Annotated in this window: 339 protein-coding genes, 2 tRNA genes, 1 other RNA gene and 4 pseudogenes (1 of these 346 cut by a window edge); 144 read left to right on the forward strand and 202 right to left on the reverse strand. The window is 50.9% G+C overall.

The features are described 5' to 3' along the window. Positions 1–307, forward strand: partial view of a phosphoenolpyruvate carboxykinase (ATP) gene (pckA, locus tag M2371_RS14160; RefSeq protein WP_259267981.1) — the final stretch only. 1,313 nt of this gene lie to the left of the window's left edge; 307 of the gene's 1,620 nt are visible here — the last part of the coding sequence; its start codon lies off the left edge, out of view; its stop codon occupies positions 305–307. A 114-nt stretch (positions 308–421) separates the two neighbouring features. Here pckA and envZ read toward each other — a convergent pair whose 3' ends face one another. Together envZ and ompR are read right to left on the reverse strand one after the other, a co-directional pair. Continuing rightward, positions 422–1,774, reverse strand: coding sequence for a two-component system sensor histidine kinase EnvZ (gene envZ, locus M2371_RS14165; RefSeq protein WP_259267982.1), 1,353 nt, complete (start codon positions 1,772–1,774; stop codon positions 422–424). Next, positions 1,771–2,490 (reverse strand): two-component system response regulator OmpR, encoded by a 720-nt coding sequence (gene ompR, locus M2371_RS14170; protein ID WP_001157751.1) that lies wholly within the window; start codon positions 2,488–2,490, stop codon positions 1,771–1,773. The genes envZ and ompR overlap by 4 nt, the downstream gene beginning before the upstream one ends. A 236-nt stretch (positions 2,491–2,726) precedes the next feature. Between ompR and greB the strand changes: the two genes are divergently transcribed. From greB to feoC, 5 genes are all read left to right on the forward strand, one after another. Continuing rightward, positions 2,727–3,200, forward strand: a complete 474-nt coding sequence (gene greB / locus M2371_RS14175) for a transcription elongation factor GreB (protein ID WP_259267983.1) — start codon at positions 2,727–2,729, stop codon at positions 3,198–3,200. Positions 3,201–3,320: 120 nt separating this feature from the next. Then, complete coding sequence (locus M2371_RS14180; RefSeq protein WP_259267984.1) at positions 3,321–5,651, forward strand: Tex family protein; 2,331 nt, start codon at positions 3,321–3,323, stop codon at positions 5,649–5,651. 504 nt (positions 5,652–6,155) lie between these two features. Beyond that, positions 6,156–6,380, forward strand: coding sequence for a ferrous iron transporter A (gene feoA / locus M2371_RS14185; RefSeq protein WP_034499160.1), 225 nt, complete (start codon positions 6,156–6,158; stop codon positions 6,378–6,380). A 53-nt stretch (positions 6,381–6,433) separates the two neighbouring features. Then, positions 6,434–8,755, forward strand: a complete 2,322-nt coding sequence (gene feoB / locus M2371_RS14190; RefSeq protein ID WP_259267985.1) for a Fe(2+) transporter permease subunit FeoB — start codon at positions 6,434–6,436, stop codon at positions 8,753–8,755. Positions 8,756–8,764: 9 nt separating this feature from the next. Continuing rightward, positions 8,765–9,004: a [Fe-S]-dependent transcriptional repressor FeoC gene (gene feoC / locus M2371_RS14195; RefSeq protein ID WP_172893026.1), complete on the forward strand. Its 240-nt coding sequence runs from the start codon at positions 8,765–8,767 to the stop codon at positions 9,002–9,004. A 24-nt stretch (positions 9,005–9,028) separates the two neighbouring features. On the opposite strand, the gene bioH is transcribed toward feoC, so the two are convergent. Continuing rightward, entirely contained in the window at positions 9,029–9,805 is a 777-nt protein-coding gene (gene bioH / locus M2371_RS14200; RefSeq protein WP_259267986.1) for a pimeloyl-ACP methyl ester esterase BioH, read from the reverse strand. Positions 9,806–9,843: 38 nt separating this feature from the next. Here bioH and gntX point away from each other — a divergent pair, with 38 nt between their 5' ends. Then, positions 9,844–10,515 (forward strand): DNA utilization protein GntX, encoded by a 672-nt coding sequence (gene gntX / locus M2371_RS14205; protein WP_259267987.1) that lies wholly within the window; start codon positions 9,844–9,846, stop codon positions 10,513–10,515. 58 nt (positions 10,516–10,573) lie between these two features. After that, positions 10,574–11,149 carry a Fe-S biogenesis protein NfuA gene (nfuA, locus tag M2371_RS14210; RefSeq protein WP_034460317.1) on the forward strand — a complete coding sequence of 192 codons (576 nt, stop codon included), beginning with the start codon at positions 10,574–10,576 and terminating at the stop codon, positions 11,147–11,149. A 41-nt stretch (positions 11,150–11,190) separates the two neighbouring features. Here the strand turns inward: nfuA and malQ are convergent, their stop codons facing one another. Together malQ and malP are read right to left on the reverse strand one after the other, a co-directional pair. After that, positions 11,191–13,272, reverse strand: a complete 2,082-nt coding sequence (gene malQ, locus M2371_RS14215) for a 4-alpha-glucanotransferase (RefSeq protein WP_259267988.1) — start codon at positions 13,270–13,272, stop codon at positions 11,191–11,193. A 9-nt stretch (positions 13,273–13,281) separates the two neighbouring features. Then, positions 13,282–15,684: a maltodextrin phosphorylase gene (gene malP, locus M2371_RS14220; protein WP_259267989.1), complete on the reverse strand. Its 2,403-nt coding sequence runs from the start codon at positions 15,682–15,684 to the stop codon at positions 13,282–13,284. A gap of 376 nt (positions 15,685–16,060) precedes the next feature. Here malP and malT point away from each other — a divergent pair, with 376 nt between their 5' ends. Then, a complete protein-coding gene (malT, locus tag M2371_RS14225) occupies positions 16,061–18,769 on the forward strand; it encodes an HTH-type transcriptional regulator MalT (RefSeq protein WP_259267990.1) in 2,709 nt (902 codons plus the stop codon). Positions 18,770–18,862: 93 nt separating this feature from the next. Here the strand turns inward: malT and glpD are convergent, their stop codons facing one another. Then, a complete protein-coding gene (glpD, locus tag M2371_RS14230; RefSeq protein WP_259267991.1) occupies positions 18,863–20,371 on the reverse strand; it encodes a glycerol-3-phosphate dehydrogenase in 1,509 nt (502 codons plus the stop codon). A 194-nt stretch (positions 20,372–20,565) separates the two neighbouring features. Between glpD and glpE the strand changes: the two genes are divergently transcribed. From glpE to M2371_RS14245, 3 genes are all read left to right on the forward strand, one after another. After that, a complete protein-coding gene (gene glpE / locus M2371_RS14235) occupies positions 20,566–20,895 on the forward strand; it encodes a thiosulfate sulfurtransferase GlpE (RefSeq protein ID WP_034499194.1) in 330 nt (109 codons plus the stop codon). 65 nt (positions 20,896–20,960) lie between these two features. Beyond that, positions 20,961–21,791, forward strand: a complete 831-nt coding sequence (gene glpG, locus M2371_RS14240; protein WP_259267992.1) for a rhomboid family intramembrane serine protease GlpG — start codon at positions 20,961–20,963, stop codon at positions 21,789–21,791. Between the two features lie 22 nt (positions 21,792–21,813). After that, positions 21,814–22,572: a DeoR/GlpR family transcriptional regulator gene (locus M2371_RS14245; protein ID WP_034499201.1), complete on the forward strand. Its 759-nt coding sequence runs from the start codon at positions 21,814–21,816 to the stop codon at positions 22,570–22,572. A 108-nt stretch (positions 22,573–22,680) separates the two neighbouring features. Here M2371_RS14245 and glgP read toward each other — a convergent pair whose 3' ends face one another. From glgP to asd, 6 genes are all read right to left on the reverse strand, one after another. Continuing rightward, entirely contained in the window at positions 22,681–25,128 is a 2,448-nt protein-coding gene (gene glgP, locus M2371_RS14250) for a glycogen phosphorylase (RefSeq protein ID WP_259267993.1), read from the reverse strand. A gap of 22 nt (positions 25,129–25,150) precedes the next feature. After that, on the reverse strand, positions 25,151–26,584 hold the full coding sequence (gene glgA / locus M2371_RS14255) for a glycogen synthase GlgA (RefSeq protein WP_034499218.1): 1,434 nt from the start codon (positions 26,582–26,584) through the stop codon (positions 25,151–25,153). Positions 26,585–26,675: 91 nt separating this feature from the next. Continuing rightward, entirely contained in the window at positions 26,676–27,959 is a 1,284-nt protein-coding gene (glgC, locus tag M2371_RS14260; RefSeq protein ID WP_034499220.1) for a glucose-1-phosphate adenylyltransferase, read from the reverse strand. A 15-nt stretch (positions 27,960–27,974) separates the two neighbouring features. Beyond that, positions 27,975–29,957 carry a glycogen debranching protein GlgX gene (glgX, locus tag M2371_RS14265; RefSeq protein ID WP_259267994.1) on the reverse strand — a complete coding sequence of 661 codons (1,983 nt, stop codon included), beginning with the start codon at positions 29,955–29,957 and terminating at the stop codon, positions 27,975–27,977. After that, entirely contained in the window at positions 29,954–32,140 is a 2,187-nt protein-coding gene (gene glgB / locus M2371_RS14270; RefSeq protein WP_172893017.1) for a 1,4-alpha-glucan branching enzyme, read from the reverse strand. The genes glgX and glgB overlap by 4 nt, the downstream gene beginning before the upstream one ends. 299 nt (positions 32,141–32,439) lie before the next feature. After that, entirely contained in the window at positions 32,440–33,546 is a 1,107-nt protein-coding gene (gene asd / locus M2371_RS14275; RefSeq protein WP_172893016.1) for an aspartate-semialdehyde dehydrogenase, read from the reverse strand. A 163-nt stretch (positions 33,547–33,709) separates the two neighbouring features. On the opposite strand from asd, the gene M2371_RS14280 reads away from it, so the two are divergent. Beyond that, positions 33,710–34,303: a YhgN family NAAT transporter gene (locus M2371_RS14280; protein WP_034499233.1), complete on the forward strand. Its 594-nt coding sequence runs from the start codon at positions 33,710–33,712 to the stop codon at positions 34,301–34,303. A gap of 90 nt (positions 34,304–34,393) precedes the next feature. On the opposite strand, the gene yicI is transcribed toward M2371_RS14280, so the two are convergent. Continuing rightward, positions 34,394–36,718 (reverse strand): alpha-xylosidase, encoded by a 2,325-nt coding sequence (gene yicI, locus M2371_RS14285; RefSeq protein ID WP_259267995.1) that lies wholly within the window; start codon positions 36,716–36,718, stop codon positions 34,394–34,396. Positions 36,719–37,058: 340 nt separating this feature from the next. On the opposite strand from yicI, the gene M2371_RS14290 reads away from it, so the two are divergent. From M2371_RS14290 to M2371_RS14300, 3 genes and pseudogenes are all read left to right on the forward strand, one after another. Further along, a tRNA-Sec gene (locus M2371_RS14290) sits at positions 37,059–37,153 on the forward strand. A 112-nt stretch (positions 37,154–37,265) separates the two neighbouring features. Further along, a pseudogene (locus M2371_RS14295) lies at positions 37,266–38,508 on the forward strand (tyrosine-type recombinase/integrase). A 10-nt stretch (positions 38,509–38,518) separates the two neighbouring features. Then, a complete protein-coding gene (locus M2371_RS14300) occupies positions 38,519–39,202 on the forward strand; it encodes a hypothetical protein (RefSeq protein ID WP_259267996.1) in 684 nt (227 codons plus the stop codon). On the opposite strand, the gene M2371_RS14305 is transcribed toward M2371_RS14300, so the two are convergent. The 3 genes from M2371_RS14305 to M2371_RS14315 form a co-directional block, all read right to left on the reverse strand. Further along, positions 39,122–39,721 carry a biosynthetic peptidoglycan transglycosylase gene (locus M2371_RS14305; RefSeq protein WP_259267997.1) on the reverse strand — a complete coding sequence of 200 codons (600 nt, stop codon included), beginning with the start codon at positions 39,719–39,721 and terminating at the stop codon, positions 39,122–39,124. The two genes, M2371_RS14300 and M2371_RS14305, sit on opposite strands and share 81 nt — an antisense overlap. 475 nt (positions 39,722–40,196) lie before the next feature. Further along, positions 40,197–40,415 carry a phage polarity suppression protein gene (locus tag M2371_RS14310; protein ID WP_310473323.1) on the reverse strand — a complete coding sequence of 73 codons (219 nt, stop codon included), beginning with the start codon at positions 40,413–40,415 and terminating at the stop codon, positions 40,197–40,199. 70 nt (positions 40,416–40,485) lie between these two features. Beyond that, on the reverse strand, positions 40,486–40,665 hold the full coding sequence (locus M2371_RS14315) for a toxin-antitoxin system HicB family antitoxin (protein WP_172893010.1): 180 nt from the start codon (positions 40,663–40,665) through the stop codon (positions 40,486–40,488). A 129-nt stretch (positions 40,666–40,794) separates the two neighbouring features. On the opposite strand from M2371_RS14315, the gene M2371_RS14320 reads away from it, so the two are divergent. The 3 genes from M2371_RS14320 (at position 40,795) to M2371_RS14330 (ending at position 42,755) form a co-directional block, all read left to right on the forward strand. After that, positions 40,795–41,325 (forward strand): hypothetical protein, encoded by a 531-nt coding sequence (locus M2371_RS14320; protein WP_259267998.1) that lies wholly within the window; start codon positions 40,795–40,797, stop codon positions 41,323–41,325. A 294-nt stretch (positions 41,326–41,619) separates the two neighbouring features. Beyond that, complete coding sequence (locus M2371_RS14325) at positions 41,620–42,099, forward strand: Hcp family type VI secretion system effector (RefSeq protein ID WP_259267999.1); 480 nt, start codon at positions 41,620–41,622, stop codon at positions 42,097–42,099. After that, positions 42,096–42,755, forward strand: a complete 660-nt coding sequence (locus M2371_RS14330; protein ID WP_259268000.1) for a hypothetical protein — start codon at positions 42,096–42,098, stop codon at positions 42,753–42,755. The genes M2371_RS14325 and M2371_RS14330 overlap by 4 nt, the downstream gene beginning before the upstream one ends. Before the next feature lie 418 nt (positions 42,756–43,173). Here the strand turns inward: M2371_RS14330 and M2371_RS14335 are convergent, their stop codons facing one another. Continuing rightward, positions 43,174–43,665: a hypothetical protein gene (locus M2371_RS14335; RefSeq protein ID WP_259268001.1), complete on the reverse strand. Its 492-nt coding sequence runs from the start codon at positions 43,663–43,665 to the stop codon at positions 43,174–43,176. A gap of 123 nt (positions 43,666–43,788) precedes the next feature. Between M2371_RS14335 and M2371_RS14340 the strand changes: the two genes are divergently transcribed. From M2371_RS14340 to M2371_RS14360, 5 genes are all read left to right on the forward strand, one after another. After that, the gene (locus M2371_RS14340) at positions 43,789–44,010 is read left to right on the forward strand and encodes a YgdI/YgdR family lipoprotein (RefSeq protein ID WP_259268002.1); all 222 of its coding nucleotides are present in this window, start codon (positions 43,789–43,791) and stop codon (positions 44,008–44,010) included. A 219-nt stretch (positions 44,011–44,229) separates the two neighbouring features. Next, on the forward strand, positions 44,230–44,472 hold the full coding sequence (locus M2371_RS14345) for a CopG family transcriptional regulator (RefSeq protein WP_259268003.1): 243 nt from the start codon (positions 44,230–44,232) through the stop codon (positions 44,470–44,472). A gap of 2 nt (positions 44,473–44,474) precedes the next feature. Then, positions 44,475–44,849 carry a type II toxin-antitoxin system VapC family toxin gene (locus tag M2371_RS14350; protein ID WP_404979397.1) on the forward strand — a complete coding sequence of 125 codons (375 nt, stop codon included), beginning with the start codon at positions 44,475–44,477 and terminating at the stop codon, positions 44,847–44,849. A 151-nt stretch (positions 44,850–45,000) separates the two neighbouring features. Beyond that, a complete protein-coding gene (locus M2371_RS14355) occupies positions 45,001–45,456 on the forward strand; it encodes a hypothetical protein (RefSeq protein WP_259268136.1) in 456 nt (151 codons plus the stop codon). 5 nt (positions 45,457–45,461) lie between these two features. Continuing rightward, positions 45,462–46,022: an RNA polymerase sigma factor gene (locus tag M2371_RS14360; RefSeq protein ID WP_259268137.1), complete on the forward strand. Its 561-nt coding sequence runs from the start codon at positions 45,462–45,464 to the stop codon at positions 46,020–46,022. 79 nt (positions 46,023–46,101) lie between these two features. Here the strand turns inward: M2371_RS14360 and M2371_RS14365 are convergent, their stop codons facing one another. Genes M2371_RS14365 through fdnG form a run of 5 tightly spaced genes read right to left on the reverse strand, consistent with a single transcriptional unit; the run spans position 46,102 to position 52,597 of the window. After that, on the reverse strand, positions 46,102–47,010 hold the full coding sequence (locus M2371_RS14365) for an alpha/beta hydrolase (protein WP_259268005.1): 909 nt from the start codon (positions 47,008–47,010) through the stop codon (positions 46,102–46,104). A gap of 60 nt (positions 47,011–47,070) precedes the next feature. Continuing rightward, positions 47,071–48,000 (reverse strand): formate dehydrogenase accessory protein FdhE, encoded by a 930-nt coding sequence (gene fdhE / locus M2371_RS14370; RefSeq protein ID WP_172893004.1) that lies wholly within the window; start codon positions 47,998–48,000, stop codon positions 47,071–47,073. Further along, entirely contained in the window at positions 47,997–48,632 is a 636-nt protein-coding gene (gene fdoI, locus M2371_RS14375; protein WP_034499260.1) for a formate dehydrogenase cytochrome b556 subunit, read from the reverse strand. The genes fdhE and fdoI overlap by 4 nt, the downstream gene beginning before the upstream one ends. Then, positions 48,629–49,534, reverse strand: coding sequence for a formate dehydrogenase subunit beta (gene fdxH, locus M2371_RS14380; RefSeq protein WP_034499262.1), 906 nt, complete (start codon positions 49,532–49,534; stop codon positions 48,629–48,631). The genes fdoI and fdxH overlap by 4 nt, the downstream gene beginning before the upstream one ends. 12 nt (positions 49,535–49,546) lie before the next feature. Next, positions 49,547–52,597, reverse strand: a complete 3,051-nt coding sequence (fdnG, locus tag M2371_RS14385; protein WP_172893003.1) for a formate dehydrogenase-N subunit alpha — start codon at positions 52,595–52,597, stop codon at positions 49,547–49,549. Positions 52,598–52,769: 172 nt separating this feature from the next. Here fdnG and fdhD point away from each other — a divergent pair, with 172 nt between their 5' ends. Beyond that, positions 52,770–53,594: a formate dehydrogenase accessory sulfurtransferase FdhD gene (gene fdhD / locus M2371_RS14390; RefSeq protein ID WP_259268006.1), complete on the forward strand. Its 825-nt coding sequence runs from the start codon at positions 52,770–52,772 to the stop codon at positions 53,592–53,594. 48 nt (positions 53,595–53,642) lie between these two features. Here the strand turns inward: fdhD and M2371_RS14395 are convergent, their stop codons facing one another. From M2371_RS14395 to M2371_RS14410, 4 genes are all read right to left on the reverse strand, one after another. Then, entirely contained in the window at positions 53,643–55,376 is a 1,734-nt protein-coding gene (locus tag M2371_RS14395) for a putative frv operon regulatory protein (protein WP_259268007.1), read from the reverse strand. Between the two features lie 120 nt (positions 55,377–55,496). Continuing rightward, positions 55,497–56,558, reverse strand: a complete 1,062-nt coding sequence (locus M2371_RS14400; RefSeq protein WP_259268008.1) for an aminopeptidase — start codon at positions 56,556–56,558, stop codon at positions 55,497–55,499. After that, entirely contained in the window at positions 56,548–58,005 is a 1,458-nt protein-coding gene (locus M2371_RS14405; RefSeq protein ID WP_259268009.1) for a PTS fructose-like transporter subunit IIBC, read from the reverse strand. The genes M2371_RS14400 and M2371_RS14405 overlap by 11 nt, the downstream gene beginning before the upstream one ends. Positions 58,006–58,021: 16 nt before the next feature. Beyond that, on the reverse strand, positions 58,022–58,465 hold the full coding sequence (locus M2371_RS14410; protein ID WP_172892998.1) for a PTS fructose transporter subunit IIA: 444 nt from the start codon (positions 58,463–58,465) through the stop codon (positions 58,022–58,024). 186 nt (positions 58,466–58,651) lie between these two features. Between M2371_RS14410 and M2371_RS14415 the strand changes: the two genes are divergently transcribed. The 15 genes from M2371_RS14415 to M2371_RS14485 all read left to right on the forward strand — a co-directional run bounded on the left by M2371_RS14415 (position 58,652) and on the right by M2371_RS14485 (position 75,004). Next, on the forward strand, positions 58,652–59,659 hold the full coding sequence (locus M2371_RS14415; RefSeq protein WP_259268010.1) for a substrate-binding domain-containing protein: 1,008 nt from the start codon (positions 58,652–58,654) through the stop codon (positions 59,657–59,659). A 106-nt stretch (positions 59,660–59,765) separates the two neighbouring features. Then, positions 59,766–61,889 carry an alpha-galactosidase gene (locus M2371_RS14420; protein WP_259268011.1) on the forward strand — a complete coding sequence of 708 codons (2,124 nt, stop codon included), beginning with the start codon at positions 59,766–59,768 and terminating at the stop codon, positions 61,887–61,889. 61 nt (positions 61,890–61,950) lie between these two features. Beyond that, the gene (locus M2371_RS14425) at positions 61,951–63,216 is read left to right on the forward strand and encodes an MFS transporter (protein WP_172892995.1); all 1,266 of its coding nucleotides are present in this window, start codon (positions 61,951–61,953) and stop codon (positions 63,214–63,216) included. A 12-nt stretch (positions 63,217–63,228) separates the two neighbouring features. Next, positions 63,229–63,810: a maltose acetyltransferase domain-containing protein gene (locus tag M2371_RS14430; RefSeq protein ID WP_259268012.1), complete on the forward strand. Its 582-nt coding sequence runs from the start codon at positions 63,229–63,231 to the stop codon at positions 63,808–63,810. Positions 63,811–64,204: 394 nt separating this feature from the next. Next, the gene (locus tag M2371_RS14435) at positions 64,205–65,185 is read left to right on the forward strand and encodes a 6-phosphofructokinase (RefSeq protein WP_115627000.1); all 981 of its coding nucleotides are present in this window, start codon (positions 64,205–64,207) and stop codon (positions 65,183–65,185) included. Positions 65,186–65,196: 11 nt separating this feature from the next. Then, a complete protein-coding gene (locus M2371_RS14440) occupies positions 65,197–65,511 on the forward strand; it encodes a PTS sugar transporter subunit IIB (RefSeq protein WP_034499295.1) in 315 nt (104 codons plus the stop codon). Beyond that, positions 65,504–66,871, forward strand: coding sequence for a PTS sugar transporter subunit IIC (locus tag M2371_RS14445; RefSeq protein ID WP_259268013.1), 1,368 nt, complete (start codon positions 65,504–65,506; stop codon positions 66,869–66,871). Before M2371_RS14440 ends, M2371_RS14445 begins: the two co-directional genes overlap by 8 nt. Then, positions 66,858–67,700 (forward strand): class II fructose-bisphosphate aldolase, encoded by an 843-nt coding sequence (locus tag M2371_RS14450; RefSeq protein WP_034499299.1) that lies wholly within the window; start codon positions 66,858–66,860, stop codon positions 67,698–67,700. Before M2371_RS14445 ends, M2371_RS14450 begins: the two co-directional genes overlap by 14 nt. Before the next feature lie 68 nt (positions 67,701–67,768). Continuing rightward, entirely contained in the window at positions 67,769–68,038 is a 270-nt protein-coding gene (locus M2371_RS14455; RefSeq protein WP_034499301.1) for a hypothetical protein, read from the forward strand. 9 nt (positions 68,039–68,047) lie between these two features. Then, a complete protein-coding gene (locus tag M2371_RS14460) occupies positions 68,048–68,485 on the forward strand; it encodes a PTS sugar transporter subunit IIA (protein WP_259268014.1) in 438 nt (145 codons plus the stop codon). Then, positions 68,482–69,063: an AAA family ATPase gene (locus M2371_RS14465; protein ID WP_172892992.1), complete on the forward strand. Its 582-nt coding sequence runs from the start codon at positions 68,482–68,484 to the stop codon at positions 69,061–69,063. The genes M2371_RS14460 and M2371_RS14465 overlap by 4 nt, the downstream gene beginning before the upstream one ends. Positions 69,064–69,144: 81 nt before the next feature. Then, entirely contained in the window at positions 69,145–70,110 is a 966-nt protein-coding gene (locus M2371_RS14470; protein ID WP_259268015.1) for a chemotaxis protein, read from the forward strand. 371 nt (positions 70,111–70,481) lie between these two features. Then, positions 70,482–72,473, forward strand: a complete 1,992-nt coding sequence (gene tssI / locus M2371_RS14475) for a type VI secretion system tip protein TssI/VgrG (RefSeq protein ID WP_259268016.1) — start codon at positions 70,482–70,484, stop codon at positions 72,471–72,473. Positions 72,474–72,490: 17 nt separating this feature from the next. Further along, on the forward strand, positions 72,491–73,510 hold the full coding sequence (locus tag M2371_RS14480) for a PAAR domain-containing protein (protein WP_259268017.1): 1,020 nt from the start codon (positions 72,491–72,493) through the stop codon (positions 73,508–73,510). Positions 73,511–73,906: 396 nt separating this feature from the next. Next, positions 73,907–75,004, forward strand: coding sequence for a hypothetical protein (locus M2371_RS14485; protein WP_259268018.1), 1,098 nt, complete (start codon positions 73,907–73,909; stop codon positions 75,002–75,004). A gap of 59 nt (positions 75,005–75,063) precedes the next feature. Here M2371_RS14485 and rhaM read toward each other — a convergent pair whose 3' ends face one another. From rhaM to rhaB, 9 genes are all read right to left on the reverse strand, one after another. Beyond that, positions 75,064–75,393 carry an L-rhamnose mutarotase gene (gene rhaM, locus M2371_RS14490; RefSeq protein WP_172892987.1) on the reverse strand — a complete coding sequence of 110 codons (330 nt, stop codon included), beginning with the start codon at positions 75,391–75,393 and terminating at the stop codon, positions 75,064–75,066. Next, positions 75,390–76,538, reverse strand: coding sequence for a lactaldehyde reductase (gene fucO / locus M2371_RS14495; RefSeq protein ID WP_259268019.1), 1,149 nt, complete (start codon positions 76,536–76,538; stop codon positions 75,390–75,392). The genes rhaM and fucO overlap by 4 nt, the downstream gene beginning before the upstream one ends. Before the next feature lie 52 nt (positions 76,539–76,590). Further along, positions 76,591–77,595: an ABC transporter permease gene (locus M2371_RS14500; RefSeq protein WP_259268020.1), complete on the reverse strand. Its 1,005-nt coding sequence runs from the start codon at positions 77,593–77,595 to the stop codon at positions 76,591–76,593. After that, positions 77,588–78,595, reverse strand: coding sequence for an ABC transporter permease (locus M2371_RS14505; RefSeq protein ID WP_034499321.1), 1,008 nt, complete (start codon positions 78,593–78,595; stop codon positions 77,588–77,590). Before M2371_RS14505 ends, M2371_RS14500 begins: the two co-directional genes overlap by 8 nt. Continuing rightward, positions 78,595–80,106, reverse strand: a complete 1,512-nt coding sequence (locus tag M2371_RS14510; RefSeq protein ID WP_259268021.1) for a sugar ABC transporter ATP-binding protein — start codon at positions 80,104–80,106, stop codon at positions 78,595–78,597. Before M2371_RS14510 ends, M2371_RS14505 begins: the two co-directional genes overlap by 1 nt. Positions 80,107–80,211: 105 nt before the next feature. Further along, positions 80,212–81,204, reverse strand: a complete 993-nt coding sequence (rhaS, locus tag M2371_RS14515; protein ID WP_034499325.1) for a rhamnose ABC transporter substrate-binding protein — start codon at positions 81,202–81,204, stop codon at positions 80,212–80,214. Between the two features lie 126 nt (positions 81,205–81,330). After that, a complete protein-coding gene (gene rhaD / locus M2371_RS14520; protein WP_259268022.1) occupies positions 81,331–82,155 on the reverse strand; it encodes a rhamnulose-1-phosphate aldolase in 825 nt (274 codons plus the stop codon). A 97-nt stretch (positions 82,156–82,252) separates the two neighbouring features. Next, positions 82,253–83,512, reverse strand: a complete 1,260-nt coding sequence (locus M2371_RS14525; RefSeq protein WP_259268023.1) for an L-rhamnose isomerase — start codon at positions 83,510–83,512, stop codon at positions 82,253–82,255. Next, a complete protein-coding gene (rhaB, locus tag M2371_RS14530) occupies positions 83,509–84,981 on the reverse strand; it encodes a rhamnulokinase (RefSeq protein ID WP_259268024.1) in 1,473 nt (490 codons plus the stop codon). Before rhaB ends, M2371_RS14525 begins: the two co-directional genes overlap by 4 nt. Before the next feature lie 300 nt (positions 84,982–85,281). Here rhaB and rhaS (M2371_RS14535) point away from each other — a divergent pair, with 300 nt between their 5' ends. Together rhaS (M2371_RS14535) and rhaR are read left to right on the forward strand one after the other, a co-directional pair. Then, complete coding sequence (rhaS, locus tag M2371_RS14535) at positions 85,282–86,118, forward strand: HTH-type transcriptional activator RhaS (protein WP_259268138.1); 837 nt, start codon at positions 85,282–85,284, stop codon at positions 86,116–86,118. Positions 86,119–86,193: 75 nt separating this feature from the next. After that, positions 86,194–87,069 (forward strand): HTH-type transcriptional activator RhaR, encoded by an 876-nt coding sequence (gene rhaR / locus M2371_RS14540; protein WP_259268025.1) that lies wholly within the window; start codon positions 86,194–86,196, stop codon positions 87,067–87,069. Positions 87,070–87,164: 95 nt separating this feature from the next. Here the strand turns inward: rhaR and rhaT are convergent, their stop codons facing one another. Both rhaT and M2371_RS14550 read right to left on the reverse strand, forming a co-directional pair. Continuing rightward, the gene (rhaT, locus tag M2371_RS14545) at positions 87,165–88,199 is read right to left on the reverse strand and encodes an L-rhamnose/proton symporter RhaT (protein WP_172892980.1); all 1,035 of its coding nucleotides are present in this window, start codon (positions 88,197–88,199) and stop codon (positions 87,165–87,167) included. A gap of 191 nt (positions 88,200–88,390) precedes the next feature. Further along, entirely contained in the window at positions 88,391–89,812 is a 1,422-nt protein-coding gene (locus M2371_RS14550) for an L-fucose/L-arabinose isomerase family protein (protein WP_259268026.1), read from the reverse strand. A gap of 286 nt (positions 89,813–90,098) precedes the next feature. Between M2371_RS14550 and sodA the strand changes: the two genes are divergently transcribed. Then, entirely contained in the window at positions 90,099–90,719 is a 621-nt protein-coding gene (gene sodA / locus M2371_RS14555; protein ID WP_034460735.1) for a superoxide dismutase [Mn], read from the forward strand. Between the two features lie 70 nt (positions 90,720–90,789). Next, complete coding sequence (gene yiiM / locus M2371_RS14560) at positions 90,790–91,464, forward strand: 6-hydroxyaminopurine reductase (protein WP_259268027.1); 675 nt, start codon at positions 90,790–90,792, stop codon at positions 91,462–91,464. Positions 91,465–91,541: 77 nt separating this feature from the next. Here yiiM and cspA read toward each other — a convergent pair whose 3' ends face one another. Then, on the reverse strand, positions 91,542–91,754 hold the full coding sequence (gene cspA / locus M2371_RS14565) for an RNA chaperone/antiterminator CspA (RefSeq protein WP_034499351.1): 213 nt from the start codon (positions 91,752–91,754) through the stop codon (positions 91,542–91,544). 275 nt (positions 91,755–92,029) lie between these two features. After that, positions 92,030–92,740, reverse strand: a complete 711-nt coding sequence (locus M2371_RS14570) for a DUF3053 domain-containing protein (RefSeq protein ID WP_034499352.1) — start codon at positions 92,738–92,740, stop codon at positions 92,030–92,032. 370 nt (positions 92,741–93,110) lie between these two features. On the opposite strand from M2371_RS14570, the gene M2371_RS14575 reads away from it, so the two are divergent. The 3 genes from M2371_RS14575 to uspF all read left to right on the forward strand — a co-directional run bounded on the left by M2371_RS14575 (position 93,111) and on the right by uspF (position 95,678). Continuing rightward, positions 93,111–94,493: an MFS transporter gene (locus M2371_RS14575; RefSeq protein WP_172892977.1), complete on the forward strand. Its 1,383-nt coding sequence runs from the start codon at positions 93,111–93,113 to the stop codon at positions 94,491–94,493. A 269-nt stretch (positions 94,494–94,762) separates the two neighbouring features. Next, complete coding sequence (locus tag M2371_RS14580; RefSeq protein WP_115626973.1) at positions 94,763–95,053, forward strand: HTH-type transcriptional regulator; 291 nt, start codon at positions 94,763–94,765, stop codon at positions 95,051–95,053. Between the two features lie 190 nt (positions 95,054–95,243). Continuing rightward, on the forward strand, positions 95,244–95,678 hold the full coding sequence (gene uspF / locus M2371_RS14585) for a universal stress protein UspF (RefSeq protein ID WP_034499358.1): 435 nt from the start codon (positions 95,244–95,246) through the stop codon (positions 95,676–95,678). Positions 95,679–95,732: 54 nt separating this feature from the next. Here uspF and glyS read toward each other — a convergent pair whose 3' ends face one another. The 3 genes from glyS to M2371_RS14600 all read right to left on the reverse strand — a co-directional run bounded on the left by glyS (position 95,733) and on the right by M2371_RS14600 (position 99,149). Next, a complete protein-coding gene (glyS, locus tag M2371_RS14590; RefSeq protein WP_259268028.1) occupies positions 95,733–97,802 on the reverse strand; it encodes a glycine--tRNA ligase subunit beta in 2,070 nt (689 codons plus the stop codon). 9 nt (positions 97,803–97,811) lie between these two features. Next, positions 97,812–98,723 (reverse strand): glycine--tRNA ligase subunit alpha, encoded by a 912-nt coding sequence (glyQ, locus tag M2371_RS14595; RefSeq protein ID WP_034499364.1) that lies wholly within the window; start codon positions 98,721–98,723, stop codon positions 97,812–97,814. A 108-nt stretch (positions 98,724–98,831) separates the two neighbouring features. Next, positions 98,832–99,149 carry a YsaB family lipoprotein gene (locus M2371_RS14600; RefSeq protein WP_404979398.1) on the reverse strand — a complete coding sequence of 106 codons (318 nt, stop codon included), beginning with the start codon at positions 99,147–99,149 and terminating at the stop codon, positions 98,832–98,834. Positions 99,150–99,287: 138 nt separating this feature from the next. On the opposite strand from M2371_RS14600, the gene M2371_RS14605 reads away from it, so the two are divergent. Both M2371_RS14605 and M2371_RS14610 read left to right on the forward strand, forming a co-directional pair. Further along, on the forward strand, positions 99,288–100,286 hold the full coding sequence (locus M2371_RS14605; protein ID WP_259268029.1) for an acyltransferase: 999 nt from the start codon (positions 99,288–99,290) through the stop codon (positions 100,284–100,286). Positions 100,287–100,343: 57 nt separating this feature from the next. Continuing rightward, positions 100,344–100,934, forward strand: coding sequence for a hypothetical protein (locus tag M2371_RS14610; RefSeq protein WP_172892975.1), 591 nt, complete (start codon positions 100,344–100,346; stop codon positions 100,932–100,934). On the opposite strand, the gene M2371_RS14615 is transcribed toward M2371_RS14610, so the two are convergent. Together M2371_RS14615 and M2371_RS14620 are read right to left on the reverse strand one after the other, a co-directional pair. Beyond that, positions 100,931–101,851: a GlxA family transcriptional regulator gene (locus M2371_RS14615; RefSeq protein ID WP_172892974.1), complete on the reverse strand. Its 921-nt coding sequence runs from the start codon at positions 101,849–101,851 to the stop codon at positions 100,931–100,933. The genes M2371_RS14610 and M2371_RS14615 overlap by 4 nt on opposite strands. Then, the gene (locus M2371_RS14620) at positions 101,848–102,390 is read right to left on the reverse strand and encodes an isochorismatase family protein (protein ID WP_172892973.1); all 543 of its coding nucleotides are present in this window, start codon (positions 102,388–102,390) and stop codon (positions 101,848–101,850) included. The genes M2371_RS14615 and M2371_RS14620 overlap by 4 nt, the downstream gene beginning before the upstream one ends. A gap of 245 nt (positions 102,391–102,635) precedes the next feature. Between M2371_RS14620 and M2371_RS14625 the strand changes: the two genes are divergently transcribed. The 5 genes from M2371_RS14625 to ghrB all read left to right on the forward strand — a co-directional run bounded on the left by M2371_RS14625 (position 102,636) and on the right by ghrB (position 107,860). After that, complete coding sequence (locus M2371_RS14625; RefSeq protein WP_172892972.1) at positions 102,636–103,655, forward strand: LacI family DNA-binding transcriptional regulator; 1,020 nt, start codon at positions 102,636–102,638, stop codon at positions 103,653–103,655. A 110-nt stretch (positions 103,656–103,765) separates the two neighbouring features. Further along, positions 103,766–104,515 carry a sugar phosphate isomerase/epimerase gene (locus M2371_RS14630; protein ID WP_259268030.1) on the forward strand — a complete coding sequence of 250 codons (750 nt, stop codon included), beginning with the start codon at positions 103,766–103,768 and terminating at the stop codon, positions 104,513–104,515. Between the two features lie 3 nt (positions 104,516–104,518). Beyond that, on the forward strand, positions 104,519–105,457 hold the full coding sequence (locus M2371_RS14635; protein ID WP_259268031.1) for a sugar kinase: 939 nt from the start codon (positions 104,519–104,521) through the stop codon (positions 105,455–105,457). Positions 105,458–105,525: 68 nt separating this feature from the next. Then, entirely contained in the window at positions 105,526–106,824 is a 1,299-nt protein-coding gene (locus M2371_RS14640; RefSeq protein ID WP_259268032.1) for an MFS transporter, read from the forward strand. Positions 106,825–106,885: 61 nt separating this feature from the next. After that, positions 106,886–107,860 carry a glyoxylate/hydroxypyruvate reductase GhrB gene (ghrB, locus tag M2371_RS14645; protein WP_259268033.1) on the forward strand — a complete coding sequence of 325 codons (975 nt, stop codon included), beginning with the start codon at positions 106,886–106,888 and terminating at the stop codon, positions 107,858–107,860. A gap of 97 nt (positions 107,861–107,957) precedes the next feature. Here the strand turns inward: ghrB and M2371_RS14650 are convergent, their stop codons facing one another. The 4 genes from M2371_RS14650 to M2371_RS14665 form a co-directional block, all read right to left on the reverse strand. After that, a complete protein-coding gene (locus M2371_RS14650; RefSeq protein ID WP_259268034.1) occupies positions 107,958–108,320 on the reverse strand; it encodes a YibL family ribosome-associated protein in 363 nt (120 codons plus the stop codon). Positions 108,321–108,403: 83 nt separating this feature from the next. Beyond that, positions 108,404–108,931: an MltR family transcriptional regulator gene (locus tag M2371_RS14655; RefSeq protein ID WP_034499385.1), complete on the reverse strand. Its 528-nt coding sequence runs from the start codon at positions 108,929–108,931 to the stop codon at positions 108,404–108,406. Between the two features lie 65 nt (positions 108,932–108,996). After that, complete coding sequence (gene mtlD / locus M2371_RS14660; RefSeq protein WP_172892965.1) at positions 108,997–110,142, reverse strand: mannitol-1-phosphate 5-dehydrogenase; 1,146 nt, start codon at positions 110,140–110,142, stop codon at positions 108,997–108,999. Positions 110,143–110,249: 107 nt separating this feature from the next. Then, positions 110,250–112,169 carry a PTS mannitol transporter subunit IICBA gene (locus tag M2371_RS14665; protein ID WP_172892964.1) on the reverse strand — a complete coding sequence of 640 codons (1,920 nt, stop codon included), beginning with the start codon at positions 112,167–112,169 and terminating at the stop codon, positions 110,250–110,252. Positions 112,170–112,660: 491 nt separating this feature from the next. Between M2371_RS14665 and M2371_RS14670 the strand changes: the two genes are divergently transcribed. From M2371_RS14670 to selB, 3 genes are all read left to right on the forward strand, one after another. Beyond that, the gene (locus M2371_RS14670; RefSeq protein ID WP_259268035.1) at positions 112,661–113,269 is read left to right on the forward strand and encodes a glutathione S-transferase; all 609 of its coding nucleotides are present in this window, start codon (positions 112,661–112,663) and stop codon (positions 113,267–113,269) included. Positions 113,270–113,339: 70 nt separating this feature from the next. Next, the gene (gene selA, locus M2371_RS14675; protein WP_259268036.1) at positions 113,340–114,728 is read left to right on the forward strand and encodes an L-seryl-tRNA(Sec) selenium transferase; all 1,389 of its coding nucleotides are present in this window, start codon (positions 113,340–113,342) and stop codon (positions 114,726–114,728) included. Then, on the forward strand, positions 114,725–116,575 hold the full coding sequence (gene selB / locus M2371_RS14680; RefSeq protein ID WP_259268037.1) for a selenocysteine-specific translation elongation factor: 1,851 nt from the start codon (positions 114,725–114,727) through the stop codon (positions 116,573–116,575). Before selA ends, selB begins: the two co-directional genes overlap by 4 nt. Positions 116,576–116,796: 221 nt before the next feature. Here selB and M2371_RS14685 read toward each other — a convergent pair whose 3' ends face one another. Then, positions 116,797–118,335, reverse strand: coding sequence for an aldehyde dehydrogenase family protein (locus tag M2371_RS14685; protein ID WP_259268038.1), 1,539 nt, complete (start codon positions 118,333–118,335; stop codon positions 116,797–116,799). A gap of 189 nt (positions 118,336–118,524) precedes the next feature. Between M2371_RS14685 and M2371_RS14690 the strand changes: the two genes are divergently transcribed. Beyond that, positions 118,525–119,394 carry an ROK family protein gene (locus M2371_RS14690; RefSeq protein WP_034499414.1) on the forward strand — a complete coding sequence of 290 codons (870 nt, stop codon included), beginning with the start codon at positions 118,525–118,527 and terminating at the stop codon, positions 119,392–119,394. Between the two features lie 195 nt (positions 119,395–119,589). Here M2371_RS14690 and ompA read toward each other — a convergent pair whose 3' ends face one another. Both ompA and M2371_RS14700 read right to left on the reverse strand, forming a co-directional pair. Next, positions 119,590–120,636 carry a porin OmpA gene (gene ompA, locus M2371_RS14695; protein ID WP_034499416.1) on the reverse strand — a complete coding sequence of 349 codons (1,047 nt, stop codon included), beginning with the start codon at positions 120,634–120,636 and terminating at the stop codon, positions 119,590–119,592. 223 nt (positions 120,637–120,859) lie between these two features. After that, entirely contained in the window at positions 120,860–121,489 is a 630-nt protein-coding gene (locus M2371_RS14700; RefSeq protein ID WP_259268039.1) for a helix-turn-helix domain-containing protein, read from the reverse strand. Positions 121,490–121,747: 258 nt separating this feature from the next. Between M2371_RS14700 and M2371_RS14705 the strand changes: the two genes are divergently transcribed. Both M2371_RS14705 and M2371_RS14710 read left to right on the forward strand, forming a co-directional pair. Then, a complete protein-coding gene (locus M2371_RS14705; protein WP_172892958.1) occupies positions 121,748–122,092 on the forward strand; it encodes a DUF3302 domain-containing protein in 345 nt (114 codons plus the stop codon). A 20-nt stretch (positions 122,093–122,112) separates the two neighbouring features. Next, on the forward strand, positions 122,113–123,252 hold the full coding sequence (locus M2371_RS14710; RefSeq protein WP_259268040.1) for an HlyD family secretion protein: 1,140 nt from the start codon (positions 122,113–122,115) through the stop codon (positions 123,250–123,252). Positions 123,253–123,297: 45 nt separating this feature from the next. Here M2371_RS14710 and M2371_RS14715 read toward each other — a convergent pair whose 3' ends face one another. Together M2371_RS14715 and M2371_RS14720 are read right to left on the reverse strand one after the other, a co-directional pair. Further along, positions 123,298–125,265: a glycoside hydrolase family 127 protein gene (locus M2371_RS14715; RefSeq protein WP_259268041.1), complete on the reverse strand. Its 1,968-nt coding sequence runs from the start codon at positions 125,263–125,265 to the stop codon at positions 123,298–123,300. Between the two features lie 9 nt (positions 125,266–125,274). Then, entirely contained in the window at positions 125,275–126,678 is a 1,404-nt protein-coding gene (locus M2371_RS14720) for an MFS transporter (protein ID WP_259268042.1), read from the reverse strand. Positions 126,679–126,915: 237 nt separating this feature from the next. On the opposite strand from M2371_RS14720, the gene M2371_RS14725 reads away from it, so the two are divergent. After that, complete coding sequence (locus M2371_RS14725; protein WP_259268043.1) at positions 126,916–127,740, forward strand: AraC family transcriptional regulator; 825 nt, start codon at positions 126,916–126,918, stop codon at positions 127,738–127,740. A gap of 14 nt (positions 127,741–127,754) precedes the next feature. Here M2371_RS14725 and M2371_RS14730 read toward each other — a convergent pair whose 3' ends face one another. Further along, the gene (locus M2371_RS14730) at positions 127,755–128,228 is read right to left on the reverse strand and encodes a hypothetical protein (protein ID WP_259268044.1); all 474 of its coding nucleotides are present in this window, start codon (positions 128,226–128,228) and stop codon (positions 127,755–127,757) included. Further along, on the reverse strand, positions 128,218–129,027 hold the full coding sequence (locus tag M2371_RS14735; protein ID WP_259268045.1) for a winged helix-turn-helix domain-containing protein: 810 nt from the start codon (positions 129,025–129,027) through the stop codon (positions 128,218–128,220). The genes M2371_RS14730 and M2371_RS14735 overlap by 11 nt, the downstream gene beginning before the upstream one ends. 611 nt (positions 129,028–129,638) lie before the next feature. Here M2371_RS14735 and M2371_RS14740 point away from each other — a divergent pair. After that, positions 129,639–130,073 (forward strand): winged helix-turn-helix domain-containing protein, encoded by a 435-nt coding sequence (locus M2371_RS14740; RefSeq protein ID WP_310473322.1) that lies wholly within the window; start codon positions 129,639–129,641, stop codon positions 130,071–130,073. 243 nt (positions 130,074–130,316) lie between these two features. Next, a complete protein-coding gene (locus tag M2371_RS14745; protein ID WP_259268046.1) occupies positions 130,317–132,251 on the forward strand; it encodes a methyl-accepting chemotaxis protein in 1,935 nt (644 codons plus the stop codon). 95 nt (positions 132,252–132,346) lie between these two features. Here M2371_RS14745 and M2371_RS14750 read toward each other — a convergent pair whose 3' ends face one another. From M2371_RS14750 to hypA, 25 genes are all read right to left on the reverse strand, one after another. Further along, positions 132,347–134,455 carry a YjbH domain-containing protein gene (locus tag M2371_RS14750; RefSeq protein WP_259268047.1) on the reverse strand — a complete coding sequence of 703 codons (2,109 nt, stop codon included), beginning with the start codon at positions 134,453–134,455 and terminating at the stop codon, positions 132,347–132,349. Further along, positions 134,452–135,204 carry a capsule biosynthesis GfcC D2 domain-containing protein gene (locus tag M2371_RS14755; RefSeq protein WP_172892949.1) on the reverse strand — a complete coding sequence of 251 codons (753 nt, stop codon included), beginning with the start codon at positions 135,202–135,204 and terminating at the stop codon, positions 134,452–134,454. The genes M2371_RS14750 and M2371_RS14755 overlap by 4 nt, the downstream gene beginning before the upstream one ends. Then, a complete protein-coding gene (locus M2371_RS14760) occupies positions 135,201–135,845 on the reverse strand; it encodes a YjbF family lipoprotein (protein WP_259268048.1) in 645 nt (214 codons plus the stop codon). Before M2371_RS14760 ends, M2371_RS14755 begins: the two co-directional genes overlap by 4 nt. Positions 135,846–135,909: 64 nt before the next feature. After that, positions 135,910–136,179 carry a hypothetical protein gene (locus M2371_RS14765; protein WP_172892947.1) on the reverse strand — a complete coding sequence of 90 codons (270 nt, stop codon included), beginning with the start codon at positions 136,177–136,179 and terminating at the stop codon, positions 135,910–135,912. Positions 136,180–136,372: 193 nt separating this feature from the next. Continuing rightward, positions 136,373–138,517, reverse strand: coding sequence for a polysaccharide biosynthesis tyrosine autokinase (locus M2371_RS14770; RefSeq protein ID WP_172892946.1), 2,145 nt, complete (start codon positions 138,515–138,517; stop codon positions 136,373–136,375). Positions 138,518–138,540: 23 nt separating this feature from the next. Beyond that, on the reverse strand, positions 138,541–138,975 hold the full coding sequence (locus tag M2371_RS14775) for a protein tyrosine phosphatase (RefSeq protein WP_172892945.1): 435 nt from the start codon (positions 138,973–138,975) through the stop codon (positions 138,541–138,543). Between the two features lie 3 nt (positions 138,976–138,978). Then, complete coding sequence (locus tag M2371_RS14780; RefSeq protein ID WP_172892944.1) at positions 138,979–140,112, reverse strand: polysaccharide export protein; 1,134 nt, start codon at positions 140,110–140,112, stop codon at positions 138,979–138,981. Between the two features lie 74 nt (positions 140,113–140,186). Beyond that, on the reverse strand, positions 140,187–141,290 hold the full coding sequence (gene wecA / locus M2371_RS14785) for a UDP-N-acetylglucosamine--undecaprenyl-phosphate N-acetylglucosaminephosphotransferase (RefSeq protein WP_172892943.1): 1,104 nt from the start codon (positions 141,288–141,290) through the stop codon (positions 140,187–140,189). A 1,631-nt stretch (positions 141,291–142,921) separates the two neighbouring features. Next, positions 142,922–144,361 carry a capsule assembly Wzi family protein gene (locus tag M2371_RS14790; protein ID WP_259268049.1) on the reverse strand — a complete coding sequence of 480 codons (1,440 nt, stop codon included), beginning with the start codon at positions 144,359–144,361 and terminating at the stop codon, positions 142,922–142,924. A gap of 102 nt (positions 144,362–144,463) precedes the next feature. After that, positions 144,464–145,276 carry a glycosyltransferase gene (locus M2371_RS14795; protein WP_259268050.1) on the reverse strand — a complete coding sequence of 271 codons (813 nt, stop codon included), beginning with the start codon at positions 145,274–145,276 and terminating at the stop codon, positions 144,464–144,466. A gap of 63 nt (positions 145,277–145,339) precedes the next feature. Then, positions 145,340–146,392 carry a glycosyltransferase family 4 protein gene (locus M2371_RS14800; RefSeq protein ID WP_259268051.1) on the reverse strand — a complete coding sequence of 351 codons (1,053 nt, stop codon included), beginning with the start codon at positions 146,390–146,392 and terminating at the stop codon, positions 145,340–145,342. Continuing rightward, positions 146,385–147,302: a polysaccharide pyruvyl transferase family protein gene (locus tag M2371_RS14805; protein ID WP_172892940.1), complete on the reverse strand. Its 918-nt coding sequence runs from the start codon at positions 147,300–147,302 to the stop codon at positions 146,385–146,387. The genes M2371_RS14800 and M2371_RS14805 overlap by 8 nt, the downstream gene beginning before the upstream one ends. Positions 147,303–147,361: 59 nt before the next feature. After that, complete coding sequence (locus M2371_RS14810) at positions 147,362–148,564, reverse strand: hypothetical protein (protein WP_259268052.1); 1,203 nt, start codon at positions 148,562–148,564, stop codon at positions 147,362–147,364. 78 nt (positions 148,565–148,642) lie between these two features. Further along, positions 148,643–149,635, reverse strand: a complete 993-nt coding sequence (locus M2371_RS14815) for an EpsG family protein (RefSeq protein ID WP_259268053.1) — start codon at positions 149,633–149,635, stop codon at positions 148,643–148,645. Between the two features lie 22 nt (positions 149,636–149,657). Beyond that, positions 149,658–151,805, reverse strand: coding sequence for a polysaccharide biosynthesis tyrosine autokinase (locus tag M2371_RS14820; RefSeq protein ID WP_259268054.1), 2,148 nt, complete (start codon positions 151,803–151,805; stop codon positions 149,658–149,660). Positions 151,806–151,828: 23 nt separating this feature from the next. Beyond that, on the reverse strand, positions 151,829–152,263 hold the full coding sequence (locus tag M2371_RS14825) for a protein tyrosine phosphatase (protein WP_172892936.1): 435 nt from the start codon (positions 152,261–152,263) through the stop codon (positions 151,829–151,831). A gap of 2 nt (positions 152,264–152,265) precedes the next feature. Next, on the reverse strand, positions 152,266–153,399 hold the full coding sequence (locus M2371_RS14830) for a polysaccharide export protein (RefSeq protein ID WP_034499445.1): 1,134 nt from the start codon (positions 153,397–153,399) through the stop codon (positions 152,266–152,268). A 74-nt stretch (positions 153,400–153,473) separates the two neighbouring features. Then, a complete protein-coding gene (gene wecA, locus M2371_RS14835) occupies positions 153,474–154,565 on the reverse strand; it encodes a UDP-N-acetylglucosamine--undecaprenyl-phosphate N-acetylglucosaminephosphotransferase (RefSeq protein WP_172892935.1) in 1,092 nt (363 codons plus the stop codon). 1,268 nt (positions 154,566–155,833) lie between these two features. Beyond that, entirely contained in the window at positions 155,834–156,181 is a 348-nt protein-coding gene (gene yajD / locus M2371_RS14840; RefSeq protein WP_259268055.1) for an HNH nuclease YajD, read from the reverse strand. Between the two features lie 41 nt (positions 156,182–156,222). Further along, entirely contained in the window at positions 156,223–158,307 is a 2,085-nt protein-coding gene (gene flhA, locus M2371_RS14845) for a formate hydrogenlyase transcriptional activator FlhA (RefSeq protein WP_034499449.1), read from the reverse strand. A gap of 140 nt (positions 158,308–158,447) precedes the next feature. Beyond that, on the reverse strand, positions 158,448–159,458 hold the full coding sequence (gene hypE, locus M2371_RS14850; RefSeq protein ID WP_259268056.1) for a hydrogenase expression/formation protein HypE: 1,011 nt from the start codon (positions 159,456–159,458) through the stop codon (positions 158,448–158,450). Between the two features lie 100 nt (positions 159,459–159,558). Continuing rightward, positions 159,559–160,680 carry a hydrogenase formation protein HypD gene (hypD, locus tag M2371_RS14855; protein ID WP_172896063.1) on the reverse strand — a complete coding sequence of 374 codons (1,122 nt, stop codon included), beginning with the start codon at positions 160,678–160,680 and terminating at the stop codon, positions 159,559–159,561. Next, entirely contained in the window at positions 160,680–160,940 is a 261-nt protein-coding gene (locus tag M2371_RS14860; protein ID WP_034499454.1) for a HypC/HybG/HupF family hydrogenase formation chaperone, read from the reverse strand. The genes hypD and M2371_RS14860 overlap by 1 nt, the downstream gene beginning before the upstream one ends. Continuing rightward, entirely contained in the window at positions 160,931–161,794 is an 864-nt protein-coding gene (gene hypB / locus M2371_RS14865) for a hydrogenase nickel incorporation protein HypB (RefSeq protein ID WP_172892931.1), read from the reverse strand. Before hypB ends, M2371_RS14860 begins: the two co-directional genes overlap by 10 nt. Beyond that, the gene (gene hypA / locus M2371_RS14870) at positions 161,787–162,146 is read right to left on the reverse strand and encodes a hydrogenase maturation nickel metallochaperone HypA (RefSeq protein ID WP_172892930.1); all 360 of its coding nucleotides are present in this window, start codon (positions 162,144–162,146) and stop codon (positions 161,787–161,789) included. The genes hypB and hypA overlap by 8 nt, the downstream gene beginning before the upstream one ends. Before the next feature lie 406 nt (positions 162,147–162,552). On the opposite strand from hypA, the gene hycA reads away from it, so the two are divergent. From hycA to M2371_RS14935, 13 genes are all read left to right on the forward strand, one after another. Beyond that, positions 162,553–163,008, forward strand: a complete 456-nt coding sequence (gene hycA / locus M2371_RS14875; protein ID WP_034499460.1) for a formate hydrogenlyase regulator HycA — start codon at positions 162,553–162,555, stop codon at positions 163,006–163,008. 87 nt (positions 163,009–163,095) lie between these two features. After that, on the forward strand, positions 163,096–163,701 hold the full coding sequence (locus M2371_RS14880; RefSeq protein ID WP_259268057.1) for a 4Fe-4S dicluster domain-containing protein: 606 nt from the start codon (positions 163,096–163,098) through the stop codon (positions 163,699–163,701). Next, on the forward strand, positions 163,698–165,506 hold the full coding sequence (gene hycC / locus M2371_RS14885; RefSeq protein ID WP_259268058.1) for a formate hydrogenlyase subunit 3: 1,809 nt from the start codon (positions 163,698–163,700) through the stop codon (positions 165,504–165,506). Before M2371_RS14880 ends, hycC begins: the two co-directional genes overlap by 4 nt. Before the next feature lie 10 nt (positions 165,507–165,516). Next, complete coding sequence (locus M2371_RS14890; RefSeq protein WP_259268059.1) at positions 165,517–166,443, forward strand: respiratory chain complex I subunit 1 family protein; 927 nt, start codon at positions 165,517–165,519, stop codon at positions 166,441–166,443. A gap of 17 nt (positions 166,444–166,460) precedes the next feature. Next, positions 166,461–168,170: an NADH-quinone oxidoreductase subunit C gene (locus M2371_RS14895; protein ID WP_172892927.1), complete on the forward strand. Its 1,710-nt coding sequence runs from the start codon at positions 166,461–166,463 to the stop codon at positions 168,168–168,170. A gap of 11 nt (positions 168,171–168,181) precedes the next feature. Then, positions 168,182–168,724 (forward strand): formate hydrogenlyase complex iron-sulfur subunit, encoded by a 543-nt coding sequence (locus tag M2371_RS14900; protein WP_034499470.1) that lies wholly within the window; start codon positions 168,182–168,184, stop codon positions 168,722–168,724. Then, positions 168,724–169,488, forward strand: a complete 765-nt coding sequence (locus M2371_RS14905; protein ID WP_034499472.1) for an NADH-quinone oxidoreductase subunit B family protein — start codon at positions 168,724–168,726, stop codon at positions 169,486–169,488. The genes M2371_RS14900 and M2371_RS14905 overlap by 1 nt, the downstream gene beginning before the upstream one ends. Beyond that, positions 169,488–169,898, forward strand: a complete 411-nt coding sequence (locus M2371_RS14910; RefSeq protein ID WP_120065022.1) for a formate hydrogenlyase maturation HycH family protein — start codon at positions 169,488–169,490, stop codon at positions 169,896–169,898. The genes M2371_RS14905 and M2371_RS14910 overlap by 1 nt, the downstream gene beginning before the upstream one ends. Then, positions 169,891–170,364, forward strand: coding sequence for a hydrogenase maturation peptidase HycI (hycI, locus tag M2371_RS14915; protein WP_259268060.1), 474 nt, complete (start codon positions 169,891–169,893; stop codon positions 170,362–170,364). Before M2371_RS14910 ends, hycI begins: the two co-directional genes overlap by 8 nt. 280 nt (positions 170,365–170,644) lie before the next feature. Beyond that, a complete protein-coding gene (gene hydN, locus M2371_RS14920; RefSeq protein WP_034499478.1) occupies positions 170,645–171,190 on the forward strand; it encodes an electron transport protein HydN in 546 nt (181 codons plus the stop codon). Between the two features lie 35 nt (positions 171,191–171,225). Continuing rightward, positions 171,226–173,376 (forward strand): formate dehydrogenase subunit alpha, encoded by a 2,151-nt coding sequence (gene fdhF, locus M2371_RS14925; RefSeq protein WP_259268061.1) that lies wholly within the window; start codon positions 171,226–171,228, stop codon positions 173,374–173,376. 126 nt (positions 173,377–173,502) lie between these two features. Continuing rightward, positions 173,503–175,722, forward strand: a complete 2,220-nt coding sequence (gene hypF, locus M2371_RS14930) for a carbamoyltransferase HypF (RefSeq protein ID WP_259268139.1) — start codon at positions 173,503–173,505, stop codon at positions 175,720–175,722. A 4-nt stretch (positions 175,723–175,726) separates the two neighbouring features. Next, positions 175,727–176,749 carry a HoxN/HupN/NixA family nickel/cobalt transporter gene (locus M2371_RS14935; RefSeq protein ID WP_172896061.1) on the forward strand — a complete coding sequence of 341 codons (1,023 nt, stop codon included), beginning with the start codon at positions 175,727–175,729 and terminating at the stop codon, positions 176,747–176,749. 44 nt (positions 176,750–176,793) lie between these two features. Here the strand turns inward: M2371_RS14935 and avtA are convergent, their stop codons facing one another. Beyond that, positions 176,794–178,047 (reverse strand): valine--pyruvate transaminase, encoded by a 1,254-nt coding sequence (avtA, locus tag M2371_RS14940; protein WP_259268062.1) that lies wholly within the window; start codon positions 178,045–178,047, stop codon positions 176,794–176,796. 203 nt (positions 178,048–178,250) lie between these two features. Next, on the reverse strand, positions 178,251–180,269 hold the full coding sequence (locus M2371_RS14945) for an alpha-amylase (protein WP_259268063.1): 2,019 nt from the start codon (positions 180,267–180,269) through the stop codon (positions 178,251–178,253). A gap of 314 nt (positions 180,270–180,583) precedes the next feature. On the opposite strand from M2371_RS14945, the gene M2371_RS14950 reads away from it, so the two are divergent. Next, complete coding sequence (locus M2371_RS14950) at positions 180,584–181,417, forward strand: protein bax (protein ID WP_115626917.1); 834 nt, start codon at positions 180,584–180,586, stop codon at positions 181,415–181,417. A gap of 80 nt (positions 181,418–181,497) precedes the next feature. Here M2371_RS14950 and xylR read toward each other — a convergent pair whose 3' ends face one another. The 4 genes from xylR to xylF all read right to left on the reverse strand — a co-directional run bounded on the left by xylR (position 181,498) and on the right by xylF (position 186,518). Next, positions 181,498–182,676, reverse strand: coding sequence for a D-xylose utilization transcriptional activator XylR (gene xylR / locus M2371_RS14955; RefSeq protein WP_034499487.1), 1,179 nt, complete (start codon positions 182,674–182,676; stop codon positions 181,498–181,500). A gap of 93 nt (positions 182,677–182,769) precedes the next feature. Beyond that, positions 182,770–183,951 carry a xylose ABC transporter permease XylH gene (gene xylH, locus M2371_RS14960; RefSeq protein WP_259268064.1) on the reverse strand — a complete coding sequence of 394 codons (1,182 nt, stop codon included), beginning with the start codon at positions 183,949–183,951 and terminating at the stop codon, positions 182,770–182,772. Beyond that, positions 183,929–185,470: a xylose ABC transporter ATP-binding protein gene (locus M2371_RS14965; protein ID WP_259268065.1), complete on the reverse strand. Its 1,542-nt coding sequence runs from the start codon at positions 185,468–185,470 to the stop codon at positions 183,929–183,931. Before M2371_RS14965 ends, xylH begins: the two co-directional genes overlap by 23 nt. 55 nt (positions 185,471–185,525) lie before the next feature. Beyond that, entirely contained in the window at positions 185,526–186,518 is a 993-nt protein-coding gene (gene xylF, locus M2371_RS14970) for a D-xylose ABC transporter substrate-binding protein (RefSeq protein WP_034499627.1), read from the reverse strand. A gap of 382 nt (positions 186,519–186,900) precedes the next feature. Here xylF and xylA point away from each other — a divergent pair, with 382 nt between their 5' ends. Together xylA and xylB are read left to right on the forward strand one after the other, a co-directional pair. After that, on the forward strand, positions 186,901–188,223 hold the full coding sequence (gene xylA / locus M2371_RS14975; RefSeq protein WP_034499493.1) for a xylose isomerase: 1,323 nt from the start codon (positions 186,901–186,903) through the stop codon (positions 188,221–188,223). A gap of 96 nt (positions 188,224–188,319) precedes the next feature. Continuing rightward, positions 188,320–189,774 carry a xylulokinase gene (gene xylB, locus M2371_RS14980; RefSeq protein WP_259268066.1) on the forward strand — a complete coding sequence of 485 codons (1,455 nt, stop codon included), beginning with the start codon at positions 188,320–188,322 and terminating at the stop codon, positions 189,772–189,774. 52 nt (positions 189,775–189,826) lie between these two features. Here xylB and gntU read toward each other — a convergent pair whose 3' ends face one another. From gntU to M2371_RS15005, 5 genes are all read right to left on the reverse strand, one after another. After that, positions 189,827–191,167: a gluconate transporter gene (gene gntU / locus M2371_RS14985; protein WP_034499497.1), complete on the reverse strand. Its 1,341-nt coding sequence runs from the start codon at positions 191,165–191,167 to the stop codon at positions 189,827–189,829. Continuing rightward, on the reverse strand, positions 191,164–191,697 hold the full coding sequence (gene gntK / locus M2371_RS14990; RefSeq protein ID WP_115626910.1) for a gluconokinase: 534 nt from the start codon (positions 191,695–191,697) through the stop codon (positions 191,164–191,166). Before gntK ends, gntU begins: the two co-directional genes overlap by 4 nt. Positions 191,698–191,846: 149 nt before the next feature. Further along, positions 191,847–192,842: a gluconate operon transcriptional repressor GntR gene (gntR, locus tag M2371_RS14995; RefSeq protein ID WP_259268067.1), complete on the reverse strand. Its 996-nt coding sequence runs from the start codon at positions 192,840–192,842 to the stop codon at positions 191,847–191,849. 105 nt (positions 192,843–192,947) lie between these two features. Continuing rightward, a complete protein-coding gene (locus M2371_RS15000; RefSeq protein ID WP_259268068.1) occupies positions 192,948–193,643 on the reverse strand; it encodes a pirin family protein in 696 nt (231 codons plus the stop codon). A gap of 124 nt (positions 193,644–193,767) precedes the next feature. Further along, a complete protein-coding gene (locus M2371_RS15005; RefSeq protein ID WP_259268069.1) occupies positions 193,768–194,805 on the reverse strand; it encodes an oxidoreductase in 1,038 nt (345 codons plus the stop codon). Positions 194,806–195,238: 433 nt separating this feature from the next. Here M2371_RS15005 and yhhY point away from each other — a divergent pair, with 433 nt between their 5' ends. Further along, positions 195,239–195,736: an N-acetyltransferase gene (gene yhhY / locus M2371_RS15010; protein ID WP_172892917.1), complete on the forward strand. Its 498-nt coding sequence runs from the start codon at positions 195,239–195,241 to the stop codon at positions 195,734–195,736. A gap of 53 nt (positions 195,737–195,789) precedes the next feature. Here the strand turns inward: yhhY and ggt are convergent, their stop codons facing one another. Then, the gene (ggt, locus tag M2371_RS15015; RefSeq protein WP_259268070.1) at positions 195,790–197,556 is read right to left on the reverse strand and encodes a gamma-glutamyltransferase; all 1,767 of its coding nucleotides are present in this window, start codon (positions 197,554–197,556) and stop codon (positions 195,790–195,792) included. Positions 197,557–197,679: 123 nt separating this feature from the next. On the opposite strand from ggt, the gene M2371_RS15020 reads away from it, so the two are divergent. Next, complete coding sequence (locus tag M2371_RS15020; protein ID WP_172892915.1) at positions 197,680–198,132, forward strand: DUF2756 family protein; 453 nt, start codon at positions 197,680–197,682, stop codon at positions 198,130–198,132. A gap of 91 nt (positions 198,133–198,223) precedes the next feature. Here M2371_RS15020 and ugpQ read toward each other — a convergent pair whose 3' ends face one another. The 10 genes from ugpQ to livK form a co-directional block, all read right to left on the reverse strand. Continuing rightward, complete coding sequence (ugpQ, locus tag M2371_RS15025) at positions 198,224–198,964, reverse strand: glycerophosphodiester phosphodiesterase (RefSeq protein ID WP_259268071.1); 741 nt, start codon at positions 198,962–198,964, stop codon at positions 198,224–198,226. Next, on the reverse strand, positions 198,961–200,031 hold the full coding sequence (locus M2371_RS15030) for a sn-glycerol-3-phosphate import ATP-binding protein UgpC (protein WP_172892913.1): 1,071 nt from the start codon (positions 200,029–200,031) through the stop codon (positions 198,961–198,963). The genes ugpQ and M2371_RS15030 overlap by 4 nt, the downstream gene beginning before the upstream one ends. Before the next feature lie 5 nt (positions 200,032–200,036). After that, positions 200,037–200,882 carry a sn-glycerol-3-phosphate ABC transporter permease UgpE gene (gene ugpE, locus M2371_RS15035; RefSeq protein ID WP_034499515.1) on the reverse strand — a complete coding sequence of 282 codons (846 nt, stop codon included), beginning with the start codon at positions 200,880–200,882 and terminating at the stop codon, positions 200,037–200,039. After that, entirely contained in the window at positions 200,879–201,766 is an 888-nt protein-coding gene (ugpA, locus tag M2371_RS15040) for a sn-glycerol-3-phosphate ABC transporter permease UgpA (RefSeq protein WP_034499517.1), read from the reverse strand. Before ugpA ends, ugpE begins: the two co-directional genes overlap by 4 nt. A 115-nt stretch (positions 201,767–201,881) precedes the next feature. Next, positions 201,882–203,201: a sn-glycerol-3-phosphate ABC transporter substrate-binding protein UgpB gene (gene ugpB, locus M2371_RS15045; protein ID WP_034499520.1), complete on the reverse strand. Its 1,320-nt coding sequence runs from the start codon at positions 203,199–203,201 to the stop codon at positions 201,882–201,884. 202 nt (positions 203,202–203,403) lie between these two features. Beyond that, positions 203,404–204,117 (reverse strand): high-affinity branched-chain amino acid ABC transporter ATP-binding protein LivF, encoded by a 714-nt coding sequence (gene livF / locus M2371_RS15050; protein ID WP_034499522.1) that lies wholly within the window; start codon positions 204,115–204,117, stop codon positions 203,404–203,406. 1 nt (position 204,118) lies between these two features. After that, positions 204,119–204,886 (reverse strand): high-affinity branched-chain amino acid ABC transporter ATP-binding protein LivG, encoded by a 768-nt coding sequence (livG, locus tag M2371_RS15055; protein WP_034499524.1) that lies wholly within the window; start codon positions 204,884–204,886, stop codon positions 204,119–204,121. Beyond that, positions 204,883–206,169: a high-affinity branched-chain amino acid ABC transporter permease LivM gene (locus M2371_RS15060; protein ID WP_034499526.1), complete on the reverse strand. Its 1,287-nt coding sequence runs from the start codon at positions 206,167–206,169 to the stop codon at positions 204,883–204,885. The genes livG and M2371_RS15060 overlap by 4 nt, the downstream gene beginning before the upstream one ends. Beyond that, on the reverse strand, positions 206,166–207,092 hold the full coding sequence (gene livH / locus M2371_RS15065; protein WP_064514637.1) for a high-affinity branched-chain amino acid ABC transporter permease LivH: 927 nt from the start codon (positions 207,090–207,092) through the stop codon (positions 206,166–206,168). Before livH ends, M2371_RS15060 begins: the two co-directional genes overlap by 4 nt. A 73-nt stretch (positions 207,093–207,165) precedes the next feature. After that, positions 207,166–208,278 (reverse strand): high-affinity branched-chain amino acid ABC transporter substrate-binding protein LivK, encoded by a 1,113-nt coding sequence (livK, locus tag M2371_RS15070; RefSeq protein WP_034499529.1) that lies wholly within the window; start codon positions 208,276–208,278, stop codon positions 207,166–207,168. A 415-nt stretch (positions 208,279–208,693) separates the two neighbouring features. Between livK and panM the strand changes: the two genes are divergently transcribed. Further along, positions 208,694–209,074, forward strand: coding sequence for an aspartate 1-decarboxylase autocleavage activator PanM (panM, locus tag M2371_RS15075; protein WP_259268072.1), 381 nt, complete (start codon positions 208,694–208,696; stop codon positions 209,072–209,074). Positions 209,075–209,195: 121 nt separating this feature from the next. Here the strand turns inward: panM and M2371_RS15080 are convergent, their stop codons facing one another. The 5 genes from M2371_RS15080 to ftsY all read right to left on the reverse strand — a co-directional run bounded on the left by M2371_RS15080 (position 209,196) and on the right by ftsY (position 214,903). Then, entirely contained in the window at positions 209,196–210,299 is a 1,104-nt protein-coding gene (locus M2371_RS15080; RefSeq protein WP_120066119.1) for a branched-chain amino acid ABC transporter substrate-binding protein, read from the reverse strand. A gap of 222 nt (positions 210,300–210,521) precedes the next feature. Continuing rightward, complete coding sequence (gene rpoH, locus M2371_RS15085) at positions 210,522–211,376, reverse strand: RNA polymerase sigma factor RpoH (RefSeq protein ID WP_034499532.1); 855 nt, start codon at positions 211,374–211,376, stop codon at positions 210,522–210,524. Positions 211,377–211,633: 257 nt separating this feature from the next. Further along, the gene (gene ftsX, locus M2371_RS15090) at positions 211,634–212,689 is read right to left on the reverse strand and encodes a permease-like cell division protein FtsX (protein WP_034499630.1); all 1,056 of its coding nucleotides are present in this window, start codon (positions 212,687–212,689) and stop codon (positions 211,634–211,636) included. Next, entirely contained in the window at positions 212,682–213,350 is a 669-nt protein-coding gene (ftsE, locus tag M2371_RS15095; RefSeq protein WP_034499534.1) for a cell division ATP-binding protein FtsE, read from the reverse strand. The genes ftsX and ftsE overlap by 8 nt, the downstream gene beginning before the upstream one ends. Before the next feature lie 2 nt (positions 213,351–213,352). Continuing rightward, positions 213,353–214,903 (reverse strand): signal recognition particle-docking protein FtsY, encoded by a 1,551-nt coding sequence (ftsY, locus tag M2371_RS15100; RefSeq protein ID WP_259268073.1) that lies wholly within the window; start codon positions 214,901–214,903, stop codon positions 213,353–213,355. 160 nt (positions 214,904–215,063) lie between these two features. On the opposite strand from ftsY, the gene rsmD reads away from it, so the two are divergent. Further along, on the forward strand, positions 215,064–215,639 hold the full coding sequence (gene rsmD, locus M2371_RS15105) for a 16S rRNA (guanine(966)-N(2))-methyltransferase (protein WP_034499538.1): 576 nt from the start codon (positions 215,064–215,066) through the stop codon (positions 215,637–215,639). Positions 215,640–215,650: 11 nt separating this feature from the next. Continuing rightward, the gene (locus M2371_RS15110; protein ID WP_034460527.1) at positions 215,651–215,920 is read left to right on the forward strand and encodes a DUF1145 family protein; all 270 of its coding nucleotides are present in this window, start codon (positions 215,651–215,653) and stop codon (positions 215,918–215,920) included. Here the strand turns inward: M2371_RS15110 and M2371_RS15115 are convergent, their stop codons facing one another. Further along, positions 215,921–216,277 carry a DUF2500 domain-containing protein gene (locus tag M2371_RS15115; RefSeq protein ID WP_259268074.1) on the reverse strand — a complete coding sequence of 119 codons (357 nt, stop codon included), beginning with the start codon at positions 216,275–216,277 and terminating at the stop codon, positions 215,921–215,923. A gap of 248 nt (positions 216,278–216,525) precedes the next feature. On the opposite strand from M2371_RS15115, the gene M2371_RS15120 reads away from it, so the two are divergent. Both M2371_RS15120 and zntA read left to right on the forward strand, forming a co-directional pair. Then, on the forward strand, positions 216,526–217,152 hold the full coding sequence (locus M2371_RS15120; RefSeq protein WP_034499542.1) for a lysoplasmalogenase: 627 nt from the start codon (positions 216,526–216,528) through the stop codon (positions 217,150–217,152). 106 nt (positions 217,153–217,258) lie between these two features. Continuing rightward, positions 217,259–219,466, forward strand: a complete 2,208-nt coding sequence (gene zntA, locus M2371_RS15125; RefSeq protein ID WP_259268075.1) for a Zn(II)/Cd(II)/Pb(II) translocating P-type ATPase ZntA — start codon at positions 217,259–217,261, stop codon at positions 219,464–219,466. Between the two features lie 84 nt (positions 219,467–219,550). Here the strand turns inward: zntA and M2371_RS15130 are convergent, their stop codons facing one another. From M2371_RS15130 to tusA, 4 genes are all read right to left on the reverse strand, one after another. Next, on the reverse strand, positions 219,551–220,840 hold the full coding sequence (locus M2371_RS15130) for a TRAP transporter large permease (RefSeq protein ID WP_259268076.1): 1,290 nt from the start codon (positions 220,838–220,840) through the stop codon (positions 219,551–219,553). 14 nt (positions 220,841–220,854) lie between these two features. After that, on the reverse strand, positions 220,855–221,364 hold the full coding sequence (locus M2371_RS15135; protein ID WP_115626890.1) for a TRAP transporter small permease: 510 nt from the start codon (positions 221,362–221,364) through the stop codon (positions 220,855–220,857). A gap of 26 nt (positions 221,365–221,390) precedes the next feature. Next, positions 221,391–222,374 carry a TRAP transporter substrate-binding protein gene (locus M2371_RS15140; protein ID WP_115626889.1) on the reverse strand — a complete coding sequence of 328 codons (984 nt, stop codon included), beginning with the start codon at positions 222,372–222,374 and terminating at the stop codon, positions 221,391–221,393. Between the two features lie 197 nt (positions 222,375–222,571). Further along, positions 222,572–222,817 (reverse strand): sulfurtransferase TusA, encoded by a 246-nt coding sequence (tusA, locus tag M2371_RS15145; protein ID WP_172892906.1) that lies wholly within the window; start codon positions 222,815–222,817, stop codon positions 222,572–222,574. Positions 222,818–222,991: 174 nt separating this feature from the next. Here tusA and M2371_RS15150 point away from each other — a divergent pair, with 174 nt between their 5' ends. Both M2371_RS15150 and M2371_RS15155 read left to right on the forward strand, forming a co-directional pair. Beyond that, positions 222,992–223,657, forward strand: a complete 666-nt coding sequence (locus tag M2371_RS15150) for a 7-cyano-7-deazaguanine/7-aminomethyl-7-deazaguanine transporter (RefSeq protein ID WP_259268077.1) — start codon at positions 222,992–222,994, stop codon at positions 223,655–223,657. Positions 223,658–223,729: 72 nt separating this feature from the next. Continuing rightward, entirely contained in the window at positions 223,730–224,287 is a 558-nt protein-coding gene (locus tag M2371_RS15155; RefSeq protein ID WP_172892904.1) for a DcrB family lipoprotein, read from the forward strand. Here the strand turns inward: M2371_RS15155 and M2371_RS15160 are convergent, their stop codons facing one another. Continuing rightward, complete coding sequence (locus M2371_RS15160; RefSeq protein ID WP_259268078.1) at positions 224,288–225,511, reverse strand: MFS transporter; 1,224 nt, start codon at positions 225,509–225,511, stop codon at positions 224,288–224,290. It lies immediately after the preceding gene. Positions 225,512–225,653: 142 nt separating this feature from the next. Between M2371_RS15160 and M2371_RS15165 the strand changes: the two genes are divergently transcribed. After that, a complete protein-coding gene (locus tag M2371_RS15165; protein ID WP_034499563.1) occupies positions 225,654–226,703 on the forward strand; it encodes an AI-2E family transporter in 1,050 nt (349 codons plus the stop codon). Positions 226,704–226,768: 65 nt separating this feature from the next. After that, positions 226,769–228,154: a Xaa-Pro peptidase family protein gene (locus M2371_RS15170; protein WP_259268079.1), complete on the forward strand. Its 1,386-nt coding sequence runs from the start codon at positions 226,769–226,771 to the stop codon at positions 228,152–228,154. A gap of 2 nt (positions 228,155–228,156) precedes the next feature. On the opposite strand, the gene M2371_RS15175 is transcribed toward M2371_RS15170, so the two are convergent. Further along, positions 228,157–229,404: an MFS transporter gene (locus M2371_RS15175; protein WP_259268080.1), complete on the reverse strand. Its 1,248-nt coding sequence runs from the start codon at positions 229,402–229,404 to the stop codon at positions 228,157–228,159. Further along, positions 229,404–230,597, reverse strand: a complete 1,194-nt coding sequence (locus tag M2371_RS15180; RefSeq protein WP_172892900.1) for an NAD(P)/FAD-dependent oxidoreductase — start codon at positions 230,595–230,597, stop codon at positions 229,404–229,406. The genes M2371_RS15175 and M2371_RS15180 overlap by 1 nt, the downstream gene beginning before the upstream one ends. Before the next feature lie 229 nt (positions 230,598–230,826). On the opposite strand from M2371_RS15180, the gene pitA reads away from it, so the two are divergent. Next, entirely contained in the window at positions 230,827–232,329 is a 1,503-nt protein-coding gene (gene pitA / locus M2371_RS15185; protein ID WP_034499572.1) for an inorganic phosphate transporter PitA, read from the forward strand. A gap of 71 nt (positions 232,330–232,400) precedes the next feature. Here pitA and uspB read toward each other — a convergent pair whose 3' ends face one another. After that, positions 232,401–232,736, reverse strand: coding sequence for a universal stress protein UspB (gene uspB / locus M2371_RS15190; protein ID WP_034499574.1), 336 nt, complete (start codon positions 232,734–232,736; stop codon positions 232,401–232,403). Positions 232,737–233,101: 365 nt separating this feature from the next. Here uspB and uspA point away from each other — a divergent pair, with 365 nt between their 5' ends. Further along, the gene (gene uspA / locus M2371_RS15195) at positions 233,102–233,539 is read left to right on the forward strand and encodes a universal stress protein UspA (protein WP_034499576.1); all 438 of its coding nucleotides are present in this window, start codon (positions 233,102–233,104) and stop codon (positions 233,537–233,539) included. A 101-nt stretch (positions 233,540–233,640) separates the two neighbouring features. Here the strand turns inward: uspA and rsmJ are convergent, their stop codons facing one another. Next, positions 233,641–234,399, reverse strand: a complete 759-nt coding sequence (gene rsmJ, locus M2371_RS15200) for a 16S rRNA (guanine(1516)-N(2))-methyltransferase RsmJ (RefSeq protein ID WP_259268081.1) — start codon at positions 234,397–234,399, stop codon at positions 233,641–233,643. Between the two features lie 8 nt (positions 234,400–234,407). Continuing rightward, a complete protein-coding gene (prlC, locus tag M2371_RS15205; RefSeq protein ID WP_034499580.1) occupies positions 234,408–236,450 on the reverse strand; it encodes an oligopeptidase A in 2,043 nt (680 codons plus the stop codon). A 166-nt stretch (positions 236,451–236,616) separates the two neighbouring features. Here prlC and M2371_RS15210 point away from each other — a divergent pair, with 166 nt between their 5' ends. The 3 genes from M2371_RS15210 to M2371_RS15220 all read left to right on the forward strand — a co-directional run bounded on the left by M2371_RS15210 (position 236,617) and on the right by M2371_RS15220 (position 239,409). Continuing rightward, complete coding sequence (locus M2371_RS15210) at positions 236,617–237,459, forward strand: 23S rRNA (adenine(2030)-N(6))-methyltransferase RlmJ (RefSeq protein WP_034499631.1); 843 nt, start codon at positions 236,617–236,619, stop codon at positions 237,457–237,459. Between the two features lie 80 nt (positions 237,460–237,539). Next, on the forward strand, positions 237,540–238,892 hold the full coding sequence (gene gorA, locus M2371_RS15215; protein ID WP_259268082.1) for a glutathione-disulfide reductase: 1,353 nt from the start codon (positions 237,540–237,542) through the stop codon (positions 238,890–238,892). A 253-nt stretch (positions 238,893–239,145) separates the two neighbouring features. Then, entirely contained in the window at positions 239,146–239,409 is a 264-nt protein-coding gene (locus tag M2371_RS15220; RefSeq protein ID WP_167333350.1) for a hypothetical protein, read from the forward strand. 35 nt (positions 239,410–239,444) lie between these two features. Here the strand turns inward: M2371_RS15220 and M2371_RS15225 are convergent, their stop codons facing one another. Beyond that, positions 239,445–240,401, reverse strand: coding sequence for a LacI family DNA-binding transcriptional regulator (locus M2371_RS15225; RefSeq protein WP_259268083.1), 957 nt, complete (start codon positions 240,399–240,401; stop codon positions 239,445–239,447). Positions 240,402–240,696: 295 nt separating this feature from the next. On the opposite strand from M2371_RS15225, the gene M2371_RS15230 reads away from it, so the two are divergent. The 4 genes from M2371_RS15230 to M2371_RS15245 all read left to right on the forward strand — a co-directional run bounded on the left by M2371_RS15230 (position 240,697) and on the right by M2371_RS15245 (position 244,249). After that, entirely contained in the window at positions 240,697–241,011 is a 315-nt protein-coding gene (locus M2371_RS15230) for a PTS sugar transporter subunit IIB (RefSeq protein WP_172892894.1), read from the forward strand. Between the two features lie 13 nt (positions 241,012–241,024). Beyond that, positions 241,025–242,350, forward strand: coding sequence for a PTS sugar transporter subunit IIC (locus tag M2371_RS15235; protein WP_034499588.1), 1,326 nt, complete (start codon positions 241,025–241,027; stop codon positions 242,348–242,350). A gap of 31 nt (positions 242,351–242,381) precedes the next feature. Then, the gene (locus tag M2371_RS15240) at positions 242,382–242,684 is read left to right on the forward strand and encodes a PTS lactose/cellobiose transporter subunit IIA (RefSeq protein WP_147295614.1); all 303 of its coding nucleotides are present in this window, start codon (positions 242,382–242,384) and stop codon (positions 242,682–242,684) included. Positions 242,685–242,869: 185 nt separating this feature from the next. Continuing rightward, positions 242,870–244,249: a carbohydrate porin gene (locus M2371_RS15245; protein ID WP_259268084.1), complete on the forward strand. Its 1,380-nt coding sequence runs from the start codon at positions 242,870–242,872 to the stop codon at positions 244,247–244,249. A 75-nt stretch (positions 244,250–244,324) separates the two neighbouring features. Here M2371_RS15245 and M2371_RS15250 read toward each other — a convergent pair whose 3' ends face one another. Further along, positions 244,325–245,941 carry an STY4199 family HEPN domain-containing protein gene (locus M2371_RS15250; RefSeq protein ID WP_259268085.1) on the reverse strand — a complete coding sequence of 539 codons (1,617 nt, stop codon included), beginning with the start codon at positions 245,939–245,941 and terminating at the stop codon, positions 244,325–244,327. Between the two features lie 96 nt (positions 245,942–246,037). Continuing rightward, positions 246,038–247,456 (reverse strand): PLP-dependent aminotransferase family protein, encoded by a 1,419-nt coding sequence (locus tag M2371_RS15255; RefSeq protein WP_259268086.1) that lies wholly within the window; start codon positions 247,454–247,456, stop codon positions 246,038–246,040. Between the two features lie 177 nt (positions 247,457–247,633). On the opposite strand from M2371_RS15255, the gene M2371_RS15260 reads away from it, so the two are divergent. The 3 genes from M2371_RS15260 (at position 247,634) to M2371_RS15270 (ending at position 248,756) form a co-directional block, all read left to right on the forward strand. Further along, the gene (locus M2371_RS15260) at positions 247,634–247,807 is read left to right on the forward strand and encodes a DUF1127 domain-containing protein (protein ID WP_172892890.1); all 174 of its coding nucleotides are present in this window, start codon (positions 247,634–247,636) and stop codon (positions 247,805–247,807) included. A gap of 86 nt (positions 247,808–247,893) precedes the next feature. Then, positions 247,894–248,223 (forward strand): DHCW motif cupin fold protein, encoded by a 330-nt coding sequence (locus tag M2371_RS15265; protein WP_034499596.1) that lies wholly within the window; start codon positions 247,894–247,896, stop codon positions 248,221–248,223. A gap of 5 nt (positions 248,224–248,228) precedes the next feature. After that, positions 248,229–248,756 (forward strand): GNAT family N-acetyltransferase, encoded by a 528-nt coding sequence (locus M2371_RS15270; protein ID WP_172892888.1) that lies wholly within the window; start codon positions 248,229–248,231, stop codon positions 248,754–248,756. Positions 248,757–248,851: 95 nt separating this feature from the next. Here M2371_RS15270 and M2371_RS15275 read toward each other — a convergent pair whose 3' ends face one another. Continuing rightward, positions 248,852–249,610 carry an SDR family NAD(P)-dependent oxidoreductase gene (locus M2371_RS15275; protein ID WP_259268087.1) on the reverse strand — a complete coding sequence of 253 codons (759 nt, stop codon included), beginning with the start codon at positions 249,608–249,610 and terminating at the stop codon, positions 248,852–248,854. A gap of 119 nt (positions 249,611–249,729) precedes the next feature. On the opposite strand from M2371_RS15275, the gene M2371_RS15280 reads away from it, so the two are divergent. The 3 genes from M2371_RS15280 (at position 249,730) to M2371_RS15290 (ending at position 253,410) form a co-directional block, all read left to right on the forward strand. Further along, positions 249,730–250,629: a LysR family transcriptional regulator gene (locus tag M2371_RS15280; protein ID WP_259268088.1), complete on the forward strand. Its 900-nt coding sequence runs from the start codon at positions 249,730–249,732 to the stop codon at positions 250,627–250,629. 55 nt (positions 250,630–250,684) lie between these two features. Next, the gene (gene yhjD, locus M2371_RS15285) at positions 250,685–251,752 is read left to right on the forward strand and encodes an inner membrane protein YhjD (RefSeq protein ID WP_259268089.1); all 1,068 of its coding nucleotides are present in this window, start codon (positions 250,685–250,687) and stop codon (positions 251,750–251,752) included. A gap of 332 nt (positions 251,753–252,084) precedes the next feature. Further along, complete coding sequence (locus M2371_RS15290) at positions 252,085–253,410, forward strand: MFS transporter (RefSeq protein WP_034499607.1); 1,326 nt, start codon at positions 252,085–252,087, stop codon at positions 253,408–253,410. A gap of 91 nt (positions 253,411–253,501) precedes the next feature. Here M2371_RS15290 and M2371_RS15295 read toward each other — a convergent pair whose 3' ends face one another. After that, on the reverse strand, positions 253,502–255,568 hold the full coding sequence (locus M2371_RS15295) for an AsmA family protein (protein WP_259268090.1): 2,067 nt from the start codon (positions 255,566–255,568) through the stop codon (positions 253,502–253,504). 65 nt (positions 255,569–255,633) lie between these two features. Beyond that, on the reverse strand, positions 255,634–256,407 hold the full coding sequence (gene pdeH / locus M2371_RS15300; protein ID WP_172896060.1) for a cyclic-guanylate-specific phosphodiesterase: 774 nt from the start codon (positions 256,405–256,407) through the stop codon (positions 255,634–255,636). A gap of 232 nt (positions 256,408–256,639) precedes the next feature. On the opposite strand from pdeH, the gene M2371_RS15305 reads away from it, so the two are divergent. Next, positions 256,640–257,572, forward strand: coding sequence for a sugar kinase (locus tag M2371_RS15305; RefSeq protein WP_172892883.1), 933 nt, complete (start codon positions 256,640–256,642; stop codon positions 257,570–257,572). Positions 257,573–257,665: 93 nt separating this feature from the next. Here the strand turns inward: M2371_RS15305 and M2371_RS15310 are convergent, their stop codons facing one another. The 16 genes and pseudogenes from M2371_RS15310 to M2371_RS15385 form a co-directional block, all read right to left on the reverse strand. After that, a complete protein-coding gene (locus M2371_RS15310) occupies positions 257,666–259,150 on the reverse strand; it encodes a pitrilysin family protein (RefSeq protein WP_172892882.1) in 1,485 nt (494 codons plus the stop codon). 217 nt (positions 259,151–259,367) lie between these two features. Beyond that, positions 259,368–260,654 carry a dicarboxylate/amino acid:cation symporter gene (locus M2371_RS15315; protein WP_115626865.1) on the reverse strand — a complete coding sequence of 429 codons (1,287 nt, stop codon included), beginning with the start codon at positions 260,652–260,654 and terminating at the stop codon, positions 259,368–259,370. A gap of 163 nt (positions 260,655–260,817) precedes the next feature. Beyond that, entirely contained in the window at positions 260,818–262,812 is a 1,995-nt protein-coding gene (gene hmsP / locus M2371_RS15320; protein ID WP_259268091.1) for a biofilm formation regulator HmsP, read from the reverse strand. Positions 262,813–262,887: 75 nt separating this feature from the next. Then, positions 262,888–263,244, reverse strand: coding sequence for an endonuclease domain-containing protein (locus M2371_RS15325; protein ID WP_259268092.1), 357 nt, complete (start codon positions 263,242–263,244; stop codon positions 262,888–262,890). 184 nt (positions 263,245–263,428) lie between these two features. Then, entirely contained in the window at positions 263,429–264,424 is a 996-nt protein-coding gene (locus M2371_RS15330; protein WP_259268093.1) for a glycosyl hydrolase family 8, read from the reverse strand. Positions 264,425–264,433: 9 nt separating this feature from the next. After that, complete coding sequence (bcsD, locus tag M2371_RS15335) at positions 264,434–264,901, reverse strand: cellulose biosynthesis protein BcsD (protein ID WP_259268094.1); 468 nt, start codon at positions 264,899–264,901, stop codon at positions 264,434–264,436. Between the two features lie 2 nt (positions 264,902–264,903). Next, positions 264,904–268,752: a cellulose biosynthesis protein BcsC gene (locus M2371_RS15340; RefSeq protein ID WP_259268095.1), complete on the reverse strand. Its 3,849-nt coding sequence runs from the start codon at positions 268,750–268,752 to the stop codon at positions 264,904–264,906. A gap of 12 nt (positions 268,753–268,764) precedes the next feature. Then, entirely contained in the window at positions 268,765–271,161 is a 2,397-nt protein-coding gene (bcsB, locus tag M2371_RS15345; protein WP_259268096.1) for a cellulose biosynthesis cyclic di-GMP-binding regulatory protein BcsB, read from the reverse strand. Continuing rightward, positions 271,158–273,278, reverse strand: a complete 2,121-nt coding sequence (bcsA, locus tag M2371_RS15350) for a UDP-forming cellulose synthase catalytic subunit (protein WP_172892876.1) — start codon at positions 273,276–273,278, stop codon at positions 271,158–271,160. Before bcsA ends, bcsB begins: the two co-directional genes overlap by 4 nt. 19 nt (positions 273,279–273,297) lie before the next feature. Next, positions 273,298–274,101 (reverse strand): cellulose biosynthesis protein BcsQ, encoded by an 804-nt coding sequence (gene bcsQ / locus M2371_RS15355; RefSeq protein ID WP_034499666.1) that lies wholly within the window; start codon positions 274,099–274,101, stop codon positions 273,298–273,300. Beyond that, the gene (gene bcsO, locus M2371_RS15360) at positions 274,092–274,706 is read right to left on the reverse strand and encodes a cellulose biosynthesis protein BcsO (RefSeq protein WP_259268097.1); all 615 of its coding nucleotides are present in this window, start codon (positions 274,704–274,706) and stop codon (positions 274,092–274,094) included. The genes bcsQ and bcsO overlap by 10 nt, the downstream gene beginning before the upstream one ends. Positions 274,707–275,256: 550 nt before the next feature. After that, entirely contained in the window at positions 275,257–276,000 is a 744-nt protein-coding gene (locus M2371_RS15365) for a Fic family protein (protein ID WP_259268098.1), read from the reverse strand. A gap of 323 nt (positions 276,001–276,323) precedes the next feature. Continuing rightward, positions 276,324–276,434: pseudogene (gene dppF / locus M2371_RS15370) on the reverse strand (dipeptide ABC transporter ATP binding subunit DppF); the annotation flags it as partial. A 26-nt stretch (positions 276,435–276,460) separates the two neighbouring features. After that, on the reverse strand, positions 276,461–276,961 hold the full coding sequence (locus tag M2371_RS15375) for a YbjP/YqhG family protein (protein WP_259268099.1): 501 nt from the start codon (positions 276,959–276,961) through the stop codon (positions 276,461–276,463). Beyond that, positions 276,961–277,327: pseudogene (locus M2371_RS15380) on the reverse strand (hypothetical protein). The gene M2371_RS15375 and the pseudogene M2371_RS15380 overlap by 1 nt, the downstream one beginning before the upstream one ends. Before the next feature lie 194 nt (positions 277,328–277,521). Next, a complete protein-coding gene (locus M2371_RS15385; RefSeq protein WP_259268100.1) occupies positions 277,522–278,031 on the reverse strand; it encodes a hypothetical protein in 510 nt (169 codons plus the stop codon). Between the two features lie 137 nt (positions 278,032–278,168). Here M2371_RS15385 and M2371_RS15390 point away from each other — a divergent pair, with 137 nt between their 5' ends. Then, positions 278,169–278,354, forward strand: coding sequence for a type II toxin-antitoxin system HicB family antitoxin (locus M2371_RS15390; protein WP_259268101.1), 186 nt, complete (start codon positions 278,169–278,171; stop codon positions 278,352–278,354). Between the two features lie 32 nt (positions 278,355–278,386). After that, positions 278,387–279,598 carry a hypothetical protein gene (locus M2371_RS15395; RefSeq protein WP_259268102.1) on the forward strand — a complete coding sequence of 404 codons (1,212 nt, stop codon included), beginning with the start codon at positions 278,387–278,389 and terminating at the stop codon, positions 279,596–279,598. Positions 279,599–279,667: 69 nt separating this feature from the next. Here the strand turns inward: M2371_RS15395 and dppF (M2371_RS15400) are convergent, their stop codons facing one another. The 8 genes from dppF (M2371_RS15400) to eptB all read right to left on the reverse strand — a co-directional run bounded on the left by dppF (M2371_RS15400) (position 279,668) and on the right by eptB (position 288,109). Next, positions 279,668–280,672 (reverse strand): dipeptide ABC transporter ATP-binding subunit DppF, encoded by a 1,005-nt coding sequence (gene dppF, locus M2371_RS15400; RefSeq protein WP_034499679.1) that lies wholly within the window; start codon positions 280,670–280,672, stop codon positions 279,668–279,670. Then, on the reverse strand, positions 280,669–281,652 hold the full coding sequence (dppD, locus tag M2371_RS15405; protein WP_034499682.1) for a dipeptide ABC transporter ATP-binding protein: 984 nt from the start codon (positions 281,650–281,652) through the stop codon (positions 280,669–280,671). The genes dppF (M2371_RS15400) and dppD overlap by 4 nt, the downstream gene beginning before the upstream one ends. Before the next feature lie 11 nt (positions 281,653–281,663). Then, positions 281,664–282,566 carry a dipeptide ABC transporter permease DppC gene (gene dppC, locus M2371_RS15410; protein WP_034499686.1) on the reverse strand — a complete coding sequence of 301 codons (903 nt, stop codon included), beginning with the start codon at positions 282,564–282,566 and terminating at the stop codon, positions 281,664–281,666. 9 nt (positions 282,567–282,575) lie between these two features. Further along, complete coding sequence (gene dppB / locus M2371_RS15415; RefSeq protein ID WP_034499688.1) at positions 282,576–283,595, reverse strand: dipeptide ABC transporter permease DppB; 1,020 nt, start codon at positions 283,593–283,595, stop codon at positions 282,576–282,578. A 166-nt stretch (positions 283,596–283,761) separates the two neighbouring features. Continuing rightward, positions 283,762–285,369 (reverse strand): dipeptide ABC transporter periplasmic-binding protein DppA, encoded by a 1,608-nt coding sequence (dppA, locus tag M2371_RS15420; protein ID WP_172892873.1) that lies wholly within the window; start codon positions 285,367–285,369, stop codon positions 283,762–283,764. 731 nt (positions 285,370–286,100) lie between these two features. Then, a non-coding RNA gene (locus tag M2371_RS15425) (RtT sRNA) lies at positions 286,101–286,214 on the reverse strand. Between the two features lie 35 nt (positions 286,215–286,249). Further along, a tRNA-Pro gene (locus M2371_RS15430) sits at positions 286,250–286,326 on the reverse strand. A 100-nt stretch (positions 286,327–286,426) separates the two neighbouring features. After that, positions 286,427–288,109 carry a kdo(2)-lipid A phosphoethanolamine 7''-transferase gene (gene eptB / locus M2371_RS15435; protein WP_172892872.1) on the reverse strand — a complete coding sequence of 561 codons (1,683 nt, stop codon included), beginning with the start codon at positions 288,107–288,109 and terminating at the stop codon, positions 286,427–286,429. Between the two features lie 276 nt (positions 288,110–288,385). Here eptB and M2371_RS15440 point away from each other — a divergent pair, with 276 nt between their 5' ends. Next, complete coding sequence (locus M2371_RS15440; RefSeq protein WP_172892871.1) at positions 288,386–288,970, forward strand: HD domain-containing protein; 585 nt, start codon at positions 288,386–288,388, stop codon at positions 288,968–288,970. Here M2371_RS15440 and M2371_RS15445 read toward each other — a convergent pair. Together M2371_RS15445 and M2371_RS15450 are read right to left on the reverse strand one after the other, a co-directional pair. Continuing rightward, a complete protein-coding gene (locus M2371_RS15445) occupies positions 288,961–290,169 on the reverse strand; it encodes an MFS transporter (RefSeq protein ID WP_172892870.1) in 1,209 nt (402 codons plus the stop codon). The genes M2371_RS15440 and M2371_RS15445 overlap by 10 nt on opposite strands. A gap of 238 nt (positions 290,170–290,407) precedes the next feature. Beyond that, positions 290,408–291,124: an autotransporter domain-containing protein gene (locus M2371_RS15450; protein ID WP_034499715.1), complete on the reverse strand. Its 717-nt coding sequence runs from the start codon at positions 291,122–291,124 to the stop codon at positions 290,408–290,410. 140 nt (positions 291,125–291,264) lie between these two features. On the opposite strand from M2371_RS15450, the gene tag reads away from it, so the two are divergent. Both tag and M2371_RS15460 read left to right on the forward strand, forming a co-directional pair. Further along, positions 291,265–291,828 (forward strand): DNA-3-methyladenine glycosylase I, encoded by a 564-nt coding sequence (gene tag, locus M2371_RS15455; protein WP_034499717.1) that lies wholly within the window; start codon positions 291,265–291,267, stop codon positions 291,826–291,828. Further along, positions 291,825–292,265, forward strand: coding sequence for an N-acetyltransferase (locus M2371_RS15460; RefSeq protein ID WP_034499719.1), 441 nt, complete (start codon positions 291,825–291,827; stop codon positions 292,263–292,265). Before tag ends, M2371_RS15460 begins: the two co-directional genes overlap by 4 nt. Here the strand turns inward: M2371_RS15460 and M2371_RS15465 are convergent. Next, positions 292,234–294,564, reverse strand: coding sequence for a molybdopterin guanine dinucleotide-containing S/N-oxide reductase (locus tag M2371_RS15465; protein WP_259268103.1), 2,331 nt, complete (start codon positions 294,562–294,564; stop codon positions 292,234–292,236). The genes M2371_RS15460 and M2371_RS15465 overlap by 32 nt on opposite strands. Before the next feature lie 166 nt (positions 294,565–294,730). Between M2371_RS15465 and M2371_RS15470 the strand changes: the two genes are divergently transcribed. The 3 genes from M2371_RS15470 to M2371_RS21635 all read left to right on the forward strand — a co-directional run bounded on the left by M2371_RS15470 (position 294,731) and on the right by M2371_RS21635 (position 296,377). Further along, positions 294,731–295,393, forward strand: a complete 663-nt coding sequence (locus tag M2371_RS15470; RefSeq protein WP_034499724.1) for an OmpA family lipoprotein — start codon at positions 294,731–294,733, stop codon at positions 295,391–295,393. A gap of 160 nt (positions 295,394–295,553) precedes the next feature. Further along, the gene (locus tag M2371_RS15475) at positions 295,554–295,856 is read left to right on the forward strand and encodes a hypothetical protein (RefSeq protein WP_115626839.1); all 303 of its coding nucleotides are present in this window, start codon (positions 295,554–295,556) and stop codon (positions 295,854–295,856) included. A 440-nt stretch (positions 295,857–296,296) separates the two neighbouring features. Further along, positions 296,297–296,377, forward strand: coding sequence for a hypothetical protein (locus tag M2371_RS21635; RefSeq protein WP_404979400.1), 81 nt, complete (start codon positions 296,297–296,299; stop codon positions 296,375–296,377). 60 nt (positions 296,378–296,437) lie between these two features. Here the strand turns inward: M2371_RS21635 and M2371_RS15480 are convergent, their stop codons facing one another. Next, entirely contained in the window at positions 296,438–296,785 is a 348-nt protein-coding gene (locus M2371_RS15480) for a DUF6404 family protein (RefSeq protein ID WP_064542125.1), read from the reverse strand. 256 nt (positions 296,786–297,041) lie between these two features. Between M2371_RS15480 and emrD the strand changes: the two genes are divergently transcribed. After that, a complete protein-coding gene (gene emrD, locus M2371_RS15485; RefSeq protein WP_115626837.1) occupies positions 297,042–298,226 on the forward strand; it encodes a multidrug efflux MFS transporter EmrD in 1,185 nt (394 codons plus the stop codon). 18 nt (positions 298,227–298,244) lie between these two features. On the opposite strand, the gene M2371_RS15490 is transcribed toward emrD, so the two are convergent. From M2371_RS15490 to dsdC, 4 genes are all read right to left on the reverse strand, one after another. After that, complete coding sequence (locus M2371_RS15490; RefSeq protein WP_259268140.1) at positions 298,245–298,967, reverse strand: amino acid ABC transporter ATP-binding protein; 723 nt, start codon at positions 298,965–298,967, stop codon at positions 298,245–298,247. Further along, positions 298,954–299,718, reverse strand: coding sequence for an amino acid ABC transporter permease (locus tag M2371_RS15495; protein WP_034499738.1), 765 nt, complete (start codon positions 299,716–299,718; stop codon positions 298,954–298,956). Before M2371_RS15495 ends, M2371_RS15490 begins: the two co-directional genes overlap by 14 nt. Before the next feature lie 43 nt (positions 299,719–299,761). Continuing rightward, positions 299,762–300,499, reverse strand: coding sequence for a basic amino acid ABC transporter substrate-binding protein (locus tag M2371_RS15500; protein ID WP_370511342.1), 738 nt, complete (start codon positions 300,497–300,499; stop codon positions 299,762–299,764). Between the two features lie 120 nt (positions 300,500–300,619). Then, positions 300,620–301,543, reverse strand: a complete 924-nt coding sequence (gene dsdC, locus M2371_RS15505; protein ID WP_259268104.1) for a DNA-binding transcriptional regulator DsdC — start codon at positions 301,541–301,543, stop codon at positions 300,620–300,622. A gap of 225 nt (positions 301,544–301,768) precedes the next feature. On the opposite strand from dsdC, the gene dsdX reads away from it, so the two are divergent. Together dsdX and dsdA are read left to right on the forward strand one after the other, a co-directional pair. Then, complete coding sequence (gene dsdX, locus M2371_RS15510; protein ID WP_259268105.1) at positions 301,769–303,106, forward strand: D-serine transporter DsdX; 1,338 nt, start codon at positions 301,769–301,771, stop codon at positions 303,104–303,106. Between the two features lie 18 nt (positions 303,107–303,124). After that, on the forward strand, positions 303,125–304,453 hold the full coding sequence (gene dsdA, locus M2371_RS15515; RefSeq protein ID WP_259268106.1) for a D-serine ammonia-lyase: 1,329 nt from the start codon (positions 303,125–303,127) through the stop codon (positions 304,451–304,453). A 96-nt stretch (positions 304,454–304,549) separates the two neighbouring features. On the opposite strand, the gene M2371_RS15520 is transcribed toward dsdA, so the two are convergent. Both M2371_RS15520 and M2371_RS15525 read right to left on the reverse strand, forming a co-directional pair. Next, complete coding sequence (locus tag M2371_RS15520; protein WP_259268107.1) at positions 304,550–305,872, reverse strand: 6-phospho-alpha-glucosidase; 1,323 nt, start codon at positions 305,870–305,872, stop codon at positions 304,550–304,552. After that, positions 305,869–307,491, reverse strand: coding sequence for an alpha-glucoside-specific PTS transporter subunit IIBC (locus M2371_RS15525; RefSeq protein WP_172892861.1), 1,623 nt, complete (start codon positions 307,489–307,491; stop codon positions 305,869–305,871). The genes M2371_RS15520 and M2371_RS15525 overlap by 4 nt, the downstream gene beginning before the upstream one ends. 308 nt (positions 307,492–307,799) lie before the next feature. On the opposite strand from M2371_RS15525, the gene M2371_RS15530 reads away from it, so the two are divergent. Further along, entirely contained in the window at positions 307,800–308,507 is a 708-nt protein-coding gene (locus tag M2371_RS15530; RefSeq protein ID WP_259268108.1) for a GntR family transcriptional regulator, read from the forward strand. Between the two features lie 19 nt (positions 308,508–308,526). Here the strand turns inward: M2371_RS15530 and M2371_RS15535 are convergent, their stop codons facing one another. The 3 genes from M2371_RS15535 to ibpA all read right to left on the reverse strand — a co-directional run bounded on the left by M2371_RS15535 (position 308,527) and on the right by ibpA (position 311,378). Continuing rightward, positions 308,527–310,182, reverse strand: a complete 1,656-nt coding sequence (locus M2371_RS15535; protein ID WP_259268109.1) for a putative transporter — start codon at positions 310,180–310,182, stop codon at positions 308,527–308,529. A gap of 125 nt (positions 310,183–310,307) precedes the next feature. Next, positions 310,308–310,736 carry a small heat shock chaperone IbpB gene (gene ibpB, locus M2371_RS15540; RefSeq protein WP_034499757.1) on the reverse strand — a complete coding sequence of 143 codons (429 nt, stop codon included), beginning with the start codon at positions 310,734–310,736 and terminating at the stop codon, positions 310,308–310,310. Between the two features lie 228 nt (positions 310,737–310,964). Next, complete coding sequence (gene ibpA, locus M2371_RS15545) at positions 310,965–311,378, reverse strand: small heat shock chaperone IbpA (protein WP_034499759.1); 414 nt, start codon at positions 311,376–311,378, stop codon at positions 310,965–310,967. Between the two features lie 317 nt (positions 311,379–311,695). Between ibpA and M2371_RS15550 the strand changes: the two genes are divergently transcribed. Further along, the gene (locus M2371_RS15550; protein WP_034499761.1) at positions 311,696–312,016 is read left to right on the forward strand and encodes a YceK/YidQ family lipoprotein; all 321 of its coding nucleotides are present in this window, start codon (positions 311,696–311,698) and stop codon (positions 312,014–312,016) included. Here M2371_RS15550 and M2371_RS15555 read toward each other — a convergent pair whose 3' ends face one another. After that, positions 312,017–313,282, reverse strand: coding sequence for a DUF3748 domain-containing protein (locus M2371_RS15555; RefSeq protein WP_259268110.1), 1,266 nt, complete (start codon positions 313,280–313,282; stop codon positions 312,017–312,019). Positions 313,283–313,413: 131 nt separating this feature from the next. On the opposite strand from M2371_RS15555, the gene cbrA reads away from it, so the two are divergent. Continuing rightward, positions 313,414–314,514, forward strand: a complete 1,101-nt coding sequence (gene cbrA / locus M2371_RS15560) for a colicin M resistance lipid reductase CbrA (RefSeq protein ID WP_259268111.1) — start codon at positions 313,414–313,416, stop codon at positions 314,512–314,514. 62 nt (positions 314,515–314,576) lie between these two features. Here the strand turns inward: cbrA and M2371_RS15565 are convergent, their stop codons facing one another. The 11 genes from M2371_RS15565 to dnaA all read right to left on the reverse strand — a co-directional run bounded on the left by M2371_RS15565 (position 314,577) and on the right by dnaA (position 327,096). Next, positions 314,577–315,914, reverse strand: a complete 1,338-nt coding sequence (locus M2371_RS15565; RefSeq protein ID WP_259268112.1) for an MFS transporter — start codon at positions 315,912–315,914, stop codon at positions 314,577–314,579. Positions 315,915–315,980: 66 nt separating this feature from the next. Next, the gene (dgoD, locus tag M2371_RS15570) at positions 315,981–317,129 is read right to left on the reverse strand and encodes a galactonate dehydratase (protein WP_172892856.1); all 1,149 of its coding nucleotides are present in this window, start codon (positions 317,127–317,129) and stop codon (positions 315,981–315,983) included. After that, positions 317,126–317,746, reverse strand: coding sequence for a 2-dehydro-3-deoxy-6-phosphogalactonate aldolase (locus M2371_RS15575; protein ID WP_259268113.1), 621 nt, complete (start codon positions 317,744–317,746; stop codon positions 317,126–317,128). Before M2371_RS15575 ends, dgoD begins: the two co-directional genes overlap by 4 nt. After that, a complete protein-coding gene (locus M2371_RS15580; protein WP_259268114.1) occupies positions 317,730–318,614 on the reverse strand; it encodes a 2-dehydro-3-deoxygalactonokinase in 885 nt (294 codons plus the stop codon). Before M2371_RS15580 ends, M2371_RS15575 begins: the two co-directional genes overlap by 17 nt. Then, positions 318,611–319,294, reverse strand: coding sequence for a D-galactonate utilization transcriptional regulator DgoR (dgoR, locus tag M2371_RS15585; RefSeq protein WP_259268115.1), 684 nt, complete (start codon positions 319,292–319,294; stop codon positions 318,611–318,613). The genes M2371_RS15580 and dgoR overlap by 4 nt, the downstream gene beginning before the upstream one ends. 279 nt (positions 319,295–319,573) lie before the next feature. Then, positions 319,574–320,392 (reverse strand): sugar-phosphatase, encoded by an 819-nt coding sequence (gene yidA / locus M2371_RS15590; RefSeq protein WP_259268116.1) that lies wholly within the window; start codon positions 320,390–320,392, stop codon positions 319,574–319,576. A gap of 180 nt (positions 320,393–320,572) precedes the next feature. Further along, positions 320,573–320,962, reverse strand: coding sequence for a YidB family protein (locus tag M2371_RS15595; protein WP_115626822.1), 390 nt, complete (start codon positions 320,960–320,962; stop codon positions 320,573–320,575). Positions 320,963–321,088: 126 nt separating this feature from the next. Continuing rightward, entirely contained in the window at positions 321,089–323,503 is a 2,415-nt protein-coding gene (gyrB, locus tag M2371_RS15600) for a DNA topoisomerase (ATP-hydrolyzing) subunit B (protein ID WP_172892852.1), read from the reverse strand. A 28-nt stretch (positions 323,504–323,531) separates the two neighbouring features. Continuing rightward, entirely contained in the window at positions 323,532–324,605 is a 1,074-nt protein-coding gene (recF, locus tag M2371_RS15605; RefSeq protein ID WP_172892851.1) for a DNA replication/repair protein RecF, read from the reverse strand. After that, the gene (gene dnaN / locus M2371_RS15610; RefSeq protein ID WP_034499793.1) at positions 324,606–325,706 is read right to left on the reverse strand and encodes a DNA polymerase III subunit beta; all 1,101 of its coding nucleotides are present in this window, start codon (positions 325,704–325,706) and stop codon (positions 324,606–324,608) included. Positions 325,707–325,710: 4 nt separating this feature from the next. After that, positions 325,711–327,096 (reverse strand): chromosomal replication initiator protein DnaA, encoded by a 1,386-nt coding sequence (dnaA, locus tag M2371_RS15615; RefSeq protein ID WP_172892850.1) that lies wholly within the window; start codon positions 327,094–327,096, stop codon positions 325,711–325,713. A 627-nt stretch (positions 327,097–327,723) separates the two neighbouring features. On the opposite strand from dnaA, the gene rpmH reads away from it, so the two are divergent. The 5 genes from rpmH (at position 327,724) to mnmE (ending at position 331,552) form a co-directional block, all read left to right on the forward strand. Continuing rightward, a complete protein-coding gene (gene rpmH / locus M2371_RS15620; RefSeq protein ID WP_003849659.1) occupies positions 327,724–327,864 on the forward strand; it encodes a 50S ribosomal protein L34 in 141 nt (46 codons plus the stop codon). A 17-nt stretch (positions 327,865–327,881) separates the two neighbouring features. Further along, on the forward strand, positions 327,882–328,241 hold the full coding sequence (rnpA, locus tag M2371_RS15625) for a ribonuclease P protein component (RefSeq protein ID WP_034499799.1): 360 nt from the start codon (positions 327,882–327,884) through the stop codon (positions 328,239–328,241). Beyond that, positions 328,205–328,462 (forward strand): membrane protein insertion efficiency factor YidD, encoded by a 258-nt coding sequence (gene yidD, locus M2371_RS15630; protein WP_072011227.1) that lies wholly within the window; start codon positions 328,205–328,207, stop codon positions 328,460–328,462. The genes rnpA and yidD overlap by 37 nt, the downstream gene beginning before the upstream one ends. A gap of 2 nt (positions 328,463–328,464) precedes the next feature. Beyond that, a complete protein-coding gene (gene yidC / locus M2371_RS15635; protein WP_034499801.1) occupies positions 328,465–330,111 on the forward strand; it encodes a membrane protein insertase YidC in 1,647 nt (548 codons plus the stop codon). A gap of 76 nt (positions 330,112–330,187) precedes the next feature. Continuing rightward, positions 330,188–331,552, forward strand: a complete 1,365-nt coding sequence (mnmE, locus tag M2371_RS15640; RefSeq protein WP_034499804.1) for a tRNA uridine-5-carboxymethylaminomethyl(34) synthesis GTPase MnmE — start codon at positions 330,188–330,190, stop codon at positions 331,550–331,552. A 51-nt stretch (positions 331,553–331,603) separates the two neighbouring features. On the opposite strand, the gene M2371_RS15645 is transcribed toward mnmE, so the two are convergent. Next, positions 331,604–332,515: a LysR substrate-binding domain-containing protein gene (locus M2371_RS15645; RefSeq protein ID WP_259268117.1), complete on the reverse strand. Its 912-nt coding sequence runs from the start codon at positions 332,513–332,515 to the stop codon at positions 331,604–331,606. Between the two features lie 150 nt (positions 332,516–332,665). Between M2371_RS15645 and M2371_RS15650 the strand changes: the two genes are divergently transcribed. From M2371_RS15650 to M2371_RS15660, 3 genes are all read left to right on the forward strand, one after another. After that, on the forward strand, positions 332,666–333,514 hold the full coding sequence (locus tag M2371_RS15650) for an MBL fold metallo-hydrolase (protein ID WP_259268118.1): 849 nt from the start codon (positions 332,666–332,668) through the stop codon (positions 333,512–333,514). Positions 333,515–333,647: 133 nt separating this feature from the next. Beyond that, positions 333,648–334,376 (forward strand): 4'-phosphopantetheinyl transferase superfamily protein, encoded by a 729-nt coding sequence (locus M2371_RS15655; RefSeq protein ID WP_172896055.1) that lies wholly within the window; start codon positions 333,648–333,650, stop codon positions 334,374–334,376. A gap of 34 nt (positions 334,377–334,410) precedes the next feature. Beyond that, positions 334,411–334,977 carry an NADPH-dependent FMN reductase gene (locus M2371_RS15660; RefSeq protein ID WP_172896054.1) on the forward strand — a complete coding sequence of 189 codons (567 nt, stop codon included), beginning with the start codon at positions 334,411–334,413 and terminating at the stop codon, positions 334,975–334,977. On the opposite strand, the gene M2371_RS15665 is transcribed toward M2371_RS15660, so the two are convergent. Further along, positions 334,974–335,546: a TetR/AcrR family transcriptional regulator gene (locus M2371_RS15665; RefSeq protein WP_172896053.1), complete on the reverse strand. Its 573-nt coding sequence runs from the start codon at positions 335,544–335,546 to the stop codon at positions 334,974–334,976. The genes M2371_RS15660 and M2371_RS15665 overlap by 4 nt on opposite strands. 189 nt (positions 335,547–335,735) lie before the next feature. On the opposite strand from M2371_RS15665, the gene M2371_RS15670 reads away from it, so the two are divergent. Continuing rightward, positions 335,736–336,851: an MBL fold metallo-hydrolase gene (locus tag M2371_RS15670; RefSeq protein WP_259268119.1), complete on the forward strand. Its 1,116-nt coding sequence runs from the start codon at positions 335,736–335,738 to the stop codon at positions 336,849–336,851. A 21-nt stretch (positions 336,852–336,872) separates the two neighbouring features. Next, positions 336,873–337,214 (forward strand): RamA family antibiotic efflux transcriptional regulator, encoded by a 342-nt coding sequence (locus M2371_RS15675; RefSeq protein ID WP_259268120.1) that lies wholly within the window; start codon positions 336,873–336,875, stop codon positions 337,212–337,214. Positions 337,215–337,255: 41 nt separating this feature from the next. On the opposite strand, the gene M2371_RS15680 is transcribed toward M2371_RS15675, so the two are convergent. Then, positions 337,256–338,593 carry an NCS2 family permease gene (locus M2371_RS15680; RefSeq protein ID WP_172896050.1) on the reverse strand — a complete coding sequence of 446 codons (1,338 nt, stop codon included), beginning with the start codon at positions 338,591–338,593 and terminating at the stop codon, positions 337,256–337,258. A gap of 180 nt (positions 338,594–338,773) precedes the next feature. On the opposite strand from M2371_RS15680, the gene yieH reads away from it, so the two are divergent. Continuing rightward, positions 338,774–339,439, forward strand: coding sequence for a 6-phosphogluconate phosphatase (yieH, locus tag M2371_RS15685; RefSeq protein ID WP_259268121.1), 666 nt, complete (start codon positions 338,774–338,776; stop codon positions 339,437–339,439). Between the two features lie 39 nt (positions 339,440–339,478). Here the strand turns inward: yieH and M2371_RS15690 are convergent, their stop codons facing one another. Beyond that, entirely contained in the window at positions 339,479–340,513 is a 1,035-nt protein-coding gene (locus tag M2371_RS15690; RefSeq protein WP_172896048.1) for a LacI family DNA-binding transcriptional regulator, read from the reverse strand. Positions 340,514–340,783: 270 nt separating this feature from the next. On the opposite strand from M2371_RS15690, the gene M2371_RS15695 reads away from it, so the two are divergent. From M2371_RS15695 to M2371_RS15705, 3 genes are read left to right on the forward strand one after another with little or no spacing between them, the layout of a single operon-like run. Continuing rightward, positions 340,784–341,227: a PTS sugar transporter subunit IIA gene (locus M2371_RS15695; RefSeq protein ID WP_172896047.1), complete on the forward strand. Its 444-nt coding sequence runs from the start codon at positions 340,784–340,786 to the stop codon at positions 341,225–341,227. A gap of 15 nt (positions 341,228–341,242) precedes the next feature. Then, positions 341,243–341,530, forward strand: coding sequence for a PTS sugar transporter subunit IIB (locus M2371_RS15700; protein ID WP_115631722.1), 288 nt, complete (start codon positions 341,243–341,245; stop codon positions 341,528–341,530). A gap of 12 nt (positions 341,531–341,542) precedes the next feature. Next, on the forward strand, positions 341,543–342,799 hold the full coding sequence (locus tag M2371_RS15705) for a PTS ascorbate transporter subunit IIC (RefSeq protein ID WP_259268122.1): 1,257 nt from the start codon (positions 341,543–341,545) through the stop codon (positions 342,797–342,799). 63 nt (positions 342,800–342,862) lie between these two features. Here M2371_RS15705 and phoU read toward each other — a convergent pair whose 3' ends face one another. From phoU to rluF, 6 genes and pseudogenes are all read right to left on the reverse strand, one after another. Continuing rightward, positions 342,863–343,588, reverse strand: a complete 726-nt coding sequence (gene phoU, locus M2371_RS15710; RefSeq protein ID WP_034499841.1) for a phosphate signaling complex protein PhoU — start codon at positions 343,586–343,588, stop codon at positions 342,863–342,865. Between the two features lie 14 nt (positions 343,589–343,602). After that, the gene (gene pstB / locus M2371_RS15715) at positions 343,603–344,376 is read right to left on the reverse strand and encodes a phosphate ABC transporter ATP-binding protein PstB (RefSeq protein ID WP_259268141.1); all 774 of its coding nucleotides are present in this window, start codon (positions 344,374–344,376) and stop codon (positions 343,603–343,605) included. Positions 344,377–344,423: 47 nt separating this feature from the next. Next, positions 344,424–345,314 (reverse strand): phosphate ABC transporter permease PstA, encoded by an 891-nt coding sequence (pstA, locus tag M2371_RS15720; protein ID WP_034499844.1) that lies wholly within the window; start codon positions 345,312–345,314, stop codon positions 344,424–344,426. Beyond that, positions 345,311–346,273, reverse strand: a complete 963-nt coding sequence (gene pstC / locus M2371_RS15725; protein ID WP_034499846.1) for a phosphate ABC transporter permease PstC — start codon at positions 346,271–346,273, stop codon at positions 345,311–345,313. The genes pstA and pstC overlap by 4 nt, the downstream gene beginning before the upstream one ends. Before the next feature lie 122 nt (positions 346,274–346,395). Next, positions 346,396–347,436 carry a phosphate ABC transporter substrate-binding protein PstS gene (pstS, locus tag M2371_RS15730; RefSeq protein ID WP_259268123.1) on the reverse strand — a complete coding sequence of 347 codons (1,041 nt, stop codon included), beginning with the start codon at positions 347,434–347,436 and terminating at the stop codon, positions 346,396–346,398. A 143-nt stretch (positions 347,437–347,579) separates the two neighbouring features. Continuing rightward, positions 347,580–348,302, reverse strand: a pseudogene (gene rluF, locus M2371_RS15735) (23S rRNA pseudouridine(2604) synthase RluF); the annotation flags it as partial. 319 nt (positions 348,303–348,621) lie between these two features. Between rluF and M2371_RS15740 the strand changes: the two are divergent. Next, positions 348,622–349,893, forward strand: coding sequence for an MFS transporter (locus M2371_RS15740; RefSeq protein WP_259268124.1), 1,272 nt, complete (start codon positions 348,622–348,624; stop codon positions 349,891–349,893). Between the two features lie 72 nt (positions 349,894–349,965). Here the strand turns inward: M2371_RS15740 and glmS are convergent, their stop codons facing one another. Next, positions 349,966–351,795, reverse strand: a complete 1,830-nt coding sequence (gene glmS, locus M2371_RS15745) for a glutamine--fructose-6-phosphate transaminase (isomerizing) (RefSeq protein WP_172896044.1) — start codon at positions 351,793–351,795, stop codon at positions 349,966–349,968. Between the two features lie 187 nt (positions 351,796–351,982). Further along, positions 351,983–353,353: a bifunctional UDP-N-acetylglucosamine diphosphorylase/glucosamine-1-phosphate N-acetyltransferase GlmU gene (glmU, locus tag M2371_RS15750; RefSeq protein WP_034499856.1), complete on the reverse strand. Its 1,371-nt coding sequence runs from the start codon at positions 353,351–353,353 to the stop codon at positions 351,983–351,985. Between the two features lie 338 nt (positions 353,354–353,691). On the opposite strand from glmU, the gene M2371_RS15755 reads away from it, so the two are divergent. Then, entirely contained in the window at positions 353,692–355,869 is a 2,178-nt protein-coding gene (locus tag M2371_RS15755) for a right-handed parallel beta-helix repeat-containing protein (RefSeq protein WP_259268125.1), read from the forward strand. Positions 355,870–355,936: 67 nt separating this feature from the next. Here the strand turns inward: M2371_RS15755 and M2371_RS15760 are convergent, their stop codons facing one another. From M2371_RS15760 to asnC, 13 genes are all read right to left on the reverse strand, one after another. Further along, positions 355,937–356,356, reverse strand: a complete 420-nt coding sequence (locus tag M2371_RS15760; RefSeq protein ID WP_120063878.1) for a F0F1 ATP synthase subunit epsilon — start codon at positions 356,354–356,356, stop codon at positions 355,937–355,939. A gap of 20 nt (positions 356,357–356,376) precedes the next feature. Further along, positions 356,377–357,759 carry a F0F1 ATP synthase subunit beta gene (gene atpD / locus M2371_RS15765; RefSeq protein WP_034499864.1) on the reverse strand — a complete coding sequence of 461 codons (1,383 nt, stop codon included), beginning with the start codon at positions 357,757–357,759 and terminating at the stop codon, positions 356,377–356,379. Between the two features lie 28 nt (positions 357,760–357,787). Next, positions 357,788–358,651, reverse strand: coding sequence for a F0F1 ATP synthase subunit gamma (gene atpG / locus M2371_RS15770; RefSeq protein WP_034499867.1), 864 nt, complete (start codon positions 358,649–358,651; stop codon positions 357,788–357,790). A gap of 50 nt (positions 358,652–358,701) precedes the next feature. Then, positions 358,702–360,243, reverse strand: a complete 1,542-nt coding sequence (atpA, locus tag M2371_RS15775) for a F0F1 ATP synthase subunit alpha (protein WP_034499870.1) — start codon at positions 360,241–360,243, stop codon at positions 358,702–358,704. Between the two features lie 12 nt (positions 360,244–360,255). Next, positions 360,256–360,789 (reverse strand): F0F1 ATP synthase subunit delta, encoded by a 534-nt coding sequence (atpH, locus tag M2371_RS15780; RefSeq protein WP_172896042.1) that lies wholly within the window; start codon positions 360,787–360,789, stop codon positions 360,256–360,258. A 14-nt stretch (positions 360,790–360,803) separates the two neighbouring features. Then, positions 360,804–361,274 carry a F0F1 ATP synthase subunit B gene (gene atpF / locus M2371_RS15785; RefSeq protein WP_034499875.1) on the reverse strand — a complete coding sequence of 157 codons (471 nt, stop codon included), beginning with the start codon at positions 361,272–361,274 and terminating at the stop codon, positions 360,804–360,806. 61 nt (positions 361,275–361,335) lie between these two features. Continuing rightward, positions 361,336–361,575 carry a F0F1 ATP synthase subunit C gene (atpE, locus tag M2371_RS15790; RefSeq protein ID WP_000429386.1) on the reverse strand — a complete coding sequence of 80 codons (240 nt, stop codon included), beginning with the start codon at positions 361,573–361,575 and terminating at the stop codon, positions 361,336–361,338. Between the two features lie 48 nt (positions 361,576–361,623). Next, positions 361,624–362,442, reverse strand: a complete 819-nt coding sequence (gene atpB / locus M2371_RS15795; protein WP_034499878.1) for a F0F1 ATP synthase subunit A — start codon at positions 362,440–362,442, stop codon at positions 361,624–361,626. Positions 362,443–362,450: 8 nt separating this feature from the next. Beyond that, a complete protein-coding gene (atpI, locus tag M2371_RS15800; protein WP_034499880.1) occupies positions 362,451–362,831 on the reverse strand; it encodes a F0F1 ATP synthase subunit I in 381 nt (126 codons plus the stop codon). Positions 362,832–363,449: 618 nt separating this feature from the next. Then, positions 363,450–364,073, reverse strand: coding sequence for a 16S rRNA (guanine(527)-N(7))-methyltransferase RsmG (rsmG, locus tag M2371_RS15805; protein WP_259268126.1), 624 nt, complete (start codon positions 364,071–364,073; stop codon positions 363,450–363,452). Between the two features lie 59 nt (positions 364,074–364,132). Next, entirely contained in the window at positions 364,133–366,022 is a 1,890-nt protein-coding gene (mnmG, locus tag M2371_RS15810) for a tRNA uridine-5-carboxymethylaminomethyl(34) synthesis enzyme MnmG (protein WP_034499884.1), read from the reverse strand. 372 nt (positions 366,023–366,394) lie between these two features. Next, the gene (mioC, locus tag M2371_RS15815) at positions 366,395–366,844 is read right to left on the reverse strand and encodes an FMN-binding protein MioC (RefSeq protein ID WP_034499885.1); all 450 of its coding nucleotides are present in this window, start codon (positions 366,842–366,844) and stop codon (positions 366,395–366,397) included. A gap of 89 nt (positions 366,845–366,933) precedes the next feature. Then, entirely contained in the window at positions 366,934–367,392 is a 459-nt protein-coding gene (gene asnC, locus M2371_RS15820) for a transcriptional regulator AsnC (RefSeq protein WP_034499887.1), read from the reverse strand. A gap of 156 nt (positions 367,393–367,548) precedes the next feature. Between asnC and asnA the strand changes: the two genes are divergently transcribed. Further along, the gene (asnA, locus tag M2371_RS15825; RefSeq protein ID WP_172896038.1) at positions 367,549–368,541 is read left to right on the forward strand and encodes an aspartate--ammonia ligase; all 993 of its coding nucleotides are present in this window, start codon (positions 367,549–367,551) and stop codon (positions 368,539–368,541) included. Positions 368,542–368,544: 3 nt separating this feature from the next. Here asnA and viaA read toward each other — a convergent pair whose 3' ends face one another. Both viaA and ravA read right to left on the reverse strand, forming a co-directional pair. After that, positions 368,545–369,996 (reverse strand): ATPase RavA stimulator ViaA, encoded by a 1,452-nt coding sequence (gene viaA, locus M2371_RS15830; RefSeq protein WP_259268127.1) that lies wholly within the window; start codon positions 369,994–369,996, stop codon positions 368,545–368,547. Then, positions 369,996–371,489 (reverse strand): ATPase RavA, encoded by a 1,494-nt coding sequence (gene ravA, locus M2371_RS15835; RefSeq protein WP_259268128.1) that lies wholly within the window; start codon positions 371,487–371,489, stop codon positions 369,996–369,998. Before ravA ends, viaA begins: the two co-directional genes overlap by 1 nt. Positions 371,490–371,714: 225 nt before the next feature. On the opposite strand from ravA, the gene kup reads away from it, so the two are divergent. The 7 genes from kup (at position 371,715) to rbsR (ending at position 379,594) form a co-directional block, all read left to right on the forward strand. Further along, the gene (gene kup, locus M2371_RS15840) at positions 371,715–373,583 is read left to right on the forward strand and encodes a low affinity potassium transporter Kup (protein WP_172896035.1); all 1,869 of its coding nucleotides are present in this window, start codon (positions 371,715–371,717) and stop codon (positions 373,581–373,583) included. A gap of 194 nt (positions 373,584–373,777) precedes the next feature. Then, positions 373,778–374,197, forward strand: coding sequence for a D-ribose pyranase (rbsD, locus tag M2371_RS15845; RefSeq protein WP_259268129.1), 420 nt, complete (start codon positions 373,778–373,780; stop codon positions 374,195–374,197). 7 nt (positions 374,198–374,204) lie between these two features. Beyond that, positions 374,205–375,719 (forward strand): ribose ABC transporter ATP-binding protein RbsA, encoded by a 1,515-nt coding sequence (gene rbsA / locus M2371_RS15850; RefSeq protein ID WP_172896033.1) that lies wholly within the window; start codon positions 374,205–374,207, stop codon positions 375,717–375,719. Then, positions 375,716–376,681: a ribose ABC transporter permease gene (gene rbsC / locus M2371_RS15855; protein ID WP_034499898.1), complete on the forward strand. Its 966-nt coding sequence runs from the start codon at positions 375,716–375,718 to the stop codon at positions 376,679–376,681. Before rbsA ends, rbsC begins: the two co-directional genes overlap by 4 nt. 28 nt (positions 376,682–376,709) lie before the next feature. Then, positions 376,710–377,597, forward strand: coding sequence for a ribose ABC transporter substrate-binding protein RbsB (rbsB, locus tag M2371_RS15860; RefSeq protein ID WP_034460716.1), 888 nt, complete (start codon positions 376,710–376,712; stop codon positions 377,595–377,597). Positions 377,598–377,669: 72 nt separating this feature from the next. Beyond that, complete coding sequence (rbsK, locus tag M2371_RS15865; RefSeq protein WP_259268130.1) at positions 377,670–378,599, forward strand: ribokinase; 930 nt, start codon at positions 377,670–377,672, stop codon at positions 378,597–378,599. A gap of 2 nt (positions 378,600–378,601) precedes the next feature. Continuing rightward, positions 378,602–379,594 (forward strand): ribose operon transcriptional repressor RbsR, encoded by a 993-nt coding sequence (gene rbsR, locus M2371_RS15870; RefSeq protein WP_259268131.1) that lies wholly within the window; start codon positions 378,602–378,604, stop codon positions 379,592–379,594. Here the strand turns inward: rbsR and mdtD are convergent. After that, a complete protein-coding gene (mdtD, locus tag M2371_RS15875; protein WP_259268132.1) occupies positions 379,591–380,973 on the reverse strand; it encodes a multidrug transporter subunit MdtD in 1,383 nt (460 codons plus the stop codon). The genes rbsR and mdtD overlap by 4 nt on opposite strands. 42 nt (positions 380,974–381,015) lie before the next feature. Next, complete coding sequence (locus tag M2371_RS15880) at positions 381,016–381,714, reverse strand: FadR/GntR family transcriptional regulator (protein ID WP_172896029.1); 699 nt, start codon at positions 381,712–381,714, stop codon at positions 381,016–381,018. Positions 381,715–381,969: the final 255 nt, after the last annotated feature.

Genomic DNA, 381,969 nt, shown 5'->3' on the forward strand with positions numbered 1-381,969 from the left:
TAACACCGGCTGGAACGGCACCGGCAAACGTATCTCCATAAAAGATACGCGTGCAATTATTGATGCGATTTTGGATGGTTCTCTGGACGATACAGAAACGTTCACATTGCCAATCTTTGGCCTTGCAGTGCCGACAGCACTGGCAGGTGTTGACGAAAACATTCTGGATCCGCGTAAGACTTACGCAACTCCTGAGCAATGGCAGGAAAAGTCAGAGCAACTGGCTAAGTTGTTTATCGAAAACTTCGAGAAATACACCGACACCCCAGCGGGTGCTGCGCTTGTGAGTGCAGGGCCGAAGATCTAATTTTCGAATAGCGAACGAGTTTATAAGGTGGATTAGCGCAAGTGACATCCACCCTCTACGCTAACCCAACGGACAAAAAAGCGAACCCCAAGAGGTTCGCTTTTTCTTTATCACTCAGCTTTCTTTAATCTGGCTGAAAGTTTTGTTCATCGGTAACGGCAAATAAGCCCTTATCCGCAAACCGCCCCGCTCGCTAACGCCGATATCCAACAGGCCGTTATGGTTGTCGATAATACGTTGTACGATTGCCAACCCCAAACCGGTACCGCTGGTAGTTCGCGCACTGTCGCCGCGCACAAACGGCTGGAACAGGTGTTTAAGCTGCTCAGGCTTAATGCCCGGGCCGTCATCTTCGACCTGGAACCAGGCACGGTTAAACTCTCCGCCACTGCTGACTTTAATCCAGCCATTTCCATAACGCGCAGCATTCACCACCATATTGGCGACGGCTCGTTTAATGGACAGCGGATGGATATTCACCAGTAATTCGCCTGCTTGAAGATCGGTTTCAATCTCCCGCTCGTAACCGCTTTCTGCAGCCACCACTTCACCCAACACACTGTTGAGATCGGCAGTTTCCAGTGGCATCTCTTGCCCGGTACGCAGGTAATCGATGAACTGTTCGATTATTGCATTACACTCTTCGATATCTTTATTAATCGACTCAGAGAGATAACCATCTTCTTCACTCATCATCTCTGTTGCCAGACGAATACGAGTGAGCGGCGTACGCAAATCGTGGCTGACACCCGCCATTAACAGCGTGCGGTCATCGGCCAGTTGCTTCACACCAGCGGCCATATGGTTGAAGGCGCGGGTAACTGAACGCACCTCCGAGGCACCATATTCACGAAGCGGCGGTGGAATAATCCCTTTACCGACCTGCAACGCGGCGTGCTCAAGGTCAACCAAGGGTCGGTTTTGTATTCGAATAAACAACCACGCGCCGCCTATCGCCAGCAGCATTATCGCAAGCGTATAGCGGAACAGTGGTGAGAAGTCGCCCTGGTGAATTTCAGTCAGAGGAACGCGAACCCAAATATTCGGTGAAAGCCACGTCTTCAGCCACACAACCGGCGAGCTTTTGTTAACCTCAACGCGAACTTCGGTTGGGCCACCCAATTGCTGCGCCATTTGATGGCTTAAGAATTCGTAATGCTGAGCCCAGCGTAAACCCGCGTCTTCCGCCGCTTCATTGGAATACAAAGAGATTCCCAACTCACGGTAGATTTCACGCCGAAATGCAGGCGGAACCACCAGTTGCGTCCCATCTTCAAGTTGCAGTTTATCGGTCATCAGCATACGGACTTCGTAAGCCAGTACCTTATTAAACTGTTGCAAACTCGGCAGAATGGCGAAGTTCAACACCACAAGGTAGGTCGTCACCAGGCTGACAAACAGCAAGGTGACGATCAATAACAGCGTGCGGGCAAACGAGCTTCTGGGGGAGAAGCGGACTCGCCTCATGCCTTAGAACCGTCCGGCACGAATACGTAGCCCAGGCCCCATACGGTCTGGATATAGCGTGGATGTGCAGGATCTTCTTCAACCATACGGCGCAGGCGAGAAATCTGTACGTCGATAGAGCGTTCCATCGCACTGTATTCACGGCCACGTGCCAGGTTCATCAGTTTGTCGCGTGATAACGGCTCACGCGGGTGGCTCACCAGCGCTTTTAGTACCGCGAACTCGCCGCTGGTTAACGGCATAGGCTCATCTTCACGGAACATCTCTCGGGTGCCGAGGTTCAGTTTAAACTTACCAAACGCGATAACCGCTTCTTCCTGGGAAGGTGCACCTGGCAGTTCGTTGGCCTGACGGCGCAGAACAGCACGGATACGGGCGAGCAGTTCACGCGGGTTAAACGGTTTTGGAATGTAGTCATCCGCGCCAATTTCCAGCCCTACGATGCGGTCAACTTCTTCGCCTTTCGCAGTAACCATAATGATTGGCATCGGGTTGCTTTGGCTGCGCAGGCGACGGCAGATAGACAAACCATCTTCGCCTGGCAACATCAAATCAAGGACCATCAAGTGGAAGGATTCACGGGTTAGCAGGCGATCCATCTGTTCTGCGTTAGCAACGCTACGGACCTGGAAGCCTTGTTCGGTGAGGTAACGTTCCAGCAGCGCACGCAGGCGCATGTCGTCATCCACGACCAGAATCTTATAATTCTCTTGCATTCTTATACTCCCAAAGGCTCGAACAGTGAGTGCGTATTCTTAAAAAACTGCGGCGTTACGACCAGTCAAATCTGGTATATATTCTAGTCGAAATTGTTACAAAGCATATTAAACAGATGGTTATAGGTACTTTTTAACACAGAATAATGACTTACTTCGCAAATCGACAGGATTGCCATCACCCTGATATTTCGGTTTAAATCATCTTTATTGTTCTACCCATTCAAGGCTTGACGATGAAAACGCCATTAATTACCCGCGAAGGCTATGAAAAGCTCAAACAAGAAAAGGACACCTTGTGGCGTGAAGAACGTCCGGAGGTGACTAAAAAGGTCACCTGGGCCGCAAGTCTTGGCGATCGCAGTGAAAATGCCGACTACCAGTACAACAAAAAACGGCTGCGAGAAATAGATCGAAGAGTGCGATATCTCACGAAATGCCTCGAACAGCTGAAAATTGTCGATTATTCGCCACAACAAGAAGGCAAAGTGTTCTTTGGTGCATGGGTAGAAATTGAAAATGATGACGGAAACCAACTGCGTTTTCGCATCGTCGGCTATGACGAAATTTTTGGCAGCAAAGATTACATTTCTATCGATTCACCTATGGCACGTGCACTGCTGAAAAAAGAAGTGGGCGACCTCGCTATCGTGCAAACACCCGCCGGTGAAGCGCAGTGGTACATCAATGAAATCGAGTATGTGAAATAGCACACAGGCCAGCAACAGAACAGTCCGATTCATCACCTCTCGGGCGCTGTGGCTGGCATTTTCACCCTCCAATCCGTATAACTACACTCTGAAATTTCGACTCAAACAGATGAAAAAACCATGATGAATGATTCACTCTGCCGCATTATTGCCAGCGAGCTTAAGGCCAAAGATGAACAGGTTGAAGCCGCCGTTCGCCTGCTCGATGAAGGGAATACCGTGCCGTTTATTGCACGTTATCGTAAGGAAGTCACTGGCGGTCTGGATGACACGCAACTGCGTCAGCTGGAAACTCGTCTGGGCTATCTGCGCGAATTAGAAGACCGCCGTCAGACAATCCTCAAGTCTATTACCGAACAAGGTAAATTGAGCGACGAGCTTGCCACTGCCATCAATGGCACGCTGAGTAAAACCGAGCTTGAAGACCTCTATTTGCCGTATAAGCAAAAGCGCCGTACTCGCGGGCAAATTGCTATCGAAGCAGGTCTGGAACCGCTGGCCGAACTGTTATGGAACGACCCTTCCCACACGCCAGAAGAAGCCGCTGCAAGTTACGTTGACGCCGACAAAGGCGTTGCTGATACCAAAGCCGCACTGGATGGCGCTCGCTACATTCTGATGGAGCGTTTTGCCGAAGACGCGGCATTGCTCGCAAAAGTGCGTAACTATTTATGGAAGAACGCGCACCTGGTAGCCAATGTTGTTGCGGGTAAAGAGGAGGAAGGCGCGAAATTCCGCGACTACTTCGACCATCACGAACCAATTGCTACCGTCCCGTCACACCGCGCCCTCGCCATGTTCCGTGGTCGTAACGAAGGCATTTTACAGCTCGCGCTAAATGCCGACCCGCAGCACGATGAACCACCTCGCGAAAGCTACTGCGAACAGCTCATTATCGACCACCTCGGCCTGCGCCTGAACAATGCTCCGGCGGATGCCTGGCGCCGTGCCGTGGTGAGCTGGACCTGGCGTATCAAAGTGCTGATGCACCTCGAAACCGAACTGATGGGCACCGTACGTGAACGCGCCGAAGACGAAGCGATTAACGTGTTCGCCCGTAACATGCATGATTTGCTGATGGCCGCCCCTGCTGGCCTGCGTGCGACTATGGGCCTCGATCCGGGCCTGCGTACCGGCGTAAAAGTCGCCGTGGTGGATTCCACCGGCAAACTGGTCGCCACCGATACTATTTATCCGCACACCGGGCAAGCAGCGAAAGCGGCGGTCGCCGTTGCGGCTCTTTGCGAGAAGCACAACGTAGAATTAGTGGCTATCGGCAACGGCACGGCATCGCGTGAAACCGAGCGTTTCTTCCTTGATGTGCAGGCGCAGTTCCCGAAAGTCACCGCGCAGAAAGTGATTGTCAGTGAAGCGGGTGCATCGGTGTATTCAGCATCTGAGCTGGCAGCACTGGAATTCCCGGATCTCGATGTTTCAATTCGTGGCGCAGTGTCGATTGCTCGTCGCCTGCAAGATCCATTGGCAGAGCTGGTGAAAATCGACCCGAAATCTATCGGTGTCGGCCAGTATCAGCACGATGTTAGCCAGTCTCAGTTAGCGAAAAAACTTGATGCCGTAGTCGAAGACTGCGTAAACGCCGTGGGCGTTGATCTGAATACCGCATCTGTCCCGTTGTTAACTCGCGTAGCGGGCTTAACACGCATGATGGCGCAGAACATCGTGAACTGGCGCGACGAAAATGGCCGTTTCCAGAACCGCCAGCAACTGTTGAAAGTCAGTCGTTTAGGGCCGAAAGCGTTCGAGCAATGCGCGGGCTTCCTGCGTATCAACCACGGCGATAACCCGCTGGATGCTTCCACCGTTCACCCGGAAGCGTACCCGATTGTTGAGCGCATTCTGGCGGCAACCGAGCAAGCATTGCAGGATTTAATGGGCAATGGTGAAGCACTACGCGGCCTAAGCCCACGCGATTTCACCGATGAACGTTTTGGTGTGCCAACGGTGACTGACATCATCAAAGAGTTGGAAAAACCAGGCCGTGACCCGCGCCCGGAATTCAAAACCGCGAAGTTTGCTGATGGCGTAGAAACCATGAACGACCTTCAACCTGGCATGGTGCTGGAAGGCGCTGTCACCAACGTGACTAACTTCGGCGCGTTTGTGGATATTGGCGTGCATCAGGATGGCCTGGTCCACATTTCCTCACTTTCCGACAAGTTCATTGACGACCCGCATAAAGTGGTGAAAGCCGGTGATATCGTCAAAGTGAAAGTGATAGAAGTGGATATGTCGCGTAAGCGTATTGCACTGACTATGCGTCTGGATGAGCAACCTGGCGAGTCCAACCGCCGTGGTTCCGCACCACGTGAGCAAACTGAACGCCGCCCGGCACAGCAACAGAAACCACGCGGACGTGATAACGCCAGCAGCAGTAATGCAGGTAACAGTGCGATGGGTGATGCGCTGGCTGCGGCATTTAAAAAGCGCTAATCAGTGATGAAAAAATCCCCCCTCTCCCACTCAATGGCGAGAGGGGGGATTTCCCTGGTTCCCGATTCAGCACAATTTGTTTGTTTTAACCTGGCATGGTCTAAATAACATTTCGTTATCACCCTAACCAGTTCATCCCAATTAGATTAAGTTTGCGGTAGATCAATTTCCGCAACACTTTAAAAACAGCACCAATATTTATCAAATCTGTAACAGATGAAATATCCAGACAACATTAACGAAGGTTAATTAATAAAACTACGCATTTACGAAAAACACAACACACTGTTAATTATTAATTTTTTATAAAAACCTCACCAGGCACCACGAAAAAATAATAAATAACCTCGCTGTGGAAAATAATCTAAACGACTTATTCATCACAAAAATAATTATTGAAGACAGAAACCATTCTCATTATCATTGATTTGTTCGTTATTTCTCCTTTATCCAACGAAAACTCTCGTTAGCATAAATACCAGAGCGCAGCTCTAAGTAGGTCCTATGCAATTCTTGCCAAGTAGTGCGTGGAAAATTACCGGCTTTGCCAGCGAAATTAGCCCGTCATATCGTCAGAAATTATTATCGCTCGGTATGTTGCCCGGCTCTTCATTCAACGTTGTACGTGTCGCGCCATTAGGCGACCCGATTCATATTCAAACACGTCGCGTCAGTCTGGTATTACGCAAAAAAGATCTCGAACTACTGCACGTTGAAGCCATTGCCTGATTGGCGGGGTGAGCGCTCGCGCTCGTTGCTATTTTCTTTAAGTTCACGAAAAAATGAAAAAATTAACTATCGGCTTAATCGGTAACCCTAACTCCGGGAAAACCACGTTATTCAACCAGCTCACCGGCTCACGCCAACGAGTGGGTAACTGGGCGGGCGTTACCGTAGAACGTAAAGAAGGTCAGTTTTCAACGCTGGCACATCAGGTCACATTGGTCGACTTGCCGGGTACTTACTCGCTAACCACCATTTCATCGCAAACTTCTCTGGATGAACAAATTGCCTGTCACTACATTTTGAGTGGTGAAGCAGACTTACTGATAAACGTCGTCGACGCCTCCAACCTTGAGCGCAACCTGTACCTGACGCTGCAATTGCTGGAACTCGGCATTCCGTGTGTCGTCGCGCTTAACATGCTCGACATCGCCGAGAAGCAAGACATTCGTATTGATATTGATGCGCTTGCTGCACGCCTGGGCTGCCCGGTTGTGCCACTGGTTTCGACCCGCGCGCGTGGTATGGAAGGGCTGAAGCTGGCCATCGATCGCCGCCTGCCAAACACGCAGACCGATTTAGTGCTTTACCCACCAAGACTGCTTGAAGAGGCCGACAATCTGGCCGCGCAAATGCCTGCCGATATGTCTGCCCAACAGCGTCGTTGGCTGGCTCTGCAAATGCTGGAAGGTGATATCTATAGCCGTGAATATGCCGGTCACGCCGCCGATAAACTGGATGCCATTCGCGCCCAACTGGCCGAAGAAAACGAAGATCCGGCGCTGCTGATTGCCGACGCGCGTTACCAAACCATTGCCGCGATTTGTGATTCCATCAGCAACAGCCTGACCGCCGAGCCACATCGTTTAACGGCAATGATGGATAAAATCATCCTGAACCGATTCCTCGGTTTGCCTGTTTTCCTGCTGGTGATGTACGTGATGTTCTTGCTGGCGATTAACATCGGCGGCGCATTACAGCCTATTTTCGACGGCGGTTCAGCGGCCATCTTTATCCACGGTATTCAGTGGATTGGCGCCACCCTGCACTTCCCGAGCTGGCTGACGATTTTCTTAGCCCAGGGGATCGGCGGTGGTATCAACACCGTGCTACCACTGGTGCCGCAAATCGGCATGATGTACCTGTTCCTTTCGTTCCTTGAAGACTCCGGTTACATGGCGCGCGCGGCATTCGTTATGGACCGCCTGATGCAATCCCTCGGCTTGCCGGGTAAATCATTCGTGCCATTGATTGTCGGCTTCGGTTGTAACGTGCCGTCGGTAATGGGTGCGCGTACGCTGGATGCCCCGCGTGAACGCCTGATGACCATCATGATGGCGCCGTTTATGTCATGCGGTGCACGTCTGGCGATTTTTGCGGTGTTTGCCGCCGCGTTCTTCGGCCAGGAAGGCGCGTTAGTCGTCTTCTCGCTCTATATTCTCGGCATCGTGATGGCGATTCTTACCGGCCTGATGCTCAAACACACCATCATGCGCGGTGAAGCAACGCCATTTGTGATGGAACTGCCGGTCTATCACGTCCCGCATCTGAAAAGTCTGTTACTGCAAACCTGGCAGCGCCTGAAAGGGTTCGTATTGCGTGCCGGTAAAGTGATCGTGATTGTGAGTATTTTCATTGGCGCACTGAACAGCTTCTCGTTTAGCGGCAAAGAAGTCGACAACATCAACGACTCGGCGCTGGCCTCCGTAAGCCGCGTGCTGACGCCGTTGTTGCAGCCGATTGGTGTCCACGAAGATAACTGGCAAGCGACCGTTGGCCTGTTCACCGGGGCAATGGCAAAAGAAGTGGTTGTCGGTACGTTGAACACGCTATACACCGCTGAAGATATGCACGAAGAACCGTTTGATGCGGCAAGCTTCAGCCTGACCGATGAATTAGGTGCCGCCGCAGGCGAAACCTGGCAGAGTCTGAAAGACACCTTCAGCCTGAGCGTGCTGGCCAACCCAATCGAAGCCAGTAAAGGCGATGGCGAGATGGCAAGCGGTGCGATGGGCGTTATGAGCAGCAAATTTGGCAGCCCGGCTGCGGCCTACAGCTACCTGATTTTTGTTCTGCTCTATATCCCATGTATTTCGGTGATGGGTGCCGTTGCCCGTGAATCCAGCCGTGGCTGGATGATGTTCTCGGTGCTGTGGGGGCTGAACATCGCTTACTCCCTGTCCACGCTTTACTACCAGGCGGTAACGTTCAGCACTCATCCGAAATACAGCCTGGTCTGTATTCTCGCGGTGGTGTTGTTCAACGTGTTGTTGATTGGTGGTTTGCGTAAGGCGCGTAGCCGTGTGGATGTCAGCCTGATGACGACCCGTAAAACAGTCGAAGCGGCCTGCTGTAAAAGCACCGCTGGCGATTGCCACTAAGGAGATGGTATGGCGAGTTTAATTGAGATTCGTGATGCGCTGGCGCTGCAAGGGCGACTGGATGCGACGCAAATTAGCCAACAGCTCGCCACGCCGTTGCCGTTGGTGAACGCCATGCTGAGCCGCCTTGAAGCCATGGGCAAAGCGATGCGTATCACCGAAGATCCGAGTGATTGCCTGACTGGCAGCTGTAAAAGCTGCCCGGAAGGTAAGAAATGTATACGGGAAGTGTGGGCGCTGCGGGCGTAAATGTTATGTAGAGTTGGATGACGCCTAAGGCTTATCCACCCTACAAAACTCTTCAATTACCCGGCAAAATTCCTGCGGGTGCGAAATAAACGGTGCATGGGCCGCTTTCGGGAAAATCACCGCCTCGCTTTGCGGCCAACGTTCATCTAGCAAACCGGCAATTTTGCGCGGTACCAGCCCATCTAAATGCCCATATAAACGCAAGAATGGCACTTCAAGATGGCTCAACGGCTCACGTAAATCTGCCGTTTTCAGGATTTCCAGCCCCCCGTTTAACACCTCCACACTCGGCATCGGTTGCTCGAGAACAACCGCCTTCAGACGGCGAGCGTCCTGGCGTGCGGTTTCCGTGCCCAGAGTTTGCAGCGCAAGAAAACGCTCAACCGTGCGCTGAAAATCTTCACTGAGCTGTTGCTGGAAATTCGCCAGCACTTCAGGTTTGATCCCCGGCCATTCATCGTTTGCAGCAAAACAGGGCGACGAGGCAACCGTGACCAACCCTTTAACGCGCTGCGGATGGCTTAGCGCAATCTGACTGGCCACCAGCCCACCTAAACTCCAGCCCATCCAGATAGCTCGCTCCGGCGCTTGTGCCAATACTTGCGTAGCCATCTCCTCAAGCGTCAGCGCGCCGAAATTCTGGCTGCGGCCATAGCCCGGCAAATCGACAAGATGAAGACGAAAATGCGAGCCGAGTTCCTCGCAAATGCAATGCCACACTTCCGCGTTCAGTCCCCATCCGTGCAGCAGCACAAGATCGTCTTTTCCTTCACCTTTTGTCTGCCACCAAAGCGTGCTCATCAGTTACTGTTCTCATTTTTCTACGCAAGGAAGCGAACATGCTAACAATCCCAGGGCTGTGTTGGCTATGCCAGATGCCTCTCGCATGCGCACATTGGGGCGTTTGTTCATGCTGTGCCAAAGCGTTACCCGCGCCACCGCCGTGCTGTCCGCGCTGTGGATTACCCTGCGCTCACATACATTCACCCTGCGGGCGTTGCCTGCAACAGCCACCCTTCTGGGATTCTATGGTGTTCGTCACGGATTATTGCCTGCCGCTCAATCGGCTCATCCAGCGATTTAAATTTAATGCCACCGTTGCGCTGGCACAGGCTTTGGCACGTTTGTTATTGCTTAAGGTTCTTTCCACAAAACACCAGAAACCCGACTGTATTGTGTCCGTTCCGCTGCATTCAGGCCGCGCCTGGAGTCGTGGATTTAACCAAAGTGATCTGCTGGCAAATCACCTTTCTCGCTGGCTGCAATGTGACTATTTTCCCAAGGGAATCAGCCGAATCCGCGCAACGCAAACCCAGCGTCAGCTCAATGCTCTAAGGCGGCGAAATAACCTTAAAGGTGCTTTCAGGGTTGATTTTCCGGTAGCAGGCCGCCATATAATTATTGTGGATGATGTCGTCACGACGGGCAGTACGGTGGCGGAAATTGCGCGGCTGCTGAAAAAGCAGGGCGCGGCGACTATCCAGGTGTGGTGCCTTTGTCGAACCTTGTAGACCCTCGATGATGGGCGTATTATAACCGACTAAAATAGTCAACTATTGAGCAATCGTTATGATCCGTATTTCCGATACAGCACAATCCCACTTTGCCAAACTGCTGGCAGGTCAGGAAGAAGGGACGCAAATTCGCGTATTCGTCATCAATCCTGGTACTCCAAATGCGGAGTGCGGGGTGTCTTACTGTCCGCCGGATGCGGTAGAAGCGTCAGATACTGCCCTGAAATTCGAGCAGTTGACCGCGTATGTTGATGAACTGAGCGCACCTTATCTTGAAGACGCCGAAATTGATTTTGTTACCGACCAACTCGGCTCACAGCTCACGCTGAAAGCACCAAACGCTAAAATGCGTAAAGTGTCCGACGACGCGCCGCTGATGGAACGCGTTGAATACATGCTGCAAGCGACGGTTAACCCACAGCTGGCAGGCCACGGCGGCCGTGTGACGCTGATGGAAATTACTGACGAAGGTTTTGCAATTCTGCAATTTGGCGGCGGTTGTAACGGCTGTTCAATGGTCGACGTGACCCTGAAAGAAGGCATCGAAAAACAATTGCTGGCAGAGTTCCCGGAACTGAAAGGCGTTCGTGATTTGACCGAACACCAGCGCGGCGAGCACTCGTACTACTGATTGAAATGTCGGATGTCGCTACGCGACATCCGACATTTCTCTTATCTCTTCTTACGTCGCTTATCCAAATCCTTCAGCAACTTATTCACTGTTTCGTCTGCGAACATCGCCTCAAGAGAAGTCGATAACTTGCGTCGCCAGTTTTTATACTGGTAGCTGGTGCCTGGAATATTCACCGGCTCCGCCATCCCCAACCAATCTTCCGGTTGCAGACCCAACAACGCACTGTTGCTGTCGGCAATGTAACGCTGCATTGCGCGATTAAGTGTTGGCGTCATCGCCATCAGCGAGGCTTTGTGCCCGGCGCGTTTTGGCAGACAACCATATTCATGCAGTCCATCCAGCAAACCTTGTTTGGCGCGTTCGCGATCCTTATACAGCTCGGTCAACATCTCTTCATCAGGATATAATCCAAGCGTTTTACCCAGCGTCAAATCACCGCTTTCCCAGTAGCCGCGCAGCGTCGGTAAATCGTGGGTCGTCGCCACCGCCATGGATTGTTTCGGCCACGATTTCGGGGCGCGGAACTGTTTTTCCTGATCGTGCTCGAAATACAACACTTTGTACGAGTAAACACCGCTGTCACGCAGCTTGCCGACGATCTCAACCGGCACGGTTCCCAGATCTTCACCGATCACCATGCAGTTATGGCGCTTACTTTCCAGCGCCAGGATCGACAGCAGATCGTCCACCGGATAATGCACGTAAGCGCCTTTATCGGCGGTTTCGCCGTAAGGGATCCACCATAAACGCAGCATCGACATTACATGGTCAATGCGCAGCGCGCCGCAACTGGTCATGTTAGAACGCAGCAGTTCGATAAACGGTTGATAGGCGCGCGCGGTAATCACATGCGGGTCCATCGGCGGCAAACCCCAGTTCTGGCCGAGCGGGCCAAGAATATCCGGCGGCGCACCGACCGAGGCTTTCAGGCAGTAAAGCTCACGGTCACACCAGGTTTCCGAGCCGCCTTCTGCCACACCAACCGCTAAGTCGCGATACAAACCAATCGGCATTTTGAAGCCCTGGCTGGTTTGCCAGCACGCATCAAACTGCGCATAGGCCAGGTATTGCAACCACAGATTGAAATTCACTTCATCACTGTGTTCGGTACAAAACTCTTTCACTTCCGGGTTGTGCGCGTCACGGAAACCTTCTGGCCACACGGGCCAGCCCCAACGCATTTCATCTTCTTTAACCTGATAAGCATGCAGCGCATCAAACGCCGCCTGGTAATACAGGCTGTCGCCACCTTCCTGGACAAACTTATGGAAGGCAACAACTTGCTCATCACGCGCACCACGCAGCGAGAATTGCTTCCACGCCATGCGAAGTGCGGCCATTTTCAGCACGGTAACGGTGGCATAATCCACCCACTGCGCGTCGCGGACTTCGCTCAGCATTTGTTGCGTGACCGGCATTTTCCACCAGTCTTGCGCTTCATCACTAAGCAAGAAATCATCTACCGCGTTCACGTCGATATAAATCACGTTCAACCAACGGCGTGACGACGGGCTGTACGGACTGGCGCTTTCCGGGTTCGCCGGATACAGCGCGTGGATTGGGTTCAGGCCGATAAACGAACCGCCCCGCTTTGCCACGTCCACCAGCATGCGCTGCAAATCACCGAAATCACCGATTCCCCAGTTATGTGCCGAACGCAGTGTGTAAAGCTGTACACACGCGCCCCATAGCTTTTCATCACGCAGAAGTGCAGCGGATTCGTAACAACGTTTCGGCGCCACAATCACCCGGCATTGCCAGTGGTGTTCATTCTGGCTAACCGTGAGGTCGTGATACCCTTCCGGCAACGCGGCGGGCAGCGTCAGTTTTTTACCCGCCAGTGCATGCCCTTTATGTTGCTTACCGTCTTCGGTGGTTAACTGCCAGGTGTAATCGCCGTTGCCTTCCAGCATCGTCGCCATGCGGGTGCCAGAAGTGAACACCAGTACATTTGCCACTGGCGTCACCGCCACCTTTTTCACGGCGGTGGGACGGCTCATGGCTTCCAGCAAACGCTGCTTGGTATCCGCAGGAATGGCCTGCGGTTTGCCGTGGGCGTTAATGTAGTTGGGGCTAATTCCCGCCTCAAGGGCGGCGGTATCAAGACGTTTGCTGTCCATCGCGTTCCCTTAGCGTTTTGCCTGCCAGATGCGTTGCTGATAATCTCGGATAGAGCGATCGGAGCTAAACATGCCGCAACGCGCCGTGTTCAGAATCGCAGCGCGAGTCCATGCTTCCTGGTCGAGATACAGTGCATCCGCCAATTTTTGCGCTTGCGCATAAGCGGTGAAATCTGCCATCACCAAATACGGATCGCCGCCCTGTTTGCCGATGCTGTGCAGCATCTGGTCGAAGGCGTGTTTATCGCCATCGGCGTAAATACCTTTCTCAAGCTCTTTGAGCACGGCATCCAGCGCTTTATCTTTCTTGCGCCATTTCACCGGGTCGTAGCCTTTGGCTTTCAGGGCTTTCACTTCTTCCACGGTGTGGCCGAAGATAAAGATGTTTTCCTCGCCCACTTTCTCGGCGATTTCGACGTTCGCGCCATCCAGCGTGCCGACCGTCAACGCGCCGTTAAGTGCCAGTTTCATGTTGCCGGTGCCGGATGCTTCTTTGCCCGCAGTCGAGATTTGCTCGGAAATATCCGCCGCCGGGATCATTACCTCTGCCGCAGAAACGCAGTAGTCCGGCAGGAACACCACTTTCAACTTGTCGCCAACCACCGGATCGTTATTAATTGCGTGCGCCACTTTGTTGATCGCAAAGATAATGTTTTTCGCAAGGTAGTAGCCCGGTGCGGCTTTAGCACCGAACAGATACACGCGTGGCACGCGGTCATCCGTCGGATTTTCGCGGATTTCTTTATACTGCGCGAGAATATGCAGCAGGTTCAGGTGCTGGCGTTTGTATTCGTGCAGGCGTTTGATTTGCACGTCGAACAGCGCATCCGGGCTGATGATAATGCCGGTGTGAGCTTTGACGAACGCCGCCAGTTTCACTTTGTTCTGGTATTTGATGTCGCGGTATTCTTTGCGGAATTTTGCGTCGTCGGCATATTTTTCCAGCCCTTCGAGCACATCGAGATCGTTGGCCCACTCTTTCTTCAATTTCTTATCAAGCAGAGCAGCCAATGCCGGGTTGCATTGTTTAATCCAGCGGCGTGGCGTGATGCCGTTGGTGACGTTATGGAATTTGTTCGGCCACAGTTGGTGATATTCCGGGAACAGATCTTTCACCACTAAATCGGAGTGCAGCGCTGCCACACCGTTTACCGCGAAGCCACTCACCACGCACATGTTCGCCATGCGAACTTGTTTGTCGTGAACCACCGCCAGTTTTGCCCACACGGCTTCGTCGCCCGGCCAGGTTTTGTCCACCAGCTTCTTAAAGCGGGCGTTGATCTCATTGATAATTTGCATGTGTCGCGGCAACAGCGCCTTCACCAGCTTCTCGTCCCAGCACTCCAGCGCTTCAGGCATCAACGTGTGGTTGGTGTAGGCGAAGGTTTTGCTGGTGATGGCCCAGGCATCGTCCCAGCTCATCTGGTGCTCGTCGATCAGCACGCGCAGCAGTTCTGGAATGGCAATAGTCGGGTGCGTGTCGTTAAGCTGAATAACTTCATAATCGGCCAGCTCAGAAAGCTTGCGGCCCGCCAGATGGTGACGGCGTAAAATATCGCCCACCGAGCATGCACACTGGAAGTACTGCTGCATCAAACGCAACTTCTTACCGTTCAAATGGTTATCGTTCGGGTAGAGTACTTTCGTCAGTTTTTCGGCGTCGATGCCATGCTGCTCTGCTTTCAGGAAATCGCCGTCGTTGAATTTAGTTAAATCAAATGGATGCGCGTGCTTTGCCTGCCACAAACGCAGCGGTTGCGCCACGCCGTTACGGTAACCAAGCACCGGTAAATCCCAGGCTTCACCGTGGAAGATAAACGCCGGTTCCCAGCGCACGGTTTTGCCGTCTTTAATCACTTTACCACCGACGCCAACCTGCACGTCGAGTGCCGAGTTATGCTGGAACCACGGATAGCTTCCGCGCTTCCAGTCATCAGGCGCTTCCATTTGATGACCATCCTGGAAGGACTGGCGGAACAGGCCGTACTGGTAATTCAGGCCGTAACCGATCGCCGATTGCCCAACCGTAGCCATGGAATCCAGGAAGCACGCCGCAAGACGCCCTAACCCGCCGTTCCCCAATGCAGGGTCAGTTTCTTCTTCCAGCAGGTCAGTGAGATTGATATCAAACGCTTTGAGTTCGTCAGCCACGTCCTGATACCAGCCGAGGTTCAGCAAGTTGTTGCCCGTCAGGCGGCCAATCAGGAATTCCATCGAGATGTAGTTTACGTGGCGCTGTTTCTTCTCTGGTTTCGCAACAGGCTGTGCCGCCAGCAGTTCTGCCAGCGCACCGCTGACGGCGTGCCACCATTGTTGCTGAGTCATTTCGGAGGCGGAATGCAGCCCATAACGCTGCCACTGACGTGTCAGTGCAGCCTGAAATTGTGCTTTATTGAAGGTCGTCTGTGACATAGTGACTCGGGTCCTGTGAGGTTCTAATTTCATTACCCGCTAGTGTGCCGGGTGCCCTGGGCTAATTCCTCCTCCTGAGGGGGAATACGGAGGGAGGAGTAGCGGGGAGTAGCTGAAAATGTGATCGCCGCCACTTAAAGTTAGGTGCTCTTGCCAGGAATGCCCACCAGTCCTGACTTCTCCATGTCCGACAGTAACTATTCCAGATGGATTCATCTAATGAATAGAATTGTGAGCAGGAGCAACTTACAACGTCTGAAACCCTGAACAATCTTGCAATCACCCTCAATCTGAACGACTTTGTAGTAAGTATTAATTACGAAGCGTAAAAAAAATCACATTCGTACATATCTCATACACAGTGAAGTGACAGACCATGCTGATTCCCTCCAAATTAAGTCGTCCAGTACGTCTGGAAAATACAGTGGTCCGCGACCGTCTGTTGTTGAAATTATCAACAGCCAATAACTATCGACTGGCACTGATAACCAGCCCGGCGGGCTATGGAAAAACAACGCTAGTTTCGCAGTGGGCGGCAGGGAAGAATGAACTCGGTTGGTACTCCCTTGATGAGGGCGATAACCAACAAGAACGTTTTGCCAGCTATTTGATAGCGGCAATTCAGCAAGCAACGTCTGGTCACTGTGTTACCAGCGAAGTGATGGTACAAAAACGCCAGTATTCGAGCCTGACGGCGTTATTCGCCCAGCTGTTTATCGAAATGGTGGAATGGCATCGCCCGCTATTTTTAGTCATCGATGATTACCATCTAATAACTAACCCTGTCATTCATGAAGCGATGCGCTTTTTCATCCGCCACCAGCCAGAAAACCTGACTCTGGTGGTGCTGTCACGCAATTTGCCGCAGTTGGGTATCGCTAACTTACGCGTGCGCGATCAGCTGCTGGAAATTGGCAGCCAGCAACTCGCTTTTACTCATCACGAAGCGAAACTGTTTTTCGACCATCGTCTGAATTCCCCCCTCGAACACGTCGACAGCAACAGTCTGTGTGACGACGTCGCAGGATGGGCGACTGCGCTGCAACTCATCGCGCTTTCCGCCAGGCAGAACAGTAACTCTTCGGCGCATCATTCCGCGCGCCGTCTTTCTGGTATTAACGCCAGCCATTTGTCTGACTATCTGGCCGATGAAGTGCTGGATAATGTCGATGCGCAAACCCGTAATTTCCTGCTGCGCAGCTCGATTCTGCGTTCCATGAACGATGCGCTGATTGTGCGCGTCACCGGCGAAGAAAATGGCCAGATGCGACTGGAAGAAACAGAGCGTCAGGGTTTGTTTATTCAGCGTATGGACGACAGCGGTGAGTGGTTCCGTTTCCACCCGCTGTTTGGCAATTTCTTGCGCCAGCGTTGCCAGTGGGAACTGGCGACTGAATTGCCGGATATCCATCGCGCCGCAGCCGAAAGCTGGATGGCGCAAGGCTTCCCGAGCGAAGCTATTCACCACGCGCTGGCCGCAGGCGATGCAACTTTGCTGCGCGATATCCTCCTCAATCATGCCTGGGCGTTGTTTAACCACAGCGAACTCACGCTGCTGGAAGAATCGTTAAAAGCGCTACCGTGGGAAAGTTTGTTAGAGAACCCAAAACTTGTCTTACTGCAAGCGTGGCTGATGCAAAGCCAACACCGCTACAGCGAAGTGAACACGCTCCTGGCCCGCGCCGAGCAAGAAATGAATGTCGTGATGGACGACACCATGCACGGTGAATTCAATGCGTTACGCGCTCAGGTTGCCATTAACGACGGTAATCCTGATGAAGCCGAACGCCTGGCGATGATTGCCCTCGACACGCTGCCGCTTGCCAGTTTTTATAGCCGTATTGTCGCCACCTCCGTCCACGGCGAAGTGCTGCATTGCAAAGGTGAGCTGACCAAATCGTTGTCCGTGATGCAGCAAACGGAACAAATGGCCCGCCGTCATGACATGTGGCACTACGCGTTATGGGGTTTATGCCAGCAAAGTGAAATTCTGCTGGCGCAGGGGTTCCTGCAATCGGCCTGGGAATCCCAGGAAAAAGCCTTTGCGCTTATCGAAGAGCAACACCTTGAGCAACTTCCGCTGCATGAGTTTTTACTGCGTATTCGTGCGCAGCTACTGTGGGCGTGGTCGCGGCTGGATGAAGCCGAAACGACAACGCGCAGGGGTCTGGAAGTGCTTTCCGGCTACCAGCCGCAACAGCAATTACAGTGCCTGGCGCTATTAGTGCAATGTTCGCTGGCTCGAGGCGATTTAGATAACGCACGTAATCACCTGAACCGACTGGAAAACTTACTCGGCAACGGTGCATTCCATAGCGACTGGGTTTCTAACGCCGACAAAGTCCGGGTGATTTACTGGCAAATGACGGGAGATAAAAAATCTGCTGCCAACTGGCTGCGCCTGACGCCGAAGCCAGAATTTGCCAACAACCATTTCCTACAAAGCCAGTGGCGTAATATTGCCCGCGCACAAATTTTGCTGAGTGATTTCGAACCGGCTGAAATGGTGCTCGAAGAGTTAAACGAAAATGCCCGCAGCCTGCGTTTAATGAGTGACCTCAACCGCAACTTGCTACTGCTGAACCAGCTTTACTGGCAAGCCGGGCGTAAAAGCGATGCCCAGCGCGTGCTGCTGGAAGCGTTGGCGCTGGCGAACCGCACCGGGTTTATCAGCCACTTTGTGATTGAAGGGGAAGCGATGGCGCAGCAACTACGCCAGTTGATTCAGCTCAACACGCTACCTGAATTAGATCAGCATCGCGCGCAGCGTATTTTGCGTGAGATTAACCAGCATCATCGCCATAAGTTCGCCCACTTCGACGAAAACTTTGTTAACCGTTTATTGAATCACCCTGAAGTGCCGGAATTAATCCGCACCAGCCCTTTGACTCAGCGCGAATGGCAAGTCTTAGGGCTGATTTATTCGGGTTACAGCAATGAGCAAATCGCGGGTGAACTGGATGTCGCAGCCACCACGATTAAAACGCATATTCGTAATTTGTATCAGAAGTTGGGTGTCGCGCACCGCCAGGATGCGGTGCAGCATGCGCAGAAATTACTGAAGATGATGGGCTACGGGGTTTAAATTACCCTCACCCTAGCCCTCTCCCTGAAGGAGAGGGTATAGAACGGTTTTCTCCCTCTCCTGGGGGAGAGGGTCGGGGTGAGGGCTACCGACTCACGACGCTAGTGACAAATGCGCCTTACCGTTACGCTTTCCCAGCCATTGTGCGACTCGCGCCTGCTGCTCTTTCGTAAGCCACATCCCTAATTTGGTACGACGCCAGATGGCGTCATCAACGCTACGCACCCACTCGTGTTCCACCAGGTAACGCAATTCTTCTTCAAAAAACTCGTGCCCGAAATCTTCGCCTAAATCGCCAATGCTGGTCTTTCCTGCCAGAATCAAATCGCTATTGCTACCGTAAGTGCGTGAGTAACGGCGTGCCAGGCTTTCGGTCAGGAAGGTATAACGGCGGCGCAGCTGTGCCGCGTAATCATCGCGATCGCCCTGAATATCACCACCTGGTAAGGTGCTGCCTTTTGTCCAGCTCGGCCCCATTTTTGGGTAATAGCCTTTCAGCTTATCCAGCGCGTGTTCTGCCAGTTTGCGGTAGGTTGTCAGCTTGCCGCCAAATACCGACAACAGCGGCGCTTTGCCCTGCTCGTCATGGATATCGAGCGTGTAATCACGCGTAATTGCCTGCGGTGAATCAGATTCATCATCGCAAAGTGGGCGCACGCCGGAGTATGTCCAGACGATATCTTCGCGGCTCAGCGTCTTTTTAAAATGCGCGTTATAGGCATTCAGCAGGTAGTTGATTTCGTTATCATCAATGTGAACATCTTTTGGATCGCCCTTATATTCCACATCGGTAGTGCCAATAATAGAGAACTCATCCATCCACGGAATGACGAACACAATTCGCTTATCTTCGTTTTGCAGAATGTATGCCTGCTTCTGGTTATGCACACGCGGCACCACAATGTGGCTGCCTTTGATCAGGCGGATGCCATATGGCGAAGGCAATTGCAGGCCATCGTCAAAGAAGTTTTTCACCCACGGGCCGGTCGCGTTGACCAGGCCACGAGCACGCCAGGTAAAGGTTTCACCGCTATCAATATCCTGCGCTTCCACAACCCACAGGCCGTTTTCGCGACGCGCACGAGTGGCGCGGGTACGCGTTTTCACTTCGCCGCCTTCGCGCGTCACCATCTGCGCGTTCGCCAGAACCAGGCGAGCATCGTCTACCCAGCAGTCAGAATATTCGAAACCGCGCACGATATTCGGTTTCAGGACGGAATCTGCGCCAAAACGCAAACTGGTGGATGCCGGCAAGCTGGTGCGTTTACCGAGATGATCGTACATAAACAGGCCAATCCGAATCATCCACGCCGGGCGTAAATGCGGGCGGTGCGGCAAACGAAAGCGCATCGGGAAGGCGATGTGCGGAGCCATGTTCAGCAGCACTTCGCGCTCGGCAAGTGCTTCACTCACCAGGCGGAACTCGTAATGCTCAAGGTAGCGTAGGCCGCCGTGGATAAGCTTCGAGCTTTGCGAAGAAGTGGCGCTGGCTAAGTCCTGAGCTTCAAGCATCAACACGGATAAACCACGGCCTGCAGCGTCAGCGGCGATACCTGCCCCGTTAATTCCTCCGCCAATCACAATCAGATCTTTAGTTTCCATGTTGCCCTCACACGCTTTCGTTAAAGTTCAAATATGTTCGTTATCGCTCATACTAGCAAGACTACGCGCGGTTTGTAACGAAAAAAAAACATTACTGCGTGATATGGATAACATAATGGCGTTAATATCAGCGGCCAGAGGGCAGATTCCCTTAATATGGCGTAAGCCAATTTAATAAAATTACGAGCAAATCCATGGAAACGTTTGAATGTATTGGTGTGGAAGAAGCGCACCAGAAGTTGCAGCACAACCTGGCTGTATTAGTTGATATCCGCGATCCGCAGAGCTTTGCGATGGGCCACACGCCGGGCGCGTTTCATCTGACTAACGATCGTTTGGTTGCCTTTATGCAGCAAACCGATTTTGAAACGCCAGTGATGGTGATGTGCTATCACGGCAATAGCAGCAAAGGTGCGGCGCAATATCTGCTGCAACAAGGTTATGACCAGGTGTATAGCGTCGACGGTGGTTTTGACGCCTGGCATCGCCATTTCCCGGCAGAAGTCGAACACGGCGCGTCTTAAGTCGTCAGGAAATGGTGGCGTTGCAGGTATAATCATTTTTTTTATACGGATTTAGTTGAAACCTTATGATCATGATTACCTCGTTTGCCAACCCGCGAGTCGCGCAGGCATTTGTCGACTATATGGCGACGCAGGGGATTATCCTCACGATTCAACGGCATGAGCAAAGTGATATCTGGCTGGCGAACGACAGCCAGGAATCTCACGTTCGTGCCGAGCTTGAACAGTTCCTCGCGAATCCCGGTGATGCACGTTATCTGGCGGCAAGCTGGAACACGGGCCACACCGGCAGCGGCTTGCAGTACCAACGCTACCCTTTCCTCGCCACCATTACTCAGAAAGCCGGGCCATTCACTATGGTGATTATGTCTGCCTGCGTGCTGGTTTACCTGATGATGCAGGTGATGGGCGATCGTGCCGTCATGACCTGGTTAGCCTGGCCGTATAAAGAGAGTTTGCACTACGAGCTGTGGCGCTACTTCAGCCATGCGTTGATGCACTTTTCTATTATGCATATCGCCTTTAACTTGCTGTGGTGGTGGTATCTCGGCGGCCCGGTGGAAAAGCGCCTCGGCAGCGGTAAACTCATTACGTTGACGCTCGTTTCAGCGCTTCTGAGCGGTTTCGTGCAGGCGAAATTCGGCGGCCCGCTGTTTGGTGGCTTATCCGGTGTGGTATACGCATTAATGGGTTATGTCTGGCTGCGTGGCGAACGTGACCCCGACAGCGGCATCTACATGCAACGCGGCCTGTTAGCCTTTGCGATATTGTGGATTGTGATAGGATTTTTCGATGTTTTAGGAATGTCTATCGCCAACGCTGCACACATCACCGGCCTGGTTGTTGGCCTGGCGATGGCGCTGGTTGATACAATGCATGCGCGAAAACGAACATAGCATTTCAGGAGAATAAAACAGCGTGAAGCAAACACAACGTCATGATGCGATTGTCGAACTGGTTAAAAAACAGGGTTATGTCAGCACAGAAGAGCTGGTTGAGCAGTTTGCGGTTAGCCCGCAAACCATTCGCCGCGATCTCAACGATCTGGCTGACCAGAACCTGATCATGCGCCACCACGGAGGCGCGGCACTGCCTTCAAGTTCTGTGAATACACCGTGGCATGACCGCAAAGCGACTCAAACGGCGGAAAAAGAGCGCATCGCGCAAAAGGTGGCCAGCCAAATCCCAAATGGCGCGACGCTGTTTATTGATATCGGCACCACGCCAGAAGCGGTCGCTCATGCGTTGCTAAACCACAGCAATTTGCGCGTCGTGACCAACAACCTGAACGTGGCGAATACGCTCAAAGTTAAAGAAGACTTCCGTATTATTCTGGCGGGTGGCGAGTTACGCAGCCGCGACGGCGGAATTATCGGCGAAGCGACGCTCGATTTTATCTCTCAGTTCAGGTTGGATTTCGGCATTCTGGGGATCAGCGGCATCGACGGCGACGGCTCGCTGCTGGAATTTGATTACCACGAAGTTCGCACCAAACGCGCGATTATTGAAAACTCGCGCTGCGTCATGCTGGTGGTGGATCACTCTAAATTTGGCCGTAATGCGATGGTGAATCTTGGCAGTATTAGCCTTGTCGACCAGGTTTATACCGATATGATGCCGCCCGCAGGCGTGATGCAGGTGATTGCCGAGAATAACGTGCAACTGGAGTTGTGCTGATATTTGCGTGAGAACAACCCTCACCCCGGCCCTCTCCCTGAGGGAGAGGGGGAATATCGGGCTAGTCCCCTCGCCCCTTTGGGGAGAGGGTTAGGGTGAGGGGAATAATTACAATCTCACCGGCTTAATATGCCAAATCTCATCGGCGTATTCCTGAATCGTCCTGTCTGACGAGAAATAACCCATATTGGCGATATTGTGCATGGTGCGAATCGTCCACTCTTCCGGTTGGCGATACAGCTCATCTACCCTGTCCTGGCAATCCACATAGCTGCGGTAATCTGCCAGCACCTGATAGTGGTCACCAAAGTTAATCAGTGAATCCAGCAGGTCACGGTAACGCGTTGGCTCATCCGGGCTGAACGTTCCGGTACCGATTTGCGTCAGCACCTGATGCAGCTCTTCATCTTGTTCGTAATATTCACGCGGCTTATAGCCTTTACGCCGCAGCGTTTCGACCTCTTCCGCCGTATTCCCGAAGATAAAGATATTATCCGCGCCAACGTGCTCCAGCATTTCAACGTTTGCACCGTCGAGCGTGCCGATAGTCAGCGCACCGTTCAAGCCAAACTTCATGTTACTGGTGCCGGAAGCCTCCGTTCCCGCCAGCGAAATCTGCTCGGAGAGATCCGCCGCCGGAATAATGATCTGCGCCAGGCTAACGCTGTAGTTTGGGATGAATACGACTTTTAAACGATCTTTCACAACCGGATCGTTGTTGATCACCGTCGCCACATCATTGATGAGATGAATGATGTGCTTCGCCATGTAATACGCTGACGCCGCTTTACCGGCGAAGATATTCACGCGCGGCACCCAATCGGCTGTTGGATCGGCCTTGATGCGGTTGTAGCGCGTAATCACGTGCAGCACGTTCATCAGCTGGCGTTTGTACTCGTGAATACGTTTGATTTGCACATCAAATAACGCGTTCGGGTTCACCACCACATTGAGCTGCTGGCCGATGTAACTTGCCAGGCGCTTCTTGTTGGCCAGCTTCGCCCTGCGCACATCCTGGTGCACGGTCGGGTAATCAATATGCTGCTTCAGATCGTTCAGTTGGCTGAGATCGGTACGCCAGGTGCGGCCGATATTTTCATCCAGCACTTCTGAAAGCGGCGGGTTCGCCAGTGCCAGCCAGCGGCGCGGCGTAACACCATTGGTTTTGTTGCAAAAACGCATCGGGAAGATCGCGGCGAAATCGGCAAACAGCGACTGCACCATCAGGTTGGAGTGCAGCTCAGAAACGCCGTTCACTTTATGGCTGGCGACCACCGCAAGCCACGCCATACGGACTTTACGTCCGTTCGATTCATCAATAATCGAGGTGCGCCCCAGCAGGCCGGTATCGTTCGGATACTGCTCCTGCAAGGTTTTCAGGAAGTAGTCGTTAATCTCAAAGATGATCTGCAAATGGCGCGGCAGAATTTTACCTAACATGTCTACCGGCCAGGTTTCCAGCGCCTCGCTCATCAGCGTGTGGTTGGTGTACGAGAACACCTGGCAGGTGACTTCAAACGCATCTTCCCAGGTGAATTTATGCTCGTCGATGAGCAAACGCATCAGCTCAGGGATCGCCAACACCGGGTGCGTGTCGTTAAGGTGAATGGCGATTTTATCCGCCAGATTGTCGTAGGTTTTATGTAGCTGGTAATGGCGGCTGAGAATGTCCTGCACGGTGGAGGAGACGAGGAAATATTCCTGACGCAAACGCAGTTCCCGACCTGAATAGGTCGAGTCATCCGGGTAAAGCACGCGAGAGACGTTTTCCGAATGGTTCTTATCTTCTACCGCAGCGAAATAATCGCCCTGGTTAAATTTACCCAGGTTGATTTCGCTACTCGCCTGCGCATTCCACAGGCGCAGCGTGTTAGTCGCATCGGTGTCGTAGCCAGGGATTATCTGGTCATACGCCACCGCCAAAATCTCTTCGGTTTCTACCCAGCGGAATTTCTTCGCTTCCATTTGCACACGCCCGCCAAAACGCACTTTGTAGCGCGTATTGTGGCGTTTAAATTCCCAAGGATTACCGTATTCGAGCCAATAATCCGGGGACTCTTTCTGGCGGCCATCAACGATATTTTGTTTAAACATGCCGTAGTCGTAGCGAATACCGTAACCGCGGCCAGGCAAACCAAGCGTTGCCAATGAATCGAGGAAACAGGCGGCGAGACGACCTAACCCGCCATTGCCGAGGCCGGGGTCGTTCTCTTCGTCAATCAACTCTTCGAGATCAAGCCCCATCTCTTCCAGCGCATTTTTGACATCTTCATAAATGCCTAATGAAAGCAGTGCATTAGAAAGAGTGCGGCCAATCAAAAACTCCATCGACAGATAGTAAACCTGGCGAACTTCCTGGGAAAGCTGAGCACGGTTTGAACGCAGCCAGCGTTCTACCAACCGGTCACGAACGGCAAATAATGTGGCATTGAGCCACTCATGCTTGTTCGCAATGGCAGGGTCTTTCCCAACCGTAAACATCAGTTTATAAGCTATTGAGTGCTTTAACGCCTCAATACTGAGCGTCGGTGAAGCATAGGAAAAGGGTGCGTTCATATCAGTGATTCCTGGTGGATGTTTACAGCAAACGTTGGTACAAGTCGCGGTAGGAATGCGCCGCTACCTGCCAGCTAAAATCCATGCCCATTGCCTGACGCTGAACAAACCGCCACAGCGAAGGGCGAGACCACAACACGAAGGCACGCCGAATCGCTCTTAGCAGCGACCAGGCATTACTGTCTTCAAACACGAATCCACTGGCGATACCGTCAGCCAGGTTTTCCAGCGAGCTGTCAGATACGGTGTCTGCAAGCCCACCCGTACGCCGCACCAGCGGCAAAGTCCCGTACTTCAAACCATACAATTGCGTTAAACCACAAGGCTCAAAACGGCTCGGCACCAGAATCACATCTGCGCCCCCCATAATGCGGTGCGAGAACGCTTCGTGATAACCGATTTGAACCCCAACTTGCCCAGGGTGCTCAGCTGCCGCCGCCAGGAAACCTTCCTGCATGACGGTATCACCCGCGCCCAGCAACGCCAGTTGCCCGCCTTGCTCGAGCAATCCCGGCAACGCTTCAAGCACCAAATCCAAACCTTTCTGGCTGGTCAAACGGCTCACTACCGCAAACAGCGGCGCTTTGTCGTTAACCTTCAGCCCCATCGCCACCTGCAACTGACGCTTGTTCTCGGCTTTTTCTTCCAGCGTATCGCGGGTGTAACGCGAAGCCAGAAGCAAGTCATGAGCCGGGTCCCAAATTTTTTCGTCCACGCCGTTAAGAATGCCGGACAGCCGTCCCTCGCGGTGGCGCTGGCGCAACAGCCCTTCCATGCCGTAGGCAAATTGCGGCTCGGTTATCTCACGGGCATACGTCGGGCTGACCGCCGTAATATGATCAGCATAGTAAAGGCCAGCTTTCAAGTACGAAATTTGACCGTTAAACTCCAGGCCGTTCATGTTGTAGAACGACCATGGCAGGTCAATTTCATTCATATGATGGGCGTAAAACAGCCCCTGGTAAGCCAGGTTGTGAACGGTAAATACCGACTTTGCCGGGCGACCACGGGCCTCGAGATACGCTGGTACCAGGCCCGCATGCCAGTCATGTGCATGCACAATATCCGGGTGCCAGAAGGGATCCAGACCACAAGCCATCTCAGCGCCGACCCATCCGAGCAACGCAAAACGGTGCACGTTATCGGTGTAAGCGAACTGATTAGTATCGTGATACGGGCTGCCTGGGCGTTCGTATAAATGTGGAGCGTCAATCAGGTAAATCCCCACGCCGTTGAAGTGGCCATATAACAAAGTCATATGACCCGCGAAGGTGTCACGATGTGCGACAACCTGCGCATCAACAATGCCACGACGGATATCCGGGAATGCAGGCAGCAGGACTCTCGTCTCAACACCTCCTGCAATTTGTGCCGCCGGTAGAGCACCAAGCACATCTGCCAGACCACCCGTTTTTAGCAGTGGAAACATTTCAGAACATACATGTAAGACCTGCATTATCGCTCCCGTATGGAAAGTCGTGGCGTAAAAAATCAAACGCCAAACGATAAAATTACAACGCGCAGCCCCTGCTGCGCGGAGGTCAATCCTAACCTGGCAATTTGGCCAGCATTTCCCGTGTCACCAGCACAATACCTTCTTCGGAACGGTAGAAACGGCGTGCATCTTCCTCAGCGTTTTCCCCCACTACCATGCCTTCAGGAATGACGCAGGCGCGGTCGATAATGCAACGGCGTAAACGGCAGGAGCGCCCGACAATGACATCTGGCAGCAATACTGAAGAGTCAATGTTGCAAAACGAATTGACGCGCACTCGCGGGAACAACACCGACTGAACCACCACCGAACCGGAAATAATGCAGCCGCCAGAAACCAACGAGTTCAGCGTCATGCCGTGACTGCCCGAGCGGTCTTGCACAAATTTCGCCGGAGGCAACGGTTCCATATGAGTACGGATCGGCCATTCCTGGTCGTACATATCCAGTTCCGGCGTTACCGATGCGAGGTCGAGGTTGGCCTTCCAGTAGGCTTCCAGCGTCCCGACATCGCGCCAGTATGGCTCGGCATCAGGGTCAGACTGCACGCAAGAAAGCGGGAATGGATGAGCGAAGGCCGAACCGGATTTCATGACGTACGGAATGATATCTTTCCCGAAGTCATGGCTTGAGTTTTCGTCTTTGTCGTCCGCTTCCAGTAGTTCGTAGAGATAATCTGCATCGAAAACGTAGATCCCCATGCTGGCGAGCGCTTTGCTATCATCGCCTGGCATCGACGGCGGGTTGGCCGGCTTTTCCACGAATTCGATAATTTTCTCTTCGCTATCCACCGCCATCACGCCAAAGGCCGAAGCTTCGTGCAGCGGCACTGGCATACATGCCACCGTACAACGCGCCCCTTTCTCCACGTGGTCAATCAACATGCGTGAATAATCTTGCTTGTAGATGTGATCGCCCGCGAGGATAACCACATACTCCGCTTTGTAGCGGCGAATAATGTCGAGGTTTTGCGTCACCGCATCCGCCGTACCGCGATACCAGTTTTCACCGTGTACCCGCTGCTGCGCCGGGAGCAAATCGACAAATTCGTTCATCTCCTCACTGAAAAACGACCAGCCACGCTGAATATGCTGCACCAGCGTATGTGACTGATATTGGGTGATAACGCCGATGCGGCGAATACCCGAGTTAATGCAGTTCGACAGCGCGAAATCAATGATTCGGAACTTGCCACCAAAGTGAACGGCAGGCTTGGCGCGTGTAGAGGTTAAATCTTTCAATCGGGTACCGCGCCCACCAGCCAGAATCAGGGCGACAGATTTATTTGGCAGTTGTCTTGCCAACATCAGAGGATCGTTCTTATCAAGCCTAACCATGACTGACTCCTTTTTTTATGACTTCTGGAATACGCAGACTCCGTGCGCCGGACCATGCCATACAGCCATCACCACCGGGTTGTCTTCGCCGGCAAACGGAGGAATGGCGCGCCATTCCCCTTCGGGTAATACGATGTCGGCCACTTCTTCGGTAGCGTTAATCGTAATAAGCCAACGTTCTGAAAGCTGGATTTGCAGGCGATGAACGCCGTTTTCCCACTCGTCAGCACTCAGAGGCTGAGCCTCTTTATTCCACCAGCGAACATTGCCATCACCGTCCTCCCACCAGACATTCTGGGTTAGCGCCGGAATCGTCTTGCGTAGATGAATCAATGCCGCGGTAAATGTGGTTAAGCCATCGTTACAATGCTCCCAGTCAAGCCATGTCAGTTGGTTATCCTGGCAGTAAGCGTTGTTATTACCGTGCTGGCTGTGACCATGTTCGTCACCGGCCAAAAGCATCGGCGTGCCCTGGGAAAGCAGTAACAATGTCAGCAAGGCGTGAACACTGTCGCGCCGCCGTTCTTTGATATACAACGAGGCTTCCAGCCCTTCGAAGCCGTAATTGTTACTGTAGTTATTGTTGGTGCCATCACGGTTATCTTCACCGTTTGCTTCATTGTGTTTTTGATTGAAGCTGACACAGTCACGCAGCGTGAAACCATCATGCGCCGTGATTAAATTGATGCTGGTTGAAGGCTTACGCTCGCCTCGACGATACACATCGCTCGAACCGGCAAAGCGGCACGCGAATCCTCCTAACGATAGATCTTGTCGCAGCCAGAAACGCCGCATGCCATCACGAAAATGGTCATTCCATTCCGCAAATAACGGCGGATAGTTGCCGACCTGATAACCGCCTGGGCCAATATCCCAGGGTTCAGCAATCAGTTTTATTTGCGACAATACCGGATCGTTTTTGATGGCTTCAAATAGCGGTGCATCCTGGCGAAACTCCGGCGTGCGCCCCATGATCGACGCCAAATCAAAACGGAAGCCGTCAACATGCAGGCTATCAACCCAGTAGCGCAGGCAATCCACAACCTGGGCGACCACGCCTGGCGTACTCAAATTCAGCGTATTACCGCAACCCGTCCAGTTCTGGTAATCGCCATTCTCCATTAACCAATAATAGCTACGGTTATCGATTCCGCTTAGTGAGAGGGTCGGGCCATCGCGATCCAGTTCCGCGCTGTGGTTGAGCACAATGTCGAGAATCACCTCGATACCCGCGCTGTGTAACGCTTTAATCGCGCCACGTAACTCATTGGCGGCACTGAGCGGATCGTGATTCACCGCGTAATAACCTTCGACGGCATAGATAGAGCGCGGGTTGTAGCCCCAGTAGTTGCTCAGTCCGAGGTGTGAAACGCGCGGCTCGCTAACAAAATGCGCCACCGGCAACAGCTCCAGCGCCGTAATCCCCAGGCGTTTGAAGTAGTTAATCATCACCGGATGGCCAAGTGCGGCGTAAGTTCCGCGCAGTTCTTCGGGAATGCCTGGGTGAAGCAGCGTCAGGCCACGAACATGAGCTTCGTAAATAACGGTATCGCCCCACGCAGTGCGCGGATATTCATCGTCTTCCCAGTCAAACTTATCCTGCACCACCACGCATTTCGCCATATGCGGGGCACTGTCTTCCAGATTCGGTTCGTCATAACCGCCATGCAAATGGGGATGATGCTCAACTCCACCCACCACCACGCGGGCGCAAGGGTCGAGCAGCAATTTTGCCGGATTAAAAAGGTGGCCGTTGTGCGGTTCCCACGGCCCATGCACGCGGTAGCCGTACTTCAAACCGGGTTTGGCGTTAGGCAAATAGCCGTGCCAGATATCTCCGGTTCGCACTGGCAAATCATAGCGTTGCTCGTGACCGTGTTCGTCGAACACGCACAGTTCGACTTTATGAGCATTTGCGGAAAACAGGGTGAAGTTCACCCCTTTTCCATCATAAAACGAGCCGTAAGGCGCGGAGTTTCCGGCAGTGAGTTGTGTCATTCAGCCTCCCTTACCAACCAGATAGTCGAAAGCGGCGGCAGTGTCAGACTCAGGGAGTGCTCGCGACCGTGGCTTGGGATCTCATCGCTGTGCACCGCGCCACTGTTCCCGGCGTTACTGCCGTGATAGTGCATCGAATCCGTGTTCAGCTCTTCGCGCCAACGCCCCGGCTGGTTAATGCCAAAGCGATAGTTGTAACGCGGCACCGGGGTAAAGTTACTGGCAACAATGATTTCATTGCCCTTCGAATCCCGGCGCACAAAGATAAACACCGAATTCACGTTGTCTTCGACCACCAGCCATTCAAAGCCGTAGCTGTCGAAATCCAGCTCATGCATTGCAGCGTGATGGCGATAAGTGTGGTTTAAATCGCGGACCAGGCGTTTCACACCGTGGTGCCAGTTGTCGCCGCCTTCCAGCAAATGCCAGTCGAGGCTACTGTCGTGGTTCCACTCGCGGCCCTGGGCGAATTCATTGCCCATAAACAGCAGTTTCTTGCCAGGGAAAGCCCACATCCAGCCGTAGTACGCACGCAAGTTGGCAAACTTCTGCCACGCGTCACCCGGCATACGGTCGAGAATGGATTTTTTGCCGTGGACCACTTCGTCATGCGACAACGGCAACACGAAGTTTTCAGTGCTGTTGTACAGCATGCCGAAGGTCATTTTGTTGTGATGATACTGGCGATGCACCGGGTCGAGTTTCATATAGTCGAGGGTGTCGTGCATCCAGCCGAGGTTCCATTTAAACCAGAAACCTAAGCCGCCCATTGAAGCCGGGCGCGACACGCCTGCAAAGTCGGTGGATTCTTCCGCCATCGTCACCGCTCCCGGCGTTTGCTCGCCGATAATACGGTTGGTATTACGCAGGAATTCGATAGCTTCGAGGTTTTCGCGCCCGCCTTTATCGTTAGGTATCCACTCACCGGGCTGGCGGCTGTAGTCGCGATAAATCATTGATGCCACCGCATCAACGCGCAGACCGTCAATACCGAAACGCTCAATCCAGTACAGCCCGTTACCGACCAGATAGTTGCTGACTTCACGCCGTCCATAGTTATAAATCAGCGTGTTCCAGTCCTGGTGATAACCCTCACGCGGGTCGCCGTGTTCATAAAGCGAGGTGCCATCGAATTTCGCAAGGCCAGCGTCGTCCGTTGGGAAATGCCCTGGAACCCAGTCCAGCAGCACATTCAGGCCCGCAGCATGTGCGGCATTAATGAAATAGCGGAAGTCGTCACGCGTGCCGAAACGGCGCGTCGGCGCATACATCCCTTGTGGCTGGTAGCCCCAACTGCCGTCGAACGGATGTTCGTTAATCGGCAGCAGTTCGAGGTGCGTAAAGCCCATCTCTTTCACGTATGGCACCAGTTGGTCTGCCAGTTCGCGATAACTCAGCCAGAAATTATTGTCGGTATGACGACGCCAGGAACCGAGATGCACTTCGTAAATTGAGATCGGCTGGTCAAAGCCGTTGGCGCGTTGCCGCGCTGGGCTCAGCGTGGTTTTTTCTGGCAGGCCACAAATCAGCGACGCCGTTTCCGGGCGCATTTGCGACTCAAACGCATACGGGTCAGCCTTTAGGCGCAGATGCCCGTCGGTGTCGATAAGCTCGAATTTATATAACTGCCCAGGGTGAGCACCTGGAATAAAGAGTTCCCAGATCCCGCTTTCACGGCGCAAACGCATCGGGTGGCGACGGCCATCCCAATAGTTGAATTGACCCACAACCGAGACGCGGCGCGCGTTGGGTGCCCATACGGAAAAGCGCGTGCCGGTGACGCCATCCATGGTGTCGGCGTGTGCACCGAGCGTTTCGTAAGGGCGTAAATGGGTACCTTCGGACAACAGCCAGCTATCCATTTCCTGAATTAGCGGCCCAAAGCGATAGGGATCATCAATGAGATTTTCATGGCCATGCCAGACGACAGCCAGTTGGTAACGAAAAGGATTTTTACGCCGGGGAATAACCCCGCAAAAGAAACCACGAGAATCAATACACTCTAATTTACCGACCTTCCCACCGGTTTTAGGATCGATAACCCAGACTTCTGTGGCGTTGGGTAACAGGGCGCGTACTTCCAGCCCGGCTTCTGTTTTATGCATTCCCAGCAGAGAAAAAGGATCAGCAAAATGACCCGCAATTAGCGCATTTATCACGTCTTTTTCTGGATGAACAGACATGGCATTCGTCCTGTTTTTTGTCATTCATTGACCCTAACGGACGGCAATAACATTGTTTTCCTGCAAGCCGTTCCGCCCAACTAATTTTCATGGCGGTTTAACGCCCTGAATAAAGCATAGCCAACGCTCTGTTTTGCTCCCGAAAATTAATGAACTAAAGTCATACGCTTCATGTATACCCAAATAATTCACGTTATGGGGTGACGGAGTGCAACCAACACATCCATAACGTGAAGTATGAAGGATATATGACGTGATAAAAAAAGGGGCTGCAATGCCCCTTTGGTGAGTAAGTGTAATTATGCGAGCAAGCGCAACATTCTACGTAACGGTTCCGCCGCACCCCACAAAAGCTGGTCGCCGACGGTGAAGGCAGAAAGATACTCCGGCCCCATGTTCAGCTTACGCAAACGCCCGACAGGTGTGGTTAATGTGCCGGTGACTGCCGCAGGCGTCAGTTCACGCATAGTGATATCGCGGTCGTTTGGCACCACTTTCACCCAATCGTTATGGGCGGCCAGCATCGCTTCGATAGTTGGCAGAGAGACATCTTTTTTCAGTTTGAGGGTGAACGCCTGGCTGTGGCAGCGCAGTGCGCCAACACGGACACACAGGCCATCAACAGGAATGACGGTGCCGGTGTTCAGAATCTTGTTGGTTTCAGCCTGGCCTTTCCACTCTTCGCGCGTCTGGCCGTTATCAAGCTGCTTGTCGATCCATGGGATCAGGCTGCCAGCCAGTGGCACGCCAAAGTTATCCGTTGGCAGGCTGCCGCTACGGGCGAGATCCGTCACTTTACGTTCGATGTTCAGGATGGCCGAAGCCGGGTCCGCCAGCTCGCTGGCAACATGGCTATGCAGTTGGCCCATTTGAGTCAGCAGTTCACGCATATGACGCGCACCGCCACCGGATGCCGCCTGGTAAGTCGCCACAGAAACCCAGTCAACCAGGTCGTTCGCGAACAGGCCGCCAAGGGACATCAGCATCAGGCTAACGGTGCAGTTACCGCCCACAAAGGTTTTCACGCCGTTGTTCAGACCTTCCTGAATAACGTGCTGGTTTACCGGGTCGAGGATGATAATCGCATCATCTTTCATACGCAGAGAAGAAGCCGCATCAATCCAGTAACCTTGCCAGCCGCTTTCACGAAGCTTTGGATAGATTTCGTTGGTATAATCGCCGCCCTGGCAGGTAATGATGATGTCCAGTGCCTTCAGCGCTTCCAGGTCATATGCGTCCTGCAACGTGCCGTTGTTCTGGCCGGCAAAAGACGGAGCCGCGAGGCCGAGCTGAGAAGTGGAGAAGAAAACCGGACGAATGGCGTCAAAATCGCGTTCTTCAACCATGCGTTGCATGAGAACGGAACCGACCATACCGCGCCAACCGATAAAACCAACATTTTTCATAGCGACTAATCCTGCAGAGGTGTTTGCGTTGTGCACATTAATTGAGATTACTGCCCACATTACAAAATGCTGCCAAAGTCGCAAGTGAAATTAATCAATGATATGCGCGCTATTAGAAATACAACTTATCAATGAACACGTTATTTATTAGAGAACACTATTCATGACCGAAATCATTTCTGCGGCAGTACTGTTAATCCTGATTATGGACCCGTTGGGAAACCTGCCGATTTTTATGTCAGTGCTCAAGCATACCGAGCCGAAGCGCCGCCGGGCCATCATGATCCGCGAGCTGCTTATTGCGCTGATCATCATGCTGATATTCCTGTTTGCCGGGGAAAAAATTCTCGCGTTTCTTAACCTTCGCACAGAAAGCGTGTCGATTTCCGGCGGGATAATTTTGTTTCTGATTGCGATTAAAATGATCTTCCCAAGTCACGAAGGGAACGCCTCTGGCCTGCCTGCGGGTGAAGAGCCATTTATTGTGCCGCTGGCTATTCCGCTGGTTGCCGGGCCGACGCTGCTGGCAACGTTAATGCTGTTATCGCACCAGTATCCGAATCAAATGGGCCATTTAGTGATAGCGCTATTGCTGGCCTGGGGCGGCACCGTGGCGATTTTGCTGCAATCGTCGCTGTTCTTGCGCCTGCTGGGCGAGAAAGGCGTGAACGCACTGGAACGCTTGATGGGACTGGTGCTGGTCATGCTGGCGACGCAGATGTTCCTGGATGGGCTGCGGGTGTGGATGAAGGGTTAAATAAAAAAACGATGGATGTCGCTTGCGCTAATCCACCCTACAACTGCTCTTCGTAGGTCGGATTAGCGTTAGCGACATCCGACACATTCACTAAAGCTCGATAACCAATCCCGCCTCGTGCGAATCCGGTGTAATCACCACACCCTGCTCACCCGCAGCACTCTTACCTTGCTTCACCCCTTTCACGTTACCGATATTGCGCAGACACAGCGTCCAGTCTTTTGCCTGACCATCGCACTGCACCGCCAGCGTATTGCCTTCACGACGCACTTTCAGCGTGAAGATAACCGAACCGTCTGCTGCCGGGACTTCGCAAAGCGCCTCGCGCCCATCGTCGAGATTAAACAGCTGGAAGCCGGTGCCTTCATGCCACGCGTAATCCGGTTTCTGGTCGTTATTGCCCAGCGCTAGCAGCGTATTGTCACGCACGTACACCGGCAGACTCTGGAAATCATGCTTCTCTTTATGCCAGCGGCTACCTTGCGCTTGCTGGTTGTTGAGCAAATGCGTCCAGCGCCCTTCTGGTAGATAGAACTGCACGTCGCCCGCCTCCGAGAACACCGGCGCAACCATCACGGAATCGCCCAGCATGTACTGGCGGTCGAGATAATCGCAGCCCGGATCGTCCGGGAACTCCAGCATCATGGCGCGCATCATCGGCGTACCGAACTCTGCGGCCTGCGCCGCCTGACGGTACAGATACGGCATCATGCGTGATTTCAGCTGCGTGAAGTGGCGCACCACGTCGCAGGCTTCATCGTCATACGCCCATGGCACACGATAGGATTTGCTACCATGCAGGCGGCTGTGGCTGGAAAGCAGCCCGAACGCGCACCAGCGTTTATACACATGCGCCGGAGCGGTATTTTCGAAGCCGCCAATATCGTGGCTCCAGAACCCAAAGCCGGACATGCCGAGTGACAGGCCGCCGCGCAGGCTTTCCGCCATTGATTCGTAGTTGGCGTAGCAGTCTCCACCCCAGTGAACCGGGAATTGTTGTGCGCCAACGGAGGCTGAACGGGCAAACAGCACCGCTTCTTCGTCGCCCAGTTCTTGCTTGAGCACGTTCCACACCAGCTCGTTATAGATGAACGCGTAATGGTTGTGCATTTTCTGCGGGTCGGAACCATCGTGCCACACCACATCCGTTGGAATGCGCTCGCCGAAGTCAGTTTTGAAGCAATCCACACCCATGCGCACCAGGCGTTTCAGATGCCCTGCATACCATTCGCACGCCGCCGGATTAGTAAAATCGACAATCGCCTGGCCTGGCTGCCATTTATCCCACTGCCACACCGCGCCGTTCGGGCGTTTGAGCAGATAGCCTTTTTCCATTCCTTCGCGGAACAGCGGGGATTTCTGGCCGATATACGGGTTAATCCACACGCAGATTTTCAGGCCACGCGCTTTCAGGCGTTTCAACATGCCTTCCGGGTCCGGGAACGTCACCGGGTCCCACTCAAAATCGCACCACTGGAAGGCTTTCATCCAGAAGCAGTCGAAATGGAACACGTGCAGCGGCAAATTGCGTTCGGCCATGCCGTCGATAAAGCTGTTAACCGTCGCTTCGTCGTAGTTGGTGGTAAAGGAAGTGGTGAGCCACAGGCCAAACGACCACGCTGGCGGCAACGCCGGGCGGCCAGTGAAGCGAGTGTAACGGTCGAGAACCGCTTTCGGCGTTGGGCCGTCAATCACGAAATATTCGAGATATTCGCCTTCGACGCTGAACTGCACTTTGGAGACTTTCTCGGAACCCACTTCAAAGGAGACACATTCCGGGTGGTTCACCAGCACGCCGTAGCCACGGTTAGTGAGGTAGAACGGAATATTTTTGTAGGATTGCTCGGTACTGGTGCCGCCATCACGGTTCCAGGTCTCCACCGTCTGACCATTTTTCACCAGCGCGGTAAAACGCTCGCCCAGGCCGTAAACCGTTTCGCCAACGCCCAAATCCAGGCGCTCGAACATGTGCGTATTACCGCTGTTCGCATCCTGCACATAACCGTTGTTCTTCACTGCACTACCGGTGATGCGCACGCCGTCACGCAGGAAATCCAGCGCCCATTCAGTGCCTTTGGTTACGCGCACCGCCAGGTTGCCGCTTTTCAGCTCGGCAAATTCAGCGGTGTTTTGCATGGTCACTTTCACATCGTGCAATACGTTAAGCGGATAATGCGGGCCGTTATTCACCGCGCCCTGGAAATGCTCGATGCGCACACCAACAATCCCTTCCTGCGGGGAGAAAAAGCGCAGCGTAAACAGAGGTGTATCAAGCTGATTCCCCCGCTCGCGCACATCCTTCATGCCCGCGTACACCACCATCTCGTTGCCCTGTTGTTCAACATCAAACACTTGCACTGGGTGGATAAGCGCTAAACCCGGCTGAATCAGCCAATTGCCGTCACTAATTTTCATTATGCCGTCCTTTTGAATACTGAATTTTTGGAAACGGTGTGCCAGTGGGTCTGGTGATCACCTTTAAAAGCGAGTGTAAAAAATTCGATAGTTCAGGTTTTAAAGCATCGGGAGGCGGGCCGGAATTCCAATTTCTGGTTATCAGATTACGTTTCTTGATAAGTGTGAGCAGAGTCGCTCAATAGAGGGGTTCAAAAGTGCTAAACGCGTGGATTTCGTACGGTTTAATTGATCCGGCTAATAGTTTTCAGGAAATCATTGTGGAAAGGGCAAAGCATTGTTTGGTAAGCGGGAGAAACCAGGTATACTGCGCACCGCCTCCATGTAGCAATCGAGGCTAGGAAGATCGTCGTCTCCGGTGAGGCGGCTGGACTTCAAATCCAGTTGGTGCCGCCAGCGGTGCCGGGCAGGTTCAACTCCTGTGATCTTCCGCCACTCATTGTCCGAGACCTTCCGATAAAATATTTTAAAATCAGTAAATTCATCAAGTTACATCACCTCACCATCCGTAGCAGTCCGAGACAATCTCCCTGAATCCGTGAAAAATATGTATAGGATTGTGTATAAATTTTTTATACACATAATTCACTTATACACATGCCCCCTGACTGAGATACAAATCCGCCGCGCTAAGCCCCAAGACAAGGCCTATACCCTAAACGATGGACAAGGCTTATCTCTGCTCATCAATCCCGACTGAAGCAAAGGCTGGAGATTCCGCTACCGGTTCGCAGGTAAAGCCCGTCTAATGTCTTTCGGTTCATATAGTCTCGTTTCACTTGCGGAGGCTCGCGAGAAACGTGATGCAGCGCGTAAGCAGGTAGGAAACGGCATCGACCCCGTAGAAGAACTTAAAGCTCAAAAACTGGCACAGCAGCTCTCCACGGAAACTCTTTCGAGGCTATCAGCCGAGAATGGCATACCAACAAAGCTGACCGCTGGACTGTGGCCTACCGGGAAGAAATCATTAAGACCTTTGAGCAGGATGTTTTCCCTTACATAGGGAACCGACCAATCTCGGAAATTAAGCCGCTGGAATTGCTTGAAGTGCTACGTCGTATCGAGAAGCATGGGGCTTTAGAGAAAACGAGAAAAGTGCGTCAATGTTGTGGAGAGGTTTTTAGCTACGCGATTATAACCGGCAGAGCTGAATACAACCCTGCAGCTGATTTAGCTATCGCGCTGGCCGTTCCCAAGCAAAAGCATCATCCATTTTTATCTGCCGAAGAATTGCCACATTTTATACGCGACCTTGAAGCGTATACCGGTAGCATTATTACGAAGAATGCGACGAAGATAATCATACTTACAGGTGTGCGAACCCAAGAGCTACGCTTTGCTACGTGGGACGAAGTAGACCTCGAAAAAGGGTTATGGGAAATACCGGCAGAACGGATGAAAATGCGTTGGCCTCACGTCGTTCCTTATCCACTCAGGTCATTGACCTCTTTAAGCAGCTCAAGCCTATTACCGGTCATTATCCTTACATTTTTATTGGCAGGAATAACCGCAGCAAACCAATCTGCAAGGAAAGCGTAACGCAAGTGATTGAGTTACTTGGCTACAAAGGACGTGCTACAGGTCACGGTTTCAGACACACAATGTCGACAATCTTGCATGAAGAAGGATTTGATAGTGCATGGATTGAAATGCAGCTTGCGCATGTGGATAAGAACAGCATTCGCGGCATTTATAATCATGCTAACTATTTGGAGCATCGAAGAAAAATGCGACAATGGTATGCAAATAAGCTGTATCCAGAAATGTTATTCACTGCAATACACAATTAGGATTTAGAGTATGTTTGATATATTCAAAATATTAATAACTGCAATTACCACTTTGGTATTCACAGGGGTTATTGGTAACAAAATAATTATCAAATTTCAACGTGACAATTGGTTATACCAACAAAAATTTCAAAACAACGAAAAAGATTTGAAGGAGTTTGAAAAAGTTGTAGCTGAAATAAACTCTCTTATTAGTTCAAGAATTTCAAGGATGCGGATATATATAGATGAAAAAATATCTAACGATGGAAAAGTTGAGGATGCAACAAGAGCTGGGTATATAAAACTCAAGGATGAATGGAATGATAAGCTTAATAATTTTTATCATTTTTTATTCACTCATGAATCTACTGATTTATCGATTTATCTTGAGAAAGAAATACAGGAAACCTTTGTTTCCATTCATAATGACATGCGTCACGCAGATGTAAACGAACTCAAAAAAGCTAACACAATGAATAAACTCAACTTACTATCAAATAAGTCGAGCAACTTAATGAAACTCATGGAAGAAAGAAAGAGACAGAAAAGATCCAGTATTTATGATGAAACAAAAATATATTTTACAAAAGAAAACTTAGATGAGTTCTCTACCTTTTTCATGTTAAAAGCCTTATTTTTTCGCTTTCCTAACGCTCATAGCATAAGTCGCTCTCCTTTTAGTTCTAACGTACCATCTAGACGTCTGAAGTAGGGGCTGTGGGGTAAGGAGCATGGAAGCTACCATTGCGGATTCAAATTCCGTGAGGCTGGATATATCCTTCTCAAAAGTCTTCATTGCTGCTTGCTCTATACCAGTAAGTCCTGTGCCTAAATAAGCATGGCACATGTATGAGTGTAGTATCACCCTTTTTGAATATCGATTATTGATTATAAAAGCCAAAAATACTTCATAAATCTTCCTTTTTAATGTTCTTGCTCTATAACCAGTTATTGTTCGTACAAACTGCATATCTATAGTACTTGCACCACCTTTGAATCTTAAGGTAGTGAACGATTTAATTAATTCCCTTATAAAGGATTTAATATCAAAACCGCTATGCAAAAAAAACCTACGATCTTCTAAAACAATGACATAATGCTCAACAAGACTTAAATCACTTTCTGTAATAATAACATGCTCATCAATTTTAAATAAATCATTATGAACCTTTCTTAAAATATCCCTTACCCTACTCTGATTGAACTTAGGTATATATATATTAGAATTCATCCTCATGTCGCCTCCGCTTTCCTTTTCGTATAATGTTAATATATCATATTAAATTCACAAATAAAATCGAAACATATAAACGTATTTATGCACAAGGAGCATTAATCTTTGGAATAATAATGATGTTTATATGAATAGAGTCACATTAAATCAAATATAAAATAACAACCTTCGAAACGTTTGGTATAATTTCACTCAAAAAAAATAACAATCAGACTTAAAATTAATAATTATATAAACTTTTATTTTGTAATAAATATAAAAATAAAAGGATACGCATTAGAACTAAGCGCGCAATGCTATCCCCGCCACGCCTGCCCGCTTCATGGGTGGCTTTTAATGCCTGTGTATGACTCCCTGGAGCCGCGCCAGCACTGGAGTGACGAGGTGTGAAAAATACGGGGTTTTACATGCAAAACCATGCACCGTAATGCATGGTTTAATTGAATTAAATGGCGGGGTTTTCAGGTCGATTTTATGCAGGTGGTTGCTGGCTCAGTTCTGCCTGCCGGTGTGCGTAAACATGGTTTTGTGCCGGTGTATATTTCTGCTGATTATCAGCCCTCGAAGCCTTATCTGGCCTGAATCCGATGGCTGTCAAAATGTCGCTGTTTTCCGCTGTGTAATTAATTTCCGGGCCGGTCGGTAGGTAATCCCGCAGTGCTTCCCCGATATAATGCGTCGCTCGTCGTATGGCCTACTCGCGGATTGCCGCCGGAAGCTGATTAATCCCCAATAATTCCGGTGACAGTGTACTGACCAGGTTAGCCCCCCAAACGCTCCAATTCCTTCCGCCCAAGCTCCTTCAACCAATTCCCCAAACTCATGCCAGCATCCTTCGCTGCAACTTCAAATTGGGCTTTCAGTTCTGGTGTGATGCGGATCTGAAATGTTGGAGATAGTCCATTTCCTTTAGGGCTTTTATCACGTTTGATAGTTGACATGTACGTACGTAATCCTCAATATGGTTCCATCGCGTACGTACACTACAACGGTACGCGATAAACAGCAACGCCCCGGAGTGCGTCAACACTACCGAGGCGTTTAACCACTAACGTTAAGGACATAACGCAATGGCTAACACCAATAGTATCACAACCACCTGCATTGAAATCGTGTGCCCGCCGTCAGTTAATGAAACGGCAATTACCGCTCTGCTCAAAACTCCTCTTGGTGCGAATCTGGATTTATTCCAGATCCTCGATAACTGCCAGCAGCATGTCGATGCGCTGATTGAAAACGACAACAACACCGAATGTATGGCGCTTTGTGGGCGTTTGTATGCAGCGCTGGAAATGTTGAAATTCGCTCTTAAAGCTCCGTTACCGGCTCATTTAATCGAGCGCCTGACGGTGGATGTGGCGGAACCCGATAATTATCGTGCTCCGCTTTCTACTGATTCCGAAACTCTGCGCGAGTATTGTTCCGCACTCACCATCTTATTGCTGCAACACCAGCAGTCACCCGAGCAGAAAGAACACATCACAGGGCTATTATTCGAGTTGGTTAACGTTCTGGTCGAGGATTTAAAAGCACCACGCTTTGTTAGCGCAGATGCAGGTTTGGTGATGATTAGCGGCGAATCAGTACCAGGGATTCACTAGGTTTCCAATGGCGGATTATCATCAATTCCGCCTTTTTAATTTAAATGTTGTTATTTTCCAAAAAAACACCCTCAGTATATTTACACACTAAAAAGAAGTTCTTCTAAAAAATATATTTACCCCAACTAAAATATACCACATAAATATATATTTACAGCGGATACCATTGACTCCAACTATATCTTAAAAAATAAATTTATTATTATTTTCATGTACATATAAATACATTCTGAAAACTATGGACTACATGACAAATTACATGCTAGAAAAGATTATTTTTTAAGGAGCTAAAGAATGTCTAGTTTGATATTTGTTTCTATACAAGGGAAAAAGAATGGTTTGATAAGCGCTGGATGTGGCACTGTCAAATCAATTGGCAATAAGCATGTGGCGGGACATGAGGATGAAATTTTCGCTTATTCATTCCAACACCTTCTTACTCGACAACAGAATGCCAACCACCATCCAGTACAATTCATTAAGCCCATTGATAAATGCTCACCTATTCTTGGTGCATGTTTAAGTGAAAATGAAGAACTCGAAATTTATTTAAACTTTTATAGAACTGGAGTTAAAGGAGGGGTTGAACATAACTATAAAATACGTTTAGGAAAAGCTTTCATATCTAGCATTAAATATGATTATCCTCACTCAGTAAATAACAACGGAATGTCGCCTCAAGAAATTGTATCTTTAGTCTACCAAGATATTACTTGGGAAAATATTGGTTGCTCAACATCTGCATATTCAATATGGGAAGATAGAATTGGATGAACAGTGAAACAGGTATAGCAGAAGAACTCTATTATACTATTAACGGTGAAACCCCAGGAGTTGTATCAGGATTCATTGAAGGTATATTGGAAATTCCAGAGGATATTGGTTACATTGCCTATGATTTTATTGATTCTGAAAATAGGTATAATAACAACAATGACAAAATAAGATTAATGTTTCTCGTGAAAAAAGGAGGTGTAAACAAGGACTCCCTTGCAGAAATAATTAAGGTTATTTTAATCAAGTATTATAGTCTTCTTACAAATGAGCAAAAGTCACAACTCCAATATAAAATAGGAGGGCAGATAACTGGAAAGCTTGTTTTTACGACCCAAGCCTTATCTAAGTTTTTACAAATTTTCATTGATAGATTATTAATAAGAACCTCTGTAGGGTTAATTTCCACATCTCTTGTAACGTTAGGGGCTATGCAGTCCAAAGCAGTATATAGTTCAAGAGACTTGTTGAATAGAAACCCTAACATATATTGGGAGTTAAGAGGGTTAGGTGATCTAGACCTGCTTTATTTTATTCTTGAGGATAAGTTAAAATCTTTTGAAGACGCTATCCTTCTCCATGATAAAGATAGGTCTGCATTCAATAATGTAATGAAGCATTACGCCGATTTGGTTCATGGAGAAAAAAATGCTTAACCCTTTATTAAAAATAGCATTTTTCTTCATTGACGGGTTCATTACCGTATCTATAGGTTTTTCACCTATCCTGTTAATATTTTCTTTTTTCTATTTTGACAAAATTAAAGACACACTGAATCACGCTATTTTGGCCGTAGTCATGTTTATTATTTCAAACATATTTTACTCGATTAGCAATAAATTAAAAGAGAAGTTCAAGCTCTAGATTCACTTACCATATGAAGATGCAGCCCCATTATTTCGAACACTTCTAAGATCGACGTATGCTCTACATTAAGCAGCCCTTTAAAGTGCTCTCATAGGGGATTTTACAGAGTCCCATAATTTGAACTTCCTATTCTGCACAACCTGTACGGTCTTCTTTGTCGAAGCAGCATGTGACATACTGTGCCGATATTGTTCCCGCCACAAAAACTCATCTGGCGTAAACAAACGAAAACAAGGGGTTACGTGACACGTAGCCCTTTTTTAATGCCTGACGAAACAGGTAGCAGCAATTTAAGAGGTTTGTATGAACTGGGATGTGTTGAAGTGGTTGATTGGCATCTACTTTGGCTGTTTTTTTGGGCTTCTCAAAGTCGCCTACTCCGACCCAAAGTTTTATCTTGAGTACATAGATAAAAAACTCACCTGGTTCTGTTACACGTGCCTGGTTGGCTTCAGCGCCTTCTGGTACGGGCTTTATGCGTGCAGAAATTACACCGTAGAAAACATTGATCTGATATCGGAACAACTGTCCCATCTGGACAAAGAATATAGCTATGTCACGTCCTATCTTCTTGTCTTGATTATTGCGTCCTGTTTGTCTTTTGGCGCCAGCATTTTGTTTATTGATATCGCCCGCAGAAAGCAGGCGCATCTGAGCTCTTAAGCCTGAAAAAATTGAAAACCCGTATGGTTTAGCCATGCGGTTTTTTGTTTTGTGGCAACGCTGAACCATCCCCCCTAAAACCCTTCGTAATACACCTTAACAATCTGTCTTGAGCGCAGCAGGTAGAATCCCCTTCTTATTTAAAAGGGATGTTTCAGCATGAAAAAATTGATGGCAGTTCTGCTGTTAAGCGGCGTGGCGCTTTCGGTCACGGCGTGTTCGAGCGATTACGTTATGTCGACCAAAGCAGGCGATATGATTGTGACGCAGGGGAAACCACTAGTGGATTCAGATACTGGCCTGATTAGTTACACCGATCAGCAAGGCAACGAGCGCCAGATTAATAACGACCAAATTGTGCAGATGATTAAGAAAGACTGATTTTGCCATTTATACCAGCCAGTACATGCTGGCTGGTATTTTCATCCCCCATTATTCCCTTTCCTTGCAGACAAACTCCGAAAAGTAAACGTTCTGGAATGCGGCTCGTAAAAACGAAAATTTGCCAAATCAATCTGTTAATAACCCCTATTGATCTGTGTATTATTTACGCACAAGGAAGGTGAAAAATTAAACAGGGATGATATATTGAGGTGATATATGGTAACGATGTTTGGAGAGATGATGGGACGAATTCTTCTGGATCTATCTGATGAGGCAATCAGTCGCCTTGATAGCCTTAAACAGAAACGCAATTTACCGCGAGCAGAGCTTTTACGAGAAGCGGTCGAGGAGTATCTGGAAAGGCAGGCTCAAACCAGTATCAAAGAAGCATTTGGTCTTTGGGGCGAAGATGCACCTGATGGTTTGGAATATGAACGCAAACTTCGCGAGGAATGGTGAAGATGATGCAATCTACTGTTTTTGATACCAATATTTTAATCGATTATCTGAAAGGGATCCCGCAAGCGCGTGCAACCATTGAAAGCTACGGTCATTCCCCATCAATTAGCATTGTGACCTGGATGGAAGTCATGGTCGGGGTAAAACACCACGATCAGGAGCAGCAGACCCGGCATTTCCTGAGTGGATTTGAAATTTTGCCGGTCAATCAGGCGGTGGCAGAACACTCTGTAGCGCTACGTCAGCAATATGGAATGAAACTACCTGATGCCATTATTTTGGCCAGTACGCAGATCAGTGCCAGGAAACTCATCACTCGAAATTCAAAAGACTTTAAGGATCTGCCAGGCGTAATTTTGCCTTATTCCCTGGGATAAATACCCCTTGCTTCGCAAAAGCACACATTGCCGATAACGCCCTTTTATTCCAGCCCGCAAAAAAATTTCATTTTCCTGGCAATATTTCTGCTTCTCATTCGTCTACCTCATCAGAAGCAATAATTAACTAATCTGATGAGGAGTAAAAATGATGAGAGATTTTGATATGCGTGGACATGGCCGGGATCACGGTCGCGGATTCGTCGGCCACCCGATGGCTAAACCATTGCTGATGGGCATTGTGTTTATTGCCGTGTTAAGCCTGCTGGTGATGTCGCTGTGGAATGCGCTGTTGCCTGCGATTATCGGCGTGAAAAGCATTGGCTTCTGGCAGGCGCTTGGGTTGCTGGTTCTGTGCCGTATTCTGTTCGGCGGTCTTGGGCTACGTCCCGGGATGTTCGGTATGGGCCGGGAACGCCGCCGTATGCATGAACGCTGGATGCAAATGACACCAGAGCAACGCGAACAGTTTGTTCAGCAGCGCCGCGGTGGATTCTGGCGTCATGGTCGCGGGCATTGCCATCATCGCGATGAGCGGCATGGTGAAAATGAGCATTGCCGTCAGAAGCCGGAAGATAACGCCCAGAAACCGACGCAAGCTGAGTGACGATAATGAAAGCCGGGACGGCAGGACATTCTCGAGTCATGTTGGCGCTCAATGCGTGTCGCTCGAAGCTGAAAGCGTTTATCGTTGGCCGCACGCCAGTACGCGATGACGCAGACGATATCCTGCAAGAAGTGACATGGCAGTTGATGAAAGTGGAGCAACCGGTGGAGAACGTCGCCGCCTGGTTGTTTCGCGCCGCACGTAATGAAATGACCGACAGGGCACGTAAAAAGCGCGAGCTTCCGCTTTCTGACTACTATTCTGACGACGATGATGGCTTTCTTCCTGAAGACGAACTGGCGGAAACGTTGTTTGGCGTGCCACAGTCACCGGAAGGCGAATATCTGAGTCAGCTGCTCTGGGATGAGCTGGAAGATGCGATGTTGGAGCTTCCTGTGGCGCAGCGTGAGGCGTTCGAAAAAACCGAACTCCACGGCTACAGCTTTAAGGAGTTAGCGGAAGAGACAGGCATTAGCGTTCAGGCCCTGTTATCCCGCAAGCACAAGGCCGTACTTTATCTACGAACCCGTCTTCGCAATCTTTATGATGAGCTAACAGAAGGCTGAATGCAGGGAATGAGTTTCTCTGAACAAAAATTCCCGGCCAGCATAACCTGGCCGGAGTGGTGCGAGGGGTTAATTGCGCTTATTGACCTACCCGCCACGCAACATCACGCATGGCATCGCGGGCTGCCTGGCTGATACCGCCAAGCTGGAAAAACCCATGGATCACCCCGAGATAGCGTTGGCAGGTGGACTCAACGCCTTGATCCATCAGGCACTCATGCAGAACCTCACCTTCATTGCGCAGTGGGTCATATTCAGCGGTGATGATATGTACCGGCGGTAAGCCTGCAAAATCTTCACGAAATAATGGGCTGGCTTCATCATCCATTGAGTCAAGATCGGGCATATAGGCTTCGTAACCTGAGAGCAACGTATCGCGGGTAATGATGTAGTCGTAGCCGTTTTCCTGATAGCTGACCGATTCCGCCGTCGCGTCCAGCATCGGGTAAATCAGCATCAGCCGCGCAGGCAGCCAGTTTCCCGCACTTTTCAGGCGCAGGGCCGTTACCAGGGCAATATGCCCACCGGCGCTGTCGCCCGCGAGTGTGATTCGTTCACGATCCACTTCCAGCTGTTCAGCCGCTTGCCAGATAGCGTCCGCTGCACGTTCAGCATCATCATGCGCTGCCGGATAAGTGTGCTCCGGTGCCACGCGATACTGTACGGCAATCACCCGGCAACCACTGTGATAGCAAAGCTGGCGTAACTGATTGTCATGGGTTTCAAACCCACCGCTAACAAAGCAACCGCCGTGGTAATAGATCACGGCGGGGAGTGATCCGGTGGCATTGAGCGGGGAAAATATACGTAACGTGCAGCCATCAAGACTGATGTCTTTCACGTCGACTCGGGTTTCGGTTTCACCCGCTAAAACCGTGCTGGCGATATACCCAGCCCGGCGTTCGGCAAAAGTTTGTTGACGTGAAGAAGGACGGCCAGAGTCGATGAATTCATCAACCAGCCCGGCGATTGCGGGTTCGAGGGACATACGGTGATCCTGTGTGATGACCAGGGCGGATAAGCCAAAGCTCACCGCCCTGGGAACTGATTACTCGCCTTCCCCTGGGAACAGGAAAGGATTGATACTGCTGCGGGCAAAACCTTCTTGCTCCATGCGTGCATCCAGTACCAGCGTGGCTAAATCGTCGGCAACGGCTTCCACTTTGGCATCTTTTTCCTGATAGAGAATCTTCAGGTAGGTGCCGCAGTCTCCACAGCTTTCCGCTTTAATCGCTGACTGTTCGCTTTCCAGCGACCAATAGTTCAAATCGCGGGTTTGCTCGCAGTTGCTACATTTCACACGCACTACGTGCCACTCGGTTTCACACAAGTTGCAGTGCAAGTAACGCAAGCCACTGGTGCCGCCAATCTGCACGATGCTGGAAACCGGCATCGAACCGCAAACCGGGCAGAACTGGCGTTGCTCGCCGTATTCCGCTTTCGCACGCCCTGGAATCAGGCTCGCCATTTGCGCCCAGTAAAGCGACAACGCAGCCCAGATGAACGGGGCTTTGTCGCTGGAAACCAGCGCAAAATCAGCGTTAAACAACGCAGTCGCCATCTCTTCCAGCTCTTGCGTTGAAGCCTTTTCCAGATTTTCGATAACCGCCAGCGCCTGGCCGCTCATCTCTGGTTTTAGCTCAGCAATCAATGAGTTGAGCAAACGCTGCCAGTGCGGGTCACGCGGCAGAACATGGATATCCAGCGGCGGCTTGCCCGTTTCAGAAGATTTCTGAATCAGCGCCGTTAAATCCATTTCCAGCGGGTGGTCGTACAGCACCACTTCCTGCGCGTGGGCAATAAGCGCCGCAAAGCGCAGGAAATCACCCAGCGGATTGTCGGTCGCCAGTTCGCGCAGGCGTTCTGCACGGCGGTTGTAGAGATTTTTCAGCCGGGGGAACAGTAACGGCGGGATAGTCTCCGCCGTACGTTTCGCGCTCTTATCCAGCTGGTCTTGCGGGATTATGCGAATGCTCATTCCTGTCGTTTTTCCTGTTTCTGGCGAACTTCACGATACCATTTTGGATGGTGTTTCTTCGCCCAGGACGTTGTGACCCAGCCTTCCACCATCGCGGTAATCGTGCCTTTCACCCAAAGGGCGGCGTAGATGTGGACCATAATAACCACAATCAGTGCCACTGCGGCAAATGAATGCACCATCAGGGCTACGCGAATCACCGGGATTGAGAAAGCAGGAGCGAAGTAAGGACGCCAGATAATCACGCCGCTCACCAGCAGTAGCACCAGGAAAATAATCGCCGCCCAGAACACGCATTTCTGGCCGAAGTTATAACGCCCGGTGTCACCCACTTCCTCGTTGACGACGATCTTACGAATATTCTTCGCCCAAAAGATATCATCCCGATTGATTAGATTGTGGTGCCAGTAACGGAAAAACATGATGATAAACGAGGCAAACATCACCACACCGACGAACGGATGGAGGATGCGCGCCAGCTGCGGCGTACCCAGAATGTGCATCAGCCAGTTAAAGGACGGGAAGAAGAACCCCAGCCCGCTCACCGCCGCCAGTATGAAGCAGAAGGCGGTTACCCAGTGGTTGATGCGCTCTGGTGCGCTGTAACGTTGAATGGTCACTTGTTTTTTCATGGTTTGCGCACCTCGTCATCGTCATGGTGCAAGTTTTCGTCTTCATCATCGGCACGGTTCGGGCCAACTCCCACATAGTGGAACACGCTGGCGGCAAAGGTCGCAGCAAAGCCAATAGCGGCGAGCGGCTTCCAGACACCTTTCCAGAATTTCACGGTTGGGCTGATGGACGGATTCTCCGGCAGGCCGTGGTACAGCGTCGGCTTGTCCGCATGATGCAGCACGTACATAACGTGAGTGCCGCCAACGCCTTCCGGGTCGTACAATCCGGCGTTGTCATAACCGCGTGTTTTCAACTCTGCCACGCGCTCGCCCGCCAGGTTTTTCATCGACTCTTTCGAGCCAAAATGAATCGCACCGGTTGGGCAGGTTTTCACGCAGGCAGGTTCCTGGCCGACAGTCACACGGTCTACGCACAGGGTGCATTTGTAGACGCGATTGTCCTCCGGATTCAGGCGCGGCACGTCGAACGGGCAACCAGCGATGCAGTAACCGCAGCCGATGCACTGCTCGGACTGGAAATCGACAATACCATTGGCGTACTGAATGATTGCGCCTTCAGCCGGGCAGGCTTTCAGGCAGCCTGGGTCCGCGCAGTGCATACAACCATCTTTGCGGATCAACCATTCCAGTTTGTCGTTTTGCTCCACTTCCGAGAAGCGCATGACCGTCCATGATTTGGCGGTCAAATCAGCCGGATTATCATACACCCCGACGTTGCTGCCGATTTCATCACGCAGATCGTTCCACTCCGAACAGGCCACCTGGCAGGCTTTACAGCCGATACAGGTGGTGACGTCGATAAGTTTCGCGACCTCTTGCTGACTTCCCCGCGCTTGTGGCGCGGGCGTGAGGCCGTTGGTGGCGGAACGACGGATAATGTCCTGAGATTGATAAGCCATAATTCGTCTCCGTTACACCTTTTCCACATTGACCAGGAACGCCTTAAATTCAGGCGTTTGCGTGTTGGCATCACCGACAAATGGCGTCAGGGTGTTAGCGATAAAGCCTTTCTTCGCCACACCTTCATAACCCCAGTGAATCGGAATACCGATGGTGTCCACTTTCTGGCCGTTCACATCGAGCTGGCGAATACGCTTGGTCACCACCGCTTTGGCTTTGATAAAGCCACGGTTGGAGGAGACTTTCACCGTGTCGCCGTGAGCAATGCCGAGTGAATTCGCGAGCTTTTCGCCAATCTCGATAAACTGCTCTGGCTGCGCGATGGCATTCAGTACCGCGTGTTTAGTCCAGTAGTGGAAGTGCTCGGTCAAACGATACGTGGTGCCGACATACGGGAATTTGTCATGCTTGCCCATAGCTTCCAGGTCACCTTTGAACACGCGCGCCGCCGGGTTAGAAACCACGTTCGGGTGCAGCGGGTTGGTGCCAAGCGGCGTTTCAAACGGCTCGTAATGTTCCGGGAACGGCCCTTCTGCCATCTTGTCGATAGCAAACAAGCGCCCTAAACCTTCCGGCTGCATGATGAACGGCCCAACGTCAGTGCCAGGTGCAGCAGTGCTGTAGTCGGCAATATCCGCGCCGCTCCACTTCGCCCCATCCCAGGAAATCAGGCGGCGTTTTTCATCCCACGGTTTACCTGCTGGATCAGCAGAAGCACGGTTATACAGAATGCGGCGGTTGAGCGGCCACGCCCAGGCCCAGCCTAGCGTGTTACCCAAACCAGACGGATCAGCGTTATCGCGGCGTGCCATCTGGTTGCCGTCTGGCGTCCAGGAACCGGCGAAAATCCAGCAGCCACTGGACGTGGTGCCGTCATCGCGCAGTTGTGCGAACGAGCTAAGCTGCTGACCTTTTTTCACCAGAACCGTACCGGTTGCCGGATCAACCACGTCCTGCAACGCTTTACCGTTGCTTTCCATCGCCACTTCTTCCGGAGCCGGGTTGTCTGGCGTCTGGTAATTCCAGGTCATGTTCAGCACTTGCTCAGGCAGCGCACCGCCTTCGCTTTGGTACATATGGCGCATACGGCTAAAGATACCCGCAAGGATTTCGCCGTCGTTCAGCGCTTCCCCTGGGGCATCCGCACCTTTCCAGTGCCACTGCAACCAGCGACCGGAGTTAACGATAGAACCGTTTTCTTCAGCGAAGCAAGTGGATGGCAAGCGGAACACTTCAGTCTGGATTTTCGACGGGTCGACATCGTTTATCTCGCCGTGGTTTTGCCAGAAGTTCGAGGTTTCCGTGTTCAGCGGGTCGATGGTCACGAGGAATTTCAGTTTCGACAGTGACGCAATGACTTTGTTTTTGTTCGGGAACGAGGCGACAGGGTTAAAGCCCTGGCACAGATAACCGTTCACCTTGCCCTGGTTCATCATCTCGAAATATTGCAGGACGTCGTAGCCCTTGTCCCACTTCGGCAACCAGTCATAACCCCAGCTATTTTCCGCTGTGGCTTTGTCGCCGAAGAAGGCTTTCATCATCGAAACGAAGAATTTCGGGTAGTTGCCCCAGTAGTTGACCTGGCCTTCCAGCAGCGGTTTCGGCGTGTTGGCAGCAAGGTAAGTCTGGAGGTCAGGCTGTTTTTCATTCGGCAGCGTCATGTAGCCCGGCAGGCTTTGTGACAGCAAGCCGAGATCCGTCAGACCCTGAATGTTGGAGTGGCCGCGCAGGGCGTTCACGCCGCCGCCTGCCATCCCCATGTTGCCGAGCAGCAACTGAATCATCGCCATGGTGCGAATGTTCTGCGCGCCAACCGAGTGTTGCGTCCAGCCCAGCGCGTACAAGAACGACGCGGTTTTATCTTTTACGCTGGTCGCTGCGATGTATTCACAGACTTGGATGAAGTCATCTTTCGGGGTGCCGCAAATATTGGAAACCACTTCTGGCGTATAACGAGAAACGTGCTCTTTGAGCAGGTTCCACACGCAACGTGGATGAGTCAGCGTCAGGTCGCGTTTGGCGAAGCCTTTTTCGTCCAGCTCATAATTCCAGGTGGTTTTGTCGTATTTACGATTTGCCGCGTCATAGCCCGAGAACAGGCCATCATCGAAGCTGTAATCCTCACGCACAATCAGATTGGCGTTGGTGTAAGCCTCAACGTATTCACGGTTGTATTTATTGTTGTTGATCAGGTACAGCAACACGCCAGACAAGAAAGCGATGTCTGAACCGGAACGAATCGGGGTGTAGAAATCCGCCACCGAAGCGGTACGCGTGAAGCGCGGATCGATAACAATCAGCTTCGCACCGTTGTGGATTTTGGCTTCCATCGCCCAGCGGAACCCGACTGGATGCGCTTCTGCCGCGTTTCCACCCATCACAATAACGAGATCGGCGTTCTTGATATCAACCCAGTGGTTGGTCATCGCACCGCGACCAAATGTTGGAGCAAGACTTGCTACCGTTGGTCCGTGTCAGACACGCGCCTGGTTATCTACGGCTAACATGCCGAGGGCGCGGGAAAATTTCTGGGTTAAATAGCCGGTTTCATTACTGGAAGCGGATGCGCACAACATGCCGGTGGAAAGCCAACGGTTAACCGTGGTTCCCTGGTCGTTCTGGGCAATAAAGTTGGCATCGCGGTCAGCTTTCATCAGTTTGGCGATACGGTCAAACGCCGTTTCCCAGCTGATTTGTTCCCATTTATCCGAGCCTGGGGCGCGGTAAGACGGGAATTTAAGACGGCTTTCGCTGTGGATGAAATCCACAAGTCCTGCGCCTTTAGGGCAAAGTGCACCACGGTTTACCGGATGGTCCGGGTCGCCTTCAATATGGAAGATAGATGCTTTGGCATTTTTCGCGCCGTCACCGAGGCTGTACATCAATAGCCCGCAACCGACGGAACAGTATGTGCAGGTGTTACGCGTTTCACGGGTACGTAGTAATTTGTATTGCCGTGTTTCCGCCAGTGCAACGCCTGGGGCAAAACCCAGTGCCGCTGCTGTAGTCCCTGCCATACCGCCAGCACAGATCTTAAAGAACTGTCTTCTGCTGACCTGCATGGGTGCTCCTTGTTTCGACATTTTCACATGACTTATAGGTGTATTTTTTTTGCGGTCTGCGCCGCAAAAGTCCACAATCAAACCGAACTGGAAATATCCCCTACTCCAGAAGGGTTAGTGTTTCCAGAATACCACATTAGAATTAAGGCTGTTCCAATCAGGTTAAGACAAAGTGAACAATTCCAACCCAAATCAAAGCAAAATTGTGAACGCCGTCACTGGTGCGCGGACTATCGAGCTATGGCAACGCCAGGATTTGCTCGAGTCCAAAGACGACTGGCTGGCTGAAGAAGTGCCAGTAGCGCTGGTGTACAACGGTATTTCTCACGTGGTCATGATGGCCTCGCCCAAAGATTTGGAACTTTTTGCGCTCGGTTTCTCTTTATCTGAAGGGATTATTGAATCTCCGGCAGACATTTATGGAATTGATGTTTTATCCGTTTGTAATGGCTTAGAAGTGCACATTGAGCTTTCCAGCCGCCGTTTTATGGGCTTGAAAGAGCGCCGACGCTCCCTTGCCGGGCGCACCGGCTGTGGCGTATGCGGTGTGGAGCAGCTCAATGATATTGGTCGCCCGATTACCCCGCTGCCCTTTACGCAAACCTTCGATTTAAACCAACTTGATGCCGCCTTAAACCAGATGCGCGAATACCAGCCGGTCGGGCAACTCACGGGTTGTACTCACGCCGCACTTTGGCTTGATGCAAACGGCACTATTCTGGATGGCAGAGAAGATATTGGTCGCCACGTGGCATTAGATAAACTGCTCGGTGCACGCGCTCGCGAGGCCTGGCACAACGGCGCAGTTTTAGTCTCAAGCCGTGCCAGCTATGAAATGGTGCAAAAATCGGCGCAGTGCGGTGTCGAAATTCTGTTTGCCGTTTCTGCCGCGACAACGCTTGCCGTAGAAGTGGCAAGCCGCTGCAATTTGACGCTGGTGGGCTTTAGTAAACCAGGTCGAGCCACGGTTTATACGCACCCGCAGCGGCTGCGATAATAATCACCTGCTTCAGCATTCGTTTTTAATGGTTAGCGGGTAACGGGTTTAGCCGCAAAGTAACGCCATAAACTGCGGGTAGCTCCTGATGCGTTCAATCTCATGCGCATCGTAGCGGTTTAACGCATTAGCTAAATAGCTGAAAATCTTTAGCTCCTGGCGCAATGCAGTGCTGGTGCAGGCTAACAACAGATGCGCAACAGACTCGCCGTTAATCATCACCGGGTGTTTCAGGCAAATAAAATAGCTGCGAAATTGATTGCTCGATTCACTCCAGCAATGGGGGATGGCGATATGATTGACGACCAGGTTTTCCCCTTCAGTTTCTCGTTGATAAACACTGTGCGCATCATCCTTATTTAAAAGCCCCCGCTTCACTAACCTGGCACAGATATCTTTGATGATGGTTAGCCACTGATCACCCGGAGTGTTGGCATAAACAAAACTGCACTCCTCAGGAATAAATTGCGGTAGCTTTTGTTTTATCAATGAATAATCCAGCTTCTCTTTCACCAGGTTTATGCCTGCCGGATTAATAATATTCTTGATAACCAGCATTTCCGTCACGAGTGTATCCAGTGGAAAAGCGCTGTTATTGATAATCAGCGCGGGAGTCATTTCTTCGCACAATGCGTACAACTCCGCAGGGTGGAGCGCAATAACCACCCGGCAATTATGCAACTCACGTTCAATAGCCAATTGATTGATAGTGGCGATGGCATTTTGCTCGGCGAGCAAAACAATGGTGTGCTTTTCACCCTGGTTGCGTTCCAGCGCACAGGCGAAATACAGGCCTATCAAATCGCTGTCATAAATTTCAATATTCAGCCGCTGCCTGATTTGGTTAATCAGCCCGATGCTGAGATCAAACGCCACTGGCCACGCTGCCTTCAGGTTGTTCATGGACCCTTGACGGCTTTCTTGTAACCATATAGGCCGCGCCGCACACCGCGCAATATGAGCAGTCAGGTCATCAATCAGTTGCTGATCCAGTTCCCCCAAACCGTGGCTAATCAGTAACTCATTCGTCAACTCGCCTATCACTGTGGTGGTGACTTGCGAAGCACTGTCTTGCAGCGCTTTTACCAGCGAATCGGCTTCCTTCAGCGCGTCATGAGAAAGGTACAGTCCAGCTGCTTCGTAAGCGGCATGGAAAGTCTGGCTGTTGCCTGCCGGTACCGAAGGCGATTTTTGATTTCGCAGCGCGTAAACCGCCAACAACAACGTTGCGCAGTATTCGGAGTTATCGCTGATGCCTTCAATATTCTGTTGCAGAACCTGAAAGACCCGGCTTTCAAGGTTAAGACTGGTGCAGACTGCCGACGGCGCTTTTTTGATTAAATTAGCCAGAATGATCAGCCTCTTTCGACGCGGCTCATCAATATAGTGCCCGGAGTTTGGCCTGCTGGTGATCCTGAAGCACCGTGAGGTTCGCTGCTTGAGCCGTGCAAGTTGGTCGTTAACGATTTTCTCAGGCAAATTGAGGGCTTCTGCCAGTTGCAGCCGTGTGGTGTACAGGTTCGTGAGTAAGACAAAAAGCATTCTGTCATCGTTATCATGGCGCTGTAACTGCATGAAATAACGGTTTCTGTCGAAAATATCTAACTGGTAGCCACTACCGTTAGTGCTAATACGTGCCGCATCGCTGAGAGTAAAATTCAGGTAGTCGATATCGCGCAGCACAGTCCGGCTGGAGACATTTCCCCCGCTCGCCAACTCCTTCATGGTCAGGTTCTGGTTTTCCAGTCTTTCGAGCAGGGACAACTGACGTTCACTAAGCATTGATGGCGTACCGGGTTGAAGAAAACATAACCACTTTTGCGATTCGCCCGGAAAATGGCAAGCATCAAAAAACGGGTTTGCGAGATACATTCCAGAACTTACGCAATCCCGTAATTATCTTTAAATATAAGTATTTACCTCATCAATAAATGAAGCGTTAATTCTATTAAGAAGATGATGAATCATGCTAAAAGCCGCTGCATAATCGTTCCCGGAAATCATCGAACTATTCGCGTGCAGATAACGTGTTGGCAGGCAAATGGACACGACCGGGCGGCCTCCTCCCATCACATTAAAACGCCCGCCGTCTGTGGCTCCCGTTTTCATTGTGCAGAACTGCACGGGCGCGCCTACGGCTTCACTACTTTGCTTCAGCGCTGTCACCAGCTTTTGATTGGGGAAATAACGTTTATCAAACAGCATTACCGCCGGGCCGTGGCCAAGTTTGAGCGGGAATTTAATGGGGTCGATGCCGGGAATATCCCCTGCCACGGCGGTATCCAGCACAATCACAATATCCGGTTTAACGAATTCGGCAGACGTTTGAGCCCCGCGCAGACCGACTTCTTCTTCCACCGTCGCAATGCCGTAGAGCGTGATGTCAGGGTTATTAACACTCTCAAATAACTCCGCCATTAATGCGCAACCCGCACGATTATCCAGCGCTTTCGCGGTGATTTTATCTTCGCCCCAGCGGGCAAAATTGGCCTCAGGGCTAATGAAATCCCCAATAGCGATGCCGCGCGAACAGACTTCTTCCCGGCTGCTGGCACCGATATCAATAAACATTTCTTCGTGCGCCATCGGCTGCTGTTTTTGCTTTTCACTTAAGGCATGAGGCGCTACGGAACCAATCAAACCGGGGATTTTCTCACCGCTACGGGTTCTGATTGTTACGCGGTGATTCAGCATTGACTGGTTCCACCATGACCCAATGGTATCGAACCAAATAAAGCCTTGTTCGCTGATGTGTTTCACCATAAAACCGACTTCATCCATATGGCCGACTATCGCCACTTTCGGGCCTTTATTGCCTTTGCAGGCGATAAAACTGCCCAGCCCATCGAACGTAATTTCATCCGCGAAGGGACGTAACTGGTGCGCCAGAATTTGGCGGACTTCATGTTCGTCACCACTGACTGCGCTGGCGTCACAAAGCTGTTTTAAGAAGTTAAATTTCATGAGCAACGTCCTGTTTTGCGGCGAGTTTACGAGCGCTATGTTTAAGCCAGGCACCTTTGAGCACAATAATCAGCGTGATGTTCAACGCCAGTCCTGCGGCGAGCACCGCATAAAATGGAATGACCGGAGACATCAAACCAATCAGCGGGTCGAATACGCCAAGGCCCGGCGCCAGGCGTTGAATACCAAAGGCAATAACCAACATTCCAGTGATCCCACCGCTTAAAGTATTCGCGGTAATCATCGGTAACGGTGCAGCCAGCGCATACGGTATTGCCGGTTCGGTTGCCACGGTAGCCCCCACCACAATCGCGCTGCCTGCGGCGTCTTTTTCCTGCTGGGTAAACAGTTTTGGCGCAATAAAGGTGGCGATACCGGCAGCCATCGGCGGCATTAATGCCACCACGCCGACAATTGCGTACCAGTCATAAATGTGTTTTTCGAGCAGTGAAAAGCAGAAGAACCACGCAGTTTTGTTGATTGGCCCACCCATATCAAATGCCAGCATGGCCCCAACAAGGAACGCCGCGCCCAGTTTCATCGACGGTGGAATGGTATTCAGGAAATGCAGCAGCCCGTCCATGATGCTCGCCATAAACGGCCCGACAACGTAATACGTCAAAACACCAAACACGAAAAGCGTAACGAAAGGGATCAGCATCGAGCCAAGCAGAGGTTGCAGCGCCTTGCCCAGTTTGACTTTGCGGAAGTAACGAACGAAGTACCCAATCGCCAGGCCGAGCACGACCGCGCCCAAGAATCCCGCACCAGATTGCGTGCCGAGCAAGCCTTTGTCATTTGCGAGGTAACAGACGATAAACGCCGGAGCAAACGCGGGTTTATCGCTAATTGACCAGGCGATATATGCGCCCATTATCGGGATCATAAATTTGAAGCCAAGATAACCGATGGACTCGATAATCCAGCTAAACGACGGCGCGCCTTTGCTCATGTCCTGATACGGCAGGCCAAATTGCACCAGCATATTGGCGATTGCCACCAGAATACCGCCGCCAATCACGAACGGGAGAGCGGCCGAAACACCTGCCATCAGGTGGCTCATCACGCTGCCCTGCCTTACTTCCTGATTTCCCAGCTTCACACCGCCATCTGCCGCGAAAAGTTTTGAGTGCGTCGGTAATTGTTCAAAGATCTGATTAATGTTTTTCAGCGCTTGCGAGATAGGCAATTCATACACTTTTTTCCCGGCAAAACGGGCGCGGTCGTCTTCGTTTAATCCGCGTCCAATAGCAAGAATAACGTAGTCCGCAGCGGCGATTTCGCTGTCCAACAGGCGGTTTTCGACTCCGTTTGCACCTTGTGTTTCAACTTTAATGACATGCCCGAGCGAACGGGCTTTTTGCTCCAGCGCCTCAGCCACCATGTAGGTGTGGGCAATCCCCGCCGGGCAGTTTGTTATAGCGACAAGTTTGAGAGGGGCTTCCATGGCGTGTTCCTCAGGCTCAGGAGAGAGTTTGGTTGAGCAGCGCGACGACATCCTGCGCATTGCCGGTTTTCAGCTGTTGGATAAAATCCTGGTGAATAATTTTGCGGCACAATGTGGAAATCACATTCACCTGTTCTTCGCCGCCGATCTCGGGAATGCCGATGCAAATCCAGCAGTTAACCCCTTCGCCATCCATCGCTTTCCAGTCAATATCCAGGGCGCTTCTGGCGAACAAAACAAAAGGTTTTACTACCGCAGCGCTTTTGCCGTGGGGAACCGCCACACCAGAACCAAAACCCGTGGAGTGGTTTTGTTCACGCAGCAATAGCGTTTGCATAAAGGCTTGTTTGTCATTGATGTAGCCAAGATCTGCCGCCATTGCAGCAAGGTTTTTCAGCACTGAATAAGCGCTGTTGCCGCCAATATTGAGGTTTACCGCATCGGCATTGAGGAAGGACATCTGTTCGCTCCATCGAAGATTCAAAGCGATAGTGTAGAAAGTTAAACGCCTGCAAATAACAGCGGATATGTCACAGACCCGGTGACATATTTGCGACTCTTAATCACGTTATTCTGTGGACGGGTACACATTGTTGCGGGAAACTAGCTTTCAGCTCCGCCACTTACTCACCAGACACGGATTTTTATGTCGCTTAAAGCCATCGCCAAACAACTCGGACTTTCTGTTACTACTGTCAGCCGCGCGCTGAACGGTTATGACGATGTATCGCAAGAGACAAAAGCACGTGTCGAAGCCGAAGCGCAGCGCCGTGGTTACCGCCCAAATACCTTTGCCCGCCGCCTGAAGATGGGCAAAATTGATGCCGTTGGCCTGGTTTTCCCTGTTCATCCGGTGCCGCTCAATAACAGCGTCTTTATGGACATGGTCGGCGAAATTAGCCGCGAACTGGCGCAACATGAAGTGGATTTACTGCTTATTGCCGATGACGACAATGCCGATCGGCACGGATTTATGCGCATGGTGCAAGGCCGCCGTGTCGATGCGCTGATTGTGGCTCACACGCTCGATAACGATCCACGTTTGCAACAGCTACAATCTGCCGGCTTCCCGTTTTTAGCGCTGGGTCGCAGCCAACTGTCTCAACCTTACGCATGGTTCGATTTTGACAATCACGCTGGCACCTTTAATGCGGCTAACCACCTGATTTCACTCGGACATGAGCGAATCGCGCTGCTTGGTGAAAATAACTACCAGGCGTTTATCACGCAACGCCGCAACGGTTATCTTGATGCACTCGCAAACCGCCAGCTATCCACGAATTATCTACGCGAAGTGCCACCAACCCGCCGCGCGGGTTACAAAGCCGTGCAAGAGTTAATGGAGTTACCCTCGCCACCCACGGCGATAATTACCGACTGCAACTCGCATGGCGACGGTGCCGCGATGGCATTGCAGCATATGGGATTGCTGACGGGTGAAAACCGCGTGTCCCTCGTGGTTTACGATGGTTTGCCAACAGACAGCATTGTCGAAACTGACGTCGCCGCCGTGATTCAATCGACGCGTGAAGGTGTCGGAAAGCAAATCTCAAGCATGGTGCTGGACCTGATTTCCGGCCAACCTATCGATTCCCTGCAAGTACTTTGGCAACCGGAATTTTTTCCCGGCGTCACCACTAATCCCCCAGCCTGATTTTCACTGATTTTATAATCACGATCACATTACCGAAACGTTTTGGTTGGCATCCGAAACGTTTCGGATCAACAGTAATGACATCACTTTCCCGGAGATGCCATTCATGGAACCGATTTATCATCGCTTAACCAGCGCCCAAAGCGACATCGTTATACGAACCCAACCTTTCGCTGAAATTGTCTACTGGGGCCAGCATCTTGCGCACTTTTCATCACAAGATTGTGCCAGCCTGGAGCGCCCAATCGCCAATGGCCGCCTTGATATTGATACGCCGATAACCTTAGGTGCAGAACTCGGGTGCGGTCTGTTTGGCTCGCCGGGGATTGAAGGCCACCGCAACGGCCTGGATGCCTCCCCTATCTTTACCACCACGCAGGTGGAACAAAACGGCCAGAATTTAACGATCACCGCTGAGGATAAGCAGGCCGGTTTGCGCCTGATTAGCGAGCTTCGTCTTGATAGCAGCGGCGTGTTGCAAATTCGCCATGGGCTGACCAACTTACGTGCGGCTCCGTGGCAAGTGGAGCGTCTGGCTATCACTCTGCCCATTGCTGAACGCGCCCTGGAAGTCATGGCGTTTCATGGGCGCTGGACACGTGAATTCCAGCCACACCGCATTCGTCTCGAACACGACAGCTTCGTGCTGGAAAATCGCCGTGGGCGCACCTCGCATGAACATTTCCCGGCCATGATTGCGGGAACGGCCGCATTTAGTGAACAGCAAGGCGATGTGTGGGGCGTGCATTTGGGCTGGAGCGGCAACCATCGTCTGCGCTGCGAAGTGAAAACGGATGGCCGTCGTTATCTGCAAGCCGAAGCGCTATATCTGGCGGGAGAAATGGCGCTGGGTGAAGGCGAAACGCTGCACACGCCGTGGCTTTATGCCAGCCATTCTGGCAATGGGCTGAACGGTATGAGCCAGCAGTTCCACCAATTCCTGCGCGAACAGGTTATTCGCTTCCCGGAAAATAAGCCGCGCCCGGTGCATCTCAATACGTGGGAAGGGATCTATTTCGACCATAACCCACAATACATCATGCAGATGGCGAGCCGCGCCGCCGAGTTGGGCGTGGAGCGTTTCATCATTGATGACGGCTGGTTTAAAGGCCGCAATCATGACCGGGCAGCGCTCGGCGACTGGTATCTTGACGAGCAAAAGTATCCGAATGGTTTGATGCCGGTTATCAACCATGTGAAGGCATGCGGCATGGAATTTGGTATTTGGGTCGAGCCGGAAATGATTAACCCGGATTCCGATTTATACCGTGCGCATCCTGATTGGGTGCTGGCGCTGCCGGGCTACGAGCAGGCAACCGGGCGTTACCAGTGGGTGCTGGACCTTAGCAATCCACAGGTGTTCGATTATCTTTTAGAGCGCATGAACTGGCTGCTGGGCGAACATCCGATTGATTACGTGAAGTGGGATATGAACCGCGAGCTGGTTCAGGCAGGGCATAATGGCAAAGCGGCAGCGGATGCACAAACTCGTCAGTTTTACCGTCTGTTGGACGAACTTAACCGCAAATACCCGCACGTTGAGTTTGAATCCTGCGCATCGGGTGGCGGTCGAATCGACTATGAAGTGTTAAAACGCACCCACCGTTTCTGGGCCTCAGACAATAACGATGCGCTGGAGCGTAATACCATCCAGCGCGGCATGAGCTATTTCTTCCCGCCGGAAGTGATGGGTTCGCACATCGGCAACCTGCGTTGCCACGCCACTTATCGCCAGCACAGCATTGAGTTTCGTGGCCTGACAGCCCTGTTCGGGCACCTGGGTATGGAGCTTGACCCGATGACGGCCGACGCTGCCGAAAGCGCAGGTTACGAGCGCTACGTGCAACTCTACAAACAGTGGCGACCGCTGCTGCATACCGGCAAACAGTGGCGCGTGGATATGCCAGATGCCACAACGCAAGTGCAAGGTGTCGTCGCGCAGGATAAGTCTCAGGCGCTGTATTTAGTCAGCCAACTGGCGATGCCGGATTATACGCTCGCCGGTAATTTGCGCGTGCCAGGGCTGGATCCTGCGGCACGTTATCGCATTACCTTGCTCGACCATCCACAAATCAGCGTGGTGGGCAAAGGCGGTCATACCATGCGCAAGCTGCCGGGCTGGATGGAAACAACGCAAACCGTAAGCGGAGAATGGCTGGCTCAGGCCGGATTAGCCCTGCCAATCCTCGACCCGGAAAGCGCCGTTTTGATTGGTTTTGAACGCGTGTAATTACATGATATCGGGGCGGCTCGCGCTGCCCCATCAAGTTTGTCCCTTTGAGGAAAACACAATGAGCATGCCTGCCTGTACCCATAAAAATAACCCTAATTTCTGGATTTTTGGCCTGTTTTTCTTTCTCTACTTTTTCATTATGGCGACCTGTTTCCCGTTTCTGCCCATCTGGCTTTCGGACGTGATCGGCCTGAATAAAACGCATACCGGGATCGTGTTTTCCTGTATTTCTCTGTTTGCCATTCTCTGCCAGCCCGTTCTGGGGGTAATCTCCGACAAGCTTGGGCTTAAAAAGCATTTGCTGTGGGTCATAACCCTGATGCTGTTCTTCTTCGCCCCCTTCTTCCTGTATGTTTTTGCTCCGCTACTAAAAGCCAATATCGTGCTCGGGGCGCTTGCTGGCGGGATTTATATTGGTTTTGTATTCTCTGCTGGTTCCGGCGCGATTGAGGCGTATATCGAACGCGTGAGCCGCAATAGCTATTTTGAATATGGTAAAGCGCGGATGTTTGGCTGCCTGGGCTGGGGGTTATGCGCATCGACCGCCGGGGTGTTGTTTAACGTTAATCCGGCGTTTGTGTTCTGGATGGGTTCAGGTGCGGCCGTGATTTTGATGGTGCTGTTGCTGGTCGCTCGCCCGCAGGCAAACCAGACCGCGCAGGTTATGGATTCTTTGGGTGCCAATCAGCGCCAGATTTCTGCAAAAATGGTCTTTTCGTTATTTAAAATGCCCAAAATGTGGATGTTCATTCTCTATGTGGTGGGTGTGGCATGCGTTTACGACGTCTTCGATCAACAGTTTGCGACCTTCTTTAAAACCTTCTTTGATACTCCGCAGCAAGGCACCCAAGCCTTCGGTTTTGCGACCACTGCCGGAGAAATTTGTAACGCGATTATTATGTTCTGCTCGCCGTGGATCATTAACCGCATCGGCGCCAAAAACACGCTGCTGATTGCCGGGGCGATCATGACCACACGTATCATCGGCTCGGCTTTCGCCACCTCCGCGTTTGAAGTGATTGCACTCAAAATGTTGCACGCGCTGGAAGTGCCGTTCCTGTTGGTTGGGGCATTTAAATATATTACCGGCGTGTTCGACACCCGCCTGTCAGCCACGATTTATTTGATTGGTTTCCAGTTTGCCAAACAGTCCGCGGCGATTTTCCTCTCGGCTTTTGCCGGAAATATGTACGATAAGATTGGCTTCCAGGATACCTATCTGATTCTGGGCGGTATCGTGCTGACCATCACCGTCGTGTCAGCGTTTACCCTGTCAAATCACAGAGTCCCGCTCCCACAAACTGCGGCAGCTCCGGCAAATTAAGGAAGAAAGAACATGTCAGTACGAAGAAAAATGGAAGTTGGCGAGCTGTATACGGACCACTGTGAAGGGTTGCCGGAAGAGCGCCGGGCAGGCAAAGAGTTGGTCTATGACTACAACATGACGCGCCCTTCGCAAGAGGCTCACCGTGCCGAACTGCTCCAGCAATTGTTTGGCAGCGTGGGCGAAAATTGCTGGGTCGAGCCGCCCATTCGCGTGGCTTATGGCAGCCACACGCATATCGGCAAAAACTTTTACGCTAACTTTAATTTCATCGTGGTGGACGATGCCACGGTGACGATCGGCGATAACGTGATGGTTGCACCCAATGTGACTATTTCTACCGCCGGGCATCCGATAGACCCGGAGATCCGCATCACCGGGCAGCAGTTCTCTTTGCCCGTCATCATTGAAGATAACGTGTGGCTGGGAACGGGCGTCATCATCAACCCAGGCGTGGTGATTGGCCGCAACAGCGTGATTGGCGCGGGCAGCGTAGTGACAAAATCTATTCCGCCAAACGTGGTTGCCGCAGGCGTGCCTTGCCGGGTGCTGCGTGACATTTCCGTGGAAGATAAATTGTCTTTTGCTGATTAGAATGCCCTTTTAAATGATGAAGACGGATGGCATATCCGTCTTCACGCTTATTTCTTTTAGACATCTAAATTAACCCCATTCCTTTTCAGCCATATAAAAATGCGTTAGTAGTCACATTTTTGAAAGCTAATAATTCCCCATCAAAACCAAATACACGCAGATATTATTAGTTTTCACCCACCAAGATTAATCCATTGAAATATAAAATATTTTCAACAAATTTTTTGCCTCCCGCCATTAATTAGCTGTGATTTATATCACAAAAAACGCCCCTTGAAACCCTCTGTCAATTACCTCCAGGCTTAAATGAATCCTGCTTTTGTGACATCCGTTGCAAATTCAAGTCTTGTTTAAAGGGAAAAATGTCTGCAAGCAAATAAACGAGGCGAGCGTCATGAGAATCGGCATGGTAATTAGCGGCGGTGATGTCACGGGAATAAATAATTTTGTTTTTCAGATTTCCCGACTGGCACAAGCAGAAATCGTTTTGTTTAACGGTGGTATTCCGGGTTTATTGCAGAATAATCACCAGGCTATTTCCGTACGAGATCTAGTGGATTTTTCTGTTGCTGCCATTCCGATTATGTCTTCAGGCAGAACTCATCGTAAATTAATGGGTAGCGAATATGAAACTATCGCAAAACAGTTAAAAACCCTGCATATCGATGTGCTTATTATGGCAGGCGGAGACGGATCCTTACAGTTTCTGAATAACCTTAGCGAATATGGTGTGAATTGTTTCGGTGTCGGTATGACTATCGACAACGATGTTTACGGCAGTGATTACACCATTGGTTTTTCAACCGCCTGTGAACAAGTCATTAAAGAAGTCGGCAAGCTGCGTAATACAGGCCGCGCTTTGCCAGGGCGGGTTTTTATGGTTGAGCTGCTCGGCGGCTACTGCGGTGAATTGACGCTGCAATCGGCGATTAAAAGCAATGCTGATTTTGCGCTCATCCCTGAATGCCAGCAGTCGTTGAGCGAACTGGCACACAAGATTAGCGCACGCCTTGAGACACAAAACAGCGTCGTAATCCTTTGCTCTGAAGGTTACACCAAAGAATATTCCCCCGGTTTCCAGGGGGCGATTGACACCATGATCAAACAGCTTGAGCCAAAAATTGGCGTACGAATTCGTAAGTCGATTATTGGTTATAGCTTGCGTAACGGTGACCCTACCTGCGAGGAAATTTATCAGGGCACTATTATGGCAGGTGAAGTCGTTCGTTGTATCCAGTCCGGCATGAGAAATAAAGCCATTATTATTAATTCGAGTAATAAACCGATCCCTATAGATTTAATCAGTATGCAAAAACGCCTCGTCGACACCGAAGGGCATCATTATAAATTAGCGAAGCAGCTCAATATTATTTGAGGAGACTTTCAATGCTTAAAATTCTTTGTGTATGCGGCTGTGGTTTAGGTTCCAGTTTCGCCATTGAAATGGCTGCAACTGCAGTACTTAAAAAACTTCAGATCCCGGCAGAAATTGATCACACCACCGTATCAGAGGCTGGGGCCTTTAAATCTGACATTATTTTAACGCAAAAAACCTTCGCCGATATTTTAACGGCCGATGCCAGCGAAGAGGAAATTAAACGCGTCATTGTGCTGCACCGTCTCACGGATAAAGACGAAATCGAACAAAAGATTGTCGCCTTTTTAAAAGAACGCAATGTGAAGGTATTCGACCATGAATAGCATCATTAACTTTATTGTTAAAGACCTGCTAGGACAGGCATCAATATTGATTGCCTTTATTGCCATGCTCGGTCTTTTGCTGCAAAAAAAATCGAAGGGTAAAGTCGCGGAAGGGACGTTTAAAACGCTGCTTGGTTTTTTAATCATGATGGCGGGTATCAACATTATTGTTGATACGCTGACTTTCCTGAACGACATCTTCACCCACGGTTTCGGTATGAAAGGCTACATCACCGATGTGGCCGCTATTGCCGGCCTTGCAAACCGTGAGCTGGGTTCCGAAGTGGCACTCACGCTGATGGTGATATTTATCGTCAACATCATCATTGCCCGCATCACGCCGTTTAAGTACATATTTCTCACCGGGCAAGCACTGCTTTGGATGGCAACGATTGGTGCAGTTATCGGCTATAAAGCCGGGCTGACCGGGCTACCGTTGATTCTTACTGGCGGGATCTTCGGCGGAATGATGGCGGTGCTGATGCCTGCTCTCGCTCAACCTGTGGTACGCCGCATTACCGGTTCTGACGATGTCGCTCTGGGCCACTTCTGCACTATTGGTTATCTGGTGCAGGCTGCGGTGGCGAAGGTTGTCGGCAAGGGCTCTAAATCTACCGAAGATCTGGTGCTACCGGATAACTTCAAATTCTTGCAGGACACTTACCTTTCGATGGCCGTGGTGATGATCCCTATGTACCTCATCCCGGCGCTGGCGGCAGGCCCGGAATACATCGGCCAATACTCCAACGGCGTGAATTACCTGATGTTTGCGTTTATGCAGGCAATTCAGTTTGTTGCAGGGGTATTCGTGCTCTATAGCGGTGTGCGTTTGCTGCTTAACGAACTGGTGCCTGCGTTCCGTGGTATTGCGATGCGCATCGTACCGGATGCCAAACCGGCGCTGGACTGCCCGGTGCTGTTCCCTTACGCCCCCAATGCCGTAATTGTTGGTTTCCTTGCCACAACTGTCGGCTCCATCATCGGCATGATTGTCTTCCCAATGTTTGGCCTGGCGATGATTCTGCCTGGCTTGTTGACCAACTTCTTTGCTGGCGGCACTGCTGGGATTTTCGGTAACGCAATGGGTGGCAGACGCGGTGCAATCATTGGCGGCGTAGTGCACGGCCTGTTTATTACCTTCCTGCCAGCCATCCTGGTGCCAATGCTTGAAAGCTACGGCTTTACCGGTGTGACTTTCAGTGATTCTGATGTGATCAGTAGCGGCCTGATTTTGGGAAATGTATTCCAGAATAACTGGACGTTTGTCGGCTTATTCATCCTGTTCGTAGCGCTTATCGCCTGGTTCGTGAATGGCAAATCAACCAAACCTCAAGAGGAAAAAGCACATGAGTCTGTATAACTTCCCGGATTTATTACAGGTAGCCAAAGAGCGTAAATTTAAAGCGGTAGGCTCCTTTAATTTGCATTGCCTTGAAATGCTGCCCGCTTATTTTAAAGCTGCCAAAGCAACCAATAGCCCGTTAATGATTCAAATTTCTACCGGGACGGCGGAATATTTAGGTTATCGTTTATTAGTAGATTCCATTCGTTCTTTATCCGAAAGCCAGCAAATACCCACCTGCTTGCATCTGGATCACTGCTCAGATATTGAGTCCATTAAAACAGCCATCGATGCCGGGTTTAGTTCAGTAATGTATGACGGTTCCCATCTGGACATGGCAGATAATATTGCTAATACCCGTAAGGTTATTGATATTGCTCGCCCGCGAAATATCTCTGTAGAAGCAGAATTAGGCGCGATTGGCGGCTCAGAAGATGGCAAAGCGGTTGCCATGGAAGATATTTGCTTTACCACCACCGAAGACGCCAAACGCTTTGTTGATGAAACCGGGGTGGATATGCTGGCGGTATCCGTCGGTACGGTACACGGCTTGTATACCGGCAAAGCGAAAATTCAGCATCAACGCCTGGCGGATATCAGCGAAGTGACCAAAACCCCGCTGGTACTGCACGGTGGCACAGGTGTTAGCGATGAAGATATGCGCCGCGCCGTCGCCGGAGGCATTGATAAAGTTAACGTCGGTACTGAAATGAACGTGCAATGGGTTGGACACTGCAAAGAAACCTTCGAGAAGGGCAAAGTGAATGACAGTGTGCGCAAATTTTTAATACCGGCAAATGATGCAGTCGCTGCTGTATTAATCGAAAAGATCGCATTATTTAAATAAAGCAGGCGTTATCCTCTACTCTTCATTGTAACCCTGGTTGCGTGGCAACCGTCGGGCGGGAGCTAGCTATGTTTGGATCTTTAAAAAAACTTTTCCACAGTGATAATTCGGATACGGCGCAATATGATATTCAAGCCGTACAACTTGAAACTGAATTAACTGCTCTGGAAAACACGTTAACGGAAAACCCAAATAATGGCGAAACACAAAAAGCATTAATGTTGCGCTATAACCAGGCGTTACAAGTTTTTGCGAAGAGTAAAACACACCGTCAGCATATCGATGCTTTATTTGTCAAAATTGATGAGCTGAGAAATATTATTCGTAAGAATATTTAGGGAGAACTCATGGCCATTAAAGAGTTATTAATTGAAGCGCAGGCAATACAAGTTGGCGTGCGCGAAACGGACTGGAAAAAGGTGATTAGACTGGCGGCTCAACCGCTGGTTGATAATGGCTATATCCTGTCTTCCTATCATGAGGCAGTGATTAATAACACTCTGGAGCATGGCGCGTATTACGTTTTTGAAGAGGGCGTCGCCATGCCCCATGCCCGCCCCGAATGCGGGGTGATAAAAAATGGCTTCAGTCTGGTTTTGCTTGATGAGCCCATCGCCTTTGCCGACAGCGAAAAGGCCGATATCGTGATTATGTTTGCCGCCTGCGACAGCAACGGGCACATCGAAGAAGGTATCCGCGCGATTGTGAATTTGTTGGGCGATGATGATGTGATGGCAAAACTGCGTCGGGCAAAAGGTAAGGAAGAGGTGATCGCAATATTATGAGCCAGACCACGCGAACACAGGGCAAAACGGTGGTACTTGTGAACGGCGTACCCGCCTCAGGAAAAAGCACTATCGCCCGTTTGTTGTCCGAACATTTTGCGCTACCGATTCTGACCATCGATGGCATAAAAGAGCCTTTTATGGCCCAGTTCGATGAAATTGATCGGCCGTTCAACCGCCGCCTCGGAAGTGCCGCTTATGAGGTCATTTGGTCGATAGTGGCCGATAGCCCAATGCAATGTGTCTTTATTGTCGATGCATGGTTTGGCTTCCAACCGAAAGAAGCACTTGAACGATATCTTGAGCAAGCGGGCGTCACCCGGGTTCTGGAGGTATGGAACCAAATTCCTGGCCCCCTCGCCGCTGAACGCTATGCGCAGCGGCTTGGCGTAAGACGCCACGGGCACCCAGGGGAAGAATATCTGCCGGAGTTGGTAAAACTTGCGGATAACGCAGAACCGATGTCGCTTGGGCCGGTTTACATCGTGGACCACCGCGAGCCGATAGACAGAGCCGGTCTCGTGGCATGGCTGGATAATGGAATGGGCCAATTAGGGCGAATTTTCCCGGCTATATAGACTCCACTTTTTCCCCATTCTGCCGATAACTTAAACACGCGCCAGGGCGACTACCCGCCAGGTTACCGAGCAGAGGTTTAAATGGATAGTTTTCAAAAAGATATTGATGAAAGGGCTAACCTGGCGTTATCCAACAAATTTGAGTTGTTGTTGTTCCGCTTAGGAGAAGGCCAGCACGGCGGGAATTCTGAGCTGTATGGCATTAACGTTTTTAAGCTACGTGAAATTGTGCCAATGCCAAAAATTAACCGTGCGGCGGGCATGAAATCGCCCCTGCTGGGCATGGCGAATATTCGCGACCAGTTTATTCCGGTCATCGACTTACCCGCCGTTACGGGTTGCACGCCACAAACTGGCTTGAATTTATTGCTGATAACCGAGTACGCCCGCAGCACACAGGCTTTCGCGGTGGAGTCGGTAGAAAATATTATCCGCCTCGACTGGAGCCAGGTTCACGCCGCCGAATCCGGTGTGAGTAGCCGCAATATCACCAGTATCGCTTCACTCAATAGCGACGAATACAAAGGCGAACTGGCGCTGGTACTCGATGTTGAACAGATTCTTTACGACATTATCCCTTCCGGGCGCAAAGTCGATATGGCGGCCATCGAAGGGAACACAAACCCTTTGAAACCGGGTGCTGTCGCGATTGTTGCAGAAGATTCAAAAGTCGCCCGTTTGATGCTTGAGCAAGGCCTGAAAGGCATGGGTATTCCGGTGATGATGCATTCCACGGGGCTTGAAGCGTGGGAGAAAATAAAAGTGATTGCCGCAGAAGCCAAGGCCGCTGGCCAGCCGATCACCGACCGCATTGGTATGGTTTTAACGGATATTGAAATGCCAGAAATGGACGGATTTACCCTGACGCGAAATATCAAAACAGATATCACGTTAAAACACATTCCGGTGGTGATTCACTCGTCGCTTTCAGGCAGCGCCAACGAAGATCACGTCCGCAAAGTGGGCGCGAACGGCTATGTGGCGAAGTTCGATGTGAAAGAGCTTTCACATGTGATTAATAAGGCGCTGGAAGGTGCGGTGGTTTAAACAGGCGAAAACGGTGGATAGGCGCTGAGGTTTGTCCACCCTACAAAGCCTGTTTATTACCTGTTACTTGCCCACCCAGCTATTTTTTATTTTGAATTTGTCTGCGCGGTTGTAGCTGCACGAAAAGTTAATCGATTTGCCGTCTTCAAGTTTGGTCACACCGAACACTTTCTACTTTTCCTTATCTGATTCCTAATTTTTAAACATCTAATATCTTGACTAAAGTCACAGTTATTTTTCCTTTCCAGCTCTATTTTTGCATCCCACAAAAAACATATCTTTTTGATTTTATTATATTTGTTTTAAATATGAGTGAAGGTGAATTATTTACCCTACTCAATGATTCCACGCTTTGTTGAAGGAATAACATCATGGCCTCAGACGGCACCCGCTTTACCTTCACCGCCGGGCGTACTCCGGCGGACACCTTTGCGGTGGTGAACTTTAAGCTTAAACAGTCCCTCTCCTCCCTGTTCAGCCTGGAGATCACCGTCGCCTGTCACGACCCGGCTATTGGCTTTAAAGCCATTCTCGACGAATACGCGCTGCTCACCATCTGGCAGGGCGAGGTGATTAAGCGCCGGGTGCGAGGTATCGTCACCTTCTGCGAGCAGGGCGACAGCGGCAAACATCAGACGCTCTACCGCATGACGGTGCGCCCGGAGTTCTGGCGCAGCTCCCAGCGGCAGAATTGCCGCAGTTTTCAGAATTACGACATCCAGTACATCTTCGCAAAGCTGCTGAAAGAAATGCGTATCCGCACGCATGACGCCCTGTTCCGCCGCCCGCATCCGGCTCGGGAATTCTGCGTGCAGTTTATGGAGTCGGATTACGATTTTATCGCCCGTCTCGCCGCCGAAGAAGGGATATTCTTTTTCGAGGATGAATATCTGGACGACCGTGACCAGAAACTGACCTTCACCGATGACCGCTGCAACCTGCGCGGCCTCGGGGCTTTCCCGTACAACCCGAATGCCGCCTCTGAATCGTCCACGTACTGCATCAACACCTTCTGCCGCAGCGCGCAAATCCGCCCGGCAAAAGTCACTACCCAGGATTACACCTTCACCGCGCCCGGCTGGCAGGCGCAGTATCAGGAAGAAGGCGCAGACCTGTCGTATCAACGTCCGGACTATGAAATCTTTGACTATCCGGGGCGTTTTAAAGACGAACAGCACGGGGCCGATTTTGCAAAGTATCAGGTCGAGGGCTGGCGCAATAACGTCGATTTTGCCCGCGGCACCAGTAATTGCCCGCAGTTACAGCCGGGGCGCTGGTTCACCCTTACCGACCATCCACGCGAGGATTTAAACAGCCCGTGGCAGGTGGTGTCGAGCGAGATGAGCGGCAGCCAGCCGCAGGCGCATATCGGCAGCGTCGGCCAGGGCACCACGCTCACCAACAGTTTTCATGTTATCCCTGCCACCCAGACCTGGCGCCCGGCGCCGCTACCGAAACCGCTGGTGGACGGCCCGCAAATCGGCATTGTCACCGGTCCTGCCGGGGAAGAAATCTACTGCGACGAGCACGGGCGCGTGACGGTGAAATTTGCCTGGGACCGCTACAACAAAAGCAACGAGGAAAGCTCGTGCTGGGTGCGTGTCTCTCAGGCGTGGGCAGGCACGGGATTCGGCAACATCGCCATCCCGCGCGTCGGCCAGGAAGTGATTGTCGATTTTCTCAACGGCGACCCGGACCAGCCGATTATCACCGGGCGCACCTATCACGCCGCCAACCGCGCACCGGGCGACCTGCCGGGGACTAAAACCCAGATGGCGATACGCTCGCAGACGTATAAGGGTAATGGATACAACGAACTGATGTTTGACGACCAGACCGGCCAGGAGCTGCTGTCGATGCATGCCCAGAAGGACATGAAGACGGTGGTGCTCAATAACCGCGATACCCACGTGAAAGTCAACCATATGGAAACGGTGGGTAAAGGACAGACCGTTATAGTAGGTCAGAAAAAAGAAGCGGGTCACGATCAGAAAGTGATGGTGGCAAACGATCAAAGCGTGACAGTGGATAATGACCAGAGCATCACAATAAACCACGATCGGCGAGTGAATGTTGGTGCCGAACAGCACACCACAGTGCAAAAAAATCTGACAGTCGATGTACTGGAAGAAAACATGACAGTGAATGTTAAAAAAGCCATTAGCTACAACGCCGAGGAAAAGATCGAATGGATTTGCGGCAAATCCAGCATCACACTCACCAAAGATGGCACCATCGAAATCAAAGGTATTTCCATTACAAACACCGCTGAAACGGATTACACCGTCGGCACAAAAATCCTTAGAGCTGACGGCAGCGTTGAGCATGTGCTTACAGGCGCAATTTTGAAACTCAACCCATAAACAGGACGTTTATTACTATGGCTAGACCCGCAGCACGACAAAGCCTAGATAAAGCGGCTCATTCTGGACCGATAAATACAGGGAGTCATAATGTCACCATTGGTGGCTTACCCGCAGCCCGGCAGGGCGATACATTTATTTGTTTATTACACGGCCCTGGCAATATTGTCGCAGGCTCAAAGAGTGTAACAATCAATGGCGTTCCGGCTGCCAGAATGGGAGATATTACCCGTTGCAAAGTTGAATCATTGCCTCCAGTTAAAGGAAAAAAAACTTCGATATCTCACTTTCTGACACCGGTAAAAAATGCCAATCAAGATGGAACCGTTAAAACCCAAAAGCCAGATAATATTGCTCTACGAATATTTAGTATTTATTCAACCCAGTCAGATGAGTCAGATAATAATTCTTTTGACCAGGTTAAAACTGGCATAAGCATTACTGACTTTCAGATAAAAGATCATATTGGGGATTTCGATATAAACCTTGGAGGCTCAGTTGGAAAACTTGAAGGAACGGCGGGGTTAAATGATAAAGAGGGTGAATATGGTGCCGGAGCAAAAGGCAGAGCAACGGGTATTTCTGGAAATGCCGGAGTAAGCAGTGGAAAGGAAAACTCAGGGGATTATGCTGGCGCTAAATCAGAAGGCTCTGTGGGTTATGGTGATGCCAAAATTGAAGGGAATGTTATATATAAACCAGAAGATGAAAAATATGGTTTCGGGTTTGATATTGGTGCCGAAGCTGCGGTGGCACATGGGGAGCTGGAGGGATCATATGAAAATAAATATTTTGCAATAAAAGCAACACTTGGTGGTTCAGCTGGGTCTGTAGGGGCAGGTGGAGGGTTCAGTATTTCGTATGATTCTGATGATAGAGTACTGGAAGTAAGAATTACTGGTGAACTCGCATTGCTACTAGGGTTAAAAAGTGATCTGGCGGTGAGAGGGGGTGACTATGATAGTCCTGAAGAAAAATCAAAAAAACTCTCCGGCGTTGTATTAACTGGCATATCAACAGTAGTAATTGGTGGTTAATAACATGATTAATTTAATAAAAGTACTGTGTACATTCAAACCAATTATAACAAATTCTGTAGTACGCTTTATTACTGGATTTCCATTAATAATTGGTGTTCAAGAAATCGGAGAGTATTATCAGAATCTGGGTTTTGTTCTCACATCCAAAACCCTCGCAACACTTACATTTTTTTTATTTTACTATTTCATATTTCTAGCCGTCCTGGATGGGATGTCAGGTAGAATTTACACGTTCCATGAAACAAGAAACTCCGCCAATCTTAACAAGAACCCATTAAAATTTGCTATCAAACACAGAAATAAAATAGTCATGCTCTACAAGCTTTTATTTATTGCCGGTTCAATATATGCACTCATCATGCTTTGGTTTTTTGATTAATTAACGGAATGCAAATGAACAATAAGACGCAATCAACATACCCGTTCCCCAAGAATGTTTCTTACTCTATTGAGTACCAGAAAGAGCATTTCTGGCGATGTAGTTACTCATCCACATCTTCAGAGGCTTTGTATTATAAAATAGTTCTACCCATGTATGTTAAACCTGTACTGACAAAGCCAACAGAAATGGAAGGTTTAGGTGTCACGATGATTGGGTTATATCGAACAACCAAAGCACAAGAAAAACCTTATCTGGAGGTTTCGGTTGCTTATGAAGCAATAGAGAATGAAATTAATGGTAGCGACTGGCTTTACCATGTTTTGGATTTGATGGGCGAAACTATTATTGATAAAAGGACATTCTTCGCTGAATCAGGTGAATATGTAGATGTGTTAACACAAAAAATGTACGGTACTGAAAATATGATGTCTCGCTATCGGGTGAATAAAGACTCTGGCATGGAATCAGTAGGGGCAAATTTCTTTTTAGTTAAAGCAACTTGCCATGAAGAAGATTATGTGGCACTGAATGAAGATATATTGCAATGCATCACTTGGTTTATTCTGGTTAATGAAAATGAGTGGAAAATGGCTGAGTCCCTCAAAAGTATAAATGCCGACTATCCTGAGCGACTTTCTTTTTATTATCCTGCTTCATGGAGTGTCAGTCATATAGAAGATTCTGTACCCGGCTTAAACCACTATGCTCTCTCTCATATAATTGGGAAAAAGAAAGAGACGATGATCAATCTCTTTTTCATGGTGCCGGATAAACAAGTGACAGCGCATTTTATCTTCGACACTATGTTTAAGCGATTAGAGAAGGTTATTCATTTAGATCCACCAACTCTTACAAAATCAGTAAATCAGCGCAATGTTAAACTGGATCAACTTTGGACGACTCAAATCGAAATTAGTAATGAGGATGAGATAAGTGGAAATCTACTTAATGTCTATGTTGGCTGTGTCGAGTCACTGTGGTTTTATTTTGAACTAATATCCCCACATCCAGAAAAAAGCTTCTATGATTGGGCAGTGAATAAACGCGCATTAGAGATCATTCTTAATTCATTAAATAACTATGACTCACAATTTAATGATATGGGTTAATCATGAAGGTCAGCACTACCTCAATTACCGCAAAGAAGTAGTGCTGAACGGCTATTGTCTTACTCTAGATAAAACACCTCTTTCAGCTCCGCACTCACCGGGCTGTTGTCGGTATTGCTCGGCATGATTTCGCTCATATGCTTCCACCAGCGCTGGCAAACTTCCGTTTGTGCGACCGCATTCCAGCGAGCTTCGGACTCAATTTCTACCGTGGCAAAAAGTAGGTTGCGCTCCGCATCAAGATAAATAGCGTAGTGATGAGCACCGTGCTGTTTAAGTACCGCTTCCAGCTCTGGCCAAATCGGCGTATGGCGACGTTGATATTCTTCATGGGCATCTGGATTTACCTGCATTACAAAAGCTTTGCGGATCCCTCCCTTGTTGATCATAGTGCCTCCAGGTAAAGCTCGCGCACTTCCTCACGGGTTGCCGGGCGTGGATTACACCCTGCGCATGGGTCAGCCAGAGCGTTATCCAGCCAGCCTTCGATATCTGCAGTTTGAATTCCGAGCTGGCTAAAGCCAGATGGAATGCCAACGCGAGTAGAAAGAGCGCGAATCGCCAGAATCGCCTCAAAACTCGCTTCTTCTTCGTTCATATCCTGAGTATTCACCCCCATCGCTGCGGCAACTTTCGCAAAACGTGCAACGGCTTTCGGGCGGTTAAAAGCTTCAATAATTGGTAGCAAGATCGCGTTGCACACGCCGTGCGGCAGGTTGTGCGTCGCACCCGGTTGGTGAGCCAGCGCATGTACCAGGCCAAGGCCGGCGCTGTTAAATGCCATGCCCGCCAGGTATTGCCCGTAAGCCATCATTTCACGCGCTTCGAGGTTGCGCCCATCGTCGACTGCTTTCGGCAACCACTGGCTAATCAGGCGGATAGACTCCAGCGCGTTGGCGTCAGTCAGCGGGTGCGCCGCAACAGAAACATAGGCTTCAATGGCGTGAGTCAGCGCATCCATGCCGGTTGCGGCGGTCACACTTGCCGGGATATCGAGCATCACGCTGGCGTCATCCACGGCGATATCCGGGATGAGGTTGGTGTCGATAATCACTTCTTTCACGTGGCGTACGGAATCGGTAATGACGGCATTGCTGGTCATCTCAGCAGCCGTCCCGGCGGTGGTGTTAATCGCCACCAGCGGCACGCCTGGATTAGTCACTTTACCCACACCTGAATATGCGGTGGATGGGCCGGGGTTTGCCGTCAGGATTTTCACCGCTTTGGCGGTATCAATCGGACTGCCGCCACCGAAGGCAATCAGGTAATCGCAACTTGCCGCCAGGTACGCGGCAAAACCTTTTTGCACCAGTTCTTCGGTCGGGTTCGGGAACACTTCGTCGAACAGTTCGTAAGAAAGTTGATGTTCATCGAGCGCACTAAACAGGCTGTCGAGCAGGCCCATTTTCACCAGTTGCCCGTCGGTAATAATCAGGGCTTTTCCCCAGGGTTTAGCGGCAATTAATTTCACCATATCGCCGATGGCACCTGCGCCGTGAAGGCTGATTTTTGGTAAAGCCAACATAAAGCTCATTGCTATTCTCCTTAATATTATGACGATGGCCACCCGGCCATCGTCTCGGTATTCAGCGCCGTGTCCGTTGCATAATGCGGCGGGTAATAATCGGTAGAGAAATCACGGTAATCAGCATCGCGCCGACAATAATCGACATCACGATGCCCGGCACATTCAAAAGACTTAGCCCGAAGGTGACGAGGCCCATCAGGAACGCGGCGATGATCACGCCCGCCATGCTGCCAGAGCCGCCCAGAATATTGACGCCACCCAGCACCGCCATGGTCACCACGCTTAATTCCCAACCCATAGCGATAGTCGGGCGTGTGCTGCCAAGACGCGAAGTCAGCAGCACCGACGCCAGCCCTGCCATGACCCCCACCAGCACAAACAACATCAGGTTGTGGCGTTTCACGTTGATGCCGGAATACCACGCGCCGGTAGGGTTATTGCCGATAGCGTAAGTGCGACGGCCAAAGTTGGTTTTATGCAGCAGGAAGGCGAAAACCGCCCCCAGTACAATGAACAGGGCGAATTCAAACGATAACGCGCCCCAGACATAACCCTGCCCAAACCAGGCAAAACTTTCCGGGTAGTGATTTAGCGCCTGGTCGCCCAGCAAAATGTAGGTAATGCCGCGATACAGACTCATGGTGCCGATGGTGATCACAATCGAAGAAAGGTTAAAACGCGTGACCAGCAGGCCGTTGAACAAACCGCACAGCAACCCGACGCCAAGCCCGATGCACACCAGCCCTGCTGTATCGACACCTGCCTGAGCGCAAAAGCCCATGGCCGTTGAACTGAGCGCAATGGTTGACGCCACAGACAAGTCGATTTCACGGGCGATAATCAACATCGCCATCGGCAAAACGATGATCGCTTTTTCCGTGAAGTTAAAGGTGGCATCTGAAAGGTTCCAGATGTTGAGGAAATACGGTGAAGCCAGCGCATTTACCACAAATACCGCCAGCGTTACCGCCAGTAAAAATGACTCCCAGCACAGCAAACGGCGCAACAGCGGAGCCGCTCCAGTCTGCGGTGGCACAGATTCAGAGATCAGCGTTTTATTCATGGCTCGCTCCCGAAGTTTGTCGCGCAAGCGCTGCGTCGCGCAGAATCAGCCGCCCTTTGCGTTTATTGCCGCGTTCGTTAAGCAGCACCGCAATCACAATCACCGCACCTGATATCGCCATTTGCCAGAATGGCGATACGCCAATCACCGGCAGCGCGTTGTTGATCACGCCGAGGAACAAAGCACCCAGCAGGCATCCAAGCACACGCCCGATTCCACCCATGGTGCTAATTCCACCAATCACACAGGCTGCGACGATTTGCAGTTCAAAACCGTTAGCGACGTCGACATACGCAACGGCAAATCGAGAAATCCACAAATAGCCGCAAAAACCGGCCAGCGCTCCCGAGAGGCTAAAACTGATGAACTGCATTTTCCCGGCATTGATTCCGGTGTAATACGCCGCCGTCGCGTTGCCGCCCGCGGTGTACATCGCCCGCCCGGTGCGGCTGTAACGCAAGAAATACCCCACCAGCAAAAGGGCCGCGACAGCACACCAACTGAGCAACGGCATGCCCAGCACGACCGCTCGCGGCAATCCGAGAAAATCGCTACTCATCTGATGCGCATTAATCCAGCCGCCGTTTGAGAGCAGGAAGATGATGCCGCGATAAATACTCATGGTGCCAAGCGTGACGACAATCGCCGGAATGCCGAGCTTCCAGACCAGCAAACCGTTAATCACCCCCATCACCAGGCCAAGAACGGTCGCCAGGGATAGCAGCGCCCAGACCGGGATTTGCGGATAGTGGAAGTTAAGCAAGGCGACAATCATGCCGGTGAGCGCCAGGTTCGCCGCCATCGACAAATCAATGCCTTTGGTCAGCAGCACCATCATCTGGCCGAGGGCGAGAATGATCAGAATCGAGGTGTCATTGAACATTTCTACGAGGTTGCCGGGCGCCAGGAACGACGGCACGCGGCTACCAATCCCCAGAATCATCAGCAAGATGACACCCGCCAGCAGGAATTCGCGATGTTTGAGAAGAGATTGCCACATTATGCTGCCTCCTCATGGGAACCGCTGGCGGCGCTGACAATCATCTCAGCACTCGCTTCACCTGCCTCAAATTGCGCCACCATCAGCCCTTCGTGCATCACGATAATGCGATCCGCCATGCCCATCACTTCCGGCAGCTCGGACGACACCATAATCACCGCAAGACCGTGGCCGACCAACTCGGACATAAACTGGTGCACTGCGGCTTTCGAGCCGATATCGATACCTTTGGTCGGCTCATCCAGAATGATGACTTCCGGCTGAGTTGCCAGCCATTTGCCGATCACCACCTTCTGCTGGTTGCCGCCGGAAAGCGTTTCAACCGGCTGTTTCCAGCTAAAGGCTTTGACCTGTAACCGTTTGGCGTATTCGTCCGCCAACGCCCATTCGCGCGCATCGTTTAAGATACCGCGTGGGTTAAGGCGGCTCAGTTGGGGCAGGCTAATGTTTTGATAAATCGGCAGTTGGATAATCGCGCCCTGCTTCTGACGCTCTTCCGGCACGCAGACAATCCCGGCTTTAATCGCGTCCGCTGGCTGACGGAACTGCATCGCCTGGCCGTTGAGCAAGATTTCGCCGTGTGACGGGCGCGAAACACCCGATAGCGCCTGCATTAACTCGGTACGCCCGGCACCGACTAAGCCGTAGAAACCGAGGATTTCCCCTTTGCGTAACTGGAAGTCGATATGGGCAAATTCGATTGGATGACAGAGGTCTTTCACCTCCAGCACCACCTCGCCTGGCTCGCAATTCACTTTCGGGAAGGCGTGAGTGATTTCGCGCCCGACCATCATGGTGACCATCCGCTCTTCGGTTATTTCGTTGATTTTCCCGGAACTGATATAGATGCCGTCGCGCAAAATGGTGTAGTGATCGGCGATGGCAAAAATCTCGTCGAACTTGTGCGAGATAAACAGAATCGCTTTCCCCTCGGCTTTCAGGCGCTCGACGATTTGATAGAACTCGACGATTTCATGCTGCGAAAGTGCGGCGGTTGGCTCATCGAGAATCACGACCTGCGCTTCAAACGACAGCGCGCGGGCAATCGCCACCATGTGACGTTGGGCAATACTCAGCGTTTTGAGTGTGGCGCGAGGGTTAATTTGCACTTCCAGGCGAGTGAGGATGTCTTGCGCTTGTTGGTGCATGGCGGGCCAGTCGAGCTTCTTAAAGAAGCCGCGATAAATATAGTGGCCGACAAAAATGTTTTCGGTGACGGTTAGTTCATCGAACAGCACCGTTTCCTGATGAATCGCCGTGATGCCGACTTTATGCGCCGCTTCCGGGTTTGGCAGCGTTATCGGTATCGCTTTATAAAGCAGTTCGCCCTCTTCCGGCTGATAAATCCCGGTCATGACTTTAACCAGTGTGGATTTACCTGCGCCGTTTTCACCGATTAGCGCCGTGACTTTTCCTGGCCACAAATCGAGGTGGACGTTTTCAAGCGCGCGCACACCGGGGAAGACTTTCGTTATCCCCTTCAGGGACAGCAATGGTGTAGTGAGTGTCATGGTAAATTCCCCATTAAATCAGATCGCCCTCACCCTAACCTGTTTTCCCCCTCTCCCCCAGGAGAGGGGGAAAACAGGTTAGGGTGAGGGTTGTTTAATACCCAATCAGAATATTTTGGAGAATTTATCGATGTTGCTGGCATCGTAAACAAACGGTTCAGCCATCGCGCCGCTGCCGTCTGCATCCAGTTTCACTTTGCCCAATTTGCCCATGCTGGCTTCATCTTTGGTGGCGGTTCCTTTGACTAAATCATCCGCCAGATAAGTTGCGGCGTAGCCCAAATCAATAGGGTTCCAGATAGCGAAGCTTTTCGACGCGCCAGATTTCACCGCACCCGCCATTTCAGACGGTAAACCCAGGCCAGTCACATAAACTTTGCCGATTTTGCCCTGGTCTTTCACCGCTTGCGCAGCGGCAACAATCCCGACGGACGACGGCGAGACAATCACTTTCAAATCCGGGTAGGATTTCAACAGGCCGACGGTTTCGCGGTAGCTTTTATCAGACAGATCATCACCATAAGCAACCGTCACCAGGTTCACTGAAGGGTATTTCGGCAGCACCTTTTTCATCTCAGCAATCCAGATATTCTGGTTAGTTGAGGTTGGTGTAGCGCTCAGAATCGCGACGTCGCCCTTTTCCAGGTTCATCGCTTTTAATGCATCAGCCGCCAGCTTGACGTTGGTTTCGCCAATCAATGCGTTATTGGAAGGATTAAGGTGAATCTGGCGACCCTCTTTTGCCACGCCGGAATCCCATGAAACCACTTTAATGCCGCGCTGCATGGCCTTTTTCAGCACCGGAACCAGTGCGTCAGGGTCATTGGCAGAAATAGCAATGGCATCAACACCTTGAGCGATCAAGCCGTTGAGAACTTCAATTTGTGCTTCGGCGGTTGTCGTGGTGGGGCCGGTATAAATAACTTTAACATCCCCCAACTCTTTGGCGGCTTCCTGCGCCCCGACGTTTGCGGCTTCAAAGAAACCATTCCCGAGGGATTTCGCCACCAGCGCGATTTTCACTTCAGCAAGGGCAGAGCTGGACAGAGCCAGTGCGACAACGGTGAGCGTACAACCTAATATTGCTTTAGTTTTCATTGCTTGTACTCCGATGTTTGTAGGGTTTGCAGGTTTTTTTATTATGTCGAGCTTGTCGGATGACGCTTTGCTTATCCGACCTACTATTGCCCGGTGTTTGTATCAAAAGCGTCCACCGTTACAGACTTACAGCTCTAATGCGCTTGCTAATGGGGTGACGCCAAAACGCTTGCCGAGCGCGATAAGCTCATCACGAGAAATGGTTTGTTTCATGCCACCCATCGAAATGACTTTTACCAATACTTCGGCAGACTTCTCAGCGGTATCAATCAGACCAAACGCTTCATCAAGCGTTGGGCCACTACCAAATACCCCGTGGAACGGCCACAACACCAGCGAATGTTTTGTCATCTCGCCCGCGGTCGCCGTGCCAATTTCATCGGTGCCCGGCACCATCCACGGCAGAATGCCCACGCCGTCCGGGAACACCACCAGGCACTCGGTGCTGCCTTCCCACAGTTTGCGGGTAATCACTTCGGTCGTGTTTTCCAGCACGTAAGTCAGGGCAATCAGGTTGGTGGCGTGGCAATGCATGATGACGCGATCTTTTCCGCCGGTGGTTTTGATACGCACGATGTGTGACTGGAAATGCGAAGCCAGTTCCGAAGTCGGCACCGCTTCGTTCTCCAGCCCCCACAAAATGTGGTAGCCCGTACCGCGATTGTCCACTTTCACCACGCCAATATTTGCCGCCGGGTCGAGCTGCACGTTACGGAAGAATTTGCCGGAACCGGTCACGATGAACGGCGTGTTCGCCAGTTCAGGCATCGGCTGGCTTAGGGCGATGTAACGCGGAGCGGCGTGGAATTCAGCCTGGAATGGCGTGATATCCGCTTCATCCAGACGCATGGTGATGTTACCGCCGTTACGCTCGTCCCAGCCTTTCAGCCAGGCGTCGCTCGTTGCTTTGATCATGCCTTCTACAAACCAGGCTTTAAGGATGTTCTGCATAGTCTTGTGGTTCCTGTTGTGTATACCTCTCCCAAAGGAGAGGGGATTAATTCGGTTTTCTCCTTCTCCCTCAGGGAGAAGGCCGGGATGAGGGTGGTTAAGCGCGTTGGCTCAACACGTCTTTTTCATAATTCCGCACCGTTTTCAGCCACTGGGCATCAATCGGTGTGTCGTTACGCTGGCAATACATTTCCCAGACCGCCGCCCATGGCAGCGATTTTTGCTCTTCGAGCAACGCCAGGCGCGCGGTGTAGTCGCCTTCCAGCTCAAGCTGGCGCAGGGTTTCAGTTGGCTCCAGCAATGCACGCAACAGCGCTTTCTTCATGTTGCGGGTACCGATAACCCACGCGGCGATGCGGTTAATGGAAGCATCGAAGAAATCCAGCCCGATGTGCACGCGGTCGAACAGATCGTGGCGAATAATCTCGCTGGCGATCGCCTGAGTTTCATCATCCAGCAGCACCACATGATCGCTGTCCCAACGCACCGGGCGGCTCACGTGCAGCAGCAGGCGCGGCACATACAACATGGCGCTGGAGATTTTGTCGGAGATAACTTCGGTCGGGTGGAAGTGGCCCGCATCCAGACACAGTGCGGTCTGGCGGCTGGTCGCATAACCGAAATAGAATTCGTTGGAGCCCACGGTGTAGCTTTCCGCGCCAATGCCAAACAGTTTGCTTTCTACCGCGTCGATATGGTGTGCCGGGTTGAGTTTTTCGCTCATCGCTTCATCAAGTGCGGCGACTAAACGCTGGCGCGGGGCCAGTCGATCAACGGTGATGTCTTTCATGCCATCCGGGATCCAGATGTTCATGACTGACGGCGTGCCCAATTGTTCGCCGAAGTACGCGGACACTTTGCGGCTGGCCTTAACGTGGTCAATCCAGAACTGGCGGATTTCATCGTTAGCGTGTGAAAGCGTAAAACCATCGGCGCTTAACGGGTGCGAGAAACAAGACGGGTTAAAATCCAGCCCTAATTTGTTGGTTTTCGCCCACTCAACCCAGTTTTTAAAATGTTCTGGTTTGATTTTGTCGCGGGAAACCGGCTGTTCAGACTCCAGATAAATCGCGTGCAGATTCAGGCGTTTTGGCCCAGGAATCAGGCTTAATGCGCGTTCCAGATCCGAGCGTAATTCAGCGGCGTTGCGCGCTTTACCCGGGTAATTGCCCGTCGCCTGAATCCCGCCGCTCAGCGCGCCTTCCGGGTTTTCAAATCCGGCAACGTCATCGCCCTGCCAGCAGTGCATAGAAACCGGTAAACGGTCGAGCTGTTGCAGAGCGGCTTCAACATCAACACCGACAGCAGCAAAGCGCTGTTTCGCCAGTTCCCAGGCTGTTTCAAGAGATGTGGTCATGCGCAAAACTCCTTTCGTGTTTGAATGTTCAGCGGAAACTGCGCGATATAACGGGCAATTTCGCTTTCTGTTTCGGGGGAAAAAGATTTCAGTTCATAGTTGGCAGCGACAACTTTGCGGAAGTCATCGACATCAGTGATTTCGTCCAGCGCCATTAACTGGCAGCCGATATTGCCGAGCGTTGAGGCTTCAATCGGCCCGGCTAACACCGGAATACCGCAAGCATCGGCGCAGAGCTGATTGAGTAAGGCATTCTGGCTGCCGCCACCGACGATATGCAGGCAGCTAAATGGGCGGCCACGCACGGTGGCGAGTTCTGACAGCGTTTTGGCATACAGCAGCGCCAGGCTGTCGAATATGCATCGCGCAAGTTCGTTATCGGTGAACGGCACCGGCTGGTTGCTTTCGCGACACGCAGCCTGAATTTCACGGCTCATGCTTTCAGGGTTAATAAAACGATCGTCATTTGGGTTGATCACAAAACGGCAGGCCGGTGTTTGTTTGGTGCGATCGATAAGATCCGCCAGATCGGTGATCCCCAACTCGCGGGTCACGCGCTGCAACAGCCACAGCCCCATAATGTTTTTCAGCACCCGGTAGCGCCCTTCCGCACCGCCTTCGTTGGTGATGTTGGCGGCTAATGCCGCGCTGTTGGCATAAGGTGTTTTGCTCTCAAAGCCCATCAGCGACCAGGTGCCAGAAGAAAGGTAAGCGGCATCTTTGTCTTTCAGCGGTGCACCAATCACCGCACTGGCGGTGTCGTGTGTGGCAACCGAAACCACCGGGATTTTGTTGCCTTCACGGCAAACCCACTGGCCGATAACGTTGCCCGGATGCGTCGGAGTGCCGAACCATTTATGCGGCACGCCCGCCCAGTCGAGCAGCGTTTCATCCCAGTTGTCGCTGTTGATGTTCACCAGTTGCGTGGTGGTGGCGTTGGTATATTCCCAATTCAGAGCGCCTGTCAGGCGGAAGCAGAAATAGTCCGGGATCAGCAGGGCATGCTCGACGTTATCAATCAGCTCCGGCTGCTGTTCCACCAGCGCACGGAACTGATAGAGCGTGTTAAATGGCAGGAATTGAATGCCGGTGCGGCGGTAAATATCTTCACGGCCCAACTGCTTGAGCGCGGTGTCCATCACGCCATCGGTACGGCTGTCGCGGTAGGAAATAGGCTGCCCGACGCGCTTGCCTTCGCGGTCAATCAGCACGTAATCCACACCCCAGGTGTCGATGCCGATGCTGTCGATAGCAATGCCTTCGTCGCAGGCTTTTTGCAGGCCGGTACGGATTTCATCTTCCAGCGCGTCGACGTCCCAGACGGTGGAAGTTTCGGCCAGTCTTAAGCAGTTAGTGAAACGATGAATTTCGCGCAGGCAGATACTGCGAGTGTCGCTATCAAAACGCGCCAGCATGACACGGCCGCTTGATGCGCCCAGGTCTACCGCAACACTATGGCGTAGAGTCATTTTGGGGGTCCTTGCTAAATTAATTGCCCCCACTTTAAAAAGTAACGCCGTCGTCCACCTTCTCGACACTGACAGTGCCTATCAGCCATTGGCAAAAAGGCAAAGGTGAACGTGAGTGATGTCACAGATTCATGTTTATCACCCATAAAGCTGCCCTGTGACGCTCTCCGCATTTCCTGATAATTCCCGTCCGTTCTTAAAAAACGAGCAAGTTTTAACTGATTTCGTGTCGAAACTTTAAGGTGCAGATGAGAATCGTTACCTACTATCTGCCCATGTTAAAAAAGCTTGGGGGTAATGATGACGGTATTGCATGGTTTTGACTTTTTCCCATCTGGACATTCATCCGTGGCGATTGAGCCGCGTTTACCCCAGGCTGCATTCCCTGAACATCATCATGATTTTTATGAAATCGTCATTGTGGAACATGGCACTGGAACGCACGTTTTTAACGGCCACCCCTACACATTGAGTGGCGGTTCGGTCTGCTTTGTACGTGACCACGACCGCCATTTGTACGAGCACACCGAAAATCTGTGTCTGACCAATATTCTGTATCGCGCCCCGGATGCGTTTTGCTTTTTGTCCGGCCTCGATAAGCTGCTGCCGCAGGAACTAGACGGCAATTATCCGTCGCACTGGCGTGTAAACCAGCCGGTGCTGCAACAGGTACGCGGCCTGATCGATCAGTTTGAGCAAATTGGCGAAGCGGCGGACACGCACGCCGTCGCCAACCGTGAAATTCTGTTTATGCAGCTTCTGGTATTGCTGCGTAAAGGCAGCATGATGGAAGGCGCAAGCAACTCGGAAGGCCGCTTAAATCAACTGATGGCGTGGCTGGAAGACCATTTTGCCGAGGATATTTGTTGGGAACAGTTAGCCTCACAATTCACTCTTTCCCTGCGCACGTTGCATCGGCAGCTTAAACAGCAAACCGGCATGACTCCGCAGCGTTATCTCAACCGTTTGCGCCTGATGAAAGCGCGTCATTTGCTGCGTCATGGCGAGGAGAGCGTGACGGAAATCGCCTTCCAGTGCGGTTTTGGCGACAGTAACCATTTTTCGACGCTTTTTAAGCGTGAGTTTTCCTGGTCCCCGCGTGAGATTCGCCAGGGGCGTGACACGCAACTTCAGTAATCGCGAAGGCAGTCACCGTTTTTTTAGCCAAAAAAGCCAATACTTTCTGATTCTTTCGGTTTTTGAGGCATCACGGTGGCGGGTCATTTAGTTCTCAAGAAAGCAGATTTTTTCGCCTCTGCCACGCAGCCCGTGGCGGTGGCTGACCGCTATCCGCAAAACGTCTTTGCCGAACATACCCATGATTTCTGCGAGCTGGTTCTGGTCTGGCGCGGCAACGGCCTGCATATTCTCAATGACCGTCCTTATCGCATAACCTGCGGCGACCTGTTTTACATTCGTGCCGAAGACCGCCACAGCTACGAATCCGTCAACGGCCTGGTACTGCATAATATTATTTACTGCCCGGAACGGCTGAAACTGAACGTCGACTGGAAGGATTTGCTGCAAAACACCACGGTGGCAGGGAAGGATCCGCGATGGCGACTGAGCAGCCACGGTATGGCGCAGGCAAGGCAGTTAATCGCCCAACTGGAACACGAAAGCGTGAAGCCCGATGCGCTGTCGTTATGTTTGACGGAAAGCCTGTTTCTGCAGCTGTGTATTTTGCTGCGTCGCCACCGTTATCAATCCCAGGACTCCGCCGGGCCTGACAGCAACGAAACCCTCGATTTACTGATGGCCGCTCTGGGAAAAAGTCTCGATGTGCCTTTTGAGCTGTCGCAGTTTTGCCAGCAGCATCAGGTGGCAGAGCGCCAATTACGCCAGTTCTTTCGCCAACAAACCGGCATGAGTATTAGCCAGTATTTGCGCCAGCTACGCCTTTGCCAGGCGCAGGATTTGTTGCGTCATAGTGAGCTGTTGATTGGGGATATCGCCACGCGTTGCGGCTTTGAGGACAGTAATTACTTTTCGGTGGTGTTTACTAAGGAAACGGGAATGACGCCACGAATGTGGCGTCAACGGTATACCCTTCAATTGGATACCCTAAATAATTCAAGTTGCAGGTAGGAGGCAAAGGAACTTATCCCCAGGAGCTTACTGAAGTAAGTGACTGGGGTAAGTGAGTGCAGCCAACGCCCCTGCGGCTTGAAGTATGACGGGTATTACGCAGCCATGCCCAAACCGACGATATTCGCAGCGATGATAATCACCACGCAACCGATGCTCAACACACCAACCGGCCTTCTGCCTGCTGATTTCCACTCTTTCATGATCAAGCCAACCAATCCGCCACACAACACGTAGAAGCTCATGTGCAACATCCAGCTCATGTAGTCGTATTGTGCCGGGATTTTAGCGTGGCCCCAGGCGTAGAAGAAGAATTGCAGATACCACATCAAACCGGCCAGCGCGGCGAACAGCACATTGCTGATGATCAGCGGTTTTGCCAGCGAGAAGTCGGCTTTTATCGACAAACTCTTCATGTTTGCCAGACGAATGAAGCAATAACCGAGGTTAATCACCGCCCCCCCGCCCATGATGATTACGTAGCTTGGCAGCGCGACATACAACGGGTCAACGCCTAACGCAGCGGCAGCTTCATGCATCGGTTTTGCGGCGTCCATCGCAAATGACATACCCGCCGAGAAGATGCCGCACATCACCGCCAGAACCAGCCCTTTTTTCAGGTTGAACTCTTCGGCTTTGATACCCATTTTGCGTTCTTTGAGTTGGCCTGCGCGGGTCACAATCGCCACACCAACCAATGCCACCAGCACGCCCAGCAGGGTCATGCGCCCGCCAGGTGTTCCCACTAAGACATCAAATTTACCGGCAATAATGGGCGTCATTAACGTGCCGACAATCAGCGTGATACCAATCGCAATACCGATGCCCATCGACATACCGAGATAGCGCATCGTCAGGCCGTAGTTGATGTTACCAATGCCCCACATCGCACCGAACAGGAATACCGGCAGCAGCGTGGAAGCATTGAATGAACCGTAATAAGCCCAAAAATCAGGAAGCAGAATGTAACTGACCAGCCATGGCAAAATTATCCACGAGACGAAACCACCAATTGCCCACATGGTTTCCCAGGACCAGTGCTGAACTTTCTTAAAAGGGGCGTAAAAACAGGCGGCGCTTGCAGCACCCACCAGATGCCAAATTATCCCCATTGTTATTGCATTACTCATTATCCATCCCTCTGTTTTAACTAAAAAACGCAGGGGTGACAGCGCATTACCCCATTAAGAGTAAGTCTAAAGAGTGAGCAACTTGCGAACCTTCTATGTGCTGCCGTAACGGGGGGGAAGCTGGCAAAATTCAGGGGGTACGATTGACGGCGGTCACAGTTCTTTATACCCGCCGTCGCTCGTTTTTCGGGTTAACAGATTTTCACGCTTTGCACACCCAGCAGCCAGGCGAGCTTTTCCAGAACTTCACCCTGATGGCCAAGCCCGATCGCGCAATGATGCGCAGGCCCACCGAGGCACCATTGTGTGGTGAAATCACGCGCGGATAACGGGAAGCGATAGCGGCTGTTGGTGTTGCCGATATCCAGCACTTCCCCTGCAACAGCTTGCCCTTCGGCATACTGCAAACGCACGCCGTTTTGCGCATCCTCCACAATAGAAAGGAAAGTGACCGGGCCGGGTTTTACCGTCATCTGAATCGACACACCTTTGCCCGGTTTACCGTGATAAACCGGCAGCGGGACGAGGCGCACGTCACCTTGCGCCATCAATGGATGGGCCGGGCCATCATGCCCCCAGAGCACGACATCGTCGGCAAATTCAATGCCGTAGGGTTCTGAAAACGAGCCACCCGCCCCCAGCAACTGCTGGATTTTCATCGCCAGCACGTTTTTGATTTCATACTCCCCGGCGACCGGCACGCCGCGCTGGGTCAGCAGCGTGTTGCCGAGAATAATCGAGGTAATAATATTTTCGTAGGCGTTGCCGTTGCGACCTTCGTAGTAGTAAGCCAGCGCCCCGAGGTGATTGTTTTCGATGAGTTTGTCCATGGCGCAGGCGGTTTGTACAGCACGATCCAGCTCGGCTTTTTCACACGCCGGGTCGATTTGCAGTGAGGCTTCCACTTCCTGCCATTTTTGCGCGCTGGTTTCCGCCGCCACCTGTTCGCGATATTCCGCCAGTTCGCACATTTCCAGCGGTTTGAAGCGCACGCCGAGTCTGGCGCTCAGGTTAGTCATGTTGCTGTAAACATCGACCATGCCGTCGTAATAATGTCCGAGCACCCCCACCTGACACGCCGCTAACCCTTTTTGTACTTCCAGCGCTTGCAGCCACTGTTCCGTTTGCTGCCAGACGTACTCATCGCCCTGCAATGCGCCCACAAGCAGCTGGTAGCGAATCCCCGCCCGATTAAACACGTTCGCCAGTTCAGGTGCGCTACACGCCTGGCAATGGGCCAGCCATTCGCCGGTGCGTTCGCCACGATCGGCCATGTCGCGGATTTTCCCGTACGGCAAACCCAGCTCGGGTTGCAGGGCGAGGATAATCACCGGCTTGTTGATTTTTTGCACCAGGGGGAGAACAGTGGAACTCAGCGCGTAGGTGCTAATGTAGAGCACGATGGCATCGACCGGTTGGCTTTGCAGTTGCGTGGCAAAAGTATCGGCTTTGGCCACGCTATCAATCAGGCCGCCGTTGATGACCTTGGCATTAAACTTCGTGAGGCGTTGATCAATTTGCTGTAAGTACCCCGTCAGACGTTGTTCCAGACCCGAAAACTGCGGCCAGTAAGTATCAAGGCCAATACCAAAAAGGGCGACATTAAGCGACATGATGGTGCTCCAGGATTCAAAGAAACGCCGACTATCACCCTAATTTTGCTGCACTGCCTTTGCCGTAATGCCAGTTTCTGAACAGCGTGGCAAAAAACGATTTATCCGCCTGACAATGCTCACATTTTCGCCAACATGCCGAAAAGTGATAACCTTATAAAAAGTACGGCATTGATAATCATTTTCAATATCATTTAATTAACTATAATGAACCAACTGATTACGCGGCGTTAACAGGTTGTTCGCCGCTCATTTATCTATCCACCCCTTCGAGGAGATAATGAATATGAGCTATACCCTGCCATCCCTGCCTTACGCTTACGACGCCCTGGAACCTCATTTCGACAAACAAACGATGGAAATCCATCACAGCAAACACCACCAGGCGTATGTTAATAACGCGAATGCAGCGCTGGAATCTCTGCCAGAGTTCGCAAGCCTGCCAGTTGAAGAGCTGATCGCTAAACTGGATCAACTGCCAGCAGACAAGAAAACCGTTCTGCGTAACAACGCGGGCGGCCACGCAAACCACAGCTTCTTCTGGAAAGGCCTGAAAACGGGCACCACCCTGCAAGGTGACCTGAAGGCGGCCATCGAGCGTGATTTCGGTAGCGTTGACAACTTCAAAGCAGAATTTGAGAAAGCAGCAGCAACTCGCTTCGGCTCCGGCTGGGCGTGGCTGGTTCTGAAAGGTGACAAACTGGCTGTCGTTTCTACTGCAAACCAGGACAGCCCACTGATGGGCGAAGCCGTTTCTGGCGTTTCCGGCTTCCCAATCGTGGGCCTGGACGTTTGGGAACACGCTTACTACCTGAAATTCCAAAACCGTCGCCCTGACTACATCAAAGCATTCTGGGATGTCGTGAACTGGGACGAAGCAGCAGCACGTTTTGCCGCTAAAAAATAAGTTGCATTGCAGCTGACGAGAGGCGAGCCTGATGGCTCGCTTTTTTTATGTCTGTTGCAGGGAGGTTCAGATGCACTATCCGCTAAACGTTTATCTTGGCAAAGTCCGCGAATACGAAGGCAGCAGGCCGAGTGCTATCGCTAAATATCAGGTTGACGGTGAGCTAAAACTCACTGAACTGGGGCTCGAAGGCGATCAGCAGGCTGAAAAAATCATTCATGGTGGGCCGGATCGCGCGTTGTGCCACTATCCACGTGAGCATTACACCTACTGGGCGCGTGAATTCCCTGAGCAGGCAGAACTATTTACAGCTCCGGCCTATGGTGAAAATTTATCGACCGAAGGCCTGACCGAGAAAGATGTTTATATCGGCGATATTTTCCGTTGGGGTGAGGCGCTGATTCAGGTCACGCAACCGCGCTCGCCGTGCTACAAGCTGAATTACCATTTTGGCATTCATGATATGTCATCCTTGATGCAGGAAACGGGTTATTGCGGCTGGCTGTATCGGGTAGTTTTGGCGGGAAATGTATCGACGGAATCACCGCTGGAGCTGGTTTCTCGTCTGAGTGATGTGACGGTGGCAGAAGCGATTGCTACGGCGTGGCATATGCCGTTTGATGATGAGCAGTATCACCGATTGCTGTCGGCGGCGGGGTTGTCCGTTAGCTGGACGCGCACCATGCAGAAACGGCGCATTTCCGGGAAGATTGAAGATAATTCGCGACGGCTATTTGGTAAGTAAGTTGGGTAAATAAACCCCATATACGAAAAAACCCGCCGAGGCGGGTTTTTAAATTCTTAGCTTTGCTAACGCTAACCTTACAGGCTAGTTACGTTACCAGCAGCTGGGCCTTTAGCACCACTTTCGATGGTGAAAGACACTTTCTGGCCTTCGTCCAGAGACTTGTAGCCATCGTTCTGGATAGCAGAGAAGTGTACGAACACGTCTTTTGAGCCATCGTCAGGAGTGATGAAGCCGAAGCCTTTGTCAGAGTTGAACCATTTTACGAGACCAGTCATTTTGTTAGACATAGATATTACCTTTTAAATTAAATTTGCCTTCCGGCGCAATTGGAATGTTTTACAGATTTTTAAAGCGATAAAGGAAGGTAGATCACGTCGAAGGGTATCTATGATAACTCTTTGAGGACTGCGCTACTAAACTGCTTAAAGGTTCTGTGCTTCAAACCGATGGATGTATTAACTCATATAAGCAGGGTGAATAACAAGGTTTATTTTAGCCGTCCACAGGGCTGGAGCTCAAGCCACCTCTGGGATCCCCCGCAATTAAGCGGGGGAAATCACCATTACTGCATGGAGTTTTTTGCCGTTGAATATGCCTGCATAAACGCCTGATGCTGTGACGCCAGCGGAGCAATCAGCGAGTTATACTGGCTGGCTTGCTGTGACGTTGGGAACTGAATGCCACCCGCGGTGAAACCAACTTGAGTCCCCTGCTGCTGGATGAAATCACCCACTTGCACCAGTTGCGCAGTAAAGGTTTGTGCCGCTGGGATCAGCGGAGCCATGGCTTCTGCCGGAGCAATAACCACTTTCTCATAAACCTTGTCGTACACCACTTTCAGATCGTCTGGTTGTTTCAACGTGGAGCGCGCGCTGTCGGCCTGCATTTTTGCATTCTGGACTTGCTGGCCTAACACATTCAGAGAACCGTTCGCCTGACGCAGTGGGCCGCTCTGGGTCATGTAATCCTGCGGTACACGAATGCTGTTTACGCTGTCGGCTACCGGACGCATACCATCGTCCATCGCCTGGTTCACCTGCTGGGAGAAACCATACAGAATCGCGTAATCAGAAACCAACGGGCCAAACTGCTTTTTCTGGTCGGTTGTCAGCGTCGGCAAACGTTCACCGCTGCGCATCGCCGTATTTTGCAGGAAATCGATAAATGCCTTGCGCTGATCGCCTTCTTTATCAAAGCAACCGCTCAAGCTCACTACCATTAAAATTGCCGCAAGCGGCGCAAACCAGCGTGACCAGGACTTACCTGTCGCCATCTTTTCTACTCCTTTCACCATTCAGTGCCAAAGCACAAATGCGTACCCAATAATGCTGCTAAGGATAGTCCAACCTGACTTTGCAAGATACCCTTTCGCATTAATCTCTTAAGGCAAATTGATGTTGCATGATTGTTATCTTTCTCACAAATTCGGCGTTGCTTTGTCGCTGAGAAATCACTACCAACCTATTAATATTAGAAGGTTAATTCCAATATTTCAGTCAACGCCCACGTAATCAGTACGATAATCGCACACTAACACCCGAGGGATGATTGCCCAATAGCCTGCTGAGTGGTTTGATTTAACGAACGATTAACGAATTATTGTTCGATAATCGAACATCTCTGTATCCTACAGGACATGCCTTATGACAAAGACAACAACGACTGATATTCAGGCATTTATAAACAACAATCGCTTTTCCAGATACCAATGGATGATCCTCGTTCTCTGTTTTATTACCGTAGCACTGGACGGCTTCGATACCGCAATCATCGGTTTTATCGCCTCTGACCTGGTGCAGGAATGGGGTGTGCAGAAATCCGATCTTGGCCCGGTAATGAGTGCGGCACTGGTTGGGCTGGCGGTGGGCGCGTTAACCGCCGGGCCAATGGCTGACCGCATCGGGCGCAAAAAAGTGTTAGTGCTCTCAATTCTGGTTTTCGGCGGATTTAGCTTGCTGACCGCCTTTGCCACCAGCCTGACGTCCCTCGCCCTGCTGCGTTTTTTAACCGGTCTGGGTCTTGGTGCCGCCATGCCCAATGCCGCAACATTGATGTCTGAATACGCACCCGAGCGTAAACGTGCGCTGTTGGTGAACCTGATGTTCGTCGGCTTCCCGATTGGGTCATCAATGGGCGGTTTTGTCTCCGCGTGGATGATTCCCCACTACGGTTGGCAAAGCGTTTTAGTGCTCGGCGGTGTGATGCCACTGATTCTGTCCGTGGTGCTAATGATTTGGCTTCCTGAATCAGCCCGCTATCTGGTGGTAAAAAACAAGCCACAAAAAGATATCGCCACGATTATGCGGCGTATCGCCCCGTTACCGTCGGGTGAAAATCTGCGCTTCGTGCTTAACGAAGTGGGTGGTCATATCAAAGATAAAACCGCGCTTGGCGTGATTTTCTCACCGCGTTATCTGGTGGGAACATTAATGCTGTGCATCACCTACTTCATGGGCTTGCTGATTTTCTATCTCCTGACCAGTTGGCTGCCGCTGTTGATTCGTGAAACCGGAGCAACACTGAGCCAGGCGTCGATTATCACCGCGCTGTTCCCGCTGGGCGGTGGCATTGGCGTGCTCATTATTGGTGCGCTGATGGACAAGCTAAACCCGAACAAAGTGGTCGCGGTGGGTTATTTGCTGACAGGTGTGTTCGTCTGCCTGGTCGGTTTCTCGACCTCAAGCCTGGTGTTAATGGGCGTGATGGTGTTTATCGCAGGCACCATTATGAATGGCGCACAATCGTCGATGCCTGCGCTGGCAGCGGGCTTTTATCCAACGCAAGGGCGTGCAACCGGCGTGGCGTGGATGTTAGGGCTTGGGCGTTTCGGCGGTATTCTGGGTGCATTTAGTGGTGCATTCCTGATGCAGGCCGAGCTGTCATTCAAAACTATTTTCATGTTACTGGCGATTCCGGCAGTGCTTTCTGCCACTGCGCTGATGGTGAAATCCTGGGCGGGCCTGCGAGCGCATGGAGCAAATCGCGTAGAAAATCACGAACTGGATAAAGCTACGCAAAAAGCATGATGGAAACTTTTATTACTTAAACAAGCACACGGCGGGCTAGCCCCGCCGTTTTGCATAATTTGCATATCCTTTTACAAATTTATACTCACGCCGCAACTACACCGACTTTTCAATTCGTTATGCCGCTTAGTTTTTTTGCTGAAACGCATAAGCCGCTGCCAGTAAAAAAATAGTTAGCCTGAAAATCATCGGCCCGCTTTTTTTCCAACTACTCTTAATGAGCTTCTTACGTGTTCACTATCCATTGTGTGATTTATGAGGAGTACTCGATGGAATATAAAGATCCAATGATTGAGCTGCTGAGCAACCTTGAGCAGATTGTGTTTAAAGACCGGCCACAAACGATGGCTCTTAGTGATAAGCCCAATGCATTTTCTGAATTTGAACAACTAAGAAAAAGTACCGGACTTAAGATTGATGATTTTGCCCGCGCAATGGGTGTTAGCGTGACGATGGTACAGGAGTGGGAATCAAAACGACTCAGACCCTCCAATACCGAACTGAAGTTGATGCGCTTGATACAAGCGAATCCAACCATCAGTAAGCAGTTGATGGAATAATTTTATCATTTGTACCCTGATTGCCTTAACCAAAACCCCGCCTGATGCGGGGTTTGTTGTTTTTGAACGCTACGTAAATAGTATGAAATGACGCGGCAATATGCCGAAACCTGACCTGGGTCACTTCAGGAATCGCAAATATAATCCATAAATTAAAGAGGGTTATCACAAGCAATCAACAGGAGGTTGTATGTCTAAGAAAATCCTCGTTCCTATCGATATCTCTGAAATGGAACTGACCAAACAGGTCATTCCACATGTAGAAAACTATGCAAAGCTCGACGATGCCACAATCCACTTCCTGGCCGTTATCCCCGACTATACCTATTTTGCCTCTTACGGCCTGGGTTATGCTTCGATCGCGCCGGATGCCAGAGAAAGGGAGGCGGCTGCCCTGGAAACACTGAGCGATATCATCGCTAAGTTTAAGATTCCGGACGACCGTATCGAAAAGCATGTTCTGAGCGGTACACCAAAAGATCATATCCTCGGGCTTGCCGAAGATATTGATGCCGATGTGATTATTCTCGCCTCTCACCGACCTAGCATGTCGACTTATTTACTTGGTTCAAACGCTGCAGCCGTGGTTCGCCACGCGAGGTGTTCTGTGCTGGTTGTTCGCTGAGTTTTAGCCATAAAAAAACCCGCCGAGGCGGGTTTTTTATTCAACACTATACCGTCACTGAAGCAACGAAATATCTGCAACCTGCAAGAACAGCTCGCGCAGTTTAGCCAGCAGCGTCAGACGGTTGATACGCAGCTCTTTATCTTCTGCGTTCACCATCACTTTGTCGAAGAACTTATCGACTGGCTCACGCAACGCGGCCAGTTCCACTAACGCTTCCTGATAGCGGCCTTCAGCGAAGAACGGCTCCAGTTTATCGCGCAGGATAACCAGCTGACGGGCGAGATCCATTTCTTCCGCTTCTTTCAGAACAGAAGCGCGTACGTGGTCTTGCAGCGTTTCGTCTGACTTCGCCAGAATGTTGGATACACGCTTGTTCGCTGCGGCCAAAGCTGACGCCGCTTCCAGGGTACGGAAGTGCGAAACCGCTTTCATGCGCGCATCGAAATCAGCAGGTTTGGTTGGACGACGCGCCAGCACGGCCTGGATAGTATCCACGCTGTGGCCTTCTTCCTGATACCAGGCGCGGAAACGGCCCAGCATAAAGTCGATGACTTCGTCGACAACCTTCTGGTTAGTCAGCTTCTCGCCGTAAAGGCGCACGGCCTCTTCGGTCAGAGTTTGCAGATCCAGCGGCAGGTTTTTCTCAACGATGATGCGCAGAACACCCAAGGCGGCACGACGTAGAGCAAACGGGTCTTTGTCGCCTTTTGGATGCTGACCGATACCGAAGATGCCCGCGAGGGTATCCATTTTATCGGCGATTGCCACAGCACAGGCCACCAGGTTAGACGGCAGAGCATCACCCGCAAAACGCGGCTGATATTGCTCGTTGAGCGCAACAGCAACGTCTTCGGCTTCGCCGTCGTGACGCGCATAGTGCATGCCCATCACGCCCTGGGTGTCGGTAAACTCGAACACCATGTTGGTCATCAGGTCGCATTTAGACAGCAAACCGGCGCGAGTGGCGTGGTTTACGTCTGCGCCAATCTGGCCCGCAATCCAGCCTGAAAGCGCTTCAATGCGGTTGGTTTTGTCGCGCAGCGTACCGAGCTGTTGTTGGAACAGGACGGTTTCCAGACGCGGCAAGTTGTCTTCAAGGCGCTTTTTACGGTCGCTATTGAAGAAGAACTCGGCATCTGCCAGACGCGGACGCACAACTTTCTCGTTACCAGAGATAATCTGAATCGGGTCTTTCGACTCGATGTTGGCAACAAAGATAAAGTTCGGCAGCAATTTGCCGTCGTTGGCGTACACCGGGAAGTACTTCTGGTCACCTTTCATGGTGTGAACCAGCGCTTCCGCAGGAACGGCGAGGAATTTCTCTTCGAATTTCGCGGTCAGAACGACTGGCCATTCCACCAGAGAAGTCACTTCTTCGAGCAGGCTTTCGCTCAGGTCAGCGTTACCGCCAATCTTGCGAGCCGCTTCTTCAGCGCCTTCTTTGATCACCGCTTTACGCTGTTCGTAGTCGGCAATAACTTTGCCACGCGTGAACAGAATTTCAGGGTACTGATCGGCGTTATCAATTGTGAATTCCGGCTCGCCCATAAAGCGGTGGCCGCGAATAACACGGTCAGATGCGATACCCAGAATAGTGGCCGGAATCACTTCATCGCCCAGAAGCAGAGTCACGGTGTGAACCGGACGCACGAATTGGGTGTTGTTATCGCCCCAGCGCATCAGTTTTGGAATCGGCAGTTTGGTCAGCGCGGTGGCAATCATCGCAGGCAGCAGGGCTTGCGCACTTTCGCCTTTAACATGGGCGCGGTACATCAACCACTCGCCTTTGTCCGTTGCCAGACGCTCTGCCTGTTCAACCGTAATGCCACAACCACGCGCCCAGCCTTCAGCGGCTTTGCTTGGCTTGCCTTCTGCGTCAAATGCCGCAGAAATTGCCGGACCACGTTTTTCAACTTCACGGTCAGGCTGAGACTCAGCCAGGTTGGAAATTTTCAGCGCCAGACGGCGTGGAGCCGCAAACCATTTTACTTCACCGTGAGCGAGATTCGCCGCATCCAGTTCCGCTGTAACATTCGCAGCGAAGGATTCAGCCAGGCTGCGCAGGGCTTTTGGTGGCAGCTCTTCAGTGCCAATCTCCACCAGAAAAGTTTTTTCAGACATGGCAGCCTCTTATTTATTCTTATTGCACATCGGGAAGCCAAGCGCTTCACGAGAAGCGTAATAGGCTTCGGCCACGGCTTTGGTCAGAGTACGAATACGCAGAATGTAGCGCTGGCGCTCGGTAACCGAGATGGCCTTGCGGGCATCAAGCAGGTTAAAGCTGTGCGCGGCTTTCAGAATGCGTTCGTATGCAGGCAGTGGCAGCGGGTTTTCCAGCGCCAGCAGGTGCTGCGCTTCTTTCTCATACTGCTCGAAGCAGGAGAACAGGAATTCCACATCGGCGTGTTCGAAGTTATAAGTTGATTGCTCAACTTCGTTCTGGTGGAACACGTCGCCATAAGTGGTTTTACCCAGCGGGCCGTCGCTCCAGACCAGATCATAAACGCTGTCTACGCCCTGGATGTACATCGCCAGACGCTCTAAACCGTAAGTGATTTCACCGGTTACAGGCTTACATTCCAGGCCGCCAACTTGCTGGAAGTAAGTGAACTGCGTCACTTCCATGCCGTTAAGCCACACTTCCCAGCCCAGACCCCAGGCACCCAGCGTTGGGTTTTCCCAGTTGTCTTCTACGAAGCGAATGTCATGAATCGTTGGGTCCATACCCAGCTCTTTAAGCGACCCAAGGTACAGCTCCTGAATGTTGTCAGGAGAAGGCTTGATCACCACCTGGAACTGATAGTAGTGCTGTAAGCGGTTCGGGTTTTCACCGTAACGGCCATCGGTAGGACGGCGAGATGGCTGCACATACGCAGTCGCCATCGGCTCTGGCCCTAAAGCCCGCAGGCAGGTCATTGGGTGAGAGGTGCCGGCGCCGACTTCCATGTCCAAAGGTTGAACAATGGTGCAGCCCTGGCGAGCCCAGTAGTCCTGTAAAGTCAGGATCAGGCCTTGAAAGGTCTTGGTATCAAACTTTTGCATGTTGATTTCGCACGCGTTCGAGAGGGTTAAAAAGAGAAGCGGCCAGTATACCTTTTGATGGCAAGATATACAGCCCGAATGCACGTGCGTTTGCCTTGCGTTGCGGCTTTATGTCGTCGAAAGGTGCAAGAATTGACCACTTTCGTCGAAGGAGCAGGTGAATCCTTCCCGGCGCGTGGTGCTGCCAAGAATCTCATAGCTCCCCTGATACTGTTTAAAATCCACCACGCTGATGCGATCGGCGCGCGTATTGTAACGATGCGCCGCTTCTCCTTTGCAGGTTTCGATCATCGCTTCGCCCTGGATCACCGGATGCTGAGCGACTTGCGCGTATTGTGGGTGTTGTTCCGAATGACTACAGGCACTGAGTAACACGGCGGTAAAAATTAGCAGCCAACGGCAATTTTTTATTTTTGGCATCATCATTAGTTATGTGTACGTTAAAATCGTTATTGTTATTCAATAATTAACAGGTATTCCGCATTCTGCAAATCCACTTTATATCTGGCAAGAGCACGAAGACAAAACTCAGATAAATCACTGTCAACAACACCAGAGGAACCCATGCAGCAGCAAAAAATTAACTGGATTGACAACCTGCGTGGAATTGCATGCCTGATGGTCGTCATGATTCATACCACGACCTGGTACATCACCAACGCAAATATCGTCAGTCCGTTTAGTTGGGATTTATCGAACGTACTGAATTCGGCATCCCGCGTCAGCGTCCCGCTGTTCTTCATGATTTCAGGTTATCTGTTTTTTGGAGAGCGCAGTGCGCAGCAGCGTCACTTTTTGCGCATCGTCACATGCTTGTTGTTTTACAGCGTGATTGCGCTTATCTACATCAAACTCTTCACGCCAATTAATGCCGGACTTTCTCTGCGCTATATCCTGCAAAAACCGGTGTTTTATCACCTGTGGTTCTTCTTTGCGATCATGGTTATCTACCTTCTTTCGCCTTTGATTCAGGTGAAAAAAGTCAACGCAACGGTGATTCTTGGGCTGATGGTGCTGCTAGGCGTTGTCGCCAATCCCAACACCGTGCCGCAAACGCTGGACGGCTTTAAATGGCTGCCGATTAATTTATACATTCGCGGTGACACGTTTTATTACGTGCTGTATGGCCTGCTGGGGCGTGCGATAGGCATGTTCGAGACGGACAAACGCTGGATTAGCGGGCTGGCCGCCGGGATATTTGTGCTGTGTATTTTTTCGATTTCGACGGGTACGCGCCACCAGTTAGAAGTGAACGGTAATTTTGCCGATACCTTTTATGTTTATTGCGGGCCGCTGGTATTTATCGCCGCGATTGGTTTGCTGGTGCTGGTAAAAAATTGCCTCAACAGCCGCCCGTTGCCGGGGCTGACATTAATCTCGCAACACTCGCTGGGAATTTACGGCTTCCATGCGCTGATAATCCACTTCCTGCGCACCCACGGCTACCAAATCACAAGCTCTCCGGTGCTCGATATTTTGTGGATTTTCGGCGTCACGCTGGCCGGAAGTTTGTTACTTTCGATGGCATTGCAACGCATCGACACCCGAAAAATGGTGAGCTAAATAAAAGACGGGAGTAAAGTAAGCATACACAAATTGTGGATATCAATGGATGAAGCAATGAATTATCAAGTGACGTCGCTTTACTTCTATTCCGTCAAATATTTGCTGTGGGCAACTCTATGTTTTGGGCTGAATTTTTTCGGCTGCCAGGCACCTTTTCTCTACCTGATGGTTATCGGTATTGTTTTCCCGGTTTTGATTTCCATCCGGCTTAACACATTGACCGAACAGGGCGCGGTGCGCAGTAACCGTGAGACGCATGACTGGCTGGTTTTCGTGAGAGGCATCCCGGTTCAGGAAAAACGTCGGCACTTAAGCAACCCGTTTTTCTACAGCACGCAACGGGCCACGCAGTTCTTCCTGAAAGGCTTTTTACTTCGCGCGGCGCTACAGGCAACGATCATCGGCTGGACGATATTTCGCTGGCCACCTGCCCAGGAATGGTGGGTCTACGCCGCAGTCGTGGTGGCCTTGCTGGTGATGCTCTACAGCCTTTGGCATACGCTGTGCAATCTGTATGCACTGTATAAAGATAAATGGGAAGTCGAGAGCTTCACATCACAGACCGAGAGCCAGTGGTTCCGCGCTTTCTTTAGCTGGGGCAAGAACAGGCAAGGCGCTCTGGAAAACTTGCTCACTCCGTTTTAATGAGCATTGCGCATCCGGGCGCGATGCAGCTGGCGGGGGGAAGAAAACCCCGCCGCAATCGCCGCCTGTTCCATGCGTTGCCCTTGCAACAAGCGCTGTTCGGCCACCGCCAGGCGCAATTGTTCTAAATAGTCCCGCACCGAAATCCCCAAATGCTGCTGAAAAAGCCGCGCCAAATGGCGTGAGCTGACATGAACTTTGTCGGCAATTTCCTGCACATCCCACGCTGATTCCGGCGCTGCCGAAAGCAAATCCTGAGCACGATGCACTGCCGGATGAATATGGTTACGGTAGCGCAGCCACGGCGATAGTTGCGGGTCGTCGCCCGAACGGCGGAACCACACCACCATCTCACGCGCCACATCCAGCGCGGCCTTCGGCCCGCAATAGCGGTTAATCAGATGCAGCGAGAGATCGATGCCGGAAGTGATTCCAGCGCTGGTCCAGATGCCCCGATCTTCGATAAAAATGCGGTTCTCTTTCACCTGTGCGGTGGGTGCCGCAGCGCGTAATCGCGCCAGCACATCGTGATGGGTGGTGCACTGCACGCCATTCATCAGCCCGGCTTTCGCCGCCAGCAACGAACCGGAACAGACGCACATTAAATTGAGTTGCTGGCTGTGAATCTGCGGTTGCAGGCGCGTCAGCCAACGGCGCACCGCTTCAGCCTGCGGCGTGTCAAAGTAGCGGTTTGAATCACAAACCCCAGGCAGCACCAGCAAACTGCCTGCCGGGAAACTTTCTGGCAGCGGTTCGATGCCAGAAAAGTTCAGTCCGATGGAGGTGGAAACATGTGGGTCCGGGCCAATGAAATGCAGGTGAAAGGCGTCCCCCGCAAGCTTCAGCGTTTCCGCAGGGCCGGTTAAATCGAGCGACAAAACACCAGGCAAAACAACGAACCAGACCCCAATACTCACGATAAAGACTCCAGGCATTCGGCAACGGTTTGAATTTGCGCAAATCGCCCCGCCAGCACAGTTTCAGTGCGGTGACGCAGGGTTTGCGTATCCAGCGTAACCCCTTTCCAGCTCATCGGGAAGGTGAGCATCGCCTCACTGACAAATGAAACGCGATAACCCAAATCCGACGCCACTCGCGTGGTGGTTTCGCAGCACTGTTCGGTGCGAATCCCGCAGATAATCAGGTGGTTAATATCTCGGCTACGTAACCAAAGATCGAGGCCTGTATCGGTAAATGCATTGTGTACATGTTTCTGGAATGTCACATCAGCCTGATGCTGCAAGAAAGGCATCGGTTTAACGTAGCCTGACTCAAGTGAAAACGGGCTTTGATCGTCAACATGGAAGATATCCACCACGGGAATTTTCAAATCCTGGCAGCCGGAAATGAGTTGCGAAATGGCCTGCTGGAATGCCGGAAAGTCATCTTCTTGCCAGTAATCGCGATGGAAAAAAGATTGCTGCGTGTCGATATTGATCAGAGCGGAACGGGACATTTTCGGACTCCTTCACTTTGGGTGTAAAGCCATTGTGTCAGGGGTTAGCGTGGTTTCTAATACCAAAAACGGACAGAGTGAGGGTGAAATGGGACCAGATGAAATCTTTGAGATTGTGTCGGATGACGCTGCGCTTATCCGACCTACGAAACACCAGGCCTTTGTAGGGTGGATAAGCGCCAGCGTCATCCACCAGCCCTTATAAATTATGTTACTCTCCAGAAAGTTACCCTTCGGAGAAAACCATGAACAGCAAGGCTGCACGCCCCACGATAAGCGACGTCGCGAAAGCGGCAAAGACCGGAAAAACCAGTGTTTCCCGCTATCTTAACGGCGAGCAAAATGTGCTGTCAGACGATCTTCGTTTGCGCATTGAAACGGCGATTGCCGAACTCGATTACCGCCCAAGCCAAATGGCTCGCGGCCTAAAACGTGGGCGAACCCGCTTAATTGGCCTGATCATCGCCGATATCACCAATCCCTACTCCGTCGATGTGTTGTGCGGTATCGAAGCCGCCTGCCGTGAAAAGGGCTTTACGCCGCTGGTCTGTAACACCAATAACGAAGTGGATCAGGAGCTGCATTATCTCGATTTGCTGCGCAGTTATCAGGTGGAAGGAATTGTGGTCAACGCCGTGGGCATGCGCGAAGAAGGGTTAAATCGCCTGCAACAATCGGCCCTTCCGATGGTGCTGATTGACCGCAAAATTCCTGATTTTGCCTGTGATGTCGTAGGCTTAGATAACACCCAGGCGGCAACTACAGCGACTGAACACCTGGTCGAGCAAGGGTTTGAAGCTATTCTTTTCCTCAGCGAACCGCTCGGCACAGTGAACACTCGCCGCGAGCGCCTGAATGCGTTCCACGCCACTCTCAAACGCTACCCAGGCATTGTTGCCGAAAACGCCGAAGTGCCTTTGCACGAAGCCGATTTGATGGACAATACCCTGCGCCAGTTCCATTCCGCGCACCGTGGCATGCGCAAAGCGGTGATTTCAGCGAATGGTGCGCTTACCCTTCAGGTGGCCCGTTCACTGCGCCGCATCGGCCTGCATTGGGGCAGCGATATTGGCCTGCTTGGCTTCGATGAACTCGAATGGGCGGAGCTTGCAGGAGTCGGCATCACCACTCTTAAACAGCCGACCTGGCAGATTGGTTACGCCGCGCTTCAACAGGTCGTGAAGCGCATTGAAGGCGGCAGCGACACCGTTTATGAACAGGTCTTTTCCGGCGAATTAATCGTTCGCGGTTCAACCGTCCGTTAATCAATGTTCGTGATAGCGATCATAAATTGAACATGCCTGGCTTTTCTTTGGAACCGGTTCCATCTAGCGTAATAGTTATATTAGGTAGATGAACCTGGCCGGAGAATTTAATGCCGAGAAAAATTATTGTCGTCACCGCCGCTTACGGGCATGACCGCATCGCCGCAATGGGCGGCCAACAAGCGCTGTTGCCGATTATCGCCAGTGCCGGAGCTGACGGCGTTGAAATCCGTCGCGAATTATTAAATCACATTCAGCTTGATGCCTTGCCAGAGTTGGCACAACAAATTGCTGAACACCGACTCGATGCCTGTTATTCCGCGCCGGAACCGCTGTTTGTTGAAGATGGCAAACTCAATCCGCTGATCCCTTCTTTGCTGCTCGAAGCCCACCAGCTCAACGCGAGCTGGTTGAAACTGTCTCTTGGTCACTTCCGTGGCAGCCAACAGTTCTCACTTTTACAACAGTGGCTTGAGAAAACAGACGTGCCTCTGGTCGTCGAAAACGATCAAACAAATTGCGGAAAACTCGCGCCAATGCAGCGCTTCCAGGCCGCCTGTAATGTGCTAAACCTTCCAGTGACGCTGACATTTGATATGGCCAACTGGCTGTGGGTCGATGAATCCCCGGAAGCCGCAGCCCGCGTGCTTGCCCCGTTAGTCAGCTATATCCACGTCAAAGCCGCCGTGGCGCATCATTACCACTATCGAGCAATCGCGCTCGATGACGCGGAACCGCGCTGGCTTGAATTTCTCAACAACCTGCCAGCCGATGTACCACGCGGAATAGAATTCCCGCTCGAAGGCCGCGACCTGACTGCTGTTACGCGCCATTACGTCAACTTATTACGCGAGGAGTAAGCGATGTCGACCCAACTTGATGTCATCACCATAGGTGAAGCGATGGCGATGTTTGTCGCCAGCCAAAGCGGTGATTTAGCCGCCGCAGAACAGTTCGTTAAGCGCGTGGCGGGAGCGGAGTTAAACGTTGCCACGGGCCTTGCGCGTCTTGGCCTGAAAGTGGGCTGGGTCAGCCGGGTGGGCAACGACTCTTTTGGTCGCTATGTGCTGCAACAACTGGCGAAAGAGAATATCGACAGCCGTGGCGTGACGACAGACGAGCGCTTTGCTACAGGCTTTCAACTTAAATCTAAAGCAGAAAATGGAACCGATCCCATCGTGGAATACTTCCGTAAAGGATCGGCGGCCAGCCATCTTTCTACCGCAGATTTTGATGAAGAGTATTTTGGCTCGGCACGCCATCTACATTTAAGCGGCGTGGCGGCAGCGCTGTCGGATAGTTCATTAGAACTGCTCAATCACGCTGCTCGCGTGATGAAGCAGCAAGGGAAAACCATTTCGTTCGATCCGAATCTGCGTCCGGTGCTGTGGAAAAGTGAAGCCGAAATGGTGAAACAATTGAATCAACTCGCCTTCCAGGCAGACTGGGTGCTGCCAGGATTAAGCGAAGGTGCCATTCTGACCGGGCATAAAACGCCAGAAGCGATTGCCGATTTCTATCTCGACCATGGCGTTAAGACCGTGGTGCTGAAAACGGGTGCTGACGGCGCATGGTACAAAACGGCCTCAGGTGAAAAAGGGGCAGTAAGTGCTGTAAAAGTCGAGAACGTCGTCGATACCGTCGGCGCAGGCGACGGTTTTGCAGTGGGCGTGATAAGCGCCCTGCTTGAAGGGAAAACCTTAGAACATGCCGTCAGCCGCGGGAATAAAATCGGCTCACTGGCAATTCAAGTCATCGGCGATAGCGAAGGGTTACCGACCCGTAGCGCGCTTGGCGAATAAACGAAGACTGCATCAGCTGTGCCCTACACCCGGCATGATGCGACTCTCCTCAACATAGAGGCAAGCCCATGAAAACCCAGTCCCTTTCAGCAAAGACAATCGCGCCAAAACGTTGGTGGTACATCATGCCAATCGTGTTTATCACGTACAGCCTGGCGTACCTCGACCGTGCCAACTTTAGTTTTGCTTCCGCCGCAGGTATCAACGACGATCTCGGTATCACCAAAGGGATTTCCTCCCTGCTTGGAGCACTGTTTTTCCTCGGTTATTTCTTCTTCCAGATACCGGGCGCGATGTACGCCGAACGCCGCAGCGTACGCAAACTGATCTTCGTTTGCCTGATTTTGTGGGGCGGTTGCGCGTCACTCACCGGCATGGTTAGCAATATCCCCGCGCTGGCGGCGATTCGCTTTATCCTCGGCGTGGTAGAAGCGGCCGTGATGCCCGCAATGCTGATTTACATCAGTAACTGGTTCACTAAGTCTGAACGCTCGCGGGCTAACACCTTCTTAATACTGGGTAATCCGGTCACGGTGCTGTGGATGTCGGTGGTTTCGGGCTATCTGATTCAGGCCTTTGGCTGGCGTGAAATGTTTATCTTCGAAGGTATCCCGGCCGTTATCTGGGCATTCGCCTGGTGGATGCTGGTAAAAGATAAACCTGCGCAAGTTGGCTGGTTGTCTGATGCAGAAAAATCCGCGTTGCAGGCGCAACTGGAAAAAGAACAGCAAGGGATTAAAGCGGTGCGCAACTACAGCGAAGCGTTCCGTTCGCGCAATGTCGTGCTGCTGTGTATGCAATATTTTTGCTGGAGTATTGGTGTTTACGGCTTCGTGCTTTGGCTGCCGTCAATCATCCGTGGCGCAGGAACGGCGGGTATGGGAATGGTGGAAGTCGGCTGGCTGTCATCGGTTCCTTATCTGGCGGCAACTATCGCGATGATTGTGGTTTCATGGGCTTCGGACAAAATGCAGAACCGTAAGCTGTTTGTCTGGCCGCTACTGCTGATTGGCGCGCTGGCGTTTCTGGGGTCGTGGCTGGTAGGTGCCGATCATTTCTGGGTTTCCTACACTTTGCTGGTGATTGCCGGTGCTGCCATGTATGCGCCGTATGGCCCATTCTTCGCCATCATTCCTGAAATGCTGCCGCGCAATGTTGCAGGTGGCGCGATGGCATTAATCAACAGTATGGGTGCGCTCGGTTCGTTTGTCGGTTCCTGGTTTGTTGGCTACCTCAATGGGGCAACGGGCAACCCATCTGCTTCCTACATTTTTATGGGGGTAGCATTGCTCGCGTCAGTGTGGCTAACTCTGATAGTGAAACCTGCGACAAACCAACAAGTTCCAGCGGCAGCACACCACGCCTGATCGCTCAATCCGGGCGGTCGTTGCATCGCCCGATTGTATTTAACTGTTAACGGAGAACGTCATGAAGCCGTCCGTCATCCTCTATAAAACGTTACCTGACGACCTGCTTGCCCGTCTTGAAAGTCACTTCAGCGTCACTCAAGTCAGTTCCCTCAGCCCTGAAAATCTCCAACAGCACGCCGATGCTTTTGCCAATGCGGAAGGGATTCTGGGTTCCAGCGAAACGGTGGGTAAAGAGTTTTTGTCTCATACGCCTAAGCTGCGCGCCGCCTCTACCGTTTCCGTTGGCTACGACAATTTTGATGTGGACGCGCTGACCTCACGCGGTATCGCACTGATGCATACGCCAACCGTACTAACTGAAACCGTCGCGGATACCATGATGACACTGGTGTTGGCGACCGCTCGCCGTGCGGTAGAAGTGGCAGAACGTGTCAAAGCCGGCGAGTGGACAGGCAGCATCGGCGCGGACTGGTTTGGTATCGACGTGCATCACAAAACGCTGGGTATTTTAGGCATGGGACGTATTGGCCTGGCGCTGGCACAACGTGCGCACTTTGGCTTTAACATGCCGATTCTGTATAACGCGCGTCGCCATCATCAGGAAGCTGAAGACCGCTTCAACGCCCGTTATTGTGACCTCGACACCCTGCTGGCCGAATCCGATTTCGTCTGTATTTCCCTGCCATTGACCGATGAAACGTATCATCTGATTGGCGCTGAACAGCTGGCGAAAATGAAATCTTCAGCGATTTTGATTAACGCCGGGCGCGGGCCAGTGGTCGATGAAAAAGCGTTAATTCAGGCACTGGTGGACGGCAAAATTCATGCCGCTGGGCTGGATGTCTTTGAGCAAGAGCCGCTGTCGGTTGATTCACCGTTGCTCAGCCTGCCGAACGTTGTGGCGCTGCCGCACATCGGTTCTGCGACGCACGAAACTCGCTACAACATGGCTGCATGTGCGGTAGATAATTTGATTGCGGCGCTGACCGGAGATGTGAAAGAGAACTGCGTGAACCCGCAGGTCCTGAAGTAATTCATTGTGGTGGATGACGCTTGCGCTTATCCACCCTACGAATGTAACCAGTAGGTCGGGCAAGCGTAGCGCCCCCGACATATTGACTAAAGCCAGATTAGAAATCAGACTGAGAAAAACCAGTCATTTCTTCGAGGCCCATCTCACGGCCTAACGCCGTCATTGGATGGACGATAACCAAGCCGCGCACTGCTTTTTTCAGGGCACCCATGTTGGCTTGTTCTTTCTTGGTAATTGGACGTTTGTACGGCAGCGCCATCAGCTTTTGCGCTTCTTTGCTCAGCTTCTGGTTGCGCACCGCTTGCAGGCGCACAATCTCAATTTCCAGCTTCGCTTTCTCTTTTTCCATCTCAGCGTACTTTTCAGCGTCGTTGATCAGATGCAGTTCTGGCATCTCGTGACGGATAAGATCGAGGCGATCGCTCAGGCGTTTGATTTCTGCTTTTTCGATTTCTTTCATTTTTGATTAACCGTGAATAACTTTCATTGCTGGCAAGGATACACCATTCGGCTTAAGAGGGCGAAAAGGGAGTTCGGTCAGAATTACTTTTGGAAGGCTTTTTTTAAGCTGATCCGCGAGATCAGCTCGGTCAAAGAGAGCACCATCGTCGAACGAACGATTTGCTGGTAACGCTGTTTTTGCATAGCAAACAGCTCAGGATCGCTGCCATCCACAAACTTTGGCGTTGGCGGCAGGGCTGAAACACAATGCAATTCACCGAACGGGCCGAGCATCTCATCATCGGTAAAATTATATTCGTTACCGTCGTGATTCAACTCTTCTCGCAGTGCCATTATCAACTCACAATCTTCGTACTCGACGCGATTGAGCACGCCAAGACCGTAGATAAGTTTGAGACGCACGGAAAGATCCCCTAACGGGCCATCGCCATCCAATAACGGTTCAACCGCGTATTTCACTGCATAATCGTCTTTACGGAAGACCTGCAACACCAGAATATTCACCGCTTCGGTAAGAAGTTCGACAGCGGCAATCAGCAGGCTACGTACGGTTTTCCCGGCATTAAGACGCTCAAGCACACGGTTTTCAAAGGCTTGGGTTTCTTCCATCTTTGCCTACATTACTAAAAGTATTATTGGGTGCAGCCACTACTTGCTGCACCCGCTTTCCATCACTATTTGTTGCTGTATGCCTTCACCGCTTCTGCTACCACATCGCTGTTAGCATCAAGGCCGGAGATTTCGGCAAGTGTTGCTTGCGGGCCTTTTTCTGCCAGCAACTTCTCCAGCTCCTGCGCCTGTGGATCTTGCTCGCTACGGTAATGCATCGCCGCGGCAATACCTTCAACCAGGTTCAGGTGCGGCAAACCGTATTCGATAGTGCCCAACAGCGGCTTAATCAGACGGTCGCCCGCGCTTAATTTACGCAGCGGCTGGCGGCCTACGCGCTCCACATCATCTTTCAGATACGGGTTCTCGAAACGACCAAGGATTTTCTGGATGTAGGCTGCGTGCTTTTCTGCATCAAAGCCATAACGCTTGATCAGCACCGCGCCGCTTTCATCCATCGCACCCTTCACGACCGCACGGATTCTCTCATCGAGAATGGCATCGCGAATGGTCTGATGACCGGCCAGTTGACCAAGGTATGCGGTTATAGCATGCCCGGTATTCAGCGTGAAGAGTTTGCGCTCAACAAACGCCATCAGGTTATCAGTCAGTTCCATGCCAGGAATGTTAGGCAGCTCACCTTTGAACTGGGTTTTATCCACAATCCACTCGCTGAAGGTTTCAACAGTCACTTCAAGTGGGTCATTGGTGGCAGATTCTGACGGTGGAACGATACGGTCAACGGCTGAATCAACGAAACCTACATGCTGCTCAACCCAGGCCTGATCATCTTCAGAAAGTGCCTTCATCACGTGAGCTTTCAGCTGGCTGGTGCCGCGCACCATGTTTTCGCAGGCAATAATATTCAGGGGTTTTTCATTGCCGTTAGCACGACGCAGAACCAGACCTTTCGCCACGGCTGGCGCGATGCGCTCCAGCACAACCGGGCCGACGGCGGTTGTCACCAGGTCAACGTCGGCAATCAACGTAACAACATCGTCGCCAATGCTGCTGACGGCATTCACATTAGAAACAGTATCGATTTGCTCTTGCTCACCAACCACATGAACCTGATAGCTGTGGCGCTCATTGAGCGCGTCCAGCACGGTTTGGTTAACGTCAGCGAAGGTCAGTTGAATACCCGCGTCTGCCAGCAGTTTTCCGATAAAGCCACGGCCGATATTACCTGCGCCAAAATGTAATGCTTTCATGTCGTTCACCTTCTTAAATTTGAATTACCCGAGAGGGTTCGGGTGAGTCGTTTGGGGAAACGACCCTCACCGGAACCCTCTCCCGGATGGGAGAGGGAAACTGAGACTTACTTCTTACCGGCCAGCAAATCGAGCACTTCCTGAACGCTGGTGGTATTCGCCAGGCGATCAATCACTGACTCATCATCCAGTGCGTTGGTCAGGCTGGTGATAACCTGGATGTGTTCGTTATTGCGAGCGGCAATACCGATAACCAGGCGGGCAATATCTTCACTTTCTTCACCGAAGTGAACACCGTGTGGATACTGGCAGAATACGACGCCGGTTTTCAGTACGCGGTCTTTCGCTTCAACCGTACCGTGTGGAACCGCGATACCTTCGCCCAGATAAGTTGGGGTCAGTTTTTCACGCTCAAACATCGCATCCACATATTCAGGCTGAACGTAACCGCCGTTCACCAGCTGCTCACCGGCAAAGCGAATGGCTTCTTCTTTGGTGGCAGCCGTCAGGCCGAGGAACACGTTGCCAGCGCCCAGACGGAACAACATTTCTTCGTCAGCAACGAAGCTGTCTTCCAGGCTGCTCATGACCTTAACTTCTTTCTCGCTCAGGTTATGAGAGGCCACCAGACGCTCGGTCAGGTTGGCGTACAGGCTGCTGTCGAGGAAGTTGGTCAGGGAAATATGCTGTGCCTGTGGCACCTGGCGCATAGCGCGTTCTGTCAGGTCACGGTGCGTAATAACCAGGTCAACATCGTCTGGCAAGCTGTTGATTGCACAGTTGGTTACAGAGATATTTTTCAGGCCCGCATCGTTCACTTTCTTGCGCAGCACACCCGCACCCATCGCACTTGAACCCATGCCTGCATCACATGCCACGATGATTTTGCGCACGTGGCTAAGGTCGTTAGACAAACCTGCACCTACCGCCAGTGGCGCTGTAGCCCCTTTGGATTCTGCTTTCATCTCAGCCATACGGCGAGCTGCTGCTTCGATATCGTCTTCTTCTTTCACTTTGCTGGTTTTCAGCAAGATTGCTGATACCACGAAGGAGACTGCGGTTGCTGCAACGATTGCTGCGATGTTCGCGAAGTACGCACCTTTTGGTGTCATCGCCAGAACTGCCAGGATGGAACCCGGAGATGCCGGAGAAACCAGGCCGCCGTTCAGGATAGTCAGAGTGAACACGCCAGTCATACCGCCGAGGATAACGGCCAGAATCAAACGTGGGTTCATCAGCACATACGGGAAGTAAATTTCGTGGATACCGCCCAGGAAGTGGATGATTGCCGCGCCGCCCGCAGACTGTTTAGCATTACCACGACCGAAGAACATGTACGCCATCAGCACGCCCATACCTGGACCTGGGTTTGCTTCAATCAGGAAGAAGATTGATTTGCCCAGTTCGTGTGACTGCTGAATACCCAGCGGCGAGAAGATACCGTGGTTGATTGCGTTGTTCAGGAACAGGATTTTCGCTGGTTCTACGAAGATAGAAGCCAGTGGCAGCATGTCATGGACAACCATGAAGTTAACGCCTGCCGCCAGAACTTTGGACAGAACTTCAACCGCAGGGCCGATACCCATGAACGCCAGAATCGCCAGAATCATACCGATGATGCCAGCGGAGAAGTTGTTCACCAGCATTTCAAAGCCGGATTTAATCTTGCCGTCTACCCATGCGTCGAAATGTTTAATCGCCCAGCCGCCCAGAGGACCCGCAATCATCGCACCAAGGAACATCGGCATATCCGCACCGACGATAACACCCATTGTTGTGATTGCGCCGACCACACCACCACGGTCGCCACCGATTAAGCGACCACCGGTATAACCGATGAGCAACGGCAGCAGGTAAGTAATCATCGGGCCGACCAGTTTCGCCAGCGTCTCGCTTGGCAACCATCCGGTTGGAATAAATAAAGCGGTGATAATACCCCAGGCGATGAATGCGCCGATGTTTGGCATTACCATGTTGCTCAGGAAACGACCAAAGCTTTGCACTCTGATCTTGATATCGGATGACATACGCACACCCCTTGTTGTGTTTACGTGCTGGGAAAGCAGCCCGAGGTTTATTGTTAATGTGGTGGCAAGCAGTGCTGCCAGATGCTCTAAGTGAGGCAAATCTGGCACTGAATCGTTAAGGTGTCCAGCGCATGGAAATTAGTGTGATGGAGATCACTCATTACAGGGTGTGACGAGTCATGATCTGGCGATCCAGATCACATAATTAGTGTGTAAAAAAAACACAGTAGCTAATTTTTGCGCATCATTGACGCCTTTATGTGATAAGAGTCACATTTACTTGCTGAGACTTTGTTATTTAAATGTGATGTGATTCACAAAATATTTTACGTGGATTTTCGCGAGTGTGATCCAGGGCAATTCCACCTGCCAGAAGCCTTTCGTTTTGTCAGAAAATTACAGCGCAGCGGCAAACAATATCGCGCGACCCCAGGCGTCTTCATAATTCCTGAACCATACTTACGCTTTGTCGATTGAAAATGGACGATGTAATGAAACTTATCGGTAATTACACCAGCCCGTACGTGCGCAAAATATCCATCATCCTGCTGGAAAAGGGCATCACGTTTGAATTTGTGAACGACAACCCGTGGACGTCTGATAGCGTCACTCCGCAATACAACCCGCTGGGCAAAGTACCCGCGCTGGTGACGGACGACGGCGAGTATTGGTTCGATTCCCCAATTATTGCGCAGTACCTCGAGCTTTTGGACATCGCCCCTGCCCTTATCCCTCGTGACCCAAAAGCCGCCCTGCAAATGCGCCAGATTGAAGCGTTGGCAGACGGTGTAATGGACGCCGCCCTGGTTTCAGTGCGCGAGCGTCAGCGCCCAATCGAGCAGCAATCTGAAACAGAACTCCTGCGCCAGCGCGAAAAAATCAGCCGAGGCCTGACACTGCTCGAACAATACGCTGCGGATAAAAAACTCAATGCCGATGAACTTTGCGTGGCGACTATCGCGGTGGCTTGCGCGGTGGGCTATCTCAACTTCCGCCGGGTTTCCCCTGGCTGGTGTGTCGACCGCCCACATTTGGTAAAGCTGGTTGAAAAACTCTTTGAACGTGAAAGTTTTGCACGAACAGAACCGCCAACGGCATGATCTCCCGCCATGACAGGGGGCCAACTCCCCCTGTAAACTATCGCCATATTTCACCACTCAGCGGCTTGCCATGACCCCCGATCGCAACTTGTACAGCCAGCTTCCAGCTATCGATAAACTGTTACGTGACGCTTCTTTCAGAGATTTGCTACGCAATTTCGGCCACACGCAAGTGGTCAGCACCTTACGTAAAATGCTGGAAACCGCCCGCGAATACATCCTAACCCAACAACAGCTCCCGACATGGAATGGAAATTGGGCGGCTCAGGCACAAGTACAGTTGGAATCTCACCAGCGCAGTGCTCTCCAGCCCGTGTTTAACCTGACAGGCACCGTGCTGCATACCAATCTGGGCCGGGCATTGCAGGCAGAAGCGGCAATCGAAGCCGTGACTAACGCGATGCGCTTCCCGGTGACTCTGGAATATGATTTACACGGTGCAGAACGTGGGCATCGCGATAAAGCGCTGGCAGGCTTGCTTTGCGAGCTGACCGGTGCGGAAGACGCCTGCATCGTTAATAACAATGCAGCAGCGGTGTTACTGATGCTGGCAGCCTGTGCCAGTGGTGAAGAGGTGGTTGTCTCGCGCGGGGAGCTGGTTGAAATCGGCGGTGCATTCCGCATTCCGGATGTGATGCGCCAGGCGGGTTGCCAACTTGTGGAAGTTGGTACGACAAACCGCACGCATCTTAAAGATTATCGTCAGGCCGCGGGTGAAAATACGGCGCTATTGATGAAAGTCCACACCAGCAATTATCAGGTGGCGGGCTTTACCAAAGCCGTCACCGAAGCCGAACTGGTGGAGCTTGGCAACGAGCTGAACATTCCGGTAGTGACCGATTTGGGCAGCGGTTCGCTGGTTGACCTCACTCAATGGGGATTGCCAGAAGAACCGATGCCGCAACAACTGATTGCCGCAGGCGTAAGTCTGGTGAGCTTCTCCGGAGATAAACTGCTCGGCGGCCCGCAAGCGGGCATTATTGTCGGCAAAAAAGATCTCATCGCCCGCATTCAAAGCCACCCGCTAAAACGTGCATTGCGCGCCGATAAAATGACGCTGGCAGCCCTTGAAGCGACCTTACGTTTATATCAGCATCCGGAAACGCTGGTTGAAAGATTGCCGACGTTACGCCTGTTAACGCGTGATGCGAATGAAATCACAGAGCTTGCACAACGTCTGCTGCCTGTATTTCAGAGCCAATACGGCGAGCAATTCACAGTCTGTGTTGAGCCGTGTTTATCGCAAATTGGCAGCGGCTCTTTACCGGTAGACCGATTACCAAGCTCGGCGCTGACATTCAGCCCGAAAGATGGCCGAGGCTCCACGCTTGGCGCACTCACTCAAAGCCTACGCGAATTAACCAAACCCATTATTGGCCGTATCAGCGACGGGCGTTTATGGCTGGATTTACGCTGCCTTGAAGATGAAACAGGCTTCATGGAGAACCTGAAACCATGATTATTGCGACCGCCGGGCACGTTGACCACGGCAAAACTACCCTGCTACAAGCTATAACTGGTGTGAATGCTGACCGTCTGCCGGAAGAGAAAAAACGCGGTATGACCATCGATCTCGGTTACGCCTACTGGCCGCAACCCGATGGCAAAATTCCCGGTTTCATTGATGTGCCGGGGCATGAAAAATTCCTCGCCAACATGCTGGCAGGCGTGGGCGGCATTGACCACGCGCTGTTAGTCGTTGCTTGCGACGACGGTGTGATGGCGCAAACTCGCGAGCATCTCGCCATTTTGCAATTAACCGGCAAGCCATCGTTAACCGTCGCCTTAACCAAAGCCGACCGGGTGAGCGAAGCGCGTATCGATGAAGTCCGTGAATCAGTGCTGGAAACGGTCAAAGAATTTGGCTGGCAAGATGCTGCTTTGTTTGTCACCGCAGCCACCAGCGGCACAGGGATTGATGAACTACGTGAGTACTTACTTTCACTGCCAGAGCGAGCCCATCCGCGCCAGTATCGTTTCCGTCTCGCCATTGACCGTGCTTTTACCGTAAAAGGCGCAGGTTTAGTGGTGACGGGAACCGCACTTAGCGGCGAAGTAAAAATTGGCGATTCACTGTGGCTGACAGGTGCCGATAAACCCATGCGCGTGCGCGGTTTACATGCCCAAAATAGCAAAACAGAAAGCGCATTTGCCGGGCAGCGTATTGCACTCAATATCAGTGGCGATGCCGAAAAGCTGGATATCAAACGTGGGGACTGGTTATTGGCAGAGCAACCGCTCCAGCCAGTTGAACGCGTGATTGTTCAGTTGCAAAGCCACGCACCGTTACAGCAATGGCAGCCGTTGCATATTCACCACGCCGCGAGCCACGTCACCGGACGTATTTCTCTGCTGGAAGACGATCTCGCTGAGCTGGTCCTGGATGTGCCGTTGTGGCTTGCTGATAACGACCGCCTGGTGCTGCGCGATATCAGTGCTCGCGTCACATTGGCCGGTGCGAGAGCGATTCTTCTGCACGCGCCGCGCCGTGGTAAACGTCAGCCTGCATTTTTGGCCTGGTTACAGCAACTTAAAGACGCTGAAAACGACCAACAGGCGCTCGACACCCATTTGCAGCGTAGCGCTGTGACATTGAGTGATTTTGCCTGGGCGCGCCAACTCACCGCTCAGGGCTTGCAGGAACTGCTAACCCGACCAGATTATCTGCGCGCGGGCAACAGCTTGCTGAGTGATGAAATGGCGACGCGCTGGAAGCAAAAATTGCTCGATACGCTCGAACGTTATCATCAGCAGCACGATGACCAACCCGGCCCTGGACGCGAACGCTTACGCCGTATGGCGCTGCCTGGCGAAGACGAACCGCTGGTTCTGGCGTTAATCGAGAAAATGCGTCAGGAAGAGTTGCTCGCAAGCCGCCAGGGCTGGCTGCATCTTCCGGACCACAAACCGGGCTTCTCCGCCGAACAACTGGCGATATGGGAAAAAGTAGATGTGCTGTTTGGCGATGACCCGTGGTGGGTGCGAGATCTTGCGCGGGAAACGCAGCAAGATGAACAAACCATGCGGCAGTTACTGCGCTTTGCCGCGCAGCTTGGGCTGGTGACAGCTATCTTAAAAGACAGGTATTACCGGAACGATCGGATTCAAACCTTTGCTAATTTGATCCGCGAACTGGATCAAACGCAAGGCGCCACCAGTGCTGCCGATTTCCGCGACAGTCTCGGCGTCGGTCGGAAACTTGCGGTACAAATCCTCGAGTACTTTGACCGAATTGGCTTTACCCGCCGCCGTGGGAACGACCATTTACTGCGTGATAAGGCGCTGTTTATGATTGAGAAGTCGTAGGTCGGATAAGCGCCAGCATCATCTGACAAAACGGGCATAAATGGTGGATGACGCCTGCGGCTTATCCACCCAACCAAACCTGATCATCCTTATCTATACCCAAAATAATTCGAGTTGCAGGTAGGCGGCAAGTGAGCAAATCCCGATGAGCTTACTCAAGTAAGTGATTCGGGTTTGTGAGTGCAGCCAACCCCCCTGCAACTTGAAGTATGACGGGTATATCAGAACAATCCTAACGGCTTCTCGGAGTAACTCACCAACAAGCATTTAGTCTGCTGATAATGCTCCAGCATCATTTTGTGAGTTTCACGCCCGATACCGGATTGTTTGTATCCCCCGAACGCGGCATGTGCGGGATAGGCGTGATAGCAGTTGGTCCACACGCGCCCGGCCTGAATGCCGCGCCCCATTTTGTACGCCAGGTTGCCGTTACGGCTCCAGACGCCTGCACCCAGACCATATTCGGTATCGTTCGCCAGTTCCAGAGCTTCCTCCATGGTTTTAAACGTCGTCACGGCGAGTACCGGGCCGAAGATTTCTTCCTGGAAAACGCGCATGTTGTTTTTACCGAACAGAATGGTTGGCTCGAGGTAATAACCTGCTTTTAAATCCCCTTCCAGCGCTTTGCGACGCCCGCCGGTGAGCACATCAGCACCCTCCTTTTTGCCGATATCAATGTAGTTCAGAATGGTTTCCATCTGCCCCTGGGATACCTGCGCGCCCATCTGTGTGTTCACATCCAGCGGGTTGCCGCTGCGGATGGATTCCACGCGTCGGATGGCGCGTTCCATAAAGCGTTCGTAAATGGATTCCTGCACCAGTGCGCGGCTCGGGCAGGTGCAAACTTCGCCCTGGTTAAAGGCAAACAGCGCGAAACCTTCCAGCGCTTTGTCGAAGAAGGCGTCCTCTTCGTCCATCACATCAGCAAAGAAGATGTTCGGGGATTTGCCGCCCAGTTCCAGCGTGACGGGAATAATGTTTTGCGTCGCGTACTGCATGATTTGCTGGCCAACTTCGGTCGAGCCGGTAAACGCGACTTTGGCGATGCGTTTAGATGTTGCCAGATATTCACCGATTTCCCCCCCAGCGCCATTCACCACGTTGATGACTCCCGGCGGCAGTAAATCGCCCACCAGCTCCATCATTAGCAGAACAGACAGCGGCGTTAATCGTGCCGGTTTCAGCACAACACAGTTGCCCGCCGCCAGCGCCGGAGCCATTTTCCAGCTTGCCATCAGCAACGGGAAGTTCCACGGGATAATTTGCGCGACGACACCGAGCGGTTCGTGGAAGTGATACGCCACCGTGTCGCCATCGACTTCACTGATCCCACCTTCTTGCGCACGAATACAGGACGCAAAGTAGCGGAAATGGTCGATAGCCAAAGGCACGTCAGCGCCGCTGGTTTCACGAATCGGTTTGCCGTTATCCCAGGTTTCTGCCGCCGCCAGCAGCTCAATATTCTGCTCCATACGGTCGGCAATTTTTAGCAGGATATTGGCGCGATCCTGAATGGACATGCCGCCCCAGCCTGCTTTAGCTTCGTGCGCCGCGTCCAGAGCAAGGTCGATATCGCCTTTGCTGGAACTGGCGATTTCACATAACGGTTGGCCGGTGACAGGCGTCAGGTTTTCGTAGTATTTCCCGTCAACTGGCGGCACCCATTGGCCACCAATAAAGTTGTCGTAACGAGGCTTAAGTTTGAGCGGGAAACCATATTCGCCGGGAATAATTCGGGTATCGGGAGGATTATTTGTCATGGGGTTCTCCTGGTCGGTTTGCACTCTCAAGCGTAGACGCCACAGGTGATTTCTTCGCCAGTGTTTGGAGGCTTTACGACACCGATCACGGATTAAACATCTGCTGATTCGGAGTAATCAATCAGCAGGTTATTGGTTTTGATACATACTTAAAGATTCATTTTTCCCGTTTCACAATTAGGAAGGCTTATGCGGCTGTTTATAGGCTTCGATGTCGGAGGTACTCATGTTAAGCACGGTTTGTTCACTGAAGAGGGAGAGGTGCTTATCGCCGAAGAATATGACACCCACTACGACAAGCAGCTGTTTCTGGATGCATGGCAAAGCGTGGTGGCGGGGTATCGGCAGCATAATGAAATTGCCGGTATTGCTATCAGCTTCCCCGGATACATAAACCCGCACACAGGTAATGTCCCCAAAGCTGGCGCCCTGGAGTTTCTGGATGGTAGCAATCTTCTGGAAATTTTCGGCGCACTGACTGACCTTCCAGTCACCGTTGAAAATGACGCCAACTGTGCCGCACTCGGTGAAATGTGGCTGGGTGCGGGCAACGAATACGACTCCCTGGTTTGCGTGACTATTGGTACGGGCATCGGCGGCGGTATTATTGTGAACCGCGAGCTAATGCGCGGATCGCACTTTCGGGCCGGTGAATTTGGCGTGCTGCCGGTGGGCAAATATGGCGAAGACATGCACCAACTGGCATCGGCCAAAGGGCTGATGGACGCCTGTCGCCGCGAGATGAATATCCCCGCCGATGAGAAAATCCGCGGCCAGGATATTTTCGCCCGCGCCGAAACCGATCTTCATATTCAGGGCGTTATCGACAACTGGGTAAAATACCTGGCACGTGGCATTTATAGCGTGGTGTCACTGTTCGACCCGCAGGCTATTTTGCTCGGCGGCGGCGTCAGTACACAGCCCATGCTGTACCCGATGCTTGAGCGGCATTTGGAAGGTTTTAAATTCTGGGATGTGCTGAAAGTGCCGATTCGCCCCTGCAAACTGGGGAATAAAGCGGGCATGTTAGGTGCCGTATGGCTGGCAAAACAGAAGTAGTCCAGACGCAAAAAAGCCCGGCGAAGAGACCGGGCAACGGACGATAGTAAAACTTTTTATTTTATAAATCTGTTCGTAGGTCGGATAAGCGCAGCGTCATCCGACACAACGGACGTAAATGGTGGATGACGCTTGCGCTTATCCACCCTACAAAACCCGTTCATTGGCCTTTGTCAGCTGCCTGTTACTGCTCGATTACTTTTCGCCAGCAATCTCAACCACTACGCGGCGATCCGGTGCCAGGCAGTCGATAAGTTGTGATTTTGACATGTTGTTATCGCAGCTATTGCCGGTAACAGGATCACTCTCACCACGGCCTTCAGCACGCACGTTTTGAGCAGGCATACCTTGTGCCACCAGCGCATCAACTACGGCTTGCGCACGCTGAGAAGAAAGCTGCTGATTGTAGTTTTCTGAACCCAGGCGATCGCTGTAACCGACTACCGTCGTCGAGCTGTTTTTCGCCGCCTGCATTTCCGGGCTGCTATACAGCTGCGAAATTGCCGCGTGGCCTTCTGGCGTCAGTTCTGCGGAATTAAAGCCGAACAGCACATCAGATTTCAGATTGAATTTTTTCACTTCGGGCGCTGCTGCCACTGGTGCAACAACAGGTGCCAAAACGGCGTCATCATGCTGGCCGAAACGGTACACAATACCAGCGGAAACAGAGCTTACATCGCTGCTAATACCAATCTGGTTGGAGTTACCGACGTTGCTCACCCACTGGTATTCCAGGCGACCCGCCCAGTTTTTAGTGAAGGCATATTCAGTACCGACTGCGGCCAGTGGGCGCACGCCAGTTTCAAAATCGCTACGACCTGCGCCACTGGTTTCTGCGCGATAACCCATCGCACCAGCACGGCCATAGATATCCCAGCTATCCGTCAAACCGTAGCTGGCTTTCAGAGACAGTTGCAGGCCCTGGCTTTTCATTTTCGCGCCAGAAACGCCGTTATTACCGTTAATCCCCATGTTGCCGAGGTAGTCATAACCCCCTTCCACCGCTAACCATGGCAGAACCTGATAACCTGCAAACACACCACCGCTGACATTATCTTTATCGAAATCGAAGTCAGTCGCGTTGCTCACGTTATCGTTGAAATCTTTGTTGCCGCTGGCATCAAAATAGTGGGACCAGCCCATTTTAGCGCCGCCGTACCAGGTGTTCGCGTCTGCCGCAGCAAATACGTTAGAAACTGCGCAAGCATTCAGCACGATTAAAGCCACAAGAGTCTTTTTCATATATTCCCTAACATATCCAGTTTCTGAGCAAACGACTCAGAATTAAAAACCATAAGTTTGTCGACACGGATAATAGAGAGATAGTTCACTCATTTGAAATTATAATAAGTTTATTTTTAAACGTTTTATTTACAACGACGTTAATTACCAGACACCATCATATAATGGAGCCTGGTAATTAACATAAAATGCTAAAGCTACATGCTTATTTCTTTCTTACGCGTCAAATCTTCTCGGGTAATTCATTCATTTCAATTAAGTAGCCGCCTCTTTTCAGAGAGAGATAATTGGCTTCCTTTAACGCAAACAAAACATTAAGCACGCTGCTACGTGATAAGTGCGTTCTTTCCTGAATATATTCAAGGACGGAAACACGCATTCTTGTTTCCAGCGGTAACTGAATGATTTCCTGTAAATGGTTGCAAATAACGGAATAGGTACGCTGTTGAACAACCAGATCGTCACGATAAAAGAGGTAACTATTAAAGTAAGCTAAGGTAATAGAAACGTCACGCCACAGGTTTTGTTGATCGAATATTTCCATGGCTTTTTTAGCGCTGACTCGCAATATAGTGGAATCAACATCGACGCGCAGAATATGGCAGCGTGAAGGTTGAAGCGCCTCCGCTAAACCAAACAGATGCGGATCATAGGCACCGGCAATCACCAGCCCGTCTGTTACGCGCAACACGGACAACTCACCTTGCATAAAGAGATATAACTGCGCTTCGCCCTTGTATTCCCAGTGCAATCTTTTACGGGGGACCACGCTCATTTCTGTACTGAAAGGCTTCAGTGCTTCAAGTAAACGCCCAATTGATTCATCCGGTCTGACGGGGGCAGATAACGGCATAGTTTTTCCTCAGTGAATGACTTCAATATGATTATATACATTTTTCCATAAATTTATAAATAAATAAAAGTCACATTGAGCAGCATGCGTTATCCGGGCATCATCACAAACGTAACAAATGAATATCCAGAAACAATTTATCCTCAGTTAAAATAACCACATACGCCCTCAAAATTTAATTTTAATTAAATTATCAGTAGCCAATTCCACTATTTACCCCTACCTTTGCCGGTTCCCATTTCACCGGAAATTATTCTTATGTTCTTAGATTATTTCGCGCTGGGCTTATTGTGCTTTGCCGCTCTGGCCGTGTTTTACGGAATAATTGTCATTCACGATATTCCCTACGAAATCGCCGTTGAGCGCAATCACCCTCATCAGGACGCTATTCACGCCGCCGGATGGGTCAGTCTCTTAACGCTACATGTGTTATGGCCTTTTATTTGGATTTGGGCAATGTTGTACCGCGAAGACCGGGGCTGGGGCTTTAGTGCTAAAGAAAGCGATAACATGGCACAACTGCAAGCCCGTCTCGCGCTGCTTGAGCAACAACTCGCGGCACAAAGCGTCAACAGCCAGAAAGATTTACCCCATTCAGACTAATTAAATGACCAGGAAATATCGTGGAATTATTACTGCTCCTTATTTATGCTGCCATTTGTATTTGTATATTTAAACTTTTTAAAATACCTCTTAATAAATGGTCAGTGCCAACGGCAATATTGGGTGGGGTTATTCTGTTAAGCAGTCTGGTCCTGACGATGAATTATAACCATCCGTACACTGAACGAGCACAGATGCTGACCGTAACGGTGCCGATTATTCCTGAGGTTCAGGGAACGGTGACCAGGGTCACTCAGGACACGAATAAGATGCTGAAGAAAGGAGATTTTCTTTTCAGTATTGACCCCACGCCTTACCAGTCAAAAGTCGATGCGATCAAAGGCGAAATTGAAACTGCGCAGCAAAATGTCGAAGTTCTCAAAGCCCGGCTAGCCTCGCAAACCGCCGATATCGAACAGTACAAAGCCAACCGCGACCTGGCGTTAAAAGATGCCAACCGTTATCGCGAAGGCAGCCGCGACCGCATGAAAAGCCCATTTACCGATCAGGAAGTCGTCAGCGCGCAGGAACACGCGCTGGCGGCACAAGCACAATGGCGTTCGGCACAGGCGAAACGTGAGCAAACCAAAGCACAACTGGATGCATTAGTGGGCAACGAAAACGCCACGGTCTATAAGCTCGAATCGAGCCTGAAAGAGGCGCAATACTACCTCGACAGAACCACCGTTCGCGCACCTGAAGCGGGTTATGTTACCCAGGTCTTACTCAAACCCGGCATGTTCTTACGTCCGCTGCCGCTGCGCCCGGCAATGGTATTTGTCCCTGAGCAAAAAACCGATATTTATGCGGCATTCCGCCAAAATTCCGCGTTACGTTTACACGCAGGCGACAAAGCCGAGGTGGTGTTTAACGGTCTGCCGGGCAAAGTCTTTCCAGGCACGGTGAAGCAGATACTGCCTGTGGTCGCTAATAGCAGCTTCCAGGCACAGGGGTTCTTGCAGGGGTTGAGTCAGAATCCAGGGCTGGACGGTATTTATGCGGACATTACCCTGGACCCGAATTCCGCTATCGACGCGCTGCCGAAAGGGACGACCGCCCAGGCGGCAGTGTACACCGAGCATGTGGAGCACTTGTCGATTCTGCGCAAAATCCTGCTGCGCATGACAAGCTGGACGCACTACCTTTATATCGATCACTGACCGATCGACGGGATCTCTGGCAGCAGAGATCCCGTCGATCCCGGATTACTCGCCGTTAACCCAGATCCGCATTTCCCCTTCCCCACGGTTCGCCCAACTAAACCACGGAATAAAGGTCAGCTTTTTCGCTGCGGTTTTTACTGGCGAATTATCATAGTGATACAACGCCTGTGAAGATGCCTGCTCACATGACTTACGCTCGCCGTCAGCCTGAATCAGCACTTTGTGGGCGAACAAACCTTTGCCTTCAATCAGGCTGAAAGTGCTCTCTTTCGGCAAATACAGATTATGCAGTTCGGCACCGTTATCCGCCTCTTCCAGGCAATAAATCAGCGGCCCACGTTGCACCGCAACTTTGCCTGCAATATGGCGCAGCAGCGGATTGCCGTAAACGCGACGAACCGGCATCGGCAGCGTCAGACGAACGGTGTCGCCCTCCTGCCACAAGCGGTGAATATGCAGATAACCTTTTCGGATCTCCCCAACGCAACTCTCTCCATTGAGCAGAACCTGCGGGTTTTCGCACCAGTCCGGTAAACGCAGCGCGAGAGTATGCTGCACGGCTTGCGGCGACGTCACGGCAATGTCTATCTGCTCATCCCACGGATAATTACCGCTGATTTTCAGGCGCAGTTCTTTATCACCCACCGGAACGGCCATTTCGTTGCCGACATACAGATGCACATACAGCGCTTCCGGCTGCGGCGTGTAAATGTAGTGGCCGAGCGAAGTCAGCACGCGCGCAATGTTCGGCGGGCAGCAGGCGCAACCAAACCAGCGTTGGCGAACTGGTTTTACGTGGTCGTAAATATGGTTGAAGGCCAGCGTTTTCGGGTGAACTTCCAACGGGTTCACATAGAAGAAATGTTTGCCATCCAGCGCCATTCCACCAAGAACCGTGTTGTATAGCGCGCGTTCCATCACGTCGGCAAAGCGGCTGTCGGCTTCCATTTGTAGCATGCGGCGGGCGTACATCATCAGCCCAATGGAAGCACAGCTTTCGGCGTACACCGTGTCATTCGGCAGATCGTAATCAGAGCTGAACGCTTCGCCGCTGCTTTGCGAACCGATGCCGCCTGTAATGTACAGCTGGCGCTGCACCATGTTGTCCCACAGGCGCAGGCAGGTCTGGCGTTTTTCTTCATCTTTATGCAGCCGCGCCAGGTGCGCGACGCCTGCCATTAAATAGACAAAACGCACCGCGTGGCCGATAGCTGTTTGCTGCAACGCCAGCGGTTCATGCGCCTGGCTGTAGGCTTTGTCTTTCACCATCCAGGCTGGGCCGTGAATGTTCCAGTGCGAGGTACGCCCACGTTTTTCATATTCGGTATCGTAAAAATGCGGCTGCGCTCCACGTTCTTCAACGAAATAATTCACCAGATTTAGATAGCGCGGATTGTCCGTCACTTCATATAAACGCATCAGCGCCAGTTCGATTTCCGGATGGCCTGGATAGCCATGAAGCTGATTAACGCCTGGGCCAAACACGCGGTCGATATGGTCAGCCAGACGGCATACCACATCCAGCAGGCGGCGTTTTCCGGTCGCCTGAAAGAACGCGACACCCGCTTCAATCATGTGCCCGGCGCAGTAAAGCTCATGGCATTCAGCGAGGTTCGTCCAGCGCTCATCCGGGGCTTTTACGGTGAAATAAGTATTCAGATACCCGTCTTCGCACTGCGCAGCTTCGACCAGTTCGATAACGTCATCGGCGGTTTTTTCAAGCTCCGCATCCGGCTTCTGGCACAGCGACCACGCCACCGCTTCGAGCCATTTCGCCACGTCGCTGTCCTGGAAAACCATGCCGTAAAACTCACCCTCTTTGCGCCCCGCCGCGATTTCAAAGTTTTCGATGGCGTGGCTCGGGTCCGCTTCGGTAATGCGGTCGTTCAGGGCATCCCACTGATACGGGATCACCACGTCGCGCACCAGACGCTGGTACTGGCCTAAAAACGCATCGGTCACTTTCAGTTGGTGCAGGTCTACTTCCTGTAAAATATCAGGCTGATTCATAACAACTCCTCAGGCGGTCTGGACATGGCGCTGACGTAAGTCAGTGGAAATCTGCGCCATCATAGGATTATTCAAACGGCAACGGCGAATCGCCAGAGCCAGTAACAGGTGGAATGCGGCTGGCAGCAGGGTTTCCAGCGCGGTAATGCCAGAAAGTGAGGCCGCCGTCTGGTGTTCCGGGCCGGGTTGATAGGCCACGAAAATAAACACCATGCTGATGATCCCGGCGCTAGCAGCCCAGGCTAATTTGATGAAGAAAAGATTAAATGCGAAGTTCATCCCCGAGGAACGCACGCCGGTTTTCCACTCGCCGTAGTCATCGGCGAACGCCATGATGGAAAAGTGCAGTGGCAGAGTGAATCCAAGAATGATGCCGTTAGCCAAAATCACCAGCAGCCATAGGGTCTGGAACGCCGCGCCCATTGGCAAAAACCACATCCCTGCAGCCAGCACCGCTAAAACCAGGTTGGTGTAATAGTAGAGTTTTACGGTATCAAAGCGTTTGGCGAGCGGGTTCACAATCACCGCGCCAAGAATGGATGCGAATGTCACCATCGTGAAGAACAGTGAGGCAAACCCAGCGCTGCCTTGCAGCACATAAGTAATGAAATACATGTAGCCGCCGCCGCGCAGGTTAAACACGTTAATCAGCAGGAACGACATCACCAGGCTCAGTAATAGCTGGTCGTTTTTACGCAAACCCGCCAGGTGTTCGCGCAGAGTAAATTTGCCCATCAGCGCCAGCGGCACACGTTCGCGCACCCAAAAGAAGCAGCACAGGAACATCACCACCGCCACGGCACACAAAATACCGACGCCCATCTGGTAGCCCTTCGCGGCGTTTCCCTGGCCGATGATTTCCACCAACCACGGCAGGCCAACCGAGACCAGGAAGCCCGCCACACCGCACAACACAAAGCGCCAGGACTGACAGGAAATCACTTCATCGTGGCGCGTGGTCATAGTGTTGATTAGCGCGCAATAAGGCACGTTAATGGCGGTGTAACCCACTGAAAGCAGAAGATAAGTACCGAATGCCCAGAGGATTTTCATATTGGCGCTAAGATCTGGCACCGTAAACGTCAGCACGCCGATCACGCCAATTGGCACTGCAACCCACAACTGCCATGGGCGAAAGCGGCCAAAACGGCTTTGCGTACGGTCAGCCAGAATGCCCATCAGCGGGTCAGAAATCGCGTCGAAAACACGTAATGCAATAAACAACGTGCCGACAATCGCAGGGGTTAAACCGAATACATCGGTGTAGAAAAAAGTCAGGAAGTTCATGATAAGGCAGGTAATAACCGTTCCGCCTGCATCACCTAATCCGTAACCTATTTTCTCGCGTACCGAGAGCCTGTCATTTAAATCTGTCGCCGTAATATCAGTATTATTTATAGGGGTAGAGGTCATGATTTACGCCTCGCTCGGGTTGAGAACCGGAAGTTATTATTTTTTGTATTTGCAAAGTACCCCAATAAATTGGCACTCAATCCAAATACCAACAAGGCGATAGAAAAGTATAAAAAGATGACAATTCCGACCTGAGGATAAAACTGTGAAGGAGATCGCCAAACGCCTGCGACAAATCCACCGCCCGGTTTATTTTATCTACACTATGGCGGGAGAATGGATTTGAGGATTACGTAATTGTTTGATTTAAAAATATCTTTACCTCTTCGCGTACAAAACGGCGGTTTGTTTATTTCACGTGGCGTGGGCAGCCATCCGCAGCGGGAACTGGACTCGTGGGAGTTGATTTTCGTTGAAAAAGGGACACTTACGATCAGAGAAGAGGACGCGCTTTTTAGCGTTAAGGCGGGGGAAAGTTTATTACTCTGGCCACATCGGAAACATGTCGGGGTAGGCAACTTCCCGGCGGATTTAAAATTTTACTGGCTGCATTTTGAACTCAATTCACATGGTGATAATCCATCAGACTACCCGGTTTCATTAATTTCTATGCCACAGCATGGGCAAGTGATTAATCCACAATATGTTATTTCTTTATTTCGCCAGTTTTTAAGCGAACAGGAGGCCATTAACCGCAGCGACTCGCTGGAGCTCATTTTATTGTTGATCATGCAGCAACTTTCAGTGGCGGCGAATGACAATCCCCAGCCCGACAACAGCGGCGTGGCGTTGGCGTATAAAGCCCAGCAGCTAATCCGTACACAATTTCATCTGCCGGTTTCGACGTCATCACTCGCCAGTCAATTACATTGCAATGCGGATTATCTTGGCCGTGTTTACCGGCAGACATTTGAATTAACCATCACCGAGGCTATTCACCGCCAGCGCGTACTCAGTGCAGAGAAAATGCTGATTAGCGATTCATGTTCGTTAAGCGAAGTGGCGCAGCGCAGTGGGTTTCAGGATGTGGGCTATTTCAGGAAGGTGTTTCGTAAAACGATGGGATTGACGCCCGCGGCATGGAAGCGACGCTATTGTAAGGTGCATATTAATTCGGATTAAATTGGGCTTAAGGTTCAATTCGTCTTTGTCAGCGTGCAATAAAACAACGGGGTGCCATCGTAGCTAAACAAATAGCTCGATGCGTTTTCACGTTTAACCTCCAGGCTAATGCCTCGCTCACGGTACAAAAAGAAATCCGGTGTATAGGGGAAATAGTGGCTGAAAACATTCTCCATCCCGCTATTTTCTTTCGAGATCATGATGATTTTCTCCTCTTCGTGCCAGTATTTAAAGTTGAAATGGTTATTGGTATTCATCTCTGGCTTGCCTTCTTCGTGCAGTTGCCCGGATGCCGTATAAGTCCCGGAGCCCTCATTAAAGACAAAGTGTGTAATCATCTCGTAGCTGATATTTTCACCAACAATAGTTGCGGTAGCATCACAAGAAAAATGATCGCGTTTATATGCCTGATACCAGGCAAAAATCAAAGGTAACGCAATCAATAAAACGATCAGCACCCAACACGCTATCCTTTTGTTAGCTTTCATAGCGATCTTTCCTGAATATGTAAGATTGGCACTCAGCCGTGCTGTATGCAATTTTCCGATCACATATCAATACGGATAAACCTTGCAGAGAACGATTAAGGGTTAAATAAGCAACCCCTCCCGATTTGCAATTCAATGAATAACGCCTACCCAGTGCACTAAAAGTTTGAGCACTTTTCTCTTCACCAGACCAGGAGGAATAAAGCAAACAACCATTGACCTGCCCGATGTAACTGTAATCGGAATAGAAAGATTCTCCCCCCGCGCGCTGCATATAAACGACGCCACAAGAAAGAATAAATGCGATGCCAGCCAGCAGATATGCCAAACGTGAATTAAAAAAGTCAGTAACGCGCGTTCTGCGTTGTGGCAGTTCGTGAAGTGCCGTTTCGGTCTCTTTATTTACACCCGCTGGCGGTAACGAGGTGACAGATACTGGAACGATAAACTCATCGGCTGTTCCTTCACTAACAGTTGCCACCGATTTAAACCCCATCTTCGGGACGGTTTTAATAATATTTTCCGTAAGCCCGGCCGCATGAAGCCCTTTTCTGAGCGAGGCTATGCTTTGATAGAGCGCATTGGTGGTGACCACCGCCCCTTGTTTCTCCCATACCTGCTCAAAGAGAAACCGTTGGGTTAAGACCTGATGATTGTGCCGCAGTAAAAGCAGTAAGCATTCACTTGCCGGAGTATGAATAACGACCCTGCTGCCAGGCAGCCCTTCGATTGGACGCAGACTGTGATCATTAGGGTCGAAAAGAAGCGTGTCATTGATCAAAAAGACGGTGTTCATCATTTTATCCTCGCCTAAATTTTAACCCTCAAAGCGGCTTCATTGAGTGAAACGTCGCAGCAAAAAAACTGATTCAGATTTTTTAATTTTATAATCAATAAATTACAATTTTATGTTGCCAGCCTTCATCTCTATTACCGGATTTCTGACTAAGTATAATTCATAGAAAATCACTCCTCCTTCCGGACAAAATCGCTAAGCTAGTTCCATCTCGAAAACACCCTCTGCCGTAATGACCTTAAAAATTTTAAGATTAATCGCAGATAACCGCACTGATGAAAGGAAATTAAATAGATTTCTAAAACAGACAATTAGTGGTCAAACCAGAGCAACATGCTACCAATGATAATTAATTTAGAATTTTATCTTGAGCCATGCACTCATAATGGTTTTCCATATGTAAGCGATGTGGTTTGCAAAAGAGCGGTTTTTTATTCTAAGTAGGCGTATGAAACAAGTTTTAAACTCCATGTATATCCATAAGCTGGCCGTGATCTGCTCTGTTGCACCATATATTGTAAGTATTCACGGTAGTCATATAATCCTCCCTTATAAAGAGTAGGGCTTATAGGAAATGAACACGGGCAACGGTACAACAGTCGGATTTATTTTATATGAGCATGAAAGATATGGACTATCAATTGCATGGATTTATGATCGGCAAAGAAATCCATTTCGATATTGATAACGGAAGGATATACCGACTTCCAGCCAGTGGCACAGAGCGAAGCTTCATTTTTGGTTCGATATTTTTTAATGGAACCATGTTACAGCTATTTATTTATCTGTTATTACATGCGCGACATAAAAAAGTCACTAAAGACGAGCTACTTAAAAATGTATGGGAAGAAAACAACCTCATACCATCAACACAACGTTTATGGCAGGTGTTAAACAACCTCAATAAAAAACTACACCTGTTGGGATTGCCAGGCGATTTCATCCTAAACATGAAAGGCAGTGGTTATATCATTAATTATATAGACGTAACACCCATTTATTACCGAGTAAGTGATCTCAGCCTTACCTCTGGGAGAGAAAAGGAATAACACCATAAGGTCACACCTTGAGTAAGTGCGACCACGTAGGATGCATTTGCCCTGATTATGAAAATACTTAGGGCCTTTTTTTTTATAAATACCTTCATTGGTGGTGGGTTCACGCGACCTCTCCGTTCGTTAATCCAGTGTTGATGAGGGTATTTATAAAAGCCCACACTTGTATTATTAGAATGATAGCAATTTTAAAAAACAACGCTCACCAAAGGCCTGGCCGCCATTAATGGATAAAACATGAGTATATTTAACGCTTTCTCAAATTTAAAAGTTAGCAAGAAGCTATACTTAGGCTTCGCAATTGTCTTTTTAGTCACCATCATTATTGTTATCTCGGCAATGATCGGTTTAAATGACATTCAGGACAAAATTAATAAAAGTGCAATAACCAGCGAGTTAAATAACGACCTGACCGTTGCACGCTTAAGCCGCACCAATTATCAATATACCTATGATCTACAATATCTTGAACAGAATAACCATTCCCTGAATGGCATGATGGAGCAGATTGCCAAACTTAAGAAATTAAAATGGTCGCCGCAGGGACTCGCTGCGCTGCTGAAGACTGAAAGTGCGGTGAATAATTATATGGCGAATACCGCACCGTTCATTAATGCTCTGAATCAAAAGAAGAGCATTGAAGATCATTTGAATTCGCAGGATTTATATAAAAAATCGCTGCTGGCAGATAAATTGAGCCGCAACGATGCGCTGTCAGACGCGCAAAAAACCCTGGTATCACAGCTAGGATTTAGCTGGAACGACATCGATTCCTCGCTTAACGATTTCAAACTCAAGCCAGGTGAAGGCTTAGAACAAACGATGCAGGCCCGCTTAACAGCCGGAACGGCTCTTGCACAACAGTTGTTACCTGTATTGCCAGCGGCAGATCAAAGTTGGGTGGCAACAGGCGTGACTGAAATTCAGCGGTTTTCTGCCAATCTTTCCAGTTATCGCGAAGCCTGGAATCTACAGAATTCCCTGTCAATCAAACTAACCAACAGCGCAGTGGAACTGGCTCGCACAATTAACACCTTATATCTCCTCCAGCAGAAAGCGGCTGAAGACGTGGTGGTTAAAGCAGAACGCGAAATGGAGATTGTCGCCATTATTGGCATATTGCTTGGCATTCTCATTGCGTATGCGATAACTCGCTCTATTACCCGTCCGCTCAATGAAACCTTACTGGTTGCTGAACAAATCGCTAAAGGTGACCTCACCGGCACACTTGAAAGCCAGCGTCGTGATGAACCTGGTTTGCTGATGCAGGCCGTGGCGACGATGAATAACAACCTGAAAAATATTATTCAAAATGTGCGTGATGGCGTGGATAGCGTGGCCCGCTCGTCATCTGAAATTGCCGCCGGGAACATGGACTTATCTTCGCGTACCGAGCAGCAATCTGCCGCCGTGGTTGAAACCGCCGCCAGTATGGAAGAGCTGACCTCAACCGTGGCGCTCAATGCCGAAAACGCCCGACACGCGCGCCAACTTGCGGAAGCGGCCTCGCAAAAAGCCAATGAAGGTAGCCAGATTTCGAAGATGGTTATCGACACCATGAAAAACGTGCAGAACAGCTCGCACCGTATTTCTGAAATCACCACGGTGATTAATAGCATCGCCTTCCAGACCAATATTCTGGCGTTGAATGCGGCAGTGGAAGCGGCACGAGCGGGGGATCAAGGGAAAGGTTTTGCGGTAGTCGCTGGCGAAGTTCGCAACCTGGCGCAGCGTAGTGCGCAGTCGGCGAAAGAGATTGAAGCGCTAATTCATGAGTCGGCTTCGTATGTCGACTCGGGCTTCCGTCTGGTGGAGGGTGCAGGTGTGGCGATGGATAACATCGAAACTTCAGTCATCCAGGTGCGGGATATTATGAGTGAAATTGCCGCCGCCACGGATGAACAGAGCCGCGGTATTGCGCAGATTGCGCAGGCGATGGCAGAAATGGATACCACTACGCAGCAAAATGCGGCGTTGGTCGAAGAATCTTCCGCAGCAGCCAGTTCGTTAGAAGAACAAGCCGTGCAACTTGAGAAGGTGGTGTCGATATTTCGGGTGTCAAAAACGCAAGTCGATGAAACAGAAACTCGCGCTACAGCAAACTACGTCATTGCTCAAGTGCCGAGCAAAAAATCCGCACCGAACAATAGAGATAATTGGGTCGAATTTTAACAATTTTCATGCTGTGCCCACACCAGGGAAACAGGGCGGTTACCCGCCCTGATTTTTTATAAAAAATAAAAATTTGCCATGGAAGGCTATACCACTTACTGCAAACCTCGTGCTTCAGTGAAGTCATACAACGAGTAGCGTTTCTGCAACGGCTGGCCGCCATCGCGTGTCAACGGCACCCAGTTGAAGCCTGCACGGGTATTGGTCGGACGGGTGCTTAACAAGTCCAGTGGAATGGAAATATAGAACCCTTTGGTGAAGCTGCCTTCGCCGTAGTCATGAGATGACACATTGGTCAGAGTCGCGTATGCACCGGCGGTGATCCCACTTGCGAAGCGGCGAGAGACGTCTAAAGTTCCGCCTTTGTCACCTGCCAGATAGCGGCCAACGCTCACTTTCACGAGGAATTCATCGGCAAACCACGGCTGCCAGTAACCCGTCACGTTCCCGGTTGTTACGCTGTAGTCCGCCATGCGCATCGGGTCATTCCAGTCACGCTGTTTCACCCAGTTCAAATCAGCGCCCACTGCCCACTGTTTATCCAGCGGACGGTAGATAACTTCGCTGCCCACACCGGCAAACATCATCTCCAGATAGCCGCCATAGTTCTGCATATACCAGCCGTCACCCAGCGCGCCAATACGCGTCAGTTGCAGGTTGTTCAGATACAGATCGCTGCTGTCGACGTACTCACGAATGTGCGTGCGCACCTGGGGAATGTGGCTGTCCGGCGGTGGCGTGGTGAAGTTGAATTTATCGTAGTTGTTGTACAGGTTAAGCCAGGCAACACCGCCGACCGTCCAGTTATCGGTAAGCTGGTAATCGACACTGCCGCTCAACGCAATCTGGTACATATAGAACGATTCAGGCCCGCCAAAGGACTGGTTTAATATTGGCGACCAGTCAAAACTCAGTGCGGATTTTTTATCGGCATATCCCGCCTGAACGTGCTCAGGACTTTGCGGTTCCTGATGAACATCAATGTTTGCAGGCTGCGGTGCGCCTAATGGCACGCCACTAAATGCGTTATCCAACGACGCTACATCACTACGATGGCTGACCAGCGACAGACGCTCGTTTTTCTCGGTGACGACAATCTGGCGCGTACCTTCCGGCAGATTGTTCATCACGATGCGGTTGGCGCGTTTCACACCTTCGCTGCGGTCGCGATAATCAGTCTGTTCACCGATGACATAAACCGTGTCGCCTGAACGCTCGATGGCCGGTGAGGATAAACCGGCGTTGTCGCGCAGGGCTGAAAGCTGCGCATTCGCCACTTGCGGATCGAAATCGGCAGGCTGCGTGTCTGGCGTATAGGCCGGTTTCACCGGTTTCTGTGCCGGGCTGCGCAAAGATTCAAAATTGGTATTCAGCGTGAACCCGAAGGTCAGCGTATTGCCACGCTCATAGCCAAGATTGAGATCGCCCCAGTCGCCCAGGCGATACAGCATCCCGACGTTAATCGGCGTGCTTTGCGCTAAACGGCCAGCGTGATCGTCGCGGTAGTTGTTGGCGTCGTATTCCACTTTAAAGCGCAGAGGCTGCCATGGCGTCTGGTATTCCACACCACCAAATAATGCTGCCGGGCCGTGGAAAAAGCGTTCCGAATCAATCTTGCCACCGCTGCCGCTGTAGCCTTCTTCACGCTGGCAAAAACGCTCACTGGCTTTGCAGAATGGGTTGGTGATATTGCCGCTGTTAGCGACATAACCCCAGCCCATACCCAGCGTGAAATCAAAAGGCCCAGCAGCTTTAGTCGCGACCAGGTATTCGCTGTCGAACAGTCCGGTACCGCCGAGATCTCTGAACCCAAGCGAGATATCCGGCGTCCAGCGAGTTTCCTGCCACAGACGTGCTTTGAGATCGATGGCTTTATCTTTGTAAGTCTGGTCACCACTGAAATCTTCCGCACCGTAACGCATCGTACGCACGTCGGTGTAGCGAATAGTGGTCTCGAGCCACGGCATTAACTGCAACGATAAGGACCAGAAACGGTACTGGTCGTTATCACGATAGTTGACGCTGAATTCGCCAGAAGGTGCCATGCGCGCGGTCGGCGTTTGTAGCAATCCCACGCCACCAAAATCGGACTGCGAAGGCGTGACATATGGCGTATACAACGGCGTGCCCCAGTCAGCCTGGGCCGCAGCGCTGAAACCGCCGAGAGACAGCGCAATCATAGAACTGAGAGTAGTGAGTTTCATGGTGCGACAGTCCGTTGTGTGAGCAGATGGATGATTTCCTGATTAAGCGTCTGATATTCCGGCCCAAAAGCCGATGTCTGCAGGTTTAACCAAATCTGGCTGCCAGGCTGCGGCTCATGATAGCGACGGTTCCAGTAACCCGTTGGGACGATTTCCGTCGTGCCATCAGGTGCAATCACGGTAACGATGTCTGCATCAATCCCCGGTTGCTGTTGCTCTAATCCCACATATTCAGAAGTCTGCTTTCCAGGAACCCAGGCCATAGTGGTGCGCGAACTGTTCCATAAGGTGAGGTCATTGCGCGAAAGCGTGCTGATTGTCAGACGATAATCACCCGCAAGCTTCGGGGAAAACTCCGGTTTCAGGCGCACAACATCAGGGTCCAACGACAAAGGATACGCGCCAATCGCTTTCAATTCGGCAATGCGCTGCCGCAGAATACTAATGCGATGTGCCTCGATAACATCCCCTTGTTTTTGCAACTGCTCCTCAAGTGCGGCCAGTTTTGTCACCAACTGCTGTTGACGCAATTGCTGCTGTGCATCACTCGCAGGGGTGGATATTTTCGCAGTTTGCCAGTCGATATTTGCAGGCAGCGCGGGGCTGGTCACCAATTCACTAAGGTCATTTGAGCTGACCGAAGGAACAGAACAAGCAGGCTGACAAATAAGGGTAATCTGCCCCTGACCGTAACTAAGCGGGGCAACAGCCAGCAGAGTGGCAGCAACTAATAGAGGTTTCATCATCATGACCACGGCTTCAGAAGAGTGAGGGACCACACCGGGCCGTGCGGATGCAAGGTTTGTTCGCTGTGAACTACCTGCCCGGTTTGCGCATCAACCCAGTAGCGCTGGGTGTAGCTTGCGCCATCAGTTGTAGCGGAAACCTGCTCCTCCAAAAGACGATAGTTGCGCGTGGTGCCGACAATGGTGAAATCCTCGGTGCCTGCCCACTTGAAGCGTGATATCACCGACGCTGCGTGGAACGTCCCGCTTTGCCATTGTGATTGCGAAGCCCATTGCTGCCCGTCTTTGATGGTTAACGGTTGGGCCAACGGATCGGGTTCGCTGCTTTCAAGCGCCAGCAGGTTATCCGCAAAACCAATCGTCTTAATAATGCGACCATTTTGCGTAGCAACCATTTTGGCATCGGCAGTGAGCCATTTTTGAGTGTTATTTTCATTCCATGCCAGCACAATAAATGCCCGTGGGCCATCGGCCACTTTTAATGACATGGAGGCATAAGGAACGCGTGCAACTTTATTGCTATCAATTGCCGCATCCTGCGAAGAAAAAGTCTGTGTGATAGTCTGAGAAACAATACCGGGGCGATACTGGCTGCAGGCGCTAAGTAATATAACCGCGCCGGCCAGACATATTTTTTTATACATATTAGAGGCCGTAAGCTGGCAAAAAAATGGGGTTCAGAAAGAACCCCATGAATACTTAAACGAATTAACGAGTAGAAGTTGTGGTACTGGTGCTAGTGCTACCACCGTTATCACGGTTGTTGCTAACAACAGCTGCGGTAATAGCAATTGCACCAACAACACCAACACCAATGGCTGCTGCAGTGCCTGCCGCCATACCTGCCGCTGCTGCAGAAGTCCCTGCCGCGGTGCCAGTAGTAGAACCAGCAGAGCCAGTTGCTGCTGGAGCAGCCATAGAAGCCATAGGTGCAGCCAGTACGCAAAGCATCAGCGCAGATAATTTATTCAATTTCATTGAAAGTCCTCTGTTATTGTTTCATTGGTGTATTTCTCCGGCGGAATAGATTCCGCGCAGACAAATGGGGAATCAATCGTCCTTAATATCTAAAAAAATAAAATTTTATCCAGGGTGAAAAATCGACGTCATTTTTCACCCTAAAAATAATCTTCTTAATATTTAAAGCCACACTCAAAGGATATGAATATTATTATGCGTAGCTATTATAAGCACCGTACTCATAATAATTAGCCGCTCTCTTTTCAGCGCCATTGAATATTACGCCGTTGATTGTCAGGTTATTCTGAGCAAAACGTTTAGCGGCGACTTCCATTTCTTTGAGAGTGTTTATCTGGAAACGCGCGACCAGCATAGTCGTACCGGCGTACTTAGCGGCAATACAGGCATCGCTGACTGCCAGAACTGGCGGGGTATCGACAATCACCAGGTCATAACGGCTGGATGCCCATTCCATCAGTTTTTTAAAATTCTCATTCATGAGAAGTTCAGAGGGGTTGGGTGGGATTTGCCCGCGAGAGATAAACGCCAGATTTTCAATTTCTGTTTGCTTAATAACATCGGCAAACCCTTTGGTCCCAATTAATGCATCTGAAAGACCGTTCGTTTCCGGACACCCGATAACATGATGAACCTGACCTTTACGCAGGTCAGCATCAATCAGAAGCACTTTTTTATCCGCCTGGGCAATCACTGCGGCCAAGTTACAGCTGACAAATGTTTTACCCGCTTCCGGCGTGGCACCAGAAATCAGCAGGATATTATTTTCAGCCTGCATCATGGCAAAGTGTAGGCTGGTACGCAGGCTGCGAATGGCTTCGACTGAAAGGTCGGTTGGGTTGTCTTTTGCCAGCAAGTTCACCGAACGCACGGTTCTGCGTTTGCTTTTTGCCAGCTTCATATTTTTGTCTTTCAGCCATTTGGATGTCGGGATTGATGCATAGACATTCAAACCCAGGCTTTCGATTTGTTCACTGCTTTCAATGCCGCTGTGCAGGAATTTACGCAACAGACAAAACGCGACGGAAATAAACAGACCCAGCATCATCCCGGCAACGACAATTAACGATTTCTTCGGTGCTATCGGTCTTTTCTCAGCGACCGCCGTATCGATAATACGCACATTACCCACGGTGCTGGCTTTGTTGATATTCAGCTCCTGCTGCTTATTTAACAGCAGCATATACACTTCCTGGCCGGACTGAACATCACGCGTCAGGCTTAAGATTTCCTGTTGGGTCTTTGGCATATTGCCAATGCGCGCGTTAAGTTTGTCACGCTCTTTGAGTAACAGCGCTTTCTTTTCCAGAAGCGTGCGATAGGCCGGGTGGTCACGGGTATACAGTTTGGAAATCTCTGCCTCTTTAAAGGTCAGTTCATTAATTTGTGTTTCCAGGGCAACGGTATTATCGAGGACTGATTTCGCTTCTAAAGATAAATCGACAGATTCGTTTTTCTGGCGGTACTGGTTTAAACGGTTTTCAGCATCATCGAGTTTGGCACGCACCAACGGCAGTTGTTCTTTCAGGAATTCAAGACTCTTAGCCGCTTCCTCAGATTTACGTCCCACGTTTTGTTGCAGGTAAATATTGCTGACACTATTCAGGATCTGCGTCGCCTGTTTCGCGCTTTCACCCTTGAAGTTCAGCTGCAGCATGCCGCTGTCTTTACTCAGTTCGGATACGGTTAAGTTTTCCAGCAATTTATTAATTGCCGACAGCTTCTCGAGTTTGGTGACCAGAAAAGTCGTGCCTGCAGGCGCATTAATTTCGCTCACCAGCAGGTTGACGTCAGCTTTAGACAACAGCTCCCCCGTCTTCCCCTGCAGGGTCTCGTCATTAATGGTGATGCTGTACTGGTCAGGAGAGAGTACGGTCAGAGTGAAAGGGGTATCGAGTAATTCATCAGGCACCGTTAAACGCGAGATGGCAATTTTCCCGTCCGGCTGACCCAGCAGACGTGCCAGCCCTTTGCCCACTACCGGGAAATGCTTTTCCTGCACCACGGTATCCAGGGCCAGTTCGTCAACGGCTTCACCCAAAACCATACGCGACTGCAATAAGCTGATTTCAGTCTGCGATTCCGGCTTACTGCCCGGCATCATATCGGTCAGCTTGCTCAAAACATTACTGGCTGCATTTTGCTCCACCTGAACCAGCGCGCTGGCGCTGTAAATCGGGGTAGCCAGTAATGCATAGGCAATACTCACCAGAGTGAACACTGCGGTGATAATGACAATTTTCCATTTGTTGTCGAGCAAGGCACCGAGGAGCTCATACAAGTCAATCTGGTCGTTGCTGTTCGTGTTTTGATTATGAGTCGAAATTTGTTCTGACATTTAACGGCATCTCTTTTCGGTGTCTATTTTTTTAACGCCAGAACCCAGCGCGCAGCGCTCTGGGCCAGTTGCGTATAAACCAGCTGGTACATTTCACGGCTTTTCTTATACGGGTCGCCGATTTCCAGCTGGTTCTGCCAGTGGCCCATTAACATGGTTTTGCCACTGACTTCCGGGTAGCTCTTTTTAATTCGCTCGAGGTGGGATTTTTCCATCACCAGGATCAGGTCATATTGCATCGCGAGTTCTGATGAAAATGCCTGTGCGCAATGCCCTTCAAGCGATACCCCATGTTCGGCAGCCACTTCAGCGGCCATGGCGTTCGCTTCGTTGCCGACTAATGCACCCAATCCTGCGGAATCAATTTTTTTTCCAGGCAGAGCCTGACGCATTAAACGCTCCCCCGTTGGGGAGCGGCAGATGTTACCGATACAAACCACTAAAATAGAATCAAACATAAGTTACCACTGCTTAATCATGCGGACGGTTTCAGTCATATCGTGAACACCGTTAATGGTAGGGACTAACTGACCGATAACGCGGTTCCAGCGAGCAAGTGGCGCGGTAGTGACATACACGATGTCATACGGTTGCAGTTTGAATTCGGTGCCCATCACCAGCGCTGTCGCGTCGGAAACATTCAGTTGGTAGACGTTGGCAATTTTGCCGCTGGTGTCTTTGCCACGCGTTGAGCGGATAACGAAAATACCGGTCGCGTCTGAAGTCAACTGGTCGATACCTTCTGCATTGCCCAGCGCTTCGGTCAGTGTCATGCCGCTGCGGTCCATTTTTAGGGTGGTTTGCTTCTTCACTTCACCCATCACGAACACTTTCAGGTCGTCGTTCCGCGGCACATACAGAATGTCGCCGTTGTACAGCAGGCGATTTTGTTGCAGATCGCCATTCTTCAATAACGCCTGAAGGGAAATACGTTCGTCTTTGCCGTTATGGGTCAGCACTGCGTTGTTCCAGTCTGCATTTTCACCAAGCCCGCCGGCCTGGTTGATGGCATCCATAATGGTTAACGGTACATTAGTGATTGCTTGCTGACCGGAACGGGCAACTTCACCAGTGATGTAGGCTTTCTGAGAACGGAATGACGCAATGCTGATATCGATTTGTGGAGATTCAATATAAGCCGCCAGTTTATTGGTCAGCTCTTCGCGCAGTTGGGCGAGTGTACGACCCACCACTTTCACCTTGCCCGCGTACGGGTAGAAAATAGTGCCGTCGGACTGTACCCAGTTACCGGTGTCGGAAGCACTACGATACTGGCCCGCAGGCGTCGTCAGTTCCGGGTGGTCCCACACGGTGACCATCAAAATATCACCCACGCCAATACGGTATTGGTAATCCTGCACTTCTTGTTCTAATTGTGGGTTGGTGCGTGCCACTACCGGAGCGGGATTCAGGGAATCAATCAGTTTTGGGGTAACGGTATAGACGTTAACTTTATCGTTGATATTCACCGTGTCGTCTTTGTTGACGATAGTCTTACCGGAAGTCGTGAGGTTGCTGCCGGGAACAACGGTACAGCCACTCAGCAAAGCAGCGGAAATCAAAAGCGGAATAGCTGCTAATTTTACAGTCATCATGTTGGTCACTTGGTTCATCAAAGAGTGTAAAACCCAGCGGCGCTGGGTTTTTATGCAAAGGGAAATCGGGGGTGTTAGCGATTGCCGGCAGTGATGTCGGCGCTAGCAGGAATTTTGTGCGGCTGAATATGTTTCGCTCTCGGGTCCGGGTTTCGTTTTTGTAGCTTGTTGTTTGTGAACAGGTAGCCTGTGAATAACCCAAGGAACAGTATCAGGGAGAACCACTCCGCAACGCCAAGCTGGGAAAGAACAATCCCGAAGCCGGCAAAGGCGGCAGTGAGTAATGTCATAACCAGCACCGTCTGGCGGCCAGTTAACCCACTGCGCATTAAAATATGGTGTAAATGATCGCGGTCTGGATGGAACGGACTTTGTCCGCGGCGGATGCGGCGCACCATGATGGTCACCATATCCATAAGTGGTAATGCGATAACCCAAAGGGCTGTGACGGGCGCCATTACGGCTTCGTTACCCTGGCTGCCCATAATCACGAGCCACAACATGGTAAAACCAATCACCATGCTACCCGCATCACCCATGAATACTTTCAGGCGTTTCGGCCCCATCAACCCCATGTTGAGCATCAGATAAGGGATCAGGGCGACAATCATTAACAGGCACCACATGGCGCGTGATTGCTCTCCAGCCAGTAAAAACACCACCATCAGGGCAGCAAATGTCGCGCTGGAAACAGAGCCGAGCAAACCGTCGACGCCATCAACCATATTGAAAGCGTTAATTGCCGCCCAGGTCGCGAAAAGCGTCACAAGGTAACCGACGGGGCCAAGTGCGAGCTCGTAGCCACCCAATACGTGGCCGAATGTCTGGAGGTAAAAACCATCGACCATAATGATGATTGCGGATAATGCCTGAATGAAAACACGTGGCACCACCGGGAGGTCGTAGCGGTCATCGGCAATACCGACAAGAAGTAATAAAGAGATACTTAACAAGTAAGGGAGAAAGTGCGATTCAGCGTGCGGCAGAACTTCAGGCCAGAACAGGTAAAACATCACTATTGCACAGTAGAAAGAGATCCCACCTACCAAAGGAACTTCTCCTTTGTGCTGCTTACGGCCACCGGGTTTATCTACCAAACCGCATTTCAAGGCCACGAGGCGAGCGAGAACCAGGAATGTCATCGCTGTTACAAACATGATGAAAATTTCTTTACTCATGGTCATACCTTATTTCTTTTTAGCAAAGCTACCGCCTATGGCGAATGTAGAAATATCTACATACCATTAGAGAAATTCATTAATTACACACCGAAGTCACCGTGAAAATACATGCCATTAACACGATGCAATACTAAAACCATGACATTCTATTACGTCTAAAATTTCAGGTCAAAATTACGCCGCTTCAATATTTTCAGCTTAAAATATGTTTAGCTGCGTTACTATTTCTAATGATTTCATTTTTAATCCTTTAAAAACAACCATTTAAATATACATTCACAGTGGATGAAATAATTTTTTATTTTTGTGTTTTATATACGATATTATTCCTGAAAATAATAAAATAACAATCTCATGATTTTTTCATGTGTGCTTTTATCAAAAATTGACAAGCGGCATATTAAGTCACGGCATATATATAAATTTATATTTAATGATGAATGGAAAATCAAAATCTCACATAAAATTATTTATTTTAAGTGGTGCGACCAGTAAGTGTTCGTATAATGTGGTTTTATTTAAAAAAGGCCTGAATGACTAATGGTAAGAAGAAAATGGACCACGTAGAGAGAGGTAGGATTTCACATCATGAAGGGTTATTGATTCTTTCTAAGCTATTTGTGCTGTAAATGAATTTATAGGATTAATCTCACAAGGCTCAGATAAAGCAGGGATTGCTCTGTTCGGAAGGGAGTTAGATGGAGCTTTATGAGTACACAATCCATAAAATCACAACGCATTGATAATAAAGATATTTTAAATTAAAAAGATGATTAATTAATCTCGTTTATTATTGGTTTAATAGAATATCTACCTGGTTTAATTAGGGTTTCATCATTTTTTACATCATATTTAACAATATGATGTAAAGTTAAAACTATCAGCATGCTCTATTTTTAGGACTTTCCTTACCACTGTAAGATGTTACGTACAAAAAAATCCACATCTGCATCACCTATTAAGCGAAGCGGCAAAAAAAATAGTTTTCACAAATCGACATAAACTTACAAATCATATTAGAAAAATGAAAAATTTAAATTTAAACGTAAAAACACACCTTTGAACTATGGCAAAGATAGAACCTTGTGCTACCGCTCACAGTCAACACGTTGAGCGTTAAGCAACCAGGTTTTTTGGATTAATTAGGATTATTCTAAAGAAATAGTGATATTTCTTAGCAGATAAGAAAAAAAAATTAAAAAATTTTGCAGTCATAACTGAGAGGATACTGTGAGGGGTAAACGCAGAAGCTAAGATGAACTATAAATTAAAATACTAATGCTTATAAATCAGCTAATTACAAAAAACCTCTCTCACTTGCTTAAGATTAAATCCACATACTTTTGTCAGGATTATCCTTTCGCTAACTTGCGCACTTTGTGGCAAATGAGTGGTACACGTTTAAATGTTATGCAGAAGCTCATAACAGCCAACTAACAATATGCACAAGAATTGTAGCAGGAGACAACATCGCAGGAAGAGTACTAACAATCGAAGGGAACAAACGCGGTTTGCACTTTTAACATGGGTACTGGAAATGGGAAGGAGGGAAGTAATTGAAGGGAGATCGCGGAAAATGCATGGCGGTTTTACAACCGCCAAAGTAGTTCAGAGATATACGTTCCTGCTTACCAGTTGAACGGAATCTCAGCTCCGACGCCCACACCGGCATCGTTATCACTGTGTTCTGCTTCGGTGTACCAGATGCCCATTTTCAGCCTCGCCGAGCGATAAACATCTCCGCTCCAGCCGAGTTGCAGCCCTGTCAGAGTGTCTGACCGAGGGAAAGCCTGGTTAATTTCCTTACTTTCAGGATTGACCCTGGCGTAAACCAAACGAGCACTCCAGCGCTGGCTATCTTCAGTAGCCAATTCCACCTTGCCCGCAAGTAGCCGCCCATCGCCACCAATAGCATCACCCAACGGATATCCCTGCTGATAATAGCCATCGGTGTAAATATGATGGGTGTAGCTGGAACCCAGGCGCCCGAAGTTTCTGCGCGTATCATGAGCTTCCACATACCAGTTAATGGCATCTTTTCCGACTATATGATGGCCTTCCACACCACCGAGGAAAAGATTTCCGCTAGGCATGAAACCTGCTTCGTCTTCTCCAATAATCTGACCATAAAAGTTGACTGGCCACCCAAGGGTGGGTTGAAGCTTCAATTTGAAATCAAAACCGGCCAACTGGTTGCCCGGTTCATTACCGGTACCGGTATTATCTTGCCCGGTTATACCATCCATAAATGTACTGAATGACTTTGATCTACCATCCCCACCCCACTGCATCATGCGCGACGCACCAAGTTCAAGAGATGACAGCGGGGAAAAAGTCACTCGTCCACCGGTGAGTAGCGTATGAGGGACCGCGGTGTATTGATTGAGTTCGCCTGCAGTCAGTTGATATTGCCATGGCCCAATCCAGTTCAGCCACCAGGTTTCGGGGGCAGTTTGTTCTGCACGCTGCATTAAAAACCCTGTGACGGGACGCGCTGCATCAGAACTAATAAGGCTGCCCTCATAGCCTGGTCCCCACCATTGTGGGATCTGTCCGAAAGCTAACCACTGATTAAAAAACTTCAATCCGGCATAAGAACTGTTGAGGTTGAAACGGGAACCATTGCTTATCTGCATGTCTGCTTCTGCGTTGCCCTGCAAATGCATGTCCCATTCTTCGCCGCCGAGATTCAACGCCAGCGAAAGATCTTGTCCGGCATAAACTGAATCGGCGAATCCCTGCGGTGTACCAGTCTCATTGCTAAATGAGTGAGCGGTGATTCGCGCGTTGGATTTCAGAACGGCCAGGCGATGATCAACTCGTTGTAAAACCACTCGCTCAGATGCATTTTGTGTTCGGGCATTTTTCAGCGCCCTTTCAACCTCATCCTGGCTAAGAGGCCAGGTGGAAAGTCCGAGGTTGATAATTCCCCTTTCGGACAAAAAGGCCAGATCGTTGCGCAGCATTTCATCGGGTAAAAGTAATCCCGATGCATTTGCTGTGATGCTGATACTTAATAAGGTGATACTGACTGTGACACGAATAACATTATCTTTGAACGAACACACGGGATATCCTTTCTGGTATATTCAGAAACTCCATTAATGAACAAAGGGGCTTAACAGGAACGCTATCTATTAAATAATTATAATTAAAGAGAGTTTGTTAACTTATCTCGCCCATTTATAAGCAATACGTAAAAGGTGGGCTGGCATTAAATGAAATACGATGCGAGAATATATCAATAATATATTTCTTATTGAGGTTTGCTTTAACATCCACATATATTTACTTCTTAGCTTTATTTCACTTAACGCTTTGCTAAATCCTTTTCTGCGATGAACCGTATCCTCATCAAGCCGATAGTCCAGCAGTACGTCTTTAATATTGGCAAATCTAAAGCCGTTATGTAACAGGTAGAACCATAATGCCATGTCTTCAGTTAACGTAGTATCCACCGGATAACGGAAACCTTTCTCGAAAACTTTGCGGCGGAACATAACGGATGGATGAATAAAAGGACATCTGATAATGCTGAACTTCAATAAATCATTATGGCATAGAGGAAGATGCTTTTGGTCTAAAGCAAAATTAGCACCAAATTCATGACAAGACGTCCCCAATACATCAATATCACTACATGTTTTCATATAGTTCATTTGTTTAAGGAGTCTATCCGGATGCGAAATATCATCACTATCCATACGAGCAATAAACTTATAGCCCCCCTCCAGACAACGCTCAATTAAATAATTTAACGCAGTTGCCAATCCTTTATTTTCTTCAAATTCGAATATTTTGCATCGAGTGTTTTCAGAATAACCATCAAGTACCGCCTGCAAGGCATCACTCACCTTACCATCCCGATAAATCAATATATCGCAATAAACATCTTGAGATAATAAACTTTCTATCGCAGCAGTGGCGTACTCAGGTGTATCATTTTTATATAAACTCATAATAACTGATATTTTATTCTTCATATTAGTCCATTTTCAATATTAGAAAGAAATTAATCAAATTTATAGATACCTGCTATACGACGGTTATTTCATTAAAATCCCATAATAGGAACTCGCCATGACCTCTGAAGATAAAAAAAGATCAAAGTCACGCTTTATATCAAGCGGATTCAAAATTAAGCAATGCTTTATCGCATCGCTAAGGGACTTGGGATCGTTAATATCACAAATACAACCAAAATTCGGGCTTATTCCAATTATCTCTTTATGCGGTGGAATATCAGACAAAATGCAAGGAGTACCCATCGCCAATGCTTCTAATGCAGCCATAGGTAGACCTTCGAAAGCCGAAAAAGACACAAAGATATGGTGCTGTGAAAGAAGTTCAGGAATATCGTTTCTTTGCCCAAGATATGTTGCGTACTTGTCTTTTTTATTCAGGTCATTACTCTCACAACTTCCGACAATGCTTAGGGCAACATTGTCGTGCTCTAACTGATTACAGCATTCGACTAACTCTTTCACTCTCTTTCTTTTATTCACTACACCAACATAAATCAACTTGACGGGCGGGTGTTCAACTGTAGAAGGAGTGTAATCAACAGAACGCACACCATTTTTTATTGGTGTGCTTGTAAGATTATAATTTTGCTTTACATAGTCTGCGACGCTTTTTGAAACGGAAATTACATTTAATCGCCTCAATGCATATAAATGAAAATTAATCATCAATCTCGATAACAACTTACCATATGTTAATTTATAGTCCGGTCCTATATAGTTATGCAAAATACAATAACATTTTGCTTTTATCTTGTTGAGAACGAGCGATAAAGAAACGTCAGACCTAATCCCTTGTGAAACCACGACATCAATGTCATTAATTTTTATATATGAAACCATTTTTCTTGAAAGTTTCAAAAAATCATAAGAATCATTGTTAAATGACTCTACATGACACCCCAATTTTATGAAATCCAAAGCGCGAGATCTATTTACATCCAAAGAAGATAAAGAAATTATTGAAATTTTGCTGCGGCAATCCTGAAATACTTCACTGCTAATAAGTTCATAAAGCTGATTTATTGGCCCTCCTCTTGTTAAAGAAGAGACCAAAAAAAGAATTTTTTTATTCAAACTGAGATTTCCATAGCTCAATCGATTTAAGCGGCAAAGAAATATTAGTGCTATGTTCCTCGTTGAAAATACTCACATATTCGTCAACGCAAAGATCTCGTGAGATAACATGCAGATTAAAGTCTTTTCTTTTTTCTTCTGCCCGGTTATCAACAGAAATAATGATGCTTCTTCTTAATTTCTGTAAAGCTCGGATACCCGCGTGCAAACGTGTTCCAACATAATCTATAGACGGAACATTCTCTAAGACGTAATCGAAGTCGGAAAGGTTTGCTGGTACAACTTTAATACCATTAATTAAACAACCAAATGACTGGAAGTACTCATAATCCTGAGAGCCTTGCACCCAAAAGTAGACATCATCATATGATTTCTTTAACGCTTCAATCAGGATCAAATCTTTTGCATAATCTTTCCTATAATCAGTCAGCGTAAATATTACATCCTTAGATTTTTTAGGAACGATTTGTGCACAGTGATCTTCTGTTAAATCCCACATTGTCGCACATGCAGTATTGACAACATTAGTTATGCCGGCACTTTTCAAAAGCTTTTCGGTATATGAATCCCGGACAGAATGCATATGGGTGTTACTGAGAATATGCCTCAATAAAAAAGAGGTGTAAGGACCAGGCTTATCCTGATAATTAGTCCAACCAACACCTAAAGTAATCACTTCTTTCATAAAGAAGGCGTTATAAAGATCAACATTCCATTGTCTGTGTAATAACATGGAGGAATTGAGACAATTAGTACCGCAAAGAATATTGATTGAGATTTCTTTTTGTCTTTTCATTCCCACACGAGTAATTCTTTCATGGGTAGGGAAATGCACTTTCTGTGACTGAGGAAACAGTTTTGAAATTTGTTTATATGCCGAATCCATGATGATGAAATCACCAATATTCATTGAACAAATACTTGTGTTCAAAATCCCTATTTTTGATGATGCGTTATCAAAAAACAATGTTATACACCTCGGTTAATATTTAAAAAATAGCTATACAATAAAGAACTTACAATCCCGTTAGCTAATATAATTAATGGCAGTGAAAATGAGTTATCTGTGCCTACACCCATATAAAATAAAACTACAATTATTACTGAAATAAGATTACAGAAAAATACAGATCGATGAAGCTTCTTAGCTTTAAGGTGGAATGAACTAAATTTAAAAACACCACTAATGGATTGATACAAACACATAAGTAATATGATAGACAACTGATATTGATTGATGTCGAAAAATATCATATAGAACAAAACGACAAATAGAGTGCATACGAATGAAATAATCAACCCGTTTTTAAAATAACTTCTCCATAGGGAGATCAGTAGATTTGAATATCCACTGTATATTATCCCTCTAATTTCAGGCATGAGCTTATTTTCTACTGCTGAAAAGTATATAGCTATTATTCCCGCCAGGCTCAATGCAAGCCTGGTAAACACCAACTGTTCATTATCAATTACTTTTTCAAGGTAAATAAAACTGCCTTGCGTAATAATCCAAAAACAAAGCATTGAGGCTGCCGACCATTTACCTATTGTCCAGTATTCAAGGAGTATTTTTTTAAGATCCTCCCCAAAAGGATATGAATGATAGTTTTTATTATTAATGAAAATTATTATCAACGATATAAAGCTCATTATGAAGATGAGAGCTGAAAGATAATCTCCAGCTTCACGCACGCCACAAAAATACATCAGGCAATAACTCAGCGTTGAGACCAACAATAGTAACGCCGAAAGTATTGCTGAGATAAATTCCTTCTTAACAATATAGAGACTACGGCGCAAAAAATCATACAATGGATAGCAAACTGATAAACCAAATATTAACAGACTGTACCTCCAGTCTTGTTCCCTATAGAACATGAATGAGGAGAGTAATGTCGCTGATATAAAACTTATCAAAATCGTCAATTTTAAAGACAGTCTATAATGATAACCTTGAGTTTTTCTCTCAACACTAAAAACCCAAAATGGTGAAATTACTAGTGATACAATTACCACCAGACTAAAAGAAGAGTAAGAATTTATAATTATATATTTAGCTGCTTGGTAATTATCAAGAAATCGGGATGCAAAAAAAATCATTCCAACATTTAAAGCTGCGAAAGAAAACTGATCAACATATTTACAAAGCTTCATTAATTTGACTAACATCATTTATACACTTGTTTGTTTTTATATTATTCTCAACATGCCACCTTGCATGTATTTTAAAGTAATTCATTTCATTTAAAGCTATTTAATAATTGCTGTTAGTAACATATCACGAGAGGATGAAAATATATAAGTTGGTAATATGGCTACTATAAAAAATGCAACTCTAACAATTTTCTTTTCCTTGTAATTTTGTTCTATAGCAATAACCGTTGGGATTAACATTAATACCAAGCAAAACATTCCTATTCTCTTGGATTGTCCACCACCCATCAAACTAATCGAAACGACAATTAAAGAGATAAAATAAACCTGTAAATGCATAACTTTTTTGCTTAGATCATCAAGTTTGAACTGGTATGAGACACAGTAAAAACCTAATAGTGCTACTGACATTGCCAAGTAAACCCCCGCCCCTAACTCCCCTGTTTCCGAATTTGATTTAGTGGATAATACAAACTGTATTGCGAACAGAAAAACAATGCTTATTAATATAAACACCAGACTGTTTTTTTTCTCTTTATTGAATAATAAATATATTGTAAAGAACAAGAAAAATACATTATGAGTTAATCCAGCCAATAATCCAACACTCATTTTCTTTTTGAATGAATCATCAAGCATGCACATGGCCAGGAATGACGATGACAACACCATAGATAAGTACTGTCTATATATATTTTCCATCCCCATTAACGATGGGAAAAATAACAAAAATAAGTATGGATAGTAGGCTGGTAGATTTAACTTTCTTGTTGTCCATAGCACAATTATAAATGATAGAGCATCATATAATACAAAGACAACCTCATCAGAGTGGATAAACTTATAAACATATCTGGATGACAACCAAAACACAGGTTCCTTTAAATAATATATATCTAAAGACTCTAACTTGAAGTTAACAGCATAAGCATTGATATCCAAATCAAACCCGGATGTTCTCATTATTATTGAGAAGACAAGAAACAATGAGAACGTAATGAAATAATATACCTTTGTTCTATTTTCAATAAAACAACTCACTATTCCCGTCACAAATAAAACGCTATAAAAAAGCAACTCTAAAGTCATTATACATTCTCATCAAAAACATTCACGATGAATAAGAATTATAGGCCCCATACTCATAATAATTACTGGTCCGTTTTTCAACACCATTAAATATTATTCCGTTCACAGTAAGGTTATTTTGTGCAAACCGTTTTGATGAAATATCCATTTCTTTCAAGGTGTTTTGCTGAAAACGTGCGACTAACATTATCGTGCCCGCATATTTAGCGGCGATACAGGCATCACTAACGGCAAGAACCGGAGGGGTATCAACAATAACAATGTCATATTGACTAGCAGCCCAAACCATCAGATGTTTAAAGTTTGCATTCATCAGCAGTTCAGAAGGGTTTGGTGGAACCTGTCCTCTTGAAATAAAATGAAGATTATCAACCTCTGTTTTTTTAATAATTTCATCAAAGGAATTCCTGCCAATTAATATATCGGAAAGGCCATTCTTTTCATTGCATCCAATAACATGATGAACCTGGCCTTTACGCATATCAGCATCGATCAAGAGTACTTTTTTATCGGACTGCGCGATAACAGCAGCAAGGTTACAGCTGACAAATGTTTTTCCTGCTTCGGGTGTTGCCCCAGAAATAAGCAAAATATTATTCTCGGCCTGCATCATTGCAAAGTGAAGGCTGGTTCGCAGACTACGAATAGCTTCGACTGAAAGGTCTGTTGGATTATCTTTGGCAAGCAAATTGATTGAGCGAACCGTTTTCCGTTTGCTTTTATCCATTTTCTGGTTTCGGTCTTTTAACCATTTAGAAGCAGGAATCGCCGCATATACGTTTAGGCCTAACCCTTCAATTTGCTCGCTGCTCTCAATACCGTTGTGCAAGAATCGACGTGTTAAACAAAATGCTATTGAAATGAATAACCCAACTCCAAAACCTAAAAATACAATTAACACTATCTTTGGTGAGATCGGTTTTGTATCAGTAACAGCCATATCGACAATACGAACATTACCTACAGTACTCGCTTTATTGATGTTCAATTCCTGCTGTTTATTTAATAGCAGCATATACACTTCCTGCCCGGACTGCACATCACGTGTAAGACTCAAGATTTCCTGTTGAGTTTTAGGCATGTTACCAATACGGACATTCAGTTTGTCTCGTTCTTTTAATAAGAGTTCTTTCTTTTCTAGGAGTGTACGATAAGCGGGGTGATCTTTTGTATAAAGCTTAGATATTTCAGCTTCTTTAAAGGTTAATTGGTTAATTTGCGCATCTAAAGCAACAGTATTATCAAGGACAGATTTAGCTTCCAATGATAAATCAACTGATTCATTTTTCTGACGAAATACGTTTAATCGGGTTTCTGCTTCATCCAGTTTTGAGCGCACCAGAGGCAACTGTTCTTTCAAAAAGTCAAGGCTCTTAGCTGCTTCTTCAGATTTACGGCCAACGTTCTGTTGCAGATAATTGTCTGCAATACTGTTCAATACCTCTGTAGCTTTCTTAACACTATCTGCTTTAAAAGTGAGTTGTAACATACCGCTGTCTTTACTTAGATCAGAAACAGCGAAGTTATCCAGCAAATTATTAATAGCTGTAAGTTTTGCCAATTTGGTTATAACAAAAGTTGTATCTACGGGTGCGTCAATATCACTCACGAGTATACGTATGTCATTCTTTTCTAATAGCGTCCCAGTGTTTCCCGTCAGAGTTAAGCCATCAATTGATACGCTATATTTATCTGGAGAAAGCACGGTGAGAGTAAATGGAATATCTAATAATTCATCCGGTACATTTAATCTTGAAATAGCAATATTCCCATCATGATTGCCAAAAACTCGAGACAATCCTTTTCCAATTAATGGGAAATGCTTTTGTTGAACAATCATATCTAGCCCTAACTGTTCAACCGTTTGTCCTAGTACCAAGCGAGACTGCAATAATCCTATTTCGGTCTGTGACTCAGGTTTATTGTCCGGCAAAATGTCTGAAAGTTTACTCAATACGCTGCTACTCGTGCTTTGTTCAACTTGCACTAGCGCATTTGCGCTATAAATTGGAGTTGCCAATAAAGAATAAGCGATACTCATAATAGTAAAGACGCTGGTAACGATCACTATCTTCCATTTATTATCAAGCAACACGCCTAATAATTCGCGCAAGTCAATTTCTTCACTTCGACTATTGTTTTTATTAAAACTAGAGGTTACTTCAGACATTTAACGACATCTCTTTACGGTAACTATTTCTTTAATGCCAGAACCCAACGCGCGGTGCTTTGAGCCAGCTGTGTATAAACCAGTTGGTACATTTCTCGGCTTTTTTTGTAGGGGTCGCCAATTTCAAGCTGGTTCTGCCAGTGACCCATTAACATGGTTTTGCCACTCGCTTCCGGGTAGTTTTTTTTAATGCGCTCAAGATGGGATTTTTCCATCACCAGAATAAGGTCATATTGCATCGCAAGCTCTGAAGAGAATGCCTGGGCGCAATGTCCATCAAGCGATAAGCCATTTTCCGCAGCAACTTGTGCCGCTATTGGGTTGGCACCTTCACCAACCAGCGCACCTAATCCAGCAGAATCAATCTTTATACCCGGCAGAGCTTTTCGTAATAATCGCTCCCCGGTTGGGGAGCGGCAGATATTGCCGATGCAAACCACTAATATTGAATCAAACATAATTACCAGTTCTTAATCATGCGGACGGTTTCAGTCATGTCGTTAACCCCTGTAATCGTTGGGACTAACTGACCCAGCACGCGATTCCAGCGAGTAATTGGTGCGGTGGTGACATACACGATGTCATAAGGTTGCAGTTTGAATTCAGTGCCCATCACCAACGCTGTCGCATCGGAAACATCCAACTGATAGACGTTGGCAATTTTGCCGCTATTTTCTTTGGCGCGTGTCGAGCGAATAACGAAAATACCCGTCGCATCGGATGTCATCTGGTCGATGCCTTCCGCATTACCCAGCGCTTCGGTCAGTGTCATACCGCTGCGGTCCATTCTGAGCGTGGTTTGCTTTTTCACTTCTCCCATCACGAACACTTTCAGGTCATCGTTACGCGGAACATAAAGAATGTCGCCGTTGTACATCAGGCGGTTTTGTTGAAGATCGCCGTTTTTCATCAGCGCCTGCAGGGAAATTCGCTCGTCTTTACCGTTGTGGGTCAGCACCGCGTTATTCCAGTCGGCGTTTTCCCCCAGGCCACCGGCCTGATTGATCGCATCCATGATGGTTAGCGGCACATTAGAAATAGCCAACTGGCCGGAGTGGGCGACTTCACCCGTCACATAGGCTTTTTGGGAACGGAATGCGGCAACACTGATGTCGATTTGCGGAGTTTCAATGTAAGCCGCCAGTTTGTTGGTCAGCTCCTCGCGCAACTGGGCGAGTGTACGACCCACCACTTTTACCTTGCCTGCGTACGGGTAGAAGATCGTGCCGTCGGATTGCACCCAGTTACCGGTGTCGGAAGCACTGCGATACTGGCCCGCTGGCGTCGTCAGTTCCGGGTGATCCCACACTGTGACCATCAGCACATCGCCTACGCCAATTCGGTATTGGTAATCCTGAACTTCGCTTTCTAACTGCGGGTTAGTCCGTGCCACTACAGGTGCGGCAGTGAGTGACTCAATCAATTTTGGCGTCACGCGATAGACATTAACTTTGTCATTGATATTCACGGTGTCGTCTTTATTGACGATGGTTTTACCGGAGGTCGTGAGGTTGCTGCCAGGCACAATCGTACAGCCACTGAGTAAAACAGCTGAAATGATAAGCGGAACAGCTGCTAATTTTACAGTCATCATGTTGGTCACTTACTTCATCAAAGAGTGTAAAACCCAGACACGCTGGGGTTTACGCCAGGAAAATAGAGGGGGGATTAACGATTACTGGCAGTGAACGTTGCGGTTCCTGGCCGGCTAAATTGCGCTCTCATATCTGGGTTAAGGGATTGCAGCCGATTGTTCACTAACAAGTAGCTGATAAATACCCCAAAGAAGAACACTAAGGAGAGCCATTCAGGCGTCCCTAAAATGGAAAGCACAATGCCGAAACCTGCAATAGTGGCAGTGAGGATCGTCATAACTATTACCGTCTGCCGAGACGTTAGCCCGCTGCGCAGTAGGATGTGGTGCAAGTGATCGCGATCCGGGTGGAACGGGCTGTGTCCACGGCGCACTCGGCGAATCATGATGGCAACCATGTCCATCAACGGCAGAGCTATCAGCCACAATGCAATAACCGGCGCCATTTCGGCGTTCTCACCCTGGCTACTCAGCATCACGAGCCACAACACGGTAAAACCAATCACCATGCTGCCTGCATCACCCATAAATACTTTCAGCCGTTTGCTGCCGATTAACCCCATGTTGAGCATCAAATAGGGGATTAAGGCGACTATCATTAACAGACACCACATTGCGCGTATTTCTGAACCGGCCAGAAGGAAGACCACCATCAGCGCGGCAAAGGTTGCACCCGCTACCGAACCGAGTAATCCATCAATGCCATCAATCATGTTGTAGGCATTGATTGCCGCCCAGGTCGCGAACAGCGTGACCAAATAGCCCACCGGCCCTAACACCAGTTCGAAAGACCCCAGCACATGCCCAAACGTGTGCAGATACAGGCCATCAACCATCAAAATAATGGCGGACATAGCCTGAATAACCACGCGCGGCACGACGGGAAGGTCAAAGCGATCGTCAGCAATGCCTACCAGCAACAATAAAGAGATACTGAGTAGGTAAGTCAGGAAATGCGCTTCGCTGTGAGGCAGCGTTTCAGGCATGAAGATGTAAAACATCGCAATTGCGCAATAGAAAGAGATGCCGCCCACCAGAGGAACTTCACCTTTGTGCTGTTTACGCCCACCAGGTTTATCGACCAGACCACACTTCAAGGCCACCACGCGAGCAATAAGGAGAGCAATCATCGCTGTTATAAACATGATGAAAATATCTTTACTCATGATGGTAATACCTTATTTATCTTTAACAACGCTACCGCCCATGGCGAAAGCGAATATATCCACTTGCCATTCAAAAAATCCATTTCTCATATACGTGAGCAGCACTACCCATGTAACATTATTAATGTATGGAATAGTGGAGTCGGACGAATCATATGACATCGTTTTTATCATCGCAAAAAGACATGTTTTTTATTTTCATTCATATCTGATAAGTTTCGTAGCGTTATTAGTTTTTTAAAATAAAATTAAAGTTCAGCAAAAACAACATGATACGAACAATTTCGCTATAATAAAAAGATAGGTTTAATTTAATTAATTACTACTAAGATATTTTAATTATTTATTTATCACTAATTGCCAGATTAATCAGACTTTATTTTGTGGTGTATTTTTATTTATTACTCAGCAGAAAACACACCCTTTGATAATGTTTTTATCGTAAGATTCACTTTATTTAATTAATGATTGATTAATTTTCATTTATATCGACATTTAAAATCATGCCATATATAAAAAATAGCGTTCGAGGATGATACAGGTGAATATTGAGTTAAAAGTGCTGACTGTTAACTGACTTTAAACCCAACATCTTGTGCAAGAAGTGCTTTTCTTGACCTTTCATGCGGTCAATAAATGCCCCAGGAATTTTCTGATACAGCATAATGTGAAGTGTATTTCTCCCCCATAAAAACGGTGAAACCCAGTTGTAATCCCCGTTTAAAGAAACACAGTAACAAGCTGAAAAATAATGCTTTTTATCGATAAGGTCGTGCATTTCTCTGGTCCGAAATATTTCTATTCGGTAATGTCCAAAGTCTGCGGAGGTTTTAGGGGATTTTTGGCGGGCATTTTGGCGTTTCGGGTAAAAGCAAAAACCCTATCTTCAGCGCCTCCGGCTGTCGTCAGAAGGAAATACCACAAAATCCGCGGCTGAATTTAGGCGCTGAAAAGGGCAGAAGACACTGTTTATAAGGTTAAAAAGTAATAGCTATATTGGCGTATTGGATGTTTTTTATTCCGCTGGCACAAATGACGTGCCGAATTTTTGCGGAATCAGAATGATTTCTGAGCACGGAATTTCAAGCGGTGATCAATCAAGCGGTGAGGTGGGAATTTGAAAAACTGCGAAAATTCCGTAAACGCCCCGAGATTATTCCGAAAGACCTAAAATGGAGAGCTACAAGCGGGAATCAAAGAGTTAAGACGGTAAAAGGTGAGTAACGGTGCGTTACCCACCTGAATGCATTGAAAGGTGGTGCGCCCAACTACTTCTTCTTGTTGAGCATCGACTTTAAGTCTGCGAATGGGTTGTATGTTGCTTCCCCAATATCCTTCTGGGCGTCATCGCCTGCAACCACCGTCGAGCCGTACTGGTCAGCTTCGGTGTATTTTGAGTGCTCGTGATCGTGGCAATACAGGCATAACAACTCCCAGTTACTGCCATCTTCCGGGTTGTTGGTATGGTCGTGGTCCATGTGGTGTACGGTGAGTTCGCGCAAATTAGAATACACAAACTCACGCGAGCAGCGTCCGCACACCCACGGGAACAACTTCAGTGCTTTCTCACGGTAGCCACTTTCCAGCCGCGTGTAGTTTTTTGGGATCAGAGCCATAATCGCTATTACCTGGTAAAAAATGTAGGGTTATAACTAGTTTATATTCCCTCTTTATCAATCCCCAAACGTTTCATGCGAGAAAGCAGCGTGGTGCGCTTTAATCCCAGGCGTTGCGCGGCACCACGGGGGCCAGCCACCACACCGTTAGTTTCTTTAAGCACGCGCATAATTCTCTGGGCTTCATCTTCGCCTTCGCGAACCTCTTCGCTCGCCACCAACTGCATCGGTTTTTCTTCCGGCACGCAGTAGTCCATTTCCGGCAAGGAAAGATGCAATACATTGCCGCGAGTCAGCAGCACCGCTCGTTCAATCACGTTTTCCAGCTCACGCACGTTACCCGGCCAGTCCATACGGCTGAGAGCGCGCAACGTTTCTGCCGGAATACTGTCGATATTACGGTTCATGCGATGGGCGATTTTAAAGGTGAAGGATTTCACCAGCAGCGGGATATCTTCCGGGCGCTCACGCAGCGGCGGCAACATAATCGGGAAGACATTCAGACGGTAATAGAGGTCACTGCGAAACTCGCGCTCCAACACCATCTCTTTGAGATTACGGTTGGTCGCAGCAATTAAACGCACGTCCACTTGCTGAACTTTGTTGCTCCCGAGGCGTTCAAATTCTTGTTCCTGAAGCACGCGCAACAGTTTGGGTTGCAGCTCCAGCGGCATATCGCCGACTTCATCAAGGAACAGCGAGCTTTTATCCGCCAGCTCAAAACGGCCGATGCGCTGAGTGTTAGCTCCAGTAAAGGCACCGCGCTCATGGCCGAACAAGTCGCTTTCCAGCAATCCGGCAGGCATCGCCGCACAGTTAATTTTCACCATCCGGCGGCTGTTACGCTCGCTCAGATTGTGAATCGCCCGTGCAATCAGCTCCTTGCCCGTCCCCGTTTCACCGAGGATCAGCACCGTACTATCACTTTTCGCGACCATCTCAACCTGTTTGAGCACATTCGACATCACGTCGCTGCGGCCAATAATCTCGCCAAAATCGCTGGCGACATTATTGATTTGCTCGGTCAGATACAGATTTTCGTCCACCAGGTTTTCTTTCAGACGATTGATTTCCTGGTACGCCAGGGCGTTATCCACCGCAATCGCAATACGTTCTGCAATCTGCCGTAGCAGCTTGAGGTTTTGCGGGGTGAACACGCCCGCCTCGCATTGCGCCAGTTTCAATACGCCCAGCATGTTATTGCCGAAAGTCAGCGGCAACAGGCACAGCGTTTGAATTTGGTTGCCCCACATCTCGAACAACATACGTTCATACGGCGCAAGTTGATCGCCGTGATGCAAATTCAACAGCAGCATTTCGCCGCTTTTAAACACCCGCTCTGAAAGCGTGCCCGCCAGAGCGACATCACTGTGATCATGGATTGGCGATTGCTCTTCCACAAAGTGGGTGGAATAGATATTGAGGCGGTCTTTGCGGTTGGTCCGCAGCACGATACTGATGGAATCGATAGAGAAATAGTGGTGAATCTCACGGGCGATTTCGCTGATCAGTTCGTCGAGATCGAGCTTAGAAAGCACGGCGTTAGTGACCGCCACCAGAATACGGAAATCGTCGCGTTCGCGGCAAAGCTGCTGATAACCCAGGTTTGAGTCGAGGCGGCTTTGAATTTGTTCCGCCACCAGCGCGACAACCTGTGCCATGGTGTGTAAGCGGTTAAGTTCTTTATCTGTCCATTCAGCGTCGTTATTGCGAATAAACTCGCAACCACCAAAAATTTTACCTTCGGCAGCCAACGGCAACAGGCAATAACGACCAAACGGCGCGTATAGCTCGAGATTCAGTACCTGCGGCCAGGTATCACTAAATTCTTCATGGGTGCAAATCAGCGCTTCCGGGCGTGAGAGCACGCGCCGCACCGGGCCATTTGCCAACACCATTTCATCTTCGTAATGCCATTCCTTGCCATGCTTATCCGTGCCAAAAAAGGACACACGCTGATGCAGCGGATGATAAAGCAGAATATTCACTCTGTCTGCCAGCGCACCTTGCTTTGCCATTTGCGTCAGGCAGTTAGCAAGTGCCGGGAGATCAGGTTGCTGCAACAGGGTGCGCGTTATATCAAATAGACCCTGTTGCCCGAGATCGCTCATCGGTGTGTATGGCATTGTGCTTATCCAATTGGTGGTGCGGAGGGGGTGGATGACGCTGGCGCTTATCCACCCTACAAAATCTAAACGCCCAGCGATTTGTCATATAAATAGCGCTTAAGTGTAGCCAGGACAGCACACTGCGTTTATGGCTCAGGTCAACAAATACGCGGGAGTGGCTCTGAATGCGGCAAATCCAGCGTCCGTTTGACGCCATATAATCCGGCGACCCGGACACCTTTGCGCTCAACCACTTCACCGATAATAGCGGCATCTTGCCCCAATGGATTTGCCTGTAAAGCGGCAAGAACACTTTCTGCGGCGTTCCTCGCAACCGCAATCACCAGTTTGCCTTCATTGGCAAAATTAAGCGCATCGAGGCCGAGCAGTTCACACACGCCTCGTACCGCATGATTTAACGGTAGCTGGCTTTCAGCGACTTCCATTCCACATCCGCTGGATGCAGCAAACTCATGTAATACGGCATTCACGCCACCGCGCGTGGCATCGCGCAGCGCTTTTACACCGGGGATATTCACCAGCGGCGCAATTAACGGTGCCAGCACCGCACAATCGCTGATTAACGCCCCTTCCAGCCCCAGTGATTCGCGCAGGTTGAGGATTGTCGCTCCGTGATCACCCAGCGTTCCGCTAACAATAAGCACGTCGCCTGCGCTAATTTGCTGCGCACCCCAGCTCAAACCTGCCGGAATCGCGCCAATGCCCGCGGTATTGATAAACAGTTTATCCGCCGCCCCGCGCTGCACAACTTTGGTATCGCCCGTCACCACCGCGATGCCCGCTGATTTTGCCGTAGCCGCCATGCTGCTGACCACGCGCTCCAGCGTTTCAAAGGGTAAACCTTCTTCAAGAATGAACCCGCAGGATAACCAGCGAGGAGTCGCGCCACTGACTGCAACATCGTTGGCGGTTCCACAAACCGCGAGTTTGCCGATATCACCACCGGGGAAAAACAACGGGTCGATCACGTAACTGTCGGTTGAAAAGGCTAAACGATCGCCTCTGGCCGTGAGTTCAGCCAACGGTAAACGTGCCTGATCTTCCTGCTCTGCCAGCCACGGATTATCAAACGCTCGTACGAACAAGTCAGCTACCAATTTTTGCATTGCCTGGCCGCCACTGCCGTGGGCGAGTTCGATAGTTTTCATGATTTTTTACCTGTGTCGGATGACGCTGCGCTTATCCGACCTACATTGGACTCGTTTTTTGTAGGTTGGATAAGCGTTAGCGTCATCCAACGAAAAGGTTTTATGCCTCGCATTCCTGGCTGCGATATTGGTACCAGGCGGCGCAGGCTCCTTCGGAGGAAACCATCAACGCGCCAAACGCATTTTGTGGATTGCAGGCTTTGCCAAACATCGGGCACTGATGGGGTTTACAACGCCCAGTGAGCACATCGCCGCAGCGGGCGAGCGGGTCATCGTAAACCTGCTGCGGTGCGGGTTTAAAATGATCTTCCGCATCGAACTGGCGATAGCCATCGGTCAGTTGCACGCCAGAATCACTGATGGTGCCAAGTCCGCGCCATTCAGCATCACCGTATACGGTAAACACCTCTGAAATCGCCTGCTGGGCAAGATTATTGCCCGCATCGGGCACCACACGCTTGTACTGGTTTTCCACTTTGCTGTGCTGATGAATTTTTTGCTCCACCAGCATCACCACGCCCTGCAATAAATCCAGCGGCTCGAAGCCAGCCACCACCAACGGGCGCTGATGCTGTGTCGCAATAAAATTATAAGCAGCTGTGCCAATCACCATGCTGACATGACCAGGAGCGAGGAACGCATCAATGCCGTTATCCGGCTGCTCGAGCAGGCTGCGCAACGTAGGAATCAAAGTAATGTGCTGGCAGAAAAAGTAAAAATTAGTGATGCCCTGCGCTTTCGCCTGTTGCAGCGTGATGGCTGTCGTCGGCATCGTGGTTTCAAAACCGAGGCCAAAGAACACCACTTTTTTGTCCGGATTCTGGCTGGCTAAAGCGAGCGCATCCATCGGCGAATACACCACGCGCACATCCGCACCGCGTGCTTTGGCCTGCATCAGTGACCCATTTTTACCCGGCACCCGCATCGCGTCGCCAAAGGTGCAGAAAATCACTTCAGGGTGGCTGGCGATTTCAATACAGGCATCAATGCGCCCCATCGGCAACACACACACCGGGCAGCCAGGCCCATGAATAAATTCGATATTCTCCGGCAGAAGCTGGTCGAGGCCAAATTTAAAGATAGCGTGAGTATGGCCGCCGCAAACTTCCATAATGCGCAGTGGACGCTGTGCGGTGTACGGCAGTTTAGGCGCGCGTTCACGCAGCACATCAATAAGCTGCATGACTTTTTCGGGAGCGCGATATTCGTCTACGAAATGCATCATCCGCGTTCTTCCCCAAACAGCAGGCCACCGACGTCAGGTTCCACTTCAAACATATTCTGTAGCGCGTCAAGCGTGTCGCGAGCTTCGGCTTCATCAATAATAGCCATCGCAAAACCGACGTGAACCAGCACCCATTGGCCGATTTGCGCGTCGCCCACCAGCATCAGATTGACGTCTCGCTTGATGCCACAGACATCGACTTTGGCGCTACCGTCTGGCAAACGCTCGACGATTTGGCCCGGAATGCCTATGCACATCGTTCAACCTCCAGCCAGTTCAGCCACTCTTCCATACCTTCACCGCTGGTCGCAGAAACCAGAATGATTTCAATATCAGGGTTCACCTGGCGGGCGTAATCGAGGCATTTATCGACGTCGAACTGTAAGTACGGCAGCAGATCGATTTTGTTGAGCAGCATGAGGGAGGCCGCAGCAAACATATGTGGGTATTTCAGCGGCTTGTCTTCGCCTTCGGTAACCGAAAGCACCGCCACTTTATGGCGCTCGCCGAGATCAAAACTCGCCGGGCAGACCAGGTTTCCGACGTTTTCGATAAACAGAATACCGTCGCGTTCAAGCGGCAGGCGCTGCATGGCATCGCGAATCATCTGCGCATCAAGGTGGCAACCTTTGCCGGTATTCACCTGAATGGCTGGCGTGCCGGTGGCGCGAATACGCGCGGCATCGTTCACGGTTTGCTGGTCGCCTTCAATCACTGCGCAAGGCACACGCCCAATCAGGCGTTTTAAGCTTTCGGTCAGCAGCGTGGTTTTACCGGAACCTGGGCTTGAAACCAGGTTCAGCACCAGTTGTTGCTGTTTCGCGAACTGTTCGCGGTTATACACGGCGAGCTGGTTGTTTTTATCCAGCACGTTAAGTTCGATTTCCAGCATCCGGCGTTGCGTCATGCCCGGTGCGTGAGTGCCTGCGGCACCGTGACCATAATGCAAATCGCCTTGTTCATCGGCGGTTGGGGCAAACTTCACGCCGGTGATTGGCGTTAGCGCTCGCGCGGCTGGTGCGAAAGGTGCGCTACGGAAACCCGAGTGTGGGTTATGCTCGTCGCCTTCTATATACAAGTTGCCATCAGCGCAACCACAAGTACTACACATGATTTGTCTCCTCGACTTCCAGACGCTTAATCTGCACGCCATCATCCGCCACGATGCGTAAATTGCTGCCTTCGCAAAGCGGGCAGCGCCGAACCAACTGCGTTAGCAAAGTGATGTGCTGTTCGCAGTCGTAACACCAGCATTCCGCTTCTTGTTGGTGAATATAAAGCTGACAGCCTTCGGCTAATGTGTCGCGGCACACTAATTCGAAACAGAACTCCAGCGCGCTTTGCTCAACGCATGAGAAAGCACCCACTTCGAGCCAGACACCGGTGACGCGAGTGGCACCATGTTGGCGGGCTTGAGCTTCGATGAGTTCCAGTGCGCGTTGGCAGAGGGTGATTTCGTGCATATTACCTCCGGGGATATCTGGGGGAGGTAATGCAAGGTTGATGCCAGGGTTTATATCCATTTCTCTGGCAGACCGAATTTATTCCGTTCACTGAAAGTTTACCGCCCCCTGAACTTACCGAAACGGTGAACGTGCCAGGGGGCTGGCGTGAGCCACCTGGCACGTTCACCGTTCGCAGATATATGTAGGATCGGAGAACTTTCGGGTGAACGGAAAATCTCCATCCTCCCATAGGAGCTACCCCAACAGGGCCAAATGTCACTCCCCGTCAAACATGTCGAAATGACATGTCATTACTGTGGCTATTTGCTGACAATTAATACAAAACCCAATAATTTCAATAAAATACAATATTGGCACGAAACGTGCTCTGTAGACGCATCAGCAAAAACAGAGTGATTTAAAAATGAACATTTGGGAACTGAGCGAAAAAGCCGAATACATTGCCGACAAGCATCAGCGCTTGCTCACGCAGTGGCAACATTACTGCAATAGCTTGATTCAGGGCATTACCCTTTCTAAAGCGAAGCTGCATCACGCCGTCGGGTGCAATCCAGATGATTCTCTGCGCTTCTTCTTATTTGACCATTTCGTCATTCACGTACGCCTGGCTGAAGGCTTCAACAGCCACACCATTGAGTACTACGTTGAGAAACGTAACGGCGAAGACAGAGTATTGATTGCTAAAGCAATGCTCGATGACGAAGGCCGCGTAGACAACAGCATCAGCAACCGTAACCGTGAAAGCGTTCTTGAGCATTACCTCGAAAAAATCCATCCGGTATACGAAAGCCTGTACAGCGCAGTTAACACCGATACACCGGTATCGATGGGTCAACTGCAACAAAGCGCTCAGGTCTGATAGCCATGTTGGGTGTCGAAAACTGTCGAAACGGCAGCCGTCGGCACAGTTTCGTCAAAAATGATGATGTGATCTAAGGAAGACCTGGTGAATCGCTTTATAATCGCCGACTCCAAACTTTGCATGGGTTGCCATACCTGTGAGGCGGCCTGTTCTGAAACGCACCGCCTGCATGGATTGCAATCCATGCCACGCCTGAAAGTGATGCGCGACGCGAATGATTCCGCGCCGCAAATGTGCCACCAATGTGAAGATGCGCCTTGCGCGGGCGTTTGCCCCGCTAACGCCATTACCCGCGTCGATGGGGCTGTTCATCTGAATGAAAGCCTGTGCGTCAGTTGCAAACTGTGCGCCATCGCCTGCCCATTCGGTTCGATTGAATTCTCCGGCAGCCGTCCGATTCATATCCCGGCAAATGCCAACAGCCCGAAGGCACCACCAGCCCCTCCCGCTCCTGCTCGCGTCAGCTCGCTAATCGACTGGGTGCCGGGCGTTCGTGCCATTGCGGTGAAATGCGACCTGTGCAGCTTTGATGAAGCTGGCCCGGCGTGCGTTCGCACCTGCCCAACCAAAGCGCTGCGCGTGGTTGATAACAACGACATTGCCCAATCAAGCAAACGTAAACGTGAACTGACTCTGGGCGCGACGCTTGGCGATCTCACCCTGTTTACCCAGCCTGAGGTGAAAAAATGAGTGCTTTTATCCTGATTCATTGGGCGCTGATGGGATTTGTGCTGAGCGCAGTTCTGGCAGGTATCACGGCATTTAATAAAACCCTGAGCGGAGTGATTGCCGGCCTGGGTGGCGCAATAAGTTCGGTTCTGGTGCTGATTGCCGGTTTTGATGCATTAACCGGATTTACCGGTATGGCGCAAGTCTGGCAGCTGCATTTACAGCTCAACGCTTTTAATGGCGTGTGGCTGGTGACGCTGGCTCTGCCTGGCCTGTTCATCTCTTTGTTTAACATCGACTGGCATCGTCATCACGCTGTAAAAGCCAATGGCTTGCTGGTGAACCTGGTGATGGCGGCGGCGGTTGCGACTCTGGTTGCTGATAACCTCGGCATGTTGGTGGTGCTGGCAGAAATCGTCGCGTTGAGCGGCTACTTCCTGACAGGCTGCCAGAAATCCGGGCAGCTTTGGTTTGCACTGGGCCGCATCGGCACCGTGCTGCTGGCAATTGCATGCTGGATGCTGTGGAAACAGTACGGCACGCTGAGCTATTCCGAATTGCACCTGATGACCAACGGCGCACCGATTAGCTCCGTAGTCTGGCTGCTGGGTCTGGTGGGTTTTGGCTTGCTGGCTGGCATTATCCCGCTTCACGGTTGGGTGCCGCAGGCTCATGCCAACGCTTCTGCTCCGGCTGCGGCGCTGTTCTCCGCTGTGGTGCTGAAAATTGGCCTGTACGGCATCATGAGTTTCTCGCTGATCAGCCATGCAATGCCGTTGTGGTGGGGCATTCTGGTCGTCGTTCTGGGGATGATTACGGCGTTTATCGGCGGCCTGTACGCGCTGATGGAGCACAACATCAACCGCCTGCTGGCTTATCACTCGCTGGAAAATATCGGCATTATTCTGCTTGGCCTCGGCGTTGGCCTGATGGGCCTGGCATTAAACGAATCTACGCTGGTCGCGCTGGGCATGATTGGTGGTTTGTATCACCTGTTCAACCATAGCGTATTCAAAACCACGTTGTTCCTCGGCGCTGGCGCAGTCTGGTTCCGTACCGGTCATCGCGATATCGAAAAGCTGGGTGGGATTGGCAAGCGCATGCCGCTGATTTCTATCGCCATGCTGATCGGCCTGATGGCGATGGCTGCTCTGCCTCCGCTGAACGGTTTTGCTGGCGAATGGGTGATTTACCAGTCGTTCTTCCACCTCGGCACCTTGCCGCTGTTTATCACTCGCTTCTTAGGCCCGATGCTGGCTGTAGGTCTGGCGATTACCGGCGCGCTGGCAGTGATGTGTATGGCGAAAGTGTATGGCGTGACCTTCCTTGGCGCACCGCGCACCCCAGAGGCTGAAAACGCCACGTCCGCACCGTTCCTGATGAACCTGAGTGTGGCTGCACTTGCGGCATGTTGCGTGATTGCTGGTGTTGCAGCGCCATGGCTGATTCCACTGTTGCAGAACGCCATTCCACTGCCGCTGGAAACCGCAAATACCACCGTTTCACAACCGATGATCACTCTGCTGCTAATTGCCAGCCCGCTGCTGCCATTCATTTTGATGGTGATTTTCCGTGGCGATCGTCTGCCAAACCGCTCGCGCGGCGCGGCTTGGGTTTGTGGTTACGACCACGAACAAGCGATGGTGATTACGGCGGGTGGTTTTGCTCAACCAGTAAAAGCGGCGTTCGCGCCACTGCTGAAATTGCGCAAAACCCTGAACCCGGTGAAATGGGTACCTGGCTGGCAGTGTGATTGCCTTGCCGGTACGTTCCGTCGCCTGGCAATGATCGAACTGGCCGTGTTGCTGGTTGCGGTTTGTGCTTAAGGAGCCTGAGATGAATACCATTTTCTTTTCGTTGATTCAGGCGCTGGTGTTATTTGCCGCCGCCCCGCTGTTGTCCGGTATTACCCGCGTCACTCGCGCCCGCATGCACAACCGCCGTGGGCCTGGCGTGATGCAGGAATATCGTGACCTGTTCAAATTGTTCAGCCGCCAGAGCGTGGCGCCAGCCGCATCCGGCTGGGTGTTCCGCCTGATGCCGTTTGTGATGGTTGGCGTGATGCTGACGATTGCCACCGCGCTGCCGGTGGTAACGCTGTATTCACCGCTGCCGTCGCTGGGCGATTTGATAACGCTTATCTATCTGTTCGCTATCGCCCGTTTCTTCTTTGCGATTGCAGGTCTCGACACCGGTAGTCCGTTTACCGGTATCGGTGCCAGCCGTGAAGCGATGCTCGGCGTGTTAGTTGAACCAATCCTGATTCTGGGACTGTGGGTTGCCGCGCAAGTGGCTGGTAGCACGCACATCAGCAATATCGCTTCCACCATTTATCACTGGCCAGCCGCACAAAGCTTAACGCTGATTCTGGCGCTCGCCGCTTGTGCCTTCGCCACATTTATCGAAATGGGCAAACTGCCGTTTGACCTCGCAGAAGCCGAGCAAGAGTTGCAGGAAGGCCCATTGACCGAATACAGCGGTGCGGGTTTTGCAGTGCTGAAATGGGGCATTTCACTCAAGCAATTGGTGGTGCTGCAAATGTTCGTCGGCGTGTTCCTGCCATGGGGCCAGATGAGCGAATTTAGCTGGGGCGGCCTTGTCATCGCGCTGGTTCTGGCAGCGGTCAAACTGGTGCTTGGCGTGCTGATTATCGCGCTGTTCGAAAACAGCATGGCGCGCTTACGCATGCTGGAAACTTCGCGCATTACCTGGGCCGGTTTTGGCTTTGCCTTTTTAGCCTTCGTCTCCTTGCTGGCGGCGTGATTTAAGAGAATTTATCAATGTCTGAAGAAAAGATTGGCCAACATTATCTCGCGGCGCTGCATAAGCAATTTCCTCATGCGGTAATCGACGAAGCGTGGCAGACCAAAGACCAAATCACCGTCAACGTGAAGCTCAATATGCTGCCAGAAGTGGTGGAGTGGCTTTACTACCAACAGGGCGGCTGGTTATCCGTGCTGTTCGGTAACGATGAGCGCCAACTGTGCGGTAACTATGCGGTGTATTACGTGCTTTCGATGGAAAGCGGCGTGAAATGCTGGATTACCGTGCGCGTTGAAGTTGACGCCGACAAACCGGAATTCCCGTCTGTTACGCCACGCGTGCCTGCTGCGGTTTGGGGCGAACGTGAAGTGCGCGATATGTACGGCCTGCAACCTGTTGGCCTGCCTGATGAGCGCCGTTTAGTGCTGCCAGATGATTGGCCTGATGACCTGTATCCGCTGCGTAAAGACAGCATGGATTACCGTCAGCGCCCGGCACCGACCAGCGATCAGGAAACTTACGAGTTCATCAATGAGCTGGGCAGCAAGAAGAACAACGTGGTGCCGATTGGCCCGCTGCACGTAACCAGCGATGAACCCGGCCACTTCCGTCTGTTCGTTGATGGCGAAAACATTATCGACGCCGATTACCGCCTGTTCTACGTCCACCGTGGCATGGAAAAACTGGCTGAAACCCGCATGGGCTATAACGAAGTCACCTTCTTGTCTGACCGTGTTTGCGGTATTTGCGGCTTCGCCCACTCCACCGCGTATACCACGTCGGTAGAAAATGCGATGGGTATCGTGGTGCCAGAACGCGCCCAGATGATCCGCGCCATCTTGCTGGAAGTTGAACGTCTGCACAGCCACCTGCTGAACCTCGGCCTGGCTTGCCACTTTGTTGGCTTCGACTCAGGCTTTATGCAGTTCTTCCGCGTGCGTGAGATGTCGATGAAAATGGCAGAAATCCTCACCGGTGCGCGTAAAACTTACGGCCTGAACCTGATCGGCGGGATTCGTCGCGATCTGTTGAAAGACGACATGATCCAGACGCGCCAGCTTGCCCAGCAGATGCGCCGCGAAGTGAAAGATCTGGTCGATATCCTGATGAGCACGCCAAACATTGAACAACGCACCGTCGGGATTGGCCGTCTGGACCCGCAAATCGCGCGCGATTTCAGTAACGTCGGCCCAATGGTTCGCGCCAGCGGTCACGCCCGTGACACCCGCGCCGATCACCCGTTTGTCGGTTACGGTTTGCTGCCGATGGAAGTTCACAGCGAAACTGGCTGCGATGTGCTTTCGCGCCTGAAAGTCCGCATCAATGAAGTGTATACCGCGCTGAACATGATTGATTTCGGTCTTGATAACTTGCCTGGAGGCCCGCTGGCCGTAGACGGTTTCACTTACATTCCAAACCGTTTCGCACTTGGTTTCTCTGAAGCTCCACGCGGCGATGATATTCACTGGTCGATGACTGGTGACAACCAGAAACTGTACCGCTGGCGTTGCCGTGCGGCGACGTATGCCAACTGGCCGACACTGCGTTACATGCTGCGCGGCAATACCGTTTCTGATGCACCGCTGATTATTGGCAGCCTGGACCCTTGCTACTCCTGTACCGACCGCATGACGGTGGTGGATGTGCGTAAGCGCAAAACCAAAGTGGTGCCGTACAAAGAGCTTGAGCGTTACAGCATTGAACGCACCAATTCGCCGCTGAAATAGACGGAGTCACCATGTTTAACTTCATCAAAAAAGCCATTAAAGGCGGCGTGGCCACCGAGTCGTACCCGCTTCAACCGATCGCCGTGGATCCAAACTTCCGTGGCAAACCGGAACACAACCCGCAGCAATGCATCGGGTGTGCGGCCTGCGTTAATGCTTGCCCTTCCAACGCGCTGACGGTGGAAACCGATCTGGTGGCGGGACAACTGGCGTGGACCTTCAACCTGGGGCGTTGCATTTTCTGCGCGCGCTGCGAAGAAGTCTGCCCAACGGCGGCCATCAAGCTTTCTCAGCAATACGAACTGGCCGTGTGGAACAAAGCCGATTTCCTGCAACAGGCACGTTTTGACCTGTGCAATTGCCGCCAGTGCCACAAGCCTTTTGCGGTACAAAAAGAGATTGATTACGCCATTGCGTTGCTTGAGCACAACGGCGACAAACTTGCCGAAGCGCACCGCGTCTCGTTTGAAACCTGCCCGGAATGCAAACGCCAGCAAAGCCTGGTCTCTTCCGACCAAATTGACCTTAGCCGCCAAATTAGAGAGGCCAGCTAATGAGTATGTTACTCGGCCCACGCGACGACAACGGCATGCCAGTGCCGATGACGGTGGATGAGTCCATCGCCGCGATGAAAGCGTCGTTGCTGAAAAAGATTAAACGTTCTGCCTATGTTTATCGTGTTGACTGCGGTGGCTGTAACGGTTGCGAAATCGAAATTTTCGCCACCCTTTCACCGCTTTTCGACGCAGAACGCTTCGGGATCAAAGTGGTTCCGTCGCCACGTCATGCAGACATTTTACTGTTTACCGGCGCTGTGACTCGCGCTATGCGTTCCCCCGCGCTGCGCGCATGGGAATCAGCGCCGGACCCAAAAATCTGTATTTCCTACGGCGCATGCGGCAACAGCGGCGGCATCTTCCACGACCTGTATTGCGTCTGGGGTGGCACCGATAAAATCGTTCCTGTCGATGTGTACATTCCGGGCTGCCCGCCAACGCCTGCCGCAACGCTGTACGGTTTTGCGATGGCGCTGGGTCTGCTTGAGCAAAAAATTCATGCCCGCGAAGCCAGCGAAATGGATGCTCAACCGGCGCAGATTCTACACCCGGATATGGTTCAGCCATTGCGTGTACGAATTGATCGCGAAGCACGTCGCCTGGCGGGTTATCGCTATGGTCGCCAGATTGCCGACAGCTACATGGAAAACCTGACCGCCGGTGGTGGCAGTGTTCAGCAATGGCTGGCACACGAGAACGATCCGCGTCTGACGGAGATCGTCAGCAATCTGGAAGCACTAGTGAAGCAGGAGCGCGTGTAATGAGCGAGTCGGTGGTGTTTTGCCAGCTTAGCCGTAAGTTTGTCGATGAAAACGACAACACACCGAGTGATGCGCAACAGGTGGTTTATTACAGTCTGGCAATCGGCCACCATCTCGGCGTTATCGACTGCCTGAAAGAGAATTTAGTCTGTTCATTTGAGCCTTACAAAGCGTGGATTGCCACGCTTGAAGAGGGCAGCGAAGCGCGGCGCAAAATGGAAGGCGTGCCGCGTTACGGTGAAATCGTTATCGACCAGAGCCATGTCGTTTTACTGGCGAAAGCGTTCGATGCCGCAAAACCAACTCAAACTGAACAGCAGCAAGAATGGAGCCAGGAATTGCTCGATATGCTGCAAGCTATTCAACAAGAGCCCGCTATTTATTTGATGGTTCGGAGGCGTTATGACTAATGTTTTGCTGTGCGTCGGCAACACCATGATGGGTGACGATGGCGCTGGCCCATTACTTGCCGAGAAATGCCAGGCCGCCCCACAAGGCGACTGGATTGTTATCGACGGCGGCACCGCTCCTGAAAATGATGTGTTCGCGATTCGTGAATTGCGCCCGGATAGATTGCTGCTGGTCGATGCGACGGATATGGGCCTGAATCCAGGTGAAATCCGTATTATCGACCCGGACGATATCGCCGAAATGTTTATGATGACCACCCACAACATGCCACTCAACTACCTGATTGATCAGTTGAAAGAAGATGTTGGCGAGGTGATTTTCTTAGGTATTCAACCCGATATTGTCGGTTTCTACTACCCAATGACCGACGCGGTAAAAGCGGCGGTTGAGACGGTATATCAAAGCCTGGCTGGCTGGGAAGGAAAAGGCGGTTTCGCGGATTTGGAAGCGCCAGAGTTCGAGTAATCGTTGCCGGATGACGCTGCGCTTATCCGGCCTACGAGTTTTGTTGATTGGGTAAGCGTTAGCGAAACACACCACGAATTTTGTAGGTCGGATAAGCGTTAGCGTCATCCGACAATCCCCTAAACATCCATCTGTCATCTGCCCAAATGACATCGTCAAATGTGTCGATGTCACTGTCATCCCTTCCCCGATCAATGCACAACCCCTTGAATCACGCTAGTTTCAAAGTTGGCACACTTTATGTATGTCTATCGCCGACTTATAAAAACAGGAGTCTCTGATGAACCGCTTCATCATTGCTGATTCAAGCAAATGTATTGGCTGTCGCACTTGCGAAGTGGCCTGTGTCGTGTCCCACCAGGAAGCGCAGGATTGCGCGGCATTAACACCGCAAACTTTCCTGCCACGTATTCACGTGATTAAAGGCGTGAATGTCTCTACCGCGACGATGTGCCGCCAGTGCGAAGACGCACCGTGTGCCAACGTCTGCCCTAACGGCGCTATCAGCCGCGAGCATGGGTTTGTGAATGTGATGCAAGAACGCTGCATCGGATGCAAAACTTGTGTGGTTGCTTGCCCGTACGGCGCAATGGAAGTGGTTGTTCGTCCGGTGGTGCGCAACAGCGGCGCGGGTCTTAACGTGATGGCCGAAAAAGCCGAAGCGAATAAATGCGACCTATGCCACACCCGCGCATCAGGCCCGGCCTGTATGGAAGCCTGTCCAACTAACGCCATTATCTGCGTTGATCGCAACAAACTTGAACAAATGAGTGCCGAAAAACGCCGTCGTGCTGCGTTTGATGCCACTTCATCTTTGATTTTCTAATTACACTGAATTCACTTTTAACAGGTCTGTTACTGATGAAAAAAATTACCAGCGTATGCCCTTATTGTGGCGCAGGCTGCAAACTGAAACTGGTTGTTGAGAAGAACAAAATCATCCGTGCTGAAGCGGCTGATGGCGTGACTAACCAAAATGAACTCTGCCTGAAAGGCTATTACGGCTGGGATTTTCTCAATGACACTAAGCTGCTCACACCGCGTCTGACGCAGCCGATGATTCGTTACGAAAAAGGCGGAAAACTCCAGCCAGTGAGCTGGGAAGAAGCCATTAGCTATACCGCGAAACGACTGAAAGCGATTAAAGAACAATATGGCCCGCGCTCAATTATGACCACGGGTTCTTCGCGCGGTACGGGTAACGAAACCAACTATGTGATGCAGAAGTTTGCACGCGGCGTGCTGCATACCAACAACGTCGACTGCTGTGCGCGTGTTTGCCACGGGCCGTCGGTTGCGGGTTTGCAGGTGACGCTGGGAAATGGTGCGATGAGTAACTCCATCGGCGATATCGAAAACTCAAAATGTCTGTTGGTGTTTGGCTATAACTGCGCTGATTCGCACCCGATCGTGGCGCGTCGCGTGATTAAAGCGAAAGAAAACGGCGCGAAAATCATTGTTTGCGATCCACGACGCATCGAAACCGCGCGTATTGCCGATCAACATTTGCAGCTGAAAAACGGCTGCAATATGGCGCTGGTGAATGCGTTTGGCTACGTGCTGCTCGAAGAGAATCTCTACGATACACAGTACGTTGCGAAGTTTGCCGAAGGGCTGGACGCTTACCGCAAGGTGGTAAAAGGCTACGCGCCAGAAGACGTTGAGCACCTGACCGGCGTGCCTGCGCAACAGGTGCGCCAGGCGATGCGCACATTTGCCGCAGCCCCTTCCGCCACCATTATGTGGGGCATGGGTGTAACTCAATTCGGCCAGGCGGTAGACGTGGTGAAAGGGCTTTCAAGCCTTGCGCTGCTAACTGGTAACCTGGGGCGTGAAAACGTCGGTGTTGGCCCGGTTCGTGGGCAAAACAACGTGCAGGGCGCGTGCGATATGGGCGTGCTGCCAAACCAGTTCCCGGGTTATCAGGATGTCGTTGACCCGCAAGTGCGTGCCAAATTCGCCAAAGCCTGGGGTATCAACGTTGATGATATGGACGACAAAGTCGGCGTGCGTATCACCGAAGTGCCGCATATGGCAATTCACGGCGAGATGAAAGCCTACTACATCATGGGTGAAGATCCGTTGCAGACCGAAGCCGATCTCGGCCTGGTGCGCAAAGGTTTTGAAGCGCTTGATTTTGTAGTGGTGCAAGACATCTTCATGACCAAAACGGCAGAAGTTGCCGACGTTATTTTGCCAGCGACTTCCTGGGGCGAACACGGCGGCGTATTTACCTGTGCCGATCGCGGTTTCCAGCGTTTTGAAAAGGCCATCGAGCCGAAATACAACGTCAAACGTGACTGGGAAATTATCAGCCTACTCGCCACCGAGATGGGCTACCCGATGCACTACGACAATAACCAGCAAATCTGGGATGAACTGCGCGAGCTTTGCCCGCTGTTCTACGGTGTCACCTGGGAAAAAATGGGTGATATGGGTCACGTGCAATGGCCGTGCCCAACGCTCGATCACCCCGGCACGCCTTATCTCTACAAAGACAGTAAGTTCGATACCCCAACCGGTAAAGGCCAGCTCTTTGCTGCCGAGTGGCGTGCGCCAGCCGAAGTACCGGATACCGAATATCCGCTGGTGCTGTGTACCGTGCGTGAAGTCGGCCACTACTCTTGTCGTTCGATGACCGGCAACTGTGCGGCGCTGCAAACCCTGGCCGACGAACCTGGATTTGTGCAAATCAACCCGACGGATGCCGAGCTGCTCAACATCAAAGACAAGCAACTGGTGTGGGTGAGTTCGCGCCGTGGCAAAGTCATTAGCCGTGCGGAAGTGAACGAGCGCATAAACCTCGGTTCGGTTTACATGACGTATCAATGGTGGATTGGCGCGTGTAACGAACTGACGCAAGACAATCTCGACCCGATTTCCAAAACGCCGGAAACCAAGTATTGCGCGGTTAACGTCAGCCAGATTGCCGACCAGCAATGGGCGGAAAATTACGCCCAGACAACCTATAGCGATATGAAAGCGCGTTTGCGTCAGGCTGTAGAGGTTTAAAACAACCCTCATCCCTGCCTTCTCCCTGAGGGAGAAGGAGAAACCGTACCCCCCTCTCCTGGGGGAGAGGGCCGGGGTGAGGGCGTAAAACATAAAACAGGAAAAATAGTGAATTTTAACGGCGTGATGCTACGCATTCGCGGCAAAGTACAGGGCGTTGGCTTCCGGCCATTCGTCTGGCAACTGGCGCAAAAACTCAACCTGACCGGCGACGTCTGCAATGACGGTGCGGGCGTGTTGGTGCGTCTGGTGTCCATGCCCGATGCGTTTATCAGCGAGCTTCACGCCCTTTGCCCGCCGCTGGCTAGGATTGATAGCGTCGAGCAAACCCTGATGCAGTGGGAAACGCCGCCGCAGGATTTCACCATTCGCCACAGTGCGGGCAGCAAGATGAACACGCAAATCGTTCCCGATGCTGCGACTTGCCCGGATTGCCTGCGCGAAATGAACGATCCCACCGACCGTCGCTACCGTTATCCGTTTATCAATTGCACTCATTGCGGACCAAGATTCACGATCATTAAAGCAATGCCATACGACCGCCCCAACACGGTAATGGCAGCATTTCCGTTGTGCCCGGCGTGTGAAAGCGAGTATCGCAATCCCATGGACAGGCGCTTCCATGCTCAACCAGTGGCCTGCCCGGAATGCGGGCCGCAAATCGAATGGCTTTGTGGCGAGCAAAAACTTGCGCGCGAAGATGCACTACAGGCCGCCATTACGGCGTTAAAAGACGGGAAAATCGTTGCGATTAAAGGGCTTGGTGGTTTCCACCTGGCGGTTGATGCACGTAACGACGCCGCTGTTTCCCGCTTACGCGCCCGCAAACATCGCCCGACAAAACCACTGGCGGTGATGCTTTCAGACTCACAATGTTTACCTGCCGAGGTCGTCGCACCGCTTAATACGCCAGCAGCACCGATTGTGTTAATGGCGAAATCCGTATTGCACGGGCTAAGCGAGTTCATCGCCCCGCATTTAAGCGAAGTGGGCGTGATGCTGCCTGCCAACCCGCTACAACACCTGCTGTTACAGGATTTCGGCGGCCCGCTGGTGATGACTTCCGGCAATCTGAACGGCAAACCGCCTGCAATCACTCATCAGCAAGCCCTCGAAGAACTGGCAGATATCGCTGACGGCTGGCTGCTGCACAACCGCGATATCGTGCAGCGCATGGATGATTCGGTGGTGCGTGCTGATGGCGAAGTGCTGCGCCGGGCGCGAGGATTTGCACCGGATGCGCTGCCCTTGCCGCCAGGTTTTGACGCGCTGCCACCCATTTTTGCGGCCGGTTCCGACCTGAAAAACACCTTCTGTTTACTCCGTGGCAACCAGGCGGTACTCAGCCCGCATTTAGGCGATCTGGCTGAAGATGGCGTGGAACAGCAGTGGCAAAAAGCGCGTGAGTCGATGTTTGACGCATGGGATTTCACGCCAGAGCGCGTCGCGGTGGATGCGCATCCCGGCTATCACAGTTCGCGCCTTGGACATGCCATGGGGCTAACGGTGAGCAAAGTTTTACATCATCACGCTCACGCTGTGGCATGTCTGGCAGAGCACGCCTGGCCGCTGGACGGTGGCGATGTGATTGCGCTCACCCTTGATGGTATTGGTTATGGCGAGAACGACCAGCTTTGGGGCGGCGAATGTCTGCGGGTTAACTATCGCGACTGTGAACATCTCGGCGGTTTGCCTGCTGTGGCGCTGCCCGGTGGCGATCTCGCCGCGCGCCAACCGTGGCGTAATCTGCTCGCCCATTGCGAGGCGTTTGTCCCGCACTGGCAACAGCGCCCGGAGACTGCGGTGGTGAGGTCGCAAAACTGGTCATTGCTGGCGACGGCCATCACGCGTGGTATTAACGCACCGCTCGCTTCGTCCACAGGCCGTTTGTTTGATGCCGCCGCTGCGGCACTGAACTGCGCGCCGCTACAACAAAGTTATGAAGGTGAAGCCGCCTGCCGCTTTGAAGCGCTGGCATCGCAAAGTAGCCAATGTCTCCATCCCGTCACTTTACCCATTATCGACGGCAAACTGGATCTTGCGACCTTCTGGCAACAGTGGTTGAACTGGCATGACGGCGCTGCCGCTCGCGCCTGGGCATTTCATGACGCCCTGGCGAAAGGCTTTGCCGATTTGGCACGCACTCATGCGCAAAGGCTCTCGATTCGCACCATCGCATTCAGCGGTGGCGTGCTGCATAACCGACTGATGCGCGAACGATTTTCGTATCATCTCGCAGATTTCAATCTGCTCTTCCCGACACTGTTACCGGCCGGTGACGGTGCACTCGCATTGGGCCAGGCTTTGGTTGCCGCTGCCCATTTCACCCTTCCTTCACAAGGATAAAATGATGCTATTGCGTGTTCTTCGTGACAATCCACGCGCCGCTGTTTTGCTCGTGGTTTTAGTCGCCGCCAACCTGGCCGCCTGGGCCTGGGCGCTGGTTTCGTTCCACCACAGCACCGCGCTGATGGCCGCGAGTTTGCTGGCCTGGTGCTACGGATTACGCCATGCGGTCGACGCCGACCATATCGCGGCGATTGATAACGTGACGCGCAAGATGATGCAGCAAGGTAAACGTCCGTTCGGTATCGGCGCCTGGTTCTCCCTCGGCCATTCCAGCATTGTGGTGCTGGCTTCCATCGCGATTGCTGCCACAGCGGCGGCATTTCAAAGTGATATGGACTGGTTCCATGATGTCGGCGGCGTGATTGGTACGGCCGTTTCAGCGTGCTTCTTGCTGGCAATGGCGCTGGTGAATCTGGTGATTTTACGCGGCGTGTGGCGCAACTTCCGTCAGCTAAAGCGTGGCGAAGCGCTGTCTGCTGAAGCGACGGATTTCAACGGCGGCGGCATGATGAGCTGGCTGTTCCGTTCCACGTTTAAGCTGATCAACAAAAGCTGGCATATGTATCTGGTCGGTTTTTTGTTTGGTTTAGGATTTGATACTGCGACAGAAATTGGCGTGCTCGGCATTTCTGCTGCCAGCGCATCCAGCGGCATGTCGATATGGTCGATTCTGGTGTTCCCGGCGCTGTTTGCCAGCGGTATGGCGCTGATTGATACGCTCGACAATATGATTATGGTTGGCGCGTATGGTTGGGCGTTCAACAAACCGCAGCGCAAACTTTATTACAACATGACGATCACCGGCACCTCGGTTGTGGTCGCGCTGTTTATTGGCGGCATGGAAGCATTAGGGCTGTTGGCCGATAAATTCGACCTGCACTCCGGCATGTGGAAGTGGGTTGATGCGCTTAATGAAAACCTCGGCAATGCGGGCTTTATCGTGGTTGGGCTGTTTATTGCCTGCTGGATTGTGTCGATGCTGAATTACCGCTGGAAGGGGTACGACTCTTTGGTGGTTCGCTAAATCAGACAAACCTTCTCCCTTTCCAGGGAGAAGGTTATTAGAATTTACTTCGATTCAGCCCACGCGCGTTCAATCTCTTCGGCCAGAATTTTCACTCCCGCCTCGATTTTCTCCGGCTCCGGCACGTAATTCATACGCATACACTGATGCGTATGCGGCCACGGCTTATCAAGGCCGGGGAAGAAGTAATCCCCAGGAACCATCAAAACTCCGCGCTTTTTAAGGCGCTGGTACAACAACTCGGTCGAAATCGGTAAATCCTTAAACCACAACCACAGGAAAATCGCCCCTTCTGGTTTATGGATCAAGCAGCGTTCCGGTGACAAATAGCGGCGAATGGTCGCGATTGTGTCCTGAACACGCTGGTAATAAAACGGTTTGATCACGGTTTCAGACAGACGCAGCAAATCGTTACGCTTAATCATCTCACACGCCATTGCCGGGCCGACACCGCCCGGTGCCAGGCTGATGATGCCGTTCATGTTACTGACCGCAGAGATGATTTTTTCATTGGCGATGATGATGCCGCATCGGCTGCCCGGCAGGCCGAGTTTCGACAGGCTCATGCACAGAATGATATTTGGATTCCACAGCGGGCGCGCTTCGCTGAAAATAATGCCTGGGAACGGCACGCCATACGCGTTATCAATCACCAGCGGAATACCGTGCTGATTCGCCAGCGCATCAAGCTTAATCAGCTCTTCGTCGGTGATGACGTTGCCCGTCGGGTTGGTTGGGCGCGATACGCAAATCATCCCGGTATCAGGGCCGATATGCAGGTGCTCAAAGTCTACGTGATATTTAAACTGGCCTTCCGGTAGCAGTTCGATGTTTGGTCGCGTCGAGACAAACAGGTCTTCTTCAAGGCCGGAATCCGCGTAGCCAATATATTCAGGGGCCAGCGGGAACAGCACTTTTTTAGTGCTGCCATCGGCATAACGACCGGCGAACAGATTAAACAAGTAGAAAAACGCGCTCTGACTGCCATTTGTCAGTGCAATATTCTGCGGGGCAATATCCCAACCTAATTCTTTGCGCAGCATTTCCGCTAGCGCGTCAAGCAAGTCACTTTTCCCCTGCGGGCCGTCGTAATTGCACAGCGCATCGGTCATTTTCCCGTTTGCCAACATATCTGCAAGCAACGCCTGGAAGTAGTCGTTCATTGCAGGGATTTGCGCAGGATTACCGCCACCGAGCATGATTGCTCCAGGTGTGCGTAGACCATCGTTGAGGTCCTCCATCAGGCGTGTGATGCCTGCATGGCGGGTAAATTTGTCGCCGAAAAGTGAAAACGTCATAACGTAGATCTGTCTTTGACCATCAAAAAGAGGCTAACCATAGCGCCGGATAAGACGCGGTGCAAACGCATTAAGATTAGTCTCTCGTGGTCAATATGCTGCCTGAAACTAACATCCCAGCATTTTATGTTGGATGATGCTGCGCTTATCCAACCTACGGGGGAAGTTGTAGGGCGGATAAGCGCAGCGTCATCCGCCGTTATTTATGGGTTGCCTGCCCAAACCACCAGCACTTTGTCGTCGCCGAATTCACGAGTAAAACCATAACCTTGCTTGATGCTTAATGTGTTCTGTTTACCCGCGCCAATGGCCGGATGACGGGCGCGGAACTGGCTGATTTTTTGCCAGTGAGAAAGTGTTGCGACGTTTTGACCCCAGTTCATATCAGAACGCGTACCCTGAAGCGGGTCGGAACCCGTCGGGCCAAACGGGCGCTCGGTTTCATCACCATAGAAAATCTGCACAGCTCCCGGCGCCAGCAGCAATAATTCAGCCGCCCGTTGCCCGCCTTCGCGGAATAATCGGGTATCATGCGATGAAAGGTAGCTAAGAACGTTAAACTCCTGCAATTTAGTCGCCATTTGCTGCCAGGTGAGATCCATATCAGCCAGACAATTGACTGCTTTTGCGGCTTGCTCCTGGTAATCAAAATTGATCATCGCGTCAAAGCCGCTGCTGTAGTAATCGCTTTTCATCACGCCGTGGCCCCAGGATTCGCCGGTCATCCAGAACGATGCATCATCCAGCTTTTTGTCCGGGTTGGCTTTCTTCCATTCGGCCAGGGCGGCAACCGACTGCTCTTTAAGCTGCTGCCAGCCTGCTTTTTCGACATGCTTCGCGGTATCGACACGGAAACCGTCGATGCCGTAATCACGCACCCATTGACTGAGCCAATGAGTCAGATAATCGCGCACGGTAGCGTCTGCGATTTCTTTGGCGTGGGTATCAGGCTTATGGCGATAAAAAACAGGTAAACCAGCGGGTTGTGTCGATTCGGTTTTCAGGTCAGGCAGGAAGGCCAGGGACATAGTTAAATCATCAAAACCCGGCGTGTCGTAATCACCGATATCCGTGCGAATCCATTTTTTCCCCCACCAATTCTGCCATGCCGCTTTGTCGCCAAAGTTGATGTAATCATTGAAGGAATGCCAGCTTTGACCGGAGCCTGGTTTCCAGTCGGTCCAGTGTTTTCCGAGCGTTTTCGTCAGCTCGTCGCCTTTGAGATACAACGCGCCAAATTGATATTCCTGCATATCGGCAAGCGTCGCGTATCCAGTGTGGTTCATTACGACGTCGAACAAAATGCGGATCCCGCGTTTATGCGCTTCATCCACTAACGTGCGTAATTCATCTTCGGAGCCCATATTGGCATCGAGTTTTGTCCAGTCCATGGTGTAGTAACCGTGGTAGGCGTAATGCGGGAAGTCCCCTTTTGTCCCGCCACCGACCCAGCCATGAATTTGCTCGAGTGGCGAGCTAATCCATAAGGCGTTAACGCCCAACTGCTGGAAATAATCGAGCTTGCGCGTTAAACCCGCCAGATCGCCACCGTGAAAGGTGCCGATTTCTTGCATGCCATCTTTATGACGACCATAGCTGTTGTCATTTTTTGGGTTACCGTTTTCAAAACGGTCGGTCAGGACAAAATAGACGGTGGCATTGTGCCAGCTAAAGGGAGCGGTCTTTGTGGTGGCGGCGGATTCCAGTAGCAGCAGGCCGTTACTGTTCGCCGCAGGCATCAGGGTAATGTGGCCTTGCTTCACCGTGGCCGTAGCGCCGCTGTAAAAATCGCGCACTTCACTACCTTCGGCGAAAGTTTTGCTGACATCGAGCGTGAGCGGTTTACCGTCCCATTTTGGGCACTGGCGCGTAACATCGACCGGAGCGGCTTGAGGTGCGCTATTAACGCTCAGGCTGAGCGTAGGCGTCCCGCTCCGCGTATCAATTTGCACCCGATACTCGCCTTCACGGAATAATCGCCAGACTGGAGTCTCGCCCTCACAGGGTTTTAGCGAAAGCGCCTGATTCAACTTGATAGACTCGGCGGGCTGCCAGCAAGCGTCCCCAAGTTTGAGACTGAGCGGCAGCGTCCCCTTCGCAAGCTTTGCCTCGCTGACAAATAGCCCCGGATTTTGCTCTTTAAAAGCGGGTAAACCGGGCGCGACCCACGCTGCATGTACAAGGCCTGGGAACAGAAGAAATAACAGAGGTAATGTTTTCATAGGGTTGAGCCTGTGATTATCTTTTATCCAGTGTGGCACTGTTTTAATTAACTGCATTCCTCCCAAAAATGGATAATCGGGGATGAGTTAAAAGGGTGAGTGATGGCGTTATCAATTTACTGAAATATGAGATAACCATCGCATATCACAATACTTTTTGCCGTCATAAGAAGATCGTACGTGACTTCGTTTCAGAATCGGATTATTTCTTTTGGTGCTCTGAAGGTCTATTTTTGTTAGTATCTGCGTTTGCTTTATTCAAAACCTTTGACAATTAAGGCACTGGAAACGTAACGATCCGACCAGGAGATCTAATGATATCAACCCCAATCCGACGATTTGGGGCTGCGATACTTATGTTACTGACCTTCAGTTTTTCAACTGGGGTATTAGCAAGTAAACATGAGCCAAAATCGCATAAAGCCCAATTAACGACGACGAAAAGCACCACGACACACAGTAAGAAGCTGGCAAGTAGTAAAAAAGAGTATTCTCGCAATAGTGAAATAGCATCGCTCCCTGATTTGCGAAAATACCCTTCCGGAACACCTAGAAAAAAAGCGTTTCTCCGGACGGTCATGCCATATATTACAAGTCAAAATGCGGCGATCACCACTGATCGTAACTGGCTGGTTTCTAAGCAGTATGAGCAACGCTGGTCACCGTCAGAGCGTACACGCCTGAAAGATATCACTAAGCGCTATAAAATCGCGTGGAATGGTAATACTAAGCGTGTGCCGTGGAATACGCTGATGGAAAAAGTCGACATCATTCCTACCAACATGGTGGCAACGATGGCCGCAGCCGAGAGTGGCTGGGGCACGTCTAAACTTGCGCGTAGTAATAACAATTTGTTTGGCATGAAGTGCAGCAAACGCCATTGCAACAGCGAACCAGGCAAAGTAAAAGGCTATTTGCATTACGATTCGGTTAAAGAAGGTGTTAACGCCTACGTAACAAATCTGAATACGCATCCGGCCTACAAATCTTTCCGTAAATCACGTGCTCAATTGCGTAAAGCGGATCAAGAAGTGACTGCCAGCAATATGATTCATAAGCTGAAAGGGTATTCCACACGCGGTAGTAGTTATAACAACTATCTATTTGCGATGTACCAATCCAATCAGCGTTTTATGGCACCGAACTAAATAATTAAAATAGATTGTTAATAATAAGTAATAATTCACGCCTTCAATTAGAAGGCGTTTTTTTTATTCAAAATCAGCATTCAAACCAATATCTCGCTGTGTCGCTCCCGATGTTCCTTCGGCGTTGCGTCATACTCTTTCTTGAAGACTGAATAGAAATATTGCAATGAAGGATAGCCGCACATTTGCGATATTTCGTTAATAGACAACGACGTAGAAACCAGCAAGCTGCGCGCCTTTTCAAGCTTTTCAGCGTGAATCATGGCATGAATTGTTTCGCCGACTTCCTCTTTAAAACGCTTCTCAAGGTTCGACCGCGAAATCCCCACAGAATCCAACACCTGTTCTACTTTGATGCCTTTGCAGGCATGGTTGCGAATGTAGTGCATCGCCTGAATGACGGCCGGGTCATGCAAAGAACGATAATCCGTTGAACGACGTTCAACCACGCGCACTGGCGGCACCAACACGCGTTGCAGGGCAAGCGGCTCGTTATCCATCAAACGGTGCAGCAATTTAGCCGCCTGATACCCCATTTGCCTTGTCCCCTGCGCGACTGACGAAAGAGCGACGCGCGACAAATATCGCGTCAGCTCTTCGTTATCAATGCCAATCACGCAGAGCTTTTCCGGTACCGGAATATGCAGATGTTCGCAGACTTGCAGTAAATGGCGGGCGCGAGCATCGGTGACGGCGATAATCCCGGTTTGCGGCGGCAGCGTTTGGACCCAGTCAGCCAGGCGGTTTTGGGCGTGTTGCCAATTTTCCGGGGCGGTTTCTATCCCTTGATATACCACGCCACGGTATTTTTCTTTCGCGACCAATTGGTTAAATGCATATTCGCGCTCCATCGCCCAGCGTTTGCCGCTTGAATTGGGTAAGCCATAGAAGGCAAAACGCTGCACGCCTTTTTCTTTAAGGTGCAAAAAGGCACTCTCCACCAGCGCATGGTTGTCGGTAGCTATGTAATGCACGGGTGGATAATGTTCAGGCAAATGATAGGAGCCGCCAACGCCGACAATCGGCACGTCCGCCCCATCTAACAAACGCTGGATTTCAGTATCGTCAAAATCGGCGATGACGCCGTCGCCTAACCACTCCTTGATGTTATCGATACGAGCACGAAAATCTTCTTCAATAAAAATGTCCCACTCGGATTGAGACGCCTGCAAATATTCGCCTACCCCTTCCACCACCTGGCGGTCATAGGCTTTATTGGCATTGAATAACAACGTAATGCGATGACGTTTCTCAAACATGATTTTATTTCCTGATAACAAAACCTTAAGTGCAATACCATAATGGCAACAATGCCGGGCAACCTTCCCCCGGCATTGTGATCATTTGCACATTTATGCTCTACGCTTGGTCGCCGAATCCATCCATACGGCCAGCAATAAAATCGCGCCTTTAACGATGTACTGCCAGAACGTTGGCACATCCATCATGCTCATACCGTTATCCAGCGAAGCCATGATAAATGCGCCCATCACCGCACCAGCAACGCTTCCCACGCCGCCAGCGAGACTCGTGCCGCCGATGACACAGGCTGCGATGGCATCAAGCTCAGCAATGTTGCCAGCGGATGGAGAACCCGCCCCCAGACGCGAACTGAGAATCAAACCGGCAATGGCCACCATTAATCCATTGATGGCGAAGACGGCGAGTTTTGTGCGCTCAACATTAATACCAGAAAGTCGTGCCGCTTCGATATTGCCGCCAATCGCATAAATGCGCCGTCCAAACGCAGTACGGGTCGCCATAAACATGCCAGCAAGCAGCAATAGCGTCAGGATCAACACCGGGGTTGGCACGCCACGATAATCATTGAGCAACCAGATTGCCCCTAACACGATCACCGCCGTGATGGCCTGCCGCCCGACGACGCCTGTAGATGCGGGAGTTGCCAGTCCTAACGCCTCGCGGCGAGTGCGCATACGCCATTGCCAGGCCACAAAAATGACCAGACCCAAAGTGCCGATACCAAAACCAATTCCGTCCGGAAGGTAGCTTTGGCCGATTTGCGACATCGCCGCGCTGGTTGGCGAAACGGTGGTGCCGTTAGTAATACCAATCAACACACCGCGAAACGCCAGCATTCCTGCAAGGGTGACGATAAATGACGGCACTTTGCGATACGCCACCCACCAGCCATTCCAGGCCCCCAGCACCAGCCCGAGAACCAGCGTAACGGCAATCGTCAGCGGTAAAGGCCAACCGAGCCAGACATCAAAGATCGCCGCGACGCCGCCGAGTAAACCCATCATCGAGCCGACGGAAAGATCAATTTCTGCCGAGATAATGACGAACACCATGCCTACGGCCAGAATCCCGGTAATGGCCGTTTGCCGTAGTAAGTTAGATACGTTTCTGGCGCTGAGATAAGCGCCGTCTGTGGTCCAGGTGAAAAACAACATGATGACAACAATCGCCGCAATCATGACAAAAACCTGGAGATTCAGCGCCCGTAAAGCGGCAAAAGGCGAAGCTGTGGGTGCCGTAAGTTTCATTTCAGACTGGTTGCTTTTCGACATGCTTTTCACTCCTCAGTGCGGCTTCCATGACCTGCTCCTGGGTCAGGTTGTGGTTTATCAGGTCAGCTTTGATTCGCCCCTCGTGCATCACCAGCACTCTGTCGCTAAGACCGAGCACCTCTGGCAACTCCGATGAGATAACAATCACCGCAATCCCTTGCTGAACCAGCTGATTGATTAATTTGTAGATTTCATATTTCGCGCCGATATCAATGCCGCGCGTAGGTTCATCAAGGATCAGGATGCGTGGGTTGAGCAGCAGGCAACGCGCCAGAATCGCCTTTTGCTGATTACCGCCACTAAGGCGGCCAATCGCCAGTTCGGGCGAGGAGGTTTTTACTTTCAGGCGCGCAATAGATTGCAGAACGCAATTTTGTTCAGCAGCATCATCCAGATGCGAGAGCGCACCTGAGAATTGGTTTAGCGCGGCCAGTGTGATGTTTTGCCCGACGGCCATCACCGGCACGATGCCGTCTTTTTTACGATCTTCAGGCACCATGGCAATACCGTGGGCAATAGCTTGCTGGCAATTGCTGATAGCGACAGGTTCGTTATCAATGAAAATACGACCTTCAGATTTCCCGGGCCAAACGCCGAACAGGCACTGAACCGCTTCGGTTCGCCCGGCGCCCACCAACCCTGCAATACCCAGGATTTCGCCCTTGTGCAGTGAAAACGAAATATCATTTACCCGCTTGATATGCCGGTTAACCGGGTGCCAGGCCGTTAGATGTTCGACACGCAGAATTTCTTCGCCAGTCTGGTGTGGTTCATTGGGGTACAGCGCGGTCAGCTCACGCCCCACCATCATGGTAATAATGTCTTCTTCACGCATTAACGCGGCATCACGCGTACCGATGGGCTGCCCGTCGCGGATAACACAGACGGTGTTGGAAATGGCTTTAACTTCATTGAGTTTGTGAGAGATATAAATGCAGGCGATACCATGCGCTTGCAGATCCCGGATGATCTCTAACAGCACTGCGGTTTCTTGCTCGGTAAGCGATGCAGTCGGCTCGTCGAGAATCAACAAGCGCACCTGTTTATTCAGCGCTTTAGCTATTTCCACAAGCTGTTGTTGCCCAAGCCCCAGCGAACCAACACGGGTATCGGGAGAAATATTTAAGCTCACCTGTGCCAGCAGTTTTTGGCAGCGTAGTGTCATGCTGTCGTAATCCAGCACGCCATATTGTGAAAGCTCGGCACCGAGGAAAATATTTTCAAGCACTGTCAAATGCTTAACCAGTGCCAGTTCCTGATGGATAATTGCAATGCCTTTGCGTTCAGTATCGCGAATATGACTCGCCTGGAGTTTTTCACCCGCAAACCAAATTTCACCTTCGTAACTACCGTAAGGATAAATCCCGCATAACACCTTCATTAGCGTCGATTTTCCCGAGCCATTTTCGCCGCAAAGTGACATGACTTCACCGGCATCAACTGACAAGCTGACGTTATCCACGGCCTTCACGACACCAAAGGCTTTGGTGATATTTTTCATTTCCAGTAAACAAGGCATAGCCCCTCCTTTACCTGATTAAGGGTATGCCCGTGGCATGCACGGGCGCAGTGGGTTATAGCTCGCTCTTTTTATGGAAACCGTCTGCCACGACGGTTGTATCGATGTTGGCTTTATCGACCTCGACTGGCGTCAGGAGACGTGAAGGGACATCTTTGACGCCATTATTCAACGTGGCGTCAGAAGCCGGTTGTTTGCCCTCACCGAGTTCCACGGCAATTTCGGCCGCAGTATTGGCAAGCTGGGTGATCGGCTTATACACCGTCATGGTTTGCGTACCGGCGATAATGCGCTTCACACCGGCTAAATCAGCATCCTGCCCGGAAATGGCGACTTTGCCCGCCAGGCCTTGTGCACTCAGCGCCTGAATAGCGCCGCCCGCGGTTGCATCGTTTGAGGCCACCACCGCGTCAATTTTATTGTTATTTGCCGTCAGCGCATTTTCCATAATTTTCAATGCATTTTCTGGCAACCACCCGTCAGCCCATTGATCGCCGACGATTTTTATTTTCCCACTCTCAATATAAGGTTTTAATACTTTCATCTGCCCGGCGCGGAACAACTTGGCATTATTATCAACAGGTGAGCCACCCATCAAAAAATAATTACCAGAAGGTACTTTATTAACAATGCTTTGCGCCTGAAGTTCACCGACTTTTTCATTATCGAATGAAATATAATAATCAATGTCGGCATTATTAATCATGCGATCATATGCTAATACTTTTATCCCCTCTCTTTTTGCCTCAGCAATGACATTACTTAATACCTGGCCGTTGTAAGGAATAATAACCAATACATCAACGCCACGGTTAATCATGTTTTCGATTTGCGACATTTGCGTTTCTTCGTTGCCGTTAGCGGATTGAACAAAGACTTTCGCCCCCAGAGACTCCGCTTTTTTAACAAAGATGTCGCGATCTTTTTGCCAGCGTTCAAGGCGTAAATCATCTATCGCCATGCCAATTTTAACTTCTTTGGCGATGCCGCTGACACTGGTGAGAACGAGTGAGGCACACAACGTTAGTAAAAGGTTCTTAATCTTCATTTTCATATTTTTATACCTGTGTAGGGTGTAATAAATCGGATTAAAAATTATTAACATCTGTCGACCGGCTGTGATTGTTGTCTGTGAATGGCAATCCGGCAATTACAGATTTTTATCTTCCTATTACGTTTTTTTGTTTAATTGTTAATTTATGATGGCGATCTTCTTTTAAATTAGAAAAAACATTTGTTGCGCTATTTATTGGAATAACGCTCGAGATATTTCTTTCATTAATTCCTGCGTTTTTTGCGAGACAGCGCACATTTGAGCATTCTCTTAATCGCAGTGTGAAATAACGTAATTGAGCAACGCCAAAGGAAAATACAGGATGGTTACAGAATCGCTTACTTGCCGCCCCCTGATTAAGATTACGGAGTCAAATATGCAAGCCTATTTCGACCAACTCGATCGTGTACGTTTTGAAGGCACTAAATCCACTAATCCTCTGGCGTTTCGCCATTACAACCCAGATGAAATCGTTCTGGGCAAACGCATGGAAGATCACCTGCGCTTTGCGGCCTGTTACTGGCATAACTTCTGCTGGAATGGCGCAGATATGTTTGGTGTCGGTTCTTTTGAACGCCCATGGCAGCAGGCAGGTGATGCACTGGCGCTGGCAAAAGGCAAAGCCGATGTCGCGTTTGAGTTCTTCCACAAACTAAACGTGCCGTACTATTGCTTCCACGATGTTGACGTATCGCCAGAAGGCGCGTCACTGAAAGAGTATCTGAATAACTTCGCGCAAATGACCGACGTGCTGGCGCAAAAACAGCAAGAAAGCGGCGTGAAGTTGCTGTGGGGTACGGCTAACTGCTTTACCAATCCACGTTACGGTGCAGGTGCCGCCACCAATCCAGACCCAGAAGTGTTCGCATGGGCGGCAACACAAGTCGCCACCGCGATGAATGCCACGCACAAATTAGGCGGCGAAAACTATGTTTTATGGGGTGGGCGTGAAGGTTACGAATCTCTCCTCAATACCGATTTGCGCCAGGAACGCGAGCAAATTGGCCGTTTCATGCAGATGGTGGTTGAGCACAAACACAAAATTGGTTTCCGCGGAACGCTGCTTATCGAACCGAAACCACAAGAGCCAACTAAACACCAATATGACTATGATGTTGCAACGGTTTACGGCTTCCTGAAGCAGTTTGGTCTGGAAAAAGAGATCAAAGTGAACATTGAGGCGAACCACGCAACACTAGCCGGTCACTCCTTCCACCATGAAATTGCCAGCGCGATTGCGTTGGGTATCTTCGGCTCTGTTGATGCGAACCGTGGCGACCCGCAACTGGGCTGGGATACCGACCAGTTCCCGAACAGCGTTGAAGAAAACTCACTGGTGATGTACGAAATTCTGAAAGCGGGCGGCTTCACTACAGGCGGCCTGAACTTTGATGCCAAAGTTCGTCGCCAGAGCACCGATAAGTACGATCTGTTCTATGGTCATATTGGTGCCATGGATGTCATGGCGCTGTCGCTGAAAATTGCCGCACGTATGATTGAAGAGGGTGAACTGGATAAACGTGTCGCCAAACGTTATGCCGGTTGGAATGGTGAAGTCGGCCAGCAAATTCTGAAAGGGCAAATGTCTCTGGCACAAGTTGCGCAGTACGCTGAACAACATAACCTGGCACCGCAGCACCAAAGTGGACATCAAGAGTTGCTGGAAAACCTGGTGAATCATTATCTGTTCGACAAATAAATCTAAGCCGTAGTTGAAATGGTGGATGACGCTTCGCTTATCCACCCTACGAATTCCCGCGCCACGTTTTACGTGGCGCGTTTGTAAGGAGTCGGTATGTACATCGGAATCGATCTCGGCACATCGGGTGTTAAAGCGATTTTGCTGGATGAGCAAGGCGAGGTGCTGACAACACGTACTGAAGCGCTGGCAGTGTCGCGCCCGCATCCGTTGTGGTCAGAGCAAGATCCTGAACACTGGTGGCAAGCCACCGACCGCGCGATGAAAGCACTCGGTGAACAGCATTCCCTCGCGGGTGTTAAAGCACTCGGGATTGCCGGGCAAATGCACGGCGCAACATTGCTTGATGAACAGCAAAATGTTTTACGTCCGGCAATTTTATGGAACGACGGGCGCTGCGGCGAAGAGTGCGCATTGCTGGAAGCCAGCGTTCCTGATTCGCGCAAAATTACTGGCAACCTGATGATGCCAGGTTTTACCGCGCCAAAACTGCTGTGGGTAAAGCGCCACGAGCCTGACGTTTTTGCAAAAGTCGATAAGGTGCTATTGCCTAAAGATTATCTACGTTTGCGGATGACCGGCATTTTTGCCAGCGATATGTCTGACGCAGCCGGCACTATGTGGCTGGATGTCGCGAAGCGCGACTGGAGCGACAAAATGCTCGACGCCTGCCAACTCAGCCGCCAGCAAATGCCTGATTTATTCGAAGGCAGTGAAATTACCGGCACGCTGAAAGCAGACGTGGCGCAGGCGTGGAATATGCCTGCGGTGCCGGTGGTGGCGGGTGGAGGAGATAACGCAGCAGGCGCTGTGGGTGTCGGCATGATGGACGCAGGCCAGGCAATGTTGTCGCTCGGCACCTCCGGGGTTTATTTTGCCGTAAGCGAAGGTTTCCTCAGCAAGCCGGAAAGCGCCGTACATAGTTTTTGCCACGCATTACCTAACCGCTGGCATTTAATGTCCGTGATGTTGAGCGCGGCGTCCTGCCTTGACTGGGCAGCAAAGCTGACCGGCCTGGATACTGTTCCGGCGTTGCTGGCAGCGGCTGAACAAGCCAATGAAGAAGCGGGCGATGTCTGGTTCCTGCCTTACCTTTCAGGCGAACGCACACCGCACAATAATCCGCAGGCAAAAGGCGTTTTTTTTGGCCTGACGCATCAGCACGGCCCGGCAGAACTGGCTCGCGCGGTACTGGAAGGCGTGGGTTACGCGTTGGCGGATGGCATGGACGTGGTGCATTCCTGTGGCATCACACCACAAAGCGTCACGCTGATTGGCGGCGGGGCGCGGAGTCCGTACTGGCGGCAAATGCTGGCGGATATTAGCGGGCAAACGTTGGATTACCGCACGGGAGGAGATGTCGGCCCGGCATTGGGTGCTGCACGACTGGCACAAATCGCCATGTCGCCAGAAAAACCTTTGCCATCCCTGCTTCCGCAGTTGCCGCTTGAACAACAACACAAACCGGATATGTCACGCCATGAACGTTACAAATCTCGTCGCAAAGTGTTTAACCAGATTTATCAGCAGCTGTTGCCGTTAATGTCTTGAGAGTATTTTCAGAAACATGACGCTCTGGTTTTCCAGAGCGTCATCCACCATTTCAGGAGAGCAGCGTAAAAGCAATCATCCCGACCAGTGCACCGGTGGTGCCGAGGATGGTTTCCATCATGGTCCAGGTTTTCAGGGTTTGCCCTTCGGTAGCGCCCGTAAACTTACCGAACAACCAGAAACCGGCGTCGTTTACGTGGCTCACCACAATGGAACCGCCCGCGATACAAATCGACAAGGCTGCCATTTGCGCGCCGCTATAGTTCAATTGCTCGATAACCGGCATTACCAGACCCACTGCGGTCAAACAGGCGACCGTTGCGGAACCCTGGATAATGCGCACCGCTGCCGCCAACACGAAGCAGGTTAACGCAATCGGAAGACCTAATCCGGTTAACGCTTCACCTAACGCTGGGCCAACGCCTGAGTCCACCAGCACTTGCTTGAACACACCGCCCGCGCCGATAACTAAAAGAATGATACCTGCAGGTTGCAGCGCGTGGCCGCAGATTTCCATGACTCGCTCTTTCGCCATTCCCTGACGGTACGCCAGACCATAAATAGCAACCAGACACGCGACCAGAATCGCGGTGAACGGGTGGCCGACAAACTCGAGCCATTCGTACAGCGTGGAACCCTGTTCAACGAAACGTGCAGCGATGGTTTTCATGCCCACCAGCACCAGCGGCAACAGGATCAGCGACAGGCTGAAGCCGAAAGATGGCAGTTTACCTTCGCCCAGATGCGGTTCGGAGATATCGTCAGGAATATGCAGCTCGACATATTTGCTGATGAAGTTACCAAACAGCGGCCCGGCGATAATCATGCTCGGAATTGCAGCGCACAAGCCGAGCAGAATCATCCAGCCAAAGTCGGCATGCATCTGGGAGGCAAGTAACATAGGCGCAGGCCCAGGCAGCAGAAACGCGGCGGCAGCGGCAACGCCCGCAAACAGAGGGATAACCAGCTTAACGAGGTTAGTTCCGGTGTGGCGGGCCATAGAAAACGCCACGCTAATCAGTAGAACGATCGCCACTTCGAAGAACAATGGCAGGGCGCAAATCAAGCCAGCCAGGCCAATCGCGTAATGTGCTCGACTGTGGCCGAAAGACTTCAGCATTTTGACGGCGATTTGGTCTACCGCGCCCGTTTCATGGAGAATCTTACCGAACATCGCGCCAAGCGCGACGACGATGGCGAGGAATCCGAGTGTCCCGCCCATTCCTTTTTCCATGGTTGCCGCGATTTTATCGAGCGGCATTCCGGAAAAGATCCCTGCACCAATTGAAACAACCATCAAAGCAACGAAGGCGTGCATACGCGCCTTCATCACTAAAAACAGCAACAGTAATACTGAACCAACTGCTGTTAAAACAAGGGTTAATGTACTCACTGCGCACTGCCTTTATTAATCACATCAATCGTGCTGGCGACTACGCCTTCAAGCGTTTGGTCGATATCCACCACCAGCACATCAGGTTCGTCAGATTTAGGTTCTTGCAGCGTTTCAAACTGAGTGACCAGCATCTGCGTTTTGAAGAAGTGACCTTTGCGGGCTTTCAGTCGGTTTTCAATCACCTCGAAATCCCCTTTCATGTAGATGAAGGAGAGGTTCGGATTACCTTCGCGTAATTGGTCGCGATAAACTTTTTTCAGTGCAGAGCAAACAATCAGGGAAACTTTGTTGGTACGTTGCATCGCGAAAGCTGCATCGTTCAACGCTTGCAGCCACGGCTTACGATCTTCATCGTTCAGCGGCTCGCCCGATGCCATTTTCATGATATTGCAGCGCGGATGAAGGAAGTCGCCGTCGAGGAACGCGGCTTTAAGTTGATGAGCAACTTCACTTGCAACAGCAGATTTACCGCTGCCAGAGACGCCCATCAGGACGTAGATGTGGTTTTCGTGGTTGGTAGTGCTCATAGCGTAGCTCCGACTAGCGCAACAATTTGTTATAGTAAATTGTTACGGGTAACTGTTATCGGTAACATTGTCTAAGCTGCCTGCGCAATAAGCAATAACCATTAGCTTGCAAAGTGTATAACTGTGAACTAAATCATATTTTGGGACGGTTAAATTGAACCGCCAGGAGAAAGCGTAAAGCCTAAATCGAGCATTTGCGGATTGACCTCTTCGCCGCGAATTCTCGCCAGCAAACGCTCGGCACCAATACGGCCCATTCGTTCACGCGGCGTTAATACGCTGGCAAGGCGCGGCTCCATCACCTGGCCGATATCGTGACCGTGGAAACCGGCAATCGCCATATCTTTCGGGATGCTCAAACCCTGGCGCTGGCATTCAAACGCCGCACCGATCGCTAAGTCATCGTTGGTGCAGAAGATACTGTCGAGCTGAGGATATTCACGACGCGCCTGACGGAACAATTCAATACCGGTGGAATATGAGGAGGAGTTTTCGACCATTACACTATATGGCACAAGTCCGGCATCGTTCATCGCCTGCTCATAACCTTTTTTCTTAATCACAGTACGTTCATCAAGACGAGCGCCGAGATACGCGACGTGGCGGTGGCCGCGAGCAATAATCGCCGCAGTCATCTGGCGTGCAGCTTCGAAGTTATCAAACCCGACGGCGATATCGAGGCACGGAGAAATGCTGTCCATCAATTCCACAACGGGAATCCCCGCCACTTCAATCATTTTTAAAGTGCGTGGAGTATGGGTGCGTTCGGTGAGGATAAGTCCATCGATATTCCAGGAAAGCATTGATTCCAGACGCTCTTCTTCCAGCTCCGGCTTATAGCCGTAGTGGGCGAGCATGGTCTGGTAGCCGTAAGCATCAATGACGTTTTCAATGCCACGCAACACTTCTGCAAATACCTGGTTGGTCAGCGAAGGCAGTAAGACGCCAATGGCACGACTGGTTGAGTTGGAAAGAATGTCAGGGGCGCGGTTAGGAATGTAGCCAAGTTCATCAAGGGCGGCGGCAATTTTTACCTGTAACGCAGCGGAAACCTGGTCAGGGTTACGCAAAAAGCGGCTGACCGTCATTTTTGTTATGCCGACGCGATCTGCAACGTCCTGTAATACCGGTCTTTTCTTTTTCATTATCTTGCTGTGCGGGTTAACTATCGACAGCGAAGTTTAGCACGGACAAAGCACAACCTTCCCCCGGTTTCGAGGAAGGTTGTGACCGGTAACTATCGGTATTTATTAGACTGGAGGTAAATCGAACAAAAGAATCTCACTTTCACTATTGGCGTGAATCGAAATCGCTTGTTCATCCCATACGGCAACCGCATCGCTGGTTTTAGCCTGAGTGCCGTTGATAGAGACATCACCTTTCACAACCTGCACCCAAATGCGGCGATCTGCCGGGATCTGATAGACAGATTGCTCGTCTTTCGCCAACGCCCAACGCGACAGCTCCATATCCTGGTTCACTTTCAGAGAACCATCACGCGCATCCGGCGACAACACCAGCTGGCGGCCCTGCGGAGCATCAAAACGACGCTGATCGTAACGCGGCGTGATGCCTGTTTTGTCTGGAATAATCCAGATTTGGTACAAACGTAGGCGCTCGGTGTCACTTGGGTTGTACTCGGAGTGAGTAATTCCGGTCCCGGCACTCATAATCTGGAATTCACCCGCAGGGACTTTCTCTTCATTGCCCATGCTATCGCGGTGTGCCACGGCACCTTCCAGCACATAGGTCAGGATTTCCATGTCTTTGTGCGGATGGGTACCAAAACCTTCATCGGCTTCCACCACGTCTTCGTTAATCACACGTAATGCCGAGAAACCCATGAAATTGGCATCGTAATAGTTAGCGAATGAGAAGGTGTGCCAGCTATCCAACCAACCATGATTCGCGTGACCACGTTCTTCAGCTTTTCTTAAAAAGATCATCTTTGTTTCTCCGCAATTCGTTTGATGGACTAAGTGTGGACTCGAATCGGAAATGATCATAGAGGGTGAAAATTGACGCCTCTGTTCAAAAAAAGTGAACGAGTTTACGGCGTCAATTTTCAGGTCAGGCAAGAGTGATTGTTGAAGGCGAAGCCTGCTCGAAACCGCGTTCGAGGATCTCGAGGTTAGTCATTGCTTCAATTTCTCTGACGTAATTGGGCTTGCCGTTAAGAATGGTTTCATAAAGCGCATCGTATACGCGCCCATAATCGCCCATTTCCGGTTTCAGCTCTTCGCGCACGGTTTCACCCGCATCGTTCACGTACTCAAGCACGCCTACGCTGCTGTCTGCCGCAAAACCCGGATCACCCGGCATGATGTACGCCTTGAGGCTGGTTTCTTGCTGGTCGATTCCGTATTTAATAAATGAGCCTTTGGTGCCATGAACCTGGAATTTCGGGTAGTCGATTTTCACCAGATGGCTGGTTTTGACGATGGCTTTCATATCGCCATAGAAAAGCTGCGCTTCAAAGGTATCGTCCGGATTGGCTTTATTGCGCACGCTACGAATGTCGTAGGCGACATGATCCGGGCGGCCAAACAGCGAAATAATTTGGTCCATCGTATGCACGCCAAGACCGTAAAACGCACCGACAACCGGTAGACCTGGTTTGGTTTCGGCCACTGGGCGATACATATCAAAGTGGCTTTCAATCTCGACGATGTCGCCAAGTTTGCCGCTTTCGATGGCTTTTTTCATGGTCAGGAAGCAGGAGTCAAAACGGCGGTTTTGATACGGCGTGACGGTCAGTCCTTTGGCTTTCGCCAGCTCGAACAATTCTTTCGCTTCAGCCAGTGTTGGGGTAAAGGGTTTTTCCACCAGCACATTTTTGCCTGCTTCCAGCGCGCGTTTCGCGTAATCGAAGTGGCTGTCTGCATGGGTACACACCACCACCAGTTTCACCTGCGGGTCGTTCAGCACTTCGTCTAAATCGCTGGTGAAATGAATGTGGCTATATTCCGGCTGCTGCTCGATATCAAGCTTTTCATTGCGGCGGAAAATATGGGCAACGTGGAATTTATCTTTGCGAACCAGAACGTAAGGAAGGTGGTAGCGGGTGGTGCTTTTGCCAAAACCTATAAAAGCGCAGTGTAGGGTCATTGCTTCGTCCTTTTTGACTTTGAATTGCAATTACCCTACTTCATTCTTTGGCTTTTTGGCACCGTGATTTTGCGGCTATGGAGTTGTTTGCTTTTGGCGGAGGACGCTGCGCTTTTCCGCCCTACGAAGAGACGGATCGATAGTTGTTTGCCCGAATGAGTTACTCAATACATAGATCAGCCGTCGGCGGCGCAGCCAGGCTGAAAAAAGGGCAAAAAAAAGCCAGCGCAAGGCTGGCTAAGTAATACTGGAAGCAATGTGAGCAATGTCGTGCTTTCAGGTTGTCTCCGTAAGGGTCTCCCCTGAACGCATGGCAATAATAATCATTATCATTCGCACTTGTCTACTATTTTTTAGAAATAATTGGCAGTTGACGAAAATTAAAAAGTCAATAATGTTGAAGGGGTTACCTAACCAATTGAGGAGAAAAGGAATGAGCGAAATCGTGATACGTCATGCTGAAATCGGCGATGCGGAAGCTCTGCATCAACTTTACTCTCAACCGACGCCGCAACGCGACACGCTACATATTCCTTATTCTCCGCAAGGGCAGTGGCTAGAACGGTTGAAGGAACCAAAACCAGGCAGCCGTAATCTGGTCGCATGTATTGATAGAAAAGTTGTTGGCCAACTGACGTTTGCGGTAGAACCATCACCGCGCCGCAGCCACGTCGCATCCTTTGGCATAGGCGTGGACAGTAATTTTCATGGCAGAGGCGTCGCCAGCGCGTTGATGGCAGCAATGACCGACCTGTGTGATAACTGGCTGCGCGTCGAGCGTATCGAGTTGACGGTGTTTGTTGATAACGCACCTGCCCTGGCGGTCTATCGTAAATTCGGCTTTGAGATAGAAGGCACAGGCAAGAACTACGCACTGCGTGACGGCCAGTATGTGGATGCGTATTTTATGGCGCGATATAAGCCGGAGTAAATCGCCCTCACCCTAACCCTCTCATCTGGGAGAGGGCCGGGGTGAGGGGCAACTTAATAACCCGCCGTCAAATCATCCACGGAACGCGGATCAGATGCACCATACAGCGTGCCATCCGGCGCGACCATAATGCTTTGTGTACTGCCCATCGCCTCTTTCACCTGCACATTCTGCCCTTTATCTTTCAGCAGTTTGATGGTGTCCGGGCTAAATCCTTTTTCGACACGTAACTCATCTGGCAACCACTGATGATGGAAACGCGGCGCGTTGGTCGCTTCGGCGACGTTCATCCCATAATCAATGGTATTCATCACCATTTGCAGCACAGTGGTGATGATTCGGCTACCGCCTGGGCTACCCGTCACCAGCCAGGTTTTCCCATCTTTGACCACGATAGTTGGCGACATCGACGACAATGGACGTTTGTGCGGCCCTACCGCGTTGGCATCGCCGCCTACCAGCCCGTAGACGTTCGGAACACCCGGTTTGGCCGAGAAATCATCCATTTGGTTATTCATCAGAATGCCGGTGTTGCCTGCCACAATGCCGGTGCCGAATACAGTGTTAAGCGTGTAAGTCACCGCCACGGCGTTGCCGGCTTTATCCACCACCGAGAAGTGCGTGGTCTGGTTGCTTTCATACGGGGCAAGTTTGCCCGGTTTGATTTCGCTCGACGGTCGCGCCTTGTTGATATCTATCTGTTCTGCCAATGATTTCGCATAGGCTTTGTTGGTCAACGCCTGCCACGGTACTTTCACAAAATCCGGGTCGCCAAGATATTCCGAGCGATCGGCATAAGCATATTTTTCAGCCTCTGCGGTGAGTTGCATCGCATCGGCGCTACCAAAACCGTATTTGGCGAGGTCGAAGTTTTCCAGAATATTAAGGATTTGCACGATGTGAATGCCACCGGAAGACGGCGGCGGCATCGAGAAAATCTCATAACCACGGTATTCGCCGCTAATTGGCGCACGTTCTACCGCCTTGTAATTCGCCAGATCCGCTTTGCTGATCAGTCCGCCATTTTTTGCCATTTCATCCGCAATCTGGTCAGCAATAACCCCTTTATAGAAAGCATCCGGGCCATTTTCAGCAATCATTTCCAGGCTTTTGGCGAGATTCGTCTGCACCAGCTTGTCGCCCTTTTGCAGCGGTTCACCATCCGCTTTCCAGAAAATAGCTTTGCTGTTTGGGTGATTCGGGATCACTTCCGCGCCGTACACTTTTAAATCTTCAGCCAGTGCATCGTTCACCGTAAATCCGTCCTGCGCCAGTTTAATCGCAGGCTGAATCACTTTGTTGAGCGGCAGAGTGCCGTATTTTTCCAGCGCCATTGAGAAGCCCGCCACGGTGCCAGGAGTGCCGGAAGCAAGATGAGAAGTGAGGGATTTTTTGCTGTCAGCGTTGCCTTGCGCGTCAAGGAACATATCGCGCGTGGCTTTTTCTGGTGCCATTTCACGGAAATCAATGGCGGTGGTTTTGCCGTCTTTGGTGCGCAGCATCATAAAGCCGCCGCCGCCAATATTCCCGGCCTGCGGGTGAGTGACCGCCAGCGCAAAACCGACAGCAACGGCGGCATCTACCGCATTTCCGCCCTGTTTCAGAATATCGACGCCCACCTGTGTGGCAAGGGAGTCTTGTGAAGCCACCATGCCATTTTCGGCACGCACCGCATGGTGTACGTCAGCTTCAACACCATAGGATACCGGGGGTGCCGCCGGAGGGGGCGCGGCATTAACAGAAAGGCAAAGTCCTATCATGAGCGCAGGAATGGTCATCCAACGCAGTACTTCTGAACGAAAAGTTTTCCACTGCTTCATCGTTGTTTTCTCCATGTTTGTCCAGTCAATCGCCCAATAAGCCTGGTCTAAAACTCCTAAATAATCTTCGTAACTACGGAAAACGATTAAACTTAGTAGATCCCCCAAATGGAGGAAGTGACGATGAAAAAAATATTACTTGTGGCAGCTTTGCTGCCGTTGACCTGTTTGGCACAGCCGATTAATACCCTGAATAACCCAAACCAACCGGGTTACCAGATTCCCAGCCAGCAACGGATGCAGCAGCAAATGCAGACGCAGCAGATACAGCAAAAAGGAATGTTGAATCAGCAGTTACAAACACAGACACGCGTACAGCAACAGCACCTGGAATCGCAGATAAACAATAATTCGCAGCAGGATGTGTTTAAGGTGAAGAAAACGCTGCCAAATGAACTGGATGTCGGGTCGCAGCAGGTTCTGCCCAATACCAACGGAGGGATGCTGAGTGGCAGTGGTTCGAACGCCAGCGGGCAGGATCACATGCTGCAACCGAGAACCAATGGCAGCATGCTGAATTCTCATGGTAGCTCGACGTTACAGCCGAGCATTCCGCTGAAAACTATTGGGCCGTAATGAAAACGGTGGATGACGCTATCGCTTATCCACCCTACAACACCGCAACCGTAGGTCGGATAAGCTTGCGTCATCCGACATTGGTGAGGTATTAGCCCGTAAAGTCCGCACCAATTTGGTCGATTCGGTCAGTGCAAATAGTATCCACTCCCCAGCGCAGCAGCGTGGCTGCTCGTTGGGGATTATTCACGGTATAAACCAGAATAAATAAACCCGCCGCTTTGAGTTCCCGCACACGCGTCTCATCCAGCAATTTATGGTTCAAATGAAGTGATACGCAACCCAGGCGAGTGGTCAGCTCGCGCCAGTCATCACGCCATTCATCCAGCAACAAACCCCGTGGTAACTCTGGAACCGCATGTTGTGCCGCTTCCAGCGCGTCGATGGAAAAAGACGACAGCAATGGCGCGGTTTGCCCCTGCCATAATTCACGGGCGGCCAGCGCAATGAGTTTCCCGGTTTCGGAGTCAGTGCCCGTTGTCGGCTTGATTTCGATATTGACCATCATGCCATGTTGTTTACAGCGCTCTGCAACCTGCGAAAGCAGCGGCAATGGTTCGCCTTTAAACTCACCGCTAAACCAGCTTCCGGCGTCAACGTTGAGCAGCTTATCCCATGGCAAATCGCCCGCCACTCCCCAGCCATTACTGGTGCGCTCCAGCGTGTCGTCGTGCAGCAGGAAGATTTGCCCGTCTTGTGAAAGCTTGGCGTCAAACTCAATCATGGTGTGGCCGTAGCGCGCACCAACATCAATGGCTGCCAGCGTGTTTTCCGGTGCCAGTTTTCCGCCGCCACGATGGGCCGCGACTTTTGGGTATGGCCAGTTACTCATAAACGTTGTCCATTTTCTTTATCAAAGAAATGCAGATTGTTTTCAGGCAGATGCAGCCATAACGTACTGCCAGGTTGCGGGCGTTCCTGATGCCCAAGGCGCACCACCATTTTCTGCTCGCCCCAACGCCCGTGCACCAGATTATCTGCGCCGAGCATCTCCAGCGTGTCCACCATAAAGGGGATGCCGCCTGCGGTTTGTGAGCTTAACGCAATATGTTCCGGGCGGATACCCAGGGTAACAGCGCGGCCTCGTTGCAGATTTGCCGCATTTCCCAGTGGTAACGCCATGCCGCCTGCCAGCTCAAAACGCGAGCCGTCAGCACTGATATTCCCTTCCAGCAAGTTCATGGCGGGTGAGCCGATAAAACTCGCCACAAAGCGGGTTGCCGGGCGTTCGTAGACTTCGACTGGTGTGCCGATTTGCTCTGCAACGCCTTTGTTCATCACCATCACGCGCTGCGCAAGCGTCATCGCTTCGACCTGATCATGGGTGACGTACAGACTGGTGGTTTTCAGGCGGCGATGCAGTTGCTGTAATTCGAGGCGCATTTGCACGCGCAGTTTAGCGTCGAGGTTTGATAACGGTTCATCAAACAGGAATACCGCCGGGTCGCGTACAATCGCCCGCCCCATCGCCACACGTTGACGCTGCCCGCCAGAAAGCTCACGCGGACGGCGTTTTAGCAAACCATCGAGTTCAAGAATACGTGCTGCCTCTGCCACTTTCTGCTGAATATGCGCTTTACCCATGCCACGGATTTTGAGCCCCCAGGCCATGTTTTCTTCCACGCTCATATGCGGATAAAGCGCGTAATTCTGGAACACCATCGCAATGCCGCGCTCTTTGGGTTCCATTTCAGTGACGCGCTGGCGATCAATCCAGATATCGCCGCTGGTGACACGCTCAAGCCCGGCAACCATTCGTAATAACGTCGATTTTCCGCAGCCAGACGGCCCGACCATCACGATAAATTCGCCATCCGCCACATCGAGCGTTAACGGTTGAATGACCTGGATTTTGTTGTCCCAATTTTTTGATACTGCTTGTAATTTTAAACCTGCCATGGGGGTTATTTCTCACTATCAACAAGGCCACGCACGAACGCACGCTGCATGGCTAAAACGATTATTACCGGTGGAATAAGAGTCAGTAACATAGCCGCCATAACCTGATTCCACTGGGTAGAGCCTTCACCGGAAGACATCATGCTTTTGATACCCGCCACGGCAGTGCCGAGGTTGACGTCGCTGACAATCAGCAACGGCCACAGATACTGGTTCCAGCCGTAGATAAAGGTGATGACGAACAGCGCCGCCAGATTGGTTTTCGAGAGCGGTAGCACGATGTCGCGGAAGAAGCGCATCGGCGTTGCACCATCAATGCGAGCCGCTTCCATTAACTCGTCGGGCAGCGTCATAAAGAACTGGCGGAACAAAAATGTGGCGGTCGCCGAAGCCATTAGCGGCAGCGTCAGGCCGGTATAACTGTCGAGCATCTTGAGATTGGCGATGACTTCTACCGTTGGAAAAATTCGCACTTCGACCGGCAGCATCAGGGTGATGAAAATCATCCAGAAGAACAGGTTACGCAATGGAAAACGGAACCAGACAATGGCAAAAGCGGAGAGCATCGACACCGTGATTTTGCCGATGGTGATAACCATCGCCATCACGAAGCTGTTTAGTAGCATCAGGCCAAACGGCGCACTGTTTGCACCCACGCCATGTACCCAAATATGGGTCATATTTTCCAGCAGATGGGAGCCTGGGATCAGCGTCATTGGCGTTTGAAACACGGCCTGGCTGTCCAGCGTTGCCGCCACAAATGCGACGTACAGCGGAAACAGAATCACGATGATGCCAAGAATGAGCATGGTGTGGCTGAAAATCGTCAGCCCGCGGCGGTTCTCAATCATTGGTAGCGCACCTTACGTTCCACGAAACGGAACTGAATGACGGTCAGGATGATGACCAGGAACATCAGCACTACCGATTGCGCCGCCGATGCGGAAAGGTCGAGACCGGCAAAACCTTCGCGATAAATTTTGTAGATAAGCGTGGTGGTGGCTTGTACCGGGCCACCGCCAGTTGCGGCGTCGATAACCGGGAAGGTATCGAAAAAGGCGTAAACCAGATTTACCACCAGCAGGAAGAAACTCACCGGAGCAATCAGCGGCAGCGACAATTTAAAGAAACGGCGCACCGGCCCGGCCCCATCAATGGAAGCGGCTTCGACCAAGGATCGAGGAATCGACTGAAGTGCAGCAAAGAAGAACAGGTAGTTGTAGCTGATTTGCTTCCAGACCGAGGCAAACACCACGAGGAACATCGCCTGGCCGCTGTTTTGCGCGTGGTTCCAGTGATAACCAAACTGCTCCAGCAGGTGCGTTAACAGGCCGCGCCCAGGGTTGAACAGGAAGATCCACAGCACGGCGGCAATCGCGGGCGCGACCGCATACGGCAGCAACATTAGGGTTTGATAAATACGGCTCCCACGCACCACATAATCTGTAAGGGCGGCGAAAAACAGCGACACCAGCAGCCCGCTGCCTGCCACTAATCCACTGAAAATTAAGGTGGTGTAGAAGGAGTCGAGATAGTAGCTGTCGTGGAAAAGCTGCTTGAAGTTATCCAGGCCGACAAACGTGCTTGAAAGCCCAAACGGATCGACATTCTGAAGTGAATACCACAGCGCTTCGCCCGCAGGCCAGATGAAAAAGATAATAGTGATAACCAGTTGCGGCAGGACTAGTGCATACGGCAGCCAACCGGAACGGAATACAGGACGAGATGATGACATAGCGTGACTCTTATAAATGGCATTGCCGCCCTCACCCCGTCCCTCTCCCCCAGGAGAGGGGGAAAACGGTTTTCTCCTTCGCCCTCAGGGAGAAGGTTGGGATGAGGGTTGTTTATCAGGACTTAGTCGATTGCTCGAAACGGCGCAGCAGCTGATTGCCGCGCTCAACCGCGCTGTCTAACGCCTGCTGAGGGGTTTTCTTGCCGGTCCATACCGATTCCAGTTCTTCATCTACGATGGTACGAATCTGCGGCATGTTGCCCAGACGCAGGCCTTTGGTGAATGGCAATGGCGGCTTGTTCATCATCTGGCGCGTGGCGATGTCAGCACCTGGGTTTTTCTCGTAGAAACCTTGCTCGCGCGTCAGGTCATAAGCCGCTTTGGTAATCGGCAAGTAACCCGTTTTCTGGTGCCATTCGGCAGCAATTTCAGGCTGGGCGAGGAACTGCATAAACTCGGCAACGCCTTTGTAAGTTGCCGCGTCTTTACCCTGCATCACCCACAAACTAGCCCCGCCGATAATGGCGTTTTGTGGCGCATTCGGGATGGTTGCGTCATAAGGCATCATGCCCACGCCGTAGTTGAATTTGGCGTAGTGGCGGATATCTGCCAGCGAACCGGAAGAGGCGGTAGTAATGGCGCAATCGCCGTTGTAGAACTTCTCGGTGGATTCGTCTTTACGGCCGAAGTAGCTGAAATCGCCCTTCTTGTTCAACTCTTGCAACAGCGCAATGTGTTTCACTTGCTCGGGTTTATTGAATTCCAGAACCGCGTCAGTGCCATCAAAGCCGTTGTTTTTGGTCGCAACGGGCAGGCCATTCCAGGCGCTGAAGTTTTCAATTTGAATCCAGCCCTGCCAGCCGCTGGCGTAGCCGCACTTCATGCCCGCTGCTTTCAGTTTGGCGGTGTAATCAGCCAGATCCTGCCAGGTTTTTGGCGGCTGATCCGGGTTCAGGCCAGCTTTCTTAAAGGCGTCTTTGTTGTAATACAATACCGGCGTTGAGCTGTTGAAAGGCTGAGAAAGCAGATGCCCGGTTTTCGCATCGGTGTAGTACCCGGAAACCGTCGGCACAAACTGAGATTCGTCGAACTTAATGCCTGCATCGTTAAATACTTCATACACCGGCTTGATCGCTTTAGAGGCCATCATGGTCGCCGTGCCTACTTCGTAAACCTGCAAAATGGCTGGCGCATTGCCCGAGCGGAAAGCCGCGATCCCTGCCGCCAGGTTTTGTTCGTAGTTGCCTTTATAAACCGGAACAATTTTGTAGTCAGGATGCGTCTGGTTAAAGCGTTGAGCCAGTGAGTCAACTTCTTTGCCCAGCTCGCCTTCCATTGAATGCCAGAAAGGAATGGAAGTGGCGGCGATGGCGCTACTGCTAAATACGCATCCAAGCGCCAGGCAAATTGCTGTGTGTCGTAACGATGCAGTCATGTCTTATCTCTCGAATTATTTTGAGTTGAATAAGTTGCGCGAAAATACGCGTTTTTGTTCGCATCAAAACATGACATGCGCGAATGACAGAAAAATAACCGTGAGGTGACAGGATCGTTACGATGAAGTGAAGGAATTATGACTGGTGGCAAAATGTCATAAAAAAAGGAGCCAAAAGGCTCCTTGTGTTTGAAACGATAAACTAGCCGCCGAGGTAGGCGCTACGCACCGCTTCGTTAGCCAGAAGCGCATCACCTGTGTCTTCCAGTACCACGTGGCCGTTTTCCAGCACGTAGCCGCGGTCAGCAAGCTTCAGCGCCTGGTTGGCGTTCTGCTCGACGAGGAAGATGGTCATGCCTTCGCTGCGCAGTTGTTCGATGGTGTCGAAAATCTGCTGAATGATGATTGGCGCAAGACCGAGCGATGGCTCATCTAACAGCAGCAAACGCGGTTGGCTCATCAACGCACGACCAATCGCTAACATCTGCTGCTCACCGCCGGACATCGTACCTGCACGCTGAATGCGGCGCTCCAGCAGACGCGGGAACAGTTCGTAAACGCGTTGGATGCGCTCATGATACTGGTCGCGTTCCGCGAAGAAGCCACCCATCGCCAGGTTCTCTTCTACCGTCATGCGAGAAAATACGCGGCGACCTTCCGGTACAATCGCGACCGCTTCACGCATGATGCGCGCGGTATGCCAGTCGGTGATATCTTTGCCATCAAAAGTAATTTTGCCGCTGGACGCGCGCGGGTCGCCGCACAATGTGCCGAGCAGCGTGGTTTTACCCGCGCCGTTCGCGCCAATCAGGGTGACGATTTCGCCCTGCTTGATGTGCAGACTGACTTCATGAAGCGCCTGGATTTTTCCGTAGTGGGCGCTCACATGGTCAAAGGACAACATGATATTTTCCATTTTACGCCTCTCCCAAATAGGCACGGATTACGTCAGGGTTATTACGGATTTGCTCCGGCGTGCCGTTCGCAAGCGGCGTCCCCTGGTTCACCACGTAAATCCTGTCAGAAATGCCCATCACCAGTTTCATATCGTGCTCGATTAACAGCACGGTGGTGTTGTGATGGTTGCGTAACTCCATGATTAACTCATCGAGTTCGTGCGTTTCTTTCGGGTTAAGGCCAGCCGCGGGTTCATCAAGCATCAGAATTTCTGGCTGAGTCACCATGCAGCGTGCAATCTCAAGGCGGCGCTGGTCGCCATATGCCAGGTTACTCGCCTGGCGGTTAGCCTGCTCAAGCAGACCAATACGCTCAAGCCAGGTTGCAGCGCGGTCCAGCGCTTCGCTTTGTGAACGGCGAAAAGCAGGCGTTTTCAAAAGACCTGAGAACACACCGGTTTTCAGCTGCATATGTTGAGCAACCAGCAAGTTTTCAATCACGGTCATTTCGCGGAACAGACGAACGTGCTGGAAAGTACGCACCACGCCCATACGTGCAATTTGCTGGCCCGGTAGACCTTCAAGGTGTTGGTCACGCAACAAAATCGTGCCGCCTGATGGCTTGTAGAAGCCGGTCAGGCAGTTAAACACCGTGGTTTTACCGGCACCGTTCGGGCCGATTAACGAAACAATTTCTTGTGGATGCAGTTCCAGAGAAACATTGTTTACGGCGAGCAGGCCGCCGAAACGCATCATCAAGCCGTTTACGGATAACAATGGCTGACTCATGCCTGCTCTCCTTTCACTTGTTCCACTTGCTCTTTTTTAAGCTTCAATTGCGGACGCGACATTGGCAGCAAGCCTTGTGGACGCCAAATCATCATCAGCACCATCAAGCCACCAAGCACCAACATGCTGTATTCGTTCAGATCACGCATCAGTTCGCGCGACACCACCAGCAGCACGGCGGCGAGGATAACGGCAAATTGCGAGCCCATACCGCCCAGCACGACAATCGCCAGCACGAATGCAGATTCGGCAAAGGTGAAGGATTCCGGGCTGACAAAGCCCTGCCGTGCGGCAAACAGCGTACCGGCGAAACCCGCAAACGCGGCGCTGATGGTGAATGCGGTCAGCTTGATACGCGTTGGGTTCAGACCCAGTGAACGGCATGCGATTTCATCTTCACGCAACGCTTCCCACGCACGGCCCAGCGGCATACGCAGCAGTCGGTTAATCACAAACAGCGACAGTACAACCAACAACAACGCAACGAGGTAGAGGAAGATAATCCTGTCACCTGGGTTATATGCGACGTTAAAGAAGTTGCTGAACGTATCCCACCCGCCTTCACGTGCGCTGCGGCTGAATTCCAGACCAAACAGCGTAGGTTTTGGGATCTGGCTGATGCCGTTCGGGCCACCGGTTATTTCGGTGTTGTTCAGCAGCAAAATACGGACAATTTCACCAAAGCCGAGCGTCACAATCGCGAGGTAGTCGCCGCGTAAACGCAACACCGGGAAGCCCAGCAGGAAACCTGCCGCCGCAGACACCAGGCCCGCAATCGGCAAGCATGTCCAGAATCCCAGACCGTAGTAGTGGTTGAGCAGAGCAAAGGTATAAGCGCCGATGGCATAAAAACCGCCGTAGCCCAGAACCAGCAAGCCAGACAAACCCACAACCACGTTCAGACCAAGGCCGAGAATGATATAAATCATGGTCAGCGTGGCGATATCCACCGTACCGCGTGACACCACAAACGGCCACGCAACGGCGAGTACCAACAGTGCCGCCAGGAACAGTTTCTGTTTCGGCGTAGAACCGTCTAACGCAGGCAGCACAAACTTCGGCCCGGAGACTTTTTTCATGCCTTTCTGGAATGCAGGGCGCAGCAACTGGAAGACGAAGACAATCGCCGTACCAATCAACACCCATTCCCAGCGCACCGTTTCGGCGCTGTGAACGACAAGCTTAGTGCCATCGAGACTCAGCTGAACGCCCATAAAGACGCCCGCCAGCACGAAAAATATGGCCGCCGAAAGCAGCGCCAAAACAACATGCATCGGTTTCATACTTTTTCTACCTCCGGGCGACCCAGGATACCGGTAGGCATAACCAGCAGTACCACGATGAGCAGCGCAAAGGAGACAACATCTTTATATTCGGTGCTCAGATACGCGGAAGTCAGCGCTTCTGCAACACCCAAAATCAGGCCACCAATCATCGCACCAGGGATACTACCGATACCGCCCAGAACTGCTGCGGTGAAGGCTTTCATCCCGGCCATAAAGCCGATGTATGGGTTGATAACGCCGTAGAACTGGCCGAGCAGTACACCTGCAACCGCAGCCATGGCTGCGCCAATCACGAAGGTCAGCGAGATAACGCGGTCGGTGTTAATTCCAAGCAGGCTCGCCATTTTCAAATCTTCTGCACACGCACGGCACGCACGGCCCATGCGGGAGTAGCGAATAAACAGCGTCAGCGCGAGCATCGCAAGGAACGTTACAACCCAAATCACCAATTGCATGGTGGTAATGGTTGCGGTGAAGTTATCGCTGGCACCGACGACCCACTGGCCGTTAAACAGGCTTGGCAGCGCGATATCACGCGAGCCTTCAGTCAGGCTGACGTAGTTTTGCAGGAAGATAGACATCCCGATAGCAGAGATCAGTGCAATCAGACGCTTAGAGTTACGCACCGGTTTGTAGGCAACGCGTTCGATGCTCCAGCCGTAGGCGCTCGCAATGACAATTGCACCAATAAAACCCGCACCAACCAGCATCCAGCCCACATCAATGCCCATCATCATCAGCGCTGCGATGATCATAAACGAGACGTAGCTGCCGATCATATACACCTCGCCATGGGCGAAGTTGATCATGCCGATAATGCCGTAAACCATGGTGTAACCGATGGCTATCAACGCGTAAGTACTGCCCAGCGTGACGCCGTTAAACATCTGTTGCAGGAAGTAGAGGAACTGCTCGGACATACAATAACCTTATTTATTCCTCCCCAACGCATAGCCGCCGGGGAGGTGGGATGACCCAGAGTTGCCGCTACTATTATTTCGTCGCTACAGAAGACGAACCGTCGGCATGCCACTGGAAGACACCAAAATCAAATCCCTTCAGATCGCCTTTCTCATCCCAGTTCAGCGGCCCAATCACGGTTTTCGCACCGTTTGCTTTCAAATCTTTTACTAAATCAGCAGGTTCTGCACTTCCGGTACGCTCAAGTGCTGTCGCCAAAGACTGCACCGCTGCGTAAGTGATCCAGACATACGGACCACTTGGATCTTTCTTCTCAGTTTTCAGTTCATCAACGATAGCTTTGTTCGCAGGGTCCTGGTCATAGCGTTTTGGCATAGTGACTAACATGCCTTCGCCCGCATTGCCCGCAATGTTGGACAGCGATGCGTTACCCACACCCTCTGGACCCATAAACTGAGTTTTCAGGCCAACGGCACGTGCCTGACGCAGGATCTGGCCCATTTCTGGGTAGTAGCCGCCGTAATAAACGAAGTCGATGTTTTCTTTTTGCAGACGCGCCACCAGCGTGGAGAAGTCTTTATCGCCCGCTGTGATACCGTCAAAGAAGACGATATTCGCGCCACCTTTCTTCAGGCCATCTTGTACAGAACGCGCCAGGCCTTCGCCATATTGCTGTTTGTCATGAATGATAGCGATACGCTTCGGTTTCACAGTGTCGAGAATGTATTTAGACGCCGTTGGGCCCTGGGAAGAATCCAGGCCTGCGGTACGCATAATCATTTTGTAACCACGGGCAGTCAGCTCTGGGTTAGTCGCACCAGGGGTGATCATCAGGATGCCTTCGTCTTCGTAGATATCAGACGCTGGCTGAGTGGAAGAGGAGCAAAGGTGGCCAATGACATAGCGCACACCGTCGTTAACGATTTTGTTGGCAACCGCTACGGCTTGTTTCGGGTCACAAGCATCGTCGTATTCAACCGCGACTAGTTTGTCGCCTTTGATGCCGCCTTTTGCGTTGATGTCTTTGATTGCCTGGCGAGCACCGTTAAATTCCATGTCGCCCCACTGCGCAACCGGGCCAGACATAGCACCAACAACGGCAACTTTGATATCAGCTGCGGTTGCCGCGTGAGACACCGCCAGCGCAATAACCCCAGCGAGTAATGTCTTCGCGTTCATTTTCATAGATCCAATTCCTGTTCGTGATTTGTGGTTTTATTTTGGGCAAAAAACAAACTGAATGTTTTTTAGCCTTTAACCATTTTTATGAGTGCCTTTAAGGGCTTAGCATTAAAATTTACAATTTTTAAGGCTAAACTCTCTATTTTTCAGGCTATTAAGCAAAGATATTATTCTGTATTTGCTTAGAGTTAAACAAAAAAAAGCAGCTTTTTCAGCATAAAATAGCGATACAAAGAGCGGAATAAATCACTAGGTTTTAGGGTTTTATACTGACCATTTTTCAATCTGCCATTTATCGAACTGGCATATGTTTGACGCAAAAATTAATCGTCTGGTATATGACAGATAAAAGAGAAAGCGTCTGGCGCAAATAAATTGGTTACACTCGGGGTTTTCCCGCTTTTTGGTTAGCTCGCTTATGAAACTCACCATCATTCGTCTGTTTGAGTGTAGTGCCCAGGATGAGATCGATCTCGCTAAGATCTGGCCGGAATATTCCAGCGCCTCACTTACGCTTAGTGATACCCACAGAATTTACGCGGCAAAATTTAATGAGCGACTGCTCGGCGCGGTGCGCGTTACGCTTGCGGGCCATGAAGCCGCGCTGGATTCGCTGCGGGTACGCGAGATCACCCGTCGCCGTGGCGTGGGGCAGTATCTGGTTGAAGAAGTGATTCGCGATAATCCTGACATCACCGGTTGGTGGATGGCAGATGTTGGCGTGGAAGACCGGGATGTTATGACGGCGTTTATGCAAGCGGTAGGGTTTGAAGTTCAGAGTGGTGGCTGGAAGAAGTGATATGAATGCGTCGGATGACGCTGCGCTTATCCGACCTACGGGCCAGGTTTGCGTAGGGTGGATAAGCGCCAGCGTCATCCACCAAAAAATACCCACTCCTTGAGAGTGGGCATTTTAATGCTTATTTAGCGTCGGTCGCAGTACCATTCGCATGCCAGGTAAACACGCCAAACTCAAAGCCTTTCAGATCGCCCTTCTCATCCCAGCTCAACGGACCCATTACAGTTTCCACGGTCGCGCCTTTCAGGTATTTAGCGATTTCAGCTGGTTCTTCTGACTTGTTCAAACCCGCAGCCAGAGATTGCAGTGCTGCGTATGTCGTCCATACGAATGCGCCACTTGGATCTTGTTTCTTCGCTTTGATGGCATCTACAACCGGTTTGTTCGCAGGAACCTGGTCGTAGTTCTTCGGTTTGGTGACTAACAGGCCTTCAGCAGATTCGCCAGCAATGTTAGACAATGAAACGTTCGCTACACCTTCTGGACCCATGAACTGAGTTTTCAGGCCTGCTGCACGAGACTGACGCAGGATCTGGCCCATTTCAGGGTGGTAGCCACCGTAGTAAACGAAGTCGATGTTCTCTTTCTTCAGACGAGCCACCAGCGTGGAGAAGTCTTTCTCGCCTGCGGTGATACCGTCAAAGAACACCACGTTAGCGCCGCCTTTTTTCAGGTTGTCCTGAACGGAGCGCGCAAGGCCTTCGCCATACTGTTGTTTGTCATGAATGACCGCGATGTTTTTCGGTTTCACGTGATCAAGGATGTATTTCGCAGCCGTTGGGCCCTGATCGGAGTCCAGTCCTGTGGTACGCATTGTTAATTTGTAACCGCGCGAAGTCAGCTCAGGTGCCGTTGCCGCAGGAGTGATCATCAGAATACCTTCGTCTTCGTAGATGTCAGACGCAGGTTGAGTGGAAGAAGAACACAAGTGGCCGATTACATATTTGATGCCATCGTTAACCACTTTGTTGGCGACAGCCACGGCTTGTTTCGGGTCACAAGCATCGTCATATTTGGTGATAACCAGTTTGTCGCCTTTGATGCCGCCTTTGGCATTAATATCAGCAACTGCTTGTTCTGCACCGGTAAATTCCTGGTCGCCATATTGAGCAACCGGGCCAGACATCGCCCCAACTACCGCTACTTTGATGTCCTTCGCAAATGCTGCGTTGCTCATCGCAAGTGCAATACAACCAGCCAATAACGCTTTGCCCTTCATGTTCATCCTGAGAATCCCCATTCTTGTTGTGATTGGTATTTGTTGTGTTGTTTTGGCACGGTTTTATTTTTGGTTTACGAATACCGCGTGTGCCTTCGCCGCACTCAGAGTTAAAAACATACCCGAATTTGCGGCTTTTGGAATAACAATTTTTTCACAATGGGGAAGGAAAGTGACGGGCATAAAAAAACCGCCCTGGAAGGCGGTTTTTTTGTCTTGCTGAATAACTTACGCTTCGATGGCCATGCGCAGTTTTTTCATCGCGTTCTTTTCAAGCTGACGTACACGCTCGGCGGAAACGCCATAACGGTCGGCCAGTTCTTGCAGCGTGCTTTTGTTGTCTTCATCGAGCCAACGGGCACGGATAATATCCTGGCTACGTTCGTCCAGGCCTAACATGGCATCGCTGAGTTTATCAGCCGCATGCGATTCCCAGTTGTCGTCTTCGATGCCATCGGCAAAGTTAGAAGACTTATCCTGCAAGAACAGCACAGGGGCCATTGGCGCGCTGTCTGAATCGTCGTCGTTGCCCATGTCGAACGTCATGTCCTGCGCCGCCATACGAGATTCCATCTCACGGACATCTTTGCTGGAAACACCCAGCTCGTTGGCAACCATTTCCACTTCGTCCTGGTTGAACCAACCCAGACGTTGTTTAGTTTTACGCAGGTTAAAGAACAACTTACGTTGTGCTTTAGTGGTTGCCACTTTCACAATACGCCAGTTACGCAGAACGTATTCATGAATTTCAGCTTTGATCCAGTGCACAGCGAACGACACCAGACGGACACCCACTTCCGGGTTAAAGCGGCGCACAGCCTTCATCAGGCCAATGTTGCCTTCCTGAATCAAGTCAGCCTGCGGCAAGCCATAGCCCGAGTAATTACGAGCGATATGAACAACAAAGCGCAGGTGAGACAGGATCAGCCTTTTCGCTGCTTCCAGATCGCCCTGGTAATGCAGCTTTTCAGCAAGCTCCTTCTCTTCCTCAGCCGTCAACATCGGCCAGGAGTTAGCGGCCCGAATATAAGATTCCAGGTTACCAACAGGGGCTAAAGCTAAATTTTGCATTTCTTTGGTCATTCAAACCCTCTCTTAGAGACTAACGTACAGGTTGCTACACAGTGCCACACCTGACTCCACGTCAAGCGCCAAACCGTACCACCCACAGTAAACTCAGACAGTGATGCTATCCACAAGTTCCGTGTAAAGCTGTGCATAGATTGCACACAAAATGTGACAGAGCTATGAAACATGGCAGGAGAAACGCTAACCGAGGTGGGAACGAGTCCCCTGCTGATAGGTACTTCGTAGCAGGGGACTAGTATATCAAAAAATTTTTACTCTGGGGTAAAACGACGTAAATGTTGTACTGTTGCTATCCACGCAGCCAACCAACCGCTCATCGATGAAACCAGCAACAACAGCAGGCATTCGTCGAAACCCAAGCCCGTCAGATCGAATTTTGTGCCAAACACTTGCGCCACTTCGGTCACAGCAGATGACAAACGCCACACCAGAATTTCGGTCAAAATCAGCGACAAAAACGCACCGCTAAAGCCTAATAACGCACCGCCGTACAAGAACGGGCGCAGGATGAATCCATCCGTTGCACCAATCAGTTTCTGCACGTTGATGGAGTCGCGGCGGGCAAAGATGCTCAGGCGCACGCTGTTACCAATCACCAGGAATACCGCGGCAACCATCAGCACGCCAATCATCGCAGCAACACGCCCTACAAGGCCCGTCAGCGAGGCGAGACGTGCAAACCAGCTGTCATCCATGCGCACTTCATCGACACCGTTAATACGAGCGACACGGTCACGCAAAGTGTTCAGGTGGTCTGTGGTCTGGAAATCGAGTTTCGGGTTCACCACGGCAACCGCAGGCAACGGGTTTTCTTCCAGCATATCCAGCGCGCCGCCAAAGCCAGACCAGTTGCGGAATTCGCCCAGCGCTTCGTCACGCGATAAATAGTTAACTTTATCGACGCCCTCTTCTGCCTGAATCGCACCCACCACTTGCTGCGCGGCGTTGTCATCCAGCGCTTTGTCGAGGTAAACGGTAATTTGCGGCGAAGGGTAATACTGTGTGGCGGCCTGATTTACGTTTTTGTAAACCATGTAGCATACGCTTGGCAGTGTGAGAGAAATGGCGATAACCATGACCGTCAGGAAAGTGGCTAAAGGCTTGCTGCGCAAATCCTGTACAGCCCCCTGCCAGGCGTAGCGGAACTGTTCGTTCACACCGCCCTTGAGGGATTTGCTTTTCGATTGAGGCCCTTTGCCGCGTTTTTTCACCGAGCGGCCTAAATCCCCTAACTTATTCAGCGAGTTGATTTTATCCAGCTTGTTGCTGAAGCGCTTTATGTGATTGAGCGCGCTGCGTTTATTCACCTGCCAGGCCTCCATGCAAATGGCCGTCACTTAACGTCAACATGCGATAATTACGGCGGGAAATCAGCCCCATATCGTGCGTTGCCATCAGAACCGTTACGCCCACGCGGTTAAACTCCTCGAACAGACGCAAAATACCTTCCGAGAGCGCATCATCAAGGTTACCGGTCGGTTCATCCGCCAGCAATACTGCAGGCTTATTCACCACCGCACGAGCAATGCCCACGCGCTGCTGTTCACCGCCAGAGAGTTGAATCGGGAAACTCTTCGCTTTATCGAGTAGGCCAACTTTATCCAGTGCCGCAGACACGCGGCGGCGAATGTCTTCACCGCTGGCACCCGCGATGATCAGCGGGATCGCCACGTTGTCGTAAACGGTTCTGTCCATCAACAGATGGTGATCCTGGAAGATCATACCAATCTGACGGCGCAGGAACGGCACTTCGCGGCTCTTGAGGCGGCTAATATCATGGCCGCTGAACGAAATCTTTCCGGCACTTGGCCGCTCAATACCGCAGATAAGCTTAAGCAGGGTACTTTTCCCGGCTCCAGAGTGACCGGTCAGAAAAGCCATCTCGCCAGGTTGCATATGGAAGGTGACTCCCTGCAACGCTTGTCTCCCACCGAGATAGGCCTTACTAACGTGTTCAAAGCGAATCATGGTTAATCCTCTCGGGCAAAAAGTGCCTCAATAAAATCGCCCGCATTAAACGGACGCAAGTCCTCAATACGCTCGCCGACGCCAATGTAGCGAATCGGAATACCAAACTGATCGGCAACGGAGAAAATCACGCCGCCTTTGGCTGTACCATCCAGTTTGGTGAGCGTAATGCCTGTCAATCCAACGGCTTCATGGAATAATTTAGCCTGGCTAATCGCATTCTGCCCGGTGCTGGCATCGAGGGTGAGCATAACCTCATGCGGTGCATCTTCGTCCAGCTTTTTCATTACGCGAACGATTTTCTTCAGCTCTTCCATCAGGTGCGCTTTGTTCTGCAAACGCCCGGCGGTATCTGCCAGAAGGACATCGACATTGCGCGCTTTTGCCGCCTGAATCGCATCAAAAATCACGGAAGCAGAATCGGCACCGGTGTGTTGAGCGATAACCGGAATATTGTTGCGCTGGCCCCAGACCTGCAATTGTTCTACTGCCGCCGCGCGGAAGGTATCGCCCGCCGCCAGCATTACAGATTTGCCTTCTTGCTGGAACTGACGCGCCAGTTTGCCGATAGTGGTGGTTTTACCCACGCCGTTGACGCCAACCATCAGAATAACGAATGGGGTTTTGCCTTCAACATTCAGCGGCTCATCGACTTTCGCCAGAATCTCGCCCATCTCTTCTTTCAGCAGACCGTACAACGCTTCCGCGTCACGCAGGTCTTTACGGCTCGCGCCTTCTGTCAGATTGGTGATGATTTTGCGCGTTGTTTCAACGCCCACATCGGCGATAAGCAACTGCTCTTCAAGTTCTTCGAACAGATCATCGTCGATTTTCTTGCCACGGAACAGACTGATAAATCCGGAACCGAGGTTCTGTTTCGTTTTAACCAGGCTGCGTTTGAGGCGTGCGAAGAAACCTTCTTTGGTTGGACGCTCTTGTTCCTGCTGGATTTCTTCTGCTGGCTGCTCTTCCGCCACTTCTTCGGCGATAACGGCAGCAACCGGGAGTTCTTCAGCAAGCTCTTCTTCCAGTATTTCTTCTACGACAACATCTTCTTCAATAACTTCAACTTCTTGCTCAACTACCGCAACAACAGGCTCTTGTTCCGGTTGCCACTCTTCTGGCTCCAGTTCAGCTTCAGCAACCACGTCTTCAGGAACCGGCAGCTCTTCGTGTTCTACAGCAACTTGCGCGGTAACTTCTGGTTCTGGTTCTGGAATGATTTCCGGTTCAGCCACCAGCACTTCGCTCTCAACGAGCTTTTCGGTGACTTCGACAATTTCTTCTGCGAAGACTTCTGGCTCCTCGCGCTTAGCAAGCGCGACAGGCTCTTCTACAGTCAGAGTTTCTGGCTGGATTTCAGGCTTAGCTTCTTCTGGTTGCGCAGTTTCTTCAAGCGCTTGCGGTTGTTCAGCTTCAATAACCTGCTCAACGACTTCTTCGGCAACCGGTTGTTCTTCTGCCACTTTTTGTTCTGTTTCTTGTTCAGAAGCCTGCTCTTTCTGGCCAAAGCCTAGCCATGAAAAAAAGCCACGTTTTTTCTCTTTCGCCATTTGCGAACACACTCCTCGCTGTTAATTCATGGCACAGGCCCGATTGAGCATGCCACGGGCACTGAAAATAATTATCTAATGAATGCCTTAGTCTATCACTTTCCCCGCCTTACACACACCGTTACACTAGACGGCAAGAAATTGCATCGCAGTGAGTCTCATGAAAAAACCGCAATCTACTGGCACCGGCCAGATTCGTATTATTGGCGGCCAATGGCGCGGCCGTAAACTGCCTGTACCAGACAGCCCTGGCTTGCGTCCTACAACGGACAGAGTTCGTGAAACCCTATTTAACTGGCTGGCTCCCTCAATGGTCGATGCCACCGTATTAGACTGCTTTGCCGGGAGCGGTGCATTAGGGCTAGAAGCGTTATCGCGTTACGCCAGCCGCGCCACTTTACTCGAGATGGATCGCAACGTTTCACAGCAATTGCAAAAAAATCTCGTCACGCTAAAAGCGGCTAACGCCAAGGTTGTGAACACTAACACGCTCAATTTCCTGGCGCAGCCCGGCGAGCCACACACCATTGTGTTTGTTGACCCTCCGTTCAGAAAAGGCTTGCTGGACGAGACGTTAGCGTTGCTTGAAAGCAATGGTTGGTTGGCAGATGAAGCGCTGATTTACGTTGAAAGCGAAGTAGAAAACGGGATGCCTGCGCTACCGGCAAGCTGGTCACTGCACCGTGAAAAAGTCGCAGGCCAGGTCGCTTACCGTTTATTTAGCCGCGAAATTTAAGGAACAGCATCATGTTGATCAATATCGGCCGCTTGCTCATGCTCGGCGTCTGGGCATTTTTGTTACTGAATATTTTCCACCCGTTCCCGCGCCCACTTAATATCTTCGTTAACGTCGCGCTGATCTTCACCGTGTTGATGCACGGCATGCAGTTGGCGTTGCTAAAATCGACTCAGCCAAAAGGCAGCCCACCGCTCAGTCGCGCTCAACAGATTAAGATTTTCATCTTTGGCGTATTTGAACTGCTGGTCTGGCAGAAGAAACTCCGCCAGGGCAAATAATCATTGGGGGACGAACCCTACAAACCGCGTCCCCTTATACTGCAAAGTCCCCGCGTCACCGACACTCATCGAGTGGTACTGTTCAGCCATCACACGCATTTTCAGATCCAGCCCGCCACTTTGTGGGCGAAACCAAATCTCATAACGCATCGTATCTTCAACCGGCGTCACCTGGCGTTGCCGCGAGCGCCGATCGTTGATGGGTGTTTCACGTTTTGTCGCCACCAACACGCTTCGTTGCATCAGAGGTGCTGCATCATTTTCCGCATTCTGGCGGCGCTGCTGCACAAAGCGGAACGACGCTGCCACGACGATAATCGCCACAACGGCGATGAAGAAAAGGGGCATTTTACTCATGGATTTATCTCGAATTGTCAGGCACTTTTAAGAATACCCTGCCGCTCTGGACGTTGTCATCCGTCGCAATTGACCACTAGACTTAAGAAAAACGGCAGATTAACTCATATTTACCCAAAATAATTCGAGTTGCAGGAAGGCGGCGACACAGTGAATCCCCAGGAGCTTACTTGAGTAAGTGACTGGGGTGAGCGAGGAAAGCCAACGCACATGCAACTTGAAGTATGAAGGGTACAAAAGGACACGCCATGCTTTGGTCATTTATCGCAGTATTCTTCTCAGGCTGGCTGTACGTTGACGCCTCCTACCGTGGGCCAACCTGGCAACGCTGGGTGTTCAAGCCTGTCACCCTTTTGCTTTTATTACTTTTAGCCTGGCAAGCGCCAATGTTTAACGCAACGGGCTACTTGATTGTCGCCGGCCTGCTGGCAACGCTACTCGGCGATGCGCTCACATTGCTACCAACCCAGCGCATGCTGTACGCCATCGGGGCATTTTTCCTCTCACACCTGCTCTACACCCTCTATTTCGCCAGCCAGATGACATTCAGTTTCTTCTGGCCGCTACCGTTGGTTTTGCTGGTTGTAGGAGCCTTATTGGTTGCGGTTATCTGGACGCGTCTCGAAACGTTCCGCTGGCCGATTATGACGTTTATCGGCATGACGCTGGTGATGGTGTGGCTGGCAGGTGAGCTTTACTTTTACCTGCCGACGCGCCCAAATTTCTCGGCCTTTAGCGGCGCAACGCTGTTGCTGTTAGGCAATATTGTCTGGCTGGGAAGTCATTACCGCCGCCGCTTCACCGGCGACAGCGCCATCGCCGCAGCCTGCTATTTTGCCGGGCACTTTATGATTGTCCGCGCGTTGTATATCTGACCTTACGGGCGGTATTTACCGCCCCTCAAATTTCCCTCTTGACTCTGGAGTCAACTCCAGAGAGTAACATGGGTAATGAGAACATTATCATTACCCAGGAGGGCACATGCTCAATTCCCCAAAACCACCGCAATTTGCTAAAGCAAAGCTCAGTCCGTTGCCGATAAAAACCGATGCCTGTCACGGTAACGACTGCTGTAGCGAAGCCGTACCTCCTGTGGAAACTGAAATCGTTACAGAGCCTGGCGAGCGTTACAGCTGGCTGGTCGATGGCATGGATTGCGCGGCTTGCGCACGCAAAGTTGAAAACGCGGTGAAACAACTGGCCGATGTTCAGCGCGTCCAGGTGTTGTTCGCCACGCAAAAACTGCTGGTCACCGCCGAGAGTGATGTGCGTCAGGATGTTGAAAAAGCGGTAAAGGCGGCAGGTTACAACCTGAGAAACAGCACTGCCCCCGCGCCAAAAACCTCTTCCCTGCGCGAAAATTTGCCGCTCATTCTGTTGATTGTGATGATGGCATTGAGTTGGGGTCTTGAGCAGTTTAACCACCCGTTCGGCAATATCGCATTTATCGCTACCACGCTGGTTGGCCTGTGGCCAATTGCCCGCCAGGCCGTGCGACTGATGCGCAGCGGCAACTGGTTTGCCATCGAAACATTGATGAGCGTAGCCGCCATTGGTGCATTGTTTATTGGTGCGACAGCCGAAGCCGCGATGGTGTTGCTGCTGTTCTTAATTGGTGAACGTCTCGAGTCTTACGCCGCCAGCCGCGCACGCCGTGGGGTAAGCGCGTTGATGGCACTAAAACCCGAAGTCGCCACGCGCATTCGTAATGACGAACGCGAAACTGTCGCGGTGGGTGATTTGCGGCCGGGCGATGTGATTGAAGTCGCAGCCGGTGGGCGTTTACCCGCCGATGGCCGCCTGTTAACTCCATTTGCCAGTTTCGATGAAAGTGCGTTAACCGGAGAGTCGATTCCGGTCGAACGTCAGCAAGACGAAAAAGTCCCGGCGGGCAGCACCAGCGTCGACAGACTGGTTCAGCTCGAAGTCATTTCAGAACCGGGTGACAGCGCCATCGATCGCATCCTACGTTTAATTGAAGAAGCGGATGAACGTCGCGCACCGATTGAGCGCTTTATTGACCGTTTCAGCCGGATTTACACGCCGATAATTATGGCGATTGCGCTGCTCGCGGCGGTTATTCCTCCACTGCTGTTCGGGCAAAGCTGGGGCGAGTGGATCTACAAAGGCCTGGCGCTATTACTGATTGGTTGCCCGTGTGCGCTGGTGATTTCTACTCCTGCGGCGATTACTTCCGGGCTTGCGGCAGCAGCACGCCGTGGCGCGCTAATTAAAGGCGGCGCAGCACTTGAGCGTCTTGGCAGAATTCAGCATATCGCGTTTGATAAAACCGGCACGCTGACCGCTGGCAAGCCGCAGGTAACGGCCATTGAAGTGAATGGCGAGCGTCACGAAAACGACCTGCTGGCCGTCGCTGCCGCCGTCGAACAGGGGTCATCGCACCCGCTGGCGCAAGCGATAGTGCGTGAAGCACAAAGTCGCGGGCTGACGCTGCCTGAAACCAGCGCGAACCGGGCGCTGGCAGGCATTGGCGTAGAAGCCTCCATCAACGGCGAAACCGTACTCCTGAGTACGCCGGGAAAACTCGCAGAAAATGTTCTCGATTCGCAGTGGCAGACACGTATCACCGAGCTTGAGGCCGAGGGGCAAACGGTCATTGCCGCAGTCCAGCAAGGCAAATTAATCGGGGTTCTGGCCCTGCGCGATACTTTACGCAGCGACGCTAAAGCCGCCGTGGCAGCACTGCATGATATTGGCGTTCAGAGCGTGATGCTGACCGGCGATAACCCGCGGGCCGCGGCTGCAATCGCTCAGGAACTGGGAATGGATTACCGCGCCAGCTTATTGCCAGCCGATAAGGTCAGCGCGGTTAATGAACTCAACGACCGCTCGCCACTGGCGATGGTCGGCGACGGCATCAACGATGCTCCGGCCATGAAAGCCGCGACTATCGGTATCGCTATGGGCAGTGGCACCGACGTGGCGCTCGAAACCGCCGATGCCGCGCTGACGCACAACCGCCTGACGGAACTGGCTGGCATGATTGGCCTTGCGCGCGCCACGCATAACAACATTCGCCAGAACATTACTATCGCGCTGGGGCTGAAAGGGATTTTTTTGGTGACAACATTACTGGGCATAACCGGTTTGTGGCTGGCAGTGTTAGCCGATTCCGGAGCGACGGCACTGGTTACAGCGAATGCGTTGCGGTTGCTGCGCAAAAAATAAAAAAGTCGGGTGACGCTTGCGCTTACCCGACCTACGAAACATCTGCTTTTGTAGGGTCGATAAGCGCTAGCGTCACCCGCCGTTTTAGCTCGTCATACCCAACGCATGCGGCAGCCACAGAGAAACGGCCGGAATGTAGGTCACCATTGCCAGCACCACCAACAACACGGCGTAGAACGGTAGCATCGCTCGCACCACCACTTCGATTTTCTGTTTACTCACCGCACTTGCCACAAACAATACCGAACCGACTGGCGGCGTTATCAGGCCAATCCCGAGGTTCACCATCATGATCATGCCGAAATGCACCGGGTCGATACCCAGCGAATTGGTCACCGGCAGCAATACCGGCGTCAGGATCAGGATAATCGGTGCCATGTCCATCAACGTGCCAATCAACAACAACATGATGTTGAGGTACATCAGGATCACGTATTTGTTATCAGACAGAGAAGTGAAGAATTCCGTGATACGTGAAGGCAACTGCATGTAAGTCATTACCGCGCCGAAAGCTGACGCAAAACCAATCAAAATCATGACGATAGAGACAGTTTTTACCGTGCGGAACATCAGCTTCGGCAATTCGTTCCACTTGTAATCACGGTAGATAAACATGGTCACGAAGAACGCCCACACACAGGCCACTGCCGCCGATTCTGTGGCGGTAAAGACCCCAGTCAAAATCCCGCCGAGAATAATGACCACCGTCATCAAACCCCACAGCGCATCGAAGAAAATCTTCAACGCCTGCTTGAAGGGAATGCGTTCACCTTTCGGGTAACCGCGCTTATGGGCAAACCCGAGGCACATCACCATCAGGCAGAAACCCAGCAATAAACCTGGCAAAATCCCGGCAATAAACAGCGTTGCAATGGAAACCGTGCCGCCTGCCGCCAGGGAATAAATCACCGAGTTATGGCTTGGCGGGATCAAAATCGCCTGCACCGATCCACTCGCTGTCACCGCTGCAGCGTATTCACGCGGATAACCCTTTTTCTCCATTTCCGGGATCATCACGCTGCCGATGGATGCCGTATCCGCCACGGACGATCCGGAAATCGCGCCAAAGAAAGTGGACGCCACGATATTCACCAGCGACAACCCGCCGCGAATAAAGCCCACGAAGATATAGGCAAAGTTGACCAGACGACGGGCGATCCCCCCCTCCGCCATTATCGCGCCCGCCAAAATGAAGAACGGAATCGCCAGCAGGGTAAATTTATTCACCCCACTGGTAATTTGAATCATGATCGCTTCCAGCGGTAAATCTATCCATAACGCACCCGCTATGGCGCTTAGCCCAACAGCAAAGGCTACAGGCATTCCCACCGCGAGTAGCACCGCAAGCGTTGCTAATAATATAAATGCGTCCATGTTATCCCCTGACCTTAGCCGTGATTACCCAGCAACACTATTGGGCGGTTCTCTTGAGAGCCGAACAGTAATCGCTCAACAACAAACAAAATCATCAAAATCGCGCCCACAGGCAGCGGAAGATAGGTTTGACCGGACGTGAGAAGCGGGAATTCGGCAACAGGCTGTTCCCATAAATCCGCGCACAAATAGAAGCTGTAATAGAACATCACCAGAGAAATCAGCAGCATGAGCAAGTCGACCAGGCGTGCGCAAAACGTCTGCGCGGCCTGTGGCAGACGGTCTGTCAGCATATTCACAGCGATGTGAGAACCGGCGCGGTAGCTCACCGCCGCGCCGATAAACGTGAAGGTCACCATGCAGATTATCGCCACCGGTTCCGGCCAGGATTCCCCACGGTTCAGCACATAACGCGAGAAAATCCCAATCGGTATAATGATTGTCATCACCAGTAGCGACAGCCCGGCGACAATCATCGCCAGCAAATAAACTTTGTCCATTAAGTCAGAGTAGCGTTGCGACATAAAGTAAACCTCCACGGCCCCAAAAGTTACTGAACGTCAGCAATGGCTTTCATCAATTCCTGATGCTTATCGCCGTACTCTTTACGGACTGGCTCCGTCGCTTTCACGAACCAGGCTTTGTCGATTTCGTGGAACTGAACACCACCAGCTTTCATTTTTTCCAGCGCTTGTGTGTTGTAGGCATTCCACAATTGGCGCTGTTCCATTTGCGCATCACGTGCCAGCTTCAGAATTTTTTGCTGTTGGTCAGGCGTCAGCTTGTCCCATTTCACTTTGGAGTAAAGCAGCATTTCTGGCGTGATGAAGTGGCCGCTCAGGGTGTAGTTTTTGGCAACCGGCATGTAGTTGTGGGCAATAAAGGTTGGCGGGTTGTTTTCAGCACCGTCGATAACGCCGGTTTGCATGCCGCTATACACTTCGCTCACACCCATCGCGACTGAGTTTGCACCCATGTCTTTGAGTGTTGCCAGCGCAACTGGGCTGCCCTGAACGCGGATTTTCATTCCTTTAAGATCTTCGGGTTTCACTACCGGATTTTTGGTAATCAGGTTGCGCGTACCAGAGTCCATCCAGCCGAGGAACACCAGGCGGGATTTCGGGTTGTTGGTCAGCTTGTCGCCGATTTGTTTGCCCAAATCACCGTCGATAACTTTATGCATATGGTCTTCATCGCGGAACACGTACGGCAGAGTAAAGACTTCTACATCCGGGAGGATCGCCGCAACGGGTGCCATCGAAACACGGATAATGTCGATTGCCCCCATTTGCGCCTGTTCAATCATCTGTTTTTCATCCCCTAACACACCGCTTGGGAACACTTTAATTTCTAAATCACCGTTAGTTTCTTGTTTGAGTTTTTCGCCCATGTGCTGAACTGCGACCACGTTTGGATACCCTTCCGGGTGAACGTCAGCGGCTTTTATCACTTGTGCGAAAGCAGATTGCGCAAACAAAACTGACGCGGTAGACAGACATAAACCAGCAAAAGCAGGCAGAAAGGTCTTCTTCATTGTGTCGCTCCAGCAGAGGTAGAGATGTGGGGTAAGAAGTAAAACAATGTTTTAATTTGTCGTTTAAAAATTAGACTACGTGGAGAAAAGCGTGGGTGAAGCACTTCACAAAAAGCGACAAAAAATGAAATTGGGGTTCATTAGAGATGCAAAGAGGGTTCAGAAGCCCAAAGCGGGAGCCAAGGGCCGGGGCGGAATTACTGGCCTTTACGCAGCAAGTATTGGTAAGGCAATGATTCCACTTGTTGGGCGAGCAGTTCATGTTCCATAAAGAGGCAAAAACCGGGAATATCACGGGTGGTTGCAGGGTCGTCAGCAATGACCAGCAGGGTTTCGCCAGGCTGCATACTGCGCACGGTTTTACGCACCATCATTACCGGTTCCGGGCAACGCAGGCCCAGGGCATCAAGCGTATGGTCAGGATTAGAAAACAGATCGGTCATCAGCAGTCTCGGATTTAACAAACCGCGATAGTTTACGCCCGGTAAAATCTCGCGCAAGTCACGTGAACGATTGCGTTAAAATTAACCATTGCAAAGCGGGACTAAAGCAGTATCATCGCCCCGCTTTAAAAAGCGTATTGGGTTCCCTCACCCCACCACTAAAAAGGCTACAAAATGACGCAGTTCAATTCTACTCAGCGCACTAAAGCGCTGTTTTGGCTATCGCTATTCCATTTGCTGGTGATCACATCCAGCAACTATCTGGTGCAATTACCGGTTTCGGTTTTTGGGTTCCATACCACCTGGGGCGCGTTTAGCTTTCCGTTTATTTTCCTCGCCACCGATCTGACGGTACGCATTTTTGGCGCTCCGCTGGCTCGCCGCATTATTTTTGCTGTGATGCTCCCCGCGCTGGTGATTTCCTATGCCATTTCCGCGCTGTTTTATATGGGAACATGGCAAGGGTTCGATGCACTGCTGCACTTTAATCTGTTTGTCGCTCGTATCGCTGTCGCCAGCTTTATGGCCTACGCGTTGGGGCAGATACTGGATGTGCATGTGTTTAACCGCCTGCGCCAGAGCCGTTATTGGTGGCTTGCACCCACAGCATCGACCTTGTTCGGGAATATCAGCGACACGTTTTCCTTCTTCTTTATCGCTTTCTGGCGCAGCCCGGATGCCTTTATGGCGCAGCATTGGGTAGAAATCGCGGTCGTGGATTACTGCTTCAAAGTGCTTATCAGCATCGTGTTCTTCCTGCCGATGTACGGCGTTCTGCTGAATATGTTGTTGAAACGGCTGGCAGATAAGTCTGAAAACTCAGCGTTACAGCCCGGTTGACGGTGCTTGAATTATCTTGTGCTAAGATGCTGGGATCGGCCGCAAAGGCTTGCTAACGTAAAGGAAGAAGTCATGGGTAACCTGGTAAAATATGTCGGTATTGGCCTGCTGGTATTAGGCCTGGCCGCTTGCGATAACAGCGACAGCAAAACGGCCACGGCGAACGACGCGGCGCAAGCTAGCGCAGCCAGTCAGCCGGTCAGTCTGCTGGATGGGAAAATCAGCTTTGCACTCCCCGCCGATATGACCGATCAGAGCGGTAAATTAGGCACTCAGGCAAATAACATGCACGTCTATTCTGACGCTACCGGTCAGAAAGCAGTGATTGTGATTGTGGGTGAGAACACACCAGACGATCTGGCTGCACTGGCAAAGCGCCTTGAAGATCAACAGCGTGCTCGTGACCCACAACTGCAAGTCGTGACCAATAAATCCGTCGAGATTAAAGGCCACACGCTGCAACAGTTAGACAGCGTTATCTCCGCCAAAGGCCAGACGGCTTACTCGTCTGTTATCCTGGGTAAAGTTGATAACCAACTGTTAACTATGCAAATTACACTGCCTGCTGATAACCAGCAAGCGGCGCAAACTGCGGCAGAAAACATCATTAATACCATCACCATCAAGTAATTACGGTTGTGATGATGAGACGGCCCCCGGTTCTTCAACCGGGGGCCGTTTTTTTAACTGCCATGCCATTAATAACGCGATGCAAACCAGCAGCGCCGCAGCCAGATAAATCACCGAGACGCCCGCGTAAACCATCACAAATCCGGCTAATGGCCCGGTGATCCCCAGCGATAAATCCATAAACACCGTGTAGGTCGCCAGCGCGCTACCCTGGTTTTGTTGCGGCACCATTTTCACTGCCACCACACCCAACGCCGGGAACACCAATGAAAAACCTGCCCCCGTCAAAAATGTGCCTACTTTTGCCATCCACGGTTCAGCCGCAAAGCCCACCAACAGCAAACCGATAATCTCCACCGAGAAGCAAATCATCGCCACGTTCAGGCCGCCAAGCCGGTTAATACCGTTAGGGAACAGTAAGCGAGTGCCCACAAATGCGCAGCTAAAGAGGGTGAGCGCAAAGGCCGCACCGTCCCAACCTTTGGCGTCGTAAAACAACGTAATGAAGGTGGCGATTACGCCAAATCCTGCGGATGCCAGCGCCAGCGCCATGCCGTATGGCCAGACACGCCCGAGCACCGCACGAAACGGCAGCGGCTTGCCCATGCTGGCTTTCACCGCCGGGCGAGGAATTGCCAGCAGCACCGCAATCAGCGCCACCGCCATAATGATTCCCGCCAGTAATTTCAGCCCGCCGAAGTGATAAAAAAGCACCCCCAGCGGTGCGCCCATCGCCATCGCGCCATAGGTCACGATGCCATTCCAGGAGATCACCCGCCCGATGTGCAGCGAGCCGACAACCCCGACGCCCCAAAGCGTTGAACCGGTTCCTGCAAAACTTTGCCCAATCCCCAAAATCACGCGCCCAAGACACAGCAGAACCAGACTCGCCAGCGGCCATGCACTGCCAAACGCCGCCAGCAAGTAGCTTGCACCACTGAGAAAACAGCCGCACAAACCAAAGATGACTATCTTTTTCGGGCCAAGAATATCCGCGTAACGCCCCGCGTGTGGGCGACTGAGCAGCGTGGCGAAATATTGCAGGCTAATCACCAGCCCCGCCCAAAACGCGCTGTATCCCATAACGTCATGCACGTAGCCCGGCAACACCGCGAGCGGCAGGCCAATCGTCATATAGCTGGCAAAATTGAACATCACGACAGAAACAATCTGTAGATTGAGTCGGAAACTACTTATTGCCGGGGCGGGTGTCAGGTCAGGCATGGTTATTCACTTTTAAAACAGCGTTCCTCAGTATAACCATGTCGTGATTCACATTTCAGCAACTGACTTTCAGACTCGACCTGCGAGTGAGAAACAAACGAAGCGCTACACTAAGAAGATCCCTCGAACACAGGATCTTTTCATGGTTTCTCCAGAACCCGACAAAACCGGACTACACATTCTCATTAAGCTTTCTGCACTGGTGATTATTCTTGCCGGGATTCATGCGGCCGCAGACATTATCGTCCAGCTTTTATTGGCCCTGTTTTTTGCCATTGTCTTAAACCCCTTAGTCACCTGGCTAATTCGCCGGGGAGTGAACCGCCCGCTGGCTATTTCAATGGTCGTGTTTGCCATGTTGGTCGTGCTGACCATGCTGGTTGGCGTGCTGGCAGCGTCGATGAGCGAGTTTGTCGATATGCTGCCCAAGTACAATAAAATGCTGACGCAAAAAGTTTTTGAGCTCGAAAAGATGCTGCCGTTTATGCATCTGCGATTATCACCTGAGCGCATGTTGCAGCGTATGGATTCTGAGAAAGTGATGTCGTATGCCACGACACTCATGACCAGCCTTTCCGGTGCGATGGCCAGCATTTTACTGCTGGTGATGACTGTGGTGTTTATGTTGTTCGAAGTGCGCCACGTTCCCTATAAACTCCGTTTTGCCCTTTCCAATCCGAAAATTCACATCGCCAGCCTGCACCGTGCTTTAAAAGGTGTGACGCATTACCTGGCGCTAAAAACATTAATAAGCCTGTGGACAGGGCTGATTATCTGGCTTGGGCTGGAACTGATGGGCGTGCAGTTTGCGCTAATGTGGGGCGTGCTGGGGTTCTTGCTGAATTACATTCCTAATATCGGTTCGGTTATTTCTGCAATTCCACCGATGATTCAGGCGTTTTTGTTTAACGGCACTTACGAAATGGTGCTGGTCGGCGCGTTATTCCTGGCGGTACACATGGTGCTGGGAAATATTGTCGAGCCGCGCATGATGGGCCGTGGGCTGGGGATGTCGACGTTCGTGGTTTTCCTTTCGTTACTATTCTGGGGCTGGCTGCTCGGCCCGGTCGGCATGTTACTTTCCGTGCCGCTCACCAGTGTGTGCAAAATCTTGATGGAAACCACACAAGGTGGCGGAAAATTGGCGGTGTTACTTGGCCCAGGACGCCCCAAATCTCGATTGCCGGGATAGGCTGAGTATTCGCACGGTGGTAAGTTAAGGTTCTCCCGGGGATAAGAAAACGGAGTTACAGACCCATGCCTAATATCACGCTTACCACCATCAAGCAGCCTGAAATCTATCTCAACGTCCCGAGTGTTGTGTTAAACGCTCGGACGATTCAGGAGCGCTTACGCAAAATTTTGCAGGGAATGGCGCAGCAGAATCTCGATTCGCTAGTCGTTTACGCAGACAAAGAACATGGCGGGAATTTTGAATATCTGACCGGTTTCATTCCGCGATTTGAAGAAGGTTTGTTGGTGCTGCATAAAAATGGCGAGGCGGTGCTGGTGCTCGGCAATGAAAACCTTAAGCTGGCACAATTCTCCAGAACGCCCGCTAAAGTAGTTCATGCTCCGTGGTTTTCACTGCCAAACCAGCCGATGGACACCGCACTTTCGCTCACTGATGTGCTAAAGCAGGCCGGACTAGATGGACAACAGCGTGTCGGGATCGCGGGCTGGAAGCTGTTCACCGGCAGCCACGACGACAACTCGTCACTGTTCGACATCCCGACTTTTATTTTCCATGCCCTTCAGGCTGCGCTCACTCCAGAATGCGAGCTGCTTAATGCCACCGGGCTGTTTATCTCGCCGCGTAATGGCGCACGCATTATTAATAATGCCAACGAAATCGCCCATTACGAATACGGTGCAAATCTGGCATCAACGGCGGCACTAAGCGCCCTGAATGCAATTGACCTGGGTAAAACAGAAAAATCGATTGCCGCCCTGCTTGCCGCTGAAGGGCAAGCAAACAACGTCGTAACCATAGCCGCGACGGGCGATCGCTTTGAAAACGCCAATTTGTATCCTTCCGATAAGCACATCCAGCAAGGCGATAAATTCTCGTTAACCGTTAGCTATAAAGGCGGTTTAACCAGCCGCGCGGCTTATGTTGTGAGTAGTGCCGATGAGCTTCATTCCGACGTCAAAGATTATCTGGATGTGGTCGCCATTCCATATTATCGCGCGGTAGTAAGCTGGCTTGAGAAGATGCATGATGGCGTAAAAGGCCATGAAGTTTACGAACTGATTGAGCGGGTTTTACCAAAAGACGAATACCACTGGCACCTGAATCCTGGCCATTTGGTCGCCGATGAAGAGTGGCTGTGTTCGCCAATTTACCCGGCTTCAGACATTCCATTATCCAGCGGTATGCTGCTGCAAATCGACATTATTCCGTCGCGCAAAGGCTATGCCGGAGCCAGTATCGAAGACACTGTAGCGCTAGCCGACAAAGCGCTTCGTGAGCAAATTAAAACCGATTATCCTGAGCTTTGGCAGCGTATTAGTGCACGCCGGGAATACATCAGCAATGTGCTTAATATTCAATTGCATGAAGATGTATTGCCGCTATCCAACACCGTTGGATATCTGCGCCCTTACCTGCTAAATAAAGATTTGGCATTAGCCTGCCAGTAAGATTAAACCTGATGTTGCCTGACTTGAGCGGCATTATCGAGCCGCCTGATGGACGGCGTGAAGCTGGCGGCGAAAGTTGCCAGCAGAACAGCGGCTGCGCAAGCCAGTAAGACTTTTTCATTGCCGTAGTGCATCGCCAGTGGGCCTGCGGCAAGTTCGCCCACCGGAATCGCCACAAATGAACCTAACGCGTCGTATGCGTAAACCCGCGCCAGTTTTTCCGGCGGAATATGCATTTGCAACGATTGCGCCCACGCCACACCAAACAAACCGAAGCCCACGCCAGCGATAAAAAATACCACCATCAGGATAGGTGTCGATGGCAGCAAAGCCAGAACGACAATCGGCCCGGCGCAAAATGCCGTCAGAATTGTGCCAATAAACAAATCGCGACGAGGCCGCCAGCGAAGCGCAATAACTGAGCCAACAATCAAGCCAGCGCTTTGTGCCGCGATGGCCATTCCCCAACCCGCGCGGCCAAATGTCGCATCCGCGACGACCGGGCCAAGTATCATCATCACGCCGCTGAAAGCCGCATTCACAATGGTAAACTGCACCACAATAGCCCAAACCCACGAGCGAGAAATAAACTCGGTCCAGCCGTCTTTTAAATCCTGCAATATGTTGGATTGCGAGCTTTGCGGTTGTGTCGAATGGATGCGGATCATCAGATAAAGTGGTGCTGATGCAGCAAATCCTAATGCATCTACTGCCAGCCCCCAGCCCGGTCCCATCACGCTGATAAGCACGCCACCCAGCGACGCGCCAAGCACCGTTCCGCCGTAAATCCCCAACTGAATAAAGGCGTTTGCTTCTCGCAATGAATGTACCGGAACGGTTTGCGGAACCATTGATTGTGATGCCGGTAGCGACGCTCCCGCCGCTGCGCCATTTATCGCGCCGAGCACCGCCAATAGCGCGATGGTTGCCGATCCATCCAACACCAGGCAGGCGACAACAGCCTGAGAAACAGCAGCAATCACGGATGAGTACAACAGGACTTTGCTTCGTGCGTAGCGATCGGCGAGCACTCCGCCAATAAGTAAAAAGGCAACGTTAAAAACGGAACGTGAGGCAATCACAATGCCTAAATCAGCAGCCGTTCCGCCCATATCGAGCACAGCAAAAGCCAGAGCAATGGGTGCAATGCCGTTGCCCAGTACCGTTAAAAGACGCGCGAAAAATAGATTTCTGAACGAAGCGTAATGAAATGCTCGTTTTGAAGGTAGCGCTGTCGATTCCCTGCTCATTAATTTACAACCAAATCCTGCGCGCACGCCCAGGCAGACGCCCAGGCCCACTGGAAATTATACCCGCCTAACCAGCCACTTACGTCCATCACTTCACCGATAAAATACAGCCCCGGCACATTACGCGCTTCCATGGTGCGGGAGCTCAGTTCGTTGGTATCTACGCCGCCAAGCGTGACTTCAGCGGTGCGATAACCTTCGGTGCCGTTGGGCTGCACACGCCAGTTTTGTAAGGTTTCAAGCACTTCACTTTGTTGACGGGTATTGAGCTGTTTAAGTGTGACATCCGGTATTTGCTCAAGCTGTTGCAGGCACTCCACCAGGCGTTTTGGCAGTACCATCGCCAGCGTGTTTTTCAGGCTTTGATTTGGATGAGCGTTGCGCTGCTCGTTAAGCAATTCATCCAGATCGGTATCAGGAAGTAAGTTAACGCTCACAAACTCGCCAGGCTGCCAGTAACTCGACAGTTGCAACACCGCAGGGCCAGACAGACCGCGATGCGTAAACAATAAACTTTCACGGAAGCTCACACCGTTTTCAGCCGTAATGACGGACGGAACCGAGACGCCTGAAAGTACCTGTAGCTGTTCGAGTAACGGTTTGTGCAGCGTAAACGGCACCAGGCCTGCACGCGTTGGCAACACTTTTAGCCCAAACTGTTCAGCGATTTTATAGCCAAAAGGTGTAGCCCCCAGGCCCGGCATGGACAGCCCGCCCGTAGCGATGACTAATTTTGCTGCCTGAACGCTGTCGCCATTTAATTGAATGGTGTAGCCGTTTTCATCACGTTCGATGCCTAACACTTCGCTACGCAGGCGCATGGTCACTTGCCCTTTATCACATTCGGCCACCAGCATATCGGCTATCTGTTGAGCTGATTCATCACAAAAAAGTTGGCCAAGCGTTTTCTCATGCCACGCGATACCGTGCTTACCGACCATGTCGATAAAATCCCACTGGGTGTAGCGTGCGAGCGCAGATTTGCAAAAATGAGGGTTTTGGCTGAGATAAGCTGCAGGTTCGATATAAAGGTTAGTAAAGTTGCAGCGTCCTCCGCCCGACATCAGAATCTTACGGCCTGGTTTTTTACCGTTATCGATGAGTAGCACTTTGCTTCCCGCCTGCCCAGCCATCGCTGCACAGAACATTCCTGCGGCTCCCGCACCAATAATTACGGCATCAAACTTTTCCACGACCTACTCCCGACTATGCTTAATGCAAGGAATTGTAAAGATAGCGGGCTGGTCGCACCAGCTAAATGCGTCTTAACAATTGCAGGTGATTGAAAATAAATATGTAAATCTTTTCATTGTTTGACCCAGGAAGGACAAACATCAAGAAAAGTCCATATTTCTGTTGGCGCATTACGGAGTTGTCTTACATAATGCGCCGCGTTCATGTCCTCAAAATGGCGTAACGTCTATGGAATTTCTGTTTAACGGCCTGGATCTACATACCGGGCTTTTGCTATTACTTGCTCTGGCGTTTGTTCTCTTCTACGAAGCGATCAACGGCTTCCATGACACTGCTAACGCAGTGGCAACCGTTATCTATACACGTGCAATGCGATCGCAACTCGCGGTGGCAATGGCGGCGTTATTTAACTTCCTCGGCGTTCTGCTCGGCGGATTGAGCGTGGCGTATGCGATTGTGCATATGTTGCCAACCGATCTGCTGTTGAACGTAGGGTCCGCTCATGGCCTCGCCATGGTGTTCTCTATGTTGCTGGCCGCTATTATCTGGAACCTCGGCACCTGGTATTTTGGTCTGCCGGCATCCAGCTCCCATACGCTAATCGGTGCCATCATTGGTATTGGTTTGACGAATGCATTGATGAACGGAACTTCCGTTGTTGATGCGTTGAATATCCCGAAAGTGATTGGGATTTTCATGTCGTTGATCCTCTCTCCAATTGTGGGTCTGGTGATTGCGGGCGGGTTAATCTTTTTGCTACGTCGCTACTGGAGCGGCACCAAAAAGCGCCGCCGTATCCACCTGACACCTGCCGAGCGTGAAAAACAAGACGGCAAGAAAAAGCCACCATTCTGGACGCGTATCGCCCTGATTATCTCCGCTATTGGCGTGAGCTTCTCTCATGGCGCAAACGACGGGCAGAAAGGTATCGGCTTAATCATGCTGGTATTGATTGGTGTTGCGCCTGCAGGCTTCGTGGTGAACATGAATGCTTCCGGTTACGACATTGCTCGTACCCGTGATGCCATTACGCACCTTGAGCAGTATTACGCGCAGCACGGCGATGCGATTAAGCACGTTGTCGATCTGAACCCAGCTATTCCAACCCCTGAAGAAGTGAAGGGCCAGGATAAGCCTGCTGAATTCCATTGTGACGCCAGCCGCGCCATGATTGCAGTGCAGCGTGCGAAAGAACTACTGGGCAATATCGACAGCTACGACAAATTGAGCATCGAGCAGCGTAGCCATATGCGCCGTCTGCTGCTGTGCATCTCTGATACTTCAGAGAAAGTCGCTAAACTGCCGGAAACCAAACCGGACGATAAGCGCTTCCTGAAAGAGCTGAAAACTGACTTGTTGTATACCATCGAGTACGCACCAATCTGGATTATCATGGCGGTCGCTCTGGCGCTTGGCCTCGGTACTATGATTGGCTGGCGTCGTGTGGCAACAACTATCGGTGAGAAGATTGGTAAGAAAGGCATGACGTATGCGCAAGGTATGTCCGCGCAGATGACAGCCGCCGTCTCCATCGGTATTGCGAGCTATACCGGTATGCCGGTTTCTACCACTCACGTGCTTTCTTCTTCCGTAGCGGGGACGATGGTGGTTGATGGCGGCGGTTTGCAGCGTAAAACGGTAACCAACATCCTGATGGCCTGGGTGTTTACTCTGCCGGTGTCGATTCTGCTTTCTGGTTCTCTTTACTGGATTTCACTGCACTTCATTTAAGCGCTGTGTAGTCACCAGAAAGCAAAAAGCGGGTCAGTTTACTGGCCCGCTTTTTTTATGTGCTCAAACTGTCAGTGCCAAATCATCAAACCGATAAGACTAATCACCACAAGTCCGCATAGCGCGCTGGTCAAAATAAACTGGCGGCGAAGACGTTCACAGCGGCGGATAAACTCATCGTCGTGATGGTCAAGATAACGTTGAGCATAGATGTAGCCCACTAAGCGAATCTGTTTGCTTGGCTGGCCGTGTGAGGTAAAAAAACCACCTCCATCGACATATTGGTACAGCAGCGGATCGCAACCGCGAAGTACCACCAGCAGTGCACGCAAAGATGAGTAATAGCGCGCCATATTCACAACACAAACTACACAAAGCGCCCAAAAAAGTGCGACGGTGCTGATCATCATAATACCCCTCCCGGTGAAGCCCCAGAACATCACTCCAGGGCAACCGCTCACCCCGAAAACCAGAAAGACCGTTCAGCGAGCCCAAAAAGCCGATCCGGCTCACATTACTATTCCGGAACGGCTCATTTAATAGTGTAGGAGATCCGCTAATTTTTTTGCCACATCATTAATCTTTATCAAAGCGATTAAGGCTATTTGGGGCTTCAATGTATACAACGGTGGCACATTGACGATTTCTATCATTCGCTATAGGGTAGAAATATCATCTACAATTTAGGTCTTTAGACGCGGATGGCACAGATGCAGCGCATTGTGTTATCCGACCAGGCTGGTCATCGACAACTTATGGAAGGAGTAAAATTATGTCTTACAAACACATTCTAATCGCGGTAGACCTCTCCCCGGAGAGCAAAGTACTGGTGGAAAAAGCAGTTTCTATGGCTCGCCCATACAACGCGAAGGTTTCCCTGATTCATGTCGATGTAAATTACTCCGATCTCTATACCGGATTGATCGATGTAAATCTTGGCGATATGCAAAAACGCATTTCTGAAGAAACTCATAACGCACTGAGCGAGCTGTCGACTGGCGCAGGTTATCCGATCACTGAAACCCTGAGCGGTAGCGGCGATCTGGGCCAGGTTCTGGTAGATGCCATTAAGAAGTACGATATGGACTTAGTGGTCTGCGGGCACCACCAGGATTTCTGGAGCAAACTGATGTCTTCAGCACGTCAGCTGATCAACACCGTTCACGTTGATATGCTGATTGTTCCACTGCGCGACGAAGACGAAGACTAAGTTTAGAACGTTTAAGCCCTCACCCTAACCCTCTCCCCCAGGAGAGGGAATAGTATGGTTTCCCCCTCGCCCTCAGGGAGAGGGTCGGGGTGAGGGGTGTTCTATTCCACGATTGCCGTTCCCGAATAAATATCAAACCGGTGGCCTTTAGTGACCACTGCGTTATGCGTTTCCACGCCACCGAGCGGCGGCGCGTAGTCCGGGCGTTTCACCACCACACGTTTTGTCGCCAGCTTTTGCGCAGGCAACAGCAAACCATCTGCATCTTCGTCTGGCCCCACAAGCGACTGAAACACACGCATCTCTTTCTTCACCAGCGCGCTTTTCTGCTTATGCGGGAACATTGGATCGAGATAGACCACTTCCGGGCGCGGCGTAATATTGCTTAACGCCGTCAGACTTGAAGCGTGAATCAGCTGCAAACGTTCCTGCAACCAGCCGCCAATTTCCGCATCCTGGTAACCACGGCGTAAACCGTCGTCGAGCAACGCCGCCACTACCGGATTACGCTCCAGCATCCGCACGCGGCAGCCTACAGACGCCAGCACGAACGCATCGCGCCCAAGCCCTGCTGTCGCATCGACAACGTCCGGCAGATAGCCGCTTTTGATGCCAACCGCTTTTGCCACCGCTTCGCCACGCCCACCGCCAAATTTGCGGCGATGCGCCATCGCTCCCGAGACAAAATCAACAAAAATGCCGCCGAGTTTTGGCTCGTCGCGCTTACGCAATTCGAGATGGTCAGGCGTCAAAACCAGCGCCATCAGGGAATCTTCATCGTGTACAAGACCCCAGCGCTCGCTCAAAAGTGATAAGGCGCCGGAGTCGGCGCCTGCTTCAGTTAATAAACAGATTTTCACAGAATGAATTAGCCCTTGATGCCGTAATGAGCCAGCATCGCATCGAGCTGCGGTTCACGGCCACGGAAGCGTTTGAACAGCTCCATTGGCTCTTCTGAACCGCCACGAGTCAGGATGTTATCAAGGAATGATTGCCCGGTTTCACGGTTGAAAATGCCTTCTTCTTCAAAACGTGAGAACGCATCTGCCGCCAGCACATCCGCCCACAGGTAGCTGTAATAACCCGCCGCATAACCGCCAGCAAAGATATGGCTAAACGCGTGTGGGAAACGACCCCATTTTGGCGATGGCACAACCGCAACCAGCTTCTTGATTTCAGCCAGAGTTTCCAGCACTTTCGCGCCCTGCTCCGGGTTGAATTCTGCGTGCAGGCGGAAGTCGAACAGGCCGAACTCCAGCTGGCGCAGAATAAACAGCGCTGCCTGGTAGTTCTTCGCCGCCAGCATTTTATCCAGCAACTCTTTTGGCAACGGTTCACCGGTTTCGTAATGGCCGGAGATAAACGCCAGCGCGTCCGGCTCCCAGCACCAGTTTTCCATAAACTGGCTTGGCAACTCGACCGCATCCCACGGCACGCCGTTGATACCGGAAACACCCGCCGTTTCGACTTTAGTCAGCATGTGGTGCAAACCGTGTCCGAACTCATGGAACAGCGTGATCACTTCGTCATGAGTAAACAGCGCAGGTTTGCCATTGACCGGGCGGTTGAAGTTACAGGTCAGGTAAGCGACAGGTTTTTGCAGCGAACCGTCAGCTTTACGCATCTGGCCTACGCAATCATCCATCCACGCCCCGCCGCGTTTGTTTTCGCGGGCATACAGGTCGAGATAGAAGCTGCCACGCAACTCATTTTTCTCGTCATATAGCTCGAAGAAACGCACATCCGAATGCCAGACGTCGATGTCTTTGCGCTCTTTCGCGGTAATACCGTAAATGCGTTTCACCACTTCAAACAGGCCGTTTACAGCGCGATCTTCCGGGAAATATGGGCGCAGTTGTTCGTCGCTGATGCTGTACAGATGCTGTTTCTGTTTTTCGCTGTAATAGGTGATGTCCCACGGTTCCAGCTCGGTGACGTTAAATTCTTTTTGCGTGAACGCGCGCAGTTGCGCCAGTTCAGCCTCGCCCTGCGGACGCGCGCGTTTAGCCAGATCGGTTAAGAACTCGAGCACCTGCTGCGGGTTTTCTGCCATTTTAGTGGCGAGAGATTTTTCCGCGTAGTTGCCAAAGCCCAGCAGCTCAGCCAGTTCATGACGCAACGCCAGAATTTCTTCCATCACTGGCGTGTTGTCCCACTTACCTGCATTCGGGCCTTGATCCGATGCGCGAGTCGCATAGGCGCGATACATTTCTTCGCGCAGTTCGCGGTTGTCGCAGTAAGTGAGCACTGGCAAATAGCTTGGGATATCCAGCGTCAGCAGCCAGCCATCTTGCTCTTTAGCTTCGGCCTGAGCGCGTGCCGCCGCCAGTGCGCTTTCCGGCATACCAGAAAGTTGCGCTTCGTCAGTAATCAGTTTCGTCCAGCCTTGGGTCGCATCCAGCACGTTGTTGCTGTAGGTCGAACCCAGTTCAGACAAGCGCGCAGCGATTTCGCCATAGCGCTTCTGTTTTTCTGGCGGCAAACCGATGCCAGAAAGCTCGAAATCTCGCAGTGCGTTATCAACAGCTTTTTTCTCAGCCACGCTCAGATCGGCATAAAACGCGCCATCGCGCAGGTTGCGATACGCCTGATAAAGCCCTTCGTGCTGCCCAACCCAGGTGCTGTACTCAGACAGCAGCGGCAGCGTTTGTTCGTAAGCCTCACGCAGCTCCGCGCTGTTTTGCACCGAATTCAAATGACTGACAGGCGAGAAGATGCGGCCCAGGCGATCGTCCACTTCTGCCAGCGGCTGGCAAAGATTATCCCAGTTATAAGGCGCGCCTTGCGCTACCACGCTTTCGACTTTCGCACGGCAATCATCCAGCGCTTGCTGCACGGCTGGCACGATATGTTCAGGTTTAAGAGCGGAAAACGGCGGCAGATCGAAAGGGGTCAGCAATGGATTAGTCATAAGCGCGGTTCCTGATATCGGAGAAGTGGAGCGCGTAATGCGCTACAAAAGCAATCTTCTTAACATGAGGCTTAGTTTAGCTAATTTCAATGCCAGGCGGTGAGCATAAGGCTGTATACTGTGCAGAATAGTTGTTCTTCTTTTGTCTTTGGAAACCCTGCAAGCCATGCTCAGTTATCGCCACAGCTTTCACGCCGGCAACCACGCCGACGTACTGAAACACACCGTTCAAAGTCTGATCATCGAATCCTTAAAAGAGAAGGAAAAACCTTTTCTGTACCTGGATACTCATGCAGGCGCAGGCCGATACAAACTGAGCAGCGAGCACGCAGAGCGCACCGGTGAATATCTGGAAGGGATCGCTCGCATCTGGCAACACGATGATTTACCTGCGGAACTTGAAGCCTATATTGGTGCGGTGAAAGCCTACAACCACAGCGGCCAACTGCGTTATTACCCAGGTTCTCCGCTGATTGCCCGCCAGCTTCTGCGCGAGCAAGACAGCCTGCAACTGACCGAGCTGCACCCGTCAGATTTCCCGCTGCTGCGTTCTGAATTCCAGAAAGACAATCGCGCTCGCGTTGAACGTGCGGATGGTTACACCCAGCTTAAATCCAAACTGCCGCCAGCTTCGCGTCGTGGTCTGATTCTTATCGACCCACCGTATGAGATTAAAACTGACTACCAGGCCGTTGTGACAGGCATCAACGATGGCTATAAGCGTTTTGCGACAGGGACTTACGCCCTGTGGTATCCCGTGGTTATGCGTCAGCAAATCAAACGCATGCTGCGCGAGCTGGAAGAAACGGGCATTCGCCGCATTCTTCAAATCGAACTGGCCGTACTGCCTGATAGCGACCGCCGTGGCATGACTGCCTCCGGCATGATTGTTATCAACCCACCGTGGAAACTGGAGCAGCAAATGGCTAATGTACTGCCGTGGCTGCATAAAACCCTGGTGCCATCAGGCAACGGTTCGACCACATTGAGCTGGGTTGTGCCTGAGTAACGGCTATTGCAGCTATCGGTGGAACCATTTTCTCGGCGCGCTACAATCGCGAATATTTTTCGACTCATTAGGGAAACATCATGACCAAACATTATGACTACCTCGCCATTGGCGGCGGCAGCGGCGGTATTGCCTCCATTAACCGTGCGGCGATGTATGGAAAGAAATGCGCACTGATTGAGGCGAAAGAGCTGGGCGGTACCTGCGTAAACGTGGGTTGCGTACCGAAAAAAGTAATGTGGCACGCGGCGCAAATCGCCGAAGCTATCCACAACTACGGCCCGGATTACGGTTTCGATACCACGGTGAATAAATTCGACTGGGACAAACTGATCGCCAGCCGCACCGCGTATATCGACCGCATCCACACCTCATATGACAACGTGCTGGGTAAAAACAACGTTGATGTGATTCGCGGCTTTGCGAAATTTGTCGATGCGCACACAGTCGAAGTGAACGGCGAAACCATCACCGCAGACCACATCCTGATTGCCACCGGTGGCCGCCCAAGCCGCCCGTCAATTCCAGGTGCTGAGTACGGTATTAATTCCGATGGCTTCTTCGCGCTTCCTGCTTTGCCAAAACGCATCGCGGTTGTTGGCGCGGGTTATATCGCGGTTGAAATCGCAGGCGTGGTCAACGCGCTGGGTTCAGAGACGCATCTGTTTGTGCGTAAACACGCACCACTGCGTACTTTTGACCCGTTAATCGTCGAAACGCTGCTGGAAGTGATTAACACCGAAGGCCCAACGCTGCACACGCAAGCGGTGCCGAAAGCGGTGGTTAAAAATGCCGATGGTAGTTTGACGCTGCAACTGGAAGATGGCCGCTCTGAAACCGTAGATTGCCTGATTTGGGCGATTGGTCGCGAGCCGGAAACCGACAACTTCAACCTGGCAGCAACCGGTGTGAAAACCAACGCCAAAGGCTATATCGAAGTCGATAAATTCCAGAACACCAGCGTTGCGGGCATTTATGCCGTGGGCGATAACACCGGAGCCGTCGAACTGACACCAGTCGCCGTTGCTGCGGGTCGTCGCCTGTCAGAGCGCCTGTTTAACAACAAGCCGGACGAGCATTTAGATTACAGCAACGTTCCTACCGTCGTATTCAGCCACCCGCCAATCGGCACGGTTGGTTTAACCGAACCGCAAGCGCGTGAGCAATACGGCGACGACAACGTGAAAGTGTACAAATCGTCCTTCACCGCGATGTATACCGCCGTGACTTCGCACCGCCAGCCATGCCGCATGAAGCTGGTTTGCGCTGGCCCGGATGAGAAAATCGTTGGTATTCACGGCATCGGTTACGGCATGGATGAAATGCTGCAAGGCTTTGCAGTAGCACTGAAAATGGGTGCGACTAAGAAAGACTTTGATAATACAGTGGCTATTCACCCGACCGGTTCGGAAGAATTCGTTACTATGAGATAGTGAATTAAAAGTGAATTAAAAAAGACTGCGAAATTTAGATTTCGCAGTCTTTTTATTTATTACGGACATTTTAATAAAGCTCGAATAATCAAAAACACCAACTCATTAATTTTCATACACCTGCGTTATAAAACCTTTCCAGATCTAACTTTAATTATATTTTAACTGATTTGGTTACATTCAGATGCAACCGCCACATCTATACTCTTCAGATTGTATTCATTTGAAATTTTATATTTGCAGAGTGCCTCTTATGAAAAGTAAATCTTCGATAATCATGGGTGTTATGGCGGGCATTTTTATGTTCTCCACGCTTTCCATCAACAATGCTTACGCCACAGAACAAGGCCAGCAACGCCGCCAGGCAAGGGATGTTCGCCAGGATACCCGTCAGGACTCACGTCATGACAAGCGTGAATGTGTGGTGAACGATAGCAAAAGCAACAGTGATTGCCGCCAGGATAAGCGCCAAAGCAAGCAAAATGGCCGTGAAGAAGCGCGAGATATTAAATACTAATAACTAAGCCATACCCTTGCCGGGTATGGCTTTTTTTATTTCCGGCCCGCCATGTCAGGAATAATCAAATCCCCACGCAGTACGTTCGACCCCAAAGCACTTTGGGTTTTCTCGGTCAACCATGTCACGATTCTTGCCGCCATCGCATCCATTGAATATTCAATGGCGGGAATGGTTGGAATACCCGGCAGATGCAGTGAACCCGCCAGGCTAAACACCATAATGTCTTTCGGAACAGATTTATTAAACGCCTGCAATTGCGGAATGATGCGCTGTGCTTCCTGCTCATCAGCAACTAATAACGCGTTGAAATTCAATGTGGTGCTGTTATTGAGCAGCACTTGCAGCGCAACAGATGAAGACGTTGAATCCATAAATATCAGGTTGCGGTTAAAGGGCAGGAAATTGTTTTCCAGCGCGCGCTTATAACCCAACAGAATTTGATCAACCGACCCGCAGGAATCAGGGTTGATGACCGCAATCTGCCTTCTTCCCTGTTTAATCAAATAATTACAGGCCGTTTCAGCAGCAAAAGCGTGATCAAAATTAATGCTGTTACTGGAATCAACATCCACGCAATCGACAAGAATGACATTCTCCTGGTCGATATTGAGCGGGAAACGTGCGCCGATAATCAGCACGTCATCACACAACCCACAGGTCAGCTCATCAAGAGCATGTATGACCTCCGCTTTACTGTTCGCAAAACGCAGCAGCAGGTGTTTTTGATGTTGGCTAAGATGTTTCTCCAGCGCGTAAAGATAACCCGTGGTCTGGTTGATATTTTCCTGCGCGCAAATCACGCCAATGCAGCCGGTAGACTGGCTGAGTAGTGATTGCGCAATCATATTTGGACGGTAACGCAGCTCCTCAGCCGCTTTCAGCACGGCCAGGCGACTTGCTTCCTTCACTCCGCGAGATCCACTCAACACCCGTGATACTGTGGCTTTAGAAACCCCAGCTAAACGCGATACATCATTGATTGTAGACATCATTTTCCTTTATCAGGCTGTGATTCATGCCTGTTTGTCCTGAATACAACTTCGGCTCAGATTGTAGCCAATTTCAGTATAGTCGTTTCCATTTTTGATGGAAACCGATTTTCCACATGATGTCCAAACGATACATTCACCAAACAATTTTGTGATGACGATCCAATAAGTAATGCCGATAAAGACGGGATCTTGATGGGTGTCACAGATCTGTTTGCTACGGATGGAAAACGGTTTCCATAAAGTATCAAATCATTTCCGCAATACTTTATTTACATTTTGAGGATGAGTGTTAATGGTCAAGATTATGTTGTGTTGTTCCGCCGGAATGTCCACCAGCCTGCTGGTTAAAAAGATGCTGACAGTGGCTGAAGAACGAGGAATGCCTGTAGAAATAGAGGCTTACGGCGTGGCTGAGTTTGATGTGCAGTTCCCGCGTTATCAGGTGGTGCTGCTCGGGCCACAGGTAAAATATATGTTAAGCACGCTTTCAGAAAAAACCGCCTCTCACGGTATTCCGGTTCAGGCCATCGACATGATGGATTACGGCATGCAGCGTGGCGATAAAGTGCTGGATTATGCTCTGTCGCTTATCGACGCGGCTCACTAAAAGGGTTATTCATATGAGTTCGCTATATCAATCCATGGTGACGGTGATTGAGCAATCCATCACTCCGTTGGCGGGTCGTCTGGGGCAACAAAAGTACGTGATCGCGATTCGTGATGGGTTCACCGCAGCCCTGCCGTTCATGATTATTGGCTCTTTTATGCTGGTGTTTATATTCCCGCCGTTCTCCGCTGATACCACTATCGGTTTTGCTCGTGCATGGCTGGATTTCTCTCAGACTTACCGTGAACAGCTGATGCTGCCGTTTAACCTGAGCATGGGCGTGATGACGTTTTTCATCTCAGTCGGCATTGGCGCAAGTCTCGGGCGACAGTTTAATCTCGACCCGGTGATGTCCGGCCTGCTGGCCTTTATGGCATTTTTGCTGGTTGCAGCACCGTATGCCGATGGCAAAATCTCTACCCAGTACCTTTCAGGCCAGGGCATTTTCACCGCGCTGATTACGTCGATTTACTCCACGCGTATTTATGCCTGGCTTAAAGAAAACAAAATCACCATTCGCCTGCCAAAAGAAGTGCCAACTGGCGTTGCACGTTCGTTTGAAATTTTGATTCCGGTGGTCGTCATTATCGGCACGCTGCATCCGTTGAACTTATTCATCGAAGCGCAAACCGGCATGATTATGCCGCAAGCGATTATGCACCTGTTGGCACCGCTGGTTTCCGCATCCGATTCCTTACCCGCCATTTTATTGTCCGTGTTGCTGTGCCAGATTTTTTGGTTCTCTGGTATCCACGGCTCGTTGATTGTCACCGGCATCATGAACCCGTTCTGGATGACAAACCTGGCAGCAAACCAGGCAGCACTGGCTGCGGGAACCGCATTGCCACATATTTATCTGCAAGGTTTCTGGGATCACTATCTGCTCATTGGCGGCGTCGGTTCAACATTACCACTCGCCTTCTTATTGCTGCGCAGCAAAGTGACGCACCTGCGTACCATCGGGAAAATGGGCATCGTTCCAAGCTTCTTTAATATCAACGAACCGATTCTGTTCGGTGCACCAATTATCATGAACCCATTGCTGTTTATTCCGTTTATTTGCGTCCCAATGGTCAACGCCGTGTTGGCTTACACCGCAACTAAACTGGGCTGGCTGGCACAAGTCGTCTCGCTGACTCCATGGACAACTCCGGCACCTATTGGCGCATCGTGGGCAACAAACTGGGCCTTTAGCCCGGTCGTGATGTGTGTAATTTGCATGGTCGTTTCTACCATAATTTATCTGCCATTCCTGCGCGCTTACGAGCGTTCATTGCAGAAAACTGCAGCAGAAAATGAAGCACGTTCACCTCTGACAGAAACGGCTATCAGCAATTAATAACCGCCGTCTAATAACTCTGGAATTAATGATGATTGAATTAGAAGAAGCCGTAATGGAAATAATTATGAATGCCGGGCAGTCGCGCAGTTTGTGTTTTGAAGCACTGCATTCTGCACGACAAGGAAATATTGAAGAAGCCAAACTGTTATTACTGGAAGCCGATGGTTACGCGCGCGAAGCTCATAAAATGCAAACCAAATTGATTGAGCAAGATGCAGGCGAAGCCAAACAGCCTATGACGCTAATTATGGTGCATGCTCAGGATCACCTGATGACATCAATGTTAGCGCGTGAGCTTTCAAACGAAATCATTCATTTATATCAGCGCTAAGCATTACGTAAAAAAAATAATATTACCTCTGGCAGGGAGAGACCATTACGTAAATATTTTTAATTAAGTCCAATCCGATGAAAGTATAAATAAAGATAAATATGTTTGGGTAATAGAGTTTTCTCTATTAACCCTGAACAGGATATTTATTGTCTGAAAAAATAAATTACTAAATTGAGATTATAATGAAATTAATTAAACAGCTTCCATTAACAATGGCGGTTATCGCCGCGCTTTGCCCAATTTCTGTACTCGCACAAGAGCCAATGACTCAGGAACAAATTGACCAAATCGTGGCGAAAGCGGTGGATAAAGCCCTGGCCGACCGCGATGCGAAAATAGAAGCGGCACGACTTAAAAGAACCGATACCCTGGTTACGCCTCAGGTTCCCACTACGCCAGATATGTCTGTTCCGTTGGGGCTGAAATTCACCGGTTATGCCCGTTACGGTGCGCATTTCCAGGCAGGCGATCAAAAATACATTGGCGTTGACGGTTCCTATAACGGCTCCTCCGCAATTGGTCGTTTAGGTAACGAAGGCAACGGCGGTGAATTCCAGCTCACCAAAATCATTAAAGCCGATAACGGGGCCATCTGGGATATCGGCGTGATGATTGACCACTGGGGCGATGAAGTTAACCTGAAAAAAGCCTATGCGGGCGTCACTAATCTTTTTGAAGCACAGCCAAATGCTTATTTCTGGGCGGGTCGTGACTTCCATCAGCGCCCGCAACAAGGCATCAACGACTACTTCTGGATGAACCACGATGGGCAAGGTGCGGGGGTGAAAAGCCTCGATCTCGGCTTTGCACAACTGGATATCGCGGCGGTTGCCGCCGTAGATCAGTGTGACCCTGAAATGATTGAAGACGGTGATAACCCGTCGCGCATCTCGTGTACCGGCGGCTCCGGCACCGGTGATAAAGGCAACTATGCGGCGACATCAAAACTGCACGGCATCAAATTTGGCCCAATTGATTTCGAGCTGTACGCCAACTATGGTTTTGATTCCAAAGCCATCGACAGCGACGAACGCTCCAAAGCCTGGCAGGCCGCCGTGGTGTTAAGCCACACCGGCGACAATGGGGTGAACAAAATTATCACCCGTTATTCTGACCATTCAGACAACAGCGTTTATAACAAAACCAATGGCCTGCACACCGTTTATGCCAGCTTCGAGGGGAACTATAAGTTCACTCAACAAGCGCAGATTGAATATCTGCTCGCCTTCCACGATTACGACAATGATGATCTGACCCAGGATAACCGCCGCAACTACGGCGCTATTGTTCGTCCGATGTATTTCTGGAACGACATACATTCCACGTGGCTTGAAGCGGGTTATCAGCGCGTAGATTACGAAAACGACGGTGATAACAAAGGCTGGAAACTCACCCTCTCACAGAACATTTCCATCGCGATGGGACCAGAGTTCCGACCAATGCTGCGTTTCTACGTCACTGGCGGTCAGGTGGATAACAACCACACCACGCGTGTCGCGGGCGAGCCAAATACCCAGCTTGATTCGTTCAACGTCGGCGCGATGTGGGAAGCCTGGTGGTAATATCCCTTGCCGCCTTGATGCAGCTCAAATTATTTGGGATATAAATTTTTACGACGTAATGCGGTGAGCTTTTCCTCACCGCATCGCGTTATAAATGGCCTGCTGAATATCAACCGCACGTTTTTCCTCGGCAATTCCCTGCTCGTCTTTACGCTGTTGCTGCGCATCCAGTCGCAGTTTCGCTCTGTCCAAATCCTCTTTCTGCCGCTTGACGGTTCCAGGTGAAGTGCAAAAATTTTGCAGGAATTGTTTGCGCAGTGAAGTCAGATTTTGCCCGTCGTTCATCGCCTGGCTAAGGGTTCTCACCATGCGCCGACACGGACGCTCCTCGTCCATCTGCGAGCGGTATTGCAGCAAAATATTAAGCGCGTCGCGGTAATCTCCCGCCAGCGCAGATTCGGTGAAATACACTTTCCAGTTCATGCCACCTAACATAAACAGACGCACCACGGTGGCATCTCCGCGCTCAATGGCCGAGCGCAAATTCCCCTCGTCCCAGGTGATGCCAATATTTGCCAGCTTCTCACGCGCGCTTTCCGTTTCCGGAAGCGAATCCAGTTCCGTGATTTTCGCCGGAGTGCTTTGCGCCACGGCAGGCTTATTGGTGACATCGCTCAGATAATACATAGCGAAAATAGCCGCACTGATCACCGTAATACCCGCCACGCACCACAGAACCATGCGCAAGGTTTCGCCAGTGTCCTGTTTGCTTTTGGCTTTGTGTGAGTCGGGGCGTTCGATGGCATCACGCACTTCTTCGCTATCGCGGCCCATGGCCTGATATTTTTTGCGCGCCTTGGCGAGATAATCCTGCAATGCGGCATCCTCTGACGCCAGCAATGCCGCCGGGTTCACTTTCGCTCGCCCTTCATCAAACGCCCGCTGAATAGCCGCCGTGCTTTCCTGGTGATAACTCTCAAGCAAAGCAAGCTGTACCGAGGTTAATGTCTTTTGCGCCACCAGGTCGTTGCGAATTTCGCGTACATCATCGAGAAAAGTTTGCAGCGTTTTGCGTAGATCAATGAGCAAACTCAGGTGTGTGGAGTCCTGAAACAATCCGGCGTAATGGTTGGCGTACTCTTTTTTATCAACCACCATTAATGCCAACTCACTAAAACGCATTCCGCTGACAATATCGCCCCGATCGCCATTCTTCAGCCAACGGCGCACGCAATCTGCGCCAAATTGCGATTTGAGTTTATGCACCAGATTCGCCTGGCTCGGGTAGCTTTGATTGACCAGGCCTTTGAGCATCAACTCCAGCGCGCACATCTGGCGAGCCGCTTTCTGCTGCCGTGCGTCGTCGTTACTTTCAATTTCACTCAAATAACCGAGCAGCGGCTGCTTTGCCCGCACATGCTCGAGATAACTGACAAAACGTAACGCCGCGATGAGCTGATTGTGACTGACTTCCTGGCCGCTTTCATACTCCGGCACCAGCTGCTGCAAATGGCGCAGCAACAGCGTGAAATGCGAGATTTCGGCGTCATTAAGATTTAAGCGTTTTGCCACCGCCATCCAGCTTCCAAGCACCTGTCTGGCCTGTCCGAGCTGTTGAAAAAACCATTGGGGATCTTTCCCTTCGGCGGCTTTGATTGTGAGAAGTGGCAGGATTTGCAATGACGCCTGGCGAATCACACTCAGGCAAGTCTCGAACTTTTCCCGCATCAGCAACTGTGCAGTGCTGGTCATGATTTTCCTTTTTGAATAAGGCGCGAGTCACGACGCCATTGCACAGAATGTTAGCGTAGCCGGAGTGGAAGCAATGGCGATAAAAGACCAGTGAAATTAACCATTTTCAAAAATATCGCTGATCACCTCACCCAATTTTCGCAGCGCGGTTTCGGTCGCATCATTGAATGGCAGCGCGTAGTTCAGGCGCATACAGTTGCGATATTTCCCGGAAGCGGAAAGCAATGACCCCACCGCAATGCGAATATTGTGCTCACGCAGTGTTTCAATAATCGGCACGATATCAATGTGTTCCGGTAGCTCTATCCACATCAGGAAACCGCCTTGCGGGCGAGAAACGCAGATACCGCACGGGAAATAGTGGCGCACCCAGCAGGTGAAAATGTCGAGATTACGTTGATAGTGTTGGCGCATACGCCGCAGATGGCGATGGTAATGGCCGTTACGCACAAATTCAGCGACCGCCATTTGCGTAAAGGTCGTAGTGCTGCCGGTCACGATATATTTCATATGCATCGCGCGGTCAAAATAGCGGCCCGGCACAATCCAACCCACGCGCAAACCCGGCGCTAACGTTTTGGAAAACGAACTGCACAGCAACACGCGTCCATCGACATCGAGCGATTTTATTGTCATCGGGCGCGGATATTCATACGCCAGCTCGCCGTAAACATCATCTTCAATGATGGCGATATCAAAGCGTTGCGCCAGATTCAGCACTGCTTTTTTACGCGCATCGGGCATGATAAACCCGAGCGGATTGTTGCACGTAGGAACCAAAATCACCGCTTTAATCGGCCACTGTTCCAGCGCCAGCTCCAGCGCCTCAACACTGATCCCTGTTTCAGAATCCGTTGGTATTTCAATCACTTTAACGCCAAACGCGCGCAGCATTTGCATGGTACCGTGGAAACAAGGCGACTCAACTGCCACAATATCTCCCGCTTCGCACACCGCACGAATCGCAATCGACAGGGCTTCATGGCAGCCGGTGGTGATCACAATGTCATCCGGCGTGACGACACAACCGCTATCGAGCATCAGACGTGCAATTTGTTCGCGCAGCACGCGCTTACCGTTAATACAGTCATAGCCCAAAACTTCGGCTTCCTGATATTGCACAATACGGCCCATTTCACGCCACAACGGTTTAATCGTTGAATGGGTCACGTCCGGGAATCCGCTGCCAAACGCGATGCTGCCGCCATCTTCCCTGCCGGTGAGTTGTTCAAGCACCGCATCCCATTGTGTAATTTCTACCGGACGTTGCGCAGGACGAGTCAACGCAGGCACTGGCGGCAATGATTTGCGCGGCGTAACAAAATAGCCGGAGCGTGGTTGCGGAGAAATAAGCTGGCGGTCTTCAAGAATATGATAAGCCTGCTGTACGGTGCTGATACTGACGCCGTGTTCGCTACTCAGGTTGCGCACCGAAGGCAGGCGTTCTCCACTGCGATACAACCCTTGTTCGATGCGTTCTGCCAGCAAAGTGGCAAGATGTTGGTAGCGCGTCATGCTGTATCCTCTCAATTCACCATACAGACGGAAAAACCAGTACAGAATGGCGAACAATTCCCCACTCAGATCTTGTTTTAGCGCGTCTGTATGTTAAATAAAAGTTATATTTGCGTCTGCCTGCGATCTGTATGGCGGCGCATGATTGTTCCCATCGACACGATGAGGAGCAACACCATGGGCTTTGAAGAAAACAGACCACGCCGTCCTTTTTATGGCTTTGTGATGATTTACCAATATTTCCGCCAAAGAAGGTTACTGCGCCAGACAGAGCGCACTTTAAAGGGGCTGAGCAAAGAACAATTAAAAGATATTGGGCTGACGACGGATGACATATCACACTGGAAATAACTCTCAATAACGGCGCTTAAATATGGCGCCGTTATTTTTTTGCTGATATCAATTAAAGGACACCTGCAAAAATAATAAGGAAAACCATGCGCATTACTGACCTGCCTTTTAATACGACCGACTGGACCACACTCACCCCCACCGAACATCCGGGCATCACCGGGAAAGCGTTGTGGCGCACACAACAGTTTGGGGAAATCCGGGTACGCATGGTGGAATACACCGCCGGATATCTTGCGGATCACTGGTGCCAGAAAGGCCATGTCTTATTTTGCCTGGCGGGAGAGTTACAGACTGAGCTGGAAGATGGGCGCTTGTTTACCTTAAAACCCGGCATGAGTTATCAGGTGGCGGATAACGCCGAACCACATCGTTCATCAACGGCTATCGGCGCAACGCTGTTTATCGTGGACTAAAAACCATGTTTCCACTCGTGACTTCCAGACTCAATCTAACGCAAATTACCGAACAAGAATGGCCATTATTCTTGCGCTTGCAGCAAGACCCCGACGTGATGCGTTATGTTTCAGATAATCGACAGGAAGCTGAGGTTCGCCAAATTTTTAATGCTCGTCTGGTGCGCTGGGAAATTCACAGCCGCCACTGGCTTTGCCTTGTTATGCGCGATAAACACAGCGGCGTGCCAATTGGTTTCACCGGTTTTGTGCGCAGTGATGACGAGATGGCGGAAGTGGGTTTTATTCTTGATCCCGCGTTTCACGGGCAGGGCTACGGATTTGAATCGCTTCATGCGGTATGCAAATTTGCGTTCGAAAAGTGCCGAATGCGCAGGCTGACCGCGACAGTTACCGTCGGGAATATCGGTTCTAAAAAGACGTTGGAAAAGGTGGGTTTTAAGCAGGAAGGCGTTCTGCGAGAAAACTATTATCTGGGCGATGTCTGGCAGGACGACTGGATTTTCGGTTTGCTGCGCAAAGAATTTAAATAAAACACGGTGGATGACGCTGGCGCTTATCCACCCTACGACGACGGTCTTGTAGGCCGGATAAGCGCAGCGTCATCCGGCATCAAACCTGGATATCCTTATAAGAACATGCCGCCGGAAACTTCAATGCGCTGCGCGTTCATCCAGCCGCTCTCATCGCTGAGAAGTACCGCAATCGCATTGCCGATATCATCCGGCTGCCCCACGCGCCCCAGCGCAGTTTGCGCCGCAATAGCATTGGCAACCTGTTCGTTGTCGCGCACCACTCCGCCGCCGAAATCAGTTGCGATGGCACCCGGCGCAATAATGTTTACCGAAATCCCACGCGCTCCCAGCTCTTTGGCCTGGTATTTAGTCAGCACTTCCATTGCGCCTTTCATCGCGGCATAAGCCGCTTTGCCCGGCAGCGCAAAACGTGTCAGGCCGGTAGAAACGTTGAGGATGCGCCCGCCGTTTTTAATCAGTGGCAACAGGTGTTGGGTCAGGAAGAAGGGTCCCTTCAAATGGATGTTCATTAAATCATCAAATTGTTCTTCTGTTGTTTTTTCAAACAGCGCATCAAGGCCAGTTCCTGCATTGTTCAATAAATAATCAAAAGAATCGCGTTGCCATACGTCGTGCAGTTGTTGCTTCACTTCCTTGGCAAACGCAGCAAAACCCGCACTTTCGGCGACATTCAATTGAATTGCCACGGCTTTCACGCCAATTAGCTCAATTTCACGGACCACATCCCGCGCTTCTTGCTGCTTGCTGTTGTAAGTCAGAATAATGTTCACGCCACGAGCAGCCAGTTTCAATGCTGCGTTTTTACCTAATCCACGGCTGCCGCCGGTCACTAATGCGATTGGTTGACTCATGATTTGCCCCTTTGATGGCTGTCAGGTGATTGAGGTGAAGCTTATTAGCTGCTACAAGATCAATAAAGAGTGCTGGTTGCGCATCACTGTTTCACTCACAACAACAATGCGGAAATAAAGTGGATAAAATACACGCAATGCAACTGTTCATCAGAGTGGCAGAACTGGAGAGTTTCTCCCGCGCCGCCGATACTCTGGGCCTTCCTAAAGGTAGCGTATCGCGCCAGATTCAGGCGCTAGAAAGCATGCTAGGAACAAGGTTATTACATCGAACGACTCGGCGAGTGCAGCTGACACAAGACGGCATGGTGTATTACGAGCGCTGTCGTGACTTGCTGGCGAATCTCGACGAGCTGGACGGGCTTTTTTTGCAGGATCCCAAAAGTGTCAGCGGCCGATTACGCGTGGATATGCCCGTTGGCGTGGCTAAAAACCTCGTTATCCCGAGGCTCCCGGCATTTTTGCAGCAATATCCTGGCATTGAACTTGAACTCAGCAGCAGCGATCGCATGGTTGATGTGGTGCGCGAAGGTTTCGACTGCGTGGTGCGCGTCGGGCAGCTCAAAGACTCGGGCCTGGTGGCGCGACCACTAGGGAAACTCACCTTAATTAACTGCGCCAGCCCGGATTATCTGGCGCGTTTTGGCTATCCGGAAAACCTCGATGATTTAGCCTCGCACGCCGTCGTGCATTACGCGCTCAATCTCGGCAGCCGCCCGCAGGGGTTTGAAGTGTGGCAGGACAAAAACACCCGCTGGATAAAAACGGGTGGCGTGATAACCGTGAACAGCACGGAGACATATCAGGCTGCGTGCCTGGCCGGGCTGGGGATTATTCAGGTGCCACGCATCGGTGTAAAAGACCTGCTTAAGAGTAAAAAACTGGTGGAGATCCTGCCGCAATATCGCGCCGAACCGATGCCCGTTTCGCTGCTTTATCCGCATCGTCGTAACCTTTCGCGTCGCGTTCATTTGTTTATGGAGTGGCTGACGGGATTGGTTAAAGGGTATGTCGATTAGCACCAGGCTATAATTTCGTGAAGAGCTTGTTTTATCTAAAGGAAAAAATAACCTGATGACTACATCGGATAATAGCGAGAAACGCCCAACTGAATCGCTCGATTATGAGCCTGTCGCCAAATTTCAGACGCAACCTAAACCCGAGCCTGCCGCGCCTGAGAACCCCGATGAATCGGAGCCGTTGGTCAATATCAAGACAAAAAATGAGACGGTTAATCATACGATTGCCGGTGTCAATAAAGCTGCGAAACGCCCGATGGTCGCGCATCTTTTACGTGCCACCGAGCGGTTTAATGACCGCATGGGCAATCAGTTTGGTGCCGCCATCACCTATTTTTCATTCCTGTCACTGATCCCGATTTTGATGGTAGCGTTCGCCGCCGCCGGTTATATCCTCGCCTCACACCCCACACTGCTCGAAGAGATTTTCGAAAAAATCCTCACCAACGTTAGCGAGCCGACACTTGCCGCCACGCTGAAGAACACCATCAATACTGCGGTGCAACAGCGTACAACGGTTGGCCTGGTCGGCCTGCTGATTGCGCTCTATTCCGGTATTAACTGGATGGGCAATTTGCGTGAAGCAGTGCGTGCTCAGTCGCGGGAAAAGTGGGAAAGGAACCCACAAGATCAGGAGAAATTTTGGGTAAAGTATCTGCGTGATTTAGTGTCGCTAATTGGTTTGTTGGTGGCGCTGATTGTGACGCTTTCTATCACGTCGGTTGCCGGTTCAGCCCAGGCATTCCTGATAACTCTTTTGCATCTCGACGGTATCGAATGGTTAAAACCGGTTTGGCATTTAGTCGGGTTAGCGATCTCTATTTTTGCTAACTACCTATTGTTCTTCTGGATTTTCTGGCGTCTTCCGCGCCACCGCCCACGCAAGAAAGCACTGATTCGCGGCACATTGATTGCGGCAATTGGTTTTGAGGTTATCAAAATCATCATGACTTACAGCCTGCCAAAACTGGTCAGTTCACCGTCTGGCGCTGCATTTGGTTCCGTTTTAGGTTTGATGGCGTTCTTCTACTTCTTCGCCCGTCTGACGCTGTTTTGTGCCGCGTGGATTGCCACCGCACAATACAAAGACGACCCGAGAATGCCGGGTAAAACACATAGTTGATCCCCCTCTCCCTCAGGGAGAGGGCGGGGGTGAGGGTGGTATGTTTCGATGGCTCGCCCTCATCCCAACCTTCTCCCCCAGGAGAAGGAGAAAACAAAGCGTCACAATCATTCAGCACATAAATCCAGCTTGTAACTTTTATTTAACCTAAAAGCAGTTTTATTCACTGAATTTTTATTTATGTGAAGCATGACGTAGATACTTCTCTTCTGGACTAAAAATTATCCTCTTATTGCTCGTTAATCGCACAGCGCGGTGAACAAGCGTGCGTTGAAATGCACTATTTGCTGTGCGTAATATGGCCCTTCGTTCGCTATAAATAAGAAAAATCTATGCAAGCCACCATCGCAAATTCAATCAATACTGAAACAGACGCAACGCCTGTCAACTCACGCGGAAAAGTCGTCGTTGCCTCGCTCGTCGGCACCGCTATCGAATTCTTCGATTTCTATATTTATGCCACTGCGGCGGTTATCGTTTTCCCGCATATCTTCTTCCCGCAGGGCGACCCAACAGCAGCCACGCTACAGTCGCTGGCAACCTTCGCCATTGCCTTTGTGGCTCGCCCGATTGGCTCCGCGTTATTTGGCCACTTTGGCGACCGCGTAGGCCGCAAAGTGACACTGGTGGCATCACTTCTGACGATGGGTGTTTCCACCGTCGTTATCGGCCTGCTGCCGAGCTACGAAAGTATCGGCGTTCTGGCTCCAATGCTGCTGGCATTAGCTCGCTTCGGACAAGGTTTGGGTCTGGGCGGTGAATGGGGTGGCGCGGCATTGCTGGCAACCGAGAATGCCCCACCGCGCAAACGTGCGCTGTATGGTTCGTTCCCGCAGTTGGGCGCACCTATCGGCTTCTTCTTTGCCAACGGCACCTTCCTGCTGCTCTCCTGGTTGCTGACCGACGAACAGTTCATGAGCTGGGGCTGGCGCGTACCGTTTATTCTCTCGGCGGTGCTGGTGATTATCGGTCTGTATGTGCGCGTTTCGCTGCATGAAACCCCGGTTTTCGCCAAAATTGCCAAAGCCGGTAAACAGGTGAAAGTGCCGATGGGTACGCTGCTGACTAAACACCTGAAAGCGACGATTATCGGCACGTTTATCATGCTGGCGACGTACACACTGTTCTACATCATGACCGTTTACTCCATGACGTTCAGCACCGCCGCGGTGCCAGTTGGCCTCGGCTTCTCGCGCAACGATGTGCTGTGGATGCTGATGATGGCGGTGATCGGGTTTGGTGTGATGGTGCCTATTGCCGGTTATCTGGCAGATAAGTTTGGCCGCCGTAAATGCATGATTGTGATCACCAGCCTGATGATTGTCTTTGCTCTGGCCGTGTTCCAGCCGCTGTTAGGCTCTGGTAATCCAACTCTGGTGATGGCATTCCTGCTGATTGGCCTGAGCCTGATGGGTTTAACCTTCGGCCCGATGGGCGCGTTGCTGCCAGAGCTGTTCCCAACCGAAGTGCGTTATACCGGGGCGTCGTTCTCCTATAACGTGGCATCGATTCTGGGCGCGTCTGTGGCACCGTATATCGCCACCTGGTTGCAGGCGAATTACGGTCTGTTCTATGTCGGTTTGTATCTGGCGGCGATGTCAGCGATTACGCTGGTTGCGCTGTTAGTGTCGAAAGAGACGCGTCATTTGTCGCTTTAGTTTATTTCCCCTCACCCCGGCCCTCTCCCTCAGGAGAGGGAGAAAACCGAACGATCCCCTCTCCCTCAGGGAGAGGGTTAGGGTTAGGGCGTTACTTCTTCATCTGCCCCAAAATACGGCTGCACTGATTGTCGCTGCCCTCGGAAGGTGAGATTAGCGCCAACAGTGCGGCGGCTGGCGTGACAAGCGTCGCCAGAGCTGCCGCAACCGCACCGCGCGCAATCAACGGCCCGGCTTTCACACCGGCATCCGGGTTCTTGAACGTACCGCGCACATACAGCGGCGATCGCAGCGTAATGATACGAATCCCCTTGCTCTCCGGATCGATGGTTAAATCGAGCCGCTCACTTTTAAAGTTCGTCGTCCCGGTAACGTTAATCAGCGAATTTTCAGTATCAAAGGCAAAGATACGCGGAGTCGCCACGCCATTGCGTAAATCAAGGTTTGCCGCCGCACAGTTAATCCGCACTTCGTCATCGCCAAAGATTTGCCCGACGATGTAATTCCCAACGTTAAGACCGACGATTTCCATCAGGTTGCGGCTGATTAGTCCGTCGTTCATCAGCAGTTTCAGGTTGCCATCGCTGCTGCCCAAAAGTTCGGCAATGGAGTTTCCGCGCCCGCGCAACTCCGCATCACCGTTTAGCTCACCGAGCGTTTTCTGCATCGACTCCACTTTTGGCATCAGTTGCTTGAGCTGCAAACGCCGCGCCTGAATATCCGCTCGCCCCTGCATCGGCTTTTTGTCACCTTCGAGATGGATATTGGCGCTGATGGTGCCGTTCGCCATGCCGAATTTCAGCGGCTGGAGCCGCAGGTCAGCATTTTTCAAAACTACATGCGTGGATAAGTTACTCAGTGGCAGCGTGCCGCTGTGTTCGATACGGCCGCCTTTAAAGCGCACGTCGGCATCCATCACGTCCCATTTGTCGGTTTCAAAACGGTCGTAGGGCAGTACTTTGTCGGCGGGCTGGATGGTTTTCTCGCCCTTAGCCTGCTCAGACTTTTTGCTCTGTTGCGCGCCTTTGCCCGAGTCCACGCCAATTAGCGGGCCTAAATCCGCCAGACGAAGCTGTTTAGACTCGAGATCGCCTTCCAGTTTCGGGCGCGGTTTGCCTTGCGAATAGGTGAGCGAGCCGTGAATGTCGCTGTCACCAATGCGCCCGTTAAAGTTCTGGTAGCGGAATACCGAGCCTTTTTCGGTGTCGATTTTTGCCAGCAGGTGCCCATCCGTTTCAAACGGCGGCGTGTCCGGCAACAGCACACCGGTTAAATCATAAAGATTGCCCAGCGAATCGCCGGAGAATTTGAGCTGTAAATCGACGCCGCCCATTTTCATCGGATCGTTTATGGTGCCAATGAACGCCACACGGGAATTGCCGGAATGCACATCTGCCTGCACCGGGAAGGCGGTTTCTCCTTCGCTGCGCAGCGCTAACATTCCGCCAATTTTGCCGGTGCCTTCGAGCGGCGCGCCGTTATAACGGCCTTTCATTTTCAGGCCAAAGACATAATCTGCGGCTTTTGCCGCATCTTTGCCCGTGGGTTTCTTGCCATCGATTTCGCTAAACGGCAAGGGTTTGCCCAGCGGGTCGACAAGGATTTCAATATCCGCTTTCGTGACTTTGTCGTTAACCGCGATGCGGCCTTTGTCGAACAGAATATTGTCCACTTTGAATGACCAGGCCGACGGCGGCTGGTTGGGATCTTTATTTCCGTCTGAGGCTAAATTAAACGTCCAGTTATTGTTCTTTTCTGACAGGCGAATAATTCGCGCATCGGGCTGCACGAGCTTTATCCATGGGATATAGACGGTTTTGGTGAGTAACGCGAGCGGGGCCAATGTCGCGTCAACGCGCGGCAGATGCACCATGGTTACTTCAGGGATTTCAGGTGGGTTGCCGAGAATAATATCTTCGGCATGAACGTGCGGCCAGGGCACCCAACTGCGCCAGCCCGTTTCTTCTTTGTTTCGTTCCCAAACCACGCCTAAATCGCCACGAATAGCGAACGGGCGGTTCAGTTCTGTCGAGACTTTTTGGTTGATGGTCGGTTTGAGCCGATTCCAGTCAAACGTCGCAATCACAATGATTGCCACCACAACCAACAACAATAAAACCCCGACGACACCGCTAACAATTTTTCCAGTTTTAGTCATGCCTTGCCCCCTTTCCTGATGTGGCTCGCTTTAACTAAAGATAGTTGAGCGCGGCCAAAACGGCATCAGGAGAGGCGAGTTAGCACACTTTCCAACTGTTCAAAGGGGATGGGGCGAGAAAGAAAATAGCCTTGCGCGGCAAATGCGGGTGATTCTTGTACGTCACGCCATTCCGCCTCCGTCTCCACACCTTCAACAATGACGCCTTTGCAGTAGCGGTTCATCAGTTGCAGCAACATGGTGAATAAATTGCGGCCTTCGTCGCTGGTGCGCAGCATGATGAACAAATCACGGGCGACTTTTATGTAGTCATAACGCATTTCGCTGAGTGCCGAGAAGTTGGCAACACCTGTACCAAAATCATCAAGCCAGAGCGGGCCAAACTCATGCATTCCGGCAAGCGTCACGGCTTGCGGTTGGGTGATGTGTTCAACCAGTTCAAAACGGACCCATGGCATTTTATTGATGAGCGCCAGAATTGGCTGATGTAGCTTCATCGCCAGCAGCGTCGGGCCATCCACATTGACCGAGGCCAGAATGTCATAACCGAGGAAAATAGATTCCCATTCGGCCAGCAGATTCAGTTGCTCTTCGATAACCATCAAGCGTGAGCGGCTGGATATGGACGTGAAGTAGCGATCCGGTGGAATACGAATTTCTGGTTCATCCGGGTGAGTGACCACCGTCAGCAGCTCTATCGCCATTAAATGACCGTCGATTTTATAGATCGGCTGGAAAGTATACTGCCGCTGGCATTGCAGCCAGAACCGCCGTTCCTGCAAACTTTCGACACTCGCTTCAAGCGTATTAAGCCGGTGAGTGATCTGCTTAAACTTCATCATGTACGTCCTGTTTACCTTGATAACTCGGATGGCTCATCGTCAAGTTATCGGCGTGGCGCATGAGAACTTTATGTTCGCTTTCAGTACAACCGCAATGAAGGAGAGTTGCTTCACATCCCTCATAAACTGCCTTAGCTCAAAGTTTTCCGAAACATCGTTTTAAATTGTTTGACTCGTTTTTAGCCGCCCATCAAACTAGCGGTAATTTCATTAATTCAGGTCTACTGCTATGCCAACGCGCAAAATCGCCGTCATCGGTGAATGTATGATTGAACTGTCGCAAAAAGGTGCGGAAGTTAGCCGCGGCTTTGGTGGCGATACCCTTAACACTTCCGTTTATATCGCTCGTCAGGTTAATGCTGACGATCTTGAAGTCCATTACGTTACTGCTCTGGGTGAAGATAACTTCAGCCAACAAATGCTCGACGCATGGCAGCAAGAAAATGTTCATACCGAGCTGACACAGCGCCTGGAGCACCGTCTGCCGGGCCTGTATTACATCGAAACCGACTCAACCGGCGAGCGTACTTTCTATTACTGGCGCAACGAAGCCGCAGCCCGTTTCTGGCTGGAGAGCGATCAGGCGCAGGCGATTTGTGCCGAACTGGCGCAGTTCGATTACCTGTATCTGAGCGGTATCAGCCTGGCGATTCTGAACGCGGCAAGCCGTGAAAAACTGATGGCACTGCTGGCTCAATGCCGCGCTAACGGCTGCAAAGTTATCTTCGATAACAACTACCGTCCGCGCCTGTGGGCGAGCCGTGAAGAGACACAGCAGGTTTATCAGCAGATGCTGGCCTGCACCGACATCGCGTTCCTGACGCTGGATGACGAAGATTTGCTGTGGGGCGAGAAGCCGGTTGAAGAAGTCATTCACCGTACTCAAGCTGCTGGCGTGCGTGAAGTGGTTATTAAACGTGGCGCGGATTCTTGCCTGGTGGCGATTCAGGGCGAATCAACCTTAGAAGTGCCAGCGGTTAAATTGCCGAAAGAAAAAGTCATTGATACCACTGCGGCAGGCGATTCTTTCAGCGCGGGTTATCTGGCGGTGCGTTTGACGGGCGGCAGTGCAGAAGAAGCGGCGAAACGCGGGCATTTGACTGCGAGCACCGTGATTCAGTATCGCGGCGCGATCATCCCGAAAGAGGCGATGCCTTCTTAATTACACCCTCACCCCGGCCCTCTCCTAAGAAGGAGAGGGAGAAAACCGAACAATTCCCTCTCCTGTGGGAGAGGGTTAGGGTGAGGGCAGATATTACTGCGCTGGCGGAATATCCGACACGTCCTGCTTAGGTTCATCCGTTAACGGAAGCACCTTAGACGGAACCATCACTTTATCCCACGTCGCTTGCAGATCCTTCATGTTGTACTCAGGCTCACCTTTCGGTTGCAACAACACTAACGCCATTTCTTGCGACAATTGCTGACGTAAATCCTGATTCAACCCGCTCAGAGTCAAGCTGTTGAGGAAGTCCTGACGCAGCTTCTGGTACTGTTCCGGCGCAATATCTACCACCTGGTTTTGCAACGAACGCAAACGCTGACCAATTAGCACATCGGTATCAGTCCGCGCGTACGTGGCGAACAGCCCAGCCAGCTCGGCCTTTTTCCGGGTAATCAAAGCATCGAACTCTTCTTGCGACAGCCCTTTATCACGCACGCTCACCAACTCTTTCCCAACCGTCGCCAGATTCGCGTCCAGTTTGGTATTTGGCGATTCCAGGTTGATGCCGCATTGCGCACGCTGATACAGCACGCGGCAATCGAAACTGAGATTTAAATCCTGGATATTCTGCTTGCTGAGATTTTGCTGCACATGCCAGAACAGCGCCTCACGCGCGAGATCGGCACGCCAGTAACGCAGCAGCGCGGAAGATTCACGAATCGGCGTCCAGGCGTTATCCCACGTCAGAGAAAGCCGGTCCTGACGCACGCTGTCAGTCATTAAACTGACGGGAGTCCGTTTCAGCGGAGAAAGTGTCGCGACCGGTGCAGGCGTTTCACGTTTGCCGGTTAAGGTGCCAAACGTTTTATTGATTTGATCGGCAACGCTGCGGCTGTCGACGTTACCCACCACAATCAGCGTCATCGCATCTGGGGTGTACCATTTCTGGTAGAACGCTTTCAACTGCTCGCTATCGACAGGCTGCTTGAGATCTTCTGCCGGGTCATGGCCCAACAGCGTGGAGCCTTGCAGGCGATAGCGCCACCAGTTGTCTTTGGTGTCCATCGGCCAGGTGGCGACCATATCCTGAGTTTGCAGCCCAACGTTTACCGTTTCTGGGGTAATCGCCATTTTGCCGCTGCTGTCGGAAAGATAAGTCAGGGCTTCTTTGAGTAAATCATTGCGGTTATTTGGCAGGCTGAGATTAAACAGCGTGAAGTCATAGGAGACAATAACCGGTGGCAGCGGACGCTTCGGGTCCACACTTTGCTGCCATAAAGAACGCGCCTGTAAAGGCTGCAAGCTGCCGCTTTGGGTCAGCGCCAGACGTGGTAAAAAGTGGCTGTAGCCGCTCTGCTGGGTGGTCTCTGTCAATGAGCCAGTATTCACCATCAGACGAATTTCAATGCGATCGCTAGGGCGCTGAGGTGTGGCCAGGACTTGCCATTGAAAACCATTGGCGAGCGTACCTTGCTGCCAGGCTGGATCGGGCTGAAGTGCTTCTGCCTGCACATTACTGGCGGCGGCGACCAACAGCAATCCGCCAGCTAAGAGTCGAATTTTGGTGCCCTGCATGTTAACCCCTGGAAAACAATCCTGATTAAAAAGTGTAATGGCGACATAGCATTACGCAATATAGCCACCACAGGCGACGTATCACCACTCCGTTTGACCGCAACTTCGCGAAAACGTCACTTTAAAAATGAAAAAAACGCCAAAGAAAATGGCACAAGGGTCAATTATGCGCAGTAGCCCACAGCAAGGGCAAGTCGCTGTGGGCAATTGAAGGGGATTAAGAAGAGACTTCGCTCACTTTTTTCGCGGAATGTGGGTTATTCAGGGTTTCGGTCAGCTGTTTTTCATCCAATTGCTTCACCCATTTCGCCACAACGACAGTCGCCACGCCATTACCGACCAGGTTTGTCAGCGCACGTGCTTCAGACATAAAGCGGTCGATACCGAGAATCAGCGCAAGCCCTGCAACCGGTAAATGCCCCACCGCCGAGATAGTCGCCGCCAGCACGATGAAGCCGCTTCCGGTTACGCCCGCCGCCCCTTTAGAAGAGAGCAGCAACACCACCAGCAGCGTGATTTGATGGAAGATATCCATATGGCTGTTGGTGGCCTGTGCGATAAACACCGCCGCCATCGTCAGGTAAATGGAGGTGCCATCAAGGTTGAACGAATAACCCGTCGGGATCACCAGCCCGACCACCGATTTGCGGCAGCCCAGTTTTTCCATTTTATCGAGCATTCTTGGCAGCGCGGACTCAGAAGAAGAGGTGCCCAGCACAATCAGCAGTTCTTCTTTGATGTAGCGAATGAATTTGAAGATGCTGAAACCCGTCACCTTCGCAATAGAACCCAGCACCAGCACGACAAACAAAATACAGGTGATGTAGAAGCAGATAATTAACTGGCCGAGCTGAACCAGCGAACCGACACCGTACTTGCCGATGGTAAATGCCATGGCACCGAAAGCACCAATTGGCGCGAGGCGCATGATCATGTTGATGATGCCGAAAATGACCTGCGAGAAGCTTTCGATAACGTTGAAAATCAGCTGGCCTTTGTGGCCCAGGCGGTGCAGTGCAAAACCAAACAGCACCGCGAACAGCAGCACTTGCAGAATGTTGCCGCTGGCAAATGCGCCAATCACGCTGCCCGGAATCACATCGAGCAAGAATGCGACCACGCCTTGTTGTTGCGCCTGTTCGGCATAAATCGCCACCGCTTTAGCATCAAGCGTTGCCGGGTCAACGTTCATCCCCGCACCAGGCTGAACGACGTTAACCACAATCAGGCCGATGATAAGCGCAATGGTGCTGACAACTTCAAAGTAAAGCAGTGCCACCGCACCGGTGCGGCCCACGGCTTTCATGCTTTCCATGCCCGCGATGCCCGTCACAACTGTGCAGAAGATAACCGGGGCGATAATCATTTTAATCAGTTTAACGAACGCATCGCCGAGAGGTTTCATCTGCGCGCCTAACTCTGGGTAGTAATGTCCCAGCAAGATACCGATAGCGATTGCCGTCAGAACCTGAAAGTAGAGGCTTTTGAAAAGAGAGAGTTTCATAGGGTGTCCTTGAGAGGTGAAGATTCCGCAAACCTTTCGATCTGCGGCACCAAAAATAACACCCTCAAAATCACCCAAAAGTGATATAGCGCTAATTTGTAAACATAATTGTTAAATTATTGAACTGACTCGCGCCAGCTTTATAACATTTGCAACAAGTGGTTTACTGCTGAGTGGTCGACAAATATCGTGCATCAAACTCTTTAAGTGTCAGCGCTCTGGAGAATAAATATCCCTGCGCCAGCGTCACGCCTTCGCTTAATAACCAGTCGCATTGCGCCTGGTTCTCAATCCCTTCGGCCACCAGTTTCAGGCCCAGCGTTTTCGCCATACCGATAATCACACCCGCCATTGCGTTGTCGTCCGGCAGGCCGTCAACAAAGCTCTTGTCGAGTTTCAGGACATCAACCGGCAGCGCTTTCAGATGATGCAAATGGCGCAAGCTTGCGTAACCCATGCCAAAATCATCCAGCGCAATTCTGACCCCGGCTTTACGCAGCGGGCGCAAAACACTGACCGCTTTTTTCGGGTCATCAATACGATGGCTTTCAGTGACTTCAAGGATCAACATGCCTGGCTGAATGCGATAACGCACCAGTAACTCCAGTAGCGACGACCCCATTTCTTCATGCAGCAATTGGTGCGCCGAGATGTTCACGCACAGCGGCATGGTGATGCCCTGACTTTGCCAGCCCGCCAGCACGCGGCAAGACTCTTCAAGCACCCAGTTGCCGATCGTGAACATCAACCCGCAATCTTCAATACGCGCAATCAAACCCTCTGGCAGCGCCCAGCACCCATCCGGCTGCTGCATGCGCAGTAAAACTTCTGCACTCACCACTTCACGGGTGCGCATATTGACCTGGGGTTGCAGCCAAATCGCAAACTGCTGGTTTTCTAATGCGGTCAGTAAATCGTGCTCCTGCGTCAAATGGCGCTGCGCGATTTCCATCTGTTCCGGGTCAAAGAATTGAATCTGATTTTTACCGTGGCGACGCGCTGAAAATGCGGCCGATACCGCACGACGATAAAGCTGCTCTGCCGTCAAACCACCGAGATACATCGCAATACCAATGCTCGCCGTCGGTTTAAGTGAGATTGACTGAATCGGTAATTTTTCGTTAAGCACCGCGAGAATTTGCTTTGCCAGCGCCATAGCAGCCCAGGCATCTTGCACGCCATGCGCGATAATCCCGAAGTCGTTACTGCTAAGTTGCGCCAGCACCATATTCGGTGGCAGCACGCTTTTGATTTTTTCGACCAGCGTCAGCAACAGCATTTCTCGTTGCTCTTCGTTGAGCACGCCGGCGGCGTCCTGCAAGGTTTCGCTGGCAATCACTATCAGCGCACTTTTTTTATCATCCGCCGTAAGCTGTTCGAGCAACGCCAGCAACAGCGCTTTATTGGGCAGCTCTGAAACCACATGACGCGTGCTCATGGCGCTCATTTCATCATGTAAACGCAGCGTCATTTGCTGATTACGGTTATAGCTGCGCACCAGCATGCCGATTTCATCATCGTGATGCAGCGCGGGTAATTTGAGTTGATGGCTCGCCGCATCGTGCGGGCTGAGGTTGTCTATCTCACGGGCAATATTGCGTATCGGATGCACAATCAAACGGTTAATCGACCAGCTAATAGCAACCGACAAAATCAGCGCCAACAAGAGATAAGTCGTCAGCAACGTTGAAATGGTGCTGATGATGAATTTGTACATCCGCCAGGAATCCGCTTGCAGCACCAGGTAAGCCAGCGGCTGCGGATTTGCCGGGCGCTCCAGGGAATACAACGGCAACGAAATTTGAACCGGCAGCTCAAACAGGCGAGCAATCCACATCGGAATTGGGCGCTCAGGCGCAAAGCTCTGGCGTAATGCCTGGAACTGGTTCGGCAATACCACGTCTGCCCGGCTGATAATGCCAGACGGTTGAATTTGATTCAGGATGGATTCAGCCTGGGGAATATCCGCTTTCAGGATCGCAGCAGACAGCGGAATACGCACCGAATGGGCGATTTTCTCCATCTGGCTGGCTGTATCGTAGCGGCTTTGCTGTACAAAGTGGAAAAGCTGAACCACGATAAAAATGAAAATAAACAGCACGGAAACGGCTGACACCATTGCCATCTGTTTAATCGTTAACGAACGACTGACTCGCAAACTCACTCTCCGCAATGACTGTGCCCTGATAGACATATTGTTGTGCAGGCTGAGTATACTGCATTGTGGTGGGTTTTAGGCTTGAGAAACCGAAACAGCCGCGAGCGTATCCAGTATAAGAGTGAGTACATCGTCGGTATTCTGCGTGAATTCATTATTCCAAAAGCGCAGTACCCGCCATCCTCTTCGCTCCAGCCATAATGTCCGGTTCTCATCGTAACGCGTTCTTTCGCTATGCTGCCCGCCATCCAGTTCGATAATGACTTTAGGCCGTAAGCAGGCGAAATCGACAATAAACGGGCCGACAGGATGTTGTCGCCTGAATTTGTAGTCAGAAAAATGTCGGTTTCTTAACAGCCGCCATAGCCATTGTTCCTGCGGCGTCATGGTTTGACGCAATGTTTTAACGTAGGTTTTGGTTTTTTTATCCATTGCGGGATGCTGGCGGTTTTTTTAGGCGTTGTCAGATTGTGGGGGGGATTTTGGAAAGCGCTTCGAGAAAACAACCCTCATCCCGGCCTTCTCCCTGAGGGAGAAGGAGAGAAACGCTTTATTCCCTCTCCCGGGGGAGAGGGCCAGGGTGAGGGCCAGGGTGAGGGCGTCCCGCACCATCAACTCACTTCGTCGACAACCCCACCAGCATCTTCAAACTCGCAGAATAATAATCCTCTTGCGCGGTGATTTGCGGTTGCGCGGCACTTGCGGGTTGCAGCACTAAATCGCGTACCGCCAGCAAGCCACCGTCCATCATATAAGGCGCCGGATCACCGGTGGTGACATTCACCCAGGCTGGTGTTTTATCACGCGCGAAACGCCCCCACCAGGCTTTATAAACCTGTAACTGCGGGCTATTGTGGTTAAACCAGTACACATAAAGCGGGACGCGAATCGCGTCGTAGCTAAAACGAGCTGGCCACTGTTTTGCCGGGACGGTTCGCCCATCGGAATATAAAGAAACCCAGTCAGAGGGAAGCTGCGGATTGCCAAACTGCATTTTCCCGAGCAGCTTCTGCCCGTCGTTGATCAAATCTCGCCACACCATTAAATGGCTACGATTAGCAAAATCCTGCCACGCCGGGAAGATGAAATAGGAAGGGTTGAGGTTTACGTAACTGTTGAGATTAAAACCCTTAGCTCCGGGCAGCATCACCTGGTAGCCCGCAAAACGAATCACATTATGGGCAACCAACGCCTTGGTGATGGCATCAGATTCATTGAGATAATCTTTGTCGCTCCACTTTTCCCCGGCTTTTAGCAGCGCCCATGCAATAAACGTATCGCCATCGGTGGCGTTATTTTTATCGGTGATGGGTTGTGCTTCAACGGGGTTATAGCGCCAGTAGAACAAACCATTTTCCGGGTTTTTCAGGGTCGTACGCGTCCAGCCCCATATCTTATCGAAACTGTCACGGTCATCGTTTAGCACCGCCATCATCATGGCGAAACCCTGGCCTTCGGTGTGACTGACGCTTTTATTACCGGTATCGACGATGCGACCATCCGGCATTAAAAATCGCGATTTATAGCTATCCCATGCCCCATCAGCCAACGCGTGATGGCTGAAGATCAAAGCGAATATTGCCACTATCAGCGTTTTGTATCGCTGCCACATCGAAGCACCTCATCGACTAATTTGATATCTGAAGTGTACCACTGTTGTCGACGGTGAAGACTCGCGCCACAGCGATACATGCGGTTTACCGCCCTGATCGCGAATCCAGCGGGCGTACACGCCTTCCAGAACCGCGCTAAAAGCGTTGTTCCAGGAAGCCTGCTGCGTTTCTTCGCCAGGGACAGGTAAAGCCATATGGCGAATAAACATCGCCGTTTCGCTGGCCTCAATATCAATATAGCCCCAGTTGAAAATGGCGAGTCTGCCATTTATCTGTGTTTCGAGTTCGCCCACAGTTCTTGCGACAGGTAATGGGAAACGCCCCGCTAAAGTGTCGCCCATTTGCACCAGAAACTGGCGGCTTTCCCCTTCACCCGCATTTGCCACCATGCTTTCAATCATGATGTGGAGCAGAGAGAACCAGCCCGGTTGCGTTTGCTGACTCTGAAAGTATTTCAAAAGTTGCGCGTCATTCATGCTTAATTATTCCCCAGCAGGTAACGGAAGTAGAGTTGCGCGGTACTTTCGTTGTAATCACCAAAGGTGTCATATCCAACCTGGCCACCAATCGTCATGTCTTTATTCACTTTGTAATCGGCTGCAGCGCGAAGGTTGTAGCCCATGCCGTTTTCGCTGCTGCCGCTGTACCACGCCTCTTTAGCAAAGCCGTTTGCCACGTAGTTTTCCAGCTGCGACTGCATTGCTGAATCGGTCGGGAAGTACGGGCTTTCGTCCTGGCTATACGACTGGTAGCCCAGCGACGCGCCGACAGACATCGTCCAGTTATCAAACTTCTGCGAATAATCCACCGGGAAGGAGACGCTGATGTAATCCTGCGGGCTGAAATAGCCGCCTTGCCCGTAGCTGAAGTAGCTGAGGTTTTTCGAGTAATCCATGTAAGTCATGCTGATACCGGTTTTCAGCTCGCGATCGTCAGCATGGTACGGGCGAATATAAACGCCTGCGTTACCCGTGAAGTTGTCGTTGCTCGGGACGTTTTCGCCACGGTAGTTATACAGGCCAACACCGGCATAAAAACCGGCGTCACCATCGTCGTAGCTCAACTGCGCGCTACCGCCGTTTTTGGTGACCTGGCCCCATTTTTTGCCGCTGTATTTGTCTTCGACACCCACATAAGAAAGCAGGCTATCGACAACAGCCCGGCGCTCACCGGTCAGCACTAATTTTAGGTAATCCGTTAATTGTGGCGACCATTGCACCCCACCGACCACGGTATTCAAATCCTGACTCAGCGGCGTGGAACCGACATCCAGCTTGTACTGCTCGCCAGTTAACGCCATGCCCACTTCGACACCCGCCGCACTTTGCGAACCCTGCGACGGCACGATTATCTTGTCGATATTTGGCAGCTCTGGCGGTGTGGTGGTGGAAGCGTTATACAACTCCTCGCCCACTTGCCCCTGAATCAGAGCACCCGTACCAAAGCGGCGGCTGGACTCATTTGACGAACTCCCGGCGTTCAGGCTGATGGGTGTCACGTTCAAATCTAATCGCGAGTCGCCAAACGGCACGGTTGACCACTGTAACGGCGCTTTAATTTCAGTGAGTTTACTCAGGCCACTTTCGCCATCACGCCCACGCACCGACACCGCTCCACGCGCCCAGGTAGAAGTTTTCTCGGTGAGCTGTTCCATCATGTTATCAACCTGGCGCAACGTGCCCGCCTGTGCCGTTTCAACCGGCAAGTCGGTACGCGTCGTGCCCACAGGCGCGGTTTGCGGATTACGCGCCAGCTGTGCGACCTGCCACGGCATCGCTTCGCCATACAGCGAGTTGGATGCGGTAGCTTGCGGAGCAACGGACGTTTTCGGGGTGAACGGATTATCTGCCAGCGCCAGGCCACCCAGCGTTGGCGCCGTGCCGCTTTCAACCCCTTGCAGGCCCACCAATTTGCCACGGGCGGTGCGTAAATAGCTCATCGCCTGTTGGTGATTGCCATCGGCTTCCGCCACGCGTGCCAGCAGCAGCAGGCGATCCGGGGATTCGTCGTGACGTAAACCCGCAGCCAACTGCTTCGCTTTATCGACATCTTTATTCGCCAGCGCGACGTCAATTGCTCCCGTACGCGCATCTTGTTGCGGCGTGTCGCGCGTCATCAAATAGTCGTAAACCAGACCCGCTTCTTTGTTCATTTTGCCGGACTGATACAAACGCGCCATGGCAAACATCAGGTCGGTGTTTTGCGGATCGTTTTGCATCGCACGAATCAGTTTGTCGTACGCCGCCGCATAGTTACCCTGCGTGCGTAGCTGATCGGCTTCGTTGATGACATAACCGTTGCGAATACTCGCCAGTTGCGTCGGCGTGCTGCGCGACTGCAATTCCGGGCTGGCCAGAAACGCCTGCGCTTCACGCCCGAGGCCCGCCTGGTTTAGCACCGCAATCTGGTCGCCGTAATCACCGGCATTGCCCTGCACGCCACGACCCATATTGCCGCGCACAATCGCCACGGCGGTGGTGACATCGCCAGATTGCGCCAGCATTTTTGCCAGTTTACCGGCATCAGCAGGGCTTTGTGGTGGCCGCGTCGCCAACGCTTTTAAGGTATTCGCCGCCGCAACCGTATCGCCCTGCGCCAGGTAGCGTTCGGCGACCGACATTTGCAGGTTGTAGTTCACGCGTGACGCAAGCGAGCGCATATCACTGTTCTGGCTGGAGGCCGGAATACGCGAAAGCAGCGTCTGCGCTTGCTGCCAGGCGTTGTTTTCGCTGGCAAACAGCGCACCGGCATACAGTTCGGTATTGCTGGCATTTGGGCGGAACGACGGCGACATCACATTGCTCGCCTCCGCACTATTCCCCTGTTTCTGTAGCTGACGCGCTAAGTCGAGGCGCAGCCACGGGTCAGATGGATAACGCGAAACGCCCTGCTGCAAAATCGCGATAGCCTGTTGCGGATTGCCATTTGCGACGGCCTGTTGCGCCTGACGACGCACCGGATCGGCTGGGTTGCCGCCAGAAACTCGCGGCTGCAATTTTGCCTGCAAACTGGCAGGCAACGTTTGTAACATCGCCTGCGCTTCGGCGGTTTTATTCTGCTCGCGCAACACGTAATAGAGGTTTTCACGAGCCGGGCCGTTATTGGGCTGATCGGTCAGCACACTGCGCAGCGTCTGCTCGGCAGCGGCGTAATCTTTATTGTGGCGTTGAACATCGGCGCGGAATAATTTCGCTGATGTCCCGCGCTCACCGCTTTGTTGCGCCAGCGGCGCGCTGAGTGCCAGCGCCTGGCTGATGTTGCCTTGTTTAAACGCGGCCTGTGCGCTCGCCAGTTGCCCGTAAAACTCGGCGTCATCGGCTTGCTGTTTGCGCTCGCCGGACTGTTCACCGCCGAGGTTCGCCGCACGATTTAAATATTCTGCGGCAGCGGTGTAATCGCCTTTACGTTGCGCGATATAACCCATGCCCGCCAGCGCGTCGGCGTCTTGCGGGTTGGATTGCAGCACTTGTTCGAACTGGCTTTTCGCCGCATCGGTATTCCCGCTATTAAGCGCGGTAAAGCCTTCGCCTTTGGCCGCACCGCCGATGTTTTTACGGTAGTGATCTTGCACCGCCGTATCTTTCGGGTGGCGTTGCAGGAAGGTTTGATAATACGGCTCGTCGCTCGCCGTTGGGCCAAGCCACAACAACGCCTGGCGCAGCGCTTTATCCGCATCCTGGCTGCCACTGGCCATATTTTGCAGGATGTCCATGCCCTCACGGCGCGTCCCTTCCTGGTAAGTCAGCACTTTACCCAGCGCGATGCGCCCACCATTATCCTGCGGGTTTTGGGCGGTGAACTGGCGTAGACCTGCCACCGCCTGCGGATAGAGCGATTTATCGCCCGCCATCGTCAGGTAATATTCCGGCGCAAGGCTTGGCGGCGGTTGGTCACCGTTAAACAAATTACGCCAGGTCGCAAGGGCTGCGGGAACGTTGCCGCTGCGTGCTTGCTGGCGAGCCAAATCCAACTGCCCGCGAGGGATTTGCTGAATTTGTTTCGCGTTATCTAACGCCTGCAAATTGTTGTCCTGCGGTGAAACAGACGCAAGGCGTTCGCGCCACTGTGTGGCACCTTTGATATCCCCGGCCTGTTGCGCCCATAGCGCCATCAGGTACATCGCCTGGGTGTTGTTGGCGTCAACCATCAACACCTTTTGCAGCGCTTCTTTCGCCAGCTCGTCGTGTGACTTTTCATGCCAGTAGTTAGCCTGGTCAAACAACGCTTTTAACGCCGGATTGTTTTCCGCAGCCGTCGCACTAAACGTCAGGCCGCCAAAGAAGCACAGAGTTAACAGGTGCCGGGCAGTTTGATTTTTATAAGTCATTGAGCACCACCTTTACTTACCATCATCCTGTGGATTAAGACGTTTTTGTGCGCGTTTTTTCAGTAAGGCATACAAGCTCAGGCCGATTACCGTGGCGAACAACAAACCTAAAATGGCCAGGAAGGCGGAGTGCTGGTTAGCGTACCAGACCACCATCATGTACCACGGCATTTGGCCGCTCGGGAACTGCTGGCCGACACGGAAGCTGCGAACCCCGTTTTCATCGGTAATGATCGCCGCATCGCCACGAATGCTGGCGTTGATTCGGGCCGAGCTGAGATCCGTCTGAAGCCGTGAGAGTTGTTCGTCGGTACTGCCAATCGCCATCACCACTACGCGATCGGGGTTCCACTGCGAGCGGAAACTCACAAACCCGCGCCACGCTTCGTTAGATGAGAAATAACGGTCAGCGGCGATACCCGTCGAACCCCAGTCGCCTTCTATCCAGCTTTGAATTTTTTGCCAAATTGAACGTTCACGAACGCCGAACGAATGCTCATTGCTGGTAAATGGCGACTGCGCCAGTAACGTGCGGTTGAACGCATTCTGATTGATGGTCGAAACCGCCAGCACATGGCTTTCTTCAAGGCGTTGCAAGTTCGCGCCACCGGTCGGCAGGCCGAACATCACCGCGTTGTTGTTAAGCGATGTCCCGGTCGCATTACCCGAACGTGCCGCCATATTCAGCAGGGTGCTGATTTCAGTCTCACCTGGGTTTTCAGGCAGCAGCAGAACGGTATGCGAGTAATCCGCAAAGCGGGAGAACGGGAACGAAGCACCAACGAAATAGGAGAGGTTTGGCAGCAGCGAGAAGTGGCGCGTTTTGCTCAAATCAATCCAGGAATCATCGTCGATACGGCTCTTAATGTTGTTATTAAGCAGCACGCTACACGGCGCGGTTTCTTTGGTCTGGATGTTGAAGTACAGCGACAATTGGTTGTCGCCGTAAATCAGATACGGTTGCAGCGCGAGGTTGTAATTTTCCTGACGTGCATCGCCGCCCACTTTGCGCCACAACGTTTCCAGCGCCCCCTGCTTGTTCACCGGCAGGTTGTTGAGGAACGTGCCGTTGAAGGTCATGGAAAGGTATGAGCGCTCCTCGTCTATCCAGTTTTCCGTTGGGAAGCGATAACCGATTTTCATCGGGATCGTGTCGCCATCCCACAAGAACAAATCCGGCGCGGCGCGGAAGGCAACGCTTAATGGCTCGTGCCAGATCCCCGTTGCGGTCAGGCTTTGGTCTTTGCGCATCAGTTCAGTTAAACGCACCGGGCGTTCGGTAGAAATCCAGCGCGGCGCGTCATACGCTTTGCTCACCGGAATCACCTGGTTTTCAACGGCGGTGCTGGCGGTTTGCCCGTCAAATTTACCGTGAGTTAAACGCCACGCCGCCGCGCGCAGTTGCTGATCTGAATTCCCCACCACCAACAGCAGTTTATAAACCGGGTTGCCGGGGTTATCGATGATTTGCAGCATCGGTTTTTGCGTGGCTGGTAGCGTCAGGCCGCCAATCTGGTCGCCCGGTTTACCAAACAAAATGCCGTTTTTCTCGGGCAGTTTGTCGTGCAGCGCGCTAAAGGAAATCCCACGGTAATCCGCTTCGATCCCCAACCAGGACGCCACCAGGGCCGCAGCACTCACCTGCTCAGGCAGCGTTTTAGCCGGGAAGGCAAACGCCACAGAAGCCGGAGTCATCTGCATTGAGTCAAAGAAAGGGCGCGGGAAATGGCTGAGATCAGCACCGATATTCAACTGCTGGCCTTCGAGATCCAGACGCGTGGTCGGCATGATCGTGACCTGGTATTTATCAGACAGGTCACGCAGGCACAGTAACGCATCGCCATCGTTGATTTTAAAGCTGATGTTGTTGCTCGACACCACCATCGCCGCCGGAATGTCCAGCTGGTAATTCGAGACATCGCTGTCCGCAGAACCTAGCGGCACCGTCCCCAATGGCTGACCGTTCATCATCAGCTGCAATGTGGTGTTGCGTGCCGCCATCGCCGGAGACACTTTCAGATTCAGCAGCAGTTGCGCGTTGGTGATGACCTGATCTGCGGGCAACGTAAAGTCGATCCCCGCCTGCAACTGGCCGCCACTGAGCATGATGCCGCGCGGCTGGCCCATTTGCGCCACGGTAATACTGCTGACGTTGCCCGGCGTGAAGACCGATGGCGACGACGGTGCCGGAGTCGGCTCCGCCACATGAACCGAATCTGGCATCGGTGGCGTTTGGGGCACAGGTACAGAATCGGGTGTCGCTTCTGGCGTAGTAGATGTGGCGTCCGGTGCCGGTAAATCCAGCGGAATTTGTGACTCTACCGTCGCGGTGTCTTCTGCCATAACGGGCGAGCTTAAAACACTTAACGCGAGCAATAACTGGCAAACTTTAACGGTCATCCGTTTCATGTCACGTTGTCCTCACTGGCACTTTCCATACGCTTCGCTTCTTCCTGGCGCAGACGGCGGTTTTCGCGACGTGATTTCCAGGTCAGCCAGAACAAGTCAAACACACAACGGATGATGATAAGCAGGGAACGGAACGGGTTATCCTGCGGCTTCGGTGGGTGAATCCAGGCATCAGCACGCGCCAGAACCACGCGCACCAGTTCACGGCGACGGTCGAGTGGGATCTCTTCAAATTGCAGGCGAATCGCCTGTTCGTCGTTGGCAATCACTTGCACCGGAATACTGATGGAGCCGGACTTCAGTTGCAGCTCAATTTCTTCAATTTCATCGGTGAGATGGCGATCGTCCGGCACCGCAATTCGGCAGCCGCCCATCGACAAATCGAGCGTATTACTGCGCGATGAAATCCCGCTGGCGTAGTGGATCACCACCGGGATATCGACATCAATACGAATGGTTTTACGGGTCTGACGCGTTTCACGAGCGACGGCAATCGCCGCCAGCAGGAACACCAGGCTGTATAAACCCCAGCCGACGTTGAGCGCGATAACGTTAGGATCCACGCCGAAATAGTCATGCGCACAGGCACGCACGATCCCAGCGATCACCGCGACGGCCAGTAAGACCGCAACAATCATATGCGGGCGCACGACGCTGAAATCGAAGTATCCGACGTTCAATAGCGCGCCTTTATCGGTCACGTTGAATTTGCCGCGTTTCGGGAACAGCATCGTGACGGCCGTCGGCAGAACCAGGTGGAAAGCCATCACCATGTCGTAAATCTCACCCCAGAAACTGTAGCGATAGCGCCCGTTCATGCGTGAGTTGAGGTAAATGCTCAATATCAGATGCGGAAGCGCGTAAGCAAAAATCAGACTCGCCGAGGAGTGGATGATGTTCAGGTTAAACAGCAAATACGCCAGCGGTGCAGTCACAAACGCCACGCGCGGCAAGGCGAACTGGAAATAGAGCATCGCGTTGAGATAACACAGACGCTGCTGCCATTTCAGGCCACGGCCAAATAACGGGTTATCGAGGCGGAATATTTGCGTCATGCCGCGCGCCCAGCGGGTTCGCTGAATCACGTGCAGCACCAGGCGCTCAGTCGCCAGGCCCGCCGCCAGTGGGATATCCAGGAATGCGGATTTCCAGCCAAGGCGCTGCATTTTCAACGCGGTATGCGCATCTTCGGTAACGGTTTCTACCGCAAAACCACCGATTTCTTCGAGAGCGCTACGGCGAATCACTGCGCAGGAACCACAGAAGAATGTCGCGTTCCAGTTGTCATTACCCTGCTGAATCGGGCCATAGAACAGCGCGCCTTCGTTGGGAATGTTTTTCCCGCCGGATAAGTTACGCTCGAACGGATCGGGCGAGTAGAAATAGTGCGGAGTCTGCAACAGCGCCAGTTTCGGGTCTTGCAGGAACGCACCGACGGTTGCCTGCAGGAAAATACGCGTGGCGACGTGGTCGCAGTCAAACACGCAGATCAGCTCACCTTTGGTGAGTTTCATGGCGTGGTTGAGGTTCCCGGCTTTAGCATGCGAGTTATCGTTACGCGTGATGTAACCCACGCCCGCATCTGCGGCAAACACCGCAAATTCACGCCGTTTACCATCATCGAGCAGGTAGATTTTAATCTTGTCGCGCGGGTAGTCGATACATTGCGCAGCCAGCACGGTATCGCGCACCACTTCGAGGCTTTCGTTATAACTGGGGACGTAAACATCCACCGTCGGCCAGGTCGAAGTATCATCCGGCAGCGGCACAATTCCCCGTTTTAATGGGAAAGCGGTTTGCAGATAACTCAGTAATAAAACGACCCAGATATAAAGTTCAGCTAAAAATAACCCTACGCCAAGAATGGCTTCTATTTCAGAATTAAAGTGCAGGGTTTGTGTCGCACGGAAATAAATATAACGCGTCGACATCAAAACCGAGACCAGCATCATGATTATCGAGACGCTGTGCTTTTTGCTGAAGCCTAATAAAAACAGAATCGCAAGGCTAATAAAGCCAAAGATATACTGCTTCTGGCTGTCCATAGGCGTAATGATGATCAGGACTGCTATTGGCGCTAACACCAATAGCAGTAAATAAAACAGGACCTTTTTCATAGGACATCCTGGATAAATGTCAGAAATTTGACGTTCTCAAGGCGGTGTGAACCGCACCATCACCAATTTTTATGCCGAGAATAGCTGCAACTCGTTTACTGATCAGTTCAATATCAAAAGCCGCAGCAGAAGCAGGGCTGAAATCGAATATTGATTGCTGAGAAGCATTTGCTTCAGCCACACTTTCGTCACGGTTAATAACACCAAGCAGACGATCGCCAAGATGCTGCTGCATAAATGCGGTGACGTCGCGGCTTATATGACGGCGGTTATCGCTCTGGTTGAGAACAAAATAATATCCCGCTTTATTATTTAACGGCTCGCCAATCAAACGATGGTTTTCAATATGTGGCAACAGCGAAAGCGAAGCGGTGTCCGCCAGCATCGTCACAAGATGCAAATCAGCCAGGCGCGATACGGCCTTCAGCGCCGGGTTCGGCCCAGGTGGGAAATCGGCGATAATCACCAAGCCGGGATAGTTAAGCAATGTGCTTAATCCGCGCATCAGGAAGTGGCTGTCGGTTGCCAGAAGATGCTCAAACTCAAGACGCTGATCTTCCGTGACATCGCCATACGGCAACACAAACATATTGCTGCCAGCGGTTAAAACTGACTGGCTCCAGTCTGCCGATTCAATCGCTTTTGTGACATAACCCCGTCCATCAGACAACGGCACGCCAAAGTGCAGGCGCAGCGCATTTTGCACATCAAAATCAATGGCTAAAACCTTGCTACCCGCACGCGCGAGCGCATACGCCAGATTGGCAGTAACCGTGGTTTTCCCTACTCCGCCTTTTGGCGAGCAAACACACACTAGCGGCATGACGCAATCATCTCCAGCAACGGTTGCAGCGGTAAGTCTTTGGCGGGATGACTCCGCGCCGTATTCCCTTTGGCGGCGAACAGTTTGTCAAAACGCACGGGTTCGGTTGTTACCGGTGCAGAGGCCTGCGGTGCTGATACCACAGCAGGTTTCACGGTGTCTTTTACGGGTTCTGGAATAGGGTGCGGAATCGGCTCGACAGCCGCTTCTGGCGCGGTGGCGACCGGTGCCAGTTGTTCAAACAGAGTTGCGGTGGTGTGCTGCGTTTGCCCAGGTTGAAAAGCCGCAGTTTTAGTTTCGGGCAGTGCACTTTGCAGGCTATCCAGAATAGACCCTTGCGCCGCCGTACTCGAGATGGGTTGAGCGGCTAACGGCCTGAAATGGCTGGCATCAAACTCATCCGCCTTCACAGCCTGGGGTGCTGGCACCGCAATGCTTCCGGCATGAGACAACACGGAGTCGTCATCTCCAGTATTCATTAACTGCTTGATGATGGCCCAATTACTGGTATCTGAGTGTTTGTTTTGCGCCGACATATCCTTGAATTCGATAGCGCCTGTGCGGGTCTTATCCTTGAATCGCTGTAAATCATCATAATTTTTCATTGCGACACTCATGATTTATAGGACATGCGTTTTAGAGATGTGAATTGATTCAAAGTTTATACCAATACTCTTAGGAAGGCCTTTCCAGTCATTAATTAGTGTTATTGACTTCATAAATCATTATTAATTGCGGTGGGTTATCATCACTATTTTTATTATTGTTTTTGCAGATAAAACAACGGCATTTCAAGCCAATATATAGGCAGCAGCGGCCTTTTCTCCATCTTTTTTTCTTATCAATACCCATCTAAGCATGAAGATGATTAGATTTGTAATTAAGCGCTATTTAATACTAACCATCAAAAGGTAGCAGCTTTTGTTTGTGATTTCACACACATAAATAGAATTTGGCCAAGTTGAATATTTCGCGGATAAAATTAACATTAAATTTGAGGTTTATATTTCCATGGGGTTTGTGTGGCAAATAGCACCTGGAAAAGTAAAAAGTTGTTTTGGTATTTAGGTGGTGAATATATTGGGGTGCAAAGAAGAGTTTTATTCCTAATGTCGCGACCGCCAAACACCCAGGTCGCGACTAAATTTAAAACGATCAGGTACGACGACAACTATTGAGGAATACCAACATTTCCGTCGCGTCTTTACTGACATAGAAGCTCACCATTTTGTCGTTAAACTCTTGAGCTCTCGCGGCTGGAACGCTTATCGGATCATATCCATGCTTCATTAACCAGCCGTTCATCATATGGCGACTGGTGCGTTTGTTACCGTCAAAAAAGAACTGCTGTAATGCACCGAAAAGAAACATCGTTAATGCTCCTTCAAATGGCGGCAATGTCTTTATAAATTCCACACCTTCAGAATAGACACGGTTTAATTCAGGAGCACCCGTTAACGTCGGCAATGGGCGGTGCTCGCCTTGCTCACCTAAAGCAACGTAAGGAGAATAACTCGTCTCTTCGCCTTCGCCGCGAAACACTCCCCATTCAAGTGCTTCATTACGAGCAACGATGCTATGCAAAAGAGTGATTGTTGGCTTATCCAGGTCGAAGCGTTCTGCCTTAACTAATTCCACCAACTTTTTACTGCTGTCGGCAAGATTCGTGACCTGCTCGGCATCGGATAACTTATGTCCTCCGACGGTGACACCGTCCAGAAGTGTTTGCACTTCAACAAACGTGAACGGGTTATTTTCCAGCTTTGCAGCGTCCCACACGAATGAGGTTAACTGTTGCAGATAAATAGCCAATGCCCGACGTATAGTACCCGGATTAACCTGCGGTAATACGCTGGAATCCCAGCTAAACCCAAGCGGAGTGGAATTTTGTGTGTTCAAGGGGTGCTCCTTCGTGTCTCTCGGCTTGTAATCTACATCAGCGAGGCTGGGGATACAAAAATGAAGCATGGGAGTGTGGTGAAGGCGGATGACGCAAGCTTATCCGCCCTACGAAAACTTAGTGGATGCCAGGCACTGCCTCGCCGCCGATCATCACCAGTCCGGATTCGATTCGCACGAAGCGCGGTGCTTTTAAGAAGAAAGGGATCGAGCCGAAGGGTTAAGCATTGGTCGCCCTCATCCCAACCTTCTCCCCCAGGAGAAGGAGAAAACAGTTTTATCCCCTCTCCCGGGGGAGAGGGTTAGGGTGAGGGCGTTCTGAATTACCGAATTTCCCCGTTCTCATCCTGATCAACAGCAAAACACGCCACCAGCTGGCCACCATACTCTTTGAGCTGCGGTTGCAACTGCGTGCACGGCCCAAAGCGGCGGCGGGATTATTCATCCTACGACTATTTTTTTAGTCGTTTATCGTTGCAGCATAAGCCCTGGCTGCAGCGATTGCTTTATCGTCGAAAATATCTTGTTCATACCCATCCCCAGCCCTTACGCGGTAAATCTTCCATTTACCCTCTTCGAGCCGCAGATACACTTTCAGTGGATAACTTTTCCCACCCTCGCAACCCAGCCGCACTTCAAGAGCCTCCCCCCCCATATAGTCCTGGGACTTACCAATTTTTAGACCAGCCATCCACTCCGGCGCATAATCCTGGGCGTATGTGAAATAGTCTGCGCCAATGATCTCCTGCTCATAGATAGACATAACTTCTTTTAGTCTGAGTCGCGTGTCATTTGCCACAAAATCACGCATCTGGGCTGAATCAAGATCGTCCTGGTGATTATTACTGACAAAGGCATTCAGATAGAAAAGGTAGAATTGCTCCACTCGATTTTCAGGCGATTCAATATGAGCAGTGCAACTCGCCAAAGTCATGCAAAAAATCAGCAAAAGAGCGCGCATTAGTTTTTCCTGTAAATTTTATGAGCAGGGCGAGCTGAACGATAACCCGGCCCGGCCCACATATCACGCTGCCGGAAGTCGGAATACCAGTTAGTACCATCAAAAATTGCCATATGCCCACTAGGATTACCTCCAGTATAGGGTTGTATAATTACTACATCCCCTTCTCTTAGGTTTTCGCCCTGGCCAATGGTGAAATCCGGCAGCCTCTAAAACTGAGCCATAGTCTTTTGCATGCCGAGTATTACTAATTCCCCCACCACCTGCATTGATTGCTATACGCGTAAACTCAGCGCAACGACTATGCGAAGAACTGCCAGCATGTTGGCGTGCGTAAGTTGCAGCAGCGTGTTTATCCCATCCCATAAAAAATCCTTTTTGGAAGCAGTGCGGAATGGATAATAAACCACTGAAATTGAGCAGATTTGTTGCGTAACGTGCCATCGATAAAATGTATGAAAGCATTAAAAAATCACCCAAATATGAATTAACATGATTTGGGTTGTAACGGATGAGATTTTACGGATGGATTGCACAAAGCTTATCCATGCAATGAAAATCTAGTGAATACCCGGCACTGCCTCGCCGCCGATCATCACCAATCCGGATTCAGTTCGCATAAAGCGCGGTGCTTTTAAATCTTCCGCCAACACATTGACCATCTCAAACAGCATTCCGGTAATCTTTTCCACCTGCTCCGGCGATTCCTGCTGATTCAAAAGCAGCATGGTGAGTGACGCGCAGTATTCGCATAAGGTTTCTGAATCGGTGGAAAGTGGGCACCGGTAGTCGTCTGGTTTTGTCATGTCTGTTGTCAGACTTTCGATGAAGTATTCCGGCAATGGGGATTTTAAAGTGAATTTCAGGACGTTTAATCCAGCCAGTAACCGCCCACATAGCGCCATGCATTCAACGTGATTATCGTTTTCTATCAACCCATCAACATATCGCTGGCATTGATTGAGCAACTGGAAGAGATCGTGGGTTGCACCCAGCGGCGTTTTTAACAATGTGGTGATTGCAGGCTCGATTTCAGGGCGAGCGAATGTGTTACTATCGGCGTTAGCCATAGCGTTACTCCTTAACAGTTAACGTTTGTGGTTAGCCCTCGTCTGGTACGCCAATACCTGGCGGGGGCGATCTTTTCAGGTTTCCCTATATAATGGTACGTACCTGAATAGCTCTTATTATGCTTGGAGGTACGTACATGTCAACGATAAAAAAAGACTCAATTCAGTCCAAATTCGGTAAATCTCCAACATTTCAGATCCGCATCACACCAGAGCTGAAATCTCAATTTGAAATTGCAGCGAAAGAGGCTGGAATGAGTTTGGGAAATTGGTTGAAAACACTTGGGCGACAAGAGTTGGAGCGTTTATCTCAAAAACAATGATATTAAATTGAATTTTGACACGAGGTTTTTACATGGAAAGTAATTTTATTACCGCACCTGAAAAAAATAGTTTTCCTTTGGTGAAAGCAGTTTTGAGTTTTACCCCAATATATTTTTTTACTAGTTGTTATGTCATTTGGTTTTATCTAAATGAGTTAGGCAGGCTCAGTTTATTTACCACATCACTGCAAAATAAATATTATTTATTTGCATCTCTTATTTCCTTCATATTGTTATCCATTTCATTCTCAATAATTACATTCATACCAAGCATGCTACTATGTCAATTATACTTTTCTTTCCAAACATCTAGCTTTAACAAAGTATTAAACGTAAAAAGAATACCATTAATAGCTATCGCCTCCTCACTTTCAACACTAATTTTTCTATCTGTTATTTCATGGTTAGATTACATACCGATATTAATTAAAGATTACACATTCATAATTCTATTTACTTCTTTATGTATAATTTCATTTACCCTTACCCATTTAATCTCGACTAAAAAAAATAAACCTCATTATTTTTACTCAAAAAACAACTGGGTAAAGCGCCAGTACTTCTGTAAAGAGAGGGTCGCAACCATATTTATGGTTGCATTTTCCGGAGCAACAGTAGTTTTCCCTTTATCTCTTATATTTAAGTTTGGAAGCGCGTATACAACTCGCGGGGTATTATATGCACTTGTATTGTCTGCTTTAATATCTATACTGTCACTGATGCCTGCTGTATTTCTTTATTCTTCATCAATGGCAGGAACATCTATATTTAAAAAACTCAGAGCTATGTTAATCACTTCTACAACTATTTTCATCTTTGTTTTATTCTTAATGCCAAATTTAGTAAGTCTTATTTGCTTCGGAGCATTTAAAAACATAGGGATTATAGATGAAACGCAACATATATATGTAATAGCTAAACCATATTATTCTCCTTCTATGTTCCCATCCCCCGTATGGACACATATAGAAGGAGATGACGCCGAAAGATTTTATTTGAAAGGGACTAGTCTTTTCTCCTTAGGTGAATCTGTTTTGCTGTGCCCCGAATTTGTTGTCGAAACTAAAAATAAATTTTTGAAAAAGAATTTTGACAAAATTTTTGGAGATAATGATCTTTCATTGCAACATCTAAAAACTGTAGCGAGAAGTTGTGTTCCGGTGAAAAAAGAGCATATTGCACAATGGGATACGATTCAAGATACGGGCAATAAATTAAATAGTTATTCATTCCAAATGAAATAGCATTATCAACCGAAGCGTATTTTATTGTCTCAGGCCTTCCTATGACAAAAGAAGGCCTGAAACAAAACGCTACCGAATTTCCCCGTTCTCATCCTGATCAACAGCGAAACACGCCACCAGTTGGCCACCGTACTCTTTAAGCTGCGGTTGCAACTGCGTGCACGGCCCAAAGCGACGGCGGCAGCGGGCGTTGAACGCGCAACCCGGAGGTGGGTTCAGCGGGCTTGGCAGCTCGCCGGTGAGTTTGATGCGCTCGCGGCGATCGTCTGGATTCAGGCGTGGTGTGGCAGATAACAGCGCCTGCGTGTACGGGTGACGCGGGTTTGAGAAGATCTGATCTTTCGTCCCTTTCTCTACACAGCGCCCCAGATACATCACCATCACTTCGTCGGCGATGTGTTCCACCACGGACAGGTCGTGGGAGATAAACACATACGACAGCCCCATTTCCTGCTGCAAATCCATCATCAGGTTCAGAACCTGCGCACGCACGGAAACGTCGAGTGCGGATACCGGTTCATCGGCGATCACCACGTCCGGGTCGAGCATCAAGCCACGGGCGATAGCAATACGCTGGCGCTGGCCGCCGGAGAACATATGCGGGTAGCGATCGTAATGCTCGGTTTTCAGGCCAACTTTCGCCATCATCGCCAGCGCTTTTTCACGGCGCTCGGCTTTGCTCAGGCTGGTGTTGATTTGCAGCGGCTCTTCAAGAATTTGCCCCACTTTTTTACGCGGATTCAGAGAGCCGTACGGGTTCTGGAACACGATCTGGATTTTCTGGCGACGCAGCTTTTCGGCGGTTTCGTCAGGCTTGAGCAGATCCTGGCCCTGATAGTAAAGCTCACCGCCGGTCGGGATTTCAATCATCGTCAGCAGGCGGCCCAGCGTGGATTTACCACAGCCAGATTCACCCACTACCGCCAGCGTTTTGCCACGTTCGAGTTCAAACGATACGCCGTCCAGCGCTTTCACCAGGCGTTCCTGACCGAAAATGCCTTTCTTCACCGGATAGTGTTTTTTCAGATCGATGGCCTGCAACAGAGGTTGCGCAGTGGCCTTTTCGGTACTCATAGCGTTGGCCTCCCGGCATCATCGAGTGGATAGTGGCATTTGGACTGACGCCCGTTATCCACCATGTTCAGTTCTGGTTCTTCCGTGCGACATTTGTCGGTCGCATACGGGCAGCGTGGATTGAGCAGGCAGCCGTTCGGGCGGTCGTATTTGCCCGGAACCACACCCGGCAGTGAAGCCAGGCGTGCTTTATCCTGCGCAAACTCAGGCAGCGCACGCAGCAGCGCCTGGGTGTACGGGTGGCGTGGCGCACGGAAGATATCGTGCGAAGCCCCCGTTTCCACTACCTGGCCTGCGTACATCACGATGATTTTGTGCGCCGCTTCAGCCACCAGCGCGAGGTCATGGGTGATAAGAATCAGCGCCATGTTCTCTTTTTGCTGAAGTTCCAGTAACAGCTCAATGATTTGCGCCTGGATGGTCACGTCCAACGCGGTAGTCGGTTCGTCGGCAATCAATAGCTTAGGGCGACAGGCAATCGCCATTGCGATCATCACGCGCTGGCTCATACCGCCGGAAAGCTGGTGCGGGTAAACGTCCAGACGCGAAGACGCATCGGGAATGCCCACCAGGTTAAGCAGGTCGACAGCACGCTGACGACGGGTACTTTTGTTGCCGCCCTGGTGCACTTTGATGGCTTCCATAATCTGGAAACCAACGGTGTAGCAAGGGTTGAGGCTGGTCATCGGGTCCTGGAAGATCATCGCCACTTCGGCGCCGACCAGGTTACGACGCTCTTTCTCAGAAATCTTTTGCAGATCCTGGCCGTTAAATTCCAGTTTTTCCGCCATTACGCGGCCTGGGTAATCAATCAACCCCATAATCGCCAGCGAGCTGACGGATTTACCGGAACCAGATTCACCCACAATACCGACAACTTCGCCCTGATTTACGCTGTAACTCACGCGGTCTACGGCACGGAATGGTGTCTTTTCGTCGCCGAAATGCACCGATAATTTATTTACATTCAATAACGCCATTACGTAGCCCTTTACTGCTTGAGTTTAGGATCGAGCGCGTCACGCAGCCCGTCACCCATCAGGTTAAATGCCAGCACCGTCAGCAGGATGGCGACACCAGGGAAGGTGACCACCCACCAGGCACTTTGGGCGAACTGCAACACATCGGAGAGCATGGTGCCCCATTCCGGTGTTGGCGGTTGCGCACCCATGCCGAGGAAGCCGAGAGCGGCCATATCGAGAATGGCGTTAGAGAAGCCAAGAGAAGCCTGCACGATAAGCGGTGCGAGACAGTTTGGCAGAATGTTGATGAACATCTGGCGCATCGGGCTTGCCCCCGCCACACGAGAGGCCGTCACATAATCACGATGCACTTCCACCAGCACCGCACCGCGCGTCAGTCGCACATAGTGCGGAAGTGCTACGAAGGTAAGCGCCAACGAAGCGTTGACTATCGACGGGCCAAAAATGGCCACCAGTACCAGCGCTAACAGCAGGCTTGGCAGAGCCAGCATGATATCGACAACACGCATGATGATGTTGTCGATAAGGCCGCCGAAGTAGCCCGCAACCAGGCCAAGAATCACGCCCATGACCAGCGACAGCACCACCACCAGGCAGCCGACCAGCAGCGACAAACGTGCGCCGTACATCAGGCGAGCCATGATGTCGCGGCCAACGTCATCAGTGCCGAGGATAAACTGCCAGCTTCCGCCTTCTTGCCACACTGGCGGGTTCAGCAGTGAATCACGGAACTGTTCTGCCGGGCCGTGCGGCGCGAGAACGTTAGCGAAAATAGCGATCAAAATCATGGCGGTGACATACACCAGGCCGACGACCGCCCCTTTGTTACGTTTAAAGTAGTGCCAGAATTCCTGGAATGGCGTCATTGGAACTGGCGCCGCTACCATTTTGTTTTCAGTTACTTGCGTCATGATGGCCCCTTATTTCTTATGGCGTATACGCGGGTTCACCACGCCGTACAGTAAGTCGACGATCAGGTTCACGAGGATAATCATCGTCGCGACCAACAATACGCCGCCCTGTACTACCGGGTAGTCACGACGTTGCAATGCATCAATCAACCAGCGGCCAAGGCCCGGCCAGGAGAAGATAGTTTCCGTCAGAATCGCACCCGCCAGCAACGTACCGACCTGCAGGCCGATAACGGTGACGACAGGCAACATGGCGTTGCGCAGAGCATGAACCACGATAACGCGCATGCGGGTCAACCCTTTAGCGCGAGCGGTACGGATGTAATCTTCGCCGAGCACTTCGAGCATGGACGAGCGGGTCATACGCACGATAACAGCCAGCGGAATCGTGCCGAGCACCACGGCTGGCAGCACCATATGCGCCATCGCATCGATGAAGTCGCCCGGCTCACCCCATATCGCGGTGTCTATCAGCATGAAGCCGGTGAGCGGCAAGGTGTCGTCGAGGAACACCGTGTCGCTGACACGCCCGGAGACGGGGGTGAGGTTCCAGTAGACGGAAACCAGCATGATTAACATCATACCCCACCAGAAAATAGGCATGGAGTAGCCGGTCAGCGCGAGGCCTACCGCAGTGTGGTCGAACACAGAACCGCGTTTAACCGCAGCCAAAACGCCAACCGGAATGCCCACGGCAACGGCGAACATCATCGCGCAAACGCCAAGTTCCATGGTCGCTTTAAAGCGCGGCACGAACTCGTCCCAGACCGGGAGACGACTTTTTAACGAAATGCCCAGGTCGCCGTGCATCACACCCCAAATGTAATGGAGGTATTGCTGCCACAATGGCTTGTCGAGGCCAAGTTCGGCCAACAACTGAGCATGACGTTCAGGAGAGATACCGCGCTCGCCCACCATAATCATCACCGGGTCACCGGGAATCATATGTACGAAAGCGAAGGTAAGAAGGGTAATACCGATAAACGTGGGGATGACTAATCCCAGACGTCGGAGGATGAACTGCAACATAACCCGTATTCTCTGTAGTGACCAAGAGCCTGGTGACTCTTCGTCTGTATTGCTCACATATCAAAAGACACCGCCCTCACCCTGGCCCTCTCCCTGAGGGAGAGGGGATTTTACGCCTTCTCCTGGGGGAGAAGGTCGGGATGAGGGCGGGCTTAAAGTCAGAAAATTATTCTACTGACACGTTCTCGAAGTGGTGTTTGCCCAATGGGTCAACCACGTAACCTTTCACTTCTTTGCGTACTGGCTCGTATACCGTGGAGTGAGCAACGATCAGCGCCGGAGCCTGGTCATGCATCACGACCTGAGCTTGTTTGTACAGCTCGATACGTTTGTTGTGATCATCAGTCGCGCGCGCAGGTTGAATCAGGTCTTCAAACGGCTTGTAGCACCAGCGAGAGTAGTTAGAACCGTCTTTCGCCGCAGCACAGCTGAACAGGGTAGCGAAGAAGTTGTCCGGATCCCCATTGTCGCCAGTCCAACCCATCATGACAGCCTGGTGCTCACCCGCTTTGGCGCGCTTCAGATACTCGCCCCACTCGTAGGTGACGATTTTGGCGGTCACGCCGACTTTCGCCCAGTCAGCCTGAATCATCTCAGCCATGCGGCGAGCGTTCGGGTTGTACGGACGTTGTACTGGCATTGCCCACAGGTCAACGGTGAAGCCGTCAGCGTGGCCGGATTCTTTCAGCAGCGCTTTTGCTTTCTCAGGATCGTAGGTGTAATCCTTCACGTCATCGTTGTAGCCCCACATGGTTGGTGGGATCAGGTTTTTAGCCGCAGTGCCTGCGCCCTGATAAACCGCTTTAATGATCGCTTCTTTGTTCACCGCGTAAGTCAGCGCCTGACGCACTTTCACGTCATCAAACGGTTTCTTCTCGGTGTTGAAGGACAAGTAACCCACGTTCAGGCCAGCCTGTTCCATCAGATTGATGTTCTTATCTTGCTTCATGCGAGCGATGTCAGCCGGGTTTGGATACGGCATAACCTGGCACTCGTTTTTCTGCAATTTAGCGTAACGCACGGATGCATCAGGAGTGATGGAGAAGACCAGGCGGTCGATCTGCGGCTTGGTGCCCCAGTAGCCCGGGAACGCTTTGTAGAGAATGCGGGAGTCTTTCTGGTATTGCAGCAGCTGGAACGGACCGGTACCGATTGGGTTCAGGTCAGTTTTTTCCGGCGTACCGGCTTTCATCATATTGTCAGCGTATTCTTTGGACAGAATAGATGCGAAGTCCATCGCGAGGTCTGCCAGGAATGGTGCTTCTGGACGCGCCAGTACGAACTGAACGGTTTTATCGTCCACTTTCTTAATTTCGGTGATCAGGTCAGGCAAGCCCATGCCTTCAAAGTATTCGTAGCTGCCGCCAGAAACTTTGTGGTACGGGTTGTTTGCATTTTTCTGACGATCGAACGAGAACACGACGTCATCAGCATTCAGATCGCGTGTTGGTTTGAAATCTTTATTATCCTGCCACTTCACGCCCTGACGCAGGTGGAAGGTATACGTTTTACCGTCTTCGCTCACTTCCCACTTTTCAGCAAGGCCTGGAACGATTTCAGTGGTGCCCGTTTTGAATTCGACAAGACGGTTATAGATTGGCACTGAGCTGGCATCGTACGTGGTACCAGAGGTGAACAGCTGCGGGTTAAAACCTTCTGGGGAACCTTCTGAGCAATAAACCAGTGTTTTTGCCTGAACGCTTGCTGCTACGGTCAGTGCCACCAGGCTCAGACCAAATTTCAGCATCCCTGACTTCTTCAAGGAAAGACTCATTCTTCTGCTCCATTGTGATGTTCCCTTTTATTTTCCGGTTACAGCGTTATGGGCTGCTTCAGGAAATTGTTAAGGGACATTTGTCGTGTTGTTTTTTTTCCGTTAGACCTTTGTTATTTGTGTGCGGTCCGTTCGGTGTGCCCGGAGGCGGAAGTGAGGCCAGGGATTCCTTTCGTCAGACTAGCTGTGTGATAGTGCGGACTGTCCATAAATTGCCCCTCACGCCCTACAATCTGTCAATAGATGAGTTAAACGTCAATATAGGTAACGGGGATTTACAACCGAGGTGAGAATTGGCGAACAAAGTTTAAAAAAAGCCTGCCGTACCATTTCCAGCAGGGAAATTTATGCTACGGGGTTGTTACCAGAATATTACACTGCTTAATTTGCAACCGATAGCGGTAATCGGTTGCGCGATTTTTGAAAAATTTCTTGTCATATGCTGATTATCTGAACGATTCATTTTGTGATCTAAGTCTCTCACAGCGAATCATGCTGGTCTGAAACATAAGCAACGGGGTATTAGTCCGCTATTTTCCATAACAAAATACGATGGAATGTGTCACAAAATAATATAAAGGCAGGCGTTGCGCGATGAAGCGGATATTTTGGCAAGATTACGGTATTCGACATCAACTAATTTGCCGGATGACGCTGGCGCTTATCCGACCTACAAGTTCATAAACTCAAGATGCAAAAAGGCCAACCCGAAGGTTGGCCTTTTCTAAATTTGGTCGGCGAGAGAGGATTATTCCCCTTCGGGCCGTTGCTAAAGCAACGTTGTCTCGCTGCGCTCGGCTCAAACCTCCTTCGGAGATTCTCATCCTCTTTAAACTACAGATGCAAAAAGGCCAACCCGAAGGTTGGCCTTTTCTAAATTTGGTCGGCGAGAGAGGATTCGAACCTCCGACCCACTGGTCCCAAACCAGTTGCGCTACCAAGCTGCGCTACTCGCCGAATGCGGAGCGCATAGTACTGCGCACCGTTTTAGCCGTCAATCCCTGAAAGTAAAAATCACGTCCGTTTGTTTTAAAATCCAGCATTTGTAGCGAAATGGTTACTTCGCGGCCGTCTTTGGCACATGGCACCAGTTGTTATTCTGGTTAATACCGCCGTCTGGTGAGGTATAGCCCAGGCAACCCATAATGGTGTCATACAATTCCACGTGGCGATGCGGCACTTTCATTTTTGCCTGTTCTTGCATGTGGGCAAACTCGCGCGCGCGGTCTGGGTTTTCCAGGTATTTATCAGACGCCCAAACTAACAGCGGCACACGGAACTGCTCTGGTGGTGCCATTTTACGCGGCGTACCGTGCAGATGTTTGTGCTCATCAATGGACTCACCGTGGTCAGCGGCATAGAAAATAATTGCCCGCTTGTCGCGCAACTGGTCAATAACACGCTCGAGCACGGAGTCGGTATACAGCACCGTATTATCGTAGGCGTTAATCAACTGCTCTTTGCTGCACTCGTTAGCAATGCTGACACACTCTGGCGTCCACTTCGCATAGCTACGTGGATAACGTTGCACATACGAGAAGTGCGAGCCTTTGGTATGCAGGATAATCAAATGCTTGCCTTTGGGATGCTGATCAACGGAAAGCTTCATCTCCTCCATCAGCAGCATGTCATCGACTTGTTTGCCACTGTTACGCGGCTCGGCAGCAATTTGCTCACGATATGAGAAGTTATCTGCCATCGTGTTGCCGTAAAACCACACTTCACTTTGCATCGCAAAAAGGTTTGATGAGAAGCCCAACTGTTTGAGCACAGCAAAAACGTTTTGCTCTTTTAACGTACGCTGCGGGTTGTCTTCCGCCCCACCTTCACGCACAAACATGCAGCGCAGCGAAAGCTTTGTGGCGGTATCACAAGATTCGCCTCTGAATGCGACCAGGTTTTTCTCTTTAGCCAGTTTCGGTGTTGTATCTCGCCCGTAGCCTAAAATCCCCATGTGATCCCAGCGAGTGGTTTCGCCAATCACAAACACCACGTAGGTATCATCCAGCTCTTTTGGCGCAACATAAGTGAACTGTTTTACCGGGTTCATCAAAGAGCGATTATCGGTGGACTCATCGGCTTGCGCCCAGGCATACAACCCTAATGCTGAAACCCAGTTAGAGGGTAAATAGGAGTTGGCCACCACACCGCCATAGCTTGGCATATCTACGGTCGTGCGCCTTTCTGAATTCTTTTGTTGTTTGCCCAGTAAATTGAGCGGCGCCCACACCATTAGCCCGGCGAGCAGCACAATAGCGACATTTTTAAAGCGCTGGCCAGGGGTTTTGAGCTGCTTAAGAAGCGTATCGCTTGCGGCGTTAGTCCAGATAAGTACCAACGGTACGGCGCTTATCAGAATGAGCCATAATACGAACTGATAGCCGACAATCTCTTTCGAAAGGTCGATATCGGTAGTCATCACCGAGGCAATAATCCCGTAGCCGATAACCACATTGAGTAGCGTCATGTAGTAGCTTGCGGCGACAGAGCACAGCACCACTAGCGTCGATAATATGCGCCAGGCGGTGCGCCCAAACAGCGATAACATGCGGAATAAAAAGAAAGTGACCAGTACGCAAGCCACCACTTCCGCCACCATATAAATACCTGACAGACCATTAAAGTTCTGAACAAATCCCTCAAAACGATGGTAAAAAACTGACAGGTTTAAAAACAGGCCGATGTAGACCGCTAACAGAAAACTGAGCTTCTGCTGCGTCATCGATTTAACGTAGTTCATGCAGGGTGTCCGAAAATAAAGCGCAAAAAGAAAAAGTTATAAGCATCACTCAGACTCCACATTACCTGGAAAATTCTGAGCAATAAAAAATAGTGTCTGAATCAGGACGATTCTTAGCCGATTTAGCGCGGATTAGTAGAACATAGGGAAGGTCAAAAGTATCGGCAAAAAGCGTGATCTGGCCCGTTGTTTACACAACTTGAAGCCGAACGGCTGAATACGCCGCAACGATGTTATAAGCATATTAAATAATGTTGTTAATGCTGAGGGAAAAACATGCAATCGTTGGAAGAACGCGCCCGTCGGTATGCAACAAAGGCACATGCGGCTTGCGATCAGCGCCGCAAATATACGCTTGAGCCATATATTGTCCATCCAGCCGCCGTGGTTGAGCTGGTCAGGGGAGTTTGCCCTGTTGAAGAGGTGCTCGCAGCGGCCTGGCTACACGATACGGTGGAAGACACCGGCTCCACGATACTTGATATTGAAGAGCACTTTGGCCCCGACGTCGCAGCGCTTGTCGCCATGGTCACCAACCCGGAACAACTCCCCGGCACCAACCGCATGCATCGCAAGCGTGCCCATTTCCTGCACACCGCCAATGCCAGCGGTGAAGCGCAAACCATTAAGCTCGCTGACATCATTGATAATACCCGTGAGATTTTGCGCTACGACCCGCATTTTGCGCGTGTCTATTTAATCGAGAAACGGATTCAGTTGGCGGGATTACAACGGGGAAATGAGTTCCTGAGAGGTCAGGCCGAGAACATTATTGAGCAGGGTATTTCACAATTAATGATGCCGCCGTATAACGTCCCGGCGGCATGGTTTGCGGCATTAATGACTCGCTATCAAGCGTGAGCGTGGACTTTCTGCAAAACTTCTCGCGCTGGCTGGCGGATGGTAGTGGAAATCGCCAGAGACAAAATCAGCAGGGCGAAGATGACGCAGAAGGTCACATAGAAACCGCCGAAGATAGACGCGATAATCGAACCGCAAATGCTGCCGATACCGAAGCCTAAGTAAATCACACCGTAGTTTTTAGTCAGGTTATTCAGACCAAAGAACTCACTTACCAGTGAAGGGTAAACGGTGATAGTGCCGCCGAAGTTAAATGCCACACAGGCAATCGCTGCAAAGAAAGTCGCTTCGTTAAGAGGGGCGAACAACAGCGCTGCCATGCCCACCAAAGAAATAACCTGGCCGATGGTAATAACACGGATACGGGCAATTTTGTCGGACAGAATACCCAGCACCAGGCGGCCGCTCAGGTTAGCAATCGCGATAACCGTTACCGCATTCGCCGCAGACTCAGCGGTTAAATGCACCATGCCTTGCGCAATATCTTTCGCCACACCAATCACATACAGGCCACTCATGCAGGCGGTCAGGAACATTACTGCCAGCATCCAGTACTGCGGTTTACGCATAGATTCTGCCAGGGTGTAGTCCTTTTCAGCTACACCGTTTGCGGATTTCACTTCCTGCAATGGCGCATCTTTCATCAGCATGGAACCCAGCAGAATCATCACCATCGCCAGACCACCCCAAATCATGAAGGTACTTTCCAGGCCGACGGTTGCCAGCAAATGGCTGTCGATATATTTGAAGCCCAGGCTGCCGAGACCGTAAGAACCAATGGCAAATGCAGAAATCAGACCTTTACGTTCCGGGAACCATTTCACGCAGTTGGAAAGGGTCAGCAGATAACCCGCGCCGTCGGCCAGGCCGACCAGCACACCAGCGCTGAGCCACAGCATCAACAAGTTATTGGAGTGAGCGGTAAGGAAGAAACCGACACCCAGCAACACACCCGCCGCCATGGTGACTTTGCGGACACCAAAGCGTTCCTGCAATTTGCCCGCAACAGAGGAGGAAATCGCCAGACCCAGGCTTAATAAACCGAAGGAGAACGCGACCTGGCTGATTGGCTCATCCAGTTTTTGCGAAAGCGCGCTGTTAAACAGGCTCCAGGTATAAACGGAACCCAGGGCAAACTGGGTAATAATGGTGCCGATCAGAGTTAACCAGCGAGTACGGTTGTAGGAGGCATTATTCATGGCAGATGTCCGCAAAATTTAAGAGAAATCTTCTGCTGCCAAGAGTAACGAAGTGCATTTTATTCCAGGAGAAAAAGGCATGAGTTGCACTCAAGCCGGAATGAAATGCATCTGAGAGGGTATGAATGACCTGGACGGGGATTGAACAACCCGTTTTGTTAGTGATTACTATCAACCTGACGCCCGTAAACATTGAGCATCAGATGTTAAATATACAGGTTCAAGGTTAAATTAATGATCAGAAACGGGCACTCACACCCACATTATAAATATAGGCTTCGCCGGTGGCTAAACCTTCCGCTTGTGACATAGAAGCAAACGCTGCCATATTTTTACCAATCGGCATATCCGCCCCCACGGTCACATCCATCCAGCTCGCATCCTGTCCGTTCGCAACGTTAGATCGCATCCCGGACTGCGCTTTCCACTGATTTTCACCATATTGGTGGTTGTAACTGAGCTGTGCCCACGGACGCAGATAACCCACCGACGAATCTACCCGCCAGCCCACAGTAGAAACGCTGGCGTGCCAGAGTTGATCGGTAAATTGCGCGGCAACGGCGGAGTCGCCATATTCGTTATAAATCCCGGTAGACGAGCCATCCCAACGATATTTTGCCGTCGGCCCGGTGGTTATTTTTCCAGGCAAAGAGATATTCCAGCCGATACCCAAATGTGAGCTATCAGCGTTAACACTGTCGTTACCAGAAACGAGCATCAGCCCCTCCTGGTTTTGGGAGGTAAATGAAGAATTAATCCTTTCTGCGAGAATATCGTTATAACTTGGTTGGTGATTACTGTCCCAGGTATAACGATCCTGCGCTTCGCCTGAAGTTTCTTCGGCGACATACTCTTGTTGCCAGGCAAATACATTCGTAGCATAGGGCAGGCAACACAAAACCAGCACCGTGGAGAAAGTGACACGGCGACCACTGCGTTTAAAGTTTTTATTCATTAAAGCGACTCCAGGAAAGAGCCAAATCCGGCGATATTTTTTTGTGTTTTTGGCAGGCTTGCGGATAGCCCTGAATTAACTATTGTCTCTTTATCTGGCACGTCAAGTTGGCACGAGAAATTTCATCAAAGGAGATACATATGTTGCGTTGTGGATGGGTATCCCAGGACCCGCTCTATATTGCGTACCACGATAAGGAATGGGGCGTGCCGGTGACAGACGGTCAACACCTTTTTGAGATGATTTGCCTTGAAGGGCAACAGGCCGGTTTGTCCTGGATTACCGTGTTGAAAAAGCGTGAAAACTACCGTCGGTGCTTTAAGAATTTCGACCCGCAGGCCGTGGCATTACTGCAACCGGAAGATGTCGATGTATTAGTACAAGACGCGGGAATTATTCGCCATCGTGGGAAAATTGAAGCCATCATCAATAATGCAAAAGCGTACCTGGCGATGGAAGCCAACGGCGAGAAATTCCCGGAGTTCGTCTGGTCATTTGTCGATAATCAGACGCAAGTGACGAAAGCCGCAACGCTGGGTGAAATTCCAGCCATGACCCCCGCTTCCGACGCGCTGTCAAAAGCACTGAAAAAACGCGGTTTCAAGTTTGTCGGCTCGACGATTTGCTACTCGTTTATGCAGGCTTGCGGATTGGTTAACGATCATGTCACCACCTGCTTCTGCCATCCTGATAATCTCAAATGATTCGCCGCTTACAGCCAGATGAAATGGATGAACTGATTGAAATCTGGCTTGCCAGCACTATTCAGGCTCATCCCTTTATTAGCGAAAACTACTGGCACGAAAGTGAGTCCATCGTGCGCAACGTATATATCCCGCAATCTGAAACCTGGGTTTATCAGCATCAGGACAAAATGGTGGGATTTATTAGCGTGCTGGATTCACTGTTTATCGGCGCGCTGTTTGTCAGCGAACCTTTTATTGGCAAGGGAATGGGTCAGTCGTTGATGGAACACGTCAAAGAGATTTACCCCTCACTGAGCCTCGAGGTTTACCAGAAGAATCAGCGGGCGGTGCATTTTTACCATCGCCAGGGCTTTCGCATTGAAGAAAGCGCCTGGCAAAATGAAACGCGCCACCCGACGTGGATTATGAGCTGGCAGGAGGAGAAAACGCAGTAACCTCCGGCACCGGGCCGAGATATTTTTCGGCCCATACCAGCGAGGAGTTCGCCGCACAGCCATTTGCCAGCCGCGACGTCGGAATATCCAACGTCAGCACGTTAACCGCTCCGTTCTTACATAGCTTCCGGTCATCTAAATCCGGCCAGGCACCTTCGTGTATACAGACGACGCCAGGTTTAATGCCGTCCGTCACCAGCGCCCCCACCAGCACCTGCCCTCGGGCATTCCAGACCCGCACCAAATCGCCATCAGCAATACCACGCGCCGCGGCATCTTGCGGATGCAGCGTTAACGGCTCACGCCCGGCGATGGCGTATTTGTCACGCAACGCTGCGTAGTTAAGCTGGCTATGCAGACGGTGCGCCGGGTGAGAAGAAAGCAGTTGAAGCTGGCCTGCTTCAGCATTGCCTTGCCATTCGTCCGGAGCAAGCCAGGTCGGATGCGGCGGGCAATCGGCATAACCAAAACTGGCGATTCTTTCAGAATAAATTTCGATTTTCCCGCTCGGCGTTTTTAATGGATTCGCCTGCGGATCGCGCGTGAAATCAGCAAAACGAATAAAACCGGCATTCTTTTCACTTTCCGGCATTTCTATCAGCTGGTTACTTTCCCAGAACGTTTTAAAGTCCGGTAATTCTACCTGCTGCGCCGCACCGCGTTTGCGGGCGATTTCATAGCACTCTTCCAGCCATTGCAGCTCGGTTTTACTTTCGGTGAAACGCGCCTCGCCGCCCTCTTCCCACAATGCGCTCAGTGCCGCAAAAACGTCGAAATCATTACGCGCTTCACCCTGCGGGGCAACGACCTGCTTCATCGGCACCAAATGCTGATTGCTGTAATCGCCGGTCATCGTTAAATCATTGCGTTCAAACGATGTGGTGATCGGTAGAACAATATCGGCGTGCTTTGCCGCCGCCGTCCAGAAGCATTCGGAAATCACCACCAGTTCCGGTTTCTGCCAGGCTTTTATCAGGCGGTTAGTGTCCTGGTGATGGGTGAAATTGCCGCCGCCAGCCCACCACAACATGCGGATATCCGGGAAGGTTTTCTGTTGCCCATTGTGCTGATACTCGCCGCCAGGGTTTTCCAGCGCTTCTACTATTCGCGCCACCGGGATTTTTTCTACAGCATCGGTTCCGTTTGCCACGGTTCCCTGCAAAGATCCCAATACCGCCGCGCGCCGCGTTGGATTGCCGCCATTCGCAAAATGATAGGACAGGCCAAAACCGCCGCCAGGCGTGCCAATCTGCCCGAGCATCGCCGCGAGCGTCACCAGCATCCAGTGTTTTTGCTCACCGTATTGCTGGCGCTGCATGCCCCAGCCGGACATCAGCATGGTGCGGTTTTCACTAAACAACTGCGCCAGATATTCGATAGTTTTCGCAGGCACGCCGCAAATTTCTGCCGCCCAGGTGGCTGTTTTCGGTTGGCCGTCTGATTCGCCCATCAGATAAGCAGCGAATTTGTCGTAGCCATGCGTGCAACGCGCCAGGAACTCTGTGTCGTGCCAGCCGTGTCTCACCAGCGTATGCGCGATACCCAGCATCAGCGCCACATCAGTCCCCATATTGGGGGCAATCCACTGGGCATTTTCGCCGAAGAAATCCACCGTTTCCGAGCGCATCGGGTCAATGGCGATCACCGTTTTTCCGCTGTTTTTCAGTTGCTCGAAAAACTTCACGCCTTGTTCGTCACTGGCGTTCCACGCAATCTTCAACGTGTTGAGCGGATTAGCACTCCAGAGCACCACCACGTCGCTATGTTCAAGCACTAACGGCCAACTGGTTTGCTGCTGATAAACTTCATTGGAGCCAACCACATACGGCATGATTACCTGCGCAGCGCCCGTTGAATAGTCCCCCAGATGCCCGGTGTAGCCACCTGCAAGACTCATATAGCGCTGCAATAGCGTCGCCGCTTTATGGAACACGCCATTGGATCGCCAGCCGTAAGAACCCGCAAAAATAGACGCTGCGCCATAAGTGGCACGAATACGTTGGTGCTGCTGGTGAATCAGGTGCAGCGCCTCATCCCAGCTAATCCGCACATATTCATCGTCGCCACGCACACCTTGTGGGGCATCAGGCGAGGCAAGAAAACCTTTTCGCGCCATGGGAAATTGCACACGGGCTTTGCTGTGGACCTGATCCGGAACGGCGCTTTGCAATGAGTTTTCGTGGCCGGTTTCCAGTGCGCCGATGGATGTGAGCACGCGCTCCCCGTCAGTTTCGACGAGCATCGGCCCCCAGTGGGCGGCGGTCAGGATTTTCTTGTTTGATGAGAATGTATTAGCCAATTCAGGCTCCCCTTGTTGCAGGTAGTGGGCAGGTGGCGGCCTGATGGCCACTCAATATTTAGTTTACAAATTCAGACGACTCTATAGAAATTTCTACACATTCACACTGCATAATCAACCGCCGCCGATCATGCGGTTGAGTTATTAAATTCACAAAGGAAATGAGATGAAAAAACGCGTCATGATGATTGCCGCCATTGTTTGCGGCACGTTAGCAGTTTCTGGTTGTACGACCAACCCTTACACCGGCGAACGTGAAGCAGGGAAATCAGGTATTGGAGCAGGCATCGGCTCGCTGGTTGGGGCAGGCGTAGGCGTACTTTCCTCATCCAAGAAAGATCGCGGCAAAGGCGCACTGATCGGTGCCGCTGCGGGTGCAGCTTTAGGTGGTGGCGTGGGTTACTACATGGATGTGCAGGAAGCTAAACTTCGCGACAAAATGCAAGGAACAGGCGTAAGTGTGACGCGTAATGGCGACAATATCGTGCTGAACATGCCAAATAATGTGACCTTTGATAGCAGCAGCGCGACGCTGAAACCAGCTGGTGCAAATACTTTAACCGGCGTGGCAATGGTACTGAAAGAGTATCCAAAAACTGCGGTTAACGTTGTGGGTTACACCGACAGCACCGGCAGCCAGGAGCTGAATATGAAGCTCTCACAGCAACGTGCAGATGGCGTGGGTAGCGCGCTTATCACGCAAGGCGTGGCCGCAAACCGTGTGCGTACCACAGGGGCTGGCCCGGCAAATCCAATCGCCAGCAACAGCACAGCTGAAGGCAAAGCGCAGAACCGCCGCGTAGAAATAACGCTTAGCCCGCTGTCTTAATCGAAACATCCCCCTCTCACTCCGGCTTTTGCCGGGGTGAACCCCGCTCGACTCTCCGTGATACGCTACGCAATATCTGTCATCCCGGTTACACACTGATACCTTGATGGGTAATAATGATGAATCCACCTCGTTGTTCTGTGCTGGTTCAGGAAGAGATATGGCTTATAAATACGCTTTGATATTGCTTATCCCGCTCGCCATTATTGGTTGCTCATCGACTGATACGTCAGGCTATGACGGGCATAAAACCCTTAGCCCGACCGAGACCAACGAGGCATTAATCATGCGCTCGCAATATCCGGATCACTATTATGGCCGTGAGAATTTAACGACGGAGCAGCGCAGAGAGATAAGCGAACAAATGCGCGCTGACAGACTCGAAGCCCGCGGGCGACGTGATAACAGCACCGACAGCGGCGATGGCTTCGGGCAGTCGGTTCCGCAAGGGTTTTATAACTAAGTAAATTTCATATCTTATAAAAACAAAAAACCCCGCTGGTGAGGCGAGGTCTTTTGTTTTTGCTGCTAGTGCTTTTACTGCTTCGCACACCTAGTAACTTCAACCTCCAAAATATACGACGAAACCTTCGGCGGTGCAAATACTTGCTGATATTGTGAGCAATCAATAAAAATGTCACTTGCGAAGCTGTTCGCATTTTCATCTTTTTACTGTTTATTTATACAGTAAAATAGATATACTGAATGTGTTGAATGTGATGTGCTCTGAGGCCGCAAACCGCCGCGCAATTCAAGTCCTGGCTGAAACGGGTGGTGCCGTCAGTGCCTTAACCTCAGAGGAGCGCATCTAGTAACCTCAACAAATTCAGTTGGCTACAGGCAGCGGAAAGGCTCGTCGGCTGAAAGTGCTCCTGACTACAGGAGAAAAAGCGTATGGGCTTGATGGGACTGGCTATTTTGTTTCTGAAACTCATGGTTGCGTTACTGCAACTGCTTGAAGGCGCCATGAAATACTTTAAGTAATTCCTGGCCTTCAAGTCGCACCAAAAGGAGGCGGGAAACCGCCTCCTTTTTATAAAAAAGCTATACATCTTCCCAGGCGGGTAATCTGTAATACCACCGACTTAAGGCGTAATACATGGTCATTATCAAACCGAACGTCACTCCCGCTGACAGTATTTTCAACAATATACCTTCAGCACTATCTCCATCATGACGCCATTGCAGAAACCACATAATTCCCCCCCACAGCACGCCAAAGTAGAGGCTGAAGTTCAGGAAAGTCATGTAAAAAGGCACAAAATGAGGAGGCCGGCACCTGAAATTAAAACGCCAGAGCAAATTGACATAGAGTGGAGCATAAGTGCTTTTCCACATCCCTGTTTTGGCAAGTAAATTGAGCGCACGTTGTTTCTTCGCTTCGAAATCCATCCCTGCGTATCTCCTGATAATCATTTTTAACTTCAAGGATATATCTCGTCTTTAGACCACACTGCGGCACATCCCTCATTTCTGGCAACAAAAATTGCCGTTCAGGCTTTACAGGCTGCCATTTTATCTCTGGTTCAAAAGGTGTCAGGACATAGGGTTTCATGGCCTTTGTGTGGTAGATTCCTCTCGATTTTTTGGCACAGTCAGTTTTATAAACTGACAATTGGCATCTACACCCCAAATAACACCTGAGAAAATGAAAAAGTTAGCCAATATTCACCTTCTGATGATGTTGATTCTGTTGGTTGCTGTCGGACAAATGACGCAAACCATTTATATCCCCTCAATTCCCGATATGGCTCGCGATTTCGGCGTGCGCAGCGGCGCAATCCAGCAGGTGATGGCGGCTTATTTGCTGACCTATGGCTTATCACAACTTGTCTACGGGCCAATTTCTGACCGTATTGGCCGACGCCCGGTCATTCTCACCGGCATGAGCATTTTCATCCTCGCCACTCTGTGGGCACTGTTTACAACAAATTTAACCGCGTTAGTGATTGCCAGTGCGTTGCAGGGAATGGGGACGGGCGTTGCGGGCGTGATGGCGCGAACCATGCCGCGTGACCTCTACGAAGGTGCATCGCTTCGGTCTGCTAACAGTTTGTTGAATATGGGGATTCTGGTTAGCCCACTCATGGCTCCGGTGATTGGCGGAATGCTTGACTCCGTGTGGGGGTGGCGCGCTTGCTACGGTTTCCTGCTGGTGCTGTGCATGATTGTGGCGTTCTGCATGCTGCGCTGGCTGCCAGAAACGCGCCCAGTTCAGGAAAAACCGCAACGGCTGATGGCGAGCTATAAAACGCTGCTCGGCAGCGGTTCATTTAATTGTTATTTGCTGATGCTGGTCGGTGGTCTTGCCGGTGTTGCGGTATTTGAAGCCTGCTCTGGCGTGTTGATGGGCGGTGTTTTGGGGCTTAACGGCGTGGTGGTGAGTATTCTGTTCATTCTGCCGATTCCTGCTGCCTTTTTTGGCTCCTGGTATGCCGGGCGACAAAACGCACGTTTTTCATCGCTGATGTGGCAGGCGGTTTTAAGCTGCCTGTTTGCTGGCATCCTGATGTGGATCCCAGGCTGGCTGGGCGTGATGAATATCTGGACGCTGTTGGTGCCAGCCGCGCTGTTCTTCTTCGGCGCAGGGATGTTATTCCCGCTGGCGACCAGCGGTGCAATGGAGCCATTTCCGTTCCTGGCAGGCACCGCAGGGGCGCTTGTGGGCGGGCTGCAAAATATTGGATCAGGCGCAATGGCGTGGTTTTCAGCGTTGCTGCCACAAACCGGGCAATTCAGCCTCGGTATGTTAATGACCGCAATGGGCGTGATGATTCTGTTCTGCTGGTTGCCGCTGGCGCATCGTTTTCAGCAGCATGGGGAAACGGTGTAAGTTTCCCCATGCCCGAAATTAAAGCACCTTACTCAAGAACTCTTTGGTGCGCGGGTTGGTCGGGTTGCTGAACAGTTGCGACGGCGGCCCCTGCTCCTGAATCACGCCCTGATCGATAAACACCACGCGGTCGGCAACCTCACGGGCAAAGCCCATTTCGTGGGTGACGATAACCATCGTCATCCCTTCCAGCGCCAGCTGTTTCATGACCGCCAGCACTTCGCCCACCAGTTCAGGGTCGAGTGCTGAAGTTGGCTCATCAAACAAAATGATCGACGGCTCCATTGCCAGTGCACGCGCAATCGCCACACGCTGCTGTTGCCCACCGGAAAGGCTCGACGGCCAGGCGTAAATCTTGTCTATCAATCCAACCTTTTGTAGCAGCTTTTCGGCACGTGACACGGCTTCGGCTTTCGACAAACCTTTAAGCGAGATCGGCGCCATTGTCAGGTTTTCCAGCACCGTCATATGCGGGAACAGATTAAAACGCTGGAATACCATGCCGACGCCAGAACGCAGCGTATTCAGGTTGGTTTTCGGGTCATGAACCGCGTAACCGTTGACCACGACTTCACCGCCGTCTGGTTTTTCCAGCGCGTTCAGACAACGCAGGAAAGTACTTTTCCCGGAACCGGACGGACCAATGACGCACACCACTTCTTGCGGCGCGATATCACATGAAATGCCGCGCAGCACATGGGTTTTACCAAACTGTTTCTGCAAGTCTTTAACGTGAATCACTTTTGCCAAACCTCTTTTCCATGTGTTGCACCATCAGCGAAAGCAGGAACGTCAGCACCCAATAAACTAATGAAATTGTCAGGTACGGTTCCCAATAAGTCGCATAAGCGCCAGAAACAGTACGCGCTGCATAAGCCAGATCGGCCAGACCAATCGCTGAAGCCAGTGAAGAATCTTTCACGATGGCGATAGCATTATTGCCCAACGGCGGCAGGATGCGGCGGAACGCCTGCGGCAAAATCACTTTGCGCATCGTTTTTCCCCAGCCCATTCCCAGCGCACGTGACGCTTCCATCTGACCTTTGTCGATTGACTGAATACCGGCGCGGAAAATTTCCGAAACGTAAGCTCCCGCGTTCAGCGTAATCGCCACCACGCACGAAAGAAACGCGCCGTATTCCGAGCGCAGCATGCGGGCGAAATCCACCGACATCAGTCCGCTGGTCACTAACATGCCGTCACGCGGGTTGATAAACAGCGGCACCAGCGCGAAGTGAACCACCATGATTTGCACAAACAGTGGTGTGCCACGGAAGGCGCTCACATAAACGCGCACTGGCCACTGCACGGCGTAACGCAGCACGTGTTTCCACGGGCCATCTTCGGCGTGCGCCATGCGCCCCAGCCCAAGCAACAAGCCCCAGGTGGTGCCTAAAATAACGCAGATGATGGTGCACTTGATGGTCATGATCGCGCCTTGCATAAATAGCGGCGCGTATTCTGAGATTATCTCCCAGCGAAATCCGGTCATACCTGTCCTTGTTGGGGCCGAAACGGCCCCGAGTCATACGAAATTATTCAGCGGGGAGGGTTGGAACGTTGCTATCAAACCACGTGGAATAGATTTTTGCGTAAGTCCCATCGGCAACGATTTTCTTCAGGCCGGAGTTAATTTTACCCAACAGCTCCTGGTTATCTTTTGCGACCGCGATACCGAAATACTGGCGTTCAAATTTGTCGTCTTTAACGGCTTTCAGCGCTTTTTCCGGGTGAGATTTGATGTAGTACTTCACCACGCCAACGTCACCAACAGCCGCGTCGATACCGTCTTCAGCCAGCTCTTGCAGCATCAATGGCGTGTTATCAAAACGTTTGATGTCGGTGCTGTTTTTACCCAGCGTGTCGGAAACCACGGTGTCACCCGCACTGGAGTTCACCACGCCAACTTTCTTTCCTTTGAGCGCGTTAACAGAATCCACTTTCGAGTCATTCGGCACCACGATGGATTGCTCTGCCGGGAAGTAAGGCGCGGAGAAATCGACCATCGCTTTACGCTTGTCGGTGATGGTGATGCCGGAAATAATAATGTCGCGATCGCCAGAATTCAGGGTGGCGAAAATACCTTCCCACGGCGTGTTAACCAGTTTGATATCAAAGCCTTCCGCTTTCGCGATGGCCTTGATGATGTCGATATCGAAGCCTTCCAGTTGCTTCTGGCTGTTTTCAAATTCAAATGGACGGTAAGTGCCGCCAGAGCCGACCACATAAGTCTGCTGCGCGGCGTAGGCGGAAGTGAGAACGGTGGAAACCATGCACCCGGCTAAAAGAACTGACTTGGCAAACATCCTTAACATGTGACGCTCCTGATGAATTATTTATGCATTTAATTTGCATAAAAATACATAATTTGACGGAGCGCGGCAACAACAAAATCAAACTTGTGACTGCATCCACTGAATAAACGCTTCAATTTTAGGCCACTGCCGCCCAGGAAGTGTGGTGGCGTAGTAATTCTGATGGCATTTCAGGGTCACTTCTCCAAATGGGGCCACCAGCTCGCCCTTGTCGATACGTTTTTGCACCAGCCTTTTTCGCCCCATTGCCACACCCACCTGGTTCACAGCGGCGATCACCGCTAAGTCTGAGCGGTCAAAACCAATGCCAGAAGAAGGTGGTAAATCAACGGAAAAATGTTGCGCCCAACTGTGCCATTCGTCAGTGCCGGAGTCATTGCTCCATGCCTGGCGGTCATGCAATAACGTGCAATTTCGCAGATGCGCAGGCTTATTGTGTAATTCAAAACGTTGTGCATATTCCGGGCTGCACACGGGCAAAATGGCTTCGTCCATCAGGAAATGGTGGGATAACTGCGAAGAGGGGGCGTCGTCAAAATAGAGTGCGAGGTCAACGCCTGCGCGCTGCAAATTCACGTTGTCGTTGCCGGTCAGAATGGTCAGGGAAATCGAAGGATAGCGCCGGGTAAAATCCCCCAGCAGCGGAACCAGCCAGCACTGGGCAATGGAAGGGCGCGAATAAATCGTCAGCAGGCCCGAAAGCTCCTGGTTTTTGATATCCAGAATTTCCTGGTTAAGCGTATCAAGCGACGATTTTAGCGCCCAGAAAACGCGTTTCCCTTCATGAGTCAGTTCAACTTTGCGGTGCGAACGCACAAATAATTGAATCCCTAACTCCTGCTCAAGCTGGTTTATACGGTGACTGACCGCACTGGAACTTAACGAAAGTTCTTCTGCCGCCAGCGCGAATGACTGGTGCCGGGCAGCCACTTCAAAAGTATAGAGTTTTGATAGCTGCCAGCCGTTAAGCAGACGGTTTCTGACTTCACGAATCGGATCCATTGAGCTTTCCTGAGAGATAAATCATGGCGGCATTGTAAAATATGCCCTCGAAAACTTCGTTTTAAGATGTGAAAAATCGAACCAAAATCAAATTACCCCCCTATTTTCGACCTGAATCACTCTTTTGCCTCAATTCAGCTCATGTGAAATGCCATTTATATCGTTTGTCAGCCTGGCGCAATTTTTATCCAATAGCGGCAGATAAATCGCAGAACGAGGTGAGGTATGGAATCTCAGATTTGGGTTGTGGGCACGCTACTGAGTAGCATCATTTTAATTGTTTTAACCATCGTAAAACTGAAGTTTCACCCATTCCTCGCTTTGCTGCTGGCCAGTTTCTTTGTCGGCACCATGATGGGCATGAGCCCGCTGGATATGGTGAATGCTATTGAAAGCGGGATCGGCAGCACTCTCGGGTTCCTCGCGGCAGTGATTGGCCTGGGTACGATTCTGGGCAAAATGATGGAAGTGTCAGGCGGCGCGGAACGCATTGGCCTCGCGCTCCAGCGCTGCCGATGGTTATCGGCTGACGTGATCATGGTTTTGGTCGGGCTGATTTGCGGCATCACGCTGTTCGTGGAAGTAGGCGTGGTGTTGCTGATTCCACTGGCGTTTTCAATCGCCAAAAAGACCAACACCTCTTTGCTAAAACTGGCTATTCCATTGTGCACAGCGTTAATGGCAGTGCATTGCGTGGTTCCACCACATCCGGCAGCCATGTTTGTCACCAACAAATTGGGCGCAGATGTCGGCACGGTGATTGTGTACGGTTTACTGGTCGGTTTAACCGCATCGTTAGTCGGCGGGCCGCTGTTCCTGAAAATCGTCGGCAATCGCCTGCCATTTAAACCGGTGCCCGCTGAATTTTCCGACCTGAAAGTTCGTAACGAAGAAACGCTCCCTTCATTAGGCGCAACGCTGTTTACGATATTGCTGCCGATTGGCCTGATGCTGGTGAAAACCATCGCCGAGCTGAATATGGCGAAAAGCGGTACGTTGTATACGCTGCTGGAGTTTATCGGCAACCCGATTACCGCCATGTTTATTGCGGTGTTTGTCGCCTATTACGTGCTTGGGATCCGCCAGCATATCGGGATGAGCAAACTCCTGACGCATACCGAAAATGGCTTTGCTTCTATTGCCAATATTTTGCTGATTATCGGTGCGGGTGGAGCATTTAACGCGATTCTGAAAACCAGTGGCCTGGCTGATTCACTGGCGGTATTGCTGTCGAATTTGCATATGCACCCGATTTTGCTGGCCTGGCTGGTCGCGCTAATTCTGCATGCGGCTGTCGGCTCGGCAACGGTCGCCATGATGGGAGCTACCGCGATTGTCGCCCCGATGCTGCCGCTTTATCCCAACGTTAGCCCGGAGATTATCACCATTGCTATCGGTGCCGGCGCGATTGGTTGCACCATCGTGACTGATTCGCTGTTCTGGCTGGTGAAACAGTATTGCGGCGCGACACTCAACGAAACATTCAAATACTATACAACGGCGACTTTTATCGCCTCTGTGTTGGCACTGGGCGCAACGTTCCTGCTTTCCTTTATCATTTAAGCGCAAAGAGATTGTCTTATGAAAAACGCTGAAATAAACACATTGATTCAACAGTTTCCCCTGGTTCGCGATTTGGTTGCGCTGCAAGAAACACGCTGGTTTAACCCGCAAACCACCACGCTTGCCGAAGGCTTACCTTACGTGGGTCTGACGGCTGAAGATATTCAGGATGCGCACGCCCGTCTGACGCGTTTCGCACCTTATCTGGCGCAGGCGTTTCCAGAAACAGCCGCCACCAACGGGATTATCGAATCAGAAATGGTGGCGATTCCGGCGATGCAAAAACGCCTGGAGAAAGAGTTTAAGCAGGTGATTGGCGGCCAGATGTGGCTCAAAAAAGACAGTCATCTGCCGATTTCAGGTTCGATCAAAGCGCGTGGCGGGATTTATGAAGTTCTGACTCACGCCGAAAAACTGGCGATTGCAGCCGGGTTGCTGACCACCGAAGACGATTACAGCAAGCTATTGACGGCTGAATTTAAAGAATTTTTCAGCAAATACAGCATTGCCGTGGGTTCAACCGGCAACCTGGGGTTATCCATCGGCATCATGAGCGCGCGCATTGGTTTTAACGTCACCGTGCATATGTCTGCCGACGCCCGCGCCTGGAAGAAAGCCAAACTGCGCAGCCACGGCGTGACGGTTGTGGAGTACGAAGAAGATTACGGTGTCGCCGTTGAACAAGGTCGTAAAGCCGCTGAATCCGACCCGAATTGTTTCTTTATCGACGACGAAAACTCCCGCACATTATTCCTCGGCTATTCGGTTGCTGGCCAGCGCTTGAAAGACCAGTTCGCGCAGCTCGGACGCGTTGTGGATGAACAGCATCCGCTGTTTGTTTATCTGCCGTGCGGTGTAGGCGGCGGCCCTGGCGGCGTAGCATTTGGCCTGAAAATGGCGTTCGGCGATCACGTTCACTGCATTTTTGCCGAGCCGACTCACTCGCCATGCATGCTGCTGGGCGTTTACACCGGCCTGCATGACACGATTTCCGTGCAGGATTTAGGTATTGATAATATGACTGCGGCTGATGGCCTGGCGGTGGGGCGTGCATCCGGTTTTGTTGGGCGCGCAATGCAGCGCTTGCTCGACGGTTTCTATACTCTTGAAGATCACACGATGTACCGGCTGCTTGGCTGGCTGGCAGATGAAGAAAGTATTCGTCTTGAGCCTTCAGCATTAGCTGGAATGCCTGGCCCGCTGCACGTCAGTGCGGATACGGCTTACCATCAGATGCACGGTTTCACCGCTGAACAGCTGCAAAACGCGACGCATATCGTCTGGGCAACCGGCGGTGGCATGGTGCCAGAAGCGGAGATGGCGCAGTATCTGGCGAAAGCGAAGTAATTACAGAGCCCTCACCCCCAGGTGAGGGAGAAAACCGAGCAGTTCCCTCTCCCTGTGGGAGAGGGTTAGGGTGAGGGCGACCCACACCCTACTAACCTATTTCAGCTCAGGCCAGTACTCTTTGTTAGCCTCAATCAAATCATCAAGAATGGCTTTGGCAACCGATGCACTTGGCACGGTTTTCGACAGCGTAATCGCCTGCCATAACTTCACGTAAGAGCCTTCTTCCCAGGCTTCGACCACCAGTTTTTCTACCGCCACCTGCTGGCTCATCAACCCTTTCTGGAATTGCGGAATGTTGCCGACAACCAACGGTTCCGGCCCGCTTTTACCGACCAGACATGGAATTTCGACCATCGCTTCCGGGTCAAAGTTATTAATCGCGCCGTTGTTCGGCACAATCAAAAGCATGCGCTCTTGTGTGTTAAAGGCAATTGCCGCCGCCAGATCGACGATGTACGACGCATGTTCGTCAATCTCAAGTTCCCCAGCCGATGATTTCCCGGCCTGAATGATGGCATTACAGGAACCAAACACATGTTTTTCGCGGTGTTCCATCACTTCGTTGGCACGAGTGTGTTCCGGGTTGGAGTGCTCAACCACGTAATCCGGGAACAGATAATATTTCAGGTAAGTATTCGGGAAGGTGCTCGGGTCCAAAGCCCATACGTCTTTTGCTTTAGAGAATGTGTCATTCCAGCTGGCTTCAGTCCCATGCTCATCTGATGGCGGAACATAACCAAATTTAGCCACATGTTCGCGGATCTTCGGCATCAAATCATTGCCATTCTTATCCTCGATTGATGTCCACCAGCCAAAGTGGTTGAGGCCGTAATAACGTACGCGCATCTCTTTGCGATCTTTCAGGCCAGCGATTTGCGCCATGCGGCTTTCAATGCCGATTGGCATATCGCAAATGTTGAGGATCTTCGCGTTCGGGCGCAGTTTACGCGTGGCTTCAGCCACAATCGCTGCCGGGTTGGAATAGTTAAGCATCCAGGCGTTTGGCGAATATTTTTCCATGAAATCAACCAGCTCTAATACCCCGCCAATGGAGCGCATGCCGTAGGCAATCCCACCTGGGCCGCAGGTTTCCTGACCCAGTACACCGTGGCGCAGTGGGATTTTCTCGTCTTTTTCACGCATCGGGTATTTACCCACACGGATGTGCGCCATCACGAAATCCACATCGGTAAAGGCTTCTTTCGGGTCGGTGGTATAGCTGAACTCGATTTCAGGAGCCTGCTCTTTGAGGATAACTTTGCACGCTTCTGCAAGCGTTTCCTGGCGTGCGCCATCGTTGTCATAGAATTTCAGGGCGCGCAGCGGAAAACGGTGCTGGTTTGCCAGTAACATCAATACGATACCAGGCGTGAATGTGCTGCCGCCACCGGCTACTACTACAGAGAATTTTTTCATGATACTGCCTCCGTCATGGATTTAAGTTCGGTCAAAGAAGTGTCTTTCATCAGGGTTTCAAGTTGGTCTCGGACTTGCGGGACATGCAGGCCCACAATCACCTGAATACCGTTGCCGCGTCGCACCACACCGTGGGCGCCCAGCGCTTTGAAAATGTCGTCACTTTGCGTCTGCGCCATATCCGCAAGGGTGATGCGTAAGCGAGTCGCACAGTTATTGACGCTAAGAATGTTGCCAGTACCGCCCAGCGCTTCGAGGATGCCAGCAGCCTGGCCTTGTTTGGTTTCTTTGGTGGCAGCAGCCGTTGTCTGACTGCGGGATGCCTGGTAATCCGCTTTGCTGTATAGCTTGATCTCACTCTCTTCACGGCCTGGCGTTTTCAGGTTGAAGCGCAAAATTAGGGTGCGGAACACCACAAAGTAGATGCAGGTGAAGGCCAGACCGATACCAATCTGGATAAACATCATCGACGCGTGATTGTGGAACATCGGTATCCAGTTTTGCGGCAGGAACTGGTCGAGAAGCCCCCCGCCCATGTTGCCCACCACGCCACACATGTACATCACGGTCGCCATCGTTGCAGCGAGGAATGCATGCACTGCAAATAAAACAGGCGAGATAAACAGGAAGGTAAATTCAAGCGGTTCAGTAATGCCCACCAGCATCGCGGTAAGCGTTGCGGGTATCAGCAAGCCTGCGACTTTCACGCGGTTTTCAGGGGCAGAAGTGGCGTACAGCGCGAGTGCAATTCCCAGGCAACCAAATATCTTCGAGTTACCGTGCAGTGCAAATCCTCCTTCCGGGAACAGCGTTTTCAGCGGCAGCGTGCTCTGGCTGAACTCCTGTAAATGCTGCGCCCAGTAAACCTGGATGCCCCCTTCCACGACCGCCGGGCCAAAGATAAACGGACCGTAGATAAAGTGATGCAGGCCGGTTGGAATCAGAATACGTTCCAGGAACGTATACACCCAGACGCCAAGCGAACCGGCGCTGCGCAAGAATTCCTGTAGGGATTCAATGCCCATTTGCACTTTTGGCCAACCAAACAGGGTAAACCAGGCGCAAGGGATCATGGCGAAGAAAGCGACAATCACGACAAATGAACTGCCCTGGAAGATACCGAGAAAGACAGGGAGTTGTTTTTCGAAATAGCGGTTGTGGATAGCCGTGACAAAACCAGAGATAACAATCGCGCCGATGATGCTGGTATCAAGCGTTTTGATCCCGGCAATCATGGTTAGTCCGGATCCCGCCACCGGATCGGCGCTGAAATCGACGCCGAAATAATGGCCCCAGGTCATCCCCATGGCGTTGATGAAGTAGTTCCAGGTCATAAAGCTCACCAGCACCGCTAAGCAAGCACGGCCCTGCGCTTGCTTAGCGAGGCCAATCGGTAAGCCGACGGCAAAAATCAGCGGCATATTACGGAATACCGTCCAGCCACCTTCTTCAATAATGTGAACAATTTGCGCGAATAAGTTATCGGGGGCGGTGAGCGCTTCGCCGACGAACATCGGATTGCGCAGCATGATGGCGATGCCTACGACAATCCCGGCGAACGGAAACAACAAAACCGGGGTAAACATTGCGCCACCAAAACGTTGTATTTGACTGAGCATTTTTAAATCCTCACGTAACAACCTGTAGGGTAAATGGCCTTATTTTTTAACGCTGGTTTTAACGCTGGCCTGAGACTGAGAGTAGGGAGACGCAGGTGACTTATCGTTGCCCGTCGCACCGATTCGTGATCGCTTTCATAGTTTTTATTTGGTGTAAGTTGTCTACTTTTTGATTAATAACTAGACACGGTGATTTTTCCTTTCTAATTCATTAGGTGAATGCGAAATTAAAATCTTTTAAATCAGATAATTGATTAATGGAACGAGGGTTTATTAAGCCCAGCGTGAAGCCATTAAGAGGTCTACAGGTGATCTACAAATCTATCGCTGACAGGTTACGAATCCGGCTTAATTCAGCGGATTACAATATTGGCAGCCCATTGCCTTCTGAAAAGCGTCTGGCGAGCGAGTTCGGCGTATCAAGAATGACTTTACGCAAGGCTATCGATTTACTGGTGAGCTGGGGGTTAGTTGTGCGCCGCCACGGCAGCGGCACCTTCGTGGCGAATAAAGACGTTCACCACGAAACCAGCAACCTGACGGGTTTTATTGAGGTGATGCGCAACCAGGGCAAAGAGGTGGTGAGTAATGTGCTGGAGTTTCTGATCATGCCCGCACCGCCCGCCATCGCCAGTCAGTTGCGCATTAATATTGATGAACGGATCTATTTCTCGCGCCGGGTGCGCTCGGTAGATGGCAAACCGCTGATGGTAGAAGACAGCTATATGCCGTTGAAATTATTCCGTAATTTGTCCATCGCACATCTGGAAGGTTCAAAATTCAGTTATATCGAGGATGAGTGCCACATTATCGTGTGCGGTAACTATGAAAGCCTGACGCCGGTATTAGCAGACAAGAAGATGGCGAAATTGCTCAACATTGATGAGCTAACTCCCATTTTGCGTATCACATCGCTGTCATATAGCGACAGCGGTGACTATGTGAATTATTCCGTGATGTTCCGGAATGCCAGCGAATACCAGGTGGATTACCATTTACGCCGGGTACACCTGTAAGCGCTGGCATTCATCGTCATTACATCCAGAACAGTACGGCCAGAAGCTGCGGCGTGATAATGCGCAGGAACATCACCAACGGATAAACCGTGGCGTAAGAAAGTGCTGCGGCACCACTGGTCGCGTGCAAACCGTTTGCGAAGGCCAGAGCAGGCGGATCGGTCATCGAACCGGCCAGCATGCCGCACAGCGTCAGGTAATTCATTTTGGCGAGGAGCCGGGCAACCAACGCCGTGACCAGTAGCGGAATGCCGGTAATCAGAATGCCGTAGCCAATCCAGCTCACACCGTCACCATGCAGCAAGGTACCGATAAAATCACCGCCAGATTTTAAACCGACGACTGCCAGAAACAGCACAATCCCCAATTCCCGCAGCGCCAGATTCGCACTCGGTGGCATAAACCAATACAGCTTGCCGATGCTGCCGATTCTCCCCAGGATAATTGCCATAATCAGCGGCCCGCCCGCTAACCCGAGACGCAGTGCAACCGGGAATCCCGGAATAAACAGCGGGATAGATCCGAGCAGCACGCCAAGCCCAATACCGATAAACACCGGCAGCATTTGCACCTGCTGGAGTTTTTGCTGCGCGTTCCCCACCTCTGCCGCCACCGCCTCTATGGATTCCGGACGGCCAACCAGATTGAGGATATCGCCAAATTGCAGGCTGGCATTGCTGCTGGCAACCAGCTCGACGCCCGCACGATTCAGGCGTGAAATCACCACGTCATACTTTTGCTTTAAATGCAGGTCGCGGATTTTCTTGCCGAGCACTTTCTCGTTCGTCACCACCACGCGCTCCACACGTAAATCAGTGCCACGTGTGGAAAGTGAGGTATCCACCTGCTGGCCAATCACCAGCAATGCGGAGTGCAGATCTTTTTCCTGGCCGACCAGATGCAGTAAATCTCCGGTTTGAATGACGGTGCCAGGCGCTGGCACCATCAGCAATTCACCGCGTTTCAGGCGCGAGCAGATAATGGTGTCGCTATTGAGCACCGGAACATCCTGAATCGGCAATCCGTTGAGATTCGGGTTGGCGACGCAGATATTCATCGTCTGGAGTTGTGCGTGATATTGCCCTGAGCTGCTATCAAAACGTTGCGCTTCTTGATCGACATTGATGCGAAAAGCCATACGAATGAGCCACATGGTGAGCAAGATCCCGCAGATGCCGAAGGGATAGGCCATCGCGTAGCTCATCCCCATTTTATCCACCAACTCCGCAGGCGTGCCGAGATCGGTCAGAATTTGCTGACCCGCACCGAGTGCCGGAGTATTCGTTACCGCACCCGAGAAAATCCCCAGCACCACCGGTAACGGAACATCGAAAATTTTATAGATGAGCGCCGTGACCAGCGCGCCAATCACCACAATGAGCAGTGCAAAGAGATTAAGACGCAGGCCGGAAACCCGTAATGAAGAGAAGAAACCTGGCCCCACTTGAATGCCGATAGTGTAAACGAAAAGAATCAGGCCAAATTCTTGAATGAAATGAAGCATATCGCCATTCAGGTTGACTCCCGCCTGATTGATAAAATGGCCGACGATAATCCCGCCGAACAACACACCTCCGATGCCAAACCCGACGCCGCGAATTTTGATGTTACCAATCCACAAGCCCACGACTGCGACCAATGCCAACATACTGACGGTTAACGCTATTCCACTCATTTAAGAATTCCCTGTGAATAACATTATTGTTAACAAGGATTCTGGCAGAGAGGCAGGAGAGTTAATGGGGCGCAGAGCACAAAAAAGGCCCCATTAAATGGGGCCTCAAAAGGGGGATACTACTATTAGCTATTAAGCGCCGGGCGTTCGCTGATAGCGATGCGTTTCGGGGCGACTTCTTCCGGAATTTCGCGTACCAGGTCGATGTGCAGCAGACCGTTGGTAAAGGTCGCGCCGGAAACTTTCATGTATTCCGCAAGGGTAAAGCTCAGGTTAAATGGCTGAGTCACTAACCCCTGATGCAGCCAGGTGGTCTCTTTTTCAGATTTTACCGGCGTCCCTTTTACATGCAGACGCGTGCCTTCCAGCTCGATTTCGAGATCTTCCTGGCGGAACCCTGCCAGCGCAAGCGTAATGCGGTAATGGTTGTCATCGCCTTTTTCAATATTGTAAGGCGGGAATGTCTGGCCTTCGCTGCTGGTTTGTAAGGCGTTAGCCAATTTGTCAAAACCGATCCATTGACGCAGCAGAGGTGATAAATCGTAGTTACGCATAGTTATTCTCCTTCTATGAAGCGAGTTTTACCCATCGCCCTTCAAGATTCAGGGTTGTTGGCTGCTCTCGTTCACCCGAATCGCTTACTTTAGTAAGCTCATCGGGATTCATTCGATTGCCGCCTACCTGCATCATGAAGTTGCTCGGGTAAGAGCCTTCGGCTCCCTGTCGGCAAGCCTAAGTCTGGTTAAATTTTTGGTGTGGGCAGCTTAATGCGACCCGCAGAATTAATTGATTTCGATACGGCGCGGTTTCATCGCTTCTGGAATTACGCGTTCCAGGTCGATGTACAGCAGGCCGTTAACCAGGTTAGCGCCACGAATGTGGATGTTTTCAGCTAACTGGAATTTGCGTTCGAAGTTGCGTTCAGCAATCCCCTGATACAGATAAGTGCGCTCTGGCTGCGGGTCTGCATGCGCGCCTTTTACCACCAGCAGGTTATCCTGGGCTGTTATTTCCAGTTCGCTTTCCGCGAAACCGGCAACAGCAATGGCAATGCGATAGTTGTTTTCATCAACCAATTCAACATTGTATGGAGGATAGCCGCCGTTGCTCTGACCCTGGTTGTTTTCCAGCAGGTTGAACAGACGGTCGAACCCGATTGCAGAACGGTAGAGCGGGGATAAGTCGAAATTACGCATAAATTAAAACTCCTGATAATCAGCGAGACTCAAACATTGCCTTCCATCATGGACAGGCTTCAGGAACCCAGTACCCTTACGGCATACTGTTATTGGCTACATTCCTAAAATCGGTCCTTATCTACGCTTTTCAAGGGTACAAAAGGAAATTTTTTGCGACATTGGCTGTCAGTACATAGACTGCTAGTGGAGTAAACAAGATTAATCTGCGATAGCCGCCACAGAGTGGCAACCGCACAGTTTTTATTCTCTGTATGGGTGATATAACCCAATGCAGCCAGGCCGGAAGTGGCCCTTATTAACGAAAATTAACAGTGATGATGAAAAGTTATCTTCCAACAATAATTCTGGGCAGCGGGCTTCTGACAGTCAGTGGATGTTCAAGTGTTATGACTCACACAGGTGGGCAAGAGGGAACCTATCCCGGCACTCGCGCAAGCTACGAAATGCTGACTGACAGCGAAACGAGCTGGGGATACAAGCCATTTGTCGCGCTCGATATGCCGTTTACCGCAGTAGCGGATACCGTGTTGTTACCGTGGGATCTGTTCCGCGAAGATAAATCACTGAAATCCAGAGTTGAAGCAAGCGAGAGCAAGAACCTGGCGACCAATTCTGTGATCCCGCCCGTTCAGTAATTAAAGCCCTGTTTGGGTCATAAATAACTGGCGGAAACCATCGACATCTTGCATCCACGCAACCTGTTTCCCATCGGGTGAAAACACCACCGCATCCGCTGATGGCTCGTTGCCATTTGGCGGCGTGAGCGGTGTAATGGCACCATTATTCACATCGCACAATACAATCCGATTGTTCTGCACAAAGCCCACAGCCCGCCCTGACGGGTGCCAGTTAAACGCCGACTGAATGTCATCTTTACCTTGCGTAAGCTGGCGTGGCTCCCCGCCGTTGGGTGAAACCAGATACATCTGCACCACACCTGAATCGTCACGCATCAAAAATGCCAGCAAACTGCCATCCGGGGAGCTTCTCACCCAATGACGGGGCTGCGTGGCTAAGCCCGGGTAGCGGCGCTGGTGAGTAAACGTGAGGCGGCGTTGCTGCACACCCGCAGGTGGCGCAGGCAGCGTCGTTTGCGTGCCTTCAATCGGCTCATCGCCCGCAATAAAATAGGCTTCTTTTTTCTCGGGCAAATCAACGATAAACAGCTCTGGCACTTTGTCGCCGCTTTCTGAAAGCGTATCGCCGATAAACGCCAGCGCCCAGCGCTGTTGGTCTCCGTCTGCTTTGCGGTAGCCGTTATTGCCGACCCAACCTTCCTCGTAAGCACGGTTTATGTCATCACTGCCTGCCTGTGGCGTTGATGTCGTGCGGCTAACCAACACGCAATAATGGCTGCCGTCATATTCACGTGGATGTTGCTTCGCGGGTGTCACAGGCCCGTAAGGCAGCGCAATGCCGACGTTACGCAAATCTTGCGCCGCGTCGTATTCATGCATGACGTGGTCGTTATAGGTGAAGCTCAGGCGTGAACCATCGTGGCTCCAGACATGAACATGACTGCCACCGCGCAGTGCGCCTTTGGTAAAGGGTGGGGTGATATCCATTGCATCGAGATTGGTTGCAATCCCGTTTTCGACCACCACGCCACGGCGGTGATGGAAATCGTACTGCCAGGTTTCATCAGGATTTTCGGGGCCGTGGATACAAACATAACGCTCAGGTTGCTGCGGATTTACCGTCACTACGCCAACATGTGCACCCAATGATGCCCGATACACAACCTGCACTTCGCCGGTATTGATATTAACGCGCTCAATGGTTTCGCTGGTAAATGACGCGCCAGAAGGGCGCACATCAAACACCAGATATTGGCTATCTGGAGTCCAGGTATGGGTGTTGGTGAGTTGATGATGACGAGATGCAAAAGTGAGTTGTTTCATGTCGTTATCCAGACAATGACATCAAAGAGAGAAGAGTACAGTACACATAGATACCGGCCGCAGCAAAACTTCACGCTGACTTCATATTCGTTTTGTACATTGCCGTTCATTCTCTCCCTGAGGCAAAGACAATGGAACATTTCGACGTAGCAATTATTGGATTAGGGCCGGCAGGCTCAGCGCTGGCACGGCAATTAGCCGGATCGAAGCGTGTGATTGCACTAGATAAAAAACACCAGCATGGCACTGATGGATTCACCAAACCCTGCGGTGGACTACTGGCACCGGACGCCCAACGCTCATTTATTCGTGACGGTATAACCCTGCCAGTCGAGGTCATCGCCAACCCGCAAATTTTTAGCGTCAAGACGGTCGATGTGGAGACATCACTCACTCGCAACTACCAGCGTAGCTATATCAACATCAATCGCCACGCATTTGATTTATGGATGAAATCGCTTATTCCTGATGACGTCGTGGTTCACCATGACAGTCTGTGCCAGAAAATCTGGCGTGAAGAGGGTAAATGGCAGGTGGTTTTTCACAGCGATGGCCAAAAACAGCAGGTCACCGCTGATTATCTGGTCGGTGCCGACGGGGCTAATTCTCTGGTTCGTCGCCACCTGTATCCTGATCATCAGATTCGCAAATACGTCGCCATTCAGCAGTGGTTTGTAGAACAGCACCCCGCGCCGTTTTACTCATGTATTTTTGATAATGACGTAACGGATTGTTATTCCTGGAGTATCAGTAAAGACGGCTATTTTATCTTTGGTGGCGCGTATCCAATGAAAGAGGGACAGCAACGCTTTGAAAGTCTGAAAGAAAAGATGGCCGCATTCCATTTCCGATTCGGAGAAAAGGTAAAAAGTGAAAAATGCACCGTACTGTTTCCATCGCGATGGGCAGATTTTATTTGCGGGAAAGAAAATGCGTTTTTGATTGGCGAGGCGGCAGGTTTTATCAGCGCAAGTTCACTCGAAGGAATTAGCTATGCGCTCGACAGTGCAGAGGTCCTTAATTCAGTGCTGAAGAACAAAGCGGAGGATCCCAACGATGCGTACTGGCGCGCAACAAGGAAACTACGCATTAAACTCTACGGTAAAATCATCAAAAGCCGGTGCTTAACCGCCCCGGGATTAAGAAAATTGCTGATGCAGAGCAACGTCGCGCATATCCCGCTAAACATAAATGAGCCCACCTGCCGGGATTACACAACGGAAAATCTGTGATGCAAGATATTAGAAGTTTCACCCTGAAGCGTTGACGCCTCAGGGTAAATGCCTGGAGATTTTTATCCCACCCTTTCTACTTTACCCACCAGCAGGATGTAGGAGAGTGCGCCAAGCAGCGCCACAACTGAGATATAAACCAGCGCTGGAGCGAAACCGTAGCCCTGCGCGAGGTAGCCGACAACCAGCGGAACGGTGATCCCGCCCAGGCCGCCAACAAAGTTGAATACTCCGCCGGTCAGACCAATCAGGCGCATCGGTGCCAGCGACGAAACCAGCGACCAGGTGATTGAAGCAAAGCCGTTACCAAAGAAGGCGATGGCCATTAGCGTCATAATCCACACCGGATCGTTGGTGTAGTTCGCGCCCATAATGCAGGTGGAGATCAGCAAGCCGCAGATGATTGGCGTTTTACGCGCAATCCCCAGTGAATAGCCTTTGCGAACCAGCCTGTCAGCCACCCAGCCCGAAAGCAGCACGCCAAAGAAAGCGGCCAGGAATGGAACGGTAGTCATAAACCCGGCTTTCAGCGCGGTAATGCCTTTTTCTTGAGTGAGATAATTCGGGAACCAGGTCAGGAAGAACCACAGCGTGGACGTGACCGCAAACTGGCCAAGATAAACGCCAACCAGTTTGCGATGGAATACCAGTTTCCAGTCGGCTGCGGTCATAGGAATGCGGGATTTTTTCTCGGTTGGCGCATCGCCATCGACCAGGCCACCGCCATCACGAATATAATCCAGTTCAGCCTGATTGATGCCTTTGCTGGCACGCGGTGACTGATAAACCTTAATCCAGATAAATGACCAGATGATGCCTACGCCACCGGTGATAATAAACACCCAGTGCCAGCTCAGCATTTCCTGAATCCAGATAAGCAACGGCGTGAGGAATGCCAGCCCGACGAATTGGCCAGAAGTATAAAAACCTACCGCCGACGCACGCTCATGTTCCGGAAACCAGCTCGTCACCATGCGGTTATTGGTCGGGAAAGCCGGAGCTTCAAAAATACCGGTAATCGCACGCAGGCCAATCAGCGACATTAAACCCGTGGCAAAACCCTGGAATAAGGTTGCCACTGACCAGCCGAAAATCGCGATGAAATAGGTCATGCGCGAGCCGACGCGGTCAAGGAACCAGCCGCCAGGAATCTGGCATAAAGTATAAAGCCAGGCAAAAGCCGAGAAGATATAACCCATCTGGGTTTTGGTAATACCAAACTCTTCCTGAATATGGGCAGAGGCCACGGCCAGATTCGCGCGGTCGACATAACAAATAACCACGGTAATAAAGATCATAATAAGCGTCACATAACGACGACGCGTAGGTTTTGTAGCGGTTACAGAAATATCCATCGTGTTCTGTCTCCAGAATTTGGGCATGGCAATACCAGCCACCATGCCCTGTTATATACAGAGGGTGTTTTATATTTATTGGGGTATTACAGGTGGTTTATAAAATAACCCTCACCATTCGGCAATTGAACCATCTTCGTAACGCCATAAAGGGTTGCGCCAGTCGGCTACATTTTTACTGCGTTCAATGACTTTTTCTTCGTCAATTTCTACACCAAGGCCCGGTTTCATTAATGGCATAAAGTGACCGCCATCCATTTTGAAGTCTTCTTTATTTTTCACAAAGTCGAGCAGTTCGGCACCTTTGTTGTAATGAATGCCCATGCTTTGTTCCTGGAACACGGCATTGCGAGAGACAAAATCGATATGCAGGCAGGCAGCCAGCGCAATCGGCCCGAGCGGGCAATGCGGAGCCAGCGCCACGTCATAAGCTTCAGCCATTCCGGCAATTTTGTAGCACTCGGTGATACCACCAGCATGAGAAAGATCGGGCTGCAGAATCGCCAGTCCGCCCGCTTCAAGTACGCGTTTGAACTCAAAGCGCGAGAACATACGTTCGCCTGCGGCGATTGGAATGTGGGTTTGTGCCGCCAGACGCGGATAGTATTCTGCTTGCTCGGCAAGAACCGGTTCTTCAATAAACAGCGGGCGATATTGCTCTAATTCTTTAATTAATACTTTCGCCATCGGCGCACTGACTCGGCCATGGAAATCCAGACCAAATTCAATTTCATTGCCAAAGGCTTCGCGAATTTGTGCAACGGTATTAACAGCGGCATCAATTTTACGGGAGTTATCAATAATTCCCATTTCTTCACAGCCATTTAATTTAAAGGTATCAAAACCAATTTTCCGCAATGCGGAAATACCTTCAATAACTTCTGACGGACGATCGCCACCGACCCAGCTATAGGCTTTAATTTTATCGCGAACCAGTCCACCCATTAATTGCCAGACTGGTGCATTTAATACTTTACCTTTTATATCCCACAACGCCTGGTCAATACCGGCAATTGCGCTCATCAGAATAGGGCCACCACGATAAAAACCGCCGCGATACATCACTTGCCACAAATCATTAATACGCGCAGGGTCCTGCCCAATCAGCATTTCACTTAATTCATGAACGGCTGCCTCAACGCTTTTTGCCCGGCCTTCAATAACCGGCTCGCCCCAGCCAACCACGCCTTCATCAGTTTCAATTTTCAGGAACATCCAGCGCGGGGGTAATCGATAAGTGGTTAATTTAGTAATTTTCATGGCTGCACAGCCTCCTTGTACGCTTTAACAAATGCTTTCGCCTTCTCAGTTGTACGCTCAACAGATTGACCAGCACGGTATAAATCGCTGCCAAGACCTGCTCCAGCGCAGCCCGCTTTTAGCCATTGCACCAGGTTTTCAGGCGTCACACCACCAACCGCAAACACGGGTACTTCTGGCGGCAGCACGGCTTTCAGCGCTTTGATGTAGTCCGGGCCAAAAGAGGAAGAGGGGAATATTTTCAGCGCCTGAGCGCCCGCATCCAACGCGGTAAACGCTTCTGAGGCGGTGGCACAACCGGCGCAGACCGTCATTCCGCTGGCGACCGCGCGACGAATAACTTCCGGCTGCGTATTCGGTGTGACAACCAGTTTGCCGCCCATTTCAGCCAGTTCAATGACCTGATCGGGTTTCAAAACGGTCCCTGCGCCAATCAGTGCGCGATGCCCAAATTCTGCAACCATTGCGCGAATACTTTGCTGCCAGTTGGGTGAATTCATCGGGATTTCTATCGCATCAAACCCCGCACCCAGCAACGCGGCAACATGTGCGTGTGCTTCGTCTGGTGTAATACCGCGCAAAATAGCGATGAGCGGAAGATTAGTTTGCCACTGCATTTGCAATACTCCTTATTCCTGCCTGGAATGCATTGTCGCCATCCAGCACTTTCGCCTGGTAACCCAGCAACTCAAGCGCTTTGATATAGCGCTGGCTCAGGGATGGATTAGCAACAATGGTGACAGGCTGTTGAGTGTCCGGAGCGTACAGACGAGTCATCGCCGCCACTTCGTTACCAATCAACAACCCGGAAAGAAATTCGCTGACTTCGCTACGCGGCAGTTCACCCAACACATGGGCAGCCCGTATTTCGAAAAGTCGTGGCAACAAATCGCTATCGTTAATACCGCGATGCAGCCCGGCCTCGAAGGCATCGTGACTGGTTTGTTGCTCAGGCAGACCTGCGCCAATTAAGGAGTGGTTCAGCAGAATATGATGCAGCTCACCGGTCATCACGGTGCGGAAATCCTGCACCGTTTCGTTATGCGCATGAACCCATTTGCAGTGCGTTCCCGGCATGATGTAGAGCGACGACGGGCCAAGAGTACGCGCCCCGAGAAGCTGGGTTTCTTCACCACGCATCACGTTGCAGTTGCCATCGCTCTGGACGCTAAGACCGGGAATGATCCAGACGTTATCCAGCACCGGGGTCAGTTGCTGGCTTAAATCAGAAAACCGCGCCGGACACGGTAAGTAAGGGGCGATTTTCCACCCGGCATTGCTGCCTACCATCCCGGCCATCAGCACTGGCGTATTCTTTTCGCGCCAGCCCTGGCTGACTTCATCGAACACCGCTTCTGGGGTTTTACCGTTCAGGCGCGTAACGCCTGCGGTAGTCTGGCGACTATCTATGCAAATGCCGTCCTGGAAGAGCCAGGCGCGCAGGTTAGTCGAACCCCAGTCAATAGCGATGTAGCGTGATGTCATGTGATTTCCTTTAGTCGTTTGGTGGAGCTGGCAATCATTGTCAGCGCCGCTTTTTCTGCCGCCTCTCTATCCTGATGACGAATCGCATCGAATAGCGCTTTATGTTCCTGAAGCGTTTGCGGCATGTTGGCTTCATCACCCATCCAGGTGCGTTCGAAAACGGCACGCTGGAGCGAGCTTATTGCGATACTTAACTGCTGCAGCACCGGGTTATGCACTGATTCCAGCACCGCTTCGTGGTAACGAATATCGGCTTCGTTGAACGCATCACGATTCTGGTTATTCGCCACCATGTCGTTGAGTGCGCCTTCGATACGCGCCAGGTCATTTGATGTAGCCCGTTCTGCGGCCCAGCGTGCGATGGCGGGTTCGACCAGGTTTCTCACTTCGCTCATGGCGCTAATCAGACGCGGGTCGTAGTCGTTTTCCAGCACCCACTGCAACACTTCGGTATCAAGGTAATTCCACTGGTTACGCGGCTGCACAAAAGCGCCGCGATAACGCTTCATTTCGACTAAGCGCTTCGCCATCAAGGAGCGAAAAACTTCGCGGATAATGTTGCGTGAGGTTTCGAACTCCTCACATAAGTCCGCTTCTGACGGTAATGCAGCGCCCGGGGTGTACTTGCCGCCGACAATCTGTTTGCCCAGCGTCACGATGATGCGATCGGTCTTAGTCATGGTTTGCCCTGTTCAACATAGGTTTTAACCACACTTTACCGCGATCGCTGAAAAACACCGCTATTTTGAAGTACCAATGCCATTCAGATTATTCTTCTGATGTTCTTAATGTAGTACAACACAGACATGTTGTACTACAATTTGGATCACAAAACAGACAATCAATAGATATAAAATATGTGGAAGGATCGTGTTGTTACATTGAAGGGGAACTGAAATGGGGTATTTGAGGGTCGAGAAACCCCGGCTGAGTTATTGCCGGGGCTTAAGGCTTAAATGTTATCGATCGTTCAGAACAAACTTCTCAATCGCATATGCAACGCCATCTTCGAGATTCGATTTTGTGACGAAATTACTGACTTCTTTCACTTTATCAATGGCGTTTTCCATCGCCACACCGATACCTGCGTATTCCAGCATCGCAATGTCGTTTTCCTGATCGCCCAGCGTCATCACTTCTTCTTGCTTGATGCCTAAGGATTCCGCCAGCGCTTTAACGCCTGTGCCCTTGTTAACGCGCTTATCGAGGATCTCAAGGAAATAAGGCGAGCTTTTCAGCAATGTATAACGCTCATACACATCGGCTGGAATTTTCGCGATGGCTTTATCCAGAATCGCTGACTCGTCGATCATCATCACTTTCAGGTACGCGCCGTTTTTATCCATGTTTTCTGGCTCGCTGAACACCAGCGGGATATTGGCGACAAAGGATTCATGAACGGTGTAGTAGCTGATATCGCGGTTCGCGGTGTACAGCGTGTGTCTGTCCAGAGCGTGGAAATGGGAACCGACTTCGCGGGAAAGCTGCTCCAGGTAGCGATAGTCGTCATAACTCAGCGCAGTTTGCGCCACGGTGCTGCCATCGTTGGCCTTCTGAACTAATGCACCGTTATAGGTAATGCAGTAGTCATTCGGTTTATCCATATGCAGCTCTTTGAGATAGTTCTCAACACCTGCAAAAGGACGTCCGGTACACAAAACAACGTTGACGCCGCGTTCGCGCGCGCTGGCGATGGCTGCTTTAACGGCTGGAGAAATGGTGTGGTCTGGCAGCAACAGTGTGCCGTCCATATCAATAGCAATGAGTTTTATAGGCATAGGATTTTCTGAGGTAATGAGTTTATCTCATGCTAACGCGATTAAGCCTGCAAAAATAGCGCTACGTTGCTTAAGAAATAGGTCCGTTTTAACGGTAAGAAAACGCCACCCGGAATCGTAAAATGACACGAGTGAGTGGCGTTTATACCCAAAATAATTCGAGTTGCAGAAAGGCGGGTATTAGCGGAAGAATTTATCCTTCAGCATATGGAAACCTTTGGTCAGCAAATCTTCATCGTGAGCGACTTCACCTGCTGGCGATAAAGTATCGACAATTTTCGGAAACTGCTCTGCCAGCAGCTGAGATGCACTTCCCACATCAATCCCGAGTTTTTCAGCCAGGCCGCTAATTGCAGGCGTGCCCAGGACATCTTGTATTTGCTCAGGGCTAACGCTTTGATTATGCGCGCCACTCAGCCATGAAGTGACCACATCTGAGAAACCTTTTTCGCGAAACCGCTCCAGAATTGCCTGAATGCCGCCTTGTTCATTTATCCATGTAAGGATGACTTTGAATTTACCTGCATCGCCACCCCCCATCATGCCAGTAACTTGATCGAATAAACCCATGACCGTGTCCTCTTGCATTCACGAAGTGTGTACTTGAAGTGTAGTCACTCAGGGGGATTAACACGGGAAAATAGAGGAATGGAGAGGGAAATGGTTGGTGGGCAGACGCCCACCAACAGGTACAGGTTAGATATCGATATTCGCCGCTTTCAGGGCGTTTTCTTCGATAAATGCACGACGTGGTTCAACCGCATCACCCATCAGGGTGGTGAACAGCTGATCGGCTGCAATCGCGTCTTTTACAGTCACGCGCAGCATACGACGGCTTTGTGGATCCATCGTGGTTTCCCACAGCTGATCCGGGTTCATTTCGCCCAAACCTTTGTAACGCTGAATAGACAGGCCACGACGTGACTCTTTGCCCAGCCATTCCAGCGCCTGCTCAAAGCTGGCAACTGGCTGTTGGCGCTCGCCACGTTCGATGAACGCATCTTCTTCGATCAGACCGCGCAGTTTCTCGCCCAGCGTGCAAATACGACGGTATTCACCACCAACGATAAACTCTTGCTCCAACGGATAGTCAGTATCAACGCCGTGGGTACGCACACGAATTACCGGCTCAAAAAGATTCAGTTCACGGTTATGACGAACCAGGGAACCCCAGGTGCTGCCGTGCTGCTCGTTTTCATTAAGCGCGGTGACCAGAGCAGAAACCCAGGCATTCACTTTGCTTTCGTCAACCAAATCGGCGTCAGCCAGCGTCGGGTGATAAACCAGGTTGTTCAGCAAGTTGCGCGGATAACGGCGCTCCATGCGGCCAATCATTTTCTGGCAGGCTTTAAACTCAGACACCAGTTTTTCCAGCGCTTCGCCAGCAATGGCTGGTGCGTGGGCGTTGGTGTGCAGCGTTGCGCCATCCAGTGCGATTGCGATCTGGTATTGGTCCATCGCTTCATCATCTTTGATGTACTGCTCTTGCTTGCCTTTCTTCACTTTGTACAGCGGTGGCTGTGCGATATACACGTGGCCGCGTTCAACGATTTCAGGCATCTGACGGTAGAAGAAGGTCAACAGCAGAGTACGAATGTGTGAGCCGTCGACGTCCGCATCCGTCATGATGATGATGCTGTGGTAACGCAGTTTGTCCGGGTTGTACTCATCACGGCCAATGCCGCAACCTAACGCGGTAATCAGCGTGGCAACTTCCTGAGAGGCGAGCATTTTGTCAAAGCGCGCTTTCTCAACGTTCAGAATTTTACCTTTCAGCGGCAGGATCGCCTGGTTCTTACGGTTACGCCCCTGTTTTGCAGAGCCGCCCGCAGAGTCCCCTTCCACAAGGTACAGTTCGGAGTGAGCCGGGTCGCGTTCCTGGCAGTCAGCCAGTTTGCCTGGCAGACCAGCCAAATCCAGCGCGCCTTTACGACGGGTCATTTCACGTGCGCGGCGTGCAGCTTCACGAGCACGTGCAGCATCAATGATTTTACCGACGACGATTTTCGCATCAGACGGGTTTTCCAGCAGGTATTCAGACAGCAATTCGTTCATCTGCTGCTCGACCGCTGTTTTCACTTCTGAAGAAACCAGTTTATCTTTGGTCTGAGAAGAGAATTTAGGGTCTGGAACTTTTACGGAGACAACAGCAATCAGGCCTTCACGGGCATCGTCACCGGTGGCGCTCACTTTCGCTTTTTTGCTGTAGCCTTCTTTATCCATATACGCGTTCAGCGTACGCGTCATCGCGGCGCGGAAACCGGCCAGGTGCGTACCACCATCGCGCTGCGGGATGTTGTTGGTAAAGCAGTAGATGTTTTCCTGGAAACCGTCGTTCCACTGCAACGCCACTTCTACGCCAATGCCGTCTTTTTCAGTGCTGAAATAGAACACGGTTGGGTGAATTGGAGTTTTGTTTTTGTTGAGGTACTCAACAAATGCGCGGATACCACCTTCGTAATGGAAGTGGTCCTGGCGGCCATCACGCTTATCAATCAGGCGGATAGAAACACCAGAGTTCAGGAACGACAGTTCACGCAGGCGTTTAGCCAGAATGTCGTATTCAAACTCAATCACGTTGGTGAAGGTTTCGTGGCTTGGCCAGAAACGGACTTGCGTACCGGTTGCATCGGTATCACCCGTTGCCGCCAGCGGCGCTTGTGGCACGCCGTGGATGTAAGTTTGCTGGTGTACTTTGCCTTCACGGCGAATCAGCAGTTCCAGCTTCTGAGACAGGGCGTTAACAACCGAAACACCCACGCCGTGCAGACCGCCAGAAACTTTATAAGAGTTGTCATCGAACTTACCGCCGGCATGAAGCACGGTCATGATAACTTCGGCAGCAGACACACCTTCTTCAGGGTGAATGCCGGTAGGAATACCACGACCATCATCGGTTACGGAAACAGAGTTATCAGCATGGATGGTGACAACGATGTCTTTACAGTGACCGGCAAGTGCTTCGTCGATAGCGTTATCTACGACCTCAAATACCATGTGGTGCAGACCGGTGCCGTCGTCCGTATCGCCGATATACATGCCTGGGCGCTTACGTACCGCATCCAGCCCTTTAAGGACTTTGATACTGGAGGAGTCATAAGAATTCGACATCAACGTTTCTCGCTCATTTATTCTTGGGTTAATCCGTTATTTTACCCTGATCCACGGCGAACATCTTCGAATTTTTGTCCGCCATATCCATCACATGTTCTGCGCTAATCGCGCTAACAAAAACCTGTGATTCCGTCGCCTTTAACCGGCTGGCTAATAGACCACGACGTGCATCATCTAGTTCAGAGGCAAAATCATCTATCAGATACAGGCAACGCTGCCCGTTCTGTCGGGTGAGAAACTCACCCTGCGCCAGTCGTAAGGCGCACATCAGTAATTTAAGTTGCCCACGCGACAACGTATCTTCTACCGGCGCACCGTCTGCACGAATTCTGAAATCAGCTTTGTGAGGGCCGTGGGCGGTGTAGGTCAGCATTCTGTCGCGCTCGAAGTTGCGCTCCAGCAGCTCACCGTAGTCACTCTCTTTTTCCCAACCACGCTGGAAGGAAAAGTTAAGCGCGAATTCCGGTAGAAATTGCGCACAGGTATCTGCCATGTCATCGGCAATGGCTGCACTGTACTCGGCACGCCAGCGGCTGATTTGCTCCGCTAGTGGGATAAGCTCTTGATCCCATGGCCGTAGTTGCGCATAGCGCGTGACTTGCCGCAACGCAGCGTTACGTTGCTTTAGCAGGCGCTTGAGATTGCTCCAGGCGACGAAAAAACCTGGTTCGTTGTGGAAACATCCCCAATCGAGGAAAGCTCTACGGTATTTGGGACCACCGTTAAGCAATGTGAACCCTTCAGGGGTGATGAGTTGCATGGGCATCAACAGCGCGAGCTCTGCCACTTTGTGACCGTCGCTACCATCAATACGCACTTTGCTGTCGCCTGCACGGTCTTTGGTCAGGCCAACAGAGGTTTCCCGCTCGCCGTTCTGTATACGCCCATGCAGGACAAAGGATTCTGTTTCATGGCGGATCACACGTTCAATTTTCAGACTGCGGAAAGCACGCCCGTGCCCGAGGGTATAAATCGCCTCCAGCACGCTGGTTTTGCCACTTCCGTTGGCTCCCACCAGGAAATTAAACCCTGGAGACAGAGCCAGATCCGCATCTTCGATATTTCGAAAGTCTTTAATCAGTAAACGCGACAGCGACATCTACAGTCTCATTGGCATGACGACATAGGCCGCAGCCTGAGAAGCTGCATCTTCAATTTGCACGCTGGAAACAGAGTCAGTCAGCAAAATGCGTACGTTCTCGCACTTCAGTGCGTTCAGTACATCAAGCACGTAACTGACGTTAAAGCCGATTTCCATATCTGTACCGTCATAAGTGACGTCGAGAATTTCTTCGGCTTCTTCCTGCTCCGGGTTGTTTGCGGTGATTTTCAACTGATTGGCAATCACTTGCAGACGAACGCCACGGAATTTCTCATTCGACAAAATCGCCGCACGTGAAAACGCTTGTTTCAGCAAATCACAGCTGGCATCGAGATGTTTATCCGGGTTCTTCGGCAATACGCGGCGATAATCCGGGAAACGGCCATCAACCAGCTTAGACGTGAAGATAAAGTCGCCGACGTGAGCACGAATGTTGTTGCTGCCAATTTGAATGCGCAGCGGTGAATCACCGCCGTCGAGCATACGCATCAGCTCAATCACGCCTTTACGCGGCACGATCACCGAATGGTTAGGCAGAGACTGACCGACCGGCATTGAACACACAGCCAGGCGGTGACCATCGGTCGCCACGGTGCGTAATTCTTCGCCTTCGGTTTCAAACAACATCCCGTTCAAATAGTAACGAACGTCCTGATGCGCCATAGAAAACTGCGTGGCTTCAATCAGGCGTTTCATGGTCGCTTGCGGGAGCGTGAATTCTACTTCACTCTGCCAGTCGTCCAGGTTCGGGAAATCCGCCGCAGGCAGCGTTGAAAGCGAGAAACGGCTACGCCCGGAGCGCACCAACATGCGGTCGCCCTCAAGCTGAACAGCGATCTCTGCACCTTCTGGCAAACCACGACAGATATCGAAAAATTTACGCGCAGGAACGGTTGTAGCACCCGGCTCATGCGGTTGCACCAATGCGACACGCGCGACCATCTCCATTTCCAGGTCAGTGCCTGTTAATGAAAGAGTCCCTTCCGCGACTTGCAACAGCAGGTTGCCGAGAATCGGTAACGTCGGACGGCCACCTAAGGGGCCACTCACCTGTTGCAGCGGTTTTAATAAAGTTTCACGTTCAACGGTAAATTTCATAGCGTCACGAAGATAATGTTCTGATTAAGTTGGAGAAATCTTCTTTGATGTCGTGGCTTTCTTCACGCAACTGCTCAATCTTACGGCAGGCGTGCAGGACCGTAGTATGGTCGCGGCCACCAAAGGCATCGCCGATTTCTGGCAAGCTATGGTTAGTCAGTTCCTTCGCCAGCGCCATCGCCATTTGACGTGGGCGGGCAACCGAGCGAGAACGACGCTTGGACAACAGGTCAGCAATCTTTATTTTATAGTACTCGGCCACCGTCTTTTGGATATTGTCGATGGTAACGAGTTTTTCTTGCAGCGCCAGCAAGTCACGCAGCGCTTCACGCACGAAGTCGATGGTTATCGCCCGGCCAGTAAAGTTGGCATTGGCGATAACACGGTTCAGTGCTCCTTCAAGCTCACGCACGTTAGAACGTAAACGCTTGGCAATAAAGAAAGCCACTTCACCCGGCAGACGAATGTCATTCTCGTCAGCTTTTTTCATCAGGATCGCAACGCGAGTTTCCAGTTCCGGCGGTTCAATCGCTACCGTCAGTCCCCAACCGAAACGAGATTTCAGACGATCTTCAACACCGTTGATCTCTTTTGGATAACGATCCGAAGTCAGAATGATCTGTTGATTACCTTCAAGCAGGGCGTTGAAGGTGTGGAAGAATTCTTCTTGTGAGCGCTCTTTATTAGCAAAGAATTGAATGTCATCAATCAGCAGCGCATCAACAGAACGGTAGTAACGTTTGAACTCTTCAATAGCGTTATTTTGCAGTGCTTTTACCATGTCCTGAACGAAACGCTCAGAGTGCATGTACACCACTTTTGCATTCGGTTTGCGAGCAATAATACCGTTGCCAACAGCATGCAAAAGGTGCGTTTTACCTAAACCCGTGCCGCCATAAAGGAATAAAGGGTTATATGCGCCGCCTGGGTTATCAGCCACCTGACGCGCCGCCGCGCGAGCCAGTTGGTTAGACTTACCCTCAACGAAGTTATCGAACGTATGTTTTACGTTGACGTTAGAGCGGTATAGCTGTTCAGCCGGAGCCGGGAGGTTGTCCCAGCTTGGGCGATGATGAGTTGTAGGGCGTGCAATATGCGCAGGAGCTGCAGTAGCAACAGTCTGCGGGCTCAGTACTTGACTGACCGGTTTGCTGCCAACTTCAAAACGTAGGACAGGGGCATCCGTACCGCAAAAATCATTGAGCAAGCCATTGATGTTATTGAGGTACTTGTCTCTCACCCAATCGAGTACAAAACGGTTTGGCGCATACAGGGCCAGCGTGTTATCGCTTAGTTCCGCCTGTAGGGGGCGTATCCACATACTGAATTCTGTGGCTGGTAACTCATCCTGCAATCGGGCAAGACACTGCTGCCAAAGCGAAAGTGACACGGCGGACTCCACTCGAACAAAGTCGATAAAATGACGAAGACTGAAAGTTTATATTCATGATTGTTGACACACGCCGACTCTTCCACAACGGAACCCCGGTACGGGAAGCGTGCGAACCGCTATCTGCGGTTTACCCCAGGGTGAACGCTAAAGGATCACGATCGGGACCGCGGATCATAGCCTAAAGTGCGCCAGAGATCTTCTGTTTCTCACAGTTTCTTCCCGATTTATCCACAGGGTTGTTTTGTGGAGTCTAAGTGTAAACGATCCTGCTAAACGCGTAGCGCATAACATTCCTATATTGGAAAATTTAATGACTAGCGCACAAAATCAGCTTATCTGATCTAAGGAAGATCCCAGTCGATCCTTGCGCTTTAATGGGGACGCCGTATAATTCCCCACCCGTCGCGTGTCACCACGGCTTTACTTTGGTCAGATCCTGGTCGTTTCAGGGGTCAAAAAGCGAATTAAGGCACGGGAAATAAGGAAAGAGAATTGACTCCGGAGTGTACAATTATTACAATCCGGCCTCTTTAATCAGCCACACTGAGGCGTAAGTCATTTGCAGTTTCTGCAAGGCTCTTCGCTAACCCAGTGAAATTTATCCAAGTTTAGGTAGAAATCGCCATGAAACGCACTTTTCAACCGTCCGTACTGAAGCGTAACCGTTCACACGGTTTCCGTGCTCGTATGGCAACTAAAAATGGTCGTCAGGTTTTGGCACGTCGTCGTGCTAAAGGCCGTTCCCGTCTGACCGTTTCTAAGTAATAAAAGCTAACCCCTGAGTGGTTAAGCTCGCATTTCCCAGGGAGTTACGCTTGTTAACTCCCACTCATTTCACTTTCGTCTTCCAGCAGCCTCAACGGGCTGGCACGCCGCAAATCACCATCCTCGGCCGCCTAAATTCGCTGGGGCATCCCCGCATCGGTCTTACAGTCGCTAAGAAAAACGTTAAACGTGCACACGAACGCAATCGGATTAAACGTCTGACGCGTGAGAGTTTCCGTTTGCGTCAGCACGAACTCCCGCCAATGGATTTCGTGGTAGTGGCTAAGAAAGGGGTTGCAGACCTGGATAACCGGGCTTTATCGGAAGCATTGGAAAAGTTATGGCGCCGTCACTGTCGCCTGTCTCCCGGCTCCTGATAGGCCTGATTAGGGTCTATCAGCGCCTGATAAGTCCGCTTCTCGGGCCGCATTGTCGTTTTACTCCAACCTGTTCTCACTACGGAATTGAGGCATTGCGCAGGTTTGGGGTATTAAAAGGCAGTTGGTTGACAGTGAAACGCGTATTAAAATGCCACCCTTTGAACCCCGGTGGAGACGATCCCGTCCCACCTGGACCTTTTGATACCAGAGAACACTAACGATGGATTCGCAACGCAATCTCTTTCTCATCGCTTTGTTGTTCGTGTCTTTCATGATCTGGCAAGCCTGGGAGCAGGACCACGCTCCTAAACCTCAGGTACAGCAGACCACGCAGACTACGACCACCGCAGCAGGTAACGCCGCAAGCCAGGGTGTGCCGACCAGTGGCCAGGGGAAAATCATCACGGTTAAGACTGACGTCCTTGAGCTTTCCATCAACACCCGTGGTGGTGATGTTGAGCAGGCACAGTTACTGACCTACCCGAAAGAGCTCAAATCCAATGAGCCGTTCCAGTTACTGGAAACCACGCCAGAGTTTATCTACCAGGCACAAAGCGGCCTGACTGGTCGTGACGGCCCGGATAACCCGGCTAATGGCGATCGTCCTCTGTATAACGTTGAAAGCGACAGCTTCGTCTTGCCGGAAGGCCAGAACGAGTTGGTGATTCCAATGACGTATACCGATGCGGCTGGCAACACCTTTACTAAGTCCTTCACTCTGAAACGCGGCGAGTTCGCGGTAAGCGTGGATTACAATGTGAAGAACGCCGGTGAGAAACCGCTGGAACTGGCTACGTTTGGTCAGCTGAAGCAGTCCATCAATTTGCCGTCCCACCGCGATACCGGAAGCAGCAACTTTGCGTTGCATACTTTCCGCGGTGCAGCGTACTCAACTCCAGATGCGAAATACGAAAAATATAAATTCGATAAAATCGCAGACGGTGAAAACCTGAACGTTAACGCCAGCAATGGTTGGGTAGCGATGTTGCAGCAGTACTTCGCAACTGCGTGGGTTCCACGTAATCAGGGTACCAACAACTTCTATACCACCAAACTGAGCAATGATGTGGCGGCGATTGGTTATAAATCTGCTCCGCAACTGGTTCAGCCAGGCCAAACAGCTCAACTGGGTAGCACCCTGTGGGTTGGCCCGGAAATTCAGGACAAAATGGCAGCCGTGGCGCCACACCTTGACCTGACCGTGGATTATGGTTGGTTGTGGTTTATTTCTCAGCCACTGTTCAAGCTGTTGAAATTCCTGCACAGCTTCATCGGTAACTGGGGCTTCTCCATTATCGTAATCACCTTTATCGTTCGTGGCATCATGTACCCGCTGACTAAAGCGCAGTACACCTCCATGGCGAAAATGCGTATGTTGCAGCCTAAACTGGCAGCCATGCGTGAACGTATTGGTGACGATAAACAGCGTCAGAGCCAGGAAATGATGGCCCTGTACAAAGCTGAGAAAGTTAACCCGTTGGGTGGCTGTCTGCCTCTGGTTATCCAGATGCCAATCTTCCTGGCGTTGTACTACATGCTGATGGGTTCCGTGGAGCTGCGCCATGCGCCGTTCGCACTATGGATTCATGACTTGTCTGCACAAGACCCGTACTACATCCTGCCGATCCTGATGGGCTTGACGATGTTCTTCATTCAGAAGATGTCGCCGACCACAGTGACCGACCCGATGCAGCAGAAGATCATGACCTTTATGCCGGTCATCTTCACGGTGTTCTTCCTGTGGTTCCCGTCAGGCCTGGTACTGTACTATATCGTCAGTAACACCGTGACCATCATCCAGCAGCAGCTGATTTATCGCGGTCTTGAGAAACGTGGCTTACACAGCCGCGATAAGAAAAAGACCTGATAGCAATTAGCCAGATGCTTACGAAAGGCGGTCAATTGACCGCCTTTTTTATTTGCTAAAAAGTCTGAGAGAAATTATGAGCCATAACGAGACAATCGTTGCCCAGGCGACACCGCCGGGACGTGGTGGGGTCGGTATCCTGCGCGTCTCAGGCCGTCAAGCGAGTGAAGTCGCACAAGCGATTCTGGGCAAACTCCCTAAGCCACGCTACGCCGATTATCTGCCATTTCGTGATACGGATGGCAGCGTTCTGGATCAAGGCATCGCACTGTGGTTCCCAGGCCCTAATTCCTTCACCGGTGAAGACGTGCTGGAACTTCAGGGTCACGGCGGCCCGGTTATCCTCGATCTGCTGTTAAAACGTATTCTGGCGCTTCCAGGGCTGCGAATCGCAAGGCCGGGTGAGTTCTCCGAGCGTGCCTTCCTGAATGACAAACTGGATTTGGCACAGGCCGAGGCGATTGCCGACCTGATTGATGCCAGCTCTGAACAAGCGGCGCGTTCAGCGTTAAATTCGTTACAGGGTGCATTCTCGGCAAAAGTAAACCATCTGGTTGAAGCGCTGACGCATCTGCGAATTTACGTCGAGGCGGCGATTGATTTCCCGGATGAAGAAATTGATTTTCTATCTGACGGCAAAATTGAAGCACAACTGAACCAGGTGATTGGCGATCTGGACGCGGTTCGCGCCGAAGCACGCCAGGGCAGTTTGCTGCGTGAAGGCATGAAAGTGGTGATTGCCGGGCGTCCTAACGCCGGGAAATCAAGTCTGCTGAATGCTCTGGCCGGGCGTGAAGCGGCGATTGTGACGGATATTGCCGGAACCACTCGTGACGTATTGCGCGAACATATCCACATCGACGGCATGCCGCTGCATATCATCGATACCGCAGGTCTTCGTGAAGCCAGCGACGAAGTTGAGCGCATCGGTATCGAACGTGCATGGAACGAGATCGAACAAGCTGACCGCGTGCTGTTTATGGTTGACGGAACCACAACCGACGCGACCGACCCGGCAGATATTTGGCCAGACTTTATTGCACGCTTACCGGCGCGTTTGCCGATTACCGTGGTGCGCAACAAAGCGGACGTAACAGGTGAAACGCTGGGCCTGAGCGATGTGAATGGTCACTCACTTGTACGCCTGTCTGCGCGTACCGGTGAAGGCGTAGATGTGCTGCGCGATCATCTAAAACAGAGCATGGGCTTTGAAACTAATATGGAAGGCGGCTTCCTGGCGCGTCGTCGCCACTTGCAAGCGCTGGAACAGGCGGCAGACCATCTGCAACAAGGCAAAGCGCAGCTGCTGGGCGCGTGGGCCGGGGAATTGCTGGCGGAAGAATTACGTCTTTCTCAGCAAAGCCTGAGTGAAATCACCGGCGAATTTACCTCGGATGATTTGCTGGGACGCATTTTCTCCAGCTTCTGTATCGGCAAGTAAGCTAAAAGCTGATTAGTACGTGAACGTTCACTAACCCGTATTAACGACATGTTAATACGGGTTTTTTATTCTTGCCGTACCGCTCGCGATTTCTACCTGCAACCAGGTTTCAAAAGCCTCTAATGCCCGATCGTTGACTCCCGAAACGGTTGGCTTCACAAGACAAAACTTTTTGCTCAGGCTTTCTGACTCCGGCCAGGGCGCCACCAGCAAACCATCCTGAAGCTCTTTTTCAACGTACATCCGTGGCACCAGTGCAACACCCTGTCCCGTGATTGCCGCGGCGATAGCCATTTCGTGCAGGTCGTAGCGGTCGCCTTGAGAAGGGTTATCAAGAACAATTCCATTTTGCCGGGCATAGTGATGCCATGCTTCCGGATTCTGCCGCCGATGGATACGCGGCAACCCGTTCAGTTGTTGCGCCATATCTCCGTTTGTCAGCAATGTCGGATGGCACACCGGTATCAAACGCTCCTCAAGCAGAAAACTGACGTTCATGCCCGCCCATACAGGATGTTCAAAATGAATGGCGGCATCAAAACCACTTCCAGCAAGAATAAACGGGTCGCTTCGGGCGGCAATATTCAGTGTGATATCAGGATGCAAGGATCTGAAACCATTCAAACGAGGAATAAGCCAGCGGCTTGAAAAAGTGGGGAGAACGGCAAGTTCCAGGCTTTGCCCTCCTTCGTGAATACCGCGAATGTACTGGGTATCTCTTTCCAGTCTTTCAAGCATTTCGCGAACATGGTGTGAATAGCGAATCCCCACGGGATTAAGTTTTACCCGGCTCCCTACGCGGTCAAAAAGTTTACAGCTGAGTAGCGATTCAAGGCGCGCTATCTGGCGACTGATAGCGCCTTCCGTTAGCGACAACTCCTCCGCTGCCCTGGCAAAATTACCATGTCTTGCCGCTGACTCGAAAGCCAGCAATGAAGCGCTGCTGGGAAGCTTTCTGCGCATTAGAGCCATCCTATTCGTGCAGGTTCAGTGACAAAATGTCATTGATGGGTGAAATAGTATCGTTATAAGAGCCTGATTTAAGCCTTTAAGATGACGGAGAGTCATCGTGCGAGTCTAGTGTTTCCCGTCATTCATCTTGAGGTAACCGTCATGAACCATCCCGCTTTTTTTTCCCGTCAGATTGGTGACTTTCTGGTTACCGCCGTCAGTGACGGAAATATGGCAGCCAGTCTGGATTTGCTCTCAGGTATTGGAAAACCGGCTGCAGAGGCAATTCAGCATAGCGCGGGTGTTGATGAACCCGGCATTATCCACATCAATTGCTACCTGATACGTGGCCGTGGGCGCACTATGCTGGTTGATAGCGGTACGGGAGGGTTGAACAATGCGGGAGGTATGCTCAGCAAAAACCTTCGTGCCGCCGGAGTTTCTCCTGACGACATCGACACGCTCTTAATAACGCATTGCCATCCCGACCATATCGGCGGCTTGCTGGATGAGCAGGGGCTTGTGGTATATAAAAATGCGCAACTCTATCTACATGCTCTTGAAGCTGAATACTGGCGAGACGATCATCATTTCAACGAAGCCAGCGAGCGAGGACAGCGTAATTTTTTGCTCGCCCGCCGCGTACTTGATGCCTATGCACCCAAGCAGCACATTATTTCCGAAGATGAGATAACAGAAGGCATTCGCCCGGTTTGGCTCCCTGGCCATACGCCGGGCCACACGGGTTTTCAGATTGATTCAACGGAAACGAGTTTGCTTATCTGGGGCGATGTGGTTCATTTTCCCCATATACAGTCAGCTCACCCGGCAGTTTCCATTATGTTTGATTGCAACCCTGCTCAGGCTGAACAAACCCGCGCAGAAATTCTGCAACACGTCGCCCGAGAAAACCTGCTCGTCGCGGGAATGCATTTTGGAACACAAGGATTTGCCTATATCCATCCCTCTGAGTCGGGCTACAGCATCAAATACACGCAGGCGGATGATTAAAACCCAAATATTCATGACGTTGATCATTTGCTAAGGTTTTGATCGTTTTTTATCCATGCCGGGCCGTGCGTTTCATTACCAAAAAACCTACAATCAAAAACAGAGTAAATTGCCTGGTATCAAGGAGAGACAAATGGCAACGCATTTTGCAAGATGGACGATTAACCCGAAATACCCCTTTTCGAGCCGGCTGAATGACGAATGTCATGCTCACGCCCTCAACATGCCAGAACACCGCCGTTCACGATTTTTAGCCTCCCGCAGTTTGTTAGCCGAATTGCTTTATATGCTGTATGGCATTCAACAATTACCGAAGATCGTCACTACCGCTGCTGGACGCCCGCACTTTGCCGACTCTTCACTGACCGATTTCAGCATTGCCTATGCCGGAAACAAAGTCGGTGTGTTGATAACCACCGAAGGCCGATGCGGACTGGATATCGAGATAAATCAGTCTTTCGGCAACCTAACTTCTATCGCGTCAGCTTCGATGTTTCGCAGCAACGAATCCATCTGGATAAATAACCAAAAAAATCCGGGTGAGGCGAAAGCGCAGCTGCGCACGTTGCATCAAAGCGCTTTTAAGCTGACGGGGCGCGAAGAAAGTTTGCAGCTTCTGCCGGGTGCCGGGCGCATACGTGTGAGCGATCAGACTGAAATAGAAGCGATTAGCGACGTAGAAGGGTTACTGATTTGGGGTTGTGTGGTTTCACCTGCCATTGAAAAACTGAGTTTGTGGGAGTTTGAAAGCCCGCAAAACTGGCATAGTCTGTGGGATGTTAAATCTCGTTATCGGGACCCTGACGGCAGTATTATTCGCTTAACCAGTATGTCGTCCGAAAAAGCGTTATATCAAAACTAATCTTTCCAGAACGTCCTGACACCAAGGAGTATGCATGTCCGACACGTTAAAGATTGTCACTTTATTAGGTAGCCTTCGACAGGGTTCATTCAACGCCATGGTGGCGCGCACGCTGCCTCGCATCGCACCGGCTGGAATGAATATTGACGCATTACCGTCGATTAAAGACATTCCGTTGTATGACGCCGATATGCAGCAAGAAGAGGGTTTCCCGGCAACTGTGGAAGCGATTGCCGAGCAGATTCGCGCCGCAGATGGCGTGGTGATCGTGACGCCGGAATATAACTATTCGGTGCCGGGTGGATTAAAGAACGCTATCGACTGGCTGTCACGCTTGCCGGAACAGCCGCTGGCGGGGAAACCGGTCTTGATTCAGACCAGTTCGATGGGTGCAATTGGTGGTGCACGCTGCCAGTATCATCTGCGCCAGATTCTGGTTTTCCTCGACGCGATGGTGATGAACAAGCCGGAGTTTATGGGTGGCGTGATTCAAAATAAAGTGGATGCGCAAACGGGAGAAGTGGTTGATCAAAGCACGCTGGATCATCTGACCGGGCAGCTCACCGCATTTGGCGATTATATTCAGCGCGTGAAAAGCTAATTCGCTAAAGCACGCCACATCGTCTCAAAACCTAGCGCTTTAAAATCGCCAGCTCGTTCCGGTTCGCGGCTGGCGAACTCCATTGTCGTCTCTGCCAGCGAAGAAAAAATAGCATCACTAAACGCGCGGTATGGGCCATTTTGAAAAGCCTTTAATATCGATTGTGAGCATATTTCGTGCATTTCCGGGAATAACTCCGCCACTTTTTGCTTCGTCTCTTCATCAATCTTGTCACTCACAGCCAGTTGACGAATCGCCCGATGCGCTTGCGGATTAGCGATAGCCCAGTCGATGTAACTGTTCCAGATATAGCGGGTGTACTCTTTCGGGTCTTTTAACGTGCGGTCGAGATTTGCCTGCATCGCAAAAAGCAAACCTTGCTTCAAATGCAGATATAGCTCGTTGAGCAAATCGTCCTTGGTGGCAAAATAGCGGAACAGCGTGCCTTCAGCGACACCTGCGGCACGGGCAATCTGCGCGGTTGACGCAACAATCCCCGACTGGCCAATAGCGATTGTCGCCGCTTCCAGTAACGCTAGTTTTTTATCTTCACTCTTCGGACGAGCCACAACATTTAACCCTCTAAATTTACAAAGGCGAATTGAATCACGCGAGCTACGCCACTGCAACGCTGAATGTCAGCGTTTGAAAAGCATCTTGACGCATGTCACGCCTCATCTATAATGAGTGCTTACTCACTCATTATCAAGTTTTGTTAGCAACGTTCCAGTGGATGGGGCGTACATGCGGGCCAGGATATGAAACGTCTCTCCATTTGCGCGGTTATTATTATGTTGATTGCTACAGCAGCCAGTTTGCCTTTTGTCCTGAATGCCGGGTTTGGCCAGGCTCCGCAAGGAGAAGGTCTAAGTTTAGTTGAACGCTCTGCAAATTACGTTGATGGGCAATTCCGCAATCAGGTCACAACGCTCAACTACACTGGCCAGAAAAGTAAACTGGCGGCGATATGGGGATTTCTGACCACTCGCACTGAAAATGCTCGCCCACAACAACCGTTGCCATTGGTTAAAACCGATCTGGCAAGCCTGCCGATTGAGCAGGACACGATGGTCTGGCTCGGCCACTCGTCGTGGTATCTGCAACTGGCTGGGAAGCGCATTCTTATCGATCCGGTTTTCAGCCGCTACGCCGCACCCTTTTCATTTCTGAATAAAGCCTTTCCCGGTGATTACCCGTGGACGGCTGAGTCGATGCCAGAAATTGACCTGCTGATCATTTCCCATGACCACTACGATCACCTGGATTACGCCACCATCAAGGCGCTGAAACCTAAAATCCGCCAGATAATCACGCCGCTTGGCGTCGGTTCGCATCTGCGCTATTGGGGAGTAAATAGCGACATCATTCAGGAAAAAGACTGGAACCAGTCAGTAAAAGTTTCGAATGAGCTGACCGTTCATGTGCTTCCTGCTCGACATTTTTCTGGCCGCACATTCAAGAGCAACCAGACGCTATGGGCGAGTTTTATGTTCGTGACCGATGAACAAAAAATCTATTACAGCGGCGATACCGGCTACGGGCCGCATTTCAAAGCGATTGGTGAACAGTTTGGCTCAGTGGATTTAGCCATCATGGAAAATGGCCAGTACGACGAGGACTGGAACAACATTCATATGATGCCAAAAGAAACCGCGCAGGCCGCTGTTGATTTGAATGCTCGTGCGATTTTACCGGGACATGCGGGCCGCTTTGTACTGGCAAAACATACCTGGGATGCACCGTACAAAAGCCTGGCGCAAGCCAGTCTCGGCAAAAATTTCCGTTTGTTAACGCCAAAGCAGGGTGAGCCTGTTCGGGTGAATGACAATGCACAAAAATTTAGTGCCTGGTGGGAATCTACCAGTGCCATGTAAGCAAAAAGCGCGGGGGGACGAATGACTATTTCAGCTCAGGTTATCGACACAATTGTTGAATGGATTGACGACAATTTGCACCAGCCATTACGCATTGATGATATTGCCTCACATGCGGGTTATTCGAAGTGGCACTTGCAGCGTTTGTTTATGCAGTATAAAGGCGAGCCCCTCGGGAAATACATTCGCGACCGCAAACTGTTGTTGGCTGCGCGTGATTTACGCGATACCGATAACAAGGTTTACGATATTAGTCTGAAGTATGGCTTTGATTCGCAGCAGACATTTACGCGGATATTTACGCGCACATTTCATCAGCCGCCGGGCAGGTATCGCAGAGAGAATCATACATTGAACGGGTAATAAGTAGGCCGGATAAGCGAAGCGTCATCCGGCACAACCGATTAATGTGAATCGATAAAGACGATTTTAAGCACAAACATCAGCGCCACGACAATCACGCATGGGCTGATTTCACGCCAGCGGCCGGTGCCGAGTTTCATCACGCAATATGAGATGAAGCCCAGTGCGATACCTTCGGTGATGGAGAAGCTAAATGGCATCATGACCGCAGTAATAAATGCCGGAACCGCTTCTGTCAGGTCATCCCACTTCACGCGCGACAGGCTGGATGTCATCAGCACGCCAACGTAAATCAGAGCACCTGCTGCCGCATATGCCGGAACCATACCCGCCAATGGTGACAGGAAGATAACCAGCAAGAACAGCAAGCCCACGATCACCGCCGTCAGGCCAGTACGCCCGCCAACAGACACGCCAGAAGAACTCTCGATATAGGCGGTAACGGAAGATGTTCCGATAAACGCGCCCGCAACAGAGGAGACGCTATCAACGTACAGCGCCTGCTTCATGCGTGGGAATTTCCCTTTTTCGTCGGCAAGTCCTGCTTTATCCGTTACGCCAATCAGCGTGCCGGAGGAGTCAAACAGGTTAACCAGCATAAAGGAGAAGATAACCCCTGCCAGGCCAATATTCAGGGAACCTGCTAAATCTACCTGGCCGACAACTGACAGCACGCTTGGTGGCGCAGAAACGATACCGTGGTATTGCACATCGCCCATCATCCAACCCAGCAATGTGGTCACCACGATGGATACCAGCACAGCAGCGTGGATGTTACGCGAAGCCAGAATAGCGATGATAAAGAAGCCCAGCGCGCCCAGCAGAACGCTGTGCGAAGTCAGGTTGCCGATGGTCACTAACGTATCTTTGTTAGCCACGATAATCCCGGCGTTTTTCAGGCCCATCATGCCGATGAACAGCCCGATACCGCTGGTGATACCGACACGCAAACTCACTGGAATATTGGCAATCATCCAGTAACGCACGCGGAAAATAGTCAGCAACAGTAAACCGACTGCACCCCAGAAAATGGCGCCCATTCCGACTTGCCAGGAAATCCCCATCGCGCCAACCACCACAAAGGCGAAGAACGCATTCAGGCCCATGGCCGGAGCCAGTGCAACTGGCAGGTTGGCGAAAATACCCATCAGGATGCTACCTAATGCGGCAATCAAACAGGTGGTGACGAAAACGGCCTGGGTATCCATACCAGCGGCGCCAAGGATCTGCGGGTTGACGAAAACGATATACACCATCGTCAGGAAGGTCGTGAGACCGGCGATCACTTCAGTGCGGGCCGTGGTGCCGTGTTCGCGCAGTTTAAACACGCGCTCGAGCAGCCCCGGATTTGCGGCCGGAGTAGATTGTGGTTGGCTCATTAGTCTTAATTCCGAACATTGAGAGGGAAAATCCGTCGCTATCCTATACCAAAAATTACAAAACATGGTGACCCGGCGCAGTTTTTTTTCATTGAATTTTCTTATACGGCAACGATTGCGTGCCGCAAAAATTGCGCAAATTGGGTAAGATGCATGCTCACTTTAATAAAAGGAAGCGGTATGTCCCGGATAGATGCGGTGTTCTTCGACTGCGATGGCACGCTGGTTGATAGTGAGGTTATTTGCTCCAAAGCCTACGTGCATATGTTTGCGCAATACGGCATCGAGCTTGCGCTTGAGGAGGTTCACAAGACCTTTAAGGGGATCAAGCTCTACGAGATCATCGACACGATCAATGCCCAACATGGAGTGAGCTTGCTAAAAGAGGAACTGGAGCCGATTTATCGCGCCGAAGTTTCACGGCTATTCGACAGCGAACTGGTGGAGATTGAAGGTGCCGCAACGTTAGTCGACCAAATCAAGGTGCCGATGTGTATTGTCTCCAATGGCCCGGTCAGCAAGATGAATCACTCACTGGGCAAAACCGGCATGCTCCACCATTTCCCGGACAAACTGTTTAGCGGCTACGATATTCAGCTGTGGAAACCAGACCCGGCACTGATGTTCCACGCCGCCGATGCCATGGGTGTTGATGTGAAAAACTGTGTGCTGGTGGATGATTCGATGGCGGGCGCGCAATCAGGAATAGCCGCAGGCATGGAAGTTTTCTATTTTTGTGCCGACCCGCATAACAAGCCGATTGATCACCCGAAAGTGACGACGTTTACCGATTTAGCGCAGTTGCCGGAATTATGGCGTGCGCGAGGTTGGAATATTACGGGTTAACGAAAATGGCGGATGGCACAAGCTTATCCGCCGAATGACTCAGGTACTTTGGCGTAACTCTATCTGATAGCTGAAAAGCTCGACCCGCGATTCATCTAACTCATCATCACGCTCGTCATTGAGCAATTCAATCAGCAGTTTACCCGCTTCTTTGCCCATCTTTTTATAATCGATGCGAATAGATGTCAGTGTTGGGTGCGTTTGATCGCAGCTGTCTGAACCATCGAGGCAGGCGATGGCAATATTACCTGGGATTTTTAGCAGACGACGCTGACACTCAAACATTATCCCTAACGCAATGTCTTCATGGCTGCAAATCACCGCATCGAGTTCCGGCTGGCGCTGGAGTATTTCAGTCAATGCGTAGCGGCCAAACTGTAGGCTGGCGGCATCGGGCGTGGTAATAACCTGATCGGAATTCTGGTAGCGACTGAGCATAGCTTTATGCCAGCCATTAAGCTGCTGGCGCTGCAGACGGTTATCCATGTGCGCGCCAATAAAACCAATATTCTTATATCCCTGATCCAACAGGTGTTCCGTTAGTTTATGCGCCGCCTCAAAAAATGACGCTTCGAGGGAAATTGACGCCTGGCTAAACGGGGAACCCACCACATTAATCGTTGGAACATTCGCCTTTTCGAGAGTTTGATACGTTTTTTCAGCCAGTTGCGAGCCAAAGATAACCAACGCGGCAGGATTGCTTTGCAGCAACGTCATCAATATTTCAGCTTCTTTATTTTTGTTATGTTCATGGCAGCCAAGTAGCAGCTGAAATTCGTTTTTATTCAGCACCTGCTGTAGCGACTGCATAAAGCGGGAACTGGCTTTGTCGGTCAAAGAAGGAATGAGTACAGCGACGGTATCACTGTGTCCGGACGCCAGCGCGCCCGCTGTCCGATTGGGGATATAACCCAGCGCTTCCACCGCTTGTTCTATCTTCTCTCGCAGCTTATCAGAAACCTGATCCGGCGTTCTCAGCGCGCGGGAAACGGTCATGGTTCCTACGCCCGCAAAATTGGCGACTTCTTGCAGTGTGACTCGCCCGGTACCTCGGCGCTTACGCGTTTTTTCCATTAGGCCTCTCCGGGCAACTACAACTCACTGTTTTCATTATTTTTATTTCACCATCTATCGGTCAAGCAATTGAACACGTTAGCAAAAACCCTTACGCATTGTATATGCCGGAACTGGATATAGCCAAAGTCGGAGCCGGGATAAATGATAGCGCTATCACAAACCTTGATAGCGCTATCAGGTAGCGCTATCAAATGCGACAACCATCACATTAATTGATACATAAAATATCTACTCTCCTGTTAATTATCATCGGGAGTTATCAGACGCATGTTAAAAAATCTATTAACCGCAGAGGTCATTCAGGTCGTTGAGCAGGCTAAAGACTGGCGCGACGCCGTAGCTATTTCGTGTCACCCGTTGATTGAAAACGGCTCGATTGAACCACGTTATGTCGAAGCTATTTATCGCTCGCATGAAGCTATCGGCCCGTATTACGTGGTAGGTCCAGGCATTGCGATGCCACATGCGCGTCCAGAAGAGGGCGCAAATAAACTGGCGCTAGCACTGACCCTGATTACCTCAGGCGTGAATTTTGATGCCGATGAAAACGATCCGGTAAAACTGTTGATTGTGTTGGCTGCAACCGACAGCACCAGCCACATCGAAGCGATTTCTCAACTCGCTCAGCTATTCGATAACGAACAAGACATTCAGGCCATTTTGACGGCCAAAACAACGCAGGACATTTTGTCCGTCATTGCGCGCTATTAACCCAGGGGAACAATTATGAAAATTACAGTGGTTTGCGGTAACGGTTTAGGCACCAGTCTGATGATGGAAATGAGCATTAAAACTATCGTGAAAGATCTAGGCGTAAGTGCTGAAGTCGATCACGTTGATCTTGGTTCAGCCAAAGGTACACCTAGCGATATTTTTGTCGGCACCAAAGACATTGCCGAGCAATTAGTCGCACAGTCCGTCGGCGGCAAAATCGTCGCACTGGACAATATGATCGATAAGAAAGCCATGAAAGAACGTTTGTCCGTGGCATTAACCGAGTTAGGCGCACTGTAAGCAGGGGTCGATATGGATTTCTTTCGTTTTTTGATGAGCGATGTGCTTTCCGAACCGGCTGTGCTGGTTGGTTTAATCGCTTTGATTGGTTTGATTGCACAGAAAAAACCGGTCACAGAATGTATTAAAGGCACCGTCAAAACCATTATGGGTTTTGTGATTTTAGGTGCCGGTGCTGGCCTGGTCGTGTCTTCGCTGGGTGATTTCGCCAATATATTCCAGCATGCCTTTGGTATTCAGGGCGTGGTGCCGAACAATGAAGCTATTGTTTCCGTCGCACAAAAAAGTTTCGGTAAAGAGATGGCGATGATTATGTTCTTCGCCATGGTTATCAACATCTTGATTGCTCGCTTCACGCCATGGAAATTTATCTTCCTGACCGGTCATCACACGTTGTTTATGTCGATGATGGTGGCGGTGATTCTGGCAACGGCTGGCATGACTGGCGTAACGCTGATTGCTGTTGGCTCGCTGGTGGTGGGTGTGGCGATGGTCTTTTTCCCGGCCATTGCGCACCCTTACATGAAGCAAGTTACCGGTTCTGACGACGTGGCAATCGGCCACTTCTCGACATTATCTTATGTGTTGGCGGGTTTCATCGGCAGCAAATTTGGTAATAAAGAACTCTCGACTGAAGACATGAATGTGCCGAAAAGTCTGCTGTTCTTGCGTGACACACCGGTCGCTATCTCCTTTACCATGAGCATTATCTTCCTGGTGACGTGCCTGTTTGCGGGCGCTGACGTGGTGAAAGAGCTGAGCGGTGGTAAAAACTGGTTCATGTTCTCCATCATGCAGTCCATTACCTTTGCGGCGGGTGTGTACATCATCCTGCAAGGTGTGCGCATGGTGATTGCGGAAATCGTTCCAGCGTTCAAAGGTATTTCCGACAAGTTGGTGCCGAACGCGAAGCCAGCGCTCGATTGCCCGGTCGTGTTCCCGTATGCACCTAATGCTGTACTGGTTGGCTTCCTGAGCAGCTTTGCCGCAGGTTTAATCGGTATGTTCGCGCTGTATCTGCTGAACATGACCGTGATTATCCCAGGCGTGGTGCCGCACTTCTTCGTCGGTGCAGCCGCTGGCGTATTCGGTAACGCAACCGGCGGACGTCGTGGCGCGATTCTGGGTGCATTTGCGCAGGGCTTGTTGATTACCTTCCTGCCAGTGTTCTTGCTGCCAGTGCTGGGCGATATCGGTTTTGCTAACACCACTTTCAGTGATGCCGACTTTGGCGCGCTGGGGATTCTGTTAGGGATTATCGTTCGCTAATCTTTGAGTGACGTACCAATAAAAACGCCAGCGATTCGCTGGCGTTTTTATAACTCTTTTTTATCACTCTTTCGGGTCTTTACCCGCCAGCAGTTTATCCAGTTCGTCGCCGCCGACATGACGGAAGTCCTGCCCTTTAACGAAGTAGAAAATAAACTCGCAGATGTTCTGGCAACGGTCGCCGATACGCTCAATAGAACGCGCACAGAACAGTGCAGTCAACACGCTTGGAATAGTGCGCGAGTCTTCCATCATATAAGTCATCAACTGGCGCACGATGCCTTCATATTCCTGGTCAACTTTCTTATCTTCGCGATAAATACGCACCGCTTCGTCGAGATCCATACGCGCAAACGCATCCAGTACGTCATGCAGCATTTGCACGGTGTGACGGCCTAATGACTCGAGGCTAACCAGCAGCGGCTGGTGCTGGTGGGAGAATTTTTCCAGCGCCGTGCGGCAGATTTTATCCGCGACATCACCGATACGTTCCAGCTCAGAAATCGTTTTGATGATAGCCATCACCAGGCGCAGGTCGCTGGCGGTTGGCTGGCGTTTAGCGATGATACGCACGCAGGCTTCATCGATCGCCACTTCCATCATGTTAACTTTCTGGTCGCCTTCGATGACGCGCTTTGCCAGTTCGCCATCTTGATTGTGCATGGCAGTGATCGCATCAGAAAGCTGTTGCTCCACCAGCCCACCCATGGTCATGACCTGGGTGCGGATATATTCCAGCTCGGCGTTAAACTGGCCGGAAATGTGTTTGTTGAGATTGAGGCTATCCATTGTATTCTCCCGGATCAGCCGTAACGGCCAGTAATATAGTCTTCGGTTTGCTTTTTAGCGGGTGTGGTAAACAGCGTGTCGGTTTCGCTAAATTCAATCAGCTCGCCGAGGTACATAAACGCGGTGTGGTCTGAGCAACGCGCCGCCTGCTGCATGTTGTGGGTCACGATCACCACGGTGTAATCTTGTTTCAGCTCGGTGATCAGCTCTTCAATGCGACCAGTAGAAATTGGGTCAAGCGCTGAACATGGCTCATCAAGCAATAACACTTCCGGGCGAATCGCGATTCCACGCGCAATGCACAGACGCTGCTGCTGGCCACCGGAGAGACTGTATCCGCTCTGGTGCAATTTATCTTTAGTTTCGTTCCACAATGCGGCTTTGGTCAAAGCCCACTGCACACGCTCGTCCATGTCGCTGCGTGACAGCTTTTCAAACAGGCGCACGCCGAACGCGATGTTGTCATAAATCGACATTGGGAATGGCGTCGGCTTCTGGAATACCATGCCCACTTTGGCACGCAGCAGGGCGATGTCCTGGTTCTGAGTGAGGATGTTTTCCCCATCCAGCAGAATTTCACCTTCGGCGCGCTGCTCCGGGTAGAGCGAGTACATTTTGTTGAATGTACGCAGCAGGGTGGATTTGCCACAGCCTGACGGGCCGATGAACGCGGTAACCTGGTTCTTAGCGATATCCAGATTGATGTTTTTCAGGGCATGGAACTTACCGTAATAGAAGTTCAAATCACGAACCTGAATTTTGTCTGGGGTAGTCTCGACCATACTCATCTGTTTCTTAATCTCCATCCGACGCCGCCTTTGCCGCGCCGCAAAATTTAACCGTGTTTACTCTTCGCAAAAATCACACGCGCCAGAATATTTAGCAGCAGTACGCAAAGGGTAATAATCAGAACGCCAGCCCAGGCTAACTGTTGCCATTCGGCAAATGGGCTCATCGCAAATTTGAATATCGTCACTGGCAAGTTAGCAATCGGCTGCATCATGTCAGTGCTCCAGAACTGGTTGGAGAGCGACGTGAACAGCAGCGGGGCGGTTTCACCCGCGATACGTGCAATCGCCAGCAATACGCCAGTAATGATCCCGGAAACAGAGGCTTTCAGCGTAATTGCAGAAATCATTTTCCATTTTGGCGTACCCAATGCGTATGCCGCTTCGCGCAGACTGTCTGGTACCAGTTTCAGCATGTTTTCAGTGGTGCGGATAACAATCGGCACCTGTAATAACGCCAGCGCAATTACCCCAGCCCAGCCGGAGAAGTGCTGCATTTTCGCCACCACAATGGTGTAAACAAACAGACCGACAACAATAGATGGTGCAGAAAGCAGGATGTCGTTGATAAAACGAATAACCTCGGCCAACGCTGATTTGCGGCCATACTCCGCCAGGTAGATACCCGCCATGATGCCCAGCGGCGTACCAAACACGGTCGCCCACAGGATCAACAAGCCGCTACCCGCGAGGGCGTTAGCCAGGCCACCACCTTCTGTATTCGGCGGTGGTGTCATTTCGGTGAATAGCGCAATCGACATGCCGTCGATACCGCGAGTCACCGTAGAGAACAGGATCCACACCAACCAGAACAGGCCAAATGCCATGGTTCCCATTGAAAGTGTCAGAGCAATGCGGTTTTTAAACCGACGACGAGCCTGCATTTTGCGGCGTGATTCCGCTAACGCCGCGCGACTTTGCATTTCCATAGTCGTCATGAGCGCGCTCCTTCATTCTTCGCCAGACGCATAACCATAAACTTAGAGATAGCCAGCACGATAAAGGTGATAACAAACAGGATCAGGCCGAGTTCCATCAATGCTGCGGTATGCAGGCCGGATTCCGCTTCAGCAAATTCGTTCGCCAGGGCAGAGGTAATACTGTTGCCCGGCATATACAGCGAAGCGCTGTCGAGTTGGTAGGTGTTACCGATGATGAAAGTTACCGCCATGGTTTCACCCAGAGCACGACCTAAACCTAACATCACGCCACCAATCACGCCGTTTTTGGTAAACGGTAAAACGATGCGCCAGATAACTTCCCATGTGGTACAGCCGATACCGTAGGCCGACTCTTTCATCATCACAGGAGTTTGTTCGAATACATCGCGCATTACAGAAGCGATGTAAGGGATGATCATAATGGCGAGAATAACGCCAGCCGCAAGAATACCGATACCGAACGCCGGGCCTGAGAACAGTTCACCGACAATGGGTACAGAAGAGAGCACATTGCCGACCGGTTCCTGGAAATACTTCGCAAACAGCGGAGCAAAGATAAACAGGCCCCACATGCCGTACACGATACTAGGAATAGCCGCCAGCAGTTCAATGGCGATACCCAACGGGCGGCGCAACCAACCGGGTGCCAATTCCGTCAGGAACAGCGCGATACCGAAACTCACCGGTACTGCGATTAACAACGCAATGAACGAGGTGACTAGCGTGCCGTAAATCGGCACCAGCGCACCATAAATATCGTTAGGAGCATCCCACTCTTTATTCCACAGGAACGAGAATCCAAATTTCTCGATACTTGGCCAGGAGGAGATGACCAGGGAGATGATGATCCCGCCCAGCAGAAATAGCACAATCAGCGCAGCCAGTTTTACCAGCGCGCTGAAAATGACATCACCTTGTTTGCCAGGGGCTTTGAACACCGGCTTACTCACTGCCATAACTTACTCTTTAAGTTTAAATACATTTCTTACAACATGTCGGATGTCGCTTACGCTAATCCGACCTACGAAAAGCAGTTGTAAGGCGGATAAGCATTCGCGCCATCCGCCATTTTCATTAATTAATAAAGCGCCTTACCGGAGCGGTCTTTCACGTTGGTCTTCCATGCTGCACGAACTTGTTCAACCACAGCGTCTGGCAGGGCAGCGTAATCCAGGTCACTCGCCTGTTTTGCACCGTCTTTGTAAGCCCAGTCGAAGAACTTCAGCACTTCAGCGCCTTGCTCTGGGTTTTTCTGCTCTTTGTGAATCAGAATGAAGGTGGTAGACGTGATTGGCCACGCGCTGTCACCTTTCTGATTTGTCAGATCCTGAGCGAATGATTTGCTCCAGTCCGCACCTTTTGCAGCATTTGCAAAGTTCTCTTCAGAAGGCGCTACTGGTTTACCGTCAGCTGAAACCAGTTTGGTATAAGCGAGGTTGTTTTGCTTAGCGTAAGCGTATTCAACATAACCGATTGAACCTGGCAGACGCTGAACAAACGCGGCGATACCGTCGTTGCCTTTACCGCCCAGACCCGTCGGCCAGTTTACCGTTGAGCCTGCACCGATTTTAGTTTTCCACTCTTCGTTCACTTTCGCCAGGTAGCTGGTGAAGACGAAGGAAGTACCGGAACCGTCAGCACGACGCACAACCGCAATGTTCTGCTGTGGCAGTTTCATGCCTGGGTTGAGTTTAGCGATAGCTTCGTCATCCCATTTTTTGATTTTACCCAGGTAGATGTCACCCAGGGTTTTACCGTCGAGCACCAGCTCTCCGGATTTCACGCCTGGCAGGTTGACCGCCAGAACAACACCGCCGATGACAGTCGGGAACTGGAACAAACCTTCTTGTTGCAGCTTTTCATCAGACAATGGCGCGTCAGATGCGCCGAAATCCACGGTGTGAGCAATGATTTGTTTAACGCCACCGGAGGAGCCGATACCCTGGTAATTAACTTTGTTACCAGTTGATTTATTGTAAGTATCTGCCCATTTGGCATACACCGGCGCAGGGAAGGTTGCACCAGCGCCAGTCAGGCTTGCAGCAGCAAACGCGCCGAAAGCACTCAGGGATAAGGTCGCGGCGACAACAGTTGCGACAGTGGTACGCATAACTTTCATAATGTCTCCTGCAGAGGTGAACGTAAATCGTTGTTTAGTGGTTGCAGGATAGAAAATAGGACAGTTTGGTGACATTTAAATGTACGAATTATGACAGTTTTATGACAGGCCGCTTTGGGGCATATTTCCAGCTGTCATACTCAGGATTCTGAGTGTTCAATCCGTTTCAATAGCTCGTCCTGTTCGTCGCGGCTCAGGTAGCGCGATTCCCCCAGCGGCAGCCCTTCCAGATGGATATTCATGATGCGGACACGTTCAAGTCGGGTCACTTCATAGCCGAAATATTTACACATCCGGCGTATCTGGCGATTCAATCCTTGAACTAATATGATGCGAAATATTTGGTCCGATTCTTTCGTCACTTTGCATTGTTTCGTCACCGTACCCAGTATGGGTACACCCGCGCATAAACCCTTAATAAACTCGTCAGTCACCGGCTTATTGACGCTAACCACATACTCTTTTTCGTGATTGTTGCCCGCACGCAGAATTTTATTAACCACATCACCGTGATTGGTCAGCAAAATGAGCCCCTGCGAATCTTTATCCAGACGCCCTATCGGGGAGATACGTTGGTCGCCTTCAATGAGAGCGCTGATATTCCCTCGCACGCTCTTTTTCATCGTGGTGATGATGCCAACAGGCTTATTCAACGCGATCAACACCAGGCCGTTGTCATCTCGCGGCTCAATAAGCTGGTCATTCACTTTCACCACATCACCAGCAAAGACTTGAGCACCAAAACCGACCTGCCTGCCGTTAATAAAAACATAGCCCTGTTCGACGTAGCGATCGGCTTCGCGGCGCGAGCAGATACCGCTATCGCTAATGTATTTATTAATTCGTACCGGGGAATCGATGGGCATTTTGCGGTGCGTCTCATTCATATCTTGCATAATTACCACCAACTCATTACTTAAAGAAATGTGACGCACGTCACATACATTACCCGTTAGGGGTAGATTACACACAAAAAATTGAGATTAATCACAAATAAAAGTGAAACACAGGTTCATTATCAACAAATAGTGTGATCTACATTACAAAAACAAGTCCAGGATGGGCCAAACCAGAATCCTCGACGTCTTCTGAAGCGCCGCTGATTTTTATCTCCTCTGAATTATTTATTTGCCTGCTGCTTTGCAGCGGTCAGGCCACTTATTGCTTGAAAAACGGGGATTCATTATGCGCAAAACAGGCCACAAGCGCTGGTTTATGCTGTCACTGGTGACATTAGGCACCATTCTTTGCTATTTAACCCGAAATACTATTTCTGCCGCAGCGCCAACATTACAGAGCGATCTGCACATTACCACACAGCAATATTCTTACATTATTGCGACATTCTCGGCCTGCTACACCATTGCACAACCTATTGCCGGTTATCTGCTTGATACATTGGGTACAAAGGTGGGTTACACCATTTTCGGCCTGATGTGGGGCGTGTTCTGCATTGGTGCGTCATTCGCGACTGGCTGGAAAGGTCTGGCAATGTTCCGTGGCCTCGGCGGTTTCGCTGAAAGTGCGATGATACCTGCTGGTTTGAAATCAGTAACTGAATGGTTCCCGGATACTGAACGTTCGGTTGCTGTGGGCTATTTCAACGTTGGTTCCTCTATTGGCGCGGTGATTGCACCTCCGCTAGTTGCGTGGGCAATCTATATCAGGGACTGGAGACTGGCGTTTATTATCGTCGGTGTTTTCAGCGTGCTGTGGGCAGCTGGTTGGTATTTCACCTATAACCGCCCGTCAAAAACCAAATCACTGTCTCGGGAAGAGTATCTCTATATAACCGATGGGCAGCCTGAGAAACCAAAGGTTGAGAAAGTCCGCATTGGCCGCCTGCTGAAACAACGTAAGTTTTGGGGTATCGCATTACCGCGTTTCCTGGCAGAACCCGCGTGGGGGACGTTTAATGCATGGATCCCACTGTTTATGGTGCACACCTACGGCTTTAACCTCAAAGATATCGCCATGTTTGCCTGGATCCCGATGCTGTTCGCCGATTTTGGCTGCATTATTGGGGGTTATTTTCCGGGTATGTTCCAGAAGATGTTTGGTGTGAATATTGTTGTATCCCGCAAGCTGGTGGTCACGATGGGTGCGGCGCTTATGATCCTGCCGGGAATGGTCGGCTTGTTCGGCAGTCCAATGGTGGCGATTGCACTGTTATGCGTTGGTGGCTTCGCTCACCAGTCATTGTCTGGCGCGTTGATTACTCTGTCTTCTGATATGTTTGACTCCAACGAAGTTGCTACCGCTAACGGATTCACCGGCATGGCTGCGTGGACTGCCAGCACCATGTTTGCACTGGTTGTGGGTGCGCTGGCCGACACGGTTGGTTTCAGCCCGCTGTTCGCCGTGCTTTCGGTGTTTGATGTTATCGGGGCGATTGTCTTGTGGGTTCTGCTGAAATCCCCTGAAGAACCAAAACTGGTGACGCAGGAAGAGAATTGATTTAGCAATAAAAAGCCCGGTTGTGCTAAGCGCAACCGGGCTTTTTCATTTTGTATGACAGCTTAAAACGGCTTACTCAACCGTAACTGATTTCGCCAGGTTACGTGGCTGGTCAACGTCGGTGCCTTTAATCAGTGCAACGTGATAAGACAGCAACTGCAACGGTACGGTGTAGAAGATAGGTGCGATAACTTCTTCTACATGCGGCATCTCGATGATATGCATGTTGTCGCTGCTGGCGAAGCCTGCATCTTTATCTGCAAATACATACAGATGGCCGCCGCGCGCGCGCACTTCTTCGATATTTGATTTCAGCTTTTCAAGCAACTCGTTATTTGGAGCCACAACAATAACCGGCATGTCCGCATCAATCAGCGCCAGTGGGCCATGTTTCAGCTCACCCGCCGCATACGCTTCCGCATGAATATAAGAGATTTCTTTGAGCTTCAGTGCGCCTTCCATTGCGATTGGATACTGATCGCCACGGCCTAAGAACAGCGCATGATGTTTGTCAGAGAAATCTTCGGCCAGCGCTTCAATGCGCTTATCCTGGGAAAGCATCTGCTCGATACGGCTTGGTAGCGCCTGCAAACCATGCACGATATCTTGCTCGATTGCTGCGTCAGCGCCTTTCAGGCTGCTCAGTTTCGCCACCAGCATCAACAAAACGGTCAACTGAGTGGTAAATGCTTTGGTCGAAGCCACACCGATTTCGGTGCCCGCGTTGGTCATCAGTGCCAGGTCGGATTCACGCACCAGAGAAGAACCCGGGACATTACAAATCGCCAGCGAACCTAAATAGCCCAGCTCTTTTGATAAACGCAGTGCAGCAAGGGTATCTGCCGTTTCACCAGATTGGGAAAGGGTGATCATCAGGCTGTTACGACGCACCGCGGATTTGCGGTAACGGAATTCAGAGGCGATTTCGACATCGCACGGAACGCCCGCCAGCGATTCAAACCAGTAACGTGAAACCATGCCTGAGTTATAGGAAGTGCCACACGCGACAATCTGAATGTGCTCAACCTGAGACAGCATTTCGTTAGCTTTCGGGCCAAGCTCAGAGAGATCGATAGCGCCATGACTAATGCGGCCAGTCAGGGTATTTTTAATCGCGTTCGGCTGTTCGTAGATCTCTTTCTGCATGTAGTGGCGATAAATGCCTTTGTCGCCCGCGTCATATTGCAGACTGGATTCGATATCAGGACGTTTAACCTGCTCACCTTTGGTATCGAATACGGTTACGGAGCGACGAGTCACTTCCGCAATATCACCTTCTTCAAGGAAGATGAAACGACGAGTCACCGGCAGCAGTGCCAGTTGGTCGGAGGCGATAAAGTTTTCACCCATGCCGAGGCCGATAACCATCGGGCTACCAGAACGTGCGGCCAGCAGAACATCCGGATTACGGGTGTCCATGATTACGGTGCCATACGCGCCACGTAGTTGTGGAATGGTGCGCAGCACGGCTTCACGCAGAGTACCGCCTTGCTCCAGTTCCCAATGGACTAAGTGAGCAATAACTTCGGTATCGGTTTGTGAAACGAATGTGTAGCCACGCCCCTGCAATGCTTCGCGCAGCGGTTCATAGTTTTCGATGATGCCGTTATGAACCACCACGATATGTTCGGAAACATGCGGGTGAGCGTTAACTTCTGATGGTTCGCCGTGAGTCGCCCAACGCGTGTGCGCAATACCGGTGCCACCATGCAGCGCAGTTTCTGCTGCGGCTTCGGCCAGTTTGTTCACTTTACCCAAGCGGCGCAAACGAGTCATATGACCTTTTTCGTCTACTACAGCCAGGCCCGCAGAGTCATAACCACGGTATTCAAGACGACGTAGTCCTTCGAGAAGGATTTCAGCGATATCACGTTGCGCGACCGCGCCAACAATTCCACACATAAGATTAGATTCCTGATAATGGCATTAAGCCATGTGTTGTCGCTGACCTGTATTTTCCGGTTTTTTCCGGAGCCCCGAGCCTTGTAGAGAGTGGGGTTATAGTTTTGGTAGTACTGCGGGGCGGGTCATTTTCGAGAACAACCTTCACCCCAGCCTTCTCCCATTCAGGGAGAAGGAAAATCAAAAATTACTTCTTCTTAACCGGGCGCTGCCAACCCTGAATATGGGTTTGCTTCACGCGGCTGATAACCAGTTCATCTTCACCAACATTACGGGTGACCGTCGTCCCTGCGCCAATCGTCGCACCACGCGCAACGGTGACCGGTGCCACCAGTTGGCTATCGGAACCGACAAACACATCATCACCGATGATGGTTTTAAATTTATTCGCGCCATCGTAATTACAGGTAATGGTGCCTGCACCGATGTTCACGTTGTCGCCAATTTCGGCGTCGCCCAGGTAGCTTAGGTGCCCAGCTTTAGACCCCTTGCCCAGACGCGCTTTTTTCATCTCCACGAAGTTACCCACGTGTGCGCCTTCTGCCAGTTCAGCGCCGGGGCGCAAACGGGCGAACGGGCCGATGGTGCAGGCCGCTGCGAGCGAGGCATCTTCCACAACGGTATACGGGCTAATTTCGCAGTCATCGCCAATCACGCTGTTTTTGATCACGCAGCCGGTGCCAATTTTCACTCGGTTACCCAATGTCACAACGCCTTCAATAATGACATTAGTATCAATTTCCACATCACGCCCGTGGGTCAGTTCACCACGGATATCGAAACGCGCCGGATCGCGCAGCATAACGCCAGCCAGAAGCAGTTTCTCGGCTTGTTCACTCTGGTAGACGCGCTCAAGGCGGGAGAGTTGCAGGCGGTTGTTCACGCCTTCCACTTCGCTTAAACGATCCGGGTGGACAGCGGTAATTTCGCGGCCTTCGTGATGTGCCAGGGCGATGATATCGGTGATATAGAATTCACCCTGCGCATTGTTGTTATCGAGCTTCGAGAGCCAGCGCTTCAGATCCGCGCCATTGGCCACCAGAATACCGGTGTTGATTTCATCAATTTTGCGCTGCTCGTCAGTTGCATCTTTATGCTCAACGATACCGACAACTTTGCCGTTTTCACGAGCAATACGTCCATAACCGGTTGGATCGTCGAGTTTTACCGTCAGCAAACCAATGCCGCCTTGCGGTTTGGCATCACGCAGGCGTTGCAGGGACTCAACGGAAATAAGCGGTACATCGCCGTAGAGCATCAGAATATCTTCGTCATCAGCAAAGAATGGCGCCGCTTGCTGCATTGCATGACCGGTGCCCAGCTGTTCAGCCTGCAAAACCCAGTTCAACGAACCATCGCTGAGCGTGTTTTTAAGTAAGTCACCGCCGTGCCCATAAACCAGATGCACGCGTTGTGCGCCTAAATTATTAGCTGCATCAATAACATGCTGAACCATCGGTTTCCCGGCAAGGGTATGTAACACCTTCGGGAGGTCTGAATACATGCGGGTCCCTTTGCCTGCGGCTAGGATAACCACGCTCATCGCACTGTTTGACATACGCGTCCTGACTTAAATTTGTGAGAGAAGTAAAACGATTTCACGTTGAAATTTCTACATATTTTGCAACAAAAAACGCGATGCCTAAAAAACAGGCTTCGACGGTGATTTTTAGTTGCCCATGTGCTCAATTGTAGGTGGATAAGGTCGCAAAAAGTACTTCTGAAATGACAAAAGCCATATATCTCTATGGATTAAGACTTCTTTTCAGATTGAAACAAAGCTACCCCACATAATTAGTAGTTCCTGTTTTAAAAATCCGCCTTTGTGATAAGCATAAAAGAAACAACGTTTCATTTTTATACATAATGACGCCGACATTGATAAGGAGAATAAAAATGGCGTCAAAAATACCTCTGGCTCTCACGCTTTGCGGCGTAGCTTTATCGCTACCGGCAACAGCACAGCAACAGCCCATCTGGCATGCGATTGCTTTTGGGCAATCAACAGATGTTAACTTTTCATCCAACGTATTGCCTGAAAAAGTCGGCGTAAATAACGTCACGATCGATGGCAAAAAACTCACTACAGCTGATAACGCCGATCTTTCTAAACCGATAACCATTGAGAGTCGCGGCGGCAAAATTGCGAACTCTCACGATGGACTCACTTTCTTCTATACCGCACTGCCCGCCAGTGAGAATTTTGTCTTACAGGCAACGGTGACCGTCGATCAGTTTGGCCCTGAAAATGGTGCCAAACCAGCCGCTCAGGAAGGTGCTGGTTTACTGGTGAGGGATGTATTAGGAAACCCGCGCCAGGAGCCGCTAAAAGAGGGCTACGAAGAGTTCCCGGCGGCGTCAAACATGGTGATGAACGCCATTATGACGCAGGATAAAAAAGACGCATCGCGCGTCAAAATGCAGGCGATTGCACGTGATGGCATTTCGCAGCCGTGGGGAAATACTGGCTCAACGATTTCACGTAAAAGTTATCAGGAAGCGGTAGATCTCAGCAAGATGCCGACTTTCCGCATGAAACTCGAGCGTACAAATGAAGGTTTTATCACTTCATGGGCTGCGGCCGGAAGCGACACATGGGTTTCTGAAAATGTGAAACGCGCCGATATCATTACCGCTCAGGATAAAAACCAATATTACGTGGGCTTCTTTGCGTCGAGGAATGCAAAAATCACCGTAAGTGATGCGTCACTCGAAACCAGCGCAGCGCAAACTGTAGCCTCAGCTGCGTTCGAGCCAAAAGCGTGGCCAGTAGTGATGCAAATTGCTTCGCCACCAAAGAGCACCACCAGCGAATACGTGGTACAGGCACGCGCTAACTATGACGGCAACTTCACCGTACGTCACGACGAAGTTGTGATCGGTCAGGAAAAAGCTGCGAAAGCCGGTGAAATGTTCTCACTGCCTACCACGCTGAAAGAGCGCAACAGCTTTACCGTGACTTTTACCCCAACCAGCGGAAAAACCAAAACACCCGTCAGCCAGAGCTTTGACGTCGAGCAAGTGAAAAACTTGAATGGCTCTACGCTGTACGTCGCTCCAAATGGGGTTTCAAGCAATCAGGGGTCAAAAGAAGCACCATTAGATTTGGCCAGCGCAATATCACTCATCCAACCTGGAGGAAAAATCATCCTGAGCAGTGGTGAGTACCCACAAACTACCATTCCAACCCCTGACAGCGGTTTAAAAGGCAAACTGAAAACCCTGGAAGCTGACGGCAAAGTGGTGATTCGTGGTTTATTGCTCGATGGTAACTACTGGCATGTTAAAGGCATTGAAGTCACCGATAAGAGTTTGCGAGTGCAGGGTAGCAACAACCTTATCGAAAACGTCGTCGCCTATAAAAATGACGATACCGGCATTCAGATTTCTTCGCCAGCCGATGTAGGCCGTCCACTTTGGGCAAGCTACAACCGCGTCGTTAATTCTGAATCCTTCAACAATGAAGACCCAGGCAAAATCAACGCAGATGGATTCGCGGTGAAAATGCGTGTCGGGGGTGGCAACCGTCTTGAGGGTTGTTATGCGCACGACAACATTGATGATGGCTATGATTTATTCAACAAGATTGAAGACGGCGCGAATGGCGTTGTGGTGATCGAGAATTCAATTGCCCGTAACAACACCAGCAACGGTTTTAAATTGGGTGGGGAAGGGCAGCCTGTCGCACATGAAATCCACAACAGCATTGCTATTGGTAACCACCTCGATGGCTTTACCGATAACTTCAATCCGGGTGCGCTGGTGGTGGCAAATAATGTAGCGGTCGATAACCAACGCTTTAACTACATCTTCCGTCCAAGCCCTTATGGAAGTGCTGAAACTCAGGGCAAGTTCAGCGATAACATTTCATTGCGCAGTACTGACGGGAAATATGATGATGCCATTTCCGGGCGCGTAGATAGCAGTAATTACTTCATTCGTGATGGCAAAACAGAGAACAGCGAAGGGAAGCAACTGAGTGTTAAAGATTATCAGTCGCTGACGTTGCCAGTGCCTTTGCAACGTAATGCCGATGGTTCATTTAAAACCGGCGAGTTTCTGACGAAGCAGTAAAAACGTTCAGATGAAAAAAATGCCAGTCAGGGAAACCTGGCTGGCATTTGTCTTTTCAAGCAGGTAGTTACATCGCTTTTCTGGTCAACTCGATAACACGAAGTTTCGCGATCGCTTTAGCCAGTTCAGCAGAAGCCTGAGCGTAGTCCACATCACCGTGGGAGCTGTGGATGCGCTCTTCCGCTTTACGCTTCGCTTCCAGGGCCCGAGCTTCGTCGAGATCCTGGCCGCGAATTGCGGTATCGGCCAGCACGGTTACCGTGCCAGGCTGCACTTCCAACACACCACCGGACAGGTAGATATACTCTTCTTGTCCGTGCTGTTTAACGATGCGGATCATACCAGGCTTAATGGCGGTGAGCAGCGGGGCGTGGCCAGGGAAAATACCCAGCTCACCTTCGCTACCCGTTACCTGGATCTTTTCGACCAGACCGGAGAACATTTGGCTCTCCGCGCTGACGACGTCCAGGTGATAAGTCATTGCCATGTCACCCTCCGATTAAGGCGTTAAAGTTTTTTAGCTTTCTCAACGGCTTCGTCGATAGTACCAACCATGTAGAACGCCTGCTCTGGCAGATGGTCATATTCGCCGTCCATGATGCCTTTAAAGCCACGGATAGTATCTTTCAGCGATACGAACTTGCCCGGAGAACCGGTAAAGACTTCTGCTACGAAGAATGGCTGAGACAGGAAGCGCTGAATCTTACGCGCACGTGCTACAACCAATTTATCTTCTTCAGAAAGTTCATCCATACCAAGAATGGCGATGATGTCTTTCAGTTCCTGGTAACGTTGCAGAATAGACTGCACGCCACGCGCGGTGTCGTAGTGTTCCTGGCCAACAACCAGTGGATCTAACTGACGGCTGGTGGAATCCAGTGGATCTACCGCAGGGTAGATACCCAGAGACGCGATGTTACGGCTCAGTACCACGGTTGCATCTAAGTGAGCAAAGGTGGTTGCTGGAGATGGGTCAGTCAAGTCATCCGCAGGTACGTATACCGCTTGAACAGAAGTGATTGAGCCAGTTTTGGTGGAGGTAATACGCTCCTGCAAAACACCCATCTCTTCTGCCAGAGTTGGCTGGTAACCTACCGCAGATGGCATACGACCCAGCAGCGCAGATACTTCTGTACCGGCCAGGGTATAACGGTAAATGTTATCAACGAACAGCAGAACGTCACGACCTTCGTCACGGAACTTCTCAGCCATGGTCAGACCGGTCAACGCAACGCGCAGACGGTTACCTGGTGGCTCGTTCATCTGGCCATAAACCAGTGATACTTTGTCCAGAACGTTGGAGTCGGTCATTTCGTGGTAGAAGTCGTTACCCTCACGAGTACGTTCACCCACACCTGCAAACACTGAGTAACCGGAGTGCTCGATCGCGATGTTACGGATCAGCTCCATCATGTTTACAGTTTTACCCACACCCGCACCACCGAACAGACCGACTTTACCACCCTTAGCGAACGGGCAAATCAGGTCCATTACTTTGATGCCGGTTTCCAGCAGATCCTGGGAGCTAGACAGTTCTTCGTAGCTAGGAGCAGCACGGTGAATCGCCCAACGCTCTTCTTCGCCGATATCGCCTTTCATGTCGATAGGCTCGCCCAGGACGTTCATGATACGGCCCAGAGTCGCTTTACCTACTGGCACTTCAATTGGGTGATCGAGGTTAGAAACTTCCAGACCACGACGCAAACCATCAGAAGTACCCATGGCGATAGTACGCACTACGCCACCACCTAACTGTTGCTGAACTTCCAGCACCAGACGGTCTTTACCATTTGTAACCTCAAGAGCGTCGTACACTTTTGGTACGGCATCCTGAGGGAACTCGACGTCCACCACGGCGCCGATTACCTGGATAATCTTTCCAGTAGCCATCTCGAATCCTCTAAATACGTAAACCTGGTTATACCGCGGAAGCGCCACCGACGATTTCGGTGAGTTCCTGAGTAATGCTGGCCTGACGAGCTTTGTTGTAAACCAACTGCAGCTCTTTAATCAGGCTGCCGCCATTGTCGGTAGCGGCTTTCATCGCCACCATACGTGCGGCCTGCTCGCTGGCCAGGTTTTCTACGACGCCCTGATAAACCTGAGATTCCACGTAACGGCGCAGCAAGGTGTCCAGCAGCGCTTTAGGATCAGGTTCATACAGATAATCCCAGGATTTCTTCTTCAACTCGCCGTCTTCTGCTGGCGGTAACGGCAGCAGTTGGGTAAGGGTAGGAACCTGAGACATTGTGTTAATAAATTTGTTGCTGACAACATACAGCTTGTCCAGACGGCCTTCATCGTAGGCCTGCAACATCACTTTCACCGGGCCAATCAACTCGGACAGGGAAGGGTTATCACCCATACCAGTCACCTGAGCAACAATATTGCCGCCTACAGAGTTGAAGAAAGAGACGCCTTTAGAGCCGATCATTGCGATTTCGCTTTGAACGCCTTTATCGGACCACTCTTTCATGTCAGCCAGCAGCTTTTTGAACAGGTTAGTGTTCAAGCCACCACACAGACCACGGTCAGTGGACACCACCAGGTAGCCCACGCGTTTGATTTCGCGTTCATCCAGGTAAGGGTGTTTGTACTCAAGATTACCTAAAGCCAGGTGGCCAATCACTTTACGCATTGTTTCTGCGTAAGGACGGCTGGCAGCCATGCGTTCCTGCGTTTTACGCATTTTGGACGCGGCGACCATTTCCATTGCTTTGGTGATCTTCTGCGTGTTCTGGACGCTTGCGATCTTACTACGTATCTCTTTTGCGCCGGCCATGAGCTTCTCCTCAATGCCTTGCGGCTTGCCCTAAGACAAGCCGCCAGACTTTACCAGGACTGAGTTGCTTTGAAGGAATCGAGGATGCCTTTCAGCTTGCCTTCGATTTCGTCGTTGTAGCCACCAGATTGGTTGATTTCTTGCATCAGTGGAGCATGGTCACGGTCAACATAAGCCAGCAGAGCGGCTTCGAAGCTACCGATTTTAGCCAGTTCCACATCTTCGAGGTAACCACGTTCAGCAGCGAACAGAACCAGAGACTGCTGCGCAACAGACATCGGCGCATATTGTTTCTGTTTCAGGAGCTCGGTCACTTTCTGACCATGGCTCAACTGCTTACGGGTCGCATCGTCAAGGTCTGATGCAAACTGAGAGAACGCAGCCAGTTCACGATACTGTGCCAGAGCGGTACGAATACCACCGGACAGTTTTTTCATGATCTTGGTCTGAGCAGCACCACCAACACGGGATACGGAGATACCCGGGTTAACCGCAGGACGAATACCGGCGTTAAACAGTGTTGATTCCAGGAAGATCTGACCATCGGTAATAGAAATTACGTTGGTCGGAACGAACGCGGAAACGTCACCCGCTTGCGTTTCGATAATTGGAAGCGCAGTCAGGGAACCTGTTTTGCCTTTCACTTCACCCTTGGTGAATGCTTCAACGTATTCAGCGTTAACACGCGCAGCACGTTCCAGCAGACGGGAGTGGAGATAGAATACGTCGCCTGGGTAAGCTTCACGACCTGGTGGACGACGAAGCAGCAGGGAAATCTGACGATAAGCAACAGCCTGTTTGGACAGGTCATCATAAATGATCAGTGCATCTTCACCACGGTCACGGAAGTATTCACCCATCGCGCAGCCGGAGTACGGTGCCAGGTATTGCAGTGCAGCAGATTCTGATGCAGTCGCAACAACAACGATAGTGTTAGACAGTGCGCCGTGCTCTTCCAGTTTACGAACCACGTTAGAGATAGTGGATGCTTTCTGGCCGATAGCAACGTAGATACATTTGATGCCGGAATCACGCTGGTTGATGATGGCATCGATTGCCAGAGCAGTTTTACCTGTCTGACGGTCACCGATGATAAGTTCACGCTGACCACGACCGATTGGGATCATGGCATCGACGGACTTATAACCAGTCTGTACAGGCTGGTCTACGGATTGACGTTCGATTACACCTGGTGCGATCGCTTCAACGGCAGCAAAACCGTCATGCTCAAGCGGACCTTTACCATCGATTGGTGCACCCAGGGTGTTCACCACACGACCCAGCAGGCCACGGCCTACCGGTACTTCAAGAATACGGCCAGTACACTTAACTTTCATGCCTTCGGCAAGGTCAGCGTACGGACCCATTACTACTGCACCTACAGAGTCGCGCTCGAGGTTCAGTGCAATGGCGTAACGGTTTCCCGGAAGGGAAATCATCTCACCCTGCATGACATCGGCCAGGCCGTGTACGCGGATGATACCGTCACTTACAGAAACGATTGTACCTTCGTTGTGAGCCTCGCTCACAACACTGAACTGAGCAATGCGCTGCTTGATCAGTTCGCTGATTTCGGTGGAATTCAGTTGCATGCTCCAGTCCCCTTAAGACTGCAAGACGTCTGTCAGGCGATTAAGACGGCCGCGTACGCTACCATCAATAACCATATCACCTGCGCGGATAATGACACCCGCTATTACAGACTTGTCAATTTTGCAATTCAGCTTAACTTTGCGTGACAGACGTTTTTCCATCGCGGCGCTGATTTTCGAAAGCTGGTCTTCGTTTAATACGTTGGCAGAAGTCACTTCGACTTCAACGGTAGCCTCTTGGGCTGCACGTAATTGAACGAATTGCTCAAGAACATCAGGAAGAACTTTCAGACGCCCATTTTCAGCCATCACCTTAATCAGGTTCTGGCCATTGGCGTCTAACTGGTCACCACAGATGGAGATAAACGACGCAGAGAGAGTATCCGGAGCTAAAGCGCCGGAAAGAAGCTCTGCTATTTGTTCGTTTTTAGACACCTCAGCGGCGAAACCCAGCATATGCTGCCAGTTATCAACGCTTTGGTGCTCGACGGCAAAGTCAAAAGCTGCTTTGGCGTAGGGGCGAGCTACAGTTACAAATTCAGACATCAGCCCCTCCCTCCTTACAGTTCAGCGACCAGTTTATCAACGATGTCGCTGTTAGCAGCTTCATCCACGGAACGTTCAATGATCTTCTCGGCACCGGCGATAGCCAGCAGAGCCACTTGCTTACGCAGTTCTTCACGAGCGCGTTTACGCTCTGCGTCGATTTCTGCCTGAGCCTGTGCAACGATTTTGTCACGTTCCTGCTCTGCCTCGGTTTTAGCTTCTTCAAGGATCTGAGAGCGGCGTTTGTTAGCCTGCTCGATGATCACCTGAGCTTCCGCTTTGGCTTTTTTCAGCTGGTCGGTCGCGTTGGCCTGTGCAAGGTCAAGGTCCTTTTTGGCACGTTCTGCAGAAGAGAGACCATCAGCAATTTCTTGTTGACGCTTCTCGATGGCAGCCATGATTGGCGGCCATACGTACTTCATGCAGAACAGAACAAACAGGACAAACGCGATGGCCTGGCCGAGGATTGTTGCGTTAAGATTCACAGCACAATGCCTCTTTGTTAGTTAACGTTCTGATATTGCTTGATATGTTAAGCAATGCTTACTACGCGACGGCGAACATCACGTACAGACCCAGACCAACAGCGATCATCGGGATAGCATCCACCAGACCCATAACGATAAAGAACTGAGTACGCAGCAAAGGAATCAGATCAGGTTGACGCGCTGCGCCTTCCAGGAATTTTCCCCCGAGGATGCCGATACCGATCGCAGCACCGATTGCCGCCAGACCCATCATCACAGCGGCAGCCATGTACAGCAGATCCATATTCAGGTTTTCCATGACAGTCTCCAGTTTGTTTCAGTTAAAACACAGTAGTGGTAAGTAAAATCAATGCTCTTCAGATGCCATCGACAGATAGACAATCGTTAGAACCATGAATATGAAGGCTTGCAGCGTAATAATCAGGATGTGGAAAATGGCCCAAGGCACACTCAGAATCCACTGTGACCACCACGGCAACAGACCAGCAATCAGAATGAAAATCAACTCACCGGCATACATGTTGCCGAACAGTCGCAGGCCCAGTGATACTGGTTTGGACAGCAGGCTTACACCTTCAAGGATTAAGTTGAACGGTATAAATGCCCAGTGATTGAACGGCTGCAGCGTCAGCTCTTTCGTGAAGCCGCCAATGCCTTTCATTTTGATGCTGTAGAAAAGAATGAGGATAAACACACCCAACGCCATGGACAGGGTGATATTCACGTCCGCAGACGGCACCACACGCAGGGCAGGGAGGCCGAAGATGTGCTCGCCGATAAACGGCAAGAAATCAATTGGCAACAGGTCCATCAGGTTCATCAGTAATACCCAGACGAACACAGTCAGGGCCAGCGGTGCAATGACCTTGCTTTTGCCATGGTACATGTCTTTGACATTGCCATTAACAAAATCGATAACCATTTCAACCGCAGTCTGAAATTTACCAGGTACGCCGCTCGTCGCTGTTTTGGCTACTTTACGGAATAACACCAGGAATAGCAGACCCAGAACCACCGAGAAAAACATGGAGTCAATATTGAGCGTCCAGAAGGTGGCCGGGGGGTTTTGCGGATCAACCAGCGAGAAAGTACGCAGGTCCAACTGAAGGTTATTCAGATGGTGGCCTATATACTCCTGCGGTGTAGAGATTTCTCCTGCAGACATGATGCCTCTTACCCTTTGTTGTTAATTACAGCTGGTGCGAGTATCTGCACAACCAGCACCGAAACCCACGTCACAATAAGCGGCAACAATACCGCCTTAAAACCAGCCAACGCCACCACCAGTATGGTAAAGCTCGCAATCACCTTTAACACTTCACCTATGGCGAAAGTCCAGGCCAGGCGGCCTTTTGATGGTGTATGCACCTGGTGACGCCAGGCGAAATTCATAAATACTGCATTTGGCAGCCAAGCTGCCAGGCCTCCGCCAAAAGCAGAAGCACCCCACACGGGGTCTTTGAGGCAAAACAGCAATCCAATTGCTATCACTGCAAGTAGCTGAAGGAACAGAAGCTTACGAGCAACGTTTCTACTCAATAGCGACACAGACATGGCTTATCCTAACTCCTGCTCCCTTCGGGGTATGTCGCGCTGGTATAAAACTGCCTTTAGGTCTTTGAGTCAAGCCTCAAAAAGCGAGCAAATTATACGGTGCGGCCCCGTGATTTCAAACAATAAGTAGCAAAAAGGTGAACAAATGTTTAAATATTTTCCAGCACAGTTATTTTTCAACTTTTGAGTTATACCGACTATTTTGCTGAAAACCTCAAACAACCGAAATAGCCGCCTAATAAAGCGTGCACCAGATCACAAATAAAACATCTCATAGCCATTATACATTTGTCTGTCTCATAAAGTGCGAAACACAGATGCCTGATAAATAAGCTGATTACTGTCTACTCTATTTAAAATAGCCTGAAACATCATTAAAACAATTCATTGACATTTTTATTAATATTTTAACAACCTTCTGAGTATGAAACCCAGGCAATATTTAGCAGGGTTATATTTTCAGGGTTGACTACTTTCAAAATCAACAAGCCGTTTAGAGTTAACAACAATGCAAACACTAGTTAAGCCATTGTTAAATGTAACCAGAAATGTCAGACATTTCCCCTTGTATTTTTAACCTTAACGAAACAATCCTTTTTAGCTTTTTTTTGATAAATATTAAGTTTTGTTTGGCTTAATCATCACCAGATGACGCTCCCCATCCAGTTCTGGCACTTGCAACCGGATAACCTCTTCGACGCTAAATTCAGCAGGCAGTGCCGCGATTTCATCATCCGGACGCTGACCCTTTAGCGCATAAAAACGGCCATTCTCTGCGGGCAAGTGCTTACACCAGGTCACCATATCGGTCATCGATGCAAAAGCGCGGCTGATTACGCCATCAAACGGTGGCTCCGCCGGGAACTCTTCCACACGACTTTGCACTGGCGTGATGTTTTCAAGATGCAGCTCATGCTGAACTTGTCGCAAGAATCGGACCCGCTTACCAAGACTATCCAGCAGGGTAAAATGCGAGTCAGGGCGCACAATCGCTAATGGTATGCCCGGCAAACCAGGGCCTGTTCCCACATCGATAAAACGCGAACCCTGCAAGTGCGGTTCAACCACAATGCTGTCGAGAATATGACGAACCAGCATTTCATCAGGATGACGCACTGAGGTCAGGTTGTAGGCTTTGTTCCACTTATGGAGCAGTTCAACATAACCCACCAACTGTTGTTTCTGGTTTTCTGGCAGCGTAATGCCTGCGCTATCCAGCAGGCGATTCAGTTTGTTAAGCACGGCGGTAAATACCCATCAAAAAAACGGGCCAGGAAATCCTGACCCTGAAATATGTTATATCAAGCGCTACGACGCAGCAGACCTTGCTTTTTTAACCAGACAAGCAAGATTGAAATTGCTGCCGGAGTCACACCGGAAATGCGCGATGCCTGCCCGATCGAAACCGGTTTGTGATCGTTAAGCTTGGCGATCACTTCGTTAGAAAGCCCGCTGACCTGGTGGTAATCCAGCGTTGCAGGCAACAACGTATTCTCGTTACGTTGCTGTTTTTCAATCTCTTCTTGCTGACGCGCAATGTAGCCTTCGTATTTAACCTGAATTTCCACCTGCTCCGCAGATTGTGGATCCTCAAGTCCTGGCGCAAACACCGACAATTGCATCATTTCAGCATAGGTCATTTCTGGGCGACGCAGCAGATCTTCGCCATTTGCTTCACGAGACAACGGTGCGCTGAGTTTTGCATTCACTTCTTCGACGCTTTCAGAATGCGGATGTAGCCAGATGTCTTTCAGACGCTGGCGCTCAAGCTCAATGCTTTCGAGTTTCTCGTTAAAGCGTGCCCAGCGAGCATCGTCCACCAGCCCCATTTCGCGGCCAGCTGCAGTTAAGCGCAGATCGGCGTTGTCTTCACGCAGCATCAGGCGGTATTCAGCACGAGAGGTAAACATGCGGTACGGTTCTTTGGTGCCAAGAGTGCAAAGATCGTCAACCAGTACGCCCAGATAAGCCTGATCGCGACGAGGTGCCCAGCCCTCTTTCTCAGCAGAGAAACGAGCGGCATTCAGACCTGCCAGCAAACCTTGTGCAGCGGCTTCTTCGTAACCGGTGGTGCCGTTAATTTGTCCGGCAAAGAACAGACCCTGGATATATTTACTTTCCAGAGTTGGCTTGAGGTCACGAGGATCGAAGAAATCATATTCGATGGCATAGCCCGGACGAACGATCTTCGCATTTTCCATCCCTTCCATCGACCGGACAATTTGCATCTGAACGTCAAACGGCAGGCTGGTCGAGATGCCGTTTGGATAGATTTCATTGCTGGTTAAGCCTTCAGGCTCAAGGAAGATCTGATGCTGGTTACGATCGGCAAAACGCATCACTTTGTCTTCGATAGACGGGCAATAACGTGGGCCAATGCCTTCGATAACACCGGCATACATCGGGCTGCGATCGAGATTATTACGAATAACGTCATGCGTTTTTTCGTTGGTGTGCGTGATGTAACACGGCACTTGCGCAGGGTGTTGGTTCACATTTCCCATGAACGAGAACACCGGCATTGGGTTATCCCCATGCTGCTGGGCAAGTACGCTGAAATCTATGGTGCGAGCGTCAATACGAGGCGGAGTACCGGTTTTCAGACGGCTGACACGCAGTGGCAGTTCACGCAGACGGCGAGACAGGGAAATGGACGGCGGATCGCCTGCACGGCCACCGCTGTAGTTATCCAGCCCGATATGAATTTTGCCATCCAGGAATGTCCCGACAGTCAGTACCACGGACTTAGCGCGGAACTTCAGACCCATCTGGGTGACAGCACCCACAACGCGATCGTTCTCGACAATCAGATCTTCAACCGCCTGTTGGAAGATCATCAGGTTCGGTTGGTTTTCCAGTGCAGTGCGCACCGCCTGGCGATACAGAACGCGGTCAGCCTGAGCACGAGTCGCCCGTACGGCCGGCCCTTTGCTGGCGTTTAGTATCCTAAACTGTATACCGGCATGGTCGATAGCTTTGGCCATCAAACCACCGAGTGCGTCCACTTCTTTAACCAGATGTCCCTTGCCAATACCGCCGATTGCCGGGTTACAAGACATCTGTCCCAGAGTGTCGATATTGTGTGTCAAAAGAAGGGTTTGTTGGCCCATCCGTGCAGCGGCCATTGCAGCCTCGGTGCCTGCATGACCCCCGCCAATGATGATGACGTCAAAAGGATCTGGATAAAACATGGTACTGCCTCGCGGTTTTGCAAATGGGGATGACTGATTCCCGGGGTTGGCGATTCTAACTTAACTTTAGCCTTTCGAGAAAGTCTTGGGATCGTCGGTAATTAAAAGAAGATCTTTTTTATTTAAAGATCTCTTTATTATGATCTCTTATTAGGATCGGCATGTTCTGTGGATAACCGTTTTTATGGTAAAGAGATCAAGTGATTAAGGAGGATCATTAGCTGTGAATGATCGGTGATCCCAGAACGTATAAGCTGGGATCAAAAGTGGAAGTTATGCACAACTCAAAAAGTGAACAGGAGTTGTTATTGGGATAACTACTGCTTAACCCAAGGTTTTAAGCATACTTATACACAGATAAAAGTCAGATCTTTACAAATCCTGGAGTAAATTCTTCCATGATCCGACCCAAATCTCGGCTGGATCTTCCGGAATGTCGTGATCAAGGATGTTCACTTTCAATAAAGAGCCCACTCTTTTAGCGCCGCATTCAGTCAGAAGGGTGTCCAATTTTTCAATTGCACCGCAAAAGGTGTCGTATTCACGACTGCCAATACCGACTGCACCATAATGAACAGCACTAAGATCCGGGCGTTGTTCATTTATAGTGTCAAAAAGCGGTTGCAGGTTATCAGGAAGATCCCCGGCACCATGAGTAGAAGAGACAATCAGCCATATTCCGCTAGTTTCTAGTTCTTCAAACTGTGGCCCGTGAAGCGTCTGGGTAGAAAAACCCGCTTCATCTAACTTCTCAGCTAAATGTTCAGCGACATATTCGGCACTGCCCAGGGTACTTCCGCTAATCAGAGTAATGTCTGTCATTGCTGCCCACCTTTTCGAAACGATGGGCATTGTACGCTGTGTAAGGCCTGCGATCTACCTGTGGATAATATGGGTATTAAAATTAGCGGCTAAGGCTTGATGGTGCGCATGATCGGGTTCTGGAGGGAGATCAGTGTTTCGGTGGACTGAATTTCATCAATTGTTTGGATCTTGTTGATAAGTACCTGCTGCAGCGCATCGATAGATCGACACATCACCTTAATAAAGATGCTGTAGTGGCCGGTGGTGTAATACGCCTCGGTGACTTCTTCCAGACTTTCGAGTTTTGCCAGCGCAGACGGGTAGTCTTTAGCGCTTTTCAGAATGATGCCGATAAAGCAGCAAACATCGTAGCCCAACTGTTTAGGGCTGATATCAATGCGTGCTCCGGTAATAATTCCCGCCTGCTTCATCTTCTCTACGCGCACATGAATTGTGCCAGGACTCACGCCAAATTGTTTTGCCAGTTCGGCGTAAGCCGTACGTGCATTTGCCATTAAAGCGTCAAGGATGCCGCGATCGAGATTGTCGATCTGATAATTATCCATCACTTTTTCCTATGATTAGTAACGATTGTTCATCTTTTATAGCCTTAAATTCGTCGATTAAAAACAGTAAAGGCTTTTTTATTGTTGATTATTGAATGTTGTGTCGTTTTTGTTGCTTAATCATCGTCAGTAAAACAACACAATAAAGAGAAAACCATGAAAACTGCCTACATCGCTAAACAACGCCAGATTAGTTTTGTTAAGTCACATTTCTCCCGTCAGCTGGAAGAAAAGCTTGGTCTGATGGAAGTCCAGGCTCCAATTCTTAGCCGCGTGGGTGATGGTACTCAGGACAATCTCTCTGGTTGCGAAAAAGCGGTACAGGTTAAGGTGAAAACCTTGCCTGATGCGCAGTTTGAAGTGGTGCATTCGCTGGCTAAATGGAAAAGAAAAACACTCGGCCAGCACGACTTCAGCGCGGGCGAAGGGCTTTACACGCACATGAAAGCCCTGCGCCCCGATGAAGACCGTTTGACCCCGATCCACTCTGTGTATGTCGATCAGTGGGATTGGGAGCGTGTAATGGGTGATGGAGAGCGCCATCTTGGTACGCTCAAGCAAACTGTAGAAAGCATCTGGGCGGCGATGAAAGCTACGGAAGCCGCAGTGAGCGAGCAGTACGGTTTGACGCCTTTCCTGCCTGAACAAATCCACTTCGTTCATAGCGAAGAACTCCAGGCTCGTTTCCCGGACCTGGATGCAAAAGGTCGTGAACGTGCCATCGCTAAAGAGCTGGGTGCGGTGTTCCTGATTGGTATTGGCGGTAAGCTGGCTGACGGTAAACGTCACGATGTTCGTGCGCCAGATTATGATGACTGGTCAACGGTCAGTCAGGGTGATTTTAAAGGCCTGAATGGCGATATTATGGTGTGGAACCCGATTCTGGAAGATGCCTTTGAGCTTTCTTCTATGGGGATCCGTGTTGATGCACAAGCATTGCAACATCAGTTGGCAACTACCGGTGATGAAGATCGTCTGCAACTTGAGTGGCACCAGTCACTGCTGAAAGGCGAAATGCCGCAAACCATCGGCGGCGGCATTGGTCAGTCTCGTTTAGTGATGTTGATGTTGCAACAGCCGCATATTGGCCAGGTTCAGTGCGGCGTATGGCCATCTGAACTTCACGCTAAAGTTGATTCACTGTTGTAACTATTAACGCCGCCAGCGACGCAGAAGGCGGCTACGCATCCCGGTATCGAAGCGCCAGATATGGTCAAAAATGCGCATGATGCCGGGTTTTCCGTGTCCGGACATGGCGACGGCGTGGAAACGATGCAGGTGCTTGCGCTGTAAATCTTTAACCTGCGTCACGACATCGTCTGGCAGACGTTGAGCAATAAAGTCAGAAATCACCACAGCATCGGCGTCAAACCATTCACTTCCCTGCATTTTTTCAGCGATCGCACGAAAACAACTGGCGAGATCGGTTCCGCCGCGAAAGCGCTGGCTCAGGAAACGGATCGCCTGTTCGATGCCATCTGGCCCGCACACTTCATAGCGCACCACTTCGCTGGAAAACAGCATGATGAAACAGCGGCGGTTATCCGCAAGTGCGACTCGCATTAACGCCAGGCAGAAGGCTTTGGCGCACTGTTCATTGAAACCGCCCATGGAACCGGATGTATCGACGCAGACAATAAATGGCCCGCGCGGTTGTTCATCGAAATCCTGATGCACGACCGGGCGTTCAACCACTTTCTCGCGCCATGAATCGCCATGTAACCGGTAAGTCAGCAATTGTTTTTCCACCAGCCGGCGGTAGAACTCAAATTCCAGTTCGCTAATGCCAAGCGTTGCCAGTTCTGGCGGCAACAAACGCAGGATGTCATCGCTGCGCTGAAGGCCATCAACCTGTTCTGGTACCGTTGCTGGCTCGCGGACTAGCATGCGCCAGGTTTCGGTCGGCGCATCTTTTCTGGGTACGGCTTTCGCTTCTTTTGAACGCCCAAGTTGCTCTGCAATTTTCAGCAGTTCAGGCTGACTGGTAAGGAAATCGCCGTATTGCACGATGAGCTGATAATCCCCGCGTTTAAGCGAACCGGCGCTCATGTCCCAAAGCCGCCCGGCAGCGTTATCACTATCGACAAGAACCGGTTCAAGTTGGCCGCTTAACGCCAGGCGCTGCTGAACTTCGGCCAGCAATTGGTCACGTTCATCTTCGAGTAATTGCTGATTCAGGGAGGTAGTCTGCACTACCAGACTCAATCGCCAGCGTTGCAGGAATAGCGTTTGTTGTGCCGCTGTCAGGCGAGGAGTGTCCGCCACCAGCTTTTGCGCTTGCGCAAAAAAGGGTGAATCAACACTTTCCAGCAAGCGTAAAATTTCCGGCAGTTTTGCAGATAACTGGCTGGTGGTGAGCAACTGACTTTCTTGATAACACTGTACTTCCCGGGCTAACTCTTGCGGGACGTTGGTATCGTGCAGACGGGATTTCAGCAGCTCGCGCCAGCGAGGGATATCTTTGGTCACCGCGTTTTTCATCCGCGGAAATTTCTCAAAGAACAGCGCCAGCTGCGGTGCTGCTAAAAGCGCGATAATGACGCTTTCTATTAATTCACCCTCGCTGATCGCGAGGATGACATCAAGAGCTTCAACGCTGAGCATTAATGCCGCGCCTGTTTAATTTGTTCGGCCACATCTTGCAGACTAGCTTCAATTTTTCCGAGCCATTCGTTGTGGATAAACAGGCATTTTTGCTGATCGTTAAAACGCTCATGTTGCTGATGGAGGGTCTCTTCAAGAGAGTCAAATTGCTGTTTGATCTCTTCAGGCACCCCTTGCTGTTGTTTACCCGGCATCATCAGGCGTGTGCCTTGCAAGCTGATATCGCGCAATACCAGATGTTGGCTACTATCAACTTCCATATTCAGCACCTGGGCAAAACCAATACCGTTGAGTTTGCCGCGTAACTCGCCTCCTTTTATAAGCCATTGCGCACAGGCTTCACGGGAGACAGAGACGTGGAGAACTTCGATATCATGGAGTTTCAGCGGTTGCTGGAGCAGCAATGTCAGCGTTTCGCCAGTCAGATAGTCAGGCAGTTGGTACTGTGGACGACGAGTAAACATTCCACCTTGTTTGGTCACCGTAATAGCTTCACGGTCACTGTGCTGCTGTTGTAATTGAATCCTGCGCTGCACGATAACCGCTAATTGACTGAGCATGGAATTTTGTTGCCAGGCGTGCCCGGTCATCAATATTTCCAGCTGTTGCTGCATCAAATTCATTGCCGCGGTGTCGTGCCACAGACAATCTTTCAGAAGGATTAAATCAATTGGCGCGACAGCATTTCGGCCGCTAAAGAAGGCGCTGGCTTGCAGCAGGCGAATAGCTTTCTTCCAGCGACGGTCAGAAACATAAGGTGCACCCGACGCGTTCTCTAACTGCTGGCGTAAAGTGAAAATAAGCTCAAAGACATTATCTGGCAGCAAAACAGAGCCGATTTCTTTCTGCCACTGAAAATACTCTTCGTCAGAAACTTGCAGGTTTTCCGGCACCGGATTGTCGTTTTCATCATGCTGACTGGTGAGCATGGATCTGAAATTACCCTTGTCCTGCACTTTATCGAGCCACAGGCGAATCAGCATTCGGTCATACAAGGCTTCCAGGCTGCTGTCGGCTTCGGGGAGTTCGTTGGATGCCGCCACCAGCAAACGCATGGGGATTTTCTCTTCGCTGGCGCCATTGCGGAAACGACGTTCATTTATTGCAGTCAGCAGGGTGTTCAAAATCGCTGGGCCCGCTTTCCAGATCTCATCGAGGAACACGATTTCCGCTTCGGGTAGATAACCGGCGGTCAGGCGCTCATAGCGTCCTTCATCTTTAAGCGCCTGAATGGATAATGGCCCAAACACCTCTTCCGGCGTGGAAAAGCGCGTCATCAGATATTCAAAGGCGCGTGCATGCTGGAATGCAAACTTCAAACGGCGGGCAATCAAACTCTTGGCGATCCCTGGTGGGCCAAGCAAGAAAACACTTTCGCCGCTCAATGCTGCCAGCAGGCAAAGACGCACCGCGTGTTGGCGTTCAAACAACCCTTTTTCCAGTGCCTGGCTAAGCCGTGAAATTCTTTCAGCCAATAAATGTGATTGAGCCATAATTAGCATTGCATCCTTACGCGGTTACCAGAGTTCAGAAAATCGAGTATATCGTTCATCTATATTATCGTTAATGGATTGATGAGCGGCTCTTTTTTCCCTGACATAAGTTAAGCCTGTTGTATTTAGGGGTACGATTTCCTTGATTATCGTGCATACTGTGCGCCTTTTTGTGGGCCAAGGGACTAAGCACACGCTTTCGGGATTCCAACAAAAGATTAGTCTATGAGCGCTGATAATAAACAATCATTGCCTGCGATTACGCTGGCTGCAATTGGGGTGGTATACGGTGATATCGGTACTAGCCCGCTTTATACCCTTCGTGAATGTCTGTCTGGTCAATTTGGGTTTGGCGTAGAACGCGACGCCGTATTTGGCTTTTTGTCTCTGATTTTCTGGCTGTTAATCTTAGTCGTCTCGGTTAAGTATCTGACCTTTGTTATGCGTGCGGATAACGCTGGCGAAGGGGGTATTTTGACGCTGATGTCTTTGGCTGGGCGTCATACCTCGGCGAGAATGACTTCTGTGCTGGTGATCATGGGATTGATCGGCGGCAGCTTCTTCTATGGCGAGGTGGTCATTACTCCGGCAATATCGGTTATGTCGGCCATCGAAGGGCTTGAGATAGCTGCCCCGCAACTCGATGCCTATATTGTCCCGCTGTCGATAGTGGTCCTGACGCTGCTGTTTATGATTCAAAAACACGGCACGGGTATGGTGGGCAAGCTGTTTGCTCCCGTCATGATGCTTTGGTTCCTGGTGCTGGCCGTGTTGGGTGCACGCAGTATTATGGCCAACCCGGAAGTGCTTCAGGCGCTGAACCCGGCGTGGGCTGTGCACTTCTTCCTGGAATATAAAACCGTTTCATTCTTCGCACTCGGCGCGGTCGTGCTTTCTATTACGGGTGTTGAAGCGCTGTATGCCGATATGGGCCACTTCGGTAAATTGCCTATTCGTATTGCATGGTTTTCCGTCGTGCTGCCGTCTCTGGTGCTGAATTATTTCGGCCAGGGCGCACTGCTGCTCAAAACGCCGGAAGCGATAAAGAACCCATTCTTCTTACTGGCTCCAGACTGGGCGCTGATCCCGCTGATGATTCTGGCAACGCTTGCCACGGTTATCGCTTCTCAGGCAGTGATTTCCGGTGTGTTCTCGTTGACTCGCCAGGCTGTACGTCTGGGATATCTGTCGCCAATGCGCATCATTCATACCTCGGAAATGGAGTCCGGGCAGATATATGTGCCAGCAATTAACTGGCTCCTCTATATCTCCGTGGTGATTGTGATTGTGAGCTTTGAGCATTCCAGTAACCTGGCGGCTGCGTACGGTATCGCGGTAACGGGTACGATGGTCCTGACGTCCATTCTTTGTTGTACTGTCGCGACCAAAAACTGGCACTGGAACAAAGTTGCTGTGCTGCTAATGGGCTTTGCATTCTTGTGCATCGACATTCCGCTGTTCTCTGCGAACGTTGTGAAAATCTTCTCCGGCGGTTGGTTGCCACTTTGCCTGGCGCTGGTGATGTTTATCATTATGACGACCTGGAAAAGCGAGCGTTTCCGCCTGCTGCGTCGTATGCATGAGCACGGAAATTCACTGGAAGCGATGATTGCCTCCCTGGAAAAATCACCGCCAGTACGTGTTCCGGGAACCGCTGTTTATATGTCCCGTGCGCTGAACGTGATTCCTTTTGCGATGCTTCACAACCTCAAGCACAACAAAGTGCTGCATGAGCGCGTGGTACTGCTGACGCTGAGAACTGAAGATGCGCCGTACGTTCATAATGTACGTCGTGTTTCTATCGAACAGCTTTCGCCAACTTTCTGGCGGGTGGTCGCAAGCTATGGCTGGCGCGAAACGCCAAACGTGGAAGAGGTGTTCCATCGTTGTGGCCTGGAAGGGTTAAGTTGTCGAATGATGGAGACATCATTCTTTATGTCGCATGAATCGCTGATCATCGGCAAACGGCCATGGTATTTGCGCCTGCGCGGTAAGTTGTTTATGGCTCTGCAACGCAATGCCTTGCGCGCACCTGACCAATTCGAAATCCCGCCAAATCGGGTTATCGAGTTAGGAACCCAGGTCGAGATTTAACGTTAACGCCTCTTCAATCGAAGGGGCGTTTTTTTTGTCTTTTTGATTGTTCGCGCTCTCATTTCTTCCCTTTTGAAACAGAACAGCGAAACGTTTCGATGGCGATCACATTTTCGTCACGCGCTGGTTGTTTTCCCATCACTACATTTCCTACACTTTACCTCAGCGAAACGTTTCGCTAGTGGAGTAAGAAAATGAAGAAAGGCACTGTTCTCAACGCTGATATCTCGTCTGTTATTTCTCGTCTTGGCCACACCGACACGCTGGTGATTGCCGATGCCGGGTTGCCCATTCCACGCAATACACCGCGTATAGATTTGGCACTGACTCACGGCGTACCGGGTTTTATGCAGGTCGTTGAAGTCGTAACACAAGAGATGCAGGTTGAAGCTGCCGTCTTAGCTTCGGAAATTAAACAACATAATCCCCAACTCCACGAAACGTTGCTTAGTTACATCGAGCAACTGCAACAACACCAGGGAAACACCATTTCTATTCGTTACATCAGTCATGAGCAGTTCAAGCAACACACCGCTGAAAGCCAGACGGTTATTCGCAGCGGGGAGTGTTCCCCGTATGCGAATATCATTCTCTGTGCTGGCGTAACTTTCTGAGGCCGGCATGGAACCGTTACTGCAATTAAAAGGGATCGATAAATCGTTCCCAGGCGTGAAAGCCCTTTCTGGGGCGGCGTTGAATGTATACGCCGGGCGCGTGATGGCGCTGGTGGGTGAAAACGGCGCAGGCAAATCCACCATGATGAAAGTGCTGACTGGCATTTATCAGCGTGATGCGGGTTCGCTGTTGTGGCTTGGCAAAGAAACCACGTTCAATGGCCCGAAATCCTCACAGGAAGCGGGCATCGGTATTATTCACCAGGAACTCAACCTGATTCCGCAGTTAAGCATTGCGGAAAACATCTTCCTTGGCCGTGAGTTCGTTAACCGTTTCGGCAAAATCGACTGGAAAACGATGTATGCCGAAGCAGACAAGTTGCTGGCCAAACTCAACCTGCGCTTTAACAGTCAAAAGCTGGTGGGTGATTTGTCGATCGGCGATCAGCAGATGGTCGAAATCGCCAAGGTTCTGAGCTTTGAGTCGAAAGTCATTGTGATGGATGAGCCAACCGATGCTTTGACCGATACCGAAACCGACTCTTTATTCCGCGTGATCCGCGAGCTGAAAGCTCAGGGGCGCGGCATCGTTTATATCTCGCACCGTATGAAGGAAATCTTCGAGATTTGCGACGACGTGACCGTGTTCCGCGATGGGCAGTTTATTGCCGAGCGTGAAGTGGTGACGCTGACCGAAGATACGCTTATAGAAATGATGGTCGGTCGCAAACTTGAAGACCAATATCCTCGTCTGGATAAGCAACCCGGTGAAATCCTGCTGCGCGTCGATAACCTCTCCGGGCCTGGCGTGCATGACGTGAGTTTCAACTTGCGCAAAGGCGAGATCCTCGGCGTTGCCGGTTTGATGGGCGCGGGTCGCACTGAATTAATGAAAGTGCTGTATGGCGCACTGCCGCGCACTGGCGGTTACGTGGCGCTGGATGGGCGCGAAGTGGTGACGCGCTCACCGCAAGATGGTCTGGCAAACGGCATCGTTTATATCTCCGAAGACCGTAAGCGTGACGGGCTGGTGCTCGGCATGTCGGTAAAAGAGAACATGTCGCTGACCGCGCTGCGCTATTTCAGCCATAACGTGGGTAGCCTGAAGCATAAAGATGAACAGCAAGCGGTTCAGGATTTCATCCGTTTGTTCAACGTGAAAACCCCGTCGATGGAACAGCCGATTGGCCTGCTATCAGGGGGGAATCAGCAAAAAGTGGCGATTGCCCGTGGCCTGATGACGCGCCCGAAAGTGTTGATTCTTGATGAGCCAACACGCGGCGTTGACGTTGGGGCTAAGAAAGAAATTTATCAGTTAATCAATCAGTTCAAAGCAGATGGATTAAGCATCATTCTCGTTTCGTCAGAAATGCCGGAAGTCCTCGGTATGAGTGACCGAATTATGGTGATGCATGAAGGGCATCCTGGTGGGGAATTTACCCGTGAAGAAGCGACCCAGGAAATATTGATGGCGGCGGCCGTCGGCAAGTTAAATCGCGTGAATCAGGAGTCTGTAAAATGAGTACCCAGTCTATTCCGACCCGTCGCTGGTTCACCAAAGCGTGGCTGTTAGAGCAAAAATCACTGATCGCACTGCTGGTGTTGATCGCAGTTGTATCGAGCCTTAGCCCGAACTTTTTCACCGTCAATAACCTTTTCAATATCCTGCAACAAACCTCTGTGAACGCCATTATGGCGGTCGGGATGACGCTGGTTATTCTGACTTCGGGAATCGACCTGTCCGTCGGTTCTTTACTGGCGCTGACCGGAGCGGTAGCAGCCTCGATTGTTGGCTTAGAAGTGAATGCGCTGGTGGCGGTTGCCGGGGCGCTGGCACTTGGGGCGGCAATCGGTGCTGTGACTGGCGTGATTGTCGCGAAAGGGCGAGTGCAGGCGTTTATCGCAACACTGGTGATGATGCTCCTTCTGCGCGGCGTGACCATGGTTTACACCAACGGTAGCCCGGTCAACACGGGTTTCTCCGATAACGCCGATGTGTTTGGCTGGTTTGGTATTGGCCGTCCGCTGGGTATCCCTACTCCGGTGTGGATTATGGGCGTGGTCTTCCTGGCTGCGTGGTACATGCTGCACCACACTCGTCTGGGTCGTTATATCTATGCGCTTGGCGGTAACGAAGCGGCGACGCGTCTGTCCGGTATTAGCGTTAACAAAGTTAAAATTATCGTTTATTCACTTTGCGGTCTGCTGGCGTCTTTGGCCGGGATCATCGAAGTGGCACGTCTTTCTTCTGCGCAACCGACGGCAGGTACTGGCTATGAGCTGGATGCCATCGCTGCGGTAGTGCTTGGCGGCACCAGCCTTGCGGGTGGGAAAGGACGAATCGTTGGAACGCTGATCGGTGCGCTGATCTTAGGCTTCCTGAATAACGGACTGAATTTATTAGGTGTTTCTTCTTATTACCAGATGATCGTCAAAGCAGTGGTTATTTTACTGGCGGTGCTGGTGGACAACAAAAAGCAGTAACAATCATAACCCTACAGGACATCTGACTATGAATATGAAAAAGCTGGCTACTCTGGTTTCTGCTGTTGCACTGAGTGCCACCGTAAGTGCAAACGCGATGGCCAAAGACACCATCGCGCTGGTTGTTTCCACGTTGAATAACCCGTTCTTCGTTTCCCTGAAAGACGGCGCGCAGAAAGAAGCCGACAAACTGGGCTACAACCTGATTGTTCTGGATTCGCAAAACAACCCGGCGAAAGAGCTGGCGAACGTGCAGGATCTGACGGTTCGTGGCACCAAGCTGATGCTTATCAACCCAACTGATTCCGATGCTGTCGGCAATGCGGTGAAAATGGCGAACCAGGCTAAAATCCCTGTAATTACGCTCGACCGTATGGCAAACCAGGGCACGGTAGTGAGCCACATCGCTTCTGATAACGTTGCCGGTGGTAAAATGGCGGGTGACTTCATCGCTAAGAAACTCGGTGAAGGCGCGAAAGTTATCGAACTGCAAGGTATTGCCGGTGCATCTGCTGCGCGTGAACGTGGTGAAGGCTTCAAACAAGCGACTGCTGCACACAAATTTACCGTTCTGGCGAGCCAGCCTGCTGACTTCGACCGTACTAAAGGCCTGAACGTAATGCAGAACCTGCTGACAGCCCATCCTGACGTGCAGGCGGTATTTGCTCAGAATGACGAAATGGCATTGGGTGCTCTGCGTGCACTGCAAACTGCGGGTAAATCTGACGTTCTGGTGGTTGGTTTCGACGGCACTGCTGACGGCGTGAAAGCAGTTGAAAGCGGTAAGTTGGGCGCGACGGTTGCCCAGATGGCTGACCAAATTGGCGTTATTGGTGTAGAAACCGCAGACAAAGTATTGAAAGGCGAAAAAGTCGACTCCAAAATCCCGGTTGACCTGAAGCTGGTTACTAAATAAGACAACAATAGAAAAGCAGGGCACCGCACCACTCCAGAACTGGGGTGGTGCAATTAACTGGACTGATAAAAAATGAAAACTAAAGGCAAGCTCGTTGTCCTTGGCAGCATTAACGCTGACCATATCCTTAACCTCGAACATTTTCCGACGCCAGGTGAAACTGTTACCGGGCAAGAGTATCAGGTAGCGTTCGGTGGAAAAGGGGCCAACCAGGCAGTTGCTGCCGGGCGCAGCGGTGCGGATATTGCCTTTATTGCTTGCGTGGGCGACGACGATACCGGAAGCCGCGTCTGCAAACAGTTAATCAGTGACAAAATCGACACTTCTCCGATTAGCACGATTAAAGATGCCGCAACGGGTGTGGCACTTATCTTCGTTAACGCTGCCGGTGAAAACGTGATTGGCATTCATGCCGGCGCGAATGGGGCATTAACGCCTGCGCTTGTTGCACAACAACATCAAAAAATCGCTGAAGCATCCGCACTTTTAATGCAGCTCGAGTCACCGCTGGAAAGTGTGCTGGCAGCAGCAAAAATTGCCCATCAGAACCAAACTAAAGTCGTGCTTAACCCCGCTCCTGCGTATGCGTTATCTGACGAGCTGCTCGCGTTGGTGGATATGATCACGCCAAATGAAACCGAAGCGGAAAAACTGACAGGTGTGCGCGTCGAAAATGATGACGATGCGGCGGTTGCAGCTCAGGCGCTGCATGCGAAAGGTATTGAAACCGTCATTATTACACTCGGCAGCCGTGGCGTTTGGCTGAGTGAAAACGGTAAAGGCCAGCGTGTTCCGGGCTTTAAGGTGAAAGCTGTGGATACCATCGCTGCGGGCGATACCTTTAATGGCGCGTTGGTTACTGCATTGCTGGAAGACAAGCCGATGAATGAGGCGATTCGTTTTGCTCATGCCGCCGCTGCAATTGCCGTAACACGTAAAGGTGCGCAGCCTTCGGTGCCGTGGCGTCACGAAATCGACGAGTTTTTGCAACAGCAAGGATAATCATGGCCACCATGAAAGACGTCGCGAAAATGGCCGGGGTCTCGACTTCTACCGTTTCGCACGTCATTAATAACGACCGCTTTGTGAGTGATGCCGTTCGCGCAAAGGTCGATGCGGCAATCAAGACTCTTAACTATGCGCCTTCTGCACTGGCGCGTAGTCTCAAGCTTAACCAAACACACACTATTGGCATGTTAATCACCGCCAGTAGTAACCCGTTTTATTCTGAACTGGTGCGTGGTGTTGAACGCAGTTGTTTTGAGCGCGGTTATAGCCTGGTGTTGTGTAATACCGAAGGCGATGAGCAGCGAATGAATCGCAATCTGGAAACACTGCTGCAAAAGCGCGTCGATGGTCTTCTTCTTTTATGTACCGAAACTCATCTCCCTTCGCCCGCTATTATGAGTCGCTATCCTTCTATTCCCACGGTGATGATGGACTGGTCTCCTTTTGAGGGCGAAAGCGACGTCATTCAGGACAACTCTTTGCTGGGCGGCGACACGGCAACGCAACACCTCATTGATAATGGATATACCCGGATCGCCTGCATTACTGGCCCACAAGATAAAACGCCAGCGCGCTTACGCCTTGAAGGCTATCGCAACGCGATGAACCGCGCAGGGCTAACGATTCATGAAGGTTATGAAATCATCGGTGACTTTGAGTTTCAGGGCGGTTTCACCGCGATGAAATCGCTGCTTGCGCTGGAGCAACCGCCACATGCCGTATTTACTGGCAATGATGCTATGGCGGTTGGGGCGTATCAGGCTTTGTATCAGGCGGGGTTGAAGGTTCCGCAGGATATGGCGGTGGTGGGTTACGATAATATCGAGCTGGCGCGATATATGACGCCGCCGCTCACGACCATTCATCAGCCTAAAGATGAGTTGGGTGAGTTGGCCGTTGATGTATTGATACATCGAATGGCGCAACCCACCCTTGAACAGCAGCGTCTATTTTTGACGCCAGAGCTGGTGGAGCGCGGTTCCGTTTAACGCTTGATCATATTGCGCCCGTCTTTAGGGCGTAACAGTAAGAACACCAGAGCGGAAACCAACGTCACTCCACCCATCGTCAGGAAGGTGTAGTGGAATTGCTCAACGGTATTAATGCTTTCTACTCCTTCATACAAACGAAGTACCGCCGCACTTACCGCTACGCCAAGACTGATCGCCAACTGTTGCGTTACGGCCAACACACTGTTGCCGCTGCTGGCGTTTTCATCGGTGAGGTCGGCCAGCGTAATCGTATTCATTGCCGTGAACTGCGTAGACATCGCCATCCCCAGAATAAACAGCGGCAAAATCAGCATCCACACTTCCATTCCTGGCGACTGCAATGAGAATTGCCCAATCAGTAAACCGATCACCAGCGTGACACCGACTAACGTTTTTCTATAGCCAAGACGACGTAATACCTGAGTTACGGTCGATTTTGCCAGTAACGAGCCAATGGCGGTTGGAGCCATCATGCATCCGGCAATCAAGGCAGAATAACCAAAACCGACTTGTAGCATTAAAGGCATCAGGAATGGTACGCAGCCGGTACCGAGACGAGAAGCGAGATTGCCGATGATCCCTATAGAGAAAGTTCTGGTGCGAAACATCGGCAAAGCGATCAGCGGTGTCGGGTGGCGACGAGCGTGCCAGATATACGCTGCCAGCAGAGCAAGCCCACTTAATATCGTCAGAATACCGATGTAACTGGCAACAATGCGTTCGCCGAATAACTCCATCCCGCTAGAAATGCATACCAGACTCAAGCCAAATAAAAGAAAGCCTGTCATATCAAAGCCGCGTCGTGGAGTCGTGAAGTTTGGCATGTACTTGCGGGCGTAGATAAGGCCAAGAATTCCTATAGGTATATTAATGAGGAAAATCCAATGCCAGCTCGCCCACGTAACTAAAACGCCGCCGAGCAATGGGCCGAGGATTGGGCCAACAAGCCCTGGCATGGTGACGAAGTTTAATACGGGCAGCAATTCGCTACGCGGATAGGCGCGTAATAATGCTAAGCGCGCGACCGGCATCATCATTGCCCCGCCGATTCCCTGAATAACACGGAATACGACTAATTCACCCAGCGAGTTGGACATCGCGCAGGCAAACGAGCCGAGAGTGAAGAGGGAAACGGCGAACATAAACACGCGCCGTGTGCCGAAGCGGTCAGCAAGCCAGCCGCTGACAGGGATCAGCATCGCAACGGTTAAGGTGTAACTGATAATCGCGGATTGCATTGCCAGCGGCGAACGCCCAAGGCTATGAGCTATTGCGGGTAATGCAGTATTGAGAATAGTGGCATCCAGCGCCTGCATGAAGAATGCCATCGCCGCTATCCACGGTAACCCGGCCATACTGCGAGCTGTTTTGGTCATTTTTATCCTGATGTTTTAACGCATCCAGGAGAAGGCGAGTCTTTACCCTTGAGCGAACGGTTCTTTCAACAGTGTCTGACCAGCGATTAACGCGGCCTGGCTGTCGCCCTGGGTAATGGCATCAACGATTGCCTGGTGCAAGTCGAGCTTAATAACTTCGTTATTAGTTATTGCGGTGAAGTAATTGTAATAAATAGAACGGAATAAGTTAGCGAAAGAACAAAGGAAAGGGTTACCACTCATTGCATAGATTTGCTCATGGTACGCCATATCGACTTCTATCCAGCGTTGACGGTCAAATTCACCCTTTAGCTTTACCATCTCAGCCATTATTTCATTAAGGATGGCTTTCTGTTCTTCCGTGCCATTTATTGCGGCCATTGCACAGGCTTGTGGTTCCAGGCTATTACGCATAACAAGGAAGTAATCCACCACTTCATTAAAGTTCTCTTCTGTCATCCACCAGGCTAGCAGTTCCTTATCAAGGAAATTCCAGTGGCTGCGAGGCATAACGCGAGTCCCGATGCGCGGGCGTGGTAAAACCATCCCTTTCGCGGTTAACGTCTTTACTGCTTCTCGTACAGCCGTGCGACTCACACCGAAGAGTTCACCCAGTTCGATTTCACCGGGCAAAATACTGCCCGCTTCATACTCACCTCTGAGAATGCCTTGTGCTAGTTTCTCCGCCAGAACATATGAAAGGTTCTTTTGCGCCGCGAGTTGTTGTGCAGATAGAGACATGAATGCAGTTCCTTTAGCTTTGTTTCTTTTATTAGTATGCCACCAGGTCTACATTTCTGATGCTTAAAACAGCAAATATCCCGTGTTCTGCGGCTTTTACAGTGCTTTTGGCGAAAAAAAAGACGCTTGGTGATTTTTTTGCAATAAACACTTGTCAGCTTCCGGAAAATCCCTATACTGCGCCTCCACTGACACGGCACAACGGCTTACAAACCGGCCCGTCAGCCAGATGAAAAGCGAAAATAAACGCTTGAC

This window comes from Buttiauxella sp. BIGb0471 (genome assembly GCF_024807715.1).
Lineage (GTDB): Bacteria > Pseudomonadota > Gammaproteobacteria > Enterobacterales > Enterobacteriaceae > Buttiauxella > Buttiauxella agrestis.

Excerpts from the sequence above, each read along its gene's own strand:
- envZ (WP_259267982.1), bottom strand. The coding sequence starts at position 1,774 with ATGAGGCGAGTCCGCTTCTCCCCCAGAAGCTCGTTTGCCCGCACGCTG.
- ompR (WP_001157751.1), bottom strand. The coding sequence starts at position 2,490 with ATGCAAGAGAATTATAAGATTCTGGTCGTGGATGACGACATGCGCCTG.
- greB (WP_259267983.1), top strand. The coding sequence starts at position 2,727 with ATGAAAACGCCATTAATTACCCGCGAAGGCTATGAAAAGCTCAAACAA.
- M2371_RS14180 (WP_259267984.1), top strand. The coding sequence starts at position 3,321 with ATGATGAATGATTCACTCTGCCGCATTATTGCCAGCGAGCTTAAGGCC.
- feoA (WP_034499160.1), top strand. The coding sequence starts at position 6,156 with ATGCAATTCTTGCCAAGTAGTGCGTGGAAAATTACCGGCTTTGCCAGC.
- feoB (WP_259267985.1), top strand. The coding sequence starts at position 6,434 with ATGAAAAAATTAACTATCGGCTTAATCGGTAACCCTAACTCCGGGAAA.
- feoC (WP_172893026.1), top strand. The coding sequence starts at position 8,765 with ATGGCGAGTTTAATTGAGATTCGTGATGCGCTGGCGCTGCAAGGGCGA.
- bioH (WP_259267986.1), bottom strand. The coding sequence starts at position 9,805 with ATGAGCACGCTTTGGTGGCAGACAAAAGGTGAAGGAAAAGACGATCTT.
- gntX (WP_259267987.1), top strand. The coding sequence starts at position 9,844 with ATGCTAACAATCCCAGGGCTGTGTTGGCTATGCCAGATGCCTCTCGCA.
- nfuA (WP_034460317.1), top strand. The coding sequence starts at position 10,574 with ATGATCCGTATTTCCGATACAGCACAATCCCACTTTGCCAAACTGCTG.
- malQ (WP_259267988.1), bottom strand. The coding sequence starts at position 13,272 with ATGGACAGCAAACGTCTTGATACCGCCGCCCTTGAGGCGGGAATTAGC.
- malP (WP_259267989.1), bottom strand. The coding sequence starts at position 15,684 with ATGTCACAGACGACCTTCAATAAAGCACAATTTCAGGCTGCACTGACA.
- malT (WP_259267990.1), top strand. The coding sequence starts at position 16,061 with ATGCTGATTCCCTCCAAATTAAGTCGTCCAGTACGTCTGGAAAATACA.
- glpD (WP_259267991.1), bottom strand. The coding sequence starts at position 20,371 with ATGGAAACTAAAGATCTGATTGTGATTGGCGGAGGAATTAACGGGGCA.
- glpE (WP_034499194.1), top strand. The coding sequence starts at position 20,566 with ATGGAAACGTTTGAATGTATTGGTGTGGAAGAAGCGCACCAGAAGTTG.
- glpG (WP_259267992.1), top strand. The coding sequence starts at position 20,961 with ATGATCATGATTACCTCGTTTGCCAACCCGCGAGTCGCGCAGGCATTT.
- glgP (WP_259267993.1), bottom strand. The coding sequence starts at position 25,128 with ATGAACGCACCCTTTTCCTATGCTTCACCGACGCTCAGTATTGAGGCG.
- glgA (WP_034499218.1), bottom strand. The coding sequence starts at position 26,584 with ATGCAGGTCTTACATGTATGTTCTGAAATGTTTCCACTGCTAAAAACG.
- glgC (WP_034499220.1), bottom strand. The coding sequence starts at position 27,959 with ATGGTTAGGCTTGATAAGAACGATCCTCTGATGTTGGCAAGACAACTG.
- glgX (WP_259267994.1), bottom strand. The coding sequence starts at position 29,957 with ATGACACAACTCACTGCCGGAAACTCCGCGCCTTACGGCTCGTTTTAT.
- glgB (WP_172893017.1), bottom strand. The coding sequence starts at position 32,140 with ATGTCTGTTCATCCAGAAAAAGACGTGATAAATGCGCTAATTGCGGGT.
- asd (WP_172893016.1), bottom strand. The coding sequence starts at position 33,546 with ATGAAAAATGTTGGTTTTATCGGTTGGCGCGGTATGGTCGGTTCCGTT.
- M2371_RS14280 (WP_034499233.1), top strand. The coding sequence starts at position 33,710 with ATGACCGAAATCATTTCTGCGGCAGTACTGTTAATCCTGATTATGGAC.
- yicI (WP_259267995.1), bottom strand. The coding sequence starts at position 36,718 with ATGAAAATTAGTGACGGCAATTGGCTGATTCAGCCGGGTTTAGCGCTT.
- M2371_RS14300 (WP_259267996.1), top strand. The coding sequence starts at position 38,519 with ATGTTTGATATATTCAAAATATTAATAACTGCAATTACCACTTTGGTA.
- M2371_RS14305 (WP_259267997.1), bottom strand. The coding sequence starts at position 39,721 with ATGAATTCTAATATATATATACCTAAGTTCAATCAGAGTAGGGTAAGG.
- M2371_RS14315 (WP_172893010.1), bottom strand. The coding sequence starts at position 40,665 with ATGTCAACTATCAAACGTGATAAAAGCCCTAAAGGAAATGGACTATCT.
- M2371_RS14320 (WP_259267998.1), top strand. The coding sequence starts at position 40,795 with ATGGCTAACACCAATAGTATCACAACCACCTGCATTGAAATCGTGTGC.
- M2371_RS14325 (WP_259267999.1), top strand. The coding sequence starts at position 41,620 with ATGTCTAGTTTGATATTTGTTTCTATACAAGGGAAAAAGAATGGTTTG.
- M2371_RS14330 (WP_259268000.1), top strand. The coding sequence starts at position 42,096 with ATGAACAGTGAAACAGGTATAGCAGAAGAACTCTATTATACTATTAAC.
- M2371_RS14335 (WP_259268001.1), bottom strand. The coding sequence starts at position 43,665 with ATGGCTAAACCATACGGGTTTTCAATTTTTTCAGGCTTAAGAGCTCAG.
- M2371_RS14340 (WP_259268002.1), top strand. The coding sequence starts at position 43,789 with ATGAAAAAATTGATGGCAGTTCTGCTGTTAAGCGGCGTGGCGCTTTCG.
- M2371_RS14345 (WP_259268003.1), top strand. The coding sequence starts at position 44,230 with ATGGTAACGATGTTTGGAGAGATGATGGGACGAATTCTTCTGGATCTA.
- M2371_RS14350 (WP_404979397.1), top strand. The coding sequence starts at position 44,475 with ATGATGCAATCTACTGTTTTTGATACCAATATTTTAATCGATTATCTG.
- M2371_RS14355 (WP_259268136.1), top strand. The coding sequence starts at position 45,001 with ATGAGAGATTTTGATATGCGTGGACATGGCCGGGATCACGGTCGCGGA.
- M2371_RS14360 (WP_259268137.1), top strand. The coding sequence starts at position 45,462 with ATGAAAGCCGGGACGGCAGGACATTCTCGAGTCATGTTGGCGCTCAAT.
- M2371_RS14365 (WP_259268005.1), bottom strand. The coding sequence starts at position 47,010 with ATGTCCCTCGAACCCGCAATCGCCGGGCTGGTTGATGAATTCATCGAC.
- fdhE (WP_172893004.1), bottom strand. The coding sequence starts at position 48,000 with ATGAGCATTCGCATAATCCCGCAAGACCAGCTGGATAAGAGCGCGAAA.
- fdoI (WP_034499260.1), bottom strand. The coding sequence starts at position 48,632 with ATGAAAAAACAAGTGACCATTCAACGTTACAGCGCACCAGAGCGCATC.
- fdxH (WP_034499262.1), bottom strand. The coding sequence starts at position 49,534 with ATGGCTTATCAATCTCAGGACATTATCCGTCGTTCCGCCACCAACGGC.
- M2371_RS14395 (WP_259268007.1), bottom strand. The coding sequence starts at position 55,376 with ATGCTTAGTGAACGTCAGTTGTCCCTGCTCGAAAGACTGGAAAACCAG.
- M2371_RS14400 (WP_259268008.1), bottom strand. The coding sequence starts at position 56,558 with ATGAAATTTAACTTCTTAAAACAGCTTTGTGACGCCAGCGCAGTCAGT.
- M2371_RS14405 (WP_259268009.1), bottom strand. The coding sequence starts at position 58,005 with ATGGAAGCCCCTCTCAAACTTGTCGCTATAACAAACTGCCCGGCGGGG.
- M2371_RS14410 (WP_172892998.1), bottom strand. The coding sequence starts at position 58,465 with ATGTCCTTCCTCAATGCCGATGCGGTAAACCTCAATATTGGCGGCAAC.
- M2371_RS14415 (WP_259268010.1), top strand. The coding sequence starts at position 58,652 with ATGTCGCTTAAAGCCATCGCCAAACAACTCGGACTTTCTGTTACTACT.
- M2371_RS14420 (WP_259268011.1), top strand. The coding sequence starts at position 59,766 with ATGGAACCGATTTATCATCGCTTAACCAGCGCCCAAAGCGACATCGTT.
- M2371_RS14425 (WP_172892995.1), top strand. The coding sequence starts at position 61,951 with ATGAGCATGCCTGCCTGTACCCATAAAAATAACCCTAATTTCTGGATT.
- M2371_RS14430 (WP_259268012.1), top strand. The coding sequence starts at position 63,229 with ATGTCAGTACGAAGAAAAATGGAAGTTGGCGAGCTGTATACGGACCAC.
- M2371_RS14435 (WP_115627000.1), top strand. The coding sequence starts at position 64,205 with ATGAGAATCGGCATGGTAATTAGCGGCGGTGATGTCACGGGAATAAAT.
- M2371_RS14440 (WP_034499295.1), top strand. The coding sequence starts at position 65,197 with ATGCTTAAAATTCTTTGTGTATGCGGCTGTGGTTTAGGTTCCAGTTTC.
- M2371_RS14445 (WP_259268013.1), top strand. The coding sequence starts at position 65,504 with ATGAATAGCATCATTAACTTTATTGTTAAAGACCTGCTAGGACAGGCA.
- M2371_RS14450 (WP_034499299.1), top strand. The coding sequence starts at position 66,858 with ATGAGTCTGTATAACTTCCCGGATTTATTACAGGTAGCCAAAGAGCGT.
- M2371_RS14455 (WP_034499301.1), top strand. The coding sequence starts at position 67,769 with ATGTTTGGATCTTTAAAAAAACTTTTCCACAGTGATAATTCGGATACG.
- M2371_RS14460 (WP_259268014.1), top strand. The coding sequence starts at position 68,048 with ATGGCCATTAAAGAGTTATTAATTGAAGCGCAGGCAATACAAGTTGGC.
- M2371_RS14465 (WP_172892992.1), top strand. The coding sequence starts at position 68,482 with ATGAGCCAGACCACGCGAACACAGGGCAAAACGGTGGTACTTGTGAAC.
- M2371_RS14470 (WP_259268015.1), top strand. The coding sequence starts at position 69,145 with ATGGATAGTTTTCAAAAAGATATTGATGAAAGGGCTAACCTGGCGTTA.
- tssI (WP_259268016.1), top strand. The coding sequence starts at position 70,482 with ATGGCCTCAGACGGCACCCGCTTTACCTTCACCGCCGGGCGTACTCCG.
- M2371_RS14480 (WP_259268017.1), top strand. The coding sequence starts at position 72,491 with ATGGCTAGACCCGCAGCACGACAAAGCCTAGATAAAGCGGCTCATTCT.
- M2371_RS14485 (WP_259268018.1), top strand. The coding sequence starts at position 73,907 with ATGAACAATAAGACGCAATCAACATACCCGTTCCCCAAGAATGTTTCT.
- rhaM (WP_172892987.1), bottom strand. The coding sequence starts at position 75,393 with ATGATCAACAAGGGAGGGATCCGCAAAGCTTTTGTAATGCAGGTAAAT.
- fucO (WP_259268019.1), bottom strand. The coding sequence starts at position 76,538 with ATGAGCTTTATGTTGGCTTTACCAAAAATCAGCCTTCACGGCGCAGGT.
- M2371_RS14500 (WP_259268020.1), bottom strand. The coding sequence starts at position 77,595 with ATGAATAAAACGCTGATCTCTGAATCTGTGCCACCGCAGACTGGAGCG.
- M2371_RS14505 (WP_034499321.1), bottom strand. The coding sequence starts at position 78,595 with ATGTGGCAATCTCTTCTCAAACATCGCGAATTCCTGCTGGCGGGTGTC.
- M2371_RS14510 (WP_259268021.1), bottom strand. The coding sequence starts at position 80,106 with ATGACACTCACTACACCATTGCTGTCCCTGAAGGGGATAACGAAAGTC.
- rhaS (WP_034499325.1), bottom strand. The coding sequence starts at position 81,204 with ATGAAAACTAAAGCAATATTAGGTTGTACGCTCACCGTTGTCGCACTG.
- rhaD (WP_259268022.1), bottom strand. The coding sequence starts at position 82,155 with ATGCAGAACATCCTTAAAGCCTGGTTTGTAGAAGGCATGATCAAAGCA.
- M2371_RS14525 (WP_259268023.1), bottom strand. The coding sequence starts at position 83,512 with ATGACCACATCTCTTGAAACAGCCTGGGAACTGGCGAAACAGCGCTTT.
- rhaB (WP_259268024.1), bottom strand. The coding sequence starts at position 84,981 with ATGACTCTACGCCATAGTGTTGCGGTAGACCTGGGCGCATCAAGCGGC.
- rhaS (WP_259268138.1), top strand. The coding sequence starts at position 85,282 with ATGACGGTATTGCATGGTTTTGACTTTTTCCCATCTGGACATTCATCC.
- rhaT (WP_172892980.1), bottom strand. The coding sequence starts at position 88,199 with ATGAGTAATGCAATAACAATGGGGATAATTTGGCATCTGGTGGGTGCT.
- M2371_RS14550 (WP_259268026.1), bottom strand. The coding sequence starts at position 89,812 with ATGTCGCTTAATGTCGCCCTTTTTGGTATTGGCCTTGATACTTACTGG.
- sodA (WP_034460735.1), top strand. The coding sequence starts at position 90,099 with ATGAGCTATACCCTGCCATCCCTGCCTTACGCTTACGACGCCCTGGAA.
- yiiM (WP_259268027.1), top strand. The coding sequence starts at position 90,790 with ATGCACTATCCGCTAAACGTTTATCTTGGCAAAGTCCGCGAATACGAA.
- cspA (WP_034499351.1), bottom strand. The coding sequence starts at position 91,754 with ATGTCTAACAAAATGACTGGTCTCGTAAAATGGTTCAACTCTGACAAA.
- M2371_RS14570 (WP_034499352.1), bottom strand. The coding sequence starts at position 92,740 with ATGGCGACAGGTAAGTCCTGGTCACGCTGGTTTGCGCCGCTTGCGGCA.
- M2371_RS14575 (WP_172892977.1), top strand. The coding sequence starts at position 93,111 with ATGACAAAGACAACAACGACTGATATTCAGGCATTTATAAACAACAAT.
- M2371_RS14580 (WP_115626973.1), top strand. The coding sequence starts at position 94,763 with ATGGAATATAAAGATCCAATGATTGAGCTGCTGAGCAACCTTGAGCAG.
- uspF (WP_034499358.1), top strand. The coding sequence starts at position 95,244 with ATGTCTAAGAAAATCCTCGTTCCTATCGATATCTCTGAAATGGAACTG.
- glyS (WP_259268028.1), bottom strand. The coding sequence starts at position 97,802 with ATGTCTGAAAAAACTTTTCTGGTGGAGATTGGCACTGAAGAGCTGCCA.
- glyQ (WP_034499364.1), bottom strand. The coding sequence starts at position 98,723 with ATGCAAAAGTTTGATACCAAGACCTTTCAAGGCCTGATCCTGACTTTA.
- M2371_RS14600 (WP_404979398.1), bottom strand. The coding sequence starts at position 99,149 with ATGATGATGCCAAAAATAAAAAATTGCCGTTGGCTGCTAATTTTTACC.
- M2371_RS14605 (WP_259268029.1), top strand. The coding sequence starts at position 99,288 with ATGCAGCAGCAAAAAATTAACTGGATTGACAACCTGCGTGGAATTGCA.
- M2371_RS14610 (WP_172892975.1), top strand. The coding sequence starts at position 100,344 with ATGAATTATCAAGTGACGTCGCTTTACTTCTATTCCGTCAAATATTTG.
- M2371_RS14620 (WP_172892973.1), bottom strand. The coding sequence starts at position 102,390 with ATGTCCCGTTCCGCTCTGATCAATATCGACACGCAGCAATCTTTTTTC.
- M2371_RS14625 (WP_172892972.1), top strand. The coding sequence starts at position 102,636 with ATGAACAGCAAGGCTGCACGCCCCACGATAAGCGACGTCGCGAAAGCG.
- M2371_RS14630 (WP_259268030.1), top strand. The coding sequence starts at position 103,766 with ATGCCGAGAAAAATTATTGTCGTCACCGCCGCTTACGGGCATGACCGC.
- M2371_RS14635 (WP_259268031.1), top strand. The coding sequence starts at position 104,519 with ATGTCGACCCAACTTGATGTCATCACCATAGGTGAAGCGATGGCGATG.
- M2371_RS14640 (WP_259268032.1), top strand. The coding sequence starts at position 105,526 with ATGAAAACCCAGTCCCTTTCAGCAAAGACAATCGCGCCAAAACGTTGG.
- ghrB (WP_259268033.1), top strand. The coding sequence starts at position 106,886 with ATGAAGCCGTCCGTCATCCTCTATAAAACGTTACCTGACGACCTGCTT.
- M2371_RS14650 (WP_259268034.1), bottom strand. The coding sequence starts at position 108,320 with ATGAAAGAAATCGAAAAAGCAGAAATCAAACGCCTGAGCGATCGCCTC.
- M2371_RS14655 (WP_034499385.1), bottom strand. The coding sequence starts at position 108,931 with ATGGAAGAAACCCAAGCCTTTGAAAACCGTGTGCTTGAGCGTCTTAAT.
- mtlD (WP_172892965.1), bottom strand. The coding sequence starts at position 110,142 with ATGAAAGCATTACATTTTGGCGCAGGTAATATCGGCCGTGGCTTTATC.
- M2371_RS14665 (WP_172892964.1), bottom strand. The coding sequence starts at position 112,169 with ATGTCATCCGATATCAAGATCAGAGTGCAAAGCTTTGGTCGTTTCCTG.
- M2371_RS14670 (WP_259268035.1), top strand. The coding sequence starts at position 112,661 with ATGAAACTTATCGGTAATTACACCAGCCCGTACGTGCGCAAAATATCC.
- selA (WP_259268036.1), top strand. The coding sequence starts at position 113,340 with ATGACCCCCGATCGCAACTTGTACAGCCAGCTTCCAGCTATCGATAAA.
- selB (WP_259268037.1), top strand. The coding sequence starts at position 114,725 with ATGATTATTGCGACCGCCGGGCACGTTGACCACGGCAAAACTACCCTG.
- M2371_RS14685 (WP_259268038.1), bottom strand. The coding sequence starts at position 118,335 with ATGACAAATAATCCTCCCGATACCCGAATTATTCCCGGCGAATATGGT.
- M2371_RS14690 (WP_034499414.1), top strand. The coding sequence starts at position 118,525 with ATGCGGCTGTTTATAGGCTTCGATGTCGGAGGTACTCATGTTAAGCAC.
- ompA (WP_034499416.1), bottom strand. The coding sequence starts at position 120,636 with ATGAAAAAGACTCTTGTGGCTTTAATCGTGCTGAATGCTTGCGCAGTT.
- M2371_RS14700 (WP_259268039.1), bottom strand. The coding sequence starts at position 121,489 with ATGCCGTTATCTGCCCCCGTCAGACCGGATGAATCAATTGGGCGTTTA.
- M2371_RS14705 (WP_172892958.1), top strand. The coding sequence starts at position 121,748 with ATGTTCTTAGATTATTTCGCGCTGGGCTTATTGTGCTTTGCCGCTCTG.
- M2371_RS14715 (WP_259268041.1), bottom strand. The coding sequence starts at position 125,265 with ATGAATCAGCCTGATATTTTACAGGAAGTAGACCTGCACCAACTGAAA.
- M2371_RS14720 (WP_259268042.1), bottom strand. The coding sequence starts at position 126,678 with ATGACCTCTACCCCTATAAATAATACTGATATTACGGCGACAGATTTA.
- M2371_RS14730 (WP_259268044.1), bottom strand. The coding sequence starts at position 128,228 with ATGAAAGCTAACAAAAGGATAGCGTGTTGGGTGCTGATCGTTTTATTG.
- M2371_RS14735 (WP_259268045.1), bottom strand. The coding sequence starts at position 129,027 with ATGATGAACACCGTCTTTTTGATCAATGACACGCTTCTTTTCGACCCT.
- M2371_RS14740 (WP_310473322.1), top strand. The coding sequence starts at position 129,639 with ATGAGCATGAAAGATATGGACTATCAATTGCATGGATTTATGATCGGC.
- M2371_RS14745 (WP_259268046.1), top strand. The coding sequence starts at position 130,317 with ATGAGTATATTTAACGCTTTCTCAAATTTAAAAGTTAGCAAGAAGCTA.
- M2371_RS14750 (WP_259268047.1), bottom strand. The coding sequence starts at position 134,455 with ATGAAACTCACTACTCTCAGTTCTATGATTGCGCTGTCTCTCGGCGGT.
- M2371_RS14755 (WP_172892949.1), bottom strand. The coding sequence starts at position 135,204 with ATGATGATGAAACCTCTATTAGTTGCTGCCACTCTGCTGGCTGTTGCC.
- M2371_RS14760 (WP_259268048.1), bottom strand. The coding sequence starts at position 135,845 with ATGTATAAAAAAATATGTCTGGCCGGCGCGGTTATATTACTTAGCGCC.
- M2371_RS14765 (WP_172892947.1), bottom strand. The coding sequence starts at position 136,179 with ATGAAATTGAATAAATTATCTGCGCTGATGCTTTGCGTACTGGCTGCA.
- M2371_RS14770 (WP_172892946.1), bottom strand. The coding sequence starts at position 138,517 with ATGTCAGAACAAATTTCGACTCATAATCAAAACACGAACAGCAACGAC.
- M2371_RS14775 (WP_172892945.1), bottom strand. The coding sequence starts at position 138,975 with ATGTTTGATTCTATTTTAGTGGTTTGTATCGGTAACATCTGCCGCTCC.
- M2371_RS14780 (WP_172892944.1), bottom strand. The coding sequence starts at position 140,112 with ATGATGACTGTAAAATTAGCAGCTATTCCGCTTTTGATTTCCGCTGCT.
- wecA (WP_172892943.1), bottom strand. The coding sequence starts at position 141,290 with ATGAGTAAAGAAATTTTCATCATGTTTGTAACAGCGATGACATTCCTG.
- M2371_RS14795 (WP_259268050.1), bottom strand. The coding sequence starts at position 145,276 with ATGAAGAATAAAATATCAGTTATTATGAGTTTATATAAAAATGATACA.
- M2371_RS14805 (WP_172892940.1), bottom strand. The coding sequence starts at position 147,302 with ATGAATATTGGTGATTTCATCATCATGGATTCGGCATATAAACAAATT.
- M2371_RS14810 (WP_259268052.1), bottom strand. The coding sequence starts at position 148,564 with ATGATGTTAGTCAAATTAATGAAGCTTTGTAAATATGTTGATCAGTTT.
- M2371_RS14815 (WP_259268053.1), bottom strand. The coding sequence starts at position 149,635 with ATGACTTTAGAGTTGCTTTTTTATAGCGTTTTATTTGTGACGGGAATA.
- M2371_RS14820 (WP_259268054.1), bottom strand. The coding sequence starts at position 151,805 with ATGTCTGAAGTAACCTCTAGTTTTAATAAAAACAATAGTCGAAGTGAA.
- M2371_RS14825 (WP_172892936.1), bottom strand. The coding sequence starts at position 152,263 with ATGTTTGATTCAATATTAGTGGTTTGCATCGGCAATATCTGCCGCTCC.
- M2371_RS14830 (WP_034499445.1), bottom strand. The coding sequence starts at position 153,399 with ATGATGACTGTAAAATTAGCAGCTGTTCCGCTTATCATTTCAGCTGTT.
- wecA (WP_172892935.1), bottom strand. The coding sequence starts at position 154,565 with ATGAGTAAAGATATTTTCATCATGTTTATAACAGCGATGATTGCTCTC.
- yajD (WP_259268055.1), bottom strand. The coding sequence starts at position 156,181 with ATGGCTCTGATCCCAAAAAACTACACGCGGCTGGAAAGTGGCTACCGT.
- flhA (WP_034499449.1), bottom strand. The coding sequence starts at position 158,307 with ATGCCATACACACCGATGAGCGATCTCGGGCAACAGGGTCTATTTGAT.
- hypE (WP_259268056.1), bottom strand. The coding sequence starts at position 159,458 with ATGAAAACTATCGAACTCGCCCACGGCAGTGGCGGCCAGGCAATGCAA.
- hypD (WP_172896063.1), bottom strand. The coding sequence starts at position 160,680 with ATGCATTTCGTAGACGAATATCGCGCTCCCGAAAAAGTCATGCAGCTT.
- M2371_RS14860 (WP_034499454.1), bottom strand. The coding sequence starts at position 160,940 with ATGTGCATAGGCATTCCGGGCCAAATCGTCGAGCGTTTGCCAGACGGT.
- hypB (WP_172892931.1), bottom strand. The coding sequence starts at position 161,794 with ATGTGTAGTACTTGTGGTTGCGCTGATGGCAACTTGTATATAGAAGGC.
- hypA (WP_172892930.1), bottom strand. The coding sequence starts at position 162,146 with ATGCACGAAATCACCCTCTGCCAACGCGCACTGGAACTCATCGAAGCT.
- hycA (WP_034499460.1), top strand. The coding sequence starts at position 162,553 with ATGAACATTTGGGAACTGAGCGAAAAAGCCGAATACATTGCCGACAAG.
- hycC (WP_259268058.1), top strand. The coding sequence starts at position 163,698 with ATGAGTGCTTTTATCCTGATTCATTGGGCGCTGATGGGATTTGTGCTG.
- M2371_RS14890 (WP_259268059.1), top strand. The coding sequence starts at position 165,517 with ATGAATACCATTTTCTTTTCGTTGATTCAGGCGCTGGTGTTATTTGCC.
- M2371_RS14895 (WP_172892927.1), top strand. The coding sequence starts at position 166,461 with ATGTCTGAAGAAAAGATTGGCCAACATTATCTCGCGGCGCTGCATAAG.
- M2371_RS14900 (WP_034499470.1), top strand. The coding sequence starts at position 168,182 with ATGTTTAACTTCATCAAAAAAGCCATTAAAGGCGGCGTGGCCACCGAG.
- M2371_RS14905 (WP_034499472.1), top strand. The coding sequence starts at position 168,724 with ATGAGTATGTTACTCGGCCCACGCGACGACAACGGCATGCCAGTGCCG.
- M2371_RS14910 (WP_120065022.1), top strand. The coding sequence starts at position 169,488 with ATGAGCGAGTCGGTGGTGTTTTGCCAGCTTAGCCGTAAGTTTGTCGAT.
- hycI (WP_259268060.1), top strand. The coding sequence starts at position 169,891 with ATGACTAATGTTTTGCTGTGCGTCGGCAACACCATGATGGGTGACGAT.
- hydN (WP_034499478.1), top strand. The coding sequence starts at position 170,645 with ATGAACCGCTTCATCATTGCTGATTCAAGCAAATGTATTGGCTGTCGC.
- fdhF (WP_259268061.1), top strand. The coding sequence starts at position 171,226 with ATGAAAAAAATTACCAGCGTATGCCCTTATTGTGGCGCAGGCTGCAAA.
- hypF (WP_259268139.1), top strand. The coding sequence starts at position 173,503 with ATGCTACGCATTCGCGGCAAAGTACAGGGCGTTGGCTTCCGGCCATTC.
- M2371_RS14935 (WP_172896061.1), top strand. The coding sequence starts at position 175,727 with ATGCTATTGCGTGTTCTTCGTGACAATCCACGCGCCGCTGTTTTGCTC.
- avtA (WP_259268062.1), bottom strand. The coding sequence starts at position 178,047 with ATGACGTTTTCACTTTTCGGCGACAAATTTACCCGCCATGCAGGCATC.
- M2371_RS14945 (WP_259268063.1), bottom strand. The coding sequence starts at position 180,269 with ATGAAAACATTACCTCTGTTATTTCTTCTGTTCCCAGGCCTTGTACAT.
- M2371_RS14950 (WP_115626917.1), top strand. The coding sequence starts at position 180,584 with ATGATATCAACCCCAATCCGACGATTTGGGGCTGCGATACTTATGTTA.
- xylR (WP_034499487.1), bottom strand. The coding sequence starts at position 182,676 with ATGTTTGAGAAACGTCATCGCATTACGTTGTTATTCAATGCCAATAAA.
- xylH (WP_259268064.1), bottom strand. The coding sequence starts at position 183,951 with ATGTCGAAAAGCAACCAGTCTGAAATGAAACTTACGGCACCCACAGCT.
- M2371_RS14965 (WP_259268065.1), bottom strand. The coding sequence starts at position 185,470 with ATGCCTTGTTTACTGGAAATGAAAAATATCACCAAAGCCTTTGGTGTC.
- xylF (WP_034499627.1), bottom strand. The coding sequence starts at position 186,518 with ATGAAGATTAAGAACCTTTTACTAACGTTGTGTGCCTCACTCGTTCTC.
- xylA (WP_034499493.1), top strand. The coding sequence starts at position 186,901 with ATGCAAGCCTATTTCGACCAACTCGATCGTGTACGTTTTGAAGGCACT.
- xylB (WP_259268066.1), top strand. The coding sequence starts at position 188,320 with ATGTACATCGGAATCGATCTCGGCACATCGGGTGTTAAAGCGATTTTG.
- gntK (WP_115626910.1), bottom strand. The coding sequence starts at position 191,697 with ATGAGCACTACCAACCACGAAAACCACATCTACGTCCTGATGGGCGTC.
- gntR (WP_259268067.1), bottom strand. The coding sequence starts at position 192,842 with ATGAAAAAGAAAAGACCGGTATTACAGGACGTTGCAGATCGCGTCGGC.
- M2371_RS15000 (WP_259268068.1), bottom strand. The coding sequence starts at position 193,643 with ATGATCTTTTTAAGAAAAGCTGAAGAACGTGGTCACGCGAATCATGGT.
- M2371_RS15005 (WP_259268069.1), bottom strand. The coding sequence starts at position 194,805 with ATGACCCTACACTGCGCTTTTATAGGTTTTGGCAAAAGCACCACCCGC.
- yhhY (WP_172892917.1), top strand. The coding sequence starts at position 195,239 with ATGAGCGAAATCGTGATACGTCATGCTGAAATCGGCGATGCGGAAGCT.
- ggt (WP_259268070.1), bottom strand. The coding sequence starts at position 197,556 with ATGAAGCAGTGGAAAACTTTTCGTTCAGAAGTACTGCGTTGGATGACC.
- M2371_RS15020 (WP_172892915.1), top strand. The coding sequence starts at position 197,680 with ATGAAAAAAATATTACTTGTGGCAGCTTTGCTGCCGTTGACCTGTTTG.
- ugpQ (WP_259268071.1), bottom strand. The coding sequence starts at position 198,964 with ATGAGTAACTGGCCATACCCAAAAGTCGCGGCCCATCGTGGCGGCGGA.
- M2371_RS15030 (WP_172892913.1), bottom strand. The coding sequence starts at position 200,031 with ATGGCAGGTTTAAAATTACAAGCAGTATCAAAAAATTGGGACAACAAA.
- ugpE (WP_034499515.1), bottom strand. The coding sequence starts at position 200,882 with ATGATTGAGAACCGCCGCGGGCTGACGATTTTCAGCCACACCATGCTC.
- ugpA (WP_034499517.1), bottom strand. The coding sequence starts at position 201,766 with ATGTCATCATCTCGTCCTGTATTCCGTTCCGGTTGGCTGCCGTATGCA.
- ugpB (WP_034499520.1), bottom strand. The coding sequence starts at position 203,201 with ATGACTGCATCGTTACGACACACAGCAATTTGCCTGGCGCTTGGATGC.
- livF (WP_034499522.1), bottom strand. The coding sequence starts at position 204,117 with ATGGAAAATATCATGTTGTCCTTTGACCATGTGAGCGCCCACTACGGA.
- livG (WP_034499524.1), bottom strand. The coding sequence starts at position 204,886 with ATGAGTCAGCCATTGTTATCCGTAAACGGCTTGATGATGCGTTTCGGC.
- M2371_RS15060 (WP_034499526.1), bottom strand. The coding sequence starts at position 206,169 with ATGAAACCGATGCATGTTGTTTTGGCGCTGCTTTCGGCGGCCATATTT.
- livH (WP_064514637.1), bottom strand. The coding sequence starts at position 207,092 with ATGTCCGAGCAGTTCCTCTACTTCCTGCAACAGATGTTTAACGGCGTC.
- livK (WP_034499529.1), bottom strand. The coding sequence starts at position 208,278 with ATGAAAATGAACGCGAAGACATTACTCGCTGGGGTTATTGCGCTGGCG.
- panM (WP_259268072.1), top strand. The coding sequence starts at position 208,694 with ATGAAACTCACCATCATTCGTCTGTTTGAGTGTAGTGCCCAGGATGAG.
- M2371_RS15080 (WP_120066119.1), bottom strand. The coding sequence starts at position 210,299 with ATGAACATGAAGGGCAAAGCGTTATTGGCTGGTTGTATTGCACTTGCG.
- rpoH (WP_034499532.1), bottom strand. The coding sequence starts at position 211,376 with ATGACCAAAGAAATGCAAAATTTAGCTTTAGCCCCTGTTGGTAACCTG.
- ftsE (WP_034499534.1), bottom strand. The coding sequence starts at position 213,350 with ATGATTCGCTTTGAACACGTTAGTAAGGCCTATCTCGGTGGGAGACAA.
- ftsY (WP_259268073.1), bottom strand. The coding sequence starts at position 214,903 with ATGGCGAAAGAGAAAAAACGTGGCTTTTTTTCATGGCTAGGCTTTGGC.
- rsmD (WP_034499538.1), top strand. The coding sequence starts at position 215,064 with ATGAAAAAACCGCAATCTACTGGCACCGGCCAGATTCGTATTATTGGC.
- M2371_RS15110 (WP_034460527.1), top strand. The coding sequence starts at position 215,651 with ATGTTGATCAATATCGGCCGCTTGCTCATGCTCGGCGTCTGGGCATTT.
- M2371_RS15115 (WP_259268074.1), bottom strand. The coding sequence starts at position 216,277 with ATGAGTAAAATGCCCCTTTTCTTCATCGCCGTTGTGGCGATTATCGTC.
- M2371_RS15120 (WP_034499542.1), top strand. The coding sequence starts at position 216,526 with ATGCTTTGGTCATTTATCGCAGTATTCTTCTCAGGCTGGCTGTACGTT.
- zntA (WP_259268075.1), top strand. The coding sequence starts at position 217,259 with ATGCTCAATTCCCCAAAACCACCGCAATTTGCTAAAGCAAAGCTCAGT.
- M2371_RS15130 (WP_259268076.1), bottom strand. The coding sequence starts at position 220,840 with ATGGACGCATTTATATTATTAGCAACGCTTGCGGTGCTACTCGCGGTG.
- M2371_RS15135 (WP_115626890.1), bottom strand. The coding sequence starts at position 221,364 with ATGTCGCAACGCTACTCTGACTTAATGGACAAAGTTTATTTGCTGGCG.
- M2371_RS15140 (WP_115626889.1), bottom strand. The coding sequence starts at position 222,374 with ATGAAGAAGACCTTTCTGCCTGCTTTTGCTGGTTTATGTCTGTCTACC.
- tusA (WP_172892906.1), bottom strand. The coding sequence starts at position 222,817 with ATGACCGATCTGTTTTCTAATCCTGACCATACGCTTGATGCCCTGGGC.
- M2371_RS15150 (WP_259268077.1), top strand. The coding sequence starts at position 222,992 with ATGACGCAGTTCAATTCTACTCAGCGCACTAAAGCGCTGTTTTGGCTA.
- M2371_RS15155 (WP_172892904.1), top strand. The coding sequence starts at position 223,730 with ATGGGTAACCTGGTAAAATATGTCGGTATTGGCCTGCTGGTATTAGGC.
- M2371_RS15160 (WP_259268078.1), bottom strand. The coding sequence starts at position 225,511 with ATGCCTGACCTGACACCCGCCCCGGCAATAAGTAGTTTCCGACTCAAT.
- M2371_RS15165 (WP_034499563.1), top strand. The coding sequence starts at position 225,654 with ATGGTTTCTCCAGAACCCGACAAAACCGGACTACACATTCTCATTAAG.
- M2371_RS15170 (WP_259268079.1), top strand. The coding sequence starts at position 226,769 with ATGCCTAATATCACGCTTACCACCATCAAGCAGCCTGAAATCTATCTC.
- M2371_RS15175 (WP_259268080.1), bottom strand. The coding sequence starts at position 229,404 with ATGAGCAGGGAATCGACAGCGCTACCTTCAAAACGAGCATTTCATTAC.
- pitA (WP_034499572.1), top strand. The coding sequence starts at position 230,827 with ATGGAATTTCTGTTTAACGGCCTGGATCTACATACCGGGCTTTTGCTA.
- uspB (WP_034499574.1), bottom strand. The coding sequence starts at position 232,736 with ATGATCAGCACCGTCGCACTTTTTTGGGCGCTTTGTGTAGTTTGTGTT.
- uspA (WP_034499576.1), top strand. The coding sequence starts at position 233,102 with ATGTCTTACAAACACATTCTAATCGCGGTAGACCTCTCCCCGGAGAGC.
- prlC (WP_034499580.1), bottom strand. The coding sequence starts at position 236,450 with ATGACTAATCCATTGCTGACCCCTTTCGATCTGCCGCCGTTTTCCGCT.
- M2371_RS15210 (WP_034499631.1), top strand. The coding sequence starts at position 236,617 with ATGCTCAGTTATCGCCACAGCTTTCACGCCGGCAACCACGCCGACGTA.
- gorA (WP_259268082.1), top strand. The coding sequence starts at position 237,540 with ATGACCAAACATTATGACTACCTCGCCATTGGCGGCGGCAGCGGCGGT.
- M2371_RS15220 (WP_167333350.1), top strand. The coding sequence starts at position 239,146 with ATGAAAAGTAAATCTTCGATAATCATGGGTGTTATGGCGGGCATTTTT.
- M2371_RS15225 (WP_259268083.1), bottom strand. The coding sequence starts at position 240,401 with ATGTCTACAATCAATGATGTATCGCGTTTAGCTGGGGTTTCTAAAGCC.
- M2371_RS15230 (WP_172892894.1), top strand. The coding sequence starts at position 240,697 with ATGGTCAAGATTATGTTGTGTTGTTCCGCCGGAATGTCCACCAGCCTG.
- M2371_RS15235 (WP_034499588.1), top strand. The coding sequence starts at position 241,025 with ATGAGTTCGCTATATCAATCCATGGTGACGGTGATTGAGCAATCCATC.
- M2371_RS15240 (WP_147295614.1), top strand. The coding sequence starts at position 242,382 with ATGATTGAATTAGAAGAAGCCGTAATGGAAATAATTATGAATGCCGGG.
- M2371_RS15245 (WP_259268084.1), top strand. The coding sequence starts at position 242,870 with ATGAAATTAATTAAACAGCTTCCATTAACAATGGCGGTTATCGCCGCG.
- M2371_RS15250 (WP_259268085.1), bottom strand. The coding sequence starts at position 245,941 with ATGACCAGCACTGCACAGTTGCTGATGCGGGAAAAGTTCGAGACTTGC.
- M2371_RS15255 (WP_259268086.1), bottom strand. The coding sequence starts at position 247,456 with ATGACGCGCTACCAACATCTTGCCACTTTGCTGGCAGAACGCATCGAA.
- M2371_RS15260 (WP_172892890.1), top strand. The coding sequence starts at position 247,634 with ATGGGCTTTGAAGAAAACAGACCACGCCGTCCTTTTTATGGCTTTGTG.
- M2371_RS15265 (WP_034499596.1), top strand. The coding sequence starts at position 247,894 with ATGCGCATTACTGACCTGCCTTTTAATACGACCGACTGGACCACACTC.
- M2371_RS15270 (WP_172892888.1), top strand. The coding sequence starts at position 248,229 with ATGTTTCCACTCGTGACTTCCAGACTCAATCTAACGCAAATTACCGAA.
- M2371_RS15275 (WP_259268087.1), bottom strand. The coding sequence starts at position 249,610 with ATGAGTCAACCAATCGCATTAGTGACCGGCGGCAGCCGTGGATTAGGT.
- yhjD (WP_259268089.1), top strand. The coding sequence starts at position 250,685 with ATGACTACATCGGATAATAGCGAGAAACGCCCAACTGAATCGCTCGAT.
- M2371_RS15290 (WP_034499607.1), top strand. The coding sequence starts at position 252,085 with ATGCAAGCCACCATCGCAAATTCAATCAATACTGAAACAGACGCAACG.
- M2371_RS15295 (WP_259268090.1), bottom strand. The coding sequence starts at position 255,568 with ATGACTAAAACTGGAAAAATTGTTAGCGGTGTCGTCGGGGTTTTATTG.
- pdeH (WP_172896060.1), bottom strand. The coding sequence starts at position 256,407 with ATGAAGTTTAAGCAGATCACTCACCGGCTTAATACGCTTGAAGCGAGT.
- M2371_RS15305 (WP_172892883.1), top strand. The coding sequence starts at position 256,640 with ATGCCAACGCGCAAAATCGCCGTCATCGGTGAATGTATGATTGAACTG.
- M2371_RS15310 (WP_172892882.1), bottom strand. The coding sequence starts at position 259,150 with ATGCAGGGCACCAAAATTCGACTCTTAGCTGGCGGATTGCTGTTGGTC.
- M2371_RS15315 (WP_115626865.1), bottom strand. The coding sequence starts at position 260,654 with ATGAAACTCTCTCTTTTCAAAAGCCTCTACTTTCAGGTTCTGACGGCA.
- M2371_RS15325 (WP_259268092.1), bottom strand. The coding sequence starts at position 263,244 with ATGGATAAAAAAACCAAAACCTACGTTAAAACATTGCGTCAAACCATG.
- M2371_RS15330 (WP_259268093.1), bottom strand. The coding sequence starts at position 264,424 with ATGTGGCAGCGATACAAAACGCTGATAGTGGCAATATTCGCTTTGATC.
- bcsD (WP_259268094.1), bottom strand. The coding sequence starts at position 264,901 with ATGAATGACGCGCAACTTTTGAAATACTTTCAGAGTCAGCAAACGCAA.
- M2371_RS15340 (WP_259268095.1), bottom strand. The coding sequence starts at position 268,752 with ATGACTTATAAAAATCAAACTGCCCGGCACCTGTTAACTCTGTGCTTC.
- bcsB (WP_259268096.1), bottom strand. The coding sequence starts at position 271,161 with ATGAAACGGATGACCGTTAAAGTTTGCCAGTTATTGCTCGCGTTAAGT.
- bcsA (WP_172892876.1), bottom strand. The coding sequence starts at position 273,278 with ATGAAAAAGGTCCTGTTTTATTTACTGCTATTGGTGTTAGCGCCAATA.
- bcsQ (WP_034499666.1), bottom strand. The coding sequence starts at position 274,101 with ATGCCGCTAGTGTGTGTTTGCTCGCCAAAAGGCGGAGTAGGGAAAACC.
- bcsO (WP_259268097.1), bottom strand. The coding sequence starts at position 274,706 with ATGAAAAATTATGATGATTTACAGCGATTCAAGGATAAGACCCGCACA.
- M2371_RS15375 (WP_259268099.1), bottom strand. The coding sequence starts at position 276,961 with ATGCGCGCTCTTTTGCTGATTTTTTGCATGACTTTGGCGAGTTGCACT.
- M2371_RS15385 (WP_259268100.1), bottom strand. The coding sequence starts at position 278,031 with ATGGCTAACGCCGATAGTAACACATTCGCTCGCCCTGAAATCGAGCCT.
- M2371_RS15390 (WP_259268101.1), top strand. The coding sequence starts at position 278,169 with ATGTCAACGATAAAAAAAGACTCAATTCAGTCCAAATTCGGTAAATCT.
- M2371_RS15395 (WP_259268102.1), top strand. The coding sequence starts at position 278,387 with ATGGAAAGTAATTTTATTACCGCACCTGAAAAAAATAGTTTTCCTTTG.
- dppF (WP_034499679.1), bottom strand. The coding sequence starts at position 280,672 with ATGAGTACCGAAAAGGCCACTGCGCAACCTCTGTTGCAGGCCATCGAT.
- dppD (WP_034499682.1), bottom strand. The coding sequence starts at position 281,652 with ATGGCGTTATTGAATGTAAATAAATTATCGGTGCATTTCGGCGACGAA.
- dppC (WP_034499686.1), bottom strand. The coding sequence starts at position 282,566 with ATGACGCAAGTAACTGAAAACAAAATGGTAGCGGCGCCAGTTCCAATG.
- dppB (WP_034499688.1), bottom strand. The coding sequence starts at position 283,595 with ATGTTGCAGTTCATCCTCCGACGTCTGGGATTAGTCATCCCCACGTTT.
- dppA (WP_172892873.1), bottom strand. The coding sequence starts at position 285,369 with ATGAGTCTTTCCTTGAAGAAGTCAGGGATGCTGAAATTTGGTCTGAGC.
- eptB (WP_172892872.1), bottom strand. The coding sequence starts at position 288,109 with ATGAACTACGTTAAATCGATGACGCAGCAGAAGCTCAGTTTTCTGTTA.
- M2371_RS15440 (WP_172892871.1), top strand. The coding sequence starts at position 288,386 with ATGCAATCGTTGGAAGAACGCGCCCGTCGGTATGCAACAAAGGCACAT.
- M2371_RS15445 (WP_172892870.1), bottom strand. The coding sequence starts at position 290,169 with ATGAATAATGCCTCCTACAACCGTACTCGCTGGTTAACTCTGATCGGC.
- M2371_RS15450 (WP_034499715.1), bottom strand. The coding sequence starts at position 291,124 with ATGAATAAAAACTTTAAACGCAGTGGTCGCCGTGTCACTTTCTCCACG.
- tag (WP_034499717.1), top strand. The coding sequence starts at position 291,265 with ATGTTGCGTTGTGGATGGGTATCCCAGGACCCGCTCTATATTGCGTAC.
- M2371_RS15460 (WP_034499719.1), top strand. The coding sequence starts at position 291,825 with ATGATTCGCCGCTTACAGCCAGATGAAATGGATGAACTGATTGAAATC.
- M2371_RS15470 (WP_034499724.1), top strand. The coding sequence starts at position 294,731 with ATGAAAAAACGCGTCATGATGATTGCCGCCATTGTTTGCGGCACGTTA.
- M2371_RS15475 (WP_115626839.1), top strand. The coding sequence starts at position 295,554 with ATGGCTTATAAATACGCTTTGATATTGCTTATCCCGCTCGCCATTATT.
- M2371_RS21635 (WP_404979400.1), top strand. The coding sequence starts at position 296,297 with ATGGGACTGGCTATTTTGTTTCTGAAACTCATGGTTGCGTTACTGCAA.
- M2371_RS15480 (WP_064542125.1), bottom strand. The coding sequence starts at position 296,785 with ATGGATTTCGAAGCGAAGAAACAACGTGCGCTCAATTTACTTGCCAAA.
- emrD (WP_115626837.1), top strand. The coding sequence starts at position 297,042 with ATGAAAAAGTTAGCCAATATTCACCTTCTGATGATGTTGATTCTGTTG.
- M2371_RS15495 (WP_034499738.1), bottom strand. The coding sequence starts at position 299,718 with ATGACCGGATTTCGCTGGGAGATAATCTCAGAATACGCGCCGCTATTT.
- M2371_RS15500 (WP_370511342.1), bottom strand. The coding sequence starts at position 300,499 with ATGGTTTCCACCGTTCTCACTTCCGCCTACGCCGCGCAGCAGACTTAT.
- dsdC (WP_259268104.1), bottom strand. The coding sequence starts at position 301,543 with ATGGATCCGATTCGTGAAGTCAGAAACCGTCTGCTTAACGGCTGGCAG.
- dsdX (WP_259268105.1), top strand. The coding sequence starts at position 301,769 with ATGGAATCTCAGATTTGGGTTGTGGGCACGCTACTGAGTAGCATCATT.
- dsdA (WP_259268106.1), top strand. The coding sequence starts at position 303,125 with ATGAAAAACGCTGAAATAAACACATTGATTCAACAGTTTCCCCTGGTT.
- M2371_RS15520 (WP_259268107.1), bottom strand. The coding sequence starts at position 305,872 with ATGAAAAAATTCTCTGTAGTAGTAGCCGGTGGCGGCAGCACATTCACG.
- M2371_RS15525 (WP_172892861.1), bottom strand. The coding sequence starts at position 307,491 with ATGCTCAGTCAAATACAACGTTTTGGTGGCGCAATGTTTACCCCGGTT.
- M2371_RS15535 (WP_259268109.1), bottom strand. The coding sequence starts at position 310,182 with ATGAGTGGAATAGCGTTAACCGTCAGTATGTTGGCATTGGTCGCAGTC.
- ibpB (WP_034499757.1), bottom strand. The coding sequence starts at position 310,736 with ATGCGTAACTACGATTTATCACCTCTGCTGCGTCAATGGATCGGTTTT.
- ibpA (WP_034499759.1), bottom strand. The coding sequence starts at position 311,378 with ATGCGTAATTTCGACTTATCCCCGCTCTACCGTTCTGCAATCGGGTTC.
- M2371_RS15550 (WP_034499761.1), top strand. The coding sequence starts at position 311,696 with ATGATGAAAAGTTATCTTCCAACAATAATTCTGGGCAGCGGGCTTCTG.
- M2371_RS15555 (WP_259268110.1), bottom strand. The coding sequence starts at position 313,282 with ATGAAACAACTCACTTTTGCATCTCGTCATCATCAACTCACCAACACC.
- cbrA (WP_259268111.1), top strand. The coding sequence starts at position 313,414 with ATGGAACATTTCGACGTAGCAATTATTGGATTAGGGCCGGCAGGCTCA.
- M2371_RS15565 (WP_259268112.1), bottom strand. The coding sequence starts at position 315,914 with ATGGTGGCTGGTATTGCCATGCCCAAATTCTGGAGACAGAACACGATG.
- dgoD (WP_172892856.1), bottom strand. The coding sequence starts at position 317,129 with ATGAAAATTACTAAATTAACCACTTATCGATTACCCCCGCGCTGGATG.
- M2371_RS15575 (WP_259268113.1), bottom strand. The coding sequence starts at position 317,746 with ATGCAGTGGCAAACTAATCTTCCGCTCATCGCTATTTTGCGCGGTATT.
- M2371_RS15580 (WP_259268114.1), bottom strand. The coding sequence starts at position 318,614 with ATGACATCACGCTACATCGCTATTGACTGGGGTTCGACTAACCTGCGC.
- dgoR (WP_259268115.1), bottom strand. The coding sequence starts at position 319,294 with ATGACTAAGACCGATCGCATCATCGTGACGCTGGGCAAACAGATTGTC.
- yidA (WP_259268116.1), bottom strand. The coding sequence starts at position 320,392 with ATGCCTATAAAACTCATTGCTATTGATATGGACGGCACACTGTTGCTG.
- M2371_RS15595 (WP_115626822.1), bottom strand. The coding sequence starts at position 320,962 with ATGGGTTTATTCGATCAAGTTACTGGCATGATGGGGGGTGGCGATGCA.
- gyrB (WP_172892852.1), bottom strand. The coding sequence starts at position 323,503 with ATGTCGAATTCTTATGACTCCTCCAGTATCAAAGTCCTTAAAGGGCTG.
- recF (WP_172892851.1), bottom strand. The coding sequence starts at position 324,605 with ATGTCGCTGTCGCGTTTACTGATTAAAGACTTTCGAAATATCGAAGAT.
- dnaN (WP_034499793.1), bottom strand. The coding sequence starts at position 325,706 with ATGAAATTTACCGTTGAACGTGAAACTTTATTAAAACCGCTGCAACAG.
- rpmH (WP_003849659.1), top strand. The coding sequence starts at position 327,724 with ATGAAACGCACTTTTCAACCGTCCGTACTGAAGCGTAACCGTTCACAC.
- yidD (WP_072011227.1), top strand. The coding sequence starts at position 328,205 with ATGGCGCCGTCACTGTCGCCTGTCTCCCGGCTCCTGATAGGCCTGATT.
- yidC (WP_034499801.1), top strand. The coding sequence starts at position 328,465 with ATGGATTCGCAACGCAATCTCTTTCTCATCGCTTTGTTGTTCGTGTCT.
- mnmE (WP_034499804.1), top strand. The coding sequence starts at position 330,188 with ATGAGCCATAACGAGACAATCGTTGCCCAGGCGACACCGCCGGGACGT.
- M2371_RS15645 (WP_259268117.1), bottom strand. The coding sequence starts at position 332,515 with ATGCGCAGAAAGCTTCCCAGCAGCGCTTCATTGCTGGCTTTCGAGTCA.
- M2371_RS15650 (WP_259268118.1), top strand. The coding sequence starts at position 332,666 with ATGAACCATCCCGCTTTTTTTTCCCGTCAGATTGGTGACTTTCTGGTT.
- M2371_RS15655 (WP_172896055.1), top strand. The coding sequence starts at position 333,648 with ATGGCAACGCATTTTGCAAGATGGACGATTAACCCGAAATACCCCTTT.
- M2371_RS15660 (WP_172896054.1), top strand. The coding sequence starts at position 334,411 with ATGTCCGACACGTTAAAGATTGTCACTTTATTAGGTAGCCTTCGACAG.
- M2371_RS15670 (WP_259268119.1), top strand. The coding sequence starts at position 335,736 with ATGAAACGTCTCTCCATTTGCGCGGTTATTATTATGTTGATTGCTACA.
- M2371_RS15675 (WP_259268120.1), top strand. The coding sequence starts at position 336,873 with ATGACTATTTCAGCTCAGGTTATCGACACAATTGTTGAATGGATTGAC.
- M2371_RS15680 (WP_172896050.1), bottom strand. The coding sequence starts at position 338,593 with ATGAGCCAACCACAATCTACTCCGGCCGCAAATCCGGGGCTGCTCGAG.
- yieH (WP_259268121.1), top strand. The coding sequence starts at position 338,774 with ATGTCCCGGATAGATGCGGTGTTCTTCGACTGCGATGGCACGCTGGTT.
- M2371_RS15690 (WP_172896048.1), bottom strand. The coding sequence starts at position 340,513 with ATGGAAAAAACGCGTAAGCGCCGAGGTACCGGGCGAGTCACACTGCAA.
- M2371_RS15695 (WP_172896047.1), top strand. The coding sequence starts at position 340,784 with ATGTTAAAAAATCTATTAACCGCAGAGGTCATTCAGGTCGTTGAGCAG.
- M2371_RS15700 (WP_115631722.1), top strand. The coding sequence starts at position 341,243 with ATGAAAATTACAGTGGTTTGCGGTAACGGTTTAGGCACCAGTCTGATG.
- M2371_RS15705 (WP_259268122.1), top strand. The coding sequence starts at position 341,543 with ATGGATTTCTTTCGTTTTTTGATGAGCGATGTGCTTTCCGAACCGGCT.
- phoU (WP_034499841.1), bottom strand. The coding sequence starts at position 343,588 with ATGGATAGCCTCAATCTCAACAAACACATTTCCGGCCAGTTTAACGCC.
- pstB (WP_259268141.1), bottom strand. The coding sequence starts at position 344,376 with ATGAGTATGGTCGAGACTACCCCAGACAAAATTCAGGTTCGTGATTTG.
- pstA (WP_034499844.1), bottom strand. The coding sequence starts at position 345,314 with ATGACGACTATGGAAATGCAAAGTCGCGCGGCGTTAGCGGAATCACGC.
- pstC (WP_034499846.1), bottom strand. The coding sequence starts at position 346,273 with ATGGCAGTGAGTAAGCCGGTGTTCAAAGCCCCTGGCAAACAAGGTGAT.
- pstS (WP_259268123.1), bottom strand. The coding sequence starts at position 347,436 with ATGAAAGTTATGCGTACCACTGTCGCAACTGTTGTCGCCGCGACCTTA.
- M2371_RS15740 (WP_259268124.1), top strand. The coding sequence starts at position 348,622 with ATGCGCAAAACAGGCCACAAGCGCTGGTTTATGCTGTCACTGGTGACA.
- glmS (WP_172896044.1), bottom strand. The coding sequence starts at position 351,795 with ATGTGTGGAATTGTTGGCGCGGTCGCGCAACGTGATATCGCTGAAATC.
- glmU (WP_034499856.1), bottom strand. The coding sequence starts at position 353,353 with ATGTCAAACAGTGCGATGAGCGTGGTTATCCTAGCCGCAGGCAAAGGG.
- M2371_RS15755 (WP_259268125.1), top strand. The coding sequence starts at position 353,692 with ATGGCGTCAAAAATACCTCTGGCTCTCACGCTTTGCGGCGTAGCTTTA.
- M2371_RS15760 (WP_120063878.1), bottom strand. The coding sequence starts at position 356,356 with ATGGCAATGACTTATCACCTGGACGTCGTCAGCGCGGAGAGCCAAATG.
- atpD (WP_034499864.1), bottom strand. The coding sequence starts at position 357,759 with ATGGCTACTGGAAAGATTATCCAGGTAATCGGCGCCGTGGTGGACGTC.
- atpG (WP_034499867.1), bottom strand. The coding sequence starts at position 358,651 with ATGGCCGGCGCAAAAGAGATACGTAGTAAGATCGCAAGCGTCCAGAAC.
- atpA (WP_034499870.1), bottom strand. The coding sequence starts at position 360,243 with ATGCAACTGAATTCCACCGAAATCAGCGAACTGATCAAGCAGCGCATT.
- atpH (WP_172896042.1), bottom strand. The coding sequence starts at position 360,789 with ATGTCTGAATTTGTAACTGTAGCTCGCCCCTACGCCAAAGCAGCTTTT.
- atpE (WP_000429386.1), bottom strand. The coding sequence starts at position 361,575 with ATGGAAAACCTGAATATGGATCTGCTGTACATGGCTGCCGCTGTGATG.
- atpB (WP_034499878.1), bottom strand. The coding sequence starts at position 362,442 with ATGTCTGCAGGAGAAATCTCTACACCGCAGGAGTATATAGGCCACCAT.
- atpI (WP_034499880.1), bottom strand. The coding sequence starts at position 362,831 with ATGTCTGTGTCGCTATTGAGTAGAAACGTTGCTCGTAAGCTTCTGTTC.
- mnmG (WP_034499884.1), bottom strand. The coding sequence starts at position 366,022 with ATGTTTTATCCAGATCCTTTTGACGTCATCATCATTGGCGGGGGTCAT.
- mioC (WP_034499885.1), bottom strand. The coding sequence starts at position 366,844 with ATGACAGACATTACTCTGATTAGCGGAAGTACCCTGGGCAGTGCCGAA.
- asnC (WP_034499887.1), bottom strand. The coding sequence starts at position 367,392 with ATGGATAATTATCAGATCGACAATCTCGATCGCGGCATCCTTGACGCT.
- asnA (WP_172896038.1), top strand. The coding sequence starts at position 367,549 with ATGAAAACTGCCTACATCGCTAAACAACGCCAGATTAGTTTTGTTAAG.
- viaA (WP_259268127.1), bottom strand. The coding sequence starts at position 369,996 with ATGCTCAGCGTTGAAGCTCTTGATGTCATCCTCGCGATCAGCGAGGGT.
- ravA (WP_259268128.1), bottom strand. The coding sequence starts at position 371,489 with ATGGCTCAATCACATTTATTGGCTGAAAGAATTTCACGGCTTAGCCAG.
- kup (WP_172896035.1), top strand. The coding sequence starts at position 371,715 with ATGAGCGCTGATAATAAACAATCATTGCCTGCGATTACGCTGGCTGCA.
- rbsD (WP_259268129.1), top strand. The coding sequence starts at position 373,778 with ATGAAGAAAGGCACTGTTCTCAACGCTGATATCTCGTCTGTTATTTCT.
- rbsA (WP_172896033.1), top strand. The coding sequence starts at position 374,205 with ATGGAACCGTTACTGCAATTAAAAGGGATCGATAAATCGTTCCCAGGC.
- rbsC (WP_034499898.1), top strand. The coding sequence starts at position 375,716 with ATGAGTACCCAGTCTATTCCGACCCGTCGCTGGTTCACCAAAGCGTGG.
- rbsB (WP_034460716.1), top strand. The coding sequence starts at position 376,710 with ATGAATATGAAAAAGCTGGCTACTCTGGTTTCTGCTGTTGCACTGAGT.
- rbsK (WP_259268130.1), top strand. The coding sequence starts at position 377,670 with ATGAAAACTAAAGGCAAGCTCGTTGTCCTTGGCAGCATTAACGCTGAC.
- rbsR (WP_259268131.1), top strand. The coding sequence starts at position 378,602 with ATGGCCACCATGAAAGACGTCGCGAAAATGGCCGGGGTCTCGACTTCT.
- mdtD (WP_259268132.1), bottom strand. The coding sequence starts at position 380,973 with ATGACCAAAACAGCTCGCAGTATGGCCGGGTTACCGTGGATAGCGGCG.
- M2371_RS15880 (WP_172896029.1), bottom strand. The coding sequence starts at position 381,714 with ATGTCTCTATCTGCACAACAACTCGCGGCGCAAAAGAACCTTTCATAT.